Source organism: Staphylococcus sp. LKG3-1, assembly GCF_048568385.1.
In the GTDB taxonomy this organism is placed as follows: domain Bacteria; phylum Bacillota; class Bacilli; order Staphylococcales; family Staphylococcaceae; genus Staphylococcus; species Staphylococcus saprophyticus.
Map to the genome: position 1 here is coordinate 749,729 of NZ_CP183796.1, position 461,373 is coordinate 1,211,101.

Below are 461,373 nucleotides of genomic sequence, written 5' to 3' on the forward strand. Positions count from 1 at the left end.
GCAGCATCATCATCTCTAGTAATAGTGAATTTATCTTGACTAGGCGTATGTTTATAAACAACTCTATTCACACCTAAATCTTCTTCCTCATCTTTACTGAAGTCAATGTCTTTAACTGCTTCTAATTTATCAGCAATCGCATAAAGTAATTCATCTATGTGGTCATGCTTAAATGTAGAAAGCGGTATAATGTGTACTGAATCGTCGTTTATTTCTTCTTTGAATAAAGCTAAATTATCTTCTGCATTCGGCATATCCATCTTATTTGCTACCACTATTTGTGGTCTTTCTTCTAAACGATGTTCATATGCGCTTAATTCTTCGTTAATTACTTTATAATCTTCATAGGGATCTCGTCCTTCAGAACCACTCATATCTATCATATGTACGATTACTTTAGTACGTTCAACATGTTTTAAAAATTGATGCCCTAATCCAACACCTTCGGAAGCACCTTCAATCAGACCTGGTAAGTCAGCCATAACAAAGCTTCTTTGATCTTTAGTAGATACTACACCTAAATTTGGTTTAATTGTAGTAAAGTGGTATGCTCCAATTTTAGGTTTAGCTTTAGAAACGATAGATAACAATGTTGATTTACCGACACTCGGAAAACCTACTAGTCCAACATCCGCAAGTAATTTCAACTCTAAGGTTACTTCAATTTCCTCGCCAGGTTCTCCGTTTTCACTAAAATCAGGCGCAGGGTTTCTTGGTGACGCAAATCGAGAGTTTCCGCGTCCTCCACGTCCCCCCTTAGCTACAACGGCACGTTGGCCATTTTCAACTAAATCTGCTAATACTTCTTCAGAATCTGCACTTTTAATAATAGTGCCTGGTGGTACCTTCAAGACAAGGTGTTCAGCGTTTTTACCGTGCATATTGCTGCTTTGACCACCGTCACCTCTTTTAGCTTTGAAATGTGTTTGGTATCTAAAATCTAATAAAGTTCGTAAGCCTTCATCAACTTCAAATATAATAGACGCGCCATCTCCACCGTCACCACCGGCTGGCCCACCAAATGGTACATATTTTTCTCTGCGATAAGCTGTAATACCATTACCACCATCGCCTGCTTTAAGCGATATTTTAACTTGATCAACAAACATGATTTCACCTCTTTTTTTCAAATTTTAAACTTCTATATCTTTTTTATTATATCATTATCTCATTAACTAGAAAATAAAGACAAAAAATAAACACCAGAAGTGATCACTTCTGGTGTTAACGATGACAAAAATTACTCAGCTGCTGCGTATACAGAAACTTGTTTTTTGTCGCGACCTTTGCGTTCAAATTTAACAACGCCGTCGATTTTAGCGAATAATGTATCGTCGCCACCACGACCTACATTTTCACCAGGATAAATTTTAGTACCACGTTGGCGGAATAAAATAGAACCACCTGTAACGTATTGACCATCAGCACGTTTAGCTCCTAAACGTTTTGATTCTGAGTCACGACCGTTTTTTGTAGAACCAAGTCCTTTTTTAGATGAGAAAAATTGTAAGTTTAATTTTAACATATGCTTGCACCTCACTTATAATTTAGTCTAATATTTTCTTTATATTCCTCTTCAATTGTTTGCAATGATACGAGCATTGCTTGAAGAATTAATTGCGCTTGTTCATTTGTAGTGTCTACACTTCTAACGTGGAAATGTCCACCGTCATCATTGTAATCAATGTCGGGCTTCTCGCTTGTTAATCCCATTATAGCATTAACACTTCCGAAGAGAACTGCGGATGCACCTGCACAAACTATATCATGTCCATATTCGCCATGTTCTGCATGACCATCCATGATAACATCAGTTACTTGACCGGCATCGTTCAATGTAACATCAACAGTAATCATGATTACGCGTTGATTTTGTCGATTGTTAATTTAGTGTAAGGTTGACGATGACCTTTTTTACGTTTTGAGTCTTTACGACGTTTGTATGTGAATACAGTGATTTTTTTACCGCGACCTTGTTTTTGTACTGTAGCAGTAACTGAAGCACCTTCAACTGTTGGCGCACCAACTTTAACTGCATCTCCACCTACAAATAATACTTTGTCAAAAGTAAATGAATCACCTTCGTTAACATCTAATTTCTCAACGAAGATTTCTTGTCCTTCTTCAACTTTAACTTGTTTTCCACCTGTTTCAATAATAGCAAACATACTTTGCACCTCCTAATAATTTAAGTCACGCCAAACTCAGGTGACATACATGTACTTTAACCTGAATCCGAGCGGTTGTATGTAGCTAAAAACTACTCAACTACTGCATTTTAGCATTACGATTACTTACTGTCAATCTTCATTTGTACTTTTCTGAAGAATTTAGTAATAATTGGATATAGTATCACTAATAAAATGAAATTTAATATTAGTGTTGGTATTAGTCTGAAAACAATAAAGTCTATAAAATTAAATGCAATTAAACCTAATATACTATAAATGATTGCAACGTATATTTCTAAGAATATCGTACTTAACCAAACCGTAATAAATAGCATCGTGTTATCTCTATAAAACGTTTTAAAGAAAAAGTCCATGATGACAACAAATAAAATGAAGCCAAATAAATATAATCCGTAAAAACTACCGAAATAAAGGTCCGTTACTATTCCAAATACAGCAGCTAAAATCATAGCAACACCAAAGCTTCTGTAAACACAAATTAATAGTAAATACATAAGCATCAAATGAGGTACAAAAACAATGTCCTTATCCCCTATTTGCATTGGAATGACTAACCCAATAACTGTGTCAATATAGAATAAAACTATACCGATTAGAAAGTAGTATAAAGCTCGCATTAATTATCCCCACTTCCATCGTCAGGTATCGTCTTAGGATCTCTTTTAGCTACATAAACATGGTTTAAGTCTGATAAATTAGCTGCCGTTTTAACTCGAACCTCTTTCGATAGCCCATACTCATCATTTTCAACTTTAGATACTTCTCCTATGTAAATACTGCTAGGTAGTTGATCCGCTAAACCACTCGTAACAACTTTATCTCCTTTTTTAATGCTATCTTTGTTATTAATATCAGTAATTACTAATTCTTCACTTTTCGAATCATAATGATCAATTAAACCAAAGACATTTTTACTATCGTGTTGGATATTTACTGATAATCGATTGGCACGTGTATTGGTTGAAATCAAATCAACCTGAGATGAAAATTGATTAACTTTAGAAATACGACCAACTAAGCCTTCTGATGTCATGACAGCCATATTATTTTGAATGCCATCTTTAGACCCTTGATTAATGATTAATGTATTCATCCACTGATCTGGATTCCTAGATAAAACCGTACTAGAGATGGGTTCAAACTTAGATATATCTTCAATATCCAATTCTTTTTTATACTTTTTATTTTCACTTTCTAATCTTTCATTTTCAGCTTCTAATTGCTTCAATTTTTTCGATTGCTCTTTTGAACCATCGTTTGAAAATAGATTATTAATTGATCCAGTCACAAATTGCACAGGATAACTTACCGCTTTTTGTCCAAACGCTACAGAATCCCCTACGTATTGTTCTACCGGTGATTGCGATTGCGAACGTAAAGACACGCCTATTAAGGCAATAAACACAATGATTGCACACAAAATAACAATCAATTTGTTGTTTTTAAAAAACTTTGACAACCTAAACACCTCTATTACACGACTATTTTATGTTCTTCTATCATTTTATATTACTCATAGTTTGAAATAAAGCACGAACCTCAATAATTTTCAAATCAGTTCTTTTTGTTTAGGTATTCTACAAATACAAACTTTAACAAACTACTTTTAATTAATATATAAGAGAACGATACATTGTATTATAACAATTTTCAACGTGAATAGTGTATTAAAATGATCGATATTAAATAAATAAAGTGCTAAGACGTATTATCTATATAAAACATAGTATAGTTACCCACTCATTGTTCAAATATGAAACCACAATTCAAACAAATAAAAGTCGTTACATTATAATAAAATAAGTCTGAAACGTTTTGGTTTCAGACTTATTTACCTATGAACTAAATATTATGATTTATCTTCTTCTGAAGTTTCAGTGTTAGCGTTCTTTTCGGCTTCTTTTTCATCTTCTTTATATAATGTTTCTTCTTTTCTCCAACGTGCAAATAGATTTTGTGCTTTAGCTTGCTCATCTACTTTTTTATCATTAGATTTTTCTTCACTCATAATTAGACACCAACCTTTAACGTTTTTACTTATATAAGGCTAACGCATTTTAGCATAGAATTCAAACGCCTTACTCGTAGCTTGAAGGTGGTAATAGTTCTATATGTTCACCCAGTTGGTTTAAATCTTGCTCCATCTCTATTTCTGTTCTATATACTCTGATTGAATCTGAGCCAAATTTATAAATAATAAATTCATCTCCGCGCTGACCAGCTAAATAATCATCACTGTATCCCATCCTGTATATGCCAGATACAGACATGAATTCTTTTTTATCTATCCAATCAAAAACATTTTTAGTTTGGCTGAGTGGCACGTTATTCAATATATCATTATCTTTAACAGTATAACGTTGACCTCCAGCTAAATCTTTTTTCGTTTGCGTATGGTTTACAGATGGTTCATCGTTACTAACTGGATTCCATTGTTGGTCTTTTAAAAAAGGTGCATATTTAAGCGCAAAGAATACAATAATAACGATTGCTATAATTGCTACAATATTTTTAATGATGCTAAATATAAAACGCATGAACCATCCTCCTATTAAGTCATGTTAAATTATAAAATTTTACCCATAAAAAATCATCAGTCTGAAGTAGTATTTAAAAAGTTCCCCATAGACCGATGAATAGTCATTCAATTCATAGTACAATTAAAAGCAAAGGGAGTGAACATAGAATGAATATTTTATCTATAATCCTGCTTGCCCTCTTGGTTATACTATTATTTAGAGTAGGTTTATCTTTATTAAGAGTTTTAATATATATTGGAATCATTGTATTATGTATCTACTTAGGATATCAAGGAATTCTTTGGATCATGGATCATTTTAACTACTATTTCAACTTTATAAATTAAATTAATATTTATGAAATTGGAAAACAGTGAATAGATTCATTTGAGTAAGATGCATGTGAATAATCTGAGACTGAGGCATGAATAGATGCCTCAGGCTTTTTTAATGCATAGTGATAAACATCTCTACGTTATAAAACTGTTTTTAACTCAAAATTAGCGATGGTTTTGCATGCGCTTTAGTTTATAGATGAACCGTAACATGGTCATCCATTCTTGAATTGGAGCATGAAATGATTAATCGAAATTTTGATTTTAGCTTTCTACATCAAATTATTTTTATAATGCATTCATGGTTAAAATTTAATCATACTTAATTCAGTCGTACATCAACTATTACTATATTTAAGAGAAACAACTTATTTTTTTACATTATTAGAAAGTATTTGATAAACATAATAACACGCGCTTAATAATAATGCCCATACGATTGATACAATGATTGCACTGATAACAGTATGCCATATCTCAATTTTCGCATGATTAAAGACAATAAATAAAATGGTTACTATTAAAACACTAATGATCGAGATGACAATTGTATTTATTGTCCGTTTCAAATTAATAGCTACTTTCTTTTTTGTCAGTTGCATTAAATATACAACTGGAATTAATAGCCCAATTAAAAATAAAATCCCCAAACATTCTCCCTCCTTAGTTAACTATTTCATTATACCTCATCTATTTTATAACAAAAAATTGAAATTAGACATTCTATTATATGTCAAAGTAACCTTCTTCAACCATACTTAAATATGTATGATCACCAATAATGACATGATCTAATAATTGTATGCCTAATATATCTCCACATTCTCGTAATCTATCTGTAGTTTTAATATCCTCTAGTGATGGTGTAGTATCGCCTGAAGGATGGTTATGAAGGACAATAATTGCATTACTTGCACATTTAACTGCTTCACTGTAGATTTCTCGAGGATGCACAATAGCACTATTCAATGTCCCCATAAAAATTGTTTTTTGCTTGATAATGATATTCTTAGAATTTAAAAATAACGCTATAAATTTTTCTTGAGTTAAATGTTCCATTTTCCCCATCATAAAGTCTGCTACATCTTTAGGGCTATTGATTTGAATTTTATCATCAACACTTCCAGAATGCATTCGTTCACCTAATTCAAAAGCAGCTTTTAAAGTGAGTGCTTTGTATAGTCCAACGCCTTTGATTTTATTTAAATCATTAATTGATAGATGCTTTAATTCTTTTAAATTCACAATAGATTTAAGTAATTCATTCGCAATATCTAAACTAGAATATCCTTTTCTACCAGTATTAATTAAAATTGCTAGTAATTCAGCATGTGATAGATGAGAGGCACCATAATTTAACATACGCTCCCTGGGTTTTTGATGATTTGCAAGATCCTTTATTTTCATAAGAACTTCACTCCGTAGCTTATACTTTGTTGGAATATGATTGTGAGATTAAATGCAAGAAAGATAAAAGGAATCAGTGGTACACACTGTTTGGTATTTCTAAAAAATATGAAATGAAATAACGCAAATACGCCACCGATAATAAAAGTAAATAAAAAAAGGTATCTAAATAAAGAAAACGGCAGTGCTAATGCTAATACAGAGAAGACAAGAATGTCTCCGTATCCAATTGATTTATTACAAAAGAAATATATTAAATGAAGTAAACTACTTACGAGTAAAAAAGAAATGAAATGTATCGGTACTATAACACAAATACAAAATGTAAAAATAAACAGCATATGTAAGGGGATTGAAAAGGTAGCAATATCATAAAGTGCAAGCACAAGTAAGAATAAATAAATGAGTAAAAAAGTGGAATAATCTATGTTTAATAAAGTGTTATATTGTAGTACAAAAAATACTGGTAATAAAGCAAGACTTTCACCAACGAAATAACAACGATTGAGTTGTTTATTACAACATGTCGTTTTACCTCTTTGAAATAAAAAGCTAAATATCGGGATCATTTCATAAATTCGAAGTTGTCGATAACAATAATCGCAATGCGAACGTAATTTAAAGTAAGTCAAATCAAGCTTCTCTACAAAACTTAACTGATATAAATAACTAAATAAAATAGGGCAAATTAAAAACAATAGAAACACTTAAGCACCTCCTATCACCCATTATAACATGAATTATTTATTAAATAACAAAATTAACAAAAAACAGATAATATTAATATAATCTTAAATTTAAATTTATTTTTTGTTCTAAAATGAAAGTTATAATTAGCAATAGTTTGTATATATACACTAAAATAAAGAAACAGCAATCAAATATAAATTTGATTGCTGTTTCTTTATTAATTCTAACTGAGACATTTTTAATGCATCATTAATCTTTTTGTATTTCTTCAACTGTTTCTTCTACTTCAGAACGTGATATTTTTTCACGTCCATTTTTCATCGCTTTAAGCGATTTATGTGCAAGTGCCAATGGTAAGCGACAAAATAATAATATTGTCTTTTTATTAATGTCTTTCATATAAGCATCAGCTTTAGCTAAATTATCTTGAGCATATTCGAACAAGTCATCTCTGTCCCAATCATCTGGAACAAAACTTACGCCTCGTTCTTCATAATCTTCATGTTGATTTCTCAGAATATTTACAGCTTGTAAACCTCGACCATATCCTATAGCTAAATCTCGGTCTGTTTTAACGCCAGCGCAAAGATCCCAAAGTTGTGAAAGCATCACACCAACAAGTCCTGCAACATAATATGTATAGTCATCTAAATCCGCTTTAGTATGGATATCCCAATTGGCTTTCGCCCATTTTGCCATACCATACGCCATCTCACTTGAAGCCTCTAATACAACAGCTCTCGTATGTTCTGGACAAGCATCTATCCATTCGCCTAATCGTATTGTAACTTCAGGCATGTCATTTTTAACAGGCGCTAAAATTTGTAAATATTTATCCTCGTCGAATGTTTCCTTAAATAATTCACTTATTTGCATGAGCATATTGTATTTCATATCGTTACTTAATGCTTCATGGTCTTCAATTTCATCTATTGCTCGTAATACGAGATACGCAGAAGCTACCGTATGCTTTAATTCTTTTTCTAAAAAAGTAATCGGTATATAAAAAGTTCGGCTTGTCTCTTTTAAAACTCGCATTGCATCTTTTGGGAATTTCTTGTCTGCCATTTTATTCTCATACCTCCCCTTTGTAAATACTATCATATAACACCAAATTTAAATAGGAAATATATGTTTCATTTTTAGACGAAATTCAATACGCTTAGCGCCCGTTTACTACGTTGAATTTCTATCACAAATACATATTTTCTTCATAATAATATATTACCTCACACGTATATCATTGAAACTAAAACAACAACAGGCTGAAACATCAATGATGTCTCAGCCTGTTAATCTTAAAGTTACGCTTCACTAAAGAACTTTAACATTAGTAAACCATATAGAATTTTAGTAGCACTTACGAATAAGTTTCAGTTTAGGTAGTATTAAACTCAAGCTCATATAACTAGACATATTGCTATACTTTAATATATGCATCATTTATGTCCTAATTGCTCTCATTAAAATTCACTTTAGATTTTACTTCGCTAATAAAGTATAAACTGCCAGTAATGATTAAACCTTCACCCTCATAAGTTTCTATAAACTTAACATAATCATCAACAAGTGCTTTTTGATCGTATCTGACGTCTTCAAAAATCTCTTCTTTTGTTAAGGCTTTCGGGAAATCAAAATCAGTAATATAGAATGTCGATGCAATCGTTTTAAGTTGATCTACCATGGCATTGATGGGCTTTCCTTTAATTGCTGAAAACAAGATATCTATATTTTCTATGTTGTAATATTGCTTAATTGTGCTAATTAACGCTTCTACGCTTTCTACATTATGCGCTCCATCCATAATCATTAAAGGCTGATCTTTTACTTGTTCAATTCTACCAGTCCAACTTACGGATTCTATACCATCTATCATTTTATTGAAATCTAAATCAACGATACCATCTTCATTTAATTCAATTAATGCCGTAATCGCTAGAGCTGCATTTTCTTTTTGATGTTCACCGACCATATTCAGAAGTAGTGTTTCTAATTCATAATCTTTATAGCGATAAGTAAATTCTTCATCTTCTGAAATAATACTAATATCGCGATCTAATTCGATGCCTTCAGCCTCTTGTTGCTCAACATAATCTCTAATCACTTTAAGTGCTTCATCGTTTTTCACGGCATAAATAACAGGTGTATTAGGTTTAACGATAGCGCCTTTGTCTTTCGCGATATCTACATAAGTATCACCTAAAAGGTCTGTATGATCTAACCCAATACTTGTAAGGATTGATAATATTGGTTTAAATACATTAGTCGAATCATTTTTAATACCTAATCCTGCTTCGACTATAACAAAATCTACTGGATGAATTTCTCCAAAATATAAAAACATCATTGTTGTTATAATTTCAAATTCGGTAGCAGTGCCAAGTTCTGTTTCTATTTCTAATGCTTCACTGACGGGTTTGACGTGTTGAACGAGTGCAACAATCTCATCATCACTTATTGGATTCCCATTTAAACTAATGCGTTCATTGAAGGTCTCGATAAATGGTGAAGTGAATGTGCCCACTTCATATCCGTTATCAACAAGTGCTGATCTCAAATATGAAACGGTCGATCCTTTACCATTTGTACCACCTACATGAATACCATTTATATTAAATTGTGGATTATTCAAGCGCTCTAGCATCCATTCCATGCGTTTGACGCCTGGCTTTATACCAAACTTAGTTCGCTCGTGTATCCAATATAAGCTATCTAGGTAATTCATCTTAAGGACTCCTATGCTTTTAATTGATTAATTCGTAATTTAACACCATCATATTTCTCTTGATAGGTTTGCTTTTTCTCACGTTCTTCATTAATCACTTTTTCAGGTGCTTTATTGACGAAGTTTTCATTTGCTAATTTTTTATTTACTCGATCTAGCTCTTTTTCCCATTTTAAAAGTTCATTTTCTAAACGTGCAATCTCTTTATCCATATCAATCAAACCTTCTAATGGAAGTACAACTTCACCGGCTGTCGTTACAGATGTCATTGCTTTTTCAGGAATTTCAATTGTTGTATCAATCGTTAATTCACTTGGATGACAAAATCTATCTATATAATTTGAATTATTCAACAATGTTTCTTTAATATTTTCATCTTTTGCTTTAATGAAAATTGGAATCGCCTTAGATAAAGGTGTATCCACTTCTAAGCGTGACTGTCTTACAGATTTTATAATTTCAACGAGTTGCTGCATTGTTTCTTTACTGTCATCAAAAACAAGCGCTTCGTTTACTTTTGGCCAAGCAGCTTTAACAATTGTTTCACCTTCGTGAGGTAAATTTTGCCAAATTTGTTCAGTCACAAATGGCATGAATGGGTGTAGCATTCTCATCGTATTATCTAGTACATAAGTAAGTACAGAGCGCGTGATTTGTTTCTGTGCTTCGTCTTCACCATTCATTGGTATCTTACTCATTTCAATATACCAATCACAGAATTCATCCCATATGAAATTATATAACGTTCTGCCTACTTCACCAAACTCATATTTATCACTTAATTCTGTTACATTCTCAATTGTTTCGTTTAAGCGAGTTAAAATCCACTTGTCAGCAAGTGATAAATCACCTGATAAGTCAACTTGTTCTACCGTAAAGTCTTCACCAATATTCATAATACTGAATCTCGCAGCATTCCAAATTTTGTTAATAAAATTCCATATAGACTCCACTTTTTCAGTAGAATAACGTAAATCATGACCTGGTGACGATCCTGTGGCTAAGAAATAGCGTAAACTATCAGCGCCATATTCATCAATAACATCCATTGGGTCAACACCATTACCGAGCGATTTACTCATCTTACGGCCATCTTCCGCTCGAACCAATCCATGTAATAATACATCATTGAACGGACGTTTTCCAGTAAATTCTAATCCTTGGAAAATCATTCTAGCTACCCAGAAAAAGATAATATCATAACCAGTCACTAAAGCATTTGTTGGGAAATAACGTTGGAAGTCATCTGCTTCAACATCAGGCCAGCCTAGTGTAGAAAACGGCCATAAAGCACTGGAGAACCAAGTATCCAAGACATCTTCATCTTGTACCCAGTTTTCAATATCTTCTGGTTCATGCTCACCTACAAATATTTCACCAGTTTCCTTATGGTACCATGCTGGAATTTGATGCCCCCACCAAAGTTGTCTAGATATTGTCCAATCTCGAATTTCTTCCATCCATCGATTAAATGTTTTTTCAAAGCGGGCTGGAACAAAATCGATTCTGTCGTCTGTTTTTTGGTTATTTAATGCTTGTTCAGCAAGTGGTTTCATCTTAACGAACCATTGCGTAGATAAATAAGGTTCTACGACTGCACCAGAACGCTCAGAATGACCAACTGAATGTTCATGCTCTTCAATTTTAATGACTAGGTTTTCCGCTTCTAAATCTTTTACTAATTGTTCACGACAATCAAAACGATCCATGCCTTGGTATTTATCAGCTTTGTCATTCATCTTACCTGATTCATCCATGACAATAATACGCTCTAAATCATGTCGATTACCTATTTCAAAATCATTTGGGTCATGCGCAGGTGTAACTTTCATCGCACCACTACCAAATTCAATATCTACATATTCATCAGCCAATATTGGTAATTCTCTACCTACAATAGGTAAAATAACTGTTTTACCTATTACGTCTTTATAACGTTCATCATTCGGGTTAACCACAATTGCAGTGTCACCTAACATCGTTTCTGGACGCGTCGTTGCAATTTCAATATAACCATTACCATCTGCATAAGGATATTTAAAATGGTAAAATTTGCCTTGCACATCTTCATGTATAACTTCAATATCAGATAAAGCCGTGCGCGCAATAGGATCCCAATTAATAATATATTCGCCACGATAAATCAAGCCTTTATTGTACATATCAACGAATACTTTTTTAACTGCTTTACTTAAACCTTCATCCAATGTGAATCTTTCTCTACTATAATCTAGACCAAGACCAAGTTTAGCCCATTGTTGTCTGATAAAGTTTGCATATTCCTCTTTCCAGTCCCATGCTTGCTCCAAGAATTTTTCTCTTCCTAAATCATGTCGAGATAAACCTTGTTCATTTAATTTTGCTTCTACTTTAGCTTGTGTCGCAATGCCTGCATGATCCATGCCTGGCAGATATAAGGTATCGTAACCCTGCATGCGTTTCATACGTGTCAATATATCTTGTAATGTTGTATCCCAAGCATGACCAAGATGTAATTTACCAGTTACATTTGGAGGCGGAATAACGATTGTATATGTTTCTTTAGATTGATCATCTTTTGCTTTAAAATATCCACTGTTTACCCATTGGTCATAACGTCCAGACTCAACTTCCCTTGGATTATATTTTGGTTTCATTTCCATGTGTTAAAATCCTCCTTAAAAATAAAAATATCCGCCCTATCAAAATAGGACGGATATTCCGTGGTACCACCTAAATTCAAGAAATTACAAACTAATTTCAAGCACTTAATTACATGATTAACGCTCAAGCACGCTTTAACCTATTAAACAGATATCTTCATATGATTAGTGTTCAGTTAAAGTTCAATGTGGGCTACCTTCAATAAGTTAAATTGTACATTTTCAGCATTCTTGTACTCTCTGTTAAATTCAAGCCTATTTACTCTTCCCAGTAGACAATATTTATTTACTTAATTATAGTATAATGGATGTTAAAATAAGTCAATAAAATGGAGTGAAATTTATGAACGACTGTGCATTTGGTACCAAAGATCCAATCTATTTAAAATATCATGACGAAGTATGGGGGCAACCACTATATGATAGTCTCAAATTGTTTAAACTCTTAGCACTAGAATCTCAACATGCTGGTCTTTCATGGTTAACAATATTAAAGAAAAAAGAATCCTATGAACAAGCATTTTATGATTTCGATCCTCATCAAATTGTAAAAATGACAGATAAGGATATTGATCAATTAATGACTTTCCCTAATATCGTACATAACAGAAAAAAATTAGAAGCAATTGTAAGTCAAGCAAAAGGTTACTTTGAAATTGAAAAAGACTACGGTAGTTTCAGTGATTATTTATGGTCAACTGTTGATTATGAACCCATTAATTGTGGTTACAAACAACCTAGTGACCGAATTACTGTAGATGAACGTGCAACAAAACTTTCAAAATCTTTAAAAAGTTATGGGTTCAAATTTTTAGGTCCAGTAACAGTTTTTTCATTTTTAGAGGCTGCTGGATTGTATAATGCGCATTTGCAGTCTTGTCCAAACAATCCGATTTATAACCATAACTAAATAATTAGATGATTAAAATTTGTTAAACTAAATTACTTGTAAAAGTGACTCGTATATATTCATAACCTATATGCTTATTTTTAAATAAAAAAATACTTTTCAATGATTTCATTTGTTATAAGTAAAATGAAATCATTAAAAAGTACATCGCTGTTTCATAATGTAATTAATAGATTATTTATTTTGTTGGCTTTCTGAATGCCACCATAATGAATCCTTAGGGTTTTCAACAGCTATTTTAAATTCTTTTTCATTAGAAACAGTTGGATAAGAGCCTTTTAAAGACTGTTTTGAAGTGTCTTTAAATAAAAACACGACAACTATAAGGCCAATAATACTCACTATTAACCAATAAAAGCCTGGGGCAATGTTGTTTCCAGTTTCATGTACCAACCATGTCGCTACTAAAGGTGTCGTACCACCAAACACAGACACTGAAATGTTAAATGTCCAAGACAGTGTTCTATAACGAACATTTGAAAAGAATAGTGTCGGTAGTGTGCCTGGCATTGTGCCTTCGTAGACTGATAATACGATACCGATCATTAGTAGACCTATAAATAAGAATATTAAGTTACCCATATTTAAAAATTGGAATGAAATTAATGATAATCCCCTTAAAATGTCTGATTATTATTTTATGCATTTTGTTTTCATTAAAAAATAACCTTCTATTCATAGAAGGTTATTTGTGAACATATTTCATTTTAAAATACCTAATCAAACTCAATAGTAAATCAATAAATTCTAATAGCTCTAAGAATGTGATCTATCTATATATTTGAGTAAATGACCTAATAAAGGTGCAATTAAGAATAAAATAAAGAATATCCTAAAAATATGATAACTCGATATCAGCGCCACATCGGCACCTGTTTCAATTGCTACTAATACGATTTGGCTCATGCCACCAGGTGCAGCACCAAGGAACAATTCATTTACAGAATGATTAGACACCATCGAAATTAGCAACACCATGATAAAGGCAAGTAATATCAAAAGTACATTTTGAAATGCAATCGCAACTGCAATTCTCCCTTTCATTTGATCTAGCAACTTAGCTATTTGTAGACCAATGCGAATCATATAGATCACCTGGGCCGACGCAATAATATAATTATCTAGAGTAAATGTTACACCTGTAATTAAATTCCAACTAATAAGTACTATAATCGGTGCTAGTAACTGTTTCGTTGGAAAATTAATCTTACTCATTATGATATAAACAATAAAAACTGCTAATGCTAAAAGTAATATTTGGGGAATTGATACTGCATCTGTCAGTACCTTCGTTGTCGCCTTTTCAGGGCTACCATTACTACCATTATCTCTGAAAAAGTAAGAAATAAATGGTACTAGAATAACTACAAAAATAATCCTTGAAGTTTGTGTCAAACTGACTACCATAATATTTGCTCTTTTATTTTCTTCCGCCATGATTAACATTTGACTTAAAGCCCCTGGAATCACACTAAGAATAGCAGTTTCCGTATTAACTTTGGCAATTTTTTTGAAAAAGAATGCTATCACTAATGCTAGGGCTAACAACATGACAGTAATCAAAATAATCGTTAACCAATCATCTTTAATATCTAATATTACATTTTTAGTGAAAGTTGAACCAATTTGAACACCTAGCAAAACCAAACCTATCTGACTAAGCCAAAATGGCCATTCAATCTCTAGACGAAAGACCCTCACACAAATCACACTTGCAATAATAGGACCAAACATGAATGGCAACAATATATGCGCTGCGTTTAATATCAAACTTAATATCACGGCGAACAGTAATACGATCATATTATTTCTTAATTGCTTATTCATGTTCTCACAACTTTCATCATTATCGTCAATCACAGTAAATCCAAATAAAATGCCCGCTCAACACATTGGTTGCTCGGGCATCATTTAAACTTTATACAATTCGACTTAATGCTGTATCAAATGCTTGTATGGTTTTGTTAATATCTTCTTCAGTATGTGAAGTAGAAAGGAACGTTCCTTCAAATTGTGAAGGTGGTAAAAATACGCCCTCTTTTGCCATTTCTCTATACATTTGGCTAAACATTTCTAAATCGCTATTGTTAGCTTGTTCAAAATTCGTTACTGGCCCTGCATTTAAGAAATATCCTATCATAGAACCAGCACGATTTACAGTGATTGGCACATTATGTTTGGCAAAAACATCTTTTAAGCCTTGCTCTAGTAAATCACCTAATTTATTGAAATAGTCATACGTTTCAGGTGTTAATTGACTTAATGTTTCGTAGCCGCTCGTCATGGCTAATGGATTACCGGATAATGTACCAGCTTGATAAATATCACCTGTTGGGGCAATTTGATCCATAATTTCTTTTTTACCTCCGAATGCACCTACTGGCAATCCACCACCGATTACTTTACCTAAGCAAGTTAAATCAGGAGTGACATCGAAGTATCCTTGTGCACAGTTATATCCTACACGGAATCCAGTCATTACCTCATCGAAAATCAATAACGAACCATACGCTGTTGTGATATCTCTTAAGCCTTGTAAAAAACCTTCAACTGGAGGTACCACACCCATGTTACCAGCTACAGGCTCAACAATTACGCCTGCGATATCGTCACCGAATTCTTCAAACGCAACTTTGATTGCATCTAAATCATTATAAGGTACTGTAATTGTGTTTTTTGCAATACCTTCTGGCACACCCGGTGAATCAGGTAATCCAAGTGTTGCTACACCAGAACCAGCTTTTATTAATAGTGAGTCACTATGACCATGGTAACAACCTACAAATTTCACAATTTTATTTCTACCTGTATAACCACGAGCCAAGCGTAATGTATCTAACGTCGCCTCAGTACCTGAAGATACCATACGCACTTTTTCTATAGATGGTACACGTTCGATAACAAGTTCAGCTAATTTATTCTCCTGTAATGTTGAAGCACCAAAACTTGTTCCTTTGTCCACCGCTTCATGTATCTTTTCAATGACTTGTTTATTTTTGTGTCCTAAAATTAAAGGACCCCAACTTAATACATAATCGATGTATTCATTACCATCAATATCATAAATTCTTGAACCTTCACCATGATCCATAAATATGGCTGGTGTATCAACAGATTTAAATGCTCTTACTGGACTGTTTACACCACCAGGCATTAATTCTTCGGCTTTAGCCATTGCTTTTTCTGAGTTACTGTAACGCATTCACATAACCTCCTAATCACTATTGTTCGTCTAAATAACGACAAATATCTTTTGAAAAATACGTAATAATCATATCCGCACCAGCACGTTTCATGGAAGTCATTTGTTCCATAACAACTGCTTTTTCGTCTATCCAACCATTCAATGATGCGGCTTTAGTCATACTGTACTCACCACTTACATTATATGCAACAACTGGAACGTTCGTAGTATTTCTAACATCTCTAATAATATCTAAGAAGCTAAGGGCTGGCTTAACAATCATCATATCTGCGCCCTCACGTAAATCACTATCTAGTTCTCTCAATGCTTCTCTACGATTAGCTGGATCCATTTGATAAGTCTTACGATCTCCAAACTGTGGTGTTGATTCTGCAGCATCACGGAAAGGACCAAAGAAACTTGATGCATATTTAATTCCGTAACTCATAATTGGGACATTATAATATCCAGCGTCATCTAGACCTGCTCTGATTTCAGCAACAAAGCCGTCCATCATATTACTAGGTGCAATGATATCCGCACCAGCTTCAACTTGTGATATAGCTGTTTTCACTAATAATGGTAGTGATTTATCGTTATCTACATCTTTCGTTTGTTCATTAATGACACCACAATGACCGTGGTCTGTATATTCACATAAGCATGTATCTGCAACAACTAATAAGTCATCATACATAGCCTTTGCTTTTCTTGTAGCTTCTTGAACAATCCCATTATGATCATATGCACCTGTTCCTATAGCATCTTTTTCATTTGGAACGCCGAAAAACATAACACCTCTAATGCCTAAATCATATGCTTCTTTAATTTCTTCGTCTAATACATTTAAGCTTAATTGGTAAACGCCAGGCAATGATTTAATTTCTTCTTTAACATTATCACGTTCTACTACAAAGATTGGATAAATTAAATCTTCTTTGTTCACATGTGTTTCTCTAACTAAATTTCTCATTGATTTACTACTACGTAAACGTCTATGTCTATCAAATTGCATTTTCTTCCCAACTTTCTAAAATTTTATTAACTAAAGCATCTAATGTCTGTATATCAGCAACGATACCTTGTTTTTGATAATGATTCAATGTATCCAGCGTTTGTTGCCCTATCACAAAATAATTATTAAATGATACGTTTTGATTATCTTCAAAAAAATAACGCACTGCGGATGAACTTGCGAATGTAATTGCATCCACTTTGCCTTGCTCAATCAACATTTTAACATGCTTAATATGCTTTGTATGTGGCACAGGCTCATATAAATCAATCTTTTGAACATTATAATTTTGTTGTTTCAATCCTTCTTCAAGCGTGGACCTAGCAGCTGCGCTAGAAGGTAATAAAATATTGCTTTGTTCATGTGTTTTAAATGCTTTCAGAAATCCTTCTTGCGAATAGTCTTTAGGACAAAATGATACTTTCAATCCAATTGAAGTACAATAATCTGCAGTTTTTTCACCAATCACAGCAATTTTTTTGTAATTCAGTTTAGATAAGTAGGGTTTGAAGTATTCCACAGCTTTTTTGGACGAAAAAATAAGCCAGTCATAATTAACATCGAGTAAATTCAGATTAAATGATAACGGTTCTACATTTATGAAAGGTTTATGTAGTATACATACATCTGATTTATAAAATTCACTCGTTTGAGTCATTACTATAACTGGTCTCATTTATTTTCACCTCGAAGTATTATTGTTCTTCGTTTAGTGCTTTAATTATTTCATACGCGCCTTGTTCATTTAATACTTTAGTCACTTCTTCACCTAATGCAACGGGATCTATGCCACGTACAGTGTGCTGATATCGTTCTTTACCATCTGGAGACATGATTAACCCTGTAAATTCGATTGTGCCATCAGCTTCTTTTGTTGCATAGCCACCGATTGGCACCTGACAACTACCATTCATTCGAGTTAAGAACGTACGTTCAGCAGTGACACAATCAGCAACATCTTGATTATGAACTTTGCTCAATAGTGATAAAAGGGTCTCATCATCTGAACGACATTCAATGCCTAATGCACCTTGACCTATTGCTGGAATTAATGTTTCTTTGTCTAAATAGCTCGTGACGATATCATCAGACCAACCCATACGTTTTAATCCGGCAGCAGCTAGAATGATTGCATCATAATCTTCTGTTTCAAGTTTATTTAAACGAGTATCAATATTTCCTCGTATCCATTTAATTTGTAACTTAGGATATTTTGCAAGAATTTGTGCACCTCTGCGTAACGAACTTGTTCCCACAATGCTATTATCAGGAAGTTCATTTAAAGGAACATGATTTTTTGCAATATATGCATCGTATGGATTTTCACGGTCAGGGATACACCCTAAAGTTAACCCATCAGGAATGACGCTAGGTACATCTTTCAAAGAATGTATCGCCATATCGATGCCATGATTAAATAATTCATTTTGAATTTCTTTCACAAAAAGGCCTTTTCCGCCTACTTTCGATAATTGTTTATCTACGATGAGGTCACCCTTTGTCACTATTTCTTTAATTTCTATTTCTAAACTTGGGTCAATAGCTTTTAATTTATCTATAAATTGTCGACTTTGTGTTAAAGCCAATTTACTTCTTCTTGAACCAACGACTAACTTACGCATTTTGCGTAACCTCCTAGCAATTTAGCGTTTCATCATTTATATTTAGTATCTCTTTAAATCCCAGTCCATTGATGAAAATCAGAAACATGGGAAGTGAATAATAAATTAATCATGTTTAAACAAAATAGAATGATATTAATATAAATCAACTTATGTTTTGATATCGACTGCCTTACTCTTAATAATAAGTATAAACCATACAATATCGTAATAATTACAGACATAATTACTTTCGGATCTACAAAAATATCCATCCCAATCGTATTGATGCCCCATTGAGCACCTAAAATAATGCTTAATATGATAAATAAAAAACCCACTAAACTATTATAAAATACAACTTTTTCAAGTGTAGCTACACTACTAATTCTAAAGTATTTTTGAGTAAATCGCTTTTGTTTCAAATTTTTAAATTGAATTAAGTATAAAATGCTATTCACAAATGCAAAGGCAAAAACAGCATAACTTATTATCGCAAACGTTACGTGTACAATAAGTAATTCATTGATTACATTCAATTTTTCACCAGCACCTTGATAGTGCATAGGTTGAAATGTACTAATTGCGATAAAAACGAAGCCAATTATATTAAATAAGAAAATGGATATATTGACTTGTTTAATCACACTAATCACGATTGATATCGAAATAATCAACCACGCAAGTGCAAATAATACATCAAAAACATTGCCCAATGGCACTTGATTTGTTGCGGTTACGTAAAAAGATAAGGAGATTGTTTGTAACACCCAAACAATCCCCAATGTAACAAATCCAATGTTTCTAATCTTATAAAACCTTTTAATAAAATCAAAAAAATAACAAGCAATACTAAATAGATAAATTAATAATATTAGTTCATTTAACCTTATGAATAATAGTTCTTGCATATTATCACCATTTGCTAATGCTTATTCAAAACTTAAGATTTGACCTGTTTTCATATTGTTCTTTTGCTTTTTAGCTTCATATGCATTTTCAGCTTCAATATCAAATATGTTTTGAAATAGCTCTAATTTTTCGTTACTTTTCTTATCACTACTCAATTCTTTAGCTTGTTTTATAGGATCTTTCAACATTTGGTTTATAATGCTTTTTGTATGTTTTGAAATGATTTTGCGTTCTCTTTCAGATAATCCAGGTAATTTTCTGTCTATACTATCCATTGTATCCTCTTGAATTGACATGGCTTTTTCTCTAAGTGCGCGAATAACTGGCACAACGCCTAACATATTAACCCATTCATTATGTGCTTCAATTTCATTTGGAATGTTTTGTATAATTTGTTCTGCTGCTAGTTGTCGTTCTCTCAGATTAGCATCTACTAAACCTTTCAAATCATCAACATCATAGCTAAACATATCGTGGATTGTATCTATATTCGGTTCAATGTCCCTAGGAACCGCAATATCAATCATTACTAATGAATCGTGTTTACGTTCAGTGCTAATAGATTGCAACATTTCATTTGTCACAATATAATTTTCTGAACTTGTTGAACTTATTACTATATCTACGTCTGCTAAAAGTCTTGGTAATGATTCCATTGGTTCAAATTTAACATGATGTTTCATTGCTAAATCTTGAGCTTTACTCAATGTTCTATTTACAATTGTGATATCAGTTACACCTGAACCAATTAAATTTAAGAGTGATAATTCACTCATATCCCCTGCACCTATAATTAAAGCTTGCTTATTATTGACTTTGCCAAACACTTTTTTACTTAGTTCAACAGCCGCATACGAAACACTTACTGCATTATCAGCAATATCAGTCTCATTATGTGCTTTCTTCGCAAAAGTAATTGCTTGTTTAAATAGATGATTAAAGATAGTGCCTGTTGTATCTTCTTCTTGAGCTAAAAAGAATGCGTTTCTAATTTGCCCTAGAATTTGTGTCTCACCTAGTACAACAGAATCTAAACCTGAAGTGACTTGCAATAAATGTTTTACTGCTTCGTCCCCCACTTTTACTTCAGTCATATCTTTAATATCCTCAACATCTAATCCAAATGATCTCGCTAAAAATCTCTGTATATAATAGCGACCCGTATGAATTTGATCTGCAACAGCATATACTTCTGTTCGGTTACAAGTTGATAGTATAACGTTTTCTAAAATAGATTTCGTTTCATATAAATCAACATTGGCTGAACGCATGGCATCATCTTTGAAAGCAACTTTTTCTCTAAGTGCTACATCTGCAGTACGATGATTAATGCTTACCGCAATTAAATGCATTTATAACGCCCTCCATACATATTACAATAAGTTTATTATAACACAATTATGACATGCGTTAAGTAACTCGTCCTGTAAATTAGAAGAATTATAATCTGTAGTCATATTGTTGTCATAATTATACTTAATTTTCTATTATATGTAATGATAAAAAGCCTGTTCTTTATAATAATTACAAATACTCTTCTATAACATTCCAAATTTGTTGTTGTTTATTATTTTTCACAGATGAATAACTTATAATTTCATCTTCCGGTTCCATTTCTAATTTTTGTTGAATATTTGCTAAGTGTTTTTGTACTTTACCTTTTGCAATTTTGTCTTCTTTAGTTGCTACCACAAATGTAGGGATTTCATAATATTTTAAGTAGTTATACATTAAAATGTCATCCTCAGTTGGGTTATGTCTTAAATCTACAAGTTGAATGACTAATTTTAATTCTTCTCGCTGTGAAATATATTTTTCAATCATTTTGCCAAAAGCTTCACGTTGTTTTTTGCTCACTTTAGCGTATCCGTATCCTGGTACATCGACAAATACAAGTTGATTATCAATATTATAAAAATTAAGTGTTTGTGTTTTCCCAGGTTGTTGTGACGTACGTGCCATATTTTTTCTACCAATCATGCTATTAATAAACGTAGATTTACCTACATTAGATCTTCCACTTAAACCGACTTCACTTAGACCTGTTTCAGGATATTGTTCTGGTTTCACCGCACTTATCAATAATTCAATTTCGTTAGGATTAACTTTCATTTTCGCCCCTCCTTTCTGTTAAACTCTCTGTTTCATTATATTACACAAATTATTAAATGAATATGTATTCTCACTATAAAGTGGTTATTTTGAATAAAAATAGGAGTGGGTTAGCAATCTCAATTAACTTTGATTGCTTAGTCCCACTCCCAGTTTACTTCTTAAAATATATTAAGCAGATGTTTGTTCTTTATTCACAAGATTTCCATCTTTATCGTAAAGTTCAGGTTCTTTTTCATCATTAATCGTTTCTGCAGTAATTACTGCTTTAACAACGCCATCAGAAGATGGTACATCGTACATAATATCAATTAATGCTTCTTCGATAATTGAGCGTAATCCACGCGCACCTGTTTTACGTTCTATTGCTTTATTACTAATTGCTGACAATGCTTCATCTGTAAATTCTAATGTGACATCATCAAGTTCAAGCATTTTAGTATATTGTTTAACTAACGCATTTTTCGGTTGCGTTAAGATGTTTTTTAATGCGTCTACATCTAATGTCTCAAGGTTCGCTACAATTGGCACACGTCCAATAAATTCTGGAATTAAACCATATGATTGTAAATCTTCTGGTCTAATTTGTTCAAGAATCGCATCTTCATCATACTTAGATGCTTCGCTACTAGAGAAACCAATTACTTTTTCACCTAATCTACGTTTGATTACTTCATCAATACCATCAAAGGCACCACCAAGTACAAATAAGATGTTAGTCGTATCAATTTGAATTAACTCTTGGTTTGGATGCTTACGTCCGCCTTGTGGTGGAACACTTGCTGTTGTGCCCTCTAAAATTTTAAGCAATGCTTGTTGGACACCTTCACCAGATACATCACGTGTAATTGACGTGTTTTCTGATTTTCTTGCAATTTTATCAATTTCATCGACATAAATAATACCTTTTTCAGCTTTATCTATATCAAAATCAGCAGCTTGGATTAAACGTAGTAATATATTTTCAACATCATCACCGACATAACCAGCTTCTGTTAAACTTGTAGCATCAGCAATTGCAAATGGTACATTTAATGTTTTAGCTAATGTTTGTGCTAGAAGTGTTTTACCACTACCAGTTGGACCGATTAAAGCAACATTACTTTTTTGTAATTCCACTTCGTCTTCGTTAGGTCCTAATTGTTGAACACGTTTATAATGATTATAAACAGCAACAGCTAATGATTTTTTAGCTTTTTCTTGTCCAATAACATAATCATTTAATTTGTCCATAATTTCTTTAGGTGTTGGTAATTCAGTTAGCCCTTCAGGCTCTGATTGAGCTAATTCTTCTTCAACTATTTCTGAACATAGCTCTATACACTCATTACAAATATACACGCCACTTCCTGCTACTAGTTTTTTAACTTGGTCTTGATCTTTACCACAGAAAGAGCATTTTAAATTTTCTTCACCTTCATTGAATTTGAACATTCTATTTACACCCCTATTCCCTAAAGACTATACTAGATAGTATTTTAATATGCAACTTGCACCTTTCACAAGTTATTTGCATAAAATAGTGTAGCAGACACATTATTTGAATGCATCTGCTACTAGTTTACTATATTAAACGACTAACATATAATTCACAAAACAATTTGCTCTATTTATATTTAGTTACGCTTCTGAGTCATCTTTAGATGGTTCTACTAATTTAGCTTCATCAACTAATAAGTCGATAACTTTTTGAATACGTACATCATTTTTAACGATATCCGTATTACCTAGTGTTTGTTTAATATCTTCTACTGAAATATTAAATTGTTCACTCATTTTTTCTAATTCTTTATCGATATCATCATCTGAAACTTCAATATCTTCTGCATCAGCGATAGCAGTTAATGTTAAGTTTGTTTTAACACGTTCTTCTGCATCGTCTTTCATTTGTTCTCTTAATTGTGATTCATCTTGACCAGAAATTTGGAAATAAGTTTCTAAATTAAGACCTTGTTGTTGCATACGTTGTCCAAATTCTTGAACCATACGATCTAACTCAGTATTAATCATTGCATCTGGAACATCAATTGAAGCATTGTTTGCTGCTTTGTTAATTGCTTCTTCTTTTTGATTGTTTTCAGCATCTGTTTCTTTTTGTTCAGTTAGACGTTTACGTAAGTTTTCTTTATATTCATCAACAGTGTTTGCTTCTGAATCTAATTCGTTAGCAATTTCATCTGTTAATTCTGGAACATCTTTATATTTAATTTCATTAACTTTTGTTTTGAATGTAGCTTCTTTACCAGCTAATTCTTCAGCATGGTATTCTTCTGGGAATGTAACGTTAACATCTTTTTCTTCACCAGTTTTAACACCTACTAATTGTTCTTCGAATCCTGGAATAAATGAACCTGAACCAATTTCTAGATCGTAGCCTTCAGCTTGTCCACCTTCAAATTGTTCTCCATCAACATAGCCATCAAAGTCAATGTTAACTGTGTCGCCATTTTCAATAGCGCCATCTTCTTTAACAACCATTTCTGCTAAATGACCTAATTGATGATCAATTGATTCTTGTAATTCTTCATCAGTTAATTCAACATCTTGTTTTTCAACTTCTAAACCTTTGTAGTCACCTAATTGAACTTCTGGTTCTACAACAACATTAGCTTCAAATGTCATTTCTTTACCTTTTTCAATTGATGTTACATTGATTTCTGGTTGATCAACTGGTTTAATTCCAGTTTCGTCAATAGCTTCACCATAAGCTTCTGGTAATAAGATATCAACTGCATCTTGATATAAAGCTTCTACACCAAAGCGTTGTTCAAAAATTGGACGTGGAACTTTCCCTTTACGAAAGCCAGGTACATTGATTTGTTTAACTACTTTTTTGAAAGCTTGATCAATTGCTTTGTCTACTTTTTCTGCTGGAACTGTAACGCTTAATACACCTTCGTTACCTTCCTTTTTTTCCCAAGTTGCTGTCATGTATAAAAACCTCCATGATTATCCTATTTTATTTTTTCAACTTCACTATTATAGCATAGGACTATTCACTACACAAACCCTGTGCTTATAACATTTTATTTTCCTGTGAAATTGAAATTATTTGCTTTATTATAACACTATTTTTTACAATTACCCGAAATACAAATGATTAATTATTCAATTTATCTATTTCAGTAATAAATTGAATGGCCGCATTAGACTCATCTAAAGATTCTAAACCTATCATCGCTTTAAAGTAATTCGTATATGCCTCAACCCAAACATCTATATGAGCGATTCGCTCAATATCCAATGGATAAAATAAAATGGCATGATTATTCATTAAATGAAGCGCTTCTTCTATCAATTGCGCAGCATCTTCTTCAATGTGCTGAATCACATTTGGAATGATGTTAAGTTTAAATTCCGTATGCTCTAATCCTGGTAATTTGCTAGGTATAACAGACATGTCAAAATTGTATTTTATTATATCTATCTCTTGATCATATTCTGCAAAACGTAAATATTCAAGCATGATACTTAACACATTAGGTGCGAGAGTAACATGCTCAATAATATTCACAACCGTATTTTTATAGCTGAACTGACTATAATCAATTAATGTAAGTATCGTATTAATTTGATCACGAAGTGAAATTGAGTCGAAATTTTGTAGCATTTTGGTAGCATGTTCATTATGACTATCTATTTGACTCATTGCATATTCTTTAATCGGGAACAATTCCATTCTAGTTCTATGGTCATTAACTTCATCTATAATTTGATTGATGACTTCTACTACTTCAAAATACTGTCCCAAGCCGTTTAAACTTTTCACATAATAAACCATTAAATCATCATACTTTGTCGTTCCTTGTTTAAGTAAAATAATGGCCTCTTCACGTAATTCTAGAAAATGCTGCATATTATATAACATCGAACATTTTAATAAAGCCATTTGTTCATCTAATTCGAAGTGTTCTTCAAAGTCTTCAAACAATTGATACATTTGCTCTAAATCATTGCTATTAAACGATTGCTTAATTTCTCTAATCAGTTTTTCTTTTGATCGAGGAAAAGGAATGACATCGGACATCTTTATACACCCCTACTGTTTAGCTTGTAATATTAAAGCGCTCCATGATTCAAATTCATCATAGTTATCAATTTTACTTTGATCTACCCATTTTATTCTCAATGTGTCGGTTTCTTTTGATTCTACATCATTGCTATTTACATTGATTTTAAAGACAACACCTAGATGTACTTCGCCTACCTCATTCGTGTCATCATTGATGAAACCGATGTAAGCTAAATTCTGAGACTTACTATCCGATAAACCAACTTCTTCTTCTAATTCTCTTTGAGCGTTAACTCTCAACACTTCATTTATAGATTCAGCACCCTTAACATCATTCATATGACCACCAACACCGATTGACGACTGACCATGTAAACGTGCCTCTCCACCACCAGACAAACGTTCATAAACTAAAATTTCATCATGTTCATTTTCTAATATACAATATGAAATTAATTGTTTGTATGATGGGTCTTCTTCCATATCACCGCGTCGTTTTATCTCATATTTTGAAAGTGTGTCAAAAATATCTTGACCTTTTGTAGTATTTTTATCTAAGAAACCATTAAATTTATTTTTTTCATTATCAAATAAAATTGTTCTTGGAACTACTGTTATCATTTCATCAAATTTAGACATTAGTTTCTCCTTCATATATGACTTCTTCATTATTTTATCAAACCGTAGTTATTTATCAAAATGATTATTCAAAATCATATTGTAGATTGTTAATATAACTTTAGAAATTACAAAAATTAATTTGATATGTATTTTAATCTCATTCATTAAATTTAAGACAACAAGAGAAAAGTTGAATTTTCATTGTTTAACTTTTCTAGAATTAAATTGAAACGAATCGATAAACATAAATGATCTCCAATATAGAGATTGCATTTCAACCATCTTTTGTCCTATATGACAAAGAGTCTGAGACAATAATTCATGTCCCAGACTCTACTTGATTATTATTTTAAAGCATCTTTTGCTTTAGCTACTAATTCACCAAAAGCTTTTTCATCTGAAATTGCAATTTCAGAAAGCATTTTACGGTTGATATCAATTTCAGCTTTTTTCAAACCATTCATTAATCTTGAATAGCTCATGTCATGTTGACGAGCTGCTGCATTGATACGTGTAATCCATAATTTACGGAAATCACGTTTTCTTTGACGACGGTCACGGAATGCATATTGACCTGATTTCATAACTTGTTGTTTTGCTACTTTATATAATGTACGTTTTGAACCGAAGTAACCTTTAGCTAATTTAATCGTCTTTTTACGACGCGCTCTTGTTACTGTTCCACCTTTAACTCGTGGCATAATAAATTCCTCCTCTAAATATGTTCGATCTTATCTTTTTTATATCGTTAATTATTTTTTATAAGCTAATAATTGTTTTACACGTTTCATATCTGATTTGCTTACTAATGAAGCTTTACGTAATTTACGTTTTTGTTTAGTACTCTTGTTTGCAAATAAGTGAGATGTGAAAGCTCTAGAACGTTTTAATTTACCTGAACCAGTTCTTTTAACACGTTTAGCTGCTCCACGGTGTGTTTTCATTTTAGGCATGATTCATTTCCTCCTGTAATATCGATTATTATTTTTCGTTAATTGGACTTAACATGATGAACATTTGACGTCCATCCATTTTAGGTCTTTGTTCAACTGTAGCGATGTCTTTGCATTGTTCTGCAAATTTTTCTAATACACGTTGACCAATTTCTTTATGCGTAATTGCACGACCTCTGAAACGAATTGAAACTTTACATTTATCGCCTTTTTCTAAGAACTTACGTCCATTTTTCAATTTCGTTTGGAAATCGTGTTCCTCAATTGTTGGACTTAAACGAATTTCTTTAAGGTTGATTGTTTTTTGTTTCTTTTTCATTTCTTTTTCTTTTTTCTGTTGTTCAAATTTGTATTTACCGTAATCCATAATTCTAGCAACAGGTGGTTTAGCGTTTGGAGCCATAATGACTACATCTAAACCAACGCGTTCCGCCATTTCTAGAGCTTCATTTTTAGTTTTAACACCAATTTGTTCTCCGTCTTGACCGATTAAGCGTAGTTCTTTTGCACGAATCTTTTCGTTAACTTGAGTTTGATCTTTTGCTATGGTTGACACCTCCAAGATTTTTACGAAATTATCCCAAGCAAAAAGAGCGAGTATATAATATACCCGCTCTTCTCTACACATGAAATTAACATGTATATATAAGACCTGCCAACTGCCTATAGCGTCGCAACAGGTGAGAAGCGGGAGCTTCTACTTGGTTCGTTTCGTATTCAACGTTACCTATCTTATCAATAATACATATACAAGTCAATAGCTTTTTTATTATTTATTAATTTCTTCCATATCAACATCTTGTCGTAAGTTCACTTTTTCTAATGGGACCATTTTCGTTTTATATCTCACTTTATGATAAATGAAGAACGCCAAGAATACTGGAATTCCCATATAAGTGATAACAAACCTGTTAAGGTCAAAGTCACCTGTTTTAATAAAATCTACATCTTGTCCAATAATGACTAACACACACAAGATACCAGCAAATATAGGTCCAAATGGGAATAATTTCGCTTTGTATTTCAATTTAGATTTATCATAATCTTGTTTATCAAATGCTTTTCTAAATCTATAATGACTCACAGCTATACCTACCCATGCGATGAAACCAGTCATACCACTCGCAGCTACGATATATTCATATGCATCACCACTCAAGTGTTGCAATATAAATATGCCTATAACTATAATTGCTGTAACGATTAAAGATACATAAGGAACACCACTTTTATTTGTTTTACCAAATATAGGGTATGCCAGTTTATCTTTACTCATTGAATAAAGCATTCTAGTTGAAGCATACATACCTGAGTTACCTGCAGAAAGCACTGAAGTTAAAATGACTGCATTCATGAATGATGCAGCAAATGCTAAGCCTGCATTTTGGAATACTAATGTAAATGGTGAAGTAGAAATATCATCTCCGCCGCCCATTAACGCTGAACTATCGTAAGGTATTAGCATACCGATTACAAATATAGCAAGTATATAAAAGATTAATATTCTCCAAAATACTTGTTTAATTGCTTTTGGAACTGCGCGTTCTGGATTTTCAGATTCACCAGCAGTAATACCAATTAATTCTGTACCTTGGAATGAGAAACCTGCCACTAAGAACACACCTAAAATAGTAAGTAAACTACCTCCAAGACCGTCACCTAAAATAGGTCCACCGCCTTTAGTAAATGTATCAAAGCCTACAAATTCTCCTCCCATAATACCTAGAATCGTTAATAGACCAATTGCAATGAAAATAATCACAGTAACTACTTTAATTAACGCGAACCAATATTCACTTTCGCCATAAACTCTTACAGATAATGCATTAAGTCCAAAAATAATAATTAAAAAGAGACAACTCCAACTCCAAGCTGGAATACCAGATAACGGCGTCCAATATTGTATAACTTGCGCAGCTATTGTAACATCGGCAGCAACAGTAATGACCCAGTTAAACCAGTAGTTCCATCCCAACGCAAATCCTAATGAAGGATCTACAAAGCGTGTAGCATATGTACTAAACGATCCAGATACAGGTAAGTATGTCGCCATCTCTCCTAATGAAGTCATAAGGAAGAAGACCATTGCTCCAATGATTGCATATGCTAAAAGTGCACCAAGTGCACCAGCATCGTGAATCGCACCACCGGAAGTCATGAATAGTCCTGTTCCAATACAACCCCCAATAGCAATCATGGAAATATGACGATCTTTCAACCCTCTTTTAATCCCAGTGTTTTGATTTTCTTGATTTGCCATAGAAGCTCCCTTTCTTTAAATTTAGAGGCTAACTTTCTATATGATTAATCCAATACGTTTATAGTAAAACATTGTCATCTGTGTTCAGTACATCCATTACACATGACTTTATATTTTCGCTCTATCCCGTTAATGTATTTTCAATAATCATTCAACCAAAACAAAATGGTTGCATACCCATTAGATATGCAACCATTTTAATAATAGCATTTATATAGGTAGCACATCACATATGTGACAGTCCAGTTTCTTTCGATAACTGTCCCAACCTGTATTGTAAATGGTCAATACAGGTTTCGGCATTTTCACCTTTCATGCATTCAACATATGCCCCATCTGGCTTCTGAATCATTACTCTTTAAAAACGCAACCTCTAACTCAAATTTAATTTTTTATTACTCACTAAACTGTAATATACATGATTTTAACAATAGTTTCAAGACTATCTTTGTTTTTTCAATCTGATTTCATCAACTAAGTTCCAAATGAATTCATCTTTTTCAAGCGTTTCTTGATCTTGGGAACCATATTTTCTAACATTTACTTCTTTGTTTTCAACTTCTTTGTCACCAACGACTAGTTGATATGGGATTTTTTGCATTTGTGCTTCTCTAATTTTATAACCCATCTTTTCATTACGATCATCAATCTCTACACGTACACCTTGAGATTTTAGTTCATCTTGAATAAGTCTTGCATAATCATAATGTAAGTCAACATTAACTGGAATAATTTCTACTTGTTTTGGTGCTAACCAAGTTGGAAAGGCACCTTTAGTTTCTTCCGTTAAGAACGCTACGAAACGTTCCATAGTTGATACAACACCACGGTGAATAACTACTGGTCTATGCTGTTCGCCGTCATTACCTATATAAGTCAATTCAAATTTTTGTGGTAATAAGAAATCAAGTTGCGCTGTAGATAAAGTTTCTTCTTTACCCATCGCTGTTTGAACTTGTACATCTAGTTTAGGACCATAGAATGCCGCTTCACCGATGGCTTCTTCATAGTCTAATCCTAGTTCATCAACCGCTTCTTTTAACATGCTTTCAGCTTTAATCCACATATCATCGTCATCAAAGTATTTCTCTTTATCTTCTGGATCTCTATAACTTAAACGGAAGCTATAATTCTCAAAATTAAAGTCATTATAAACATCTATAATTAAATTAACTACGCGTTTAAACTCTTCTTTGATTTGATCTGGACGAACAAAAATATGCGCATCATTTAAAGTCATACCACGAACACGTTGCAATCCTGAAACCGCACCACTCGCTTCATAACGGTGCATTGTACCAAGTTCAGCAATTCTAATTGGTAGTTCACGATATGAATGAGGTTTATTAGCATAAATCATCATATGGTGTGGACAGTTCATCGGTCTTAATACCATTTCTTCATATTCATCTAATTTCATTGTCGGGAACATATCTTCTTGATAATGATCCCAGTGTCCAGATGTTTTATATAAATCAACGTTTGCCATTACTGGTGTATAAACGTGATCGTAACCCATACTCACTTCTTTATCTACGATATAACGTTCAATTTCACGACGGATTGTTGCACCATTAGGCAACCATAGTGGTAAACCTGCGCCTACTAACGGATTATTAGAAAAGAGTTCTAACTCTTTACCAATTTTACGATGGTCACGTTCTTTTCTTTCTTCAAGCATTTGCAAATGGGCTTTTAAATCTTTTTTATCAAAGAAAGCTGTACCATAGATACGTTGCAACATTTTATTATTGCTATCGCCACGCCAATAAGCACCCGCAGTTGATAACAATTTGAATTCTTTAATTTTTGAAGTTGATGGTACATGGACCCCACGACATAAATCAGTAAATTCTCCTTGTGTATACAATGTCACATTTTCATCTTCTGGAATCGCATCAATTAATTCTTGTTTATACGGATCATCTGAGAAAAAAGCTTTTGCTTCATTACGTGACACAACTTTGCGCTCAATTGGATAATTTTCGTTCACAATTTGTTTCATTGTTTTTTCAATTTTTTCAAAATCATCCGATGAGATACTTTCTTCCATATCAAAGTCATAGTAGAAACCACCTTCAATAACAGGTCCAACACCAAAATGAACCTCACCATACAAACGTTTTAATGCTTGCGCCATTAAATGTGCTGTAGAATGACGTAAAACTTCCAACGCTTCATCTGAACCAGGTGTCACGATTTCAATATCTCCATCACTTTCAATAGGTCTAGTTAAATCAATTAATTGTCCATTCAACTTGCCTGCCACAGCTTTTTTTCTTAATCCTGGGCTGATGGATTGTGCGATATCTTCAGTTGTTGTTCCTTTGTCAAATTCCTTTGTATTACCGTCTGGAAATTTAATTTTAATTTGATCCATGTCACATTCCTCCTATTTTTTTCAAGCTCTTAAATCTTTACGAATCACCCTATGTTACTACTCAAAAACACAAAAAGACCTCATCCCAAAAAAAGGGACGAGGTCTTCGTGGTACCACCCTAAATTAAAGTTATTCAACAAAAATATTGCATAATAACTTTACTCTACATAAGATAACGGTCTTGAGCCGGATGTTTATTACAACATCATTGACGAAGTAGTAATCAATAAATATACCTACCAATTCTCAACAAACATTGGTTCTCTGTGAGGTATCCATTTATTCATCTTGTCTCCGTATTATTTCGTAAGATTTAGATTTAATTATATTATACAACATTTATTTCAAATTTCAATCATTCCGGTAATTTTTTCCTTCTAGATAATACGGTATAGAAAGTGTTTTAATTCGCTCCATAATTCTGGCAGCTTTTGTCTTTTCAGTGCCGTCTCTCGTAACTGAAAGATGATATTCTAATTCTTCGAAACTTAAATTTGAACTGAAGAAAGTTGGCAGTTCTTGAACCATTCTATAATGTAAGAGCGGGCCAATGACTTCGTCTCTTGCCCATGGTGTAATTTCTTCAGCACCAATATCATCCAACATGAGTATATTCGCTTCTCTGACTCTTTGAAGTTTAGACTCAAAACTACCGTCTTTAAATCCGCCTTTTAACGAACGAATAAACTCTGGTAAATAAACAATGGTCGATGGTATTTTTTCAGTTTTCAATTGATTCGCTATAGCACCTAATATAAAAGATTTCCCCGTTCCAAATGGCCCGTGTAGATATAAACCTTTCACTTGCGATTCGTGATTTGTAATTTTGTCGCAGATTTGGTTTGCAGCCATAGCAACATCTAATCTATCTCTTCTGTCCATATAAATATCTTCCAACTTAGCATCTAGTGTGTCGCGTTGCATGTGATGGGATGTAATCAAATGTGCATTAAACTTTTCTTCATCATGCTTGATTTTGCAAGGACAAGGTAAATAGCGAATCTTTATATGATTATTTTCAATGTACAATTCAGGTATGTGTCCTTTAACAAAATTGGGACAATCTTTATAAGCATGACCATCATAATGCTTTTCTTGGTCTTTATATTCTTGCAAAATATTTAAATCTTCATCAATCATTGCATTGGTCAATTCGGACTTATGTTTCTCTAAAAATTGTTTGACGTCTGGATCATTGACGACATCTTTTTTGATTTTTTCGATGCGTTTTGATAAATCATTTGATTCACCCATAATATGGTTGAAAGATTTCATTTATTGTCCTCCTTCCATCTATTTTTTAATTGATTAAGAAATTGTTCTCTATCTTTTTTTAATTTCTCATCATCTTCATCTTTGGATGGTTCATTCGATTGCTTATTGTCGCGTTCTTCTAACCATTTTGGTGTCATTTCTCTGGAAGCTAATTGTTTCTGTTTATAATTACGTTTATTAGATTGGTTTTCTTTCTTAGGCTGATTTACTTTCACGGCGTATTGATATGCTTGTTCTGCTGTTTTAATGCCTTTTTTCTTCCAATTAGATGCAATCTCAAATATATAGGATTTAGGCAGCTTCATATCTTCTTTTAACATTACAAACTGCAATAGAATATTAATAACGCCAAATGATAAATGTTCACGTTCAATCAGTTCTTCAATCATATATTTTTGTTGGGTAGTTGGTTCAGACTCTGACCATGATGCAAGCATATCAATAGGACTTGTTTCCTCCAATTGTTTAAGCCAACTATCATTTTCACTTTCAGTTTCCACTGGTTGATTCTCTAGTTTAGTTTCACTATCCGCTTCTGTTTTAACGTTTAGTGTAGGCAATTGTTGTTCATGCTCCATTAAATAATACGTTCTTGCATGTTTACGCAATTCTTCAAATGACAATTCTTGTGCACTTGTGATGGATTTTAATATGATGCGTTTCATTGCTTCAGGTGTCAATCCATATAATGTAGCAATTTGTGTGATTAATATTTTAGCATCTTTATCAATTATTTTTGTACTTATAAAATGGCTTTGTAATAAATCGTAAAGTGTCTCAAAATCAAACTGAACTTGACTTAAGTTTAAACCAGTATATGCTGTTTCTTTTATTTCTATATCATCATTTTCCACCGTTTTATTTGGCACTTTAAATACATCAGTGAACGTACGAGTCACATCTTGATATTGACAATAATCAATACGCTGATCACTCTCGAAATGCCGTTTGAGTTGTTGATAACGTTGTTTACTTACCTCACTATATAAATAAACAGATAACATAGGGTCGTTAAAAAATTGTTTCGCAGAAGGTGGTTGAATCAAATCATAAATAAACGATGAATGTTGCGCACTGTGATTAACATATGATTTAACAAGGCCTGTACCTTCTAACAAATCCATTTCTTTTCTGAATTCCAACAAATTTATTTTTAATTCACTCATTATAATATAGTGAGTTAAAACAGTATCAGAACCAACTTCCGCAAATTGATTCAAGTAATGATATAAACCAATCGCATTCATACCAATCATGGGCGTAAACAATCTATTTAATATTTCTAAATGGTTATTATTTAAATTAAAATCACGAACAACATTGAAATTATCATGTGGTCTCAAACCATAATCGTAGGATTGTAACCCCATTAAGAATCACTCCGTTTATTTTCAGCTAAAATACCTTGCATAGATTGTAGTAACTGGTCTACATCCTTAAATTCCTTGTATACAGATGCAAATCTTACATACGATACTTGATCTACATGCATCAATAAATTCATAACATGTTCACCAATTTCTCTTGATGAAATTTCAGCACGACCCTCATCACGTAATTTCCATTCGACATTATTTGTAATGTCTTCTAATTGTTCATATCGTACTGGTCTTTTCTCACATGAACGAACTAAACCATTTAATATTTTTTCTCGTAAAAATTGCTCACGTGTACCGTCTTTTTTAACTACGATGAGTGGTCTTTTTTCTATATGTTCAAAAGTAGTGAACCTTGTTTCACACTCTTCACATTCTCTTCTACGTCGAATCGCATTAACTTCATCTGCATGTCTAGAGTCCACAACACGAGAATGAGTCGAATTACATTTCGGGCATTTCATCGAATTATCACCCTCTCTTTTTGATTACCTTACATTATACTATAAATATGCAAGTCACAAAAGATTCGCTATTACACTATATCTATATCGTATAGCATAATTCAAAAGAAACGCCGTATAATTAAGATTTATTAACTTTAAAGCTAATATTAACGAAGAAATAATAATAAAATTAAAAACGCCTCGTAATATAGTTTATAAATTAACAACTATGTTACGAAACGTTTTAGATAATTATTTTTAAAATTTGTAATCGCTATTTTTGAAAATTAATTTGCTACAGCTGCAACATCGTTTTTAAGTAATTGTCCAATTTGTGTGGCAACATCAACTACTCTATTAGAATAGCCCCATTCATTGTCATACCATGCAATCACTTTAACTTTATTATCTCCCATTACCATTGTACTTTGTGTATCGATAATGGCCGAATGTGGATTCGTGTTAAAGTCCATTGAAACGAGTGGTGCATCTTCGGTAGAAATGACACCTTGTAAATCATTCGCTTCAAAAGCTTCGTTCACTTGTCCTGCTGTTACATTTTCATTTAAATCAACCACTAAATCAACGAGTGATACATTTTTTGTAGGTACGCGTAAAGCCATTCCATGTAATTTCCCTTCTAATTCTGGCAATACTTCTTTCAATGCTTTAGCAGCACCAGTTGAAGTTGGAATAATACTTTCATTACATGAACGTGCACGTCTTAAATCTTTATGTGGATTATCAATATTATTTTGGTCATTGGTAATGGCATGTACAGTTGTCATCAAGCCATTTTGGATACCAAATTGATCATTTAATACCTTTGCAACCGGACCGATACAGTTTGTAGTACATGAAGCGTTGCTAAAAATATCATATTTCTCAATATCTAATTGGTCATTATTAACGCCTTTGACAATCATTTGTACATCTCCACCCTTAGATGGACCTGTTAACAATACTTTTTTAGCACCAGCTTTAATATGTGCTATCGCTTTATCTCCATGGTTAAATTTACCTGTTGCTTCTATTGCAACATCTATATCTAATTGCTTCCATGGTAAATTTTCAGGATTTCTATCAGAAACTAATTGAATTTCGTGATCATCAACTTTAATTCCCGATTCTATTGGCTCTACTTTAAAATCATAAACGCCATGTGTTGTATCATAATTTATTAGATGTGCAATTGTTTCCGGTGGGTAACTCGCATTTATCGCCACTACATTTAAATCTTCATTTTTTAGTGCGATTCTCAACACCATTCTACCTATTCTACCCATTCCGTTAATTGCTATATTTGTCGTCATTCGAAGCACCCCTCGCCTTAGTGTTATACTTTATGGAAATAGTATAACATAAATATTTATTTAGGAAAGCGTTTTCTATAATAAATTTAAAAACTTTAGCATTAAGGCTTTTATGTTTTCTAATATTAATCAGTAAGATTTTCGTATATATCCTATTCTCACTTATGTATTTCCTTAAATATTAATAATAAAAACACTTAAGTTATTAGAACGTCTCTTATATAAAACCACCCAATTATCAAAGATAATTGGGTGGTTGTAATCACTTTTATTAAAGTACATCTTCAGAATGACTCTCTATATAGCCTTCTTCTAATAATAAATTTTCTAAATTTTGTTTTAGTTCTAATTTTGTATCACGATTATCTATTTCATGGTCTGCCATTCTACGTTTTTTATCTATAGAAATTTGACTATAAACACGTGCTTTCGCTTCTTCCATTGAAATATTATTTCGTTCCATCAATCTATCGATTTGTATACTTTCTGAAGTATATACTAACCAGACTTCATCGACAGTATCTTGTAAATTATTCTCAAATAATAATGGAATATCCATAATGACATGATAACCTTCGCTTAAGTATTGTGCTTTTTCTTTTTCCATAATTTCTCGCACAATAGGATGTACGATTTCATTTAATTCTAATCTCTTTTCAGGTTGATTAAATACTACTTCGCCTACATAAGCTCTATTCATTTCACCATTTTCATCAATAGCTTGCTCACCAAAGGCTTCTTTCACACGTTCTAGGCCTTTTGTACCTTTTTCTACTGCTTGACGTGATGCAATATCTGCATCTACGATTTTAAAACCATGTGCACTTAATAGTTCTGATACCGTAGATTTACCTGATGCGATACCACCAGTTAGTCCTATAACTTTCGGCATATTCTCACTCTTCCTTTATTGTTGACAAGTTGGACAAAAATGACTATTTCTCGTTGCAATTACTTGTGTTGCAATGTCATCGCCACAAACTTTACAAACTTTTTGTTTATATACGTTTAGGTGTTGCTGCATTGTACCTGTACTACCATCAGCATGACGGTAATCTGAAATGCTTGTTCCACCATATTTTATACCCGCTTCCAGTACTTCTCGAACATAATAGAATAACATTTCTCGTTCCTGATGATTTAAATCTTTTGGTAATCTAGCTGGATGAATACCTGATCTAAATAATGCCTCGCAAGCATATATATTTCCACATCCTGATATGACACGGTGGTCTAGAATCATTTGTTTGATTGGTTTATTTTGATATAACTTTTTATCAAACCAAGCCAAATAATGTGCCATAGCTTCTTTTTCAAAAGGTTCTGGGGCAATTTCTAAAAATGATGGGTAAGCTTCAAATGAAGCAACGTTTCTAATTTCACCAAAGCGTCTAATATCTGAATACACAAGTAATTTGTCATTATCTAATTTAAATATGACATGCCAGTGTTTGCGATAATTTGGCACACTAATATCTTCAAGCTTATCTACGACAAAAAATCCACCAGCCATACCTAAATGACTTATTAGAATTCGCTTATCTCCATCTTTTTCTAAATAGAAGACAATATACTTACTTCTTCGCTCAATATCAACAATCGTATAAAGCCTAGTGAATCGTTTAAAAGTATCAAGCTCCATACCTTTAATAATGGTTTCTCTATGATTCGCTTTTCCTTCTTGTACTTTATCAGAAAAGAGAATAGATTCTATTTTTTGCCCTTTTACAAATGGCTTAATGCCTCTTGTTACATGTTCTACTTCAGGTAATTCAGGCACTTGTTCACCTACTTTCTATTTTGCGTCATACCATGTCTTACCATAACTTGTTTCAACTTTGAGTGGTACGTCTAATGCCAATGCATTATCCATTATTTCTTCTATAAATTCACTAAAAGCCTCTACTTCATCTTTAGGTAATTCAAAAATTAATTCATCGTGTACTTGTAATAATAATTGCGCATGAAAATCAGTATGTTTAACTTCATTTACAAAATTAACCATTGCCAATTTGATAATATCTGCGGCACTGCCTTGTATCGGTGTATTCATAGCCGTTCTTTCCGCAAAACCACGTAAATTAAAGTTTCTACTAGTGATGTCCGGAATATAACGACGGCGATGTAATAGTGTCTCAACATAACCTTGCGCTTTACAATCTTTAACAATATCTTCCATATATTGTTTCACACCAGGGAAACTATCGAGATAATCATCAATAAACTGCTTTGCTTGTTTACGTGTAATACCTAAACTTTGACTTAACCCATAGTCGCTTATGCCATATACGATACCGAAATTTACTGCTTTCGCTTGTCTACGCATTAGACTATCAACTTCATCTGGCTGTACATTAAATACTTTCATAGCAGTTGCTGTATGAATATCTTCATCATTGATGAATGCTTGTTTCATGCTCTCATCTTGAGTAATATGTGCAAGTACACGTAATTCAATTTGCGAATAGTCAGCTGAGAAGATGACATTGTTATCGTCACTAGATTTAAATGCCTTTCTAATTCTTCGACCTTCTTCTAAGCGAATTGGAATATTTTGCAAGTTAGGATCTACAGATGACAATCTACCCGTTTGTGCAAGTGTTTGATTAAAACGCGTATGAATGCGATTATCTTCACTAATCACTTTTTGCAGTCCTTCTACATAAGTAGATTGTAGTTTTGATAATGTTCTGTACTCTAAAATATAGTCGATAATAGGATGTTGTCCTTGTAGTTGCTCTAGTACATCTACGGCCGTAGAATAACCTGTTTTAGTTTTTTTAATAACAGGTAATTCTAATGTTTCAAATAGTACCACGCCTAATTGTTTTGGTGAGTTAATATTAAATGGTTCGCCAGCCGCGTTATAAATATTATCAATTAGTACATCAAGTTTCGCTTGAATTTCTTTTTCCATTTCTTGCAAATCGGTTGCTACTGTGTAAATGCCAGTTTCTTCCATTTCACTTAAAATACGTGCTAACGGTAATTCTAAATCATCTAATAAGTTAGTTTGATTATATTCTTCTAACTGCGCTTCCATTTTTGGTTTAGTTTTGTTAATTGCTTCGATAATCGTTCCAACGTGATGATCTAAAATATCATCCTCAGGTACATGTCTTTTTTTACCTTTACCAAAAACTTCTATACTTTCTTTCACATAATGTTGATCAAAATACGAAACCACAGAATTCACATCATCAATTGTGCGAGATGGATCGATAATATAACTCGCGAGCATAACATCAAAAACGATATGTTTAATAGCTATGTCTAAGCGATGTGCAACAATATATGATTTTTTAGCATCATAGACGATTTTTTCTGTCTTATCATTTTCTAACCAAGCTATCAATTCCGGATAGTCATGAACCTTATCCGCATCAATGACAACATGATTTGATCCATCATATAAAGCAAATTTCAAAATATCATCTTTCAAATAATTCGATCCATCTAATTCAAAATGAATAGTGGCTTCTGATAATTCATTAAAATCTACATTACTAAAATCCGATGTAATTTCAAGTTCTAATTCTTCAGCAGAAGTATGCGTGCCCTCTACATCGACTTGATCTAAAAGCTGCTTAAATTCAAGTTTTTTAAAGATATCAATTTTTGCTGTTGAATCAGGACTTTCAGGTAACTTCGTATCTGCTAAAGTGACTTCTATAGGGCTATCACAGTTGATTGTAGCAAGTTCTTTACTCATTAAAGCATCAGATTTACTATTTTCTAGTTTTTCTTTTAATTTTTTACCAGACACTTCTTCAATATGATTATAAACATTTTCAACAGTAGAAAATTGCTTCAATAACTTGATTGCTGTTTTTTCACCAACCCCAGCCACGCCAGGAATATTATCTGATGCATCGCCCATCAATCCTTTCATATCAATGATTTGATTTGGGACTAAGCCATCATATTTTTCAGCAATAAATTCAGGCGTATAATGATCAACATCTGTTACGCCTTTTTTTGTGTAATAGATTGTTACATCATCTGTAGCTAACTGCGTCAAATCTCGATCACCTGTAACAATTATTGTTTCAAATTTTTCTGCATTTGCCTGTTTACTTAATGTTCCTATAATATCGTCAGCTTCATAATTGTCTAATTCGTATCGTTTAATTTGATACGCATCTAACAATTGTCTGACATATGGAAATTGTTCACTTAGTTCCGGTGGTGTTTTTTGACGTCCACCTTTATATTCACTATATTGTTCATGTCTAAATGTTGTTTTTCCTGCATCAAATGCAACAAGAAAATGTGTAGGCTGTTCTTCTTTAATTATTTTCTCAAGTAACATCGCAAAGCCATAAACAGCATTGGTATGTATACCTGCCTTATTTTGTAAAAGTGGTAAAGCATAAAAAGCTCTAAAGCTCAGACTGTTACCATCAATTAAGATTAATTTATTCAATATTTTAACCTCCAACACATATTTATATTTATTTTAGCATAAAAAACTCCCGTAACTGTATTGATACGTCATATTTGCGATATTCAAATAAATATTAACGAAATAAAAAAGCCGGTCAAATACCATTTAGGTTATCTGACCGTTATATACATATAAGCTACTTTGATTTTAAAATTATAACATGTGTCACAACGTTATTCGAAAAATGTGACTCTAAAAGTAGAGCCTTCATTAGGGCGACTAAAGACATTAATACGTCCATTATGTGCTTCCATAATGTGTTTGGTTATTGAAAGTCCTAAACCAGTACCGCCTGAATCTCTACTTCTCGCTTTATCTACGCGATAAAACCTTTCAAAAATATGCTGCTGATCCTCAGCACTAATACCAATACCAAAATCTTGGACTTCCATGATACGTTTGTTTGCATCTTTATATACACGTACAATCACTTCACTTGATGCTTTAGAGTAACTCACGGCGTTAGACAACAAATTCAAGGCCACTTGTGATACTTTATCTTTATTTGCATCAATGACTATGTCAGGTTTAATTTCATTAACAATTGTGATTTGCTTTTCTTCTGCAATATTTTGCATATTCTTAATTGTGCTTTCTGCGATTTCCGAAAGACTCACATATTCTGTTACAATTTCTGTTTGTTGCTCAACATGTGAGAGATCTAATAAATCAAACACTAATGTTTCTATGCGATCTGATTCTTTAGAAATAATTTTTAAAAATTCATTTAACGTCTGTTCATCGTTTTTTGCACCATCTAATAATGTTTCTGCAAAACCTTTGATAGACGTAATTGGTGTTTTTAATTCATGTGACACATTAGCAACAAATTCTCTTCTCAAATTTTCTAGTTTTTTAAGATTCGTAATATCGTGTAACACAATCACCATACCATATAAATTTTTCTTTGTTTTAGAAAGAATCGGTACACAAGATGTGTCAAAATATTTTTGATGAACTTGATCAATTGTTAATTCAATTTGATCATATATTGGCTTTTCTACTTTAAATGCTTCGATAATAAGTTTTTGCAGTGTCAAATCTACAAAGTCAACATAACTTTTATGCTCTACAGCTTCTTCAGGTGTAAAAACATTATAAAATGATTTGTTAGCTACAACGATTTCACCATATTTATCAATCATCAATATGGAACTTGGTATATTTTCTACCGTAGTTTTTAATCGATTAGATTGAAGTTTTTGTTTGTGATTTAATCTTTGCAACCTGCGAGCAAGTTCATTCGTCGTTACAAATAACTCTTTGGTTTCTTTGACATTACTTTCAGGTACTCTCACATGGTAATATCCTTCTGCTAACAGGTTCGTTGCATAAGTCACTTCATTAATTGGTCTAATATAAGTCCGGTTAATACTTCTAACAACTAAAAATATGATGATAATCACAAATAAACCAATCAGTGCAATATATTTCCACATTTGAATCTGTAATTCTAATATCTCATTATTTATTCCACTAAGGTATACATCTTTATCATCAATAGTGGTTTTAAATGTATATCTGCGATCATCATTTTCTTTATCATAGATTAATCGAGATGGATTTGCTTCATTTTTTATATCCTCATTTATTTGTGTTCCTTGATTTGTGGAAAACAAGACATCGTTACTTTCCTCTATTTTAACTGTAAGCTTTTCACTTTTAGCAATATCAGTCATCTCATTTTCTTTGTCATTCTTATATAGTTTGACTAGATGATCAGCTTGATGTTCCAAATCACCTTCTTGAGCTGAAGAAGCTGTATTATATATTGCATGTGTAATAATTGCACCTAAAGCTAAAAAACTTATAATAACGATGGTACATAATAAAAATAAAAGTCGTTGATGAAACTTTAACATTAGACTTTAGGTCTCTCCAATTTATAGCCTAACCCACGAACTGTCTTAATTAGTTTGGGTTGTTTTGGATTTTCTTCTAATTTATCTCTTAAATGACTTATATGTACATCCACAATTCTAGAATCACCAGCGAATTCATAATTCCAAACAGAGTTCAACATATGCTCACGTGTGATAACTCTGCCTTGACGCTCAATTAAATACAATAATAATTCAAATTCTTTTGGTGTTAATTCAAGCAATTCATCTTCTCTATATACTTCAAAATATTCAGGTCGAATTCTTATCGAACCAATGAGTATGTCATCTTCATCATTTTCAACTGGTACCGCCTCATTTACGATTGCAGACCTTCTTAATATTGCCTTTACTCTGGCAACAACTTCTCTTGGTGAAAATGGTTTAGTCATATAATCATCTGCGCCTAACTCTAGACCTAGAACACGATCAAACTCATCATCTTTGGCAGTTAGCATAAGTATAGGTACAAGATTTTTATCAGAACGTATTGATTTACAAACTTCAATTCCATCTTTTTTAGGAAGCATTACATCCAAGACAATCAATTCTGGGTTTGTAGCATTTACTTTTTCTAATGCCTCTTCACCATCATAGGCTACTTCTACTATGTATCCAGCTTGTTCTAAATTATATTTTAATAAGGTTACAATTGATTGCTCATCATCTACTACTAGTACTTTTTGTGACATAGTATACCTCCATATTTTTGTTTACAAATTAATTATAACTTAATTTTTAATAAAAATAACATAGTTTAAAATTTTTTAACATAAACTTTACAAAGCAAGTAATAATAATCTATGTAAATATTTTTTGAAACTTTTGTAATTTTGCTTTAAACAATGTATTGCGCTATTTATAACTGAAGTCATTATTGAAAACAATATATTGCGTTAACAGAATCTTAACACTATATACATAATATGAACACCTAAATAAGCGTTTTCATTTACTCTGTGTATTTTATTCCAACCCTATCTCACATAGACTCCCTTAGTTATCAAAGAGTTTTAGTAGCCAATTGATATAAAAAGACGAAATTCCATAAGTGAGAATTTCGTCTTTTTTAATATATGCTAAATGTATGCTTTCAGATTTAATTTTAACTGAATTATAGATTTTTAATTAATTCATCAGCAAAGTCAGATGTAGAAACTTCCTTCGCACCATCCATTAAACGAGCAAAGTCATAAGTAACTACTTTAGACGCGATTGTTTTTTCGATAGATGCAGTAATTTTATCTGCAGCTTCTTGCCATCCTAAATGTTCTAACATTAATACGGCACTTAAAATTTCTGATGATGGATTCACTTTATTTAAGTCAGCATATTTAGGCGCAGTACCATGTGTTGCTTCAAAAATAGCATGTCCAGTTTCATAATTTATATTTGCTCCTGGAGCTATACCGATACCACCAACTTGTGCTGCTAATGCATCTGATACATAGTCACCATTTAAATTCATAGTAGCAACAACATCGTGATCTGACGGACGCGTTAAGATTTGTTGTAGGAAGATATCAGCAATTGAATCCTTCACTATAATTTTACCATCTTTTTCAGCTTGTTCTTGAGCCGCATTCGCTTTGTCTTTACCTTCTTTTTCAACGATTTCATCATATTGTTGCCATGTAAATACTTTGTCACCAAATTCGTTATGCGCTACATCATAACCCCATTGTTTAAATGCGCCCTCAGTAAATTTCATGATATTACCTTTGTGGACTAATGTTAATGATTTACGGTTATTGTCTAACGCGTATTGAATCGCTGCACGAACTAAACGCTCTGTACCTTCTTTTGATACTGGTTTAACACCAATACCTGATGTTTCAGGGAATCTAATATTTTTAGCGCCCATTTCATCTTGTAAAAAGTCGATTAGTTTTTTAACTTCTGGTGTGCCTTCTTTAAATTCAATACCAGCATAAATGTCTTCAGTGTTTTCACGGAAGATAACCATGTCTGTATCTTCTGGACGTTTAACTGGTGATGGAACACCTTGGAACCAACGTACTGGACGTAAGCATGTGAATAAATCTAATTCTTGTCGTAACGCAACGTTAAGTGAACGAATACCGCCACCAATTGGTGTAGTTAAAGGCCCTTTGATAGCAATTAAATATTCTTCAATTGTATCAAGCGTTGCTTGTGGTAACCATTCACCTGTTTCATCATAGGCTTTTTGGCCTGCCAATACTTCTTTCCATTCAATTTTCTTTTGACCATTATAAGCTTGCTCTACTGCAGCATCGATTACTCTGCTTGCTGCTTTCCAAATATCTGGTCCAATACCATCACCAATAATAAATGGGATGATTGGATTATTTGGTACTGTTAAACCTTCATTTGTTTTTGCTACTTTTTCGCCTGCCATGTATAAAAACCTCCGTGTATTTGAATTATATTTTAATTGGGCTAACTAAAATAATACTTATTTATATAAAGCAACTCACTTATTTATGAGTAGTGATGCCTCTATCTGACTTATCTTTCTTCAATCGGTTCGTATGTTCTGTTTGTTTCACCAATATATTGTGCTCTTGGACGCATAATTCTATTATCTCTATATTGCTCTAAGATATGTGCAATCCAACCTGAAGTTCTGCTTACTGCAAAAATTGGTGTAAATAAATCATGTTCAATGTTCATACTATGATAAACAGTCGCACTAAAGAAGTCGACATTTGCAATTAAACCTTTTTCGGCTTTCATTTTATCTGCAATTTTAACTGAGATATCAAACAATTGACTTTGCCCAGTTTCAGCAGTGATTTTTCTACTCATTTCTTTTAAGTATTTTGCTCTTGGATCGCCATCTTTATATACACGGTGTCCAAAGCCCATAATTTTTTCTTTATTTTTTATTTTGTTATCAATGTAATCATCAACTTCATCAATGGATTTCACTTCAGATAACATGCTCATTACACGTTCATTTGCCCCACCATGTAATGGACCTTTTAATGAGCCAACTGCTGCAACAATACCTGAATACATATCAGATAAAGATGAAACAGCACATCTTGCTGTAAACGTAGATGCGTTTAGTTCGTGATCCGCGTGTAATACAAGTGCTTTATTAAAAGCTTCAATTTCGATATCACTAGGTAATTCTCCTCTTAACATATATAAAAAGTTACCTGCATAGTTTAAATCTTTATTTGGTTTTACAGCTTCTTTGCCTTCTCTAACACGCGCATATGATGTAACAAGCGAAGCTATTTTAGCTTGAATACGAATAGCTCTTTCCATTGTTCTGCTTTCATCTTCGTCTTCAGCATGTTCATCAAAATGAGCGATATATGAAACAGACGTTCTTAATGCTGTCATTGGATGTACGTTACCTGTAGCGTATTCTTTAAAATGACTATACACTCTAGGATTTAATATCATATATTCAAAGAGCTTTTCTTTAAGTTCTTTCAATTCTTCTTCATTAGGTAATCGATAATGCCAAAGTAAATAGATAACTTCTTCAAATTCAGCATTTTGTGCTAAGTCATCAATATCATACCCAGCATAAGTTAATTGGCTGTCGATGATGGAACTCACTTTCGTTTCAGCTGCAATTACCCCTTCTAAACCTTTTTGTAACTCTGCCATATATAATTCCCCTTTTCTATTCGTTATGAAATGGCTTTCATAAACCATTATATCCAATTTTAGAACTTTTGTGAATATTTAGGTTTTAATTTCCTTACCAATTCAATAAGAAATATGTTTTTGTCTATATGCCCATAAACGCGCATCTATCTATATACGTTGTTATAGATATATTTTAATATGTAAGCACGTACACTTCAATTTTTATACCTTTTCAATTGGTTATCATGATTAATAACAAATTATTAATGTACTATTATACTGTGTTCTGTATGATATCGTTTCAGAAAATAGTTGTTTTATTTTATATTGCATAGCATAATAATAAATAACTAAATAAAGGAGTCTTATATATGGCAAAACAACAGTTACAAAGAGAACTAAGTAATCGTCACATTCAGCTCATTGCAATCGGGGGTGCAATCGGAACTGGATTATTCTTAGGTGCTGGTCAAACAATTGCATTAACTGGCCCGTCTATTTTACTTACGTATATCATAATTGGTTTTATGTTATTTATGTTTATGCGTGGCTTGGGAGAAATATTAATTACTAATACTAATTTTAAATCCTTTGCAGATGTTACCAACCATTACATAGGTCCATTTGCTGGCTTTGTTACTGGTTGGACATACTGGTTATGTTGGATCATTACTGGTATGGCCGAAGTAACCGCAGTTGCAAAGTATGTTAGCTTTTGGTTTCCAAACATACCAAACTGGATGAGTGCTCTATTTTGCGTACTTGTCTTAATGTCACTTAATCTATTAAGTGCTAAATTATTTGGAGAATTAGAATTTTGGTTTTCTATAATAAAAATTGTTACAATCATTGCTTTAATCGTAGTGGGCGCTATTATGATTATCATGGCTTACAATACTCAGTTTGGGCAAGCATCTTTAACTAACTTGTACAATAATGGTATTTTCCCTAAAGGTATCAGTGGTTTTGTTATGTCATTCCAAATGGCACTATTCTCATTTGTAGGAATTGAACTTATTGGTGTAACCGCGGGCGAAACTAAAGATCCCACTAAAACATTACCAAAAGCAGTTAACAGTGTACCGACACGTATATTAATATTTTATGTTGGTGCTTTAGCAGTCATCATGTCAATTATTCCATGGAATCAAATCAATCCAGACGAAAGTCCTTTTGTAAGGCTCTTCGCACTAATTGGCATACCATTCGCAGCCGGTATTATAAACTTTGTAGTATTAACAGCAGCCGCATCATCTTGTAATAGTGGTATTTTTTCAAACAGCCGAATGCTCTTTGGATTATCGTCACAAAAACAAGCGCCACCGTTTTTCAATAAAACAAATAAAAACGGTGTGCCACATATAGCGATATTCGTTTCATGTGGATTACTAATGATTGCTGCTTTATTGAACTATATTATACCGAACGCAACACTTGTATTCACATATATTACCACTGTTTCTACGGTACTATTCATTGTAGTTTGGGCGTTAATTACAGTGGCTTATATAAACTATCACCGTAAAAATCCAGAATTACACAAAAATGCGTCATTTAAATTACCAGGTGGTAAATACATGGGATATGCTATATTAGTATTCTTTATATTAGTGTTTAGCTTACTATTCGTAAATACGGATACAAGAATTGCAGTATTTCTTACACCGATTTGGTTTATTATTTTAGGTTTAATGTATATGCGCTATAAACAAGTATCAAAATCACAACAATAAAAACCGATTATGACTGAGCAAATTTAAACTTTATTAAAATATTTTAAGAGAGTTGGACAGAAATCCAATTTTCTAATATAGCATTCGTAACCTGTCTTAGGTTAGAATGACTAAATGAATAAGAGTCTGGGACAAAAATAAATGTCTCAGACTCTTTATTTTTATTGCACATATTGATCTGTCGTTGATATTTAAATGAGTAATAGATTCAAACTATATTCATAGTAGTTTGTTATCAAAAAGAAAGCCTCGACATGACGTCGAGGCTTTCTACATATTATATTATGAATTAAATTATATTTTTAAAGTACGTTTGCATAACCTTCAAAGATTTTTCCTTGGTTTGCATCTACTGTAATGAGTACATCACTTTGAATTTCAGATGTAGCGTTCTCAACGCCTACTACGGTAGGAATACCTTTTTCTAATCCTATAATTGCACTTGGAGATGTAATGCCATTTTCTTCAGTAATGAGTCCGATTGCATTTTCAATATATGGTACAAGCGTCTCATCTACAGAACTTGTTACAATTATAGATTCTGATAAGTCTTTGCCTTCTAGTTCACTAGCATCTTTAACTACTAGTGTTTTACCTACTACAGAACTTCTACCAATACCTTGTCCTTTAGCTAGTTCATCACCAACTAAATGTAATTTCATCATATTCGTTGTACCTTTTTCACCAGTTGGTACACCAGCAGTAATAATAATTAGGTCACCATTTTGAACTCTTTCAGTTTCAACGGCTGTTGCTACTGCATTATTTAATAATGCATCAGTTGTTTTACGTCCTTCTTTAACGACTGGGAAAATCCCCCATACTAAAGCACACTGACGCGCAGTTTCTGCATTAGGTGTAACTGCAATAATGTCAGATTGTGGACGATATTTAGAAATTGTACGGGCAGTTGAACCACTTTCAGTAGCAGCTACGATTGCTTTGACATTTAAGTTTAAAGCAGTATGAGCAACTGAAACACCAATAGCATTGACTAATGAAGTTTCAACTAATTTTGTACGGTCAGATAATAATTTTTTATAATCTTGTGCTGCTTCTGCTGATACAGCTATATTACGCATTGTTTTAACTGCTTCTTCAGGGTATTGACCTGCAGCTGTTTCACCAGAAAGCATAACCGCATCTGTACCATCATAAATTGCGTTCGCTACGTCACTTGCTTCTGCACGTGTCGCACGTGGATTACGTTGCATAGAGTCTAACATTTGTGTAGCAGTTATAACTGGTTTACCTAATTTATTACATTGTCTAATTAAATCTTTTTGCACCATTGGTACTGATTCAGGTGGAATTTCAACACCCATATCACCACGAGCAACCATTAAACCATCAGAAACTTCTAATATTTCTTTAATATTATCAATACCCTCTTGGTTTTCAATCTTAGGTATAATGCTGATATTTTTATTTTGCTTCGCTTCTAATAATTTACGAATATCTAATACATCACTTGGACGACGTACAAAGCTCGCTGCAATGAAATCAACGCCTTCACTAATTCCAAAGTTAATGTCGTCAGCATCTTTATCTGTAATACCAGGTAAGCTTACTTTGACACCAGGTAAGTTTACGCCTTTTTTGTTTTTTAATTCTCCAGTATTAAGTACATCACATAATACTTCACCGTTTGCTTTATCGATTGATTTAACTTGTAATTCAATTAAACCATCATCTAATAAAATATATGAACCTTCTTCAACATCATTGATTAAGTTTTCATACGTTACTGAGAATTTTTCAGGAGTACCTTCAACTTCAGTCATGCTTACGGTAACTTCAGAACCTTTTTCAAGTTCAATAAGCCCATCTTTCATGTTGTGTGTACGTATTTCTGGTCCTTTTGTATCAAGTAAAATTGCAACTGTTTTGCCTAATCTTTTAGAAACTTTACGAATTGAGTCAATTCTAGTTTTATGTTCAGCATGGTCACCATGCGAGAAGTTTAAGCGCGCGACATTCATTCCAGCCTTAATTAATTTTTCAAGCATTTCTTCAGATTCGGACGCAGGTCCAATAGTACAAACAATTTTAGTTTTTCTCATTATTATTTCCTCCCAGTATTTTAAATAGATAATTCGTTCGTTAGCGCATAAGTTTCAAAATCAAACTCATGTTCATGTGATCTAAATATCTCTTCAAAAGGTGTATCAGTTAATTCATTATTACGAATTCCAACACCAATAGCAGATTTTCCATCTAACAGTAAATCAACTGCATGTCCGCCTAATCGTGATGCAAGCACTCTATCTGCACCACTTGGGCTACCACCACGTTGAATGTGGCCTAGCACTGACACACGTGCATCAACATTGATATATTTAGTCAATTCTTCTGCACATACTTCACCTGACATGCAACCTTCTGCGACCATCACGATCGAGTGTTTTTTGCCACGTTTGATTCCATTATCAATCTTTTCTGCTATATCTTTGATGTCTGTCTCAACCTCTGGAACAATAATAGTTTCAGCACCAACGGACAAACCAGCCCAAAGCGCTAAATCACCACAATCGCGTCCCATAACTTCAATGATGAAAGTTCTTGCATGACTAGATGCTGTATCACGAATTTTATCTACACATTCAATTATAGTATTTAATGCCGTATCAAATCCAATTGTAAAGTCCGAACCATTGATATCATTATCAATCGTACCTGGTATTCCAATCGTCTGTATTTCAGGACATTCTTCACTTATACGCTGTGCACCTCTGTAGCTACCATCTCCACCAATAACTACAAGCCCCTCAATGCCTCTCTTACGTAGATTTTCTATACCTTTTTTACGGACTTCTGCTTCTTTAAATTCTGGACATCTTGCAGAATATAAAAATGTTCCACCTCGTTGAATTGTGTCACCTACTGAACCGAGTTCAAGTTTCTCGATATCATCGTTTAATAATCCTTGATAGCCTTGATAAACACCATAGACTTCAATATTATTGTAAATCGCTTTTCTAACCACAGCTCTTACCGCTGCATTCATGCCTGGAGAATCTCCACCACTTGTCAACACTGCAATTTTTTTCATGACGACATACCTTTCTAACATGTATTTCTTACTCTAAAAATACCATAAAATCTAAGCTGTTGCCATTAAAATAGGGCTTCGTGACAAATGTAAACGTTTTAAATATAAGTATTCGATAATTGTACATATAGTAAGCGTTTCCTTATAAGTTCCTAAAATTACTTGAATACTTATGTACTATTTACCTTAATTCGAATTATCGTAAACAAATCATAAATCTATAGCAATTGCTTCATTTTGTAAAAATAACAAAAAAGCTTAGACAATAGAAATTATTATCTTAGCTTTCAACATATTTAACACGAATATCAAAAACATCAGACACTTTATTCTGTATACGAACCTATTGTTCTAAATTTTTGATATCTATCTTCAACTAATTCTTCTTGCGTTAATTGGTTCAATTCTGATAAATGCGATTCAAATGTGCGTTTGATACTTTGTGCTTGTGTTTCGACATCATGATGTGCGCCACCTAAAGGTTCTTTGATAACTTCATCCGCTATATTTAATTCATATAAATCTTCGGCAGTAATCTTCATTGTTTCTGCCGCGATTTTAGCTAGATTACTATCTTTCCAAAGTAAAGCGGATGCACCTTCTGGAGAAATAACAGAATATGTACTGTTTTCTAACATTAGGATGCGATTGGTAATGCCTAAACCTAGTGCACCACCACTTCCTCCTTCGCCGATAACAATAGAGATGACTGGTACAGTTAGCGAAGCCATTTCAACTAAGTTTCTGGCTATTGATTCACTTTGACCTCGTTCTTCTGCCGCTTTACCCGGATATGCACCTTTTGTATCAATAAATGAAAAAATCGGTCTATTGAATTTTTCAGCTTGTTTCATCAATCTAAGTGCTTTTCTATAACCTTCTGGATGCGCCATTCCAAAATTGCGATATATGTTATCTTTTGTATCTTTACCACGTTGTTGACCCACTATTGTAACTGCTTGTCCATTAAGATAGCCGATACCACCAATCATAGCTGGATCATCTCTATAATTTCTATCCCCATGTAATTCGATGAATGAATCAAATATGTGCGGGATATAGTCTAAAGATGTTGGTCTTTCTTGTAAACGCGCTAATTGCACACGATCCCATGGTTTCATATTGGTATATACTTTTTCGGTTTCTCTTGCTAATGAAGCTTCCAACATGTCAATTTCTTCTTGTAAATCTACATCATTTTTTTCTTGAGATTCTTTCAAAGATTCAATTTTATTTTTTATTTCAAAAAGCGGCTTTTCAAAATCAAGCATTTGTTTTCACCTCTTGGTGCATTTTTAGAATATTAGATAATGTCGCTTTCATTTCTTTTCTATGTACGACTTTATCTAATTGTCCGTGTTCTAATAAAAACTCTGCAGTTTGGAAATCATCTGGTAATTTTTCATTTATAGTTTGTTCAATGACACGTCTACCTGCAAAACCAATTAATGCTTTTGGTTCACTTATGTTGATATCACCAACCGAAGCAAAACTAGCAGAAACGCCTCCAGTTGTAGGATTTGTTATATACGAGATATATAATAATCCAGCATCTGCATGTCTTTTTAAAGACACACTTGTTTTACCCATTTGCATTAAAGAGATAATACCTTCCTGCATTCTTGCACCACCACTTGCTGAAAACAATATGAATGGCAATCTATTTTCAGTACAGTGTTCAATGATTCTACAAATTTTTTCACCTAATACAGAGCCCATGCTTCCCATTCTAAATCGCGCATCCATAACTGCCACACCAAATGTCATACCATCTAATTGTGCTGTGCCAGTCACTACAGCTTCATTCAAACCAGTTTTTTGTTGGTCTTTTTGAATTTTTTCTTCATAGCTTGGGAAGTCCAATGGATTAGCAGAGGTCATTCCTTTATCAAATTCCGTAAATGTCCCTTCATCTGATATAGCTTCTATACGATTGTGTGCAGTTAACGCAATATGATGATCACAATTAAAGCAAACATTCAAATTTTCTGCTAGTTCTTTTGTATACATAATTTTTTTACACTTAGGACATTTAGTCATAATACCTGCTGGTACATCACTTTGTTTTGAATCAGATACTGTTACATACTTTTTCTTTTTACTGCTTCTATTGAAAAAATCTTTAAACATTGGTAAACCTCCACTTAACCATCGCTTAGTTACTCACTACCAATTCGGTTTTTGTAATCAGCGTTAATGAATATTATTTATCTAAGTCTGTTAATTTCATTGTTTTATTATATATCTCTTCTGGATCTACATCTACTCTTGCTACACCAGATTCCATCGCTGCTTTAGCTACTTCTCGAGCAACAGATGGTGCAACACGTTTATCAAACGGACCTGGAATACAATAGTCCGGATTTAACTCTTCTGGTTTGATTAAATCAGCAATAGCCTCAACAGCTGCTTGCTTCATTTCTTCATTGATATGTGTTGCTTCAACGTCTAATGCCCCTCTAAATATGCCTGGGAATGCTAAGACATTATTAATTTGGTTTGGAAAATCTGAACGTCCTGTACCGATGACTTTAGCACCTGCAGCTTTCGCTACATCCGGTTTTATTTCAGGATTTGGATTAGCCATTGCAAAAATAATTGGATCGTCAGCCATTGATTCAACCATTTCTTTAGACAATAAATCTGCCACAGAAACCCCAATAAATACATCGGCATCTTCAATCACATCATTCAAACTGCCCTCTATTTTGTCTCTATTCGTCCATTTAGCTACATAAGCTTTCGTGTCATTCATACCAAACGAACGTCCCTCATAAATTGCGCCTTTTGAATCACACATAATCATATTTCTTACACCATAAGAATAAAGTAATTTAATAATCGCAATACCAGCGGCACCAGCGCCATTCAATACGACTTTAATGTCCGATAAGTCTTTATCTACGATTCTCAATGCATTGATCATACCTGCAACTGTTACAATGGCAGTACCATGTTGATCATCATGAAACACAGGGATTTTAGTTTCCTTTTTTAATCTTTCTTCAATTTCAAAGCAACGAGGTGCTGAAATATCTTCAAGATTAATACCACCATAATTGGGTTCAAGTAATTTTACAGTATTAATGATTTCTTCGGTATCCGTCGTATTCAGTGCAATTGGCACACCATCTATACCGGAAAAACTTTTAAACAACACTGCTTTACCTTCCATAACCGGTATACTTGCCTCAGCCCCTATGTTTCCAAGTCCTAATACCGCAGTACCATCAGTAACAACAGCGACGGTATTGCTTTTCATTGTATATTCAAATACTTTACGAGGGTCCTCATGTATTTCTTTACAAGGTTCAGCTACACCTGGCGAGTATGCCAAGCTCAATTCTTCTTTATTAGTCACCTTTACTTTAGGTGAAACCTCTAATTTCCCTTGATTTTTTCTATGCATTTCTAATGCTTCGTCTCTTAATGTCATGTAATCCACCCCTTACATCCAATTAGTTTAAAATAACATTCATATACATTTTTATTACAATCTAACCCAAATTACAAATGATATCGTTAACAAATTGTTATTTTCATTCGCACGTTAATGTTTGTAATAAAAACATATAGATATATAAACTATTATATATTTTTTCACTCTTAATTTTTATAAAAATTAAAACTGATGGCAAGTTTATGCTTTACCATCAGTTAACTATACCATAGTTTATAGTGCGGTTAAAGTTAAATAATTCTAATATCTCGGGGTGATAAACGTTGGATTAATTTACTTAATATTTCATTATCTCGTGTTATGAAACCAATTGTTTCTATATTGTTTTGGCTTTCATCAAAATAGTTAACCGGAATTTGATTTTGCCCTTTATCGTTTGTTAATAATTGATCCAATTTAGATTCACTATCCCATTTTCGAACAACAACTTGTTGCGCTTCGTCAAATTTAGTTTGCTCAAAATGATCCATGGTATCCACTTGATTTAATATCAGTTGTTGTTTATTATTTCTATTCTCAAACTTACCTCTTACGACTAACATTTTAGAAGTATTTAAATCGATTTCATATTTTTTAAAGGTATCCGGGAATACGACACCATCCAAATTATTGATACCATCATTTAAAGTTACAAATGCCATATTTTGCCCATTTTTCGTTCTAATACGCTTAAATTGATCTATTTGAACAAAAATGGGTTTATTATCTTGTGCGTTAGCAAGCTTATAAATACCCAAATATTGCTTTTGTTCAAATGCTTTTTCTACTGGATGTGTAGATACATAAAACCCTAAATATTCTTTCTCATATTCACTTAACATATGATCTGGTAGCTCTTCTTTTTCTTCATAAGAAGCTTTAGGTGTGAGTACATCAAAAATAAAACCATCTTGTTCAATATCAGAGATATCATCCAGCACTTGATCTATAGCATTTAACAGCGTCGCTCTATTCTTGCCAAAAGTATCAAATGCCCCCACTAAGATAAGAGATTCAAGTAATTTTCTAGTTTTAATTCGTTTAGGTATCCGTCGCGTGAAATCAAAAAAGTCTTTATAGAAACCATTTGCTTTTCTTTCTTCTACAATTAATTTAACACTTTGATAACCTACACCTTTAATTGCACCAATAGATAGGTAGATACCTTTTTTTGTGGCCTTGTAGAACCAATGACTGTAATTAATATTAGGTGGTAATATATTAATTTTTTGATGTTTAGCCTCATCAATCATTTGCGCTGTTTTCTTTTCGCTTCCAATAGCATTACTTAAAATATTGGCATAAAAATAATTAGCATAATGTACCTTTAAATAACTCATAATGTATGCAATTTTTGAATAACTCACGGCATGCGCACGAGCAAAACCATAATCCGCAAATTTTAAAATCAAATCAAAAATCTGTTTACTTAAATTCTCGTCATACCCATTTTTCAAAGCACCATTCACGAAATGTTGCCTTTCACTTTCTAATACCGCTCTGTTCTTTTTACTCATTGCACGTCTTAAGATATCCGCTTCACCATAACTAAAATTGGCAAATTTACTCGCAATTTGCATTATTTGTTCCTGATAAATAATAACGCCATAGGTCGTTTTTAATATAGGTTCTAAATCTGGATGTAAATATTGCACCTTCTCTGGATGATGTCGTCTTGATATATAGGTCGGAATTTCTTCCATTGGCCCTGGTCTATAAAGTGATGTGACAGCGACTATATCTTCAAAGTGTTCAGGTTGTAATTTTTTTAATACATTTCTAATACCATCAGATTCTAATTGGAAGATACCTGTTGTATCCCCTTGTGACAACAAGTGAAATACGTTTTCGTCATCGAATGGAATTTGTTCTATATCCACATCTATATTCAAATCATGTTTCACTTGTTTTACTATTTGATGAATGATTGAGAGATTACGCAAACCTAAAAAGTCTATTTTTAATAAACCTATTCTTTCTGACTCAGTCATTGTCCATTGAGTCAATAGACCTGTATCACCGAGCGTTAATGGTGCATATTCATATAATGGATGATCATTAATAATAATACCTGCTGCATGAGTCGAAGTATGTCTAGGTAACCCTTCTAATTTCTTACAAATATCAAACCATCGTTCATGCCTATGATTACGATGAACAAACTGTTTAAATGGCTCCTGTGAATATGCGTCGTCTAATGTTATGCCAAGTTTATGTGGAATTAATTTAGAAATTTCATTTAGTGTGATTTCTTCGAACCCCATAATTCTCCCCACATCCCTAGCCACTGCCCTTGCAAGCAAATGACCAAAAGTCACAATACCAGCGACATGGGTTTCACCGTATTTCTCTTGAACATATTGGATGACTTTATCTCTATGTGTATCTTCAAAATCAATATCTATATCTGGCATTGTTACACGTTCAGGGTTTAAAAAACGTTCAAATAACAGATTATATTCAATAGGATCGATTGTTGTTATATTTAATAAATAACTTACAAGTGAACCTGCAGCTGATCCACGTCCTGGACCGACTAATACATCATTGTTCTTAGCGTACTGAATTAAATCACTTACGATTAAAAAGTAGTCTTCAAAACCCATTTTAGTGATAATTTGATATTCATGCTCTAAACGTGTTTGATAAAGTTCCTTTTTGTTTAGTGGTAAATTTAATTGCTGAAGATTATCTGCTAGTAATTGCCATAAAAAAGCATCCGATTGCTGTTGATTTGGTGTTTTATATTTTGGTAACAAAGATTGATGATAAATCATTTCCGCCTGACAAAGTGTTTCGAGTTGATTTGTTTGTTCCCAAACCGCATCATCGATTGACAAACCTTGTAATTCAACATTTGAATATAGATGTTCATTGTAATCCGTTTGTTCACTCACTAAATCTAATTTACTATTCTCCTTTATTGCGGCCATGGCAGAAAGCGTATCTGAATCTTGGGAATTTAAATAACGCGTGCTTTGTGCCCAAACTATTGGTAAGTCAAAAGTGACTTTACTCGTATGATTTACAAAGACGTGCGCATGTTCCGAAAAGTTTGAAATAATTGCTTCATGAGATTCAGTTACATTTTTAAAAATAATAACGAAATGACTTTCATATTTTTTTAACCATTCTATCGGTGTTTCCACTTTCTCTTTCATTTTAATTGCCGATGATAGTTTAAATAAATCTTTTAATCCTAAGTTATTTTGCGCCAATACGATTGTTTCAAGCTCTGACAAACCATCTGTAAGATTAATTGTCATACCAAAGATTGGATGAATATTTGCAGCAATACATGCGTCATAGAATTGCGGAAGTCCATACAAAACATTCGTATCAGTAATTGCGAGCGCTGTATAGCCTTCTTGTGCAGCCTTCGCAACAACATCCTTAATTCTAATACTTGAATTTAATAAATCATATGTCGTATGAATGTTTAAATGCGCAACCATTTGCAAATACCTCCCATCTTATTACAGTTTATTATTTAATGCTTCAGCGAGCGTTTCAAATTGAGCCCAATCTCTTACCGATACACCTGAAGCATTTGGATGACCGCCGCCACCAAAATCACTTGCAATGTCGTTGATAACAATACCTTTAGAACGAATGCGACATCTAATTTCTGTGCCCTCATCAACAGCAAACACCCAAATCTTCAACCCTTGTATATCAGCAATTGCATTTACAAATAATGAAGCTTGGTTCGCAGCAATGTCAAATTGTTCTAAAATTTCTTTAGTAATGGTAACTTTACAGAAACCTTTTTCATTTAAATCAAAATGTTGAAGCACATAACCTTGGAATGGTAACAATTTTGGATCCTTTTCACCCATTTTATTAAGTTCTTCATTATGATTAAAAGGAAATGTCAATAATTGACCCGCAACACCCATTGTATGTGATGTAGTGTTATTAAATAGGAATCTTCCTGTATCTCCCACAATGCCAAGATAAAGTACCCTCGCCACAGATGCATCAATGATGGGAATATCATTAAAATGACTGATGAAATCAAAAATAATTTCACTTGTTGAAGAAGCTTGATCGTTTACATAATTAATATCGCCATATTGATCAACTGCTGGATGATGATCAATTTTAACCAATAATCGTCCTTGATTAAATCTTTCATCACTAATACGTGGTGAATTAGCTGTGTCACAAACGATAACTAACGCTTCATTGTAAGTATCATCCGAGATTTCATCAAAAGTACCAATAAAATCTAATGACGGTTCTGTTTCGCCAACTGCAAATATCTTTTTATCCGGGAATTTGAGTTTCAAATAGTTCTTTAACCCTAATTGTGAGCCATATGCATCAGGGTCTGGTCTTACATGTCGATGTATAATAATTGTTTCTGAGTCATTAATTTCTTTCATGATTTCATTAAATTCTGTTGTCATCTTTATCTTCCTTTTTCGTTATATATTTATTAGTCTATCATTTGACAAATAATCATTGCTTTTGCTACGCGATGGCCGTCACTTGTCATTGTTACTTCTAGTTTTGAAAAATTGCGTCCTACATCTAACATATCATATTGTACATGTATTTCGGATTCTATTTGCACTGTTTTAATATACATAATATTTAAGATTTCTATCATAACTTCTAATTTCTTTAATTTTCTCATTTCATAACGTACTGTTTCTTCAATAATTGCTACAAATACTGATTTACTTAATGTTCCATATTGATTAGTTAATAATGGCGTGATTTGTACATGTATCCCATCATTTGAAATTGTAATATGTTTTGCAATTTGATCATTTATGGTTTCACCAACTTGTGGTTGTCTACTTAACAATTGCATCGCTGTTAACACATCTTTTCTAGTGATTACCCCTATGAGCTTTTTACTCGGAGTAGTCACCGGTAACAATTCAATGCCTTCCCAAATCATCATATGCGCACAGTTTGCCACAGTCGTTGACAATTGAACATTGATAGGTGATTTCGTCATAAATTGTGCAAGTGTGTCTTGGTTTTCCATTTTAATAATCTCTTTACTTGTTACAATACCTACTAATCTCCAATTTTCATCTATGACAGGAAATCTTGAATGTCCTGTCTCACGGGCTTTCGTTTTATAATCACTAAGACTCATATTATCAAATACAACCATGTCTTCAGTCACGGTTTTAACGATATCTTCTACAACCAAAATTTCTTTACGAATCATTTGGTTATACATCGCCCTGTTTATAACATTGGCAACTAAATATGTATCATAATTGGAAGATAGAATTGGTAATTCATGCTCATCAGCATATTGAATGATTTCTTCTGATGTATTAAATCCTCCAGTAATTAATACCGCACTTCCTCTTTTAAGCGCTGCTAGTTGTACATCCTTACGATTTCCCACTATTAATAATGTATGTGGACTAACATATTTTACGACATCTTCAATTTCCATTGCACCAATCGCAAATTTTGTAAGTGTTTTTATCAGACCATTTCTACCACCTAAGACTTGACCATCTATAATTTTCACAATTTCTGCAAAAGTTAGTTGTTCAATCTGTTCACGTGATTTCTTTTCTATTCGTACTGTGCCTACTCTATCTATTGTAGCTACCAATCCAATTTGCCCGGCATCCTTAATAGCCCTGTATGCCGTTCCTTCAGATACACTTAAATCTTTTGCAATCTTTCTAACAGATATCTTTTGTCCAACTGCTAGAGATTCTATATATGATAAAATTTGTTCATGCTTTGTCATTTCAATAACCTCGTTTGTTTTGACAGTTTCTATGACATTATAACTTTTTATAACTAAAATTGCGATGTAACAAAACAAATTATCTTACGATTCCTAAAATCACAGTTTTTGTTCCATTAAATAATATAAAATTTTCTTTTTAGTAAATTAATATGTTAAATAGACAAATTTAATTGGCTTTATGAATAAAATTTTATTAAAATGAAGATAAGGAGGGATGAACAATGTTCAAAAATATTTTACTTGGTGTTGATACAACACTTAAAAATGAGAAAGCACTTGAAGAGGTTTCTAAACTTTCAGGTGAAGGTACTACAGTTACAATATTAAATGCAATTAGCGAGCAAGATGCACAAGCATCCATCAAATCTGGTGTTCATTTAGATAAGCTCGTACAAAAACGTAGTGAAGGTTTAGAAAGTACACGCAATAGCTTAGACGAGTATGGTATTAAATACGATGAAATTATTGTGCGCGGGAATGCGAAAGAACAATTGGTTAAAGAGGCTAATAGTGGAAAATATGAAATTGTTGTCCTCAGTAACCGAAAGGCTGAAGATAAGAAAAAATTTGTCTTAGGTAGTGTCAGTCATAAAGTTGCTAAAAGAGCTCACATCCCAGTATTAATCGTAAAATAATAAAACGCCTGAAGGACTTTAAAGTGCTTCAGGCGTTTTATTATATATTTAAATACACAGTTTATAAAGGGATTAGAATGAAACGTCTTCACCCGGTTTTAATATTTGTACTTCCCCTACAGATACTGCTTTTTTAAACTTATTTGGATCTTGTTCAATAAGTTCAAAAGTATCGTAGTGTATTGGAACTGAAATTTTCGGTTTAATAAACGAATTAATTGCATAGCTTGCATCATCGATTCCCATAGTGAAATTGTCACCAATCGGAATAAAGCATACATCCACTGGATGACGATCTGCAATTAATTTCATATCGCTGAATAATCCTGTGTCACCAGTGTGATAAATCGTCTTACCTTCAATTTCTAAAATAAGACCCATTGGCATACCTAGGTATACTGGGACACCATTTTCATCAGTTAAACTTGAACTATGGAATGCTTGTACAAATTTCACATTACCAAAATCAAATTCTGCTTTCCCTCCAATATTCATTGGTCTAACATTTTCCACATTATGATAAGTAGTGAGATAATCACCTAATTCTGCTGAACCAATCACAGTAGCATGATTTCTATTAGCTAATTCTATTGTATCTCCAAAATGATCTCCGTGACCATGTGTTAGTATAATATAATCAACTTTAAGTGTAGATGCATCTAAATCAGATTGTCCATTGCCTGTAATAAACGGATCTACAATAACCTTTTTACCATTTGCTTCAAAATAAATTGTTGATTGACCATGAAATGAAAGTTTCATTAATTAATTCCTCCCGTAAATATGTTTAGTCTTTATATACCACAAATCCCTCACGCTATAACACGGTAATTTAATTTACTGAGTGTTTTTCTTCTTAAATTTAAAAATTTTCCTATGATATTGTTTTATTATCATATTTAACTTTTGAATTCCTTCATCAAGTAACATAAAATTAAATATGATTAACTATTTAGGAGGATGAATTAAAATGAAATTAGAACAGATTACCGAAGAATTAAAATCCCAACAGGCAGATGCTGCTTGGATAACAACACCTTTAAATATTTTTTATTTCACTGGTTATTTAAGTGATCCTCATGAACGTTTACTTGCATTACTAATTAAATCAAATGGTGAACAAGTATTGTTTTGCCCGCAATTAGAAGTTGAAGAAGTTTGCGCCTCTCCATTTAATGGTGAAGTTATCGGTTATTTAGACACAGAAAATGCTTTAGATAAATACGATATTAAATTCAATAAATTACTTGTTGAATCAGCACATTTAACATTACAACGTCAACGTGAACTTATTGACGCTTTTGGTGTACAAAGCTTTGGGGATATTGATCAAACAATCAAAACATTACGTAATATTAAAAGTGACTCGGAAATCGAAAAAATTAAAAAAGCTTGTGAACTTGCCGATAAATGTATCGAAATTGGTGTGAGTTTCTTAAAAGAAGGTGTCACTGAACGTCAAGTTGTCAATCATATTGAATATGAAATTAAAGCATATGGTGTAAATGAAATGAGTTTCGACACTATGGTATTATTTGGAGACCATGCTGCTTCCCCTCATGGCACACCAGGAGACCGCCAATTGAAAAAAGACGAGTTTGTCTTATTTGATTTAGGGGTTATTTATGAAAATTACTGCAGTGATATGACTAGAACGGTTAAATTTGGTACACCTGATGCTAAAGCACAAGAAATTTACGATGTTGTATTAAAAGCAGAAAAAGAAGCTATAGCAGCTATTAAACCTGGTGTAACGATTAAAGATGTAGATGATATTGCACGTAACATCATTACTGAAGCGGGTTATGGCGAATACTTTCCTCATCGCCTAGGACATGGCTTAGGCTTAGAAGAACATGAATATCAAGACGTTTCAAGTACAAATACAAATGAATTTAAAGCAGGCATGGTTATAACTGTTGAACCCGGTATTTATGTACCAGGTGTAGCTGGTGTAAGAATTGAGGATGACATCTTAGTTACTGAAAATGATAATGAAAGTTTAACTGGTTACGAAAAATGATAAAAGAGGCCGTAGTAGAAACAATTCAGCAAGTTGAGCAAGCTGTTGCCAATGGTGCTAATCGAATTGAACTTTGCGATAATTTAAGTGTGGGTGGTACTACACCTAGTTTCGGCATGGTAGAAATTGCAACAGAAATATGCAAAGCTAACCACGTTGAGATTGCTGTTATGATTCGTCCACGTGGTGGTCATTTTGTTTATAACTTGTATGATTTCGAAATCATGCAACGTGACATAAAATCACTGAAACAATTAAATGTAGATTATTTTGTCTTTGGTTGTTTAACTGAGGACTCAACTTTAAACGAATGGCAAATGAAGACCTTGAAAAATTTGGCCTCACCTACTCCAGTTGTATGTCATATGGCATTTGATGAAATTTACCTAGAAGGACAAATTAAGGCTTTACACCAATTAATTGATATAGGGTTTACACGTTTATTAACACATGGCGGACCGAGCGATACAAATCTGTTCGATAACTTAAATCAATTAGGTAAACTTGTAGTAAATTCAGACGGTCACATCGAAATCATGCCTGGCGGCGGTCTGAATAAAGACAATCTTCCTGAACTTCTTGAAGCCTTTCCGTTCCAAGAAGTCCACGGTACTAAAATCGTTTAAATACTTCCCATATTTTCTTAATGACATTATCATTTTGACATAGCAAAATAAAAAACTGGCAAGTCTTTTTGAGTTAAATACTCCAAGACTTGCCAGTTTTTTATTTAATAATTCATTACTTATATTATTTAAGTGCACTTTCGATATCTGTATAAGATAGGTTCAATGCTTCCGCTACGCCTTTGTTCGTCAACTCGCCATTAATTGTATTAAGTCCTAATGACAATGCATGGTTATCTTGTACAGCCTTTAAATAGCCTTTACTTGCTAGTTGTTGGGCATATGGTAACGTTGCATTATTTAGAGCAATTGTAGATGTGCGTGGCACTGCACCAGGCATATTCGCAACAGCATAGTGTACGACGCCATGTTTTTTATATGTTGGGTCATCATGTGTGGAAATTCGATCCGTTGTTTCAAAAATACCACCTTGGTCAATTGCAATATCAACGATAACGGCTCCATCTCTCATTTCTTTGACCATATCTTCAGTTACAAGATTTGGTGCCTTAGCGCCTGGAATTAATACAGCACCAATAACTAAATCGCTATCTTTCACACTTTGTTCTATATTTAAAGGGTTAGACATGATTGTGTGAACACGTCCATCAAACAAATCTTCTAATTCTTGTAAACGTTTAGGATTAACATCTAAAATTGTAACATCAGCACCTAAACCAAGTGCAATTTTAGCAGCATTTGTTCCAGCTTGACCACCGCCAATGATAGACACGCGACCTTTTGATACGCCAGGTACACCACCAAGTAAAATGCCCATGCCACCTTTATATTTTTGTAAAAATTCAGCACCAATTTGTGCAGACATACGACCTGCAACCTCACTCATTGGTGTTAATAATGGTAATGTACGATCAGGCAATTGGACCGTTTCGTAAGCAATACCAACTACTTTATTTTCTAGTAAAGCTCGAGTTAATTTTTCTTCATTCGCTAGATGTAAATAAGTAAATAGAATTAGACCTTCTTTGAAATATTGAAACTCTTCTTCTAATGGTTCTTTCACTTTCATAACCATATCTACGTTCCATACTTCAGCTTGTTCGTTAACGATGCTTGCACCAGCTTCAGTATAGTCTACATCTTCAAAATACGAACCTAAGCCTGCAGATTTTTCAACAATGACAGTATGACCTTGTTCTACCAATGCATGTACACCACTTGGTGACAAACTCACTCTATTTTCATTGTTTTTAATCTCTTTCGGAATACCTATAATCATTTCATCCACCTCCAAATTTATAGTAACGCGTATTTTATGAAAGCGCAATCAAAGTTTAGAGTACTTTTACAACATCTAAATTATGTTAATATTCTGTAAACGGTGGTATAATATAAGTAAGAAAAATAAGGAGGTAATTACGATGCTAACTTATAAAAATATTTTAATAGCCGTCGATGGATCACATGAAGCTGAATGGGCCTTTAACAAAGCAGTGGATGTGGCAAAACGTAATGATGCAAAATTAACAGTGGTGAATGTCATTGATTCAAGAACATATTCTTCATATGAAGTGTATGATGCTCAATTTACTGAGAAGTCAAAAAATTTCTCAGACGATTTATTAAAAGGTTATAAAGAAGTTGCTACAAATGCTGGTGTGAAAAACGTTGAAACACGTTTAGAATTTGGTTCACCAAAAGCTATTATACCTAAAAAGCTAGCAACAGATGTAGATGCTGACTTAATTATGTGCGGTACTTCAGGGTTAAATGCCGTCGAAAGATTTATCGTTGGTTCAGTATCTGAAGCAATTGTTCGCCATTCTCCATGTGATGTGTTAGTGGTTCGTACAGAAGAACTTCCTGAAGATTTCCAACCTCAAGTTGCCACTGATGAGTTTAGATCTCAATATCAAGCTCACTAAATAGTTTTTAATTTATAGGGCTGATTGAACAAGATAATTACGAAAAGAGCTTGAGACATTAATAGATGTCTCAGGCTTTTTTCAATTAAACAGTAGCTGTAAAGCCCCTCTCCTCATTTTAAATTTCAAAAAACTTCATTTCACTCACTACTTTACAATATAGTCATTGAAATTTTAATTTCATTTCACACCCTTCCTTTATACTTAATTTAATACTTTTAAATTAAGGAGCATGTAAATATGAAAATGATTTATAAATCATTCGCAATAAGTTTATTAGCATTAACTACTTTGAGTCACACATATAATAATCAAGTTAGTGCAAAGGCTAAAGTATCCGAACACGCAACACAATCCGTAGATGACCTTAGATTTATAGGTAGTCAAACTGTGCCATATAACACTCAATTCGATCATACAAAAGTTGGCGGTATTTCTGGAATTACCTATCAACCAACAACTCATCGTTGGTTATTAATAAGTGATGATCGTTCAGAACAAAATCCTTCTAGATGCTACGAAGCAAAACTAAACTATAACCAAAATCATTTTAATAAAATTAAGCTACAATCTATGCACTTACTAAAACAGCCGAATGGTTCAAACTATACTAACAAGAACCATTACAAAGACAATCCACAAGATATCGTTGCTGATCCAGAATCTATTCGCTTCGACCCTTTATACAAACAAATCATGTATACAAGTGAAGGTGATCGTAGTTTAGGCCTAAATCCTTTTATCCGTTTAGCTTCGTTACAGGGCGACTTTATTACAGAAATACCTATAAGCCACACACAAAAAATGGATCAACATGCAAAACATGGTTTCCGTAATAATCTCGCATTAGAAGGAAGTACATTTTCAGCAGATGGGCATTCTATTTGGACAGCAACAGAAGCGCCTTTAATACAAGATGGTAAATCCCCTACACCTACAACAGAGGGATTATCTCGCATCACACAATATGATAGACAAGGACGCTTATTAAACGAATATGCATATCGTTTAGATGCTATACCGAAATCACCTGGTAAGGGTAAGGAAGCTGAAAATGGCGTTTCTGAATTATTAGCAATTAACAATCATGAATTTTTAACTTTGGAACGCGCAAGTGTGCAATCTTCTGATAATTCATATCACAATTATGTACGCATTTATAAAATAAATACCGACCAAGCTACAGATATTAAAAATCAAGAGTCATTAAAGCAAACTAAGATTCACCCTGTAAAAAAAGAACTCATCGCTGATTTAAATAAAGAAGATATTGGTCACATAGATAATATCGAAGGTATTACATTTGGTAAACAATTACCAAATGAACACGACAGTATTGTTATAGTTGCTGACAATAATTTTAATAAGGCTCAAAAGCAACAATTTATGGCGTTTGAAGTTATTCCAAAATAACAAAAAAGGCATTTTCCGATTTTGGAAAATGCCTTTACTTATTTAAATATAATTTATTTAAAATCACCAAAATTGATAACGTCACGCGCAATCATAACTTCTTCATTTGTTGGAATAACGATAACTTTAACTGGTGAGTGTGGGTAGTTAATAAATGCTTCTTCACCATGAATGCTTTCATTTTTCTTAGCATCCCAATATACTCCCATAAATTCTAATCCTTCTAACACTTTAGCTCTTACAACATCAGAATTTTCACCAACGCCTGCTGTAAATACGATAACATCTACACCATGCATACGTGTCGCATAAGAACCGATATATTTGTGAATACGTGAAGCGAAGACATCGAGTGCTAATTGAGCTCTATCTTTGCCCTCTTCAGCTTCTCCTTGAATATCTCTTAAATCACTAGATGTACCAGAGATACCAAGTAATCCTGATTCCTTATTCAACGTATTTAAGACTTCTTCAGCATTCTTACCTGTTTTTTCCATGATAAACGGAATTAATGCAGGGTCAATGTTACCTGAACGTGTTCCCATTGTCACACCAGCTAAAGGTGTGAAGCCCATGGATGTATCTACAGATTTTCCACCATCGATAGCAGCTATAGAGGCACCATTACCAATATGACAAGAAATAAGACGTAATTCTTCAATTGGTTTACCTAAAATATCTGCTGCACGTTGAGAGACATATTTATGGCTCGTACCGTGGAAACCATATTTACGAATACCATAATCTTTATAATATTGATAAGGTAAACTATACAAGAACGATTTTTCAGGCATTGTTTGATGGAATGATGTATCAAACAATGCGACATGTGGAATTTCCGGTAATAATTTACGGAAAGCGCGGATACCCATTAAGTTAGCTGGGTTGTGTAAAGGTGCTAATTCACTTAAACTTTCAATTTGCTTTTCTACTTCATCAGTTATGTAAACTGACTCTGGGAATAATTCGCCACCATGTACAACTCGGTGTCCAGTACCATTAATGTCATAAATACTATCAATGACACCATGTTTTTTGAAACTATCTAACATGATATTAACTGCTTCTTCGTGATCAGCAATATCATTTGTTTCTTTAATTTTATCCTCATTTACTTCAATAGTGAATACTGAATCTTTTAATCCAATACGTTCAACAAGTCCCTTAGTTACAATTTTTTCTTCCGGCATTTCAATAAGTTGAAATTTCAAAGATGAACTACCAGCATTTATAGCCAAAATCAATTTTGACATAAGCATAATGCCTCCATTTTCAAATAAGTTTTATATCCATTACCATTTAATCATTAATACAGTATGAATTCAAGAATATTACAGTTTAATTTTCAGGATGATTTTCTTGCATCCATGCATTTAAATCTTGTAAAAATGCTTGGAACTGTTGTGGGCTCTTGAAATCTGGTATATTTGCTAATAAAACTTCGACTGGTTTCGTCACATTCGTTTCTTTTTTCTGTAATACAAGGATAGATTTACGTGCTTTTTCATTTTTAAATAAGGTTGATGGTAAATTTAAGAATGCTTGCATTTCTGTCTCTGTAGCAATGAAATTTTGCAACTGTTTCACATTTTCACCTTCAAAAATATTGCTTGGAACAACTAAAAATGCATAACCAGATGCTTTCATAGCTGTAATAGCTTGCTCTATCAATAAGAAATGAGAATAACTGTGCCCTTCATCGAAACCAAGTGCCATTTCTTTACTTCTATCATCAACAGGATAGTATCCAATTGGTAAATCCCCGATTACAACGTCTGCGTCTTCGAAAGGTAAAGGCATAATTGCATCTTGAGGATAAACATCAAACGGTATTTCTAAAAAGTTAGCCAAATGGACACTTACTCTAGAAAGTACTGGATCTACTTCTACTAAGTGATGCATTAAAGTGTGATCTAAAAGCACCTCGTGTACCGAAGCACTTAAATGTCCAGCACCACTAGCAATATCTGCAATGTGCATTGACTCGTTATTTTTTAAGAATCGTTCAGCTAAAAAGCCTAAAATTAAGCCAATAGAATCTGGTGTAATTTGATGATTTGCTTGTATATCTTCTTTTTGCATTAGACTTAGATATGCAAACTGGAATGCTTTCCTTCTATCTTGCAATGTAGCTTGTTCTAATAACTCTCTCTTATTTGTATAAATATGCTCCATAGCAAGACCTAAATTTTCGATAAAACTTTGTCCGTTTCCATCATTTAAATCCTTTGCTTTTTCATCTAATGTTTTGAATAACTGCTCCATTACTGTTTCTTCTTGTGTCATTTAATAGTCCTTTCTAAAAAAACTGCCCATAATTTAATTGAAATCAAGCCAGTTTATACTAACTTATTTTACCAAATAATTATGGACAGTAATTTTTATAATGTCAATGATACTGTTTGCTTGAGCAACAATATATTTAACTTATTATATATATTGCAAAACGTAATTAAACATTACGATATGCTTCTAATGCTGATTCAAAGTCTGGGAAATCTGTACCTTCAGAAACAATCTCTGAATATACGACTTTATTATTTTTATCTAATACAAAAACGGAACGTGCAAGTAAACGTAATTCTTCCATTACGACACCATAGTTTTTACCAAAAGATAAGTCTTTATGGTCACTTAATGTAATCACGTTATCTAATCCGTTCGATGCACACCATCTTTTTTGTGCGAATGGTAAATCAACTGAAACAGTTAATACAACGCCATCTTCTTGTGAAGCTTCTTCGTTAAATTTACGCGTTTGTTGATCGCAAACACCTGTATCTATAGATGGTACAACACTAATTAATTTCTTTTGACCATCATAAGTTGATAAGTTTACTTCATTTAAATCATTATCTAGCAAAGTGAATTCTGGAGCTGTTTCACCTGTTTTCACTTGCGAACCTAATAAAGTAATTGGTTCTTGTTTGAATGTAATTTGCGCCATTAGAACGCCTCCTAAATTATAAATGTGTACTTCAATTATTATAACGCTTTAGAATTATGAATGATACTATTCTACCTGTAATAAGTGTTAATCTACTTTAAATAAAACAATTTTTCAAATTTATTTTTTATGACCACCGTATCTGCGAAATAATCATGTATACCTCTATGCTTTTTAGTAAAAATTGTCACTAAATAAGGCAAGTTTGCAAATACACCGCTAATAATACGTCCAATCCATTCTCTAAACAGTACATCTGTCCACGTTAGCTGTTGTCTGTCCATGCGCTCTACTCTGATATTGCAAATCATTTTACCAAGTGTTTGTTTAAAATATTTTGTCATTAATACAAAATACAAATAAAATACTAATGCATCCAACAGATGACCCACACTAAAATAATCAATCCATAGTTTTACTGAATCTAAATTTGTGAAATGATAAATCGGTTTTAAGATCAAACTATGTACTCCGAAAATGATTAACAAATCTATTATGAAAGCACAAAATCTAATACCAAAACCAGCATATAAAGCTTTTAACATTTGTTCATGATACAGTGTATCTGTATCTATTTTTTGTGCACTATCTTTTGTATATTCTGAAACACTGTCTTGTATGTTTTCCATAATTTCACCTAACCTTCGTAAAGATACATAGGTTCAGTTTTAGTATCATTTGTAATGATTGATTTCACATCTTTGATTTCATTTGTAAACTGAGAAATGCTTGATTTCACATTATACATTGATGAGAACCAACCACCGTCTGTGCTATATTCAAACACTTCTGCGTCCTTAGCATTAATATCTTTTTTCAATGCTTTGACAGTTTGATCTTCGTAACCAATTTCGTCAATCAGACCATTACTTTTCGCTTGTTGCGCGCTATAAATTCGACCATCTGCCAGCTTTCTAACTTTACTTTCTGGCATATCTCGACCGTCTTTTACAATATTAACAAATCTATTGAAGCTATCATCTAAAACAGATTGTAAGATATCTCTTTCTTCGCTTGTCATTTCTCTTGAACTGCTTAAAATATCTTTATGTTCACCTGATTTGATTACGTTTTGTTTGATACCTAAATTCTTTTGTAATCCTGAGTAATCGATACTAGACATAATCACTCCGATTGAACCAGTCATTGTTTGTGGACCTGCATAAATCTTATCTGCAGGTGCTGAAATATAATATCCACCTGACGCAGCCATGCTATCCATATGGACATAAATCTTTTTATGTTTTTGTTTAATTTCTTTTATCTTTTCATAAATTTCATCACTTGGATATGTACCACCACCGGGTGTATTGACCGTTAACAGCACACCTTTTATAGAATCATCTTTTTTCACATTATCCAACTGTTTTAAAAATGCTTCATGGTTATATCCTTCACCACCGAACAGGCCACCACCAGTACCTTCAGTAATTTCACCATTTAATGTTAGATGAGCGATACGTTTGCTGGAATTACCTTCTTTTTCTACTTTCTCTGTAAAAGGATTCGTATCAGATGTAGTTGATTCACTAAATAAAGATGAAACAACAGCTGAAATAGAACTCATTATTATACCACCTAGAACGATCACAACTGCAAGTATTAAGGCGATAATACGCTTTTTCGACATTCATCGTCACTCCCATATATTTTCTATTGATTCCTTCTTCATTTAAACACAATTAAATCCTAAATGTATACCTTAAATAAGATTAATAATGAGAGCATAGTAAGAAATCAATCCATTTTGATTTCTTACTATGCTCTCAACAATTCATCATTTACTTTAGACCATACTGTTTCTTATTGATAAACACTTTCTGTTAAAATCCAATCACGAGTTTGACTCAAAACTACTACAAAAATGAGACTTATGTATTTATAACAGATTTTATATACTGTACTAATTGATAGCTATATGATTTGAATTAAATAATCATAAGCATTTTTCAAGATTAATATTGCAGTCACGACTATAAATAATACTTTGACGTAGCCCACACCTTTTTTTATAGCAAACATAGCACCTACATAAGAACCACATATCATACTTACAGCCATAATCAAGCCATAAAAATAATCCACTTGGCCTAAGCATATAAATAAGAGGAGTGCACCTAAATTGGAGGCAAAGTTTAACACTTTCGCATTACCTGCCGCGCCTAAAAAATCAAAACCAAACATTAGTAAAATAAAGAGCATAAAAGAACCCGTTCCGCCACCTAAAAAGCCATCATAAAAGCCTATTAAACACATGAGTAAAGCAAATAGTATTGCTTTCCCAAAAGTTAATTTGGTAAAAGTACGGACGTTACCCCAATCTTTTTTCATAATCGTGTAAATCATCACAATGGTTAATATGACAATAACAACTGGTTTTAAGAGCTCCGAAGGTAAGAATGTGGCGATACTGGCGCCACCAATAGCGAATACAAATACAAATGGAAATAATTTACCAACAATTTTCAAATCCACATTGCCAGAACGCAAAAAGCGAAATGCACTTGTCAAAGAACCGAATGCACTTGCTAATTTATTTGTTCCTAATGCTGTGGATGGCGGCATACCAACTGCAAGCAATGCAGGTATTGATATTAAACCACCACCGCCTACAACTGCATCAATAAATGCAGCCAAAAATCCAAGAAGAATAATGATGATTACAATTGAAACATCCCACTCTAACATTTAACCAACCCCTTTATTTATTAAAAAATATATATTCCATGATACTTTAATATATTAAAATAAATCGTCAGCTAGTGCTTGTGTTGCTGTATCTTTTTCACTTTGGTAATCACTAGTAATAAGCAATGTTTCAATACCATCTACAGCTTGTTGTACTAATGGTTCAAAATCATAACCAATTTCATATTTTTCTACTTTTTCAATATCTGGTTCAGTTATAGGATTTTTTGGCGTGAAGATTGTGCAACAATCTTCATAAGGTTGAATAGACACATCAAACGTTCCAATTTCTTTCGCTTTTTTTACAATATCTTCTTTATCTAACGTTAATAACGGGCGAAGTACTGGCGTAGAAGTGACATGGTTTATAGCATACATACTTTTTAGCGTTTGACTTGCCACTTGACCTAAATTTTCACCATTTACTATCGCATGGGCATCAATATCATGAACAACTTTATCCGCAACGCGCATCATCATGCGTCTTGTTGAAGTCATTGTATAGCGTTCATGTACAACTTTATTAACTTGTTTTTGTAAATCTGTAAAAGGAACAATATGCAATTTTATGGGTCCTACATGTCCAGATAAAATGCGTGTTAATTCAATAACCTTTTCTTTCGCTTTTTCACTTGTAAATGGCGGACTATGAAAATGAATCGCTTCTACTGTAACACCTCTGCGCATAACTTCTATACCTGCAACAGGTGAATCAATACCGCCGGATAGCATAAGCAATGTCTTACCACCCGTACCTACTGGTAATCCACCTGAACCTTCAATCACTTGATCGTACATATAGATTGCATCTAAACGTACTTCAACTTTAATGTTGTGATCTGGGTTATGCACATCGACTGATAAATGGTTCATAGCATCTAAAACAGCGCCACCGACAGTGCGTTGCAATGCATACGTATCATATGGAAAGTTTTTATCTGAACGTTTTACATCAATTTTAAATGTATCACCATCTGCATATTCCTTAGCAAAGCGCACCGCTAATTCATTAGCCGCTTCTACTGTCTTTTCAATTTTTAATACGGGACTGATAGAATAAATACCGAAGACTTTTTTTAGTCGATTACACATTTCTTCAATATCTGCGCCTTCGTCTAATTCAATATACATTCTGTCTCTATTTGCCTTTACTGTATAACCTTGTAACGGCATTAATGCACGCTTTACATTAGAACGTAATTTGTTCACAAATAATTTACGGTTGGCGCCTTTTAAAGTAAGCTCACCGTACCTCACTAATATGTGATCATAAATCATACTAACAACTCCTTCACTTCTTCATATACTAATTTGAATTTTTCCTTGAATGTTTCAATATCTGCTTCAGTAGTATAGCTATCCATAGAAATACGGATACTACCTTCAATTTGCTTCGTTGGAATACCCATTGCTAACAAAACTTCATTAAGACTTGCTTTTTTCGAAGAACAAGCACTCGTCGTTGATAACATGATGTCATTTTTAGAGAATGCATTCACCAATACTTCACCTTTAACACCTGCCAACCCAACATTTAAAATATGAGCAGCAGCACCCTTAGGTGAATTAACCTCAACACCACGAAATGCAACCAAATATTGGCGTAATTCATTATTAAATTCGCTTAACCGACTATTTAAATCCTGTGTATGATTAACTGCTGATTTCATCGCTTTAACGATAGCAATATCCATCGGTAAGTTAACCGTCCCACTTCTCACACCAAATTCTTGTCCACCACCATGAACAATTGGTTCTAACTGATGTATATTTCGAACAAATAAAATGCCTTGGCCTTTCAAACCATTAAATTTATGTCCGCTTAGACTAAGTGTATCTACACCTTCAAATATGAGTGGTGTTTTCCCAATAGCTTGTACTGCATCAACATGTAAATGTGCTTTAGGATATTGATGAACAATTTCTGCTATATCGGCAATCGGTTGTATTTGACCCATTATATTGTTGACATGCATACATGTAACAAGTCCTACATTATCTGACATTAATGTTTGAAGGTGATTCAAATCTATTCGACCTTCATCTGTTACATCGACATACTTCACAATAAATCCTTCGTCCTCTAGTGAACGAACCACTTCTAAAACGGAGGGGTGTTCTAATAATGAAGTGATAATTTCATTGGCGAAATTCTTTTTCTTATAAGCAATACCTTTAAGTGCTATATTATTTGATTCAGTAGCACCACTTGTATAAATAATATCAAATGTATTATCTAAATTAAATAAGTCTTTAATTTGTCGTTTTGATTGTTGTAATAATTGTTCTGCTTGTAAACCTGCTTGATGTGGACTATTAGGATTAAAATATAGTGATTGATTCACTTTAATAAAAGTATCTAACACATCTTGATTAGGCTTCGTTGTTGCAGCGTTATCAAGGTATATCAATGTTTTCACTCCAATTTTTTCTTGTAGTTTATTTGAGCTCCGAAAAGCGTCGGGTTTTAAAATTTTATATCTTAATCGGAATATGCTACATATAAACATTTCACTTAACAGAATATATGCATGCGCTCCACCTATTGATTTTAATGATTTAACATTAATACATTTTATAACTAAATTAGATTGAATATACGCACTTAAATACATTTTCATATGTTTTAACTATCCGATTAAAACTTACACTGTTAGCATTATACTCGCTTTTACTAGAAATAAAAGAGACTGAGCCATAAATCATATAATTGTTAAATAATTTACGATACTAGCTTGTTCATCATGGGATTAAATAAAAATCAATTCACATTCAATGCACACTTCACGTATTCAAATCGATGAACATGCATTACAAATAAAACGCTATGTATCGACTGTCCGTTTTTTTAAATTAATAATCCTCATTCGAATCAACGATCGCAAAAAAGACTCGAGACAATCAGTGTCTCGAGTCTTTTCTAATCTATAGTTATGCGTAATGTGTTTAATATTAACCAATAACTTTTGATTCTATTTGTTTTGTAATACCAGGCTCAACGCTTTCCAATGCTTGTTCAGAAATTTCAATTGAACGTTTATACCTATTGTTCTTAAATAAGCGTTCTGCTTCATTAAGACTTTTATCAATATTTGAACTATCTTTACGATAACGATTGCCATATTCAATTAGTTTTTCTGCATAAACTGCATTAACAAGTACATCTGTAGCTTCATCATCAAATTTATTCATTTGTAGGACGACTTTAGATACTTTATCTTTTAACTGTTTGACATGAATTGGACGTACACTAAATTTCTTGTTAACTTCTCTTACTTCATAATCAATTTCATTTTTCATAATGATAAAACGTTCCGGTACACTTGGTAAATTAGAAGCAAGTAATTTTCTATATACTTCTTCTTTTTTACTTTGTACTCGTAAAATATTTTCTTCAGCTTCTGCCTCATCTTCACGCAATTGAATTAAATGATTTTGTAATTTTTCTTGTTTTTCATTAATAACAGCTACATGTTCTTCGATATATTTCAAGTTGTCTTGCACTTCACTATAACGCACTGCAGATTTCGCCATTTCACGTAAAATTTCATCATATACTGAAATCATATTTTGAATTTCATTTTCAAACTGTCTTACATTTTGTACGTCACTTTCATTTATATAATAATTTTCGCGCACATATTCAATTTCAGTTTGTAATGTATAGTTCATTTCTTTTGCTCTAAATAAATTATCTGTAATAACTTCTTTTGTTTCTTCAACATCATTTTTAGCTTTAACTTCAAGCTCGATTAGTTCGTACATTTCATCTAATCGGTCATTAATGCTGTTTAATTTTTCATTTGCTTCATCAAGTTCTAATCTGCTTATCATTGGCTCTACAAAGCTTAACTCCGTTTTTAATGTTTGAAGCGTGCTATCAATTTTGACATGATCCAAGTCGTAGCCTTCTACTTTCAAGTCTCTACAACCATATTTAATGTCTTGGAATTGGCCGGGCAATTCTTTTTGTGCTTCTTTTATTAAATCTGGAATTTCATCCATATCTGTTTTTAAATAATTCATGTCATCATTTAAAGTTTTGATATGGTCATGTGCTTGATTGAAATTACCTTCTGATTTAAGCGTTTCATAAGTTTCCATTTCTGGAACAAAAGATTCGATTTCTTGTTCAAGCGGTGAAGCTGCTTCGCCGAATTGATGTCTGTTTGCTAACACATCACGCTTCATTTCGCGGTAATCCGTTTTACATTCATTATATAAATGGTCACTTTGTTTATGTAGTCCTATAATCTCTTCTACTTGTGTAGTGAGCTCATTATAGTTCGCTTCATATTGATCCATCATTTCATGCGCTTCATCCACTTCAGTTTGAGCTTGTGAAAACTTAAATTTATCAAGCAAGCCCTCTGCATCATGAATCTTTTCTTCTACCGGTAATAAATACTGATTTTTACTATCTAACGATGATTGTTTCAATCTATCATACGTTGATTTTGTCTCACCTGTTAAGTTAAATTCTGTTAATTGAGATAAACTTTCATCGTATGGTAATTGTTCAACTTTATGCTTTCGTTCTTCAGCCTTTTCTATCATTTGGCTTTTATTTGAACGCATATAGAACAATACACCAACAATAATGAGTATAATGAATATAATTGCTAAAACGATATACAACACCATATGTTTTCTCCTCCTATTTTATCACTGTTTATTATAACGTATGTTACCTATGCATTAAAAGAGAAAATGGATTAATTCATGTGAATATTTTTTTATTTTACTTAAAATGATCTCTAATAATAATATGTATTAGGTTATTTATTATCTAACCCTTTTCAAATCAATTGATTGATTACTATTAAAACAGTCTTTATACTAAATGAAAAGTAAAAAGTGAGGTTATCTAATGACAGAAGTTAAAGAAACAAACTATAATTTATTGGAAAAACAAGTGAGTAGTTTAATAGAAGATGAGTCGAATTTAATTGCTATACTGAGTAATGTATCCGCGCTACTAAATGATTCGATTGATCAAATTAACTGGGTTGGATTTTATCTTATTGAAAACGAAGCATTAATTTTAGGGCCATTCCAAGGTCATCCTGCATGTGTTCATATCGCAATCGGCAAAGGTGTATGCGGTACTGCTGTTTCTGAAGAACAAACACAACTTGTAGATGATGTGAATGCATTTCCAGGTCACATTGCTTGTGATGCGAATAGCAAATCTGAAATTGTTGTTCCACTTCGTAAAAATAACCAAATTATTGGTGTATTAGATATCGATGCGCCTATTACAAGTAGATTTACTGATGTAGACAAAAATGGCCTAGAACAAATTGTTGCTCGTATTGAAAAGCAAATATCATAATTCCATCGCAACTTGAATATGGACAAAGTCGAAAAGACTATTGACAGCAACCGATAACATGTTACAATGTACTTTGTGTGAATAAACGAAATTAGCAGTTGCGTATTAGTTGGCTCTATGTTGTTCCCAACGCGGACGTGCCGTGTAACCGTTGCTATGAGGCGAGGACACATAAAACAATATATCCAAGTAAGCATGCAACACTCTTTTTTGTTTTTTCATAACAAACAAAAGAGAAAAAGGAGGAGTCTTATTATGGCTCGATTTAGAGGTTCAAACTGGAAAAAATCACGTCGTTTAGGTATCTCATTAAGTGGTACTGGTAAGGAATTAGAAAAACGTCCTTATGCACCAGGTCAACACGGTCCTAACCAACGTAAAAAATTATCAGAATATGCATTACAATTACGTGAAAAACAAAAATTACGTTACTTATATGGAATGACTGAAAGACAATTCCGTAATACATTCGAAATCGCTGGTAACCAACATGGTGTCCACGGTGAAAACTTCATGCAATTATTAGCTGCTCGTTTAGATGCAGTTGTATATTCATTAGGTTTAGCGCGTACACGTCGTCAAGCTCGTCAAATCGTTAACCACGGTCACATCGAAGTAGATGGCAAACGTGTTGATATTCCATCATACACTTTAAAACCTGGTCAAGAAATCTCAGTTCGTGAAAAATCTTTAAAATTAGATATCATTGCTGAATCAGTTGAAATTAACAATTTCGTACCAGACTACTTAGAGTTTGATGCAGATAACTTAAAAGGTAAATATATCCGCGTTCCAGAACGTAGTGAATTACCTGCTGAAATCAATGAACAACTTATCGTTGAGTACTACTCAAGATAAACATTGTCTTTTCAACCAAGAAGTCCTTTACGGATTTCTTGGTTTTTTTATTTTGGTTTTTAATACAAACTGACATACACCCCTATTATATGTCACGTCTTAATTTACAAACCTTCTGACATTTCGTATGCTATAAGTATAGAGGAGTGTTAATCTTGATTATTAGAGCATTAGAAGAAACAGATTTAGATTTCGTTCATCACTTAAATAATGAATATTCTATTATGTCATATTGGTTTGAAGAACCCTATCAATCATTAAGTGAGCTTCAATCTTTATATAAAAAACATATCTTAGATGAATCAGAACGCCGATTCATTATCGAACACGACCATATACGAATTGGTGTTGTAGAATTAGTAGAAATTAATTTTATACATAGTAACTGTGAGATTCAAATCATTGTTGATCCAAAATTCAGTGGTAAAGGCTTTGCTAAGAATGCCTTTAAAATGGCCATTGATTATGCATTTCTTGTACTAAATTTACATAAAATATATTTGTTTGTAGATGTAAGCAATGAAAAAGCTGTCCATATTTATAAAAGTCAAAACTTCACTATTGAAGGTACCTTACAAGAACACTTTTATACTAGAGGCGAATACAGTGATTGTTTTGTAATGGGATTACTAAAAAAGAACTGGATAAATCACCATGATAATGATTTATCACACATTCGTTAGTTAGCTACGAGTTAAAATATACATTAAAAGTAATGATTTTTAATATAACAACTGTATAGTTGTTATATCCCAGTATCCACAAAATTAAAAGAAGGTGAGCTTTTCTTTTGCTCATTCATATATCTTACTATTCCTTTTCAAAGGCATAAAAGCGCCGAGACATACATTGCTGTCTCGGCCACTTTTATGTCTAATTTAATACTAATATAAATAACTTTATACAAACTGTTTCATTTCAGTTTTAAATTAATTTATAAGTGTTTCTGGATTATCTGATATTAACCCATGAACTCCTAACGTTATGAGTCTGTTGGCCGTTTCAGAGTCATTTACTGTATATGGCATCACCATTAATCCGTTCTTATTTGCTCTTTTTAAAAATTTTTCATTCACTAATGAAAACTGTGGATTGATATACTGTGCGTATTTACTGATTTGTTTAAATTTAGGTAACCTGTACCAATATTTTTTCTTACTAATTAAAACACCTAACTTATACCCCTTCTTTAAGTTATGTATTTTTTGAATCATTTGTTGATCAAATGATTCAATAATCACCTTTTCTTTAGGCATTTCATATGCCTCCAATTTATTGAGAAGTTCTATTTCTATATTTGGATATAATTTAGGGTATTTGAGTTCTATCAATAATTTTTGAGGGGCTTCTTTAACCATTGCTAAGACATCATCTAACTTCATGATTATTTGCCCTTTAAATGCCTCGTCTTTATATATGCCAAAGTCAAATTGTCGCAAAGCTTCTAATGTATACGCCTTTACTTTTCCTTTGCCATTAGATGTACGGTCTATCGTCTTATCATGAATGACTACAAGATGATTATCTAATGTTCTATGTATATCTATTTCCAACATATCTATATTGCTAGTTAAGGCAGCTTCCAACGCGATGCGTGTATTTTCTGGATACTTAGTAGCCAATCCGCGATGTGCAACTAATACAAATTGTTGGCGATTAAATTTGTTATCTTGCAAACCTTCCTCCTACTTTCTTTATCTCTCAATTTCAACTAAACTTAAGTTATCACATTTAATCAGGAGGTCAATCGATATGGTCCAACATGAATTTAAAGTACAAACAAATTGGAATGGTGGTCGTGACACAGTCGGCAACTTACAAGGCGATATTTTAGAAGAGCAAATTTCTATACCATCGGGTTTAGGGGGTAATGGTACAGGAACTAATCCAGATGAATTGCTTGTTTCTGCTGCTTCTTCTTGCTATATCATTTCATTAGCAGCTGTTTTGGAACGTTCTGGTTTCACAGATATTAAAATCGCTCAATCATCGATTGGTACAGCTATTTTTGAAAATGCAAAGTTTCGCATGGATAATATCGTACACTATCCAGAAATTTATATATCTCAAGAACAAAAAGATAATTTAACTAAGAAACTCCCTAAATTGTTAAAGGTTGCAGACAACAATTGCATGATTTCTAATTCCTTGAGGGGAAACGTTGAAGTAAAAATAGTACCAAAAATAAAATAATTTCAAAAATTTTTTATATGTGGCGGAATATGATTAAATTAACAATGAATACCCTTACATTATTTTTAGATTAATTCTATTTCGCCCTTTTTTCTAACTAAAAGCTTTTTTATTTTCTGAAAATTTGCTAAACTTGTACAATCTTAAGCATTGGGGGAATTAGTCATGAAATATTATCATCCATTGTTACTTACACCAGGACCTACACCAGTACCAGAACAAATATTACACGCAACACAATTACCTATGGTTGGACACCGATCAAGTGATTTTGAATCAATAGCGGAGGAAGCATTTCGCGCACTAAAACCTATCTTTGGTGCTAAAAACGATGTTATCATCTTAACTTCAAGCGGTACAAGTTCTCTTGAAGCAAGTATGCTAAACCTAGCTAACCCAGAAGATGATATTGTGATTATTGTTTCCGGTGCATTCGGTAATCGCTTTAAACAAATTGCTGAATCCTATTATAAAAATGTACATATTTTTGAAGTCGAATGGGGTAAAGCTGTCAATGTACCCGATTTTATAGATTTCTTAAAATCTTTGAATAGACAAGTCACAGCTGTCTACAGTCAATATTGTGAAACATCAACCGCCGTCTTACATCCTGTAAATGAATTAGGTCATGCTTTAAAAAATTATGATCCATCCATTTTTTACGTTGTCGACGGTGTAAGCTGTATTGGTGCTGTTGATGTGGATTTAGAACGAGATCAAATTGATGTACTTATTTCAGGAAGTCAAAAAGCAATTATGTTACCACCAGGATTGGCATTTGTCGCATATAATGATCGTGCGAAAGCTAGATTTGCCGAGGTCACTACACCACGTTTCTATTTAGATTTAAATAAATATCTAAAATCACAAGCTGAACATTCAACACCCTTTACGCCGAATGTTTCATTGTTTAGAGGGGTCAATGCTTATGCACAATTAGTAAATGAAGAAGGATTTGAACAAGTTATACGTCGTCATTACGCTATTCGCGATGCGTTAAGACAAGCGTTAACCGCTTTGGATTTAAATCTTCTTGTAGACGAAGCTTATGCTTCTCCTACCGTTACTGCCTTTATACCGAATTCAAAAGAAGAATTAGATTATATTAAAACAGAACTAAAAAAACGTTTCGCCATCACCATTGCAGGCGGTCAAGGCCATTTAAAAGGAGAAATTTTACGCATTGGTCATATGGGGCAAATCTCACCTTTCGATATATTACAAGTCGTATCAGCTTTAGAAATTCTCTTAACAGAATATAGAAATCAATCTTATATTGGCACAGCCATTACTCAGTATACGGAGGTTATCAAAGCATATGTATAAAATTTTAGTATCAGATCCAATCTCACCAGAAGGTTTAAAAAGCTTAATCGATCACAATGATTTTGAAGTTGTCATCGATACAGAGTTAGATGAAGCAGAACTTATTAATCAAATTGCAGATTATCAAGCACTTATCGTTCGTAGTCAAACGCAAGTAACTGAGGCAATCATTGAAGCTGCCCCAAATTTAAAAGTGATTGCGAGAGCCGGTGTTGGTGTAGATAACATCGATGTCGATGCAGCGACAAAACATGGTGTGATTGTTATTAACGCACCTGATGGTAATACAATTTCTGCAACAGAACATTCAATGGCAATGATTTTATCCATGGCTCGTAATATTCCTCAGGCACATCAATCGTTGAAAGATGGCAAGTGGGATCGTAAGACATATCGCGGAACTGAACTTTACAATAAAACGCTTGGCGTCATTGGTGCCGGTAGAATTGGTTTGGGTGTCGCTAAACGTGCACAAAGCTTTGGGATGCACATTTTAGCATTTGATCCTTATCTTTCTGAAGATAAAGCGAAAGAATTGAATGTCACTCGAGCTACTGTTGAAGAGATTGCAGAGCAATCAGATTTCGTTACAGTTCACACGCCACTTACACCAAAAACAAAAGGCATTGTAGGTAAAGCATTTTTCGAGAAAGCTAAACCAAATTTGCAAATTATAAATGTAGCACGTGGTGGTATTATTGATGAAGCCGCTTTGGTTGATGCGCTTAATCAAAATCAAATACAAAGTGCGGCAATAGACGTATTTGAAAGTGAGCCAGCAACGGAATCCCCTCTTGTAAATCATGAAAAAATTATTGTAACGCCACACCTTGGAGCTTCAACTGTGGAGGCACAAGAAAAAGTTGCAGTATCAGTAGCAAATGAAATTGTTGATATATTTGAAAATGGTAATGTATTCAATGCGATTAATGCACCGAAAATGACTTATAGTGAAATTAATGATGAATTAAAACCATATATTGAATTAAGTCAACTTACCGGTGAAGTTGGTATACAATTGCTTGAAAAAGCACCCCGTGAATTGCATATTAAATATGAAGGCGACATTGCTCTGGATGACACAAGTTTACTTACGCGTACGCTCGTATCAGGTGTATTAAAACAAGATCTAGCAGAACGTGTAAACTTAATTAATGCACTCGTACTTCTTAATGAACAAGGTGTGTCTTATAATATTGAAAAAAATGCAAAACATCGTGGGTTTAGTAACTATATTGAATTAACCCTTATAAACAAAGATACACAAATTAAAATAGGTGCTACAGTATTAAATGGATACGGTCCTAGAATAGTAAGAATCAATGACTATCCCGTTGACTTTAAACCAGAGCGCCATCAGCTTATCATCAATCATAATGATAGACCAGGTATTGTAGGCCGTACTGGTCAAATTCTAGGGGAATATGGCATTAATATTGCTTCTATGCACCTTGGTCGTATTAATCAAGGTGGTAACGCATTGATGATCTTATCCATTGATCATCCAGTTACTGATGATGTTATAGATGGCTTATATGAAATTGAAGGTTTCAATTTAATTAGAAGCGTTGAACTTGAAATAGAACCAGATGCAAATTATATTATTTAAATAAATAATAAAAGCAGCTTAATCCTTATAAAGCGAAGGGTTAAGCTGCTTTTTTGTCTAATATACGATTGTAACAGGTTATTTTTACAATAAAATATTTCTAATCTCACCTACATGATCGACAATATAATCAGCACCATAATCTACTAATTCATCACGTGCATGTATACCTTTCAAACCTGTTAACGGTCCGATAAATGTTGCTCCTATCTTTTTCGCACTCAATAAATCTGCTAAAGAATCGCCAACAACAAAGACTTCATCTTTGTCTACACGATTTTCTTGATTAGTAGCATAGTGTCTATATTTATCTTGATGGTTCCCTTCCAATGTCGCTAAATAGCTAAATGGATTAGGCTTACCTAGTGGCTTTAATTCTGGATATAAATCTTCTGCAATTAAAACTTCACTGGCAGTTACAATATGTACTTCATCAAAGTAAGACTTAATACCTATTGTTTCAAAAGGCACTATTGTTTCAGTTCTCGGTCTGCCAGTTGCTATGGCAATATGATAATTTGCCGACTTTAAATCTGCTAATAATTGCTTAATCTCTGATACAGGTCGTAACACGACTTCATTATATATATAGCCATGTTTAAAGTCAGACCGATTTTCTTTCTTTTCTACCTCGTTGAAAAGTTGATGTCCTAAATACCATTCTTGATAAACTTCTTGTGCAAGCATCCAGAACGGACTTTTCAGTTCAAATACGGCTGTTTTTGTCGTATTTAATTGTTCACTCGCATAATGTATTAAATCTTGATAAATATTTTCTTTACCTGCTGTTACACCATCTAGGAATGATAGTGGCAATGTAAAATCTAAAGAAACATTTTCAATTTTTTCACCTATCCACTGAAACGTCTCTTGTCCAAATTGATTAGAATCGAGCACGCGATTGACATCTTCAGAAGGCAATGTCTTACAAATTTCAATAAAATGGATTGCCAAAACGACAAACAACATATCCCAATTGGAATTTAAGCCTAACGATTTTAATTTAGTTAATATTTCATCATGATAAAAAACAATATCTCTTATTTCAGAGATTTTTGCATCACTTAAATTTTCAAACTGTACAGTTGTATCTAAACCTATGTATGACTCACTCATCAGGATTTCATAAACAGTTAGTGCAGATACATCAAAACACCTTTCTTCACTTAAAAAAACACCATCAACATCAAATAATACCGACTTCATTATACCAACTCTCCTTTAATCAGAAAATTCTGATACTAGTATATCGTACTATCTTACTATGAAAAGAGCAATGTATTTTCAAGATAAATCATGTGAAAATAAAAGCGGTCAAAGATAAAATTTTTAAATTATTTAATTTTTTCCTTTTCCAATAATGAAGCGTTTAAAAAGTCTGAGACAATGATGGATGTCTCAGACTTATCAAGCATTATATTTAATTTTCCATTTGTACTTCTATTTCATCAGCGATTTGCTGTACCTGCGTACCAATAATGACCTGTGTATTATGTTTACCACTTTGTGTAACACCTACAGCACCTGCGCCTTTAATTTTAGCTTCATCAATTGCGCTATTATCATGCAATTCCATTCGTAAACGTGTTGCACAGTTTGTTAATGACATAATATTTTCCTTGCCGCCAAGACCTTCTAAAATTTGTTTAGCTGGTTGCGAATATTTATTTGTCGATTTAGTTTGTGTTTCATTTTCATCAACATCAGCTGTTGTAGCTTCATCTGATGTTGGATCAGGAAGTAAATTATCGCCACGTCCTGGTGTGTTTAATTTCAGTACTTTTATAGCAAGTCTAAATACAACATAATAAATAACAAAGAATACTAAGCCTTGTACAAGTAGCATATAAGGTTGATTAGATACTGGATTGATTAATGACAAGACATAGTCAATTAATCCTGCACTAAATGAAAATCCAGCTGTCCAGTGAAATAGTGCTGCTATAAACATAGATAAACCCGTTAATAATGCATGGATAACAAAAAGTATTGGTGCAACAAACATAAATGAAAATTCAATAGGTTCGGTAACACCTACAAAAAATGCTGAAATTGCGCCACCAAACATTAAACCATATACACGTTTTTTCTGTTTTGATTCTGCAGTATGATACATAGCTAAAGCTGCTGCTGGAATACCAAACATCATAACTGGGAAAAACCCAGCCATGTATCGTCCTGTAACACCATGAACTGCACCATCGCCAGTTTGGAATTTTGCAATATCATTTATACCTGCTAAATCAAACCAAAATACTGAGTTTAAAGCGTGATGTAAACCTGTCGGAATTAACAAACGGTTGAAGAAACCATACAAGAATGCACCTACAGGGCCTAAGTCTAAAATCCATGTCCCAAATATAACGATTGCTGAAAAAATGAACGGCCAAACAAATAACATGATTACAGCCAAAATAATACTAAAAAAAGCTGTTAAAATCGGTACTAATCGCTTACCACTAAAGAAGGATAAAGCTGTTGGTAATTCTGTTTTACTGAATTTATTGTAGGTATATGCTGCAATTAAACCTATAATTAAGCCGATAAAAACATTTGAATTATTCATTTGTTCAAATGCTGCATCCACACCCGTCTCTTTAACCCCCAGTAACGGCGCCAATTTTTCTGGACTCAATACTACTGTCGTTAAAAAGAAACCTACAGCTGCCGCAAGTGCTACAGCCCCATCATTTTTCTTAGCCATACCTAATGCTACCCCAATAGCAAAGAGGATACCAAGTTGCTCAAGTATCGTAGAACCTGCAGAAGAAAAGAATGCAGCTACTGTCGGTAATATCCCCAATGCCAATAATGCGTTACCGATACCTATTATGATTGCAGCTGCTGGTAAAACTGCAACCGGTAGCATAAGAGATCTACCTAGTCTTTGAAAGAAACTAAACATAACAATTCCCCATTTCAAATAGTTAATTACATATAAAAAACACCACATGCACAATATAGTCCACGTGGTGTATGTAAACGATTTACTCGCTGTCATTGTACAATTACATAATAACACATAATTTAAAAATTACGTATAAAAATATAATAGTCTTACTATTTCAAAAACATTGAATATTAATTATTATTTTTTACATATTCATTTAATTCCGATTGTAATTGTATTGTTTTTCTTTCTAATTCTTTTGTTAAATATTCTAGTTTTTCATTACGTTTCATTGTTTTTGGTAAATTTTTAGTTTCAATCGGTTCACCAAATTTAATAATGGCTTTCCCAGTAACTAAACCTTTGATCTTTTTAGGACCCACATATGCTGCTGGTAATATTGGGGCTTGCGCCATTAAAGCAATCGTTACTGCACCCCTTTTCATTGGTGCACCTTCATCATATTTCATACGATGCCCTGTTGGAAAAATACCAACTGTTTTATTTTCTTTTAATAACTTAATGGGTTTTTTTAGTGTACTCGGTCCCGGATTTTCTCTATCGACTGGAAACGCATTAAGAGAAGATAAAAACTTGCCAAACCATTTATTATTAAACAATTCTTTCTTCGCCATATAATGAATTTGATTTGGATAAATTGCAGTTCCTAACATAATCACTTCATTATAGCTTTCATGAGTACATGTCACAACATATCTATGAAGTTGCGGAATATTTTCTTTTCCTTGAACTTCTAATGATTTACTTATTTTCAGTATGATCAATTCCAATAGACCACTTATAAATTTATACATCTTCGCACCTACTTCGTTTTGCTAATATTTACTTATTGATTTTATCATTTAGTCTTATTATGAACAAGGAGATTTATATTTCAGTCTAAAGTCGTATAGTGATATACTAGAAAAAGTTGTATAAAACTTTCATAATAGGATATAGAGTAATTATCGGAGGTAGTATATGTCAGAATTTAACAATGAAAATAATACAAATCAGCAACCAACACAAACGACTCAGCCATCAAAAAAGAGATTCAAACCTAAATTCCCGTGGTTTAAAACCATAATTGTTGCCTTAGTTGCAGGCATTATCGGTGCCTTAATTGTTCTAGGAGTGGGAAGACTTATGGAAAGCACGGTACTTGATAATGGTGGTTCCGATGTGAACGAAGCTTCTAATCATAATAGCGGTGGAAATACCTTAGATGGTAAAAGCGATAAATATGATTCAGTTAATCAAATGATTAATGACGTCTCCCCTGCTATTGTTGGTGTAATCAATATGCAGAAAGCACAAAATTTAGATGACCTTTTAAAAGGTAAATCAAATAAATCACAAGAAGCTGGCGTTGGCTCAGGTGTCATTTATCAAAAAAATAATGGTTCTGCTTATATTGTAACCAATAACCATGTCATTGATGGTGCGAGTGAGATTAAAGTACAATTGCATAATTCTAAACAAGTCGATGCTAAATTAATCGGTAAAGATGCGTTAACAGATATGGCCGTACTCAAAATAAATGATAGCAAAGGTACCAAAGCCATTGACTTTGCTAATTCTTCAAAAGTAAAAACCGGAGATAGTGTTTTTGCGATGGGTAACCCTTTAGGCTTAGAGTTTGCTAATTCTGTAACATCAGGCATTATCTCTGCGAGTGAACGTACGATTGACACACAAACATCCGCTGGATCTAATAAAGTAAATGTACTTCAAACTGATGCGGCAATTAACCCTGGTAATTCAGGTGGTGCATTGGTAGATATCAACGGTAACCTTGTTGGTATTAATTCGATGAAGATTGCAAGTGAACAAGTTGAAGGTATCGGCTTTGCAATACCTAGTAACGAAGTAAAAGTAACCATTAAAGAACTTGTAGAAAATGGTAAAATAGAACGTCCTTCTATCGGCATTGGTTTACTCAACGTAAGTGAAATTCCAGAACAGTATAAAGACCAACTGAAAACGTCACGTAAAGATGGCGTATATATCGCTAAAGTTGAAGGAAACAATGGTCTTAAAGAAGGAGACATCATTACACAAATTGATGACAAAAAAGTGAAAGAAGATACAGATGTTCGCTCCTATCTTTATGCAAATAAAAAACCAGGTGATACAGTGAATTTAACTGTAGAACGTAATGGTAAAGAACAAAATATAAAAGTAACATTAAAAGAACAAAAATCATCGAATAACAATGATAGTTCTGAAAGTGAAAGTTCGTCACCTTTTAACTAAATATAAGGTAAGCTATTTAAGTTAATATTTCATATTGGTTTTAAGTCTGGGACATCCATGAATGTCTCAGACTCTTCTTTATATATTGGATACTAAATCTTAAAAATCTATCGTACTATCAAACTATTTTTAGCACTGCTTTTTAAAACTACTTTCACATTCATATGAATTAGTAGTTCTTTAAAACAGTGAAACTTTACTTTTTCCATTCATTCGTCTACTACTCAATAGAAAAGATCGCCATCCCTTGAAACATTCATTCAAAGGATGGCGATCATGTTTAAATATGTTATTTGTAATTAACCATAAAGTATTTTTTCTTACCACGGCGAATAATCGTGAATTCATTTTCGATTTTATCTTCATTTGTAAGTTCATAATTTACATCTTGCTGTCTGATACCATTAATATAGATAGCACCATTGTTTACATCTTCTCGTGCTTGGCGTTTAGAAGATGAAATACCAGTCTCAACAATGATTTCAACAATATTTCTAGTTTCACTACTTAATTCTACTTGAGGTACATCTTTAAAGCCTTCTTTTAATTCTGAGGCAGATAGTGATTGTAAATCACCAGCAAATAGCGCTTGTGAAATACGAATAGCGTCATCTAATGCATCTTGACCATGTATAAAACGCGTAACATTTTCTGCTAAAGCCTTTTGCGCTTCACGTAAATGTGGTGCTTCATTTAATGATTTTTCTAAAGCTTCAATTTCTTCTTGTTCTAAGAAAGTGAAGTATTTCAAGAATTTAATAACATCATCATCTGTCGTGTTAATCCAGAATTGGTAAAATTCATAAGGACTGGTTTTTGCTGCATCTAACCAAACAGCGCCCCCTTCAGTTTTACCAAACTTTTTGCCGTCTGATTTTACTACTAAAGGAATAGTAAGCCCATAAGCCTCTGTTTGACCGTACATGCGACGCATTAACTCTATACCACTTGTAATGTTACCCCATTGATCTGAGCCACCTACTTGTACCTTACAATTGTACGTTCTATTAAGATGACCAAAATCAATCGCTTGTAAAATTGTATATGTGAATTCAGTATAAGAAATACCGTGCTCTAATCGTGTTTGAATAGAATCTTTACCTAACATGTAATTCACACCTACATGTTTACCATAATCACGTAAAAAGTCGATTAAAGAAATTTGTCCTAACCAATCTTTATTATTAACAAGTTTTGCACCTTTTTCAGTATCAAATTCAAATATTTTATGCATTTGTTTATAGATACCTTGTACGTTTGTTTCGACCTGTGCTTCAGTTTGTAAAGTACGTTCTTCAGATTTACCAGAAGGATCGCCAATCATACCTGTCCCACCACCAATTAATACAAGTGGGCGATGTCCATGCTCTTGAAAGCGGCGTAGTGTTAAAAATGGTAATAAATGACCGATATGCAAACTATCTGCTGTTGGATCTGCACCACAATATAATGTCATTTGCTCTTTGTTCAAGATGTTTTCTATTCCAGACTCATCTGTTTGTTGATAGATTAAACCTCTCCATTTTAAATCTTCTAATAGTGCGTTTGTCATTGTATCAACCTCCTGTATTAATTAAGATATCGCTTTGAATAAAAGTTCGAGTTAAGTAGTATGTGTTAAATTGCAACATATATAGATTTCTAAAAAAATAGAAAAACGCCCTTACAAATTAATGTAAGGGCGCATGCGCACGGTACCACCATACTTTAAGTCAAATAACTTTATTAATGATACGTTCATTAACTAAAACGTTTGGATTCATTAAAAACTTAAGGTGTATTCACAAATTATGTAACATTAGTTCACAGCAACCACTAACTCTCTTTAGTTTACACAAAACGCTACTTCTCCTCTATCCAAAAACGATATCGAATTGATACTTATTATAATTAACTATAATTTAAAAGTCAATAACATAAATTGTGTTATAATGTTGCTTAAATAAGGAGGCAACATATGACGCACCAAAAAGTTGAAAATAATTTACAACATCAACCGCAAATATCAAAGTATGAAAAATTTGAAATCATTTACAAAAAACTCAAACATATTTTTATTGGTTTTTTTACGATTCTTACATGTACCTTAATCATACTATTAGCCATTACTGTATTTTATTTTCAAAGCATCACTAAAGAATCAGAACACATATCTGATAATACACTAAGATTGAAATTGCTTAATATTCCCGGTACTCAGGATATTAACTATAGTAATCAACATATCCTTTCCGAATATAACCAATCATTAAACCCATTAATAGTGGGTCCTAAAAATGTTAATAAAAATATAATTAAAGCATTAACAGCTTCCGAAGATAGCTTATTTTATAGACATAATGGTATTTTACCTAAAGCATTACTGCGAGCAGTTGGACAGGATTTATTTAATACCGATGCAGCAACGGGCGGCAGTACAATTACTCAACAATTAGTAAAGAATCAAGTCTTAACCAACGAAAAAACTTATGATCGAAAAGCAAATGAGCTTGTGTTGTCTATGCGCGCTGAAAACTTACTAACAAAAGATGAAATTATATATACATATTTAAACATTGTACCTTTTGGTCGTGATTATAATGGAGCTAATATATCTGGTATTTCATCAGCTTCCTATAGTTTGTTTGGAAAGCCACCTTCAGAAGTTAATATTGCTGAATCTGCATACCTCATTGGTTTATTACAAAGTCCTTATTATTACACACCTTATCAAGAAGATGGTGTCCTCAAACCAGATGATCAAATTCAAATAGGCATCAATAGACAACATTATGTATTAAAACGTATGTTAGTTGAAAAGAAAATAACACAGCATGAATTTAATCAATCAGAAAAATTTGATATCAAAAAGCATTTAATGACAAAATAAATACATAAAAATCGCTATAAAATAATCTGTGTCAGTTAATTATTTCATAGCGATTTTTTATAGTTTTAGATTAGAGTCATATCTATGCCTACGAAATTTTAAAGTAGTATGTGACTTTTAACATCGTAAGCGTATAGACAATAAATTAAGAAAGCAACCTAATGCGCGAGCACATTAGATTGCCATTATAGTTAATAAAAATGTCTGTTAACAACATTTCATTGTGCCGTTAAACTATTAGAATAAACCTACTGCATGTCCATCATCTGTAACATCCATATTTAATGCTGCTGGTTTTTTAGGTAAACCTGGCATTGTCATAATTGCACCTGTTAAAGCAACAATAAATCCTGCACCTGTTTTTGCTTCTAATTCACGAATAGTAATTTCAAAACCCTCTGGTGCACCTAACTCTGTAGCATCATCCGTAAATGAATATTGTGTCTTAGCCATACAAATAGGATAGTTATCCCAACCATTTTCTTTAAATTGTTTTAATTGTTTCTGAGCTTTACTACTAAATGCAACTTTGGCACCACCATAAATTTCTTTTACAATGGTTTCAATTTTATCTTCTAACGGTTGTTCTAATTCATATAAATGTTTGAAATCTTGTGGTTGATCGATGACTTCTAAGACTTTGTTAGCTAAATCGATACCACCTTTACAGCCTTTTTCCCAAACTTCTGTTAGAGCTAAACGCACGCCATTTTCTTTGGCCCACTGTTCAACAAATTCAGTTTCTGCTTCTGTATCATGTACAAACGCATTTAATGCAACTACCGGTTCTAAGCCATATTTTTTAACGTTTTTCACATGGCGTTCTAAGTTTACGATACCTTGTTTTAATGCGTCTACGTTCTCTTCTTTTAAGTTATCTTTAGCTACACCACCATGCATTTTAATAGCACGAATTGTTGCAACGACAACTACGGCAGATGGTTCAAAACCTGCTTCACGCGCTTTGATATCAATGAATTTTTCTGCACCTAAGTCAGATCCAAAGCCAGCCTCTGTAACTACAATATCTGCTAAATCTCTAGCTGTCTCTGTAGCTAAGATTGAATTACAACCATGTGCAATGTTGGCAAATGGGCCACCATGTACTAATGCAGGTGTTCCCTCAATTGTTTGTACCAAGTTCGGTTTAATCGCATCTTTTAAAATCATCGCTAACGCACCTTCAACTTTTAGGTCAGCAACGGTTACTGGCTTACGACTAGGTGTATAACCGATTGTAATATTACTTATTTTAGATTTTAAGTCGTTTATGTCGTTAGCTAGGCATAAAATGGCCATTATTTCTGAAGCGACCGTGATATTGAAACCATCTTCACGTGGTACACCTTGTGTAGGACCACCTAGTCCAACAATCACATTACGTAACGCACGGTCATTCATATCTAATACACGTTTCCACTCGATACGTCTTTGATCAATCTCCAATTCATTTCCCTGATGAATGTGATTATCGATAAATGCAGATAATGCGTTATTCGCTGTAGTAATCGCATGGAAGTCACCATTAAAGTGTAAATTAATGTCTTCCATAGGTAATACTTGTGCATAACCACCACCAGTGGCACCACCTTTGATACCAAATGTTGGCCCTAATGCTGGTTCACGAAGTGCGACCATTACTTTTTTCTTAAGTTGATTGAATGCATCTGCTAAACCAACCGTAACAGTTGATTTACCTTCACCAGCAGGCGTAGGACTCATAGCAGTAACTAACACTACTTTACCTTTGCCATTATTCTGTTGAACCTGATTAATATCAATCTTCGCTTTATAATGTCCATAAGGTTCTAGTGCATCTGAAGGAATTCCTGCCTTCTCAGCAATTTCTCCTATCGGTTTTAATGTTGATTGATTTGCAATATCTAAATCAGATAAATGTGCCAAATTCATTCGCCCCTTCTTAAAATAAATTTTTAAATCAATAATCTTTATATGTTAGTGATATATACTACTGATAAAAAATAATTCCTTACATAGTTAATTTTAACCAACTTAAATAGCATTGTCGACAAACAGAGATAGCGCTTTCAAATTTATATGTGTAAAATTGTAAATTTAAACTAAAAACATATACTTATATTGTACTATTACACCATATGTCGCTATGAGTTTTAATTCATTAATCATGGTAACTTACTTTACTTATATATCGTAGTTTATCATAATGCTTAATACATCTGCTTTCTATAAATTTTTTCAGTACTTCCATTTATGTAAATGAAGAAACTAAAAATTTTAAATTGCAGTGCTAATTACTTTAAATCACTATCTTGAATCAATTAACGATTTATTGTTAATAGGCTAAATATTGCTAAGTTGTTATTATTTTAAATTAATAAAAGCTATACCCTTTAAATGTTTAAGGATATAGCTTTTGTTTCATTTTAATCATTTATACAATTGTATTTGATAGCTACGATAATAAATTAAATATGATTTCACTTTAGCATGTAAATTCAACTCGTCTTTTATCGTTTATACTAGTCTTCCATAGTACTTAAATCGCCTTCTGGCAGATCTAATTCCCATGCTTTTAATACGCGACGCATGATTTTACCTGAACGTGTTTTTGGTAATTTTTCTTTAAATTCGATTTCTCTTGGTGCAGCATGTGCCGCTAAGCCTTCTTTTACAAACTTACGAATTTCTTTTTTAAGTTCATCTGATTCTTGATAATCAGGTCGTAACGCCACAAATGCTTTGATAATTTCACCACGAACTGGATCTGGCTTACCAATTACACCCGCTTCAGCTACTGCTTCATGTTCAACCAATTTAGACTCAACTTCAAATGGGCCAACACGTTCACCAGCTGTCATAATCACATCATCAACACGGCCTTGGAACCAATAATAGCCATCTTCATCTTTATATGCAGAGTCGCCTGATACATACCAATCTCCAATGAAATAAGAATCATATTTCTCTGGATTTTTCCAAATGGACACCATCATAGATGGCCAACCTTTTTTAATCGCTAGATTACCCATACGATTCGCTGGTAATTCATTACCTTGATCATCAATGATTGCTGCTTCTATCCCTGGTAAAGGTTTACCCATTGAGCCTAATTTTACATCCATAGAAGGATAATTGACGATCATATGACCACCAGTTTCTGTCATCCACCACGTATCGAGTACACGTTTGCCAAAGACATCTTTTGCCCATTTAATGACCTCTGGATTTAAAGGTTCGCCAACAGATAAAATACTCTTGATTGAAGAAAGATCATATTTTTCAACTACATCATCCCCTGCACTCATTAACATTCTAAGTGCTGTAGGTGCTGTATACCAAATGGTAACTTTAAATTCTTCAATCATACTGTACCAAGCCTCTGGTGAAAATCTTCCACCAGCAATACAGTTTGTTACACCACTTAACCAAGGACTAAAGATACCATATGATGTTCCTGTGACCCAACCAGGATCTGCAGTACACCAATAAACATCATCCTCTTTAAAATCTAATACATACTTACCTGATATATAATGTAAGAGCATTGCTCTTTGTGCATGTAAAACACCTTTAGGTTGTCCGGTAGAACCAGAAGTATAGTGAAGTATCAAACCGTCATCCATTGTTAACCATTCCGTATCAAATGACTCACTTGCTTGTTGGAATTCACTATTAAAATCGACATAGTTTTCATCAACGACTTCGTCTACGACAACAATTGTTTCTAAATGAGGTAGATTTTCTTTAGGAATTCTAGGAAGTAACGCATTCGTTGTAATAATTACTTTTGCTTCACTATTTTGTAAACGATCTCCAACCGCTTTTTCCATAAATGCTTCAAATAGAGGTCCAACAATTGCACCTATTTTCAAAGTTCCAAACAACGCAAAATAGAGTTCAGGTGTTCTCGGCATAAATACAAAAACACGATCTCCTTTTTCAACATTTGCTTTTTCTTTTAAAACATTCGCAGCTTTATTTGAATTGATTTTCATTTCTTCAAAAGTATAACTTTCTTTACGTTTATCATCTTTATAATGTAAGGCAATTTTATCCCCTTTGCCTTCGTCCACATGACGATCTATACATTCATGTGCCATATTAACATTGCCAGATTCGTACCATGAAAATGATTTTTCTACATCTTTCCAGTTAAAATGATTGTATTCTTTTTCATAGTCTTGAAGGTTAAAATCTCCACTTTCACCTTTATAAACTTCTACTTTCATTTTAAATCCCCCTCTGAATGAAATCGATTGCTTAAAAATTATTATAACGAATGTTATCGGAATTTTCAAAATAATAAGTGTAAGCGTATTTATTTATATGTTATTTTTCCTCTTTTTAACTTATAATGTAGATAACAAACTTGTTGACTATATTATATGCGGTAGTTTGGAGTGAAAAAATGAAACATATCAAAACATATCAATCTCAAACCTATCACTTAAATGAAGGTGATTTTATAATAGAAGGTCCTGTACCACTTTCTTCACTCGATACGATGACGTTTGATGATGGTTTATATGCATTTCGACCACCTAAAGATCAATTTGAGGCAATAAAAGAAATCAGTGAACTAGAAGAAGGTCGTATCTATGTCTTACATGAAGCACAACATATCATCGGTTATGTGACTTATCACTATCCAGATCCACTCGAACGTTGGTCTAGTGGCAATCTAGATTATTTAATCGAACTTGGTGCTATTGAAATCAGTTTGCCTTATCGACATTTACATTTAGGAAGTGAACTTATCAAATTAAGCTTAAAAGCAGATGAATATGAAGATTATATCGTATTAACTACAGAATATTACTGGCACTGGGATTTAAAAAATTCTGGTCTCGACGTATATGAATATAAAAAACTAATGCAAAAACTAATGGGTTATGGGGGCCTTGAAATTTTTGCTACTGATGACCCTGAAATTACAAGTCATCCTGCAAATTGTTTAATGGCAAGAATTGGTTCACGTATTTCAATCAATCAATTACAAGAATTTGATAATATCAGATTTATGAATCGCTTTTTCTTTTAAAGGGGAGAAATTTATGAGTAATATGCAACAAACTACGGGCTATGTATACGCAAATGAATTACTTCAATATCGTTTCAGCAATGATCATCCTTTTAATCAAATGAGATTAAAACTAACTACAGAATTATTGTTAGATCTAGGCAGTTTAAAGCCTGAACACATCATAACACCGAGAATCGCAACAGATGAGGAATTATCACTAATACATTCTTATGACTATATACAAGCCATTAGACGTGCGTCCCATGGTATTTTAAATTTACAAGAAGCTAAAAAATATGGCTTAGATGGTGATGATACATTGCAATTTAGACGGATGCACCAACATAGCGCTAGAATTGTTGGTGGTGCGTTAAATTTAGCTGATGCTATCATGGATAAAAGCGTTAAAAATGGTTGTCATCTCGGAGGTGGCTTACATCATAGTCTACCAGGTCGTGCAAATGGATTTTGTATATATAACGATGTGGCTATCACTATTGCTTACTTGATTAAACACTATAATCAACGTGTATTATGTATAGACACAGATGCACATCATGGTGATGGTACACAGTGGAGTTTTTACACTGAAGACCAAGCTTTAATTTATTCGATCCATGAAACAGGCAAATTTCTATTTCCTGGATCTGGACATTACACAGAACGTGGTAATGAGCAAGGTTTCGGCTATACAGTTAATATTCCTTTAGAACCATACACAGAAGATAGCTCTTATTTAGAGGTATTTAAGCAAACGATTGAACCTATTATTGCTTCTTTCAAACCAGATATCATTGTTAGTGTTCATGGTGTGGATGTGCATTATTTGGACCCACTAACACACATGAGTTGTACATTAAACACACTTTACCAAATTCCTTATATCATTAAATCTTTGGCTGATACATATACAAATGGCAAAGTCATGATGTTTGGCGGTGGCGGTTATAACATTTGGAAAGTAGTGCCAAGAGCTTGGTCACACGTATTCCTAGCGCTTATAGAAGCACCACCACCACAAGGTCAATTACCATCACAATGGCTTGAAAAATGGCAACCTTATGCTACCTGTACTTTACCAAAGCACTGGCAGGATGATAAAGAAAATTACATCGATATACCTAGAGAGGAAGAAATTACAGCTACCAATTTAAAACATGCACAACAGGTAATTAGTTGGTTTAAATAGTAAGATTTATAGTTAAAATAATAATTTGAACAACTTGGTCATTTTGAAGAAATCCGCCTAAAACATTGTATGTTAAAAATTTTAGAAGCATTTACTGTTAAGCTTAGATTCATCACCCTACTATGGGTGAAAAATACATGTTCACACCGTATCCCAGATATACATGACCTTTCAAAATATAATAAATACAAAAAAGCTCATCTTCAATATGTACTAGCTCAGAGTATAAATTAAAGCCTACACAATAATTTGTGTAGGCTTTAATTTATATATTTGCTTTAAAACGCATTGACGATTTATTTCGTCGTCCCTCTATATTCAATTCTATGTGGAAGAATAACATTCGGTTCATCAATTTCTTCTTCATTCATATATTTAGTTAATAATCTCATACCTACTGCACCAATGTCATATAAAGGTTGAATAACACTTGAAAGTTGTGGTCTTACCATCTCAACTAATCTTGTGTTGTTAAAACTAATGATTTGTACATCCTCTGGAACGTTCACACCTTCATCTTGTGCTGCATGTACAAGACCAATAGCTTGTTCATCACTGATTGACAAAATCGCTTCTGGTTTTCCAGATTTTAATGATTCAAATGCGCGTAGCCCATCTTTGTAAGTTTCATTGCCATTAAAAATAAGTTCATTTTTTAATTCAAGATGATTTGAATCTAAAACCTCTTTTAGCCCAGTCAATACATCTTCTTGTGCTTTTTTGGAATAATCGCCACCGACAAACGCAAATGTTTTAGCACCTATTTCAATCAATTCAGTAGTAATTTCTTTTGCTGCTGTTTTGAAATCAATATTAACTGATGAAATACCTTCATCTTTACCATTTGTTCCTGAAACAACAACTGGAACAGATGATTTATTAATAAGTTCTTTAATTTCTTCTGAAATAGTACCACCTAAGAAGATAATACCATCTACTTGTTTACTAAGTAGATTATTGAAAATTTCTTTTTCTTTATTTGGATCGTTATCTGAATTAGAAATAATAGAATGATATTTATACATTGTTGCAATATCTTCTAATCCACGAGCCAATTGTGAATAATAAACATTTGAAATATCTGGTATGATTACGCCAACTGTTGTTGTACGTTTACTTGCTAATCCTCTTGCCACTGCATTCGGACGATAATTTAATTTTTTGATAACATCGTTAACCTTATCACGTGTTTCCGGCTTAACATTCTGATTTCCATTGACAACACGTGATACAGTTGCCATAGAAACGCGAGCTTCACGAGCTACATCATATATTGTTACAGTCATATTTTTCCTCCTTGAAAGCGATTTCTTTATCATTGTAACTTGTTTTCATAACATTTTCAAAGTTTACCATATTTTTGCTCATTGTAAAATCATTTTGTTTTTAAAATTCATAAATAATTCAATTCATATGATATGAACGTCTATTTATCTTTAATCGATTTTTATAACTTAATGAATGATACGTCATTTCATACGCTTTTTATTAAAAATAAACCAATTATTAATAAATGTTTTTAAAATAAAAAACCTTATAATCCATACTAACTAAATAGTTAGGATTATAAGGCATTCATTTTAATTAACGTAATACTTTATTTAAGTTGTTTATTATTATACATATCAGCTAATGGTTTAAGTTCTTTATAGAACGCATCAAATTCATTGAAATCCATTTGTTGTCCACTATCACTTAATGCTACAGATGGATCAGGGTGAACCTCAGCCATAATACCATCTGCACCAACAGCTAATCCTGCTTTTGCAGTAGGTAGCATGATATCTTTACGACCAGTGCTATGTGTAACATCTACCATAACTGGTAAGTGTGTGCCTTGTTTTAAAATTGGCACTGCAGAAATATCTAACGTGTTTCTAGTTGCTTTTTCATAAGTACGGATACCACGTTCACATAAAATGATATTTTCATTACCTTGTGATGCGATATATTCAGCTGCAAAAATAAATTCTTCAATCGTTGCTGATAAACCACGTTTTAATAATACAGGTTTATTTGAACGACCAGCTTCTTTTAATAATTCAAAGTTTTGCATATTACGTGCACCAATTTGGAATACATCTAAATATTGATCAGCAACTTCAAAGTCTGCTGGGTTTACAATTTCACTTACAACGTTTAAACCATATTTATCTTTCGTATTTTTAAGTATTTTAAGCCCTTCGACACCTAAGCCTTGGAAATCATACGGTGATGTACGAGGTTTAAATGCGCCACCTCTAATGAATTTCTCACCTCTCGCTTGTAAATTAGCTGCGACTGCATCGACTTGTTCCTGTGATTCAACTGAACATGGACCAAATACAAATGATTTGTTGCCGTCTCCAATGATGCCTCCGTTGTCAAATTGAACGATTGTATCTTCTGGTTTTAATTTTCTCGATACATATAAATGTTTTTCATTTTCAGATTTTTGTAAATCAGTAGAGGCTTTAAAAATTTCTTTGAATAGTTGTTTAATCACATTGTCATTAAATGGACCTTCATTTTGATCTAATAACTGATTAATCATTTCTTTTTCGCGTTGTGGGTCGTAAACAAGTGTACCTTGTTTGCGTTTTTCTTCACCAATCTTTTGTGCTATCTTACCTCTTTTAGATAAAAGACCTAAGATTTTTTCATTAATTTCAACTATCTCATCTCTGTATTCTTGTAATTTGTCTGCCATTTTATTCACCTCTATGAAAAATTTTAAAACCAATATTTTATTCTGCTTTAAAGCGATAAAATATATGTTAAAGGTTATTCTAACAATAACTCCTTATAAGTTCAAGTAAGGATTATTAAAAATTCACTTAAAAAGTGAATAACATTAATGATAACTAAATTTTCAGTCATTTGCTAGTTATATTTTACACTATTACTTCTTTTTTATAAATTTTATAGATAAATTTACAAATTCCTTGTTCATGATATGCTTCAAATTCATAAGACATGTCATATTTAATCAACGATACGCTTTACATGATGTTCTATTAAGCAAATAGATATGTATCAAATAATACTACATAAAAAAAGAATCGAACAAAGCGTCCGATTCTTTTTATTAAATATTTTTAATCATTAAATGTTCTTTTATCAATCTTACTTTTTGCTTTTTCTGTTTTCTTCGTTTGTGGTCTGTTTTTTGAATATGTTGCTTCAGATTCAGTAGTACTTTCATTTGTCAAAGTACTTGCGTCTTTTGTAGATGATAGGTTATCTGCAGATTCTGAATCATCATGATTAATGATACCATCATTTTTTGAATCTAAATTTGTAGGAGTTGTTGCTGATTGCGTTTGACCAGAAGCATTTTCATGAACGATGATACCATCTTTAAATGCAACTTGATCGTGTGTTTGTTTTACTCTCTGGTCTGCAGCTTCTGGTTTAACTTTTGTATCATTTTTTTTATCGCCTTGTTCTACTTTATCTGTTGTAGATTCAACAGCACTTTCAACCTTTGGCGTAACCAAATTAGGTACAACTTTATGTTTTGTCTGTGCTGGAGCTTCTGGCTTAAGTAAATTAGCTGTGTTTTCTGCAACAGAAGGATTGTCATCTAATGCTTTATTTTTATTTTTAGCCGCTAATGCTAAACCTGACGCAGTTACCACACCTGCAATTGCCCCTTGCTTACTATCATCTGTTTCATCGCTTTGAGTAACCAAATTCGGCGTTTTATTATTTGTGTTAGTGTTAGCAGGCGCTTCTTCTTCTTTTAAAAGATTAGATGTGTTTTCTGCAACTTGATTATCTTCATTTAACGCTTCATTTTTATCATGTGCTGCTTTAGCTAATCCACTCGCTGCAACTGCACCACCAGCTGCTGTACCTGCAGTAACTGCATTGCTATTTGAGTTTTCACCATCTATATTCGCATCACTTGTTTCTGTTTCTTCTTTAATTGCATTTTGTTGTGCATTAATTTCACTTTCACTTGGTTCTGCATTTGGATCTATATGTGCTAAACTGTCATCTGATTGATTTGCATCTTCACTAGTTGTCACTTCCTGTTGTTCTTGGGCATCCGGTGACATATTAGCTAAATTATTATCAGAAGTTTCTTGTTGAATCGCTACACGTTGCGCAGATAATTCTGCATCGGTTACTTCTGTATTTTTATTTTGCGCGTCGTCAATAGTTGATTTAATTTCATTTACTTTATCGTCAGCTTCTTGACGTTCTAATTCGGACTGCTCAATAATGCTAGATTTAAATTGATTGTCTTGTTCTGGAATAGATTTATTCGTTGCTCTCGACTTACTAATGGATACTAAACCAACAGCGGAACCTATAACAGCACCTACAATAAATCCATATACAAATTCATTTCTGGCACCTTTTGTAAAATATTCTGGCACTTCGTAACTTTCTAAATTTCTTTCATAATTATCACGGTTATAATACTTCATTGTCCAATGCCCCCTATAACAAATGCACTTAAATAAGTTTCAAACCTCATTTAAGTGCATTTGTTTTTTAATATATGAATTATTTGTTATCTACACGTGTAGTATAGCTATGATTCGTGTCATTTGCTACACTGCTCGTTTTGTAATTTGCACTATCTCTACGATTTCTTCTATTTTGCCATTTATCAGCAACTTCCATTGCTACATTTGACCATTGTACTACTTGAGAAATTTTATCTTCATTTTGAGAAATATTGTGCGTAATTGAGTTTGTCACTCTATCAACAGAACCATTTAAAGTTTGTACAGAATCACCGATACCTTTAACAGCATCAACTACTGAATTTAAACGATCTGATTTGTCTTGAATATCTTCAGTTAAGCGGTTCGCTTTATGAAGTAAATCTGTAGATTCACGCGTAATACCTTGAACCTGTCCTTCGACACCATCAAGTGTTTTTGCTACGTGATCTAAATTTTTCTTAACTGAAAGTAATACCACAACGATACCAATTACTAATATTAGAAATGCAACCGCTGCAATAATTCCAGCTATAGGTAAAATCCATTCCATTTAAAACGCCTCCTATTAATCATATGTTGTTATTTAATATAAATACCCCCATCATTTTAACATAAACATATTAAAATGGAGAAGTAACACCTATTTTTTCCATGTATGCACGTTGAATTTTTTGAATATCTCCTGCACCCATAAATAAAATAACAGCATCACTATATTGTTCAAGCGCATTTACACTTTCCTCATCAATCAATGTTGCACCATCAATTCTTTGAACTAAATCTTGAATCGTTAAGTTACCGCTATTTTCTCTTATCGAACCAAAAATTTCACATAAAAATGTTTTATCGGCTAAACTTAAACATTCTGCAAATTCACCCAAGAATGCTTGTGTTCTACTAAATGTATGAGGTTGAAACACTGCGATAACATCTTTGTTAGGATATTTTTTTCTCGCTGTCTCAATTGTAGCACTAATTTCTCTAGGATGGTGTGCATAATCATCTACTAATACTTGATTTCCTACTTTTGTTTCATTGAATCTACGTTTCACGCCACCAAAAGTCTCTAATGCTTCTTTAATATTATCGATATTTAAACTTTCTAAGTAACTAATCGTAATAACCGATAAGGCATTTAATATATTATGATCGCCAAATTGTGGTGAAAGGAAAGTATCAAAATATTCACCTTTAATATATACATCAAATTTTGTACCTTTTTCACTTATCTCTAAATTATCTGCATAAACGTCATCTTTATTTGAGAATCCATAATAATAAACAGGTACGTCTGCTTCAATTTTACGCAAGTGTGTATCATCACCCCAAGCAATAATCGCTTTTTTAACGTTATGCGCCATTTCTTGGAAAGCATTAAATACATCATCAACGTCTTTGAAATAATCTGGATGATCAAAATCTATATTGGTCATAATGGCATAGTCTGGATGATAGCTTAAAAAGTGTCTACGATATTCACATGCTTCAAACGCAAAGTAATCACTTGCTGGTATGCCAAGTCCAGTTCCATCGCCAATTAAGAAAGATGTTTTCTTATCACCATTCATTACGTGTGATAATAAACCAGTTGTCGAAGTTTTACCATGTGCACCAGTTACGGCGACTGACGTATATTGGTTAATAATATGACCTAAGAAGTCATGGTAGCGAATAACTTCAAGTTTTAATTCATGTGCTTTCACAACTTCTTCATGCGTATCCGGGAATGCGTTTCCTTGTACGACTACCATATCTGATTGAATACTATTCGCATCAAATGGCAGTATTTTAATACCATTGTTTTTTAATGCCACTTCTGTAAAAACATAATTTTTAATATCTGAACCTTGTACTTCGTTTCCAAGATCATGCATTATTTGTGCTAATGAACTCATACCGGCACCTTTTATACCGACAAAATGATAATGTGTCATTGTAACACTCCTTTATCTCTATATTAATTCTCATTCAAATCTGATTCTGTAATGTATACATCTCTTGGTTTAGATCCATTTGCGCCCGACACATAGCCAAGTTGTTCTAGTTGATCAATAATTCTTGCAGCACGATTATATCCGATTTGGAAATGACGCTGTACTAATGAAGTTGAAATATGTCCTTCATTTAGCATAAATCGACACACATCATCGAATAAATCATCTTGTGGTTGACTTTCTGTTTTTTTCAATAATTCTTTTTCTTCAAATAAGTATTCCGGATCTCGTTGTTGTTTTATGAAATCTACAACATCATCAATTTCTTCATCAGAGACAAATGTACCTTGAACACGGATAGGTTTATTCATACCGCTTCCTAGGTAAAGCATGTCACCATAACCTAATAAACGTTCTGCACCACCACTATCTAAGATAGTGCGAGAGTCTACGCTAGATGATACCATAAATGCAATTCTAGTAGGTATATTTGCTTTGATTAATCCAGTGATGACATTAACAGAAGGTCTTTGCGTTGCAACTAGCATATGAATACCACATGCACGTGCTTTTTGTGCAATGCGCGCAATAGATTGTTCCACCTCTTGTGGTGCCATCATCATTAAATCTGCTAATTCATCTATTACTATAACAATTTTTGGCATTCTATCCTCATAAGTTGCTTTCTTATTAAACGCCGTAATATTTCTAACATGATATTTAGCAAAAACTTTATAACGTCTTTCCATTTCTTCAACAGCCCATTTTAAACTTTGGGTTGCTGCTTTTACATCTGTTATCACAGGTGCAACTAAATGTGGTAAGTCATTATAAGGTGCTAATTCAACCATTTTCGGATCAATAAGTAACAATCTTAATTCCTCAGGATGATTTTTATATAATAACGACATTAATATACTATTAATACATACGGATTTACCTGAGCCTGTTGCACCAGCTATTAAAGCATGCGGTGTTTTAGAAATATCCATTAATAAAGGTTCATTATTAATTCTAAGTCCCATAGCTACAGTTAATTTGGATTCTGCATTTTTAAACGCTGGTTCTTCTAAAATTGAACGTAAATTTACAGTTGTTGCATTTTGATTTGGTACCTCTATACCAACTAGACTCGTACCTGGAATGGGTGCTTCAATACGAATATCCTTAGCTGCAAGCGCCATTTTTATATCGTCTTGTAAAGCTGTTATTCTAGATACTTTCACACCTTTTTCGACTGATAATTCAAATCGTGTCACACTAGGGCCTTCAGTAACATTTTGAACTTCTGCAGGCACATTGAAATAATAAAAAGCTTCATTCAATTCCTGTTTTTTATCTTCAATCCAAGCATTGTCAATTTCATGTTGTTTTGGCGCTTCTAATAACTCAATACTTGGAAGTTTAATATTGGGTCCTCTTCTAATAGTAGCCTTATTATCATCCTCAGTTGGTGTTTTTACTCCACCTAATTGGTTACCAGAAGTTTCAGGTTTGAGAACTGGTTCTTGTACATTTTGCTTATGATTTTCATTTTGTTCAGAAGGCACATTTGTCATATCTGACTCAGCACTTTCAACTGACTCTTGTTGTACATTAGACTGAGTTGAGTCATTTCGATTATAATCATCACTATAAGAAGAAGCATCCGTTTCCGGTTTAAAGTCACTCTGTTCATCAATCAAGTCATGTGATAAATTCGTTTCGTTTTGGTTGTCATCAGTTACAGTCAATGTCTCTGAAGCAGGTTCATTTGCTAATTGATCATTATTCGACTGTGATTGTTTGTCGCTAATATCGGATGACGTATTATGTTTAAAATTATCTACATTATTTAATTGTATGTTTGACTTATTTTTTTCTTTTTGTGCATCTAACATACGCTTTTTATCTGATGGTGTCATCACGACATTGAAAGGTTTACTACCTTTCTTGATAGATGTAGCCTTTTTATACGTTTTAGTTTCGTCGGGTTGCTTAATATGATTTCCATTATTATTATCAGTACTATCAGATTGCTCCAATTCAGACCTTTCATCTAATATTTCATTTTGGACGTTAAGCGATTCATTTTCATTCATACTTTCATCAGATTCTAGCTGTGATGCCTCTGATGGTGCTGCATCATTTGAAGTTACATGATTATCGATAATATCGGACTCTGAATTTTCAAAACCATGGTCTGGTTGTGATAATGACTCTGACAATTGCTCATTTTCACTTTGTGAATCTAATGAATCAAAAGCTAATGATTCTTTGGATTTAGGGTCTGTTTCAGATAATTCTCTATACTGCGCATCATCCACGTCATTCTCATCTAAATAACGCTCAAATGATTTCTCTAAGATGTATGTGCGCTCATTTTCTGACATATCACTTTGACTAGACTCTATTGCAGTGTTGTTCTCATCGTTTTGATTTTCGAAATCACTGTTAGGTGTGACCTGTTCAACTTGATTTTGATTTGCTTCAATTGCGGAACTGTCATTTTTAGTATTTACATTAACCTGTTCATTATTAATCGTATGAACATCGCGTACATGATCTAAATCAACTTCTTCATAATTAAATGGTGTATTTGAATCTTCTTCAATATCTTCACTATTCGTCGATTCTGTTTGTTGCTGATTTTCTGCACTTTGACGTGATGTTGACGTTTTCGATTTGGACATATTCATTGCGTTACCATCTTCATCTAACGAGCTTTCACCTATGTAATTCCGCGCTTGTTTTGCATACATTTCGTCAATTGCTTTTTGTATACTATCTTCTTGTTTGTCTTGATTATCATGACGTTTTTGTTGAAGTGCCTTTTTAAATTGACGCTTCTGTAATACTTTACGTTCTCTCTCTCGTCTAATTTCTTCAACAATCTGAGAAGCATAGATGTTTTCTATTTTAATCGTATTATCTTTTTTATTTTGACTTGTTACTGGTTGATCCAGCTCAACTTCTTCACCATTTTCCTCAACATGTTGTGCGTCACGGCGCTCTTTGTTATCAGATAGATCATATGCAGTATCATTTGAATTTTCATGATACATATGTGCTTCATTTTGAATATCTGTTGAATTACTATCTGAATCTTTTACTGTTTGGTGTTTCTGTTGAGATGATTCATCATTATAATTACGATGATTCGTCTCATTTTCCGCTTGCGTACCTTCTTCTGAATCATCTTGACGTTTAATGACACCATTTTCTAAAGGACGGGGTTTTTTAGTACCAAAAATCGCTGAAGGCACTTCACTCGCTTTAAAATCGCTATGATGAAAATTTGACGTCGTTAGTTTGTGTTTTGACGAAGCATTTGCTCGTAAAACATCCGTTTGAATCCTCATTCTTTTGCCTTTATGTGTTCTAGTCTCATTTTCAGTTTGGTAATGATCTTGTTGTTGCGATTGTTGCCCAACTGAATCACTCGAGTTTATATTTTGAGTTGGTGTTTTATCATACATATGTCTACGTCTTCTTTGTTGATGATGTGCATTCCCATGACTCACATCATTATGTACATCATGGGAAGTTTTATGAGATGTAGACGCAATATCAGAATTCAACTCATCATCTGTCTTCAAACTGTCATTTGCCTCTTCTAAAACACGCATAGGAAACCTGAATTTCCCTTTGGGTCTTTCATAAACATCATTATTTTGAGGAAGTAATGAATCATGTTCTTCTTGTTGTGTAGCTTTTTGACGTCGTTGGCTTCTTTTATTAAGATAATTATCTGTTGATTCATTATCTTCTCCAAATAACTTGTCGAACCAGCTCATACTACATTACCTCCTTTTTATACTTCAAAAAATGATTGCCCTACAGTGTAATCATCACTTAGAACCATAATACCTTTTTCTTGTGGTGCATTTGGTAATCCTAACTCTTTCATCGAACAAATCATACCACTTGATGCAACGCCTCTAAGTTCTGCATCTTTAATAACCATACCACTTGGCATAACTGCACCAACTTTTGCTACCACCACTTTTTGTCCAGCTTCAACATTCGGTGCCCCGCAAACAATTTGTAGTTTTTCAGTTGCAACATCAACACTTAGAACACTTAATTTATCTGCATCTGGATGCTTGTCTTTTGTTTCAACATAGCCCACTACAAATTTAGGAGTAAAGTCTGCGTCTAATTTATAAGTAAATCCAGCAGCTTCAATTGCTTTTTGAAACGCTTGAACTAATGTTTCAGTCAACTTAATATGTCCATTACCTGTTAGTGTTGCTTTGTTTGATGCATTAAAGATATTGTAACCAACGACTTCTCCGTCATTCTGTATTTCAACTACATCCCCTTGAGTGACGTAGTTATATTCACCTTCTGTAGGATTAATTTGTAAAAATGCAACATCGCCAACAGCTTCTTTATTATAAAATAAATTCATAACTTCATTACTCCTTATTTCTTATCTTTATTTTCATATTGTTTTCGTGTAGCTTCCAATCTTTGAATCACATTAGGATCTCTTTTTTGTTTATTATTTTTACCTAAAATAAAGATTGGTTCAAAATGCCCTTTATCATAACCTAAAGATAATGATGTTATTGGCACTAATCCTTTAGTGAAAAACTCCATAGTTAAATGCGCCATCACATCGTAACCCGTCTTATTGCGGATATCTGCAATGATAAGCACATCTTGATGAGGTACCGCTACTAACATTTCACCTTCACATTGTGCTTGTATTTCATTTAAAAATGACGTATTTAAAATTCTACTTGCATCATAACCATCATTTGAATTCACAAAGTAAAAAATATTACCTTTAACTTCGTCAGTTGTATACTTATTTTCTAATTTGCGCACATTAAATAGCGCCATTTCTTTTAATTGTTGCTTTGTTAGCTTTAATTCTTCTAACATCGCTTCATCAATTAGACGATATGACTTACCTAAATCAACTGCATAATAAATGTTTGTTTCTGCTGTATGTGCATCGATTACAAATGAATTACCATTTTTGTCTTTTTTATCAAAGCTAGGAGATCTTAAAACCGGCATAATTTGGATATAATCCGTATTTTCCAATGCCTCCCCTTTCATTTGCTCGACTGCTTCTTCAACATAATACACAATTTCATCGACTATTTTTTCTTTTTGAGATTTATATTTAGCTACTATTGGATTAATTTTAACGGTAACGCCTTTACCATTATCTATTCTTGAGATACGTAGTGTTTCATCTTCTCGATTAAAACTAAATTTCACATCAAGATGATTCAATCTATCTTTTAATTTATCTCTCATTTGAAAGACATTCATTATTAACACTCCTATTTACGTGCCTTACTATAGTTTACAATAAATATACCCTTAGGAACAGAAAAAATGTGCGCTCTAAGGGTATATATTTTTATAATTTAACTTTAATTTAATCCTAAATTAATGCCACCTACAAAGACGCTAAAAATTGGTCTATTTGTTCTTTGGATTTTCGTTCTTTTCCAATATAACTGCCAATTTGATTCCCGTCACGGAATACTAGAAAACTAGGTATACCCATAATGTCATAATTAATGCATATATCAATAAATTTGTCTCTATCAACTGAAATAAATTTATAATTAGTATATTTTGCTTCTAATTGAGGTAAATCTGGTTCTATAACTTTACAATCTGGGCACCAATCTGCTGTAAATAAAAACACTGTTTGTTCATTTTTCAGATTTTCAAATTGCTGCTCACTTTCTAATTGTTGCATAATACCACTCCTAATTATTATTTATATTGTAATATTTTTATTTGGTCTTCATTTAAATGTCTAACTGATTGTTCTAACAGGCTTCTGGCAGCTTCATAATCTCTAATATCAAACACTGCGTTTGTACTATGAATATATCGTGCGCACACACCTATCACAGCGGTTGGGATACCTAATTTTGCCTTGTGTATTTCTCCACCATCCGTACCACCTGGAGAAATATAGTATTGATGTTTAATATCATACTGCTTCGCTAAATCAAGCAAATAATCTCTAAAGGTTGGTCGAAGTAACATTGTACCATCTTTAATTCTGATTAATGTACCTCCAGCTAATTCCCCTGATAAATTTTGCTTACCTTTCATATCATTCGCAGGCGAACAATCTACAACAAATGCTACATCAGGATCGATTAACTCTGCCGCTGCACTTGCTCCTCTTAATCCTACTTCTTCTTGCACATTTGCACCGACATATAAATCAAAGTCCAATTCAGTATTTTTTAATAATTCCAGTAGCTCAATACCAATTAAACAACCATAACGGTTATCCCAGGCTTTACTGGCAAATCGATGCTCTGATAACTGTGTAAAAGGCGTATCAGGTGCAATCGTATCACCAATAGCAATACCACGTGCCGATACATCTTCAGCATTTTCTGCACCAATATCCAATAATAAATCTTCTATTTTAGGTGCTCCTTCATTTCCAGTTCTAAAATGTTTCGGAATATTAGCTACAATACCTGTAATCTCATCATTATTTCGCGTTCTAACTTTTAGCCTTTGGCCTTGCCATATATCGTTTGCAACGCCACCTAAATTAGTAAATTGTAGCATACCATTTGACGTGATATTTGTGACCATGAAACCAATTTCATCCATATGTGCAGCAACCATGATTCGTTTTGGATTACTTGATTTCGAACGTTTAACACCGTAAAATCCGCCCATACGATTATAAACAAATTCATCCACAAATGGTTCCATTTCTGCTTTCAAATATGATTTTACATTTTCTTCAAAACCTGCTACACCATGTAATTCTGTTAATGTTTTCATTCTATTCAATGTTTTACTTTTATCTATGTTCAACGTCTCTCACTCCTTAATATTTATTATATCATCTTCATTATGGTAAACTATAAATATGACTTTATTGGGGGTAGATTATGTTATGTTAAATAAAAAAAATTGGTTCATCCTCTTATTATTTTTCCTAACTACAATTGCAGGATCAATTTATTTTTATAAACGTCGAAAACATATCCAATATCGAGATCCTGAAAAAATCACTAAAGAAGTAAAAACTTATTTTATGAATGTTATAGGATCATATATATTAAAAGTGCCGATGACGTATACAAAATCCGATTCAAAAATCATTGCTTTTCAAGGTGGCATTACGACACGAAACCATAACACACTTACATATTATGACTTTTATGCTGATGCCAAAACAGGTGAAATATTAGATATCATTGAATGCAAATGATAGAAGGTTAAAGCCATAGCGACACGATGACAAACATATTCTAACTCAGAATATCTTCTTATTCATGTGCCGCTTAGCTTTAACCTTTTTAATTCCTAGAAATAAATGTATCAAATTCAGTTATATTTTGCTTATCAAATTTCACCGCAAAATAATTTACATCATGATAATATAAAAACCAATAATTTTGATGAATATAATACGGTACTAAACGTTCTTTTTCTCTAATTGATTGCATAGGGTAATCATCATAAGCTGTGACCCATAATGGATTTCTATGTGCAGTTGTTGGAAAAATATCACCCATATGCACCGCTTTTTCATTCTGACTTTCAATTGTAATGATTGCATGACCAAAACTATGACCGCCCGTATGAATCATTTTAATACCTGGCACTATTTCGATTTCATTTTCAAACAATAGTAATCGTTTTTTAAAATCTCCATTATTCTTTGGCCAATATGTTGATTTACTGCGTATATTAGGGCTTTGAAATTCATGCCATTCATCTTGTTGAATCACATGGATTGCTTTATTAAAAATTGAATTACCCTCATTATCTGTTAATCCAGCAGCATGATCGAAATGTAAATGTGTCATTAATACATAATCAATATCTGCAGTCGTTAAATCTAAAGCCTTTAAGTCTTCACTAATTTGGCTTTCATAATGAGCTCCAAAATTTCTACGTTCTTTATCTGTTAATTTTCCTGAACCTATACCTGTATCAATGATAATATTATAATCGTTCGATTGTATTAATATTGGATGCGTTGGTAATGGAATTTGATTCTTATCATTCACTTCATATTTTTTAGTCCATAACGCCTTAGGCACCACGCCAAACATTGCGCCACCATCAATGTGAGTGATACCACCATTTAAATAATGTATACGAAAATCCCCTAATTTCATCTACTTATCCTCCTCGTAAAATATAAACACAATAACTACTGAACATTAATAGTAATACAAACAATGTTCTAGGTAAAATAATGGACATAAATACATTTAAATTAGCACAACTCTATTTACATTAAATTATAAAAATCTTAATTTGGACATAAAAAAATTGATAGAACCTATGTCCTATCAATTGAGTGCGTAATTATATTTAATGAAACTTAGCTTCCATACGATAAATTCTTGAACCTTTATCAGAAAATTTTCTTTCGTATTCAGTCTCAATATTCTCTTCATCATCTTCTTCATGCAAATTCAGGTTGATTTTTGTAAAATACATACCAAATTGAGACATACTTTCTAAACTATATGCAAACAGACCACGATTGTCTGTTTTAAAATGGATTTCACCATCATCTTTTAAAACTTGTTTATACAATGCTAGGTATGTTTGATATGTCAAACGACGTTTAGTATGTCTTTTTTTAGGCCATGGATCTGAGAAATTAAGGTATAATCTTGATACTTCTCCATCTTTGAAATAATCATTAAGTTCAATTGCATCATTACAAATTAACTTGATATTTGTTAAGCCTTGTTCAATAACTTTATCTAAGACTTTTATCATAACACTTTTCTCTCTTTCCATAGAGATAAAGTTTATTTCGGGATGTTTTGCTGCAAGCGTAGTTATGAATTGACCCATACCTGATCCTACTTCAATATAAATCGGTTGATCATTATCAAACCATTCACTGATTCGCCCTGCATGACTACCATCGATATCAACTATATTCGGTTCTTTTTTTAAGTAGTCCTCTGCCCAAGGCTTATAGCGCATTCTCATTTTGATAACTCCTTATATAAAAGCATTATTATTCATCACTTGATTTAAAAAAGTTAGCCACATATTCATATCTTTGTAACGTTTTTGTTCTTCATACCATTGAACCATACCGATAGATTGTACAACGGTATACCACTTCATACGTTTTTGTAAATCCATTGAATCTTTTGTACCATACAAGTTTAACCACTCTGGCCATTTATTTTCTGGAACGTAATTGTACAGCAGCATACCTAAATCAATTGCGGGATCAGCAATCATTGCACCTTCCCAATCAACGAGATATAGCTCATCATGATCTGATAACAACCAATTATTATGGTTAACATCACCATGAACAACTGTAAAGAAACGAGGATCTAAGTTAGGCATGTGATCTTCCAAATACGTTAAAGCTTTTCTAACCACGTGATGTGTCAGTACATCTCTTGATAACGAAGCATTTATTTTATTTAATAAAATATCTGGCGTGATAGGTTCCATTTCCATACGTTTTAGCATGTTTAATAATGTCTTCGAACTATGAATTTTTTTCAATAAATTCGCTACACGTTGTTCATGCATTTCATTGAAAGTAAGTTCTCTACCATTTTTCCAATGTTGTGCTGTTACAACTTCGCCAGTTTCAATGCGTTTCGTCCATACAAGTTTAGGCACAATACCTTCAGCTGATAATGCAGCTATAAATGGATTTGAATTTCTTTTTAAGAATAATTTTTGTCCATCCTGTTCGGCCATGTACGCCTCACCCGATGCACCGCCTGCTGAGTCAAGCGTCCATCCCAATTGATAAAACTGCTCCAACACGTTCACCTCACTTTCAATTAGAAAATGGCTCCTGAAAAACATTTTTCGAGAGCCATATATAATCATTTTCTATAGCAAATTTTTTTAAACTTCAACCATAATTTATGCTGTCTCAAGTGTTATGACTAGCATAATGTCCCATGTGGCTCAAGTTAATTTTTAAAATTATAAATAACTGATTTTCAAATTATAGTAACTTTTATAGCATACCATAAAAGAAACCCAAACAGAGCATATTTTTTAATATTTCTCTATCTTTTTTCAAGAAATTTTTCTCGTTCAATTTCAAGACTCATAAAAGATTTTATAATGTTTGGGTATGAATTTCAACCAATAATGAGAAACAAAAAGTCACTTTTTACTTTCTTATTTCTATTAGTTTCTTTCAAACGGCTCAGTTAGCATTATAACATAATTTAATATGAATTTTTGTTATATTTTCTATCTATTTATTGAAAATATTAACTATGTGTATCAATGTATCTGTTAAATCCTTCTTGCAATGATTTTGTTATCGAGCCAACTTGACCATCACCGACATTTTCACCGTTTAATTTAACAACTGGCATAACCTCAATTGAAGTACTTGATACAATGATTTCATCCGCACTTTTCAAAAAGTCTAATGTAAACGTTTCTTCATTAAAAGGTATCCCTTTATCTTCAGCAACAGATTTAATTACCATACGCGTAATACCATTTAAAATATAATTATTTACAGGATGTGTATAGATTTCACCATCTTTGATTGCATACACATTACTAGAAGAACCTTCTGTGACAATATCACCACGATGTTGTATTGCTTCTTGAGCATTATATTTAACTGCATATTCTTTAGCTAATACATTACCCAACAAGTTTAAACTCTTAATATCGCATCTTAACCAACGAATATCTTCAGTAGTGATCGCATTAATACCTTCTTCTAATGATTTGTAAGGACGATCATATGATTTAGTGAAAGCCATAATATTGGTTTCAACAGAAGGTGATGGAAAGGCATGATCACGCGGTGCGGCACCACGTGTAACTTGAATGTAGACACCACCATTAATCACACCATTTGTTGATAATAACTCCTGTATTAATTCTGTAAGTTCCTCAACGCTATATTTTAATTCAAGACCAATTTCTTTTGCACTACGTAAAAGTCTTTCAAAATGTTCCTTAGCAGTAAATACACTATTATCATATACTCTAATATATTCATAAATACCGTCGCCAAATACATAACCTCTATCATTATAAGGCACATTTGCATCTTGTTCATCAACGAGTTTTTCATTTATTAATACTTTTGTCATATTTATTCCTCCACACACAATTTATATAATGATTCTAAATAGATACTTGTCGCATTGAATAATTGTTTTTTAGTTATATATTCATTTTTTTGATGCATTAAATCTTCAGAATCACTAAACATCGCACCAAATGCAACACCTTTATCTAAATTTCGTGCATAAGTACCGCCACCAATCGTATACGGTTCTGTATCATCACCAGTTTGGTTACGGTAGGCTTGTACTAAGCTTTGTACGAATGGGTCGTCTTTTTCTACATAATGTGGCGTTTGATTTTTACCTAACTCAATTGAAAATCCTAGTGATTGAATTTCTCCCTTGAATCTTGTTAACGATTCTTCAAATTCAAAACCTTCTGGATATCTTAAATTAATGCCGAATTTGCCACCATCTTGATTATCATAAGTGATAATTCCAACATTAGTAGTCACGTCGCCCATAACATCTGTGTGGAATTTCATTCCCATTTTTTCTCCAAAATGTGACTCAAACAAGTATCGTTCGCTAAACGCTACGAAATTTGCAGCAGTTTTATCTAAATTTAATGTTGCAAGGAAATTAAGTAAATATAATCCTGCATTGACGCCTATAGATGGATCCATCCCATGAACCGCTTTACCTTGTACTTTAAGCACCAAGACACCGCTATCTACAACACTTTCACCTTCAACGTCATGCTCGTTTAAGTATTGTTCAAAATTTTGGATAACATCTGTCATATTTTCTTTAACAACTACATTGGCAATCGCTTCATCAGGCACCATGTTATATCTTTGTCCTGATACAAATGAACGCAATTCATATTCAGGCTCATCTTGATCATCTGCTTTTTCATTTTGAATTACATCAAACGTGCTTATTCCTTTTTCACCATGAATAGCAGGAAATTCAGCATCTGGAGCGAACCCTAATTCAGGCATTTCTTCTGATTGGAAATAACGCTCAGTACATTTCCAATCAGACTCTTCATCTGTACCAATAATAATATGTATACGTTTCTTCCAGTTTACATTCATTTCATTTAAAATTTTAACTGCATAATAAGCAGCAATGGTCGGCCCTTTATCATCTAACGTACCACGAGCAATAATTTTATCATCAGTTACTACTGGATTAAACGGATCTGAATCCCATCCATCGCCTGCAGGTACAACATCCACATGGCATAAAATACCAAATACATCATCGCCTTTACCCGCTTCAATACGTCCCGCGATATGATCAACATCATGTGTGCCAAAGCCGTCACGTTCTGCGATTTTATACATGTAATCTAAAGCTTGTCTAGGTCCAGGTCCTACTGGATTTTCAGCAGAAGCTTTATCGTCTTCTCTTACACTTTCAATTGAAAGTAAACCTTTCAAATCTTCTAGTATGAAATCCTCATATTCTTTTACTTTGTCTCTCCACATATACAATCAACTTCCTTCTTATAACTTATATATTTAATATTTTACATGAAGTCGTAGAGAAACTACAGTGAGATGTAATCATAAAACAAAAAAATCAACTGTTATGCTTTATAATAAAACAGTTAAACCGCTTACTTTTACTATATATATAAACTGTATTAATATAAAAAAACCTAGTTCCAATTGCGAACTAGGTTTGATATAAAATCATGACAACGTATTACTTACCGTCATGTTTATTGCTATTATTTTTTAACTCTTCTTCAGTTACAACTCGTAAATTGTTTGAAGGATTGGCTGCACCTTCATCTGTAAATCTTGCTTCTTCAACGTGCTCTTCTTCTTGTTCAGACACATTAGAGAAACGATCTTTTTGTTCATTAATGAAACCTTTAGGATCTTGTTTTACTTTTGAAGCATAACCTTTAGGATCCTGTTTTACTTCATTATATGTTTCGCCAGCTTTTGAACTGATTTGATTAGCGATATCTTTTGCATTTTGTTTGTATGATTCTGGATTAGATTTGTATTTACTGTACTCATCTTTTAATTTATCTCTATTTTCTTTTTTGGAAAGCACTACTGCTACAGCTGCTCCCCCTATGCCTACGATTGCTTTAAATAATTTTGACATAATATTTACACCTCTTCTTTATTTTAATCCTAATAGTTTAAAATCTTGCTGAGTTAAATGACGATATTCTCCTGATGCTAATGTTGAATCAAGTTGTAAGTCGCCAATACGAATACGTTTCAAAGCTAAGACTTCATTATCTATAGCATGAAACATTCGCTTCACTTGATGGTAACGTCCTTCATATATTGTGACAAACGATTTGTTTAATTCATCACCTTGGACTAATTTTGCAGGTTTCGCCAATCCCTCATTTAATTCAATACCCACTTTAAATGCATTTATATCATTTTTTGTAATGTTTTTTTGAGAAATCACTTCATAAGTTTTAGCGACATGTTTACCAGGACTCATTAATTCGTGATTAAATTGTCCATCATTGGTAATCAATAAAAGTCCTTCTGTATCTTTATCTAATCGGCCGACTGGAAACAAATCTAAGTATCTATAGCCCTCTATTAAATCGAGCACTGTCTTGTGCTGTTCATCTGTTGTAGCTGATATATAGTCCTTAGGTTTATTAAGCATGAGATAGACTTTGTTAACAAAGTCTATCTTTTGGTCATTGACTTTCACTATTTCTAGTTCTGGATTGATTTGCTTCTTAGGTGACGTTTCTACCTTATCATCAATTGTGACTTGCTTCTTTTTTAAGCGTTGTTTTACTTCTGTTCGAGTGCCAACACCCATATTTGATAAAAATTTATCTAATCTCATTTAATAATACCTAATTTGCGTCTGATTTTATTTGGAATTTCACCTAAGAATTGATCAGCAAGTCTTGTTTTCATTGTCATGCTACCATAAATCAGCATACCTACCACAACACTTATAACAAGAATAATTAGAGAACCTATTTTATGTTCTGGAGAAATAAACATTTGTAATATGAAGAATGTCAATTCAACCCCAATCATCATAATAAATCCATACATAAATATTTTTCCAAAGTGTAACCAAGTCTCAGAAAAGTTAAATTTCGCATACTTTTTAAGAATATAAAAATTACATAAAACTGCAAATAATAACGCGATTGCCGTACTTAAAATTGCGCCTGCCGTATGGAAAGTAACTATAAGCGGCGTGTTTAAAATAATTTTTATTACTACTGCTGCTAAAATGACAAATACTGTTAATTTTTGTTTATCTATACCTTGTAACATTGACGCTGTCACACTTAATAACGCGATTAATATTGCAACGGGTGCATAATAAAATAATAAATGGCTACCGTCAATATTATAACTATAGAAAACTGTATACAGAGGTAAGGCCAATGCCATAATACCTAAACTGGCTGGCACTGTTATGTACATTAATACACCTAAAGATGTGCGTATTTGTCTGTGCATTTCATGTAACTGGCCTGATGCATAAGTCTTTGTAATGAATGGAATCAAACTCACAGCAAAACCCGCTGATAAAGATGTCGGAATCATCACAATTTTGTTAGTTGTCATATTCAGAATTGAGAAAAAGTAATCATGCAAATTGCTTGGTACACCTGCTAAATTCAACGCAGTGTTATGTGTAAACTGATCGACTAAATTAAACAGCGGGAAGTTCAAACTTACAATAACGAAAGGAATACTATATGAAATAATCTCTTTATACATCTTGCCATATGAGACATCCATACCTGTATGATCCGTTGCAACCATGCGTTCTATGTTGCTCTTTCTTTTTCTCCAGTAATACCATAAGACGATGATTGCTGCGATTGCACCGATTGCCGCTGCAAACGTCGCAACACCATTCGCTACAAGTACACTACCATTAAACACATTAAGCACTAAATAGCTTCCTATTAAAATGAATAAAATACGTGCAATTTGTTCTATGACTTCTGATACCGCAGTTGGCCCCATAGATTTATAACCTTGGAATACACCACGCCACGTCGCTAATAATGGAATAAAAATGACCACGATACTAATAATTCTTATAATCCAAGTAATATCATCAACAGTCCAGCCACCATCTACATGACCTTTATTGGCTAATGTAATACCAGCTATGCTTGGAGCTAATAAATATAATACTAAAAATCCAATAAATCCTGTTATGGTCATAACAATAAAACTAGATTTATATAGTTTTTCACTAATTTTATATGCGCCTAACGCATTGTATTTCGAAACATATTTTGATGCTGCCAATGGCACACCTGCTGTTGCGATGGCAATGGCAATATTATATGGGGTATACGCGTAGTTGAAAGGCGCCAGATTTTCTTCTCCACCAATTATGGCGTAGAATGGAATAATGTAAATTACACCTAATACTTTAGTAATTAAAATACTTAGCGTAATTAAAAAGGTCCCTCTCACTAACTCTTTACTTTCACTCATTCAGATCTTCCTATCTCAAATTAAATTTTACACTCGTAATCTTAATAATAACGTGATAGCTACTTTTTTTCAAAACTATATTACTATAAAATAACACTATACGCTTATGGGAGGCAATAAAATGTATCAAACAATTATAATCGGTGGCGGTCCTAGCGGGCTAATGGCAGCTGCTGCGGCAAGTCTCAATAATCATAATATTTTATTAATTGAAAAGAAAAAAGGACTCGGTCGTAAATTGAAAATTTCTGGAGGCGGACGTTGCAACGTAACAAATCGCTTACCTTATGATGAAATCATCAAAAATATACCTGGTAATGGGAAATTTTTATATAGCCCTTTTTCTGTTTTTGATAATGAATCTATCATCCATTTTTTCGAATCTAGAGGCGTTCTTTTAAAGGAAGAAGACCACGGTCGTATGTTCCCCGTCTCTAATAAAGCACAAGATGTTGTTGACGCACTCATCAATACTTTGCAACAGAATAACGTAGAAATAAAAGAAGAATCCACTGTATCATCAATTGAATACACGGACCAACATACTTTCACCGTAACATTAAATGATCAGCAACAATTTTCAAGCAATAGTTTAATTATTGCCACCGGTGGCACAAGCGTCCCTCAAACTGGTTCAACAGGTGATGGTTATAAATTTGCCGAACACTTGGGACATTCCATTACTGAATTATTTCCAACTGAAGTACCCATCATTTCTTCTGAAACATTTATCAAAAACAAACGTCTCAAAGGTTTGAGTTTAAAAAATGTTGCGCTATCCGTTTTAAAAAAGAATGGTAAAACACGAATCACACATCAAATGGATATGTTATTCACTCACTTTGGAATTAGTGGACCCGCTGCACTAAGGTGTAGTCAATTTGTATATAAAGAACAAAAGAATCAAAAAAAACAAGATATTCAAATGCAACTGGATGCCTTTCCTGAACTTACCAAAAATGAACTCGAACAAAAGATTAGACGTTTGTTAGAAGAAACACCTGATAAATTTGTTAAAAATAGTTTGCATGGCTTAATTGAAGAGCGCTATTTGTTATTTTTAATTGAGCAAGCCCATATCTCAGATGATTTAACAGCGCACCATATTGCCAACGCACAAATTAATCAACTTGTAGAATTATTAAAAGGATTTACCTTTACGGTTAACGGCACACTTTCTATTGAAAAAGCCTTCGTTACAGGAGGTGGTGTTTCATTAAAAGAAATACAACCCAAAACAATGATGTCTAAGTTTGTACCTGGTTTGTTTTTATGTGGTGAAGTACTGGATATCCACGGTTATACAGGTGGATATAATATCACAAGCGCCCTTGTCACAGGTCATGTAGCTGGCACTAATGCAAGCCTTTTCTAAATTGATTATATATAGTAAAAGATAACATTGAAATCCAATAGTTTCATTAATATTTGATAAAGTAGCAGTGCATCATTCACTGTAAAGCCATTACTATATGGACAAATAAAGCATTATAAATAAACTGTTGATTACCTTAAGAAAGCCGAGACATATGCTTATGTCTCGGCTTTTAATTAACTACTTATTTTATAATTAAATACTTTTAATATCTAAACCTTCATCACCAAATTCATCCATACCACCTTCAACATTCACTGCATTCACGCCATTTTGTTCAAGGTATTGAACGACTTGCGCACTTCTGCCACCGGCTTTACAGATAATATAATACGTTTCATTATCATTAAAATAGTTTAGATTATCTGGAATACTATTCATTGGAATGGTTTCAGCACCTGGAATGATACCCATCGCTGTTTCTTGATCAGTTCTAACGTCCACAATGTTAACTGGGTTTGCATCCAAAATTTTCTCTTTTAGTTCAGTTACTGTGATAGATTCCATAATTAATTCCTCCTGTGTTTATTTAGCAACGATATTAACAAGTTTTTTAGGAACTGCAATAACTTTTTTAATATCTTTACCTTCTATTTCAGATTTAACATGTTCATTATCTAGTGCGATTTGCTCCATTTCTTCTTTCGCAATATCTTTCGATACATTAATTTTAGCACGCACTTTACCATTTACTTGTACGACAATCTCAATTTCGTCATCAACAAGTAACGCGTCATCGTAGGATGGCCATGGTTGATAAGTGATTGTTTCATCATGGCCTAAACGTGACCACAATTCTTCAGATATATGAGGTGCAATCGGCGCTAGCATTTTAATAAAGCCTTCGATATATGGTTTATAAATTTCTTCCGCTTTATAACAATCATTAATAAATACCATAAGTTGACTAATCGCTGTGTTAAAGTTAAGCGAATTGTAATCTTCTGTAACTTTTTTCACTGTTTGGTGATAACTCTTATCTAAAGCCTTACTATGATTGTTTACCACTTTATTAGAAATTGAACCATCTTCTGTAATTAATAAACGCCAAATCCTATCTAAGAAACGTCTCGAACCATCTAAACCATTTTCGCTCCAAGCGATAGCGGCATCAAGCGGTCCCATAAACATCTCATATAAACGTAACGTATCCGCACCATGAGATTTTACAATATCATCTGGATTAATTACATTACCTTTAGATTTACTCATTTTTTCGTTACCTTCACCCAAAATCATACCTTGGTTGAATAACCTTTGGAATGGTTCTTTTGTTGGTACCACACCTAAATCAAATAATACTTTGTGCCAAAATCGTGCATACAATAAATGTAATACAGCATGTTCTACGCCACCAATATACAAATCTACAGGCAACCAATGTTTTAATTTTTCAGGATCTGCTAACATTTGCTCATTGTCTGGATCAATATATCTTAGATAATACCAACAGCTACCTGCCCATTGTGGCATCGTATTTGTTTCACGGCGGCCTTTCATACCTGTGGCTTCATCGACAACGTTTACAAATTCATCAATATTCGCTAACGGTGATTCACCTGTCCCTGACGGTTTTATTTCATCAGTTTCTGGTAAAAGTAATGGTAGTTCATCTTCAGGTACTGTCGTCATTGAGCCATCTTCCCAGTGAATAACTGGAATAGGTTCGCCCCAATATCTTTGTCTACTGAACAACCAATCTCTAAGTTTGTAGTTTACTTTACGCGTACCGGCATTTTTATTTTCTAACAATTCAATCGCTTTTTCTATAGCTGCTTCATTGTATAATCCGTTTAGTTCACCAGAATTAATATGCGGTCCGTCGCCAGTGTAGGCTTCCTTGCTCATATCTCCGCCTTCGATGACTTCTATAATTGGTAAGTCAAATGTTTTAGCGAATTCATAATCACGCTGATCACCACTAGGTACAGCCATGACCGCACCAGTACCGTAAGTGGATAGTACATAATCTGCAATCCATATTGGTACTTGTTGCCCTGATAATGGATTAACAGCATATGCACCAGTGAATACACCAGACTTTTCTTTTGATAAGCCAGTACGTTCTAAATCAGATTTCTTAGCCGCTTCTTTTTGATAAGCTTCTACATCATCTTTATTATCTTCCGTAGTAATCAAATCTACAAGCTCGTGTTCTGGGCTAAGCACTAAAAATGACGCACCGTATATTGTATCAGGTCTAGTAGTAAATACTTCAATTTGCTCATTATAATCTTTCACATCAAATGCCACTGATGCACCTTCAGAACGGCCAATCCAGTTACGTTGCATATCTTTCAATGACTCTGGCCAGTCTAATTCATCTAAATCTTCTAACAATCTGTCTGCATATTCGGTAATTTTAAGAACCCATTGCTTCATTGGACGTCTATATACAGGATGGCCGCCACGTTCTGATACGCCATCAATAACTTCTTCATTCGATAATACCGTACCTAATGCTGGACACCAATTCACAGCCACTTCATCTACATAAGCTAAACCTTTATTATATAATTGTATGAAAATCCATTGTGTCCATTTGTAGTATTCAGGATCTGTCGTATTCACTTCTCTATCCCAGTCATAACTGAAACCGAGTTCTTTTATCTGACGCTTAAAGGTCTGAATATTTTCTTTAGTGAACTCTCGTGGATCATTACCTGTATCTAATGCATATTGTTCAGCTGGTAAGCCAAATGCATCCCAACCCATTGGGTGTAATACGTTATAACCTAACATACGTTTATAACGAGAGATGATATCTGTAGCAGTATACCCTTCTGGGTGACCAACATGCAGGCCTGCTCCTGATGGATAAGGGAACATATCTAAAGCATAAAATTTCTTTTGCCCTAAATTGTCGCTCGTTTTAAAAGTTTTATTTGCTTCCCAATAGTCCTGCCATTTCTTTTCAATTTCATTATGACTGTAATTCACTACTTTTCCTCCTATTCAATAAAAAAACACCCCAAACTATTATTTAATTACAAAGGGACGACTTTCGCCGCGGTACCACCCAAATTCACATTAAATGTGCACTCATTTTAACTAATAGTAAGAGATGTCATAAATTATCTTTAAGTCCTGGTAAGTTCACTTTAACTTAACACTAGGTTCCACCAACCCTAGTTCTCTGTAGATAAGTTTTAAAGTTACTACTCCTATACATTACTAATAATATTTGAAATAACTATTTATTTCAAGAGTAAAACCTGATTTAACAGGAAACATACTTATTTACTACATATGATAAGCATGTATAACTAAAAAATAAATTATTATATAAATTAGTGAGACAGAGACCAACGTTTTTCACAGTGATTTCATAGACCCACGCCCGCAAGGATAATTAAGGTTCATGCTTATACAAAAGGCACACTTCTGTACAAAGCGCTGACGATACATTGACTGCCAATTGAAAACGAGCCTAAGATATTTATTTATATCCCAGACTCATCATATATCTTACGTATCTTTTGGTAATTTTTTATCGTATATTAACAGGAATACCAGTGCAATAAGTAATAATACAATCATACTTAAAAACATAGCTTGCATATTAAACGAATCTACAACAACACCGCCAATTAATGGTCCAAAAGCTTTTCCCACAGTTGCAGCAGAATTAACATAACCTTGGAATGAACCTTCTTTCCCTTTAGGCGCTAATTGATTCGCTATTGTTGGTACGGCTGGCCAAACAAACATTTCTCCTAAAGTAAGTATAATCATAGCTACCATGAAAATTGAAAATTGTTCAGCAAAACTTGTCACAAAGAAAGAGAGAATAAAGATGACAATCCCAACAAGCATTTGATATTTTAGGTTTCCTTTTAACAATCTAATGACAGGTAAGATTAAAGGTTGCGCAACTAAAATCATAATGCCGTTAACTGTCCATAACAGACTGTACTGACTCATTGAAATATTGATTTCTTGAGTAAACGAAGCTATCGTACTTTCCCATTGAATATAAGCAATCCAACAAATACTGAACATAACGCATAATAGCGTTAGCGCTATAAACTGTGGTCTATATGCTTTAGATAAAAGACTCATTGCATCCGTTGATTTCACTTTAACATCTAAATTAATTTTGAATTGTGTCACGGCTACAATTGCAAATGCGACATACATTAATAAGTTCGCTATAAAAATATAATTAAAACTTAATTCTGCTACAAATCCACCTGATGCAGCACCAATGGCTACACCTAAATTTTGAGCCAAATAAATTGCATTAAAAGTTTGACGACCACCTTGTGGCCACACGGCGCCAGCCAATGCATAAATTGCTGGAACAATCATACCGCCACCAAATCCTAGTGCTACTAGCCATACAGCATACCATGGCCAACCATGGAAAAAATTAAGCAGTGTTGTACTCATTAAACAAATTACTGTTCCTATAATAATAGTAAGATAACCACCTAATTTATCAAAAAGCATGCCCCCTAATAAGTTACCTATGACCATGCCAAATGAATTGATCATTAGTACTAATCCGGCGATAGTTAGACTTTTATCTAATTCTTCATTCATATAAATTGTATTTAATGGCCATAAGAAACTTGAGCCTGTGATATTAAATGCCATACCAATTACTAGCCACCACACTGATTTAGGCATATTCATAACATTAAGCTCCTTTCTACATCAAAATTTCTTATTTTACTTTAAACACTATATCATTAAAATATGTTAAAATCTTTAACTAGAATGAATTTAGAAAGGAAAATGTTATATGGGACAATTCTTCCCTTACGCATTCGAGAATAAAAGATATCATACATGGAATTATCATTTAAAAAATAAATTTGGACAAAAAATATTTAAAGTTGCAATTGATGGAGGATTTGATTGTCCAAATAGAGATGGTACCGTTGCACATGGTGGCTGTACATTTTGTTCAGCAGCTGGTAGCGGTGACTTTGCAGGTAATCGTGTAGATCCAATCGATGTACAATTTAAAGAAATAAAAGATAGAATGCATGAAAAATGGCACGATGGCCAATACATCGCCTACTTCCAAGCTTTTACAAATACACATGCACCCGTAGAGGTATTGCGTGAAAAATATGAAACTGCATTAAAAGAGCCTGGTGTAGTTGGTTTATCCATAGGTACACGTCCAGACTGTTTACCTGATGATGTAGTCGAGTATTTAGCAGAATTGAATGAACGTACTTACTTATGGGTTGAACTAGGTCTTCAAACAATACACCAAGAAACATCTGATTTAATCAATCGCGCACATGATATGAAAACTTATTATGAAGGTATTGCCAAACTACGCAAACATAATATAAACATTTGTACTCATATTATAAATGGTTTACCTGGTGAAGATTATAATATGATGATGGAAACTGCACGAGAAGTCGCTCAAATGGATGTACAAGGTATAAAAATACATTTACTTCACCTATTAAAAGGAACGCCAATGGTTAAGCAATATGATAAAGGCATGCTAGAATTTATGTCACAAGATGAATACACTAAATTAGTGTGTGATCAGTTAGAAATCATACCAAAAGAAATGATCGTTCATAGAATTACCGGTGATGGTCCAATCGATTTAATGGTAGGTCCTATGTGGAGTGTTAACAAATGGGAAGTTCTCAATGAAATTGATAATGAACTTGCTCGCCGAGATTCATACCAAGGAAAATATTTTGAAAGCACAGTTAAGTCATGAAACTTGAACGCATTCTCCCTTTTGCTAGAACATTAATTCAACAACACGTATCAGATGACAGTATCGTGATCGATGCTACATGCGGTAACGGTAATGATACACATTTTCTTGCCCAACAAGTTCCAAACGGTAATGTCTATGCTTTTGATATACAAGATGAAGCTATTAAGCAGACACAACTTAAGATTCATGATTTTAACAATGTCACTATCGTTCAAGATAGCCATGCAAATATCCAATCATATATTCCAAATTATCAACAAGGTAAAATTGACGCAGCGATTTTTAACTTAGGTTATTTACCAAAAGGAGATAAATCCATTGTTACACAAGCCGAAAGTACAATTGCTGCCATAAATGCAATATTTAATATTTTATCCATAGAAGGCATCATTATTCTTGTTATTTATCATGGCCATGATGAAGGCAAATTGGAGCGAGATGCTATTCTAGATTATTTGGAACAATTCGATCAAAATAAAGCACATATTCTAAAATATCAATTTATCAATCAACAAAATAATCCACCATTTATTTGTGCGATAGAAAAAAGATAAATTCTATCATTTAGTTTTCCTAAAGCACACGCTTTAAAAATAAAAAAAGCTGCCAATAAAAGTATTTAAACTTTGTTGGCAGCTTTTTTGTGTAAATTACACTGTAAAATTCATAATTCCTATAGATTTAAGATAGATTTAAGACTGTTTTGAATAGTAGATGAGTTAGAATCAATTTCTTCTTTAAAAAAGTTTAAAAGACTTTCCCTTTGATCTTTTAAATCTTCATTAAAATGGATAATAACTGTACGTTCGTCGTTTTGTGGTCTTTCTTTAATAATCCACGCTTTTTCAACTAAATCATTGTACGTACGTGTACGTTTGTATGATTTAATATGAACAAAGTCATCCATTTCTTTTAAAGTCATTGACCCTTCTTTCCAAAGTGTCAAAAGGATTAAAATTTCTTCTTTTGACATTTTATATTGCTTTTGAACTTTGTCAAAAATATCCTCGATATCTTTCAACACAGATTCTAATTGCAAAACGCCATCCACTTTTTCAGTAAATGTCTTCCCCATAGTGTAATCCCCCAATCATAGTATAAAGTTTAAACATGTAAAATTAATTTCAAAAAATCATCAATCACTGTAAAATAAATTCTACACTGAATAAATATTAGAATTTTTAATAAAATTAATCTTATATACAGTTTAAATTTAAACTATGAATTATGCAATTAAATGAGATATTTTATTTTGCATTTCTTTCAAAATACCAACAGAACGGGTAAATAAAGTTTTTTCTTCATCGTTTAACGGTATTTCAAAAACTTCTACCGCACCTTGTCTGTTAATTTTTGTAGGGACACCTATATAGACATCTTCTTGACCATATTCACCTTCTAAACGACTGGATACGGTAAGCACTAAATTTTGATTATTTAAAATCGCTTTAGTTATATGCACTAATCCCATAGCAATGCCATAATATGTTGCACCTTTAGCTTGAATAATGTCATAGGCTGCATCTCGTGTATTAACAAATATTTCTTCTATTCTATGTTGTTTTTCAGGATCATCTTTTAACAATTGGTATAATGGCTGTCCTGCAATATTTGCTTGTGACCAAACAGCTAGTTCAGAGTCTCCATGTTCCCCAATGATTTGTCCATGAACACTTCTATCAGAAACGCCAAATTCTTCAGCTAATTCATATTTGAATCGTGCCGTATCTAAAATCGTACCTGATCCAATTACTTTTTCTTTAGGTAATCCAGAAACTTGTTGTGTTACATAGGTAAGTACATCAACAGGGTTAGTGGCTACTAAGAAAATCCCATTAAATCCAGATGCCATAACTTCAGAAACAATCGATTTAAATATTTTTGTATTCTTTTCAATTAAATCTAATCTCGTTTCTCCTGGTTTTTGAGCTGCTCCAGCAGTAATCACCACTAAATCAGCATTGTGACATGCTTTATATGAACCAGCTTTAATTTTAACAGGTGAACCTCCATACGGTGCCGCATGGTTTAAGTCCATTACATCACCTTTCACTTTGTCTTCATCTAAATCTATAATAACGAGTTCATCTGCCACACCTTGAGCTACTAATGCAAATGCATAACTTGATCCAACTGCACCATCACCAATTAAAACAACTTTATTACTTTTTATATATTCCATCACAGAACGCTCCTCACATGAAAATTAATAATTTATATTGTGATTTATTTCACAATATAAATATATCAGTTCCTCCGAGCATTTGCAATAGTTATTTGTAATTTATTTCACAAAAATATTAATTATAAGTTACAATAAAAATCAAATATAAAAAACGGTGAAATCATATCCTTTTAAAATTAGGATACAAATCCACCGCTTTTGCCACATACTGTATTATCATTGTATTCAGGTACTATGAAACTTCATTTTCATCATGTACTATAAACCCATTGTTACTTGCACTATTATTTAAAAACGCTAAAATATATCGCATGACTTCATCACGTTCAGGCTCGTTATGAATTTCATGATATAATCCTTCCCACGCTTTAAAATAAAGTTCTTCTGTCATTATTTTATCTTTTATTAAATCCATTGCGCTTATATCTGCAACTCTATCTTCTGTACCGTACATTAATAATAACGGCAATGATTTTACATCTTTTAAATGGTTGACTGTCTCTTTCATAATTTCAATAATCTGTTTATACCAGTAGTAAGTTACTTTATTTAACATCAATTGATCTTTATTCGTCTCTTCTATAACTTCTTCGTTTCTTGTTAAATCTTCAACTGTGATACCAACTTTAAATCGAGTATCTTTCGCAATTTTACCTATATTAGAAATAATTTTATCTTTTCTAGATTTATTACTTTTCTTAAATTCTAAAAGTGGTGAAAGCAACATCAGGCCTTCAATCGGCACTTCTGTTTTTTCTAATAAATTTAAGACAATCAAACCACCAAGACCTATACCTAGGACATAAGTTGGAATTTTATATTCATTTGCGATTCTAATCCATTCAAGTATATGCTCATGATATACATCAAAATTATCAATTTGACCTTTATTTGAACGTGATGTTTGCCCTTGTCCTGGCAAATCGCCCATAATAACATGATATCCATTTCGGCGAAGCATCGTAATCACATATGCATATCTTCCAGTATGTTCAAGCATGTTATGTGCAATTACTACGACACCTTTTGCTTCATTTTCGGTTTCCCATTTCCACATAATCCATACTTCCCCTTCTACATTTAAATTCATTACGCTTATTGTATCAAAATACGCTATGCTTTTTCCATTTTAAACATATTAAATAAACATAAAACTAAATTTATTTCCCACAATAAATTTCTTATTTCTGTTCAATACATATCTCATGAGTGTATATTGAAATTTAAAGTGTAATATATTTTATTGCAAACGATTTCATTACTATTAGATTCATGCTACACTATTATTGAAACATAGCTATAAGCGGAATGGGAGGAATTAATATGCCAATTGTGAAAGATTTCTTTATCGGATTATCAAATAATTCGTTTTTAAATAAGACTGCCAAGGAAGTAGGACCCATGTTTGGGGCGAATAAAGTCGTTGCGGGTAATACGATTAAATCCTTGATAGACACAATTGAACGTTTAAACAACAAGGGAATTACAGTGACTGTTGATTGTCTTGGAGAGTTTGTCGTAACTGAAGGTGAAGCTATCCAAGCTAAAGATCAAATTTTGGAAGTCATGTATGCCATTTATAATCATAGTTTAAATGGACATATGTCTGTGAAATTAAGCCAACTAGGTTCAGAGTTTGATATAGATCTTGCTTACCGTAATTTACGAGAAATATTATTGAAAGCAAATGAATTTGATAATATGCATATTAATATCGATACTGAAAAGTATGATAGCTTGTTTGATATCACTCAAGTATTAGATCGATTAAAAGGTGAATTTAAAAATGTTGGTACAGTCATTCAAGCATATTTATATAAAGCCGATGCGCTCATAGATAAATATCCTGAACTAAGATTACGCATGGTTAAAGGTGCATATAAAGAAAATGAAGTTATCGCTTTTCAAACAAAAGAAGAAATCGACGAAAACTACATACGTTTAATAAAAAAAAGATTGTTAAGTGCTAAAAACGTTACTTCTATCGCTACACACGATGATAAAATCATTACACAAATCAAACAATTTATTAAAGATAATAAAATTGATAAAGATCGTTATGAATTTCAAATGTTATACGGCTTTCGCTCCGATTTAGCAGAACAAATTGCCGGCGAAGGCAACAATTTCTGCATTTATGTGCCATATGGAGATGATTGGTTCAGTTACTTTATGAGAAGATTAGCTGAAAGACCACAAAATTTGAATTTAATGTTTAAAGAATTGTTAAAACCAGATATATTGAAAAAAGTAGGCACTATTGCTGGCATATTTGCTGGCGTTGTAGCTACAGGTTCAATACTATATAGAGTACTTAAAAAATAATCAATTCAATGTTCAATATATAAATAATTATTTTAAAACAATTCACTTTTTAAACACTACATCTAAGTAATCATACGAGCACAAATTTTAAGTTCAATGATGTTTAAAAAGATTTACATATCCGAATTCTAATTTAGATAGTCATTGAATTTATTATAAAAACAAAGAACGCCAAAGCTGTCATGTCTTTGGCGTTCTACTAATTTAATATAATTGAAAAACGATACGATATTAAAAATTGATAAGCATTAGACAAGTTTAACTTTATATTTCTCTTAATAAATTAGCCATTTCTATCGCACTTACTGCTGCTTCTGCACCTTTATTACCTGCTTTCGTACCTGCACGTTCTACTGCTTGTTCAATATTTTCTGTAGTTAAAATACCGAATATGACTGGCGTATCAGTAACATCATTCGCTTTTGAAACACCCTTGGCTACTTCGTTACAAACGTAATCGTAATGAGACGTTGATCCTCTAATAACACAACCTAGAGTGATAACTGCATCATAATCATTTTTCTTAGCTAATTTTTTAGCTACTAAAGGAATTTCAAATGCTCCTGGTACGTATGCTACATCGATATTAGCTTCCGGTACTTCATGTCTAATTAATGTATCTTTTGCACCATCTAATAATCGATTAGTAATAAAATCATTAAATCTACTTACAACAATCGCTACTTTTAAATCTGAACCTACTAATTTACCTTCAAAATTCATTGTTCATTACCTCCTATATTAAGTGACCCATTTTTTCTTTTTTTGTATTCATATAATCCTGATTGTATGCATTGGTTGGTACGATGAGTTCAATTCTCTTCGCAATATGAATACCATATGATTCTAAACTTTCAAATTTTTTCGGATTATTACTTAATAAATTTACACTGTCCACACCAAAATATTTTAATATTTGGGCAGCATTTTGATAATCTCTTAAATCTTCTTCAAATCCTAATGCAATATTTGCAGAAACTGTATCATAACCCTGTTCGATTAATTCGTAAGCTTTCAACTTATTAATTAAGCCTATGCCTCTACCCTCTTGAGGAAGATACAGTATCATGCCACCATGCTCTGCTATATATTTCATCGATGCTGCTAATTGTTCACCACAATCACATCGTTGACTATGAAAAATGTCGCCAGTTAAACATGCTGAATGGATTCGAACATTTTCAGTTTTATTAATGTCGCCATTAGCGATAACAACAATATCTTCTTCGCTATTATCTGTAGTAAAGCCATACATATCAAAGTTACCGTATTCTGTTGGCATCTTAACTTTTGCTTTTGCATCTAGTTTAGAAATTGAAGATTTTCGATACTTTTCTAAGTCTTCAATAGAAATCATAACTAAACCATGCGTTTCTTTAAATGCTTCTAATGACGCTCCTTTTGCCATTGTCCCATCTTCATCCATAATTTCACAAATTAATGCTGCTGGTTTAGCGCCAGTTAATTTAGCTAAATCCACAGACGCTTCAGTATGACCACGTCTTGATAGCACACCATTATCTTGTGCAATTAAAGGGAATAAATGACCCGGTTTATTAAAATCAGATCCAGTAGCTTGCTCATCGATCAATGCTCTCGCTGTCATTGTTCTTTCGTCTGCACTAATGCCAGTTGTTGTTTGTATGTGATCAACACTTACCGTAAACTGTGTGCCATAAACATCAGAATTATGCGTGACCATAGGATTTAGATCCAACTTTTCAGCAATTGCATTACTGATTGGTGCACAAATTAATCCTTTACCATAGGTCGCCATAAAATTAACAGTGTTGTCATTCATCCATTCCGTAACAGCTACTAAGTCACCTTCATTTTCTCTATTTTCATCATCTACGACTATGATACTTTCACCTTTTTTTAGTGCTTCCAGCGCTGTATCGATACTATCTAATTGCATATGAGCCCTCCTTAAAATCCAAATGCTTTAAGTTTATCTGAAGTTAATTTAGCATTATCATTTTCAATAATTTTTTCAACGTATTTAAATAACATATCCGTTTCTAAATGAACTGGATCACCAACACGCTTTTGATTTAATATCGTTGATTTTCTTGTCTCAGGAATGAGATGTATATCGAATTCTGATTGCTTTAATTGAAATATCGTTAAACTCACACCATCAACTGTAATTGAACCTTGACTAACCATTTGTTTTATCAATGACGTTGACGGTTGTATTGTTACAATTTTAGAATTATCCGATGACTGAATGCGTTTAATTTTCGCTACTTCATCTACATGACCAAGTACAAAATGTCCACCAAATCGACCTTGACCACTCATCGCTCTTTCTAAATTCACTTCAGAAGATTGACTTAATTGATTTAAATACGTTTTATTTTCTGTACCTTTTATAACTTGTACTGAAAAAGTGTGATTATCAAATTCTATTACTGTTAAACATGCTCCGTTAACACTGATTGAATCACCAATATGCATGTCAGTTAAAATCGTTTGACATTCAATTTTCAAGTTAACTACAGACTGTTGTGTTGATATTTTTTTAATTGTACCTATTTCTTCAACAATTCCAGTAAACATGTTTAATCACTTCTTTCGTAATTCTAATTTAAGATTTTGCTCAAGCATTTGTGAATCAACAATTTCAAACTGTGGGACTTCTGACAAATCGATGATTTTATCCGTATGGAAAAATTGATATTTGCCTGAACCACCAATTATTTTCGGGGCATAATATATAATTAGTTTATTTGTATAATTGGATTGAAGAAATTCAGAAGTAACTGTGGGACCTGCTTCTACTAACAATCTGCCTATACCTTTTTCATATAAATTTTTCATAATATTTTCTACTGAACAATTTGTAAGTTGAATAATTTCAACATGTTCAATGTCCGTTACTAAAGCTTCATTTTGTGTATAAATCCAAATCGGCGTATTCGTATTTTTAAAAATGTCTAAATTAAAATCTATGTTACCGTTTTGGGCTAGTATCACTTTAATTGGGTTTTTACCTTCTTCAATTCGAGTCGTATATTGTGGATTATCTGCATTTAACGTGCCACTACCAGTTAGTACCGCATCGTGATGATGTCTTAATTTAAAAACATCTTTTTTCACGAGTTTATTGGTAATCCATTTACTTTCACCAGTATCTGTCGCTTGTTTGCCATCTAAACTACAAGAAACCTTTACTGTTACCATTGGTACAGATTGTCGTTTTGTAATAAAGAAATCTTTATATAAGTTTTCAGCATCAGGTTGATGTCGAAATTCAACATCTATCCCTGCTTCTTGTAAAATACTGTCACCATTGGAAGGTAATGTAGTATCTTTAACTGCATAAACAACACTATTAATGCCTGCCTCAATAATTTTATTGACGCAAGGTGGTGTAGAACCAAAGTGTGTACAGGGTTCTAATGAAATATAAATGGTTCCACCTTTCGCATTGTCTTTTGCCATATCTAGCGCCTGCACTTCTGCATGTTTGTCACCTTTTTTTAAGTGTGCACCTATACCTACGATACGTCCTCGATTCACTACTACTGCACCAACTGGAGGGTTTAAACCTGTTTGTCCCTCAACCATTTGTGCAAGTTGTATAGCATAGTTTAAATATTGACTCATCTCATCACCTCTAAATAATAAAAAAACACCTGAAATGAACATTTCAGGTGTGGGATCTATTGATATAACATTATTAGCAAAAATTAGACACACTTATACATAAATTTTAAATTTATGGTATGCCAAATAGACACTTAAAAAGTGTTGTTTTGTTATACTTCATTCTTTCTCCCATCCAGACTTTACTGTCGGCTCTAGAATCTCACTAGATCAGCCACATTTATACACATAAATGCAGGTCGCAGGCTTAATTTACTGCCGGTTGGGAATTTCACCCTGCCCCGAAAGAATATCTATGAAATTGTTAATTGATGATTGAGTCATGTAACTGAAACTTAGTTACAAAATCATCGTACTACATTTTTTGAGAAATGACAATTCTTATTGCCTAAGTCGGCTTTATTTTTCTGATAATTAATACAATTACATGGAGAAATGAGTCAAAAAACGAACTATTTAAAGCGTCTAATCCCATTTATTAAATAATACGTTAAACGCTCACAGATGTTTAAAGCAACAAACCATTAGTGATACTTTAAATCATTTATTTGATTCAAATAAATGATTTATTACACTTACCGCTTGCCTTACAATCATCATGACGCCATTTCTCGATTGATTAATACCATTTGTTAACTGACCTAATGCATACATATTTTTAAGCGTGCCATACCTTGGACTTATAATTTGATTTGTTTCAGCTACAATTTGTATACCACCAAGTGGATGCGCTTGTACTACTTGTCTATTTTCTAAATTCAACACAAGTTGATCATCACTATCAAGATCTGAAAGTTGTGTTTTCGAACCTGTCGCATTAATGACTACATCACTATTTTCTACCGAACCGTCTTGAAATTCTAATTGAAATCTATGTTGACTATGTTTAACAGATTCTAAGCCCTTCTCAATTTTAATTAAGCCATTATTAATGTGTTCAATGAGTAATTGTGCAGTCTGTGGAGGCATTGGATTAGAATTTTCTTTTAAAATACCATGATAATTTGATAAAAAATGTTTTTGGTCAGTACGACTCAAACTATTCCATATCCAATTTAAATTTTCTTTGGCAAGCTCAAGTATACTTTGGAATTTACCTAACTCCTCTGCATGTTCTAAATCGTAAGTTAAATCTATAATCGGATCATTTGTTCTTCGATGCACAAGTGTTTCTACCGGAATTTCATAATGTGCACAGTCTTTCATAAATAACCGCATTGCCTCATCTAATGGCACATTTCCAAAATGTTTCTCTTTAATTTCATTAAAATTTTCAGGAGTTAAATATTTAAATTCAATATCAGGCATCTCACCTCTAACACTCGGTAAGTGACCCTTACGACTTGTAACCGTAATTGGTAAATTAGGATGATGCGCTGTTACATAGCGAATCACATCAAGACTTGCTAGTCCAGTACCAATAATAGAAATTCTATCTGTATCTTTAACATTATCTAACGTATTATATGTAGGATACGGTGTTTGTATATATCCTTTCGTGCCTTTCAATTTGTATGGATCATGATAAGACAACGTGCCTATAGCTAAAAATACTACATCATACTGCTTTCGATTTTCTATGTTATTTGCAGTACAAACATTATATTGTATATCTGTTTGACCTATATCTGAGTCAATAAAGACTTCAGAAACTTCTTCACAAATTTGGTGAATATTATCATACTGATTGATAAATTGTTGCAAATAATCTTTCATATAATGTCCAAAAATAAACCTCGGCAAATACTTCGGATTTGAAAACTTAAATGTTGATTGATTTTCATACCATTCATAAAATTCCCGTTCATTTTCTAAATTCAATGACATCTCTTCTGCAGGTAAATTAATTAATAATTGGTCACTATCGTTTTGAAACGGCACACCTTGCCCCATGTTTTTAGGGTTATCATATACATCGATAGCTAATTCAGAAAAACGTTCCTGTTTGACTAATTCCTTTAGCAAACTCACACCTGCCGTACCCATACCTATGATTGCAATCCTCATAGTTCACATCCTAACTAAACTTATTTAAGCTTTATTATACCAATGATTTATCTTACTTTACACATTAATGGTTTACAGTTGTTTCATCCGTTAAGTTATAATGTTTTATTAAATATGTTATTCTAAATATATTGAGAAATTTATTTTTTTGTATTTTAAATAAGGAGTATAATAATGAAATTTTTAAAACGATTTGTCATTTTGGTTTTATTTAGCACAATTTTTTTAGCAAGTTGTGAATTACCTGGCCTTGGTGGTGGACAATCAAAAAGCACTGTAAGAATATCTGCATTAGCCACAAGTGAATCCCAGATTATGGCCTATATGTTAAAAGAGTTAATTGAGCACGATACTGATGGGAAAGTAAAAGGTTCAATCATTAATAATTTAGGTTCCGCAACCATTCAACATAATGCATTAATGAATGGTGATGCTGATGTATCAAGCACACGATATACTGGTACTGATTTAGTAGGTGCACTTGAACAGAAACCAATCACCGATTCTACCAAAGCTATGCATGTTACAAAAAAATTATTTAATCAAAAATTTGATCAAACGTTTTTTAATTCATACGGTTTTGAAAACACGTTTGCCTTTATGGTCACAAAAGAAACAGCCAAAAAATTCAACTTACATACTGTTTCAGATTTAGAAAAAGTAAAAGACAAAGTAAATGTTGGCACAGATACCACGTGGATTAAACGCGGTGGCGACGGTTATGCCCCATTCCAAGAACATTACGGTTTTGCTTTCAATTCTATAAAACCTATGCAAATCGGACTTGTTTATGATGCATTAAAAAACCAAAAACTAGATGTTGCACTTGGCTATACTACAGATGGTAGAATTGCAGCATACGATTTAGTGGTTCTCAAAGACGATAAAAACTTCTTTCCGCCTTATGATGCCAGTGCAGTAGCGCCAAATAAACTTTTAGCTCAACAACCAGAACTAAAAAAAGCAATAAAAAAATTAGAAGGTCAAATCAGTACAGAACAAATGCAAAAATTAAATTATGAAGCTGATGGTCAAGGTAAAGAACCTGCCATTGTTGCGAAAGAATTTTTAAAACAACATCATTATTTTGATAAAAAATAGTATTGATTTCTACCTCTATATGCTTTGTTATTTTCAATGCACCTATTATCTTAGGTACATTCAAATATGAATTAGGAAGTGAAATAATGAAATTTATATTCAAAGTTTTCATATCTGCTTTGTTATTGTTTTTGCTTATTGGACAAAAAAATAAAGCACAGTAAAACACAAACGCATCTAAAAAGAGCCTAAGGCATCTATTTATGTCTTAGGCTCTTTAAATTATTGTTTATGTTTATTATCATCTTTATAAACAAAATATTTATAATACTTACCTTCTGTTTTCATATCTTCATAAAAGTGTGCCATTAATGAAGCGTTACTTTCTGCCCATTTTATGTCAGTAGCATATTGATGTTCGCCTGGATTTTTCGGATTCCATCTCATACTATATAGCGTATTTTGATCTTTATTTGATAAAAAATGTCCATGAATAAAGTTAGCACCGCCACTAATTGCTTTTTGTGGTGTATCCCATCCATGTTTCTTGGCATATTCAGACCCTGTTTTAATAGGATCTTCATCTAAAGCACCTACACCGAAGAAATTATAGTATTTTTTACCATCAATCTCTACGCCACTTGAAAGTTCACTTTTAGCAGAACCTGTTTCAAGCAATGCGTGTGAAATTAAGTAGACCTCATTTACATGTTTGTCTTTAGCAGCCTTTATAAATTCATCAGAATGCTTAAGTAATGTTGGGTTATCAATTAACATACGTTTGATTCTGTTATGGTCAATACCTTGATATTTATCTAATTCTAAAAATTGGTATTTTTGCGTATCACTCTCAATAAACTTACTACTATCCATCGCAGCTTTTATTTCAGTTGACGATGCGTCTCTCCATGTTTTGTTATCTTTACTTGAAACTTGTTGGCTTGTGTAGTTATCTATTTGCTTTTTAGATGCTTTATCTAAAGTTACTTTTAAATTATCAACTTTTTCTTGTTCATCTACTTCTTTAAAAAAGATTTGATCTGAAATCATTGAAAATACAATAATTGCAGCTACACCTAAGATTACCAATAAACCTATAATTGATAAAATTGAGCCTTTTTTATGCTTCGTCATGTTCCACACCTCTTAGGTAATAATTAGGAATGAGAAGTCTCTATCATTTATGTATCAATGCGCTTGAGACTATCTGATAATAAATTCTAACACTAAATAGTTAAACGCACAATTTTATCTAAGTGTTGTTACATATTCATAAAAAAAGTAATGAAATTTTAATTTCATTACTCTTGACTTTTACGATATTCCATTATGATAAAGCTCGATGCTTGTGATCTATTTTTATAATAATAACGATTCAAATCAATCGTACCTTCAATTTCTCCATCACGATACATCATTTCATTTGTTAAGTTATTTATCATTACAAAATCTGATTTATCTTTAATCATATCTAAATCATTATGTTTAGCAAAAAAATGCTCTAAATTTAAATGTGCGTAATCCATATAAACCTCCTGATAATTGTCCGAAGATAATAATACATCTTTTAGTGTTATATCTCTAAGTTGAATACGCGTTCATGTTATAAAAACTAAAATTTATTACTCTTATGTTATCTATTTAACACCTATTATCTATATTTAGCAAATGAAATTTATTATTTGTCTTTATAAAATGAATTTATCCGGAATTACAAGTTGTATATACAGCAATAGGAGGCACCAAATGCACTTTAGTAAAATTTATAATAAATCAAAACACATCATATATGTTCTTCTAAAAAAATACAATATTAAGTACAATAATGATGAATTTGTACAATTACTCACGATTAAATTATGGGAACTATCCAGAAAGTATAATGCCCAAAAATCTTCTTCATTTCAATCTTATTTATATACACGGTTAAATTTCTATTTAATTGATTTATTTCGTAAGCAACACAACACTTATGAAATATGCGAACCATTTGATGAAGTACGTTGTCATCAAATTCCTAGCATCTACCTTGATAGTAAAATAGAGGCTCATCATTTCTTAACAACGCTTACAACACAAGAACAACAGTGGTTACAATTAAAATTATATGGTTATAAACAAAAAGAGATTGCACAACACCTAAAGTGTTCAATATCAACCATAAAAAATATACAGCAACGTGTTCAAGTAAAATATTCTAAATACTATAAATTTTAATGAGGTGAATTTAATGAATAACCTTGCTAAACTATTATATTTCAAAACCGTTATCGGTCCCGAATTACTTACCATTTGTCAATATACAACACATCAATTTACGTATCCATCTTCCATTAATCAAACATTAAAATATATCCTTGAAACCAACCATCTTTCTTTACCCATACAAATTAAGCAAGCTAAGGACATACTTAAAATACGAAAACTCATCCCCATCTATATTAATAACCATACGATCGTCTTCCCAATTAAAGCAAAGCGCTCCCCAATACAATATTTTATCAATGCATTAGCAATTAATGGCTTAAAATCACAAGGTGCACAAACAGTTATTTATTTTGATAATGCAACTTTTATCATAGTTGATGTAGCATATATCGTTGTACATAAAAAATGGCAAGAAAGTTTAACACTTTCTCACCTAATAGATAGTTAGTATTTTATTACAATGCTTTGTTATGCTTATATTCTAATAATTTTTTCGTAAAGTAACCAGTGACCAACCTAATTAAATACAAACTAACAATAACAAGTAATAATGCTCCAATAAATGTTAATATGACTGTCAGTGTCGATAACTGTACTTCTGGTTTTATAAAATATTGTACAGCAGTTAAACTTGTAATAAAACCAAACAAGAAAATACCTAATAACATAATATATGTAAATAAAATACCTAATAATAAAGCAAATAACTGCGTAGACGATACTACTTTTTCTTTAAAAACATATTCTTTTAAAAATTGATTAGAAAATGCAATAGGTCGATTTAAATGTTCATTATCATGCTTTTCAACTACGCTTTCCAAAACAGAATCCAATTTACTTTTTTCTTTTTTATTTAAAAACCATAACTGCTTTTTAACTTTTTGCTTAAAAATATTTGCTTTCATTTAATATGTACTCCTTTAGCAATTTCGCCATACATCTCTTTCAAATAGTAATGAAATTATCTCAATGAATCAATTATAATTGAACACATTTTTTACAAATTATGCATCAACGACATCTAGTCCCATTAATGTAGCGAATTGAATTGCTTGTTCTTTAGATACCTTACACCCAACTAAATCTTCTTTATTGACGACAATTGTTTCAAATTGTGATGTGCTTAAATCACAACCTTTTAATGGCGTTTGATGTATTGTTACGTGGTTCATGTTTGTTTCATCGAATGTAATTTGTTTTAATGTTGATTCATAAAAAGCACCATGTTCAAGTTGACACGTATCAAATAGTAACTTATCCATTTTAGAGTCTATAAAACTAACAAAATTAGCTTTAACTTCACAAAATGAAGTATGACCCAACCTCATTTGTTTTAAATAAGTCCCTGTCATACGACAATTTTTAAATATCACTCTATGTAAACTACCATGTTCCATTTTAACATTAGAAAAATCACAATTTTCAAAAATCACGTCTGTAAAATTTACACGTCCTATATCAGAATTAGTAAAGTTGCAATTTGTGATGCGTGAACCATATATCAATAACCTATCTAAAGTTTGATCAACGAAATTTGAATGATTAATAGCTGCTTGCTCTAAAATATCGTCTTCATCATCAAAAACATCAGTAAGTATTTTATAATCTAAACTAACATTTATTTTGGGCTGTTGCAGTTTCTTTATTGTATCTCCTATTCAATCAATCTATTTCACTATATATTAGCAAATACGTAGGTGCTCTGTACATGACTTAATATATAATTTAATATTTATGTATAAGTATAATGGGCTTGCTAATGACTTAACTATTTTTTAACAAAAAAATTGAGTCTGAAACATCTATTGATGTCTCAGACTCTTTTTCAATTGAATAGTAGACGTAAGGTACCATTTTCAATATAAAACTACATTCATATTTTACATGAACTTGTCGTCACTATGAATAAGTTTTAGCTCAGGTAAACCTCTATCATCCCATCCATAAAAAGTGGGTGTACGTAATCTTTATTGTAAAATTCGTTTGTTATCCCACTCATAATTAAATTCATTCTAAAGTTTTATAGAATAGATAAACCAGAACTTTGGATGTCTTTAGCAAATCCTTGTACAGTGTCTACTGATAATTCACTAATATCACGACCAAGATTATTATTTACTTTTTTAACAACATCTGCTGGACATGTGATAATATCTGCACCGACTTCGTCTGCTTGAATGACATTAATCACTTCACGACAGCTTGCCCATAGTAATTTAACGCCTTCTTTACTATGCGTTACTTCTGCTGCTTCTTTCATCAATGGAATAGGATCTACACCTGTGTCAGCAATACGACCAGCGAAAACTGATACATAAGTTGGTACACCTTCTGTTACAGCATCAGTAATTTCTTTAACTTGGTCTAAAGTATAAACAGCAGTTACATTTAAACGAACGTTTTCTGCTGATAATTTTTTAATTAGAGAAATTGTTGATTCACCTTTAGTGTTTACAACTGGAATTTTAACGAATACATTGTCACCATATTGTTTTAAAATTTCAGCCTCTTTTGCCATAGTTTCTAAATCATCTGCGAATACTTCAAATGAAATAGAAGCATCAGGAATTTCACGTACAGCTTCTTCAGCAAAAGCTTTATAGTCCGTTACACCCGCTTTTGCCATTAAACTAGGGTTAGTTGTGAAACCATCAACCTGTTTGTTTTTATAAGCTGCTTTCATTTCTTCAATATCTGCACCATCTGCAAACACTTCAACATTTAAATTTACCATTACTAATTCCTCCTGACTTAAATAAATAATTCAATTAAGAATTATTTTCTAACGGTTATTAACCATACAGTTTATTTATACCATCAATATTAGAAAAATTCTAATTTTTTGCTTAAAATCTTATCATTCAATACATCTTCATAATCAATTCACATCAGTCAACGATTTAATTTGACGCACTTTTTAAAACTCAAATATCAGAAAATAATATAAAATAGTAAATTTCATTAAATATTCTTATATTTATGGTATCATTGTAAAATGAATTGCACTAGGAGGTAAATATGGCACGTTCAAAACTTTATTTTTATTTATCTAGTTTATTAGTAATTATAAGTCTTTATTTTAATACTAGAAATCCTCTACTAAGCACACATTTTAGTTCAATGATTAAATTAATATTTGTGTGTAGTATCATTAACGCTATTATTTTAATTATTTCAATTATATTTGCAGATAAAGCTATCAAACATTTACATAATGATTCAGATTGGATTAGAATAGCCAGCAAAATCTTGCCATACATTATTTTGGTGGTATTAATCATTCATATCATTGCTTCCCTATCAACGTTTGGTATTATTTTCTAGTTTATAGTAAGGATGAGATGTAGAATGTATTTTAAATTTTACTCAAAAATTTCATCTACCAACTTTAGTAATAGTGAAATATAAAACCATATTATATGTTTTAACACGTAAACATTAATTTTTATCAACTTCTACCAATATGATTGACGAAACTGGGGCATTTTTTAATTATGTTCCAGTTTTTAATTTTAAGGAAGGACATACATTAATATGCAATATTTATTTATTTTTCTAGGTGGTGCTGTCGGTGCATTACTAAGATATTTACTTTCATTTATAAATACATCTTTTGAAATGCCTATTGGCACATTTATTGCAAATTTATGCGGTGCATTTTTGATGGGGTTTCTTGGCACTCTAGCTATCCAATACTTTAATAATAGCCCAATGCTCAAAAAAGGTATCACAACAGGTTTTATAGGATCACTGACTACCTTCTCGACGTTTCAATTTGAACTTATACAATTTTTTGAAAGCGGCTCTTTTATTTTACTCATTGTATATGCATTAACGAGTTACATCTTTGGTATCTTACTATGCTTCTTGGGTGTTAGATTGGGGGCTAAAATTTCATGATTCAATGTATATTAGTTATGCTAGGCGGCGGCATTGGTGCGGTAATTAGAGGATTCGTCACAAATGTATTTAATCAGAAATTTAATACTTCCCTTCCTATACCTACACTTTTAGTAAATGTAGTAGGCAGTTTTTGTATCGGACTACTTATGGGTATGTGTTTAAATATAAATTGGATTAATCCTTTTATTATCGTAGGCATACTGGGTGGATTAACTACATTTTCAACTTTGTCTTCCGAACTCGTTAAATTATTGACAACACCGAAACAAATCAATTTATTTATACTTTATTCTATTTTACAATATGGCGTTTCATTCGTAGCCTGCTTGTTGGGTTACTATCTTTTTTAAATCTTCTTAGCAACATACTAGATAATCTTCCATCCATAAATAAAACAGTCTGAGACCTTTAATGATGTCTCAGACTGTTTTTGATTATGATGTAAGTATAAAGCAACACACTTTATACTTAAACATCGATTCATGTATTCCAATTAAAGTAGCAGGACTTATACCTAAACTTCAGTCAAAGTAGCCCTCTATACTACAATCCATGTTTAGTGGAGCTAAGTCATCTTTATTAAAAAATCGGTTTCCACCTTATTTTTTATTTCATCGACTTAGTGACCATTGTACCCTATTGGATCTGGTCCAATCCTTTTATCTTCATTCAGGCTATCTAATTTTTCAATTTGAGTTGGTGTTAAATTAAAATCAAAGACATTCAAATTTTCTTCAATTCTAGACGGTGTAACTGATTTTGGTATCACTACTACACCGTGTTCAATATTCCATCTTATAATGACTTGTGCTGGTGATTTTCCAACTTCTTCTGCTACTGATTTAACGGTTGCATCCTCTAAGATTTGTGCATTCATTAATGGTGACCACGATTCCATATGAATATTTTGTACTTCTAAATATCTTCTTAGTGATTCTTGTAATAAGTATGGGTGAAATTCAACTTGATTAATGACTGGTTTTATAGAAACCTGTGCCAATAATGCTTCTAAATGTTCAACATTAAAGTTACTCACACCAATATTTTTCACTTTATTATCTTTATATAAATCTTCCATCCCTTGCCAAGTGTCAATCATTAAAGCTTCATCAGTACCTGGCCAATGCATTAAATACAAATCAAGATAATCTAAGTTAAGTTTTTTTAGACTCGTTTCATATGCAGTTTCAACATTTTTGCGACCATAATCATCTAACCACAATTTTGATGTAATAAACAAATCACTTCTTTTCAGTCCTGTAGAAGCAAGACCTTCCGCAATACCTTCGCCAACTTTATCTTCATTTTCATAAATCATGGCTGTATCGATATGTGTATAACCACTCTCAATCGCATGTTTAACCGACGCTTTACACTCATCGTTATTTTCAACACGGAACGTTCCTAAACCTACTATAGGCATTTCATTGCCATTATAAAAACTAATATTTTCCAAGTTAAAGTCCCCTTTTAGTTAAGTTAATGTTTATATTAATGAATATTATCAAAAATATAAATAATAATGCTTATAAATTTAAAAATATCTATTCAGGATACTTTTAATTAGAACAATTTAAAAAGTCGAAATATTATTATATATGACAAAAAGCTACAGACAAAAGTGAACTAACTTTGTCTGTAGCTTTTTTATATCTCATAATATTCTAATTAAATGATTCGATTTCATCCATTACACGTTGTAAGTCTTCAACATTGTATTGAATGCGACCATGAAAGACAAATTTATTAAAGAATTCGTCTAATTGTTCTGGTCCTACTAAAACTTTTGAATTTGAACTTTGTGCATAATTTGTAATCGTAACATCGCCATCATTTTTAGGGTTGAAGTATAAGATAGTTGTTGGTGTAAATTTTAAATTTAATTCTGTTTGGATATCACCAGCAAGTCTTTCAATTTCATTTAAATGCGTCGTGTAATTAACAAATGATAAAGCATCTTTATCTTCATTTTGATCTAAGACAAGTGTTTGTGGAACTTGACCATCAAGATCTAATGTATTAAATACTTGTTCCATCATCGGCTGTTCTTTAAATTGTGCAGCACTTACGCCATTATACACATGACCTTTAAGCAATTGTGAATCAATGATATATAAACCTGTACGTGTTAGGACTAAGTGACTGATACGTTGCACATCACTAAACTCATTCCTTGGTAAAAAGATATTTGCCATAATATGCATATCTTCTGGACGAATTCTTTTCTCATTTACAAGTCGTTCGCGAATACCTATTAATCTCATATCAGTTACATATTCACTTTGATTTTTAGAGAATAATTTTAATGCATCAATTTCTCTATCTTTAGAATTAACCGCAGCCGTATATTCTTCTTTTTGTTTTGTTACCGTTTTTTTATTTTCAATTCTTTCTTTTTCTAGCTCTTCTTCATGCTCATCGCTCAGTTGTTGCTCTCTTGATTTATATTGCGCTTCAACTTTTTCTTGCGCTTTTTTCTTACTTTTTAAAGCAACAATAAATAAAATCAAACAAATGACTGCTACGACAATTGCCACGATTAAACCAATCTCTATTGGTCCAAATGAATTCATAACAAAAACGCTCCTTTATGTGTTCAGTAACTTAATTATAATAGATATGCGCATCGTATTCGATAGTAAAGTTTAAAATTTAAACATTTTGTCTCAGTTTAAGCTTTGACACTATCTTTTAATAAGTTAACTTTATCTAATTTTTCCCATGGTAATAGCACATCAGTACGTCCAAAATGACCATATGCAGCTGTTTGTTTATAAATTGGATGTTTTAAATCAAGCATTTTAATAATTCCGGCAGGTCTTAAATCAAAATGTTTTCTTACAGCTTCTACTAATTCATATTCACTGACTTTACCAGTACCAAATGTATCTATTGAAATTGAAACCGGTTCAGCAACACCAATCGCATACGCTAATTGTACTTCACATTTTTCAGCCAATTGAGCTGCAACAATATTTTTAGCTACATAACGTGCAGCATATGCAGCTGAGCGGTCAACTTTAGTTGGATCCTTACCACTGAAGCATCCACCACCATGACGTGCATATCCACCATATGTGTCCACGATGATTTTTCGACCTGTTAGTCCTGCATCTCCTTGAGGACCGCCGATTACAAATCTACCAGTTGGGTTAATATAAAATTTCGTCTGTTCATCTAATAATGACTCTGGCACTGTTGGATAAATAACGTGTGTTTTAATATCATCTTTAATTTGATCCAATTCAATATCTTCAGCATGTTGCGTAGATAAAACAATAGTATCTATTCGAACTGGTTTATCTTGTTCATCATATTCAACTGTCACTTGAACCTTTCCATCAGGACGCAAGTATTTTAAAATTTCATCTTTACGTACGTCAGATAAGCGTTTAGCTAACTGATGTGATAAGAAAATGGGTAACGGCATATACGTATCTGTTTCATTAGTTGCATAACCAAACATCAAGCCTTGATCTCCTGCACCCGTAGCTTCAATTTCCGCTTCAGAAGCTTCGTCGCGATATTCTAAAGCTGTATCTACACCTTGTGCGATGTCAGAAGATTGTTCGTCAATTGCTGTTAATACAGCCATCGTTTGGCTGTCATAACCGAATTTCGCACGTGTGTAACCTATTTCTTTAATTGTTTCTCTAACTACTTTTGGTATATCAACATAAGTTGTTGTTGAAATTTCTCCTGAAATTAAAGCCATACCTGTGGTTACAGTCGTTTCACAAGCCACACGTGCATTTGGGTCATCTTTTAAAATTTCATCTAAAATCGCATCCGATACTTGGTCAGCAATCTTGTCCGGATGCCCTTCTGTTACAGATTCTGAAGTAAACAATCTTTTATTATATGTCATAATTTGCTCCTTTAGTTTTAAATTACGAAAATTCTCTCTCTGTTGAGCTCATTAAAAAAGGCCTTCTACACTATAGTAAATAGAGAGAAGGCCCTTTATACGTCCATTCGCTCTTATCGTTCAGACGCTATTTGTCTGCAAACGGTTTGGCACCTTTCTTCAATTAAGAAGAGGTTGCTGGGCTTCATTGGGTCCATGTCCCTCCGCCACTCAGGATAAGAGAATCCGTTAATCTATATAGTACCTAATCTAACATATAATGTCAATTTTACATTTATTAATATTTATTTAAAATTCCTTTGAAATTGGTGTGGACTATTAATCTATATATGTTATACTCTGTAATTGTAAAGGCTTACATCAACTAAATAGTGTGGAGGGATCAAGTATGGCGGTAGATACATACACTTATACAAGCAAAATTGAAAGCATTTTAGACAAGCAATCTTCATTATTTCAATTATCTACAACTCAGTTGTATAATAAAATTTTAGAAAATAATGAAGGCGAACTAACGGAATTAGGCGCCATCAATGCAAAAACTGGTAAATATACTGGTCGTTCACCAAAAGATAAGTTTATTGTCACTGAGCCATCTTATAGAGATGACATCGATTGGGGCAACATAAACCAACCTATCGAAGAAGAAAAATTTCTAAATTTATATGATAAAGTATTAAACTATCTTGATAAGAAAGATGAGCTTTATGTTTTTAACGGTTATGCAGGTAGCGATGAAGATTCACAGTTAAAACTCACTGTTGTTAATGAATTGGCTTGGCATAATTTGTTCGCTCAAAACATGTTCATCCGTCCAAGTACAAATGAAGAAGCTCAAGAAATCAAACCAAACTTCACTATTATTTCTGCACCTCACTTCAAAGCAGACCCATCCATAGATGGTACAAATTCAGAAACCTTCATTATCACATCATTTAAACATAAAGTAATCCTAATAGGTGGAACTGAATATGCTGGTGAAATGAAAAAAGGAATCTTCTCCGTAATGAACTACTTACTGCCTAAAGATGACATTATGAGTATGCATTGTTCAGCAAATGTTGGCGAAAAAGGCGACGTAGCTCTATTCTTTGGTTTATCAGGTACTGGAAAGACAACACTTTCTGCTGGCCCTACACGTAAACTCATCGGTGATGATGAGCATGGATGGAATAATAACGGTATCTTCAACATCGAAGGTGGCTGTTACGCAAAAGCAATTAATCTATCACAGAAAAAAGAACCACAAATTTATGATGCTATTAAATACGGAACAATTCTAGAAAACGTTGTTGTTGATGAAGAAGGCGATGTTGATTTTGACGACAATCAATACACGGAAAATACTAGAGCTGCATACCCTATTCACCACATTGATAATATTGTGACACCATCTAAAGCAGCGCATCCTAATACAATTATTTTCTTAACTGCAGATGCATTTGGTGTATTACCACCTATTTCAAAATTAACCAAAGACCAAGCGATGTATCATTTTTTAAGTGGTTTCACTGCTAAATTAGCTGGAACAGAACGAGGCGTTACTGAGCCTGAACCATCATTCTCTACTTGTTTTGGTTCCCCATTCTTACCATTAAACGCTAAAGTTTATGCTGATTTATTAGGTAACTTAATAGATAAACATGGCGTTGATGTTTACTTAGTTAACACGGGTTGGACTGGCGGAAAGTATGGCGTTGGACGTCGTATTAGCCTAAATTATACAAGACAAATGGTTAATCAAGCCATTACAGGTAAATTGAGAGATGCAGAATATGTGAAAGATGATATGTTCGGATTAGATATTCCTGTTGAAGTAGAAGATGTCCCTCAAACATTGCTCAATCCTATCAATGCTTGGAGTAAGCCAGAAGCATACAGAACACAAGCTCAAGATTTAATTAATCGTTTTAAATCTAATTTTGAAAAATTTGGAGAAGATGTTGACGAATTAGCCGTCAATGGCGGATTTGAATAATTTAAAATATTAGAAAAGTAGCCATGTAGTCTTCTATTACAATAGAAAACTACATGGCTACTTTTTATTTGTAAATACTTTATATCTATAACATCTTATCTATCATATTGGTCTTTAAGCTTGTTCTGTTCAACATCATCCATCCACTGTTTAATTGCCAGTAGCGTATCTTTGAGCGCAAATGGTCTTGGTACGTGTCCCTCCGACATTTGGTAATAAGTACGAAATGTCGCACCAATCTTTTCAAGTTGTTCCACTAAATAGTAAGCATTATGAATACCTACTTGTTTATCCTTACCCCCATGAACTATAAATATGGGCGGGCTTGTGTTTTTAATTTGAGCGATAGCATCACGTTGTTTATAAGCTTCTATATTCTTTTTAGGATCTCCAATCATACGTTTAAGCATTCCCCTTAAATCAACGCGTTCTTCATACATCAGATTTATGTCTGAGACACCGCCCCAAATAATATAACTCGTCACCGGTAAATCTTGAAATGTTAATAAACCTTGAAGTCCACCTCTAGAAAAACCAATCATGTGAATGGGAATACCAGGGTACTTTTGATTTAACAAACGTATCGCAACTGTAACGTCATGCAGATCCGAACCATAAAACTCATCTTTGCCTTCGCTACCATTATTACCTCTATAATAAGGTCCAAAGACCAATGTATGTTCATCCGCAAATTGCATCAATCTTCCCGTTCTCACCTTACCTACTTGCCCTTTACCACCTCGTAAATATAAAACAATTCTCTGCACTTTTGCATGAGGTGTCATCAGCAGCCCCTTAACATTTAAATGATCTACTCTATAGATTACTTCATCAAATATATGGCTATTTGATTCAACCGGCATTCTCTTTTTATGAATAAAATCCAAGTTCAATCACTCTCTCTAAACATTGTAATATTGCTGGATCTTTCAATAAGTAACTTTTTTTATCTTCTGGAATCTCAGATAATGATTTATACAATAGTGGTCCATCCGTTTCAAAATAATCTGGTTGCTCAGTGATAGCTTCTATCTCCACCATAAAGACATCTTTAGTAAAGGACATTCCAATTTGACGATCAACCTTATATTGCGCTATGTATTCACAGTATTTAATCGTTGCGCCAGTTTCTTCAAAGACTTCTCGTGCTGCAGCAGTTTCACTCGCCTCACCTTTTTCTCTTTTACCACCCGGAAATTCAATACCACGTATTTTATGTTTTGTGAATAACAAGCTACCCTTATATTTAGGGATTATAAGTACATGATTACCGTTGGCATAATCTGCTTTCTTTTTAAATGTTAGGTACACATCGTCATTTTCTTTGTCTTTAAACTTCACATACATCACTCTTCCCCTTATTATGTTAAACTAGCTATGCTAAGATTTTTGTTGGAGGCAAAATTATGAAAACTATATTTCTAGGACTTATCCATATATATCAACGCTTTATATCACCATTAACCCCTGCAACTTGTCGTTTTTATCCAACCTGTTCTGAATATACTAGAGAAGCCATAGTAGTGTATGGTCCCTTCAAAGGCACATGGTTAGGTATTAAAAGAATTTCAAAATGTCACCCGCTTCATAAAGGTGGCTTTGATCCCGTACCGCTAAAGAAAACAAAGCATAAAAAAGATAAAAACATTAACAAATAAAATTCAATATCTTATGATTTACCACTGGAGGCTCAAAATAAATTGAGCCTCCTTTTAATATACCTGCCTGATTAATCATATCTACCTCGTAGTAATAACCTTCTGGTGTAATATCACTAGGATAATCAGCATATTGTGCTAACATCGCTGTAAAATACCTACTTAGGCCATATTCATACATACCACCTATCACGATTTTCACATCTAGAGTATTGAGCATTTTTATCAAATCCATCACTTTATCTATGCCACCCAATCTAAATGGTTTTAACACAACGACATCAATGCCAAAATCATTAATAGCTTGTGAAATAAGTGATTTAGATGTCGCTTTCTCGTCAATCGCAACGGGTGGTAGTTCATTTTTTTCAAAATGTGTTAAATGTTGTAGTGACTTAAAAGGTTCCTCAATATATAATATTTGCGCTTCACTTAGTGTTTTTAATTTATCATAATCTACTTTGCTTAATGATTCATTCGCATCGATGGCTATATCAGGTCGAAAAGCTAATTGTGACACCTTTTCCACATCATCTAAGATATCAGCATTCCATTTAAGCTTTACGCGTTGCGGTTGCGTTTGAACAAGTTGTTGAAAATTTCTTGAAGTCATGCCATTAACTGTCGCGCCATAAGGCACATTCAATGATTCTAAAACATGAAACATTTGATAACAAGCCATCACCAACATGCTACGTGTTGCAGGATAATTAGATAATTGCGTTAATGCATCTTGAATTTCTAAAAAAGAATGAAACGTTTTACCCTGAACCTGTTGAAACCATAGTTTTGAAAAATGTTTTACATCCTCTATTGTTTCATTTGCATACCAATTCGTTTCAAACGCATTGCTTTCACCAAAATATGATTTACCTTTATCTGTTATTAATTCAACGAAAATCGCTTTGCGCGTATTCATTTTTACTTTAGGGGTAATGACAGGTGTTTTAAATTTTGCATTATAATCATACAAATGCATGTTAACTATTTTCATATGTACTCCTTAGTTAAGATTATAAACGCGTTCTTTGAAGTTTACCAGTTGACGTGTAAGGTAAACGAGATACTCGTTGAAATTGTTTAGGTACTTTATATTTTGCAAGTTTTTCTTTAAAAAACACAGTTAATTGTTCTTCTGCGATATCTTTATTTGCAACATAATACAGATAAGGTACTGAACCCCAAGTATCGTCCTCAACACCGATACACATAGCATCTTCGATATTAGGGAATTGTTTGGCTACAGATTCTATTTCAAATGGGTATATGTTTTCACCACCGCTAATAATTAAATCTTTTCTACGATCGTATATCATGACGTAGCCTTCCTCATCTATTTCCGCTATATCACCAGTTTTAAAATAACCGTCTTCGAATGTATCCATTTTTACTTTAGGAAAAAGATAACCATCCATTACATTTTTACCTTTAATCAATAGTTCTCCATGTCCATCTATATTAGGTGATTTAATTTTAACTTCAACATCATTACTCGGTTTGCCAACAGTATCAAATCGATGTTCAAGCATTTCAGGTGTCGCCGTTAAAAATTGCGAGCATGTCTCTGTCATGCCAAACGAATTATATATTGGTAAATCATAGCTTAAAGCTTGTTGAATTAAGTTACGAGAAAGCTTAGCCCCACCTAACAGTATTTTCTCAATATAGAATGGACGGTGTAATCCAGCATCCATTAACCATTTTAATGTTTGTGGCACTAGCGATACATGCGTTGGCGCTTCATTTTTTATGATATTTAACATTTGCTCCGTATTAAATTTTGATTCTAACCGTAATGTGAAGCCTTCAATTAATGAACGTAATACGACACTTAATCCTGAAATATGATATATCGGTAACACAGATAACCATTTTGTTTTCTCATTAAAACCCAAGCTTTCTCGACATCCAAGAGCACTCGCCAAATGATTATTGAATGTTTGCGGCACTGCTTTTTGTGGCCCTGTAGTACCGGATGTAAACATAATAGATGCTATACGCGTTAATGAAAATATCTCTTCAAAATACTTATCATTATTAACTGAAATAAGCTCATTAAAAGGCACAACTTGAATATGTTCTAATTCAAGATCATGCATGGAAATTACTGTATCAACATTTATTGAATCCATCTGTGCTATCATCTCATTTCGAGTTAACCGAGTATTTATCATAGCTGCTTCAATCCCTGCCAGCCAAGCAGCATTAATAAGCAAAACAGATTCAATAGTATTATCAATATAAAAGCCTATTCTCTTTTTATTTAACTGATGTAAAGTAAAAGCAAGTTTTGAAGCTCTGTCGTACATTGTCGCAAACGTGACTTGCGTTTCACCATCATCAATAAATATATGTTCACCCTTTTGTTGCGCCTGTTGTTTTAACCAAAAATCCACTTCATCATTCCTCCATCTCATACTCATTATAACGTGTTTAGTCTTATTTAACAGTGTCTGCACATCAACAACAAATAACCTATTAAACTCAAATGTTATAATTAAAGGTAAACACGTTAACATTACCCCGATGACCACAAAATAAAAAAGCATCCATAAATTGCCTGGATGCCTTTAATCCTAAGACTTACTATATAAGGTGTTGATTACCCATAGAAATGGATAGTCTATTCCACATATTAATTTGATTAATAATTAATACTAAATCTGTATATTCTTCTTCAGAGAATAATGTACGTACCTCATCATACAGTTTATCGGGCACACCATTTTTAGAGATATATGTAATTGCTTCTGCTAATTTAAATGCTAACTTTGCTTTTTCAGAAAAAACATTCGTATCATCCCAAGCATTTAATAAATATATTTCTTCTTCTGAAACCTTCATTTTTCTAGCATCTGCAGTATGCATGCCAATACAAAATGCACAACCATTGATTTGTGAGACGCGTATTTTAATCAATTCACGTAGTTTTCTATCTATCGATGTTTTTTCAATTGTTTCTCTAAATCCATAATTAACCCAAGTTCTTCTTTTGCGATTTCATAATAGTCTATTCGATTATCCATGAATGAACCTACATATCTTTTTAAACGAAGTGATTTATCTTTAAATTAATTAAAAATAAAAAATAATACTTGCAATCGTTGATATTTTACCACTATTAAAGCGTTGACAAACTTATTTTGGATATCTGCTATAAATATACAAGATTTGTAAATCAGACCCTAATTTTATTTTCGTTCAACTCATTATTTAAACTAATAAAAAACCTCGTTATTCAACACTTTAATAAATGTAGAATAACGAGGCATCTATTATTAGCGGAGAGTGAGGGATTCGAACCCTCGAGACGCTTGTGGCGCCTACACACTTTCCAGGCGTGCTCCTTCGGCCAACTCGGACAACTCTCCATATAAAAAAACAGAAGCGATAATTCACTTCTGTTTGTATGACCCCGACGGGACTCGAACCCGTGTTACCGCCGTGAAAGGGCGGTGTCTTAACCGCTTGACCACGGGGCCATGGCTCCACAGGTAGGACTCGAACCTACGACCGATCGGTTAACAGCCGATAGCTCTACCACTGAGCTACTGTGGAATAATTAAAATGGAGCGGGTGATGGGAATCGAACCCACAACATCAGCTTGGAAGGCTGAGGTTTTGCCATTAAACTACACCCGCACTTTAACGATTATGGGGCGGATGATGGGAATCGAACCCACGAGTGTCGGAACCACAATCCGATGCGTTAACCACTTCGCCACAACCGCCAAAGTATAAACTTTAAAAGAATGGTTCAGGACAGAGTCGAACTGCCGACACATGGAGCTTCAATCCATTGCTCTACCAACTGAGCTACTGAACCATAATAAAAATGGCGGTCCCGATGGGATTCGAACCCACGATCTCCTGCGTGACAGGCAGGCGTGTTAACCGCTACACTACGGGACCTATTTAAAAAGTTGCGGGAGGCGGATTTGAACCACCGACCTTCGGGTTATGAGCCCGACGAGCTACCGAACTGCTCCATCCCGCGTTAATAATATTTATGACGCCTACCCAATTAATATATCATAAACATTTACTTAATGTCAACGTTTTTTAAAATTAATTAACATTAACTTAATTCGAAATTAAAATTCAAATGCGATAATTGATGTTTGCACATCTCGTATCAATTAGGACTTACTCAGTATATAAATTTTTCACATGATAGTCAATGGATTCCAGAAATTATTTTGTGTAAAAATGGAATATAACTATAATATTTTATATTTTGTTTCTTATTTATACAAAAACCTATCGCCCTTTATGATTGATACATCAAACAAAGCTTTTTACTAATTAATTTATCCTCCCATTTCTCGACTATAAATCTATAACAATAATAATTTCGATTACTCACTCATAATGCCTTGCATTTTACTTTGTAGCTGTGTAAATGTCGTGAAACCATCATCTTCCATAAAATGACCGCCAAATTCAGTTACTTTACATGTCCCTCCAAGCGTATCCATTAATCTTTTTGTTTCTTTGTAAGACACATAGGAATCATTTTTGGCACATAGACCATAAAATGCCTCTACTTTTTGTTTAACGTTTTCGTAATCTATATGAAAGTCTTCAATTTGATTGGTTTCGACAAATGGTATGACATCCTCCATGAATCCAGAAATACTAAATAATCCTTGTATAGTATTAATTTGTGATTTCTCTATAAACTTTAAAGCTGCGAGTGTTCCAAAACCATGCGTTACAAAAAACGTTTCATACTTAGTAACACAAATTTGATTTTTCATGTTACTCATCCAAGTATCAATATGATCATTTTCATCAACCGGCAAGTTAAATAAAGTTACATTATAACCTTCTAGCGTGAGGTTACTGGCTAACCATTCATACCAATGATTTGATGCATCACCTTGTTTTGAATGTACTATAATTATATCCGTCATATAAATCCCCCATTAAAAATAACTTTCTAATATATATATATATCATTTTATCATTTATATAGCATGTCATCGTTTTTAATGCTACATAAATAATATCAATTAAAAAACGAGGCAGAAACCAAAATTGTATTTGATTTCAAATCCTCGCTCCGTATCTTTACTCGCATATACTCTATAATTCATTTAATAATTCTGATACTGCATTTTTACCTTGTAAAATACAGTCTGGCAGGCCAACCGCTTCAAATGAAGCACCGGCTATTCTTAACCTAGGATAATTATGTTTAATATGCGCTTGAATCGCAGATATGTTATCCATATGATCCACACGATATTGCGGCATACTATTAGGTAAACGATTCACAATACTGAAATCTGGTGCGCCTTTAAAAGTCATCATTTGTGTTAAATCTCGTTTAACAATATCTACAAGTTCTTCATCTGAATGATCTTTCACAACCGTATCACCTGGTTTACCAACATAAGCACGTATCAGCACCTTACCTTCTGGTGTAGTAAAAGGCCATTTTTTACTTGTCCATGTACATGCTGTGATATCGGTTTGGCTCGTTCTTGCAATCACGAAACCCGTACCGTCATAGGTATTTTCAATATGCTGTTCATCAAATGCTAGTACAACCGTTGCAACGGTTGTAGATGGCATTGTTTTGAAATAATCAAGGGCTGGATCATTACCAAACCATTTCATAAAGGTTTGATGTGGTGTGGTAACAAGCACACTGTCGTAGATATTTTTTTCATCATCTACAACAAGCTCATAATTCGTTTGTGAGATGACGATATCATCTATAGGTGTATTAAATCTGATTTTTACACCTTGGTTTACGACATAATCAGTTAATTTTTCAATAAAAGAAGTCAGCCCATGCCTAAATTGTTTAAATTGGCCTTTTGGTGCTCCTGGATATAATTGTCGTTGTTTTTGACGTTGCATTTTTTCGTATCGCATACCTTTAATTAAACTACCAAACTGTTCTTCTCTTTCTTTAAACTCCGGAAAAGTAGACATTAAACTTAATTCATCAATGTTTGTACCATAAATACCACCCATTAAAGGTTCAATTAAATTTTCTAAGACTTCATCTCCTAGACGTTCACGAAAGAATGACCCAACAGAAATATCGCGTTCTATTTGAATAGGCTTTTTTAATAAATCTAAACCAGCACGTAATTTACCTTTAGGCGAAATCAATTTTGTTTTAATAAAAGGTTTAAGGTTAGTTGGCACACCTAAGATAGATCCCCCTGGAATAGGAAACAGTTTATTTTTAGCATAAATATAAGATTGTCCTGTTTGATTAGTGATAAGTTCATCTGCTAATCCAATATCTTTAGCAATGTCTGTCATAATCTGTTTGCGTCCTAGATAAGATTCTGGACCTAATTCAATCGTATAACCATCTTTTCGATAGGTTTGAATCTTACCGCCAGTTCGATTAGTCGCTTCATATATCGTCACATCTATATCTGGTCGTTGTTTTTTTATAAAATATGCACTAGATAAACCTGTGATACCAGCTCCGATAATAGCAATACTTTTAGTCAAAATAAGTCACGCTTCCTTTAATAAACATTTTTTATCTCTTCAACAATTGCGCCAATAAATAGCGGATCAGTATCTGGCATTTTTGGACGATGATAATGTACACCTAATTCATCACAAATCACTTTACATTCATAATCGTTATCATAGAGTACTTCTAAATGTTCACAAACAAAACCCACTGGGGTATAGATAAAGTGTTCATATTTATGTTCATTGTATAACGCTCGAGTTAAATCTTGAACATCAGGTCCTAACCAAGGTGTACCCGTATTCCCTTCAGATTGCCATCCTTCAGCTACATGTATAATATTTGAATGTTGTTCTAATAACTGAGCAGTTTCATGTAACTCATTAGGATAAGGATCGTTATTTTTCTCAATTAAGCCTTTTGGCAAACTATGAGCTGAAACAACAAGAACTGTTTTGTCATGTTCATCTTGTGGAATATCTGCTAATGTTTCATTGATTTTCTCTGTCCAATATTGAATGAATTTAGGTTGTTGATAGTAATGTTCAACATGTTTAAACGTGATGCCGTATTTATCTGCTTCTTTTTGTGCACGTGTATTGTAAGAGCCAACTGAAAAGCTAGAATAATGTGGTGCTAATACAACTGTAACAGCTTCATCTATACCGTCTTCATGCATTGATTGTACAGCGTCTTCAATAAATGGGTGAATGTGTTTTAAACCGATATATAGTTTAAATTCAACGTCGTCATAGGCTTGATTGAGCGCATCACGAAGTGACTCTGCTTGTCTATTTGTCGTTCCTGCTAACGGAGATAAACCACCAATAAATTGATATCTATCTTTTAAATCTTGTAGTTCCGCTTCAGTAGGTTTTTTCCCATGTCTAATATCTGTATAATAAGCTTCTATATCGCTTTCTTTATATGGTGTTCCATAAGCCATAACCAATAGGCCTATTGTTTTTGTCATTTTAAGATCATCCTTTTGTATTATAATTTTTAGATGCATATGACATAATTATTTGTAATTCGTGATAGTCAAAATTTATGTCGTACTATCTCTGTGTGTAGTCATGTACAAATGTAGTCACACGTTTTAATGTTTCGGGCTTCACCTCTGGAAATACGCCATGACCTAAATTGAAAATATGTTTGCCATGCGCTATCCCTTGGTCTAATATTGCTTTCAGCCTTTCTTCTATTACATCCCATGGTGCCAATAATAGAGATGGATCTAAATTCCCTTGCAATGTCTTATCAATGTTCCTTGAACTAGCTTCTTTAATTGATAGTCTCCAATCCAATCCCAATACATCTATAGGTAATGTGTTCCATTCATCTGCTAAATGGCTAGCACCAACTCCAAATAGAATAACAGGTACATTATACTTCTCCTTAATACCGCTTATCAATTTATTCATCGCAGGTTTAATATAATAGCGATAATCTTGAACGTTCAATGCACCCACCCAAGAATCGAATACTTGGATAATTTGTGCACCTGCCTCTATTTGTGCAGAAGTATAAGTTATAGACATTTCAACTAAGTGATCCATTAATGCAAACCATGTCGCTTCATCACTATACATCATTGCTTTTGTAAAGTTATAGTTCTTAGAAGGACCACCTTCAATCATATAACTTGCAAGTGTAAATGGCGCACCAGTAAATCCAATCAATGGCACATTCAACTTTTCTTCAGTTAATAATTTAATCGCATCTAACACATAAGGTACATCTCTCTTTGGATCAATGTGTCCTAATTTTTCAACATCCTGTATCGTTTTAATTGGATTATGAATCACTGGACCTATGCCAGATTTTATTTCTACATCCACACCTATTGGCTGTAGAGGTGTCATGATATCTTTATAAAGTACCGCTGCATCTGTATTATAGTTATCTACAGGCAGATGTGTTACATACGCACACAGTTCTGGTTGGTGTGTAATTTCAAATAATGAATACTTTTCTTTTAATCTTCTATATTCTGGCTGAGACCTGCCAGCTTGACGCATAAACCAAACTGGTGTGTGCGAAACCGACTCGCCTTTTATCATATTTAGGATCGTATTGTTTTTATTATGCACCTTTTAATCCTCCTAGATTATAATCATTCTTGTCTATAATACCATATTGCTTAATTACGCGTATTTTATTGTTCTAAAATGTCATAAAAAAGACAAACAATCTCATTTTAACAGCTTAATTATTTGACTATTGTTTTATAATAAAAATCAATTATAATGTTATCAAAGCCTATTTTATATTTATTTGAAAAAGTAGATATTTTTATAGTAAAGTGAAATAGTTATTTATACTTTCATATACCAAGCAAGGGGGACAATCTTATGAAAATTTATGCATCTTATGGAACGTTTGGTTACTTAAACCAGATTAGGCTAAATAATCCTGACCATAACTTATTACAATTTTCAGCATCTGATTCTTCAGTCATTCTTGAAGAAACTGACCAAACTTCTGTATTAAAACAACCTTTAGTCTATGATGTACTTAAAGCTGAGGGAGATTTAAATGAAAATTATTTTTATTCGGTCATATTTGTACCTACATCAGAAGATCATGCTTATCAACTAGAAAAAAGATTAGAAAATATTACTGCTGACTTTAAACAATTTGCGGGTTATCGAAGCTATCGTTTCCTAAAACCTGATCAAGGTTTAACTTATAAGATTTACTTTGGCTTTGAAAGTAGAACGGCTTATGAAGACTTTAAAGCATCATCTATTTTCAAAGATAATTTCGATAAATTAGCATTAAGTCAATTCTTTGGTTCTAGTGGCCAACATTCTAGTTATTTCGAAAGATATTTATTCCCTATCGATGATAATTGATTTAATGTAATGAACTTAAAAACACTGTTTATGTCAAAGCAAATGACATAAACAGTGTTTTTTTAATCTCGCAATAACGTTTCTTGATATTTTAATTTTTTAATTACATTTCTAATTGTTAACCAACCCACTATTAAGAATAATAAGCCAAAATAACTGTATAATGGGAAAGATATCGCATATACGATAATAAATAAAATGCCTATCATAAACATTAATCTATATAAAAATTGTTCATAACCTTTAATCACTTTTGATTCTGGTGTTGGCCAAACTTGTGGCCATAAACCATATGCCTGTTGTGTATAAAATTGTGCCATTTGAAGCAAGATAATATACATAAACAAACTTCCTATGATCAAAGTGATTACGGGTTGATGCAACCAAAACATAAGAATGAGCGCAATAATAACTAACCTTAATATTATATTAAAAACATCTTTCCCTCTTGCGAAGCTCCTAGCGAATAAATATAAATACATATAATTCTCATTGAATTTCTTAAACTTAGGAGTTCGTAAAATAGGATCCAAATAACTTCGTCGAACCGATGTTTCTTTAAGGTGTTTGACATCTGTAAACATATTTACAAATTTATAGTAATTCATATGATGTTGTTGCTCTGACTTAATCATTCTTTCCCAAGGAAACAATTGATGCTTATTTTGATATTGAAGTAGTAGTGTTAAGCCTATAATAATTAATATCGAAGTGATACTTGCAAATGATTTGGCATCTAATGTCACATAATAGCCTGATGCAAGTACAATAAAAAGTAATGTATGCAATGACCAACTTTCCAATTTATACGTGTACCATTGCCATTTTAATAATAAGCCTACAAATGGCATGATTAACATTAATAATGCAAATAATATATAAAAGCCAAATGTCTGGTCATTAATCACATAAAACAATGGAAATAATACAATCATAATAACAACTTGTAAGCCAATACGTGAAACATAGCTATAAATCAAACTTTGCTTAATATAGTGATTCATATTGCTTTCGAATGGCAATAAAAATAATTTATCTGCATCTTTAAGCAACGTACGTAATGGAAACATTGACGTTATTGAAACGAATATACTAACAATAAGTGAATAATTAATATGTTTCGGTATTGATTTAAGCCAATCACCGTAGCCTAATATAAATGCACCTAACATAATAACTAAAAACAAAGAAAAATGACCATTAAAAATAAATTTATTATAATATTGTTTTTCTTTACTTATTTCACGTTTTCTAGTTTTAAATAATTGTTCTGCATCTCGTGTCATGAATTTTGGCCACCTTGCGTGACATGGATATAGATTTCATCTAATGTCTTACCTTTTAGCCCTGTTTGAGCACGCAACTCTTCCAAGTTTCCAAAAGCAACTATTTCTCCTTCATCCATGATTAAAAATCTATCACAATAACGCTCTGCAGTTGCTAGTATATGTGTACTCATCAGCACTGTACGACCTTCTTGCTTTTTTTCCACCATCAAATCTAACATAGATTGAATACCTAACGGATCTAAACCAAGAAATGGTTCATCGATAATATATAGTTCAGGATTAACTATAAATGCGCATATAATCATCACTTTTTGTTTCATACCTTTAGAAAAGTGACTTGGAAAAATATTTAATTCATCTTCTAAACGAAACGTTTTTAATAATGGACGCGCACGTTCCATAGCAACTTCTCTGCTAATATTATATGCCATTGCTGTCATATAAATATGTTCTTGTAAAGTTAGTTCTTCATAAATAACTGGTGATTCTGGTATATACGATAACTTTCTTCTATATGTTTCAACATCTTGCTTTATATTTATATCAGAAATAGACAAGTTACCTTCCATAGGTGTTAACAATCCAAGCATATGCTTAATCGTTGTACTCTTACCTGCCCCATTTAATCCTATAAGTCCCACAATTTCACCTTGTGTTAATTCAAAATTTATATTTTTAATTACAGGTCGTTTTCCATAACCACCTGTTAAATGTTCTACTTTTACTGTCATATAGCACCTCCACAAAATATATTGTATCAAAAATCTTTAATTAGTCATAAATTTACTGCAAAAACTGACGTAAATAATACAGTAATGCTATAATAGGCAATAACAATCTTACAAGGAGTGAAGATTTTATGTCAGAAACAATCTTTAGTAAAATTATAGATGGTGAAATACCAAGTCATAAAGTATATGAAGATGAATATGTCTATGCATTTTTAGATATATCACAAGTTACCAAGGGTCATACACTTTTAATCCCTAAAAAAGCATCTGCTAATATTTTTGAAACTGACAGTGAAACAATGAAACATATTGGTGTCGCACTGCCAAAAGTTGCTAACGCTATTAAAACAGCTTTTAACCCAGATGGACTCAATATTATACAGAATAATGGTGAATTTGCCGATCAATCTGTCTTTCATCTTCATTTCCATTTACTACCAAGATATGAAAATGATGTCGATGGTTTTGGCTATAAATGGGAAACACACGAAGAAAGTATCGACGATGAACAAAAGGCTGAAATTGCACAAGAAATAGCCGCTCAATTCGATTAATCATGCTTACCTTATTACATATGGGGTATATAAAAAATATTAACGGATGAGATACTACTAGAAATGAGGAGAATTTTTATGAAAACAGCTCAAATATTATTAGGCCTAGGCGCTGGCGTTGCAACTGGCCTCGGTGTAGCTTTAATGAATCGTGATAAAAAAGATTCTAGCCTAAATACTGCACGTGCTAAAAAACCAACTGGTGCTGAATCAGAAGTAGATAGAGAAATAAACACAATTAAGCAAAGTGTGAATGACATAGCCAACTATATTTCACAAATCAAAACTGAAAGTACTGAATTCGGTAGTTCTATCGGTGACGAAGTAAAAACGATGATTGGTGATTTCAAATCTGATATCAATCCAAATATTGAGAATTTGCAATCACATATTGAAAACCTTCAAAACCGTGGTGAAGAAATTTCAAAAGCATTTGATAAAGATGAAAAATAACCACTAATTAAAGTATCAATTATTGAACTGTTATCTAACATTTAAACTAATGCTAGATAACAGTTTTTTAATTGAAAATACTTTTATGCATGCTATAAACTTACCTACTCAAATGATGGAATATATCTTGACGTTTCACATATTAAGATAGATAATACATAAGCATATATCATATGACTTTAGTTTAAGAGGAGTGAATAAACAATGTATCTCTGTACAAGACAAATCGATATCAATGCTCGATTTGGATTACCAAGGATTGCATTTCTAAGTTTAGTTACAACCATTATTACATTTCTCCTTGCTTATGAAATACTCTATTTTTTTTCTAACACAAAACTAACTGATCAATATTTTTTAATCTTTTTACTACTCGTGGTTATTTTGTACCCTATCCACAAAGCCATTCACCTCATATTTTTTATTCCATATTATAAATCGTTTAAAAAATATAAATTGTTACGGCATAAAAAAATACCATTTTATAATACGTATGTGAACACACCAGTAAATAAGTATTATTTTTGTTTTGATTTAATAACACCAGTTATAATCATCACTGTAATTTGTGCTTATTTCAGTACACTGTTTCCACAATACGGTCATTATCTGATGTTTTTAATTGCTTTAAATATGGGTTATTCAGTTATGGATTTTCTATATTTAAAAATCATTTTATTTTCAAATGAAGGTGATTATATAGAAGAACATCAAACAGGTATTAATATATTAAATAAAGTTAATACGCATTATGAGAAAAAAGTATAGTCTTGTTTCATAATGATTTACTTGTATGCATAGATAAATATTACAGAGGTGAACATAAGTAATCTAACAATAGGTTACGATGTCACCTCTTTTTTGATTAAGTTATATCAAAAGTCACAAAACACTAATACTATAGTCGTAGAAATTATGTTTCTAATTGGTGAATAATCAATAATATGTTATATTTACGTTGTTATTCTTACAAAAGGAGTTTCCAACTATGAAAACATTTAAAAAAGTTTTACTTCCTGTTACAGCTAGTGCATTGTTATTAGGCGCATGTGGTAACAGTGCAACAGATTCAAAAGAAGATACAATTATTTCTTCAAAAGCTGGCGACGTTAAAGTCGAAGATGTTATGAACAAGATGGGTGATGAGCAAATTGCTAATACATCATTCTCAATCATGTTAAACAAATTGCTTGCTGATAAATATAAAGACGATGTAAATACAAAAGATATTGATAAAGAAGTTGAAAAAGAACAAAAACAATATGGTGGCAAAGATCAATTTGAAAGTATGTTAAAACAACAAAAAATGTCTATAGGCGATTATAAAGAACAGAAAAAATTACAAGCTTATCAAAAAGAACTACTTAATGATAAAGTGAGTATGTCTGACAAAGAAATTAAAGAAAATACCAAAAAAGGCTCTCACATTCTAATTAAAGTTAAAGAAAATAAAGATGATAAAGAAGGCTTATCTGATAAAGAAGCTAAAGCAAAAGCTGAAAAAATCCAAAAAGAAGTTGAAAAACACCCAGATAAATTTGGAGAAATTGCTAAAAAAGAATCAATGGATAAAGCCTCTGCTAAAAAAGATGGTAGCTTAGGTTATGTCGTCAAAGGTCAAATGGAAGACAAATTTGAAAAAGCATTATTCAAACTTAAAGAAGGTAAAGTATCTGACGTAGTTAAAACAGATTACGGTTACCATATTATCAAAGCAGATAAAGAAAATGACTTTGATAAAGAAAAAGGCAAATTAAAAGCACAATTAATTCAAACTAAAATTCAAAAAGATCCTAAGCTTTTAACTGACGCTTATAAAGAATTATTAGATGAATATAAAGTTGATTATAAAGATAGAGATATTAAAAAAGCGATTGAAGACTCAATATTAGATCCAGAAAAAATCAAACAACAGCAGCAACAACAACAGCAACAACAATCTATGCAACAAAGTGGTGCTGGCATGTCAACTGGACAATAATTTCATAAATGAATCAAGTGGTATAGAAACCTATTCAATTAGATTTCTATACCACTTTTTTCGAAAATGAAAAAGGTTCGAGAACATCCACAAATGTCTCGAACCTTTTAATATTATATATCCAACCTAAAAGACCTTCATTATTAATCTAGCGATTTAGGATTGTAAAATTGTCTACCATCTAATCCAAAAATACGTTCTGTAAATTGACCTTTATCAGTTTTCTTATAAGCTTTTTCAAACATATTCATTTTCGCATCTATATTATCAATGAAGAATAATATTTCTGCCTCTTTCATATGAGGTAATTTCGGCGAACCAAATTCCATTTTACCATGATGCGCTAAAATCATGTGGCGTAGCAATAACACTTCTTCACCTTCAAGATTCAGCTCTCTTGCCGCTTCTGCGACTTCATCACTAGCAATTGAAATATGCCCTAATAAATTACCTTCGACAGTATAGGAAGTAGCTACTGGACCACTTAATTCTCTAACTTTGCCTAAATCATGCAAAATAATTGCGCTATATAACAAACTGCGATTTAACAATGGATAAATATCACAAATTGATTTTGCAACACGTAGCATTGTTAACACATGATAGCTTAAACCACTCGCAAAATTATGATGATGTGTACTAGCTGCTGGAAAAGTAAAAAACGCTTCTTGATGCTTACGTATCAAATGTCTCGTAATACGTTGTAACGTTGCATTTTCAATGTCCAACATATAATGCGATATTTCCTCTTGAATTTCATCTGGAGTAAGCGGCGCCCCATCAACAAAATCTTGCGTTTTCATATTATCATCTGGTGTAGCTAATTTTATCTTGTTTATCTTCATTTGCTTACGACCACGATAATTAATTACATCACCAGTAACATGTACGATTTTCTCAGGTTCTAATATTTTCATATCTTCTTTACTCACAGTCCACAATTTGGCTTCTATATCGCCACTTTTATCTTGTAAGTATAGTGTCATATAGTCCTTACCTTGAGCAGTAACACCTTGTGTCGCTTTATGGATTAAGAAAAAATGATCTACTGAATCACCTGGATTTAATTTTTCTACATTTCTCATTATTTACCGCCTTCCTGAATTTTATCTAAAGTAATAATTTGTTTTGAAGGCACACTATTATCTTTCACACATGTAAAGTATAGGATTTGATAACTGTTAGGCATTTGTCTCAAATAATTCATCATGATTTCTTTTCTTTGCTTATCAAAATGAACAAACGCATCGTCTATGATAATTGGGAACGGATAATATGGCTTTAATGTTTTAATTAAACTTAAACGCAATGCAATGTATAAGATTTCTTTTGTTGATTGGCTTAATTCAACGGGTTCATACATTTGACCATTAACTTGTTTAACCATTAAATTATCATTTGCATACGTAACTTGAACATAATGACCATTTGTTAAATGCGTAAAGATATCTGTTGCTTCATTTATCACTTGTGGTAAACGTTTATCTTTAATTTGTTTAATATGTCCTTCTACCAATGCTTGTAAATAACTTAAACTTGCCCAATCTTTCGCTTCAGCATTCACTTTATTTTTCAATATGTGGAATCTATGTCTTAAATCAGCTAAAGTCTTATCTGTTTCCATATCTGTGATTTTGGCATTTAAGTCACTTACTTCAGATTGCATTTCTAAATACTGATCATTATAATCATCAACTTGACGTGCTAATACTTCATCTTCGTTAGTAAGTTGTGCAGATGTTTTCTCACTTAAACTTGAACTTGTATCATAATTATAATTTTGATTTTCCAGATATTTTGATAAGTCATTAAATCTCGACATATTTTGATGATAATTTTGATATTGAACATGATGTTGATAATATGATTCTTCATCGTTAACATTAACAAAATTGAATAATTGGTCAATCACACGGCTATTTTCATTTAATCTACTATTCAGTTGTGAAACTTCACTTTCAATTAATTTGATTTGTTCATCATTACGTGTCCATTTTTCCAAATTACTTGTTTCTTCTTTAAGCCATTGTCTTATATCGTGGAATAGCGATAATTCATTAAAATACGTAAATTGGTTTTTAGTTACTTCTTGCGCATGTTCGTAAAAATCATTTAATTGTTGTTTTAAGGCTTGTACCTGTGTTTGCAAATCATCGATATGCTTTTCATGTGTTTTAATTTTATTCATTGTTCCAATACTATCTATGATTAATTCATCTGACATTTTATCAGATAAATATAAATCAGCTTTCACTTTATCAATGTTTTGTTGCGCATTTTGATATTGTTCCTTTGCCTGAGTTAAAGTATTGGTTAAGTATTCAGCCTTCTTATCTATTGCTTCTTTTGTTTTGATTGTTGTTTGTAGCTGTTCTCGTACTCTGTACTGATCATCCAAGTCGAAGTCAAGATCATAGTTATCTTCAAGTTGTGTTACTTGCTGTTGCAAATCTTCAATTTCTTTAGAGAAAGATTCACTATGTCCGACCTCTTTCGTTTTAACAAAGAATATACCGACAATAAATACGACTGATAGAATAGCAAAGATAATCCCGAAAATGATATTCGCAGATACAAATGAGAAGACTGTCAGTCCAATGCCAATAATAGCCAATATAATTAAACTTATTCGCATTAAATTTTGTTTCTTCTCATTCTCTCTTTGCTCTTTATCAAATGTTTCTTTCATTTTTTGATAAAGATTGTTTTTCTCTTGAAGCTCAAACACTTGTCTATTATATTGTTTTTTCTTTTCAAAGTTCTCTTCTGGAACAATATCTGCTTCAAGCGCATTCATTTCTGCGTGATTTGTATCATTATCAATTTTATTTTCTTCAATATTACGTTCGAGTTGTTGGATATAAGCCATTTGTTCTTGTTTATCTTTTATTTGATTACTGACATGACTCTTCATAGCTTCTGAACCATCGACTTCATGATGAACAGTTTGCCATCCAATGTTTGACTTCAAGCCTTCTTTTTCACGTTCTTTATCTTGTATTTCTTTATCTAACGCCTTAACTTCATATTCTTTTTGTTTTATTTCATTTTCTTGTTGATGTAAATGATTAAATGCATCAATGTCACTTTGCCTTGGTACTGTTATTTTTTCATTTTCGGCTTTAAGATGTGCTAACCGTTCTGTTCTTAAACTGATATCACGCTTTAAATTTTGAGTTTGTAACTTTGCCGATTCATAACGATCTATACCTTGTTCTGGAAAAACAACAGGCTCTATATTCAATTGGGTTTCCAATTGTTTCCACTCTTGAGTCTGTTCAAGTAAAGCGAGTTCTTTTTGTTTACGTTCATGCATTTTAGATAGCTGTGCTAAATTTTGTTTTAAATTATTAAGTCGTCTTTCTGCTTTATCTTTATCATCTACTAATCGCTTATAAGAAGTTAATTTTGCTTCTTCTTCACGAATTTGGCCTTCTAATTCTTTCAGTTGTTCTATTTGTTGATTGATAATTGGATTGCGACCATTTTTTTTATAAAGTTCTTCCTTTTTAGTATTTAATACCTCACGCATAGTCGTAAATTCAGTAGAGCCTAAAGCACCAGCATGTAAAAGATAATTTTGTAATTGTGTTTCATCCATATTTTTATGAATATCTTGCAACCCTAAAACATCGAATGAAAAAATCCCTTGATACGTACGTTTCGAGATAAAATTAAGTTCTTTTTTTAACCAACTTTCATCTTTAATGCTACCATTAGGCAAATAAACTTTCACATCACCAGTCGCACTGCCTTTAATACGTTCTACTTCGACGAGCGAGCCGTCATCTTGAATTAATGTTAATTTACCACCGTATTGATTACCTAATCTTGGTTCTAAACGTGGTTCGTTCTCTTTTTTTGTAGGAAATCCAAAGAGAATTGAATGAATAAATGCTTGTATTGTAGATTTACCCGTTTCATTTTCACCATAAATCTGAGTAAATGATTCGTCAAATTCAATTTTTCTTTCAATAAATCTACCGTATCCATAAATCTCTAATGATTTGATTTTCATATTATTCACCCCTCATATCTGACTTCAATAATTCTTCAGCATGTTCAATTAATGCTCTTCTATCGAAATCACTATAATTTTCTAGATATTTAGACGCTTTGGGATTTAAATACAAATCATTCATAGCACCGTCATAAACAGTTGTATCATCTATTAATTCAGGCGAGAATTCTTTAACTAATGTATTTTGATCTTCATATTTGTTTTTAATTGAGAGTTGTTCTACAAATACAAAATCATGCTCATTTTCTTCAAAATCACTTATCATTTCATGTACTTGCAAAATATCTTGTTCAGATATCAATTGATCTGAATTTACAACAACATTCAGTTGATAGATGGCTTTTCCATTTTTTCTCACTTGTGATTTAAAAGATTGAATGTCATCAAAAAGACCTTGCTTCGATGTTTTATCCGATTCTATAGTTGCTTTTTCAAATCTTATAAATTGAGTAGGAACAAATTGCGCGTTGAGTTTTAAATCGTCCCCTTCAACTAACAAGCATCCTTTTTCACCCAGCTCTTTAAAATGTCTGCCTTGAATGTTACCAGGATAATGAATTTGTGGCATATCACTCAGTTGTTGACGCTCATGAATGTGGCCTAAAGCCCAATAGTGATATAACTTATTATTTAAGTCTTCTAGTCTGAATTCAGTATATCGATCATTGGTATTTGATTTGCTATATGTACCATGCAAGATACCAATATGTATGCCTTTTTGACCTTGACTTGAAGGATATGCATCTAATTTATTTTCATAACTTGCATCATTTTGATAACTAAAACCATGCAAATAAATCTCTTCGCCATTTTTAGTGATTGTTTGATAAGTTTCAACATTTTCAGAGAAAACGGAAACATTATCTGGCCATACTGTGCCAATACTTGCTGATAATGGATCATGATTTCCGTGACATAAATAAACAAATATTTGTTCTCTCTTTAATCGTTCAAACTGTTCCTTTAAGAATACCTCTGCACGTAGCGTGCGGTTATGTTGATCAAATAAATCACCAGAAATAATCATAAAATCTATTTCTTCATTTAATGCTAAATCTACTATTTTTTTAAAACTTTCGTAAGCACTTTTTTGCATATCATCAAAAATAGACTGACTAAGATAACTTCTAGATTTAAAAGGACTATCTAAGTGTAAGTCAGCGCAATGAATAAATTTCACCATACAGTATAGTTCTCCTTTATTGAAAGGTTTATTTGTACTTATGCATATACCACAATTAATTAACATCTAAGTTATTTCTGTCACTTGTTAAATTGTATGCATAACAATCCTTTTATCTCTATATTTTACCATATTGTTTATTCACCAGTCGATAAAACTAAGCGAGCAATCACTTTGTTTCTCTAATATCTACCTTATTAGTAAAAATCCCTTTCAATCAGTAGCCAAAATATAATCAATCTATATATTCACAAAAAAATAGACCAAGACAAATATATGTCTCGATCTATTTAACCATATAGGTCGCATCGGTATTGAACTACTACAAAATCAAATTTATAAAAGATAGGATTACTGTTTTATTCTTTAAACGACTATATTATTTAAATAAAATTCATTTATATTCAACTAAAAATTAGTCAGCGTAAATTTCATCTAAAGGTTTAACAATGATTTGGTTGATTTCTTGGAATACTTGGCTCATATTTTGTTCAGCAGCCATTAATTCAGAAATGTTTGAATCATTTTCGATTTTTTGAGCTTGTTCTTGTGCTTTTTGTAGCTCTTCTTCACCGATTTCTTCACCTTGCATTTGTTTTTGTTGGAAACTTAATTGTGTTTCACGGAATTCATCAAATAAATCTTTTGATTCTTGATTTTCTTTAACTTTTGCATAAGCATTTTGAATAGCTTGATATTCATCACTTTCTCTTAATGCTTGTTCTAATTGATTTGCATGATCGTATAAATTTACTGCCACTATGCTTCACTCCTTTTTTGTATATGTGTGAAAACCACATCGATATTACAATAACATAATTTAATATGTTATACAAAAATTGCAATTACACCTTGGAATAAACCGATTATGCCACCGAGTAAAAATCCCAAAAACATGATTAATTTCAATTCTTTATTAGCGATATCAATGATTAATTTTTCAATATAAGCTAAATCAAATGTATTAATTTGTTCTTCTACCATTTGTCTCAAGTTTATTTTTTTCATAATTGGAGATAGATGTTTTGACGCATTATCAATAATTACATCGGTTAACGTCTTAGATACTTTTGTTTCTAAGAATGAAATAAAGCTTGGCATAATGGTATGCAATGGTTTATGTGAAGTTTGTTCTAAGTCCACATATCCTAATGCTAATTCTGTCACTGATGTTTTAAAAGCTTGATATTGCGTTTCATTTATCAATTCATTCAACTGTTTCGATTTCATTGTTGCATATTCATTTTCAATAATCTGCGTAGCAATTGCTTTTGCTTTATGATGACTCGTTAATCTAATGAGTTCATGCTGTATTCGCTCTGCAATGCTTTCTTTTGTCATGAACATTTGTAACATACCAACAATTTTTCCTTTTTCGTTGAAGAATGTATCTAACATAGAAGCAATATCTGCCCCACCTTTTTCTGATTTCAAGTATACGCGTGCTCTATCAAATAACAACTCAGGAAGTAGCGCAATTTTATCATCTATACTACTTTCAATGTCATTAGGAATAAGTTGCTGGATTGGCGTATTTTGATAATCTAAATAAAAGTTATCCATTTTATCTGAAATTAATTCATCTAATTTTTGATTTGCTGTTTTAGAAAAATCAATATCTACAATGTCTGCTAATGATTGTATTGTCGTATGATTCTCTTTCAATTTAGCGATTTGCTTAAATATAATCTCTTCAATTGCATCTCTAGAAGTTGGTGCATTTAACTTAGCTTGAATAACTTCTTCTGTAAGTAAGTGTTCTTCAACGACTTGACCAATTTTATCCGCAATTTCTTTTCTTCTTTTAGGTATTAATCCTGGAGTGAAAGGCACTCTCTTTTTGAAAATATAATATGTTTTAAACGGGTGAAACAACATTTTAACAGCAATGACATTGGTTACCCCACCAATCAGTGCGCCTATAACCATCATAAAGATGATAACTAAAAATGTCTGCATGTGTATGACTCCTTTGTTTGCTTAAATAAATTTCAAATTTTCTTATAATCATTTTTACATTGTATAACATATAACGATTCATTGCGTAGAAAAACATTCCAAAATTTTACTTATAACATAAAAAAAGACCTAAATCTATGTTTAGGTCAAGTAGAGGTAGAGTGACTAAATCATTCATATATAATATCACTTCCCATGACTGATAATTATATAAATAATGATTCTTCTATCACTAATTGAATTAATATTATACGTGCATTAATTCTTCTTTAGAAATTCTACCAAAATAAGTTTCAGCTTCTCTTAATTTTGAAGTACCAAATATCGGCTGTGTCTCTTGATTTAGCACACGATAGATATCACTCACTTTGTTACTTTGTAAGATGAAGCCATTACGACTATCAACAGTGTTCCAATAGATATCACTTGTTGTAGAATGGTTAGGATATGCACAATGATTACGAGAAATCGTTTGTACCATTTCTAGAGGATCACATCCAAATGTACTATTTAACACATCTGAATCTCTAAATAATGCACAAATTGACACACATGTTGTCCAGTTAGGTAATACTCTCTCTTTTTCTATTTGTACCAATGTCTTTTTAGAAAGACCTATTGTTTGGGCCATCGTATCTTGCGTATAACCTGCTTCAATACGTACCATTTTAAATTTTGTTTGAATTAAATCTGTGAAACTCTGTCTATCCATTACTTTAATCTACCTTTCATAAAAGAATATTTTATCCGGACACAAGAAATTGCAATAATACACGCTTCTTGAAACACAAATTACATCATAATACAATTTTTAGGAAAATAAAAGAGTGAAATGAAATTTTCATTGTTAATTATCATTGGCGCAATTATCAAAATAATCAATCTTATATCTTATAATATTTTAAAAACAAAAATCACTTTGTTTGTAAGCGTATTATTATTGTGAAATGTGTTATCAACTCAAATTACTTATTACTCTTTTAAGATAAAAACACTATTTATTATTATAGACCATTTTTCTTGTTTACGCATAGATAAACTACAAATTTCTCTAAATTAATTTAAATGATAGCTTTTGTTTACATTATTTAGAATTTTCATTATAATCTGAGTTACTTTTAAAATTTTGAGGTGCTTAATATGAAAAATACATATATATTACTAGCTAGATGTACAGACAGCGTAGGTTTAACGTCATTAATTACAACGATTATTGCGGATCATGGATCTAATATTTTACATTTAGATCATTTTACAGAGTATGAAAGCAACCAATCTGAAAATGGTAAATTATTTTTACGCTTAGAATTTGAACAAGTCACAGAACTTAAAGAAGCATTAGAATCGACTTTAAATCAATACGATATAAAATTTGAACTTTTCGATAATAATGATAAAACGAAAATCGCATTATTTGTTTCTAAAGAAGATCACGCATTTAACGAAGTGCTATTAAGAATACAACGAGGTGAATTGCCTGCAGAAATTGTATGTGTCGTAAGTAACCATGAAACAAACAGACATTTTGCTGAATCTTTGTCTATTCCATTTTATTATGTGCCAAATAATAAAGAGAAACAAGAAGTAGAGCAAGAGATACTTAATATTTGTAGCCATCACGAAATCGATCTCATTGTACTAGCAAAATATATGCAAATTTTAACTGATCATTTTGTAAGTCATTATCCAAACCAAATTATAAATATTCATCATTCATTCTTGCCATCATTTATCGGTGCAAATCCTTATAAACAAGCTTGGGAACGCGGTGTTAAACTTGTAGGCGCTACAAGTCATTATGTTACGTCGGATTTAGATGAAGGCCCAATTATCGAACAGGATGTCACACGCATAAATCATCGCTATAGTGTTCAAGATTTAAGAAAAATAGGACGTCACGTTGAATCAACCGTGCTAGCACAAGCAGTCGAATATCACGTACAACATAAAATTATTGTAAATGATGGAAATAAGACGATTGTCTTTAATTAACAAATATTTTTTGTGTACTAATCACTGTTTCAGAGATAAAAAATAAAATTTTTAAGAATTATATATTTTCTAAAACCTACTATTATAAATAGATACATTTAAAGTTATCTGAAACTCATTGTATTGACTTCAGATAACTTTATTATTTATATATAGTTCCACTTACTCCTGTAATATACTTCTTTAATTTACTTATATATCGTTCAATTCTGTTATACAACAGAATCTGACGATTATAAAATGATTTTGCGATTTCATTAATTTTTTTAAATTTTAATAGACTCGAAATACCAGTATATTGGAAAGCAATGATCTAATCGCACTATTCAATAATCTATTTTTATTCTCCCTATCATATGACTCAAAATATTCTATGTATCACATGATAATTCATTTACTTACATTCCAAAAATAATGTATAATTATTTTCACTAATATTAATAAAAACTAAATATGAAAGCGTGATATGTTCAAATGAATTCAGTATGGTTTATATTAAAGGAACAGTTGACGAACCTGTATTTAATTAAAAGACTAGCAGATTTCCAATTACGAATTTCTAACCATAACAACTATTTAGGTGTAGCTTGGGAAATCATTAATCCAGCATTGCAAATTGCAGTATATTGGTTTGTATTTGGTCTAGGTTTACGGAATAATGCTACTCATGATGGGATACCTTTTATTTATTGGCTTATTGTAGGTATAAGTATGTGGTTTTTTGTAAATCAAGGTGTTTTAGAGGGTACAAAAGCGATTGTATCAAAATACAATCAAGTTGCAAAAATGAAATTTCCATTATCTGTCATACCTAGTTACATTGTATTTAGTAGATTTTATGGACATCTCGGCTTATTGTTGATTGTGTTAATCATTTGCTTTTCGGGTGGATATCACCCTTCTATTTATTCATTACAATTATTAATTTATGTACCTTATGCCTTAATATTAACGACTATTATCTCAATATTAACATCAACTTTGGCCGTATTGATTCGTGATACGCAAATGGTTATTCAATCGTTAATGAGAATCATATTTTTTGTATCTTCCATATTATACGCACCTAAAAATGAAATTGTGGTAACAGTCATGAAATTAAACCCGATTTATTTTTTATCTGAAGGATACCGAGCCGCCCTATTGCACAAAGAATGGTATTTTATTAATCATTGGCATTTAACTGTTTATAATTTTGTACTTGTCTTGATTCTTTTTATCGTAGGAGCTGTCGTGCACATGCGTTATAGAGATCATTTTGCTGATTTTATGTAATTTATCATAATAAAGCCCCCTTACATTGATAGAACTACTTTTTCATTTTATGAAAATAAGGCATTCCTATACATAAGCTCTAGCTTTTGTATTCTATATAAAGTGTATCCGGGGCTTTATACATGTGCATTAGCTTAAATGTACATTATTTTCCACTTCTCAATTTAACCGCCCTTAGCTAAACGATGTAATCATTATTGAAACTCCACCATTATCCGACATTTCATATATGTAATTTGTAATAGACTATTCTCATGTTATACTCAATTAAAATAATTTATAAGTAAATGTTTTATCAATATATGACAAATAAACTTTAGATTGGGGAATTAATTATGCAAGTAGATATCAATCATCCCGTCATTGTTATAAGTGCTTCGTTAAAATTTTTTCAATTACAAACTGTTTCAGGGCAACTCATTTTGCTAGATGATCGTATCATCTTTAAATCTCTAGAGACAATGCAAATTGGAAATATTAAGGAGACATTTTTATTTACAGATATCAAAAGCTTGAAGACAGGTTTCTCACTTTCACCTTTTAGAATTACAATAATGGACCATGATGGTGAAACATGGATATTTGATCAAGTCCATCGTAAAGATGCAAAAAAATTTGTAGAACTGTATCATGCTATTACATAATACCCATTTAGCCTTCATCATTTTTAATACAAGTTACTAAAAAAATGTTTGTAACAGACAACTGATTATCAATTAAATTTGCCTATCAAACGTGCAACTTACTTATGTTATTGCACATATATTGCATCTAATTTAATCGGCTGTCAATACTTATCTTTATCATCTTTTCTGCCAAAGAAATAATCAATAATTAAAATGATAAAAGGTATAGATAATGTTATGAATACTGAATAATGACCTCTGTTTATAAAAAAGTATGTGCATATCACCGTTATTATTAAACAAATTGCTAAGACAATCAGTACATATAATTTATTTTTATTCATATGCATAGTGCTCCTTCAAATTTAGTTCAATCACAAGATAACATATGATGCAAATCACTTCTAATTTGATGATATCCGTGTTTCAGTGTTTATGATTATTAAAAATACGAACCTATTAAAGCATATCAGTACGCATTAAAAAGTCTGAGACAAAATAGATGTCTCAGACTTTTTCAATTAGGCAGTAGATGATTGAGTTGAAAATATAAAGACTCACTTATTTATAAAAACTATTTTTCCATTTTTATAGAAACAAATCGTTCTTTTGCATAAGCTAAAGCTTAGATATGCCACATAAAAATGCTAGTGAGACTTATGTATGCACGTTAGCTCAGGTAAAGCTTTATTCTAGTCATCTTTGCCTTGATTGCATAGGTAGGACGACGTAATCTATATTAGAAAATTTGATTTCTATGCCCTACCCTTTATTAATCTATATTTATTCATTAAGTGTACGTTCTTTTGCTAACTTTCTTTCTTCAGCATTTGAAATAACTAAAGCACATGCTGCGTCGCCTGTTATATTGACTGATGTTCTTGTCATATCAAGTAATCTATCAATCCCTAAAATAATACCGATGGCTGCTGGATCTAGTCCTACTGCATTTAATACCATTGCGAGCATAATCAATCCCACGCCAGGAACCCCAGCTGTACCAATAGATGCCACAACTGCTATAACGACAACTGTTATAATTTGCGAAACAGATAAAGTCACGCCAGAAATTTGAGCGATAAATATCGTTGCAACACCTTGCATTATGGCAGTACCATCCATGTTAATCGTTGCGCCTAAGGGTTGAACAAATGAAGCAATTTCCCGTCTAACCCCCATTTTTTTCGTGCATTCTAATGATACAGGTAAAGTAGCCGTAGAACTTGAAGCACTAAAACCTAATGTGATAGCTGGAATAAAGTCTTTGAAAAACTTTAATGGACTTGATTTTGCCACAAATTTAACGGCAGCACCATATACCACAAAGAAATGAATCCCTAACCCCAGTAAGACAATAAAGAAATACATACCTAATTGCTGGATTGCCCCAAATCCAGCACCAGTAAAGGCATGTGCTACAAGACCAAATGTACCAATTGGTGCAAAGACACTCATAATCATTGTTACAATATACATGAGTACATCATTGGTTTGTTCTAAAAATTTATGAACCATTTGTGCCTTTGAACCCACCATGATAATACCTACACCAATGAAAATAGCAAATGTAATAATTTGCAACATATTTTCATCCGTCATGGCTTGCAATGGATTTTTAGGAAATAAATTAATTAAAGTTTGATCAAATGTTTGTTTGGCGGCTGAATCTTGTGAACTGTCTTCTTTCTCTAATGTTTGTTGATAACTGGATACATCATCACTATTTAATAGTTCTGATTTTCCAGCACCGGGTTGTAATACTAAAGCCAATGTAATACCAATGATAATTGCAATCGCTGTCGTGGTTAAATAGAAGGTAATCGTTTTTATACCTATGCCCCCTAATAATTTTGGATCACCTACACCGACTACCCCTAAGACGATGGAAACAAAAACAACTGGCACTACTAACATAAAGATTAAATTCAGAAAGATTTGTCCGATAACATTAAATAGGTATTTATCTACGTTTTCTACAAAAGCTGTATTCGAAAATACATTAAAGATAGAACCAATTGCAATACCTAATACTAACGCGATGACAATCTTTAATGAAAGATGCTTCGTTTTCATAGCAATATCCCCCTTTTAGTTATTACTATTTATTATATAGTATTTTTATATAAATTAAAGTAATAATTCACCAAAATAGATATATTGCCATGCCATGCCATTATTTATGATCGTTTTATTACACACTATATTAAATTGTTTTGCATAGCATAAATTGCCGCCTGTGTACGATCCGTTACTTGAAGTTTACTAAATATATGGCTAACATGCGTTTTAATTGTTTTCTCTGATACAAAAAGTGTTTCTGCAATTTCTTTATTTGTTTTACCTTTTGCCATTTCCGTAAGTACTTCTGATTCCCTTTTTGAAAGCTTGTTTGCATAATGTGGCTTTTTACTTACTGTTTCAATGACATGTTGTGCTTGAGGATGAATAATTTTTTCTCCTGCAAGAACATGTTTTATTGTTTTTATTAATTGCTCAGGCTCTACATCTTTCATCTCATAACCATCTGCACCTTTATCAATTGCAGAAATAACATGTTCATCATCAATATAACTTGTTAACACTAATATTTTTACATTTGGATATTTTTTCTTCATCCATTCTGTAATTTCAATACCATTCATTTTTGGCATTACTAAATCTAATAATACAATATCGGGTAACGTGTTGTTTTCTAGATAATCTAAAAAGGTTTGACCATCTGAAAATCCACCTATAACCTCTAAATCTTCTACCGTTGATAATAAAAATTCTAATCCTTGCCTAACAATATGATGATCATCTACAAGTATAATTCGACTCATAACTTTCTTCCTTCCTATAACGACAACGGCACGCTTATATATATTTTAGTACCCTTGTTTTCAATTGATTCAATATCTAAATTACCATTTATCGCTTTCGCACGTTGTCTCATATTATTGATTCCATGTGAATAATTAAAATTTAATTGATTCATATTAAAACCTTTACCAAAATCTTTAATTTCCACGATTAAAGATTGATGATTTTGCGTCAATTTCACATTAATCTCATTTGTATTCGCATGTTTCTTAGTATTATTCATAGCTTCTTGGATAATACGGTAGACATTTTCTTCTATTAAACTTGGTAAATTAATCAAACCTTCAACTTTTACACTTAACTCAATTTGTAAAATATCACTATAGTTATTTAATGCATTTACTAATCCTTGTTCTAATCCAACAGGTTTAAGTTGCCAGATCAATGACCGCATCTCATTCACGGCTTGTTGACTTGTATCTTCTATTACATTAAACGCATTCCGTGATACTTCCTCTTTCGTAATACCCTGGGCAGCATGTGCAGTCAGTTTCACAGAAAATAATAATTGATTCACTGAATCATGTAAATCTCGAGCTAATCGATTTCTTTCACTGATACGAGCAGCTTCTTTTTCTTTATTTGTGAGAATAATTCGTTTGATAGCAGAACCTATTTGAAAAGCAACTGACTCTAGTAATTCTAAGTCCTCTTCACTGTAGCTTGTTTTATAAGGTGTCGCCACATTTAATAATCCAAACTGTTCTTCTCCTGAACGTAATGGCACCGTTGCATGATGTGTAATACCATTTGTTTCAGCATGATGTGCACGATTAGCTAAATTAATGCGAGAGCAATTTATAATATTTGATGCCTTAGTTAACTTTTTATTTTGATATGCTTGAACACACCAACACGTGCCTTCACACATGTATTTACAATTGTCTTTGGCTAACGCTCCTGGAAGCTCAAAATGCGAGACTAATTCATGTTGCCCTACATCATCTATAAAGAAAATCCATCCAGTAGTAAAATCCGTTCCTTCTATAAGATATCTCAACGCGCCATCCATCATGCTGTATGTTTCTGTTTCTTCATTTAAAAATTCAGCTATTTCTTTAAGTAATGCAAGTCTTGTCGGTTTTTCCATTTAACCATTCCATTCCGTTACTACTTTAATATATATTATACCTTCTTCATGTTAAATTTTAAAATGTTGCTTCTACAACATTAATAAATGCATTCATTTAAATTTTAAATATAGAATTCATTTGACTAATATTTTTAATACTTTCTTTATGGTATGATAATAGTTGATAATCAAGGAGGATACTATGAAATTTGAAATCCCTAATAAATATAATCAATTAACATTAAGAGAAATTTTTCAACAATTGCACTTACCAAAAAAAGATTTACACACTTTAAATATGTCGAAAGTAATTACCATTAACGAATCGCCTGGAACGCTCATGACTAAAGTAAATACTGGCGATAATGTTTATATTCCAACACCAGATGAAGTGAGTAATTACTTACCTAGTTACCGCTTCGCTCAAATTTATTATGAAGATGATGACATAGCAATTGTCATGAAACCAAAAGGTGTGAAAACACATCCAAATGATTTAAAAGAAAGTAATACATTAATGAACCATGTCATTTATACAATAAAAAGTGATTATGTAGAACCTATTCACCGATTAGACCAAGAAACAGTTGGTTTATTAATCGTCGCAAAAAACCCATTAATGAAAAAAATCTTAGACCGTATGCTAGAGGAAAATGAAATAGACCGTATATATAAAGCAAATGTACATAGTTTATTACCTATCAAACCTCAGACTATCGATATGCCTATTGGTAAAGATAAATTTCATTCTAATAAACGTCGTGTCTCTTCTACAGGTCAATCTGCAATCACACATATTTTAAATTCAAAAATGATTAAAGAAGACGTCTGTGAATTAGAAATAAAATTAGATACCGGTAGAACGCATCAAATTCGTGTACACTTAGCAGAAATTGGTCACCCAGTTATTGGTGATCCATTATATGGTAACTCTACGTTAAGAAAATTAGAATTAAATAGTCACAAAATAGAATTTATTCATCCACTCACACAAGAAAGTATAACTGTAAGTTTAGACGATGAAGTTTAATCATATAAAATAATTGCAATACCTTATCTCTATTAAAATAAGCTAGCATACTATTAAGTGTAAAAAAACTGTTGCATTTGATTATTCTGTAGTCAATTGCTAACGTTCAACGCATTAAAGTATAAAACAAAAAGAGCTAATCCATATGATAGGATTAGCTCTCTTAATTTAAATATTTGTATTTTCAGTGCTCTATGGAGTTTTATTTAGGTTCAACCATATCTTCTGGTTTAATCCATTGTTCGAATTGTTCTTCTGTAACATACCCTGAATTAATTGCTGATTCTTTTAAAGTAAGCCCTTCACGGTGAGCTTTTTTAGCGATACTAGCTGCTTTTTCATATCCAATGTGTGGATTCAAAGCAGTTACGAGCATTAATGATTGGTTTAAATAATTATCAATATTCTCTGGAATTGGCTCAATACCAACTGCACAATTATTATTAAATGTGTCCATACCATCTGCTAATAAATAAATTGACTGCAAGGTATTTAATAAAATAACTGGTTTGTATACATTGAGTTCAAAGTTACCTTGTGAACTTGCAATACCAACTGCTGTATCATTACCCATTACTTGAACTGCAACCATAGTTAACATTTCACATTGCGTTGGATTAACCTTACCAGGCATGATAGATGAACCAGGTTCATTCTCTGGTATGGAAATCTCAGCAAGACCCGCACGAGGTCCTGAAGCTAACCATCTTACATCATTGGCAATTTTCATTAGATCTGTTGCAAGTGCTTTAAGTGTACCATGCAATTGTACAACTTCGTCATGTGCTGTTAATGCATGGAATTTATTTTCAGATGATACAAAAGGATAGCCTGTATTTTCAGCTATAAATTTAGCTACTTTGTCACCAAACTCTGGATGTGCATTAATTCCTGTACCTACTGCAGTACCACCAATAGCTAAGTTTAAAATATGCGCTTTTGATTCACTTAACAACGTTTCACATTTATCTAACATATAACGCCAACCACTAATTTCTTGACCTAGTCGAATCGGTGTAGCATCTTGTAGATGCGTACGCCCAATTTTAATAATATCGTGATATTGTTCTTCTTTTTGTTTAAACGTATCTCTCAGTGTTTTTAATGCAGGTTCTAATTTTGTTTCAACTTCATTGTATAATGCAACATGCATTGCTGTTGGGAATGTATCATTAGAACTTTGAGATTTATTTACATCATCATTAGGATGAATAGACTCATCGATACCTTGCTCTTTTAAGTAAGTATTGGCAACATAACTTACAACTTCGTTTACATTCATATTACTTTGTGTACCACTCCCTGTTTGCCAAACAACAAGTGGGAAATGTTCATCTAATTCTTTATTTAATACGCGGTCACATGCATAGACAATCGCATCTTTTTTGGCATCTGATAATTTACCTAATGCATGATTAGCTAATGCTGCTCCTCTTTTTAATTGCGCAAATCCGTATACAACTTCAATTGGCATACGTTCTTTACCCACTGGAAAATTACGTTTACTTCTTTCTGTTTGTGCACCCCAGTATTTATCTGCAGGTACTTCAATTTCACCGAATGTATCATGTTCTATTCTTACTGACATTTATAATTCTCCCCTTCATTATTCATTGTTCGCTATTAGTATAGCATTAAACATTTTATAGGAGCAATCGTATTATATAGCGTTTTCATAATTCAATTGATAATTTTAAAATACATAAACAACAACACATTGATATTTTTTCTTTTATATAAAAAGGTAGCAGGAGAGTAATCAAATTTTTTAATCGTTTGTTTAAATAAGTGAGATTTTACCTTTTCAATTCAGTCATCTACTGCCTAAATGAAAAAAAGCGTCTGAGACATCTACTTTGTCTCAGACGCGATAATTGGAAATACAATTAAAATTTTTATATTAGATGAATGAACATAGTGACGTACATTTTATTAATCTTAAAAGCTCTATTATTAAAAATTGTCTTAACGCTCTTTAGTGATATTAACACTTTTAAATTGATTTTTTGCCGCTTGAATCACGCCAACTGCAGTTAAAATTAATAAGATCGCACCTATCACTAATGTAACTGGACTAATTGTTATTAATAATCCTAGGAAACCATCTAAATTATCATAAAAGCTACCTAAAGGCTTAAATAATAATACAGTTATAACAATACAACATAACACACTAATAATGACGCCTGTTTGATTACTTTTTACAAAAGTTGATGCATTCACTTGATCTACTAAACCTTGTGATAAATTAATTTGTAATTTAATAATTTTGAATAATACTGGTAAATAAAGCGCTCCAATTGCCATTGGAAAACCTTTTATAGAAATTAAATTTACAATAACAGCACTTATCATGATATATTTCCAATATTTGCTTAACATTTATATAATTCTCCTTAAATCAATAATGCTTTAATAATAACACATTCACATTTAACATGGCATTTCTTTTTTTACCACATGACTTCGAAAATAATCGTCATCACAATTACACAAAAAACCTTTGTGAACCATAATAATTCACAAAGGTGGCTTAAACTATTCATTTAAATCGGAACGTACTGCTGGGTCATGTGATTTATCTAATTTATCTTCATCATTTTCTTCAGAGATTTGTTCCATTTCTTTTCCTAATTCTACGACATCCTCTAAATCATCAACCATCGCGTTTTCTGACTCTAATTCATCACGATGTAGATTATTTTGATTTTTATCTAAACTCATTGCAATCACCTCACATATAAATTATGCAAAACGTGCAGTGAAATAATGTCTAACATCTTCTGGTAAACCTTCAGCAGCCGCTTCATCTAAAATAACATTAACCATACGGTGCGCTTTTAAATCTGAAGGTTCAAAACTTGTTTTACCATTTTCTTCATAAAGTTTATGAACGACTTCTTTTTTATTGCTACCTGTAATAATTAAAATAACTTCACGTGACGAGAATAAACCTTGATTCACACTTACATCTAATTTACCATTTGTATCAATAGAAAGTACTTGTGTAATTAATTTCCCTTTATTTTCTTTAGTTTTGATTTTATCTTTAATAAATGATTCCGTATCTTCACCAAATGAAACATTGAAGATTTGGCCTTCTGGAACACCAAGTGCTTCAAAGTATGATTTATTGTTATCATAATCCAGAATATTAATTTGACTAAAATCTACTGCATGTTTATCAACATTTTTCTTTAATTCATCCAATACTGGTGCATTGTCACTTGAAAGGTGTACACCAGCAATTGTTGTTGGATTGTTGTTAAATTGTTTTCTTAAGATATCTGCAGCATATTCCGCTACAACTTGTTCATTTTCTAAAACTTTAAAGTTCATTGCCATAGTAATTACACTCCTCTTTCTCTTTGTCTATTAAGACGCGTTCTAGCATTATTTTTATTATTACCCTTGTTACAGTAACCATAAACTATTCACTTAATTTAACTTATGATTCTTCTGATTTAAATTATATTTAGGCTTAACTTCATTATACAAAGCTTTAACTATAATTTCATTCATTTTAAACAATTAATGTAACCCAGGGAAACTTTGTTGTCTTAAAGCTTCGTATATAAGTAATGAAGCTGTATTAGATAGATTTAATGATCTAATATTATCATTCATTGGTATTCTTAAGGCAGTTTCAGCATAAGCATCTTTTACCCAATCAGGTAATCCAGTTGTTTCTCGTCCAAATATGAAAAAGTGGTCATGTTCTGTATCTGTGAAATCAAAATCTGAATACGTCTTTTTACCAAATTTAGTCAACAAATAGTATGTACCATCTGTGTTTTCAAAAAATGATTCAATGTTTTCATAATAGGTAATGTTCACAGATTCCCAATAATCTAAGCCTGCACGTTTTAACATTTTATCATCTGTACTAAAACCTAATGGCTTAATTAAATGTAAATGTGTATATGTACCAGCGCATGTTCTAGCAATACTGCCTGTATTACCAGGTATTTGTGGCTGAAATAATACTATATGGTTTGTCATGCTTTTATTCGCTCCTCATTTCAAGTCCTTTTATCATTTCTACTTGGACTTCTTCTATTTCATCATTATAATGTTGTTCTATAAAAGGCCTTGCCGCTTCACCTTGAATTTGACCTATTGCCCAATATGCAGTACCACGAATCATGGGTCTAGGATCATTCAAAGCTACTTCTTGTAATTCTGATATTGCAGTTTCATCTTTAAAATGCGCTAATGCGACGATAGCATTCCGCTGTATCGGTTTCTTCCCTCTCCATGCACCTGCTAAATGACCATAAGTGTTTTTAAATTCCTTATTACTCATTTGCAACAAAGGCACCAACCTAGGTTTCAAAATTTCTGGTTCTAATACGATATCATCTTGTTGAGTATTGATTCCTTTATTTCTTGGACAAACTTGCTGACATGTATCACAACCATATAAACGATTACCAATTTTATAACGATATTCATCAGCTAAATACCCTTTAGTTTGCGTTAAAAAGCTGATACATTTTTGACTATTTAATTGTCCATCACCAACAAGTGCTCCAGTTGGGCAACGATCAACACAAATGGTACAATCACCACAACTATCGATTAACGGATCATCTGGTGGAAAAGGTATACTTACAAGCATTTCACCTAGATATGTCCATGTACCTAATTCTGGATTAATAACAAAACCGTTTCTACCTACGTAACCTAAGCCCGCGCGTTCAGCAACTGCGCGATCTGAAAGTACACCAGTATCTACCATTGATTGTATTTCTACACCAGGTACTTTTTCTTCTAAATACGCACCTAATTTATCTAGGCGTTTCCTCATAATCGAATGATAGTCTTGTCCCCACGATGCTCGTGCAAACATACCACGGCGATCACCACGAACACTTTTAGGAGCGCCTTTCAATTTATTAGGATAACCCACTGCAATTGCAATGATTGATCTAGCTGTCGGCAGCGATAACTTCGGTTCAGTTCTCAATTCGATATCCGATTCTTCGAAACCAGATGCATAGCCTTTCGCATGATAGTCAGCTAACTTTTGTTTCAACTCATCAAAAGGATCAGCTGTAGTAAAACCAATACTATCGATACCAATTGTATGAGCATAATCTATGACATCTTGTTTCAATTGGTTTAAATCCATTTAATTACACCCCACATTAAAAACATACATTCCATAGTTTAACACATTCCGAAGTGTTTAGCGTATGACATATTTTAGTTTTTCATGACAAAATTAAAAACCAAGTATCTAAAGTTACGATTATTAATTAATCTAACCTTAAATGCTTGGTTTCAACAGCTTATAGTACTCTACTCAAGAAGTTTTTAGTTCTTTCATGTTGTTGATGATCAAAAATATCTGTTGGCGATCCAGATTCAACAATCACGCCATCTGCCATAAAGACCACTTTATCACTTACATCCCTTGCAAAGTTCATTTCATGTGTGACAACGACCATTGTCATACCTTCTTTTGCTAGATCTTTCATTACCTTAAGCACATCACCAACAACTTCAGGATCAAGTGCTGACGTTGGTTCATCAAATAATAACACTTCAGGATTCATTGCCAATGCTCTAGCAATTGCAACCCTCTGCTTTTGTCCACCAGATAATTGAGAGGGATAAGCGTCTGCTTTATCTGCTAATCCAACCTTTTCAAGTAATGATTTCGCCTGTTGTTTTAAATTAGCGATATTATCTTTTTTCAATAAACTTGGCGCTAATATAACATTATCTATGACCTTTTTATGAGGAAACAAATTAAAATTTTGAAATACCATCCCCATTTGTTGACGTAAGGTTTCTAACTCAGTGCTGTTATGAGTTAAATGTTGTTCTTTAAAAATAACTTCCCCACTAGTCGGTGTTTCTAACAAATTCATGCAACGAAGTAATGTACTTTTCCCACTACCAGAAGGACCAATGATTGCGACGACTTCACCTTGATTAACCGTTAAATCAATTCCTTTGAGCACTTCATTTTTACCAAAAGATTTATATAAATTTTTAATATTAATCACTAACTTTCATTCTCCCTTCAAAGTAATACATCACTCTAGATAATGTAAATGTAAGAATAAAGTATAGTATTGCAGCAACGATTAATGGTGTAAATGGATCAAATGACGCACCTTGTACAACTTGTGCATTGAACATTATTTCACTAACACCAATGACTGAAACAATTGACGATTCTTTAATTACCGTTACAAATTCATTACCTAAAGCCGGTAAAATATTTTTAATAGCTTGTGGTAAAATAACTGACTTCATTGTCTGACCATAAGTTAAACCTAAACTACGTGCTGCTTCAGTTTGTCCACTATCAACAGCGTTAATACCTGCTCTTATTATTTCGGCAATATATGCTGAACAATTAATTACTAAAGCAATCATACCGCATATAAGCGCTGATATATTTAATCCAAGAACTGCTGTTGTTCCAAAGTAAACAAGGAATACTTGAACTAAAAGCGGTGTCCCTCTTAGGAATTCAATATAAGCTGAAGCAAGCCAACTTAATAATTTAATTTTGCTTAACTTAAGTAAAGCAATACCAGCACCAAACACTGTCCCTAATAGAACACCAACAATGGAAATTAATATCGTGTTCTGAATACCTTTTAAGAAGAAATTACCATACTTAGTGAAAAAATTACCGTCATCTTTTTTCATTGCTTCTGCCGCAGAAGCTTTATAATCCTTAATTAAATTATTATCTTTAACATCTTTGATAGATGCATTCAATTTTTCCATTAATTTTGGAGAATGTTTCGGAGCAGCGATTGCTGTACTTTTTGTACCTTCATTAAATTTAACATTTTCAGCAAATGTTAAATCTTTATTTTGTTTCAAATAAGCTTCAGCTACTGGTCCTTCGATGACCATTCCTTTTACCTTACCACTCTTTAATGACATGATTACTTCTGGAACTCTAGTCAAAGATTGTACCTGTGCATTATCAATTTCACTCTGAGCAATTTTTTCTTGTTGTGTTTGTTTTTGAACACCTATTTTTTTATTTGCAAAATCATCAATATCTTTTAAATTATCTGCATCTGATTTTTTTATTATCATTTTTTGTTGGACTGTCATATATGGGTTAGAAAAATCTACTTCTTTTTCACGCTCTGGTGTTGGTGTCATACCAGAAATAATTAAATCGACTTTTCCAGTCTTAATTGCTCCCAATAAACTGTCAAATTGCATATTTACAATTTTTAATTTCAGATGATTATCTTTAGCTACTTTTTTAGCTAAGTCAATATCGATACCTGCATATTCCGATTTACCATTTACATTATGCTCAAATTCATATGGTGCATAATCTGCAGATAAACCTACGCGTAATTCACCACGCGCTTTTATTTTATCCCATTGATCCTGTTCCGCTCCATGTGCAACAGGGCTAATGTAAGTTAATATACCGCTACTAATTAAAATAACAGTCATAATCAATTTAATCATGTGTTTCATTTTCTAACCCCTTTCTATATAATTCATTATTATACATAATTACGAAATAATATTCAATATAATTTTAGGAATCTATTTAAACTTATATAAACAGCTAATTACCTCAAATTCTGTCCCTTGAGTATAAAAAAAGAGAGCCTGGGACAAAACTAGATGTCTCAGACTCTTGTTCAATTAGGCACTGAATGACTAAATTGAAAATGTATAGCCTACTTATTTTAAAGAAACTATTTTTCCTATTCTTATGGAAAAGAGTAGTTCTTATACATAGGCTAAATCTTATATATAATTCTAGTGAAACTTATACATGCACGTTAGCTCAGGCAGACCTTTATCATAGTTATCTCTGCCTTGGTTACATAGGTGGAACTACAAAAGACCCACTAGAAAATTTAATTTCTGCCCTATGCTTCATAATCAATTACAGGTTGCTGTCATGCTTGTTAATATACATTAATTTATACTCTATACCTTAAAGTAAAATATATAGACATAGAAAATAATATTGACACTATAATAAACTTAAAGTTTTAGATTTTTAGACTTAACTACACCTATACAATACCTTGAAAATGTATAGATATTCATTTTCTTAGATAACCAACTGCCATACACAAATTCAAAACACTTTATTGTTTTGGTATTTCAAATCTATATATGTCATCTGAATAACTGCCTATGAATTTTTTACATAATTCATGTACAAAAAATGCTGCTACAAATGGAATAATAAGATAACCAAAAATTAAAAGGATAATATTTATTACTGGATCACCATCCATCCGATTAAATGCGTTTATTGGCCCTACTAAACCTGTATAACCAAAACCAGCAGACATTGGTGTCCCTTGAATTCCTATGAAATAAGCAATTAACCCTCCTATGATACCATTAATAACTAAAGGCACCGCGATGATTAAATGTTTAAAGTATACTGGAATCATCATTTTAGCTGCACCAATAATTAATACAAGATTGACACCTGCACCATTCACTCGTATTGAACCGAATAAAAATGTTACACAAGCTGCTACAATACCCATATTAGCTGCACCACTTCCTAAACCAGACAAACCAATTGCAGTGGCAATTGCTACCACAGATATGGGTGTAACCATTAATAAAGAATATGTAACACAGATAAGGATAGACATCAACATAGGATTCAGTTCTGTAAAAGAACTCACTAAATGTCCAATTCCTTTCGTCACATTCGATACATACCCTAGTGTATAAATACCTATAATGCCACTTACAACCGGAATCACTACCGGTAAAATAATCATTTCAAGCGATCCTAATTTGTTTTGAAGTATTAAATATAAAAAACAGGCTACCATGACTACTAATATCGTATTTATAATATCTCCAATACCATTTAACATAAAACCGTTTGATGTTATTTTTACTGCCCCACTACCAAGCATTGCAGAAACGCCAACCATCGTTGCACCAGCACCACTAAATTTAAATTGATGCGCTGCTAATACTCCAATAATAAAAGCCATAAATGATTGAATTAATACAACCAATTGATACACTGATTCTAATAATTGATTACCTTCTTTGAAGAATTTTAATAACTCTCCTAACAATGCATTCGGTATTAATGCAATTACAACACCAGCACCCACAGCTTGAAGTATGTTGCTAAAAAATTGTTTACTACTATTGTTTTTAGTTTTACTCTTAGACATTCATTTTCCTCCAAATAAAGCATTAGACTCATAATATTATACTTTCTTAAAAACCACAATATAAAGTTATAATGGTAAATATAATATCAATGATTTATATTCTTTTTTTAAATTTAAAACAAAACGTATATTTGACATAAAAAAAGAACCTCGTAGATACGAGGTTCAAAAACAAACAGAGTCTGTTTATTACTATAGTTATACCGGTGGTCGGGATCGAACCGACACTCCAAGAAGGAACGGGATTTTGAGTCCCGCGCGTCTGCCAATTCCGCCACACCGGCTCAATAAATAATTGAGCGATCACTTATTTTACAAAAAGTAACCGTTTATGTTCGAAACAGCATAAATACATTATATAACTTAGAACTTTTGTCGTCAATAGATTTCTTAATAAAGAGCGTAATCACTAGCTTTTGAAAGAAAAACACCTTACTAAAAAAGTATAAATTGTCACTATTCATAATATCTTTGCCTTATAAATAAATTAAACTAATTACCACGTCTTAATTTAAATAAATTCATCATTTTTAATTAGAATCAAATTATTAAGTACAAATCAAATTAACTATTTACTTAAAAATCAATCTAAAATTATTTCATTTTCCTTTTCACCAATCATTTGTGTTATTTGGTTAAATTCATTCATTACAGCTACTTTAGGTACGTGATTTATAAGCTCAGTTTCATTTAATTGAACATATGTCATAATAATCACAACATCGTCTACTTCTACTAACCTAGAAGCAGCTCCATTTAAGCATATCTTACCACTTCCACGTTCTCCTTCAATAACATAGGTTTCAAAACGTGCACCATTATTATTATTTACAATTGCCACTTTCTCATTGGGTAATATATCTACTGCTTCCAATATATCTTTATCAATCGTAATACTACCTACATAGTTTAAATTAGATTCTGTTACTCTTGCTCTGTGAATTTTTCCATTCATCATTGTACGTATCATAGAAATTATAGCTCCTATAGTTCAAATTTTTAATTATACATAAATCAAGTATTAATTATTACTTCATATAACATAACCACTTAATAATACCACATTGATTAAGACGTTAAAATAATATTTACCTCAATATAAATAAACAACAATCCAAAGTGATTATTAAATTTATATACTTAAAAAAGTGTAAAAAAAAACTTCCTTAATGGAAGAATAAATGGAGCGGAAGATAGGACTTACACCTATACCTCATTCCGGGAAGGAATGTGTTCTAAAAGTTGAACTACTCCCGCAAAATAATATGGAGCGGAAGATAGGACTTACACCTACACCTCGTTCCGGGAAAGAACGTGTTCTAAAAGTTGAACTACCCCCGCATGGGATATAATAATTTAATATGGAGCGGAAGATAGGACTTACACCTATACCTCATTCCGGGAAGGAACGTGTTCTAAAAGTTGAACTACTCCCGCATATTGTTGAAGGCGGCAACCGGATTTGAACCGGTGATAAAGGTTTTGCAGACCTCTGCCTTACCACTTGGCTATGCCGCCAATAAAAAACTGGGCTAGCTGGATTCGAACCAGCGCGTGATGGAGTCAAAGTCCATTGCCTTACCGCTTGGCTATAGCCCAATAATACTAAGGGCGGATGATGGGAATCGAACCCACGAGTGTCGGAACCACAATCCGATGCGTTAACCACTTCGCCACAACCGCCATGGCAGGGGCAGTAGGAATCGAACCCACATCAAAGGTTTTGGAGACCTCTATTCTACCGTTGAAATATGCCCCTATTAAATTAAATAAATGGTGGAGGGGGGCAGATTCGAACTGCCGAACCCGAAGGAGCGGATTTACAGTCCGCCGCGTTTAGCCACTTCGCTACCCCTCCAAAAGATGGTGCCGGCCAGAGGACTTGAACCCCCAACCTACTGATTACAAGTCAGTTGCTCTACCAGTTGAGCTAGGCCGGCTTGCATTAAAAATGGTTCAGGACAGAATCGAACTGCCGACACATGGAGCTTCAATCCATTGCTCTACCAACTGAGCTACTGAACCATAATAAATGGCGGTCCCGATGGGATTCGAACCCACGATCTCCTGCGTGACAGGCAGGCGTGTTAACCGCTACACTACGGGACCTTTTAAAAATTGCGGGAGGCGGATTTGAACCACCGACCTTCGGGTTATGAGCCCGACGAGCTACCGAACTGCTCCATCCCGCGTTAATAATATAAATGGCGGAGGAAGAGGGATTCGAACCCCCGCGAGCCGTTAAGCTCCTGTCGGTTTTCAAGACCGATCCCTTCAGCCGGACTTGGGTATTCCTCCACAAATATTAGCTAAAAATAAATTATATTCAATTATTATAAAGATGGCGGAGGAAGAGGGATTCGAACCCCCGCGGGCCGTTAAGCCCCTGTCGGTTTTCAAGACCGATCCCTTCAGCCGGACTTGGGTATTCCTCCAAAATTATATGGACCTTGCAGGACTCGAACCTGCGACCGAACGGTTATGAGCCGTTAGCTCTAACCAACTGAGCTAAAGGTCCTAAATATAATTTACAACTAATAATTAGTGGCGGTGGAGGGGATCGAACCCCCGACCTCACGGGTATGAACCGTACGCTCTAGCCAGCTGAGCTACACCGCCGTTGTATTTTAGTTTGTATTAAATATGGTGGAGACTAGCGGGATCGAACCGCTGACCTCCTGCGTGCAAAGCAGGCGCTCTCCCATCTGAGCTAAGCCCCCATATACAAATTTTCAGGGAATCGGGAAGACAGGATTCGAACCTGCGACCCCTTGGTCCCAAACCAAGTGCTCTACCAAGCTGAGCTACTTCCCGTAAATTAGTGCGCCCAATAGGGGTCGAACCTATAACCTCTTGATTCGTAGTCAAGTACTCTATCCAGTTGAGCTATGGGCGCATAATTTTTATAGGATGATGCCGAGGACCGGAATCGAACCGGTACGATAATCACTTATCGCAGGATTTTAAGTCCTGTGCGTCTGCCAGTTCCGCCACCCCGGCAAAATAATGGAGCAGAAGACGGGATTCGAACCCGCGACCCCGACCTTGGCAAGGTCGTATTCTACCGCTGAACTACTTCTGCATATGCGGGTGAAGGGAGTCGAACCCCCACGCCGTAAGGCGCTAGATCCTAAGTCTAGTGCGTCTGCCAATTCCGCCACACCCGCGATATTAAAATGATAATGGTGAGCCATAGTGGGCTCGAACCACTGACCCTCTGATTAAAAGTCAGATGCTCTACCAACTGAGCTAATGGCTCATCAAAATGGTGCCGGCCAGAGGACTTGAACCCCCAACCTACTGATTACAAGTCAGTTGCTCTACCAGTTGAGCTAGGCCGGCTAAATTAAATAAATGGTGGAGGATGACGGGTTCGAACCGCCGACCCTCTGCTTGTAAGGCAGATGCTCTCCCAGCTGAGCTAATCCTCCATATAAATTGCCTGGCAACGTCCTACTCTTGCGGAACGTAAGTCCGACTACCATCGGCGCTAAGGAGCTTAACTTCTGTGTTCGGCATGGGAACAGGTGTGACCTCCTTGCCATTGTCACCAGACAATGAAATGTATGAAATTATACATTCAAAACTAGATAGTAAGTAAAATATGATTCAACCAAACAAAACATTTAAAATTTGATTAAGTCTTCGATCGATTAGTATTCGTCAGCTGCACATATCGCTATGCTTCCACCTCGAACCTATTAACCTCATCATCTTTGAGGGATCTTATAACCGAAGTTGGGAAATCTCATCTTGAGGGGGGCTTCATGCTTAGATGCTTTCAGCACTTATCCCGTCCATACATAGCTACCCAGCGATGCCGTTGGCACGACAACTGGTACACCAGAGGTATGTCCATCCCGGTCCTCTCGTACTAAGGACAGCTCCTCTCAAATTTCCTACGCCCACGACGGATAGGGACCGAACTGTCTCACGACGTTCTGAACCCAGCTCGCGTACCGCTTTAATGGGCGAACAGCCCAACCCTTGGGACCGACTACAGCCCCAGGATGCGATGAGCCGACATCGAGGTGCCAAACCTCCCCGTCGATGTGAACTCTTGGGGGAGATAAGCCTGTTATCCCCGGGGTAGCTTTTATCCGTTGAGCGATGGCCCTTCCATGCGGAACCACCGGATCACTAAGTCCGTCTTTCGACCCTGCTCGACTTGTAAGTCTCGCAGTCAAGCTTCCTTATGCCTTTACACTCTATGAATGATTTCCAACCATTCTGAGGAAACCTTTGAGCGCCTCCGTTACTCTTTAGGAGGCGACCGCCCCAGTCAAACTGCCCATCTGACACTGTCTCCCACCATGATAAATGGTGCGGGTTAGAAATCCAACACAGCGAGGGTAGTATCCCACCAACGCCTCCACGTAAGCTAGCGCTCACGTATCTCAGGCTCCTACCTATCCTGTACAAGCTGTGCCGAATTTCAATATCAGACTACAGTAAAGCTCCACGGGGTCTTTCCGTCCTGTCGCGGGTAACCTGCATCTTCACAGGTACTATGATTTCACCGAGTCTCTCGTTGAGACAGTGCCCAAATCGTTACGCCTTTCGTGCGGGTCGGAACTTACCCGACAAGGAATTTCGCTACCTTAGGACCGTTATAGTTACGGCCGCCGTTTACTGGGGCTTCGATTCGTAGCTTCGCAGAAGCTAACCACTCCTCTTAACCTTCCAGCACCGGGCAGGCGTCAGCCCCTATACATCACCTTACGGTTTAGCAGAGACCTGTGTTTTTGATAAACAGTCGCTTGGGCCTATTCACTGCGGCTCTCCTGGGCGTTAACCCTAAAGAGCACCCCTTCTCCCGAAGTTACGGGGTCATTTTGCCGAGTTCCTTAACGAGAGTTCGCTCGCTCACCTTAGAATTCTCATCTTGACTACCTGTGTCGGTTTGCGGTACGGGCACCACAATTCTAGCTAGAGGCTTTTCTTGGCAGTGTGAAATCAACGACTCGAGGAAACAATTTCCTCTCCCCATCACAGCTCAATCTTAAGAGTGCCGGATTTGCCTAACACTCAATCTCACTGCTTGGACGTACAATCCAATCGTACGCTTCGCCTATCCTACTGCGTCCCCCCATCGCTTAAAACGAATAATGGTGGTACAGGAATATCAACCTGTTATCCATCGCCTACGCCTATCGGCCTCAGCTTAGGACCCGACTAACCCAGAGCGGACGAGCCTTCCTCTGGAAACCTTAGTCAATCGGTGGACGGGATTCTCACCCGTCTTTCGCTACTCACACCGGCATTCTCACTTCTAAGCGCTCCACATGTCCTTGCGATCATGCTTCAACGCCCTTAGAACGCTCTCCTACCATTGTCCTTACGGACAATCCACAGCTTCGGTAATATGTTTAGCCCCGGTACATTTTCGGCGCAGTGTCACTCGACTAGTGAGCTATTACGCACTCTTTAAATGATGGCTGCTTCTAAGCCAACATCCTAGTTGTCTGGGCAACGCCACATCCTTTTCCACTTAACATATATTTTGGGACCTTAGCTGGTGGTCTGGGCTGTTTCCCTTTCGAACACGGACCTTATCACCCGCGTTCTGACTCCCAAGTTAAATTGATTGGCATTCGGAGTTTGTCTGAATTCGGTAACCCGATAAGGGCCCCTCGTCCAAACAGTGCTCTACCTCCAATAATCATCACTTGAGGCTAGCCCTAAAGCTATTTCGGAGAGAACCAGCTATCTCCAGGTTCGATTGGAATTTCTCCGCTACCCACAACTCATCCGCTCACTTTTCAACGTAAGTCGGTTCGGTCCTCCATTCAGTGTTACCTGAACTTCAACCTGGTCATGGGTAGATCACCTGGTTTCGGGTCTACGACCAAATACTCAACGCCCTATTCAGACTCGCTTTCGCTACGGCTCCACATTCACTGCTTAACCTTGCATCAAATCGTAACTCGCCGGTTCATTCTACAAAAGGCACGCCATCACCCATTAACGGGCTCTGACTACTTGTAAGCACACGGTTTCAAGTTCTATTTCACTCCCCTTCCGGGGTACTTTTCACCTTTCCCTCACGGTACTGGTTCACTATCGGTCACTAGAGAGTATTTAGCCTTGGGAGATGGTCCTCCCAGATTCCGACGGAATTTCTCGTGTTCCGTCGTACTCAGGATCCACTCAAGAGTGAACAAACTTTCGACTACAGGATTATTACCTTCTTTGATTCATCTTTCCAGATGATTCGTCTAGTCTGTTCTTTTGTAACTCCGTATAGAGTGTCCTACAACCCCAACAAGCAAGCTCATTGGTTTGGGCTCTTCCCGTTTCGCTCGCCGCTACTCAGGGAATCGATTTTTCTTTCTCTTCCTGCGGGTACTAAGATGTTTCAGTTCTCCGCGTCTGCCTTCAGATATGCTATGTATTCACATATCGATAACACGACATAACTCGTGCTGGGTTTCCCCATTCGGAAATCTCTGGATCAAAGCTTACTTACAGCTCCCCAAAGCATATCGTCGTTAGTAACGTCCTTCGTCGGCTTCTAGTGCCAAGGCATCCACCGTGCGCCCTTAATAACTTAATCTTTTTTGACTTTCAACACGAACAAGTCGGTTGAAAACCCAAAATGTTATTAATCTGTGAGTGTTCTTTCGAACACTAGCGATTATTTCTTTTTGAATTCAAAGCTTGTTAAAAAACTCTAATTCACTCGGTTTTGCTTGGTAAAATCATAAATTTTACTTACTTATCTAGTTTTCAATGTACAAAATTTTTCATGGTGGAGACTAGCGGGATCGAACCGCTGACCTCCTGCGTGCAAAGCAGGCGCTCTCCCATCTGAGCTAAGCCCCCATAAAAACTTATTAAAATCAATGGTGGGCCTAAGTGGACTCGAACCACCGACCTCACGCTTATCAGGCGTGCGCTCTAACCAGCTGAGCTATAGGCCCATTCACGATGTGAATACTCCAATGAGCATTCAAAACTGAATACAATGTGTCAATGTTATTCCTGCATCTTCATAAGAAGATGTTCCGAATATATCCTTAGAAAGGAGGTGATCCAGCCGCACCTTCCGATACGGCTACCTTGTTACGACTTCACCCCAATCATTTGTCCCACCTTCGACGGCTAGCTCCATAAATGGTTACTCCACCGGCTTCGGGTGTTACAAACTCTCGTGGTGTGACGGGCGGTGTGTACAAGACCCGGGAACGTATTCACCGTAGCATGCTGATCTACGATTACTAGCGATTCCAGCTTCATGTAGTCGAGTTGCAGACTACAATCCGAACTGAGAACAACTTTATGGGATTTGCATGACCTCGCGGTTTAGCTGCCCTTTGTATTGTCCATTGTAGCACGTGTGTAGCCCAAATCATAAGGGGCATGATGATTTGACGTCATCCCCACCTTCCTCCGGTTTGTCACCGGCAGTCAACCTAGAGTGCCCAACTTAATGATGGCAACTAAGCTTAAGGGTTGCGCTCGTTGCGGGACTTAACCCAACATCTCACGACACGAGCTGACGACAACCATGCACCACCTGTCACTTTGTCCCCCGAAGGGGAAGGCTCTATCTCTAGAGTTTTCAAAGGATGTCAAGATTTGGTAAGGTTCTTCGCGTTGCTTCGAATTAAACCACATGCTCCACCGCTTGTGCGGGTCCCCGTCAATTCCTTTGAGTTTCAACCTTGCGGTCGTACTCCCCAGGCGGAGTGCTTAATGCGTTAGCTGCAGCACTAAGGGGCGGAAACCCCCTAACACTTAGCACTCATCGTTTACGGCGTGGACTACCAGGGTATCTAATCCTGTTTGATCCCCACGCTTTCGCACATCAGCGTCAGTTACAGACCAGAAAGTCGCCTTCGCCACTGGTGTTCCTCCATATCTCTGCGCATTTCACCGCTACACATGGAATTCCACTTTCCTCTTCTGCACTCAAGTTTCCCAGTTTCCAATGACCCTCCACGGTTGAGCCGTGGGCTTTCACATCAGACTTAAGAAACCGCCTACGCGCGCTTTACGCCCAATAATTCCGGATAACGCTTGCCACCTACGTATTACCGCGGCTGCTGGCACGTAGTTAGCCGTGGCTTTCTGATTAGGTACCGTCAAGACGTGCACAGTTACTTACACGTTTGTTCTTCCCTAATAACAGAGTTTTACGAGCCGAAACCCTTCATCACTCACGCGGCGTTGCTCCGTCAGGCTTTCGCCCATTGCGGAAGATTCCCTACTGCTGCCTCCCGTAGGAGTCTGGACCGTGTCTCAGTTCCAGTGTGGCCGATCACCCTCTCAGGTCGGCTACGTATCGTCGCCTTGGTAAGCCGTTACCTTACCAACTAGCTAATACGGCGCGGGTCCATCTATAAGTGATAGCAAAACCATCTTTCACTTTAGAACCATGCGGTTCCAAATGTTATCCGGTATTAGCTCCGGTTTCCCGAAGTTATCCCAGTCTTATAGGTAGGTTACCCACGTGTTACTCACCCGTCCGCCGCTAACGTCAAAGGAGCAAGCTCCTTATCTGTTCGCTCGACTTGCATGTATTAGGCACGCCGCCAGCGTTCATCCTGAGCCAGGATCAAACTCTCCATAAATGAATTATGATGTTTGATTAGCTCATAAAATACTAATTTGTGTTATCTCTAACACTTGTTTTGAACCAACAATTTAATGTTGCGTTCGGAATTAACGTTGACATATTGCAATTCAGTTTTCAATGTTCATTAATACGTTACAAGAATTTATTATAACATTAAGTTTTTGTTAAGTCAACAATAAATTTTTGTTGTTTTTTATTAAGTTTGTTGCGTTTTTTAACTCAACATTTAATATTGTATTATCTTTCAACTATATTAACAAGTGTCAAATTTACACTTTTGATAATTTCTGTTGATTCGATTTATATTGCAGTGCGTCGTGTTTTGACGACTTTTATATAATATCAAGATTATTTATAACCGTCAATAAAAAATACAGATCTTTTTAGTTTAATTTTACTACGGATATTACCAAATATCGTTTAAATGTATTTAAATTTTATTTTGTGTAAATAGATTGTGTAACCAATTTCACATTTTGATTACTTTATTACCTTTTCTTATTATCATTAAGTTAAATTCATATTAGTTAATGTTGAAAAATTAAATTCACCTTTTTAAAAATGCACTTTATTAAATCACTTACTTCTATAATAACTAAAAGTGAAAGAAGGGACTTACTGAATAGTAAGTCCCTTCTTCATGATTAAAATTGATTTTAAAAATAGCTTTGCTTAATTATTTCTCATCATCAAGTTTATTTATCTTGGCAATCTTTGCATAACCCATATATTTCCATACGGTGATGCGTTACATTAAAGTCTGTTACGTGTTGTGCTAACTGTTCCACTTCATCTAGTTGTGGATAATGGAAGTCAACGATTTTACCACATTGTTCACATATAACGTGATAGTGATTGTGTGTACTAAAATCAAAACGACTCGAAGAATCTCCATAAGGAAGTTCTTTAACGATACCAATATCTTTAAATACACGTAAATTATTATATATAGTAGCAACACTTATATTTGGAAAATCAGGTGAAAGTGCTTGATAAATTTCATCTGCTGTCGGATGAGTATGTGAAGCAATTAAAAATTTAAGAATTGCCTGTCTCTGTGGAGTGATTCTTACACCATTATTTCTCAATGAAGTAATCGAATCCTCTAATTGATGCTCTATCGTTTCCAACTCTGCACTCATTCCCCTCACCATCTTTCTATTTAAGAATTATTATTACTTAATATTAATATAACTGTTCACATGGGGAAATGTCAATAAACAAAGCTATAAACACATCAATAGCCATTCAAAGGATTTACGACATTCTCAATTAGTTCATTGTTATTGAGAATGGATTTTAAATTTTTCTCAAATATACCTGTCACTTCGCTTTTATTTTCATTACCATTACCTGTAATATGCGCTGTAATCGTTACATTATCCAATTGATATAGGTCATTACTCGGTTGCAATGGTTCATTTTCAAATACATCTAAGTATGCATGTCTAATTAATTTTTCTTTTAAAGCTTCTATTAAAATTTCTTCTTTAACTACTGTGCCTCTGCCTACATTGATAAAAAGACAATTATGGTCCATACATTCAAAATGCTCTCTTTCAAGTAGATGAATTGTACCTTTGGTTTCTGGCAAAGTGTTTATTACAATATTCGCTTCCTGCAACGCTTCTTTCAATTCATTGATTGGATATATCTCACTAAACCCTTCAATAGTATGTCCAGTTGTATTAACACCCATCACTGTCATGCCCATAACATTTGCAATTCTCGCTGTTTGTTGAGCTATGCTTCCTGTTCCTATAAACAATATCTTTTCTCCACTTAATCTTAATCCAGTTAACGAAGAATCATAATATTTATTTTTTTGATTTATGTAGGAAGTTCTCATCTTTTTATAATCATCTAATATGTACGCAAATATAAACTCCGACATCTGTTTTGCATGTACACCTTTAGCGTTCGTTAGTTTAATATTATGCTTGCTTATGTATTCTAAAGGCAAGTTGTTTACACCTGTGGCATACCAAGCAATCCAATTTAAATTAGGACATTGTTTTAAAAACGATTCATCCAATTTACCATCATAACCAAATAATATTTCTAAAGTTTCTCTGTCCTTGTCATCTATATCTGAGAGACCATTGCTAAACACAAAGTCTACATTTGGAAAGTGTGCTTTCAATTCATTTTCTAAATCGCCCAATTTCATTAGACTGACTGCTTTCATTTATGCTCACCCCAAGATTTGTTTTAATTCATCTATTTGCGTTTTCACTTTAACTTTTTCAATTATATCAATAATTTGACCAGTTTCATCTATTACAAAGGTTGTTCTCACTATACCCATGGATTCTTTTCCAAATGATTTTTTCAGTTGATATACACCAACCGCTTCAGATAATTTATAATCTGTATCTACAAGTAAGTCAAAATTTAGATCTAATTTGTCACTAAAATTCTGATGTTTCTTTTTGCTGTCACCACTAATGCCATAGACACTGGCATTAAGATCATTAAATAAAGCGATATTATCTCTAAAATCGCACGCTTCTGTAGTACATGTTGGTGTATTATCTCTTGGATAAAAATACAAAACTGCCTTTTTACCTTTAATCGTCTCATTCGTGATTAGCTCACCATTTTGATTTTCTAATTCAAATGAAGGAAATTGATTTCCTTTTTTCAACATATAACTCACCCTATTTCTTTTTATGATTAATTTTATGATACGATAATAAGCGAAAATATTAAATTAAAAGAGGTTGATAATAATGAAATTTACTGAAAGTGAAAAACTTCAGAAATTATCTGATGAATACATTTTGGGTGGCGTTAACTCTCCATCGCGTTCTTATAAAGCAGTAGGTGGTGGCGCACCTGTAATGATGCGTTCAGGTAAAGGCGCTTATTTATACGATGTGGATGGTAATAAATATATAGATTATTTACAAGCATATGGCCCTATCATCACTGGTCATGCACATCCACATATTACAGAAGCAATACAAGAACAAGCAGCGTTAGGTATACTATATGGCACGCCAACTGAATTAGAAATAGAATTTGCAAAAAAATTGCGCGATGCTATTCCTTCCTTAGAAAAAATCAGATTCGTCAATTCTGGTACTGAAGCCGTTATGACGACAATTCGTGTAGCACGTGCTTATACAAAACGTAATAAAATAGTTAAATTTGCTGGTCAATATCATGGACACTCTGATCTTGTTTTAGTTGCAGCTGGTAGTGGCCCATCACAATTGGGTTCGCCAGATTCAGCAGGTGTACCATTGAGTGTGGCTCAAGAGGTCATTACCGTTCCATACAATGATATAGATGCTTATAAAGAAGCAATCGATTATTGGGGAGATGAAATTGCCGCTGTTTTAGTTGAACCTATCGTTGGTAATTTTGGTATGGTTGAGCCAAAACAAGGCTTTTTGGAACAAGTTAACGAGATTACACACAATAATGGAAGTCTTGTTATTTACGATGAAGTCATTACTGCTTTCCGTTTCCATTATGGTGGCGCTCAAGATTTATATAAAGTTTACCCTGATTTAACTGCTTTCGGTAAAATTATTGGCGGTGGACTCCCAATTGGTGGTTATGGTGGCAAACAAGAGATAATGGAACAAGTAGCACCATTAGGTCCGGCATACCAAGCTGGAACAATGGCTGGTAATCCCCTTTCAATGAAAGGCGGTATTGCATTATTGGAAGTATTAGAACAAGACGGTGTTTATGAACAATTAGATGCACTAGGTAAACGATTAGAAGATGGTTTACTTTCTTTAATTAACAAACACAATATAACAGCAACAGTCAATAGAGTATACGGGGCACTTACGCTATATTTCACAAATGAAACGGTTGTTCATTATGACCAAGCGGAAAATTCAGATGGAGAAGCTTTCGCTAAATTCTTTAAACTAATGTTAAATCAAGGTATAAACTTAGCACCTTCTAAATTTGAAGCTTGGTTCTTAACTACTGAACATACAGAAGAAGATATCGATTCTACGTTAAAAGCTGTCGATTATGCTTTTAGTCAAATGAAATAAACTTGAAATTTACTGCTAATAATTGTATAACAAGTATAAACACAATTATTATTAATATATTAAGGAGCGGTACATTTGAAATTAGGAGCCCGTATTCTCAAGACAGGTATAGCCATTATACTTGCTTTGTTTATCGCTTCTCTACTACCTAATGAAGCTGGTTTGAAAGCAATTGCTGGGGTCAGTGCGGTTGTTGCAATGCAGCCTAGCGTATTTCGATCAATTAAAACTGTCTCTGACCAAGCAATAGGTAATGTTTTTGGTGCATTACTTGCTGTAGCAATGGTTACGGTATTTGGAGATAATGTTGTAATTATGGGTGTAACCGTAATATTATTAATTGCTGTACTTTTCCGCTTTAATTTAGCACATGTTGCTACCTTAGCTAGTGTGACAGCATTAATTATTATGGGACAACACACAGGAGATTTTTATGTTTCTGCATTTTATCGTTTTGTGCTCGTTATGATTGGTGTAATCAGTTCTTCAATCGTTAACCTAGTATTCTTACCACCAAAATTTGAATCAAAAATTTATTACAACTCTTTAAATATTTGTTCCGATATATTTGTTTGGTTCAAATTAGTCTTAAATGATACATCTGAATACCATCATATTAAAGAAGATAGAGGCGTAATTAGTGATAGAATTAAAAAACTAGAACAAACATTTGTTTATTATGAAGAAGAACGACCTTTAACTAAAAAACAAAGGTATGCCCAAAACAGGAAAAAAATACTTTTTAAAGAAGTGGTTAGAAGTACGCGTCATGCCTATGACGTGCTGAAAAAAATGAATCGCTACCAAAACGATTTACACAATTTGAATCATGAATTGCTATTACAGATTAAATTAGAAATTGATACGTTGATTGCATATCATGAACAAATATTTATTAGCCTTTCTAAAAAAGCAAAGTATGACGTTGGCCAATTTGAAAATCAAATTGAAAATCCACAAAAGAAAGAACTAATGGATGCCTTCCAAAAGGAACTTATTAGAAATCCTTATCAAACGATGTATTCATACGCAAATGTCATGCAAATCATTTCAGCTATTGAAGAATATCGTTACACATTAGAACATTTAGACAGATTACGTATTAGTTTCTTCTCATACCATAACAATGACAATGAAATTGATATTTTAGACGAAGATTTTGATTTATAACTAATTATCGCATAGTGCAGCTAACATAAGCTGTACTATGCGGTTTTTTTATCAAGCGTCATTCCACAATGATATGCCATGTTTAAAATACCTTATTATCTAGTTAACAAAGATAAAACGAACGATTTTTGTGTATAAAAAAGCGAGACAAATATCAAAACTGATTCAGTTTGATTAGTTTGCCTCGCTTTTTTTAATTTTTATAAACATCATTAACATAATTAAATATAACTTATAGATTTAATTGTTCACATATTAATTGATTATTTCGAATAACGAATATTTATAAATTTTGAATACTATATAAATGTTCGTAAGCACCTTTTTTAGCTAATAAAGCTTCATGGGAACCCACCTCTACAATTTCACCATTTTCAACTACCACTATTTTATCTGCATGTGTGATCGTCGACAATCTATGTGCAACAATTAATGTTGTTCTATTTTCACTCAATACTGTCAATGCATCTTGAATGATAGATTCACTTTCTAAATCTAATGCACTTGTTGCTTCATCTAGGATAATGATTGGAGGATTATTCAAGAAGATACGCGCAATGGATACACGTTGTTTTTGTCCTCCTGACAATTTAACGCCTCTCTCCCCGACTTCAGTATCGTAACCCTCAGAAAGTTCCATAATAAAATCATGTGCGTTAGCCATTTTCGCTGCTTTAATAACCTCTTCATCCGTAGCATTCGGTCTACCCAGTAAGATATTTTCCTTAATTGTATCTGAGAATAAGATATTATCTTGCTGTACTAATCCAATTTGATTTCTCAAACTGCCAGTTAAATAAGATTTAATGTTCGTACCATCTATCTTAATTTCTCCGCCTGAAACATCATAAAATCTCGGAATAAGATTAATTAATGTCGATTTACCACCGCCACTCATGCCAACGAATGCAACTGTTTCACCTTTATTAATCTTCAAATTAATATTATTTAATATAGTTGCTTCTTCTAAATTATACTTAAAGCTCACATCGTTTATCTCGATATCGCCTTCTTTAATTTCAAGCGGAAGTGCGCCTTTTTTATTTTTAATATCATAACCTTCATCCATCAATTGAAAAACACGATCCATGGATGCGAAACTTTGCGTTAATGTAGTAAATGATGACACTAATCTACGTAATGGACCAAATAATTGTTCTAAATATCCTACAAACGCAGCTAAAGTACCAACCGTGATAGATCCATTAATAGCTAAGAAAGCGCCCGAACCAATAACAATTAATGGGCCAACATCTGTCACAGTATTAATTGCTGAAAATGAATACGCATTCCAACGCGTATGATTAAACGCTCTCTGCAAGAAATTTTGGTTATGTTTATCAAAATTTTGTGCTTCATTATCTTCAATTGCAAAGCTTTTAATTACTGACATACCTTGAACACGTTCATGTAAGAATCCTTGAACTTCAGCCAACGCCTGTGATCTTTTTCTGGTTAAATTTCTTAAACGCCCAAAGAAGAAATATACAGTCAATATATACACAGGGAAAATAACTAATGCTGCTAACGTCAGTTTTACATTTAAATAAAACATAATCGTCAATGCGATAACTATCGTTATACAATCTAGCCATATATTCATTAGACCAGTTAATATAAAATCTTTTGTTTGCTCTACATCATTAATCACTCTTGAAATAACTTGACCTGCTTGATTATTAGCATAGAAACGTGCGCTTAATGCTTGTAAATGATTATATAATCTTTTCCGTATATCATATAAAATTTTGTTACTTGTCCATTGCGCCAAATATTGTCTTAAAAATTCAATTGGTGGTCTCACAATTACAAAGATGAATACTGCAATGCCCAATGCAATACCTAATCTAGTGAATTTTTCCTCCGCTGTAATCGCTCCATTATTTATGATATCGTCAATAACGTACTTTATTAATAATGGAATTAACATTGGAATACCGAATTTTAAAATTCCGACAAGAATTGTAGCAATGATTCGCCATTTATATGGTTTTACAAATTGTAAATATCTTCGAATCATAAATTTATTTCCTCCCCACACTTACTCGCAAATGAAACAGCCTGCGCTGAATTTCAACGAGGCTGCTATAAACGGACGATCTTTAATTGTTTATGTTCATTTGCCATACCATTTTTCAAATAAAAGATTTTGGTTGCTATTAATTACACGCATACCACTATATAGGATAATTTAATTAAAAACATTAAATGTGCTTAATAATTTCTAATTTTTTTATATCGTTCACGCCAAACTTTTATAAAATCAGGAGCAAATGGACCTTTTTTCTGTTCAATCCATTGTTGTAAGATATCTACATTGCGCCTTAAAATGACATCAATATCTGAAGAATAATTCATCTGTCTCATATGTTGTTCATATTCATCTTCATCTAATAAATGATACTTACCATTTGGATATACTTTAATATCTAAGTCATAGTCAATATATTTTAACGCTTCATCATCACACACAAACGGTGAAGATAAATTGCAATAATAATAGACGCCATCTTCTCTAAACATACATATCACATTAAACCAAAATTCTGAATGGAAATATACAATTGCTGGCTCACGCGTAATCCAAGTACGACTATCACTCTCTGTGACAAGCGTATGATCATTTCCACCTATTACAACATGTTCCGTACCTTTTAATATAGTAGTTTCAGACCAAACACGATGAATATTCCCATCATGTTTATAACTTTGTATTTTTATTGTCTGACCTTCTTTAGGTATGGATTCTTTTACCATGCTCCACACCACCTTTTCTTAATTTCACATTATAAATTATAACATAACTAAGTAGACTACACCGAGTCTATCAATGCGATAATAAAAATTTATATATTTTTGTCATGCTCACTGGAAAATTATAATCTTCTTTTTCATCTAAATTCATCCACTTCATATTGTTAGGTAAACTTATTTCATCTTTGTTATTAATTTCCTGGTCTGCTAAATAAACTTCAATGTCCCAAGTTAAATGTGTAAATTGATGTTTCAATTTATAAGCTGGTTGTTCTGAAAATTGGATATTTGTATTTAAAATTGAATTAATTTGATGTTCCGCTTCCGCTTCATACATCGGAAATTCCCACATATTATTCAATAATTTTTGCATACGTTTTTCAATTAATACTTCATTATCTTGCGTTTTAATGATGTAAACATGTTGCTTAATATGTTTCTTTTTAACTTTAGTGGTTTTCACAGGTAATGTTTCAACTGTACCGTTTAAAAATGCTTCGCAATGCTCTTGTACGGGACAAAACATGCACAGCGTATTTTTCGGTGTACAAACCAATGCGCCTAATTCCATCATAGCTTGATTAAATGTACCAGCGTCACTTTCGACATAAGACTGTAACTCTTTTTCAAATGCCTTTCTAGTAGATTGTAATTTAATATCTCGTGTATCATTATTTAGCCTCGACCAAACTCTAAATACATTGCCATCTACCGTTGCTAGAGGTAAATCAAATGCGATACTCATTACAGCAGCTTGAGTATATGGCCCTACACCTTTCAATTTCCCGAACGTTTCTGGATGATTCGGTACTTCTCCATCAAAGTTATGATGTACATCTTGAATGGCAGTATGAAAATTTCTAGCACGACTATAATAACCGAGCCCCTCCCAATATTTAAGCACTTCATCCTCCTGTGCATTACTTAAATCTGCAATAGTAGGAAATCGATCAATAAATTTATGATAATAGTCTATTACCGTTTTAACTTGTGTTTGTTGGAGCATAACTTCACTTAACCAAATATAATATGGATTTGAGGTTTCTCGCCATGGCATCTTTCTCTGATTTTTATTAAACCAGTCAACTAGATTTTTTTTGAATTTTGGTTCATTAAGCATAAAGCACATCACTTTCTATTTTCTAAAATTTTTCTATATGATATATAGTGTGTTATTTTTAATATTGGACGTATTAGATTATAATGAATATATTATAGACATGAAATGAGTGAATACTTATGGATACAGGAACACATATTGTCATGGGTATCGGACTCACAGCATTAGCGACCCAAGACCCTGCCATGGCGGGATCTTTTGCAGCCACTGCTACAACTTTAATAGTTGGTTCATTAATTCCGGATGGTGACACCGTTTTTAAATTAAAAGATAATGCTACTTATATATCAAATCATAGAGGCATCACACATTCAATCCCTTTTACAATTTTATGGCCTTTGTTCATTACATTATTAATATTTACATTCTTTAAAAATGTAGATACGACCCATGTCTGGTTATGGGCGCAACTTGCCGTATTTCTTCATGTATTTGTGGATATATTTAATTCTTATGGTACACAAGCACTTAGACCCATTACAAATAAATGGATTCAACTCAGTGTTATTAATACATTTGATCCAATCATATTTGTATTATGGTGTATAGGTATATTACTGTGGATTGTTGGCGTACATCCATATCTCGCATTTTTCCCAATCGTTGGCATACTTGTTGTATATTATATTATTCGCTTTAGAATGCAAGCGATTATAAAACAACAAGCATTGCGACAAATTAAACAAGAACACAATCCTGTAAAAGTATTTGTTGCACCAACAATAAGGTTTATGCAATGGCGCGTCGCAGTACAAACGGAAATGCATGATTATGTTGGTCGTAGCTATGGAAGAAACATCGTATTTAGTGACAAATCGAAACGTCAATCATTCCCAAGTGATGATTTAATGCAATATGTAAAAGACGATAAAAATATTAAAACATTTCTTAATTTCTCGTCAATATATCGTTGGCAATCACGCAAATTAAATGATAATACCACAGAAATTAGATTAATCGATTTACGTTATCTAAAAAATGGTCATTACTCATTTGTTGCAATTGCACATTTAGATGAACATATGGTTATCGATCATTCTTATATTGGTTGGGTTTTCAGTGAAGATAAATTACAACGTAAATTATTTGCTAAATAAAGTAATTAAAAACTGGAGGTACGCGTTATTAGTAACGTAAACCTCCAGTTTTTTTATCTTTTAAGTAACTAACATTATTTATTTTCATCTGCTTTATCTTCTAGATTTTCAGAAGTTTCGTTCTCTGCTTGTTGCTTATATGAAGCAACATATGAATATTTTTTATGCGCAATACTTCTATATAATGCATAAATAATGACACACACTATTGCTAAAAATAATAGGAAGTATATATGCTGTGGTATATTATTTAGACTCAGCGTTCCTAATACAACCGACTGTGAAATCCCTTCAATTATATAATATAAGGGATTGAGCATTAAAATATGCGACACTAATGTCGTATTTGTATTAGGTATGAAAATAATTGGAACAATGAAAAACATGACTGCACTTACAATATAATAAATTATATTGATTTTGTTACTCACAATTGCTATTAAACCTAGTACTGTAGAAATAACTACAATAAATACTAATGACATAGCAACAAAGAATAATGTAGATAGCACCGAACTTTCAATATTTACGGGTGTAGCTAAAATTATCATTATAAGTGAAATGAACATCACCAAACTAAACAATAGCGCTATGATAATATTTTGAAAAATTGGATTGATATTAAATAATTTTCCAGTAAAGTAATCACGTTTAAATGTGTTAAAACTTTGATATATCGCAATCCAAATATATGCAAAACTCATCACCGCTGCTAATCTAAAAAAGCCTCGTGCTTGTTTAATTTCTTCCGTACCATTCATTTTAAATATCAACATCATTATTAAGAGTACTAACATACTTACTATAAAGGGTATTACTAACCACATCCATTGCGATTTCAAACGCTGGTACGCATGTTTAATGAGATGTGGTGTATTTATAAAATAGTTAATCATACTATCAATCATTTTTCACACCTACAATTCGATATAAATCCATTTATTATTTTTCATATCTGCCATAAAATACCCATCACCCGATTTTGTTATCCAAAAATTAGTTTCAATATTAAATTTTTCTTTTAGTTTTTGTTTATCTTTTATAGGAATCGTAAAACCAACTAATTTATTTTGATCATTAAATAACATCGATATCGGTTGTTGAACGATGGGTACAACAAAACGGTCATCTTTACCACTTTCAGGTACGAGCGAATCGGTCACCGTGCTATGTTTTTTATGCAAATGGCTATTAAAGAACTCATTATAGTTACTATAATTTTTATGCATATAGGGTGCTAATGCACTTGCACTATGTTCTTCAAACAAGCTTGCTGGATCAAAATAGCGTAACTTGTTCTTTGCAACTTTATAGTTATTGTTATCAATTTCAATACGATAATTTTTTGTGTTTTCACCTGTTATCGTAACAAAAGCATATTTATCTGCTTTTATTTTTTTACCATTCGACATATTTTCTAAACTTATCGCATCTTTTAAAACAATGCCATATGCTAATTTTTCTTCATACGGATTTTTTTGTTGGTTTTGTATTGTCGTTTGATCATCATTTTTGCCTATTTCAAGCTTACCTAAATCATTAAACATTAATAATGCCATGATGACCATACCTAATAAGAACACAATAAACAATGTCCAAAAACGGACAAGTGCTACTGGTGGCTTAGCATGATTATAGCGTTCAATACGTTTGAAATTATAGGTTAACTCAGGGATTCTTGTTCTGCTTTTTTTCCAATCAACGTCAAAATTAGATTTTTCTTCTTCACTCGTCAATGATAGCCGATCTTTTTCATGTTCTCTAAAAGCAGGTAATACTTGGTTAAGCGATCCATCCATTCTAAGCTGACCATGTGAAATCCACGCAATATAATTACTCGTTCGTGAAATTCGTTCTATATTGTCATCGATAAGTATTATGGTCAAATTTTCATTTATGTATTCGTTCGTTAGTTCAATCGCTTTTTCAAAGTAACTTTCATCTAAATAACTCAGTATTTGGTTCATTACAATAATACTGGATTTTGATGTTCTCGCTAATGTGAATTGCAATCTCGCATAGGCTTCATCCGTCAAACTTTTAATAGGTGTATTTATATCTTCTTGAAGATGGGCAAACTTAATAATCTGTTCTACTTTATGATCAGATGTTTTATAAGGAAATAACGTGGTTACATTTTTCACATAATCTATCACCGTCGTAGATTGAAGCAATTTATCTTCGATATCTGCAAAGAATATATCTTTCTTTCTAACAACTTTACCCTTATCTGGTTTCATTTCACCACTTAATAAACGCCCTATCAAAGATTTTGAGGAGTCGCCTTCACCAATAATACCTAGTGCTTCTCCCTGATAGATATGTAGATTAATATTATTCAATTCAATATCTTCTGCATCATATCCAAATGGTAAATACCATTTTTTAGATTTTTTATTTTTATAATAATGAGTTACATTGAGTAACTTTAATATAATTGAACTACCCATCTATCGTCATCCTTCTATAATTTTAATAATGCAATTGGTAAACCTTCTTCAGGTTCTGCACTTTTTATTCTAAAGCCCCAAGCAAAAACACCTTTTAATCTTTCAACTTTAAAATAATTCTCAGTCCCGTCATTTAACTTATAAATTCTACCGATTTCTATTTTTGTTCTATCTACCAAATAGCTCTCGGCAATGATGACCTTACTTTGATAAACATCATATTCATTAAATATCCCATTCATCTCTGCTTTTCTCATTTTTTCTTTGTAACCTTGAATTTCGTGACGTAACTCAACCTCACTCATTTCACTCAATTTCTTCTGTTCCATCTACAATACCACTCTCTTCCAGTTTAGCTTTAATTTTATCATATTTATAGCCTTTTCTCATAAGACCTTCTATTGTTTTATTAATTAATTTTCTGCCTGAAAATTTTCTTGAATATTTATTGTAAACCTTCTCTAGTTCTTGTTGTAACAAACCGTCTAATTCTGCTTCAGGTTGTGAGAAGTCCATTTCATCCATCACTACTTTTATTATTTCAAAGCTATAACCTTTTTGCATCAAAGCTTGCGATAGTTTTTCTTTCCTTTTAACTGTAGGACCTTTTTTTTGTCTTAATATTTTATTTGCAACTTTAATAATATCTTCCATTGGTTGTTCGTTCTCATAACGCTCAGCATATACATCAATAATTGTTTGTTCAACACCAGCATCTCTCAATTTTTGTCTGAAAATACCTGGCCCCTTATCTGTAGTAAGTATCATAGTGTTTTTTAAACTATTAGCATAGTCTTCATGATCGATTAGTCTTTGCTCATGACAATAGTCAATGACACTTGCTATAACAGATTCGGAAATTTCTTTCTTTTGTAAATGTTGTATCACTTCATAATCTGTTCTTTTTCTATAAGATAAAAATTGGATTGCTACATTCACTGCTTGTCTATATTGGTCATACTTTTGGATTTTTTCCATGTCAGCAGCATCAACGATTTGACCTTTTTTTAAATTGAAATGTACATAAGTATCCATATCGATACCCATTTCAAATTCCTCATCTAAATATAAATTAAAACGCTCTTTATTTTTCTTTTGTACTTCTATTTTTGTAATTTTAGGCATTATCCTCACTCCACCTCTAAGAATAACGCATATTGTTTGGTAATGGAATCATAGTGACTAGCTTAATTAAAATGCTTAAAGATTTATTAATCTAAAAAGTGTGAGGATACAAAATCAATCACTCTTTTTGATTTCGTACCCTCACACTTAGTTATTTTTATTTTTTTAAATCTCTCTTATAAATACCATTAAAAATTAAGCGCTATTTTGATATTAAACACCTAGTTCTTGAATTGCATTCTCGTATTGACTATTTGAAATATAACCTTGCTGCTTCATTTTTTCTAAATTTGTTTTAACACGGTTAGTAAAATTATCTGACATGTCATTGATATTATATACACTTGGGGCATTTATCTTGCTTGCTAATATAGCACTTTGTAATACCGTTATTTGTGGTAAATTTGGATTGTTTTTATCAGTCGTTACCCCAAAATAGTGATTAGCAGCAGATTCAATCGTGTATTGGTCACTCCCATAATAGATGTTATTCATATAAAAACTTAAAATTTCATTTTTATCATATTCTTTCTCTACTCTATGTGCCACGAACAATTCTTTAATTTTTCTAGTAATTGACTGTTCATTATCATAGTAATAGTTTTTAACTACTTGTTGGGTAATGGTACTTCCACCTTGGACACTTTTGTCACTCAATGTTGAAAATAATGCACGTGAAGTTCCTTTCACATCAAAACCATGGTGTTTATAAAAGCGTTCATCTTCCATAGCAATGAAAGCACCTTTTGTATAATCTGGCATATCTGATGCAGAAACAAAAGATTCTTTTTCTGTTATATTCTTCAACTCATCTGTATCAGCACTAAGTGATAATGCATACATGACGCCGATGATTATTCCAATAATAATTAAGATGGGAATGAGTAGTTTTAAAATGATACCTTTACCTTTTTTCTTTTTCTGCGGTTTATTCACAGGTTTAAAATACGTATTATGATGTAATTGATTTGAGTCATTTGAGTCGTTTGGTTTGTTGTACGTTTTATAACGATCGCTTCTTTTCATGCGGTAGCTCCTTTACGTTGCTCTCATATCATTATAAGTGAGTGTATCAATAGTTTAAATGTTTATCTATAGCTAATTGCAAAAATCGGTCCAAGGGTGTATGAATGTGTCCACATGAAGTTTTACAACAATGCGTTTTTGGTTATTATGTCTAACTTAGACAACAAAAAAACTGGAAAACGACAGGTATTTTATACTACCTATCGCTTCCAGTTATGAAACTAACTCACGAAAAACTATTTTAATTACTTACCTATACATATTAATCGTTTAATTGATTTACAATTTCTCTATTAAAATCATCTAAATCATCTGGTGTACGGCTTGTAACGATATTTTTATCTACTACAACTGATTCATCAACGACTTGTGCGCCAGCGTTTGCTAAGTCTTTACGCACATTTAATACTGCAGTTAAAGTACGTCCATTTAAATCATCTGTATCAATTAAAATTTGAGGTCCGTGACAAATTGCGAATGTTGGTACATCATTTTTAGTAAAGTATTTCGCAAAAGTACCATATCTGCCTTCAGCATCGCCACGTAAGTGGTCAGGAGAAAAGCCACCAGGAATTAATAAACCATCAAAGTCTTCAGGTTTTGCGTCAGCAATACTAACGTCTACCGCAACTTTTGTGCCATGTTTACCTACGACTTCACTATTCGCTTGATCACCTATAACAACTGTTTCATGTCCCGCTTCTTCAATCGCTTCTTTAGGACTAGTTAATTCAATATCTTCAAATTCATTTGTTAAAATGATTGCTACTTTTTTAGCCATTAATAATCACCTTTCTCTATTTATGTTCTACGTTATATATAGACTAAAACTTGAAAGTTTAAACATCGGCCTAAGATAGCATTCAATTAACTTATTTATCTTCTGATGATTTTGAAACAGTTTTAACTTTTTCTTCAAGTTGATCGAGCAAACCAATCCACTCATCTATATCTTCTACGCGCACTTCGTCCGGATTTACGTGATCGATATCATCAATAAATTTTTCTAATCTTGCTCTAATTTGATCAATTGTTTGATTTTCATTCATTTTAAAAATGACTCCTTTTTATAAGATAGTATAATCCTAACATGGATTTGACAAAATTTGGTATAGTCTTAATAATATTAAGGTGAAATATTAGATGTGAGACACATACGATTATTCATAAATTTGTATACACCGTTCCCTATACAAATAAAGTTTAGTATATACTCATAGCAGATAAAAGTTAAAAAAGGAAGTTTTAATTATGTTGAATTTGTATGCATCAAATGTTAAGAAACCAATTTCAATTCATAACGACCCGTGGGAAGCATACAATGATATGCAAGAACACGATCGTTTGACGTTAAGTAATATCGAATTTACGACGACGAATTTATGTAATATGCGTTGTAGTCATTGCGCTGTCGGTTATACATTGCAAACCACAGACCCAGACCCGTTACCTATGGATTTAATTTATCGCCGTTTAGATGAAATTCCAGACCTTAAAACCATGTCTATCACAGGTGGCGAACCTATGTTTTCAAAAAAATCCATAAGAAATGTTGTAAAACCCTTGTTAAAATATGCACATAGCCGTGGTATCTATGTTCAAATGAATTCTAATTTAACTTTACCATTAGATCGTTATTTAGATATTGCTGAATATATTGATGTCATGCATATTTCACATAATTGGGGAACAATTGATGAGTTTACAGATGTAGGATTTGGTGCCATGGACAAGCAACCTCCATTAAAAGCAAAACTGAGACTGTATGAACAAATGTTATCTAATTCCAGTACCTTATCTCAACAAGGTATGTTTATTTCTGCCGAAACGATGTTAAATCAAAGCACTGTACCCCATCTTGAAAAAATACATAATGAGATTGTCCATGATATGAAATGTCAAAGACATGAAATTCATCCCATGTACCCTGCTGATTTTGCTAGCCAACTAGAAGTGCTTTCTCTTAAAGAGATGAAAACAGCAATCCATCATATTTTAGATATTCGTGATCCAAATTTATGGATGCTATTTGGTACATTACCTATTTATCCATGTATCAAAGATGAAAATGATCAAGCCTTATTGCAAAGACTGAGAGATACACCGAATGTAACGATGAGAAATGACCCTGATGGACGCAATAGATTGAATGTGAATGTTTTTACAGGTAACGTCATAGTTACTGACTTTGGTGATGAAAATGGTACTATTTCTAACATTAAGCATGATAAATTACCAGACGTATTTAACCATTGGCTTGCGACACCTTTAGCTCAATCACTTAATTGTCATTGTTCCGAATTTAGTTGTCTTGGACCCAATGTACTTGTTAAAAACATGTACTACCCTAATACGGATTTTAAAAAGAAGGAGAAAATCATGCACCGTTGAAATGCAACGTATAACTAAAAAAGCGAAAGTTGTTATTTAATCTAAAGTGATTAACTGTACAACTTTCGCTTTATTTTATTCTATATTTTGTACATTGGATAAAAATTCTATCGTTTCTTTACTTTCTTGTCTGCGCTCTTTCCTACGTTTTACCCTAGCAAGTGCTGTGTCATGAAACCATTTTTCTGTTTGTGTTTCTGGATATACTTGTGGGACTTCTTGTGGTTTCCCATTTTCATCTAAAGCAACAAATGTTAAAAAGCTAAGTGCCGCTAAATGACGTTCGCTCTTAACAACACCTTCAATAATGATTTGTACACAAACTTCCATCGAAGACTTACCAGCATACGAAACCATTGCTTCGTAAGAAATGATATCCCCTGTTTTAATAGGTTTTAAAAAGTCGACTGAATCTGTTGACGCAGTTACCACTTGTGAATTGCTATGCTTCGTCGCCGTAATAGCAGAAATCTCATCTACATTAGCCATCAATATGCCACCAAACATCGTGTGAAGATGGTTCGTATCTTGTGGGAATATTTGTCTTTCTTTTATACTTCTAGATTCCGACATTGATTTGCTTGCTACATTTCCCATAATTTTAGCTCCCTTTTCAATTCTCAATGACATAAACTAAGGAGTGAGTCCGAAATCAGCATAATATAGATTTCATATCCTCACTCCCAATTTAAATAACATCAGACTTTATCATTTTTTGTAAATGTATTTAATATGATTTAACACCTATGCTTACTTTAATCGCTTATTAGCACTTATTTGATTTATAAAATAAAAAATGTTTCCATTACATTATTTTGACCAATTACCATTTTCAAATACAAGTTCTTTTTCATCATCTTGTGTTATTCCATAAATAGTTAGATCAGGGCTTCCAATCATAAAATCTACATGAATTAATGAGTCATTCAACCCATGCGCTAATTTTTCTTCCGTAGTCATTTCTGTGCCACCTTCAACATTAAATCCATAAGCTGAACCTAATGCAATATGACAAGATGCATTTTCATCAAATAATGTATTGTAAAAAATAGTGTTACGATTTGAAATTGGCGAATCATCAGGTACAAGTGCGACTTCTCCTAATCTTCTTGCACCTTCATCGGTATTTAGTAAATCTCTTAATACATCTTCGCCTTGATCAGCTTTAAAATCAACAACCTCACCATCTTTGAACGTTAATGTGAAGCCGTCAATGATATTACCATTATGACTAAGTGGCAACTTATTTGTGACATGACCATTTACATTTAAGCGATGTGGTGCGGTAAATACTTCTTCAGTTGGGATATTAGCAACAAAAGCTTGGCCTTCACTCGTATAACTCGTAGCATCTTCCCAAATATGTCCTTCCGGTAGTCCAATAACTAAATCCGTACCTTCTGAAATGTAGTGCAGTGCTTTATAATTTTTATCTTGTAATTTACGCGCGTGAATACTTAAATTTTCTACATGGTTTTTCCAATTTTTAACTGGATCATTACCATCTACACGCACGATGTCTAATACTTCATCAATAAATTTACTATATGCTTCTGTTTCAGTCAGGTCAGGATATACGCGTTGTGCCCATGCTTTTGAAGGGAATGCTGCCACACACCAAGGGAATTGATTCTTTTGACTTGCTTCCATATAACCTTTATAAGCAGTAGAATATTGTCTTTGATATGTCGATAACTTTTCACTATCAATACCATTCAATAGATCTGGATCTTGTGTAATGAGTGCTAAGTTGGCTGCACCACGTTTCACATAGTCCATACGTTTTTCAACTTCATATGATTTCACAGCGTCTTTCTCAAAAAATTCAACAGATTCATATTCAAATTTCAAACGCGATAACTTGTCATCGCTATATTCTACTTTAACGTCGGAAGCGCCACGTTTATATGCCGCTTCAACTATGTAATGTGTTAGTTCTAATGCATCGACACTAGAGCGAATAAATACTGGTTGATCCTTTTGAACATTCATGCCCACACCAACTAATAGTTCGGCATATTGTTGAAGTTTATCTTGTAATTCTGTCATATGGTAACTCCCCCTATTTACGAATTTGACCAAGTGCATCAGCGATTGCCGATGCTTCACTCGGTGTAAATGATGCTTTTGATGTTACATATTCATGAATTTCACGAATTTCTTGTTCATCTGCTGATTTATAATTATCTGGATCAATCAAACTTTGATTCACAAGATTTAATCTATCTCTTATTTCTTCTATCATTTGTTCTATACTTTTTGCCACAAAATTCACCTCTTTTTCAATTTATTTTATCAAATTTACCTATCTTGTAAAACTTTTATGGCAATTACCCTTTTGAAATGATTAAAAAAGCTTTAAAATGGGAAAGAGAAGTATATAAATTTGGAGGTACACAAATGATTACAGTAGCATTCGTATGTTTAGGAAATATTTGTCGTTCACCTATGGCAGAAGCAATCATGCGACAAAAATTACTTGATAGAAATATAAATGATATAAAAGTTACCTCTAGAGGCACAGGGCAATGGAACTTAGGTGAGCCACCTCATGAAGGTACACAAGCCATTCTATCTGAACATGACATACCTTTTGATGGTATGATTAGTGAACTGTTTGAATCAAACGATGACTTTGATTACATTATTGCAATGGATCAAAGTAACGTTGATAATATCAAACAAATTAATCCTAATATTAAAGGTCAATTGTTTAAACTATTAGAGTTTAGCGATATGACTGAAACAGACGTTCCAGATCCTTATTATACAAATAATTTCGAAGGCGTCTATAAAATGGTACAATCATCTTGTGATAATTTAATCAATTTTATAATTAAAGATGCAAATTTAAGAGAGGAGTAACACATCATGCAAAACAAACTCATTCCAGGAATTTTATTAGGTGCCGTAATTGGAGGCGCAGCAACATTAGCTGATAAATCAACACGTCAATCTTTAAAACAATCTATTAAAGACAGAAAAGAAGGTACGCGTTCTCAAAAACCTTCTGCAATCAATAACATTAAAGACGAAGTGTTATATTGGAAAGACGTTGTAGAAGAAATCAGACGTAACAATCCAGAATTAGAACGTTCAATCAAAGATGCAAAAAATACTTTTGTAGAGCGTAAGAATAATCGTTTAAACGGCTAATTCTACTTATTTTTGTATTTCAAACATAAGCTTCAATAAATGATTTAAGAGCCTGGGATGTATGACATATCTCAGGCTCAATCATTATGTTAACTTTGCTTTGTAATATCAATTTTGTGTTTATATACGAATTTACAAACGGTTGCATGCATTTATATCATTGTCTTAATATTATGTAGGTTTAATTATTATGATGCATTACCGTATTTTCACATTAATAACACTTCATTATTTACTTAGGTTTTAACATTCATTTGATACTTACGCATACACATATGCATTATTCTATTTTTTTATTAATCTAATTATCTATTTTTCCGAAAGAAAATAGCGTCACATATTTACCTAAACTAGATTTTAAAGTATATTAAAATGTATATTGAAAAATATCAATACATAAGGAGATTAGATATGTCTAAAAAAGATAAAACAACTTCTAACTTTTTGAATGAGGCAAAAAGTGTAGAAGAAAATGACAAACAGTCTAATGAAACAAATGGTCAACAAATCAAACGCGACCGCACTTACATCACACCTGATGAATTTAAATCTAAGTCACCTAAGAAAGATAACCAAGCATTCTTTGTTTCACGTATCAATAAACCAGCAAAATATACTAAAGATTCAAATTTTTTCTCATATCTTGTATATAGAATTGGTAAAGATGACGCATCAGGACTGTCAGCACAGTTATCTTATTATTTCATGCTTTCATTGTTCCCAATGCTACTATTCTTACTCTCTATCGTACCAGTTGTTGGTGTGAAACAGTCGACGATAAGAGATTTAATAAAAGATCATGTGCCATCTGATTATGCACCTCAAGTTTCAAGTATAATTGGTGATATTATGGACAATGCGAGCGGTGGATTACTATCTATCGGGTTAATCGCAGCATTATGGTCCGCATCTAACGGAATGACTGCGCTAATGAATGCCTTTAATGTTGCTTATGACGTTGAAGATAGCCGAAATTTTGTAGTTGCTAAACTTTATAGTGTATTATTCACGCTTGCCATGATTATCGTTATGCCAGTTGCACTCGTGTTACCTACATTTGGGCAACAAATTGGTGATCTGCTATTCGGCCCGCTAGGCCTTGGAGATCAAGTAAAGTGGCTGTTTGATACAATACGTTTTGTATTACCTGTAATTGTTGTTCTTATAGCATTCATGGTGTTATACACATTAGCTCCTAATGTTAAAATTAAATTATTGTCTGTTATTCCAGGCGCTATATTTGCAACAATCGTCTTCTTAGGTGGGTCATATTTATTTGGATTTTATATTTCAAACTTTGCTAATTATTCTAAAACATATGGTAGTATTGCCGGTATTATCATCTTAATGTTATGGTTATACATCACAGGTTTCATCATCATCATTGGTGCTGAAATCAACGCCATCTTCCATCAACGTAAAGTGGTACGTGGTAAAACACCTGAAGAACAAACCTTGGACGATATCGAACATAATAGAAATACATCTATTGCAGATAATCAAGATTCTGAAAATAAAAATACTGATATTACATCATCAAACAAAGCAGTTAATGATGTAGATACATCGAAAAATAACGGATTATATTAACTAATCCCCCTCAAACAAATGAGATGTCATTGTTTGAGGGGGATTTTAATAAATATAAAAGCTTTTATTGTTGCATAAAAATTAAAAAGCTAAAACAGCGTGTATGTCTACCATACGCGTTTGTTTTAGCTTGCTAAATTTATATTCCCTTTATTGAATTAAATTGTGCTGGAATGCATATATGACGGCTTGAGTTCTATCTTGAACTTCTAATTTACTTAGGATATTACTTACATGCGTTTTCACTGTTTTAATCGTAATATGTGAAGCGCTGGCAATCTCTTGGTTAGAGTAACCTTTAGCAATCAGTAATAAAATCTCCATTTCACGTTCTGTGAGCATTTCATACAATTCAGCTCGTTGTTTCATCCTATTTCTCATTTTAACTAGGACTTCTGCTTCAAATACTGACTCATTATTGTAAGTCTTACGAATCGCTTCAGCAATATCACTAGCACTTGTTGTTTTCAATATATAGCTATCTACACCGGAATCAAGTGCACGATAGACTTCGTTATCTTCAATATAACTCGTAAGCATGACAACTTTAATATTTGGCAAGTCTTTTTTAACTTGTTCAGTTGCTTCGACACCATCCATATCGTCCATAAGTAAATCCATTAAAATTAGGTCCGGTTTCAGTTCATGTGCTTTTTCGATTGCATCTTTTCCTGACTTACCTTCCCCTACGACATCTATATCAGATTGTGTGGATAAATAACTAGAAATACCTATTCGAACCATTTCATGATCATCAACAAATAATACTTTAATCGGCATTTGAATCCTCCTTATTTAATGGTGCCTTCACTTCAATTCTCGTACCTGCATCAGGCAAAGAAACGATATGAAATGTTGCACCTATTTCTAGTGCACGTTCGCGCATATTTTTTAATCCATAACTTTGTTCTACCTTATCATCTACATTAAACCCTTTACCATTATCTTGTATACGCAATAACAAATATTCTTCCCTATTAAATAATTCAATTGTGACCTTCGTTCCTTTAGAATGTCTTAGCGTATTAGAAATGGCTTCTTGCGTAATACGGAATAAATGGTCCTCGATACCTTTTGGTACTTTGAATTCTTCAATATCATGTACCACTTTCATTGGTACTTTTTTCTGTAAATCAACGACTAAATCTTTAATACCCTCACCTAAAGATTTATCTTTCAAACCAATAGGTCTTAAGTGTAATAGTAGTGCTCTCATTTCTAATTGGGAATCTTGAATCATTTTTTCTAATACTGGTATTTGTTGGTCCAATGGGGCCTTCAATTCTGTCTCTTTAATTGCTGATAACATCATACTTGCTGCGAATAATTGTTGACTAACTGAATCATGTAATTCACGCGCTAAACGTTGACGTTCGTCTTCTATAATTTTCTTAACTTTAACATCATTGATATTATAAGATTCATTCGTCAGGTTCTGTGTTTTCATTCTTAATTTATGTACTTCTTGATTTAACGGCACAAGCGTTTGATATAGTTCGATTGTTTCGTTGTATAATTCAATATTTTTATCATTGATACCCACTGTTTGACCTTCTATTGAACGTTCAATTTGATCTTTTAACCAATGATTTTGCTGATTGATTTTATATGCTAAGACAGAACCTACAATAATACAGAGTAAAATCACCATTAGATTTAAAAAAAGCAGTACAGGTATGCCAAATATTTGAGTATAAAACATACCTTGAAAATACATTATATTAACAAACACTTTATCAATAAAGAATATGGCAAAAAACGTACTATATACTAATATCAACATGGACCCGATCGCTCTAAAGTAGTGATTCATTTATAAATCACCTCAACATCACCTAAAAATGAAGAGACATAAATATTTACAGCATAGTTCTCTGCTTTTGTTTCTTCTACTACCTTAATATTATTATTCTCAACTTTATAAGAGGTTTCGTTTACATAGGCATTCCCGTATAACGTTGTGAAATGTAATATAATATTATAGTTAAGTGGTACCACGATTTGAACTTTTCCAATGATATGTCGAATAACGATTGTATTATTTTCTTTAATGTTTGCTGCTTTAGACATATCAATATGAATATCACCAATGCCATGTTGAATTTGTAAATCTTCCCATTTATAAACATATACAGGTGATCGTTGCTCGCCAAACCATTTTTGTTTTATAAATTCCGGTGAGTCTACTTCTTCTTCTGTTGCAGTAATTTTTAAAGGTTTAAATTTATAAATAATATATCTAACGATGAGTACTATTAAAAATATAAATAATATGATAATCGTATACTTATTAGATAATAAGGTAAATGCTATTAATAACGCACCAATCCAAAAAGCTAATAAACCACGTACTTTATGAAAATAGATATAACCCACATAAACTAAAATACAACCCAATAATAACACAAGTAAAAAGCCAATTTTTTCAAAGAAAATATAATAAAAATTGGCAATAATCATTAATGCTGTAAATACGATAAGCATCTCTGTGGATATATATTTATGAGTCATGTTTCGCCACCTTTCTTTAAGCGACTAAACTGATACGTTCGATTAAATCACATTCAGTTTCAATGTTTGCACGTTCAACTGCCTGATGAGATAAATCGGATTCAATTCTCGCATAGTCTGCTTCCATTTCGTTTAATTCTTTTTTAATTTTTTCTATTTCAGAATGTTCTATTTCTTGAGCACAGTAAATGTAATATTCATCTATCATATCAATATATTTATTTTCTAGCGTTAAAGTTAAGCTGTCTATTAATTTTTCAACATACGCTTTTCTTTCAATTAAATATTTTATGTACATTTCAATGCTTCTCATTTTTTTATCTAAATACTGTCTATATTCTACTAAACTTGTATAAAAAGTGTTTTTAGTCATTTTGTCTAAATAAGTCGTAATATAATTCATAGAATCACCTCATGATTGATTAGATTCCATTATAAAAAATTTCCGGAACCATTGGTATAGGCTCCGGAACCATCTTATATTAGGACTTTAGACCGAAACAAGATTAATCTATTTTAGTAGTTAATAATGGTCCATCTTTTGTCACAATAACCGTATGTTCAATTTGAGCAACAAAACTTTTATCGTTTGTTTCAAATGCCCATTCATTTTTACCTTCTGTTACAAAAGTTGCCTTTGTAGAAATGAATGGTTCAACAGCGATTACTGTGCCTTCTTTTAATAGTGTTTTATCTTTAGGTTCATAATAATTCATAACATGGCTTGGCGCTTCATGTAGAGATTGGCCTACGCCATGACCTGTTAGGTTTTTAATTACTGTAAGGTTATTTTTTCGTGCAGTCGCATGTACTGCTTTACCAATTTGGCTTAATTTAGCACCAGGTTTTACACGTGTCATTGCGGCTTCGAATGCTTCTAATGCCACATCACACACTTTTTGTTTTAATGGATTGTCCGGTTCACCAACAACAAATGAAATCCCTGTGTCTGCATAGTATCCGTTTTTAAGCGCAGACACATCTATATTCACTAAATCACCTTCACGTATTTTACGTTTACCAGGTATACCATGAGCTACTTCTTCGTTTACACTGATACATGTTTGACCTGGAAAGTTCTCATCATGAATTGGCGCTGATATCGCTCCATGCTTTTCAAATAAGTCCTTTGCAATATCGTCTAGTTCTTTTGTTGTAATTCCTGGCTTAGTTGCTGATTGCATTTCATCTCTTACTAGCGCGCAAATATAACCAATATCTTTTAATGCTGTTAATTCTTCTTCTGTTTTTACAATCATATTATCCCGTTCCTTTTTGTAATTTATATTCTTTATTATTATAGCAGACTTTTTTTGATATAATAAATTAGAAAATTTTATCAACTATAGTTTAACATTTCACAGATATTAATAATACGACTACTCACCATTTTGAGCAGTTATTTGACTATACATCACATTAGGAGTTTTTAAATGAATGATAACTGGTATAAAAAAATTATCGGTGCTCGTACAATTAAAACGGGTCTAGCCACATTTCTGACTGCATTATTTTGTTTAGCTTTAAACTTAAATCCGATATTTGCTATATTAACGGCTATTGTGACGATTGAACCTACAGCTAAAGCTTCATTAAAAAAAGGCTATCGTCGTTTGCCAGCAACCATTATTGGGGCATTATTTGCAGTCATATTCACATTTATATTTGGGGACCAATCCCCTTTCGCATATGCATTGAGCGCTACGTTCACAATTATTCTATGTACCAAACTTAATTTACATGTGGGTACTACGGTAGCTACATTAACAGCTATGGCTATGATTCCAGGTATTCATGAAGCCTATTTCTTTAATTTCTTTTCTAGATTATTAACTGCTATCATCGGACTCGTAACAGCTGGATTAGTAAACTTTATTATTTTACCTCCAAAATATTATGATCAAGTTGAATCATCTATTAATTTGACTGAATCAAAAATGTACGAACTCTTTGAATTACGTATGCGTCAATTATTACTTGGTAAATTTACAAAAGGCGCGCCTTATCGTCAATTAAATCAATTAATCGATTTAAATCAAAAAGTGGAAACCTTACTTTCTTATCAAAAAGATGAACTAAGCTATCACAAACACCATGATTCAGAATGGATTCAACTTAAAGCACTAACTACGCGCGCGCATACTAATAGGTTGTTTATTACCCATTTATCTAATTTAGTTTATTTACCGAAAGATACGATAATTACTTTTACAAACGATGAAAAATTGGCGATTTTAAGTATCGCACAAAGTATAAACAATATATATTCGACTGGACACTTCGAGCGTAAGAAACAACATGCCTCTTTACTAAAAATGTCTGTGAAAGGTTTAGATGAGTTTGATAGCAATCAACTTAAAAGTCATGTCATTTATGAAATTCTATTGATTTATCGCATATTAGATCATCGTTTTGCATAAATCTAAATTTATTCTTAAATAAAAAGCACACTCCTATAAGCATACATTGATGTGCACCCCTAAAAGTTAGATTTTTAGTCCAACTTTTGGGGTGCACATCAATATTCATATCGCTTTACGAGTGTGCTTTTTTATAATTTAATTTTTAGCTACGCGATCAACAATAACTTGTTTAGCAGCTTCTTCTTCAGTATTATCTACTTGTTTAGGCTCAAAAGCAATGCCTTTACGTTCACATGCTTTTTCTAATAAATAATCAGTAATTTCATGGTTTTTTGGTAAAATTGGACCATGTAAATATGTACCTAATAGATTTTTATAATGAATACCTTCTTTTGCATCTTCATCATTATTTCCATATCCATGTGTAACGTGACCTAAAGTACCAAACTTATGATATGTACGGCCACCATGATTTTCAAAACCAACTATTGTTCCAAAAGTTTTACTTTCAATCACAATATCGCCTGTAAGACGATTTGTTTGTGACTCAGTATAAAAGTCTAAAATATTTAAACCAGCTAATTCTGTACCATCTGGTGTAATGTATTTACTCCCCAAGAACTGATACCCACCACAAATTGTCAGACCGGGCATGCCTTCTTCAATGGCATCTTTCAATACCGTTTTTATTTTGCTTAATTCTTTCGTAGCCAAGGCTTGTTCTCTATCACTGCCACCACCAATGAAAAATATATCACAGTTATCTAGCGTGATACCTTCTGTTTCATTGATATCAACTACATTTAATTGGATATTCCTCAATTTAGCACGTTGTCTTAACGCAAAGATATTACCAATATCACTATATAAATTTAATTTATCAGGCATAAAATGATAAACAGTTAATTCATTCATTTCGCTTTGACCTCCTCAAAAGAGTGGTTTAATTGTTCTAACATAGGTGCGAGCGAAGTATAATTTGGAATTGCTACAGTAAAGCTCTCTTTATATTCCATAGATTTAGCAGTCGCTTTGTAAATATCGCGCTCTAAGATAACAGGTACTGTAACACCAGCCAATTTTAATCTTAATTGAAGTTCTTCTGCTCTAGTTCCTGTAACAATAATTGTCTCTATTTGTTGTCTTGTTAATTTTTCAAAATCTGCATCATATATCCACGATGTATCTCTACCATCTGCAGCATTATCATTTAAACTGATAAGGTAAACCTTACTACCGCTTAATTGTTCACCTACTGAGAGACTTGCGTTCATCCCTGCAGGATTTTTGGCTAAGTTTATCATAGCTTCTTTGCTATCTTGTTTAAAATATTGCATACGGCCGTTGTCTGATGTATACGTTTCAAAACCTTTTCTGATGCCGTCATCATTAATGCCTAACTCTCTTAATACAGAATATGCAGCAATCGCGTTATAAGCATTAAAATCACCAGCTATTTTCATATTAAACGTTTTAGAACCAATATTTAAGTTTATAAACGGTGTCAGTGTAAATGAGGATACTTCATATTGTGTATCCTCACGTTTAAAACCACATTCACAGTGATAATGACCAATTTGGTTATATTGGATATAGTCATAATGGAGTAAACGTCCGCAGTTTGGACAATAACGGCTTTCATTCATTGTACTTTGTTCAAATTTGTGTGCGTGTGCCTTCATGCCATAGTAAACCACCGTGTCACTCGCAATTTTCAACCTACTCACAAATGGATCATCTGCATTCAATAATAATTTAATGCCTTTATTATTAATCGCCTTTGCTATGTTATTAACCATAATATCAATTTCACCAAAACGGTCCATTTGATCTCGGAAGAAATTCGTAACAACCATCATCGTTGGTGTTACTTCGTTAAGCACTCTCGGAATAGAGCCCTCGTCAATTTCAATGACTGCGATTTTTGTATTTTTCTTATTTTGCAAAATAAAAGCAGATGTAATACCTGCAGCCATATTTGCGCCTTCATTATTATGTATGATTTCTATATCATTAGCTTTTAATGTATGACCGATTAGGTTTGAAGTGGTTGTTTTCCCGTTCGTACCACTTATAAAAACAATCTCATCAACTTGAGATGCTAACTTTCTTAATATATTTTTATCTACTCTTCTAGCTACTTGACCGGGCAAGTCTGTGCCTTTTTTGCCAGCAGCTTTACTTGCTTGCCTTGCCAATTTTGCTAAGCGGGTTGCAGTCCAGTATCTCATTTAGCTCCTCCTCTACTCTTCACTCAAATATTATAACACGATTATGTTGTATTCCAAACAATTCTCAACCCAATTTACATGAGTCTTTTTCAAATAAAGTAGCGTATAATTTACTACTAAGTCTAGTTTTGCTATACTGAAAAAAAGTATAGGAGGCTTATTAATTATGTTAAACAAAGAACTATTAGATGCTTTAAATGAACAAATGAATCATGAATTTTATGCTGCTCACGCTTATATGGCTATGGCTGCCTTTTGTGACGACAATTCTTACGAAGGTTTTGCAAATTTTTATATTCAACAAGCTAAAGAAGAAAGATTCCATGGTAAAAAAATATATGACTATATTAACGACCGTGGAGAGCATGCTTTATTTACAGCAATTCCTGCACCAAAAACAGAGTTCAGCAGCATCTTAGAAACGTTTGAAGATGGTTTGGCTCAAGAACAAGACGTTACACGTAGATTCTATAATTTATCAGATTTAGCTAACAAAGATAAAGATTATGCTACGATTTCATTCTTAAATTGGTTCTTAGACGAGCAAGTTGAAGAAGAAGCTATGTTTGAAACGCATATCGATTACTTAAATCGTATTGGTGATGATAGTAATACACTTTATCTTTATGAAAAAGAGTTAGCTGCACGTTCATTTGATGAATCAGAATAATTAATAGGTAATACTCATGAATTTATATATCAAAAAAGTCTGGGACATCAATAAATGTCCCAGACTTTTTTGAATTAGGCAGTAAATGTTAGTTCAATCTCATTAACTTGACTGTCTTTCATTTATTCTATAAAGTCATAACATATTCAATTATAGAAAGGGAACTTGCTCCATGAGTAACGATGCATTTATAGCTTTAGATTTTGAAACTGCCAACGGTAAACGTACAAGTATTTGTGCTGTTGGTATGGTTAAAGTAGTCAACCACCAGATAACAGAATCTTTCTATACACTTGTTAACCCTAATGACTATTTCTCACAACAAAATATCGCAGTCCACGGCATACATCCTGAACAAGTTGAAGATGCGCCTACATTTCAAACAGTATATCCCTATATGTTGCAATTTATCGGGGATTTACCCGTCGTTGCGCATAATGCAGCATTCGATATGAACGTTCTACATGAAAGTATTAGTGCATTTGGTTTTGATACCCCTAATATGACTTACTTTTGCTCTTTACAACTTTCAAGAAGAACAGTAGAAAATCATCGCTATGGTCTAAATTACATGATGCAATATTATAATTTAGATTTTCATGGACATCATGATGCGCTCAATGATGCTAAAGCATGTGCTATGATTACGTTCCGTCTCTTAAAACATTATGATGATTTACCTAGTATGTTAAATATCTACGGCAAGGATTTAAAAGATAAAGATTAATTCTATTTCCTTGAGATGTCTGTAAAATAACTTAGCTAATATAAATCAATTTCTATCTTATTAAATATAATCGTATATTGTCATATTTTCATATGTCGCTTTTTCAAGATTACCAACAGTCACCCCTACAAGACGAATAGGCGTTTCAGGATTTTTTAATTCTGTATATAAATCATAAGCAATATTGTATATGTCAGTTTCTGAGCGAACCGGGTCTCTAAGACTACGTTGTTTCGACAAAGATTCAAACTTAAATGTTTTAATTTTTACTGTTATTGTTTTTCCAGATTTTTGTAATTTAGCTAGACGTTCTGCTGTTTTATTACTTAATTCCCAAATTTTTTGTAAAATTTCTTCATCCTCATTCATATCTGTGGCAAATGTTCGTTCTGTACCAACAGATTTCCTGATTCTAGTAGGCTTTACTGGATTATGATCTATCCCCCTCGCTTTATTGTACAAGCCATGTCCACGCTTACCAAATAGTCTAATAAGGTCCCGTTCACTTTGATTATATAAATCCTGTCCTGTATAAATCGCTTCTTGATGCATTTTTTGTTTTGAAGCTTTACCAACACCAGGAAAATCTCCAATGTCTAAGCCCATTAAAATATCATGAACATTTCTATAGTCAATAACTGTTAAACCGTTGGGCTTGTTCATACCACTTGCTAATTTAGCTAAAAATTTATTATATGATACACCTGCTGACGAAGTAAGCATTGTAGCTTCATAAATATCTCTCCTGATATATTGAGCGATTCGAGAGGCTGGTAAATCAGGTCTGACAAGATGTGTGATATCCAAATATGCTTCATCCAAAGACAAAGGTTCAACAACCTCTGTATAACTTTTAAATATATTCATAATCTTTTCCGATGCAGTTTTATAAGCTTCGAATCTTGGCGTCACATAGTACCCGTTAGGACATAATTTATGCGCTTGTGCAGTGGGCATCGCAGAATGTACACCATATTGTCTTGCCTCATATGATGCCGTTGATACGACCCCTCTTCCACTAGCTTTACCACCAACAATGACAGGTTTTCCTTTTAGTTTAGGGTTATCCCTCATTTCTACTTGTGCGAAAAAGTAGTCCATATCCACATGTATAATCCGTCTTTCTGACAATGCCCTCACCTCCTGTATTCGATATAATTTATAATTGTGTTGTTTTTATCTTACATCCTCCATCATCATTTTTCTTTGAATTTGCTCAATAAAAAAAGGAACAGTACACGTTTAAGTTAATCAGTTTGAATTTAATATTCAAATGATCATTTACTCAAACGGAGCTGATCCTTTATCAAAGTTACATTTATCATATTATGATTTCAATTCAGTTCGAAATTCTTGAGCAGGGGCATGCGCTTGTGTATAAAATTTAATCCCTTCTTCTGTATCTTCAATAAGTTGTACATGTTTATTTAATAAACCTGTAAGGAAATACATATCCATTACGCAATATCCTATGTGAAAACATGCAATAAAGATAATAGATGAGTAAGCAAAATACGAAAATATTACTAATAATACGCTTGTGATAATGACTAAAGGGGCTAACATAATTGTCATGTATTGCCATTTTTTAAAATAAACATTTGGCATATGTGTTGTAATCAAACCTGATTTAATACGATATGTAGGTTTATTACCTTTTGACATTACTCTGAACATTATATTATGAATAAATTCATGCAAGAAATACACTGCTGCAAAACCAACAATACCAAAAATAATATTAAAAATTATGTTTTGTTCTATAATATGGGTCATAGAATATGCCATTTTATAAGAAATCAAAATGCTAATCATCACAATAGTTAATTGAAATAAAATAAAACCTTCAACTGCTTTCTTATTAGAAAACAAATCAATTTTAAACATTAGACGCCCTCCTCGTCACTCGTTATTAACTAGAGTATACAACGATTATCACCACTATGAAAGGGGTTAAAATGAAAGTAAGTTGCTTGTAATTGAATTTTAACAAACTTACTCATTTTGCAATATTTTGCAATGTTTAGCAAACAAATTATTAATTATTTTTACACAAGTCATATATATAAAACGTATTTAATTATAAGTAATACAGTCTTTGCATCAATGCTTTATATACGTTCAAATTGTGCCACTGTTTCAACATGCGTAGTATGTGGAAACATATCAACCGGTGTAATTTGTGTTAACTTATATTGGTTTGCTAATAATTGTGCATCACGCTGTTGCGTTGATGGGTTACATGATATGTAGACAATTTTTTGAGGATTTAGCTCTAATAATGTCTTCAAAAATGTTTCGTCACAACCCTTTCTAGGTGGATCAACCATTACAACATCTGGTCTTATTCCTTCTGATTTCCATTTTAAGATAACTTCTTCTGCCTTACCACAGACAAAAGTAGTATTTTCAAATTGGTTTATAGTCGCATTTTGTTGAGCATCTGTAATGGCTTCTGGCACAACCTCAACACCATAGACATGTTTTGCTTTGGGAGCCATATATAAACCAATGGTCCCAATACCGCAATAAGTATCCAACACTGTTTCTTCTCCCTGTAGTTCAGCATAATCTATAGCACGTTGATATAGTTTTTCTGTTTGGATAGAATTAATTTGATAAAATGATTGGTCATTAATTTTAAATGTCACATCTGACAACGTATCGACAATCTCATCTTTACCATAAAGTGTATAAGAATTTTGTCCCATTATAACGTTGGAATGTGTATCATTTACATTTTGTTTAATACTCACTATTGCTGGAAAATGTTGTTTTAAACGTTCTGTTAGGATGTCACCTTGTTTAAATTTTTTGCCATTTGTTACAAAAATGACCATGAGTTCTCTAGAATGATGCCCTGTTCTTATTACAACATGACGCATCATGCCTTGCTTTTTACGCTCATTATAAACACTGATGTTTAGTTCATTGAACCACGCTTTTAATTTATTTATAACTTCTTGGTGTAGTTGGTCTTGAATCAAACATTCATCCATATCAATAATATCGTGGCTACGTTGACGATAAAATCCTGTTATAACTTTATTCTCATTGTTTTTACCCACTGGAATTTGTGATTTATTTCTGTAGTACCAAGGATTTTCCATACCAATCGTGTCATGAATGATTGTATCTTTAAATCCAGCTTTACGTTGAAATAAATTCACAACTTGTTCTTTTTTCATATTTAACTGCGCTTGATATGTCATGTGCTGCAACTGACAACCACCACATTTATAATAATATATACACGGTGGTTCTACTCGATCAGTACTTTTTTCTTTAATTTCAACCAGCTTACCAATTGCGAAGTTCTTTTTCACTTTGATTACTTTAAACGCTATCACTTCATTAATGAGTGCATTGGGCACAAAAATTGGATAACGATCAAATTTCACAACACCATGACCTTCATGTGTTAAATCTATCACTGTTCCTTCAATTACTTCATTTTTTTGTATCGCATTCATTACTTCACCCCACATTAAAAGAGGTTAGGATGTATGTTGACTGACCTAACCTCGTAGTTTAATCTAAATTGTATTTTTATTTGTATCATTGTTCTATAATTTCTTCATTTTTAATATCATTTGGTGTGAATACTTCAATATGTTGTTTCAAGTTTAAAAAATTACCAGGTAATTTGCCTCCATATTCACCATCTACATTTAATTGCATATCGGTGAATGATGAAACGCTAATAGATTTGGCCTTCTTGTAATGTACTTTAGGATGCTTGGTATGTTCACCTCTTGATGCTAACGTCATAATGTGGCCTAATTCAGCTAAGTTAGCTTTTTCAACGATAATTAATGTAAAATAACCATCGTCCAATTTAGCATCGGGGACTAATTTTTCAAACCCAGCCATTGAATTCGTAAGCCCTAGTAAGAATAACAAGGCTTCTCCTTGGAATACTTCGTCATCATATTCAATACGAATATCCACGGCTTTCATTTGAGGTAACATTTCAAAACCTTTGATATAATACGCGAATGGTCCTACAATGGATTTCAACTTACTCGGAGTTTCGTATGATACTTGAGTTAGTTGTCCACCTGCAGCTAAGTTAATAAAATAACGACTATTCATCTTACCAATATCCACACGTGTCATATGTCCCTCAATAATGACATCTATCGCACTCATGATATCTGTGGGTAAATGTAATGCACGACCAAAATCATTCACAGTGCCCATCGGTATAATACCTAAACTTGGTCTATTTGGCTTTTCAGCAATGCCATTTATGACTTCATTTAAAGTACCATCTCCACCAGCTGCAATCAGTACATCGTAATTTTGTTCTAAACTACGTGCTGCTTCTGTAGTTGCGTCGCCTACTTTTTCTGTGGCATATGCACTTGTTTCAAATCCAGCTTTTTCTAATTTAATTAAAACATCTGGTAATGTGCGTTTAAATAATTCCTTTCCAGATGTTGGATTATAAATGATTCTAGCTCTTTTTCTCATAATTTATCCCTCTACTTCATATACTCAATACCTATATTATATGATTTACATAGATGTTAAAAGCATTTTAGGTTAAATTCCAAAGAAAATGTTTAAGGCACATCGCATTTAAAAGACCCTGTAGCATAATTTGAGCTACAGGGTCTAGATATATTGAATTATCGTTTATCCAATTCTTGTTTTAACAATTGGTTAACTAACTGTGGATTAGCTTGACCTTTAGAAGCTTTCATAATTTGTCCAACTAAGAAGCCCATAGCCTTACCTTTACCATTCTTATAGTCTTCAATAGATTGCTCGTTATTATCCAATGCTTCATTTACAAATCTAAGCAATGTTGCTTCGTCAGAAATCTGCACTAAGCCTTTATCTTCCATAATTTGTTTTGCATCCCCGCCATTTTCAGCTAGTTCAGGGAATACTTTTTTAGCTATTTTACTACTCATTGTGCCATCTTCAATTAATTTAATCATACCCGCTAAGTTTTCTGGTGTTAACTTAGTATCTAATAAATCAATTTGATTTTTATTTAGATATTCGTTTACGCCACCCATTAACCAGTTAGATGTCAATTTAACATCTGCACCTTCTGCAACTGCACCTTCGAAGAAATCAGACATTTCTTTTGTCAGTGTAAGTACGTGTGCATCGTAGGCAGGTAAACCATATTGATTTACATACTTTTCTTTTCTTTCATCAGGTAATTCAGGAATCGTTTGACGAACGCGTTCTTTCCATTCTTTATCTACATATAAAGGTACAATATCTGGTTCTGGGAAATAACGGTAATCGTCAGATCCTTCTTTAACACGCATTAATAATGTCTTACCATTAGACTCGTCAAACCGACGTGTTTCTTGTAAAATTTCTCCACCATTTAACAATTCTTCTTCTTGACGTTTTTCTTCGTATTCAAGACCTTTACGAACATATGTGAAGGAGTTTAAGTTTTTCAACTCAGCTTTTGTACCAAATTCTTCTTGACCATACGGACGTAATGAAATGTTGGCATCACAACGTAATGAACCTTCTTCCATCTTACAATCTGAAACGCCTGTATATTGAATGATTGAACGTAGTTTTTCTAGGTATGCGTATGCTTCTTGAGGAGAGCGAATATCTGGTTCCGATACGATTTCAATTAATGGTGTACCTTGTCTATTTAAATCAACTAAAGAATAACCATCTTTATGTGTTGATTTACCAGCATCTTCTTCCATGTGTAAACGCGTGATACCAATGCGTTTTGTTTCACCATCAACCTCGATATCGATATAACCATTTTCACCAATTGGTTGATCAAATTGTGAAATTTGATAAGCTTTTGGATTATCTGGATAAAAATAGTTTTTACGGTCAAATTTAGATTCTGTAGCAATTTCCATATTCAATGCCATTGAAGCTCTCATGGCCCAATCAACAGCACGTCTGTTTACAACTGGTAATACACCTGGATATGCTAGGTCGATAACATTTGTGTTTGAGTTCGGTTTTGCTCCAAAATGCGCTGGCGCTGGAGAAAACATTTTAGAATCTGTTTTTAACTCAACGTGGACTTCTAGTCCGATAACTGTTTCAAAATGCATGATTTCCACTCCTTATAGTTTTTCGTATTCATTATGAAAATTAAATTTTGTTTCATATTGGTAAGCGACACGATATAGTGTTTTTTCATCAAATGGTTTACCTATAAATTGTAAACCGATTGGGCGGCCATTTGATTGTCCACAAGGAACAGAGATACCTGGTAAACCAGCTAAATTAACTGGCGTTGTTAATAAATCGTTCGCATACATTGTAAGTGGATCATCTATTTCGTCACCTAAATTGAAAGCTGTTGTAGGTGTAGTTGGACCAACGACAACATCATAATTTTCAAATATACGATTGAAATCATCTTTGATTAATGTTCTAACTTTTTGTGATTTTTTATAAAATGCATCATAATAACCTGAACTTAATGCAAATGTTCCCAAGAAGATACGGCGTTTAACTTCCTCACCAAAGCCTTCACTTCTAGACATTTTATATAATTCTTCTAATGAGTTCGCTTCTGGAGAATGATATCCATATCTAATACCATCGAAACGAGACAAGTTAGAAGAAGCTTCAGAAGATGCAATTACATAATAAGAAGGAATCCCATACTTCGTATTCGGTAATGATACTTCTTCTACAGTGGCACCAAGACCTCTTAAAGTTTCGACTGCTTCTTTTACAGATGCTTTGACTTCATCAGAAACACCTTCACCTAAATACTCACTTGGAAGTGCGATTTTCAATCCTTTAATATCTTTACCGATATCAGAAGTGTAATCAGCATCTTCAACTGGCGCACTTGTTGAATCATTTTCGTCTACCCCAGTAATTGCTTCCAAGACTAATGCATTGTCTTTAACTGTACGTGTCAATGGTCCAATTTGATCTAATGACGATGCAAAGGCTACTAGACCAAAACGTGATACACGGCCATATGTTGGTTTCAAACCGACAATTCCACAATAAGCTGCTGGTTGACGAATTGAGCCACCAGTATCAGAACCTAAACTGAAAGGAACTAAACCAGCTGCAACTGCTGCGGCAGAACCACCCGAAGAACCACCAGGTACTGCAGTATGATCGAAAGGATTTACAGTTTTTTTGTAATATGATGTTTCAGTAGAACCACCCATAGCAAATTCATCCATATTTAATTTACCGATAAGCACTGCTTGTTCATTTCGTAATTTATTCATCACAGTTGATTCATAAATTGGTACAAAGCCCTCTAACATTTTACTAGCACATGTTGTTTCTACACCTTCAGTAATAATGTTATCTTTAATACCCATTGGAATACCAAATAACTTGCCTTCCATTTGGTCTTTTGCTTGTAATTCATCTAATTCTTGTGCTTTTTTAATAGCATTTTCTTTATCTAATGCAAGAAACGATTTGATCGTTGGATCAGTTTCTTCAATTGCATCGTAAATATCACTTACAACTTTAGATGGTGTAATTTCTTTGTTTTTGATTAAGTTGATCAAATTCTCAACAGATTCATAACGGATGGTCATCTTAAGCGTCCTCCTCATTCATGATAGATGGTACTTTAAACTGTCCATCTTCCGTCTCTTTAGCATTTTTTAATGCAAGCTCTTGAGGGATGCCCTCGATTGCTTTATCTTCACGTAATACATTTTGTAAATCTAGTACGTGATATGTTGGTTCAATTTCACTAGTATCCGCTGTATCTATTTGATTAGCAAAGTTTAAAATGCTTTCTAATGTATTTTGCATTTCAGTCGTTTCATCTTCAGTAATTTGAAGTCTTGCTAAATTTGCTATATGTTCAACTTCTTCTCGTGTAACTTTAGCCATTAAATAAAAGCCTCCTTTTTACTCATTCATTACAAAATTGTACCAAAATTTCGTTGAAAAATCTAAGTTTTTCAATAATAACAGTAAATTAAAACTTTAAATTGCTATTATTTGCTTGTCATTCATACGTTAAAAATGGCCATTGTTTAAATTTTACCACCTAAATCACGCACGATTTATTTTTTAAAATGCATAATCAATCATTGCACTTTATATTTCATGTAACTATACATCATTTAATGGAAGCGCTTAACAAAGCATGGCTAAAATGTATTTTTTCATTAAACTAAAATAATACTATTCTATTTATAAATTACATTGTATAATAATTCATGTAGTACAATAGAATCATTTAAAACAAAGGGAGATGAGGACGATGCTGATATTAGGCACTTCATTGGCCAACCAAGTACATGCAAGTTGGCAAACATATATAATGATCATCATATATTTCATTATATTATTATTTATCGGTTACTACGGATACAAACAAGCTACAGGTAATTTAAGTGAATTTATGTTAGGCGGTAGGAGCATCGGTCCTTATGTGACAGCACTTTCAGCAGGTGCATCAGATATGAGTGGCTGGATGATTATGGGGCTACCTGGATCTGTTTATAGTACTGGGTTATCTGCTATGTGGATTACCATTGGTCTTTCATTAGGCGCCTATGTAAATTATTTTGTCGTTGCACCTCGTCTACGTGTCTATACAGAATTGGCTGGTGATGCGATTACATTACCAGATTTCTTTAAAAACAGATTAAATGATCACAATAATTACATAAAAATTATATCCGGCTTAATTATTGTTGTTTTTTTCACTTTATACACACATTCCGGTTTTGTATCAGGTGGTAAATTATTCGAAAGTGCCTTCGGTTTGAATTATCATTGGGGATTACTAATGGTTGCATTTATAGTCATATTTTATACATTTTTCGGTGGTTATCTTGCTGTATCTATCACCGACTTCTTCCAAGGAGTGATCATGTTAATCGCTATGGTGATGGTCCCTATCGTTGCACTTATCGATTTAAACGGCATCGATACGTTTAAACAAGTAGCAGAGATGAAACCAACAAATATGAATCTATTTAAAGGCACAACCGTTTTAGGTATCATTTCACTGTTTGCTTGGGGATTGGGTTATTTCGGACAACCTCATATTATTGTTAGATTTATGTCTATAAAATCGCACAAATTATTACCAAAAGCACGAAGATTAGGTATTAGCTGGATGGTGATTGGGTTATTAGGTGCTGTTGCAGTTGGTTTAACAGGTATTGCCTTTATTTCTGAACGCAACATCAAGTTAGAGGATCCTGAAACTTTATTTATCGTTATGAGCCAAATTTTATTCCACCCTTTAGTTGGAGGCTTCTTATTGGCAGCAATTTTGGCAGCCATCATGAGTACAATTTCTTCACAATTACTGGTAACTTCAAGTTCCTTAACGGAAGACTTTTATAAACTCATTCGTGGTGAAGATAAAGCTAAAGCACACGAGAAAGAATTCGTAATGGTTGGTCGTTTATCTGTATTAATTGTAGCGATTGTGGCTATATGGATTGCTTGGTCGCCAAACGATACGATACTAAATTTAGTTGGTAATGCTTGGGCAGGATTTGGTGCCGCATTTAGTCCATTAGTTATCTTCTCACTCTATTGGAAAGGTCTATCACGTACTGGTGCACTTGCAGGCATGATTACCGGTGCATTGGTCGTAATTATTTGGATTGTTTGGATTAAACCATTAGCTTCTATCAATGAGCTATTTGGTATGTATGAAATTATTCCTGGATTCTTAGCAAGTGTGATTACTACTTACTTTGTTAGTAAATACACTAAAAAACCTGGTTCATTTGTGACACATGACCTAGATAAAGTAAAACAAATCGTAAAGGAATAGTTTGATATTATAACTGTTAATTCAATACAAAACGCCAAACTGGTATATCATTATAATTGATATCAGTTTGGCGTTATTTTTTGTCTATGCAAGATTGTCATTATCTTGGTTAATTGTTTCGGTTAATTGTTGTTTTTATAAATATGAACTTGTGGTTCTTTGTCGTCTTTCGTTTTACTTATAAGTGCTTTCGGATTATTACCATCTTTAATATGAATTTCATATTCATCAATACCATCAAAATATTTATCAGCTTGTTCTGTTACATATTGAGTGATACCAATCGTTTCTGCTTTACCGTAATAATCTATAGGTAAATCAACGGATAGTTGTTTCGCTTTTTTATTATCAAATTTAACTGTACCCACTGCTTGTGTGAAATTATTAAAATAGGTTTGTAGGTTGTCATTAAATTGTTTGAAATCGGAATTTAAATTTTCATCAAGCTCTCCCGCTTCTTCAGAAGGTAATAAGGCTGTTTTTTGATTAATATCTTTCCAATCATTAATACGTGTCTTACCATCTTCAACCGTTGTCCCTGCAATAAACTCACCTGGAACAATTGAATTTTCACCAGATTGTTTATAAATAGCAAAATGTATAGGTATTTCTTTCAAATCCTTATTTTCCCGAATTCGAGAAAGTAATTCTTCTGCCATTTGTTTACCTTGTTTTTCAATTTCTTTATCGTCGAGGTCTTTGCTATAGGTTTCACCGTCTTTTTCTTTTTGATAATAATATGTACTATTCATAGCTAAACCTATTGTCATACCTTTTATTTTTTTACCTTTTGTATCACCACTCGCATAAAAATCTTGTTCTAAAATATTAGATAAATATGCAGGTGATTGTTCAGCAATTTTTTCAGGATCTGTTTCACCTTTATGAGATGGATTTAGCCCCAAGTTTTCATTTGCTTTTTTCTCTTTTCTATCACTTTCATCCATTTTGTTAACTTCATCTTTAGTATACTTTGGATTTAGAAAAGCATTAATCATATCTTTATCTAAGTATTGTCCATCTTGATATAAGTAGTCATCCGTTGGAAATACACTTTTACTTAAATCTAACAAACCATTTTCAAAGTCTTCACCATTGTAACTGTTCGCCATGTTATCTTGTAATAATCCACGTGCTTGGCTCTCCTTAAATGGTAAAATCGTTCTATAATTATCACCTTGCACATTTTTATCCGTTGCAATTTCTTTTACGGAACCTGACTCTTTTTGTTGCTCTTTTTCATTAGATTGTTCTTTTGATTTTTCATCATTATTTCCACAAGCTGTTAATACCAAAATTGCTGAGATGAATAGTATAATCGTTCGTTTCATGCATTATCTCCTCTATCCCTCTATTTCATTTTGTTTCTGAACAAAAGCTTTTTCTGACCAAATTTCTGTACCAAATTTTTCTGCTTTAGCTAGTTTAGAACCAGCATCTTCACCTGCTATGACCAAATCGGTATTTTTTGTTACGCTATTGGTTACTTTTGCACCTTGTAATGCTAACCAATTGGATGCTTCATTTCTTGTCATTTGATATAACTTACCAGTTAGGACAATTGTTTTATCTTTAAAATCTGGGTGTCCTTCTAATTCTGTTGTCTTAACACCTTTATAAATCATATTAACATTTTTTGCTTTTAATTTATCAATTAATGCACGTATATCTTCATTTTCTAAATAAGTTACTACAGATTGAGCTAGCTTATGCCCCACATCATGAATATCCATTAACGCTTCTTCCGTCACATGAAACAGTTCATCTATCGTTCCATATTTTTCAGCAATCACTTGGCTAGCTTTAACGCCTAAATGTCGAATACCAAGACCAAATAATAATTGTTCTAATGAATTCGATTTAGCTTTTTCAATAGCATTGAGTAAATTATCTACTTTTTTCTCGCCCATACGGTCCAGTGGTAAAAGATCTTCTTTCGTCAAATAGAAAATATCAGCTACATCTTTTATTTTCTCATTTTCATATAACTGTTGGATTATTTTAGTTCCTAAGCCATCTATATTCATCGCTTGTCGTGAAACAAAGTGAATTAATCCTTCTACTAATTGCGCTTGGCATTTAGGGTTAATACAACGCAATGCCACTTCGCCTTCTATTCTAACTAATTCATGTTCACAACTAGGACAATGTGAAGGCATGTGATAGATTTCTGCATCATCAGGTCGTCTGTCTAATACACTTTTAATTACTTCAGGTATGATGTCGCCTGCTTTTTTAATTACAACGCTATCACCTATTCTTATATCCTTATCATGGATTAAATCTTCATTATGTAGTGAAGCGCGAGAAACGGTTGTACCTGCTACCCTAACTGGTTCAAGAACAGCTGTGGGTGTAACAACACCTGTTCTACCAATACTCAATTCAATATCTAATAATTCCGTAACCACTTCTTCAGCGGGAAATTTATATGCAATAGCCCAGCGCGGTGATTTTTGAGTGAAGCCTAATGTTTCCTGTTGTTCTAAAGCATTGACTTTAATAACAATACCATCAATATCATAAGGCAAGTTTTCACGTTGTTCTGTCCATTTGTCAATGTAAGTCATAACTTCTTCTATCGTTTGAACGCGTTGACGTTCTTGGTTTGTTTTAAAGCCTAGTTGGTCAAGTTCATCTAATGCTTCACTTTGAGTATCTGCATTAAACTGGGTAAAATCATTCACACTATATAAGAAAACGCTCAGTTTACGTTTGGCAGCTAACTTTGAATCTAATTGTCGTAATGAACCAGCTGCTGCATTTCTTGGATTAGCAAATGGCTGTTCTTCATTCGCAGCTTTCGCTTCATTTAAATTAACAAAAGACTTTCTAGGCATATACGCTTCGCCTCTGACTTCAAAAGTTCTACTTTCATTAATTTTTAATGGTATCGCGTGTATTGTCTTTAAATTTTCAGTAATGTCTTCGCCCGTGGTGCCATCCCCACGAGTTAAACCTTGAACAAATCGACCGTTCTCATATTTTAATGAAACTGCAAGTCCATCAATTTTCAATTCACACATGTACTCAACATTTCCTATATTATCACGTATACGCTGATCAAATTTTCTTAAATCTTCTTCGTTAAACGCATTACCTAAACTAAGCATAGGCGTATCATGATTCACTTTTTCGAATGTGGACTGCGCACTACCACCTACTCTAACTGTAGGTGAATCCGCAGTACGATATTCTGGATGTTGCGTTTCTATATCTATCAATTCATGGAGTAATTTATCATACTCACTATCAGGTACTGATGGATTATCTTTCACATAGTACTCATAGCTATATTGATTTAATAATCTATGCAACTCATCTACACGCGATTGTATATCAGCCACTTGTTACTCCCCCTTTTTTTCAATAGGTGCAAATTGTGCTAGCAAGCGTTTTGGTCCTTCAGATTTAAAGATAATATCTAATTCGACAGAACCATTTTTTTCTTTTACATTACTTACCATGCCTTCGCCCCATGACTTATGCATTACTTTATCACCAACATTCCAATTGGTAGCTGATTGCTTTTGTTTTGTTGCAGTAGCACGTTGGCTATGCGCTCGTTTAGCAGGTTGTTTGGTAGCATTCTGGAAACGATTGCTCGTTGCCTGTGCTTGAGATTTTGATTTACCTTTAGATTCAATTTCCAATAAATCTTCAGGAATTTCTCTTAAAAATCTCGAAGGCATATTGGATTGAGGACGACCAAATAACATTCTAGATGTTGCATGTGTTAAGTATAAGGTCTCCTCAGCACGTGTTATTGCAACGTAACAAATACGTCTTTCTTCCTGCATTTCATGTTCATCATCACTCTTAATCGCTCTGATATGTGGGAATAAAGATTCTTCCATACCCATTATAAATACAATTGGAAACTCAAGACCTTTGGCAGAGTGCATCGTCATGAGCGTAATACCATCTTCAATTTGAGCATCATCAATATCAGCAACCAGTGATAAATCAGTTAAAAAGTTAATTAGCGATTGCTCTTCTAGGGGTGTGTTTTCTTCATAATCTTTAGGTACAGACATAAATTCATCGATATTTTCTAATCTACTTCTAGATTCGAGCGTTTGTTCACGTTCTAACATGTCTCTAAAGCCTGTCTTAGTCAATACTTCTTCTACAATCTCTGTAATTTCAAGAAATTCTTGTTGTTTAATTAAATTTTGCATAACATCATAAAAACTAATACATTCTTGCGTCACTTTTTTAGATAGTCCTATAAAATCAACCTCTGCTAATGCATCAAACATACTTAAATCATTTTGTGCCGCATATGCTTGAATTTTATCTACAGATGATGGACCGATGCCGCGTTTAGGAATATTGATTACTCGACGTAAACTAATGTCATCATTACTATTTGCAATAATACGTAAGTAACTTAATAAGTCTTTAATTTCTTTTCTGTCATAGAACTTTTGACCACCAACCATAGTATACGGTAAGTTCGATTTCATAAATGTTTCTTCAAGTACACGTGATTGTGCGTTTGTACGATATAAAATGGCCATATCTTGATACTTTTTACCATTTCTTTGGTGTTTCATAATTTCACGCACGACGTATTCAGCTTCATCTCGCTCAGTCGTAGCTTCATAGTAATGAATTTTATCGCCACTCGTATTACCAGTCCATAACCCTTTCGGTTTACGTTCTGAATTATTTTTGATGACTTCATTCGCTGCATTTAATATATTTTTTGTAGAACGATAATTTTGTTCTAAGAAAATCGTTTTGGCTTCTGGATAATCTTCTTCAAAAGAAAGAATATTTTGGATATCTGCACCACGCCAACCATAAATTGATTGATCTGAATCTCCAACAACGCATAAATTTTTAAATTTAGCGGCAAGTAATTTAACTAAAGTATATTGTGCTTTATTCGTATCTTGATATTCATCGACATGAATGTATTGAAATTTATTTTGATAATAATCTAATACATCTGGTACACGTTCGAATAATCGAATCGTCACCATGATCAAATCATCAAAATCAAGTGCTTCATTTCTAGATAATTGTCTTTGATAACCTTTATAAACGGTTGCAACCATTTGTTCATGATAGTCATTTGCTTCTTTTTGTGCATCCTCAGGTGTTTTCAATTCATTTTTAAGGTTACTTATCGCCCCGATAAACATTCTAGGTTCGAATTTTTTACTATCTATATTTTCATTTTTCAGTACATCTTTAATCACTGATTTTTGGTCAGTTGGATCAATAATTGTAAAGTTACGTTCTATACCAATACGGTCTGCATCTCTTCTTAAAATCCTCACGCACATTGAGTGGAATGTAGACATCCACAATACCTGAGCTTGTTCTCCAACTAATGTTTCAACACGTGCTTTCATTTCTTTTGCTGCTTTATTAGTAAAAGTAATCGCTAAGACGTTATACGGAGACACGTCTTTTTCATCTAGCAAGTATGCGATACGATGGGTTAACACACGTGTTTTACCTGAGCCGGCACCTGCCATAATTAGTAGTGGCCCCTCTGTCGTACGTACTGCTTGACTCTGTTCATCATTCATCTTGTTTACTAATGCATTCATTAATGTGTCTCCTTTACTTTAACTGTTTTTAATGCTTTGTTTATATCTTCGTATATAATATTTCCGACAATGATTGTATCTGCAATAGAAGCCATCATTTCTGCTTCTTCGTAGTTACTAATACCGCCACCATAAAATAATTGTGTTTCCGTTAACATGTCTGCTGCTGCCTTTACCAAGTTAGTTTCGCCATACACACCACTATACTCTATATACATAACTGGTAATTGATACATATCATTAATCATTTGTGCATAAGCTTCAATATCTTCATCATCTATCATCGTGTCAGCTTGCGTTAATTTGGCTACCTTGCAATCTGGATTAAGTACCACATATCCTTCGAACACAACTTCATTAAAATCTATCAATGTACCATATGACTTTAACGCTTCTAGTAATAAACCATTATGGTATTTTACATCTCTACTGTTTAAAACAGTTGGAATAAAATATAAGTCAAAGCCAGGTACAACACTTTCAAGATTAGATAATTCAAGTACTATTGGTAATGAATAACATTTAACTTTATGCATTAAGTGCGCAACATTTTCTTCAGTGATGTCATCCGTTCCACCAATCATAATTGCGTCCGTATCTGATGTACAAATTTTCATTAAATCTTCGTCACTGATGGGCTTTGCGGGGTCCAATTTAAAAATATGTCTCCACTTATTCATGTCAGTCATGATATGTTTCTCCTTCTTTTAGCATACATATGATTATATCATTTTTATGTCTCGAGTTCTAAAATACTGAAGAAAAAATCACCCCAAATTTCTGAGGTGATTTTGCATCATCTTGATATTACTTATTAAGATGGTAATAGCTTTCTAAATTTGTATTTTTCTCATTGATTGTTTTTGCCAATTGAGGTCCTACATACCTTAAATGCCATGGTTCATAAGCATAGCCAGTTTGTTTTGATTGGTTCTTAGGATACCTAATAATAAAACCATAATTGGCTGCATGTTTAGCTAACCATTGTGCTTCTTTAGTTTTTTCAAAATCTGTATGAAAATCATTTAATGGTTGGCTTGTTCCTACATCAAATGCTAAACCTGTTTGGTGTTCAGAATGTCCAGGTTTAGCAGCATATTTAGTTGTCTTTTGCTTACCATCCTTCTCAACAAAAGTATCTACCACTTTTTCTTGATTCTCAAAATTTCTATATCCACTTGTCATGGTCAAATCTAAATTTCTTTTTTCTGCTTGCTTCAATAATTTGTTTAGTTGCTTTTTAGCTATTTTATTTTCGCCTGGTTTATATTTCGCCGGAAGTGCAAGTTGTTTATTCACAATGACATGACCATTGACATAAGTTACACCATTGTTTTCATATTTGAGTGGTAAGGCATTCTTGGGTTTACCAATATTGTCATTAGTTGGTTTAAAATTATTAGCTGATAGAATCATAATAAAAATAACAATAAGACATAAACATACTAAAGTGAACAGAAAAAGCATCACTTTTTTTGACATAGCTCTCTTCCTTTCATTCTATAAAAACCATCGCCTATTTTAAAATGGAATTCCATTTTCATAAATGTCTGCTACATATTTCATTACCCTTCTTCAATGTTATAAACCGCAAAAATAATACAAAATGCCAGACAATCACATCGTTATAATATCTCATATTTTAAAATCAAATCCATCATTGTATAAAAAAATGACGACTTTGGTTACTATACCTAGTCGTCATTTGATAAAATTTATGGTTTAAATCATTAATCGGCCGTTTCTATATTCATACGATCAAGAATCATCGTGTAAGCATCATTACCCCATTGTAGTGATCTCTTCACACGAGAAATTGTGGCTGTTGATGCACCTGATTCTTGTTCGATGGTTGCATATGTGTAACCTTGTTTAATCATTTTTGCAACTTGTAATCGTTGTGATAATGATTGGATTTCGTTCACTGTACATAAATCATCAAAGAATTCATAACACTCTTCTCTATTTTCAAGTGTCAATATTGCATCGAACAGTTCATCTAATGCTTTTCCTCTAAGTTTTTCTATTTGCATTTAAAACAACCCCTGTATTTTTCAATATAATCTTATTTTAACGTATTAGTACATTAAAGTGTAACGATTTCACTTGAAAAATTTTATTATTCTAAACCAGCTCTTTGGAAAATTGTATCCACTTGATTTAGATGATGCTTTGGATTGAAACACTCATCTAAATCTTCTTTTGTTAGTAAGTCTGTAATTGTTGCATCTTCTTCAATTAAAGTTCTAAATGGTGTTTTTGTTTCCCAAGATTCCATAGCCTTTGGTTGTACTTTATCATATGCAGCTTCACGTGCCAAACCTTTGTTAATCAATGCTAATAATACGCGTTGAGAGTATATTAAACCAAATGTTTTATCTATATTCGCTAACATATTATCTTCAAAGACAGTTAGTCTTTCTACAATATTTGTAAACCTGTTCAATCCATAATCTAATGCAATGGTTACATCTGGTAACATAATTCGTTCTGCAGATGAATGAGAAATATCTCTTTCATGCCATAATGGCACGTTTTCATATGCTGTTGTAACGTATCCTCTGATTACACGTGCAATACCAGTGATATTTTCTGAACCAATCGGATTACGTTTATGTGGCATGGCAGATGAACCTTTTTGACCTTTTGCAAATGCTTCTTCTACTTCACGTGTTTCTGTTTTTTGTAAATTACGAATTTCTACAGCAAATTTTTCCATTGAAGTGCTAATTAAAGCTAATGTTGCAACATAATATGCGTGACGATCACGTTGTAGTGTCTGCGTAGACACTGGTGCGGCATCTAATCCTAAATGCTCACACACATAGGCTTCAATTTCTGGAGGAATGTTCGCAAATGTACCAACTGCCCCGCTCATTTTACCAACTTCAATCTCTTTTCTTACTTGTTTAAAACGTTCTAAATTACGTTTCATTTCTGTATACCATAAGGCCATTTTCACACCGAAAGTAGTTGGTTCAGCATGAACACCGTGTGTACGTCCCATCATCAAAGTATATTTATAGTCTTTCGCTTTTTGTGCTAATACATCAATAAAACGTTCCAAGTCTTTTTCAATAATTTCATTTGCTTGTTTGATGACGTAACTTAATGCAGTATCAACTACATCTGTTGAAGTTAAACCATAATGGACCCACTTGCGCTCTTCACCTAATGTTTCAGAAACTTGTCTTGTAAACGCAACTACATCATGACGTGTTTCTTGTTCAATTTCTTGTGCGCGAGCGACGTCTACTTTAGCATTTTCACGTATTTTCTTAACATCTTCAGCTGGAATATCACCTAATTTGCTCCATGCTTCACATGCAAGTATCTCTACCTCTAACCATGCCTCATAGCGATTTTGATCCGTCCAAATATTAGACATTTCTTCTCTAGAATAACGTTCAATCATTGAAATAAGCTCCTATCATACATAAATTTAGTTTGATTCCATTAAAACATGTACATTAATAAATAATTCAGACTAAAAGTTCGTGTTTACCTTTTCAGTAATAGTTTAACAGAATTATATTAAAAAGTATAAGGCTTTTAAGTCATCTTTATAAAATATTTACACATTCCAAAAATAACCGCTACGGATACGATGATCCATAACGGTTCATAAATTATTGCTCTATCATTTTTCCTACAAATTCAATTTCTTGCTTCAATACTTCTAAACTGCCATCTTTATTCTCTTTATAAATTGGCTTTTCGAACCGTTTGACCGGCGCATACCCCGCTTCACGCATACGTTGTAAGCAATCTTGAATCGTCTCGTTATCTGCGACTTTAAATTTTTGCTGTTTTTTCATATACTTTCAACTTCATCCGTATCGTATTGCTTAAGTTTTTTACTTCTAACACCTTTCGCCCAGAAACCACCGTGTATTTGACGTGGTTCATATGCCACAATAAATGCTTTTTCATCGATTTGCTTAATGGTATCTATTAATTTAAATTCAAAACGTCTTGGCGTTAAAATTTGTAATATTAAGCGTTTGCCATCTCGACCATATGCTGTATTGTGGGTTACACCATAACCTAAATCTCTTAATTGTCTTGGTAAGTCTAACTCATATTCTGATGATGTCACATTTACAACAGTGTAGCCAAGCGCAAGTTTTTCTTCTATCTTCATGCCTACTATGATACCAATTGAAAATCCAAAAGCGTATGCGAACACATTTTGAATTTGATCTAAACTAGACATGACCATACCTAATCCAACAACATATACAAGTACTTCTAAGAAACTGACAATGGCAGCTACATAGCGATATCCTTTAAGTGTTAAGATTGTTCTCATTGTAAGACACGTCACATAAGCAACGTTTATAATAAAAATTGCTAAAACCATTAACCATGGATTAGATGTTATTACTGACATGACCATTTTCCTTTCTCTTACATTAAATTCAAGTAATTTTATCAACTACGATTTCGTTTGTCACTAAAAAGTTATCGGAATTAAATTAATTTTTAGGCCATGTGTATCTTGTATAAGCTAATTCTCGTTTATGCGCATTTTTTATATAATGATTTTCTATTATTTCTTTAGATTCACTTGGTACAGATTTGCCTTCTAGATAATCATCAATATCATCATAACTTACACCCAATGCTTCTTCATCAGGCAATTGTGGTTTGTCATCTTCCAAATCAGCGGTTGGCGTTTTTTCATACAAATGCTTAGGCGCTTCTAAATACGCTAAGAGCTGTTTCCCCTGGCGCTTATTCAAACCAAATAAAGGTGCAATGTCTGCAGCCCCATCACCATATTTTGTGTAAAAGCCTGTGACATTTTCAGCGGAATGATCCGTACCAACGACAATCCCTTTTTGGTTAGAAGCAATAGAAAATTGAACTTTCATCCGTTCTCTTGCTTTTTCATTGCCTTTTTGAAAATCTGTTAGATTCACACCAGCTTCTTTCAACGACTGAATACTTTGATCCACAGCTGGTTTAATATTTACAGTTATAATTTTGTCTGGTTGGATATAAGTTAATGCATCTTCTACTTCTGCAGCATCTTTTTGCTCACCATAAGGGAGTTTAACAGCTATAAATTCACAATCATTGCCGTCCTCTTTTAGTTCGTTTACTGCTAATTGACATAATTTACCTGCTAAAGTTGAATCTTGACCACCAGAAATACCTAGTGTTAAAGATTTAATAAACGAATGCGATTGAACATAGTTTTTTATAAATTGGATAATATGTCGTGTTTCACTTTTACTTTCAATCGATGGTTTCACTTTCATTTCTTTCACAACTATATCTTGTAAATTACTCATTTTCTTCCTCCATCTCTTTAACATGTTCTGCAACTTCAAAGATACGTTTGTGTTTATTTTCCCAACATAACGTACTTAAATCAACCGGATATTCCTGTGGGTTTAAGTGACGTTTATTCTCGTCCCATAAATATGCGAGACTATCTTTCAAATAGGCTTGTGCTTCATTTTCATTTGGTAAATCATATACAAGTTCTCCATCTATGAAGATGTCATGATGTAAGTCTTTAGCAATAAATGATTTTATGAATTTCATTTTATATGTGTGTACTGGGTGGAATAATTTCAAAGGCGATTCATCGTATGGATCTTCATGTTCTAAAGTAATGTAATCTCCTTCTGCCTTATTCGTTTTTTTATTTATTATGCGATACACCTTTTTCTTACCTGGTGTCGTTACTTTTTCTGCATTATTTGATAACTTAATGCGGTCAACGTATGATCCATCACTGTCTTCTACAGCAACGAGTTTATAAACAGCACCTAATGCTGGTTGATCGTAACCCGTGATTAATTTAGTTCCTACACCCCAAGAGTCTACTCTAGCGCCCTGTGATTTTAAACTCGTAATCGTTTGTTCATCTAAGTCATTAGATGCAATAATTTTTGCATCAGTAAATCCTGCTTCGTCTAACATACGTCGTGCTTCTTTTGAGAGGTAGGCAATATCACCTGAATCTAGTCGAATACCAACAAAATTAATCTTATCGCCTAATTCTTTAGCAACTTTAATCGCTGTTGGCACACCAGATTTTAATGTATGGAAGGTATCTACTAGAAACACACAATCTTGATGTCTCTCAGCATACTTTTTGAATGCTATGTATTCATCACCATATGTTTGAACCATCGTATGCGCATGCGTCCCTGAAACAGGTATCCCAAATAACTTACCAGCGCGTACATTACTAGTTGAGTTAAAGCCTCCTATATATGCAGCTCTAGCTCCCCACAATGCTGCATCTGCTTCTTGCGCTCGGCGCGTACCAAATTCCATTAACATATCATCATGTGCAACTTGTCTAATTCTGCTTGCTTTTGTCGTAATTAATGTATGAAAATTAACAATATTTAAAAGCATTGTTTCTATCAATTGAGCTTGGATGAGTGGTGCTTCTACTCTAAGCAATGGCTCATTTCCAAAGCAAAGTTCTCCTTCTTGCATTGAACGTATGCTTCCAGTAAAACTCAAGTTTTTCAAATAATTTAAGAAGTCGTCTTGATACCCTATTGATTTTAAATATTCAATATCTGACTTTGAAAAATGAAAATTATTAATATATTCGATAACACGTTTTAATCCATTAAACACTGCATACCCACTATCGAATGGCATACTTCTAAAATATAGATCAAACACTGCCATACGCTCATGGATCCCATCATCCCAATAACTTTCTGCCATATTTATTTGATATAAATCATTATGCAACACTAATGTATCATCTTCATATTGGTACACAACCATCTCTCCAATCAGCTTTTCCATCATTTTAGCATAAATGAAGTATTGTTAGCACTTTAAACAGGACTGATTTACGAATTCAAAATAGAAGTAAAGATATCAGTTATTTATTTAAAATTTGTTTAAAATGTGACATGGTTAACGACAAAGTCATGACAGTTATATGTTTTATCATTTTATAAATTTAAAAATGATATATAATATTTATGAGGTGTTTTTAATGCTAAATGAAGCTAAGTCTTTTATAGAAACCATGTATAATGAATTAAATTATGATAAAAATAAAATAACAGAACGAATTGCTGAAATTGAGTCAGCTATCCTTTCTACTGGCACTTATGAGCATACATTTGAAGAATTGAATTATGGAGCCAAAATGGCATGGAGAAATTCCAATCGTTGTATCGGACGATTTTTTTGGGATTCTTTAACTGTGTCTGATGCAAGACACATACAAAGTGAAGATGAATTTATAGAAGCAATTGAAAACCATATTGACATTGCGACTAATAATGGAAGAATCAAACCTTACATCACAATTTTCTCAAAAGATAACCCCCCGCAAATTTATAACAATCAATTAATTAGATACGCAGGGTACGAAACATGTGGAGATCCAGCTGAGAAAAAGATTACCAAATTAGCACAACATCTTGGATGGCAAGGTCAGTATACACATTTTGATATTTTGCCCTTAATTTACAAAATGCCGAATAGCAAAATAAAATATCATGAATACCCTAAAAATTTAATTAAAGAAGTATCTATTACACATGACAGATTCCCCAAACTGCAACAACTCGGTTTAAAATGGTATGCCGTCCCTATTATTTCAAGTATGGATTTAAAAATTGGTGGCATCACTTATCCTACTGCGCCATTTAACGGTTGGTATATGGTAAATGAAATTGCCGTTCGTAATTTTACTGATGTCTATCGCTATAATTTGTTAGAAAGTGTTGCAGAAGCATTTGAATTTGATACACTTAAAAATAATTCTTTCAATAAAGATCGTGCATTGGTTGAATTAAACGATGCTGTGTATCATTCTTTTAAAAATGCTGGCGTCTCTATCGTCGATCATTTAACAGCATCTAAACAATTTGAAAGATTCGAAATGAATGAAACGAAACACGATAGAGAAGTTACTGGTAAATGGTCTTGGTTAGCACCCTCTTTGTCTCCCACATTGGTGCCCAATTATCATCACGGATACAAAAATGTGATGAAAGAACCTAATTTCTTTTATAAAAAAACCGAAGACTCAGGTTGTCCATTCCATTAAATGATTCACTATATTTAGATAAACAAGGGGTTACATTACATGAAACTTTATTATTTAGGACCAAAGGGCACATTTTCTTATTTAGCTGCGACACAATATAAATCAGAATCAGAAATTGAATTTGTTCCAAAATCTAATTTATACGAAGTCGTCGCATCTGTTTCAGAAGATAGTCAAAGTATTGCTGTTGTGCCTATAGAAAATTCAATAGAAGGTACGATTAATATCGTAGCCGACGCATTAACACAACAGAATATATATACACAAGGTGAACTTCATTTAGATATACAATTTGCTTTATATGGTTCAGAAAACGCAACCGTAAATGATATTTCAACAGTATACTCAATTGGGCCTGCTATTAGTCAAACCAGCCAATATATACAAGCGCATGGATTTGATATTGCTTATGTAGACAGTACAATTAAAAGTTTAGATAAAATTTCACAAAATGTTGGTGCAATCGCACCTTTAGGTAGCGGTGAAGCTTATGGCTATACATCAATTGCACAAAACATTGAAGATTATCCACATAACGTCACTCGTTTCCTAGTCGTCAGTAATCAACCAAAACACATCGAACAAGCAACCGACACGATGTTATTAATTACACCGAAATTTGATAAACCAGGTCTATTAGCCAGTATATTAAATACGTTTGTATTATTTAATATTAACTTGTCTTGGATTGAATCTCGTCCATTAAAAACGCAATTAGGTATGTATCACTTTTTCGTTCAAGCAGACACACCTATTTCCGAAGACCTTTCAAAAGTGATAAAGATACTTAATACTTTAGACTTTCAAGTCACGATTATAGGTACCTTTAATAAACTCAATTAATTCTTGCTAGTAACTGTCCCATACAACTGTTTAGATGTTTTCATAGCAAAACTTCATCTTGTTATCATGTTGAATATGAAAAGAAGCGTTTGTAACAAAGTTTTGTTACAAACGCTTCTTTTATTTCAATGGCAATGGTTGTGTAACATCTATACCTAAAACAGGTGGCACTAAGAAGTATACAACCAACACGATTACGACAATACTTAATAAATTCACCCAAAAACCAACCGATGCCATTTTTTTGATACTGATTTTGCCAGTGCCAAATACAATGGCATTCGGAGGCGTTCCTACTGGTAACATATATGCACAATTTGCTGCCATAGCAGCAGGAACCATGAGTAACAATGGGTGCACATTAACTGCGACAGATAATGTGGCTAAGATCGGTAATATCATTGTAGCTGTAGCTGTATTGGATGTGATTTCAGTTAAGAATAAGACAAAAATTGTAATTACAAGCACAATAACCAATGGGCTGACACCTTCAATTAACTTTAATTGTTCTCCTAGCCAATTCGCTAAACCACTTTCTGAGATACCTTTTGCTAGTGCTAAACCGCCACCAAACAAAATTAATACTCCCCATGGTAAATCCTTAGCTACTTCCCAGTCTATAATACGTTTATGCTTTTCTTTATTTTTAGCAGGAATTAAGAATAATAAGACAGATATAAACATGGCAATCGTCCCATCAGCAACTTCTGAAGTGAATGTCCAATGCTTTAATAAAAATTCTCGTGTTATCCATAAAAAACTAGCAAGTAAAAATACAATCAATACTACTTTCTCTTCATATTTCATTTTTCCAAGTTCACTTAATTTTTTTCTAATTAAATCTTGCCCACCTGGCAATGTTTTCATATCATGTTTAAACGCAATGTAACGAATATATATCCAAACTAAAAACAGTAAGACGATGACTGTTGGTACACCAATAATCATCCATTTTGCAAAGCTAATTTCTTCACCAAAAGCTGATTGATATTGCCCCTTTAATATAATTAATGGCGGTGTTCCAATTAATGTACCTAAACCACCAATCGTACCTGCATAACCTATCGCTAAGACTAATGCTTGCTCAAATTTAGAAATACTTTCAGGTTTTGTATCTCCGTTTTTCAATTCATTTGCTTCTTTAATAATTGCTAAACCAATAGGTATCATAATCATAACCGCTGCAGTGTTCGAAACAAACATGGATAAAAAACCGGTTGCTATCATAAAGCCTAATAATATGCTTCCTGTACTCGTACCTAATGTATTAATGATTCGGAGCGCTACCCGAGTATGTAGATTCCACCTTTCCATTGCAATAGCTAGAATAAAGCCCCCTAAAAATAAGAAAATAATGTCATTACCATATTGAGCAGATACTTCTTCTGGATTGAGCACATGACCAACTGGAAGTAATATCAAAGGTAATAAACTTGTAGCAGCAATTGGAATCGCTTCGGTAATCCACCAAGTGGCAATCCATAATGTGATAGCTAAGACAAATACACCTTTATCAGATAAATTGTCAGGTTGAAATAACAACAATGTTAGTACAAAGAGCAAAGGACCTAAAATTAACCCTACTAATTGACCAACATTATAAGATTTATTCTCTTTTTTATTTGAGAAAAACATCAAATACTGCGACCTTCTCATATCCCCTTTATTTAAATTATTCATCAAGCTCCCCCTTTAAATTATTATCAGAATATTCGTAATAATTTATTAGAGTATAACATAATATATTTCAAATTGGTTTATAATTTTAAATCGTTTACATCACCATTATTTATTATTCAATTTACAAATGATAATCAGTCTATATTTACTTTTTTGAATCTGATATCGGCTTCGTTAGATATGTAAAGATGTTTGATATCCTTTAAATACACGCTTTGTGACTCATGATCAAATTCATTTTTTGCTATAACGATATTTTCATGTTTGATATTATTATAACTTTGAATACGTATAGCTTCTTTACGCATTTCACCTATAAATTGATTTTGGAAAATATTTAAATTGTTTCCTGCTTGTGTCCCCCTTTCATTACCTTTCATATCTTTCGCATTTTTCCCATCTTTTACAGCTAAAAAGCGTATACCGCCCTCACAATTTTTAAAAACATTATGGTGAATATACGTATTTTTATTTTTCAATGGTGTGAGTGCATATTGTTTCATATTTTCAAAAACATTATAGCGAATATGAATATTGTCATAGTATTTATGATAACGGCTTGCATGAGAACCAATTGCTCGGTTCCAAGGTTGCATACCGGGTGTTTCTGAATTACCAAAATAGCAATTTTCTATTATGACATTCTTCGTAATTGTCCCATCAGTTGCACCAAATTTTGGAAAAGCACCTGAAACTTGTATATCTAACTGCACCGCTTCAGAAAAAAATCTTGTGCCATCCGGATCATTGAAACCTAAGAACTTGCATTGATTGATGTACAAACCGTTCACTCCACATGCATCCAAACAATGTCCTCCAACCACATCTTTAAAAGTAACATCTACAATTTGAACGTCACATGCATGTCCCATGCACATCGTCGTATTATTATAAGGGTAGTCGTACCCATTCATATCAAACGTGCCACCTGCTATATGAATATAACTATTTCCGTTATAACCATAATACGATTTAAAACGACGTCCGTTTTTCAATAATGTATCTTTACCGCATCTTTTTAAAATTGCTTTATCATCTAAAAGTAATGTTGTTGCCTCATATATCACAAGCGGCTTGCGAATATGATATTCTCCTTGAGGCACATATATCGTTGTTCCTTTATTTTTCTTTGCATAATTAAGTGCTTTTTGCATTGCACGTGTATCTGCCCATTTGTGTTCCCCTTTTAAACCAAATTGTTTTGCATTAATAATCATAGGCCAGTTCCTTTCATCGTTATTACTTAATAATTAACATAAATATGTTTTTTAAACGCGTTTACTATATCTTTAATGATTTATCATCTTAGTATATAATTACTATTATATTTAATATTGGGAGTGTAACCATAATATGAAAAAAAGTGCGTTAATTGTAGTAGACTATTCAAATGATTTTGTAGCTGAAAATGGAAAATTAACTTGTGGACTTCCAGGTCAACAAATTGAAAGCTACATAGTGGAAAGAATCGAAGTTTATAACAAAAAGCAATCTGATATCTTTTTTATGATGGATTTGCATTATGAAGAAAATAAATATCATCCTGAAAGTAAGTTGTTTCCACCACATAATATCATCGGTACATTTGGTCGTGAACTTTATGGTAAAGTAAATGATATTTATCAAAATATTTTATTTAACGATCATATCCACTATTTAGATAAAACACGTTATGATTCATTTTGCGGTACACCTTTAGACTTAATGTTGCGTGAGCGAAATATTAATCATTTAGAAATCGTTGGCGTTTGTACGGATATTTGTGTACTCCATACTGCAATCAGCGCATACAACTTAGGATATGGTATTTCCATTTCACATAGAGGTGTCGCTTCCTTTAATCCTTCAGGTCACGAGTGGGCATTAGGTCATTTTAAAAATTCACTAGGTGCTGAAGTAGAATAACAATGCGAAATCATGCTAGAATAACATTAACTACTTAAAATAAGGAGAATTTAGATATGGCAAAAACTTATATTTTCGGACATAAAAATCCAGATACAGATGCAATTTCATCTGCTATTATCATGGCAGATTTTGAACAACAAACAGGTAATGCTGAGGCTACTGCATACCGTTTAGGCGAAGTAGGCCCTGAAACACAATATGCTTTAGATCATTTTAATGTAACTGCACCAGAGTTACTAAATGATGATTTAGCCGATCAAAATGTCATTTTAGTTGACCATAATGAATTCCAACAAAGTGCTGATTCAATTGCTGATGCAGCTGTTCAACACGTTGTCGATCATCACAGAATAGCTAACTTTGAAACTGCAGCACCTTTATATTACCGTGCTGAACCAGTTGGCTGTACTGCAACAATTTTATACAAAATGTATAAAGAACGTGGATTTGAAATCAAACCTGAAATTGCTGGTTTAATGATATCTGCAATTATTTCAGATAGTCTATTATTCAAATCACCTACTTGTACTGAGCAAGATGTACAAGCTGCAGAAGCATTAAAATCAATTGCTAATGTTGATTTAGAATCATATGGCTTAGAAATGTTAAAAGCTGGTGCTTCTACAAAAGATAAATCTGTTTCTGATATTTTATCTATGGACGCAAAATCATTTAATATGGGAGATTTTGTTACACGTATTGGTCAAGTAAATACAGTAGATATTGATGAAGTATTTGCACGCCAAGAAGAATTAGAAAAAGAAATGCTTGAAGTAAGCGCCAATGAAAAATATGATTTATTTGTATTAGTTGTTACTGACATTATTAATAGTGATTCTAAAATTCTTGTTGTTGGCGCCGAAAAAGATAAAGTCGGCGTTGCCTTCAATGTAACACTTGATAATAATACTGCCTTCTTACCAGGTGTCGTTTCACGTAAAAAACAAGTTGTACCACAAATTACAGAAGCATTAACGAAGTAATACATCTTTATTAACACAACACTTCGTACAATTTATTTAACATATTAAGTTTTTACAATTCATTATACTGGGACATAGTTGATATGTTCCAGTTTTTTATCAATATAAGTATATTGGACACCCATTCGTACTAGGAGGAATACATTTGAATTCAATAGAACAAACTTTCCATAATAGTAAACAATATTTTAATACACATGCGACCAAGGAGCTTAAATTCAGAAAAAAACAACTAAAGCTCCTAAGCAAAAGTATTAAAAATCATGAAGATGCATTATTAAATGCTTTTCAAGAAGATTTAGGTAAAAACAAAGTAGAAGCCTATGCAACAGAAATCGGCTTTACTTTAAAAAATATCAAAACGGCTCGTAAAGAATTAAAAAACTGGGCTAAAAAGAAACAGGTTAATACACCGCTTTATATGTTTCCTACCAAAAGTTATATTGTTAAAGAACCATATGGCACAGTACTAATTATTGGGCCATTTAACTATCCATTCCAATTGCTTATTGAACCGCTTATAGGTGCTATAGCTGCAGGCAATACTGTAATCATTAAACCTTCGGAATTCACGCCACATGTGTCAGCAGTTGTAAAAAATATTATTGAAGATGTGTTCGACCCTGAATACATCAGTATTTGCCAAGGTGACGCCGATACTACACAGTCACTGATTCATTTACCCTTCGATTATATCTTTTTCACCGGAAGCGAACGCGTTGGAAGAATTGTTTATCAAGCAGCAAGTACCAATTTAACACCTGTCACTTTAGAATTAGGTGGCAAATCACCTGTCATCGTAGACGAAACCGCTAATATCAAAGTCGCTAGTGAACGCATCAGTTTTGGTAAATTCACTAATGCTGGCCAAACATGTGTCGCTCCAGATTATGTTCTTGTAAACCGTAAAGTCAAAGAAGACTTGATTAAAGCTTTAAAAAATACAATAACAGAATTTTATGGTAAAGAAATACAAGCAAGTCCTGACTTTGGACGTATCGTAAATCAAACGCATTTTGACCGTTTAAACGATTTATTAGGTGTACACAAATCGGAAATTGTTTTTGGTGGCCATTCTGATTCAGCTGAAAACTATATCGGACCTACTTTATTAGATGGTATTACATTTAATGATAAAATTATGGAAGGTGAAATTTTCGGTCCTATACTACCAATTATTACTTATGACGATTTTGATGAAGCGATTGATTTAATTCATACGAAACCCAAGCCACTCAGCCTTTACCTATTCAGTGAAGATGAAAACGCAACAGAACGTGTTCTAAATGAAATTTCTTTTGGTGGCGGTGCTATCAACGATACATTGATGCAATTAGCAAATCCAAACTTACCATTCGGTGGTGTTGGTGCTTCCGGTATTGGTCAATATCACGGCAAATTTAGTTTTGACACATTCAGTCATGATAAATCTTATATATTTAAATCAACTCGATTAGAGTCAAGCCTACTCTTTCCACCTTACAAAGGAAAATTTAAGTATATTAAAACATTTTTCAATAAATAATAAACACCTTTTTATAGGCTTGGACTATAAACTGTAGCTAATGAGAGTGGAACAGAAATCTTTATTTTATAATTTCTGTTCCACTCTCATTTATGTTATATAGTCACTACTTAAGTATTGGCCTGGATGTTCTTAAGCATATTATTTTCTATTTCATGATTACTTTCCTATTTTATGTCATCGACGATTTTAAACAAACGATTCCCTTTTATCTTCTATGGTTAAGATGCTACAAATGATATAATTGAAAAGTCGTCGTTCTACTTCTGTGCTGATTTTAGCATGGAAGGAGGTGACATCATGTTCAGTACACTATTTGTAACGTTTATAGCACCTATCGTAGTAGGTGTTATTGTCACATTATTTTCTTATTGGCTGAATAATCGTGACTGACGACTGACGACGGCAGCGCCAATACACCAAAAAGAGCCCGATAGCTATTCGTAGTAGCTACCGGGCTCGGTGTTTATCATGTTAGTACACTATTTGTTAACTGCATTATAACACCATTCATAATAAAAATGCAAAGTATATTATCTTAGAAACTGTACACAAACACCTTCTGGTGCCGTTTCTTGATTATCAACGATTTCTATGTTTCCAGTAACTTTATCACGTTTAAAAACGGTCAGAGCATAATCGCCTTCTTGGTGTGCACAAACTAAATAATCATCAGATTCAGTTATATTGAAGTCACGTGGAAATTCTCCACCACTTTTAACGATGTCTACTAATGAAATTGTTGCACCCTCGTCTCCTACTTTAAATATAGCAAGACTATCATGACCGCGATTACTTATATATAAGAAATTTTGATCATGCGATATTCTCACTGCTGCCAATTTAGTATCACCATCAAAGTTTTCTGGAATTGTTAAATGTCTTTCGATTTCAGTAAAATGACCATTCTCATATTTTAAAGTACTTACGATATTTGATAACTCATGTACAACGTAAGCATATTTTCCATTTTCATGGAACGTAATATGTCTTGGGCCATCTCCAGGCTCAAAATCTATAGTATCGTATACTTTTAAACCGTCATCTCTATATTTGTACGTAATCACTTTATCTGTACCTAGATCCATTGCCACAACATATTTTTCATCTGGTGTTGTGTTGAGATAATGGACATGTGGTTGCTCTTGTCTTTCAGAAGGACCAGTTGGATAATCATGCGCTAATTCTTGTATTAGACGAACAATTTCTCCTGTTTCTGGATTTGCTTCATAAATTCTTGCTAAACCAGCACCATAAATTGCTTCGAATATATATTTTCCATCCGGTGATGCAGATACATAGCAACCATTTCCAGCAGTTGACGCTAGACATTTGTTAATCAGACTTAATGTACCATCTGACTCTATTTTCAAACTAGCAATACCACAATCATCGCCTTCTTTAGTTACAGCATATAAAAAATGATTATGTTGATTTACATATGTTGATGCTTCTAGTTCATAGCCTGTTTTAACTTCCGTTATCTTGCCAGTTTCTTCATCTAGTTGAAAACGGTAAACCCCTTTACCTTCTTTTTTTGTATATGTTCCAATATAACCTGTTGTCGTCATGTAAACCCCTCCATATTATTATACTCATATTTTAATAAAGATTTTGGGCAAAGACAATATAATGATTTAACCACTTGGAAAATAGAACGTATGTTCGTATAATGGATATATACTGATTGGAGTGATAATAAGTGAATGACTACAAGAATCAAGAAACAGATTATAGAAAAATACCTAGAGAACAGTTGAATCCCAACATACCGCAAGGCCGTGGCATGGTCAAATGGGCGCCCTTTGCTACTTTACCTGAACAATTCGAAAGTATTCAACAATATTTAATAGATCAAAATAAAATTGATCGTCCAATACTGTCAGATGACCAGCTAAACGAACTTAATTTACAACTCCATCAAGCCTTACATTCAGATACTTTTGTACATGTTGAATATTATAAAGACGGATGGCTAGAAAATATAACTGTTAAAATTAAAAATATAGATATGACGCAAATGTTTTTAGAAGGATACCTTTTAAAAACTTCAAACACAATCAAATTGTCCCTTTTTGATATTACAAAAATCACGATAGATAACTAGTTAGCCAACCATATTTAAGCATAGTCAAGTATTCTATAGGGCATACAAGCGATATGAATAGCATAAAAAACTGTCGATAACATTATCGACAGTTCAAAGTAAAAAACCTATTCATTTTCAATCAATTAATTATTAGATTCGATATCTGAAATAATTTCTTTTGTTTTGCTTTCGATATCTTCAAAGTCTTTTTTGAAAATATAAGCAAATACAACTGCACCAATGCCTGCTGCTAATGATACAGTTAGGATTGTACCGAATACAAATTTAAATAAACCTTTAATAAAATTCCACATTCTGTTTCACCTCAATAAATTATTAACATCACTATTATTAATGATAGCATATTTGATTACATCAATAAATATATACCCACTTTTCATTAATTTAAATCAACATATGAAAGTCGTATTTTTATGATATTATTGTATTAATGCTTCAACAAAACATAAAAAAATTGTTATCTACCAAAGGTTCTTACTACTTTAATATTCAGATAAACATGCGTATTACGTTTATAAGCATTTAAACATAATCATGAACATGAAAAAATTCAAACTTGTTTTGCTTTTAATATATATAGATTCATAGACATTCCAGTGATTATGCTTAATTGATAGAAATTTGCGCTATCACTATCATTGAAGGTGGTTTAACCAAAAAAGAGTGAGCTGAATATATCAGGCTCACTCCCATCGTAATTTGATTTATCTCCACCAAGTGGATACTGCATCTTTAATAGCATCATAATAGTTAGCCATTAACAATCACCTCATTAAAAGTATAATTCCTTAATCAGTCGTCGTTGTTATTCTTAATGATAAGGTCTAGTACCCTGTAATGCAATTAACACTACGTTACATTAAAGTTACAATTTTGTAAGACTACACTTTAAACATAGGAGATTTTGAAATGCAAAAAGTAAAATCTGATATTTTAACGCATCGTGGTTCACATTTCGACCTAGGTGTACAAACTGCACAATGGATGCAACATACACCACTATTAAAAAATAGAGAACAAGAATGGAAAAAACGTATGCCACGCTTTGATATTCACATCAAAGAGACTTATGATATTTTTCAAACTTACGCACCTCAAATCTGGGAAGAAATCAGAGGTATGCAGGAAGTGCTTAATTTACCTACACGTCAAATGATTTTAAATTTTGCCCATTACCGCTTTACACCTTTGAAAAATAGCGGTTGCACTGTCTATTTAGGTAACGATTATATGGTACGTAATTATGATTATCACCCTGCCACATATGATGGTCGCTATTTATTGTTTCAACCCAATGATGGTGGTTTAGCTCAAATTGGGCCAACATCTCGTGTCACGGGTAGAATGGATGGCATGAATGAGGCTGGATTAGCAATGGGGTATAATTTTATGCATCGTAAACATCCCGGTGACGGCTTTGTATGCTACATGATTGGCAGACTTGTATTACAGTACTGTAAAGATGTTCCTGAAGCTATTAAATTATTAAAAGAAATACCTCATAGAAGTTCATTTAGCTACATTGTTATGGATAAATATTTAAACCACGCAATCATTGAAGTTACACCACGTTCCATCGATGTGCGTTATGATCATACTTGTACAAATCACTTTAAATTATTAACGCATGAAAATAGAAATTATACAAAAGAATCAACAGAGCGTTTAGATAGGTTAATTAAACAAACACCTGCTCAATTAGGGAAAATGGATGCTTTCAAACTTTTTAATAACCCTGAATTTGAAATTTACAGTAAATTATTTAAAAGTTGGTCTGGCACGATACACACAAGTATGTATGAACCTCAATCGCTAACCGCTCATATTACTTTAGGTGAGAATAAGGCACCTGTGGAAATTGACTTTCAACAATGGTTGAATGGTGAATCTTTGAACATAAACGAACTCACAGGTCAAATTGATACCGAATTAACCTTTGCAACATATTAATATCAAAAGGAAAAAAAGAGTGGGATTAAGAAATCTTGCATACTTTGATTTCTATCCCACTCGCTCATTTAATTTATATAAATATCCCCATTTAATGTATAGAATTCCAATACATGATTACCAGCGCCTACTCTATCATTTGCAAAAGTTTTGTTATTAACGTTGGCTTTCCCTTTTTCTGGGTTTAATTTCAGCAAAGTATTATCCGGTGCTTGATTGTACGACATCTTTATATCCCCATGTTGTGTTGACGCTTTAAAAGCAGAGTCAATATCCATATCACTTAAATTGATATTACCCTGTTTCGCAGATAGTACCGAATCTTTAATTAGAGATTGCTTTCCGATAATACTGGCATTTTTAGTTTTTATATCTGCATTCAAGATCTCACTGCTATTAAAGTGAACTGTGGATTTTATACCTCTGTATATTAATTTTTTAATTGATGAATTCTTGATGAAAACACGTGCTGCACCAGTTTCAGGCATTGATAAATTAGCACTTTCGATATCTAAGTTCTGTATATTCACTTCATTAACTCTATTAGAAACATACAAATCATCCATTTTTTCACTTGGCATTGTGATATTAATTTCAGCATGTATCTGCCTAAACGGATTAAAATTCAAACCGTACTTATCTACTTTTTCATTGGTTTCATGAACACTTAACTCATTACCTTCTTGATTGATATCTACCTTATTTTGCCCCTTGTAACGCACTGTAAATTTGTCACCTTTTGTGATATTAACTTTAGTTGATATCCCTTTTATATTTAAAGAGTCGATCGATTTATCAGTAATGTTTTTATCTATGGTATTAATTTTATTATTTTGTTTTTCAAAGCCAAACCACGTTATACATCCTAGAAGAAAACAGACAATGAACAAACTCAAACCACTCAAAAATAATTTCTTCATTCTTCTGCACTTCCTTTAATCGTTCTAATATTCCAGCGTAAATATTTTAATATTAATCGATACACCAGTTCAGCCAACTTCGCAATAATTACAAATAAGACAATACCTAAACCACTAAATGCAAATGCAAATAAATAATTACTAATAGCCAAACTAAACATACTGTTCAGTAATCCATGTATGATTAAGAGTAACGGACTTATAGCTAAAACCATTGCAGCACATAACAATATCAACATAAATCCACCGACAAATATCATTGGAATCAGTATAATCACTAAGGATAAAATGCCCATACCTAACGAAGCCATGATTGCTCTTAAAATTGTCCTAGCATTGGTCCGGTATTCAGCAGATACAATTGCACTTCTAGCATTTATTTCTTTACCTATTTTTTTTGGTGGTTCTAAAGCCCCAATAATTTGATATTCATTTTTACCTTCACTTTCTTGCTCAAAAAAATATTGTTCATATTCATACATCACTTTATCTCGCTCAGCCCTAGGTAAATTATCGAGCTCTTGTTCAAGTTCATTTAAAAAAGTGATTTTATCCAAAATATCTACCACCATTCAAATTCTAAAGTCTATTTCTTAAATTATGTAAAATTAAAGAATGGTAATTATCCAATAAAATCACCATTCTTTAATTATTATTTTGAGTAAACTTCAATCTTTTTTATTTTATCATGTTTGTATATAATAGATAACTTTATATGATTATCTTTATCATAATATATCATTAAACGATAGGCATCGCGTAATTTCTTTTGTTTATAGCTACTTCCTAAATGATGTACAACATCTTGAATATTCCCTTCAATTTTCCCACCAAAGTTTGTATAAACATCAGTGTTTTTAATTAATGTCATACCCTTTATTTTTGAATTACCTTTATTCACTTTAAATACTAAATTAGGTTGATTATGTTTAGTGTATAAATTGTGTTTTTTTAAAAGAATTTCGTCATCTTCTATAAATTTATCTTTGTCTATTTTTGCATTTAATTGCATGTCATCAATGGTAATACGAGATAAATCTGTAGTATGTTCATTTTTTATGTAACTTACAATGAGTAATGTAGCTATTCCCATTAACATAAAAACACTCCATACTAGCCATTTATTTATTTTATGAAAATTCACTTTCCTTCAACTCCATTTACTTAATCAATATAGCATACACAATAGTCTCTTTCATCTTAAAAGAATGTCGTAAAATGCATAACTTTTCAAAGTATTTAAAATTTTCTTTCATATAAAATAATTGATATAATAATATCTAATAAGCTAAAGGGGGAAATATTATGACAAGTTTAGAAACATATTTCAAAAACAGTCAACCACTTGATCAATATATCGAGGTCATGACTGAAAACAAAGAGAATGTCTTATCTATTTACAATTCTTTCTCTTTACCATTAAATGATGATCGTATTAAAAAAATTAAATCATTAAATTATTCAAAAGTGTTAGTTATCACGGAAGATTGGTGTGGCGATGCCATGATGAATCTACCTATCTTAAAACATATTAGTGAAGCTTTAAATTTAGAAGTTCGCGTTTTCCATCGTGATGAGAACACTGATTTAATTGATCAGTATTTAACAAATGGTACTGCACGTTCAATACCTATTTTTGTATTCCTTAATGATAATTTTGAACAAGAAACGGTTTGGGGTCCCCGTGCTAGACAAGTTCAACATTTTGTTGAAGATACACGTTCAGATGTCCCTTCAAAAGATGATCCTACCTTTGAAGATAAGTCTGCAGAAGCACATAAAATTATGACGAATCGTTATAAAACAGATTCTCAACTTTGGAAATATGTATATGACTCCATTTTAGATAAATTAATCATTAAATAGTAAAAAGACGTATGAATGATGCTGAGACTAACCGCAAATTCATACGTCTTTTATATATTGACTTACTTATCGGTTATTATTTTAAATATCTTTCTTAGAAACATAGAAAATATTTACAATAAATAAAATTACAATTGAAGCTGAAGTAATAAACCATTGCCAACTTGTGAATGTATAGTCCCCAGAAGTTGTTTTTGAAGTTAAATAACTAAAAGGTATATACTTTAATGAATCTTGAATATTATCACCAATTTTAGGAATCATTGGTAAAAATGGTTCTGCGAAAGGAACAATTAATACTAAAAATATGCCTAGTGTAAAAATAAGTGCTGTCTTAGGCACAATAAGTGAAAATAAATAAAGTAATAAACCAAAGAATAAATGGAACATTAAGAAGAACCATAGTAATTCAAAAGCTTTACTAGTAGTAATGTTCTTCCCATCAACTACACCTTGCACAATATGTACAAATCCCACAAGAACTGCTGTAATCAGTATCGCAATAAGTATGATAGAAATTACTTTAGCTATTACATAACCAATACGGCTTGATGTTTTATTCATATAAAGCTGAATTGTACCTTGTGAAATATCACGCGTAATTGTTTTTATTACAAATAGTAAGCCCATAATTGAAAAGAACCAACTACCGATAGAGAGTAATGTATTACCATTCATTTCATCTGATTGTTGAACAAATAATATTGTAAAACCAATCAATGGTAAAATTGTTAAAAGTAATGCTAAGTAAGTTAATGGACTTTTAAAAATACTATACATATCATATTTTACGAGTTGTAAACTATTCATTATTGGCCACCTTTCTGATTAATATTGAAGTAAGTATCACGTAACGAACTCTTACGCGTCTCAATAAATTTAGGGAAAACAGATTCACTTGCTAAACCTTTTAGTACTTCTTTATAGCTGCGTTGTGCATTGATAATCACTTCGCCACTATCTTCTTGGGTTTGTACTACATTATATTGCTCTTTTAAGAAGGCTAATCCAGCTTCAAAATCCTCATTTTCAAATATAATGACTGTAGAATCAGATGCTGTGCCCTCTTTCATATTTACATCTTGCACGAACTTACCATCACGTAAAAATACGGCTCTATCACAAATCAATTCAATATCTTCAAGTTTATGACTAGAAATTAAAATTTTCATATCTAAGTCTTTAACAAGCGATTGTATTGTTTTAAGCACATCAATTGAACCATCCGGATCCATACCATTTGTTGGTTCATCTAAAATTAAATACTTTGGTTTATTCATTAATGAAACTGCTATGGCCAATTTTTGTTTCATACCCATAGAGTATTTTTTAACTTTCTTTTTAACATAGGGTCTCATACCAAATGCATCGATAATTTGATCTGCATATTTTTTATCAAAACCATTACCAAGGACATTAGCAAAAAGTTTTAAATTAAATAAACCTGTTTTATTATCATACAATTTAGGATGTTCAATTAAGTAACCAACATTTTGCTTATTACCTAATTTGACGTCTCCTTTATAATTGATAATATTTCCATTCATGACTTTCATTAAGGTTGTCTTTCCGACACCATTTTTACCAATCAAACCAACAATCTGACTTTGACCAAAATCAAAATCAATATGGTCAAGCACATTATTATTTCCATATGTTTTTGTTATATTCTTTAATTGCATAAATGCGCCTCCTTTTAAAGTTAATTTACTTTTTTATACTGTATAAAATAATTAGCTATAAGAAAAATGATACTTAAGCCTAAAAAGCCATAATTAAAAACTGGCTCAAAATAATCAAGTGCAGTTAACTTAATTTTGAATATGAGTAATACTGCTAATGTTATAAGCACTGCAACAATTGGAATAATGAGTAACATCACAAGCAAACACATTAAATAAGAAATATTTTCAGATTTTTGTTCGGAATATTTTTTAAATGCGATAGGTATAGCAAAGAAATTAATTGCGATATATGAATAAGGTAAAGTAACATCAATACTAATGCCACTAGCAGCAAAATTTGAATTAGGAATATGGAAAAGTGATAATATTCCAGCCCCAATCAGTGTAAATAAAATTAAGGTTACATAGTTTGCATTAAGCATATCCTTTTTGGATACTGGCAAACTACCAAAAAAATCATACGCATTTGAGTGGCCTAACTTACTATTCAGTCGAAATACATGTCCTGAATCAAGGACAGAAACAAATAGTAAAATCATAGCAACTAAAGAATAAAGTATTCTTGTAAGCAATGAATGATTTTCGATTATTAATTGTAATGGAGATATTAATAATAATACGGCATAAATAACGATAGTCCATTTACGTAGTTTAATATTTCTAATTAGTAAATTCTTCATCGAATGGCCTCCCCACTATATAATTCCATCACTATACTGTTTATGTTTTCGTTGCCCTTTTTCGAGGTAAACCATTAGTTCTTCGATGGTTGGATTCGTTATTGCCACATCACTACCAAATAGTTCTTTAAACACATTAGCATGTGTCGTAAGTGCTGTAAAACCCGTATGATTATATTCAATGTAATGCGTTAAATCAATCAATTCATTATCTAGTTGATTTGGGTCGCCTTTAACAATTTGATATTGATTTAGAATATCATCTAAAAAGTGGTTCAAAATGATTTCTCCATCCTTGATATAAACCAGATAATCAGCAATTTTCTCCAAATCTGAAATGATATGTGTAGAAATAAAAACGGATTTTTTTCATCAATTAATTCTTCTTGAATGACATCTAACACTTCATTTCTAACAATTGGATCGAGACCAGAGGTTGGTTCATCAAGTATAAATAGCTCTGCATGATGACTAAATGCTATTGCATAAAAAGGCGCAATATAAGACTCAATTTTTTTAACATTCCACTTATCATTTAAATATAATTCTGAATAAATAAAACCAATTTTATTTTTTATTTCAACTGCATGACGATCCATTCTTTTATCAAATAAGCGAATTTCACCTTCATCTGGTTCTATAAGATCCATAATTAATCTAATGATTGTCGTTTTACCAACGCCATTAGCTCCAATAAATCCAGTAACAAATCCTTGAGGAACTCGAAAAGAAACGTCCTTTAGTTTGAATTCTTTATACTGATAATTGACAGCATTCAATTCTATCGCGTTCATTCTTCGCCCTCCTCAAAAATCAGCTCAACGATTTCTTGTAATTCAGATAAAGACATGCCTATTGTCTTAGCTTCTTTACTCATTGATTTAGCTAATGACTCAATAACAATAAATTGTTTTTCTTTTAAAATCGAATTATCTTGTTCCTTAACATAGGTACCTTTTCCTCTAACAGTATAAACAAAGCCGTCTTTTTCTAAATCTTCGTATGCACGCTTTGTTGTTATCACGCTAACACTTAAATCATGTGCTAATTCTCTCATAGACGGTAAATGCTCACCTGGTGCAACATAGCCCTTTAAAATGTTTTCTTTAATTTGTTGCTTAATTTGTTCATAAATAGGTCGTTCACTACTATTTTTTAAAAGTATTTTCATGGACGTCCTCCCCCTACAACTGTATATACACAATATATACAATATATACACGTTTGTAAAGTGTTAATTTATAATTAATTGCATATACTTTATTATTTTACTTGATAATGCAATTCGTCATTAGTCATTTTGCGTTTTAAAATAAAAAAATATAGCTAGTGCTTTGCTAAATTCGACTCAGCTCCACACTAACTATAGTTTTATTGACTCTATTTTCGATTTTGATTTCTCTTCTTACGTCTATTATTGCTTCTATTAATAAAAGCACAAATCATAAACATAATTGCAGCAATAAGTAATTTAATTCCAGAATCTTCTTGTCCTGTTGCCTGTAAATAATAACCAACGATGAACAAGACGATTGCAATAATTACAAATATCTTTGTTAAATGTTTCATCTCTTCACCTCAAACAATGTTATTGTACCAAATTTTACCAATAATTACTAAAAACCTATAATTGAGAACTTATATTTTTTTAATCATAAGTTATGTTAACTGTAAAATAAATTGATTGCAGTATTTCGTTCTGGATGATAAACTTGTAAATGTATCCACGGATTATATTACACAACCCCAAGTCTGGGCCAACAGACTTGGGGTTTTTTGTGTAAGGCCACCTATTTGTCATTCCATTTATTTTCTAACCAAACACGAAAAACAACAAGTAAGCTACCTGTTAATAAAGTTGTAATTATTTCTTGCCACCACGAGATCATATTACACCTCCCACAGAAAAAAGTACCATGTAGGAATTCGATGGCCTATCCACATTCTAACACAAAACAGAACGTGTGTTCGTATAAATGTATAGATTTTTTAAATTTTAATTTAATATAGCCACTAAGCTTTAATTTTAAGCTATTTCAAGATAATATAAAGGTATCATTGAAAAAGTAAAAGAGAGGTTGACCCACATATGAATCCTTTAGCTTTAGATTTAAATGAACAATTATCTAAATCAAACCCTGAAATTGCAGATATGTTATCTGACCTAGGAAAATTAATGTATTATCCAAAAGGCATTTTATCTCAATCTGCTGAAGCAAAATCTACTCAATATAATGCCACAATTGGTATGGCAACATATAAGCATAGCAAGATGTATGCTGACACGCTTAATGACGTTTTTACAAACTTAGAACCAGATGAAATCTTTCCATATGCCCCACCACAAGGTATAGAATCACTACGCGATTTATGGCAGCAGAAAATGCTAAAAGAAAATCCTGATTTAAATGCAACTGATATGACAAGACCAATACTTACAAATGCGTTAACACATGGTTTATCACTCGTTGCAGATATGTTTATTGATAGTGGCGATACGATTTTATTACCAACGCACAATTGGGGAAATTATAAATTAGTTTATAGTACGAGACATAGTGCGGATATCGAAACTTATGATATTTTTGATGAGTTAGGACACTTTACGACAGAAAACTTAATTGCAACTTTAGAAAATTATACAAAAGATAAAGTGATGTTAATTTTAAATTATCCAAATAACCCAACAGGCTATACACCTACAAAAGATGAAGTAAAAACAATTGTTGAAACAATTCAAGCATTAGCTAAACGTGGTACCAATGTAATTGCTTTAGTAGATGATGCTTATTACGGCTTATTCTATGAAGATGTTTATACACAATCATTATTTACTGCACTAACAAACTTGCATTTAGATAATTTATTACCTATCAGATTAGATGGTGCAACGAAAGAGTTCTTCGCTTGGGGATTACGTGTAGGTTTTATGAGCTTTGGTGTATCCAATGAAACAACAAAACAAGTCCTAGAAGCAAAAGTTAAAGGACTAATCAGAAGTAATATATCTAGCGGACCTATGCCTTCACAAAGTGCAGTGAAATATGTATTAGAGCATCCTGAAACTTTCGACAAAGAGATTCAAGAAAATATTGATACGCTACAAGCGAGATATGAAGTTACAAAAGCAGTGGTTTATGACCCACAATATGCATCCTACTGGAAAGCTTACGACTTTAATTCTGGTTATTTCATGGCTTTAAAAGTTTATGATGTAGATCCTGAACAATTACGACTTCATCTTATCAATAACTATTCTATCGGTATCATCGCACTTAACGATACTGATATTAGAATTGCATTTAGTTGTGTTGAAAAAGATGATATTCCACATGTATTTGATTCTATTGCAAAAGCTATTGCTGAGTTACAAAAATAATATAGTTAAAAAAATGGAGCATGTCACATCAGACACGCTCCATTTTTTTATTGTTGTTGTTTAAGTACACGCGACATTTCTTCTATTTTTCCAGCGTGTAACGGAATATGAATCGCATTGAGAACTAATAATTCATTTAATGTACTACAACCAGCTATTGTTTCAGTAAGCTCTTGTTCTAATTGTTCATCTGTAAGTTTGCGAGCACGTTCAGGTAATGTTCTAATGTGTTTAAATATTTCATCAATTGTAGGTACGTCACTATCTCCCCATTTTTCAGGTGAAGAACCATATCCAAATAAATTTGTATACTTAGCAATATCAACTTCATTTTGTTCACATAATGACAATACACTTTCAAAAATCGTTAGCACATGCCCATATTGCCAGTGAATTGTATTAGGAAAAGCGTCAATTTTATCGTCTAATACCTGTTCATTACTCCAATTATCGTAACCTGATAACAGATAATTCACTCCTGAATCAAGAACCTCATACACTGTTGGTTTTGTCATAATTTAGCTCCTTTTCTTATAAAATATTAGAAACTTATCACACTTGTATAAGAACCGTTACTAATTATACCTACTTACTTTACCCAAATCGTTAAAAAATTATTCATATAACAAATGTAATCCCTTATCTTATATATTGAAATTTTATTTTCTTAATATGAACGATACGACTCATTGACACTTAATATTTGTTATATAACCAAATTTCTATACATATTTTTAATATTTGATGGAAAATAGTTAAGGTGCTAAACTATTTTTAATTTCAAAAATTCAAAAATAAAGTGAGGAATCATTAATGTATCATTTCAGAACTGTGGCTATGCGTGACTTGAATACTATTTTACAAATTGAGAATAAGGGTTTTTCATCTGAAGCCGCTTCAAAAGAAGCACTTATTAATAGAATTAATGTTATCAAAGATACATTTATCGTAGCAGAATATGATGGTGAAATCGCTGGCTATGTCAATGGTCCTGTTATTAATCAAGCTTTTATCACTGATGATTTATTTGATGAAACTACAAAGAACCCTCCCCATGGCGGCTATATCGCTATTTTAGGGCTGGTTGTAGGTGAAAGTTATAGAAACCAAGGTCTTGCAGGAAAATTATTGGATCATTTAGAACATCTTGCAATAGAACATGAACGTCAAGGTATAACATTAACTTGCAAAGCTTCTTTGATTTCTTTTTACGAACAATATGGCTATATAAATTATGGCGTTTCTGAATCAAAACATGGCGGCATACAATAGTTTAATTTGGTTAAAAATTTGGATTAATTGTAGTGTCTACTTTTAATATATAGGTTAATGATTTCGTGTATCATTTATTAAATAATTTAAGTTTTCACTTATCATGTTTAAAAAATGCTCAATGTTTTCAAAATCTTTAGTATCATATGTTTCTAGTTTTTCTAAATAAGTGTTATAAACGTTACTATCTAATGCCTGATGATATTGAAATACTTTTTCGCCTTTATCAGTTAATTCGATACTGACTTCTCTAGAACTATGTGTACTTTTATTTTTAACAACTAAGCCTTTTTGAACAAGCCTTGTTATTTTTTGTGAAGCCGCGCTTTTAGTTCTATTCATTTGTTTAGCAATTTCAGATATATTCATTACCTTATTGACACCAATCAGATTAATCATATGTGCTTCGACCATATACAATTCATCATCTGTACCATATTTTCTCGGTATATTTTCATATTGATTTAATAAGTGTGCGGTTTCATAAAGTTGGTCAATCGCTTTTAAAAAAGTTGTTTTTCTAGTCATTACGTCGCTCCTAATAATCATTTGGGTTTATTTTAACATATGAAACAATCACACCATAAATCATTATTCAAACTAAAAACGCTTCCCAAAAGTGTAAAACTTATGGAAAGCATAAATAAAATAATACATTAAATTTTTAAAGTTAAATGATAGTTATCAATAAACATACAAAGGTTATTTAAAAATGGATGAGTTTTACATTATTTCTACTTTTATTGATATTATATGACTAACATTTATATATCTGCCACTATCTTTTAAATAAAAATAACGATGTTTTCTAATTGCTTTTTCAAATCGTTCCAAAGCTAATCTTTCATCGATTTCTAAAACATTTTCTACATACTCGCGAAATACATTCCCATCATTCGTTTCTATTATAAAAACAAAAATTTCATTCATCTATATTCACCCTATGTAATCATTATATATATAATTATCTAACTAATTACTTTTCAATGCAACACAGACACATGCACGACATCATTTTAATTGATATTGATTTAGTATTATTGAAATACATGGACAATTATATCACAAGGATTAACCGAAAATAATCAACGTCCGTTTCAAATAACAATTAGGAAACTAAAAAGACGCTTTCCAAAGGGTTGAGTGCCCTAATGGAAAACGTCTCTAATGAATTATTTTAAATTTTTATGTCAATATGATGTTATTCATGACTTTTAAATGCCTTCAAATCAGTGTTTGAATGCTATTTTACATCATACCTGGCATTCTGTATATGCACAAACTACTATAAATACGTTAACAAAAGACTGTTAAATCAATGTTTTATAATTTCACATATGCCATTATTTTTAGTTTTTTCATTCTGTTATGACCAAATTATGACCACTGATCACAAACTACTATTGTACTTATAATATCAGTTTTAACATATAAAATTTTATTCACTCTTTTTTTGTTCTGAAATTATAATAACAGTCTCTGCAAAATAATGAACGACCGAACTTTATGTAAATAAATATAAAAAATACAGGTATTAAAATTGCCATTACAAACGGCGCTATTAATTCAAAAGGTGACCTTGCAAAATCTCCCGACATAAACATTCCAAAGATTGACATAGCAGCGAACAATAAAGATATCAACGCTAGTTTAGATAAACATCCACTAGATCTTTGGACCACCCTACCGGAATTGCATCTTGGACAACGACTCCAACGCATTATGTATCACTTCCTTATATTCTTATTTTATCTTTATCCCTTTTAAAATACAAATTGTATTTTCTTACAATTTCAAAAAAAAGAATTTATATATTATATTTCAATTTAAAGTATTATATACCAACGTTTACAGTTCTTTATATTCAAGTGTAAAATGTTAAAATTGTAAAACAACATAAATTTTTGCACTCTAAATATCTTTATATATGTTTAAAATATTAATCTGTGATCAATTTTTATATCTTCTACTTTAGTTATTTTTAATTCATTGTAAATATTAATTATCTTATTCATTCTACTTAGTGTATATCGAGTAGGTTGATATACACTTTTTTCAAGTTTTTTCTCAGAAGATTTACTTCTTGTTTTATTATATTCTTCAAAAGCTTTTTTTATTTCTAAAGATTCACTTATATCATTTAAAATAATTTTGATTTCTTGTGAAATTTCAATAATATCATTTAGCTTTATTTCATAAAATTTATTCTCAGTGACATCAATTGTATTAGTCGCTTCACGAAATAAGTCGCAATTTTTTTCACGTAAGTTTGATATAAACATATTACTGAAGCAGTCATTATCTTTATACTTCACATAATCATTGCTTAATTTGTTTAAAATAGGATTCACTTTTTCTTCTAATATTTTTATCATATCATAGTTTTTCAAGTAAAAATCATATTCTATTTTCGCATTAAGTTCGACTTGTGACTGTTCTCTAGCTTTATCCCCTGATATTTTTGCACCTAAATAAGCACCACCAAATGTGGCAAATAAGCCAAAAATACTGATAATAATTGGTAATATTTCTTTTACATTTTGGAAACCTATTAGTGCATCAATAGCGAGGTAAAAAACTATTAACACTAGATTAATAACTACTATTAATACTAAAATTGGAAATTTATATTCTTGGTTATTCTCTTTGTTTTTCATTTCTTATACTCCTGTATAATATTTAATAACAAATGCTTATTTCTCTAATCACTATATTTTAGCATATTTTATTGCTATTAAAATTTTTATAAGCAACAAGTTTCACTATTTCTCTAATTTCACTGATTATTTAACACTCTGACATTCACTCTGTGCTGCATCGAGAAATAAATTAACGTATAGTTGTTCGTTTGATTCTCACAATAATTCTTCCTATTCAAAGATAAATAAACAACCCACCTATTCATTTAGGTGGGTTTGTTTTCTTATACTGTCATTTTTAAACGTTTAGCTTTTGTGCCAATTGCTATATCTATAACAGAATCATCATAAAGACCTTTAGGATTATGGATATCTAAATAAGCCTCACCATTGCCTGTTTTTAAATAAGCTTTAGTTTCAACAAATTCTTGTTGCTTTCCAAAATTATATATAGATGCAAGTAGTTCTACATTAGATTGACCATACACATGATCTGCTGTAATTGGAATTCTGATAAAGTCGCCAACATTCTCAGCTTTAGTTGTTTCTAAAGTTGCAAAGTCTAAGAAATTCTTAACGGTTGAATTCAAATCAATCGATAATAATTCTGATGCGTTTTTATAAATTAGATAAGTGTTTCCGTTTATTATCGCAGTGTGTTTGAAATCATCTGTACATGCAATGGCTCTTTGTGAGAAGAAATCTAAATATGAAAATCTAGTTGCTAAATCATATGGCTGTTGTTTATCAATATCATCTTGAATGAAATCGTCTAAACGTAAACCAAATGTTAATGAACCTATAACTGTATATCCAGTTAATGAAGTATCATAATTAAAAACACTTTCTCGAACATGTTTTAAGTCCCAAGTAGTTCTCGTTGTTCTACCTTTTAATGCAGGCAGATACATATTGTCCGTTGCATCTATTTCATGATATTCAGTTAATTCTTTAGGTAATGCTTTTTTAACATCTTTAGGTAAATTTAATTTAGGTGATTTTGGCTTACCTTTAATTTTTACATCACTTTTTTCATCATTTGTAATTTTAGCTTCAGTTGTAAATATGATTTCATCTTTATCAAATGAAATATCTTTAATGTAACTTCTAGCAGTGATGTTTGCTTTTGATTCAGAAAAAGATATAGCAAGTTCTGGTTTGTTGAGTTCTAATATTTTATCTAAAATTTTACTTCTAGTGTCTAACTTTTCTATTACTTCATTAGTAACATATTTTTCTTTCCACTCTTTTGCTTTTTTAAATTCAACTTCTTTTGTTGCATCTTTCTTCTCGTGGAAATTTTTTCTAATAGCACCTAGCACACGTGAATTGTACCAATGAGTAATCATTGTGATTTTATCTTTTTCATCTAAATGCTTATTGAAAAATTTCGCTAAATTGTTTAACTGCAACCATTTATAGTTTAAGTCTTTTCCGAATCCTGCAGATACGTTTTGTTCACGCCAATGATAAATTGGGTAATCTGCATAGATACCTATTTTAGGGTTTTTGCTATATACAAGGCATGAGTACATAACATCTTCCCACCATACCTTTTCCCCTTCTGAAAAATAAAGGTCATTAGTAATTAGGAAATCTTTTTTATACAATTTAGGTACCGTCATTGGCCCCATAGAATTTACACCGTCTTTTTGTGCATCAATCTTATTCTCTTTGTATTCTTCCCAACCCCAAGACCAGCCTTTCGTTCTTACTACTTTAGGGTTTACTACATCTAAGTTATTCGCCTCTGCGAATTCATACATACGTTCTAAGGCTTGTGGGAAAATTGAATCATCATCATCACTGAAGAATATGTATTTTGAATTAGCTAAGTCTATCCCTTTGTTTCTAGGTCTACTTGACCAACCCGAAGGTGAGATTCTGTGGACGAAATAATTTTCATGAGATTTTGCTTTTTCTTTCAATCTTTTATAAGCAGCAAAATCGCTAGACCCATCATCTATAAAAATTACGTCAAAATCATTTTTATCCATTGTTTGTTCATTTAATGAGTCAAGTAATCTTTGTAATACTTTTTCTTCATTATTAAAACTAGGTATGACTACACTTATTTTTTTCATATAAAATAAACCCCTTTACACATTTATTTAAATATTATCACATTTTATGTTTTATTTACACAAAACAACCCACCTATTCACTTAGGTGGGCTTTTCCATATTGGTATAGTTTTTCAGCATTCTTTAATGATAGATTGTCTAAATCACGTTTCCCGTTTCTTAAAGTAGAAATTATAGCTTGATTTATAAGTGTGTTCTTATATATTTGATAACCAGTTATGTCACTTTCAATTAGTTTTTTGATTACCTGTTTGTATTCACTCATAATTATCACGCTCGTTTTTTATTTAAATAGTGGAAGGTTAAGATAGCTAGTTTCCGCTAGCTAAAATCATTATATACTATTTATTTTTTGTGAAAAAATTTATGTTAAGTAAATTTACATAAAAATAACAGCCTGTGGGGGCAGACTGTTAAAAATATATCATTTTACAAAAGGTGAATTGCGCTAGTTTTTCACTAGCTAATTTTAATATACAATAATAAGATTAATTAAAAAAATCTATGTCAACTTTAATAACAATAATAACTACTCAACGATATGCTCGGGCGGACTGATGTGTTTCTATAATAGCTCCCTTATTTTATCTCCACAATATCTTTTAAATTCAATACACTCATTCCAGTATCTTCATACATGTGTAGTGTTTTTGTATGCACATCTACTTTATGAATATAACCTACTTTAGTTTTAATATATCCATTTTCGAAGTAACGCAATTCAATAGATGGGTCGTTATACATTTTGAAAATTAATGTGTTATTAAGTTCATTCAATTGATCGTCGTCTAATATCGGTCTATCTATCTTATTTTGGTCTTGTATGTATTGTTCTAGTTGTTCGTATTGTTCGGGCAGGGTCTTAAACGCCTGCCACTTAACAATTCCACGCCCTTTTGGTATACGTGGATTAAGATATTCTCTAGGTATTTCTCGGTAATCACTTGTGTATTTATATTCATCTGGTACATCTGGATTGATTGGTTTCATATAATCACCTCATAAATATAATAGAACACTTGTTCGTATATGTAAATAAAAAAATAACCACATCAATTAAGATGCGGTTACCCAATGAGAGTCACGTACTTAAGATACGCTTAGAAACCATTCGACTTACTCATTGCTAAAACAGGCGTAATGCTGTTAAATATATTATAACATTAGTGGTCATCCTATTTCAACATAAAAAGGACTTTTAGGACTGTGAAAATAGCAATTATCAGGAAGTTTTAAGCAAGATTCTTCTTTTAAGAACTCTGAACCACATTTTTCATTACCTCTAAACCGTCTATATTTAGTATTAGCAATCAAGTCAGCCACCTGTATTAATCTATCATGTTTAGAATCTAAATATTTTATAGTAAATTTGCTTTGTATGGAAGGTATAAAATCCCAATACATATGTTGAGACATAAACGTCCCTGGTTTTGACCAATATTTGTTTAAATATTCAATAAAATTTTGTAACCCTTTATTACTATTAAATGCTTCGTTATCAATTTTTATATTTACTAAATCCTTTTTCCCTATGTAACCTTTTCTAAAAATTTCTTCTATTACTCTTCTGATTGTGAATTGTTTGTAAAATTTAACTCTTTGCGGATTATCAAAGTCCATTCGTTTCAATTCTTCATTTTTCACTATAACAAAAAATTGATGTGCACCATTTATTTCGGATAAAATAGTCAGTAACTTTTTTCTCTCCCTGATTTTTAAGCAATTACCTTTTATTTCTCCCTTAATATGTCTACTTCGACAAAAAGAATTAATTTTATTATTAATCTCTTCGACTGTACTTTTATTTTCTGCAAAAAGACACCCATACAAAAAATATTCATGTCTTCCATTGTTACTTAATTGACCCGAATCGTCTATGTATAAAAATTTTTCTCCCATATTTTCTACTTCCTTTTAGAATATAATATTTTTATTATAATCTATTATGAATAGCGAACGTATAGGCGAACATAAAAAAAAGACAGCCGAATTAACGACTGCCTATACACAATAAGGAAGTTTCTCTGTCTAAGAAACTAACGAAACTATATCATACAAACATAAAAAATAACCACCCAGTGACATGTGTGGGTGGCGTAGGTTTAAATAAGTATTTACTTACAACTACTTTATATATATTATACCATAAAAAAATAGGGCAAGCACATAAGTGCCTACCCTTTTAATTTATTGTTCCAACTTATCCAACAATCTATTCAACATTTGCTTAGCTCTTGCCTCTTTAACACCAAATATATTTCCAGCCTTTTCAAAACTCACACCATTACAAATTAATAAAAACAAATTATGTTCTTTTTCAGTCGCTACTCTTTCAATAACAGCTTCTAGTTCATTATAGAATATCACATCTTCAATGTTGCTATTATCTATCTCATGAGTTTCTACTTGATTGTTAACATTAAAAAAGTCATCAATCCCAACATCTTCATCACATGTATAGCTATTATCTTGTATCTTGTGGTAGTTTAATATGAACTCTTTTACAGTTGCTTTGTCATACCTCATACATATTCTACTGCCTTTGCTACACGCTTTAATATAACCTCTCTAGCATGTCTTAAAGTGTATTCTGTGATACCTATAACACTTGCTATCACTTCATCTGTATACTTCTTATCTTTCCACCATGTGAGTTTAATAATCTGTTGCACTTTAACTTCACTATCGTTATATACTTCTGTAATCCCCTTTACAATTGATTCTAGGTTCATATACTTTAATTCGTTCACATCACTAGGTTTATTCTTATAAGTATCAACCATACTATGATAATTGCGCATGTATTTTTCTAATATTGGATAATCTACTTTATCTAATCCTCTAATCACACAACCAACTCCTCACGCTCTTTATTTAAGCTTTCTTTCACTTCTACTACAAAGTTTTGATATATAACTTCATTCTCTTTTTCACGCTGTTCATTGCGTTCTATACGTTTATTGTGATGTATCTTATATAAATCTTCCTGTAACTTATCAATTGTCTTATAAGGCTTGTTACTCCCATTAGATTTGAAATATCTCATCACTTCTTTTTGTTCCTTAGGTGTATAGTTACTGATAAGTTTCTTCAATAAATTGAGTTTCTTGGTACTATTAATTTTAAAACGATTCAATTCATCTTTTTGATCAGTTATCCATATAACTAATTTATCTAATGGATATGAAACTGTAATAACACCAGCGATTTCATCACACACTGTATGGGATGTATTAAGATGATACATTGCATTGATTTGTTCCTGTATTGCTCGAATCTTACTATTAATGAATTGTGGATTGTAATTAGTTAGCAACTCATATTCAGTAATTTTCATTTCTTCTTTATACCACAAAACTGATTTACAACGTTTTAATATCATAGTAGCCCTCCTAGACACTTATAATGAAACAAATTTATTAGTCGTCATCATCCACACCGAATATGTCATACACCGTTTTATTCCTACCTTTACTAGCAAGCATTTCAGCCAATGCATCGTCTTGTGGTTTTGGTGCTTTAGGTTCCATGATTTTTAATCTTGATTCAACAGTTAGCCCTAACTTAGGCGCAATACTATTTAATTGTGATAGTGAATCCCTTTTAATAGCATGATTCTGATTAAGCTTTGTGCCACGTTCTGTTTCTATAATTGCACTTTCATTCTTCATTCTTATAGTTGCATTGATATAGTCTGAATACGCTGTGCAATATGCAGAAACAAGGGCTAAATCTAAACTTGCTATTGGTAATTCTTCTAGTAACGGGAATATTCTATGCCATTCCTTTGTAGCTGTATCATCTAACCATTCAGGTGGTTCTGGTTGTAATTTAGTAAGTTGTTTCAATGCTTCTTCTGTAGCTTGCTTTGTTTCCTGTGCTTCTGTAGTTAGTCTAGACTTTTGATGTGACAGTAACTTTCTTTGAGCCATTTTATTTCCCCTTTTCATATAATTTTTAGTATTTAACCTACGTAAAGCTTCTGAACTTTACACATTTTCGACTTTTATTTTCAACAATCGGTCAAGATTAAGAGTCAATCGATTTAAAAAAATTAAAAATATAGTGGGCGCCTATAGGATGCCTCCCTTTTTAATTACTCCTATTCAATTGGTAACATCCGTACTAATATAACGTGCATTTATTATTTATAACGCCTTTATCACACTGTTGTTACATGCTCTGAAACAATCTTTAAATGGCTTGTATGAAGTATGATTTCCAAGTGTTTCATCGTCTTATTCATCATGTAACTTGCTATTTATTATGATTCTATTTAGATACGCAAATAAATACATTATATGATTCTTTCAACTTCTAAATACATCATACTTATTGAATAATTTATAACCTTTGTATTAGCAAACTATTTGCTATAAAGCTATTAACACTATTAAGCATTCAACCTATGAATTAGTATGAAGATACTTCTTGTATTCATGTTCATGTTGAATGTTTATTTATAATTTTTTATTATTTTTTTTATTTTTACTTTTATAATTTATTTTAAATTTAATTTCAAATAAAAGAACAAATCATTTATCTTTTAAATATGTTCATCAAAGTTATTTACTTAATCAATCTTCTATTGATATTGTAAAAGGATTTAATATGATCTAATCATTTAGTTGAAATACATTTACTTATCTCAATATCATTGTTGATGTAATTACTTATTCTTTATCATCATTGAATCAATATGTTATTCATCATTCAATACAACTTATAACTTATAATATTCTCTAACTTGAATACTTCTATTATTAATATCACAACAATTTATAATCTTTCTCTTGCTTTAACAATGTTCAATATCAATATATTAATCACACATCAATCATAAGTTATATATGAAGAATGAATGATCTATTGAATATATAAGTATGCACAAACTCTTGATATTAAAATAGCCACCACCACAAGTACAAGAGCAGGACAAGTGATGATGGCGTATAAGGAAACGTGCAATTTACAAGAACAAGCTATTAATAAATTGTTACCAGAAGAATTAACTGAATGATTTATAAAGCATTCAATGGTAGATTTCTACCTACTTACATTATACTACATAAATAATATTATAACAATACTATTTTATAAGTAATTTATTTTGTATTAACAGATATTAATTCTATCTTATCAATGTTCCCTATCGTTGTATTATCCATCCCTATTTTACTTGCATAGCTTTGTACTGATACAGATTTCTTATTCTTGGCTATATCTACTAATTCTTGTAATCCTTCGCCTTTATCTTCAACCTTATCTACCTGAATACCAAAGCCAATATATTCTTCATTAATAACAGTAAGCACGCCCTTATCTTTACTATTAGCAACGAATGAGTTTTTACTGTTATTCAATACTATGTTTATACCGTCAGTGTCTTTAAAGTTTTTGAACACCCTTCTTGTAAGTGAACCATTCTTATAATTAATACTAGAATTTGCAACACCATCGGACGTAGCTATTCCAACTTTCGTATTTGAATATAGTGGTTTTAAAATAATAGTATTTTTCTTTTCATCAAACCCTAATGCGTAATCTTGTTCTAATGGACTTAAAACTGTGTAACTCATTTAAATTCCCCCTACCATTTTTTATTTCCGTTGTTAAATTCTGAATCTGCACGACCGTTAATGTTAAATAACTTTTCCTTAAAACTATTGGCTAATGTAGTTGGGTCAGTATTCGTTCTAAATGGATCATCAACTAAACTTGTATTACGTTGTAAACTTAATCTCCATTGGTCTGGATTGCTTATTGCTGTGTTCAAATAATTGCGTCTTGTTGCTCTACGCATAGCTTCCACTTTGTTAGCTGCAATCTTTTCATATACTTCATATGCACCATTTAATTTTTCATTGAACTCTTGAATCAATTTATCATTCGTATTACGTAATTCATTTACTTCCTTATCATATGCATCGTTAAATGATTTAATATCTTCATCTAACAATTTGTGATTCTCATCTTCACTTTGTTCATGTAATGCTACAATTTCATTTTCTAGCTTTCCTTGTTCCTTTTTAAGTGATGCAATCATTGTATAATCGTTTTCAGCACGATAGTGAGACATTTTATAATCGAACTCTTTAAGCTTGTCAGTCACTTTAATCTTTTCCAGTGCCACATGTTTTTTATTTTCTACCTTTGGTTCAATTACCTTATTGAATACTTCGATTGATTTTTCATTTACTTTAGCCATTAAAAAAACTCCTTATTTTTTAGTTATAAAATCTTTGTATGTTTTAATTTTCTTGCTACTTTTCAAATCTTTGATACTTTGTTTAATTTGATCAATATCATCTTGTTTAGTTACATAACGCTTGATTACTGTATCTAAATAACTATCTGATACATTACTTATATTAGTTGGTAGTCTTGCAACAATTTGATTAACCACGTCTCTATACCACATGTGCAAATCCCCTTTAAATATTATAGATATAGAAAATCTCTAATATCTTTAATTAATTTAGAATTACATAGAATTAAATGAATATACTATTAAAGTTGCTTGATACTACGTTCACTTATTGGATAAAACCAATTTAGATCATCAGCATTTTTAGGCTTAAATCCTGCAAGTGCCATGACTTCTTTCATGTTTCCGTTAGATATATAAAAGCCATAAGGCTCACGTTCAAACATATGCTTTAAGTTGTAACTGGAATAGTTTTCATTAACTGATTTTATAGGCTCTAATTGTTTACACCACATTAATAGTGTTTCGAGTTCCAGCATTGTCATATCGTTAAAATCAATTGCGTTAAATCCTAAATCGTTATATGACATATATTGATATAGTTCTTCATCGTTAAAGTAAAATACTTCACGAGGATATTCTGTAATCACACGATGTACATTATTATTAGTTACTACTGTTCCATATCTGTTGCCACTATTGTATAGGTATCTCATTTTCTCATTCTCCTTTTTGTCCGTTGTTTATTTGTTTCGTTACCAAAAACGCCATTTCATTCCCACCATTACCAGTTCGTTACCACTGATTTTTCTTACTGCCACAACGGGTTTAGTAGCTTACTGGTAATGAAAGAATGAAAATAGAGAAAAAACTTCTTGTATATTAATGTCCTACTTTTTAGTTATTTTATATATTAACTTCTTAAAAATTGAAATTCCATTCACACTTTTGTCTACAAACCTTGTCGTACCAACACTTAAGAGGTGGTAATGAACAATAATATTTCGTTCACAGTAGTTCATATAAATGTGATTGAATGTACTATAAACGCCGTAATATCAACATTTAATAGGTGTGAATGAAATTTCTATTTATACATCTTTTCATTCACACTTTCATTCACACTACTTTCAAATTAGTATTTATATACGATTGCTTTTGTTCCCCGTGTGGTAAAAGTGTAGGGTCAAAATGTCCTACTTTTGCTTGTAAGTCATTCACTGAATAATATCTAGGTTTATCTACTTTCCAATTTTTACCAAGATATCGTTCAAAACTTTTGCAGAATTTCCTTTCAGAAAGAGGTTTATAACCACTACGTTCACAGAAAACTTTATATCTGTAATAAACAACTGTTTTAGGTACTTTATCAACATTCCATTTATCAAACTCTGTTACTTTAAAATCATATACTGGGTCATTATCTTGAACATATTCTTCTAATAATTCAGCTGACACTCTAGGAACAATAAACTTGTTAAAATTTAAATTTATAGCTTTGTGAAGTACATATTCTAGTACCTTTTTATCAGTAAGATATTTTTCTTTAATATCTGGATTTTCTTTTGTGCCGTTAAAATCTGCGTTAAATGGCACTATTAAAAGTCGTCTGTTTGTTCCACCTGTTTTATTTTTAAATCTAGGCATGCCATTAGTTGACTGAATCACAGTAGTTCTGAAAACAGTGCGATATGGTTGTTTATTCTTTATATTTACAAGCACTGGATCACCTGTTATAACACTGTTGAAATTTGAGCTATCTTCAATATTCACACCTACAGGCACATCATCACCAATCACAAGTGTTTTACCTTCCAGTACGCCTAATTTAAACTCTTGGTCAAATTCATTAACTTTAAGACTTGCTACATTATCAAAACCGATTAAGTTAGTAAGCAGCGTTTGGTAGCTACCTTTAGCATTGTTTCCATCACCAACAAGAAATATCGCTTTTTTACGTGTATAGTTTCCGTTTAATGAATCATTTATAACTTGCCATAACAATGTGAATACTTCTCTATCACCACAAGCAACTTCATCTAGCCAGTTATCAAAACTCCAGCCGTTTATCACAGGTGGTTTAGGATTCTCAATATAATTAGTTGAAATCTTAGTAGTAAACACATAGTTTGGTGTAAAAGATTCTAATTCCATCGTTTTTCTGTTAAACACACCATTATTAACTGGAATTAAATGAGGTTCGTTTGTTTTGTCTACAACGTCTACCATATTAGTTAAATGATATATAACTTCTTGTGCTTTCTTCTCATTGTGTCTAGGCTCTAACCAAGAAATAATACGTTTAATAATCGCAGTATTTTGTGTGTAAATACCTTTATCACTTTGATACATTGCAAGTTTTGTATTTTCTTCTAAATCGAATATCACGAATTTTATTACATCATTAAGTAATACGGCGCATCTGTTTGAGCTAATCGTTTGTGGTGGTCTACCTGATGCTTCGCCATTTTCTTTTGCCTTCTCAAACTCTGCTTTCATAAATGCTAACTCTTCGTTTCGAATCAATGATATTGTGTATCTAAGCGATTGCCCTGTACCTCTCGAATTAGGCTCGTATATTGTTTCTTGGTTTACAATAGCTGTATCCAATTCGTTATTTCCCCACGTTGAATTGCCACGCTTTTCGTCCCATTTGTCAGTAAGATTATTGTAGGCTAAAAATATTCGTTCCATTTGTAACTTATCTCTACCAGTATAAAAAGCTAATACTCTTAATAGACTTTGTACTGCTTCACTAGGACTTTCAAAAATATCTTCGTAATCTCCAGCAAGTAATTTTTTATATTTACTTTTCTTAGTAATCATTTTAACGATTTCATTATCTGTAAAAATACTGCTTCCAGTTTTAGTAATTGTTAAATTTTGTTTTTTAGGTTCTGCTTTAAAATACCTTTCAACAATATTATTAATAGTTTCTTGGTCATCACAAATTTCACTTTGCCCGATGGTGTGACCTGTAACAGTCATAAAGCGCCCTGTGTCATACAATTCAATATCTAAGTCAGTACGTTTCTTTTTGCGTTCATCTGGTAATGTACCTTTGAAGAAACAATGTAAGCCTGTTCCACTCGGTGATAATTCACAATAAGTTAATTCAGTCATTTCTATTGCTAGATCAGTTTTTAATTGACCAGTGTCATGATTGACTGCATCATCTATATCCAAACAAATGTAATTATCATCATCACTTAATACAAAGCCAATGCCATTATATTGTTCATCACTATCACAAAGTGAAACGACATCTTGAAATTCAAGCCATGTACTAACATTTGTAGAACTTGCTTTATAACCTTCTGTGCTATATGGGACTTTGCTATATACTTGTTGTTTTTCTATCCATTCAGCACTCCACAGTACCCATTTATCAAGTTGTTTCAATTCTTCTGGTATTTCTTCTTCGTTTACTTCTATAATTTTATCTAATGTTGTTATAGCCACATAAAGCCCCCTTTTCTCTAAATTTGTAGATACTTTCCGTTGTATTTGCTATAATTAAAAATATATAAAGTTTCTTAAATATTTCTGTTAAGCGTTATCTGATTCTGTCGCCAAACATTCATCAGTAGCGCTTTTTTCTTGCTCTCTTTTAACTAGCATTTCGATTTCATCATTCATACGTTCGTTATCTTCTCTTATGCTTTTTAAAATTGATAACGCAACATAATGTGATTTCCACGCACTATTTATTTCTTGTTCTAACCTAAATTCATTATTTTTGATTGCCCATTCTCTAGTTCGTTCTATTTCTTCTATTTCTGTACCTACATAATCTATACAAGATTGAATTTTATTTCCTAAATCTGTATATTCTAATATTTCTATAATTTGTTTACCTAAATTCATTTTTAATAATTCCCCTTTAATAATTTAATATCTAACTCTGCACAAATTAATTCTGCTTTCAAATTTGCATCGGGCAATAGATTTGCCATTAAATCAGGCGATATGTTCGCAATAAATTCGCCATTGCGATATATGTTGTACCATTTAACGATGGTACGTTTGATTAATACTTGTGATTTCATTGTTCTATACCTCGCTTAATTTTTAATGCTTTCAAATCATTATTAGTAATGTCCATTTGATTAGTTATCATTTCCATAAAATCATCTACATCTGACTTTTTAAAACGATAAGTTGAACCTACTCTGTAATAACGCATTCCATTTTTAATTAACAAATCATCAATAGTCGGTTTAGACAAATTAAGATAATCTGCTAGTTCCTTATAGGTCATAAAGTATTTTTCTTTTGCTAATTCTTCGATACGCTCGTCAATTGCTTGTTGCAGCATCTCACGTGCTTCATCTTCATCAATGCCGATATTAAACATTGGTTATGCCTCCTTTTGTTCAAATTCGAATAGTTCTTGTATCTCTACATCTAATACATCCGAAATCTTTTTGGCTAATTTTGCACTAGGATTTCTTTTACCATTAATTATCAAACTCATGTATGAAAGGCTTACTTCAGTTTCAATTGCTAATTGCGATAAGTTATAACCTCTTAAAAACATAACTTTTTTTAAATAATGATTTTTAATGTAGATACTCATAGTTTTATACCCCCAATCTAAATGAATTTAAATCGTTCAAAAATTTATATTTTCGAATGATTGCTTTACAAATACAATTAAACCATATAAACAAAATAAGTGCAAGTTTTTTTCAATATTTGTGGATTTTTGTAAATAAATCATTCATAATGATGTGAGAGGTGAGAAAATGATTATATGTACTTTAAACAAATTAATGGAAGAAAACGATAAAACTCAAAGTGAAATTGCAAACGCCACTGGAATAACCAGACCTACATTATTATCATTGATTAGAAATGATAACCAGAGCATAAGATATGAAACGATCAATCAATTATGTAAGTATTTCGATATAGATATGAGTGAGTTATTAGTATACTCACCAGTTGATGTGAAATTAAAAAATATTTTGTTAGAAGATGTACCAATGACAACTGATTTTGAAGTTAATGAAGAAAACTCTAGTGTTGCAGTTTCTTTAATTTACGATATTGATGGAATAGAACTTGAATTTGATACAAACCTTGGTGTTACAAAAACAAGTAATACACTTAAAAATTCCGGAAAATTCTTTTTCAACAGTTTAATATACGAAGATGAATTGAATGCGTTGGAATCTAAAGGATTTAAACATAACTTTGTGAAAACTTATAATAATTCTATTGATTTAGAAAATGTTATTAAAGAAAAATTAACAGAAGCAAATCTTGATACAAATTTTAAAATTAAGCATTATGAAATTGGAATACAAGGAATGAAACGCAATAATCCAAATGAGAATACGTTCGGTGATTTAGTAGAAGAATTAAAATCTTTAGTTGATAGTATTCCATTTGAAAAAGAAGAAAAAGAGAAAATGTTTAAAAAAATAAACGATATAAAACACTCGAATACTAATAGTGACGGTGATTAAATGGCAAACTATGAAAAACGTGGCAACAAATGGCGTTATCGTATATCACTAGGTAAAAATCCTAATACTGGTAAATATGAATATATATCTAAGTCAGGTTTTGCTCGCAAGTCTGATGCTAAGAATCATGCTGAAATGGTAGAAAGACAAATAAGAAATGGCGAGTATATTGCACCGTCTACTCATACATTTAATTATGTAGCTGATGAATGGATTAATCATTATAGTCGAAATGCAAAAGTGAGTAGTGTTAGAGCAAGAGAAAAAGCCATATATCACGCTAAACAACAATTTGGTAATAGAAGTATACAGACTATAACTAAGCGTGACTACCAAGCGTTTGTGGACGATATAAGTACTCAATTTAGTAAAAATTATGTTGATAGTATTGTAAGCTCAACCAATCTTATATTTAAGTATGCGTTGGATATGAAGATAATTGCTAAGTCGCCTATTGAGGGAATTAAGAGGGCTAAATTTAAGCCGACTGTTGAGGATTTGGAACAGAATAGCTTACAACAAAAATTTCTTGAAAAAGATGAATTATTTGAGTTTCTAAGTGTTGCTAAGAACCACCATAAGCCACTGAATAGCTTTGAAGTGTTCGTAAGTCTTGCATATCTCGGATTACGTGCTGGTGAATTACTGGCGCTTAAATGGTCTGATATCGACTATGAAGAATGTACTGTAAGTATAACCAAAACATATTATAATCCGAATAACAATAAGAAAAATTATCAGATACTCACACCGAAAACTGAATCATCTATCGGTAAAATTTCAATAGATCCTAACGTTATAAAATTGTTGTTAGATTATAAAGTGAATGTGCAAGACAAATGGAAAAATGAGTTGTACGTGGATAATAATTTTATATTCACAGACAATAACGGCTACCCACTTGTCATTAAGAAGCTGTCACAGTGGATTCAGGCAATTATGCCACAGACTGAAATTGATAAGAATATCACGACGCACTCGTTCAGATACACTCATTGCAGCCTTTTAATAGAAGCTGGTGTGCATATTAAAGAGATACAGGAACGACTACGCCATAAAGATATACAAACAACTATGAATATTTACGCAAGCATTACAAAATCATACAAAAAAGACGCTTCCCAAAGATTTAGTAATCTCATGGAAAACGTCTCAAAACAATTATTTTAAATTTCTATGACCAAATTATGACCATCGGACGAACGATATACTGTCATATCAATGTTCTATGGTCTTTTTACATCATACCTGGCATGCCACCCATACCTGCTTGTGCATCATTGTTACTTTCTTCTGGAATATTAGCAACAACTGCTTCTGTAGTAAGGAACATAGCTGCCACACTTGCAGCATGTTGAAGTGATGAACGTGTCACTTTCGTTGGATCTACGATACCTGCTTCTAACATATTCACCCATTCATTTGTCGCAGCATTAAAACCAATACCTATATCAGCATTCTTTAGTCGTTCAACAATAATTGAACCTTCTAGTCCAGCATTTTCAGCAATTTGACGAACTGGTGCTTCTAAAGCTTTTAAGACAATATTAATACCAGTAGCAATGTCGCCTTCTGCTTCAATTTTAGCTACTTTTTCATAAATATTCATAAATGCAGTACCACCACCAGCTACAATACCTTCTTCAACTGCAGCTCTAGTAGAGTTTAATGCATCTTCAATACGTAATTTACGTTCTTTTAATTCTGTTTCACTTGCTGCACCAACTTTAATTACTGCAACGCCACCAGCTAATTTAGCTAAGCGCTCTTGTAATTTTTCTTTGTCAAATTCAGAATCAGTTTCTTCAATTTGAGCTTTAATTTGGCTCACACGTGCATCGATACTGTTTTGATCTCCATCACCGTCAACAACTGTTGTGTTGTCTTTCGTAATTTCAGCTTTATTTGCAGTACCTAACATATCCATAGTCGCTTCTTTTAATTCTAAACCTAAGTCATCCGTAATTACTTGTGCACCTGTTAAGATAGCTAAATCTTCTAACATTGCTTTACGACGATCGCCAAATCCTGGTGCTTTCACTGCAACAGCAGTAAATGTGCCACGCATACGGTTAAGCACGATATTAGTTAATGCATCGCCTTCAACGTCATCAGCAACAATTAAGATAGGACGATTTGATTGTACGACTTGTTCTAATAACGGTAAGATGTCTTGGAATGATGAAATCTTTTTATCAGTAATTAAAATATATGGTCTTTCAAGATCAGCGACCATTTTATCTGAGTCAGTCACCATATATGGTGATTGATAACCTCGGTCAAATTGCATACCTTCTACTACTTCTAATTCTGTATTAAAACCACTAGACTCTTCAATAGTGATGACACCATCGTTACCTACTTTTTCCATTGCTTCAGAAATGTATTTACCAATTTCTTCATCTGCAGCTGAAATAGAACCAACTTGTGCAATTTCATTTTTATTATCTACATTTTGTGAAATTTCATGTAATGCCTCAATTGCTACTTCTACAGCTTTATCAATACCTTGTCTTAAACCAACAGGATTTGCACCACTTGTTACGTTTTTCAAACCTTCTTGAATCATAGCTTGTGCTAGCACTGTTGCTGTTGTCGTACCGTCACCAGCAATTTCATTTGTTTTATTTGCTACTTCTTGAACTAGTTTCGCACCCATATTTTCATAAGGATCTTCTAATTCAATTTCTTTAGCAATTGTAACACCATCATTAGTGATGAGTGGTGATGTATATTCTTTATCTAATACAACATTACGCCCCTTAGGACCGATTGTAACTTTAACGGCATTTGCTAATTTATCTACACCTCTTAGCATTGATTGACGTGCATCTTCAGAGAATTTTAAATCTTTCGCCATATTTTATATACCTCCATGTTGTTTCTATGATAATTATTGTTTATTTTTAAAATTTTTTTATATTAAGATTCAATTATTGCTAAAATATCTTCTTCATTAACGATTAAATATGTTTCGTCTCCTCGTTTAACTTCAGTTCCAGCATATTGTTGGAATACTACTTTGTCGCCTTCGTTTACTTCAGGAGCAACACGAGAACCATCTTTTAAAATACGTCCTGCACCTACTGCAATTATCGTACCTTCGTTGGATTTCTCTTTAGCGCTATCAGTTAATACGATACCACTTTTAGTTGTTTGCTCTTGTTCTGATTTTTGAATAATTACTCGGTTACCTAATGGCTTTAACATTTTTCGTTCCTCCTCAAAAGTTTAAATGTTAGCACTTTAAGTTAATGAGTGCTAATGTACTTTCTATAATAATCAAATTTAGTCAACTTTTCAAGTTAAAACCATTATCCTCTTAATTTTGTACAAACGATGATTTTGCGATAAAATAAAGTATCATTTAATTTTTGGAGGTTCATTATGTCTCGTTTATGGGTATCCATATTGACATTAGTTATTTATGGTTTAGCACAATTTGGTGTTATTTTATTACATATGGCTGGCCTATTTAACAATCTAAGTAGCAAGGAACTTGTCTTTGCTAACATATACACACAAGTTGGTTTATTTATAATAGCTGCTATTTTAATAATTATAATCAATAACTTTATTTCTAATCCTACCCGATTAGAGCAACAAGCAAAAGAAAAGAAACGTTACGTTATTGTTTGGGCAATTGTTGGTTATTTCGTTGTTATGATTTATCAGATACTTGCAGGCATGATTAATATGTACGTATTTGGTGCACCTCAATCAAGTCCAAATACTGAGCGACTGATGAAAGTTGCACAAGAAATACCCCTATTTATCATATTAATTTCAATTGTAGGACCAATACTTGAAGAGTTTGTTTTTAGAAAAGTTATTTTTGGTGAAATTTACAATTTAATTAATGCAAATAAAACGATAAAATTTTTAATTGCTGCCATTGTAAGTTCCATCATATTTAGTGCAGCACACGCAGATCCATCATTTTTTATAATTTATTTTGGTATGGGCTTCATTTTTGCTGCATTATACGTATATACCAAACGAATTTGGGTCCCTATCTTAGTGCACATGATGCAAAATGGATTTGTTGTCATCATACAAGTACTTATTGGACCAGAAAAAATAAAAGAGCTACAAGAATCAACATCATTCATATTTAATCTTTTATTTTTAATAATGTAAATATATAAAGGGAAGTACGTATGATTCATTTAGTACGTACTTCCCTTTTATTGTTTTTATTTTAATTTGTCATTCTTGCGTCTAACAAAGTAGCCAATAACCACACCAACAAAAATAATAAGCATTGCTGTGATTAAAGCAAATAAAGTTCTTTCAAATTTCATTTGAATCGTATCACTGGCTTCTTTATCTTTCGTATGTGTCATTTCTTCATCACTACTTGTATGATATTCATATTTACCTGTAGTATTTTTATTCTCTGGTTTTTTCAAATCTGGCATAGAACCAATATCACCAGTAATCAAAGCCAATACTTGTTTATCTAAATTTTTATAATAATCTCTTGATTTCAATGGATTAAAATATTGGAATTTAAAATAATTTGTATCTTTTTGTAATTCATTTAAAAATGCATTATCCGCAAAATTTTGTTTTTTTAAAACTGCGGAAATTTCACTATCAGAAACTTGTTCTTTATTACTACCTAATTGTTTAACTTGATTTAATACAAATGGATTGTATTTAAAAGAACCGGTTGTCATTTGATTAAATCGATTCATTAATTGGTGTTCATTCGATTCCCTATTTTGGTTATTTTCTGTTGTTTGATTCATAGACGGCTGATCTATATTATTCGAATTCGAGCTATTTTCCCCATTATTTGATTGACTATTTGAATCATTTTGCGTACTTGAGCGATGTGTTCTATTTACACTGTCACGATTATTTGTTTCTGTGCTCGATGCGTTGCCAGTCTCATTACTAGATTTATTTGAATTACTTGGTGTATAAGCGTTGCCACCTGAATTATTAGGTTTCTCTGGCTTTTCAGTAGTTCCATTGCCCTTGTTTGGCTGTTCTGGCTTTCCATTTCCTTCACCATGGTTATTGGGTTTTTGTGGTTTTCCTGATCCACCACCACTGCCATTTGGTTGTTGTGGTTCTTCGCTCCCTCCACCATCTTCATTTGAGTTGTCTGGCTTACCTAATCCGCCACCACTACCGCCTGAGTGGTTCGGTTCTTCGCTTCCTCCGCCATCTTCATTTGAGTTGTCTGGCTTACCTGATCCGCCACCACTACCGCCTGAGTGGTTCGGTTCTTCGCTTCCTCCGCCATCTTCATTTGAGTTGTCTGGCTTACCTGATCCACCACCACTACCGCCTGAGTGGTTCGGTTCTTTGCTCCCTCCACCATCTTCATTTGAGTTGTCTGGCTTACCTGATCCGCCACCACTACCGCCTGAGTGGTTCGGTTCTTTGCTCCCTCCACCTTGGTTATTGGAATCCTCTGAATCTCCTGTTTCTCCATCACTGCCATCTTGATTATTTTGCTTATCTGGATCTTCTGTTGATTGTTTATCTTCTTTTCCATTTTGTTTATCTGGATCTTCGGCTGACTGTTTATCTTCTTTTCCATTTTGTTTATCTGGATCTTCGGCTGACTGTTTATCTTCTTTTCCATTTTGTTTATCTAGATCTTCGGCTGACTGTTTATCTTCTTTTTCGTTTTGTTTATTTGGATCTCCGGTTGATCGTTCTTCGTCATTCACTTCACTCGTGTTATCTGTTTGTTCAGTTGCTCTAGTTTGACTATCAGATACTTTTTGATTGCTAGGAAGTGACACATTATTAGAACGGTCTACATCACTGCTTTGATCATTTTTATTTGTATTTTTACTATTTTTAGTTAATACATCATTATCATCCTTAATAACTGATGAACTATTATTTTGCGCATTTTTATCTAATTCATTTTCTTGCTGTTCTATTGCTTGTGTCGGGTGCGCAACTATAGACGTACTTAAAGCAATAGCAAAACTTGATATCACAAATTTATGAGCATTATACCGCTTCACATCATCACCTCCATTAAAAAACAAATATATTTATGTACAGTATATAGAAAATACTATACTTTTTCATTAAAAGTTGGTTTTTGAAAGAAAATATTAATACTTTTGAAATTTTATGTAAAATCTATTTACAAATAAAGATATAATAATTATACTAGGTATATAAAATAAATTGACTTGAAGGAGATTTTTCACATGGGATTATTTACAAAAAATGCTTCAACATTAGAAACTTTTCAAAATGCAATTGAAACAAGACGTTCTATTTACAGTTTAGAAAAAGAAATTTCTATATCTGATAAAGAAGTTGAGGATATTATTGAACATGCCATTAAACATGTACCATCTTCATTTAACTCACAATCTACACGTATCGTTTTATTATTAAATGATAATCATGATAAATTTTGGGACATTACTAAAAGAGAACTTAAAAATGCAATGGGTCCAGATCGTGAATTCCAAGCAACTGCTGACAAAGTTGATAACTTCAAACATTCGCACGGTACAATTCTTTATTTTGAAGACCAAGACGTTGTTGAAGGATTACAAAATCAAATGCCAAACTATGCTGAAAACTTTGCTGTTTGGTCAACTCAAACAAATGCAATGCACCAATTTGCTGTTTGGACAGCATTAGGAATAAAAGGTATCGGAGCATCTTTACAACATTATAACCCACTGGTAGATGTTGCAGTTACAGAGGCTTTCGATATTCCTAAAACTTGGAAACTTGTTGCACAAATGCCATTTGGTAACATTCGTGACGAAGCTGGAGAAAAAGCATTCCAAGATGTTAAAGATCGTTTCTTAGTTAGAAAATAATAAATTAACCTGCGATTCATCGTTTTCTATAAAATTAACGAGGTTCGGACATAGATGATATTGTCTAACCTCGTTTTTTTTATCAAATAAATTATTCAAACAGTGCTTACTTTGAGTTATCAGAATTTTTTTAGTATATTGGGACAAACAGCTTTTAAGGGGCGATGAATATGAATATAGAAATTTTTCAATTTAAAGTAGAACCAGCAAATACAGAATTAAATGAAGAAACAATTGCTACTTGGTTTTCTAACTATGTTACATCACAAACAGATGTCGTTGTATTACCTGAAATGTGGAATAACGGATATGCCCTACCACAACTTCAAGCATTATCTGATAGCCGATTGTCTCGTAGTTACGAGTTTATTTCTAAACTTGCAATAAAGTATCAGGTTGATGTTATTGCTGGATCTGTTTCAAATGCAAAAAGTAATGAAGTATATAATACTGCCTTTGCCGTTTCAAAATACGGAAAACTTTTAAATAACTACGATAAAGTACACTTAGTACCCATGTTGAATGAACCTAGCTTTTTAAATGCAGGTAATGCTGTGCCTGAGCCATTTAATTTATCGAATGGTGCGAGAGTCACACAAATCATTTGCTACGATTTACGTTTCCCCGAATTATTACGTTATCCAGCACGTAAAGATGCACAAATTGCTTTTTATGTTGCACAATGGCCATTAGTCAGATTAGATCATTGGATTGCGCTATTAAAAGCACGTGCTATTGAAAATGATATGTATGTCATTGGATGTAATGGATGTGGAGATGATGGTCAAACGGAATACGCAGGTAATTCTATCGTCATTAATCCTAATGGCGAAATATTGTCACAATTAGGTTATAAACCTGACCACATAACTTGCGAAATTGATTTGGAGGAAGTTGACAAGCAAAGAGACACTATTCCAGTGTTTAAAAATTTACGACCACATTTATATAAATAATAAAAAACCGTGAGCTTGGGAGGGACTCACGGTTTTTGTAACTTATTATTAAGGGAATGTTTTTACAGTTATTTCTCTATCTATTTTTGGGGATGTTATTAATTATGAAAAAATTTAGTGAATTTACCGATTTAAAATGATAAATTGAATGATGTTTACGATAGCTTACATGTTAAAACTTTAAATTGTCTCTGTTATAGACAATGTTAAAATGATATTTGAATTGAGACTGGGAATGTTCTACAAATTCAAATTAGGGATTGCTTAATTTGCTTAAGCGCGTTGTGTACCTGAAAGTATTATTTTACGAAATCACTAATTACTGCTGAGAAATGGTTTGTCACTACATCAGCCTCCTCTTGTTTGTAACCAATTAATTGAAAAAACGAGTACTAATTGTGTAACTATAACAACTATACGAAGAAAGTACAGTTACAAAGATTAGTGTGTTCATTAGACCCCTGCTCAAAAGTCTAACCAACTTCATCATTCAAACAAAAATTTCAAACAAAATTTGATTAAATGATTTGTAAAATGTAATCACTTCTTTGTGATACAAGTACATTTAACCATGATTTTTCTACTTAGAGTTAAAAATTCCCTAACTCGACAAAATTCGTGCCTAAATGTTTTTAAAAATATGATAAAATTAGTCAGATAAGATTTTCAAACAGTTAGGAATTCAAAATATACAGTTAAGCAATAAGACGCATAAAACTTAATTACAATTGTATAATACGAGTAAGGAGAGAAACCAACATGGTAAAATTTATAGATGCTAAAATAGACAATTTTGCTAAACAACTGCAACAACGAAATAACTTGGACCGTATTGAATATTTAAAGATGCGTTTAGGTATGCAAGTTGTCGTAAATAATTTCTTTAAAACAATTGTTATTTATGGTGTTTCACTCCTTTGCCATATGTTTTTATACACACTAACTGTTCATTTAACATTTTTTTTAATTAGACACTTTGCGCATGGCGCACACGCTAAGAATTCTTTACTTTGTTATATACAAAGTGTAATTTATTTTGTTTTACTACCTTGGATAGTCGGGTATGTACAAGTGTCATCTCTAATTATGTATACTTTAGCACTAGCTGGATTAATCATAATTAGTATATATGCACCTTCTGCTACTAAAAAGCAACCTATACCTGAACGACTAAGAAGAGGTAAAAAAATTAAAGCAATATGTTTAACATTAATCTTTTTATTAATTTCGCTCTTTTTAAATGAGCCCTACCAGCAATTAATGTTATTAGGTATTGTGATTATATCTATTTTGCAGTTCCCGATATTTTTCCCTAAGGAGGATTATTAATAATGAATGTTATAAAATCTATTTCAAAATCTATTTCAAAATCTATTTCAAATTATTTCGCTAAAGTCTTTGCTTCTATAGGTTCAATATCTACTATCAATCCTTGTTTTGGTTATACTGATGAATCTGAAATTCCAAAAGAATTAACAGATCTTTACGAATAATAGTTATGTAGAAAGTGTGTATAATATGACATTTTTTTATTCTTTGTTTTTCTCATTATTACAAGCAATTATTATATTTTACAATATGAAACTTATTAGCGGCATCCGCTATACTAAAAGGGATTTTATTTCAATTATTGGAATAATAATCCCTTCAACCATTTTGTTTTTTATTTTTTCTTCTGCATCTGTTATATTTTTATTTTTTACAAGTACAATTCTTATGTATTATAAAAACAAATTTATAGGAGTTGTTACTTCATTAATCTGTTTTTTCATTTTATACATGGCTAACTTTACAAGTTTATGGTTAAGTAGTGTGATTGTAAATGCAATTGGTATTGATAGTGTTTATATGCTATTTGTAGCTATTTCATTCACTATATTCTCCATAATTTACGCTTATATAGCAAAATTCTTTATTAAACAATTATCAGTTTCAGACTTATCGTTAAATAAAATATATTTAACATTAGTTAGCCTATTTTTATTAACTATCTTAGGTCTAATTTACTTTTATTTACCTAATAGAGAGATGTCTTTTGGTGATGCAAAATTCATTTCGATTATGTATGCAGTTGTCATTATCACCACTGCTATTCTTATCATTACAATTTCTTTTAGCATTATTCGCCAAATACAATACAAACGTAATATGCAAGAAATTGAGAATTATTATAAATACACATTACAAATTGAAAAAATTAACCATGAGATGCGCAAATTCAGACATGACTATGTCAACATCTTATCTACTTTATCTGATTTTATTAGAGAAGAAGATATGGATGGACTTAGAAAGTATTTTCGATCTGAAATACTTCCAATGCAAGATAGCATGCAAATGAATGCAATTAAAATCAATGGTCTTGAGAACTTACATATTCGAGAAATTAAAGGACTGCTAACAACAAAGATATTACAAGCACAAGAAAAAAGTATCCGTATCAGTATAGAGGTACCTGACCCAATTGAAAAAATTGAAATGCCAACGATTAATTTAAGTAGAATTATTGGTATTATATTGGATAATGCGATAGAAGCTTCAGAAAAAATTGAAGATGATCCATTGATACGTATCGCGTTTATTAAAAACGAAGATGATTCTGTTATGTTCATCGTTATGAATAAATGCGAACCAAATATGCCAAAAGTTCATACCCTTTTCCAAGAAAACTTTTCTACAAAAGGAAAGAATCGTGGTCTCGGTTTATCTACTCTGAAGGAATTGACGGATTCCACAACAAATGTTTTATTAGATACAACCATTGATAATAACTACTTTATCCAAAAGGTAGAAATTTTAAATTCTGATTCATAAGGATGTGTAACTGTGAAAATATTCATTTGTGAAGATGATGAAAGACAACGTGAGCACATGGTTTCTATTATTAATAACTACATCATGATTGAAGAAAAGCCAATGGAAATCGAAGTTGCCACTGCTGATCCTTATGACATCTTAGAACGCTCTAAGAACCTCAATGATATTGGGTGTTATTTTTTAGATATTCAGCTTGAAGCTGATATTAATGGTATCAAACTTGCTAGTGAGATTCGTAAACATGATCCTGTAGGTAATATCATCTTTGTTACAAGTCACAGTGAGTTAACTTACCTAACATTTGTCTATAAGGTAGCCGCGATGGATTTCATTTTTAAAGATGATCCAGATGAATTAAAATCAAGAATTATTGACTGTCTTGAAACTTCAGAATCAAGATTGAAGCTTCTTTCAAAAGAAAGTAGTGTTGAAACAATTGAATTAAAACGTGGAAGTAATTCGATTTATGTCCAATATGATGATGTTATGTTCTTTGAATCATCTACTAAATCGCATCGATTGATTGCACATCTTGATAATCGTCAAATTGAGTTTTATGGCAATTTAAAAGAATTAGATCAACTTGATGAGCGATTTTTCAGATGTCATAATAGCTTTGTCGTCAATAGACACAATATAGATTCTATTGACTCTAAGTCACGTGTTGTCTATTTTAAAAATAATGAACATTGCTATGCATCTGTTAGAAATGTCAAAAAAATATAATATACATAAAAAAGCCAAACCAATAGTCATTACTGACAAATGGTTTGGCTTTCTTTTTTGATTGCTTCAACAATTCCTATTTAATATTTAATGCTTCTTTCACTTTGTCTAGTGAAGGGATACTTTCTATTGCACCGTATTGCGTCGTGACGATAGCAGCAACATAATTACTAAATTCTAGGATAGCATGCCCCTCACTCTTCAGTAACTGGATTATATCTCGCTCATTACTATCCAATAATCTACTAATCACCGCACCAATAAATGCATCACCAGCACCTGTCGTATCAATCGCCTTCACTTTATAGCCTTGCTCAACAATTGTTGTTCCATCCTTTAAGTAAATTGCAGCACCTTCTGCACCTTTGGTATAAATAACCGCTTGGACATGTCCTTGAAATAGCCATTGAATTGCTTGGCTCTCATCTTCATATCCTGTCACAAATGACAGTTCTTCATCGGAAATTTTGATGATATCTGAAAAAGGTACAAATGCTTGAATTGCTGATTTACAATCCGCTTCACTATCCCATAACGGTAAACGCACATTAGGATCAAATACAACTGTCCCATTAGCATGTCTAACTTTTTCAATTAGGGCTTTATGGGCCATTTTCATCGGACTATCTACGAGGTCTACTGAACAAAAGTGTAGTATATCTTGTTCCGTTACTTCTATTTGACTCACTTGTTCTTCATTATATAGCATATCTGCTGAAGGCTTACGATAAAATGAAAAATCCCTTTCTCCCTCTTTAGTTAAACTTACAAATGCGAGCGCAGTATTCGCTTCAGATGAACGTTTCAAATATTGCGTACCGACACCCAAATCTTCTAATGTTTCTACGATAAGATCACCGAAAGCATCTTCTCCTAATTGGGTAATCATTTCTGCCTGACCACCTAATTTTGTCGTAGTACAAGCAACATTACAAGGTGCCCCACCAACTTGTCTCGAAAATCCTTCTACATCTTTGAGTTTAGAATCTGTTGTATTAGGTATAAAATCAATTAGTGCTTCACCTATTGCGAGTAGACGTCTCATTGTGTATCACCTTTCAAATCATATTTTGTAAATCGTAAGTATACTTGTCCTGATTCTGTTGATGTTTTAATGCCAGTTGCATCTTCTCCAGAAAATATTCTAGAGGACATCACTCGTTCTCCATCGTTACAGAAAATTTCAATACTTGAAGTATCTACATATAACTGTAACTGCGATAAAGGTGTATCTAAATAAGTACTACGAGACGTACCTTCTACAGGATTAGGCAATGGTCCACTTTCACTTCTATCAAATGTTAATTTTTGTTCTTTAGTATTATACGTAATTAGCGACGTCTCCGTTTTACTCGTTCTCACTTCAAAGTATACTTCTGTTGCTTCATTTTCCAAAATATCAATAATTAATTCAAACTGTTTACCTTCATATGGATGTAACTGTTTCGTAAATTTATTAGCATATCCCAAAGCAGTTTCTTCATTTGAACGTAACTTTTCTAGTGCTTTAATCGGACGTTGTTTTAAATTACCTTCCTCTACTGTAAGTACACGTGGAATAGTTAAACAATGTGCCCATCCGTCTTCATCAGTTGGATAATTAATTTCTGGTAAGCCCATCCAACCAATGAGTATACGCTGTCCTTGTTCATCTAAAAATGTTTGTGGCGCATAAAAATCAAATCCATGATCTAACTCATGAAAATCACCATGATTCATAGTTAATTGATTCATATCATATTGTCCCATGATGTAGCCTGATTGATAAATATTTCTAAACTGATCCCCTTCAGCGTCAATACCTTGTGGACAGAATAATAACATATCATATCCATTTAAATTGAAATAATCTGGACATTCCCACATAAAACCAAAATCATCTAAATTTGTTTGTATTTCACCTTGGAATTCCCAATTAACAATATCTGAGGATCGATATTGTAAAATACGACCTTGCTTGTCAATATTTTGTGCAGCAATTACAGCATAATATGTACCATCTTTTTCATAAACTTTCGGGTCTCTAAAGTGTTGCGTGTAACCAAAAGGTGGTGCTGAAATGACAGGCTTTGGAAATTTTTTTATTTCTCCATTCTTTGTCATTTTTGCTATCTGTTGGGTAGAAATTCGATGCCAATCTTCATCGCGATGATTCGCAGTATACATATAATATAAATGCTGGTTATATTCAAATGCACTACCACTATATACACCATGACTATCGTCGTTTGTATCTGGTTTGAGTGTTGGTCCTACTGCATTAAAATGAATAAGATCTTTACTCGTATATGTATACCAATATTTTAGTCCATGCACTGGTCCTAATGGGAACCACTGATGTGATATATAATAATTACCATTAAAATATATCAATCCATTTGGATCATTAAGTAAACCTGATTTAGGTTGTATATGAAAAGTTTGTCTGTATTTAGATTGATTAACACGTTCTGTTAATTCAGCTAAATATTGTTGATCTGCGTCTTCATATTTTTGATAACGTGCTTCCTTTGTCCACTCTACCATTTCGAGCTTCCTCCTAGTTTCAAGTAATTCATTGTCATTTTTGGTACCGGTTCCATTTATTCATATTTATAATATCATGTTTCGTTTAATTTTTAAACGAATGGTCAATTTCAATAGTGATTTGTTTTTCTACGTCTTTATGTTGTATTAATTGATTTAATTTTTCCATAGCAACTTCTCCTGCATAATCAAAAGCATATCTCACCGTATGTATAGATGGCGAAACAATTTTTGTAACTGGATCTCCACCAAAACCAACGATATATTTAGACATATGATGTTCCGAATTATATTTATGAACAGCTAAAGCTATCGAATCAGTCGCCCCTACGATGGCATCAAAATGTGGATATTTTTGTAATACGCTAGCTACGTCTGGTTTGGCTTCTTGATAGTTAAAAGATGTTATCGAAATACTGGGCTCAATACCATGAACTTTAAGTCCATCGATAAATCCTTGCTTTCTATAGATACCTACAGCCGTATCTGTCTCCGTAACACCAAAGAATTGAATATCCTTATAGCTCTGTTTTCCCAGTGTATCTCCAACAAGATAACCAGCTTGATAATCATCGTGAACAATACAATGTAATTGTTCATGAGTTTGACCAACAATGATCACAGGTACATTGATTTTATGAATCACTTCTAAATGTTTATCTGTAATATCTGTGGCCATAAAGATAATCCCGTCCACTTTACTTCTGTAAAAAGTCTCTAGTGCATCTAGTTCTAAATCTGAATTCAAATTGGTGTAATTAAGCAATAGCCTATAATTTTGTTTATCGCATATCGTTTTAACACCTTTAATCGTTTCATCAACTGCAAACGAATTCATTCTTGGTATGATAGCGCCTATCATATTTGTACGATGTGCTCTTAAGCTTTGTGCGAATTGATTCGGCTGATAATCATGTTCTTGTATGATTTTATCTAATTTTTCTTTTGTTTTCATACTTACCGAGCCATCATTTAAATATCTAGAAACTGTACTTTTAGAGACACCGGCTAGTTTTGCTATATCATCAATATTTTTCATAGTTTCTCACTCTCATTACTTCACTATTATGAACAATATCAATTCTATCATAATGGAATCGCTTTAAATACTATTTAAATTAAAAACCAATTTGCTTCAATCAAGGTATACTACCTTAGATTAAACAAATTGGTTTAATGTATATTTAAGCTTTTTGAATTGTAATCGTCCATGAAGCATCGTCTAATTGTTCGTAATTCGTTACGGGGTAACCTTGCTCTGCTGCCCAGTTAGGTAATGCTTCTGTTGCTTGTGTACAATCGAAGTCAATTTTTAATTCTTCACCATTGTCTAATGTATTCATTTTCTTTTGTGCTTCTATTAACGGAAATGGACAAACCATTCCAACTGTACCTAATTCATGTACCATATCGTATTACCTCCATTTTAATTATGATGTTTGCGTTTGTGATGAAACTTTCGTGTTTGAAGTTTGGCTTTGTGCTTTTTTCATTGGTCTAATAAATACAAAATAACTCATTGTCCATGCGCCTAATATCATTGAAGCAAGTGCAATCCAGCCTTTCCATGACATTGTCGCTGTCTCAACTAAACCATTCCCTATAGAGCAACCACCTGCTACAGATGCACCAAATCCCATTAACACACCGCCTATAATACTATTGCGTATTGTTTTTTTATCCGGTAATCTCCATTTAAACTCTTTAGCACCTTTAGCCGCAATATAAGAGCCAAAGAATATACCTAGAACCAGGAAGACACCCCAGTCCAATAATTTCAAGTCACCCGTTACAAAAAATTGTACCAAGTTTGCAGAAGGTGTTGTAATACCTAAACCATACATTCTACCAGTTGATTCACTCACCGGCCATGCGAGCAATGCGATAAGTCCTACTGCGATTGCTGCCACAAATGGGTGATATTTTTTCTCAAATAAATAATGACGTATACCTGTGAATTTTTGCTTTAATTTAGGTACTGCAAATTTTGGTTTTGGTTTACGTAATGTTTTTACTACGAAGAATAAAGTGATTACTATGAGTACAATTACGAAAACCCAGGTTGGAATACCTGTTGTTTGTGACATACTCGTATTTACATTAGTAGGTTTATTTAAACCGTTCATTAATGGTAGTAATAAACCAAATTTTGTTGCGGCGGAAGTAAAAGCATAAGCAATTAACGCCATCCAACTACCGATTAGTCCTTCACCAGCTCTATACCATGTTCCTGTAGCACAGCCACCTGCCATAATAATACCTAATCCAAAAATAAATGATCCAATCACTGTACCAATGATAGGATATGTTGACTCTGGTATTTCAACTAATCCTGTTGAAGTTAATAGCAATAAGCCAATACTTTGTACAGAAATCGCAATTAATAAGGCGTAAAACATTTTGTTACTCTTTTGAATATACATATCCCTAAATCCACCAGCTAGACAAAATCGTGTTCGCTGCATAACAAACCCCAATAGAGCGCCTACGACCAGTCCACTGATAATTAACCATGTCATATCATAACCTCTTTCCCGATAAAATCAATAAGATTAATAATATTAGATTTCGTATAAAATTTCAACCTTACAGTTTCACGAAAATTTATTTTAAAAATCAGCTAGCTTTTAAAATAATTAACAACTCGAAGACAAATAAAAAACTAGCTTTCCATAAATACTTTGTCCACATGGTTATCACATGCCGTATTTATCAAAAACTAGTTCATTACATTTTATTTATGACTATAATTCTTCATAAAGAATAATAAAGATTGCAGTTCTATACCCAAATCAATGTGATGTACTTGTACATCGGATGGCGTTTGTACACGACTAGGCGTAAAGTTCAATATACCTTTAACGCCTGCTTTCACTAATGTATCAGCAACCTTCTGAGCCGCTTCCTCAGGCGTTGTCAGAATAACGACATCTATCTGTTCATGCGATAGTATGTCTGTAATTTTTTCAAATGGACTAACTGTCACTTTCCCTATTTGTGTACCAATGACCTCTTCTCGAATATCAAATGCTTCTGTTATTGTCATTTCATCATGTATTGAGAAGTTATATGTTAATAATGCTTTACCTAAGTTCCCTACACCTACAATTGCAATCTTAATTTCATCGTTTTCGCTTATTTCGTTTTTAAAAAAATGTAATAAGCTATCTATATTATAGCCGTAACCCTTTTTACCTAATTCACCAAAATATGAAAAATCCCTACGTATCGTTGCAGAATCAATGTTTAAGCCTTCACTAATTGCTTTTGAATTAACTCTGTCTATACCTTTTGATTTTAATGTATTGACGAATCTATAATATAACGGTAAACGTTTCAATGTAGCACGAGGAATCTTTTCGCTTTGATTAGCCAAGATCATTTCCCCCTATTTCAATGTCTAATACTGTATAATCTTATAATCACTACAACATTATACATGAATGCATCATAAAAATAAACAATGATAGTTTTAACCACAGCGTGAATACTGTAGAATGATAATTGAATAGAGAGGTGCAAATCGGATGATATTATTACAACTTAATGATTTAACAAAGTCATTCGACGGTGAAGATATTTTTAACAATGTGGATTTCGAAGTCAAAACGGGCGAACGTATTGGAATTGTCGGACGTAATGGAGCTGGAAAATCAACATTAATGAAAATAATCGCTGGCGTCGAAGGGTATGATAGTGGTTATGTATCTAAAAGTAAAAATTTAAAACTTGGTTACTTAACACAACAAATGACCTTAGACACAAATCAAACTGTATTTGAAGAAATGTCTAAGCCATTTGAAGCAATGAAAAAATTAGAACTAGAAATGAAAAAAGAAACGGATTGGCTTGCACAACATGCCAATGAATACGATACAGAAGCATATAAAATACATATTGATCGTTATGAGTCATTATCAAACACATTTGAACAACAAGATGGCTATCAATATGAAAGTAAAATTAAAACGGTGCTACATGGCTTAAACTTCACTGAATCAGATTTTAATAGACCCATTAATGATTTTAGTGGTGGTCAAAAGACCCGACTATCTTTAGCACAAATGTTACTAAGTGAACCAGATTTATTATTACTCGATGAGCCTACCAACCATTTAGACATGGAAACAACTCAATGGCTAGAAAGTTATTTGAATTATTTTAACGGGGCCATTGTAATCATCAGTCACGATAGATACTTCTTAGATAAAATTGTCACTCAAATATATGATGTAGCACTCGGTGATGTACAACACTATGTAGGAAACTATGCACAATTCATAGAACAACGAGATAAGTATTACGAAAAGCGCATGCAAGCCTATGAAAGTCAACAAGCTGAAATCAAACGCTTAGAAACATTCGTAGAAAAAAACATTGCGCGTGCCTCTACGACTGGGATGGCAAAAAGTCGTCGCAAAAAGTTAGATAAAATCGATCGCATTAATAAACCTATGATTGATGCTAAAAGTACAAATATTCAATTTGATTTCGACCGTAATACAGGTAATGACGTATTCCATATAAAAAATCTAGAGATTGGGTACAATACACCTATTACAAAAGGGATTAATATCGAAGTTACAAAGGGTGATCATATCGCTATTATTGGCCCGAATGGTATAGGTAAATCAACTTTAATTAAAACCATCGCTGGTCTACATGATCAATTAGGCGGCGAAGTCACAACGGGTGCCAATTTAAAAATAGGTTACTATGATCAAAAGCAAGCTGAATTTAAATCAAATAAAACGATCTTAGATTATTTATGGGATCAATACCCTACTATGAATGAAAAAGATATCAGAGCTGTTTTAGGTCGTTTCCTATTCGTTCAAGAAGATGTAAAAAAAATTATTAATGATTTATCTGGTGGAGAAAAAGCACGACTGCAACTCGCTTTATTAATGTTAGAACGTAATAATGTACTCATATTAGATGAGCCTACCAACCATCTAGATATTGATTCTAAAGAGATGTTAGAACAAGCTTTGGATAATTTTAAGGGCACAATTCTTTTTGTTTCACATGACCGTTATTTCATTAATCAACTTGCTAATAAAGTATATGATTTAAATTATGACGGTGGCACGATGTATTTAGGTGATTATCAATACTTCATTGAAAAAGTAGAAGAGCAAGCAGCAATACAAGCGAAAAAAGACTCAGAGAATCCTACTTCACCTGAAATAGAAGCATCAACAACTAATTCTTATATTGATCAGAAAGCTCAGAAACGTGAACAACGTCAAATCGAACGCCAAATTGAAACTTGTGAAGCAGATATTGAGCAATTTGAAGCGCAAATTAATGAAATCAATGAGCAGCTCACATTACCTGATGTATATTCAAACCCTGAAAAAGCGAATGATTTAGCAATATCCAAACAACATACCGAACAAAAATTAGAACAGGTTATGTCTGAATGGGCAGAATTACAAGAAAAGTTAATTTAAACGCTCATCCTATTAAAAAATGAAAGTAGAATTTTCTACTTTCATTTTTTTATTTCATGATTCATCACCAAAACTATTCACACAAAAAAACTTATGATAAAAGCTATCCACAAAGTTATCCTAGTTATCCACAAGTAAAATGTAATGTTTATTTCTATATAAAATTCAGAATTCAATCCCTATCCACACCATTTGCACCGACTTATCCACAAGTTGTGCACTATTTGTTGATAAGTACGCACGTTCCCTATTGACATCATTTTTGTCTCATGTAGTCATAGACAAATCTAGTTTGTGAAACAAATGAGACAATGTCATAATGAACAAGTACAAATTTAAGTTATTGAAAGGAAGTTTTGTAACTATGCCTGCAATTTTATGGTTTATTATTGCATTGATATTAGCCTCCCTATTATTAACAATCATCATGCCTATCATTGAAAATAAAAAATTAATGACAAAGATAAAAATGTTATGGTCAGCACAACGACCATTAGAATCATTCATTAGACCAAATCATAATTATAGTTATCAATTCGATACATATAAGCATAAGCATGATAGCGATGAACTACTCGATGATAAAACCTGGTCCGATTTAAATTTAGATAGTGTGTTGCAAAATATGAATTTTAATTTTACAGCAATTGGTGAAATGAGACTTTTTGCTACATTAAGACAGATGTTTGAAGTAAATAATCAGTCACTCATACATCACTTTAAATCGGATAGTCATTTTAGAAATCAACTGTCATTGCACTTAGCACAAATCGGAAAATCTATTTATCCAATTTTTCCTGATCAAATTGCATTTATAAAACGAAATCACTTTTATATGATTTGTACATATATCCCTATTGTAGGTTTACTTTTATCTTTCATATCACCAAGTGTTGGAATCCCATTAATCATCATTGCTTGTATTTATAATATGATTTTGAGTGGTTTCTTAAAACGGACATTTGAGCAAGATTTAAATTCAATGTTCTATACATCTAATGTTATTAAAAAAGCATATGCAATTCAGCAACTTGAACAAACACCTAGTTTAGATGTTAATTTCAAACATTTTACGACAGCACGTCGTTTTAGTGGATTACTCGGGCGCGTGAATACGAATGATGAAACTTCAATTTTCTCAATGCTTTTTAAATTAATATTTATGTTGGATTACCATTTGTTCCATTTAATTCAAAATAGTTTTAAAACATACGAAGATGAAGTAATGGCCTGTTATGATTATGTAGCAAGTATCGATAATCATTATGCCGTTGCTTTATGGCAAGAAACATTAGATGACTATACCATACCTGAACCATCACAGAATGACTCGATTATATTTGAAAATTTAACCCATCCGCTCATCTCTGATGCAGTACCTAATTCCTTAACGGTAGATCAACATATTTTATTAACTGGTTCTAATGCTTCAGGCAAATCAACATTTATGAAAGCCGTCGCTTTGAATATTGTGTTATCTCAAACAATTCATACTGCAACAGCGCATAAATTTATTTACAAACCAGGGCTTGTTTATACTTCAATGGTTAATCAAGATGATATTTTATCTGGAGATAGTTACTTCATGAGTGAAGTTAAATCGATTAAACGCCTTTTCGATATTCAATCACATAAAAAGATATATGTATTTATTGATGAAATTTTCAAGGGCACCAATACAACGGAACGGATTGCAGCATCAGAATCCGTATTAACTTATTTAAATCATTTACAATCTTTTAGAATCATTGCAGCTACACACGATATTGAGTTATCCACTTTATTAGAAGATACTTATTCAAATTATCATTTTAATGAATCCATCACAGATAATGAAATCTCTTTTGATTTTAAAATTAAAGCAGGCAAAGCTGATACCAGAAATGCGATTGAATTATTACGCATAATGGAATTTCCAAATCATGTTTACCATCGTGCTAAAGCTAAAGCAAATCATAATAATTAAAAATAGGAGCATATGACGTAATCAAAAATCACTTTGATTACATGATATGCTCCATTACTTAAAAAACACTTATTGAATATTAAGCGTATTTTATAATTTGATATACGACTTATTCTGCATTAATCATCCATGTAATACCGAATGGATCGTTGAACATACCATAAAATTCAGACCATTGCGTAGCACCTAATGGCATCGTCACTTCACAACCAGCTTCAACAGCTTTATCAAAAAATGCTTGAGCAGCTGCTTTATCCGCTTCATTACTATGGTTAAAAGTAAATGTCACGATGACACCACTATTATCAATCTTTTTATTTTTCCACGTGTCACTACAATAAAATCTTTCTCCAAGTATTTCAAAAGATGCATTCATCGTAAAATCTGGAGGTACTTGAAATTCTTCAGGCATATCATTAAACATCTCATTGTCTCCGCTAACACGTTGAATATTTGTTGCTCCTAAATGTTTTTCATAAAAATTTAATGCTGCTAAGCTATTTTGAAAATTGAAATATTGTACAGCTTTCATTTTATTTCTCATCCTTTAAAAACCTTCATCTCAAAAAATTTTATGTTGTTCAATTAATCTAAAATACCTATACCCTTATTTCATTTGTTTAAATTTAACTTACTAACAAAAAAACTGAGATATAAATATCTCAGTTCTTTTATTATTTTATGATTCAATTGAACATTGTTCAATATCCATATGATTGTAACCATTTAATGCCATATCTGCAGTCACACCAGCTTTAAATAAATAATAACCTGCAGCGCCTATCATTGCTGCATTATCTGTACATAGTTTAGGACTAGGTATGGATAAATTGATGTCATTTGACTCACATGCGGATGCTAAATGCGCTCTTAATCCTTTATTACTTGCAACACCACCAGCTACTATAAGTTGATTCACGTTATAATTTTTACATGCCGCTATTGTTTTACCAACCAATACTTCAACGACACTATTTTGAAAACTTGTAGCTACGTTTGCTTCATTTATTGCTTCACCTTTTTGGCGTAAGTTATGCAATTTATTAATTACTGCACTTTTTAAACCACTAAAGCTAAAATCATAACTGTTTTTATCTAACCATACTCTAGGGAAATCGTAACTATCCTCACCATGAGCCGCTAAATTATCTACTTGAGGTCCCCCCGGATAACTTAATCCAATGGTTCTCGCTACTTTATCATACGCCTCACCAACAGCGTCATCTCGCGTTTCACCGATCACTTCAAAGCTCAAATGATTTTTCATATAAACTAATTCAGTATGTCCCCCTGAAACAATCAGTGCGATTAAAGGGAACTGTAATGGCTTTTCTAGATGATTCGCATAAACATGACCAGCAATATGATGAACTGGAATTAATGGTTTATCATAAGCAAATGCAAGTGCTTTTGCAGCATTAATCCCTACCAATAATGCACCTATCAAGCCAGGTCCTTGTGTTACAGCCACTGCATCAATATCATTCATTGTAGTATTGGCACTGTTTAATGCCTCATCAATGGTTGTCGTAATCCCTTCAACATGATGTCTGCTTGCTACCTCAGGGACAACACCGCCAAATCGTTTATGACTCTCAATTTGACTTAATACGATATTACTAAGTATGTTTTTTCCATTTTCAATAATGCTAACACTTGTTTCATCACAGCTTGATTCTATCGCTAATATCAATGTTGTTTCACTCATTTAAATTCACCCACATCACTATTGCATCCTCACCTTCACCATAATAATTTTTACGTTTTCCTCCATATTGAAAACCTAAATTCGTATACACATGTTGTGCTACATCGTTATCAACTCGTACTTCTAAACTCATCACGTCACATTTTGTCTGCACGTAATTCATAGCATACTTAAGTAATAACTGTCCTAACCCGTATCCTCTATATGTTTCATCAATGGCAATTGTGGTAATTTGTGCTTGATCTATAACTAACCAAATTCCGATATAACCAATAATTTTTTCATTAAATTCTATAACAAAATAATGAGCAAATTCATTTTGCTCTACTTCGTGATAAAATGCATCAATTGACCAACTACTATCATTAAAACTATTTCTTTCAATATCAAATACTTGTGGCACATCATTTAAACCCATTAAACGAATATTTAATTCTTGTTCTGTTGGTCTAACCAATTTCTCTCTGCCTCTGATATTTTAATATAGTTGGGTTTGAATTGATGAATTTCAGTTGGATGATCAATCAGTGCTTTCATTTCTTTTGCTTTTGGCAAATTAGGTATGCAGTCATGGTTTAATAAATCAGCTAATTTTTCTGTATCTGCCCCTACAAATTTAAAAGGTTCACCTTGTTTATATAGCAATTCCTTTAACATTGTAATCGAAAGATACTGATCTTCAATCAATTGTACTAAATGTCCATTTTGATACTGATATACACCTGAATAAACTGCTTCTCGTCTTGCGTCAAAGACAGGTACAATTAAAATGTTTTCTTCCTTTACTGTAGCTGCTAAGGCTTTTAATGAGGACACACCGTATAACTTCGTATTAAGTGCATATGCCAATGTCTTAGCTACAGTCACACCTATTCTTAAGCCAGTATAAGATCCTGGACCTTCCGCAACAATAATTGCATCAAGTTCCTTTTTATCTAATTGACTTTCTTCTAATATATTAGCAATTGCTGGCATCAATTGAACAGAATGGTTCTTTTTTTCATTTGTATTAAACTCACTTAGTACTTTATCATCTTGCATAATAGCAACAGATAAAGGCTGATTAGATGTATCAATCAGTAGATAATTCACGCAAAATCGACTCCTTAATATCTATATAATGCTTTCCAATAGCGTTCAATTCTATGGTTCTTTCTGTAGGGCTTATAGCTTTAATATCTAGTGTTAGTGACGTTACAGGAAGGTATTCTGAAATAAATTGACTCCACTCTATTAATACAATCGCTTGATCTTCAAAATATTCATCAAAGCCTAAATCTTCTTCCGTATTTTCTAATCTATAGCAATCCATATGGTGTAATTTCAGATGACTACCTTGATAAGATTTTATGATATTAAAAGTAGGAGAATTAATATTTCTCTTCACGCCCAATGCTTTGCCTATAAACTGACTTAACGTTGTCTTACCCGCACCTAAATCACCATTTAACAAAATCACATCACCAGCGGATAAATATTTTGTTAAAATGCCAGCAAATGTTTCCATATCTTCTAAATTTTTAATTTTTATCATTGGCCTCTCCTTTTTAAAGCAACTTCACAATTTATTGTGAATAGTTGCTTTTATGCATGAGCTTTTGCTCAAGTATTCTGCTAACATGATTTGGTTAGCGACATTTATGCATGAGCTTCAGCTCAGGTATTCCTTCATTAAATTTATTGTGCGTAGCTGATTTTCTTATTTAATATGAGTTAGCTTATGAATAGCCTTGTCATTTACTAACGGTTTTATATATATCTTAAAATTAACTACTCTAGTTTAACAAATTTTTCCATATAATACTTCAAAGTGAAACAAGTTCCTTTAATTTTGAAATATTTGAATTGACAGAAAAATACAAAAAGTTATTGACACAACCCATTTGATGTAGTAAATTTAATTTATCAAATTTTTAGACATTTCAAACAAATCAGAAAAAATAAACCATTCTATCGAGAGGAGTATAATAAAATGACCAAACATACAACGCAAGCTCAACCAACAACTTCAAATATTTTAGTCATTTTATTATGCTCATAGGACTGGAACTTTAGTAAAGAAACTACTAAACGTTTAAGTCCTTATTCTAGTTGAATGGGACTTTAAAGTGTCCCAATAAATTATTGGGACACTTTTTTTATTTTCAATTTTATGGGGGAATTAAATATGAGAAGTGACATGATCAAAAAAGGAGATCAACAAGCACCAGCAAGAAGTCTTTTACATGCAACGGGTGCATTAGAAAAACCAACAGATATGAACAAGCCATTCGTGGCAATTTGTAACTCATATATTGATATTGTCCCTGGACACGTACATCTTAGAGAATTAGCAGACATAGCTAAAGAAGCCATTCGTGAAGCTGGTGCGATTCCCTTTGAATTTGACACAATCGGTGTAGATGATGGTATTGCAATGGGCCATATTGGAATGAGATATTCTCTACCATCTAGAGAAATCATAGCTGATGCAGCTGAAACAGTTATTAATGCACATTGGTTTGATGGTGTATTCTACATCCCAAATTGCGATAAAATTACACCAGGCATGTTATTAGCATCTGTTCGTACCAATGTACCAGCTATCTTTTGTTCGGGTGGTCCAATGAAAGCCGGTTTATCTTCAGAAGGTAAAGCTTTAACACTTTCTTCAATGTTCGAAGCAGTTGGTGCATTTAAAGATGGATCTATTTCAAAAGATGAATTTTTAGATATGGAACAAAATGCTTGTCCAACTTGTGGTTCATGTTCTGGTATGTTTACTGCGAATTCAATGAACTGTTTAATGGAAGTGTTAGGGTTAGCCCTTCCATATAATGGTACTGCACTTGCAGTAAGTGACCAACGTAGAGAAATGATTAGAGAAGCTGCATTCAAACTAGTAGATAATATTAAAAACGATCTTAAACCAAAAGATATTGTAACCCGAGAAGCAATTGACGATGCTTTTGCATTAGACATGGCCATGGGTGGTTCAACCAATACTGTACTGCATACACTTGCTATCGCAAATGAAGCAGGTATTGATTATGATTTAACAAGAATTAATGAAATTGCTAAGAAAACACCATATCTTTCAAAAATAGCACCAAGCTCATCCTATTCAATGCATGATGTACATGAAGCTGGTGGTGTTCCAGCTATCATAAACGAATTATTTAAAAAAGAAGGTACATTGCATCCAGATAGAATTACAGCTACAGGTAAAACATTACGTGAAAACAATGAAGATAAAGAAATCTTAAATAGTGATGTTATAAGACATTTAGATAATCCATATGATAAACAAGGTGGACTTTCCATCCTTTATGGAAATATCGCTCCCAAAGGTGCTGTTATAAAAGTTGGTGGTGTAGACCCTTCCATTAAAGTCTTTAAAGGTAAAGCAATTTGTTTTGACTCACATGACGAAGCTGTCGAAGCGATTGATAACCATGATGTTCGTGAAGGTCACGTAGTTGTTATCCGATATGAAGGCCCTAAAGGTGGTCCAGGGATGCCAGAAATGTTAGCCCCTACTTCATCCATTGTAGGACGAGGCTTAGGAAAAGATGTAGCGCTTATCACAGATGGAAGATTTTCAGGTGCTACACGTGGTATTGCTGTTGGTCATATATCACCAGAAGCTGCAGCAGGTGGTCCAATTGGATTAATAGATGACGGAGATGAAATAACGATTGATTTAACGAACCGTACATTAGATGTCAATGTTTCAACTGAAGAATTAGACGCTAGAAAGCAAAACGTAAAACCATTTAAAGCAAAAGTAAAAACAGGTTATCTTGCGCGTTACACTGCATTAGTAACAAGTGCTAATACAGGTGGTATCATGCAAGTACCAGAAAATCTCATTTAAGGAGTGAGCATTATGTCTAAACAAACGGAAACACTTGAAAATGAATTGTCAGAAAATTTTGATTCTTTAGAAGCAGCTGAAGCCGTTGAACCTGAGGTAGAGTTAGAACAACAAACAATAGATGAGATGAAATCCGGGTCAGAATTGTTAGTAGAATCACTTGCAAATGAGAACGTAGACTTTATCTTTGGGTATCCGGGTGGTGCAGTACTCCCCCTTTACGACACATTTTATGATGGGAAAATTGAACATATCTTAGCAAGACATGAACAAGGTGCTACACACGCAGCTGAAGGGTATGCAAGAGTATCCGGTAATACAGGCGTTGTTGTCGTAACAAGCGGGCCAGGAGCAACCAATGCAATTACAGGTATTGCTGATGCTTATAGTGACTCATTGCCACTTGTTGTCATCACTGGTCAAGTCGCTACACCTGGTATTGGTAAAGATGCTTTCCAAGAAGCTGATTTACTTTCAATGACAACACCAATAACAAAACACAATTATCAAGTGAAAAATGTAAACGACATCCCTACTATCATTCATGAAGCGTTTCATATCGCCAATACTGGTAGAAAAGGTCCAGTTGTAATTGATTTTCCAAAAGATATGGGGATCTTATCAACAAACGCACAAGTAACAGAAGAATTAGAATTACCAGGTTATTCCGTACCAAATCAACCTAAAAAAGAAGAAATTCAAAAACTACGTGATTATTTAAAAAGTGCTAAAAAGCCTGTTGTACTTTCAGGTGCAGGTATTAATCATGCCAAAGCCAATAAAGTATTTACTGAATTTGTAAATAGACATCAATTACCTGTCGTTAGTACGCTATTAGGTCTCGGTGCTATACCATATGAACATCCCCTATTTTTAGGTATGGGTGGTATGCACGGCTCATATGCCAGCAATATGGCATTAACGGATTGCGATTTACTCATTAACTTTGGTAGTCGGTTTGACGATAGATTAGCAAGTGATCCAGAATCATTTGCACCAAATGCCAAAATAGTACATGTGGACATCGACGCATCTGAAATAAATAAAATCATCAAAGTAGATTTAGGTATCGTTGCTGACTGTAAAGCAACTTTAGAAGCATTATTAGATTTCGATAGTTATTCAATTAGACATGATGACTGGTTAGAAACTTGTAATGAAAATAAAGCTAAACAACCTTTTGCATATAAAGAAGATGAGGACGGCGTATTTTCTAAACCTCAAAGAACGATTGAATATATTGGTGAAATTACACAAGGTGACGCCGTAGTAACTACCGATGTCGGACAACATCAAATGTGGGTTGCCCAATTCTTTCCATTTAAAAATCATGGTCAATTAGTAACAAGTGGTGGTCTCGGCACAATGGGATTTGGTATCCCTGCTGCTATTGGAGCAAAACTTGCAGCACCTGATAAAACAGTCGTTGCCTTTGTTGGTGATGGTGGATTCCAAATGACAAACCAAGAAATGGCCATTTTAGAAGAATACAACCTTGATATCAAGATTGTCATTATTAACAACGGTACACTCGGCATGGTTAAGCAATGGCAGGATAAATTCTTTAATAAACGTTTCTCTCACTCAGTATTTAATGGCCAACCAGACTTTTTGAAATTAGCTGAAGCTTACAACGTGAAAGGTTACTTAGTTGAAAATCCAAGCCAATTAGAACAAGAGTTAGATGCAGCTTTTCAACATGAAGGACCTGCACTCATTGATGTACGTATTTCACCTATTGAACCTGTATCACCAATGGTACCAAGCGGCAAAGCTAATCATGAAATGGAGGGTCTATTATGAGAAGGACTTTTAGAACAAAAGTAAGAGATAAAGCTGGGACGTTAAATCGCTTAACAAGTATCTTCGTCCGTAGACAGTTTAACATCGTGACATTGTCAGCGACTCCAACTTTAGAAGAAGGTATTTCGGACATTACTTTTGTAGCAGAAGTACCTGATAGAGATGTGTTACGTAATCTACTTCAACAACTAGAAAAACAAATAAACATTATTGATGTTGAAGACATTACTGAAAGTAACACTTACAACAGAGAGTTGGTGCTAGTGAAATTAAAAACACCGACGAATCAGCAAGATTTACAAAATGTAATCAAACCATATGATGCGCTAGTCTCTATATTAAAACATGAAGCACCTTTTACGTATCTTCAAGCTTCAGGCCCACAATATACAATGGACAACTTATTAGATGATCTATCATCATATGAAATTGAACAAGTTTCTAGAACTGGTTCAGCAGCATTAGTTTAACAAAGCTTCAACTATACTTAATTACAAAAATGGAGGATTTTATTATGACAACAGTTTATTATGACCAATCAGTTACGAAAGACGCTTTACAAGGTAAAAAAGTAGCAATCATAGGCTATGGTTCTCAAGGACACGCACATGCTCAAAATTTAAAAGACAACGGTTATGATGTCATTATCGGAATCAGACCTGGACGTTCTTTTGACAAAGCTAAAGATGATGGCTTCGAAGTATATCCTGTAGATGAAGCAGCAAAACAAGCTGATGTCATCATGGTGTTATTACCAGATGAAATTCAAGGCCAAGTATATAAAGAAGAAATTGAACCAAACTTAGAAGCAAACAATGCATTAGTATTCGCGCATGGTTTTAATATTCATTTCGGTGTTATTCAACCACCAGAAAACGTAGATGTATTCTTAGTAGCGCCTAAAGGACCTGGACATTTAGTACGTCGTACATTTGCTGAAGGAAGCGCAGTCCCTGCCCTATTCGCAGTTGAACAAGATCCGAGTGGTGAAGCTAGAGATTTAGCATTAAGCTATGCTAAAGGTATCGGTGCAACACGTGCAGGTGTATTAGAAACATCATTTAAAGAAGAAACAGAAACAGATTTATTCGGTGAACAAGCAGTGCTTTGTGGTGGTACGACTAAATTAGTACAATCTGGTTTCGAAACGTTAGTAGAAGCAGGTTACCAACCAGAAATTGCATACTTTGAAGTATTGCATGAAATGAAATTGATTGTTGATTTAATGTATGAAGGCGGTATGGAAAATATGCGCTATTCAATTTCAAATACAGCTGAATTTGGTGACTATGTTTCTGGACCACGTATTATCACACCGGATGTTAAAGATAATATGAAAGCTGTATTAGATGATATTCAAAAAGGAAACTTCAGTGATCGATTCATTAAAGATAATCAAAATAATTTTGAAGAATTCCATAAATTAAGAGAAGAACAACATGGTCATCAAATCGAAGCGGTTGGTAGAGAACTCCGTGATATGATGCCATTCATCAAATCTAAGAGCATTGAAAAATAATTAGGCAAAATACCATATCTATCGATAAAAATGACATCAAGCTAAGTTCTAATGCAAATCGTAATATTTTGCATTAGCTAACTTGGTAAGATGTTTCAAATTTCTCGATAAATATGATTGTCTAAAATTCATTTATAGGAGATGTTGAAAATGAGTAGCCATATTCAAATTTTTGATACAACACTAAGAGACGGCGAACAAACACCTGGCGTAAATTTTTCATTCGATGAAAGATTAAAGATTGCTAAACAACTTGAAAAATGGGGCGTAGACATTATTGAAGCAGGTTTCCCCGCTTCTAGTTCTGGTAGTTTCAAATCAGTTGAAGCTATTGCTAAAACATTAACTACTACCGCTGTCTGTGGCTTAGCACGTTGTGTAAAAAAAGACATAGATGCAGTATACGAATCAACTAAAGCAGCAGCTAAACCTAGGATTCATGTATTTATTGCAACAAGCCCTATCCATCGTGATTCAAAACTAATGATGTCAAAAGAAGAAGTATTAGCATCTATTAAGGAGCATGTTTCTTATGCTAAACAATATTTTGATGTTGTTCAGTTTTCACCAGAAGATGCAACAAGAACGGAATTACCATTTTTAATTGAATGTGTTCAAACAGCTGTTGATGCAGGCGCTAGTGTAATTAACATCCCTGATACTGTAGGTTTTAGCTATCCTAAAGAATATGGTGAAATTTTCAAAACGTTACAAGAATCTGTTCATGCTGATCATGATGTGATTTATAGCGCACATTGTCACGATGATTTAGGCCTAGCAGTAGCAAATAGTATGGCAGCAATAGAGAATGGCGCAAAACGTATTGAAGGCACGCTTAATGGTATTGGCGAACGTGCTGGTAATACAGCTTTAGAAGAAGTTGCACTGGGCCTTTATGTTAGACAAGATCATTATGATAATCAAACTCAAATTAATTTAGAAGAAACAAAACAAACATCTGATTTAATTGCTCGATTCGCAGGTATTCGAGTCCCAAGAAACAAAGCCATTGTTGGACAAAACGCATTTAGTCATGAATCAGGTATACACCAAGATGGCGTTCTTAAAAATCCAGAAACTTATGAAATTATGACACCTCAACTTGTCGGAGTTAAAACAACAGAATTACCACTTGGTAAACTTTCTGGTAAGCACGCTTTTGCAGAAAAACTAACTGCCCTAGGTTACGATGTTGATCCTGAAGAACAAAAAACTTTATTCAAACAATTTAAAACGGTCGCTGATAAGAAAAAAGCAGTAACTGATCGTGACATCCATGCTTTAATTCAAGGTACGGAACATGAACAAAATGCAATTTATAAAGTAGAGACACTTCAATTACAATTTGTTTCTAATGGTTTACAAAGTGCTGTCGTTGTAATTAAAGATATAGACGGTAATACGTACCAAGATTCAAGTATTGGAACAGGCTCCATTGTTTCTGTATACAACGCTGTTGATCGTATCTTTGATCGTAAAACAGAACTTATTGAATATCGCATAGACTCTGTTACTGAAGGCACAGATGCTCAAGCTGAAGTACATGTTCAGATTAAGATAGATGATCAAATTGTTACTGGTGTAGGTATTGACCACGATATCTTACTCGCTTCTTGTAAATCATATGTTGAAGCGCATGCGAAATATGTAGCTAATACAAAAGTGGAAGAAGGTATTCATTCATGAGTTATAAGATTGTAGCCCTTCCTGGAGACGGAATTGGACCAGAAATATTAAATGGTTCATTAGAAATATTACAACAGCTAAGTAAAGAATTTCATTTTGAATATGAATTAGAATCACATGACTTTGGTGGTATTGCTATAGATAATCATGGCAAACCACTTCCAGATTCCACATTAAATGCTTGTAAAAATGCAGACGCAATCCTATTAGGTGCTGTGGGGGGACCCAAGTGGACAGATCCAAATAATAGACCAGAACAAGGTTTACTTGGCATTCGTAAAGCTTTGGGTCTGTTTGCAAATATACGCCCCACTACAGTTACAAATGGCACAAGCCATTTATCCCCTATTAAAGAAGAACGTGTCGCAAATACAGATTTTATTTTAGTAAGAGAATTAACCGGTGGCATCTATTTTGGTGAACCAAAACAATTAAGTGAAAACGACGCACTGGATTCCTTGACTTATACTAGAGATGAAATCGAAAGAATTGCTAGAGTTGGTTTTGAATTAGCTCAAAAGCGTCATAAAAAGTTAACTTCAGTTGATAAAGAAAATGTACTTTCATCTAGTAAATTATGGAGAAATGTAATAAATGAAGTATCTCAATCATATCCTGATGTTGAGGTAAACCATTTACTCGTCGATGCTTGTGCCATGCACTTAATAACAAATCCATCACAATTTGATGTCATTGTGACAGAAAATTTATTTGGCGATATTTTAAGTGACGAAGCTTCAGTCATTCCTGGTTCTTTGGGATTATCACCTTCAGCAAGCTTTAGCGAACAAGGTCCAAGACTATATGAACCTATTCATGGTTCAGCTCCAGATATTGCAAATCAAGATATTGCCAATCCTTTTGGCATGTTACTATCCGTGGCAATGTGTCTTAGAGAAAGTCTAAATGAAGACAAAGCAGCAGATAAATTAGAAAATGTTATATATCAATTAATAAAAGAAGGAAAAACAACCCGTGATCTCAATGGTAATTATCTTACATCAGAAATTTTTAATTACGTCAAAGAAAATCTTTAAAAAGGAGGAGATGTCATATGGGTAAAACACTATTTGATAAAGTTTGGAACAAGCATGTCTTAACTGGTAAAGAAGGTGACCCACAATTATTATATATTGACCTACATCTAATACATGAAGTCACATCTCCTCAAGCTTTTGAAGGATTAAGACTACAAAATAGACAATTGCGTAGACCTGATTTAACCTATGCAACACTTGATCATAACGTGCCAACGGTCGATATTTTCAATATTAAAGATGAAATTGCAAACAAACAAATCACAACTTTACAAAAAAATGCAAAGGCCTTTGGTGTTCATATTTTTGATATGGGATCCGATGAACAAGGTATCGTTCATATGGTTGGCCCAGAAACAGGATTGACTCAACCAGGAAAAACCATCGTCTGCGGTGACTCACATACTGCGACTCATGGTGCTTTTGGTGCAATCGCTTTTGGTATTGGTACAAGTGAAGTTGAACACGTTTTTGCAACACAATCACTTTGGCAAACTAAACCTAAAAATTTAAAAATTGAAGTAAATGGTAAATTACCTACAGGTGTTTACGCAAAAGATATTATTTTGCATCTTATCAATCAACATGGTGTTGATTTCGGTACTGGTTATGCTCTAGAATTTTCTGGTGAAACAATTCGCAGTTTATCCATGGAAGCGAGAATGACAATTTGCAATATGGCTATAGAAGCTGGTGCAAAATACGGTATGATGGCTCCAGATGAAACAACTTTTGAGTATGTTAAAGGACGTCCTTATGCTACAAATTATAAATATGATATTGATGCATGGCGCGAACTATATACTGATGAAGATGCAGAATTTGATAGAGTGATCACTTTAGATGTAACTGATCTAGAACCTCAAGTAACTTGGGGTACAAATCCTGAAATGGGTGTAAGTTTTAATACGCCCTTCCCTGAAATACAAAATGTAAATGATGAACGTGCTTATAATTACATGGGCCTTCAACCTGGTCAAAAAGCTGAGGACATAGACTTAGGTTATGTATTCTTAGGTTCTTGTACTAATGCTCGCCTTTCTGACTTGGTTGAAGCAAGTCACGTCGTTAAAGGGAATAAAGTACACCCAAACATTACTGCAATTGTTGTACCAGGTTCACGTACAGTTAAGATAGAAGCTGAAAAATTAGGTCTTGATAAAATATTTAAAGACGCTGGTTTTGATTGGAGAGAGCCTGGATGCTCCATGTGCCTGGGAATGAATCCAGACCAAGTGCCTAATGGTGTACATTGTGCTTCTACGAGTAACCGTAACTTTGAAGGACGACAAGGTAAAGGCGCTCGTACTCATTTAGTATCACCTGCAATGGCAGCAGCTGCTGCTATTAATGGAAAATTTGTAGATGTTAGAAAGGTGGTTGTATAAAATGGAAATCAAACCAATCACAACATACACTGGTAAAGTCGTACCACTTTTTAATGACAATATTGATACCGATCAAATTATTCCAAAAGTACATTTAAAACGTATTTCTAAGTCAGGTTTTGGACCTTTTGCATTTGATGAATGGCGCTATTTAGATGATGGTTCTGATAACCCAGATTTTAATCCTAATAAACCAGAATATAAAGATGCTTCAATTTTAATTACTGGTGAAAATTTTGGATGTGGATCCAGTCGTGAACATGCGGCATGGGCTATTAAAGACTATGGTTTTGACATTATTATCGCCGGTAGCTATAGTGATATTTTTTATATGAATTGTACTAAAAATGCAATGTTGCCTATTGTATTAGACAAAGAAGCAAGAGAGTATCTAGCAGATGCTGGAGAGATTACAATAGATTTACCAAATCAAACTGTTTCGACAAAAGATAAATCATTTGATTTTCAAATTGATGAAACATGGAAGAAAAAACTCGTCAATGGACTTGATGATATTGATATCACTTTACAGTTTGAAGATGCAATCAAAAATTACGAAGCAGCAAAAACATACTAATTAATACAAAAAGGGTGAAACTAATGACTGTAAAAACAACAGTTTCTTCAAAGGATATAGATGAAGCTTATTTACAATTAAAAGATATAGTTAAAGAGACACCATTACAAAAAGATCACTATTTATCACAAAAATATGATTGTAACGTTTATTTAAAACGTGAAGATTTGCAATGGGTTAGGTCATTTAAACTCAGAGGTGCATATAACGCGATTATTGCTTTAGATGAAGCTGATCGTCAAAACGGTATCACGTGTGCAAGTGCGGGTAATCATGCACAAGGCGTAGCTTATACAGCTAGTAACTTAAACTTGAATACTGTCATATTTATGCCAGTAACTACCCCACTTCAAAAAATTAACCAAGTGAAATTCTTTGGTGGCGACAATACTGAAGTCGTATTAACTGGTGATACTTTTGACGACTGCCTTAAAGAAGCCCTTGTTTATACTGAAGAAAATAAAATGAACTTTATTGACCCTTTTAATAATATTTATACTATTGCTGGTCAAGGCACATTAGCTAAAGAAATACTTGAACAATCTAAAGATAACGACATTCAATTCGATTATTTATTTGCTGCAATCGGTGGTGGTGGTTTAATTTCTGGAGTTGGTACTTATTTCAAAACGCATTCTCCAGAAACTTCAATTATAGGTGTTGAGCCTGCGGGTGCAGCAAGTATGTATACTTCAGTAGTATTGGAAAATCAACTAGTTACTTTACCAGATATTGATAAATTTGTAGATGGCGCATCTGTAGCGCGTGTTGGACAAATTACTTTTGATATTTCTAAAGATATCGTTGATGATTATATCCAAGTACATGAGGGTGCTGTTTGTTCAACTATTTTAGATATGTACTCTAAACAAGCTATTATTGCTGAACCTGCGGGTGCATTAAGTGTAGCTGCACTTGATCAATATCAAGCAGAAATCAAAGGAAAAACTGTTGTCTGTGTTGTTAGTGGTGGCAATAATGATATTAATCGTATGAAGGAAATTGAAGAACGTTCATTATTATTTGAAGAGATGAAGCATTACTTCATCCTAAATTTCCCGCAACGTCCAGGCGCATTAAGAGAATTTGTTAACGAAGTACTTGGTCCTAAAGATGATATTACGAAATTTGAATATCTCAAAAAATCTTCCCAAAATACTGGAACTGTAATTATAGGTATTCAGTTGAATAATCATAAAGATTTGGGACATTTAAAAGCAAATGTTGATGAATTTGATAAATCAAATATTTATATTAACGAAAATAAAATGTTATATTCATTGCTGATTTAAGCATTATAAGAGGCCTAATCCTTACTATATAGGGTTAGGCCTCTTTATATTTAAAATTATTTTGCAATTTTGATCGTACATTACTTGTTAGGTGTATGTTTGCTCCTGTAGTCGCACTCATTCTATTTACTGCAGTAAGTACGTTCATATATAGAGTGTCTTTCCAATTTATTGGATTTAGTTATTCTTACATACGAGTTTTGACTTGTATGTTCATTTAATCAATACCGCTTGTAAGCTCGCTTCGTCTTTTGCTCAGTTCGTCAGCTTCAAACACTTTCTCATAATAGCTTATTTTAGGCTTTTCAGTTCTTCGAACTGGAGAAGTTAAGCCTTTTTTGACATAAAAAAAAGAGACCTCTCGGTCTCGGCTCATCGCATCCTATTAATGCTGCCTGGCAACGTCCTACTCTTGCGGAACGTAAGTCCGACTACCATCGGCGCTAAGGAGCTTAACTTCTGTGTTCGGCATGGGAACAGGTGTGACCTCCTTGCCATTGTCACCAGACAATGAAATGTATGAAATTATACATTCAAAACTAGATAGTAAGTAAAATATGATTCAACCAAACAAAACATTTAAAATTTGATTAAGTCTTCGATCGATTAGTATTCGTCAGCTGCACATATCGCTATGCTTCCACCTCGAACCTATTAACCTCATCATCTTTGAGGGATCTTATAACCGAAGTTGGGAAATCTCATCTTGAGGGGGGCTTCATGCTTAGATGCTTTCAGCACTTATCCCGTCCATACATAGCTACCCAGCGATGCCGTTGGCACGACAACTGGTACACCAGAGGTATGTCCATCCCGGTCCTCTCGTACTAAGGACAGCTCCTCTCAAATTTCCTACGCCCACGACGGATAGGGACCGAACTGTCTCACGACGTTCTGAACCCAGCTCGCGTACCGCTTTAATGGGCGAACAGCCCAACCCTTGGGACCGACTACAGCCCCAGGATGCGATGAGCCGACATCGAGGTGCCAAACCTCCCCGTCGATGTGAACTCTTGGGGGAGATAAGCCTGTTATCCCCGGGGTAGCTTTTATCCGTTGAGCGATGGCCCTTCCATGCGGAACCACCGGATCACTAAGTCCGTCTTTCGACCCTGCTCGACTTGTAAGTCTCGCAGTCAAGCTTCCTTATGCCTTTACACTCTATGAATGATTTCCAACCATTCTGAGGAAACCTTTGAGCGCCTCCGTTACTCTTTAGGAGGCGACCGCCCCAGTCAAACTGCCCATCTGACACTGTCTCCCACCATGATAAATGGTGCGGGTTAGAAATCCAACACAGCGAGGGTAGTATCCCACCAACGCCTCCACGTAAGCTAGCGCTCACGTATCTCAGGCTCCTACCTATCCTGTACAAGCTGTGCCGAATTTCAATATCAGACTACAGTAAAGCTCCACGGGGTCTTTCCGTCCTGTCGCGGGTAACCTGCATCTTCACAGGTACTATGATTTCACCGAGTCTCTCGTTGAGACAGTGCCCAAATCGTTACGCCTTTCGTGCGGGTCGGAACTTACCCGACAAGGAATTTCGCTACCTTAGGACCGTTATAGTTACGGCCGCCGTTTACTGGGGCTTCGATTCGTAGCTTCGCAGAAGCTAACCACTCCTCTTAACCTTCCAGCACCGGGCAGGCGTCAGCCCCTATACATCACCTTACGGTTTAGCAGAGACCTGTGTTTTTGATAAACAGTCGCTTGGGCCTATTCACTGCGGCTCTCCTGGGCGTTAACCCTAAAGAGCACCCCTTCTCCCGAAGTTACGGGGTCATTTTGCCGAGTTCCTTAACGAGAGTTCGCTCGCTCACCTTAGAATTCTCATCTTGACTACCTGTGTCGGTTTGCGGTACGGGCACCACAATTCTAGCTAGAGGCTTTTCTTGGCAGTGTGAAATCAACGACTCGAGGAAACAATTTCCTCTCCCCATCACAGCTCAATCTTAAGAGTGCCGGATTTGCCTAACACTCAATCTCACTGCTTGGACGTACAATCCAATCGTACGCTTCGCCTATCCTACTGCGTCCCCCCATCGCTTAAAACGAATAATGGTGGTACAGGAATATCAACCTGTTATCCATCGCCTACGCCTATCGGCCTCAGCTTAGGACCCGACTAACCCAGAGCGGACGAGCCTTCCTCTGGAAACCTTAGTCAATCGGTGGACGGGATTCTCACCCGTCTTTCGCTACTCACACCGGCATTCTCACTTCTAAGCGCTCCACATGTCCTTGCGATCATGCTTCAACGCCCTTAGAACGCTCTCCTACCATTGTCCTTACGGACAATCCACAGCTTCGGTAATATGTTTAGCCCCGGTACATTTTCGGCGCAGTGTCACTCGACTAGTGAGCTATTACGCACTCTTTAAATGATGGCTGCTTCTAAGCCAACATCCTAGTTGTCTGGGCAACGCCACATCCTTTTCCACTTAACATATATTTTGGGACCTTAGCTGGTGGTCTGGGCTGTTTCCCTTTCGAACACGGACCTTATCACCCGCGTTCTGACTCCCAAGTTAAATTGATTGGCATTCGGAGTTTGTCTGAATTCGGTAACCCGATAAGGGCCCCTCGTCCAAACAGTGCTCTACCTCCAATAATCATCACTTGAGGCTAGCCCTAAAGCTATTTCGGAGAGAACCAGCTATCTCCAGGTTCGATTGGAATTTCTCCGCTACCCACAACTCATCCGCTCACTTTTCAACGTAAGTCGGTTCGGTCCTCCATTCAGTGTTACCTGAACTTCAACCTGGTCATGGGTAGATCACCTGGTTTCGGGTCTACGACCAAATACTCAACGCCCTATTCAGACTCGCTTTCGCTACGGCTCCACATTCACTGCTTAACCTTGCATCAAATCGTAACTCGCCGGTTCATTCTACAAAAGGCACGCCATCACCCATTAACGGGCTCTGACTACTTGTAAGCACACGGTTTCAAGTTCTATTTCACTCCCCTTCCGGGGTACTTTTCACCTTTCCCTCACGGTACTGGTTCACTATCGGTCACTAGAGAGTATTTAGCCTTGGGAGATGGTCCTCCCAGATTCCGACGGAATTTCTCGTGTTCCGTCGTACTCAGGATCCACTCAAGAGTGAACAAACTTTCGACTACAGGATTATTACCTTCTTTGATTCATCTTTCCAGATGATTCGTCTAGTCTGTTCTTTTGTAACTCCGTATAGAGTGTCCTACAACCCCAACAAGCAAGCTCGTTGGTTTGGGCTCTTCCCGTTTCGCTCGCCGCTACTCAGGGAATCGATTTTTCTTTCTCTTCCTGCGGGTACTAAGATGTTTCAGTTCTCCGCGTCTGCCTTCAGATATGCTATGTATTCACATATCGATAACACGACATAACTCGTGCCGGGTTTCCCCATTCGGAAATCTCTGGATCAAAGCTTACTTACAGCTCCCCAAAGCATATCGTCGTTAGTAACGTCCTTCGTCGGCTTCTAGTGCCAAGGCATCCACCGTGCGCCCTTAATAACTTAATCTTTTTTGACTTTCAACACGAACAAGTCGGTTGAAAACCCAAAATGTTATTAATCTGTGAGTGTTCTTTCGAACACTAGCGATTATTTCTTTTTGAATTCAAAGCTTGTTAAAAAACTCTAATTCACTCGGTTTTGCTTGGTAAAATCATAAATTTTACTTACTTATCTAGTTTTCAATGTACAAAATAATGCAATGAATACTCCAATGAGCATTCAAAACTGAATACAATATGTCAATGTTATTCCTGCATCTTCGTAAGAAGATGTTCCGAATATATCCTTAGAAAGGAGGTGATCCAGCCGCACCTTCCGATACGGCTACCTTGTTACGACTTCACCCCAATCATTTGTCCCACCTTCGACGGCTAGCTCCATAAATGGTTACTCCACCGGCTTCGGGTGTTACAAACTCTCGTGGTGTGACGGGCGGTGTGTACAAGACCCGGGAACGTATTCACCGTAGCATGCTGATCTACGATTACTAGCGATTCCAGCTTCATGTAGTCGAGTTGCAGACTACAATCCGAACTGAGAACAACTTTATGGGATTTGCATGACCTCGCGGTTTAGCTGCCCTTTGTATTGTCCATTGTAGCACGTGTGTAGCCCAAATCATAAGGGGCATGATGATTTGACGTCATCCCCACCTTCCTCCGGTTTGTCACCGGCAGTCAACCTAGAGTGCCCAACTTAATGATGGCAACTAAGCTTAAGGGTTGCGCTCGTTGCGGGACTTAACCCAACATCTCACGACACGAGCTGACGACAACCATGCACCACCTGTCACTTTGTCCCCCGAAGGGGAAGGCTCTATCTCTAGAGTTTTCAAAGGATGTCAAGATTTGGTAAGGTTCTTCGCGTTGCTTCGAATTAAACCACATGCTCCACCGCTTGTGCGGGTCCCCGTCAATTCCTTTGAGTTTCAACCTTGCGGTCGTACTCCCCAGGCGGAGTGCTTAATGCGTTAGCTGCAGCACTAAGGGGCGGAAACCCCCTAACACTTAGCACTCATCGTTTACGGCGTGGACTACCAGGGTATCTAATCCTGTTTGATCCCCACGCTTTCGCACATCAGCGTCAGTTACAGACCAGAAAGTCGCCTTCGCCACTGGTGTTCCTCCATATCTCTGCGCATTTCACCGCTACACATGGAATTCCACTTTCCTCTTCTGCACTCAAGTTTCCCAGTTTCCAATGACCCTCCACGGTTGAGCCGTGGGCTTTCACATCAGACTTAAGAAACCGCCTACGCGCGCTTTACGCCCAATAATTCCGGATAACGCTTGCCACCTACGTATTACCGCGGCTGCTGGCACGTAGTTAGCCGTGGCTTTCTGATTAGGTACCGTCAAGACGTGCACAGTTACTTACACGTTTGTTCTTCCCTAATAACAGAGTTTTACGAGCCGAAACCCTTCATCACTCACGCGGCGTTGCTCCGTCAGGCTTTCGCCCATTGCGGAAGATTCCCTACTGCTGCCTCCCGTAGGAGTCTGGACCGTGTCTCAGTTCCAGTGTGGCCGATCACCCTCTCAGGTCGGCTACGTATCGTCGCCTTGGTAAGCCGTTACCTTACCAACTAGCTAATACGGCGCGGGTCCATCTATAAGTGATAGCAAAACCATCTTTCACTTTAGAACCATGCGGTTCCAAATGTTATCCGGTATTAGCTCCGGTTTCCCGAAGTTATCCCAGTCTTATAGGTAGGTTACCCACGTGTTACTCACCCGTCCGCCGCTAACGTCAAAGGAGCAAGCTCCTTATCTGTTCGCTCGACTTGCATGTATTAGGCACGCCGCCAGCGTTCATCCTGAGCCAGGATCAAACTCTCCATAAATGAATTATGATGTTTGATTAGCTCATAAAATACTAATTTGTGTTATCTCTAACACTTGTTTTGAACCAACAATTTAATGTTGTGTTCGGAATTAACGTTGACATATTGCAATTCAGTTTTCAATGTTCATTTAAATTTCTATTGGAGCGGGTGATGGGAATCGAACCCACAACATCAGCTTGGAAGGCTGAGGTTTTGCCATTAAACTACACCCGCATATTTATTCATTAAAGGTATTTGATGCGGCCGAGAGGATTTGAACCTCCACGGGAATACTCCCACTAGGCCCTCAACCTAGCGCGTCTGCCGTTCCGCCACGGCCGCTTAGCCAAACGGTCAATTTGTTTCTCGTTCATTAAGTAACAAATAACATTGTAATATATTCTTAATTATTTGTCAACAACTTTTTAAATTGTATTTAACAAAATTAATGTTTCCTTAACCAAAGTTGCTATTAATTTCGCAACGTTTAATATCATATAATATATTTCGCTCATCGTCAATGAATAAACAAAACTAAAAAGAGTAAATTAACAAGATTAATTAATTAAACTCTCTAATTTGGTGAAAGTACACACAAAATACTCTATTTTTCCCTTAATCATTGCTAAAAATCTTCCATAAAATACATTCTATATATAAATAATGAACGCCTTTCGACTAAATTATCGATAGGCGTTCATTATTTATAAGTATATTAGTTGTTTAATTCTTTCAGTTTTCCATTACATTTTCCACAAACCATTTTATTTGTATCGACTTTTCTTATTCTTGGAAATCTAGACGCACATTTTTGACATTGATATATATAATTAACTCGATCTTCATATTTTTCAATTGCAGAACAAAATCTAGGTGCACCTGTTTGTTGGCACAGACGTTTAAAATCTTTGTCTTTATGTTTGTATCCTTTCTTCTGTAAGTGCAAATGATAATGACATAATTCGTGCTTAATAATATCAATGATAGCTGATTCACCAAACTTAGCAAATTGCTTTTCATTCACTTCTATATTGTGTGAACTTAATAAATAGCGACCACCAGTCGTTCTTAAACGCTTATTGAAATATGCTTTATGTTTAAATGGCATTTTAAAATACTTTAACGAGATTGTCTCTGTTAATTTTTGTAATGCACTGTTATCCATTTGGATCAATCATTGTTAATGATACTTTACCTTTTTTATCATCAATATCTAATATCCATACATCTACAATATCACCAACACTTACAATATCCATTGGGTTTTTAACAAACTTCTTAGCAAGCTTTGATATGTGTACGAGTCCATCTTGTTTTACCCCAATATCTACAAATGCACCAAAATCAACCACGTTCCTTACAGTCCCACTAAGTTTCATGTTTTTAGTTAAGTCTTCAATAGATAGTACATCAGATTTTAAAATAGGAGTTTCGAATTCATCTCTTGGATCTCTATTAGGTGCAATCAATGAGTTAATAATATCTTCAAGTGTCGGTTGACCAATATTTAACTTTTCTGCCATTGCTACAATATCAATTTTGTTCAAGGCAAGTTTAAGTTTTTCCGTTCCTAAATCATGTGTAGTCATTTCAATTTCAGTTAATAATTGATTTGCTACATTATAACTTTCTGGATGAATCGAAGTATTGTCTAAGGGTTCTTTACCACCTACGATTCTCATAAATCCAATACTTTGTTCAAATGTTTTCGCACCTAATCTTTTAACTTTAGCAATTTCTTTATTATGCGTTATAGCACCATTCTCTTCTCTATAATCTATAATATTTTGTGCAATTGTGGGTGTTAAACCTGATACATATTGTAGTAATGAACGTGAAGCAGTATTCACATCAACCCCCACTTGGTTAACCGCAGTTTCAACAACAAATGACAATGCACCTTCTAATGACTTTTGGTTAACATCATGTTGATATTGACCAACGCCGATAGATTTTGGATCTATTTTCACTAATTCACTCAATGGATCTTGTACTCTTCTACCTATCGAAACAGCACTACGCTCCTCAACTTGAAAATCTGGGAATTCATTTCTTGCCACTTCCGATGCAGAGTATACAGATGCCCCCGCTTCATTAACAATGATAAATTGAACGTTTAATTGGTGTTCTTGTATCATTGAAGCAACAAATTGTTCAGTTTCACGGCTCGCTGTACCATTACCGATAGCTATTAATTCGACATCATATGTTTTAACGAAGTCCACAAATATTTTTTCAGCATCTTCTTTTTTATTTACTGGAGGATGAGGATACATGACTCCTTTAGCTACAAATGTACCAAATGGATTAATGACTGCAAGTTTACAACCTGTTCTAAAAGCGGGATCAACACCAAGTATTTGCTTTCCTTTCATAGGTGGTTGTAATAACAAGTTTCTCAAATTTTCACTAAATACATCGATTGCATGATTTTCAGCTTTTTCAGTTAAATCACTTCTTATTTCTCTTTCGATCGATGGCATGATTAATCTTTTCAAACTATCTTTAATAGCATCTATAATGACATAGGTACCATTATGTTCAGATGATATTTCTTTGCTTCTAATAAAATTTTCTATCCCTTGTATATCCATTTCTATTTTAACTGATAAAACCTTTTCTTTTTCACCACGATTAACTGCAAGCACTCGATGATTGGCGATTTTTTTAATCGGTTCGGTATAATCATAATACATAGAAAAAATTTCTTTCTCATCTTCTGCATGCTTTTTCTTTTGCGTTATAATATTGCCCTGTTGAAATGTATCTTTAAGTATTTTACTTCTATATATAGGTTTATCTGAAACAATTTCTGCAATGATATCTTGAGCGCCTTTGATTGCATCTTCTACACTTGTGACTTCATCGTTAATAAATTGTTGTGCTTTCGTTTCAACAGATGTGTCTATATTTGTTTGTTGTAACCATTGCGCAAATGGCTCTAATCCTTTTCGTTTTGCCTCAGTTGCTCTTGTTTTCTTTTTCTGTTTGAACGGTCTGTATAAATCTTCTACTCTTTGTAATTTTGTTTGTTTTAAAATATCACTTTTCAAATCCGAAGTTAATAAGCCTTGTTCTTCGATATTATTAATAACTTCTTCTTTTCTCTTCTGTAGATTTACCATATATTGATATTCATCATCAATTTGTTTAATTTCTACTTCATCCAAACCACCTGTTTGCTCTTTTCTATAACGAGCTATAAAGGGTACTGTATTTTTATCTTCTAATAAAGATAAAACAGCATTAATTTGCTTGGTTGTGAAGCTATATTTATCTCTGATTGATTGAATTAAATTACTATCCATGAAATCCTCCGCTTATCATTATGTAATATTATTTTGTTAATAAATACATTTTAACATATCTGTATTACATGACTCTCTCAGAATCATCAATACAATTAAAAAAGCAGATTCCATAAAATTCGAAATCTGCCTTGTCTATATATTCAATTTATTTATTTGCTGCTTCCTGTAATTTCTTAATCGCTGTTCTCTGCAATCTTGATACATGCATTTGACTTAAGCCAATTCGTTCTCCTGTTTCTTTTTGGCTTAAACCTTCAATAAAAGTACAATGAATAATTTGTCTTTCTCGTTCTGAAAGTATTGGAAGTATTTTTTCCAATATCATCCTTTTTTCTGTTAAATCATAATTATCATCTTGTTGACCCATGATATCTAGTAAAGTTACAGTCGAACCGTCTTTATCTGCTTCAATAGAATGATCTACGCTCAACGCATTGTAGCTTTGACCCATTTCCATTGCTTCAAGCACATCTTCTTCATTCACTTCTAATCGATCTGCAATTTCAGTAATAGAAGGTGAACGTTCGAGTTCATTTGTTAATTCATCTGTAACTTTCTTAATTCGTGGTCCAATTTCTTTGATTCTTCTAGGTACATGAACACTCCATGTTTTATCACGCAAATAGCGTTTAATCTCACCAATCACAGTTGGTACTAAAAAGGCTTCAAACTTTCTATCAAAGGACAAGTCAAATCGATTGATTGCACCGATTAAACCAACCATACCGACCTGAACGAGGTCTTCGTGATGAGATTGACCTTTAGAATATTTATATGCCAAGGATTCGATTAACTTTCTATAATGTCTTACAAGTTGATCTTGTGCATCTGTATTTTCATTGTTTTGATGCTGCATAATCCATTGGTTTATTTGTTCAGGTGATACATCATTAACTGATTTCGACTCTCTCGCCATTATTTCGCACCTGCTCTTTTTTAATATACTTTATCATACTGATTGTCACACCTGATTGTTTATCAACTGTAACCTCATCCATTAAAGATTCAATTAAAAACAGACCCAAACCGCCTTCTCTAAGGAAGTCTATGTTTTCATTTTCTTTATATGGTCCTAATTTTGCTTTTGTTTCTTCATAATCGAAACTATCACCTTGATCAGAAATAATAATTTTAATTTTATCATCGAAGATTTCGAAGCAAAGATTAATCATCCCCACTTGATTGTAATCATCTTTATAAGCGTATTTCACTGCATTAGTCACTGCTTCGCTGACAGCAATTTTAGCATCTTCTATATCATCATATGACGCACCTGCTCTTGAAAATACACCTGATAATGTCAAACGAATTAAACTTACATATTCTGCGGATGCTGGTAAACGCATTTCTATATAATCTTGTTTAAATTGCATGTTATTCGACCTCCGTTCCTTCATTAACATGCATCAAATCTTTTAATCCAGTTATATCAAAAAGACGACTTATTCGATCTGAAACACCTAATATATATAATTCTTTATCGTTTTGGTTTAATGCTTTTAATGTACCTACAAATAAACCTAATCCTGTTGAATCCATGTAACTCACATTTTCTAAATTCACATAGATATCGTGTGTTCCCTCTTGTCTCATTGGAACTAAGACTTCTTCTAATTCAGGAACTGTATATACATCCAGTTCACCGCCAACTTTCACCTCATAATGTGAATCATGAGTTACAGTCTCAATATTAAGCTTCATAACATTACACTCCTAATTATAGTCTCATTAATAACTTTTATACCCTTAAATTTAAATTTTAAATCTAAACACTAAAAACTAATTTACTCTTTTAATGATTAATATCGTTAAATCATCTCTTTTATCTGGGTTTTGTATTTTTAATATGGCTTCATATAATAATTGCACAATATCTTGAGGGTGCATATGTTTATATTTATGAATCATATCTAATAAATGTTGTTTGTCTAAAAAGTCGCCCGCTTCATTTCTGACTTCAGTTACGCCATCTGTAAAAATAATAACTAAATCATCTAAATAAATAGGTATTTCTTGTTGCTTATAACGTGTTTGTTGACTCACACCAAGTACTCTTCCTCGAACTCCCATTTCCTCAAATGTTTCTGTTTCAGCTCGATAAATATAACCTGGTTCATGGCCTGCAGAACTACAATATAATAAATGATTTAATTCTTCATATAAGCCATAAAACATTGTTACGAACATATTTTGATTCACATTTTTTTCAACAACTCGGTTCAGTCGTTTTAAACCATCACTTGGTAATTGTGAATGACCATATGAATCCATTCCAAATTTAATCATACTCATAGCTAATGCAGCTGGGATACCTTTGCCAATGACATCCGCAACAGCGAAACTCATCGTGCCATCTTTATGATCAATTAAGTTAAAATAATCACCGCTTACTTTTTGCGCTGCAACTGAAATGACACCGATTTGTATACTATCAAATTGAGGTATATCTGTTTTTAACATGGTTTGCTGCAGACGTGAAGCTAAATCTATTTCTTTATCGTGATACTGTAATCTGTCCACTAATTGTTTATAGTCTCTATAACTATAACCAAACCCTTTAACAATTTCTTTTAACACATTAAAGGTTTTCAAAATTTGTGCTTCACTTAAATTTTGACCTTTTATATAATCTTTATGTATTTGAACGATATCTTCGGGCAAAATATCTTTTTTTATAACTTCTTCAGTAAAACCTTCACACTTCTTTATTAAATCGCTTGTATCAATCGTGTGTAAGCTTTCATCAATTAGCGCTTTATATTGATTTTTGAATTCTTTCACGCAGTAATTCCTCCTCAAAATGCAAATATAAATCGCATACATTGAATGCAACATATTCAAATGTTCTGTATGTATGTCAATCGCTCCATTGAATAAAACAACTTTAATTGTTAAATATTCATGCATCTTTTATTAAATGTACTTTAGATACTTAAAAAAGCTTTAGGAAACCCTAAAGCTTTTAAATTAGACATCTTATTCAAAGGTCACAACCATTTATTAAAAGCAATCTTGGTTAAAATTGATTAATTCATTAATAAATGATTATTGCATGTTATAGAGAATCAATGTCTATAATTCACTATTTTATTAACTTATTAGGTAAACCTTTGAAAATCAGGATTTGTGACTCCTAATAGTATGTAATCCTAAACTAATATCAATGGCATTATTAACTTCTTTCATTTTTTTATCAGAAAGATAAGTTAATTTTTCTTTCAGCTTATTTTTATCTAAAGTTCTAATCTGCTCTAGCAATATAACAGAATCTTTATCTAATTTATATTTACTTTTTTCTATTTCTACATGTGTTGGTATTTTAGCTTTATTTATCCTACCAGTAATTGCGGCTACAATTACGGTAGGACTATATTTATTACCAGTATCGTTTTGTATAATTACGACAGGTCTTATTCCCCCTTGTTCAGACCCCTGGACTGGTGATAAATCAGCTAAATAAACGTCACCACGTCTCATCATTCATTATTATTCTTGGAGCTAATATATACTTCGTTGCAATCACAAGCTTCACATTCAAACGGAAATGCTTCTGCTGCGAGGGAGAGGTTCAAATCAGCCATTTGAGAATAGCCTTCTTTTAAAAGTTGTTCTATACTATGAATTCTACTTTGGTTGAAACTTGCCATGAATAAAGACCTCCATGTAACTAAAATATAAATCTTCGAGATTGGTTGTTAGATACATGATAACAAATTTTACAAACAGTGACTATACTATTTTAGTAATTCATTACGAATTTCTAGGTCTTTATAACTATGGTAAACACGTGGTAGTCTTCTACTCAAGCGACATAACACTTCATAATTTATGGTTTGTTGCTGATGCGCCAGCGCTTCGGCTGATTGTGGGGTATCGCTGTGATGATCCATTATGATTACTTTATCCCCAACTTGAATCTCATCAGGAATTTTAATAATTGTTTGATCCATGCACACTTTTCCTATGACTTCACATTGTTTGCCATTCACATTCACTGAGAAACCTTTCATCATTCTAGGATAACCATCCGCATAACCTACTGGAATGACACCAATTTTAGTTATTTCGTCAGCCGTATATACACTACCATAACTGACTGATTCACCTGCATGAAGTAATTTCGTCTGTACAATTTCACTTATCCACTGTGCACTTGGTTTTAAATGCACTTTCACATTTGATTTAACATAAGCGGATGGATAATAGCCATATAGGGAAATACCTACTCTAACTGCGTTACAAAATTGTGTGTCTTTCATCAAAGCACCAGCAGAATTTTGTGAATGTATATAATCTGGTTTATCGGCTTGTCCAACGATTTCTTCAAACATTGTTTGTTGGCGGTTCATTGAGTCGCCAGGTTCATCTGCACATGCGAAATGCGTAAATACACCTTCAAATATTAAATGGCTATGGCCATTAATAAGCTCTATGACTTCTTTGTATTCTTCTGCTGTCTTCATACCTAATCTACCCATACCCGTGTCTAATTTTACGTGTATCCATAAATCTTTTTCATTTGATTCTGGAATTTCTTTCACGACTTCTACTAGCCATGATTTTGATGGTACAGTGATTGCAACACGATGTTGAATCGCTTTATTAATATGCTCCGTTGGAATAACGCCTAAAACTAAAATCTTAGCATCAATGCCATGCATACGTAATTCAATCGCTTCATCCAAAGTTGCTACAGCAAAAAACTCAGCACCATTATCCATGAGCTGTCTTGCTACCTTAATACTTCCAAGGCCATAACCATTTGCTTTCACTACTGGCATAACCGTCTTATTTGGATGTAATTTTTGAAAGACTTGAAAATTTGCAACGATTGCATTTAAATCTACATTGACGTAAGTCGATCTATAATACTTATCAGACATAAAGCACGTACCTCCTATATCAGTTCATAACCTGTGTAATAAATATATTATCTTAATTTTATAACAATACAGATAATATATCCAAATTTAATAAACTGAAATCACCTAAATTAATTTAAACCTCTAAAATAACCTGACTCATTGCATAGTGTTCTGTATGCGAAATACTCACATGTACTTTGTACCCCTCATAATGTATGCAAGGCTTACCATCTTCATCATTAACACAATCAATATCCGTGAAAGATACTGTTTTTCCTAAACCACTACCTAAAGCTTTACTAAACGCTTCTTTCGTTGCAAATCGACCAGCTAAAAATTCCATTTTTCGTTGTTCATTATTAAATTGATTAAACTTATGTTGTTCATTTATTGTTAAAATGCGATCAACCAGTTTCGATTGACGTTTATAAAGATTCTTTATTCTACTTATTTCAATTAAATCGACACCTATACCGTGTATCATTTCCGTCTCCTACCTCCCATATAACGTCTTTATACTAACGCTATCTTGTTATATGGCTTTCGTTTAATGATTTGTGTTTTCTATAGCACTATCTTGATTCACTTGTTTTATAGTTTGTTTTAACTTAGCGGCTACCTCTTTATTGACCAGTTTAATTTCAGTATTTCCTCCAGCTGTAGACAATGTTAAACTTGCTAACTGATATTTTCTCATTAAAATACCTTCGTGTGTGTCAACATTTTGTATTCTGAATAAAGGCATCTTCACAACTTTTACAAACCACAAACCATTTCTAACCGTTATCGTGTGATCTTCTAGATTATATTTAAATATTTTATAACGATATTTGGGTACAATAACCAATTCGACAATAATATACATCAATATGATTACTGCACCGATAATTAAAATCCATTTCATTGTTTCTTGTGCAAACCACTCGAGCCACAAATGATTTACTAAATAAAACGCTACTAATAAAACACATAATATCACAGTAACAATTGACGCTGCTATGCGCATGACTGTTTTACCAGATGCGTGCATATACTGATAATTACTCATTCTGTTCACCTCTCAAATACCATGATTGCAAGGATTTAACTCGTTGATATGCATTGAATTTCAACCCAATATGTTCATTACCAGCAGCTTTTGCAATAATAAAATTAAAATTACCTAAGTCACTATTAATTAAAAATGGGGTACGTCGTACTTCTAGTCCTAATATTTTATCTTGTTTGAAATAAGTATTTTTAAATCCAAATAAAGTGACATTACGTACTACAAGTTCATCTTCAACTAATTTCATACCAGAAAATTTAGTCACAAGGTAACTACGCACAATAAAAATTAATATAATAACTCCTGCAATTAAAAAGGCCCATGCCGCCCAAAAATAATTAATTACCGCAGCTACCATGATAAGTAACAAAGCTTGTTTCCAAAAATGGCGATGAAAACCTCTCCACGGCATACCTACTGTTGCTTTTTCAAACGTCATATTCGGCATTAAAGTTTTAATAATTTCAAATGCTTTTTTACGCTTAATGAAAGGAAGTATCATCACATTGCCATCTAAGGATACGTCATCTTTATCCATATCATTCATATCACTTGTTATTACAAAATGAATGGATGTATACCCAAACAATTTTCTAAGAAATGATTGCTTTTCAACGACAGCCTGTACCCTATCTGTGGGAACGGTAATATTTTTAACATTAAATAGTCCATACTTAATATTTAATTGATTACCATGCTTCGTCACCGTGTAATTAAAGTTGCGTACAATAACAATTAATGTCCCGATGATATAACTCGCAATGGCAATGGTCGCAACCATCATTAAGACAATGACAAAAATTGCTTGTGAAATTTGTGAGAACTCATCAGTTATCCAATCCCATGGAATAACTTCTGACAATCCCCCAATTATCGGAGAAAGTGCAGCGAAGGCAACACCAATGGCTCCACTCGTTAATGCCATAAATAACAATTCTTTAAAATTCAATTTATATAAAAACTTAACTTCATCTTTAGCATTTGTTTCATTTGTCGTTACATTGATATCATCGTTCGTCAATTCCGAATCATCGATCTCTTGTGTAGATACAGGATCTACTGCTTGTGCTTTGCTAGTAGATAGTTCATGTTGCTTTTCCTTTAAAGTTTGTTGTATCCATTCGCTCTGTTTTTCAGAAACAGTATCCAAATCAATTCCATCACTTGGGGTTTTAATCTGTAATTTAACACCGCCAACGATTTGATTTATGATGCCTTGCGTTGTATCAAGTGTTTGGATACGTCGTATATTGAGCTCTTTTCTTTCTTTGGTAAAAATACCTGTAGCAAGTACAAAGTGGTCATTTTCAATCCAATATCTTGTGTTATATACTTTTAAAACCTGAGTTATGAATGAAAAAAGAAATAATATGGTTACAATACCTGGGAAAATATAAGCATAAATATTAGTGAAATCAAAATCACGAATATTAAACACTAGAAAAATAATGATTAAAACGATATTTTGTTTGATTGCTTCGATCACACCCGTTATATATGAAATTGGATGTAATTTTTGAGGACTATACATCATAATCAGCTCCTCTCAAATAATCAAGACTTATCGCTTCAAATGTTTCTGCATCTTTAATGCTAAGTAATGGGAATGTTACATGATGACCAGCAGTCACTAATGATGCTTTAGCTAAACCTAACCTTTTCAGTATTGGATTATATTTACGTTCTATATATTGCATACGTTCTAATTTTACGAATTTTTGTGATTTGAAGAAAAAATCATATTTAACTTCTATATCATTTTCACCAATTCGATAATATGTATAATGGTACTTAATCCAAGGTCCAAATGCAGCATAAACTATATCTATTAAGATAAGAAAAATGAATATATAAATTAAAAAGTGCCACCAATTAAAATGGCTCCATAAGAATATTAATACCATCATAACGATCAAATGCACTATAAATTCTAGTCCTTCTGTTAAATAATAATATTTTATAGCTTCTTTTGGACTTTTTTTAAAGAGCTGGTCATTTATCATAAATACACTCCTTCATTAAGATTTCCCCCATTATAACACAGGGTATAGTGCGCATTCATCCTCACTTCAAAATATGTATCAACACAATTAAAATATTAAAGTATTTTATTCTTTCATTCCCATCTAAACTCCATTTAACATAAAAAAATCACCCCAAATAAATGGAGTGATTAAACCTAAATTTCATATATGATAAATCGTTTTATTTTTTATGGTCTGCAAACGTGCGACCTTTCATTGATTTCTTGTTATTGTTTCTGTCAGAAGAAGGTCTATCATTTTTCTTCTTATTGTTGAATCCGCCTTTACCTGAACGACGGTTCTTGTTATCAAACTTGCCGCCACCACGTTTATGGTTACCGCCACGTTTTGGTCCACCTTTACCTTGACGACCTTTACCGCGAGATAATGGTTTTTCAAATGTTAATTGAACATCAACTTCGTCGTTTGATTCGACTAGCTCTTGTAATAATGACGCGATTAAATCCACATCATTATATTCACCAAGTAACTCTGTAGCAATACGTTGTAATCTTGGTTCATTGTCTCTTGACATCCAGTTTTGTACTTTACCTTTAATATCGTTTTCACGTGCTTTTAACACTTCTTTACGATGAGGCGGTCTTAAAGCTGTCATTTGGCGTTTGTTTGCTTGTTCAATTTGACGAATATAATCCATCTCAATTGGATTTACAAATGTGATTGCAACACCCTTTTTACCAGCACGACCAGTACGACCAATTCTGTGCGTATAACTTTCAGTATCTTGAGGGATATCAAAGTTGTATACGTGACTTACACCTGAAATATCAAGTCCTCTTGCCGCAACATCTGTTGCAACTAAAATATCTAATTGATCATTTTTGAATTTTTTCAATACTTCTAAACGTTTAGCTTGAGTGATATCACCATGTAATCCTTCAGCTTTGTATCCTTTTGAGATTAACGCGCTTGTTAATTCATCAACACGACGTTTTGTACGTCCGAATACGATAGCTAATTCTGGTTGGTGTACATCTAAGAAACTTGTAAAAGTATCAAATTTCTCTAATTCTTTTACGATAGTATAATATTCTTCAATTTGTGGATCTGACATTTCATTATTCATCGTTTTAACGATAACTGGTGATTTCATGAATTGTTGAACCAATGTTTGAATTGCTTTAGGCATAGTAGCTGAGAACAACATTGTTTGACGTTGTTCAGCTGGAATTTTGTCCATGATGAATTTCATATCATCAATGAATCCCATATTCATCATTTCATCCGCTTCATCTAAGATAAGCGTATGAATATCATTCGTTTTTAATGTACGACGGTTTAAATGGTCAATTACACGACCTGGTGTACCTACTACGATTTGTGGACCTTTTTTAAGTGCTTTAATTTGACGGTCGATTGGCATACCACCAAATACAGTAACAACTTGAATATTTTGTCCTTTAGCGAATGCTTTTAATGATTCAGCAACTTGCATTGCTAACTCTCTTGTTGGTGCAAGGATTAATGATTGTACACCTTCTTGGTCTGCCACTTTTTCAATTAATGGAATACCAAACGCACCTGTTTTACCTGTACCTGTTTGCGCTTGACCAAGAACATCTTTGCCTTCTAAGGCAAGAGGGATACTCTCTTTTTGAATAGGAGTGGCCTCATTGAACCCCATGGATTGTAGGGTTTCTGCCATCTTATCTGAGATCCCTAATTCTTTAAAATTTTGCAATATAATTCTCCTTTATTTATCTGTATTTCTATACATATATGTTCACTTAAGTTTCTTCAACTTCTTTATAGTACCACCTCAAGTGCATAATCGCAATAAACCAAATTAGAATAAATTGAGTGAATCTCTCGTAATCATCACGTTTTCTCAGCTTATAAACGCCGAAATACATAGGTTGTAAGCGTTTAATTTTATTTTTTCATATTACTTTTTACTTTCTGAAAAAAATTTGTTAATTTATTTATTCTGTTAATGATTAGATTATTCCACTTAATTATTATGACTTAAGCATTTTTATAAAATGATATTATGAAGTATGATTCATAAACCAAACTATTTTCCATACAAATCTTTTAGCCTATGCAAATTTTAAAGAAAATAATAATTAAGCATGACACTTTAATAAAATGAAATTTTTGATTCACCTTATCTTAGTAAAATAATAACTGATTAATATAAAAGCACTTAGTTTCATAAAATATCATTTTATATTTAAAACTGTCTACCGCATTATTCAGTTGATTTGGTCATTATCTCATATAATAAAGAACCCAAGACGATTGTACGTCCCGGGTTCTTTGAGCTCAATAATATATTGATTCCATATTTATGGTAGTTAATCGTTTTAAATTAACGCTTCTACCACTTCTTCTAATTTCATTCCTCTTGATCCTTTGACTAATACTTTGTCATTCGCTTGAACATAACCTTTTAATGAACGAATAAGGTCTGCTTTTTCTTTAAAAGCTTCAGACTTTTTAACGAAAGCTTTACCAGTATGACTAATGTGAGCCGCCTCATTACCAAACGTAAATAATGCGTCAATACCTTTGTCTTCAAAATATAGTCCTACAGCTTCATGCATGATTTGACTATCAGGACCTAATTCTAATACATCGCCAAGGACAATAATTTTTCTACCTTCCATGCCAGAAAGTGTGTCTATGGCCGCTTTCATACTCGTTGGACTTGCATTATAAGCATCATTAATGACAAGTATTTCATCTTTTGTATGATGTTGTTCCATTCTCATGCCAGTAAGCACGACATTTTTCAAATTATTGAAAATAGTTTGGTATGTTAAATTTAATCTCTTACCTACTGCAATAGCAATCGTAGCATTTTTCATATTATGTTCACCTAAGATAGGAAGTTCATAATGTTCATCATGATTAATTGTGAATGCAATACCATGATCCTTGATTGTTTCAATAGTACTTACCAGCGTATTATCAGAATTTTTACCAAAACTTACTAAATCAGCATTTTGTATTTCGTTAGCATAAGGTTCTAGTAATGGTTCGTCACCGTCATAGATAAATAAGCCTCCTGGTTTTAAACCAAGTGTAATTTCTGATTTAGCTTTAGCAATACCTTCTCTTGACCCTAAATCTTGCATATGAGACTCACCAATATTAGTGATTATGGCAATATCGGGTTGAGCTAATTTAGATAATAATTCAATTTCGTGGAAACCTGACATGCCCATTTCAAGAATGGAAATTTCAGTATCAATATCTAATTGTAAAATAGTTAATGGCATACCTATTTCATTATTATAGTTTCCTTGCGTCTTTTTGACTTTGAATTGTGGTTTCAAGACGCTTTCAATCATATCTTTCGTTGTTGTTTTACCATTAGAACCAGTAACTGCAATGACTTGTGGATTAACAAATTCTAAATATGCTTTTGCTAAATGTTGTAAAGCTTCTAATGTGTCATCGACCCAAATAATAGGTCCATCAATATTTTCGTCTAACGGTTCACCTTTTTGATAAAATGCAGCACCTGCACCATCTTTAAGTGCTTGTGCTACATATTTATGGCCATCTACATGTTCGCCTTTAAATGGAATAAATAAATTTTGATTGTGAATGTCACGTGAATCAATAGAAACACCTTTAATACCATGATCCATAAATTCATTTTCTATTTCACATGGAATCCATGTTTTAATTTGTTCTAACGTTACCTCTATCATAATTTATTCGCCTCAGTCAATTTTGTATTTATTTTGTTTTTTATCTTCATGTTTTTCTTTAGCTAACTCAATTAATTTCTTAATTAAATCAGAGTAACTCACACCCATATTTTCCCATAAGCTTGGGTACATGCTAAATGCAGTGAATCCAGGCATCGCATTAGTTTCATTTATAAAAATTTGATTATCGTCTGTTACAAAGAAGTCAGCTCGTAGTAACCCTGCACAGTCTGTTGCTTTAAAAGCTTCAACAGCCATATTTCTTAACGTCATTTGAACCTCTTCGTCTAAGTCAGCTGGAATATCTAATTTTATTTTTCCGTCTTTATATTTTGCCTTATAGTCATAGAAAGCTACTTCTTTGATAACTTCTCCAGGCCATGTCGTTTCTGGATAGTCATTTCCCAATACAGCAACTTCAATTTCACGCGCCTCAATACCCTGTTCGATAACTAACTTGCGGTCAAATTGGAAAGCTTCTTCTATACCGTTTTTAAGCTCTTCTTCATTATTACATTTACTAATACCTACACTAGATCCTAGGTTAGCTGGTTTTACAAATACTGGATATTCTAATTTATCATGTACTAATTTTAAGATGTTACCTTCATATTTGTGATACTCACTTCTTAAAAAGCTAACATAAGGTAATTGTGGTAAACCTCTATGCGCAAAGAGTTGCTTCATTACTAATTTATCCATTGAACTTGAGGCAGCTAAAACGCCATTACCTACATACGGTATATCTAAAACTTCAAATAAACCTTGGATTGTGCCATCTTCACCATTAGGCCCATGTAATAATGGAAATACTGCACTATATGCATTTCCTGTACTTCCTTGACTTAATAATTTTGAAATTTCACCCGCTTCAACATCTATTAAGCGTAATGAGTCGATATCGTTGATCGTATCTACGATGTTTTCTTTCTTTTTCCAAGCACCATCATTAGTTATGTAAATAATGTCTATTTGATACCGTTCCTTATCAATTGCGTTCAAGACATTTTGTGCTGTTAATATTGAAACATCGTGTTCTGCACTTTTTCCTCCGTATACGATACATACATTTTCTTTAGCCATTTTTTAGCCTCCATATACAATTCTTAAACTACATCATATCACGATTTAATATTTTTTTGCATTTGTTAAGTGGTATAAAAAGCATTTATTTTTTGTTCTCTTTTATCATTCGTAAAGACATATCATAAAACTTCATATTTATAATTTTTTAAATCGACACCCTACTTCTAGCAAAATATGTTAAAGTTCGGTAAAATCTATATATAATACTAAAGATAGAGAAATCTAGCTGTTTAAAGGAGTAAGAAATGAGTACTTCACGTCAATTAAAAAACAATCATTGGATACGGCGGATTGACTGGGTTTTAATAGGCATCCTCGTATTATTAGCATTCGTAAGCGTCACGATTATCAATTCAGCTATGGGTGGCGGTCAATATAGCGCTAACTTTAGCATCAGACAAATTTTATATTATGTTTTGGGCGGTGCCATTGCATTACTCATTATGCTGGTTTCACCTAAAAAGCTCATGAAATATACATATTTATTATATTTTATCTTATGTATTGGACTGTTCATATTAATTATTATCCCTGAAACACCAATCACACCAATTATTAATGGTGCTAAAAGCTGGTATAAACTAGGGCCTATCAGTGTACAGCCTTCAGAATTTATGAAGATTGTGTTGATACTAGCACTCGCAAAATTGATTTCTAGACATAATCAATTCACGTTCAATAAATCATTAGAAACCGATTTTAAATTATTACTAAAAATTGTAGGTATTTCGATTGTACCTATGGGATTAATTTTATTACAAAATGACCTTGGTACTACACTAGTTATTTGCGCTATTATTGCTGGTGTCATGATTGTTAGTGGTATTTCATGGAAAATATTAGCACCGCTTTTTATTGCGGGTATCGTAATAGGTTCAACTTTAATATTGTCTATTATTTATAAACCTTCACTTATAGAAAACACATTGGGAATTAAAACATATCAACTAGGTAGAATTAATTCTTGGTTAGATCCTTATACGTACAGTAGTGGTGATGGTTACCATTTAACAGAATCCCTTAAAGCAATCGGTTCTGGTCAGCTATTTGGTAAAGGATTTAATCACGGTGAAGTATACATCCCAGAAAATCATACCGATTTTATTTTTTCAGTTATTGGTGAAGAATTTGGTTTTATTGGCTCAGTAATTCTAATATTAATTTTCTTAGCCTTTATATTCCATCTCGTACGCTTAGCAACTAAAATTGAATTACCTTTTAGTAAATTATTCATAATTGGATATGCTTCACTCATTTTATTCCACGTATTACAAAATATTGGAATGACTGTCCAATTACTACCTATCACTGGTATTCCACTACCATTTATTAGTTATGGCGGTAGTTCATTATGGAGTCTCATGTGTGGTATTGGTGTACTTTTATCTATTTACTATCATCAGCCCAAACAATACTCTGGTGATAAACAACAATTACGTACAACAGAATAATGTATGATGACCTGTCATACTAAAAAAGCTGGGACATCGATGTCCCAGCTTTTTATATGTATACTATATAATTAAACAAATTAATCTATATCCTATGCGTTTTAAACATTTATAAAAGTTTATACTACACTTACACTAATATCTTACCCTTAAAAATTATTTCAATTTTTAAATGTGTATCATTATCTAATGTACCTTATACATTGGCTTTGACCTTTTTTCTAAACTATTATAAGGCAAAATAAAAAGTGACCAGAACAATGGGCTCTAATCACTTGATTGGGTAATTTGACTATTTCAATTCGTTAGCGGCTTTCACAGTCGTTGGTAAAGTGTGCATAACTTCTAATCTTGATTTGGTTTTCTTTATGTTTACCCCTAATGATGATAATAGTTTAACTACATTTTGAATTTTTTCGTTATCCTTACTCATATCATCACTCCTAATCTATTGCTTCTACTACATATTACCCTATTTAAATGTAAAATACCACATTATATTCAATTTTTTATTTTAATTCAAAAAAAACAGAGTTTTTAATGTGAAATTTCACTAATTATAAACTATCCTTTGTAATGTTATATATGAAGAATTAATTCATTACATTTTATATAGTCCTACAATATATATACCCTTTAGATAGATTAATAAATTATTTTATACCCTAAATCGTACACTTCTTTTTCTAAATTATTCAAATTTGCAGGCGTTTCAAAATCTACAAAGATTGCGCCTTCTTCTATATCTATACTAACTTTAAACACACCATAAAGTTTCATTAGTCTTTCTTCAATTTGTAATTTTTGCTTCTCATTATAAAGTTCAGCAATATAAATAACTTTTGATTGCATATGTTTCACCTTACTTAATCCTTCATCAATTTTTGAAAAGTTACAAGTAGTTCTTCCATCGCTTCTTGTTCATGACCCTGTTCAACTTTATCCATAATACAACTTTTCATATGATGATCTAATAATTTAGTAGCGACACTATTTAATGCGGATCGCGTAGCTCTTATTTGTGTAAGCACATCGTCACAGTACACATCTTCCTCTACCATACGATTTATGGCTTTAACTTGACCTTCGATTCTATTAAGTCTTGATTTTAAATTTGCTTTTATTTCTTCTGAATGATGCGCTTTTTGTATTTCAGTCATTTCTCAAACGCCTCCTATTCTATACCCATCATATAATATACCCCTGTTAGGTATTAGTCAAGTGATAAAACATGTTCTCCATGTTACAATAGTGGAGACTTTTACATTATTTAATTACTGTGCTATTTGTTGGAGGTTTAATATGATAGATATCTTTTCAATTATGTTTAATCACACGAACGTCATCATTAATATTATATTAATTGGCGCGTTTATATTAAACCTAATCTTTGCTTTTACAATTATTTTTATGGAACGTAGATCTGCTGGTTCAATTTGGGCATGGCTACTAGTACTTGTGCTGATACCAATTTTAGGATTTATCATTTACTTATTCATTGGCAGACAAATTCAGCGAGACCATATATTTTCCTTAAATGATGAAGATAAAATTGGCATTGAAATGATTGTTAATGAGCAATTAGAAGCTTTAAAAAATGATGATTTTTCAAAAGGCAATCATCAAATTGTGAAATTTAAAGATATGGTACAAATGTTGTTATACAATAATGCTGCGTTCTTAACAACAGATAATGAAATTAGTATCTATACAGATGGCAAAGAAAAATTTGATGCACTGCTAAATGATATTAATAATGCAACAGACTATATTCATATCCAATATTATATATTTAGAAATGATAATCTCGGGAAAAAGATACTATCTGCACTTGAGCAGAAACTCGAAGAAGGCATTGAAGTGAAAATGCTATACGACGATATGGGGTCTAGGGGTTTATCTCTAAAACATTTTAAGAACTTTAGAAAAAAAGGTGGCCATGTTGAAGCATTTTTTCCTTCTAAATTGCCTTTAATTAATCTGAGAATGAATAATCGGAACCACCGTAAAATCGTGGTTATCGATGGTCATATTGGTTACGTAGGTGGATTCAATGTGGGTGATGAGTATTTAGGTCTTAAGAAAAAATTTGGTTACTGGAGAGACACACATCTAAGAATTGTTGGAGATGCTGTGAATGCCTTACAATTACGTTTTATGCTTGATTGGAATTCACAATCAACACGTGATCGCTTATCTTATGCTGAACGTTATTTCCCTGATGTTGATTCAGGTGGTACAACCGGTGTACAAATCGCTTCAAGTGGTCCCGATGAAACCTGGGAACAAATTAAATACGGTTATTTAAAAATGATTGCTTCAGCAAAAAAATCTATTTATATTCAATCGCCCTATTTCATACCTGATCAAGCATTTCTAGATGCTGTCAAAATAGCTGCACTGGGTGGTGTTGACGTAAATATTATGATTCCAAACAAGCCTGATCACCCTTTTGTTTATTGGGCGACTTATAATAATGTAGCTTCCCTTTTAGATGCAGGTGTCAATATCTTCCATTATAACAATGGCTTCCTACATTCTAAGACACTCGTTATAGATGATGAAGTAGCAAGTGTAGGTACAACTAATATGGATCATCGTAGTTTCACATTAAATTTTGAAATTAATGCATTTATCTATGATACATACATCTCAAAAGCATTAAGATCCGCTTTTGAAAGTGATTTACATGTATCTTATCAATTAACAAAAGAAATTTATGAACAAAGAAGTTTATGGATTAAATTTAAAGAAGGTATTTCACGACTATTGTCACCGATTTTATAAAAAATCAGGTCTAACGTAACAATTTCCCTACTGTTGCTTAGACCTTTTATTTTATGAATTTATTTAATATGACTAAACTGAGAGGTGTAGCTAATTTGAAAGAAACTGAAATACTAAACCGTGCATATAATTACATGTGTACATATCATAAAGATGACGCGACTGGCCATGATATTGCACATATTAATCGTGTATTGCGTTTAGCAACTTATATAGCTGAACAAGAACAATCGCAACACATGTTAACAATTCAACTAGCAAGTTTATTACATGACACTATAGATAGTAAATTAACCAATCATGAAAAAGCGTTAACTAAGTTAAAAAGCTTTTTGAAAGACTTACAATTACCTAAAGAACAGCAACAACATATATTACATATAATTGAACATATAAGTTATAGACATGGTCAAAATAATGAAGTTTCATTAACACTTGAAGGACAAATTGTACGTGATGCAGATAGACTAGACGCAATAGGAGCGATTGGTATTGCACGCACTTTCCAATTTGCGGGTCATTTTAATGAACCCATGTGGGTTGAGCATTCAACAAAGCATATAACAGAGACGGATGACGCACATTATGATCAATGGTCGCCATCAGCGATCAAACATTTTTATGAAAAGCTTTTGAAATTAAAGTCATTAATGCATACAGAAACAGCAAAACAATTAGCAGCGCAAAGACATCAATATATGGAAAATTTTATCAATCAATTTTTCGAAGAATGGTATTTTTAGATAAAACATTGTAATCATACAAAAAAGCACAACCTACTGAGTAGATTGTGCTTTTTTAGTTCTTAAAAATAGCTTAACTTATTATTTCTTTTTATTTTTCTTAGAAACAACTTGCGTATTTTTACCTTTACCTGATGCTTCAGCTTTATTTTTCTCCATAGCTTCAATCATCGGTGCAACTTCTCTTTGTGCAAGTTTAGAGTAGTACATATTCGCTACTTGCGTTTGTACAATCAAGAATGCCGCACTGACTGACCAATATAGACCTAATGCTGAAACAGATGAGAATGAAATCCACACAATCATAATTGGTGAAATGACCATCATCATGTAACCCATTTGACGTTGTTCTGCTGGCATACTCTTACTTGATACGTATGCTTGTAAGAAGTATAAGATACCTGCAATAATTGTAATCCAAATGTCTGGTTTCGCTAGGTTAAACCATAAGAAATAAGGATGTTCTGTAAATCCACCGCTTGATGGATATTTCAATACGAAGAATAGTCCCATAATGATTGGCATTTGAATAAGGATTGGTAAACACCCTAACATGCTCTTCATCGGATTCATATCGTATTTTTTATAAACTTCCATCATTTCTGAGTTTGCTGCCATTTTTTCTTCTTGTGTACGCGAACGCTTAACCTTCTCTTGAATTGCATCAATATCCGGTTTTGCAACTTTCATTTTTTCACGCATCATATGACTATTTTTATAGTTTGATAACATGAATGGTAACAATACGATACGTATTACTAACACAAGTACTACGATTGCTAAACCATAGTCATTATTAAAACTAGTTCCCAACCAATGTATTAAATTATCCATTGGCACATAAAACGTATTATAGAAGAAACCGTCTCTATTTTCAGGTTTAGAATAGTCACAGCCTGCTAAAAAGACCATTACACCTAATAATAAAGGTAGTAGTGCTTTCTTTTTCATTTTTCCACCTCTAATGATATATTCACATAGAATTTATTTTATCATACTCAAAGGGAAGTAGAAAACAAAAAAAGAAATATTTATACTTTATTCAACATTTTGTAAGAATTGTCTAACTGTATTTGAAATATTTTCACTCTTTGTAATAGCTGAAATAATGGATATACCGTCTGCACCAGCTTGCATAACTTCCCTCGTATTTTCAACATTTATACCACCGATTGCTACGATTGGAAAATGATTAACATGCGCTCTTAATTTCGTTATCATTTCTGGCCCTACTGGTAAATTTGCATCATCTTTAGATGTCGTTGCGTACATTGGCCCAACACCAATATAGTCCACATGTGCTAAATTAGATGTTTTATATTCATCTATATTACTAATGCTTAAACCAATAATTTTTCCTTTAAATTGTTCAGCAAATACTTTAACATCCATATCATCCTGGCCAACATGAATCCCATCTGCACCAATCTTATTGGCTAAGGCAACATCATCATTAACGATAAATGGTACTGCATAATCATGACACAAAGCTAATAATTTCCGTGCTAAGTCTTCTTTTTCATCTCCAATTAATGCACCGTTACCTTTTTCTCTAAATTGGAACATGGTTATTCCAGATTCAAGTGCTTCAGTCACAACATCTATAATAGTTGTCTTACTTTCAATATCTTGCGTGCCACAAATAAAATACAGTTTCAAATTATTTTTATCAAACATTACTGCACCTCTTGTATATCACTTTGATTTGAATAATCATCATAAGTCACTTGATATAGTGCATCTAATAATAACGTCATAAACGTACCAGGACCTTTGTCTTCCGCAAGTTGCTCTGCCTTTTCCGCAGCGATATTATAAATTGAAGTGGCTTCAACTAACTGGCTGATTGAAGTTGTTTCATCTGTCGGTAAAAAACTAGCTATGACAGCACCTAATAAACAGCCTGCACCCGTTACTTTAGCCAACAAAGCCGATCCATTATTCAGTTGATATATTTGATTGTCTTGAATCACAACATCCTCTTTGCCAGTGATGACTATCGCACTATTTAATCGTTTATGCGCTTCTTTGGCAATTTCTATCGCATTTAAATTATCATCACTGTCCGTTCCTTTCATCTTAGCATCATTATTTATCAACGCTAAAATTTCAGATGCATTCCCTTTTATAACTGCTACATCTACAGTATTCAAAAAAGTTTTACAAAAATCCTTGCGATATTGGGATGCACCAACAGCAACTGGATCAAATACAATTGGCGTGCCTACTTCATTAGCTGTTTTAGCAATTTCTAAAATGTCCTGCTCTCTATCTTTAGTTAAAGTACCAATATTAATGAGCAGTGCATTAGCAGGTGTTAACATATCTATCGCTTCTTCAGGTGCTTGACTCATTGCTGGGCTTGCACCTAAACTTAAAAGTCCGTTTGCCGTAAAGTTCTTTACGACATCGTTTGTGTAACAAATAACGAGTGGATTATTCGTTCTTACATTATTTAAACTATTCATCATCTAGACCTACCTTTTTCATATATGCAAAGTGATTTACAGGTCCTCTACCTTGACCAATTTCTGGCGTATATTTAATGCTTAATGAAATAAATTTTTTAGCTTTTTTCACTGCGTCATAAATCGTTCTACCTTTTGCCAGTTCAGCTGTAATTACTGCTGAAAAAGTACAACCTGTACCATGGGTATGCTGCGTATCATAACGAGGTTCTTCAAACGTATAGACCTCATCTTTAGTAAATAAATAATCTTTAGCAGTTTCTAAATCTTCAGCATGTCCGCCTTTAATAACAACACCCTTACTCCCAATTTCATTAATAAATATGTTGCCTGCTTTATATATCGCTGCCTCATTATCAATCTTTAATCCAGTGATTTCTTCAGCTTCTGGTAAGTTTGGAGTCGCTACTGTTGCATAGGGTAACAATATATTTTGTAAATCTGCTTTCGCGTCATCATCCATCAATGAATCACCACTTTTAGCTAACATAACTGGATCAATAACATATGGTATCTCAGGATATTTCACTAAGTATTCTTGAATTAATTGCATCATTTCCTTTGAAGCAATCATACCAGTTTTAATGGCATGTGGTAATTCGTCATCAAACACACTTGTCAGTTGTTCAGATAACCACTGTGACTCAAGATTGTGAATATGTTGTACACCTTTAGTGTTTTGCGCAACAATGCTTGTAACAGCCGCCATACCATATACGCCACAAGCATGAAAAGATTTCAAATCTGCCATTACACCAGCACCTCCTGTTGGATCAGTACCAGCAATTGTCAATGCAATATTGGGTTTATTCATTTTTCATACCTCCATATGACCATGATTCTTCATTAAATGACATATTAAAAAAGTTTCTTTCATGTACTGTACTTTGTAAAAAGCATTGTTTTATCTCATTTTTTTCTTTTTCGCTACAATGTTTCGTCAATTTATCCATTAAATTATCAAATACAATAACTAATTCATCCATTTCAGTACTATAAAATTCAAACCATTTAGCTAAAATAGAATCTTTATTTAATTCTTTATCCCTTAATGCTTCTTGAGCAATGACTTGATAAACATAAGGACAAGGTGCCATTGCAGCAATTGTATAAGCGGCATTTTCTTTAGCATACGCATTGAAATACATATGTTTAATATAATGATCGCCACTCGGTGGCCAAACTTTCTCTTGTACGATTTCATTATAACTTTCTTGGACATAATCCGCTAAAATTTCATGTGCTTCCACTTCACCATCTACGATAAATTGAATTTGTTCAACCAAAAATCGAACATCATTTAAGTTCTCCATTTTTGGAATTAACAGCGCGTATATATTCGCAAATTCATTTAAATAAGAAGCATCTGCTCTTAAATAGAATTTGGTTGCTTCAATCGGTAAATTCCCATGTAACATACCTTGTATAAACGGATCGTGGTAGATTTGATTAATAATTGGTTTAGCTTCTTTTTTTAACTGTTCTGAAAATAACACAAAAATCCTCCTATAAATAAAAAAACTACATTCCCGACAGAAACGTAGTTAATTAATAGCGAGGATTTATACCCCAACTTTAGATTAAACTACTTTCCTACGTTGGTATTAACCAAATCAGGTTGTAAGGGTCTGAATTTAATCATCTCAGCCAACTGGCTCCCCTAGTAGCGTTTTTATATTTTGTTTAATTAAAAGATAACAAAATACTGACAAATTTGCAAAATAACTGACTATAAAAAAAGCTGAGACATATATGTCTCAGCTTTAAATATTTATCTTAAGTTCATTACTACACTTAATTTTTTATGCAGTAACCCATTGTGAAGCGCCTTCTGTATCATAAAGTTTTTGCGCTGCTGCGTCTTGTACTGCTTCAGGTGCTTCTGTTGGTGATACACCTTGATATTCAGATGGTGCTACTGAATCCCATGTGCTTTGTAAGAATTGATATTTACCTGCTGCACCTGATGATGGGTTAACAGCTTTAAGGTCGCCGCCTGATTCACGTTGCGCGATTGCTTGTAAATGAGAGTTAACATTTACTGATGAACCTTCTGAAGCTTCACTTGAACTAGATTCATTTGAAGTTGATTCATTTGAGCTTGAAGTATTTTGTGTAGTTGCTTCTTGTTGTGGTTGTTGTGTTTCTTCAGTTTGTGGTGCAGCTTCTTGTGCTGGTTGTTCAGTTGAAGCTTGCTCAGTTTGTTGTGGTTGTTCAACTTGTTGTGGTTGCTCAGCAGTTTCTTGTGCTGGTGCATTAGTTGAACCTTGTCCATAGCTCCAAGTCCAATATTGACCGTCTGATTGGAAGCTATAATCAGTATTATTATAGTTAAAGTTAATGTCGTAAGCACCGTCTTGAACTGGTGCTGCATTTAATGATTCTGAATTACTTTGAGCTTGTTGTGCTAATTGTGCTTTGTCAACGCCTTGTTCTGAAGCGTCTGCTGAATTTCCTGCTGCGAATCCTGTTACGCCAAGTCCAACTGCTAATGTTGATGCTACTACTGTTTTTTTCATTGTAAAAAAGTCCTCCTATAAGGTAATTAAGTTTATTTTTATTTATGATTAATTTGCAAATACAACTATAACATTCAAAAAATCGTTGTAGGTTACAGTGAAATAAAAAAAATCGACCTTTTTTACAATGAAATTACATTTAATTTATCTTTGAATATAATTTTTTATCCCTTTAAAAACTTCTGTGATAGTTTTTAAAGGCTATGAAAAGTAAAATTTCACGTAATATGATTGTAATATATCAGATTATTCAGTTTTATTTAAATTACTTATTAGCGATTTGATTGCTGATTCTATATTAAATAAGCTATCCCTCTTATAGGGATATTTTAAGAGGGATAGCCAATAGAAGTATAATTGATAGTAGGATTTAAATGTATATTAAAGTGGATGATTAGATTAGGGGTAGATTTAGGGTGGGTGGTTTATACAATTTCATATATATCATTATTTTGTACGTTAATGTCTTTAAATACATTTTGGGAATGCTCTAGCGGGAATGGTTCAAAAAGTAAATCATTTTTATCTTTGTTTTGTGGAGACATGAATTTAATTGATTCAATAAGTATTTCTGATACAAAATGCGTCTGACCTTCTTTTTCATATTTATGTGATTGCATTTGGCCTGTTATACCTACAAGTGAGCCTTGCTTCGTATATTTCTCAATGTTTGTTGCCATTTTTCCAAATGCTTTACAAAATAAATAATCACATACCGGGGTTTGATTCTTATCTTTATAGTTCCTTGATACAGCTACACAAAATGTAGCTAATTTTTTCTCCTCCTTATCATATATTTTAGGGTCCTTAGTTAGTCGCCCTACGATAACAATGTTATTAATCATATGTCACCTCCTTTATAACTATATTCTATGAATTTTACACAATACCGTCAAAGTACAATAACACAGAATTCAAAAGATGTTTTAATACTAAATTCTACAAATTTTACCTTTCTCTTTTAAAATTACGTTATAATGATTGTATAATTCGAATAATTGTAGAAGTTAAATTTATTAATTGGATGTGAGAACGATGAAATCATTTAAAGCTGTTCGATTTCAAATCGTATCAGATAGTGGTGGCGTTACAGAATATGAAATAGAAGATGGCGTTATTATCAATAAAGAAAATAGTGGAACTGGTTGGTTATTAGAAATTGTTATTTCAGATTATCATTATGAAACAATGAAACAATATATGGATGATGAAACTTTATTAGATATACGCGTAGTGATTACACGTCCAGCAAATGATCCGGCTCTTTTTGATGCGACGATTAAAAACATAAAAAAACTGGAAAGTACAATCTCCATCGTTTTTGAATGTCATATTTATACATTAAGACAAGTATATGCAGAAAGTTTATTAGAACAACTTATTGATGAAGGTTTAACAGGAGACGAACTTAAAAAATCTTTCAATCGTATGATGCAATCTAAACCAAGATTAAAAGATGAAAAAATAGAAAAATAATTACTATAAAAAAGACCTCAAACCGTTGTATTTACAACTGAGCTTGAGGTCTTTTATTTACTTTGCTTGAATTGCAAACGTTAATTCACAACTACATGCTACTTCACCATCGACGGTAGCTTTTGCGTTACCTTTACCGATTGGCCCACGCATTTTTGTTATTTCAACTTCTAATTTTAAAGTATCTCCAGGAGTAACTTGTTTTTTGAAGCGACATTTATCAATTCCAGCAAAAAATGCAAGTTTCCCTTTATTTTCTTCACTATTTAAAATCGCTACTGCACCTGTTTGAGCAAGCGCTTCTGTAATTAAAACACCAGGCATAACTGCATATTCCGGAAAATGACCTTGGAAAAACGGTTCATTACCTGATACTTGTTTAATAGCCACACAACGTGTACCTACTTCATATTCAACAACACGATCAATTAATAAAAATGGTTGTCTATGCGGTATGATTTCTTTAATTTGGTTATAATCAAAAATTGTTTCCATTGTTTACTTCCTCCATCTTGTTCTTGAATCGCCACTTCAATTGCGAATCATGTATTAAGCTTGTGTTCGTTTTATCTCTGCACCTAGTGCTTCTAATTTACCGTGTAAGTCAACATAACCTCTGTCTAAATGCTTTAATTCTGTTACTTGCGTCGTTCCATCAGCTACAAGTCCGGCTAATATAAGTGCTGCTGCTGCACGTAAGTCAGTAGCTTTTACTTGTGCACCTTGTAGTTCACTCTTACCTTCAATCTTAGCACTTCTGCCTTCGACAGAAATCTTAGCGTTCATACGTTTAAATTCGGCTACATGCATAAATCTATTTTCAAATACAGTTTCAGTTACTACTTTATGTCCTTCAGCTGTTAGTAATAATGCCATCATTTGTGATTGCATATCCGTAGGGAATCCTGGATGAGGTAATGTTTTAATATCTACGGGTTTTAATTCATCTTCTACTCTTACGCGAATTGCGTCATCTTGATAATCTAGATTCACACCCATTTCTTCCAATTTGTAAACAAGACTTGTCATATGTTCTTTTATAGCACCATTTACAAGTACATCACCACGTGTAATCGCACCAGCAATCAGGAGTGTACCTGCTTCAATTCTATCAGGAATAATCGCGTGTTCCACACCGTGAAGTGTTTCTACACCATGGATAATGATCGTATCCGTGCCAGCTCCAGAAACGTTACCTCCCATTTCGTTAATATAATTTGCTAAATCAACGATTTCTGGTTCTCTTGCAACATTTTCTAATACTGTTTTACCTTCTGCTAGTGAAGCTGCCATGATAATATTTTGCGTTGCGCCCACACTTGGGAAGTCTAAATGAATGGTTGTACCTTTTAATCCATTTTCAGTACTTGCATAAATAAAACCACCATCCATGTGAATATCAGCACCAAGTTCTTCGAAACCTTTGATGTGCTGTTCAATTGGTCTTGAACCAATTGCGCAACCACCTGGCAATGCGACTTTAGCATGACCTAAGCGGGCTAATAATGGACCCATAACAAGAATACTGGCTCTCATTTTACTTACATATTCATATGGAGCCTCTTCATTTAATTCTTTCGTTGCATCTACAGTTACTGATTCTTCGTCTTTATCGTATGAAACTTCTGCATTTAATGTTGAAATCACATTATTTATCGTTTCTACATCACTTAATGCAGGTACATTCATAAGTTTACTGACACCTTCTGATGCTAAAAGTGAAGCAGTTAATACTGGTAATACAGCATTCTTGGCACCTGACACTTTAACCTCCCCAGTTAATCTATTTCCACCATTAATTTCTATCATATCCATCTTAAATCCTCCACTTTGCTACTTATATATTTCATTTTAATTAAACTATTTTATGTACTTCTAAATTATTATATCTATAATTCAAAAAGATATACAAGTATTTGAATTATTGTGCTAAATATTTTATTTGCGTTGAGTATTGTAACAAATCCACAATAAAATTACTAACAGCTGTTCCAAGTAATATTGCTAAAAAAATCATACAAATTTGAACTTGTAAGGGATACCCCTTTTTAAAAAACTGCTCTAATCTCACTGCATTTAATGCCCAATAAGCAATACAAATACAAACCACATGTAAGATAAGATGTACAATTGAAAATTGTCCTAGATACTCCATACAATAACTCCTCACTTTAGACTGTCAATTTATTTTACACGAAATAATCATTAAAAGATACTTAAGAACTGCAGAATTTAATTAACTATAATGCTTTTGTTGTTTGAGCACTTCACTTTTTATTTTTGTGTCTACTTTACTATACGAACTTACGTCTATAAAAAAAGAGTCTAAGACATTTTTCATGTCTTAGACTCCTTTTGGAGTGAGTAGTAGATGCCTAAATGGAAAAAGTAACATCCCACTCACCAATGATATAATTTATTGTAAGTTCGCGACGCGAATACGGTTATTCGCTCTTTCTAAAGCACGTTTAGCTCTATTAACGTCGCTGTTATCTTCTTCATTATTCAAATGAGATTCTGCTCTAGATTTTGCTAATTCAGCTCTAGCAACATCTATTTCATTCGCAGGTTCTGCAGTTTGTACAATAATTGATAATTTATCTTGTCTAACCTCAACAAAACCTTCACTCACTGCAATATATTCTGAACCACCGTCAAAATTTATTTTGACATAGCCAATTTCAAGTGCTGCAACTGTTGGAATATGTCCATACATAACACCGATTTCTCCTGCAGTAGTTTGTAATACTGCAAGATTAACATCTTCTCGGTCGTAAACAGAACCATTAGGAGTGACAATATTTAGGCTTAATGTGTTCATTATCTTTACCTCCTAATTTTTAAACTTCAACACCCATATCTTTAGCTTTTGCGATTACTTCTTCCATACTACCTACAAGACGGAATGCATCTTCAGGGATATGATCATATTCGCCATCTAAAATTGCTTTGAAGCCTTCTACCGTTTTTTGAACAGGTACATATGAACCTTTTTGACCAGTAAATTGTTCAGCTACGTGGAAGTTTTGTGATAAGAAGAACTGGATACGACGTGCACGTTCAACAGTTTGTTTATCTTCTTCTGATAATTCATCCATACCTAAAATAGCAATAATATCTTGTAATTCTCTATATTTTTGTAATGTAGATTGTACATCACGAGCTATTTCATAATGATCTTGACCAACAATTGTAGGGTCTAATGCTCTAGAAGTAGATGCAAGCGGATCAACGGCAGGATAAATACCCATTTCCGTTAATTTACGTTCTAGGTTAGTTGTAGCATCTAAGTGAGCAAAGACAGCTGCTGGTGCTGGGTCAGTATAATCATCGGCAGGTACGAAAACTGCTTGGATTGACGTTACAGATCCTTTAGTTGTTGATGTAATACGTTCTTGTAATTGACCCATTTCAGTAGCAAGTGTAGGTTGATAACCAACGGCTGATGGCATACGACCTAATAGTGCTGATACTTCTGAACCAGCTTGCGTAAATCTGAATATGTTATCAATAAATAGTAAAACATCTTGTCCTTGTACATCACGGAAGTGTTCAGCCATTGTTAAGCCTGATAAAGCAACACGCATACGCGCACCAGGTGGCTCATTCATTTGTCCGAAGACCATAGCTGTTTTCTTAATAACACCACTATCACTCATTTCGTAGTATAAGTCATTACCTTCACGCGTACGTTCACCTACGCCGGCAAATACTGAAATACCACCATGTTCTTGAGCTATATTATTAATTAATTCTTGAATTAATACTGTTTTACCTACACCAGCACCACCGAACAAACCGATTTTACCACCTTTAATATACGGTGCAAGTAAATCAATTACTTTAATACCTGTTTCTAAGATTTCAACTTTTGTTGATAATTGATCGAATGCAGGTGCTTCTCTATGAATTGGATCACGTTTGACAGAAGTATCAAGCTTCTCGTCTAAGTCAATTGTATCACCAAGAACATTAAACACACGTCCTAACGTAGCATCACCAACTGGAACACTGATGCTATCTCCGCTATCTCGAACTTCTGTACCACGTTTAACACCATCAGTAGAATCCATTGCAATTGTACGTACGACGTCATCGCCAAGTTGTAATGCCACTTCTAATGTAAGAGATACTGTACCTTCATCTCTTTCAACGTCTACGACTAAGGCATTGTTAATTTCTGGAACTTCATTGTGCTCAAAGCGAACATCAATTACTGGACCCATAACTTGAGTTACACGGCCTAATCCCATGTTTTTTTCCTCCTTTAATAATTATTCAAGCGCAACTGAGCCACCGACAATTTCAGTGATTTGTTGAGTAATTGCTGCTTGTCTTGCTCTGTTATATTGAATAGATAAGTCATCAATAATTTCTGACGCATTATCTGATGCATTTTTCATTGCAGTCATACGCGTAGCATGTTCACTTGCTTTTGCATCTAAAATCGTTCCATATATTAAACTTTCAACATATTGAGGTAAAATGACGCTCAATATTGCCTCTTTGTCTGGTTCGAACTCATATGATGACAATTGACCATGTCCTAAGCTAGAGTCCTCAGGAGACAATGGAAGCACAGTTTTGGTAGAAGGTGTATTTTCTAATACACTTACGAAATGACTAAAATAAATTTTCACCTCATCAACTTCTTCTTCACTATACAAATCTATAGCTTTTTTAGCTATTGCTTGTACTTCTTTAAAAGAAGGTTGATCTGGTACATCTATAAGTGAATCATGTATGTCATAACCTTTATTTTTAAGGAAATCCACACCAGTTTGACCTAATACTAGAATTGAATAATCATCTTTACTTGCATGTTTTTCTTCAATATCTTTTATAAGGTGTTTTAATACGTTTGCATTGTAAGCACCTGCAAGACCTTTATCACTTGTAATCACTAGGTAGGCACTTTTCTTCACTTTTCGTTGTTGTAACATTGGGTGACGTGAATTTTTATCTGCACCTGCAACTGCAGTAATCGCATCTTGCATTTTTTCCATATATGGTCTGAACTGTTTCGTGTTGCTTTCCGCACGGCGCAATTTAGAACTTGATACCATGTTCATTGCTTTCGTAATTTGCTTCATTTTTTTGGTTGATTTTATACGTGTATCAATCTCTTTAAGAGATCCCATTATCTCACCACCTTTTATTTAAGATTAACTATTATGCTTCTGATTTGCTAAAGCTTTTTTTGAATTCTGTAATTGCTGATTCAAATGCTTCATCTTTTGGTAATGCACCTGAAGTTTTAATTTCATTTAATAGTTCAGTCGCATTAGACTTAGCCCAAAGATTTAATTCTTCCTCGAAACGAGTAATATCTTCTACTGGGATGTCATCTAAATAACCTTTAGTCAATGCATAAATAATTAATACTTGATTTTCGACAGGTAGTGGTTTGTTTTTATCTTGTTTTAAGATTTCAACCGTACGTTTACCACGTTCTAATTTTTTAGCTGTAAACTCATCTAAATCTGAACCAAATTGTGCAAATGACTCTAATTCACGATAAGAAGCTAAATCTAAACGTAACGTACCAGCAACTTTTTTCATTGCTTTTATCTGTGCAGAACCACCAACACGTGATACAGATTGACCAGCATTAATGGCAGGTCTTACACCTGAGAAGAATAAATCAGATTGTAAGAAGATTTGTCCATCTGTAATTGAAATAACGTTAGTTGGTACATAAGCTGCGATATCGCCTGCTTGTGTTTCTATAATTGGTAAGGCAGTAATAGAGCCTCCACCTAAATCATCATTTAACTTCGCTGCTCTCTCAAGTAATCTACTATGTAAGTAGAACACATCGCCTGGGTATGCTTCACGGCCTGGTGGTCTACGTAATAATAGTGATAACTCACGGTAAGCTGCAGCTTGTTTCGTTAAATCATCATAAACAATTAAAACGTCTTTACCAGCAAACATGAATTCTTCAGCCATAGCTACACCTGAATATGGTGCAATATAAAGCATTGGAGCTGGGTCAGCTGCTGAAGCAGAAACAACAATTGTGTAATCTAACGCGCCTTCTTGGCGTAGCTTTTCAACATTAGCACGAACAGTTGAATCTTTTTGTCCAATAGCAACATAAATACAAATTGTATCTTGATCAGCTTGGTTTAAAATTGTATCAATAGCAACCGTAGTTTTACCTGTTTGACGGTCACCAATGATTAATTCACGTTGACCACGACCAATTGGTACAAGTGCATCAATGGCTTTAATACCAGTTTGTAATGGTTCATCAACTGATTTACGGTCCATTACACCTGTTGCTTTTTTCTCTACAGGTCTTGTGCTTGTTGTATTAACTGGACCTTGTCCATCAATAGGTTGTCCAAGTGGGTTCACAACACGACCAATAAGTTCGTTACCTACAGGAACTTCCATAATACGTCCAGTACGTTTTACTTCGTCCCCTTCTTTGATATCAGCGTATGGTCCTAAAATAACTACACCGACATTTGATTCTTCTAAGTTTTGTGCTAAGCCTAGAACGCCACTTTTGAATTCTATTAGCTCACCAGCCATAACATCGTTTAATCCGTGGATTAGTGCGATACCGTCACCAATTTGTAGTACTGTACCTACATCAGTAACTGCCATTTCCGACTCATAATTTTCGATTTGTGAGCGAAGTAATGCACTGATTTCTTCAGCTTTAATGGCCATCTATGTCACTCCTTCAAATTTTATTTCACTCTAATAAATTGTCTTTCTAATTGTGCAAGATCATTTTTAATACTTGCGTCCATCACTTTCGTACCAACTTTAACTCTGATACCACCGATAAGTTCAGGATTAATTTTGTTAGTAATCATTATTTTAGAAAGTTTAGTTCGTGCTTTAATAATTTCTTCTATACTTGATAATTCTTCTTCTGACAATTGATATACGGATTCGATTACAGCATAGTCTTGATTATGCTGTTCATTATATAATGTTTCAAACGCGATATATATTTCATGAATGTGTCCTAAATGACGATTGCTAGCAAGTATTGTCAGCATATTCTGCAAGTATTGGTTCGTTTGTCCAAATACAATGCTTACGAAGCGACGACGTTGCTCAACATCTTTTTGTGGATCTGCATCCAATGCTTGTAGCTTTTTATTTTCAGATTGAACTGCTTCATTAATTGTTGAAAATTCATCGTACATGTCGTCAAGTATGTCTGCATCTTTAGCAGTATCAAATAATGCTTTGGCATATTTTTTTGCTATGTTTGCCATTACTTATCGCCTGCCTCTTTTATGTACTTTTCAACTAAAGCTTTTTGATCTTTATCTGAGATTTCTTTTTGCAGTACTTTAGAAGCGATTAAAACAGAAAGCTCAGAAACTTGGTTGTTAATATCTGCAATTGCACGTTCTTTTTCACTGTTGATTTCATTCTGTGCAGTTTCAATCATGCCATTAGCTCTGATATTTGCTTCATGAATAATTTCTTCATGTTGTTTTCGAGCTTGAACTTTAGATTCTTCTAAAATCTTTTGAACCTCATCTTGTGTTTCTTTTAGTGTTTGTTTATTTTGTTCTTCTAACTTTTGTGCATTTAATTTAGCTTGTTCAGCATCATCAATGTCTTTATTAATATCGTGTTCACGTTTATCCATTACATCTTTTAATGGACCCCATGCGAACTTTTTCAATAAAGCTAATAAGATAAGAAAAGTTACAAGCGTAACGATTATTGTCCCCCATTGAACGCCGCTAGTTCCAGCTGCACCAAGTACAAACATATTTGTCGTAGCAGTCACTTACATAGACACTCCTTTCATACATTATAATCATAAGACATTATTGATAAAAACGAACGGCGAAAGTCTTTCAGACTTCGCCATAATAATTAGTTGAATTATAGTGACATGAAAGCGATAACTACACCAATGATAGGTAATGCTTCAACTAAACCGATACCGATGAACATAATACCCATTAATTGTCCACGTGCTTCTGGTTGACGAGCGACACCTTCTACTGTTCTTGAAACGATAAGACCATTACCAATACCTGCACCTAATGCTGATAAGCCGATTGCGATTGCTGCTGCGATTAAATTCATTTATAAAATCCTCCTAGTTTTTCTTTAAAATTTAATTAATTAATGACTGTCCTGAACTTTATGGGACATGTAAACCATTGAAAGCATAACGAAAATATATGCTTGAATTGTACCGATGAATATTGAAAACCCTTGCCAAACAACTAAACCAGGTAACCCGATTATCCAACCCCATGCTCTAGTTGAATCACCTGTTACTAATCCTGCCAATAATCCTAATAGCAATTCACCTGCGAAAATATTACCGTAGAGTCGAAGACCTAACGTTAAAGTTGAAGTGAATTCTTCAAAGATATTAATTGGTAATAAAAAGATTGGTTTTGTATAGTTTTGGAAATAACCTTTTGTACCTTTCATTCTAACACCATAAAAATGTGTTAATAGAATGATGAGTGTTGACAGTGTTAAAGTAACTGTCGCATCAGCTGTTGGTGATTTCCACCACAACGTATGCCCTGAAATTAATTGAAATGGAAGTCCTAGCATATTACTCACAAATATAAAGAATATAAGTGTTACTGCCAAGAAATGGAATTGCCCACCTTTTGACCATGCCATGTTACTTTCAATAATACCTCTTACAAAGTCAAAAACCCACTCTATGAAATTTTGTTTACCAGTTGGTCGTTTTTTGAGGTTGCGTGTACAAATAATAGCAATGACAAAAACAATAACCGCTGTAATAATCAACATCATAATTGATGAAAGATTAAACACTATGTCTAGACCAAATACATTCCAACTGACTAGAGGGTCTTTATGATTCATGCTTTCTCACCTCTTTCGTTTTAAAATTTATTTCTTGTGTAAAAATGGTTTGAAAACAATTAAAACATATGAAATCATTAAACCAATAACCACACCAATGATATTAATTTCATCCTTATAAAAATACCAAATACAACATGCTAGAACCACTATTAAATATCTCCAAACGTTGCCCGTTGAAATATGTATGTTATCTTTTTCTTTTGCCTTTGCTAAATAATATTCGAAAGTAAAAGTATTAAAAAGTGATCCAATTGTACCTATTATAAGCCCTAATATAAATGGTGAGTATGTGAAAATAAACACAATTAATAGTACAACTATACCATATAAATAGTATTGAATGTATCTATTAAAAATGATGTTGAAACGTTCCATGACTATGCCTCACTTCATCTTTTTCATGCAATAATGAGAACCATTTCAATCATACAGTTTTAATAATAATATAGGGGTAGTTAACGTGTCAATTCTATACAAAATGTAGTTTAATTTTTTCTCAAATTGTCACAGAACCGACACATTCCCCCTTTTTAATTATTTGAATGATTCTGGCTTTTTGGAAATTATATGAAAATAATATTTGATATTCTCACAAATTCGTAAAGCGGCATTTCCATCTCCATAAGGATTTCGTGCATGGCTCATTTTGTCATATAACATTTTGTCATCTAATAATTGTTTCGTAGAATCAAATATGTTTTTCTCGTGGGTGCCTACTATTTTAAGCGTACCAGCATTCACACCTTCGGGTCTTTCTGTAGCATCTCTTAACACAAGTACAGGTTTACCTAATGAAGGCGCTTCTTCTTGCACACCTCCAGAATCAGTTAATATCAAGTATGATTGATGGGCAAAATTATGAAAATCCACGACTTCCAATGGTTCCACCAATTCAATTCGCTCGTGATTTGATAAATAAGTTTCTGCAATTTCCCTAACTTTAGGATTTTTATGCACTGGGTAAACCACAACGACATCTTCAAATGCTTCGACAATATCTCTAACAGCTTTAAATATATGCACCATAGGTTCACCAATATTTTCACGTCGGTGCGCAGTTAACAAAATGATACGTTTATCTTTATGCTTTGCTATAATCTCAGAATGATAGTGATCATGTATTGTCGTCTTCATAGCATCTATAGCCGTATTACCTGTCACAACGATTGATTCCTCTGGTTTGTTTTCTGCTAAAAGATTGTGAGCAGCATTATTGGTAGGGGCAAAATTCAAATCTGCCATTACCCCTACCATTTGTCTATTCATTTCTTCAGGAAATGGAGCATATTTATCCCATGTTCTTAAGCCAGCCTCGACATGACCTATAGGAATCTGATTATATAATGCTGCTAAACTACCAGCAAACGTCGTCATTGTGTCACCATGAACGAGTATCATATCTGGTTGTTCTTTCTTTATAACATCCTCTAGTCTCGATAAAATACGTGACGTAATTTCAGACAGTGACTGGCCTTGTTTCATGATATCCAAATCATAATCTGGTGTGATGTGGAAGCTAGTCAGAACTGAATCAAGCATTTCTCTATGTTGAGCCGTAACAACTACGATAGGTTCTAGCGCATCGTCATGTTTCAACGCTTGAATTAGAGGTGCCATTTTTACTGCTTCTGGACGTGTGCCGAAGACAGTCATTATTTTTTTCATTTTTCCTCCACTCCTGGGCGAAACTATTTTGTACCGAATAAACGGTCACCTGCATCACCTAAACCTGGTGTGATATATGCATGATCATCAAGCTTTTCATCTAATGCAGCGATAAATATATCCACATCTTCATGAGCTGCTTGTAATTTTTCTACACCTTCAGGGGCAGCGATTAAACACATAAAACGAATATTTTTAGCACCACGTTTTTTTAATGAATTAATAGCTTCTATAGCTGAAGCACCTGTTGCTAACATTGGGTCTACAACTACAATTTCTCTTTCTTCAATATCTTGTGGTAATTTCACAAAATATTCAACGGCTTCTAGTGTTTCAGGATCTCTATAAAGACCCACATGACCTATTCTAGCTGCAGGTACTAATGTTAAAATACCTTGTGTCATCCCTAATCCTGCTCTTAAGATTGGTACAAACGCTAATTTTTTACCTGTTAATCTTTTAGCAATCATTTTTGTTACTGGTGTTTCTATTTCCACATCCTGTAATTCTAAATCTCTTGTAACTTCATATGCCATTAACATACCTACTTCATCTACTAGCTCTCTAAATTCTTTAGTCCCAGTATGTACGTCACGGATATAACTTAATTTGTGTTGAATAAGTGGGTGATCAAAAACATGTACTTTGCCCATAAATTTATTTCCTCCAATTTTAATTATATAAAGGATGTTTTGAAGTTAAAGTCTTAACTCTTTCTTTCCCTTCGGCTAATGCTTTTTCATTTTCTGGGTCTTTTAAAACTAAACTAATGATTTTCGCAACTTCTTCAAAAGCAGTTTCATCAAAACCACGTGTTGTTGCAGCTGGGGTACCTAAACGGATACCACTCGTTACGAAAGGTTTTTCTTGATCAAAAGGAATTGTATTTTTATTACAAGTTATTCCAATTGCATCTAGTGTTTCTTCAGCAACTTTACCTGTAATACCCACAGAACCTTTGACGTCTACTGCGACGAGGTGATTATCCGTTCCTCCAGATACAACTCTAAATCCTTCGTCAGTCAATGTGTTAGCTAATGTTTTAGCATTTTGAATCACTTGTTGTTGATAAACTTTAAAGTCATCTTGTAATGCCTCACCAAATGCAACTGCTTTAGCAGCAATCACATGCTCTAATGGGCCACCTTGGATACCTGGGAATATCGTTTTATCAATTTGTTTTTTATATTCTTCTTTACATAAAATCATGCCGCCACGAGGTCCGCGTAATGTTTTATGTGTAGTTGTCGTTACGAAATCTGCATATTCCACAGGATTTGGATGTAAACCAACTGCGACTAAACCAGCGATATGTGCCATATCAACCATTAATTTTGCGCCAACTTCATCAGCAATTTCTTTGAATCGTTTGAAATCGATTGTTCTTGAATAAGCTGATGCACCAGCAACAATTAATTTAGGTTTATGTTCTTTAGCAACTTTTAATACTTCATCATAATCAATTTGCTCATTTTCTTGGTCTACACCATATTCCACAAAGTTATAAAATTGACCACTAAAGTTCACAGGTGCACCATGTGTTAAATGGCCACCATGGCTTAAATTCATACCTAATACAGTATCACCGTGTTCTAATGCTACGAGATAAACAGCCATATTGGCCTGAGATCCTGAGTGTGGTTGAACATTAACATGTTCTGCGTCAAATAATTTTTTAGCACGATCAATAGCTAATGTTTCTGACACATCTACGTATTCACAACCGCCATAATATCTTCTATTAGGATAGCCTTCAGCATACTTGTTCGTTAACACTGATCCTTGGGCTTCCATAACTGCTTCTGAAACAAAGTTCTCTGAAGCAATGAGCTCGATATTGTTATTTTGACGGTTAAATTCATTTTGAATCACTTCATATATTTCTTTATCTTGCTTTTGAATAAATGACATTGGTAATTCCCTCGTTTCTGTATTAGTTATATTTTGCTCTTTCGCCACCAATTTTCTTAGGTCTTGAAGAAGCGATGGTTACAATTGCTTCACCAATTTGCTTAACACTTGTACGTTCTGGAATAGCGACATGCTTGATGTGCATTCCAATAAGGGTTTGACCAATATCAATACCTTTAGGTACCGATATATGTTCAACAACCATTGGTTCATCCATATGCTTGTATGCATAAGTGGCAAGACTTCCACCAGCATGAACATCTGGTACAACCGTAACTTCTTCCATCGTGAGGGGATTGAATTGTGCTCTTTCTATTGTTACCGCTCTGTTTATATGTTCACAACCTTGATATACAAAAGAAACGCCTGTTTCATTTTCGATTACTTTCAATGAATCAAATATTTCTTTAGCTACTTCCATAGAACCTACACTACCAATGCGTTCACCAATGATTTCTGATGTTGAACAACCGATAATGCATAATTCATTAGCCTTGAAAAAAGATTGTGATTTTAATTCATCTAACAATAACTTCAAATCTTCCATTCTTGCACCCCTTTTTATTAATGACATAAAAAGTAATTGAATCTCAAACCGCTTTAAAACATACAAAATTGACTGATAGCAAATTTGCTACACGTTTTTATTATAACGTATTTACTAACGTACTTATACTAATTTCACCAATTTATTAGTTTAATATTTTATTTTTTAAACTATCTATCAGTAAATTTAATTCATTATATATTTCAAGATATGCAGATTTACTCCCACCAAACGGATCGGAAACCTCTCCTATCTTGTCTACATACTCATTTAAAGTAAATACGTGATCGGTGTTATCATACAATTCCTTAATTATGCGCTTATGAGATGAACCCATCGTCAATATTAAATCTGCATTTATATCTGAAGCAGTAAAAGACTGGGCTTGGTATGGCACATTTAAATGACGCTCAAGTAAAATTTCCTTAGTATGATCTGATATCGGTTGACCATCTATAGCATACATACCACGTGACACAATTGTATGGTTAGGTAATTTGGACTGAGCGATACTTTCAGCCATAGGACTCCTACAAGTATTTCCTGTACAAACAAAAATGATTTTCATAAATCTGCTCCTTCAATAATAGATTGATTAGCCGCTTTCATCATTCTATTCATAATTGCCGTAGTGTTATCATTCAAATCAAATCCATAAATAAAGGCATGTTGAATTTGATCGTCTTGGTCTAACTGATGCAATATTTGATAAAGATTATGATTAGCCCCTTTAATATCATTTTCATCTTCGCATAAAGGTATAAATTTCGCAGCTTCTGGTATTAACGCTTGTTTGCTACGAGGTACGATAAACGCTGTTTGTGTCCAATTTGAAGTCGATGTAGGTAACGCATTAAAAGACTTCAATATTTTTACTGGTGTATCAGGTGAATAATGTTTATATTTCATACCTGGAGCAATTGGTTTTTCAGAATCTAATGTACCTATTGTTGTCACACTTTCTGGAATAACCGCTTCTATCATAGATTTTGTGATAGAACCGGGTCTAGCGATTTTAAATGGAAATTGTGTACAATCGAGCACAGTACTTTCTAACCCCTCTTCACTTTGGTCTCCATTCACAATACCATCGATACGCCCGTCCAAATCACGATAAACATGTTCAAATGTAGTCGGTGAGGGTCTGCCACTCAAATTTGCACTGGGTGCCGCAATTGGCATATCAACATATTTTAGTATTTGTCTTCCGATTGGATGACTTGGCATACGCACTGCAATGGAATCTAACCCACCACTAACACTTTCACATAAATAGCCTTTTTTTAATGGAACAATAAATGAAATCGGTCCAGGCCAAAATTCATTCATTAACATTTCAACTTCTTTTGACAGCTTATCTGTAAAAGCTTGTATTTGTTCAACTTTATAGATATGAACAATTAAAGGATTGTCAGATGGTCTACCTTTCGCACTATAAATGTGTTTAATTGCTGCTTCATTACGTGCATCTGCACCCAATCCGTATACAGTTTCAGTTGGTATAGCAATTAAACCGCCATTTTCAAAAATTACTTTTATATCATTCAGTTCATTATCTGTATTCAATTGATTATTAGATTGGCGTAAATCCCATATTTTTGTATTCACTTAGACTCACCCTTTCATCTTGTTATCTATTTTAAAACAAAATAAAAAGTTATGCACTCTCATGATTAATCATGTTTAGCACATAACTTATGATCACCAAACAAATGAAATTATTCGGTCGTTATTATTTATATCTTTAATGATTTGTACATCTAAACTTGGATATTTCTCAATAATACGTTGTTTCAATGTTTGTCCTTGATTAAATCCAATTTCAAACACAACTTTCGCATTTGGCAATAATACTTCGGGTAACTGATCTATAATTTTATCATAGATATCATAGCCATTGTTTTTTGCAAAAAGCGCAGTATGTGGTTCATAGTTTAACACTGTATTATCCATAATAAATGCATCATTATCATCAATATATGGCGGATTAGAAATAAGTCCATTTACTTTGATGCCGTGCTCAATCAGTGGCATTAATGTATCACCTTGTAGAAATCTAATTTCTACTTGGTGCATCTTAGCGTTAGCCTTAGCGACAGATAACGCTGAAGTATATAAATCTGTAGCATAAACTTCTAATGAAGGGTTCAATTTTTTTAATGAAATCGGTATATTCCCACTCCCCGTGCCTATATCTACAACACAATCTCCTGAATGAAGTTGATTATAAAAATGAAGCATTACTTCTTCTGTTTCAGGTCTTGGAATAAGACAATGCTTATTCACTTTAAAAACTTCACCATAGAATGTTTGTTTACCTAGGATATATTGTATTGGTTCATCATTTAGCATTCTTTGTGTTGCGTCATCAAATAAGTTTTTATGTTGAAGTGTTACTTCATCATCCATATGCATTAAGTAATTGGCTTTAGACCAATTAAACAAATCCAACATTAACCATTCGGCACGCGTTGATTCAATACCTTGTTCATTGCATTTCACTTTAGCTTGATTTAATAATGTTTTATAATTCACCATTATTTAATTCTTTCAATTTATCAGTTTGTTCCGCTAAAGTTAAAGCATCAATAATTTCATCCAACTTACCTTCCATAATTTGGTCTAATTTTTGTAAAGTTAAACCAATACGATGATCTGTTACACGGCTTTGCGGATAGTTATAGGTTCTGATACGTTCTGAACGATCTCCTGTACCCACTGCTGATTTACGTTGGGCAGCATATTTTTGTTGCTCTTCTTGTAATTTCATATCAAATAAGCGTGCTTTTAATACTTTTAGTGCTTTTTCACGGTTTTGGATTTGCGATTTTTCTGAAGAAGTCGCAATAACACCGGTTGGAATATGTGTAATACGCACAGCTGAATCTGTTGTATTAACGTGCTGACCACCTGCACCACTTGAACGGTATGTGTCAATTTTCAAATCTTCGTTGCGAACTTCTATTTCAACATCTTCTACCTCAGGAAGTACTGCAACTGTAGCTGTTGATGTATGGATACGTCCGCCTGATTCAGTTTCAGGTACACGCTGTACACGGTGTGCACCATTCTCATATTTTAATTTACTAAAAGCACCATTACCAGAAACAGAAAAACTTATTTCTTTATAACCACCATGATCACTTTCGGTAACTTCTACAATATCTGTCTTATAATTTAACGTTTCAGCATATTTGGAATACATTCTAAATAGGTCACCAGCAAAAATTGCCGCCTCATCTCCACCTGCTGCTGCACGAATTTCTACAATAACGTCTTTGTCATCATTAGGATCTTTAGGGATCAATAAGAACTTAAGTTCTTCTTCTAACTTAGGTACTTTATTTTGAAGTGTTTGATGTTCCTCTTTCAACATTTCAATTTCATCATTATCTTTTGTATCACGTAACATTTCTTCTACTTCAGAAATATCTTCTTTTGTTTGTTTATAATCGCGATAAACGTCCACTGTTTTTTGTAATTCTGCCTGCTCTTTAGAATATTTACGTAAATTATCTGGATTATTTACGACATCAGGATCACTTAACATTTCATTTAATTGTTCATATCTTTCTTCTACTATGTCTAATTGATCAAACACTACATTTCCTCCTTCTCAGTATTGCTAGGCGCTACTATATGATGCGCTCTGCATCTGGGTTCATAGCTTTCATTAGCACCAACTAAAATGACTGGGTCGTCGATTTTTGCTGGGTTACCATCAATTAATCTTTGCGTACGACTTGACGATGCACCGCAAACCGCACAAACTGCTTGAAGTTTAGTTACATCCTCACTCACAGCCATCAATTGTGGCATTGGCTCGAAAGGTTGTGCTCTAAAGTCCATATCTAGACCAGCAGTAATGACTCTATGTCCTTTTTCAGCTAACTGTTCAGCTATATGTACAATACCATTTTCAAAAAATTGCACTTCGTCTATTCCAATTACATCTACTTCTGATAAATCGTGCTTTAATATCTCAGCTGCTGTCGAAATATTAATTGCTTCTATAGCATTGCCATTGTGAGAAACAATCTTATCTTTATGATAGCGGTCATCTATAGCTGGTTTAAATACAACTACTTTTTGTTTAGCATAAAGCCCTCGTCTTAATCGACGAATAAGCTCTTCAGATTTGCCACTAAACATACTTCCAGTAATACATTCAATCCACCCGGAATGATAAGTTTCATACATTATGCGTTCCACCTTTTTTCAAAACATAATCGATTCATTATATCATATTTTCCACTACAAAATAGGATATATTTTCAAGTTACTGCGTTAATTTTATGTAACAATTTGGGATATACAAATAGAACTATCGTTAAATTCTCATTGAACTGCCTACTAACAAAACTGATCCACTTTGTTTCAACATTGTATACAAACTTAAATTTAATGCTATACTTGCAGCCAGTATCGTTACTCATAAAATAAAGGAATTTCAACATTGTTTATGATATCTATTTGTGATTAGGAAGTGCTTTTTAACATAAAAAGGCATTCTCATAAAATGAGAATGCCTTATACCAACAATTATTCGTTGCTTGATTTGAATCCGAATTTTTTGTTGAAACGTTCCACACGACCATCCGCCGCAGCGAATTTTTGACGTCCTGTGTAGAATGGATGTGAATCAGATGAAATGTCTAAACGAATAACTGGGTATTCATTACCATCTTCCCATTCCATTGTCTCTGATGATGTTTTAGTTGAACCACTTAAGAATTTAAAATCTGTAGTAGTATCTAAAAAGATAACATTGTGATATTCAGGATGAATATTTTGTCTCATTATTTTCAGCTCCTTTGCCCTGAACCATCTGGAACAGAGTTTTTTGTGAGTTTTTTACCCAATACTTGATAATTATAATGTCTATAAATATAAAACGCAACCCTAAATCTCATATTGGTATTATATCTATGAATCATTTAGTAATTAAATGATTGGTTTACCCGTTTTTGTGCTTTCTTTAGCAGCTTTTTGTAACTGTTCAAAGAATTCTTGGTTATTGTCTGTTCGTTTGAGTTTACGAACAAATCTTTCTGTAAAGTCCGTTGAATCTGTAAACATATTGCGTAATTGCCATAATGAATCCAGTTCTTTGGGATCAATGAGCAATTCTTCTTTACGTGTTGAACTGCGTCCAATATCAATTGCTGGAAATACTCGACGTTCTGCTAATTTACGATCTAAATGTAACTCCATGTTTCCAGTACCTTTAAATTCTTCGTAAATCATGTCATCCATACGCGAACCAGTTTCAACTAAAGCTGTAGCTAATATAGTCATACTGCCACCCGCTTCAATATTTCTTGCTGCACCAAAGAATGCTTTTGGTTTGTGTAAAGATGCTGGATCTAACCCACCAGATAACGTACGACCACTTGGCGGAATAACAAGGTTATAAGCACGTGCCAATCTTGTTATAGAATCCATTAGTATAATGACATCCTTACCAATTTCAACTAAGCGTTTCGCACGTTCTAATAATAATTCTGCAACTTTGACATGGTGTTGAGGTGGCTCATCAAATGTAGAATGAACTACTTCTGCAGTTTCTACAGATCTTTCTATATCAGTAACCTCTTCTGGTCGTTCTCCTACTAATAATACAAATAATTCTGCATCAGGTTTATTCGTTGCAATTGCATTTGCAATTTCTTTTAATAAAGAGGTTTTCCCTGCTTTAGGCGGTGCAACGATAAGTCCACGTTGTCCTAATCCAATTGGCGTGATTAAATCCATGATTCGAGTTGAAAAATTCTGCTTTGTAGTTTCTAACACAATTCTTTCTTCTGGATATAACGGCGTTAACGCCTGGAAATGAGGACGTTTTTTTACTTCTTCTGCATTCTCATCATTAACAAAATCAACCTGTAATAAACCATAATACTTTTCATTATCCTTTGGCTTTCTAACCTTACCAGTCACTTTATCTCCTCGTTTAATTTCAAAACGACGAATTTGACTAGCTGAGATATAGATATCTTTTTCTCCCTTAGAATAATTAACTGTTCTTAAAAAGCCATAACCATCTTGTTGGATATCATCTAGAATGCCTTCCATATAATAGTTACCATCTTTTTCCATTTGCGCTTCCATAATCGCGAGAACAAGTTCTTTTTTATTCAATTTACTATAGTTTGTTAGCTTAAGAGATTTTGCTTTTTGAGTGAGATCTTTTGTAGTGTAATTTTTGTATAACTCGTGGAACGATTCATACTGAGGTGATGTTCGTACTTTTTCAGGCATTATCTTGCACCCATTTCATAAATAAGTTTTTTAAATAACATAGTAACTACGCTACTACTTTTATAACTATAGCAAATTTCCTATTTAATTACAAAATGTATTTCGATATATAAATTATAAAAAGAGAGTAGAACAGAAATCTAATTTCTCTTAAAAAGATTTCATTGTTCTACTCTCATATAGATTCACATTACCTATTAAATTAACTTATTAATTGTAGTAACCTGCAATTGATTTAACTTCTAAGAATTCTTCGATTCCGTAGTCGCCCCATTCACGGCCTATACCAGATTGTTTATAACCACCGAATGGTAAATCAGGTTTACGTCCAGCTTCGTTAATTTCAACTGTACCTGCTTCAATTGAACGTGCTACTTTATGAAGTGTATCTTTATCACTACCATAAACGTAACCAGCTAAACCATATTTTGTATCATTTGCAATTTTGATTGCTTCATCTAAATCATTATATGTGATCACAGACATTACTGGTCCAAATATTTCTTCTTGGGCAATTGTCATGCTGTTATCTACATTATTAAAAATAGTTGGTCTTGCAAAGTAACCTTTGTCTAATCCTTCAGGTTTACCAGGGCCACCATATAATAATTCGGCACCTTCTTCAATACCTTTGTCAATATAGGCTTGTACTTGGTCAAATTGTTTTTTGCTTATAATTGGTCCAACTTGTGTACCTTCTTCTCTAGGGTTACCTACTTTTACTTGACTGAATTTTTCTTTTACAGCTGTTAAAAAGTCTTCTTTTATACTTGCTGGAACGATTGTTCTTGTACCTGCAGTACAAACTTGCCCTGTGTTGAACACTACTTTATTAGCAGCTGCACTTGCTGCACCATCGATATCAGCGTCATCTAAAATAATATAAGGTGATTTACCACCTAGTTCAAGTGATACTTTTTTGAAATCTTCTGCAGCTTTTTTCATAATACTTGAACCTGTTGGGCCAGAACCAGTAAATGACATCATTCTTACTTTTGGATGTTCACTTAATGGATTACCTACACCTTGTCCATCACCATTGACTAAGTTAAATACACCTTTAGGTACACCCACTTTATCAAAAATTTCTGCTAATATAATAGCTGCAAATGGTGTTTCTTCTGAAGGTTTTAATACTACCGGACTACCAGCAGCAAAAGCAGCAGCTAATTTCAATGACGTTTGATTTGTTGGGAAGTTCCATGGTGTAATAAGTCCTGAAACACCGATTGCTTCTTTGACAACTAAATCATCGCCTCGACGTTCTTCAAATTGGAAATCATTTAATGCATCACGTGCTGCTTCAAAATGATCTAAGCCCATTTGATAGTGTACATTTTCCGCTACAGATAGAGGTGCACCTAATTCGTCTGTAATTGCTTGAATTAAGTCTTCTTTTCTATTTTTATATTCTTGTACTATTTGATCTAATAAATCTTGTCTTTCTTTAACTGAAGTGTGTCTGAATTCTAAATATACGTTATCTGCTGCTTCTACAGCTTTTTCCACGTCTTCTTTATTACCTTTAGCAATCGTACCAGCAACTTCTTCTGTTGCAGGATTAATTACTTCAAGTGTTTCTCCACTTGTACTTTCAACCCATTCTCCGTTGATATATTGTTTAATGAAATTTCTCATCAATAATTCACTCCTTAACTTGTGTTGATAATACCATTTTAACCGAGATTTCATTTTTTTAAACATAAGTGCTCACGCCAAATCGTAGCAAACGTTGTTATAAAGCGTTTTCCATTCATTTTATACAATTTTTTTAACCCATTAAATTTCAGCGCCATTTTGTTATTCAGTGAATAACTACATGTACACTCCAATTCATATACAAAAAGAGACCAAGACATCGATTTATGTCTTGGTCTCTTTAAAAATTCAGAGCAATCGAAAATGATTAAATTATACTTCCACTTTAATACGCTACTTTCCAATCACAACTAATAGAATTGATTGTCTTTAGAAATACCTAATTAAGACTGTGTGCTCCATTCTCTTTTAGTAATATTTTGAATTTCGCTTTTACTTTAGAATTTAATTACTATTTATTTTCGAGTTCAATATAATCTTGAGCCCATTTTTCCATTGGCACTAATGCTGCTGCTAAAGCATCACCTTTATCTGTCAGTTGGTAAAGAATATTCATTGGACTGGTAGAAACCACTTTCTTTTCAACTAGTCCCCATTCACTAAGATCCGTTAACTTTATGCTAAGTGCACGTGGTGTAATTGTCTTTAAATCACGTTTCATATCTGAAAAGTGTGCAGACTTTTCCGTACATCTAGATAAATAATTAATAATAAGACCATTCCAACTTCTACCTACTATTTTAAAGGTTTCTTCTAGATAAGGGCAAACTTTCATGGTCATCACCTCAATATCGATTTATTCTATTATCATTTAAACTAAGTACACTTTGGTTACTAAGTATATTTATTATACCACATTTTCTATACTTCTTCAGTCCAAATGTCTGCACCTAAAGATTTTAAAGTACTAACGATATTAGTATAACCACGATAAATATGCTTTACATTATAAATTGTTGTAACACCTTCAGCGAATAAACCAGCTACAATAAGGCAAGCACCTGCACGTAAATCACTAGCATAAACTTCTGCGCCAGTAAGTTTAGATGGCTTAATTGTTGCTGTACCATTATCTGCCGAAATATCTGCACTCATGTTTTTCAATTCATCTACATGTCTAAAACGTGCTGGATAAATCGTTTCGGTAACAAATGATACACCATCAGCCATAAACAATAATGGGGTAATAGGTTGTTGAAGATCGGTAGCAAATCCAGGATATACAAGTGTTTTAATATCAACACTAGCATATGGTGTACTACGTTTGATTACGGCGCTATCATCACCAACTTGAATATCAACACCAAGCTCTTTTAATTTCACTGTTAATGGTTCTACATGCGTTGGAATAATATTATTAATTGTTATATCTTCACCACATGCTGCGGCAATACACATATATGTACCAGCTTCAATTCTATCTGGAATGACCTGATGATGTGAACCGTGTAAATGTTCTACGCCATTAATCTTAATCGTACTTGTGCCAGCGCCTTTGATATCTGCACCTAAGCTTGTTAAGAAATTAGCTACGTCAACTACTTCTGGCTCTTTTGCAGCATTCTCAATGACAGTTTGACCTTCAGCACGAACTGCTGCAAGCATAATATTGATTGTTGCACCAACACTTACAATATCTAAAAAGATATTCGCACCTGTTAATTTGTCAGCCTCTATCTTCATTGATGTAGAACTTGATTCATCAATTTTAGCACCTAAAGCTTTGAAACCTTTAATGTGTTGATCAATGGGTCTCGGTCCTAAAGGACAACCACCTGGTAATCCAATCACACATTTTTTAAACCTACCTAACATAGCGCCCATCATATAATATGAAGCACGTAACGATTCTACTTTATTATTAGGTAATGGTGCATTTTCAATTTCATTTGGATCAACATTTAATGTCATACCATCTAATTCAGTCTTAATATTTAAATCTCCAAGTAAACTTACTAAAGTTTCTACATCAGAGATTTCTGGAAGGCCTTCAATAGTTACTTTGTCTTCAGCCAAAATTGCGGCTGGAATAATTGCTACTGCACTATTTTTAGCACCGTGGTTGTTCACTTCACCTTTTAGTGTTTGACCACCTCTAATTTTAATCACTTCTTGAGCCATTCGTATGTTCTCCTTTGCCTTTCAATCAATATTTCTCTTCCATAACATCATTTGCATTATAAATTAAATTATTACAGTTTGCAAAGCACATCAGTTTATTAAAATTTATTTCATATAAAATAAAGTGTCTTCTCTTGTATATAATTTTTTTACTATTGTTTTCAATTCCCATTATTTACCAATTCAAATCATAATTATAAGGATTTATTATTAAAATTTTATGTTATCCGTGCTTTCCTGATTGCTTTTTTACACAAACCTAACAAATTATAACATAAAAAAGAGAGCGAAGCAGAAATCAAAAAAATGAATTTGATTTCGACGTCTCGCCCTCATAAATCGATACAACATATATAAAGTATCAAAAGTTATTCGTTAACTTATTTTGCTTGGTTAGATGTACCAAACTCTTTAATTTTACCAATAACAGTAGCTTTAATTGCTTCACGTGCAGGTCCTAAATATTTACGAGGATCATACACTTCTTTATCATTGTCTAAAGCTTCACGAACAGCTTTAGCTGAAGCAATTTGGTTTTCTGTATTTACATTGATTTTAGCAGTACCAAAAGTAATTGCTTTTTGGATATCTTTCGTTGGGATTCCTGTACCACCGTGTAATACTAATGGTAATCCTGTAGAAGCACCAATTTCTTCCATTTCTTTAAATCCTAATTTTGGTTCACCTTTATAAGGTCCGTGTACTGAACCTAATGCTGGCGCTAATGTATCGATACCTGTTTTTTCAACAAGTTCTTGACATTCTTTAGGATCTGCATAGATTACGCCGTCAGCAACTACATCATCTTCTTGTCCACCAACAGTACCTAATTCTGCTTCAACTGAAACACCATGTTCATGAGCATATTCTACAACTTTTGAAGTGATTTCAACATTGTCTTCGAATGAACCATGTGAAGCATCAATCATTACTGATGTAAATCCAGCGTCAATTGCTTCTTTACATTTTTCAAAGCTTGAACCGTGGTCTAAGTGAATTGCAACTGGTACAGTAATTTCTTTGTCATGCATTAAACCTTCAACCATTTTAACAACTGTATAGAAACCACTCATGTAACGAGCAGCACCTTCAGATACACCTAAAATTACAGGAGCGTTCTCTTCTTGAGAAGCTTCTAAAATTGCTTGAGTGAATTCTAAGTTATTAAGGTTATATTGACCTACTGCGTAACCATTTTCTTTTGCATCTATTAACATTTCTTTCATTGAAACTAAAGGCATGAAAGTTCCTCCTTGGTGCTTTAAGCACATATTTTTACAATCTAATTATATCAAAGTCGTATACCTTTTGCATTCTTCAATATATTTGTAAGCGTTTTTATTTTATATTTTTATTCTAGATGTATAAAAATCGCCTAAATTTCAAATTTTAATAATCATTTATACCCCATTTTTATATACATACATTTGAACGAAGCACTAAATAAAAAAAGACACACATCTCGACGTAATAGTTCGAGTATGTGTGTCTTAACATATTATTTAGATTGCTGATGGTTCAATGATGCTTCTATAAATGCTTTGAAAATCGGTTGAGGGCGATTAGGTCTTGATAAAAATTCTGGATGGAATTGACATGCAACGAAAAAGTCATTGCTTGGAATTTCTACCATTTCTACTAAACGACCATCTGGACTTGTTCCAGAAAACACCATTCCGTTTGCTTCGAGTTGTTCTCTATATTCATTATTAAATTCATAACGATGACGGTGTCTTTCTTCAATTTCAGTTTCATTATAAATTGAATTTGCTAATGTACCTTCTTTGATATGACATGGGTATAAACCTAAGCGTAGTGTACCGCCTAAATCTTCGATATCTTTCTGTTCTGGTAATAAGTCGATTATAGGATGTGGTGTATTAGGATCTAATTCTGCTGAATGCGCGTCATCTAGTCCAATGACATTTCGAGCAAACTCAACAGTTGCTAATTGCATACCTAAACAAATACCGAAATATGGCACATTATTTTCACGTGCATATTTAATAGCTGATATCTTACCTTCACTTGCACGGAATCCAAATCCACCAGGTACTAATATACCATCAACTTCTGCTAATATTTCAGCAACGTTTTCATCGGTAACTTCACTTGAATCAATCCATTTCACTTCGATATCTTTTTTGAATGGATAGCCAGCGTGTTTTAATGACTCGACAACTGACAAATATGCATCTTGTAAGCTTACATATTTACCTACTAAACCAATTGTTATCTTGCCATCTAAACTGTTAACCGTATCTAATAAATATTGCCACTCATCTAATTGCGTTTCGTATTTTGGATTTAATTCTAAACGCTTAATCACAATATCGTCCATATCTTGTTTACTTAATTGTAAAGGTATCTCATATAATGAATCAGCATCACGACATTCTATAACGCTTGCTTTATCAATATCACAGAATAGCGCAATTTTATCTTTTAAATCTTGAGTAAGTTCATATTCTGTTCTAACAACAATTAAATCTGGTTGGATACCAAGACCTCTTAATTCTTTCACACTATGTTGTGTTGGTTTTGTCTTCATTTCTCCAGCAGCTTTGATATATGGTAACAAAGTACAGTGAACATACATTACATTTTCGCGTCCTAAATCACTACGGATTTGTCTAATTGCTTCAATAAATGGCAATGACTCTATATCCCCTGTTGTACCACCAATTTCAGTAATAACTACATCTGCATTTGTACTTTCCCCAGCTAATAATAAACGCTCTTTTATTTCATTCGTAATGTGCGGGATAACTTGAACTGTACCACCTAAATAATCACCACGACGCTCTTTTTTTAAGACATGAGAATAAACTTTCCCAGCCGTTACATTTGAATATTTATTTAAATTTATATCAATAAATCTCTCATAATGTCCTAAGTCTAAGTCAGTTTCAGCACCATCGTCTGTCACAAAAACTTCACCATGTTGATATGGACTCATTGTGCCTGGGTCAACATTTAAGTATGGATCAAATTTTTGAATCGTGACTTTTAATCCTCTATCTTTTAATAATCTTCCTAAAGATGCTGCCGTGATACCTTTACCCAATGAAGAAACAACTCCACCAGTTACAAAAATGAATTTTGTCATGTTCTGCCTCCTATGATTAAAACCGTATTTTCTTACAATACGTTTTGATTCGTATCAAATCTCCAAATTAGTTGCTAAATTTTGTGATACAACATTTACATATTTAAATGCTTCATCATTATATGTATTAATTGTCGTAACAAGTACTTTCAAAATATAAAATACTATAAAACTGATATATTATTTAAAACAAAAAAATCGCTCCCTCTCACATGGTTGTAAGGGGGAGCGTATAATATTTATACACGTCGTCCTAATTAAAGGAGCCCGAATAAAATTTTATCATGTTCACGAAAAAAGTCAATTAAATCTCAAAGAATTATTCTTCTGTTTCTTCTTCGTCTTCAAATTCTTCTTCTTCATCTTCTTCGTCTAAATCTTCATCATCTTCATCGATAACGATATCTGTTTCATTAAGATCTTCATCAACATCGTCATCTTCTGGATCTTCTGGATCATTCAAAGTCTCTTGGTCATCTGTAACTGCTGGAATATCATCATCATCATCAGCCTCATCTTCACCAAGTAATTTTAAGTTTTTATCTTCTTCATCATCGTCGTCCAGAATATCAAATTTTTGAATCGTAGGCGCAATTTTTTCTTCAATATCTGCAACTGAATACCAATCACGTAATCCCCAAATATTTTCACCAACATTTAAAAAACGACCATCTGTGTTTAAATCTGTATAGAATTGAACAATTCTATTTTCGATTTCGTCGTCTTCATAATGTCCAAGTGCTTTAAATTCATCAATAATATCATATAAGTTCATTGTGTCATTTTTTTCATTTAATAACGTATATGCCATATCGATAAATGATTTCTCATCAACCATTTCTTTTGTGTAATCTTGAATTCTCATTATTTATTCTTCCTTTCAAAGGCGTTTATCCAAATCAGTACTAAGTTTAACATAAGTAATAATAACAAATGTAAATTATAAATGACAATTCCTGATTTCGCAATCGCATTTAGTAATTTATATATTTTTCAAAGACAATATAATCATCTGCGGCATCTATTTCAACAAAATTACTGTTTATACATAACGGTTTTAATTCATTATTTTCACCATACAAAGTGATTGTCAATAACTTTACACTATCAAAATGTTTACGTACATATGTAGATAATTGTCTCAATGCGCTTTCAGCAATACCATGGTGCCGTTCTTCTTTGTTAACTTCAACCGAAGAGATATTCATTCGATCTTCATGTCTTTCAATAGCAATAAATCCCACTTTATTATCATCTTTAATTAAATCAATGATATGAATATTGAATGGTTGTTCTTCTGTGTTCGGTTTTAATTTTAAAGAAGAGACATGTTTAGAATCTAGATCAAGGTAATATAACCTTTCTTTTCCAATAGGTCCTTCTTCTTTTGTAGCTGCATGCATAAAGCCCGCACGTTCATAAACATTCCAAGCGCCTTTATTTTCAGCGTCGACCACTAAATATAAATGGTTAAAATTTGGAAAAAGTGTCTGTACATACCTAGGCAGATACATCATCATTTTCGTACCATAGCCATAACCTTGAAAATCTTCATTGACTGATAAGGATCTCACATATATAACTTGATTTGGCGTGTCATATCCTTCATGTTGATAATACTGATGCAGTACAAAGAAGCCAACAACTTCACCTTCATCATTTAGTGCAATATTTGGAATTCTATCTTCATCAATGATCGCATCATCCAATACATCTTTAGGTAATGATGAATAAATTTGCTGTCTTTCACTTAATTTGAAATCATATAAAGATTGTCTATATTTTTCTTCATAAACTTGTACCGTAATATTTTCAAAATTTTCCTTTATAAACATGTTTTAATCCCCTATTAAAAACGTAGTCGTTATTTATTCATACCACTTCTGAATCAAATCAACCTATAAATTTACATATAATTTAGAAACATACCTAATTAATTAACAGCCTTAATTGTGAACTATTCTATCAATCCTATTAAATTCATATTTGATTTTCCTTCATTTTATTATACTATAAGTTATAATGGAAATTTTTATTAGGGGGAATACAGATGAAGATAGGTGTCGATGCTGGTGGCACGCTCATTAAAATTGTTCAAGAAAAAAACGGTGAACGAACATACAGCACAAGATTAACTACTGAAATTGAGGAAGTCATTCAATGGTTAAATCAACAAGATTGTAACAACATTAATCTGACGGGTGGGCAAGCTGCCATGATTAATGAACAACTCAATTGTGAATCTCGTGTATTTGTTGAATTTGATGCTGCAGCTAAAGGGCTAGAAATTCTATTAGAAGAACAAGGTCACTTCTTAGATGATTATATTTTCACTAATGTTGGTACTGGTACTTCACTTCATTTTTCAAATGGCAAAGCGCAAAAGCGTGTAGGCGGAATAGGCACCGGTGGCGGTATGATACAAGGCCTTGGATACCTACTCACAGGTATCAGTAACTATAAACAGTTAACTGATACAGCTCAAAATGGTAACCGTGATATTATAGATTTAAAGGTAAAACATATATATAAAGATAGTGAGCCTCCTATTTCTGGCGATTTAACTGCAGCTAACTTTGGTAATGTGCTACATCATTTAGATGAATCATTTACAGATGCAGATAAATTGGCTTCTGTAATTGCAGTCGTCGGTGAAGTCATTTCGACAATGTCAATTACTGTCGCAAGAGAACATAATACAAAAAATGTTGCCTATATCGGTTCTTCCTTCCACAATAACGATTTATTAAAGGAGGTGGTCAAAGACTATACTGTTTTACGTGGGTGTGAACCTTATTATATTGAGCATGGTGCATTTTCTGGTGCTCTAGGTTCTATACATTTATAATGCTTATATTCATTAAATTATATAATGTATAGACTGCTCATTAAGCACGTTTATCTGCCACAATGTGACATATTAAAAACAGGACATTATATGAGTTATCTAAATGAAAAATGATTTTGTAGGATTTTATACAATCATACTGAATGGGTATAAACAAAAAACAGTAATTTCTAGTTTAAAACACTAGAAATTACTGTTTTATTTATAAATATGAAATTGAATAATACAGATACTAATCATGTAACTGTTTAAAATAAGCAGTTGGACTTTACACCAATTGTTTAAATTGACAAAAAGCCTAGACGCCTAATTATGTTCCAGACTTTTTGACATTATCTATTTATGACTCAATCTCTTTATTTCAACTAGTTATTACTCCAAACAAATCTATAACTATTTCGATACGATAAAATTTGTGCTCTAAATTATAAATATTATAAATACATAACTCATAAACAGCTATATTGTTGATAACCTTTAATTAAAATGTTAACTGGTCAATTACTTTTTGAGCAGGCACAACGGTTCCGACTACGCCTGACTTCAAGTCTATTGCAACTGCATGGTCATCATCACGTAACGTATCTAACCATTCAGCAAATACTTCCCCTTCAATCTCAATAATTTCACATTCTTCAAAATCTTGATTTCTCACCTTTTCAGCTCTATTTTTAATACTCCATACAGGCATAATATGTGGTTTTTGGTGTGCTTCATCACTGATCATGATAAATTGTTTTTCATTCTTATTAGTTAATCCAAACACAGCATCTTCTTTAGCAACATCTTTAACAAATTCTTTCAATCTAATACTATCCAAATCAGACATCAATTCATTTGAAGCTGCAACGATACGAACGCGTTCACCATCTTTATGTGAAGTTGGGTTCATCAATACCTCATCATCTTCATCAAAAATATCGTCAATTTCATAAGTTACAAAACGATCAATATCAACCGTTTTTACTTTGTCATATTCAATTTGCTCTTTATTTAAATAACTTTCTGCTGTTGCTTTATCTGTCCAAGCACATATTACATTTTGTTCAGATATTTCTTGTCTAATCAAATGCTTTGATTTAGTTCCGACATAAAAAACTTCATTTATTAAAATATCTTGAAAAAATGAACTTTCTTTGTAAGACATATTTTCACCTTCAATTCATTTATAATAATTACTTATATTTAAAATATAAATGACTGTATGTTTCTAGTCAATCAACGAATGTTCCTTATAAATTTAGAAAGTATTAACAGGAATCAAATTTTTTAATAAAAATTAAAGAATAAAAGTCATTCTCTTCCTTGGCTAATATTCTAATCGTATACATAACCACTACGCATTCGCATAAAATATATCAATAGTACTTTGGATCGCTGGTAGTAATTCACATCTATTGTCCAATTAAAAAATCTGAGACACCTATTTATGTCCCAGACACTTTACATTTTTAGCTTTTAAATTATTATCTACTGAGTAGAACCACTAATTTTAATTCCACATTTTATTTTTCTTGAATCTCTTTTAGAAATTGTTGCTCCAATGTATCAACCGTAGCTTTGTTTTCAGCATGCCATATACAACCAAATCTAGATTGCACCGTATCATTTTCAAACCATTCACCATCATAATAAGAAAGTGGAAATAATACGCCCAGTCGCACATATTTCAAAATTGTCGCAAAAAATTGTTCGTTATCACCAGGCGAAATATAACTATAAAATTTATGATAGCCTTGTTGAAGTATAGGCTCTAACAACAACATACTTGTCGAACCATTTTGTCTAAAATTCAAATCAATCGCATATACATCATTTTTGTCGTCTAATAACAAGTCAAAGCCCGCTACGCCAAAGTAACCTTTAGATACCCCAATTTCCATGATTTCTCTACCAGCTTCTATCACGTGTTTAGGTACATCCGGCGCATTTTCATTTCCACTATAATGGCCGTAAGCATCTGTGAGTTGAGCTGAAGTACCTATATATCGTATGCCTTCATTTTCAGAATATGCAAATTGTACACAATAATTAGCAATCGCTTCTATCTTTTGCTCTATAATCATTGTGTCTGTTTCTGATTGAGCTTGAGCAATTCGTGTTTTTGCTTTTGTTAAATCTTCTTCTGAATAACAAATCATTACACCATACCCGCCAGCAGTTGGTAAGTCATCCCCAGGTTTTAATACAAATGGGAACGACCATTCAGACACCGCCGCCTCAAAATCTTCAATGTTTACAACTTCTCGACGGGGAAGGAATTGATTGTTCGTCCATTCAGGAATTCTTGCTTTATTATTTAATGCAACAAAGATATCTTTATCTAGTGCATAATGCGCTTTAGTTAATATATCTTCACCATGAATATATTGAAAATAAATTTTCTTATTCTCTTCTTGCGCTAACACTTTTAAAGTTTGTTCATAACTTTGTTGATCGTTGAATTGAATGATATTTGTAGGCATTGTTTTCCCTACCGCTTCAAATAACTGCTTTAATTTATCAGTGACGCTCGCTTCATGAACGATTACTGGCATATGATTAGCAATTATCAGCTCTCTACCTGTTAAAAAATTCGATTGGTGTTCTTCAGGTTCCAGCCATGGATTTGAAATATAAGACGGTCTAGAAGTATAGACAACGCGAGAATCGTAAAGATCACTAAGTGTTAATTTGGGTCTATGAGAGCGTTCTTTAGTCATTTTTTATGCCCCTTTATAAATTGATGTTGTTCAATAATCTCATCAAACAACGCTTGATTCGTTAATAATTCTAATCCCATAAGCGAGAGAATCTTAGCACCTCTAATTAACGCTTGGTCCCCATGGGTACTTGCTGCAGCCTCTCTAAATCTATGCGTATGACCTACTAAATTACGTGATCCAATTTTAATATGTGGATGTATCGTTGGTACAACATGACTCACATTTCCCGTGTCAGTAGAGCCATAACCAAAATCATCATCAATGACAGCTTCACCCATTTCTGTTGCATATTTAGCAAATAAATCATCTAGTTTTGAAGATTTTATAAACTCGTTCACGCCATTTTGTATAGGTCCAAATTCATAATCACATCCAGTTTGCAATGCCGCACCTTTAGCTATTTGACCAACTCGTTCAGTTAAAATGTCTAACTCATGGCGACTTGTTGCTCTAGTATAGAATCTCGCATGTGTAAAATCAGGTATAATATTGGCTGCTTGTCCACCATCCAATATAACGCCATGGACACGTTGACTACTTTTTATATGCTGACGTAATTGCGCAACCCCATTAAAATATGAAATCATTGCATCAAGTGCATTTTTCGCTTCATCTGCATTTTCAGATGCATGCGCACTTTTACCAAAAAATTTAACATCTAGTACATCTACAGCCAAAGTATTGATTGTTCTGTATGTTTCATTACCAGGATGCACCATTAAGGCGATATCTAAATCATCAATAATACCTTCTTTAACATAAGTCGCTTTAGCACTACCGTTTTCTCCACCTTCTTCTGCAGGGCAGCCTAATACAATTACTTTTCCGCCGACTTTATCAATGACTTGCTTTAAGGCTATACCCGCAAATGTACTAGCGGTACCAATAATATTATGACCACACGCGTGACCTAACCTTGGCAATGCATCATATTCGGCCAAGTAACCTATAGTTGGTCCCGTTTGTCCTGAATCATAACTTGCTATAAAGCCAGTCGCATGTCCTGCTATATTTGTTTCGACTTCAAAACCATGTTGCGTTAACGTTTCCGTTAACGTTCTAGATGCAAATATCTCCTCATTACCTAATTCAGGTCTTTGATGAATTTGATGGCTCATTTCTAAATATTTATACTTTTCATTTTCTATATAGTCCAATACAATTTGTTTATTCTCCATAATTCAACACGGCCTCCTAAATTACTTGGCATTATGTTTATACTCAATTTATAAAATAAATCAAATGCAATAAGTAATTTATTAAATAACACAACATATGATTCATAATGCACAAAATATGATTTAATTATTACTTATTCTATCGGGTTTATTGAATTCTGTCATTCATTTTCTGAAATTTATAAAAATAACTTTCATACGCCTTTATACCACATTTCAAAAATTGTAAATCCTCTTTTAACTTGTTACAATTAATTTAAGTTATATATGAGGAGGATACACCATGCCAAAAATGAACGTAGAAAGTTTTAATTTAGATCATACAATCGTTGTAGCACCTTTTGTGAGATTAGCAGGGAAAATGGAAGGCGCTAACGGTGATGTAATTCATAAATATGATATCCGCTTTAAACAACCAAACAAAGAGCATATGGATATGCCTGGGTTACATTCATTAGAACATTTAATGGCAGAAAATATTAGAAATCATTCAGATAAAGTCGTTGATATTAGTCCAATGGGTTGCCAAACAGGATTTTACGTTTCATTTATCAATCATGATGACTATGAAGATGTGTTAAATATTATCGAAGCAACAATTAAAGATGTATTAAATGCTAAAGAAGTGCCAGCATGTAATGAAGTTCAATGTGGTTGGGCTGCTAGCCATTCATTAGAAGGCGCCAAAGAAATAGCCCAAACATTCTTAGACAAAAAAGCTGAATGGCATGATATCTATGGTGAAGCACAATAATTTATAATGTGAGTTAGCATTTTATAAATATATAAAATAAGAGAGCACAGCGTCATTTCAAACGCATGTGCTCTCTTATTTTAGTTTAGTAAGTTATAATTTTTTGATTAATTTCATCATCACAAATTGCAATGGAATACGTCCGTATAAAGCCCATTTCGGAAGTTGTTGACCAGCAATTGGAATTTGTTTGCGCGCCATATAAATATTCGCTGGTAAGACCGCCCATAAAAACGCTATGAGTGCATTTTTTTGACCCTTAGTAGGTTGTTTCATTAATAATATGACACCAAACACGATTTCCATAACGCCTGTGATTAACACAGCTGCTTTTCGAAATGGTAAGTACGCTGGTACAATACGTCTAAATTGTTCTTCATCTTTAAAATGGAGTACCCCTGCAACACTAAAGACAATTCCAAATAGCATTCTTAAAATACGCATTACTTTTCAACACCCATTTCTTTCAAATAGCTTTTGCCAAATTCAGGTAATTTCACACCAAAATTATCAGCAATCGTTGCACCTAAAGAACTAAATGTGCTGTCTATCGTTAGCTCATGATAGTCACTCATTTTAGGACTAAACATAAGTACAGGAATGTATTCTCTAGTATGATCCGTACCATCTGCAGTTGGATCATTACCATGGTCTGCTGTAATAATAACTAAATCTTCTTCTTGTAAGTGATTCATAAGTTCAGGTAAACGTTCATCAAAATCTTTAATCGCTTGTGCATATCCTGGTTTATCACGACGATGGCCATAAAGGGCATCGAAATCAACAAGATTTAAAAAGCTTAACCCATTAAAGTCACGTTGCACAGTTTCAATTAATTTATCCATACCATCCATGTTATCTTTGGTACGTATCGATTCAGTCACACCTTCACCGTCAAATATATCATTAATTTTACCAAGGGCAATGACATCATAACCATTATCTTTTAATTCATTCATTACTGTTCTACCAAATGGTTTTAATGCATAGTCATGTCTATTAGAAGTTCGTTTAAATGAACCTGGCTCTCCAATATACGGTCTAGCAATGATTCTGCCTATTAAATATTTAGGATCCTTGGTTAATTCTCTTACTTTTTCACAGATGTCATATAGTTCCTCTAAAGGAATAATATCTTCATGAGCTGCAATTTGAAGTACTGGGTCTGCAGAAGTATAGACAATTAGATCACCCGTCTTCATCTGATGTTCGCCCCATTCATCTATGATTTGCGTACCGGATGCAGGACGATTGGCTACAACTTTACGTCCTGTTAACGTTTCGATTTCATTAACCAGTTCTTCTGGAAAGCCTTCTGGATAGACCTTAAATGGTTGCATGATATTTAGCCCCATAATCTCCCAATGGCCAGTCATGGTATCTTTGCCGACTGAAGCTTCACTCATTTTTGTGTAAAAAGCTTGTGGTTCCGCTTCTTTATCAATAACCGGAAGAGGTTCAATATTACCTAAACCTAATTTTTGTAAGTTAGGTAATGACTGTTCAAATCCTTCGAGCGTATGCTTTAAAGTGTGACTGCCTTCATCATCAAAAGCTTTTGCATCAGGTCCTTCTCCAATACCAACAGAGTCCATGACAATTAAATGAACTCGTTTAAATGGTGTAGTCATAATATTCCTCTCCTATTCAGTAATTATTTTATGAATCAATGTTGGTTCATTACCAGTGTCACTAATCGTAATACTTTGCAATAGTTTATCTTTTACGTTATCAATTTGTTCTTGATTGCTGTGGATTGTTAACAAAGCCTCTCCTTTGTTGACGCTATCTCCAACCTTTTTATGCAATACGAGACCCACACTTAAATCTATTTCGTCTTCTTTAGTTTGTCTGCCTGCACCTAACATCATAGAAGCTACACCGACTTCATTTGCAATAATTTCAGTTACAATGCCTTCACTTTGTGCGGGTAGTTCAATTTGATATTTGGCTTGTGGTAATTTTGATACATCGTCTACAACAGAACCATCGCCATCTTGGTTTTCTAAAAATGTTCTGAAACTTTCTAACGCTGAACCATCTTGAATTGCTTGTTCTAGCATTTTACGTGCTTCATCAAGATTTTGAGCTTTTCCACCGACGACTACCATCTGTGAACCTAGCGTCATAACTAACTCTGTTAAGTCTTCTGGTCCATTACCTTGCAACGTTTCAATCGCTTCTTTAACTTCTAAAGCATTACCTATTGCATTGCCAAGTGGTTGGCCCATATCCGAAATAATTGCCATTGTATTTCTACCTACATTATTACCGATACGAACCATGGCATGCGCTAATGCTTCTGCATCTTCTAACGTTTTCATAAATGCGCCATTACCGGTTTTAACATCTAATACAATTGCATCCGCGCCAGCAGCAATTTTTTTACTCATTATAGACGATGCAATCAGTGGAATTGAATTCACCGTACCGGTAACATCACGAAGTCCATATAGTTTTTTATCAGCGGGTGTTAAATTCCCAGTTTGACCAATGACTGCAACTTTCGCCTCATTAACCAATTTAACAAATTGTTCTTCGCTAATTTCAACATGGAAACCTTCAACTGATTCTAATTTATCAATGGTACCACCAGTATGGCCTAGTCCGCGACCACTCATTTTCGCTACTGACACACCTACCGCAGCCACTAATGGTGCAAGTACTAGTGTCGTCGTATCACCAACTCCACCCGTTGAGTGCTTATCCACTTTAACCCCATTAATATTAGATAAATCAATGACATCACCTGAATTAACCATCGCCATCGTCAAGGCAGCTCGTTCATCATCATTCATATCTTGAAAATAAATCGCCATCGCTAAACTAGAAGCTTGATAGTCAGGAATATCTCCATTTGTATATCCATCAATAAAGTATTCAATTTCTTGTTTCGTTAGCGCTTGACCATCACGTTTTTTTTCAATAATATCTACCATTCTCATATGAGTTGGCCTCCCCTATTTTTCAAGTCAATACATAACTATATTCAGACAAGATTTCAGTTATTTATTAATAATCTGAGTCACTTTCTAAACCTTGTACAATTTCAACGCCTGCACTAGCGCCAATACGTGTGGCACCTGCTTCAAGCATATGATTGAAGTCTTCAAGATTTCTAACGCCACCAGAAGCTTTGACTTCTAAATCATCGCCCACTGTATCTTTCATTAACTTAACATCTTCAGGTGTAGCACCACCACCAGCAAATCCTGTTGATGTTTTAACAAAATCAGCACCAGCTACCTTGCTTAATTCGCTTGCTTTGACTTTTTCCTCATCAGTTAATAAGCATGTTTCAATAATAACTTTAACTGTTTTACCGTTCGCTGCACCTACGACACCTTCGATATCTTTTTGAACGTCTTCAAAGCGTCCATCTTTTAAAGCACCAATATTAATTACCATATCTACTTCTGATGCACCTTTATTAATAGCATCTTCTGTTTCAAATATTTTTGTTTCAGTCGTTGATGCTCCTAATGGAAAACCTATAACTGTACATACTAATACATCTGAACCCTTAAGTTGTTCAGCAGCATATTTTACATGTGTTGGATTAATACAAATCGATTTAAAATTAAACGCTTTCGCTTCCTCGATAATTTTATCTATTTGATTTCTCGTAGATTCCGGTTTAAGTAATGTGTGGTCTATATATTTTGCGTAATTCATATTAAATCCTCCTATTATTTTGTTTATTAGCATATGGTGTTTTAACCCACTCATAATTATATAGTAAAATTTAACATATATGTTTATAAACATTCTCTCTTTACCTCTATACTACAAAAATTCGCAAAAATAATAAACAAATGTTATCTTTAATTTGATAAAGAATTTAAAGGAGAAGATGATTATGACAAAAGCAACACCTCATATTCAACCTAATGGGAAAAAAATAGCTAAAACCGTATTAATGCCAGGGGATCCACTTCGTGCAAAATATATTGCGGATAACTATTTAGAAAACGTTGAACAATTTAACGAAGTACGTAATATGTTTGGTTATACAGGTACATATAATGGTAAAGAAGTATCTGTAATGGGATCAGGTATGGGCGTTCCAAGTATTGGTATCTATTCGTATGAACTATACAATTTCTTTGATGTAGACACAATCATCCGTATCGGCTCATGCGGTGCTTTACAAAAAAACGTTAACTTATATGATGTGATTATTGCACAAGGTGCTTCTACGAATTCTAGTTATGTGGAGCAATACAACATTCCTGGTCATTTTGCACCATTAGCAGATTTTGAATTAATATTAAAAGCTAAACAAAAAGCAGATGATATCGGTGCTACGACACATGTTGGCAATATCTTATCTTCTGATACGTTCTATAATGCCGACCCTACATTCAATGAACAATGGCAACGCATGGGTGTCTTAGGTATTGAAATGGAGTCTGCAGCACTATATTTAAACGCTACTTATGCAAATAAAAAAGCTTTAGGCATATTTACAGTAAGCGATCATATCTTACGTGATGAAGCGACAACTGCTGAAGAACGCCAAAACTCTTTCACTCAAATGATGGAAATAGCATTAGAAATTGCTGAATAACATTTTCTTTAGGTTTCAGATTGATATGTAAATAAGTACATATAGAGCTAGTGTGCTAATTCATAACACTCAGCTAACATTTTTTATAAAGAAAGAGGCCCTGTCTATTTAAATAGACAGGGCCTCTTTTATACGTCTAAGCTATATGCCCAGACACTATTCTCTTTATCTTAAACTGAATGTATTATCTACCTAAATATGATTTTAACATCCAGTTATGTTTATCTATATTTGTTTGCATACCGATGAACATATCTTCAGTCACATCATCATCTGCATTTGAAGCAACTTCAATTGCTTCTTCTAATTGTTTAGATACATTATCGAAGTCTTGTGAAAGTTCTTCAACCATTTCTTCAGCTTTGTAACCTTTGTCTGCTTCTTTGATAATTGAAAGATCTAAACTTTCTTTTAATGTTGCAACTGGATTACCACCAGCAGCTAAAATACGCTCAGCTAAATCGTCAATGTATTGACTTGCTTCGTCATATAATTCTTCGAATTTTGTGTGTAGTGAGAAGAAATTAGGACCTTTTACATACCAATGAAAATTGTGTAATTTGGTGAATGCGACTGTCCAGTTTGCTACTTGTTGATTTAATACTTTTACTACTTCTTCATTACTTTTTGCCATGTAAAATCTCTCCTTTAAATTTCAATATTATCATTAAATGACAACAACGTTCTTGATTACAATAATTATTATATTATAATAATTCTAATCTGTAAAGAATATTCGTGCTCTAAATTAGAATTATTTTAATTTAGATGTCCATTTAACGACCTACACTTATTATAACAAATTGCACACTACTTATTCCAGGTCTTTTCTGTACGGCATTGCGCTTTGTGCACCTAAACCTGTCACTGAAAAACTACCAGCCAAATTAGCAAAATTCACAGCATCTTCCAATGACTTATTTTCAATTAATGCAACTGCTAGTGCACCATTAAAAGTATCTCCAGCTCCTGTTGTATCTATGACTTCCTTTTTATAACCTTCAATCAGTTGTTGCGTATCGCTATAAAACAATGCGCCTTTTGCGCCTTGCGTAATAATAAGTTTACGTGGATATGCTTTAAGTGCTTGTTCTACTTGATGGTCAAATAGTAATTCACTTTCTGATTCGTTCGGCGTTATCCATGTTACTTTTTCGATTACTTCTTTATCCAATTCACGATAAGGCGCAGGATTTAAAATAACTTTGATACCATGCTTTGCTGCATATGTGACAACTGATTGAACCGTTGCTTCAGGAATTTCATGTTGGAGCAAAATAATGTCATCTTCACCAAAGTTTTCCAACTTTGGCAAAACAATATCTGGTGTAATATAGTTATTGGCAGCCGGAACGACAATAATACGATTATCATCTTCAAATAATGTAATGTGTGCTGTACCTGACTTCTCATTGTCAATGATGTCCATATAAGTGGTATCAACATGGTTATCTTTCAAGTTTTCCAAAATTTGTTTGCCGTATGCATCATCGCCCACTGCACCTATCATATACACTTCATTACTTAAGCGTGCAGCCGCTACCGCTTGATTTGCGCCTTTGCCACCAGGATTAGTAAAAAATGAAGTGCCCATTACTGTTTCTCCTGCTTCGGGCAATATATCAGTTTTTACAACTAAATCTATGGATGCACTACCAATTACAATAATTTTTCCCATGTTTGTTTCCTCCGTATTTTCAGTAAAAAATAATCAGTCAATAAAAAATGATTTTTCATAATCATTAGGTTCATGCCAATGGGTTTTCCACATATGATTTCTATTATCAGCAAATAATTGATAACCAAAATCTCTGATTATATTTGGCACGAAACGCAACAATATACCTAACCATTTGTAGTTAGTCAACGATGTGATTAAGGTTGTAATTGCATCAGATTTATATTTCAACTGGTCACCTTCTTGTAAAATCACACTATCGTATTGTTGCGCTTCTGGATAATTTTCTAATAAATTTTGTGCTACATCACCCTGTAATTTGGCAAATTGATAACGTGTAGAAAGTCCGTGTTGAATTAACCAGATCGCATAGTTATAACAATAAACACAGTTACCATCATAATAAATTATTGGCATATACAACGCTCCTAAAATGATATATTTAGTCTACCATTATCATTATATAATGGTACTTATTTTTATTATATCCTAATTTCCTTAAAATAAACCATAAGTGCTTATATCTGCCTATTCCTATCAGTGCTCGTCGATTAAAAACATTATGTCTTTTTTACGCTTCTGTTTTAAAAGTATCCACTATAATTTAAATAATTAATAGACATTTATATTGTCATACTTTGCATAAAAAAATGACCAATCCATTCTTGAAGGATTGATCATTTCATATGCTTTCATAATTACTTATGCTTCATCATAACGTATAAGTTCAATTACTCTAAACTCTTTTTAATCTTGGTTCACTTTAACAATTCTAGTATATTTTAGAAACTGTTCTGTGTATTTTTGTTTAATTTCATTTAAACTGTCATACGTGATAGCGACAATATGCCAATTCGGATTAAAATGATAAAACGAATCTTTTTTTCTAGACCATTTAACCATAGTACCATCTTTATTATAACGTGGTAACGTCATCTCATAGCCTTCCAACACATTGATATATGTTTGAAAAATATCAGGATCTATACGGTTAAAATTATCTATAACTAAATAACTTTTATCTTTTCGAGGCATGAGATTCGTTATAAAACCTTCTCTATAATATAAAGCGCCCGTCTCATTTGGTAAATATTTTCCATAAAGCATGTCTTCTGTGAAATCCGGGTGCCCAGAAGTAATAACTGGATTCGCATTTGTTTTTTGCAATAAGTCTTCTGCCGCTTTTAATCCTTCTCCTTTATCTACTACAAGCAGAATAAATGGTTTCAAATCTTCTGCTGGCTTATCTATCACATTATCGCTTTGCACGGCTTCAAATTGTGGTTTCAAACCATCATTCGCACTCATTTCAAGTATAGATTCAAATTGCGTTTGTGACATACTTGCAATCGCTTGTTTTGCATTTTCCTGTAAGTAGTAAAGATTTTTTAATTTAGGATGCTTATTCAAAGTACTTAATGAGACAGGTTCAATTTCTTTTTCAAAATATACTTCAATAGCCGTACTATTAGTTCTACCAGGAATAGGTGGCTTTTCATGTATATGTTTACTCACTTCACCAACGCCAATGACCGATTGCTCTCGTTTTTTATTATAAAAAACAAGTTGGTCCCCTATTTCTAACTGTGTATAAAAATGATAACCATTTCTTTTTATACCATTATACGTATGTGTAAATATCGTGTTATATGATTCTGGTTCAAATTCTTGTTCCTCAGATATAAAAAAGTATCTAGGTATTTTAGTTTGGCCTTTGCCTAAGCTAACGATTAGTTCATACTCTTCTTTAGTAATTTGATTAAATAATGTTTCTTTCATATTACCCATTCTAAATTCTAACTGTTCACTTCTTTTTAAATAATCAGCTGTTAACGGCTTTAATTGTTCTTGTAATTCAAAATGAACGCGAATTTTATTTTGAGCACCCGTTTGTACACTTGTGATTTCACCAAATCCTAATAAACCAGTGTCCATCTGCACTTGATAAAAGATGACCTGGTCACCAACTTTGGCCTGTTTAAATGAACGGAAACCTTGAGAGGGATTAAATTGTGCACCTGATTCAAATAATGTTGTTTGTCCAACCATTGGTTCATTATGGTTCCAGCGATTATAACCGCAGTTTAACCAAAAATAACTTGTTTCCTCTGCCATTTAGATACTCCTTATCTCATATAAAAATTCTATTTTTCCTATTATATGAAAAATCACCTTATAGAACAAACATTACAATAAGTTGATTAATTTCATAGTGATTAAACTTGTAATAATAACAACGATCCAAGTCACTAAACCAAGTAATATAGGTTTGATACCCGCTTGTCTAAATTGTTTGAAATCCACATTCAAACCAATACCAGCCATCGCCATTGTAATTAAAAATAACGATAATTGTTGAAACATATGAATCACTGATGGTGAAAAATTGAAAATTGTACTTATCAATGATGCTATGACAAACCAAACAATAAACCATGGGAAGATTTTAGCTATGGATGTGTGCGATTGCTTCTCTTTTTCTTTTTTAATAGTTCTATATGTAAAAAATAAAACGACTGGAATAATCATTAACGTACGTGTTAATTTAACAACGGCCCCTGTTTCCAATGCAGTTTTACCGTAATTAGAAGTTGCTGCAATGACACTTGACGTGTCGTTAATCGCCGTTCCTCCAAAATAACCAAAAGTCGCTTGTCCCATATGCATGATATGACCAATTGGTGGGAAGATGAACACTGCTATGAGATTAAATAAGAAAATCGTCGAAATAGCAAATGCAACTTCACTTTCCTTTGCTTTTATAACCGGACTCGTTGCGGCAATTGCTGAACCACCACATATGGAAGTCCCTACCCCAATTAATATACTTAAATGTTCATTAATATTAAACAGTTTCATTAATACATAAACAATTAATGCCGCTGCAAACAATGTAACAAAAATAATTGGTAAAGATCTCCAACCGATGGCGCCAATAGATTGGAAGCTTAATGTAAACCCTAACACGACTATACTATAGTGTAATATTTTTTTACTGCTGAATTTTATACCAGCATCATATTTTTTAGGGATTGTTATTATATTATTAATTAAAATACCTATTATGATTGCAAATATAGCACTCCCAATGATAGGGAATTTACTGCCCATAATTGTAGCGACCATTGCGATTACTAAAGTCATAATGAGGCCTCTTGCTTTATCCAATCTTGCCACCTCCAATTTAAATACTATTTTAACATATTTCAGATTATCTAAACTGTAAATATTGAAATGTACACGGTGTTATAAAGAAAAATTAAACTGATGTTTAAGAACTTTATTGCTAATCACACATTGTCTCTCCATATTTTATAAAATTCATAAAAAAAGTATCATTCACGCAATCGCAAAGATACTCAATTTATACATTGTTAAGTTAACGTTAAAGCGCCCAGAATTGGCATCGTATTAATTAACACACCACCGAATTTGAGCATACCACTTATTTCTTTATCCGGTATTGTAATCAATGCTGCAATAATTCCTATTACACCAAAAATCATTGGAACAGCCATCGAAGGAAATATATCCGTCTTTAAAAATATGCCTGCACCAGATAAAAGACCACATACAAGTGATACATATAAAAACTTAATCATTTTAATGCACTCCCACTTCTATCTCTATAAGTAACTTACAATCAATTCATACTGACCTTCAAATATTGTATCTAAATCATCAGACGTTAATATAAAATTCTGTCCTTGTACTAAATCGAATACTTCACCATCAATAATGACTTGACCTTCACCTTTGAGCACAGAAATCAATACAAACTCTCTTGGTTTCATATAATTTAATGTACCTGAAATGTTCCATTTTACAATTGTAAAAAAGTCATTAGAAACAAGTTGTGTACGTTTATGATTTTCAATGATTTCAGTATCTGTTGGTATATTAATACTTTCATTTGCGATTTCAATTACTTCTTTCGCTTTAACTTGATTTAATTCGCGTTTATCGCCTGAATCTTGTGCACGGTCATAGTCAAACACACGATAAGTCACATCAGATGATTGCATCGTTTCGTAAACAAGTACACCTGCGCCAATAGAATGAATCGTTCCAGCAGGTATAAAATAGAATTCTCCCGCTTTAACTTTCACTTTATTAAATAACGAATCGTAATCCGCTTCATCAATCTTGTCAATTGCTGTTTCTTTCGATTGGGTATTTAATCCATATATAATTTCAGCGTCTTCTTCAGCATCTATAATATACCAACATTCAGACTTACCATATTGTCCATTCTCATTTTCATATGCATACGCATCATCTGGATGTACGTGTACAGATAAAGATTCTCTGGCATCTACAATTTTAGTCATTAATGGAAATTCTTGGCTCGGAAAATCACCAAATAGTTCTCGATGTTCATCCCATACTTGATCTAGTGTTTGCCCACGATATGGTTCGTTTAATATTTCACATTTGCCATTTGGATGTGCTGAAATCCCCCAAACTTCTCCGATATAATCACTGGGTAAATCATATCCAAATTCTTTTAATCGACTGCCACCCCATATTTTTTCATGAAAAATTGGTTTTAAAAATAACGGCATTCATCGCACCTCCAAATTCTTAAGTTGTAATCATATTTAAAATTATATTTTTTAAGTGAATGTTCTCATTTAAATTCATCTTTTTTTACAGAACTAGTGTGATTGTATCACATAATTACTGAGAGTATAAATGACTATACGCGTATTTCAATATATTTAAAATCACTTATTATTATATCAACGACCCATTTAAATTGGTAGTTCATTCTATTTTGTACAATCACATGACGAATCATTTTAATGAATGATTATATTATCGCCGGAAATTTTTCTTGTTTGGACTTGCCAATACAATCTAATTGACTTTATAATTAGATATAGAGTTTTTTACAAACTCTATCTGTTTTTACATATAAGGTATTGTATTAATTTATGATTATTTGGAAAAGCTGATTACTTTTTCAAATTATAAAATTTGCTATTAGGGGTCTGAGACATAAATAGGTGTCTTAGGCCCCTTTTCTATTTAGTAGTAGATGTAAAATACGCTGACTATTGGACACTATTTCATGTATGTATAAGTACCTTGCTCTAAAATTACTAAAATCCACACAACATGATAAAAGCACCTTTTCATATTATCATGTGAAATGGCGCTTTTTTTATTATGTTTCTTTGAAGTTAGCTAATATGGTTTGTTTTACTTCGAGTAAGTGAGATTGCATGGCTTTAACTGCTGTCTTATCATCCTGCTCTAAAATGGCATGATAAATCATCTCGTGTTCTTCGAGTAATTTAGTCATTGTTTTTTGTTTATCATAGATAAATATTTTTCTAGTTTCTTCCATTGAATTTTGCATAAGTTCTGATATGTTATTTAATAACTCTACTAATAATGAATTTTGAGCTGCATGTGCGATTGCAAGGTGGAATTCTAAATCTGCTTTTTCTCCTGAAGTGCCATCAATTACTGCTTCCCCCATCACAGACAATGCTGTCGCTAGCTTTTCTAAATCTGCTTTATTACGGTATCGTGCAGCATTTGCTACTGTTGCACTTTCAACAATTTCTCTGAGTTCTAATAATTCTTTTATTTGAACTAAAGAATTGAATTTGTCCCCAAATTCAAAAAAAGTAGGCTCAATTTGTTTGATAAAAGTACCATATCCTTGTTTCATTTCTATTACGCCTATCGTTCTCAGTGCATTCAACGCTTCCCTCACTGACGCTGTGCTTACTCCAAATTGCTTACTTAATTTTTGGATAGACGGTAATTTATCACCAACCTGATAATCCTCAGATTTAATATTCTCTAAAATGATATCTGCAACTTGTTCATATATTTTTGGGTTTGAAATATTCATATTAACCTCCAAGCGATATAATTTATTGTATCAAATTTTCGCTCGTAATTTGCTTAAAAAAGCAATTATTTCTAACAAAAAAAACCAATTTACACCATGATGTAAATTGGTTCTTTATTTAATTATATTTTATTTATTTTTAAACTGGTCTAATGCGTCTTCGATTGATTGTTCACCGCTCACAACTTGAAATTCAGTATTTATATAATCATCTGTTGCAAGTACTTCTTTAATGACTGACGCAACATCTTCGCGTGGAATTGAACCTTTATCTTCGAAAAATGCATCTGCTGCAAATTTGTTTATGCCAGGATCATTTAACAATATACCCGGATGCACAATTGTATAACCTACATCCGCTTGTTTAAGATATTCATCTGCATAATGTTTCGCGATCGTGTATGGTTTCAAATCACCACTTGCATCAAAAGCTTCTCTTCTAGAATCATAAGTAGACACCATGACATATTGTTTTACATGGTTTGCTTCACTGGCTTTAATTGATTTGATAGCGCCGTCTAAATCTACGCTAATTGTTTTATCTGCACCAGTGCTACCACCTGATCCTACTGAAAATACAATTTTATCGAATCCTTGTAACTTTTAAGTTAACGTTTCAATATCATCAGCTTCAACATCAATCAATGTCGCTTTCACACCATTGTCTTCTAAAGCTTGCACTTGTTCTTCTTTTCTAACACCTGCGACAAATGATTCGCCACTTTCTTTTAATTGATTTACTAAATATTGACCTACGCCACCGTTTGCACCTATAACTAATGTACTCATTATATAGCCTCCTTCAATAAAATCTTAAATTCATTTTAACACTTCTACATATTTTTAAAACTATTGTGCTTTGAACATTGACTATTCAACAAAATTATATTAATATATGAACAAATATTCATATATTAATGTGAAGAAATGAGGTTAGTAGATATGGTGGAGTCAATTAATGAACAAACGGTAGCATATGTCACCGATATTTTTAAAGCGTTAAGCGAAGGTAATCGCCTACGTATCATGCACCTTTTGATTCAAGGCGAATGTAGTGTAGGTCACATCGCACACACTTTAAATTTAAGCCAATCAAATGTTTCACATCAATTACGTATTCTTAAACAAGCACATTTAGTGAAATCGAATCGCCATGGGCAATCTATGATTTATCAAATAGATGATACGCATGTGACTACTTTAATAAAACAAGCAATTCATCATGCCTCACATAAATAATAATTGAAAGGTGGATATTCATATGTCAGAACATCACGAACATAATCATGCTCACGGTCATGTACACACTAATAATAAAAAAATATTGCTTATCAGCTTTTTAATTATTGGTAGTTTTATGATTGTCGAAATAATCGGTGGTCTTTTAGCAAATAGTTTAGCTTTACTTTCGGATGGTTTACACATGTTTAGTGATACAATTTCACTTGGTGTCGCACTCCTTGCTTTTATCTATGCCGAAAAATATGCAAATAAAAATAAAACTTTTGGGTATAAAAGGTTCGAAATTTTAGCTGCACTTTTTAATGGCGTAACACTTTTTGTCATTGGTATCATTATCATTATTGAAGCTATTGAAAGATTCTTTAATCCAGTAGAAGTACAATCGACTGAAATGTTTATCATCAGCGTTACTGGCCTGATAGTCAACATCATTGTTGCTTTATTAATGTTTAGAGGTGGCGATACATCGCATAACATTAATATGCGTGGTGCTTTCTTACATGTTATGGGAGACCTTTTAGGTTCTGTTGGAGCTATTATCGCTGCGATACTCATATGGACTTTAAATTTAACGATAGCTGACCCAATAGCTAGTATCATTGTGTCACTACTAATTATTAAAAGTAGTTGGGGCATTACAAAGTCTTCATTAAACATTTTAATGGAAGGTACACCTATCGATATAAATATGTCTGAAGTCATTGCCACTATTAAGGAAGAGGATGCAATCCAAAGCGTACATGATTGTCACATTTGGACAATATCTAATGAATTAAATGCATTAAGTTGTCACGCTGTTGTCCCTCATGAGATGTCAGTAGCTCAAGGTGAGCAATTGTTAAATAAAATAGAACACAAACTACAACACTTGAATATTCAACATATGACGATTCAGTTAGAAACCAAAGATCACCAACATGACGATGAGACGTTATGTTCATCTATATATAAAACTACTGCACACAATCATGCACATGATCATTAAAAATCTTGACCAATTAAACAAATTAAAAAAAGCGAGTGTACGAAAGTCAAAGTCGATTTCGCATGCTCGCTTCTTTAGTATAATTTAGCATTTCTACTACTTCTAATATTAATCACTACTTGGGATTTCATTATTGATAGTCTACCCCTATATACAGCATATATAGGTTTAAATTACGTATTTATAAAAATTTATCAAATATCAGCGCTTTAGCTGGTACTTGTTTCTCGTCAAATCCTCTTATAAATTCTTCATTGTCATATGGGACTTTAACACGTTCAATTGAAAATTCATTTTCATCAATCGTTACAATACCATAAACTGCATATGCACCATTATTAAGACCTACAGAGCCCGGATTAAAATAAACTGTAGATTTATCATCATATAAATGTACAGTGTGGTTGTGACCAAACACGATTAAATCTGCTTGTTTATCTTCAAACAAAGCTTTTATGTTTTCTTCACTAGGTTCCACAATTGGACTATATGGTTGACCATCAATCGGTGTAGTTAATTGTTCATTTGGTATTTCATAATGAATAAACAGCACTTTTTTATGATTAAATGTTTTTTCAATCACACGTGGTAGTTCATTTAATCTGTCGTAATAATCTTCATCTAAATGACTTTCAATCCATTGGTGATGTTCGTAAAATTTGTCTTTTAAGTCTTCAGGATAAGGTGTGTCATTCACTATCGACATCACCGCTTCATCATGATTACCCGCGATGATTTCCATATCATCTCTGTCAAAAATTTCATCAAGTACTTTATTCGTTTCATGTCCAACCCCGATATTATCACCCAGGTTAAATATCTTATTGATATCTTCTCTTCTATCAATATCATCTAAAACAGTTTCTAATGCATCAAAATTTCCATGAACATCAGTAATTATTGCAAATTTCATGATGATATCTCCTTTCAACTTTTTCTCATTAGGACATTTTAACATTTTATTGCCATTTTGTTACCTATTAATTTTAAAATTATCAAATTTTTGATATCGTATGTTTATGACTAAAAAGGAGTGCTTAAAATTTGTTTAAATTTCATAAATTAGCATTACAAAATGCAAAACCCCAAAATGCTAAAATTTTAATGTTCACAATTGTAAGTTTTATAATATTGTTTGCTTTAACAGTCCTGACATTTATGCCAGTACAACCCGCTATTTATAAATTGTTAATGGCAATGGCTATGCAACAATCTATCGGTGGCGCCATATTTTCACTTGTACTTGCAATACTCATACCATTAATCGTATTTATATTTATTGGTTACCCATTAATAGCTGGAACTATCTACACTATAGACAAAGCTTTAAATAAAGACAAGGTAAATTTCAAAGATTTATTTTCAACATTTAAAAAAGGCAAATACTTAAAAGGATTAAAATTTTCTTTATTTACTTTAGTTTTTGTTATTATCGCATTGTTACTTAATTTACTAGTTTCAAAAGTACTAAATTTAGGAATCGTTCAACTATTTTCAGCAATACAAGGACCATTAAGTAGTTCTGATCATGCACTTGGATGGTCTCTTACTTATCAAATTGTCGCAGCAACAATCGTATTATTTATTCAATCATTCATTTACTGGTTCTTAGCGATTATCGCAATCAATTATACTTTAGCTTTTGTTAAAGAACCTAGTAATGGTGCATGGTCATCAGTAAAAAGAGGATTTAAAGGCATTAAAAATGGTCAAAAAACTTGGTTCAAATTCTACCTTGGTTTATTATTACTAAATTTAATCGTCATCCTACTTGCTAATCCATTTAGTCAATTAGTTGCTATATTTACTGGTAGTATGTCTCAAACATTAGCAATGGTAATTATTTACATTGTTACAGTCATTGTGATTATCATTAGATTAATCGTTTACTATACAAATATATTAGCGATTATTCAGTACTATAATCGTAATGATGAAAGCATTGAAACTACAAAAGTTAAGAAAAATAAAAAGTCAAAACAACCTATAGATAATGAACTAGAAAGTAAGCAATCTAAAGCAAGCAACAGTGTAACGAATACAACTGAAAAGACAAAATCGAATGTTACTGAGCAATCTGAAAACATGCAAGACAAAGTCAAAGATGAAACATCAGATTTAAAAAACAATCTAAATAAAACTGACAAGTAATATCATTCGAAAAATAATCACGCAGATGCAAAAAGAGTCTGGGACAAAAATAGATGTCCCAGACTCTTTTTCATTTAGCCATTAGATGACTACCTTATTTTCTCTATGCCTATCATTTAATCTTGTAAGAAACGTGCTTTTAAATAACGTGCTGCACCATTATCTTCATTAGTATCATCAGTCACATCATCTGCTAGAGCTTGAATTTCAGGACGTGCATTTTTCATAGCGACAGTATAATGACCAAATGCAAACATAGCTCTATCATTGTCACTATCTCCAATCACTAATGTTTCTTGTTGCGCGATGCCGAAATGCTCAATCATTTCTTTTATACCCGTCCCTTTATCAATACGATATGCCATCGTTTCAGCATTACAACGTGAAGAATTAGACACACTAATTTGTAACTTATCTTGATCTTTTAATAAGTTATTTCTAAAGTTTGTTATTTTTTCAATATCTGGTGAAAATAAATAAATTTTTGAAAATGATTTTTCAGGTATACTTGTTTCCCAATCCACCTTATCAACGAGCGAAGCTTTTCGAGAAGACCATTCGGAAACACCTACATCACCCGGTGGCGTTGCTGGTTCAAATAATGCATTTGCCCATGCTTTATCTTCCTGTAAAACAATACGATTACTGTCAAATGGGAATATTTCATAATAGATTGCCTCTTGTTGTGCGCGTTGTACAATGTCAATTACAGCGTTGTAAGACAAGCTGTGCTTAAATAAAACGCTATCCTTAACCATTCCTAAAGTACCATTTGAACTAATAATACCATCGACTGCAAATGATTCAGGAACAAGATAATGTATTTCATTATGTGCACGACCTGTTGCTAAAAAGACTTTATATCCCTTATCTCTTAATTGTTGAATAACTTCTGTTGTTTCTAAATCAACACGATTATCTTTATGTAAAATCGTGCCATCCATATCTAAAAATATTGCCTTAACATTATCCATTTTTATATAATCCTCCATCACATATAATCATCTTAAATTATGGCATTAACTATGCTAATGTGCAATCTACACATTATTCATAAATAGTGCGTAGCGTTGATTTTGATAGCGTACATTGACATTTCTATTAAAAAAGTTGCTCATAACATCACTATTTAAAATATCTTTAATATTACCTTGTTTATAATTCTTACCTTGCTTCAGTAAAAAGCCTTTTTGTATATCTTGTGTAATCTCTTCAATAAAATGCGTCACATATATAACAGCTAATTCAGGTTGTTGTTGGTACAATTTTTCGAGCGCTTGTAACAGATCTTCTCGTGCTATAAAATCTAAGCCAGATGCTGGTTCATCTAAAATAAGTAATTTGGGGTGACCCATCAGCGCACGAGCAATAAGTACCTTTTGACGTTCTCCTGTAGATAGATAACCATAGTATTGTGACTCAAAATCACGCATTCCCATTTGTTCTAAATATTGTTGTGCCAATTCAATATGATGTGGTTCTATAGTTTTAAATACACCTATGGAATTAAATATGCCACTAATTACAACATCTCGCACCAATTCGCCATCTTGAAAACGATCCATTAAACTATTTGAAACAAACCCTATGTAATCTCTGACTGTTTCAGCAGAATAGCCCACTTTTCCTGGTTGCATGCCAAATAAGTTTATCGTTCCAGCAGTATTTGGTTCGTAGGCGTTTAATATGTTTAGCAATGTTGTCTTACCAGCACCATTTAGGCCATAAAGCATCCATTTTTCACCTTCGTTAATTTGCCAGCTCACATTTTTAATGATTTCCTTACCTTGTTTTCTACGTGATATATTTTTCAAGTCAATTAACATGTTATACCCCTTTTCTCTTATGCAATTTCTAACATGACTTAACAAATCACCTTCATTCGATCATTTGTGTTGTCTAAATATTTTATCCAATGCCTTTCCTTTTGCCAGTTCATCTATCATTTTATCTAAATATCTAATTTCTTTCATAACGGAGGCTTCCATATTTTCTACACGTACACCACAAATGACACCCGTTATTTTTGTTCGCTCTGGATTTAAGTTAGGCGCTTGATTTATAAATGTTTCATAATCTGTCCCATCCGCAACCAAGCGATCAATCTCTGATTGCGTGTAACCTGTCATCCATCTTATAATTTCATCCGCTTCTTGTTTGGTTCTATCCTTTTTCTCTACTTTTTTAATTAATAAATCGTATACTTTTCCAAAAGCCATAGAATAAATTTTAGGTTTTTCCACTATATTCAACTCACTTTTAAAGTTTATCTAGTTATGATGATAAGCATAATAAACATAATAACATTTTAAAAAGATTTTGATTTATATAATAATTAAAGTTCAAATTTGATTGTAATCGTTATCGTTGATTTATATTAGTGCTACTCATTTAAAACAATACAATTCATGATTAATCCACAATAACTATCATTTAACTACATACCTCAAACATTTAGTTCTCAATATACTGCCTATTGCACTGTATATCACTGAAATATAAATCAAAGTCATATGTTTTTATTATAAAAAAAGAACAAGAATGAAATCAAAACTTTAAGTTTGATTTCATTCTTGCCCTATTTATACAATATATGATTTCATGCATTTAAATTAGATATTACAATAGCACTACTAATTAGCTGTTAATCATATGCTCTTTATTCAACTGTTACTGATTTAGCTAAGTTACGTGGTTTATCAACATCTAAATCTCTGTGTAATGCTGCATAGTATGAAATCAATTGTAATGCAACAACTGAAACTAATGGTGTTAATAGTTCGTGCACATGTGGAATAACATATGAATCGCCTTCTTTATTCAAGCCATCCATTGAAATAATACATGGGTTTGCACCACGTGCAACTACTTCTTTCACGTTACCACGAATAGACAAGTTGACTCTTTCTTGTGTAGCAAGTGCAATAATTGGTGTACCTTCTTCAATTAAAGCAATCGTACCGTGTTTTAATTCACCACCAGCAAATCCTTCAGCTTGAATGTACGAAATTTCTTTTAATTTTAATGCGCCTTCTAAACTGACATTGTAGTCTCCAGTACGACCGATAAAGAACGCATTACGCGTTGTTCTTAAGAAATCTGTTGCAATTTGTTCCATAATATCTGCATCATCTACGATTGTTTCGATTGCAGTTGTTACTTTTGCTAATTCACGTAATAAACTTACATCAACATCTTTACCATGCTCTTTAGCAACGATTTGTGACAAGATAGATAATACTGCAATTTGTGCTGTATAAGCTTTAGTAGATGCTACTGCAATTTCAGGACCTGCATGTAACAATAATGTATGATTTGATTCACGTGATAATGTTGAACCAGCTACATTAGTGATTGTTAATGATTTATGACCTAAGCGGTTTGTTTCAACAAGCACGGCACGGCTATCTGCTGTTTCTCCTGATTGAGAAATGTAGATAAATAGTGGGTTCTCAGAAAGTAAAGGTGTATTATATACAAACTCAGAAGAAACATGCACTTCTGTAGGGACACCAGCCCATTTTTCAATAAATTCTTTACCTACTAAACCAGCATGATAGCTTGTTCCGGCAGCAATGATATAGATACGATCTGCTTCGGCAACATCTTTAATCACTTCTGGATCCATCTTCAAGTTACCCTCTTCATCTTGGTACTCTTGGATAATACGACGCATCACTGCAGGTTGTTCGTGAATTTCTTTTAACATATAGTGATCATAAACGCCTTTTTCTGCGTCTGCTGCATCTATTTGTGCAGTATATGCTTCTCTTTCTTGAACTTGACCCTCTTGATTTTTGATAATGACTTCGTCACGTTTAACAATAACGATTTCATGGTCATGAATTTCTTTATAACGATTTGTAACTTGTAACATAGCAATTGCATCTGATGCAATAACGTTAAAGTCATCACCTACACCGATTAATAATGGTGATTTATTTTTAGCTACATAAATTGTATCTTTATCTTCATTATCAATTAATCCTAAAGCGTATGAACCGTCTAATAGTGAAACAACTTTTGTAAATGCTGCTTCTGTATCAAGGCCACTATTTGAGAAATATTCTACAAGTTGAACAATGACTTCTGTATCTGTTTCAGAAATAAATGATACATCTGATAAGTATTCGTTTCTTAATTCTTCATAATTTTCAATTACACCATTATGAACTAATGTAAAACGTTCCGTCGTTGATTGATGCGGATGTGAATTTTCATAATTTGGCACACCATGTGTAGCCCAACGTGTATGACCAATACCTACATTACCGTCAGTAGCTTCACTATCTGCAACTTTTCTTAATTCTGCGATACGACCCTTTGCTTTGAATATTGAAGTACCTTCATCATTTACCACTGCTACACCAGCTGAGTCGTAACCTCTATATTCTAATTTTTCTAAACCTTTTAATAATAATTCTTTGGCATTATCTTGCCCAATATATCCAACAATTCCACACATTTTAAAATTTCCTCCAATTTAATGGTGAAGAGATAATTGAACTTCTAGCGAATTCGAACCTGTCCAATTTAATATAAACCATCGAAGGCAGACTTATCCCTATATTTATCATATAGAAATTGAAAATACCTTGATGGCAATGGTTATCTCATTCACCGTATATTTTTATATTTAATTTTTGGCTATCTTATTAACTTTGTGCACCAGGTTACCCTAATGTTTTCCTTAATAAGTTAACGAATGAGCCACATCCGGGATAGCATCCGCCGATGGTTCGATAACTACCCTCCTCGTCTACAAACTTCGATTATCGTGTCTATTAAGATTTCTGTTATAAACCTTAAATTACAAACACATAACCTCTTCACTTGTACAGGCGCTTTAATTGAACTAACGCTTAAACTGTCCTCCTTCCTATCAATATTATTAATTGTACAATGTTCTTATTACTTAATGCAAATAATTTATTAACAATTTATTTACAAAATAACTTTGTGCTTAATCAGTGACATTTAACATGTAATATCCATATTTATGAAGTGTCCAGTTATATTCACAAACTTGTCAAAGATACTGTGACAAATTTGATATTACTTTCTATTGTTTATTCCCCTGTCCCCCCATACAATAAAGTTATAAATAAAAAGAGAAAAAGAGGTGCAATTCTATGTCACAAACAGAGACGCAAGAAAACAAAGGTCTTGGACGTAAGGTACAGGCATTTGGTTCATTTTTAAGTAGTATGATTATGCCGAATATCGGTGCATTTATCGCATGGGGCTTTATCGCTGCAATCTTTATTGATGGTGGTTGGTGGCCTAATAAAGATTTAAGTGAATTAGCTGGACCTATGATTTCATATTTAATTCCCTTGCTTATTGCATATAGTGGTGGTCGTTTAATTCACGAAATGCGCGGTGGTATTATTGCTGCTGTTGCAACTATGGGTGTTATCGTAGCATTACCTGATACACCAATGTTACTTGGTGCTATGATTATGGGACCACTTGTAGGTTGGTTAATGAAGAAAACAGATGAGTTTATTCAACCTAGAACACCACAAGGTTTTGAGATGTTATTCAATAATTTCTCAGCTGGTATCTTAGGATTCATCATGACTATTGTTGGATTTAAAATATTAGCTCCAATTATGGAATTTATTATGCATATCTTGTCACTTGCTGTTGAAGCATTGGTACATGCACATTTACTTCCATTAGTAAGTATTATCGTTGAACCTGCTAAGATTGTCTTCTTGAACAATGCAATTAACCATGGGGTTTTCACACCACTTGGTGCAGATCAAGCAGCATCTGCTGGACAATCTATCTTATACACAATTGAATCTAACCCTGGACCTGGTCTTGGTATTTTAGTTGCTTATATGATTTTTGGTAAAGGTACAGCAAAAGCAACATCATATGGCGCAGGGATTATCCACTTCTTAGGTGGTATTCATGAAATTTACTTCCCATACGTATTAATGCGTCCTTTATTATTTATCGCTGTAATCTTAGGTGGTATGACTGGTGTGGCAACTTATTCATTACTTGATTTCGGCTTCAAGAGTCCTGCCTCACCTGGTTCATTCATCGTTTATATGTTGAACGCGCCTAAAGGTGAATTCTTACACATGGTGCTTGGTGTACTCTTAGCAGCAATCGTATCATTTATCGTGGCAGCACTTATTTTGAAATTCACAAAAGAGCCTGAAGAAGACTTAGAAGCAGCTACCGAAAAAATGGAAGCTTCAAAAGGGAAAAAATCAAGTGTATCTTCTAAGCTAAAAGGGAATGAAGATAATAATGCAACTTCAACTACCGCTTCTACTTCAACTTCAGAAAATAATGAAGAACAATCAGAAGAAGCATTGTTAGATAATTATGATACTGAAAATGTAGACGCACATGATTATAGTAAAGTGAATCATGTTATATTTGCTTGTGACGCTGGTATGGGATCAAGTGCTATGGGTGCAAGTATGTTACGTAATAAATTTAAAAAAGCAGGCATCCAAGATGTAAATGTTACAAATACTGCAATCAATCAATTGCCTAGCGATGCACAACTTGTTATCACTCAGAAGAAACTTACTGACAGAGCAATCAAACAAGTTCCAAATGCAATCCATATCTCTGTAGATAATTTCTTAAACTCTCCTAGATATGATGAATTACTTGAAAATCTTAAAAAATAAATAATCACTATATAGAACAATACTGGAGGGTATGGCTATGTTTTTGAGTACACGTGAAAAAGAAATTATCGAAATGTTAATTAAATATCACGGTCAATATGTCACAATTTACGACATTGCTCAAAACTTAGCTGTATCCTCTCGTACTATTCATAGAGAATTAAAATCAATTGAATCGTTCCTATCTAATTTTGATATAGCATTAGAGCGCGTCACAAAAAAAGGCATACAACTCAATACAAGTGAAGGTGCTCTATCTTCACTGAAACATGCCTTATTGCATGAAAACACCATAGATTTATCACAAGAAGAACAAAAAGTAATCATTTTATATGCATTGATACAATCTGATACCCCTATTAAACAATATGGATTGGCACAAGAAATTGGTGTATCGAATCAAACACTAACGAAACTCTTAGATGAGCTCGATGTGGAACTTGATTTATATCAATTACGTTTACACAAAAAACGTGGAGAAGGTATTCAATTACATGGCGCAGAATCTAAAAAACGTGAATTATTAAGTCAATTAATGGTCAATAACCTAAATAGTACCAGTGTTTATTCCGTAATCGAAAATCACTTTGTTTATCAATCTATTAATCAATCCCAACTAGCTATGGTAGATATGGATAAGATTTTCCAAATTGAACGAATTCTTATGGACCATCTCGATCAATTGCCCTACTCATTGACTGAGTCTAGTTATTTAACCCTTACAGTGCATATCGTCTTAAGTATTGATCGGATGTTAAATGGTCAGTATGTTGCATTGAACGACGATATTTATCAAAGTGTTAAAGATTCATTTGAACATGAGGTGGCACAAGCGCTTGCACTACATCTTGAGCATATATACGGGGTTCAGTTTAATCAAGCCGAAGTGACTTTTATTACGATTCACCTCCGCGGCGCAAAACGAAAAGAATCTGCAGAAGTATTTAAAGACAGTAAAGATGAATCAAAAATCGAAAAATTCATACAGTCAGTCACGCATTTTTCACAGCAAACATTTAAAGATACTGAAACTTTAAGCGAAGGTTTAAAATTGCATATCATTCCAGCTATTAATAGATTAAATGCCAATATTGAAACATATAATCCATTAACTGAAATGATTAAGCACAAATATCCGCGATTATTTGAAAGTGTACATCGCGCCTTATTACAAACTTGGCCAGATTTTACATTTCCAGATAGTGAAATTGCATTTATTGTTTTACATTTTGGTGGCGCTATTCAAAGCCAAGGTGCTCACTTATATAATGTGCTGGTCGTATGTAGTAGTGGTATAGGTACGAGTCGTTTACTTGCTACGCGTTTGCAACAAACCTTTAGCGAAATCCAAAAAACTACACAGGCTTCTGTGGGTGATTTAAAAGAAATGGATACATCACAATTTGATGCAATTATTTCTACTGTAGATATCGATATTACAACCCCTTATATTACAGTAAATCCCCTACTACCTGATGCAGATATCAATCATGTTGCAGCGTTCTTAAATACACAGCAACATCAATTTAAGCATCAAGCTATTGAACCGAAGCATCATAATATTTTAAATCCTGAAGACAAACTAAATTATATACGAAAAGGTTTAGAAATTATCGATTCGGTAAATATTGACTACACAATGGTATCAGATTGGAGTCAGTATTTAACATCAACATTATTATCACATCAAATTATTACGGATGGGCCGTCATTCGCTGAACTTATTAAGCAACATATGGACAGTCAAGGGTTTGTTTTAGAACCCTACCCTATCGCTATACCTCATTTAAAAAATGATATCATCAAAAAACCATTCATACTTATAACGATTTTAAATGAGCCTATTGTGCTTAAAAGTAATCAAAATGGCAATCAATCCGTGAGATATTTATTAAATATGTTTGTACCTCCCGATGACACCATGTCTCAATTGGTAAGTGAAATATCTGGAAAAATGGTAGAGCATCTTGATAATATCGATGGATTTATGGAAAGACCCGAACAACTTCAAGTTTTATTGAAGCAAAGTTATCTGATACAATTACAAAATTTATTAAATATGGAGTGAAGACAATGAGCGAATTATTTAGCAATGAAAATATTTTTATTAACCAAACAGTAAAGGATCAAAACGAAGCTATTGAAAAAGCAGGTCATGCCTTAGTATCTAGCGGTGCAGTGACTGAAGATTATATTCAAGCTATGAAAGATCGTGAACAAGTTGTATCTACATTTATGGGTAATGGTTTAGCCATTCCACACGGTACAGATGAAGCTAAAACAAGCGTATTAAAATCTGGTCTAACTTTAATTCAAATTCCTGAAGGTGTCGATTGGGAAGGTGAAGAAGTTAAAGTTGTCGTAGGTATTGCTGGTAAAGATGGCGAACATTTAGATTTACTTTCTAAAATTGCGATTACTTTTAGTGAAGAAGAAAACGTTGATCGTATTATTAATGCATCATCTGCTGAAGAAATCAAACAAGTCTTTGAGGAGGCTGAAGCATAATGAAAGCATTACACTTTGGTGCAGGTAATATTGGTCGTGGTTTTATTGGATATATTCTTGCGGATAACGATGTAAAAGTTACTTTTGCTGATGTGAACGAAGAAATTATAAATGCTTTAGATAAAGAACATCAATATGATGTCATCCTAGCAGATGAAGCAAAAACAACTACACGTGTGCATAATGTCGATGCAATTAATTCAGGTGGCCCTTCTGAAAGCCTAAAACAAGCCGTATTAGAAGCAGATTTAATTACTACTGCTGTAGGCGTTAATATCTTGCCTATTATTGCAAAATCATTTGCACCTTATTTAAAGGAAAAAGAGACGCCAGTTAATATTGTTGCTTGTGAAAATGCAATAATGGCCACAAATACATTAAAAGATGCCATTTTAGATATCACTGGTCCTTTAGGTGATCATATTCACTTTGCAAACTCTGCTGTCGATCGTATCGTTCCTTTACAAACAAATGATAATCTTTTAGATGTTATCGTTGAACCATTTTACGAATGGGTAATTGAAAAAGATGCTTGGTTTGGTCCAGAATTAGATCATATTAAATATGTAGACAATTTAACGCCATACATTGAACGTAAATTACTCACTGTTAACACTGGTCATGCTTATCTTGCTTATGCAGGTAGATTTTATGGCCAACCAACAATATTAGATGCTGTTAATGATGATAATATTAGACATGGTTTAGAAAATGTTCTAAAAGAAACAAGTCAATATATTACAACACAATTCAATTTTACAGAAAGTGAACAAGCTCAATACGTTGATAAAATCATTGGTCGTTTCAAAAACCCTAATTTATCAGACGAAGTAACACGTGTTGGACGAGGCACTATGCGTAAAATTGGACCACAAGATAGAATCATTAAACCACTATCTTATTTATACCAAAATAATTTGAAACATGATGCACTCATCAAAACAGCGGCATTATTATTAAAATATGATGATACCAATGATCAAGAAACAGTTGAAAAAAATGAGTACATTGATAAACATGGTGTAGAAGGCTTCTTGAAATCATTTGCTAAAACAGATGATCAATTAACTTCAGAAATAGTAAAAGAATATAATGTATTGTAAAATTAATCTATAATTAAAAAAGCACGGATAAGCTTAATTCAGCCTATTCGTACTTTTTTATATCAAAATTATTTTTAGAGCCACTTTTTAGAACTACTTTTTAGAACTACTTTCACATTTTATGTGAATTAGTAGTTCTTATGCATGAGCTTAGCTCGTGTAATCCTTAATCATTCTAGTAGTTCTTATGCATGAGCTTAGCTCATGTAATCCTTAATCATTCTAGTAGTCTTATACATGTGCCTTAGCTTATATAATATTAAACTATTTTCAATACAATAACATCTACTACTCTATTAAGAAAGAGACTGAGGCATCTATTTATGTCCCAGTCTCTTTCCTTTAAAATATATTAATTGTCTAAGCCCATTTTATCTTGGACTACTTCAGCAATTGTATTGGCATAACGTTGCGCATCCTCATCTGTCGCAGCTTCAACCATTACACGAACAAGGGGTTCTGTACCTGATGGTCTTACTAAGATACGGCCTTCTCCATTCATTTCAACTTCAACCTTAGTCATTATTTCCTGTACATCTATATTCTCTTCAACACGATATTTATCAGTAACACGAACGTTGACTAATGATTGAGGATATTTCTTCATTTGACTTGTAAGTTGACTCAAGCTTTTACCAGTCATTTTAATGATACTTGCAAGTTGTACACCTGTTAACAAGCCATCACCCGTTGTATTATAATCCATTAATACAATATGACCTGATTGCTCTCCACCAAGATTATAGTTACCACGTCTCATCTCCTCAACAACATAACGATCTCCAACTTTTGTTTTATTTGATTGGATACCTTCATTCTCAAGTGCTTTATAGAAACCTAAGTTACTCATAACTGTAGAAACAATCATATTATTATTTAATTCCTGATTCTTACTCATAGCTTGACCAATAATAAACATAATTTGATCACCATCTACGATATTTCCCTTTTCATCGATAGCAATTAATCTATCACCATCACCATCAAAGGCTAATCCAAAATCACACTCAGATTCTACAACGACTTTAGCAAGTGATTCAGGATGTGTTGATCCTACTTCTTGATTAATATTATAACCGTTAGGATTACATCCAATTGTTACTGTATCAGCTTCTAAGTCACCAAATAGAAATGGTGCAAGTGATGAAGTCGAACCATGTGCACCATCTAGTGCAATTTTCATACCTGCTAAATCAACGTCTACAGTCGATTTTAAATAACTAATATATTTTTGCGCACCCTCAAAGTAGTCTGAGTAATGTACGATGTCTTCACCAACCGGTCTTGGTAAATCAGGGTTATCTTGATCTAATAAATGTTCGATTTCTTGTTCTTGATCATCTGATAATTTAAATCCATCAGAACCAAAGAATTTAATCCCATTGTCTGGTACTGGATTATGAGAAGCTGAAATCATTACACCAAGATCAGCCTCCATTTCACGTGTTAAATAAGCCACACCAGGTGTTGAAATAACACCTAAACGCATAACCTCTGCACCAATAGAAATCAATCCAGCAATTAAAGCAGATTCTAGCATTTCACCAGAAACACGTGTATCTCTACCTACTAGTACTTTAGGATGCTTTTCACCTTCATTATGTGCTAAAACATAGCCACCATAGCGTCCTAATTTAAACGCAAGTTCTGGCGTTAATTCTTTATTTGCAACGCCCCTTACGCCATCTGTACCAAAATATTTAGCCATTATATATATCTCCTTTATTTTAAAAATCTATTTAACTGTTATTTTTGCAGTGGTATCTTTCGGACTAACTTTTGTGACCTTATCTGGAACTTGGAAATCTACCTTTTCCTCAGTTGTATCTGAAATGCCATCCAAATTAATTCTTGCTGTAATTTCATCAATGTCATCTAAGTCGTCTTTGTTACCATAGATTTCAACTTCGTTATCATCTAATTTAATATCTTTAACTTCTTGTCCATTTGAAAGCGAACCAACAGATTTCATTTTCACTTTTACTTTTTTACTATAATCTTCTACTTTAACACTTAAATTGACTTCATTAGGGTCAATTGAAACATCAATTTTGTTTAAGTTTCTATCAAATGCTGTTATTTTCGCAACGTCTGTAGTGTCTTTTGAAACTTTACTTTTGTTTTTATAAGTAGCTTTTAAATAAGCGATTTTATCTAGTTGCTTTTGTCCACCTGTAACTTTAACTGTATCAGGTGAAACGCTTTGTTCACTTATTTTATAGTTAGAATTCAAATCGTTATTACTTACATCTGGTTCAATTTTAAATGTTTTACTTACTTTTTCTTCCAGTGAAACAGTTGTTTCTTTTGGTTTCACTGTGTAATCAATATCTTTGTTTAATCCATTAATTTTAAATTGAGCTGTATGTTTACCAGCTTTTTCACCACTAAGATCTAAAATAGCTCTAATGTTTTCACCATTTTCTGCTTTTAAAACTTGTGATTGTGGTCCAGAAATTTCAACATCTACTTTATTTGGAACTTCACTTGCATAAAGTTCTTTATTATTGTATTTCACTTGAACTGGCACATCTTGAATAGTTTCAGATGATTTTTGACTTAAGTTATCTGCATCAAAAATATTTCCAAACATGTTATTAGCTGACAAGAAAAATAATACAGCTAACATCAATGCGATTAATCTTAAACCCCATTTACTCTCTAACATATTAGTTCACACCTTTCTCATGAAAGTGTGTGCCAAACCAATGTTCAGCTAGTAGTTCTTCAAAAGCTTCATTAGAAATATCTTTTCTCAATTTACCATCAAATGTAACAGAAATCGAACCCGTTTCTTCAGATACAACTACAGTAAATGCATCTGATACTTCTGAGATACCAACTGCTGCTCTGTGTCTTGTACCTAAACTTTTTGCTATTTTTTCGCTATCAGATAACGGTAAATAACATGCTGCACTTGCAATTTTATTTGCTTGAATAATCATTGCACCATCGTGTAATGGCGTATTTGGTATAAACACATTCGTTAATAATTCTTGTGATATTTCTGAATTCATAGCAATACCAGTTTCAATATAATCCTGTAAACCTGTTTCCTTTTCAAAAACAATCAAAGCACCTATACGACGTTTAGCCATATATTGTACAGCTTTTGACACAGATGATATTAATTTATCTTCATCACTATTTAAATTCGTAGAATATCGTTTGAATAAACTGCCTCGACCAAGTTGTTCTAAGGCACGTCTGATTTCTGGCTGGAATATTACAATTAATGCTAATACACCCCATTGAATAACTAAATCAAATAAACGGGATGTTGCTGTTAAGTTAAGCATTTTACTCAATTGTTGGCCAATCACTATCACGACAATACCTTTTAATAGTTGAATGGCTTTGGTACCTTTAAAAACTGTAATGAGAAGATAAAGTACATACCATACGATGAGTAAATCGAGTACACTAGCAATAATTTTTACTGTACTCCAGTCGTCAAAAAAGTTGGATAAATCCATAACATCTCCTCCGGTTATCTGTTCCCATGTTACCTATTATACCAATCATAACACTAACTGTCATATTTAGTATTTATTTTTTATCTAAAATAAACGAAAACGGATGTAGAAGGCATCTACATCCGTTTGCTTTATTATTTATAATAACGTTTCTCCAAAGAAGCTGCCTACAAGCCCAACAGCTTGTTCAGCTGTATCATTATTATGATCTATTAATGGGTTAACTTCTACAAGATCCATTGAAGTTACTAAATTAGAATTATGTAGTAATTCTAACGCAAAATGACTTTCACGATAAGTTAGTCCACCTAATACTCTAGTACCTGTACCAGGTGTTTCAACTGGATCTAAAGCATCAACATCCAGAGATAGATGAATGCCATCTGTTTTTTCTTTCAAGTAGTCTATTGTTTCTTCAATGACTTGTTTAATACCATATCTATCTACTTCAGCCATCGTATATGTTTTAATATTATTGTCTTTAATATATTGTCTTTCGCCTACATCCAAGTCTCTCATACCAATGAGAACGATATTCTCAGGTTTTACTTTGGGCGCATAATTAGCAATGTTGACTAACTTGTCATCCCCATCGCCAGCAAGTATTCTTAAAGGCATACCATGGATGTTTCCTGAAGGTGACTCTTCTGGTATATTTAAATCTCCATGCGCGTCATACCATATAACTCCTAAATTTTCATAATGCTTACTGACTCCAGAAATAGAACCAATCGCAATAGAATGGTCACCACCTAAAATTAATGGAAAATGGTTATTTGATAAACTATTGGAAACAGACTGACTTAATGTTTCAGATGTTTCAATAATTTCCTCTAAATTTCGTAGTCCTTGTTGCTCTGAATTGAATTTATTTAAATTAAGTTCTGGTACATTTATATTGCCAGAATCTTTTACAGTTAATCCAATCGCTTCAATTCTTGCTACTATACCAGCATAACGTATTGCATCTGGACCAAGGTTTACCCCTAATTTCCTTTGTCCAAATGTAGATGGTGCACCTATAATTTCTACTGTTTTGTTCATCTATAAAACCCCTTTGTTGTTATCTTGTTACTAGAATAATCTAAAGCGTTTGAGTTTTCAACCTTGGGTAATACAGTACATTTAGCTATTTCATTTCTTTTTACATATAAAACCACTTTAATGATTTATCATTCAATAAAATGATGATAAACACACTGTTTTTACTATTTTCAATCATAATATTGTATAAAAAGAAAATGATAAATTTAATTTCAACAAAGCGATAATTAATTTAAAACATAAAAAAAGTACTTCTCATATGAGAAGTACTTAAGAGTGAGCCATAGTGGGCTCGAACCACTGACCCTCTGATTAAAAGTCAGATGCTCTACCAACTGAGCTAATGGCTCTAATGGCTGGGCTAGCTGGATTCGAACCAGCGCGTGATGGAGTCAAAGTCCATTGCCTTACCGCTTGGCTATAGCCCATTAATGGTGGAGGGGGGCAGATTCGAACTGCCGAACCCGAAGGAGCGGATTTACAGTCCGCCGCGTTTAGCCACTTCGCTACCCCTCCAAGCTATTCAATTAAGAATGGTGGAGAATGACGGGTTCGAACCGCCGACCCTCTGCTTGTAAGGCAGATGCTCTCCCAGCTGAGCTAATTCTCCTAATATGTATGACCCCGACGGGACTCGAACCCGTGTTACCGCCGTGAAAGGGCGGTGTCTTAACCGCTTGACCACGGGGCCATAATGGCTCCACAGGTAGGACTCGAACCTACGACCGATCGGTTAACAGCCGATAGCTCTACCACTGAGCTACTGTGGAATAATCAAATTGCCTGGCAACGTCCTACTCTTGCGGAACGTAAGTCCGACTACCATCGGCGCTAAGGAGCTTAACTTCTGTGTTCGGCATGGGAACAGGTGTGACCTCCTTGCCATTGTCACCAGACAATGAAATGTATGAAATTATACATTCAAAACTAGATAGTAAGTAAAATATGATTCAAGCAAACAAAACATTTAAAATTTGATTAAGTCTTCGATCGATTAGTATTCGTCAGCTGCACATATCGCTATGCTTCCACCTCGAACCTATTAACCTCATCATCTTTGAGGGATCTTATAACCGAAGTTGGGAAATCTCATCTTGAGGGGGGCTTCATGCTTAGATGCTTTCAGCACTTATCCCGTCCATACATAGCTACCCAGCGATGCCGTTGGCACGACAACTGGTACACCAGAGGTATGTCCATCCCGGTCCTCTCGTACTAAGGACAGCTCCTCTCAAATTTCCTACGCCCACGACGGATAGGGACCGAACTGTCTCACGACGTTCTGAACCCAGCTCGCGTACCGCTTTAATGGGCGAACAGCCCAACCCTTGGGACCGACTACAGCCCCAGGATGCGATGAGCCGACATCGAGGTGCCAAACCTCCCCGTCGATGTGAACTCTTGGGGGAGATAAGCCTGTTATCCCCGGGGTAGCTTTTATCCGTTGAGCGATGGCCCTTCCATGCGGAACCACCGGATCACTAAGTCCGTCTTTCGACCCTGCTCGACTTGTAAGTCTCGCAGTCAAGCTTCCTTATGCCTTTACACTCTATGAATGATTTCCAACCATTCTGAGGAAACCTTTGAGCGCCTCCGTTACTCTTTAGGAGGCGACCGCCCCAGTCAAACTGCCCATCTGACACTGTCTCCCACCATGATAAATGGTGCGGGTTAGAAATCCAACACAGCGAGGGTAGTATCCCACCAACGCCTCCACGTAAGCTAGCGCTCACGTATCTCAGGCTCCTACCTATCCTGTACAAGCTGTGCCGAATTTCAATATCAGACTACAGTAAAGCTCCACGGGGTCTTTCCGTCCTGTCGCGGGTAACCTGCATCTTCACAGGTACTATGATTTCACCGAGTCTCTCGTTGAGACAGTGCCCAAATCGTTACGCCTTTCGTGCGGGTCGGAACTTACCCGACAAGGAATTTCGCTACCTTAGGACCGTTATAGTTACGGCCGCCGTTTACTGGGGCTTCGATTCGTAGCTTCGCAGAAGCTAACCACTCCTCTTAACCTTCCAGCACCGGGCAGGCGTCAGCCCCTATACATCACCTTACGGTTTAGCAGAGACCTGTGTTTTTGATAAACAGTCGCTTGGGCCTATTCACTGCGGCTCTCCTGGGCGTTAACCCTAAAGAGCACCCCTTCTCCCGAAGTTACGGGGTCATTTTGCCGAGTTCCTTAACGAGAGTTCGCTCGCTCACCTTAGAATTCTCATCTTGACTACCTGTGTCGGTTTGCGGTACGGGCACCACAATTCTAGCTAGAGGCTTTTCTTGGCAGTGTGAAATCAACGACTCGAGGAAACAATTTCCTCTCCCCATCACAGCTCAATCTTAAGAGTGCCGGATTTGCCTAACACTCAATCTCACTGCTTGGACGTACAATCCAATCGTACGCTTCGCCTATCCTACTGCGTCCCCCCATCGCTTAAAACGAATAATGGTGGTACAGGAATATCAACCTGTTATCCATCGCCTACGCCTATCGGCCTCAGCTTAGGACCCGACTAACCCAGAGCGGACGAGCCTTCCTCTGGAAACCTTAGTCAATCGGTGGACGGGATTCTCACCCGTCTTTCGCTACTCACACCGGCATTCTCACTTCTAAGCGCTCCACATGTCCTTGCGATCATGCTTCAACGCCCTTAGAACGCTCTCCTACCATTGTCCTTACGGACAATCCACAGCTTCGGTAATATGTTTAGCCCCGGTACATTTTCGGCGCAGTGTCACTCGACTAGTGAGCTATTACGCACTCTTTAAATGATGGCTGCTTCTAAGCCAACATCCTAGTTGTCTGGGCAACGCCACATCCTTTTCCACTTAACATATATTTTGGGACCTTAGCTGGTGGTCTGGGCTGTTTCCCTTTCGAACACGGACCTTATCACCCGCGTTCTGACTCCCAAGTTAAATTGATTGGCATTCGGAGTTTGTCTGAATTCGGTAACCCGATAAGGGCCCCTCGTCCAAACAGTGCTCTACCTCCAATAATCATCACTTGAGGCTAGCCCTAAAGCTATTTCGGAGAGAACCAGCTATCTCCAGGTTCGATTGGAATTTCTCCGCTACCCACAACTCATCCGCTCACTTTTCAACGTAAGTCGGTTCGGTCCTCCATTCAGTGTTACCTGAACTTCAACCTGGTCATGGGTAGATCACCTGGTTTCGGGTCTACGACCAAATACTCAACGCCCTATTCAGACTCGCTTTCGCTACGGCTCCACATTCACTGCTTAACCTTGCATCAAATCGTAACTCGCCGGTTCATTCTACAAAAGGCACGCCATCACCCATTAACGGGCTCTGACTACTTGTAAGCACACGGTTTCAAGTTCTATTTCACTCCCCTTCCGGGGTACTTTTCACCTTTCCCTCACGGTACTGGTTCACTATCGGTCACTAGAGAGTATTTAGCCTTGGGAGATGGTCCTCCCAGATTCCGACGGAATTTCTCGTGTTCCGTCGTACTCAGGATCCACTCAAGAGTGAACAAACTTTCGACTACAGGATTATTACCTTCTTTGATTCATCTTTCCAGATGATTCGTCTAGTCTGTTCTTTTGTAACTCCGTATAGAGTGTCCTACAACCCCAACAAGCAAGCTCGTTGGTTTGGGCTCTTCCCGTTTCGCTCGCCGCTACTCAGGGAATCGATTTTTCTTTCTCTTCCTGCGGGTACTAAGATGTTTCAGTTCTCCGCGTCTGCCTTCAGATATGCTATGTATTCACATATCGATAACACGACATAACTCGTGCTGGGTTTCCCCATTCGGAAATCTCTGGATCAAAGCTTACTTACAGCTCCCCAAAGCATATCGTCGTTAGTAACGTCCTTCGTCGGCTTCTAGTGCCAAGGCATCCACCGTGCGCCCTTAATAACTTAATCTTTTTTGACTTTCAACACGAACAAGTCGGTTGAAAACCCAAAATGTTATTAATCTGTGAGTGTTCTTTCGAACACTAGCGATTATTTCTTTTTGAATTCAAAGCTTGTTAAAAAACTCTAATTCACTCGGTTTTGCATGGTAAAATCATAAATTTTACTTACTTATCTAGTTTTCAATGTACAAAATAATGCAATGAATACTCCAATGAGCATTCAAAACTGAATACAATATGTCAATGCTATTCCTGCATCTTCGTAAGAAGATGTTCCGAATATATCCTTAGAAAGGAGGTGATCCAGCCGCACCTTCCGATACGGCTACCTTGTTACGACTTCACCCCAATCATTTGTCCCACCTTCGACGGCTAGCTCCATAAATGGTTACTCCACCGGCTTCGGGTGTTACAAACTCTCGTGGTGTGACGGGCGGTGTGTACAAGACCCGGGAACGTATTCACCGTAGCATGCTGATCTACGATTACTAGCGATTCCAGCTTCATGTAGTCGAGTTGCAGACTACAATCCGAACTGAGAACAACTTTATGGGATTTGCATGACCTCGCGGTTTAGCTGCCCTTTGTATTGTCCATTGTAGCACGTGTGTAGCCCAAATCATAAGGGGCATGATGATTTGACGTCATCCCCACCTTCCTCCGGTTTGTCACCGGCAGTCAACCTAGAGTGCCCAACTTAATGATGGCAACTAAGCTTAAGGGTTGCGCTCGTTGCGGGACTTAACCCAACATCTCACGACACGAGCTGACGACAACCATGCACCACCTGTCACTTTGTCCCCCGAAGGGGAAGGCTCTATCTCTAGAGTTTTCAAAGGATGTCAAGATTTGGTAAGGTTCTTCGCGTTGCTTCGAATTAAACCACATGCTCCACCGCTTGTGCGGGTCCCCGTCAATTCCTTTGAGTTTCAACCTTGCGGTCGTACTCCCCAGGCGGAGTGCTTAATGCGTTAGCTGCAGCACTAAGGGGCGGAAACCCCCTAACACTTAGCACTCATCGTTTACGGCGTGGACTACCAGGGTATCTAATCCTGTTTGATCCCCACGCTTTCGCACATCAGCGTCAGTTACAGACCAGAAAGTCGCCTTCGCCACTGGTGTTCCTCCATATCTCTGCGCATTTCACCGCTACACATGGAATTCCACTTTCCTCTTCTGCACTCAAGTTTCCCAGTTTCCAATGACCCTCCACGGTTGAGCCGTGGGCTTTCACATCAGACTTAAGAAACCGCCTACGCGCGCTTTACGCCCAATAATTCCGGATAACGCTTGCCACCTACGTATTACCGCGGCTGCTGGCACGTAGTTAGCCGTGGCTTTCTGATTAGGTACCGTCAAGACGTGCACAGTTACTTACACGTTTGTTCTTCCCTAATAACAGAGTTTTACGAGCCGAAACCCTTCATCACTCACGCGGCGTTGCTCCGTCAGGCTTTCGCCCATTGCGGAAGATTCCCTACTGCTGCCTCCCGTAGGAGTCTGGACCGTGTCTCAGTTCCAGTGTGGCCGATCACCCTCTCAGGTCGGCTACGTATCGTCGCCTTGGTAAGCCGTTACCTTACCAACTAGCTAATACGGCGCGGGTCCATCTATAAGTGATAGCAAAACCATCTTTCACTTTAGAACCATGCGGTTCCAAATGTTATCCGGTATTAGCTCCGGTTTCCCGAAGTTATCCCAGTCTTATAGGTAGGTTACCCACGTGTTACTCACCCGTCCGCCGCTAACGTCAAAGGAGCAAGCTCCTTATCTGTTCGCTCGACTTGCATGTATTAGGCACGCCGCCAGCGTTCATCCTGAGCCAGGATCAAACTCTCCATAAATGAATTATGATGTTTGATTAGCTCATAAAATACTAATTTGTGTTATCTCTAACACTTGTTTTGAACCAACAATTTAATGTTGCGTTCGGAATTAACGTTGACATATTGCAATTCAGTTTTCAATGTTCATTTAAATAGTTGCTTCATTACTATATCATTTTTGTTGACAACTTGTCAACAAAAAATTAATATTTTTTAAATGAGTAATTAACATTACTTTAATAATATTAAATTATTATTAAGATTATTTCAAGTATATTTTTTACACTTTTTATAATTTCTTTAAATAATGTTGTTGCCGTTTTTGACGACTTTTAAATAATATCAATTCCTCAATGGAAAGTCAATATTTAATTTAAGATTTTGTGATTTCTTTCGTTCGCTTATTTAGTAGCAATTGTTTGCCACAAGAAACTATTCTACCACCATTTTAAAAAATTGCAATAAAAAAATGGATAGAAATTAAAATAATCTCTATCCATTACTGAAATGACTTATTTTGTCGTTTTATCAATGATTTGTTGTGCCATGGATTGATAGATTTCACCGAGTCGATCATCAGCTTGATAAATTGAAGGTGCAAAGTCTTTTGGATTCCAAGATGGTTGTTCTAACGGGAGATGTCCTAGCAAGTCAGTTTGTAGTTCTTCTGCAAGTTTTTCTCCGCCACCAGTACCGAATACATATTCTTTATTCCCTGTTTCTTTACTTTGGAAATAAGACATATTTTCGATTACACCTAGAATAGAATGTTCTGTATGTTTAGCCATTGCGCCAGCACGGGCTGCGACAAATGCTGCTGTTGGATGTGGCGTTGTCACTATAATTTCCTTACTTGAAGGTAGCATCGTATGAACATCTAATGCAATATCTCCTGTGCCTGGAGGTAGATCTAAGATAAGGTAGTCTAAATCTCCCCATCTAACTTCTACAAAGAAATTAGTTAACATTTTACCTAGCATGGGTCCTCTCCAAATCACTGGTGCATTCTCTTCTACAAAGAATGCCATTGAGATCACTTTCACACCATGACGTTCTACGGGAATGATTTCTTTGCCTTGTACACCTGGTTTCTCATCAATTCCCATCATATCTGGAACACTAAAACCGTAGATATCAGCATCTACTAAGCCTACTTTTTTACCTTCACGCGCTAATGATACTGCTAGATTAACAGCGACTGTTGATTTACCAACGCCCCCTTTACCAGAAGCAATAGCGATAAATTCTACTGGATTATCTTTTGAAAGTAATCCTTCAATGGTTTGATTTTCGTTTTCGCCAGAGCCACGATATTGCTCAACAACATCACTCGGCAATTCTTCAAATCTGATGCCAACCGTGTTTGCTCCATTTTCCTTTAATACTTCTACAATAGCCATTTGCAAATCTAATTGCGGTTGTCCACCTAATTGCGCCATTGCTACTTTAACACTAACGTGTTCTATCTCTTCTTTAATAGTAACTTCTACTATTCCATCTGTTTCTTTTAATGGTACATCTATTATTGGATCTTTTAATTCTCCAACAAGTTCTTTAACTTGCGCTATCGTTAACACAAAGCGTCCCCCTCTTATTTAAATATCAATTATATTTTAACAAACAAAACTAACATTTGCTTTAAATAGTTTAATTTAAGTATAAATATAATTTGTTCAATAAAAAAGCAGTTAGCTCAATCTATTCTTAATATTAGAATAATAAGCTAACTACTTTCACTTTAGATCAATGTATTTAAGTTGTTTGTAATTCAAAATATGCAAGATCTTCCTTATGTTTAAGAATATAATGTTCACTTACATTATTTATTTTTTTGATTTAAATTTTTACTATCCGGATAAAATATTTCTTTACAGATGAATAATACGCCAATAATTAATACAATTACCCAAAAGTCGATGTCGATATAGGTATAATTTATGTGCACTATAAAATAAAACAACAATGTAGTTACTAAAAACGTAATTAATTGAAAGGTAAGTCCTTGAAAGTAAGGATTTTCAGGTAATTTTTTTCTAAAATAATCCATTAAATTTTCTACAATGAATAAATTGAAATAGCCTAATACAATATAACTACCGTAATATATCAAGTTATCGTAAAAACTTTTATTATAACCAAAATATGCAAGATGAAAGTAGATTAAAATTCTACTTAATCCGTATAAACCAAATCCTAAAAAAGTTAAAAAAATCGCACCAGAAATAATAAATACAGAAAGCACAATAAGCGTTGTTAATAAATATCTTAAATATTTCATAGCTTACTGTCCTCCCTTTCTTAATCAATCATTGACTATATAAACATATATTTTCTTATATGTGATATGAATGCATTATATATCTTACCATTATAACTTTATATGACCAAACGACAGAAATTCAACTTACTATATTATCATTTGTTATTCATTTTAAACAAAAACACTTAGCAATGTTAAAACATGTTAAGTTAATGTATCTTGTTTTCGATATGTGATGGACCATAATATTATAAGTATAAACAAGATGACAAAGCTCAAAATTACAATGTTATGAATATGCAAACCAATAATTGGAATAGATAACGCATAGACATAGCCCATAATTGTCGATCCGACTGAATTACCCAGGCTCTTAGTCAAAGTGTATAATGACATCATACGCTTCATATTTTTAGGAGAGGTTTCTTCTTGTGTGATAACACTATCTTTAGTATAAACTGTACCAAAGCTTATACCTGCTAATAACAAACTACAAGCAATAAAAATTGGAGAGTTAGTTCCTATAAATACTAAAATGCCACAAAGCATTAAACATGTAAATGCAAATATATATAATGCCTTCCTAGTCATTTTTGCTTCTATTTTATCTAAATTAAAATTCAATACTAGCCACGCAAACGAAATTGGAAAAATAACAAACCCACTTTGTAATGGAGATAAGCCAAGATCTTCTTGTAAATAAATTGGCATATAGAGGTTATAACCCATAAGTATAATTGCATATGCAAAATCAGTAAAAAATATTAAAACAATTGTTTTATTAAATTCTTGCACTGGTATAAAAGGTGTTTTTATTGTCTTTTCATTTCTATATAACACAACACCGACAACCGTAGCTAATATGATTGAAATGATATTTAAATAAATATTGGCTGTATACATCACTGCAAATATTAAAAAGAATACAAAAGTATAAAATAACGATAAGCCTTTTACATCTAATTTAGCACTAGTTGAAGTACTTTCATTCTCGAAATGAAATGTAATCACTACAAGTATGATTGCAATAATTGAAATTGGAATATTCACGAAGAATAGCCAATGCCATGTAGCAAACTCTAAAATACCGCCACCTAAAACAGGTCCTATAATACTGGATATCCCCCATACACTTCCAACGATTCCCATGATTTTATAGCGTAAAGGTATCTCAAATGCCAGTTTTGGGACAATTTGGCTTAATGCCATCATGACACCTGCACCCAATCCTTGAATAAAGCGAGAGATGATTAACATGGTAAATGTGTCACTTAGCCCTGAAAATAAACTTCCTATTGTAAATAACATAAGCCCTAATAATGTAATATATATAATTTTAGTACGATCTAACAATTCCCCAACAATCGGGTTTGCAATAACAATTGCAATAAAATACACAGCAAATATCAATGAAATAGATGACGTTACGTTTAAATCATTTTTTATAGTTGGCAATGCTAAGGAAACGATTGAAGTTTCTATTGCAGACATAAACATAATTAATATTAACGCAATAATAATGCCTAATGATTTTATATTCATATATAACTTCCTAACCCTTAAATTTTCTAACAATATCAATATCTACTTAACCATTATTTATTTATAAGTTCAACACATTTTTCAAAAACGCTCTTCAGTGCATACAACATTTAAACATGCCATAAAAAAAGCTGCTAACAATGTCAATGAACACTGTTAACAACTTTAATTATCTTACATAAAATACATGATAGCTACAAAGTGAAATACGGATGCAACTACAATGAAGAAATGCCATATCATATGAAAATACGGACGGTTTTTTTGAGCATAAAACCAAGCTCCTATTGTATAGGCAAGTCCACCAAACAATATAAATAACATAAATAGTAAAGATGAATCAAAAATAATAGTTGGCAAAAATAGTACACCAATCCATCCCATAACTAAATACATAATCAAACTTAACTTATGATTAACATTTTTTGCTAACGATTTGTAAAGAATGCCCCAGATTGTAATGCCCCACAAGACAACCATGCTAGACCAGCCAATCCAACCACCGACCAAAGTAAGACATATCGGTGTATAAGTACCTGCAATCGCGACATAAATCATACTATGATCGATTATTCTTAATATGAATTTATGTGATGATTGATTTGGCATGGCATGATATACCGTTGATGAGATAAACATTAAAAAAATACTTATTACATAAACAGAGACACTAAAGGCACCTAACACACCATATTCAAGAAAACTATGTATCGCTGCATAAGGCAATGCACATAATGCTATAAAAGCAGCCACTCCATGTGATACTGAGTTGCCAATTTCTTCCCCAAAAGTCAGGGGAATAATATCTTTAAATGTTTTAACCAGTTTATTATCTTCAGCTTCTACTGAATGAGACATGAGTGTAACCACCTTTTTATATCATATTCATGCGTTTTAAATCAGCCGTAGCCGTTTCAACACTATCTTTACCTTCTTTATTCTTAAGTGGAGAGAATTCTTCCTCTCTAGGTACCTGTAATGTTACAAAACTATGCGCATATTGGAAGATATCAAAATAAAATAGTTCAAACTTTAATGTCGGTAGTTCAATTACACCAAAGTCTTCATCTAATTGTTTTAAGTTTTTAATCGCTAAATGATATGGTAAGTCGTAATCAACAACATTATTGATAAACGCCAGTTTAAATGAGTGGATTCCAATATTAGCATTGTTAAACTCATTAGCTATTTCTGGATCTAATTCTGAATATTCTAGAACCGTGTCTTTTTGATTCGCATTGACTAACCTACCAACACTTTCCCCATCCTTGGGTTGTATGGACTTAGTAGTGATGTCCATACTTTTCTGAAATGTGTATCCTGCAAATAATGGATCTAATACTTTAACTAACACATTATCAATATTATTTAAGAAAATATATTCGACGCCATTTTCAGTCATTTCATCTAAATAACCTGATTTTGCTAATGATTTAAATACACCACCATTACCGTTTGGCGTTTCAAGAATATTACTATCCACATCCAATACCAGTTTACCCTCTTCTGACAAAGCGACAATATTATCTTGCATAAAGAAGTGTACATGATCTCTGTCGTAACCAAAATAATTTTTCGACTCGAAATATAGTTGTGTTTCTTTATCATTAATTTTACTTGTCATAATATACCAGTCGATATACTGACCTGTTTGTTCTTTTAATGCCAATAATTGTTTCGCTTGAATTTCAAACAAACTCGTATCTTCAATTTCAAATGAACCTTTTGGACCTTTGTAGCCTAACCTTGTCCCTTGACCACCAGCCATTAATAAAACTGCAAATTTGCCTTTTTTAATCGCATCAAGTCCAATTTTTTCATATTGTTCGATTTCATCAACTGTAAATTCGCTTTTCACGTCATATTTGACTTCATTAACAGAAGAAACATCATCAATTACCTTTTTATTCAAGTATAAATCATTATATAAATTTCTAATATCAGCTAAATTTAATGATTCAAGTTTTTCAGATAAGTGTTCTTTCTCATTTGAACTCATTAATTTTTCAAACTCAATGAGATGTTCTTGATTAAACTTTTCTAGCGTTTTCTTATCTAACATGCTCTCTCTCCTTAATATCCATTTAATCAGATATAATTTATACCTTTTTTATAATATGGATATATCATTTCACTATATGTACTTTATATTATTATGATTCTTAGGACAACCATAATTATAACCAATTCAAGAATAGATTATTAAAAAATGGCTGAAAAATCACATAAATTGCGCCAATGGTCAATGCACTTGCCAATGAGATATCAACTAGCCCACCAGTTTTAAATACAACTAGGAATTTCACATTAATTGGTATCGGATAAAATAACTTAACACCTCTTGGCGTTAACATATCTAGTATAACATGTGAAAGCAATCCTAGAATAATCGTAACTAAATAGTATGATGGCGTTTGTATGACATATAGTAAACAAACAATAATTGCGATGAATAACAATGAATGTGTGAATGTCCTGTGCCCAAATATCATTTTAATGAAAAAACTAATCAGTTTAAATCGTCTTCCTATCTTGCTTTGGGTATGACAAATATCAGGTACTAAACTTGATATGACTGCAAGCGTAATAACTGTAATCGAAGTAAACAAATCTATATGAAAATATTCTATAGTTAAAGCCCCGACTAATAAGCCGCATGATGCATGTGTTTTACCTGTCATTTTCACTTCTCCTTATCATTAATATTTTAGCATAATCACACAATTAATGCGAACATACTTTCGTAAAAACATATGAGTATAACCTTTTTCGAAAAAGTATCACACAATCGCTTGAAAACGATTGCAATATATTGTATGATATATCTACAAATTATTTAAAGGATGTGTTCGAGTTATGGCAATGACAGTAAAAAAAGATAATAATGAAGTAAGAATTCAGTGGAGAGTTGCAGATATCAAAATTCCAACAAGTGAAATTAAGAACATTTCACAAGATCAAAATATCCATGAAGTACCAAAACTCGATAGAGATAAAGTTTCGAGAATCGGTTCTACATTTGGAAAAACGAACCGCGTTATCATCGATACTGATGACCATGAATACATTATTTATACGCAAAATGATCAAAAAGTTTATAATGAAGTTACCAAGTAATTCATATAATAACTTCACTTAAATAAAATTAATAAAAAGAGGTATAACGAGTAAATTTAAATTTTACTCGTTATACCTCTTTTCTTCTATAACAAATGACCTAATGAGATTTTCACTTTGCTATAAATAGCTTGAACCATTTACCGCCTTTCAATTGTAATCTGCTCGCTAATTAATAAGCGTTCTCAATTACCTTCTTAAATCAACAATGCTATAATATATTTATATTAATGAAAGAAGGTGTGCAGCATGTACGTTGTAACAAATCGAATCGATGTTAAAAAAGGCTTCGCAGAAAAAATGGCATCAAAGTTTACTCAAGGTGGTAAAATCCAAGAATTAGAAGGCTTCCAAAAAGTTGAAGTTTGGCTTATTGATGATGAAGCAGATTACGATCAAATGTATATCAATACTTGGTGGGATTCTGAAGATGACTTTAAAGGTTGGTTGAAGAGCGATGCTTTCAAAGAAGCACATGAAGGTAAATCAAAAACTAAAAGTGACGATTCACCTATCCTAGGTAATAAAGTAGTTAAAGCAAATGTGATTTCAGACCTCTCATAACTCTGACGTTATATTAGCGATACCAGTACCGGTAGTTTTTACAGTTCATACATTATATGACAAATTAAAAATAGCCATAAAGTATCTATATTGATAGATTGCTTTATGGCTTTTTGTATGACAATACTTTAGTAATACAATGTGATATTTAATCTGTAAAGGCGCCTATTAATTGAAATATAAATGTGCCATCAATGAAATAATAGGTAACGCAATGATCGTTCTAATTAAGAAAATAACGAAAAGCTTAAAAATACTCACAGGTATCTTTGATCCTAAGATCACACCGCCTACTTCTGATAAGTATATTAATTGAGTAATACTTAATGCACCAACTATAAATAAAGTAATATCATTACCTACACCTTCAATTAAAATAGATGGTAAAAACATATCGGCAAATCCAATTAATACAGTCTCTGAGGCTTGTACAGCTTCAGGAATTTGTAGTAATTCTAAAAATGGTACAAATGGTTTACCAATAATTGAAAATAAAGGCGTATATGTCGCGATAATTGTAGCTAATGTCCCTACACTCATGACTACTGGCAAAATAACGAACCACATATCAATCACTGTTTTAAAACCTGATTTGAAAAATAATCTAAAACCAGGTGCTTTAATACCAGTTTCTGTAGCCATGTCAAATCCATGTCTTAATGGCGTTTTGTTTTCTGGTAGCTGCTCAGTTCTCATTTCCTCAGAAACTTCTTTTGCATATTCATCTTTAATAGATTTTAAAGGCCAAATCCTTGGTAAAATAAATGCACACACTAAACAAGAAATAATAACCGTTAAATAAAAATAAAAGAAATGGTTTTGCATGTGCACAGTTTCTGCAACAACAATTGCAAAGGTAAGAGATACAACACTAAATGTAGTTGCAATCACTGTTGCTTCACGTCTTGAGTAGAATCCTTCTTCATATTGTCTACTTGTAATTAAGACACCTACCGTACCATCACCAATAAAAGATGCTAAATTATCTACTGTAGAACGACCCGGCAATGTGAATAATGGTCTCATAATAGGTCTAAATACTGGTCCTAGTAATTCCAATAATCCATATTCCATAAGCAATGGTAAGAATAGTGCAGCAAAGAAAAATACCGTAACCAACGTCGGTAGTAAACTTTCAAATACAAGACCACCTGTGTCTGCAGAATATATGACTTCAGTGCCGACTTTTAAATATGTAATCCATACAAATACAACTGCTAATATTCTCAAAATGAGCCATCCGATTTTAACATTAAATGCGTTGTACATTAATCCTTCCGGTGCTAATTTATTTTTCAGTACTGTAGAACATAATACAGATAAAATGCCTGATAGTGTAATAATAATCACAATAATTAAAGGCATTGCACCTCCGATAGTGTCTTTCAAAAGTCCAGCTAAAAATGCAACAGGTAAAGTTGTTTGTTTTTCACCATCTTCAGTCATGCTTATTGGCATTAAGAATAAAATTATGCCAATTAAAGACATGATAATAAACTTAAGTCGACCACGTACAATCTGGGCTTTACTATATTGATTCACTCTATTCACCCCTTAGGTGTATTAATTTGATTTTATTTTTAAAAAACAACAGCTATAATTATAACGTATAATGTATAAATATGTAAATCGGTAATTTTTGTCTATTTACTGTCATTTTAAAAAAGTAGAATCGATTCTATAAGTATAGAATTAATTCTACTTTAAATGAAAGCGGTTACTTTTGCAATTTACATCCTATTTCTTTACTTAATTTAAATTAAATTTTTCTTAATAAAAATAAAAAGTATGGTACACCTACAATTGCCACAATCACCCCTACTGGAATATCAAGGGGCGGATGGACGCCTCTTGCAATACAATCACTGATTGAAAGGAGTAAAGCCCCAATCAACCCTGACATTAGCGTAATATGAATGTGTTTATGACCTACAATTCTTCTTGCAATATGCGGCGCTATCAATCCTAGAAAACTCAATCCACCCACAATTGAAATAGATGCACCGGCTAAAATGACAGCTAATAATAGAAGAATCATTTTAATTTTTTTCACTTTTGTCCCTAATGCCGTTGCAATATCATCACCTAATGACAAAATATCGAGTTGATGACAATAATATAGAATAATCGGAAGTGCGATGATAAACCAAGGCAAAATAACCCAAACATTCATCATACTGTGACCATACAAACTACCTGTTAACCAAACTAATGCCGTATTTGCATCCATTGGATTTCGAATTAATAAATATTGCACAATTGCTGTACAAATCGCACCAATTGCTAAACCTATAAGTGCAAGTTTTGAGCCTTGAACATTAAACTTAGATATCAATACAGTTAATATGATACTAATACACAATGCTCCTGCAAACGAACCAAAAGGTAGTATAAACAACGGTGCAGAAGGAAACAACATAATAATTGTTACAGCAGATAAACTGGCACCTTTTGTAATACCAATAACATCTGGAGACGCTAGGGCATTTCTCACGACACCTTGTATCAATGAGCCAGATATTGCTAAACTACTACCAACAATTATTGCTAGAAACATTCGAGGTATTCTATATTCATTTAAAATAAAGTTATCATGATTAAATAAACTTTTAACCGCTTCAATTGGATTCATAAATACAGCACCGATAGACAATGATGCGATTGCAGAAATTATTAACAAAACTGTTACGATGCTATAACGCAAAGTTAATTTACCCATCATAATCTATCGACTCCTTTAATTGTTATTAATAAGAAGTATAGTGCGCCTACAAATGAAGTCACGATACCAACTGGTGATTCAAATGGAAAAGCAATTAATCGACTTAAAACATCAGATAACAATAGTAAATCTGCACCAATCACCATTGTCAGTGGAACCATTAATCTATAATCTGCACGTATATAGTGTTTTACAATATGAGGTACAATTAATCCTACAAATCCAATTGGTCCTGCAATTGAAACGGATGCCCCTGCAAGTACAATGACCAATAAACCAGTGGCTATTCTTACTAATTTAACATTTTGTCCTAAAGACGTAGCTAAATCTTCACCAAGTTCCATGATTGTTAGTTGCTTAGCAATCGCAATGGCCCCTATAAATGCGAGCACAAACCATGGTATGACACCTATAATTTGTGGCCATTGGATTGTAGATAATGAACCCACAAGCCAAAACATTACCGTTGAAGTTGCATCTTCATTTAAAAGGATAATGCCTTGAGTCAAGCTAGAAAAAAATAGATGGATTGCCATACCAGCTAGTGCTAGTTTAACTGGCGTCATGCCCTTAGTGGATCCAGATAGAAAATATACTGTAAGTCCGCCTATAAATGCGCCTATAAATGCAAGTATTGTTGCGTATTCAGATAAAGCAGGTACAATCATAGTGATAAAGACGATAACAAATGAAGCACCGGCATTCACACCAAAAATTTGAGGTGATGCCAATGGGTTTCTCGTCATTGCCTGCATTAACAGACCTGCTACACCCAGGGCAGCACCAATGAATAAGGCTGCCAACATGCGTGGCATACGCACATTATGTATTAAAAATGTTTGTTTCGTGTCGGTATGATGCCATATGTAATCCATGAAATCATTAAACGTAATATGCGACGACCCAACACTTAAATTGAAGTATATAATGACAAAAAGCGCACACACACTCACAATATATGTGAGTGCTGTGCGTTTTCTTGTTTTTTTCTCTATTAATTTGGTTGGGTCAATGCTATTTGATTTAGTCATTTACCTGTCACCCTACTTTTGTTGATTATCCTTTTTTTCCTCTTTAGAAATATCTACTAGTTGCTTAGCAATTTCCTCAGAAGAAATAATGCCACGTGCACGTGCCCATGTATTTCGATCTACTACAGAAACACGATTATTTTTCACTGCATCTAAATCTTGCCAAACTGGATCGTTTTCTTGTTTTTTAAGATTTGGATCGTTTTCACCTTTGTCTGCCATAATAAACATACGTCCAGGATTAATATCTGACAGTACTTCGGCATTTAATTGTAAGTATGGTCCTTTTAAGTATTTAGATAAGTTATCTGTTTTTGTTTTATTTAATGCATTATTAAAGCCTAATTCTTTTAATAATTGACCTACGTATGTGTTTTCAGGGTGTGCAAGTAATCCTGATTTCGCTACTACTGCAGGTAACACGGGTTGTTTTTTATCCATAGTAATTTCTTTACTATATTTATCCATTAATTCATCGTGTTCTTTAAGTCTTTCTTTACCTTTATCTTCTTTACCGACTGCTTTAGCAATTGTTTTAAAGGCTTCTATATTATCTTTATAATCACTATCAAAGCTTGGTAACATAATCGTTGGTGCAATTTTTTCTAAATCTTTTTGAATACCTTTATGTCTATTCGTATCTGCAATAATGACATCCGGTTTTTGGTTGCTGATTTCTTCTAAGTTTGGTTGTTTACGTGCGCCTACAGATGTATAATCACCAATTTCTTTTCGTATTGGTTCCAAAATTCTATTCTTGTCACCATCATCAGCTACGCCTACTGGTTTCACATTTAAAGCAGCTAATGCATCAACAAATGAGAATTCAAGTGCAACAACACGTTTAGGATCTTTGGCAACTTTAGTAGTACCTCCATCATGTTTAATCGTCACACCATCTTTATTGTCATCACCTTTATCCGATTTACTCGAATCATTATCACTGACACTACCACAGGCAGCCAGTATGACTAGTGTTAAAGTTAAAAACAGGATACCCATAATTTTATAACTATGTTTCATCGTTTTCACTCCTTAGATATGTATAATTACATATTTAATTCTATTGATAATGATTATCGGTGTCAATAAAAACTTTTAGTCTTTTTATTAAAGCTTAAAACGATTTGATTTTTCAACATTAAAATTGTTACACAAATTTTCTATGATCTCATCGTGATGATAAGCTTTTTTTAAATTAACCATATACATACTATGGGCTAATGCTTTATAACCTAAACTGAATTGTATTTTATCACCTACTTGATAGTAATCTTGATTCAATAAATCAAGCATGACATGATCACTCGTAGCACCTGCAATGCTTATATGGTGATGTAACGGTTGGATATCTTCAACAGCTGTATCTAAATTTCCTATATCCACAATCGCTTGTAAGTATTGATGTCCGGTAGCAATATTCATTCGAGGTTTAATTTCTACAATTTCCGCTTCTAAGGTTATTGCATTTTGATATAAAGAAGCTATGGATTGATTTGTTGTTGTTTCTACACCTCTAAATAAAGTTTCACCTATTCTTAACTCATTAATTCTGCCAAAATCTCTATAAAGCATTTGGGGAATCATACTCGAATTGCCACCTGAAATAATTGAAAATTTCATATTTGTCTCACGTTCCACTGAATCTACAAATTGATTGATTAAAGCCACATCTTCTTCTGTAGGTATGACTGATTGAAAACACATAAAATTAAACGCAAGACCAACGATTAACACATGGTGCATGTACAAAATTTCATTAATATAATCAATGATGTCATAGGTAAGAATGCCCTCTCGACCGTCTTTCCAATCTACCATCAACAATATTTTATGTTTTGTACCTTTTTCCCTAGCGATATCATTTAATCGTCGAATCGTTGTTATTTCAGTTTGGATACTGATATCCGTTTGCTGCACGACATCGTTTAATTCGCTTCGACTTGGCGTCCTAATCATCATAAAAGATAGATCTTCATTTTTACTTTTAGTAATGTTCTCAATACGGGCATCTGCAAAGTGTGTCAATCCGATTTCTTTGAGTGTTTCTACAATTCTATTATCACCACCAACACACTTAATTACGGGTGTAAATCGTATATGATTTTGATTAAAAATAGACGATAGCACTTGAGCATTGTATTTTATTTTTGATAAATTTATTTTTACTTGCGCCATACGTTACACCTCTTTATATATCGGATTCCTCAAATCTATTGTTACATATTGTTTCACTTTGCTTTCCATTCTCATTCTTAATAAAGCTTTAACAGTAATTGTCGGCCCAAATAGCACATTTCTTAATTTTTGGGCATGTGGTTTATGGGGATCAATTGCTTGTTCTACAATTTCACTTACAATCTCAAATAGCTGTGTTTCTTCAACCCCATCATATTGAGAAAAATGATGAATCAGTTCCGCAATTTGATTTTGAATTACAGCATGTTGAAATTTAGCAATGACTGATTCTATATTTTCTGCTATTAAACTTTTATTTGTAAGCGTGATATTGGGCAATTTTTGTTGTAATGTTGATAAATCAATTCTTGAACCACCTAAATCTCTAATAATAAATTGCATTTGATAATTAGGACCTAAATTAACAATTGTATTTTGCATATGTGCTTCTAACGCAATACCATAATCTTGTATATAGGCTACTAAAGGATCAATCAATGTTTTGGTATAAACACTGAGAAATTTCTTAATCGTACCCTCTGTAATTTCATCATTAATCCAATTCAAATAACTATCTACTGTTATTTGGTTATCAACTGGATTTCTATTGACTAAACTCGCTGTCACTATAGTTGTACCATTATCAGCCAAATAGGGTTGATGTCTGACAATACAAGCCAAATGACGTGCAATATCAGGCTCCGTCTTAGCATGAATACCAAACGGCTCCATAGAAACATGCAGTTGAGGATATATATCTAGCATATCCTGTAATTCATAACTGAGTTTAGGCCCATCTACCGTTGTCACACTAGACACTGTACGTACTGCACTTGTGGCTTGTACATCAACTGGTAACTTGATATGGTAAGGTTTCCCTATTAATTGCATCGTTCTAAATGATAGTGTTGCTTTTGCTTCAACTTCAAAAGGTGTTGGTAATAAATACTTAGATTCAATCCATTCTGCAAATTGATGCGGAATAACCTTTTCATACTGCCAAGGGTGTACAAACATTAAACTATAATCATTTAATTCCAAGTCGTGAACATCCAAGAAGGCTTTTAATTTATAACGATATTCAGGAACAATCTCATCTAAAATGAAGTCCGTATCGTTTTCCATAGATGTTATGACACAATGTTGTTTATGTATAAGCATGATTGGCAAACCAATTATTTTTTCAAATTCTGGTGCATATTGTTTAATCTCTGCTTCTGATAAAGGTAACTTCGTCTTTGATAAAGGGTGTGTTGGATGACCTTCGATGACAAGACTTTCTGAATAACTTAAGTCATTAATTTGTTCAGTATCTGCCATATGTTGAAGCCATGAAAAGAAATTAATTGTTTCAGGCATTTTTGAAAATTTAAGTGTTGCATGAATTAGCGATTGTCTATGATTAAAGTGTTCATACGTTAATGCGAACCCTTCTCTACTGGATAGCAATTCTTCAGTTAATCTTTGACTAATTGGAATATCAAAATGAGTATCCAGTACAGTTAAAAGTTGTTCTAATGAAGCAATCTCAGTCTCTACTTTACCTTTGATATAGGAGATAGCACCATAAAATTCATATCTTTCCATAGCACTCTTTCTAGATTTTTGTAATTTCAACACTTGGCCATGAATTTGCAATTCAACAAAATGCTCATACTCGTTAAAAAACATGTTTTCAGGAAAAATTTGTTCTTTAATAATTGCATTAAAAATACGATATTGTACATTTCTATCTGCTAACTGCCACGTTTGATGCATCATACAATACTGCCTCCATTTTTTCTTTGTCTACTAATCACACTAAATACGAATGCGATGATAAATGTACTTATACCCATGATGACGAAAGTTTCAATAATCCCGATAAATTCTGCCAAGAAACTCATGACCATTGCGCCTAAAGGAATCATTCCTCTGTCCATCATTACGACGCTGAGTATTTTACCTCTATGTTCTGCTTTCACTCGATGTTGGAAGTAAATTCTATTTGTAGTGCGTGCCCATTGGCTAAAAAGACCTATAAAGAATATAGATGTAAATAACAACCAAGTTTGACTGCTAATTATACAAAGCAGTGATACTCCGAATAAAATCGAACTCACGTAATACATTTTCACCATTGATACTTTCTCTAAAATATTAGGTAAAATCATGGTTGCAATAATACCACCTATCGCACAACACGTCATAGCACTCCCAAAAATAGTCACTTGGTTGGGAAATGTTTTATCCGTTAATACTGGTAATAACGTTGTATAGGTAAATCCAGTTGCCATAATCAATAATGACGTCACAAAGATTCTAGATCCTTCTAAATTTTCTTTAAAATATGTCATCACATACTTTATGCTTACATCTGTATTTTCCTTAGCTATTATATGCTCACTAAAGTTCAATGGCAAACAAAGTATGAGTGATACAAGATAGCAAAACGCTTGAACGCCAAAACTTATTTCTGCATTGTAAGTAGCCATGATAAAACCTGCGATGGCGGGTCCAATCGATCTACAAATATTAATAATAAATGAGTGATAAGCAACAGCCTGAGTCGTCGTTAATCTTTGAGTTAAATCTGGTAGCACTGCTTGACGTACTGGTGTTTCTATAGCGCTCATTATTCCCCGCCCAAGCGCATAAATTAAAAATACAACAATAGGTAGTTTTGCATGTTGAAATGTTAAAATACATAGTATAGTAGTTAATATGCAAGACGCTGATACAGTTATTTTTAAAAGATTACCTTTTTCATATTTATCTGCCAAGCTGCCCGCCCCTACACTTATGAGCAAAATGGGTACGAGTCGGAAAAAATTAATTAATCCGAGATAAATTGCGTTATGATATAAAGTAAATACATACCAATTCAGCGTAATTTGTCCAATCCAGTTCCCTAAAAACAGTAAGAATGAACTTGGAAAAAAATACTTTGCCATGTAATTCCTCCTGTTTTTTTAATTGATAATAATTATCATTATCGATAATATGGATTATACAAATATCTTATACGTTTGTAAAATAATTTTTTTAGAGGTGCATTATGAATTCCAAAATAAACGACAACAATTTAATTAATAAACTTACTAATGATGAACAATACGCGCTGTCTTATATACAATCTGTAAACCCTACTTGGGCAGAGGCATTTAATTCTATATTATTAGAAAGTCGAGATAAAATTTCACAAAGATTGATAACTTCAATGCATCGGGAGAATTTAGTTAATTGCCGAGATTACAGTGAAATCATTGATACTAAACAGTTATCTTTCACAATAGCTACACCACATACGAAAGTATTAACAATTTCATTCCCACATGCACAAAGAAAGTTATATGCGCCTATTTTAGGACAACATGCCTTCGACAGAATTAATGTGACAGGGCCATTTTATTTTGAACAAAATAATGAATATCATCGTATATTACATCCAAGTGAAATATTATCGTGTATTTTATTAGAAGCACCTCACTTAGATAATGAGGCAAGTATGCAGTTCAAAGAAGATATGGATAATAGCGTAGCTAATATGGCCATAGCATTAAGTTATCAGGCGTATACACTGACTGATGATAGCGAACCATTGTGTGAACTCATTTACGCATCGGCCGATCCGTATTTAAGGTCTGAGCAAGCAGTTGTCGAAGGTCATCCATTACATCCAGGTGCCAAATTACGTAAAGGTATGACACCTGAAACTGCAATTGCTTATTCTTCTGAATTTGCAAATAACATCAAATTGCAATTTATATTAATTCATAAAAATATCGCTAAAACACATGCTTTAAATAATAATTATAATGACTTAGTCTACAATTGCTTTGATGGTTTACATGATTCAGCAGTTAAAATACTCGGTAATGACAAAGTTGATAATTACTACGCGATGGCTGTACATCCATGGCAATATGATGAAATTTTAAAACAAGATTATATTCAAGAACTTGAAAAAGGACTCATTATCCCTGTTGACTACGAATTAGATTATTTTGCAGGTTTATCATTTAGGACGCTGATGCCTGAATTACCAGAAACATTACCACATATCAAGTTATCCACTAATGTTCACATTACTGGTGAAATTCGTACTTTATCTGAACAGACAACAATTAATGGGCCACAAGTTACAAGAATATTAAATAATATTAAAAGCACAGATAGTCTCTTTAAAAATATTAAGGCAGATACGATTGATGAGCTCGCAAGTATACATTTTTATAATCCGCAAGACGCCGAATCGATACAAACCATTAAAAGTGAACAATTAGGTACACTATTTCGTGAAAACATTTATAAATCTATTCAAAGCAATACCATACCGATGATTCCATCAAGTCTTGTTGCTAACTATATCAATAATAGTGAAACACCTATATGGACATTAATTAAAAAATACAAAAAAGCACATCAATTCGAGAGTTATGATGAGGCGAGTATCCAATGGATGCAATCGTATGCTCAAGCATTAATAGATTTAGCATTACCGTTATATGTAAAATATGGCATCGCTTTAGAAGCTCACTTACAAAATTCAATTGCGACATTTAAACATGATGGTTCTATAGATAAGCTCTATATTAGGGATTTTGAGGGATTACGTATTGATGAGCACTATCTAAATAGCATGGGTTATTCTACCGATACATTTCATGAAAAGTCATTAATATTAACTGATCAATCTCAAACCGTATTTAACAAAGTCTTCTATTCAAGTATCCAAAATCATCTCGGTGAACTCATCGTATCCATAGCTCAGGCTAGTGAAAGTAAAGACTTGGAGACTTCAATTTGGTCTATGATTAGCAATATGCTTCATGAAAAACTTCAAGTAATCTCACAAACTATGGATGATACGACTAGAATCAAATCAATTAAATCCATTTTATTTGCTTCGAAAATTGATTATAAATGTGTAACGACAATGAGATTAGAAGATGAAGCAGACTATTATACGTACATCAAAGTCGATAACCCACTTTACCGTCCGCTAGATTAAAGTAAAAATAGATTGAATGAATGCGTTTATATTAATTTTAAATACGAAAAAAGTACCGATAAAGCCTAGGCTTTATCGGTACTTTTATTAGATTCTCAATTAATTATTGTAAACCTTTGTCCTCATTGTTTGAGCTTTGGTTTTTTTCATTTTTTTGAGACCATTCTTTTTTAGTCATTACATCTTCAACGCGCATATTAACTTCAACTACGTCAAGACCAGTAATATATTTAACTTGTTCTTTAACTAAGTCAGTTACTTTACGGAAGATTTTTGGAGCTGATTCGCCATATTCTAAAACAACTTTTAAGTCAACAGCAGCTTGTTTTTCACCAACTTCAACACTAACACCTTGTGTTACATTGTTGCTGCTACCGAATGAGCTAGAAATGTTGTCGACAAATCCGCCTTTCATTTCTAAAATACCACTAACTTCACGTGCTGCAATACCAGCAATTTTTTCAATTACTTCATCAGAAAATGATAATTTATTAGTGAACTCAGGTTGTTGATTTTGTTGCTCTTGTCTTTGTTCTTGTTCTTTCTCATTTACACCTGTTTGGTTGTCATAAGCTTGTTTAGCTTTGTTGTTATCTACTGCCATAATACATTCTCCTTTGTTAAATAAAATTTATTTTATAAATACTTAATAATCACTACTACTTTGTTACATCATTTTAATAGATTAACTCCATCGATTAAGGAAATTTAAAAAGTCTTGCTTACGGTCTTTAGTGTACCCGATTCCTATTCCAATCAAACATAATACTAAAATTAAAATTGTACTCCAAAAACCTAAAGTTAGGAATAAAATCGCAATGATTAAGAATGTCAAGAAGCCGATAATTCTCCATTTAAAAGTTTTGAAAAAATCAACCACTTCTTGTGTAGAATCTTGTCCATTTTGGTTATTATTGTTAGCCATGATAACCCTCCCTTACAACACACGTTTGCCTGAAGTTTTTTGATCTCTAACGTTAACCTCTAATTTTGAAACAGGTAATTCTGTAAAATGCTCAACATTTTGCTTGATGTCATTTCTAATTTCTTCTGTTAAAGATTTAACCTGAACATCACCAGGAACAAAGAAATCTGCTTTTAAAGCAATGTGAGATTTCTTCTTCTTGTTATAAAGTTTTGCAATGACGTTTGGTTGACGTATTTGATCATATTGTGTAAGTGTATCGTAAGCTGATTTTTCAACCGCTTTTCTAGATACATAAATATGACCATCTTCAAAATCTTTATAAAGTCCAGGTTTTCTATACGTAGGTTTAAACAAGCTGAATACTAAAATGAGACCAATAATAATAAGTAATGCGGCTAATCCAATAAGTGTTGGTTCAAACCAGTTAAACTGAGTAAAATAATCTTGATACTGAGTTATTCTAGAATCTTTAATATACATAAAGAGTAAAAAGCCAACAATTACTACGATTAAAAGGCCAAGGATAAAATTCTTAAGTCGTTTCACCTCGTATGACACCTCCTATGCTTTGATAATATGTACTTGTCATACAGAATACATACCCTTAAAAAAATTCTTAAAAACATTTTTATTGAATTTTATTTTTAACAATTTTGACAAAACAAATTGGGACTCACTATTAAATTTTGCTTATTTACTATTTTGTTCAAATTTATCTTCCTGATTTGCTTTACGATATTGTAAAAGCTTATCATCTGAAATCATTAATTTATTACTAGGCCTTGGTTTTTCAATAGATAATGATTTAAAAAGTGACCAAATCATAAATATAATAACAATCGAGAATGGCAAGGCTGCGATGATTAATAAGTTCTGAATAGATTGCGTGCCGCCAGTATAGATCATAATCATAGCGAATAATGCTAAAATAATGCCCCAACTTAATTTAACAAAAACTGAAGGATTGATACTGCCCTTCGAACTAAGCATACCTAAAACATACGTAGCTGAGTCAGCTGAAGTTACAAAGAAAATCATAATAACGACTAATGTCACTATACTGAGTACAAACCCTAATGGAAAATGTTCTAACGTCGCAAATGTCGCTGTTTCGGTTGCTTCTTTTGCAATATTGGCAATTCCATTTTGTTGTAAATAGATGGCAGACGCACCAAAGACTGCAAAAAATAAGAAACAAACAACTGCTGGTACAAATAGTACCCCCAGTATAAATTCTTTAATCGTTCTCCCTCTAGAAACACGTGCAATAAATATACCTACAAATGGTGCCCATGAAATCCACCATGCCCAATAGAATATCGTCCATTGTTGTAGCCATTGGAATTTTTCTCCACCTGCTTGTGGGATACGTAAACTCATATTAAAGAAATTCGCAATATAGTCTCCCAATGAATTGGTAAACGTATTTAAAATATTCAATGTTGGTCCAACACAAAATAGAACAAGTAATACAATAAAAGCTAAAATCATATTGATATTACTTAGATTTTTGATCCCTTTATCAATACCAGACCACGCTGACCATGTGAATAATACGGTTGCTATCACAATAATAATGACTTGTGTTACAAAATTCGACGGAATATCGAATAAGAAATGCAAGCCTTCATTGATTTGTAAAGCACCAAATCCCAATGTTGCTGCTACACCTGTAACTGTGGCAATGATAGCTAAGACATCTATCGAACCACCTATAGGTCCTCTCATCATTTTAGTTCCTAAAATAGGTGTTAGTGTAGCACTTACTAAACCTGGATAACCTTTATGAAAATTAAAATAAGCAAATACAAGTCCAACTATGCCATATACAGCCCAAGCATGAACGCCCCAATGGAAAAATGAGAATTGCATAGCTTCATTTATGGCGGTTTGTGTACCTGCCTTATGTAACGGTGTTAAAGTGAATGCATGGCTAATAGGTTCTGCAGTTGTCCAAAATACTAAACCGATACCCATACCCGCACTAAATAACATGGCAAACCATGATTTTAAAGAGAATTCAGGATCTTCTCCTTCTTCCCCTAAAGTAATAGATGAATACCTTGAAAATAATAAATAAACACAAACAATCAAAATAAATAATACAAGTAATAAATAATACCAGCCAAAATTGACTGCAATAAAATTCGTAATATTTTGCGTAACCATTTCAAGTTGCTTAGGTAAAACTGCACCATACACCACAAATAGCGTACAGATTAGTAATGCTACCCAAAATACCACTGTTAATTTATTTAGACGCATATCAAATTTACACACTCCCTATACTTTATGTATGATACATACCCTATCTTTTTGCATATATTCGTATACAGCGAACAGTGTTACAGATAATTAAACATTAATAATCACGCTTCAAAATTAAAAAAACATCTTTTAAATTAACCATTGCTAACTGGCCTAATTTAAAAGATGTTTATAATACGTTTATATTGCATGTTTAAATAAAATGACTTTGTTTACACTTATAGTTTAATAACCAGTTTGCCTATCATTCCTTGGTTTTCAAGTTTAACATGCGCCTCGTATAAATGATCGACAGTTAAACCTTCAATCACTTCTGTAACAGTTGGTTTATAAATACCCGCTTCGATTTTTTCAGTTATATCTGTTAAATAATCACGATGTATTTGCATATCTTCTGTTTCATGAATTGGACGGGCTGACATGAATTCATGTGTGAATGTAATACTTTTAGGTTTGAGTAAGTTTAAATCTTGCTTATTGTTAAAGGCTACAATCGTAACTATCGTGCCTCTAGGTTTTACTAATTCAATCATCTTTTCATAGTACATATCCGTATCAAATGTACAGAAGATATAATCTACTTCACTTATTTCATATTTCTTGAATTCTTCAGCTAAATCATTTTTATGGTTAAGTACAATGTCTGCACCCATATCTTTGGACCAATTAATTGTTTCTTCACGTGATGCTGTTGTAATAACATTTAAACCGTAATGCTTTGCGATTTGCGTAGCGATACTTCCTACACCGCCTGCACCATTAATAATTAAGATAGATTTACCTTTGTTTTCTTCTGGATTAAATGAAATTTTAAAAACATCAAATAATGTTTCATATGCTGTAAGTCCTGTTAAAGGCAAGCTTGCCGCTTCCACATTTGATATATTCTTTGGTTTTTTAGCAACTAATCGTTCATCTACTAATTGCAAAACTTGGTTAGACCCTTGATATTTTGGAGATCCAGAATAATATACCTCATCACCAACATTAAAATGGCTTACATCTGGTCCTACGGCCTCAACAATACCTACACCATCATAGCCCAATATGCGTGGTGCATGCTCTACTGGTGTTTTTCTTATTTTTGTATCTACCGGATTCACACTGATTGTTTTAACACGAACCAGTAATTCATATTGCTTTGGTTGTGGCGTTTCAGTATCAAACTCGTAAAATAAATTACCTTCATCTAAATTAAAATTTTTATCTGCACCGATCGCTTTCATAACATGCATCTCCTTAATAATTAGTTATTATCCGAAACTTGAACGACTTGTTTACCAAAGTTATCACCTGTAAATAAGTTTCTAAAGGCTTCTGGTACATTGTCGAATCCTTCCATTACTGAAGTTTTTGTTTTAATCTTATCTTCTTGTACCCATTGCGCAAGTTTTTTACTTGCATTAGCAAAATCATCGGCATAATTTGCCACGATAAAGCCTTGCATTAAGGCCTGTGATTTAATAATAATTGGCTGAATACGTGGGCCATATTCTATTTCTGTATTATTGTAACCTGAAATAGCACCGCACACAGGTATACGTGCAAATTGATTTAAGTGTTTCATTACTTCATCTCCGACAGTACCGCCAACATTTTCAAAGTAAACATCTACACCATTAGGTACTGCTTTGGACAGTGCTTCTGAAAAGTTATCTGCTTTATAGTCAACAGCCTCATCAAATCCTAAAGAGTCAGTTAAGTAGTTCGTTTTTTCTTTGCCACCAGCAATCCCCACTACGTGTGCGCCTTTTAATTTAGCTATCTGACCCACTACTGAACCTACCGCACCTGAAGCGGCTGATACTACAACCGTTTCTCCTTCTTGGGGTTGTCCAATTTTTAATAAACCATGATATGCCGTTTGTCCCGTCATACCTAGTACACTTAGATATAAATATAAAGGGATATTCGTTTGCGTAACCTTAATGGCATGCTTTGCTTTTACATTCACAACTTTTTGCCAAGGGAAAGTACCTGTAACAATGTCACCTTTATTGAACCCATCCGCATTGGATTCAGTTACTTTACCAACGATGTGACCATTCATTGCTTCATTTAATTGGAATGGTGTAATATATGATTTACTATCATCCATTCGACCTCTCATGTATGGATCTACTGAAATATAGAGCGTCTCAATTTGTATTTCTTCACTATCTGGCATACCAACTTCAACTGTTTCATACTTGAATACATCATTAGAAGGAATACCTTCTGGTCTTTTGGCTAATACGATTCTTTCTGTTTTCATTATATTGCCTCCATTCACTCTTTTTTTATATTCTATAGAGATAGTTTTGTTCTATCAATCAAATCGCTTATTTAACCTTATCCGCTCATGTTATGATTTGGCTATATTACACAAATTAAACTTAATATTGAAGATTGGGGAAATCTATTGTGAAACTAAGTATATTAGATTATGTTCCAATATTTGAAGGACGTAGTGCAACAGACGCAATCAATCACGCTGTAGCTTTAGCACAATTATCCGAACAATTAGGTTATCAACGTTATTGGATTGCAGAACATCACCAAGTATTGTCTGTTGCTTCTAGCGCACCTGAAATGCTAATGATGTCTTTATTAGAAAATACGACATCGATTAAAATTGGCAGTGGCGGTATCATGTTACCTCACTATAGTGCCTATAAAGTCGCTGAAATATTTAAAGTTATGGAAGCACGCCATCCAAACCGTGTAAACATAGGTACTGGTCATTCTCCAAGTTATAATAATGTCAATCAAGCACTAAATGAATTTAAATCAGAGCAACCTGACTACTTAACGCAAATTAAAGATTTAATACATTATTTTAATGATGACACAGATAGTAACCACCGTTATAAGGATTTACGTGCCACACCGATAATAGAAACCAAACCGGATATGTTCATCTTAGGTACAAGTAAAACAAGCGCTACACTTGCGGCTAAACAAGGGCTCTCTTTTGTCATTGCGAACATGGGGCAAAATAAAAATCAAATACAATCAGTGATTAATCATTATCGTTGGTTGTTCAAACAATATCACACAGCAAAACAGTCATATGTAATTATGTCTTCTTTCATCATAACAGCTACCGACGCAAGTCAGCGTGAGTCATTAGCACATGCTTTTCATCTATGGTTATTGCGAATTAACTACTTGGATCAACCTAAATTTTATCCGTCGACCTCTTATGCAGCACAACGAAAATATTCGTCCCGCGAATTAGAAAAAATAGAACAACATCAAAATAGAGTTATCGTAGGTTCTCCAGATGAAGTCATCTCAAAATTAAAATTAATGATGACAGATTTTGATATTGACGAAATCATGATTCAACCACACGTATTTGGTGAAGAAAATCGTAAATCATTATTAAATTTATTATCTCAAGCTAATGCTTAAATAAGCCAGTGCTACCAACATGATGATTGGGTAGACACTGGCTTATTTTGTTAATGCTTTTCATTTCCCCATAAAAATGTGTTGATTTTATCTATGACAGTTTGATTATCATGTAATTCACTATGTTCTGCTTGAGGACCCGTCACTTTAAAGGTTTCATAACTTGCTATGTGATCTCCTAGTAAATATTCCAACGATTTTGAAGATACATTTGTTACACGTCCATCTGAATGTGTGCCATCGCCAATATCACCATAAATATTTAACACATGAGCATCTTTAGGATATTCATGCTTCATTGGTAATATATCTTTATAATCTTTTAACATTAAATTAGGTTTTCCTTGATTGTTCAATGTTATATTTAAATCTAAACCATTGATGTCTACTTCGCCGTTAAAATTTCCTGCTAAACTAACTTGTTTATTTAGTTTTGGTAAATGCAGATCATCGCCATAATTCAACATATAATAACTGAAAGATTGATTACCCATGGAGTGTGCTACAAAATTAAATTTATTAAAATGATACTGTGTCATGGTCGCAATGATGACATTTCGAATCCACTGTGCATTTTTGTTTAAATCTTTATTTGTATTATCTTCTAAAATAATGTCAATGATTGGATTTTTCGCATTAAAATTTAAATCCCCTTCAAATGTCACCATTCCATTTCGAGATACCCTTGCACTAACAACATCTTTTTCATTATCTAATTGGTAAGCAGCGTTCACTAATAACTTCATTGAGTTTCCTGTACCTGCATAACCATGTAAATAAAACGTGGGTATATGACTACGATCGTTATGACTAATTTTTCTATTGTCGTTAAATTTAAAAATTGAAATTGTAATGATGACAAATAAAATAATCATCATTACGATAGTTGTATATATCGCTGTTCTCTTTTTCATATTCGTACTCCAAATTAAAAAATTGTGTACTACTATTATAGATTAAATGACTCAAATAAGCATCATTTAGTAGTCATTGTGATATCTATAATAAAAAAAAAGCTCCAGCTTATGCTGGAGCTTTAAAACGATGATTAATTTGAACACAAATTGCTGTTGCAACTCGTGTAGCAAATCTGTAAGCGAACAATAGATTCGCAACAGTTTCGGTAATATTAACGTTTTGAGAATTGTGGTGAACGACGAGCTTTTTTAAGACCTGGTTTTTTACGTTCTTTCATACGTGGGTCACGAGTAAGTAATCCAGCGCGTTTTAAAGAACCTCTGTATTCAGGATCAGCTTCTAATAATGCACGAGAAATTCCGTGACGGATTGCTTGAGCTTGTCCAGTAAATCCTCCACCTTGAACGTTAACTAATACATCATAGTTACCTTTAGTTTCTGTTACATCGAATGCTTGGTTAATGTCTAAAATTAATGATTCGAATGGTAAATAGCTACGTACATCGCGACCGTTTACAGTAATATTACCTTCGCCTGGTACTAAACGTACACGTGCTACTGAGTTTTTACGACGGCCTGTGCCTCTATATTCAACTTGTGCCAATGTAATTTCCTCCTTTTAATTAACCACGTAACTCGTAGTTTTCTGGTTGTTGTGCAGCGTGTGGATGTTCAGCGCCACCATATACAAATAATTTTTTACCTTGTTTTTCACCTAAACGAGTGCTTGGTAACATTCCTTTAATTGAATTTTCAAGTAAACGTTCTGGGTTATTCGCTTTTAACTCACCAGCTGAAATTGATTTAATTCCGCCTGGGTGGTTAGAGTGACGATAGTACATTTTATCGCGCTCTTTATTACCAGTGAAATGGATTTTTGAAGCGTTGATGACGATTACGTAATCACCTGTATCAACGTGTGGTGTATAAGTTACTTTATTTTTACCGCGTAAAATAGCTGCTACTTCTGATGATAAACGACCAAATGTTTTACCTTCAGCATCAATAACATACCATTTGCGCTCAATGTTTGATTCATTAGCCATAAATGTTTGACGCATATAATTGTCCTCCTAGAATGAATAAATGTTTCTCGTTTAATAGTTTATACTTTTTAAAACTTAGATTTCATTTATTTTATTAATTGTTTGTTTCTACGTGCTTCTATATCGTGTTACACAATAAGATTCCGGGGCTTATCGTGGGTGATATAAAACAATACCGTTAGTAATCGTATAATTTTTCTGTCGTTTTGTCAATCTAATTTAAAGATTTTGTGATGATTTTTTTTGATGTATTTTTATATTATTACCAAAGTCTTGAATTAATTCATTGGGTGTTAAATAAATCTTCTCTAAGTACAATCCTTCAGCCGGCGCGGTAAAGGGAACTTGATTACGATCTCTTGCTTCTAATAACTGTGGGACCTCTTGTGGTTCTCTCTTGCCTTTACCCACTTCTATTAAAAATGCAATTAACACACGTACCATATTATATAGGAATCCAGAGCCTGTGACAATATAGTCAAAGCCACTTTCTGTCTTTTCTATGCGACTTTCATATAATGTTCTTATCTTACTTTCAACCTCAGTCTTCTGAGAACAAAAGCCTGTGAAATCATGTGTTCCTATAAAATGTTGCGCTGCCATATTCATCTTTTCAATATCTAACTGTTCAGGCACATAAGTTTTTAATCCACAAAGAAATGGATCTTTATGGGCTGATTGATAAATCTTATAACGGTAAGATTTTCCAACGCAATCATATCTACAATGAAAATCATCATTAACAAAAGAAACATCATTGACATAAATATCATCTGGTAGCGCACGGTTCATTGCATATTGCCATTGCTGTTCTGGAATATTTAATTCTGTATCAAAATGAAAATACTGTTCAATCGCATGTACGCCTCTGTCGGTTCTACTACTTGGATGTATTCTTACCTCATGCTTATGCATGCGTTTTAATATCTTTTCAAATTGCTGTTGAATGGTTCTTCCGTGTTGCTGAATTTGGAAACCAAGAAACTGGCTCCCTTGGTATGAAATATTAACTAAGACTCGCATCTGTTATTACACTCCTAAATATTTTAAACCAAATAATATAATGGCAATGGGTATAATCAAAATTAATGTAATTGTATCCTTAAACTGCCACTCTAATCTGCGATAGCTGGTACGTATTTTTTGAGTATCGTACCCTCTTACTTCCATGGCTATAGCTAAATCTTCTGCTCTTTGGAAAGCTGAAATAAATAATGGGATAAGTAAGGGTATAAATGCTTTGATTCTGTTAATAAGTCCACCTGAACTTATTTCTGAACCACGTGATTTTTGCGCTAAAATAATTTTATCTAATTCATTCATTAATGTTGGTATAAATCTAAGTGCAATGGACATCATCATACTCAATTGATGTACTGGTATTTTAACAATTTTAAGCGGTGATAATAATCGTTCAAACGCATCAGTCAAATCTATCGGACTTGTACTTAAGGTCATAATCGTTGATATCATGATAATAAACATCAGTCTAAGTACAATATAGATACCTTCTAGAATACCCTGTATATCTATAGAAATAAATCCTATTTCAAATATGCGTGAACCACCTTTAGTTAGAAATAAATGCATAAGAAAGGTAAATATTAAAAATATCCATATTGGTGTTAATCCCTTAATTAAGAACCAAAATTTTATATGTGCTAATTTCATAATGCTAATTATCAAAATAAATAACCATAAATATGTTCCAAATGAGTGTGCAAAAAATATTAACACAATAAATAAAAATACAAATATTAATTTAACTCTAGGATCCAAATGATGGATAATTGTATTTAAAGGAAGATAGCGTCCAATTATAAACTTATCTTTCATCTTCTTGCCACTCCTTATACATATCAATAAATTCATCTTCTGTTAATGCTATTTTATTGAAATAATATTGATATTTATCCTCAATATCTCTTTGCAATTTTACAACATCTGGAACATCTAAATGCAATTGATTAACATAATTCGTATCACTAAACAACTTTCTAGGTGAGCATGCTTCGACGAGTTGACCTTGTTTCATTATTTTTATTTCATCCACATATTTTGCAACATCATTCATTTCGTGTGTCACAAGTATGATTGTTTTATTTTGTTCTACTTGCAGTTTTTTAATCATTTTCATTATTTGATCTCTACTTTTTGGATCAAGTCCAGCCGTAGGTTCATCTAATATAACGATATCTGGATCCATAGCCAATATAGATGTTATAGCAATTTTTCGCATCTGACCACCAGACATCTGAAAAGGTGATTGCTGCAATATATCTCTACTAAAACCAAAATCGATTAATAGCTTATATGCACGTGCTTTTACTTCATCTATAGGCATATTAAAGTTTTTTGGACCAAACAATATTTCTCTTTCTACTGAATCTTCAAAGAGTTGTGATTCAGGAAATTGGAACACAACACCGATACGCTTACGAATTTGTTTCAATACTTTATCCTTAGTTTTATGGGTAATGGTTATATCATCGATTTGCAATTTACCGGTAGAAGGTTTAAGTAAACCATTAAAATGCTGGATTAATGTCGATTTACCAGAACCAGTTTGACCTATGACTGCGTAATATTTCCCTTGTTGAAATGTAGTTTCAATATCCCTTAAAGCTACATGTTCAAATGGGGTGCCCTTTTGATATACATAACTTACTTGATTAAATTTGACTGTCATATTTTTTTTACCAGCCCTTCATAAGTTATAAAATCCGTGCTCCCCAACAAAGTACGTGCCATGCGAATAGAAAAAGGTAAATCTAATCCAATTTCCGTCAGACCGTCTCCATCATTAAATACATGTTGCGGCTTACCTGTTTGATATACTTCACCATCATTTAAGACAACTAAATAATCTGCTTCTGCAGCTTCAGTTAAGTCATGTGTAATAGAAATGATTGTAACCTCTTTTTCTTCTTTCAAGCGATGGATTAAACTAATAAGTTCTTTTCTTCCTGCTGGATCTAACATAGACGTTGCCTCATCCAATATAATTACATCTGTATTTAATGCAAGAACACCAGCAATTGCAACCCGTTGTTTTTGACCACCAGAGAGTGACTGTGGCTCATAATCTGCTCTATCTAACATTTCAACGTCTTCCAACGCTTTGGGCACTATACGTTGCATATCGTCATATGAGACGCTATTATTTTCAAGTCCAAAAGCGACATCGAACGCTACTGTAGAACCCACAAACTGATTTTCTGGATTTTGAAAGACAATGCCTATATGCTGTCTCAAACCACTCAAATTTTGTTGGTTAATACATTGATTACGAAAATAAATATGCCCATCACTAGGTTTTTCAATACCGACCATTAATTTTGCAATCGTAGATTTACCAGAACCATTATGACCAACAATTGAAGTCCATTTCCCTTTTGGAATGCCAAAAGATACATCATTTAACGCAAGTGGCTCATCACTATTATATTTAAATCTAACATGGTTAAATGTAATAATATTGTCATGCGTATCCATATCTCTAGCCTCCCAATTAATCATAACGTTTTTTATATACCTTATCTATTTTACATGAAAAGGTAATCTAAAGAAAGTTTAGATAGTTAATCATTGTGACAAAATCAATCCGTATTCTAATTTAAAAACGTGTTTATGTTCCAATAATTAATGTTTACTATTGCTCCGCA

The 461,373-nt window shown here is 33.2% G+C and carries 430 protein-coding genes, 44 tRNA genes, 9 rRNA genes, 5 pseudogenes, 4 riboswitches and 4 other annotated features (1 of these 496 running past the window's edge); of the genes and pseudogenes, 100 read left to right on the forward strand and 388 right to left on the reverse strand.

All coding sequences use genetic code 11. From position 1 onward, the window contains the following. The 8 genes from obgE to ACM595_RS03660 form a co-directional block, all read right to left on the reverse strand. Positions 1–1,109: the 5' portion of a GTPase ObgE gene (gene obgE, locus ACM595_RS03625; protein WP_037538322.1), read on the reverse strand. Its footprint begins 187 nt before the window's first position; 1,109 of the gene's 1,296 nt are visible here — the first part of the coding sequence; it begins with the start codon at positions 1,107–1,109; its stop codon lies beyond the left edge, outside the window. A gap of 131 nt (positions 1,110–1,240) precedes the next feature. Then, a complete protein-coding gene (rpmA, locus tag ACM595_RS03630; RefSeq protein ID WP_002483091.1) occupies positions 1,241–1,525 on the reverse strand; it encodes a 50S ribosomal protein L27 in 285 nt (94 codons plus the stop codon). Between the two features lie 11 nt (positions 1,526–1,536). Further along, positions 1,537–1,857: a ribosomal-processing cysteine protease Prp gene (locus ACM595_RS03635; protein WP_002483090.1), complete on the reverse strand. Its 321-nt coding sequence runs from the start codon at positions 1,855–1,857 to the stop codon at positions 1,537–1,539. 2 nt (positions 1,858–1,859) lie between these two features. Continuing rightward, positions 1,860–2,168, reverse strand: a complete 309-nt coding sequence (gene rplU, locus ACM595_RS03640) for a 50S ribosomal protein L21 (protein ID WP_011302944.1) — start codon at positions 2,166–2,168, stop codon at positions 1,860–1,862. 13 nt (positions 2,169–2,181) lie between these two features. Further along, positions 2,182–2,255, reverse strand: a sequence feature (ribosomal protein L21 leader region). Between the two features lie 35 nt (positions 2,256–2,290). Beyond that, the gene (gene mreD, locus ACM595_RS03645) at positions 2,291–2,809 is read right to left on the reverse strand and encodes a rod shape-determining protein MreD (RefSeq protein WP_002483088.1); all 519 of its coding nucleotides are present in this window, start codon (positions 2,807–2,809) and stop codon (positions 2,291–2,293) included. Beyond that, positions 2,809–3,651: a rod shape-determining protein MreC gene (gene mreC / locus ACM595_RS03650; protein WP_011302942.1), complete on the reverse strand. Its 843-nt coding sequence runs from the start codon at positions 3,649–3,651 to the stop codon at positions 2,809–2,811. The genes mreD and mreC overlap by 1 nt, the downstream gene beginning before the upstream one ends. Positions 3,652–4,041: 390 nt before the next feature. After that, positions 4,042–4,200, reverse strand: a complete 159-nt coding sequence (locus ACM595_RS03655) for a hypothetical protein (protein WP_002483086.1) — start codon at positions 4,198–4,200, stop codon at positions 4,042–4,044. Positions 4,201–4,270: 70 nt separating this feature from the next. Further along, positions 4,271–4,729: a DUF4930 family protein gene (locus ACM595_RS03660; protein ID WP_011302941.1), complete on the reverse strand. Its 459-nt coding sequence runs from the start codon at positions 4,727–4,729 to the stop codon at positions 4,271–4,273. Positions 4,730–4,878: 149 nt separating this feature from the next. On the opposite strand from ACM595_RS03660, the gene ACM595_RS03665 reads away from it, so the two are divergent. Then, on the forward strand, positions 4,879–5,058 hold the full coding sequence (locus ACM595_RS03665) for a hypothetical protein (RefSeq protein WP_011302940.1): 180 nt from the start codon (positions 4,879–4,881) through the stop codon (positions 5,056–5,058). 356 nt (positions 5,059–5,414) lie between these two features. On the opposite strand, the gene ACM595_RS03670 is transcribed toward ACM595_RS03665, so the two are convergent. From ACM595_RS03670 to ACM595_RS03695, 6 genes are all read right to left on the reverse strand, one after another. Beyond that, positions 5,415–5,696: a hypothetical protein gene (locus ACM595_RS03670; protein WP_011302939.1), complete on the reverse strand. Its 282-nt coding sequence runs from the start codon at positions 5,694–5,696 to the stop codon at positions 5,415–5,417. Between the two features lie 76 nt (positions 5,697–5,772). Beyond that, positions 5,773–6,453, reverse strand: coding sequence for a RadC family protein (gene radC / locus ACM595_RS03675; protein WP_069837970.1), 681 nt, complete (start codon positions 6,451–6,453; stop codon positions 5,773–5,775). Further along, a complete protein-coding gene (locus tag ACM595_RS03680; protein ID WP_075339795.1) occupies positions 6,450–7,160 on the reverse strand; it encodes a prepilin peptidase in 711 nt (236 codons plus the stop codon). The genes radC and ACM595_RS03680 overlap by 4 nt, the downstream gene beginning before the upstream one ends. A 232-nt stretch (positions 7,161–7,392) precedes the next feature. Next, positions 7,393–8,211: a squalene/phytoene synthase family protein gene (locus ACM595_RS03685; RefSeq protein ID WP_002483082.1), complete on the reverse strand. Its 819-nt coding sequence runs from the start codon at positions 8,209–8,211 to the stop codon at positions 7,393–7,395. 382 nt (positions 8,212–8,593) lie between these two features. After that, positions 8,594–9,868: a bifunctional folylpolyglutamate synthase/dihydrofolate synthase gene (locus tag ACM595_RS03690; RefSeq protein ID WP_011302935.1), complete on the reverse strand. Its 1,275-nt coding sequence runs from the start codon at positions 9,866–9,868 to the stop codon at positions 8,594–8,596. An 11-nt stretch (positions 9,869–9,879) separates the two neighbouring features. Next, complete coding sequence (locus ACM595_RS03695; protein ID WP_002483080.1) at positions 9,880–12,510, reverse strand: valine--tRNA ligase; 2,631 nt, start codon at positions 12,508–12,510, stop codon at positions 9,880–9,882. A 42-nt stretch (positions 12,511–12,552) separates the two neighbouring features. Then, positions 12,553–12,795, reverse strand: a binding site (T-box leader). A gap of 58 nt (positions 12,796–12,853) precedes the next feature. Here ACM595_RS03695 and ACM595_RS03700 point away from each other — a divergent pair. Further along, entirely contained in the window at positions 12,854–13,420 is a 567-nt protein-coding gene (locus ACM595_RS03700; protein WP_002483079.1) for a DNA-3-methyladenine glycosylase I, read from the forward strand. Between the two features lie 174 nt (positions 13,421–13,594). Here the strand turns inward: ACM595_RS03700 and ACM595_RS03705 are convergent. The 29 genes and pseudogenes from ACM595_RS03705 to ACM595_RS03845 form a co-directional block, all read right to left on the reverse strand. Further along, a pseudogene (locus tag ACM595_RS03705) lies at positions 13,595–14,029 on the reverse strand (MFS transporter); the annotation flags it as partial. A gap of 147 nt (positions 14,030–14,176) precedes the next feature. After that, positions 14,177–15,247: an AbrB family transcriptional regulator gene (locus ACM595_RS03710; protein ID WP_037538355.1), complete on the reverse strand. Its 1,071-nt coding sequence runs from the start codon at positions 15,245–15,247 to the stop codon at positions 14,177–14,179. A gap of 91 nt (positions 15,248–15,338) precedes the next feature. Further along, positions 15,339–16,622, reverse strand: coding sequence for a glutamate-1-semialdehyde 2,1-aminomutase (gene hemL, locus ACM595_RS03715; protein WP_002483076.1), 1,284 nt, complete (start codon positions 16,620–16,622; stop codon positions 15,339–15,341). 19 nt (positions 16,623–16,641) lie between these two features. Beyond that, on the reverse strand, positions 16,642–17,619 hold the full coding sequence (gene hemB, locus ACM595_RS03720; RefSeq protein WP_002483075.1) for a porphobilinogen synthase: 978 nt from the start codon (positions 17,617–17,619) through the stop codon (positions 16,642–16,644). Next, positions 17,609–18,295, reverse strand: coding sequence for a uroporphyrinogen-III synthase (locus tag ACM595_RS03725; RefSeq protein WP_011302931.1), 687 nt, complete (start codon positions 18,293–18,295; stop codon positions 17,609–17,611). The genes hemB and ACM595_RS03725 overlap by 11 nt, the downstream gene beginning before the upstream one ends. Before the next feature lie 19 nt (positions 18,296–18,314). Next, positions 18,315–19,241, reverse strand: coding sequence for a hydroxymethylbilane synthase (gene hemC, locus ACM595_RS03730; RefSeq protein WP_002483073.1), 927 nt, complete (start codon positions 19,239–19,241; stop codon positions 18,315–18,317). Between the two features lie 53 nt (positions 19,242–19,294). Continuing rightward, on the reverse strand, positions 19,295–20,131 hold the full coding sequence (gene ccsA, locus ACM595_RS03735) for a cytochrome c biogenesis protein CcsA (RefSeq protein WP_041079988.1): 837 nt from the start codon (positions 20,129–20,131) through the stop codon (positions 19,295–19,297). 21 nt (positions 20,132–20,152) lie between these two features. Beyond that, a complete protein-coding gene (gene hemA / locus ACM595_RS03740) occupies positions 20,153–21,484 on the reverse strand; it encodes a glutamyl-tRNA reductase (protein WP_002483071.1) in 1,332 nt (443 codons plus the stop codon). 172 nt (positions 21,485–21,656) lie between these two features. Then, positions 21,657–22,244, reverse strand: coding sequence for a ribosome biogenesis GTP-binding protein YihA/YsxC (yihA, locus tag ACM595_RS03745; RefSeq protein ID WP_041079989.1), 588 nt, complete (start codon positions 22,242–22,244; stop codon positions 21,657–21,659). A 171-nt stretch (positions 22,245–22,415) separates the two neighbouring features. Next, positions 22,416–23,678, reverse strand: a complete 1,263-nt coding sequence (gene clpX, locus ACM595_RS03750) for an ATP-dependent Clp protease ATP-binding subunit ClpX (RefSeq protein WP_419744440.1) — start codon at positions 23,676–23,678, stop codon at positions 22,416–22,418. A gap of 186 nt (positions 23,679–23,864) precedes the next feature. After that, entirely contained in the window at positions 23,865–25,175 is a 1,311-nt protein-coding gene (gene tig / locus ACM595_RS03755) for a trigger factor (protein ID WP_002483068.1), read from the reverse strand. Positions 25,176–25,344: 169 nt separating this feature from the next. Continuing rightward, positions 25,345–26,271: a hypothetical protein gene (locus ACM595_RS03760; RefSeq protein ID WP_041079991.1), complete on the reverse strand. Its 927-nt coding sequence runs from the start codon at positions 26,269–26,271 to the stop codon at positions 25,345–25,347. Positions 26,272–26,283: 12 nt separating this feature from the next. Beyond that, on the reverse strand, positions 26,284–26,895 hold the full coding sequence (locus tag ACM595_RS03765; RefSeq protein WP_002483066.1) for an NUDIX domain-containing protein: 612 nt from the start codon (positions 26,893–26,895) through the stop codon (positions 26,284–26,286). Positions 26,896–27,221: 326 nt separating this feature from the next. Then, a complete protein-coding gene (gene rplT, locus ACM595_RS03770; protein ID WP_002483065.1) occupies positions 27,222–27,578 on the reverse strand; it encodes a 50S ribosomal protein L20 in 357 nt (118 codons plus the stop codon). A 51-nt stretch (positions 27,579–27,629) separates the two neighbouring features. After that, entirely contained in the window at positions 27,630–27,830 is a 201-nt protein-coding gene (rpmI, locus tag ACM595_RS03775) for a 50S ribosomal protein L35 (RefSeq protein WP_002483064.1), read from the reverse strand. Between the two features lie 28 nt (positions 27,831–27,858). After that, positions 27,859–28,386, reverse strand: coding sequence for a translation initiation factor IF-3 (gene infC, locus ACM595_RS03780; RefSeq protein WP_002483063.1), 528 nt, complete (start codon positions 28,384–28,386; stop codon positions 27,859–27,861). A 23-nt stretch (positions 28,387–28,409) separates the two neighbouring features. Further along, positions 28,410–28,539, reverse strand: a sequence feature (ribosomal protein L20 leader region). Positions 28,540–28,599: 60 nt separating this feature from the next. Beyond that, positions 28,600–30,090, reverse strand: coding sequence for an amino acid permease (locus tag ACM595_RS03785; protein ID WP_002483062.1), 1,491 nt, complete (start codon positions 30,088–30,090; stop codon positions 28,600–28,602). A gap of 211 nt (positions 30,091–30,301) precedes the next feature. Further along, positions 30,302–30,474: riboswitch (Lysine riboswitch) on the reverse strand. A gap of 58 nt (positions 30,475–30,532) precedes the next feature. Next, the gene (gene thrS / locus ACM595_RS03790) at positions 30,533–32,470 is read right to left on the reverse strand and encodes a threonine--tRNA ligase (protein ID WP_002483061.1); all 1,938 of its coding nucleotides are present in this window, start codon (positions 32,468–32,470) and stop codon (positions 30,533–30,535) included. Positions 32,471–32,822: 352 nt separating this feature from the next. Then, entirely contained in the window at positions 32,823–33,746 is a 924-nt protein-coding gene (gene dnaI, locus ACM595_RS03795; protein ID WP_002483060.1) for a primosomal protein DnaI, read from the reverse strand. Then, the gene (locus ACM595_RS03800) at positions 33,743–35,116 is read right to left on the reverse strand and encodes a replication initiation and membrane attachment family protein (RefSeq protein ID WP_419744441.1); all 1,374 of its coding nucleotides are present in this window, start codon (positions 35,114–35,116) and stop codon (positions 33,743–33,745) included. The genes dnaI and ACM595_RS03800 overlap by 4 nt, the downstream gene beginning before the upstream one ends. Further along, positions 35,116–35,586, reverse strand: coding sequence for a transcriptional regulator NrdR (gene nrdR, locus ACM595_RS03805; RefSeq protein WP_011302921.1), 471 nt, complete (start codon positions 35,584–35,586; stop codon positions 35,116–35,118). Before nrdR ends, ACM595_RS03800 begins: the two co-directional genes overlap by 1 nt. A 269-nt stretch (positions 35,587–35,855) precedes the next feature. Further along, a complete protein-coding gene (gene gap, locus ACM595_RS03810; protein WP_037538298.1) occupies positions 35,856–36,881 on the reverse strand; it encodes a type I glyceraldehyde-3-phosphate dehydrogenase in 1,026 nt (341 codons plus the stop codon). Positions 36,882–37,152: 271 nt separating this feature from the next. Next, entirely contained in the window at positions 37,153–37,773 is a 621-nt protein-coding gene (coaE, locus tag ACM595_RS03815; RefSeq protein WP_002483056.1) for a dephospho-CoA kinase, read from the reverse strand. A 15-nt stretch (positions 37,774–37,788) separates the two neighbouring features. Next, positions 37,789–38,661 carry a bifunctional DNA-formamidopyrimidine glycosylase/DNA-(apurinic or apyrimidinic site) lyase gene (mutM, locus tag ACM595_RS03820; protein ID WP_002483055.1) on the reverse strand — a complete coding sequence of 291 codons (873 nt, stop codon included), beginning with the start codon at positions 38,659–38,661 and terminating at the stop codon, positions 37,789–37,791. A gap of 15 nt (positions 38,662–38,676) precedes the next feature. Further along, the gene (gene polA / locus ACM595_RS03825; protein ID WP_002483054.1) at positions 38,677–41,307 is read right to left on the reverse strand and encodes a DNA polymerase I; all 2,631 of its coding nucleotides are present in this window, start codon (positions 41,305–41,307) and stop codon (positions 38,677–38,679) included. 194 nt (positions 41,308–41,501) lie between these two features. Then, a complete protein-coding gene (gene pnpS / locus ACM595_RS03830; protein ID WP_041079994.1) occupies positions 41,502–43,190 on the reverse strand; it encodes a two-component system histidine kinase PnpS in 1,689 nt (562 codons plus the stop codon). Beyond that, positions 43,190–43,900, reverse strand: a complete 711-nt coding sequence (locus ACM595_RS03835) for a response regulator transcription factor (RefSeq protein WP_011302915.1) — start codon at positions 43,898–43,900, stop codon at positions 43,190–43,192. Before ACM595_RS03835 ends, pnpS begins: the two co-directional genes overlap by 1 nt. A gap of 422 nt (positions 43,901–44,322) precedes the next feature. After that, positions 44,323–45,588, reverse strand: coding sequence for an NADP-dependent isocitrate dehydrogenase (gene icd / locus ACM595_RS03840; protein ID WP_115338480.1), 1,266 nt, complete (start codon positions 45,586–45,588; stop codon positions 44,323–44,325). Between the two features lie 110 nt (positions 45,589–45,698). Further along, the gene (locus ACM595_RS03845; RefSeq protein WP_002483050.1) at positions 45,699–46,817 is read right to left on the reverse strand and encodes a citrate synthase; all 1,119 of its coding nucleotides are present in this window, start codon (positions 46,815–46,817) and stop codon (positions 45,699–45,701) included. A 353-nt stretch (positions 46,818–47,170) separates the two neighbouring features. Between ACM595_RS03845 and ACM595_RS03850 the strand changes: the two genes are divergently transcribed. Beyond that, the gene (locus ACM595_RS03850) at positions 47,171–48,532 is read left to right on the forward strand and encodes an amino acid permease (RefSeq protein WP_002483049.1); all 1,362 of its coding nucleotides are present in this window, start codon (positions 47,171–47,173) and stop codon (positions 48,530–48,532) included. A gap of 302 nt (positions 48,533–48,834) precedes the next feature. Here the strand turns inward: ACM595_RS03850 and pyk are convergent, their stop codons facing one another. From pyk to ACM595_RS03890, 8 genes are all read right to left on the reverse strand, one after another. Then, positions 48,835–50,595: a pyruvate kinase gene (pyk, locus tag ACM595_RS03855; RefSeq protein ID WP_041079996.1), complete on the reverse strand. Its 1,761-nt coding sequence runs from the start codon at positions 50,593–50,595 to the stop codon at positions 48,835–48,837. Positions 50,596–50,615: 20 nt separating this feature from the next. Next, positions 50,616–51,584, reverse strand: a complete 969-nt coding sequence (pfkA, locus tag ACM595_RS03860; protein WP_037538353.1) for a 6-phosphofructokinase — start codon at positions 51,582–51,584, stop codon at positions 50,616–50,618. 326 nt (positions 51,585–51,910) lie between these two features. Further along, positions 51,911–52,855: an acetyl-CoA carboxylase carboxyltransferase subunit alpha gene (locus tag ACM595_RS03865; RefSeq protein ID WP_037538295.1), complete on the reverse strand. Its 945-nt coding sequence runs from the start codon at positions 52,853–52,855 to the stop codon at positions 51,911–51,913. Next, positions 52,848–53,714, reverse strand: coding sequence for an acetyl-CoA carboxylase, carboxyltransferase subunit beta (gene accD / locus ACM595_RS03870; protein ID WP_011302908.1), 867 nt, complete (start codon positions 53,712–53,714; stop codon positions 52,848–52,850). The genes ACM595_RS03865 and accD overlap by 8 nt, the downstream gene beginning before the upstream one ends. A 73-nt stretch (positions 53,715–53,787) precedes the next feature. Continuing rightward, a complete protein-coding gene (locus ACM595_RS03875; RefSeq protein ID WP_002483044.1) occupies positions 53,788–55,020 on the reverse strand; it encodes an NAD(P)-dependent malic enzyme in 1,233 nt (410 codons plus the stop codon). A gap of 254 nt (positions 55,021–55,274) precedes the next feature. Beyond that, positions 55,275–58,478, reverse strand: a complete 3,204-nt coding sequence (locus ACM595_RS03880) for a DNA polymerase III subunit alpha (RefSeq protein ID WP_041079997.1) — start codon at positions 58,476–58,478, stop codon at positions 55,275–55,277. 21 nt (positions 58,479–58,499) lie between these two features. Next, complete coding sequence (locus ACM595_RS03885) at positions 58,500–59,435, reverse strand: DHH family phosphoesterase (RefSeq protein ID WP_002483042.1); 936 nt, start codon at positions 59,433–59,435, stop codon at positions 58,500–58,502. A 29-nt stretch (positions 59,436–59,464) separates the two neighbouring features. Then, positions 59,465–60,757, reverse strand: coding sequence for a DRTGG domain-containing protein (locus ACM595_RS03890; RefSeq protein WP_115340581.1), 1,293 nt, complete (start codon positions 60,755–60,757; stop codon positions 59,465–59,467). A gap of 224 nt (positions 60,758–60,981) precedes the next feature. Between ACM595_RS03890 and ACM595_RS03895 the strand changes: the two genes are divergently transcribed. Further along, positions 60,982–61,395, forward strand: a complete 414-nt coding sequence (locus ACM595_RS03895) for a universal stress protein (protein WP_002483040.1) — start codon at positions 60,982–60,984, stop codon at positions 61,393–61,395. Positions 61,396–61,467: 72 nt separating this feature from the next. On the opposite strand, the gene ACM595_RS03900 is transcribed toward ACM595_RS03895, so the two are convergent. Then, complete coding sequence (locus tag ACM595_RS03900) at positions 61,468–62,157, reverse strand: metal-dependent hydrolase (RefSeq protein ID WP_041079998.1); 690 nt, start codon at positions 62,155–62,157, stop codon at positions 61,468–61,470. Between the two features lie 208 nt (positions 62,158–62,365). Between ACM595_RS03900 and ACM595_RS03905 the strand changes: the two genes are divergently transcribed. Further along, positions 62,366–63,418 (forward strand): M24 family metallopeptidase, encoded by a 1,053-nt coding sequence (locus tag ACM595_RS03905; RefSeq protein WP_419744442.1) that lies wholly within the window; start codon positions 62,366–62,368, stop codon positions 63,416–63,418. After that, positions 63,415–64,044 carry a copper homeostasis protein CutC gene (locus tag ACM595_RS03910; RefSeq protein WP_041080001.1) on the forward strand — a complete coding sequence of 210 codons (630 nt, stop codon included), beginning with the start codon at positions 63,415–63,417 and terminating at the stop codon, positions 64,042–64,044. Before ACM595_RS03905 ends, ACM595_RS03910 begins: the two co-directional genes overlap by 4 nt. A gap of 124 nt (positions 64,045–64,168) precedes the next feature. Here ACM595_RS03910 and ald read toward each other — a convergent pair whose 3' ends face one another. After that, the gene (ald, locus tag ACM595_RS03915; RefSeq protein ID WP_041080003.1) at positions 64,169–65,284 is read right to left on the reverse strand and encodes an alanine dehydrogenase; all 1,116 of its coding nucleotides are present in this window, start codon (positions 65,282–65,284) and stop codon (positions 64,169–64,171) included. A gap of 142 nt (positions 65,285–65,426) precedes the next feature. On the opposite strand from ald, the gene ACM595_RS03920 reads away from it, so the two are divergent. Continuing rightward, entirely contained in the window at positions 65,427–65,930 is a 504-nt protein-coding gene (locus ACM595_RS03920) for a universal stress protein (protein WP_002483035.1), read from the forward strand. A gap of 240 nt (positions 65,931–66,170) precedes the next feature. Beyond that, entirely contained in the window at positions 66,171–67,343 is a 1,173-nt protein-coding gene (locus ACM595_RS03925; RefSeq protein WP_069822057.1) for an esterase-like activity of phytase family protein, read from the forward strand. A 53-nt stretch (positions 67,344–67,396) separates the two neighbouring features. Here ACM595_RS03925 and ACM595_RS03930 read toward each other — a convergent pair whose 3' ends face one another. The 9 genes from ACM595_RS03930 to ezrA form a co-directional block, all read right to left on the reverse strand. Further along, entirely contained in the window at positions 67,397–68,596 is a 1,200-nt protein-coding gene (locus tag ACM595_RS03930) for an acetate kinase (RefSeq protein WP_069822058.1), read from the reverse strand. A gap of 85 nt (positions 68,597–68,681) precedes the next feature. Then, complete coding sequence (locus tag ACM595_RS03935; RefSeq protein ID WP_419744443.1) at positions 68,682–69,629, reverse strand: class I SAM-dependent methyltransferase; 948 nt, start codon at positions 69,627–69,629, stop codon at positions 68,682–68,684. 166 nt (positions 69,630–69,795) lie between these two features. After that, positions 69,796–70,290, reverse strand: a complete 495-nt coding sequence (gene tpx / locus ACM595_RS03940; RefSeq protein ID WP_419744444.1) for a thiol peroxidase — start codon at positions 70,288–70,290, stop codon at positions 69,796–69,798. 92 nt (positions 70,291–70,382) lie between these two features. Continuing rightward, positions 70,383–70,919 (reverse strand): RDD family protein, encoded by a 537-nt coding sequence (locus tag ACM595_RS03945; RefSeq protein ID WP_069822059.1) that lies wholly within the window; start codon positions 70,917–70,919, stop codon positions 70,383–70,385. An 8-nt stretch (positions 70,920–70,927) separates the two neighbouring features. After that, positions 70,928–71,920: a signal peptide peptidase SppA gene (gene sppA, locus ACM595_RS03950; RefSeq protein WP_011302894.1), complete on the reverse strand. Its 993-nt coding sequence runs from the start codon at positions 71,918–71,920 to the stop codon at positions 70,928–70,930. Between the two features lie 284 nt (positions 71,921–72,204). Further along, entirely contained in the window at positions 72,205–72,978 is a 774-nt protein-coding gene (locus ACM595_RS03955; RefSeq protein ID WP_011302893.1) for a sulfite exporter TauE/SafE family protein, read from the reverse strand. A gap of 54 nt (positions 72,979–73,032) precedes the next feature. Further along, complete coding sequence (gene thiI, locus ACM595_RS03960) at positions 73,033–74,256, reverse strand: tRNA uracil 4-sulfurtransferase ThiI (RefSeq protein WP_041080010.1); 1,224 nt, start codon at positions 74,254–74,256, stop codon at positions 73,033–73,035. Beyond that, positions 74,253–75,389: a cysteine desulfurase family protein gene (locus ACM595_RS03965; protein ID WP_041080011.1), complete on the reverse strand. Its 1,137-nt coding sequence runs from the start codon at positions 75,387–75,389 to the stop codon at positions 74,253–74,255. The genes thiI and ACM595_RS03965 overlap by 4 nt, the downstream gene beginning before the upstream one ends. 541 nt (positions 75,390–75,930) lie before the next feature. Next, complete coding sequence (ezrA, locus tag ACM595_RS03970) at positions 75,931–77,622, reverse strand: septation ring formation regulator EzrA (RefSeq protein ID WP_037538279.1); 1,692 nt, start codon at positions 77,620–77,622, stop codon at positions 75,931–75,933. 226 nt (positions 77,623–77,848) lie between these two features. On the opposite strand from ezrA, the gene ACM595_RS03975 reads away from it, so the two are divergent. The 3 genes from ACM595_RS03975 to ACM595_RS03985 all read left to right on the forward strand — a co-directional run bounded on the left by ACM595_RS03975 (position 77,849) and on the right by ACM595_RS03985 (position 79,854). Then, on the forward strand, positions 77,849–78,313 hold the full coding sequence (locus tag ACM595_RS03975; protein ID WP_011302889.1) for a GAF domain-containing protein: 465 nt from the start codon (positions 77,849–77,851) through the stop codon (positions 78,311–78,313). Between the two features lie 255 nt (positions 78,314–78,568). Continuing rightward, the gene (rpsD, locus tag ACM595_RS03980) at positions 78,569–79,171 is read left to right on the forward strand and encodes a 30S ribosomal protein S4 (RefSeq protein ID WP_002483023.1); all 603 of its coding nucleotides are present in this window, start codon (positions 78,569–78,571) and stop codon (positions 79,169–79,171) included. A gap of 155 nt (positions 79,172–79,326) precedes the next feature. After that, complete coding sequence (locus ACM595_RS03985; protein ID WP_037538272.1) at positions 79,327–79,854, forward strand: GNAT family N-acetyltransferase; 528 nt, start codon at positions 79,327–79,329, stop codon at positions 79,852–79,854. 246 nt (positions 79,855–80,100) lie between these two features. On the opposite strand, the gene ACM595_RS03990 is transcribed toward ACM595_RS03985, so the two are convergent. Then, positions 80,101–80,847 (reverse strand): glycerophosphodiester phosphodiesterase, encoded by a 747-nt coding sequence (locus ACM595_RS03990; protein WP_419744445.1) that lies wholly within the window; start codon positions 80,845–80,847, stop codon positions 80,101–80,103. A 76-nt stretch (positions 80,848–80,923) separates the two neighbouring features. On the opposite strand from ACM595_RS03990, the gene ACM595_RS03995 reads away from it, so the two are divergent. The 3 genes from ACM595_RS03995 to serA all read left to right on the forward strand — a co-directional run bounded on the left by ACM595_RS03995 (position 80,924) and on the right by serA (position 84,299). Then, complete coding sequence (locus ACM595_RS03995; RefSeq protein WP_041080013.1) at positions 80,924–81,364, forward strand: SACOL1771 family peroxiredoxin; 441 nt, start codon at positions 80,924–80,926, stop codon at positions 81,362–81,364. A 165-nt stretch (positions 81,365–81,529) separates the two neighbouring features. Further along, positions 81,530–82,690 (forward strand): pyridoxal-phosphate-dependent aminotransferase family protein, encoded by a 1,161-nt coding sequence (locus ACM595_RS04000; protein WP_041080014.1) that lies wholly within the window; start codon positions 81,530–81,532, stop codon positions 82,688–82,690. Then, a complete protein-coding gene (gene serA, locus ACM595_RS04005; RefSeq protein ID WP_041080015.1) occupies positions 82,683–84,299 on the forward strand; it encodes a phosphoglycerate dehydrogenase in 1,617 nt (538 codons plus the stop codon). Before ACM595_RS04000 ends, serA begins: the two co-directional genes overlap by 8 nt. A gap of 84 nt (positions 84,300–84,383) precedes the next feature. Here serA and ACM595_RS04010 read toward each other — a convergent pair whose 3' ends face one another. The 3 genes from ACM595_RS04010 to ACM595_RS04020 all read right to left on the reverse strand — a co-directional run bounded on the left by ACM595_RS04010 (position 84,384) and on the right by ACM595_RS04020 (position 88,004). Then, positions 84,384–85,505, reverse strand: coding sequence for an HAD family hydrolase (locus ACM595_RS04010; RefSeq protein WP_002483017.1), 1,122 nt, complete (start codon positions 85,503–85,505; stop codon positions 84,384–84,386). A 214-nt stretch (positions 85,506–85,719) separates the two neighbouring features. Then, the gene (nagE, locus tag ACM595_RS04015) at positions 85,720–87,204 is read right to left on the reverse strand and encodes an N-acetylglucosamine-specific PTS transporter subunit IIBC (RefSeq protein ID WP_041080016.1); all 1,485 of its coding nucleotides are present in this window, start codon (positions 87,202–87,204) and stop codon (positions 85,720–85,722) included. A gap of 176 nt (positions 87,205–87,380) precedes the next feature. Then, positions 87,381–88,004 carry a lysophospholipid acyltransferase family protein gene (locus ACM595_RS04020; RefSeq protein WP_041080017.1) on the reverse strand — a complete coding sequence of 208 codons (624 nt, stop codon included), beginning with the start codon at positions 88,002–88,004 and terminating at the stop codon, positions 87,381–87,383. Between the two features lie 166 nt (positions 88,005–88,170). On the opposite strand from ACM595_RS04020, the gene ACM595_RS04025 reads away from it, so the two are divergent. Further along, positions 88,171–89,445, forward strand: coding sequence for a S1C family serine protease (locus tag ACM595_RS04025; protein WP_002483014.1), 1,275 nt, complete (start codon positions 88,171–88,173; stop codon positions 89,443–89,445). 289 nt (positions 89,446–89,734) lie between these two features. Here ACM595_RS04025 and tyrS read toward each other — a convergent pair whose 3' ends face one another. Continuing rightward, positions 89,735–90,997, reverse strand: coding sequence for a tyrosine--tRNA ligase (tyrS, locus tag ACM595_RS04030; RefSeq protein WP_419744446.1), 1,263 nt, complete (start codon positions 90,995–90,997; stop codon positions 89,735–89,737). Between the two features lie 405 nt (positions 90,998–91,402). Here tyrS and ACM595_RS04035 point away from each other — a divergent pair, with 405 nt between their 5' ends. Next, a complete protein-coding gene (locus ACM595_RS04035; protein ID WP_011302878.1) occupies positions 91,403–92,314 on the forward strand; it encodes a biosynthetic peptidoglycan transglycosylase in 912 nt (303 codons plus the stop codon). 237 nt (positions 92,315–92,551) lie between these two features. Here ACM595_RS04035 and ACM595_RS04040 read toward each other — a convergent pair whose 3' ends face one another. Next, entirely contained in the window at positions 92,552–94,219 is a 1,668-nt protein-coding gene (locus ACM595_RS04040; RefSeq protein WP_069822064.1) for a formate--tetrahydrofolate ligase, read from the reverse strand. 596 nt (positions 94,220–94,815) lie between these two features. Continuing rightward, positions 94,816–96,525, reverse strand: a complete 1,710-nt coding sequence (gene acsA, locus ACM595_RS04045) for an acetate--CoA ligase (protein WP_002483010.1) — start codon at positions 96,523–96,525, stop codon at positions 94,816–94,818. A 179-nt stretch (positions 96,526–96,704) separates the two neighbouring features. Between acsA and ACM595_RS04050 the strand changes: the two genes are divergently transcribed. After that, entirely contained in the window at positions 96,705–97,337 is a 633-nt protein-coding gene (locus tag ACM595_RS04050) for a hypothetical protein (protein WP_002483009.1), read from the forward strand. Positions 97,338–97,350: 13 nt separating this feature from the next. Next, positions 97,351–98,508, forward strand: a complete 1,158-nt coding sequence (locus ACM595_RS04055; protein ID WP_011302874.1) for an acetoin utilization protein AcuC — start codon at positions 97,351–97,353, stop codon at positions 98,506–98,508. Between the two features lie 296 nt (positions 98,509–98,804). Here the strand turns inward: ACM595_RS04055 and ccpA are convergent, their stop codons facing one another. The 10 genes from ccpA to ACM595_RS04105 all read right to left on the reverse strand — a co-directional run bounded on the left by ccpA (position 98,805) and on the right by ACM595_RS04105 (position 111,688). Continuing rightward, positions 98,805–99,794 carry a catabolite control protein A gene (gene ccpA, locus ACM595_RS04060; protein WP_419744447.1) on the reverse strand — a complete coding sequence of 330 codons (990 nt, stop codon included), beginning with the start codon at positions 99,792–99,794 and terminating at the stop codon, positions 98,805–98,807. A 311-nt stretch (positions 99,795–100,105) separates the two neighbouring features. After that, positions 100,106–101,197 (reverse strand): bifunctional 3-deoxy-7-phosphoheptulonate synthase/chorismate mutase, encoded by a 1,092-nt coding sequence (locus tag ACM595_RS04065; protein WP_002483006.1) that lies wholly within the window; start codon positions 101,195–101,197, stop codon positions 100,106–100,108. 388 nt (positions 101,198–101,585) lie between these two features. Continuing rightward, the gene (locus ACM595_RS04070; protein ID WP_041080021.1) at positions 101,586–102,926 is read right to left on the reverse strand and encodes a YtxH domain-containing protein; all 1,341 of its coding nucleotides are present in this window, start codon (positions 102,924–102,926) and stop codon (positions 101,586–101,588) included. 79 nt (positions 102,927–103,005) lie between these two features. Further along, positions 103,006–103,500 carry a DUF948 domain-containing protein gene (locus ACM595_RS04075; protein ID WP_002483004.1) on the reverse strand — a complete coding sequence of 165 codons (495 nt, stop codon included), beginning with the start codon at positions 103,498–103,500 and terminating at the stop codon, positions 103,006–103,008. Positions 103,501–103,570: 70 nt separating this feature from the next. After that, positions 103,571–104,884 (reverse strand): UDP-N-acetylmuramate--L-alanine ligase, encoded by a 1,314-nt coding sequence (gene murC / locus ACM595_RS04080; protein ID WP_002483003.1) that lies wholly within the window; start codon positions 104,882–104,884, stop codon positions 103,571–103,573. 23 nt (positions 104,885–104,907) lie between these two features. Next, on the reverse strand, positions 104,908–108,660 hold the full coding sequence (locus tag ACM595_RS04085) for a DNA translocase FtsK (RefSeq protein WP_419744448.1): 3,753 nt from the start codon (positions 108,658–108,660) through the stop codon (positions 104,908–104,910). Positions 108,661–108,677: 17 nt separating this feature from the next. Further along, on the reverse strand, positions 108,678–109,277 hold the full coding sequence (ytpR, locus tag ACM595_RS04090; RefSeq protein ID WP_002483001.1) for a YtpR family tRNA-binding protein: 600 nt from the start codon (positions 109,275–109,277) through the stop codon (positions 108,678–108,680). 14 nt (positions 109,278–109,291) lie between these two features. Next, positions 109,292–110,155: a DUF1444 domain-containing protein gene (locus tag ACM595_RS04095; protein ID WP_041080024.1), complete on the reverse strand. Its 864-nt coding sequence runs from the start codon at positions 110,153–110,155 to the stop codon at positions 109,292–109,294. A 130-nt stretch (positions 110,156–110,285) separates the two neighbouring features. After that, positions 110,286–110,594 carry a thioredoxin family protein gene (locus ACM595_RS04100; protein WP_041080025.1) on the reverse strand — a complete coding sequence of 103 codons (309 nt, stop codon included), beginning with the start codon at positions 110,592–110,594 and terminating at the stop codon, positions 110,286–110,288. A 17-nt stretch (positions 110,595–110,611) separates the two neighbouring features. Continuing rightward, positions 110,612–111,688, reverse strand: a complete 1,077-nt coding sequence (locus ACM595_RS04105; protein ID WP_037538255.1) for a M42 family metallopeptidase — start codon at positions 111,686–111,688, stop codon at positions 110,612–110,614. An 82-nt stretch (positions 111,689–111,770) separates the two neighbouring features. On the opposite strand from ACM595_RS04105, the gene ACM595_RS04110 reads away from it, so the two are divergent. Then, complete coding sequence (locus ACM595_RS04110) at positions 111,771–112,088, forward strand: hypothetical protein (RefSeq protein WP_011302866.1); 318 nt, start codon at positions 111,771–111,773, stop codon at positions 112,086–112,088. Between the two features lie 88 nt (positions 112,089–112,176). Here the strand turns inward: ACM595_RS04110 and ACM595_RS04115 are convergent, their stop codons facing one another. From ACM595_RS04115 to ACM595_RS04150, 8 genes are all read right to left on the reverse strand, one after another. Then, a complete protein-coding gene (locus ACM595_RS04115; protein WP_002482996.1) occupies positions 112,177–113,004 on the reverse strand; it encodes a YtnP family quorum-quenching lactonase in 828 nt (275 codons plus the stop codon). A gap of 199 nt (positions 113,005–113,203) precedes the next feature. Continuing rightward, positions 113,204–113,839, reverse strand: coding sequence for a tRNA (guanosine(46)-N7)-methyltransferase TrmB (gene trmB / locus ACM595_RS04120; protein WP_037538252.1), 636 nt, complete (start codon positions 113,837–113,839; stop codon positions 113,204–113,206). A gap of 12 nt (positions 113,840–113,851) precedes the next feature. Further along, a complete protein-coding gene (locus ACM595_RS04125) occupies positions 113,852–114,643 on the reverse strand; it encodes a phosphotransferase family protein (protein ID WP_041080027.1) in 792 nt (263 codons plus the stop codon). Positions 114,644–115,107: 464 nt separating this feature from the next. Continuing rightward, positions 115,108–115,953, reverse strand: a complete 846-nt coding sequence (gene dat / locus ACM595_RS04130) for a D-amino-acid transaminase (protein WP_115352915.1) — start codon at positions 115,951–115,953, stop codon at positions 115,108–115,110. A 2-nt stretch (positions 115,954–115,955) separates the two neighbouring features. Further along, entirely contained in the window at positions 115,956–117,365 is a 1,410-nt protein-coding gene (pepV, locus tag ACM595_RS04135; protein ID WP_002482992.1) for a dipeptidase PepV, read from the reverse strand. Positions 117,366–117,585: 220 nt separating this feature from the next. Further along, positions 117,586–117,999 (reverse strand): YtxH domain-containing protein, encoded by a 414-nt coding sequence (locus tag ACM595_RS04140; protein ID WP_002482991.1) that lies wholly within the window; start codon positions 117,997–117,999, stop codon positions 117,586–117,588. Positions 118,000–118,017: 18 nt separating this feature from the next. Beyond that, positions 118,018–118,716 carry a pseudouridine synthase gene (locus ACM595_RS04145; RefSeq protein WP_037538246.1) on the reverse strand — a complete coding sequence of 233 codons (699 nt, stop codon included), beginning with the start codon at positions 118,714–118,716 and terminating at the stop codon, positions 118,018–118,020. Then, complete coding sequence (locus ACM595_RS04150; RefSeq protein WP_002482989.1) at positions 118,713–120,350, reverse strand: putative polysaccharide biosynthesis protein; 1,638 nt, start codon at positions 120,348–120,350, stop codon at positions 118,713–118,715. Before ACM595_RS04150 ends, ACM595_RS04145 begins: the two co-directional genes overlap by 4 nt. 121 nt (positions 120,351–120,471) lie before the next feature. Here ACM595_RS04150 and ACM595_RS04155 point away from each other — a divergent pair, with 121 nt between their 5' ends. Continuing rightward, on the forward strand, positions 120,472–121,725 hold the full coding sequence (locus ACM595_RS04155; protein ID WP_115352914.1) for an NAD(P)/FAD-dependent oxidoreductase: 1,254 nt from the start codon (positions 120,472–120,474) through the stop codon (positions 121,723–121,725). A gap of 195 nt (positions 121,726–121,920) precedes the next feature. Here the strand turns inward: ACM595_RS04155 and ACM595_RS04160 are convergent, their stop codons facing one another. The 3 genes from ACM595_RS04160 to ACM595_RS04170 all read right to left on the reverse strand — a co-directional run bounded on the left by ACM595_RS04160 (position 121,921) and on the right by ACM595_RS04170 (position 126,363). Further along, complete coding sequence (locus ACM595_RS04160) at positions 121,921–122,232, reverse strand: rhodanese-like domain-containing protein (RefSeq protein ID WP_002482987.1); 312 nt, start codon at positions 122,230–122,232, stop codon at positions 121,921–121,923. Positions 122,233–122,250: 18 nt separating this feature from the next. Beyond that, positions 122,251–124,665, reverse strand: coding sequence for a leucine--tRNA ligase (gene leuS / locus ACM595_RS04165; RefSeq protein WP_002482986.1), 2,415 nt, complete (start codon positions 124,663–124,665; stop codon positions 122,251–122,253). Between the two features lie 50 nt (positions 124,666–124,715). Continuing rightward, positions 124,716–124,906 (reverse strand) — a binding site (T-box leader). A 287-nt stretch (positions 124,907–125,193) separates the two neighbouring features. Continuing rightward, entirely contained in the window at positions 125,194–126,363 is a 1,170-nt protein-coding gene (locus ACM595_RS04170; protein ID WP_115352913.1) for an MDR family MFS transporter, read from the reverse strand. Positions 126,364–126,472: 109 nt separating this feature from the next. On the opposite strand from ACM595_RS04170, the gene ACM595_RS04175 reads away from it, so the two are divergent. Further along, positions 126,473–127,426 (forward strand): TIGR01212 family radical SAM protein, encoded by a 954-nt coding sequence (locus tag ACM595_RS04175; protein WP_002482984.1) that lies wholly within the window; start codon positions 126,473–126,475, stop codon positions 127,424–127,426. Further along, entirely contained in the window at positions 127,423–127,983 is a 561-nt protein-coding gene (locus ACM595_RS04180; protein ID WP_011302854.1) for a tRNA (mnm(5)s(2)U34)-methyltransferase, read from the forward strand. The genes ACM595_RS04175 and ACM595_RS04180 overlap by 4 nt, the downstream gene beginning before the upstream one ends. Positions 127,984–128,102: 119 nt before the next feature. On the opposite strand, the gene ACM595_RS04185 is transcribed toward ACM595_RS04180, so the two are convergent. The 3 genes from ACM595_RS04185 to ACM595_RS04195 all read right to left on the reverse strand — a co-directional run bounded on the left by ACM595_RS04185 (position 128,103) and on the right by ACM595_RS04195 (position 130,671). Further along, positions 128,103–128,504, reverse strand: coding sequence for a transcriptional regulator, SarA/Rot family (locus tag ACM595_RS04185; protein ID WP_002482982.1), 402 nt, complete (start codon positions 128,502–128,504; stop codon positions 128,103–128,105). A gap of 150 nt (positions 128,505–128,654) precedes the next feature. Then, positions 128,655–129,611 carry an L-lactate dehydrogenase gene (locus ACM595_RS04190; protein ID WP_041080035.1) on the reverse strand — a complete coding sequence of 319 codons (957 nt, stop codon included), beginning with the start codon at positions 129,609–129,611 and terminating at the stop codon, positions 128,655–128,657. Between the two features lie 235 nt (positions 129,612–129,846). Further along, a complete protein-coding gene (locus tag ACM595_RS04195; RefSeq protein WP_037538238.1) occupies positions 129,847–130,671 on the reverse strand; it encodes an alpha/beta fold hydrolase in 825 nt (274 codons plus the stop codon). Between the two features lie 266 nt (positions 130,672–130,937). On the opposite strand from ACM595_RS04195, the gene ACM595_RS04200 reads away from it, so the two are divergent. After that, on the forward strand, positions 130,938–131,939 hold the full coding sequence (locus tag ACM595_RS04200) for a proline dehydrogenase family protein (protein ID WP_037538235.1): 1,002 nt from the start codon (positions 130,938–130,940) through the stop codon (positions 131,937–131,939). 264 nt (positions 131,940–132,203) lie between these two features. Here ACM595_RS04200 and ribE (ACM595_RS04205) read toward each other — a convergent pair whose 3' ends face one another. The 5 genes from ribE (ACM595_RS04205) to ACM595_RS04225 form a co-directional block, all read right to left on the reverse strand. Continuing rightward, the gene (gene ribE / locus ACM595_RS04205) at positions 132,204–132,662 is read right to left on the reverse strand and encodes a 6,7-dimethyl-8-ribityllumazine synthase (protein ID WP_002482978.1); all 459 of its coding nucleotides are present in this window, start codon (positions 132,660–132,662) and stop codon (positions 132,204–132,206) included. A 13-nt stretch (positions 132,663–132,675) separates the two neighbouring features. Beyond that, positions 132,676–133,857, reverse strand: coding sequence for a bifunctional 3,4-dihydroxy-2-butanone-4-phosphate synthase/GTP cyclohydrolase II (locus ACM595_RS04210; RefSeq protein ID WP_002482977.1), 1,182 nt, complete (start codon positions 133,855–133,857; stop codon positions 132,676–132,678). A gap of 11 nt (positions 133,858–133,868) precedes the next feature. Then, on the reverse strand, positions 133,869–134,501 hold the full coding sequence (ribE, locus tag ACM595_RS04215) for a riboflavin synthase (RefSeq protein ID WP_002482976.1): 633 nt from the start codon (positions 134,499–134,501) through the stop codon (positions 133,869–133,871). A gap of 6 nt (positions 134,502–134,507) precedes the next feature. Then, entirely contained in the window at positions 134,508–135,551 is a 1,044-nt protein-coding gene (gene ribD / locus ACM595_RS04220) for a bifunctional diaminohydroxyphosphoribosylaminopyrimidine deaminase/5-amino-6-(5-phosphoribosylamino)uracil reductase RibD (protein WP_041080040.1), read from the reverse strand. A gap of 159 nt (positions 135,552–135,710) precedes the next feature. Continuing rightward, positions 135,711–135,844: riboswitch (FMN riboswitch) on the reverse strand. A gap of 247 nt (positions 135,845–136,091) precedes the next feature. Then, a complete protein-coding gene (locus ACM595_RS04225) occupies positions 136,092–137,558 on the reverse strand; it encodes an FAD/NAD(P)-binding protein (protein WP_002482974.1) in 1,467 nt (488 codons plus the stop codon). Positions 137,559–137,732: 174 nt separating this feature from the next. On the opposite strand from ACM595_RS04225, the gene ACM595_RS04230 reads away from it, so the two are divergent. After that, positions 137,733–138,659, forward strand: a complete 927-nt coding sequence (locus tag ACM595_RS04230; RefSeq protein ID WP_037538233.1) for an osmoprotectant ABC transporter substrate-binding protein — start codon at positions 137,733–137,735, stop codon at positions 138,657–138,659. 222 nt (positions 138,660–138,881) lie between these two features. Here ACM595_RS04230 and ACM595_RS04235 read toward each other — a convergent pair whose 3' ends face one another. Both ACM595_RS04235 and ACM595_RS04240 read right to left on the reverse strand, forming a co-directional pair. After that, positions 138,882–139,733 carry an N-acetylglucosaminidase gene (locus tag ACM595_RS04235; protein WP_002482919.1) on the reverse strand — a complete coding sequence of 284 codons (852 nt, stop codon included), beginning with the start codon at positions 139,731–139,733 and terminating at the stop codon, positions 138,882–138,884. A gap of 167 nt (positions 139,734–139,900) precedes the next feature. Further along, complete coding sequence (locus ACM595_RS04240; RefSeq protein ID WP_002482918.1) at positions 139,901–140,125, reverse strand: hypothetical protein; 225 nt, start codon at positions 140,123–140,125, stop codon at positions 139,901–139,903. A 220-nt stretch (positions 140,126–140,345) separates the two neighbouring features. Between ACM595_RS04240 and ACM595_RS04245 the strand changes: the two genes are divergently transcribed. After that, entirely contained in the window at positions 140,346–140,816 is a 471-nt protein-coding gene (locus ACM595_RS04245; RefSeq protein WP_037538168.1) for a sigma-70 family RNA polymerase sigma factor, read from the forward strand. A 13-nt stretch (positions 140,817–140,829) separates the two neighbouring features. Continuing rightward, on the forward strand, positions 140,830–141,255 hold the full coding sequence (locus tag ACM595_RS04250; RefSeq protein WP_041080046.1) for a competence protein ComK: 426 nt from the start codon (positions 140,830–140,832) through the stop codon (positions 141,253–141,255). A 7-nt stretch (positions 141,256–141,262) separates the two neighbouring features. Here ACM595_RS04250 and ACM595_RS04255 read toward each other — a convergent pair whose 3' ends face one another. The 4 genes and pseudogenes from ACM595_RS04255 to ACM595_RS04270 form a co-directional block, all read right to left on the reverse strand. After that, a complete protein-coding gene (locus ACM595_RS04255; RefSeq protein WP_011302838.1) occupies positions 141,263–141,712 on the reverse strand; it encodes a hypothetical protein in 450 nt (149 codons plus the stop codon). Positions 141,713–141,811: 99 nt separating this feature from the next. After that, positions 141,812–142,069, reverse strand: coding sequence for a pentapeptide repeat-containing protein (locus tag ACM595_RS04260; RefSeq protein ID WP_002482914.1), 258 nt, complete (start codon positions 142,067–142,069; stop codon positions 141,812–141,814). Positions 142,070–142,225: 156 nt separating this feature from the next. Next, positions 142,226–142,312, reverse strand: a pseudogene (locus ACM595_RS04265) (pentapeptide repeat-containing protein); the annotation flags it as partial. 515 nt (positions 142,313–142,827) lie between these two features. Beyond that, positions 142,828–143,541, reverse strand: coding sequence for a transaldolase (locus ACM595_RS04270; RefSeq protein ID WP_002482913.1), 714 nt, complete (start codon positions 143,539–143,541; stop codon positions 142,828–142,830). A gap of 284 nt (positions 143,542–143,825) precedes the next feature. Between ACM595_RS04270 and ACM595_RS04275 the strand changes: the two genes are divergently transcribed. From ACM595_RS04275 to ACM595_RS04285, 3 genes are all read left to right on the forward strand, one after another. Next, a complete protein-coding gene (locus ACM595_RS04275; RefSeq protein ID WP_011302835.1) occupies positions 143,826–144,131 on the forward strand; it encodes a hypothetical protein in 306 nt (101 codons plus the stop codon). A gap of 210 nt (positions 144,132–144,341) precedes the next feature. Beyond that, positions 144,342–144,707: a fluoride efflux transporter CrcB gene (gene crcB / locus ACM595_RS04280; protein WP_419744449.1), complete on the forward strand. Its 366-nt coding sequence runs from the start codon at positions 144,342–144,344 to the stop codon at positions 144,705–144,707. Next, positions 144,704–145,060, forward strand: a complete 357-nt coding sequence (locus tag ACM595_RS04285) for a fluoride efflux transporter FluC (RefSeq protein ID WP_037538161.1) — start codon at positions 144,704–144,706, stop codon at positions 145,058–145,060. The genes crcB and ACM595_RS04285 overlap by 4 nt, the downstream gene beginning before the upstream one ends. Before the next feature lie 269 nt (positions 145,061–145,329). Here the strand turns inward: ACM595_RS04285 and ACM595_RS04290 are convergent, their stop codons facing one another. The 3 genes from ACM595_RS04290 to metK all read right to left on the reverse strand — a co-directional run bounded on the left by ACM595_RS04290 (position 145,330) and on the right by metK (position 148,578). Then, positions 145,330–146,166 carry an aldo/keto reductase gene (locus ACM595_RS04290; RefSeq protein ID WP_002482912.1) on the reverse strand — a complete coding sequence of 279 codons (837 nt, stop codon included), beginning with the start codon at positions 146,164–146,166 and terminating at the stop codon, positions 145,330–145,332. 208 nt (positions 146,167–146,374) lie between these two features. Continuing rightward, complete coding sequence (locus ACM595_RS04295; RefSeq protein ID WP_002482911.1) at positions 146,375–147,283, reverse strand: nuclease-related domain-containing protein; 909 nt, start codon at positions 147,281–147,283, stop codon at positions 146,375–146,377. A gap of 98 nt (positions 147,284–147,381) precedes the next feature. Continuing rightward, a complete protein-coding gene (metK, locus tag ACM595_RS04300) occupies positions 147,382–148,578 on the reverse strand; it encodes a methionine adenosyltransferase (RefSeq protein WP_002482910.1) in 1,197 nt (398 codons plus the stop codon). A 110-nt stretch (positions 148,579–148,688) separates the two neighbouring features. Further along, positions 148,689–148,800: riboswitch (SAM riboswitch) on the reverse strand. Between the two features lie 166 nt (positions 148,801–148,966). Between metK and pckA the strand changes: the two genes are divergently transcribed. Beyond that, positions 148,967–150,556: a phosphoenolpyruvate carboxykinase (ATP) gene (gene pckA / locus ACM595_RS04305; RefSeq protein ID WP_115340571.1), complete on the forward strand. Its 1,590-nt coding sequence runs from the start codon at positions 148,967–148,969 to the stop codon at positions 150,554–150,556. A gap of 95 nt (positions 150,557–150,651) precedes the next feature. On the opposite strand, the gene ACM595_RS04310 is transcribed toward pckA, so the two are convergent. Together ACM595_RS04310 and ytkD are read right to left on the reverse strand one after the other, a co-directional pair. Continuing rightward, complete coding sequence (locus ACM595_RS04310) at positions 150,652–151,443, reverse strand: alpha/beta hydrolase family protein (protein ID WP_181875514.1); 792 nt, start codon at positions 151,441–151,443, stop codon at positions 150,652–150,654. Beyond that, entirely contained in the window at positions 151,427–151,903 is a 477-nt protein-coding gene (gene ytkD / locus ACM595_RS04315) for an RNA deprotection pyrophosphohydrolase (RefSeq protein ID WP_041080050.1), read from the reverse strand. The genes ACM595_RS04310 and ytkD overlap by 17 nt, the downstream gene beginning before the upstream one ends. A gap of 59 nt (positions 151,904–151,962) precedes the next feature. Between ytkD and yidD the strand changes: the two genes are divergently transcribed. Continuing rightward, complete coding sequence (yidD, locus tag ACM595_RS04320; RefSeq protein ID WP_011302826.1) at positions 151,963–152,214, forward strand: membrane protein insertion efficiency factor YidD; 252 nt, start codon at positions 151,963–151,965, stop codon at positions 152,212–152,214. Here the strand turns inward: yidD and menC are convergent. The 15 genes and pseudogenes from menC to hemE form a co-directional block, all read right to left on the reverse strand. Then, positions 152,204–153,208 (reverse strand): o-succinylbenzoate synthase, encoded by a 1,005-nt coding sequence (gene menC, locus ACM595_RS04325; protein WP_115340570.1) that lies wholly within the window; start codon positions 153,206–153,208, stop codon positions 152,204–152,206. The two genes, yidD and menC, sit on opposite strands and share 11 nt — an antisense overlap. Positions 153,209–153,227: 19 nt before the next feature. Further along, entirely contained in the window at positions 153,228–154,610 is a 1,383-nt protein-coding gene (gene menE, locus ACM595_RS04330) for an o-succinylbenzoate--CoA ligase (protein WP_115340569.1), read from the reverse strand. 190 nt (positions 154,611–154,800) lie between these two features. Next, positions 154,801–155,240: pseudogene (locus ACM595_RS04335) on the reverse strand (carboxymuconolactone decarboxylase family protein). A 256-nt stretch (positions 155,241–155,496) separates the two neighbouring features. Further along, a tRNA-Ser gene (locus tag ACM595_RS04340) sits at positions 155,497–155,585 on the reverse strand. A 39-nt stretch (positions 155,586–155,624) separates the two neighbouring features. Continuing rightward, positions 155,625–155,696: transfer RNA gene (locus ACM595_RS04345), tRNA-Glu, on the reverse strand. Between the two features lies 1 nt (position 155,697). Further along, positions 155,698–155,772 (reverse strand) — tRNA-Asn (locus ACM595_RS04350). Between the two features lie 10 nt (positions 155,773–155,782). Continuing rightward, positions 155,783–155,856 (reverse strand) — tRNA-Gly (locus tag ACM595_RS04355). Positions 155,857–155,869: 13 nt separating this feature from the next. Continuing rightward, positions 155,870–155,945: transfer RNA gene (locus ACM595_RS04360), tRNA-His, on the reverse strand. A 22-nt stretch (positions 155,946–155,967) separates the two neighbouring features. Beyond that, positions 155,968–156,040 (reverse strand) — tRNA-Phe (locus ACM595_RS04365). 10 nt (positions 156,041–156,050) lie between these two features. After that, positions 156,051–156,126 (reverse strand) — tRNA-Asp (locus ACM595_RS04370). 11 nt (positions 156,127–156,137) lie between these two features. Then, positions 156,138–156,211: transfer RNA gene (locus ACM595_RS04375), tRNA-Met, on the reverse strand. A gap of 361 nt (positions 156,212–156,572) precedes the next feature. Then, positions 156,573–157,130, reverse strand: coding sequence for an RBBP9/YdeN family alpha/beta hydrolase (locus tag ACM595_RS04380; protein ID WP_002482903.1), 558 nt, complete (start codon positions 157,128–157,130; stop codon positions 156,573–156,575). Positions 157,131–157,302: 172 nt separating this feature from the next. After that, positions 157,303–158,697, reverse strand: a complete 1,395-nt coding sequence (hemY, locus tag ACM595_RS04385; RefSeq protein ID WP_041080110.1) for a protoporphyrinogen oxidase — start codon at positions 158,695–158,697, stop codon at positions 157,303–157,305. Positions 158,698–158,714: 17 nt separating this feature from the next. After that, entirely contained in the window at positions 158,715–159,638 is a 924-nt protein-coding gene (gene hemH, locus ACM595_RS04390; RefSeq protein ID WP_002482901.1) for a ferrochelatase, read from the reverse strand. A gap of 85 nt (positions 159,639–159,723) precedes the next feature. After that, on the reverse strand, positions 159,724–160,728 hold the full coding sequence (gene hemE, locus ACM595_RS04395) for a uroporphyrinogen decarboxylase (RefSeq protein WP_419744488.1): 1,005 nt from the start codon (positions 160,726–160,728) through the stop codon (positions 159,724–159,726). A gap of 291 nt (positions 160,729–161,019) precedes the next feature. Between hemE and ACM595_RS04400 the strand changes: the two genes are divergently transcribed. Then, positions 161,020–161,523, forward strand: a complete 504-nt coding sequence (locus tag ACM595_RS04400; RefSeq protein WP_002482899.1) for an antibiotic biosynthesis monooxygenase — start codon at positions 161,020–161,022, stop codon at positions 161,521–161,523. A 62-nt stretch (positions 161,524–161,585) separates the two neighbouring features. Here the strand turns inward: ACM595_RS04400 and ecsB are convergent, their stop codons facing one another. Together ecsB and ecsA are read right to left on the reverse strand one after the other, a co-directional pair. Further along, positions 161,586–162,809, reverse strand: a complete 1,224-nt coding sequence (gene ecsB, locus ACM595_RS04405) for an ABC transporter permease EcsB (protein WP_115352871.1) — start codon at positions 162,807–162,809, stop codon at positions 161,586–161,588. Next, entirely contained in the window at positions 162,806–163,543 is a 738-nt protein-coding gene (ecsA, locus tag ACM595_RS04410) for an ABC transporter ATP-binding protein EcsA (RefSeq protein WP_002482897.1), read from the reverse strand. The genes ecsB and ecsA overlap by 4 nt, the downstream gene beginning before the upstream one ends. Before the next feature lie 128 nt (positions 163,544–163,671). Here ecsA and ACM595_RS04415 point away from each other — a divergent pair, with 128 nt between their 5' ends. The 4 genes from ACM595_RS04415 (at position 163,672) to ACM595_RS04430 (ending at position 166,531) form a co-directional block, all read left to right on the forward strand. Then, positions 163,672–164,097 carry an HIT family protein gene (locus tag ACM595_RS04415; protein ID WP_002482896.1) on the forward strand — a complete coding sequence of 142 codons (426 nt, stop codon included), beginning with the start codon at positions 163,672–163,674 and terminating at the stop codon, positions 164,095–164,097. 78 nt (positions 164,098–164,175) lie between these two features. Further along, positions 164,176–164,550, forward strand: coding sequence for a YtxH domain-containing protein (locus ACM595_RS04420; protein WP_002482895.1), 375 nt, complete (start codon positions 164,176–164,178; stop codon positions 164,548–164,550). A gap of 204 nt (positions 164,551–164,754) precedes the next feature. Then, entirely contained in the window at positions 164,755–165,318 is a 564-nt protein-coding gene (locus ACM595_RS04425) for a DUF3267 domain-containing protein (RefSeq protein WP_002482894.1), read from the forward strand. A gap of 220 nt (positions 165,319–165,538) precedes the next feature. Then, on the forward strand, positions 165,539–166,531 hold the full coding sequence (locus ACM595_RS04430; RefSeq protein WP_011302817.1) for a foldase protein PrsA: 993 nt from the start codon (positions 165,539–165,541) through the stop codon (positions 166,529–166,531). 143 nt (positions 166,532–166,674) lie between these two features. Here the strand turns inward: ACM595_RS04430 and yhaM are convergent, their stop codons facing one another. The 6 genes from yhaM to xdrA form a co-directional block, all read right to left on the reverse strand. After that, entirely contained in the window at positions 166,675–167,616 is a 942-nt protein-coding gene (gene yhaM / locus ACM595_RS04435) for a 3'-5' exoribonuclease YhaM (protein WP_002482892.1), read from the reverse strand. Next, positions 167,616–170,549: an ATP-binding protein gene (locus ACM595_RS04440; RefSeq protein ID WP_115338460.1), complete on the reverse strand. Its 2,934-nt coding sequence runs from the start codon at positions 170,547–170,549 to the stop codon at positions 167,616–167,618. Before ACM595_RS04440 ends, yhaM begins: the two co-directional genes overlap by 1 nt. 1 nt (position 170,550) lies before the next feature. Then, on the reverse strand, positions 170,551–171,735 hold the full coding sequence (locus ACM595_RS04445) for a metallophosphoesterase family protein (RefSeq protein ID WP_041080114.1): 1,185 nt from the start codon (positions 171,733–171,735) through the stop codon (positions 170,551–170,553). A gap of 415 nt (positions 171,736–172,150) precedes the next feature. After that, positions 172,151–172,495, reverse strand: a complete 345-nt coding sequence (locus ACM595_RS04450; protein WP_002482889.1) for a YlbF/YmcA family competence regulator — start codon at positions 172,493–172,495, stop codon at positions 172,151–172,153. A 68-nt stretch (positions 172,496–172,563) separates the two neighbouring features. Beyond that, a complete protein-coding gene (locus ACM595_RS04455; RefSeq protein ID WP_002482888.1) occupies positions 172,564–173,694 on the reverse strand; it encodes a DUF445 domain-containing protein in 1,131 nt (376 codons plus the stop codon). A gap of 247 nt (positions 173,695–173,941) precedes the next feature. Beyond that, complete coding sequence (gene xdrA, locus ACM595_RS04460; protein ID WP_002482887.1) at positions 173,942–174,406, reverse strand: XRE family transcriptional regulator XdrA; 465 nt, start codon at positions 174,404–174,406, stop codon at positions 173,942–173,944. A gap of 428 nt (positions 174,407–174,834) precedes the next feature. On the opposite strand from xdrA, the gene purU reads away from it, so the two are divergent. From purU to ACM595_RS04475, 3 genes are all read left to right on the forward strand, one after another. Next, positions 174,835–175,686, forward strand: coding sequence for a formyltetrahydrofolate deformylase (purU, locus tag ACM595_RS04465; RefSeq protein WP_002482886.1), 852 nt, complete (start codon positions 174,835–174,837; stop codon positions 175,684–175,686). Between the two features lie 474 nt (positions 175,687–176,160). Then, positions 176,161–176,961: an ABC transporter permease gene (locus tag ACM595_RS04470; protein WP_115340513.1), complete on the forward strand. Its 801-nt coding sequence runs from the start codon at positions 176,161–176,163 to the stop codon at positions 176,959–176,961. A gap of 335 nt (positions 176,962–177,296) precedes the next feature. Continuing rightward, complete coding sequence (locus tag ACM595_RS04475) at positions 177,297–177,605, forward strand: hypothetical protein (protein WP_115340512.1); 309 nt, start codon at positions 177,297–177,299, stop codon at positions 177,603–177,605. 143 nt (positions 177,606–177,748) lie between these two features. On the opposite strand, the gene ACM595_RS04480 is transcribed toward ACM595_RS04475, so the two are convergent. From ACM595_RS04480 to ACM595_RS04495, 4 genes are all read right to left on the reverse strand, one after another. Beyond that, positions 177,749–177,931: a hypothetical protein gene (locus ACM595_RS04480; RefSeq protein ID WP_037538151.1), complete on the reverse strand. Its 183-nt coding sequence runs from the start codon at positions 177,929–177,931 to the stop codon at positions 177,749–177,751. Positions 177,932–178,370: 439 nt separating this feature from the next. Continuing rightward, positions 178,371–179,660, reverse strand: coding sequence for a dicarboxylate/amino acid:cation symporter (locus ACM595_RS04485; protein WP_002482883.1), 1,290 nt, complete (start codon positions 179,658–179,660; stop codon positions 178,371–178,373). 125 nt (positions 179,661–179,785) lie between these two features. Then, positions 179,786–180,409: a response regulator gene (locus tag ACM595_RS04490; protein ID WP_002482882.1), complete on the reverse strand. Its 624-nt coding sequence runs from the start codon at positions 180,407–180,409 to the stop codon at positions 179,786–179,788. A gap of 14 nt (positions 180,410–180,423) precedes the next feature. Beyond that, positions 180,424–181,539, reverse strand: a complete 1,116-nt coding sequence (locus tag ACM595_RS04495) for a GAF domain-containing sensor histidine kinase (protein WP_002482881.1) — start codon at positions 181,537–181,539, stop codon at positions 180,424–180,426. A gap of 184 nt (positions 181,540–181,723) precedes the next feature. Between ACM595_RS04495 and ACM595_RS04500 the strand changes: the two genes are divergently transcribed. Continuing rightward, complete coding sequence (locus ACM595_RS04500; protein WP_002482880.1) at positions 181,724–182,551, forward strand: RluA family pseudouridine synthase; 828 nt, start codon at positions 181,724–181,726, stop codon at positions 182,549–182,551. Between the two features lie 202 nt (positions 182,552–182,753). Here ACM595_RS04500 and fumC read toward each other — a convergent pair whose 3' ends face one another. The 44 genes from fumC to ACM595_RS04720 all read right to left on the reverse strand — a co-directional run bounded on the left by fumC (position 182,754) and on the right by ACM595_RS04720 (position 202,952). After that, positions 182,754–184,139, reverse strand: coding sequence for a class II fumarate hydratase (fumC, locus tag ACM595_RS04505; protein ID WP_002482879.1), 1,386 nt, complete (start codon positions 184,137–184,139; stop codon positions 182,754–182,756). A 377-nt stretch (positions 184,140–184,516) separates the two neighbouring features. After that, positions 184,517–184,933 carry a hypothetical protein gene (locus ACM595_RS04510; protein WP_011302806.1) on the reverse strand — a complete coding sequence of 139 codons (417 nt, stop codon included), beginning with the start codon at positions 184,931–184,933 and terminating at the stop codon, positions 184,517–184,519. Between the two features lie 156 nt (positions 184,934–185,089). Beyond that, positions 185,090–185,275, reverse strand: coding sequence for an SAS053 family DNA gyrase inhibitor (locus ACM595_RS04515; RefSeq protein WP_011302805.1), 186 nt, complete (start codon positions 185,273–185,275; stop codon positions 185,090–185,092). Positions 185,276–185,296: 21 nt separating this feature from the next. Next, the gene (locus ACM595_RS04520; RefSeq protein ID WP_002482876.1) at positions 185,297–185,896 is read right to left on the reverse strand and encodes a 6-phosphogluconolactonase; all 600 of its coding nucleotides are present in this window, start codon (positions 185,894–185,896) and stop codon (positions 185,297–185,299) included. A gap of 186 nt (positions 185,897–186,082) precedes the next feature. Next, entirely contained in the window at positions 186,083–186,553 is a 471-nt protein-coding gene (gene trmL / locus ACM595_RS04525) for a tRNA (uridine(34)/cytosine(34)/5-carboxymethylaminomethyluridine(34)-2'-O)-methyltransferase TrmL (protein ID WP_002482875.1), read from the reverse strand. A 4-nt stretch (positions 186,554–186,557) separates the two neighbouring features. Continuing rightward, positions 186,558–187,685: a tRNA epoxyqueuosine(34) reductase QueG gene (gene queG, locus ACM595_RS04530; protein WP_002482874.1), complete on the reverse strand. Its 1,128-nt coding sequence runs from the start codon at positions 187,683–187,685 to the stop codon at positions 186,558–186,560. 160 nt (positions 187,686–187,845) lie between these two features. Beyond that, positions 187,846–188,568 carry an amino acid ABC transporter ATP-binding protein gene (locus tag ACM595_RS04535; RefSeq protein WP_002482873.1) on the reverse strand — a complete coding sequence of 241 codons (723 nt, stop codon included), beginning with the start codon at positions 188,566–188,568 and terminating at the stop codon, positions 187,846–187,848. Next, positions 188,561–190,024 carry an ABC transporter substrate-binding protein/permease gene (locus ACM595_RS04540; RefSeq protein ID WP_002482872.1) on the reverse strand — a complete coding sequence of 488 codons (1,464 nt, stop codon included), beginning with the start codon at positions 190,022–190,024 and terminating at the stop codon, positions 188,561–188,563. Before ACM595_RS04540 ends, ACM595_RS04535 begins: the two co-directional genes overlap by 8 nt. Positions 190,025–190,653: 629 nt before the next feature. Further along, the gene (locus ACM595_RS04545) at positions 190,654–191,721 is read right to left on the reverse strand and encodes a PTS transporter subunit IIC (RefSeq protein ID WP_041080130.1); all 1,068 of its coding nucleotides are present in this window, start codon (positions 191,719–191,721) and stop codon (positions 190,654–190,656) included. A 201-nt stretch (positions 191,722–191,922) separates the two neighbouring features. Next, a tRNA-Leu gene (locus ACM595_RS04550) sits at positions 191,923–192,005 on the reverse strand. 299 nt (positions 192,006–192,304) lie between these two features. After that, a complete protein-coding gene (gene panD / locus ACM595_RS04555; RefSeq protein WP_002482870.1) occupies positions 192,305–192,691 on the reverse strand; it encodes an aspartate 1-decarboxylase in 387 nt (128 codons plus the stop codon). A gap of 212 nt (positions 192,692–192,903) precedes the next feature. After that, positions 192,904–192,978, reverse strand: a tRNA-Gly gene (locus ACM595_RS04560). A 9-nt stretch (positions 192,979–192,987) separates the two neighbouring features. Next, positions 192,988–193,062 (reverse strand) — tRNA-Gly (locus ACM595_RS04565). 21 nt (positions 193,063–193,083) lie between these two features. Continuing rightward, positions 193,084–193,158: transfer RNA gene (locus ACM595_RS04570), tRNA-Gly, on the reverse strand. 10 nt (positions 193,159–193,168) lie between these two features. After that, positions 193,169–193,239 (reverse strand) — tRNA-Cys (locus ACM595_RS04575). Between the two features lie 9 nt (positions 193,240–193,248). Next, positions 193,249–193,320 (reverse strand) — tRNA-Gln (locus tag ACM595_RS04580). A gap of 11 nt (positions 193,321–193,331) precedes the next feature. Further along, positions 193,332–193,404: transfer RNA gene (locus ACM595_RS04585), tRNA-His, on the reverse strand. A gap of 2 nt (positions 193,405–193,406) precedes the next feature. Further along, a tRNA-Trp gene (locus ACM595_RS04590) sits at positions 193,407–193,480 on the reverse strand. Between the two features lie 15 nt (positions 193,481–193,495). Then, positions 193,496–193,579, reverse strand: a tRNA-Tyr gene (locus ACM595_RS04595). A 6-nt stretch (positions 193,580–193,585) separates the two neighbouring features. Next, positions 193,586–193,661, reverse strand: a tRNA-Thr gene (locus tag ACM595_RS04600). A 12-nt stretch (positions 193,662–193,673) separates the two neighbouring features. Continuing rightward, positions 193,674–193,746, reverse strand: a tRNA-Phe gene (locus ACM595_RS04605). 8 nt (positions 193,747–193,754) lie between these two features. Further along, positions 193,755–193,830 (reverse strand) — tRNA-Asp (locus tag ACM595_RS04610). A 9-nt stretch (positions 193,831–193,839) separates the two neighbouring features. Continuing rightward, a tRNA-Met gene (locus tag ACM595_RS04615) sits at positions 193,840–193,913 on the reverse strand. A 13-nt stretch (positions 193,914–193,926) separates the two neighbouring features. Then, positions 193,927–194,019: transfer RNA gene (locus ACM595_RS04620), tRNA-Ser, on the reverse strand. A gap of 44 nt (positions 194,020–194,063) precedes the next feature. After that, positions 194,064–194,156: transfer RNA gene (locus ACM595_RS04625), tRNA-Ser, on the reverse strand. Positions 194,157–194,165: 9 nt separating this feature from the next. Then, positions 194,166–194,239 (reverse strand) — tRNA-Ile (locus ACM595_RS04630). Between the two features lie 27 nt (positions 194,240–194,266). Next, positions 194,267–194,340, reverse strand: a tRNA-Met gene (locus ACM595_RS04635). Positions 194,341–194,365: 25 nt separating this feature from the next. Continuing rightward, positions 194,366–194,441 (reverse strand) — tRNA-Ala (locus ACM595_RS04640). A gap of 20 nt (positions 194,442–194,461) precedes the next feature. Further along, positions 194,462–194,535, reverse strand: a tRNA-Pro gene (locus ACM595_RS04645). An 8-nt stretch (positions 194,536–194,543) separates the two neighbouring features. Next, positions 194,544–194,617 (reverse strand) — tRNA-Arg (locus ACM595_RS04650). An 18-nt stretch (positions 194,618–194,635) separates the two neighbouring features. Beyond that, a tRNA-Leu gene (locus ACM595_RS04655) sits at positions 194,636–194,721 on the reverse strand. A 7-nt stretch (positions 194,722–194,728) separates the two neighbouring features. Then, positions 194,729–194,803, reverse strand: a tRNA-Gly gene (locus tag ACM595_RS04660). A 3-nt stretch (positions 194,804–194,806) separates the two neighbouring features. Then, a tRNA-Leu gene (locus ACM595_RS04665) sits at positions 194,807–194,888 on the reverse strand. Positions 194,889–194,904: 16 nt separating this feature from the next. Beyond that, a tRNA-Lys gene (locus ACM595_RS04670) sits at positions 194,905–194,980 on the reverse strand. 7 nt (positions 194,981–194,987) lie between these two features. Then, positions 194,988–195,063, reverse strand: a tRNA-Thr gene (locus ACM595_RS04675). Positions 195,064–195,076: 13 nt separating this feature from the next. Further along, a tRNA-Val gene (locus ACM595_RS04680) sits at positions 195,077–195,152 on the reverse strand. A 9-nt stretch (positions 195,153–195,161) separates the two neighbouring features. Continuing rightward, a 5S ribosomal RNA gene (gene rrf, locus ACM595_RS04685) occupies positions 195,162–195,276 on the reverse strand. Between the two features lie 78 nt (positions 195,277–195,354). Next, positions 195,355–198,277, reverse strand: a 23S ribosomal RNA gene (locus ACM595_RS04690). A 193-nt stretch (positions 198,278–198,470) separates the two neighbouring features. Then, positions 198,471–198,546: transfer RNA gene (locus ACM595_RS04695), tRNA-Ala, on the reverse strand. 21 nt (positions 198,547–198,567) lie between these two features. After that, a tRNA-Ile gene (locus ACM595_RS04700) sits at positions 198,568–198,644 on the reverse strand. 100 nt (positions 198,645–198,744) lie between these two features. Next, positions 198,745–200,297 (reverse strand): 16S ribosomal RNA (locus tag ACM595_RS04705). Together the 16S, 23S and 5S rRNA genes with 27 tRNA genes alongside form the textbook arrangement of a ribosomal RNA operon. A gap of 700 nt (positions 200,298–200,997) precedes the next feature. Next, a complete protein-coding gene (gene perR, locus ACM595_RS04710; protein WP_002482869.1) occupies positions 200,998–201,444 on the reverse strand; it encodes a peroxide-responsive transcriptional repressor PerR in 447 nt (148 codons plus the stop codon). Between the two features lie 95 nt (positions 201,445–201,539). After that, entirely contained in the window at positions 201,540–202,490 is a 951-nt protein-coding gene (locus ACM595_RS04715) for a phosphoglycerate dehydrogenase (RefSeq protein ID WP_419744450.1), read from the reverse strand. A 6-nt stretch (positions 202,491–202,496) separates the two neighbouring features. Next, entirely contained in the window at positions 202,497–202,952 is a 456-nt protein-coding gene (locus tag ACM595_RS04720) for a peroxiredoxin (RefSeq protein WP_419744451.1), read from the reverse strand. Positions 202,953–203,034: 82 nt separating this feature from the next. Here ACM595_RS04720 and ACM595_RS04725 point away from each other — a divergent pair, with 82 nt between their 5' ends. Continuing rightward, a complete protein-coding gene (locus tag ACM595_RS04725; protein ID WP_002482866.1) occupies positions 203,035–204,324 on the forward strand; it encodes a glutamate-1-semialdehyde 2,1-aminomutase in 1,290 nt (429 codons plus the stop codon). Positions 204,325–204,399: 75 nt separating this feature from the next. Next, complete coding sequence (locus tag ACM595_RS04730) at positions 204,400–205,494, forward strand: FUSC family protein (RefSeq protein ID WP_002482865.1); 1,095 nt, start codon at positions 204,400–204,402, stop codon at positions 205,492–205,494. Positions 205,495–205,777: 283 nt separating this feature from the next. Here the strand turns inward: ACM595_RS04730 and ACM595_RS04735 are convergent, their stop codons facing one another. The 3 genes from ACM595_RS04735 to mutY all read right to left on the reverse strand — a co-directional run bounded on the left by ACM595_RS04735 (position 205,778) and on the right by mutY (position 209,368). Then, the gene (locus ACM595_RS04735) at positions 205,778–207,514 is read right to left on the reverse strand and encodes an ABC transporter ATP-binding protein (RefSeq protein WP_037538138.1); all 1,737 of its coding nucleotides are present in this window, start codon (positions 207,512–207,514) and stop codon (positions 205,778–205,780) included. A 194-nt stretch (positions 207,515–207,708) separates the two neighbouring features. Continuing rightward, complete coding sequence (locus tag ACM595_RS04740) at positions 207,709–208,251, reverse strand: DUF402 domain-containing protein (RefSeq protein WP_002482863.1); 543 nt, start codon at positions 208,249–208,251, stop codon at positions 207,709–207,711. A 70-nt stretch (positions 208,252–208,321) separates the two neighbouring features. Next, positions 208,322–209,368 carry an A/G-specific adenine glycosylase gene (gene mutY, locus ACM595_RS04745; protein ID WP_037538136.1) on the reverse strand — a complete coding sequence of 349 codons (1,047 nt, stop codon included), beginning with the start codon at positions 209,366–209,368 and terminating at the stop codon, positions 208,322–208,324. Between the two features lie 119 nt (positions 209,369–209,487). On the opposite strand from mutY, the gene ACM595_RS04750 reads away from it, so the two are divergent. Beyond that, entirely contained in the window at positions 209,488–210,465 is a 978-nt protein-coding gene (locus ACM595_RS04750; RefSeq protein WP_002482861.1) for a metal-dependent hydrolase, read from the forward strand. A 74-nt stretch (positions 210,466–210,539) separates the two neighbouring features. Here the strand turns inward: ACM595_RS04750 and ACM595_RS04755 are convergent, their stop codons facing one another. The 7 genes from ACM595_RS04755 to ACM595_RS04785 all read right to left on the reverse strand — a co-directional run bounded on the left by ACM595_RS04755 (position 210,540) and on the right by ACM595_RS04785 (position 216,115). Beyond that, entirely contained in the window at positions 210,540–211,373 is an 834-nt protein-coding gene (locus ACM595_RS04755; protein ID WP_002482860.1) for a hypothetical protein, read from the reverse strand. A gap of 9 nt (positions 211,374–211,382) precedes the next feature. Then, the gene (locus ACM595_RS04760) at positions 211,383–212,915 is read right to left on the reverse strand and encodes an ATP-binding cassette domain-containing protein (RefSeq protein WP_419744452.1); all 1,533 of its coding nucleotides are present in this window, start codon (positions 212,913–212,915) and stop codon (positions 211,383–211,385) included. Positions 212,916–212,929: 14 nt separating this feature from the next. Beyond that, positions 212,930–213,244: a YfhH family protein gene (locus ACM595_RS04765; protein ID WP_011302789.1), complete on the reverse strand. Its 315-nt coding sequence runs from the start codon at positions 213,242–213,244 to the stop codon at positions 212,930–212,932. Then, positions 213,222–214,040 carry a recombination regulator RecX gene (recX, locus tag ACM595_RS04770; RefSeq protein ID WP_041079973.1) on the reverse strand — a complete coding sequence of 273 codons (819 nt, stop codon included), beginning with the start codon at positions 214,038–214,040 and terminating at the stop codon, positions 213,222–213,224. Before recX ends, ACM595_RS04765 begins: the two co-directional genes overlap by 23 nt. A 213-nt stretch (positions 214,041–214,253) precedes the next feature. After that, complete coding sequence (gene sgtB, locus ACM595_RS04775; RefSeq protein WP_002482856.1) at positions 214,254–215,066, reverse strand: monofunctional peptidoglycan glycosyltransferase SgtB; 813 nt, start codon at positions 215,064–215,066, stop codon at positions 214,254–214,256. A 262-nt stretch (positions 215,067–215,328) separates the two neighbouring features. Continuing rightward, positions 215,329–215,847: a type 1 glutamine amidotransferase domain-containing protein gene (locus ACM595_RS04780; RefSeq protein ID WP_002482855.1), complete on the reverse strand. Its 519-nt coding sequence runs from the start codon at positions 215,845–215,847 to the stop codon at positions 215,329–215,331. A 91-nt stretch (positions 215,848–215,938) separates the two neighbouring features. Next, a complete protein-coding gene (locus ACM595_RS04785) occupies positions 215,939–216,115 on the reverse strand; it encodes an SE1561 family protein (RefSeq protein ID WP_002482854.1) in 177 nt (58 codons plus the stop codon). 202 nt (positions 216,116–216,317) lie between these two features. Between ACM595_RS04785 and yfkAB the strand changes: the two genes are divergently transcribed. Next, positions 216,318–217,457 (forward strand): radical SAM/CxCxxxxC motif protein YfkAB, encoded by a 1,140-nt coding sequence (gene yfkAB, locus ACM595_RS04790; RefSeq protein WP_041079971.1) that lies wholly within the window; start codon positions 216,318–216,320, stop codon positions 217,455–217,457. Positions 217,458–217,532: 75 nt separating this feature from the next. Here yfkAB and ACM595_RS04795 read toward each other — a convergent pair whose 3' ends face one another. The 3 genes from ACM595_RS04795 to ACM595_RS04805 form a co-directional block, all read right to left on the reverse strand. Further along, complete coding sequence (locus ACM595_RS04795) at positions 217,533–218,054, reverse strand: acyl-CoA thioesterase (RefSeq protein WP_037538134.1); 522 nt, start codon at positions 218,052–218,054, stop codon at positions 217,533–217,535. Positions 218,055–218,267: 213 nt separating this feature from the next. Then, a complete protein-coding gene (locus ACM595_RS04800; protein ID WP_115338454.1) occupies positions 218,268–219,506 on the reverse strand; it encodes an aminopeptidase in 1,239 nt (412 codons plus the stop codon). 13 nt (positions 219,507–219,519) lie between these two features. Next, positions 219,520–219,723 (reverse strand): DUF1128 family protein, encoded by a 204-nt coding sequence (locus tag ACM595_RS04805; RefSeq protein WP_002482850.1) that lies wholly within the window; start codon positions 219,721–219,723, stop codon positions 219,520–219,522. Between the two features lie 134 nt (positions 219,724–219,857). Between ACM595_RS04805 and ACM595_RS04810 the strand changes: the two genes are divergently transcribed. The 3 genes from ACM595_RS04810 to ACM595_RS04820 all read left to right on the forward strand — a co-directional run bounded on the left by ACM595_RS04810 (position 219,858) and on the right by ACM595_RS04820 (position 222,203). Next, positions 219,858–220,322, forward strand: a complete 465-nt coding sequence (locus ACM595_RS04810) for a low molecular weight protein-tyrosine-phosphatase (protein WP_011302783.1) — start codon at positions 219,858–219,860, stop codon at positions 220,320–220,322. Between the two features lie 6 nt (positions 220,323–220,328). Continuing rightward, complete coding sequence (locus tag ACM595_RS04815; RefSeq protein ID WP_002482848.1) at positions 220,329–220,613, forward strand: hypothetical protein; 285 nt, start codon at positions 220,329–220,331, stop codon at positions 220,611–220,613. Positions 220,614–221,024: 411 nt separating this feature from the next. After that, positions 221,025–222,203 carry a YihY/virulence factor BrkB family protein gene (locus tag ACM595_RS04820; protein WP_419744453.1) on the forward strand — a complete coding sequence of 393 codons (1,179 nt, stop codon included), beginning with the start codon at positions 221,025–221,027 and terminating at the stop codon, positions 222,201–222,203. 150 nt (positions 222,204–222,353) lie between these two features. Here ACM595_RS04820 and ACM595_RS04825 read toward each other — a convergent pair whose 3' ends face one another. The 5 genes from ACM595_RS04825 to map form a co-directional block, all read right to left on the reverse strand. Continuing rightward, entirely contained in the window at positions 222,354–222,983 is a 630-nt protein-coding gene (locus ACM595_RS04825; protein ID WP_002482846.1) for a response regulator transcription factor, read from the reverse strand. Beyond that, positions 222,973–224,016, reverse strand: coding sequence for a sensor histidine kinase (locus tag ACM595_RS04830; RefSeq protein ID WP_419744454.1), 1,044 nt, complete (start codon positions 224,014–224,016; stop codon positions 222,973–222,975). Before ACM595_RS04830 ends, ACM595_RS04825 begins: the two co-directional genes overlap by 11 nt. After that, positions 224,013–224,714: a cell wall-active antibiotics response protein LiaF gene (gene liaF / locus ACM595_RS04835; protein ID WP_011302780.1), complete on the reverse strand. Its 702-nt coding sequence runs from the start codon at positions 224,712–224,714 to the stop codon at positions 224,013–224,015. The genes ACM595_RS04830 and liaF overlap by 4 nt, the downstream gene beginning before the upstream one ends. Before the next feature lie 16 nt (positions 224,715–224,730). Next, positions 224,731–225,117, reverse strand: coding sequence for a hypothetical protein (locus ACM595_RS04840; protein WP_041079966.1), 387 nt, complete (start codon positions 225,115–225,117; stop codon positions 224,731–224,733). A gap of 103 nt (positions 225,118–225,220) precedes the next feature. Further along, positions 225,221–225,973 (reverse strand): type I methionyl aminopeptidase, encoded by a 753-nt coding sequence (gene map, locus ACM595_RS04845; protein WP_011302778.1) that lies wholly within the window; start codon positions 225,971–225,973, stop codon positions 225,221–225,223. Positions 225,974–226,147: 174 nt separating this feature from the next. Between map and ACM595_RS04850 the strand changes: the two genes are divergently transcribed. Next, positions 226,148–227,134, forward strand: a complete 987-nt coding sequence (locus ACM595_RS04850; protein ID WP_002482841.1) for an FUSC family protein — start codon at positions 226,148–226,150, stop codon at positions 227,132–227,134. A gap of 138 nt (positions 227,135–227,272) precedes the next feature. On the opposite strand, the gene ACM595_RS04855 is transcribed toward ACM595_RS04850, so the two are convergent. After that, a complete protein-coding gene (locus ACM595_RS04855) occupies positions 227,273–227,992 on the reverse strand; it encodes a type 1 glutamine amidotransferase (protein WP_115338453.1) in 720 nt (239 codons plus the stop codon). Further along, complete coding sequence (locus tag ACM595_RS04860) at positions 227,989–229,308, reverse strand: Mur ligase family protein (protein ID WP_115338452.1); 1,320 nt, start codon at positions 229,306–229,308, stop codon at positions 227,989–227,991. Before ACM595_RS04860 ends, ACM595_RS04855 begins: the two co-directional genes overlap by 4 nt. A 166-nt stretch (positions 229,309–229,474) precedes the next feature. Between ACM595_RS04860 and ftnA the strand changes: the two genes are divergently transcribed. Next, entirely contained in the window at positions 229,475–229,978 is a 504-nt protein-coding gene (gene ftnA, locus ACM595_RS04865) for an H-type ferritin FtnA (protein ID WP_002482836.1), read from the forward strand. A gap of 172 nt (positions 229,979–230,150) precedes the next feature. Beyond that, entirely contained in the window at positions 230,151–230,705 is a 555-nt protein-coding gene (locus tag ACM595_RS04870; RefSeq protein WP_002482835.1) for a 3'-5' exonuclease, read from the forward strand. A gap of 60 nt (positions 230,706–230,765) precedes the next feature. On the opposite strand, the gene dinB is transcribed toward ACM595_RS04870, so the two are convergent. The 7 genes from dinB to gatC form a co-directional block, all read right to left on the reverse strand. After that, positions 230,766–231,836 carry a DNA polymerase IV gene (dinB, locus tag ACM595_RS04875; RefSeq protein WP_037538126.1) on the reverse strand — a complete coding sequence of 357 codons (1,071 nt, stop codon included), beginning with the start codon at positions 231,834–231,836 and terminating at the stop codon, positions 230,766–230,768. 195 nt (positions 231,837–232,031) lie between these two features. Further along, a complete protein-coding gene (locus ACM595_RS04880) occupies positions 232,032–232,592 on the reverse strand; it encodes a DUF3267 domain-containing protein (RefSeq protein WP_002482833.1) in 561 nt (186 codons plus the stop codon). 224 nt (positions 232,593–232,816) lie between these two features. Beyond that, positions 232,817–234,178 carry a 23S rRNA (uracil(1939)-C(5))-methyltransferase RlmD gene (rlmD, locus tag ACM595_RS04885; RefSeq protein ID WP_037538124.1) on the reverse strand — a complete coding sequence of 454 codons (1,362 nt, stop codon included), beginning with the start codon at positions 234,176–234,178 and terminating at the stop codon, positions 232,817–232,819. Between the two features lie 85 nt (positions 234,179–234,263). Beyond that, positions 234,264–235,181: a diacylglycerol kinase gene (locus ACM595_RS04890; protein ID WP_002482831.1), complete on the reverse strand. Its 918-nt coding sequence runs from the start codon at positions 235,179–235,181 to the stop codon at positions 234,264–234,266. A 158-nt stretch (positions 235,182–235,339) separates the two neighbouring features. Continuing rightward, entirely contained in the window at positions 235,340–236,767 is a 1,428-nt protein-coding gene (gene gatB / locus ACM595_RS04895; RefSeq protein ID WP_115338451.1) for an Asp-tRNA(Asn)/Glu-tRNA(Gln) amidotransferase subunit GatB, read from the reverse strand. Positions 236,768–236,779: 12 nt separating this feature from the next. After that, positions 236,780–238,237 (reverse strand): Asp-tRNA(Asn)/Glu-tRNA(Gln) amidotransferase subunit GatA, encoded by a 1,458-nt coding sequence (gatA, locus tag ACM595_RS04900; RefSeq protein ID WP_002482829.1) that lies wholly within the window; start codon positions 238,235–238,237, stop codon positions 236,780–236,782. Position 238,238: 1 nt separating this feature from the next. Continuing rightward, the gene (gene gatC, locus ACM595_RS04905; protein ID WP_002482828.1) at positions 238,239–238,541 is read right to left on the reverse strand and encodes an Asp-tRNA(Asn)/Glu-tRNA(Gln) amidotransferase subunit GatC; all 303 of its coding nucleotides are present in this window, start codon (positions 238,539–238,541) and stop codon (positions 238,239–238,241) included. 376 nt (positions 238,542–238,917) lie between these two features. Between gatC and putP the strand changes: the two genes are divergently transcribed. Then, positions 238,918–240,453, forward strand: coding sequence for a sodium/proline symporter PutP (putP, locus tag ACM595_RS04910; protein WP_419744455.1), 1,536 nt, complete (start codon positions 238,918–238,920; stop codon positions 240,451–240,453). A gap of 122 nt (positions 240,454–240,575) precedes the next feature. Here putP and ACM595_RS04915 read toward each other — a convergent pair whose 3' ends face one another. The 11 genes from ACM595_RS04915 to ACM595_RS04965 all read right to left on the reverse strand — a co-directional run bounded on the left by ACM595_RS04915 (position 240,576) and on the right by ACM595_RS04965 (position 252,782). Continuing rightward, positions 240,576–241,784 (reverse strand): CamS family sex pheromone protein, encoded by a 1,209-nt coding sequence (locus ACM595_RS04915; protein ID WP_011302765.1) that lies wholly within the window; start codon positions 241,782–241,784, stop codon positions 240,576–240,578. A 12-nt stretch (positions 241,785–241,796) separates the two neighbouring features. Further along, entirely contained in the window at positions 241,797–243,800 is a 2,004-nt protein-coding gene (gene ligA, locus ACM595_RS04920; protein ID WP_145437481.1) for an NAD-dependent DNA ligase LigA, read from the reverse strand. Between the two features lie 3 nt (positions 243,801–243,803). Next, positions 243,804–246,020 carry a DNA helicase PcrA gene (gene pcrA / locus ACM595_RS04925; protein WP_037538117.1) on the reverse strand — a complete coding sequence of 739 codons (2,217 nt, stop codon included), beginning with the start codon at positions 246,018–246,020 and terminating at the stop codon, positions 243,804–243,806. Beyond that, the gene (locus ACM595_RS04930) at positions 246,020–246,709 is read right to left on the reverse strand and encodes a heptaprenylglyceryl phosphate synthase (protein ID WP_002482823.1); all 690 of its coding nucleotides are present in this window, start codon (positions 246,707–246,709) and stop codon (positions 246,020–246,022) included. The genes pcrA and ACM595_RS04930 overlap by 1 nt, the downstream gene beginning before the upstream one ends. 118 nt (positions 246,710–246,827) lie before the next feature. Continuing rightward, positions 246,828–247,502 carry a M15 family metallopeptidase gene (locus tag ACM595_RS04935; RefSeq protein WP_037538114.1) on the reverse strand — a complete coding sequence of 225 codons (675 nt, stop codon included), beginning with the start codon at positions 247,500–247,502 and terminating at the stop codon, positions 246,828–246,830. A gap of 248 nt (positions 247,503–247,750) precedes the next feature. Further along, complete coding sequence (locus ACM595_RS04940; protein ID WP_002482821.1) at positions 247,751–248,053, reverse strand: YerC/YecD family TrpR-related protein; 303 nt, start codon at positions 248,051–248,053, stop codon at positions 247,751–247,753. An 86-nt stretch (positions 248,054–248,139) separates the two neighbouring features. After that, positions 248,140–249,435, reverse strand: a complete 1,296-nt coding sequence (gene purB, locus ACM595_RS04945) for an adenylosuccinate lyase (protein WP_041079959.1) — start codon at positions 249,433–249,435, stop codon at positions 248,140–248,142. A 214-nt stretch (positions 249,436–249,649) separates the two neighbouring features. Beyond that, complete coding sequence (locus ACM595_RS04950) at positions 249,650–249,838, reverse strand: NETI motif-containing protein (protein WP_002482819.1); 189 nt, start codon at positions 249,836–249,838, stop codon at positions 249,650–249,652. Further along, on the reverse strand, positions 249,835–250,413 hold the full coding sequence (locus tag ACM595_RS04955) for a DUF2179 domain-containing protein (RefSeq protein ID WP_037538142.1): 579 nt from the start codon (positions 250,411–250,413) through the stop codon (positions 249,835–249,837). Before ACM595_RS04955 ends, ACM595_RS04950 begins: the two co-directional genes overlap by 4 nt. 85 nt (positions 250,414–250,498) lie before the next feature. Continuing rightward, a complete protein-coding gene (gene nadE, locus ACM595_RS04960; RefSeq protein ID WP_002482817.1) occupies positions 250,499–251,320 on the reverse strand; it encodes an ammonia-dependent NAD(+) synthetase in 822 nt (273 codons plus the stop codon). Further along, entirely contained in the window at positions 251,313–252,782 is a 1,470-nt protein-coding gene (locus tag ACM595_RS04965; protein WP_419744489.1) for a nicotinate phosphoribosyltransferase, read from the reverse strand. The genes nadE and ACM595_RS04965 overlap by 8 nt, the downstream gene beginning before the upstream one ends. Positions 252,783–253,005: 223 nt before the next feature. Here ACM595_RS04965 and ACM595_RS04970 point away from each other — a divergent pair, with 223 nt between their 5' ends. Next, on the forward strand, positions 253,006–254,070 hold the full coding sequence (locus tag ACM595_RS04970) for a nitric oxide synthase oxygenase (RefSeq protein WP_011302756.1): 1,065 nt from the start codon (positions 253,006–253,008) through the stop codon (positions 254,068–254,070). 39 nt (positions 254,071–254,109) lie between these two features. Then, the gene (locus tag ACM595_RS04975) at positions 254,110–254,913 is read left to right on the forward strand and encodes a prephenate dehydratase (RefSeq protein WP_002482814.1); all 804 of its coding nucleotides are present in this window, start codon (positions 254,110–254,112) and stop codon (positions 254,911–254,913) included. 120 nt (positions 254,914–255,033) lie between these two features. Here the strand turns inward: ACM595_RS04975 and ACM595_RS04980 are convergent, their stop codons facing one another. After that, on the reverse strand, positions 255,034–256,593 hold the full coding sequence (locus ACM595_RS04980) for an SLC13 family permease (protein ID WP_041079958.1): 1,560 nt from the start codon (positions 256,591–256,593) through the stop codon (positions 255,034–255,036). A gap of 134 nt (positions 256,594–256,727) precedes the next feature. Further along, positions 256,728–257,810 carry a glycosyl hydrolase family 28-related protein gene (locus tag ACM595_RS04985; RefSeq protein ID WP_075340058.1) on the reverse strand — a complete coding sequence of 361 codons (1,083 nt, stop codon included), beginning with the start codon at positions 257,808–257,810 and terminating at the stop codon, positions 256,728–256,730. Between the two features lie 136 nt (positions 257,811–257,946). Between ACM595_RS04985 and ACM595_RS04990 the strand changes: the two genes are divergently transcribed. From ACM595_RS04990 to ACM595_RS05005, 4 genes are all read left to right on the forward strand, one after another. Continuing rightward, positions 257,947–258,498, forward strand: a complete 552-nt coding sequence (locus tag ACM595_RS04990) for a cysteine hydrolase family protein (protein ID WP_075340057.1) — start codon at positions 257,947–257,949, stop codon at positions 258,496–258,498. 56 nt (positions 258,499–258,554) lie between these two features. After that, the gene (locus ACM595_RS04995) at positions 258,555–259,484 is read left to right on the forward strand and encodes a manganese-dependent inorganic pyrophosphatase (RefSeq protein WP_011302751.1); all 930 of its coding nucleotides are present in this window, start codon (positions 258,555–258,557) and stop codon (positions 259,482–259,484) included. A gap of 145 nt (positions 259,485–259,629) precedes the next feature. Further along, a complete protein-coding gene (locus tag ACM595_RS05000) occupies positions 259,630–261,009 on the forward strand; it encodes an aldehyde dehydrogenase (RefSeq protein WP_419744456.1) in 1,380 nt (459 codons plus the stop codon). A 300-nt stretch (positions 261,010–261,309) separates the two neighbouring features. Beyond that, positions 261,310–261,402 (forward strand): type I toxin-antitoxin system Fst family toxin, encoded by a 93-nt coding sequence (locus tag ACM595_RS05005; RefSeq protein ID WP_075340056.1) that lies wholly within the window; start codon positions 261,310–261,312, stop codon positions 261,400–261,402. Between the two features lie 140 nt (positions 261,403–261,542). Here ACM595_RS05005 and ACM595_RS05010 read toward each other — a convergent pair whose 3' ends face one another. After that, entirely contained in the window at positions 261,543–262,580 is a 1,038-nt protein-coding gene (locus ACM595_RS05010; protein WP_419744457.1) for a lactonase family protein, read from the reverse strand. 131 nt (positions 262,581–262,711) lie between these two features. Here ACM595_RS05010 and ACM595_RS05015 point away from each other — a divergent pair, with 131 nt between their 5' ends. Then, positions 262,712–263,116, forward strand: a complete 405-nt coding sequence (locus ACM595_RS05015; protein WP_075340054.1) for a YolD-like family protein — start codon at positions 262,712–262,714, stop codon at positions 263,114–263,116. A gap of 125 nt (positions 263,117–263,241) precedes the next feature. On the opposite strand, the gene ACM595_RS05020 is transcribed toward ACM595_RS05015, so the two are convergent. After that, positions 263,242–263,412 carry a hypothetical protein gene (locus tag ACM595_RS05020; RefSeq protein WP_002482806.1) on the reverse strand — a complete coding sequence of 57 codons (171 nt, stop codon included), beginning with the start codon at positions 263,410–263,412 and terminating at the stop codon, positions 263,242–263,244. A 616-nt stretch (positions 263,413–264,028) separates the two neighbouring features. On the opposite strand from ACM595_RS05020, the gene ACM595_RS05025 reads away from it, so the two are divergent. Continuing rightward, complete coding sequence (locus ACM595_RS05025; protein WP_002482805.1) at positions 264,029–265,069, forward strand: C45 family autoproteolytic acyltransferase/hydolase; 1,041 nt, start codon at positions 264,029–264,031, stop codon at positions 265,067–265,069. A gap of 68 nt (positions 265,070–265,137) precedes the next feature. On the opposite strand, the gene ACM595_RS05030 is transcribed toward ACM595_RS05025, so the two are convergent. The 3 genes from ACM595_RS05030 to ACM595_RS05040 all read right to left on the reverse strand — a co-directional run bounded on the left by ACM595_RS05030 (position 265,138) and on the right by ACM595_RS05040 (position 267,088). After that, positions 265,138–265,989, reverse strand: a complete 852-nt coding sequence (locus tag ACM595_RS05030) for a DUF4097 family beta strand repeat-containing protein (RefSeq protein ID WP_002482804.1) — start codon at positions 265,987–265,989, stop codon at positions 265,138–265,140. Continuing rightward, a complete protein-coding gene (locus ACM595_RS05035; protein WP_037538099.1) occupies positions 265,986–266,546 on the reverse strand; it encodes an HAAS signaling domain-containing protein in 561 nt (186 codons plus the stop codon). Before ACM595_RS05035 ends, ACM595_RS05030 begins: the two co-directional genes overlap by 4 nt. A gap of 95 nt (positions 266,547–266,641) precedes the next feature. Next, entirely contained in the window at positions 266,642–267,088 is a 447-nt protein-coding gene (locus ACM595_RS05040) for a hypothetical protein (RefSeq protein ID WP_228161157.1), read from the reverse strand. A gap of 206 nt (positions 267,089–267,294) precedes the next feature. On the opposite strand from ACM595_RS05040, the gene ACM595_RS05045 reads away from it, so the two are divergent. Continuing rightward, positions 267,295–267,855, forward strand: a complete 561-nt coding sequence (locus ACM595_RS05045) for a thioredoxin family protein (RefSeq protein WP_041079950.1) — start codon at positions 267,295–267,297, stop codon at positions 267,853–267,855. A gap of 81 nt (positions 267,856–267,936) precedes the next feature. Here the strand turns inward: ACM595_RS05045 and pmtD are convergent, their stop codons facing one another. The 7 genes and pseudogenes from pmtD to ACM595_RS05080 form a co-directional block, all read right to left on the reverse strand. Continuing rightward, on the reverse strand, positions 267,937–268,665 hold the full coding sequence (pmtD, locus tag ACM595_RS05050) for a phenol-soluble modulin export ABC transporter permease subunit PmtD (protein ID WP_075340053.1): 729 nt from the start codon (positions 268,663–268,665) through the stop codon (positions 267,937–267,939). After that, complete coding sequence (pmtC, locus tag ACM595_RS05055) at positions 268,665–269,537, reverse strand: phenol-soluble modulin export ABC transporter ATP-binding protein PmtC (RefSeq protein ID WP_037538096.1); 873 nt, start codon at positions 269,535–269,537, stop codon at positions 268,665–268,667. The genes pmtD and pmtC overlap by 1 nt, the downstream gene beginning before the upstream one ends. A gap of 20 nt (positions 269,538–269,557) precedes the next feature. Beyond that, positions 269,558–270,220 carry a phenol-soluble modulin export ABC transporter permease subunit PmtB gene (gene pmtB, locus ACM595_RS05060; protein WP_419744458.1) on the reverse strand — a complete coding sequence of 221 codons (663 nt, stop codon included), beginning with the start codon at positions 270,218–270,220 and terminating at the stop codon, positions 269,558–269,560. A gap of 15 nt (positions 270,221–270,235) precedes the next feature. Beyond that, positions 270,236–271,014, reverse strand: a pseudogene (locus tag ACM595_RS05065) (ATP-binding cassette domain-containing protein). Beyond that, entirely contained in the window at positions 271,011–271,391 is a 381-nt protein-coding gene (gene pmtR, locus ACM595_RS05070) for a PSM export ABC transporter transcriptional regulator PmtR (protein WP_002482796.1), read from the reverse strand. Before pmtR ends, ACM595_RS05065 begins: the two are co-directional and overlap by 4 nt. 209 nt (positions 271,392–271,600) lie before the next feature. Further along, positions 271,601–271,789 carry an SE1626 family protein gene (locus tag ACM595_RS05075; RefSeq protein WP_002482795.1) on the reverse strand — a complete coding sequence of 63 codons (189 nt, stop codon included), beginning with the start codon at positions 271,787–271,789 and terminating at the stop codon, positions 271,601–271,603. A gap of 221 nt (positions 271,790–272,010) precedes the next feature. Continuing rightward, positions 272,011–272,106: a Trp-rich small protein gene (locus tag ACM595_RS05080; RefSeq protein ID WP_100217374.1), complete on the reverse strand. Its 96-nt coding sequence runs from the start codon at positions 272,104–272,106 to the stop codon at positions 272,011–272,013. Between the two features lie 203 nt (positions 272,107–272,309). Here ACM595_RS05080 and ACM595_RS05085 point away from each other — a divergent pair, with 203 nt between their 5' ends. Continuing rightward, positions 272,310–273,599, forward strand: coding sequence for an aminotransferase class I/II-fold pyridoxal phosphate-dependent enzyme (locus ACM595_RS05085; RefSeq protein WP_041079946.1), 1,290 nt, complete (start codon positions 272,310–272,312; stop codon positions 273,597–273,599). A 47-nt stretch (positions 273,600–273,646) separates the two neighbouring features. On the opposite strand, the gene ACM595_RS05090 is transcribed toward ACM595_RS05085, so the two are convergent. Then, positions 273,647–274,114, reverse strand: coding sequence for a bacillithiol transferase BstA (locus ACM595_RS05090; RefSeq protein ID WP_002482793.1), 468 nt, complete (start codon positions 274,112–274,114; stop codon positions 273,647–273,649). A 298-nt stretch (positions 274,115–274,412) separates the two neighbouring features. Here ACM595_RS05090 and ACM595_RS05095 point away from each other — a divergent pair, with 298 nt between their 5' ends. After that, complete coding sequence (locus ACM595_RS05095; RefSeq protein WP_041079944.1) at positions 274,413–274,871, forward strand: GNAT family N-acetyltransferase; 459 nt, start codon at positions 274,413–274,415, stop codon at positions 274,869–274,871. Between the two features lie 54 nt (positions 274,872–274,925). Here ACM595_RS05095 and ACM595_RS05100 read toward each other — a convergent pair whose 3' ends face one another. The 20 genes from ACM595_RS05100 to ACM595_RS05195 all read right to left on the reverse strand — a co-directional run bounded on the left by ACM595_RS05100 (position 274,926) and on the right by ACM595_RS05195 (position 290,381). Further along, on the reverse strand, positions 274,926–275,399 hold the full coding sequence (locus tag ACM595_RS05100) for a MarR family winged helix-turn-helix transcriptional regulator (RefSeq protein ID WP_041079942.1): 474 nt from the start codon (positions 275,397–275,399) through the stop codon (positions 274,926–274,928). Between the two features lie 195 nt (positions 275,400–275,594). Next, the gene (locus ACM595_RS05105; protein WP_011302733.1) at positions 275,595–275,801 is read right to left on the reverse strand and encodes a hypothetical protein; all 207 of its coding nucleotides are present in this window, start codon (positions 275,799–275,801) and stop codon (positions 275,595–275,597) included. A gap of 1,001 nt (positions 275,802–276,802) precedes the next feature. Next, a complete protein-coding gene (locus ACM595_RS05110; protein WP_419744459.1) occupies positions 276,803–277,528 on the reverse strand; it encodes a hypothetical protein in 726 nt (241 codons plus the stop codon). A gap of 266 nt (positions 277,529–277,794) precedes the next feature. Then, on the reverse strand, positions 277,795–279,594 hold the full coding sequence (locus ACM595_RS05115) for a glycosyltransferase family 2 protein (RefSeq protein ID WP_419744460.1): 1,800 nt from the start codon (positions 279,592–279,594) through the stop codon (positions 277,795–277,797). Between the two features lie 73 nt (positions 279,595–279,667). After that, the gene (locus ACM595_RS05120) at positions 279,668–279,859 is read right to left on the reverse strand and encodes a hypothetical protein (protein ID WP_037538230.1); all 192 of its coding nucleotides are present in this window, start codon (positions 279,857–279,859) and stop codon (positions 279,668–279,670) included. A 314-nt stretch (positions 279,860–280,173) separates the two neighbouring features. Next, positions 280,174–280,584 (reverse strand): YolD-like family protein, encoded by a 411-nt coding sequence (locus tag ACM595_RS05125; RefSeq protein ID WP_107643792.1) that lies wholly within the window; start codon positions 280,582–280,584, stop codon positions 280,174–280,176. A 180-nt stretch (positions 280,585–280,764) separates the two neighbouring features. Further along, entirely contained in the window at positions 280,765–281,493 is a 729-nt protein-coding gene (locus tag ACM595_RS05130; RefSeq protein WP_419744461.1) for a DUF3800 domain-containing protein, read from the reverse strand. Between the two features lie 288 nt (positions 281,494–281,781). Further along, on the reverse strand, positions 281,782–282,120 hold the full coding sequence (locus ACM595_RS05135) for a sigma-70 family RNA polymerase sigma factor (RefSeq protein WP_419744462.1): 339 nt from the start codon (positions 282,118–282,120) through the stop codon (positions 281,782–281,784). Further along, positions 282,117–282,395 (reverse strand): hypothetical protein, encoded by a 279-nt coding sequence (locus ACM595_RS05140; RefSeq protein WP_069820004.1) that lies wholly within the window; start codon positions 282,393–282,395, stop codon positions 282,117–282,119. The genes ACM595_RS05135 and ACM595_RS05140 overlap by 4 nt, the downstream gene beginning before the upstream one ends. Before the next feature lie 44 nt (positions 282,396–282,439). Continuing rightward, entirely contained in the window at positions 282,440–282,976 is a 537-nt protein-coding gene (locus tag ACM595_RS05145; protein ID WP_064783230.1) for a hypothetical protein, read from the reverse strand. A 37-nt stretch (positions 282,977–283,013) separates the two neighbouring features. After that, positions 283,014–283,526 (reverse strand): phage terminase small subunit P27 family, encoded by a 513-nt coding sequence (locus tag ACM595_RS05150; protein WP_251469475.1) that lies wholly within the window; start codon positions 283,524–283,526, stop codon positions 283,014–283,016. Positions 283,527–284,699: 1,173 nt separating this feature from the next. Further along, a complete protein-coding gene (locus ACM595_RS05155; RefSeq protein WP_048787047.1) occupies positions 284,700–285,173 on the reverse strand; it encodes a hypothetical protein in 474 nt (157 codons plus the stop codon). Between the two features lie 11 nt (positions 285,174–285,184). Continuing rightward, positions 285,185–285,802 carry a hypothetical protein gene (locus ACM595_RS05160; RefSeq protein WP_206380023.1) on the reverse strand — a complete coding sequence of 206 codons (618 nt, stop codon included), beginning with the start codon at positions 285,800–285,802 and terminating at the stop codon, positions 285,185–285,187. A gap of 12 nt (positions 285,803–285,814) precedes the next feature. Beyond that, positions 285,815–286,015 carry a hypothetical protein gene (locus tag ACM595_RS05165; protein ID WP_232160529.1) on the reverse strand — a complete coding sequence of 67 codons (201 nt, stop codon included), beginning with the start codon at positions 286,013–286,015 and terminating at the stop codon, positions 285,815–285,817. Between the two features lie 89 nt (positions 286,016–286,104). Further along, entirely contained in the window at positions 286,105–286,518 is a 414-nt protein-coding gene (locus ACM595_RS05170; protein WP_080983400.1) for a hypothetical protein, read from the reverse strand. A gap of 403 nt (positions 286,519–286,921) precedes the next feature. Beyond that, positions 286,922–289,264: a phage/plasmid primase, P4 family gene (locus tag ACM595_RS05175; protein WP_419744463.1), complete on the reverse strand. Its 2,343-nt coding sequence runs from the start codon at positions 289,262–289,264 to the stop codon at positions 286,922–286,924. Between the two features lie 87 nt (positions 289,265–289,351). Then, the gene (locus ACM595_RS05180; RefSeq protein ID WP_419744464.1) at positions 289,352–289,669 is read right to left on the reverse strand and encodes a hypothetical protein; all 318 of its coding nucleotides are present in this window, start codon (positions 289,667–289,669) and stop codon (positions 289,352–289,354) included. A gap of 2 nt (positions 289,670–289,671) precedes the next feature. Then, on the reverse strand, positions 289,672–289,851 hold the full coding sequence (locus tag ACM595_RS05185) for a hypothetical protein (protein ID WP_419744465.1): 180 nt from the start codon (positions 289,849–289,851) through the stop codon (positions 289,672–289,674). Continuing rightward, the gene (locus ACM595_RS05190) at positions 289,848–290,159 is read right to left on the reverse strand and encodes a helix-turn-helix domain-containing protein (RefSeq protein ID WP_119646898.1); all 312 of its coding nucleotides are present in this window, start codon (positions 290,157–290,159) and stop codon (positions 289,848–289,850) included. The genes ACM595_RS05185 and ACM595_RS05190 overlap by 4 nt, the downstream gene beginning before the upstream one ends. 3 nt (positions 290,160–290,162) lie before the next feature. Continuing rightward, a complete protein-coding gene (locus ACM595_RS05195) occupies positions 290,163–290,381 on the reverse strand; it encodes a helix-turn-helix transcriptional regulator (RefSeq protein ID WP_419744466.1) in 219 nt (72 codons plus the stop codon). A gap of 196 nt (positions 290,382–290,577) precedes the next feature. On the opposite strand from ACM595_RS05195, the gene ACM595_RS05200 reads away from it, so the two are divergent. Together ACM595_RS05200 and ACM595_RS05205 are read left to right on the forward strand one after the other, a co-directional pair. Next, positions 290,578–291,276 (forward strand): helix-turn-helix domain-containing protein, encoded by a 699-nt coding sequence (locus ACM595_RS05200; RefSeq protein WP_419744467.1) that lies wholly within the window; start codon positions 290,578–290,580, stop codon positions 291,274–291,276. Next, positions 291,277–292,446, forward strand: a complete 1,170-nt coding sequence (locus ACM595_RS05205; protein ID WP_419744468.1) for a tyrosine-type recombinase/integrase — start codon at positions 291,277–291,279, stop codon at positions 292,444–292,446. Positions 292,447–292,513: 67 nt separating this feature from the next. On the opposite strand, the gene groL is transcribed toward ACM595_RS05205, so the two are convergent. After that, positions 292,514–294,136, reverse strand: coding sequence for a chaperonin GroEL (gene groL, locus ACM595_RS05210; RefSeq protein WP_002482790.1), 1,623 nt, complete (start codon positions 294,134–294,136; stop codon positions 292,514–292,516). 62 nt (positions 294,137–294,198) lie between these two features. After that, the gene (gene groES / locus ACM595_RS05215; protein WP_002482789.1) at positions 294,199–294,486 is read right to left on the reverse strand and encodes a co-chaperone GroES; all 288 of its coding nucleotides are present in this window, start codon (positions 294,484–294,486) and stop codon (positions 294,199–294,201) included. Positions 294,487–294,663: 177 nt separating this feature from the next. On the opposite strand from groES, the gene mroQ reads away from it, so the two are divergent. Next, positions 294,664–295,416: an intramembrane glutamic endopeptidase MroQ gene (gene mroQ / locus ACM595_RS05220; protein WP_041079918.1), complete on the forward strand. Its 753-nt coding sequence runs from the start codon at positions 294,664–294,666 to the stop codon at positions 295,414–295,416. Between the two features lie 56 nt (positions 295,417–295,472). Here the strand turns inward: mroQ and ACM595_RS05225 are convergent, their stop codons facing one another. Further along, positions 295,473–297,245, reverse strand: coding sequence for an SdrH family protein (locus ACM595_RS05225; protein WP_419744469.1), 1,773 nt, complete (start codon positions 297,243–297,245; stop codon positions 295,473–295,475). Between the two features lie 219 nt (positions 297,246–297,464). Here ACM595_RS05225 and ACM595_RS05230 point away from each other — a divergent pair, with 219 nt between their 5' ends. The 6 genes from ACM595_RS05230 (at position 297,465) to agrA (ending at position 302,593) form a co-directional block, all read left to right on the forward strand. Continuing rightward, positions 297,465–298,094, forward strand: coding sequence for a nitroreductase family protein (locus ACM595_RS05230; protein WP_069821659.1), 630 nt, complete (start codon positions 297,465–297,467; stop codon positions 298,092–298,094). 170 nt (positions 298,095–298,264) lie between these two features. After that, positions 298,265–299,050 carry a carbon-nitrogen family hydrolase gene (locus tag ACM595_RS05235; RefSeq protein WP_011302730.1) on the forward strand — a complete coding sequence of 262 codons (786 nt, stop codon included), beginning with the start codon at positions 298,265–298,267 and terminating at the stop codon, positions 299,048–299,050. Between the two features lie 759 nt (positions 299,051–299,809). After that, on the forward strand, positions 299,810–300,379 hold the full coding sequence (locus ACM595_RS05240) for an accessory gene regulator AgrB (protein ID WP_075340051.1): 570 nt from the start codon (positions 299,810–299,812) through the stop codon (positions 300,377–300,379). A 2-nt stretch (positions 300,380–300,381) separates the two neighbouring features. Continuing rightward, positions 300,382–300,543 (forward strand): cyclic lactone autoinducer peptide AgrD, encoded by a 162-nt coding sequence (gene agrD, locus ACM595_RS05245; protein ID WP_002482783.1) that lies wholly within the window; start codon positions 300,382–300,384, stop codon positions 300,541–300,543. 25 nt (positions 300,544–300,568) lie between these two features. Beyond that, on the forward strand, positions 300,569–301,864 hold the full coding sequence (gene agrC, locus ACM595_RS05250) for a quorum-sensing sensor histidine kinase AgrC (RefSeq protein ID WP_115347306.1): 1,296 nt from the start codon (positions 300,569–300,571) through the stop codon (positions 301,862–301,864). A gap of 12 nt (positions 301,865–301,876) precedes the next feature. After that, positions 301,877–302,593, forward strand: a complete 717-nt coding sequence (gene agrA, locus ACM595_RS05255; RefSeq protein ID WP_002482781.1) for a quorum-sensing response regulator AgrA — start codon at positions 301,877–301,879, stop codon at positions 302,591–302,593. 76 nt (positions 302,594–302,669) lie between these two features. Here the strand turns inward: agrA and ACM595_RS05260 are convergent, their stop codons facing one another. The 6 genes from ACM595_RS05260 to ACM595_RS05285 form a co-directional block, all read right to left on the reverse strand. Then, positions 302,670–303,638: a carbohydrate kinase family protein gene (locus tag ACM595_RS05260; protein ID WP_206260867.1), complete on the reverse strand. Its 969-nt coding sequence runs from the start codon at positions 303,636–303,638 to the stop codon at positions 302,670–302,672. Further along, the gene (locus tag ACM595_RS05265) at positions 303,635–305,119 is read right to left on the reverse strand and encodes a sucrose-6-phosphate hydrolase (protein WP_011302726.1); all 1,485 of its coding nucleotides are present in this window, start codon (positions 305,117–305,119) and stop codon (positions 303,635–303,637) included. Before ACM595_RS05265 ends, ACM595_RS05260 begins: the two co-directional genes overlap by 4 nt. 85 nt (positions 305,120–305,204) lie before the next feature. Beyond that, a complete protein-coding gene (locus ACM595_RS05270) occupies positions 305,205–306,158 on the reverse strand; it encodes a LacI family DNA-binding transcriptional regulator (protein ID WP_206260871.1) in 954 nt (317 codons plus the stop codon). A 145-nt stretch (positions 306,159–306,303) separates the two neighbouring features. Continuing rightward, positions 306,304–306,528 (reverse strand): sulfurtransferase TusA family protein, encoded by a 225-nt coding sequence (locus ACM595_RS05275; protein ID WP_002482777.1) that lies wholly within the window; start codon positions 306,526–306,528, stop codon positions 306,304–306,306. 21 nt (positions 306,529–306,549) lie between these two features. Next, positions 306,550–307,638 (reverse strand): YeeE/YedE family protein, encoded by a 1,089-nt coding sequence (locus ACM595_RS05280; RefSeq protein WP_037538082.1) that lies wholly within the window; start codon positions 307,636–307,638, stop codon positions 306,550–306,552. Positions 307,639–307,853: 215 nt separating this feature from the next. Beyond that, entirely contained in the window at positions 307,854–308,501 is a 648-nt protein-coding gene (locus ACM595_RS05285) for a redox-sensing transcriptional repressor Rex (protein ID WP_002482775.1), read from the reverse strand. Positions 308,502–308,646: 145 nt separating this feature from the next. Here ACM595_RS05285 and ACM595_RS05290 point away from each other — a divergent pair, with 145 nt between their 5' ends. Then, positions 308,647–310,575, forward strand: coding sequence for an ABC-F family ATP-binding cassette domain-containing protein (locus ACM595_RS05290; RefSeq protein ID WP_069821660.1), 1,929 nt, complete (start codon positions 308,647–308,649; stop codon positions 310,573–310,575). 364 nt (positions 310,576–310,939) lie between these two features. Continuing rightward, on the forward strand, positions 310,940–312,541 hold the full coding sequence (locus ACM595_RS05295) for a MutS-related protein (protein WP_037538078.1): 1,602 nt from the start codon (positions 310,940–310,942) through the stop codon (positions 312,539–312,541). A 109-nt stretch (positions 312,542–312,650) separates the two neighbouring features. Here ACM595_RS05295 and ACM595_RS05300 read toward each other — a convergent pair whose 3' ends face one another. The 5 genes from ACM595_RS05300 to tsaE all read right to left on the reverse strand — a co-directional run bounded on the left by ACM595_RS05300 (position 312,651) and on the right by tsaE (position 315,783). Beyond that, a complete protein-coding gene (locus ACM595_RS05300; RefSeq protein WP_002482772.1) occupies positions 312,651–313,073 on the reverse strand; it encodes a VOC family protein in 423 nt (140 codons plus the stop codon). Between the two features lie 147 nt (positions 313,074–313,220). Further along, the gene (gene tsaD / locus ACM595_RS05305; protein WP_002482771.1) at positions 313,221–314,249 is read right to left on the reverse strand and encodes a tRNA (adenosine(37)-N6)-threonylcarbamoyltransferase complex transferase subunit TsaD; all 1,029 of its coding nucleotides are present in this window, start codon (positions 314,247–314,249) and stop codon (positions 313,221–313,223) included. After that, a complete protein-coding gene (gene rimI, locus ACM595_RS05310) occupies positions 314,242–314,706 on the reverse strand; it encodes a ribosomal protein S18-alanine N-acetyltransferase (protein WP_002482770.1) in 465 nt (154 codons plus the stop codon). The genes tsaD and rimI overlap by 8 nt, the downstream gene beginning before the upstream one ends. Continuing rightward, positions 314,679–315,341 carry a tRNA (adenosine(37)-N6)-threonylcarbamoyltransferase complex dimerization subunit type 1 TsaB gene (tsaB, locus tag ACM595_RS05315; RefSeq protein ID WP_069795162.1) on the reverse strand — a complete coding sequence of 221 codons (663 nt, stop codon included), beginning with the start codon at positions 315,339–315,341 and terminating at the stop codon, positions 314,679–314,681. Before tsaB ends, rimI begins: the two co-directional genes overlap by 28 nt. Next, positions 315,322–315,783 carry a tRNA (adenosine(37)-N6)-threonylcarbamoyltransferase complex ATPase subunit type 1 TsaE gene (tsaE, locus tag ACM595_RS05320; protein WP_041079879.1) on the reverse strand — a complete coding sequence of 154 codons (462 nt, stop codon included), beginning with the start codon at positions 315,781–315,783 and terminating at the stop codon, positions 315,322–315,324. Before tsaE ends, tsaB begins: the two co-directional genes overlap by 20 nt. Before the next feature lie 633 nt (positions 315,784–316,416). On the opposite strand from tsaE, the gene ilvD reads away from it, so the two are divergent. From ilvD to ilvA, 9 genes are all read left to right on the forward strand, one after another. Beyond that, positions 316,417–318,105: a dihydroxy-acid dehydratase gene (gene ilvD / locus ACM595_RS05325; protein ID WP_037538073.1), complete on the forward strand. Its 1,689-nt coding sequence runs from the start codon at positions 316,417–316,419 to the stop codon at positions 318,103–318,105. 12 nt (positions 318,106–318,117) lie between these two features. After that, positions 318,118–319,908: a biosynthetic-type acetolactate synthase large subunit gene (gene ilvB, locus ACM595_RS05330; protein ID WP_069825939.1), complete on the forward strand. Its 1,791-nt coding sequence runs from the start codon at positions 318,118–318,120 to the stop codon at positions 319,906–319,908. Continuing rightward, a complete protein-coding gene (gene ilvN / locus ACM595_RS05335; protein ID WP_002482765.1) occupies positions 319,905–320,378 on the forward strand; it encodes an acetolactate synthase small subunit in 474 nt (157 codons plus the stop codon). Before ilvB ends, ilvN begins: the two co-directional genes overlap by 4 nt. Positions 320,379–320,422: 44 nt before the next feature. Next, positions 320,423–321,427, forward strand: coding sequence for a ketol-acid reductoisomerase (ilvC, locus tag ACM595_RS05340; protein ID WP_037538061.1), 1,005 nt, complete (start codon positions 320,423–320,425; stop codon positions 321,425–321,427). 150 nt (positions 321,428–321,577) lie between these two features. Beyond that, the gene (locus ACM595_RS05345) at positions 321,578–323,113 is read left to right on the forward strand and encodes a 2-isopropylmalate synthase (RefSeq protein ID WP_011302712.1); all 1,536 of its coding nucleotides are present in this window, start codon (positions 321,578–321,580) and stop codon (positions 323,111–323,113) included. Then, positions 323,110–324,150: a 3-isopropylmalate dehydrogenase gene (gene leuB / locus ACM595_RS05350; RefSeq protein WP_011302711.1), complete on the forward strand. Its 1,041-nt coding sequence runs from the start codon at positions 323,110–323,112 to the stop codon at positions 324,148–324,150. The genes ACM595_RS05345 and leuB overlap by 4 nt, the downstream gene beginning before the upstream one ends. A gap of 17 nt (positions 324,151–324,167) precedes the next feature. Further along, positions 324,168–325,538 (forward strand): 3-isopropylmalate dehydratase large subunit, encoded by a 1,371-nt coding sequence (gene leuC / locus ACM595_RS05355; protein ID WP_002482761.1) that lies wholly within the window; start codon positions 324,168–324,170, stop codon positions 325,536–325,538. A 1-nt stretch (position 325,539) separates the two neighbouring features. After that, entirely contained in the window at positions 325,540–326,115 is a 576-nt protein-coding gene (gene leuD / locus ACM595_RS05360) for a 3-isopropylmalate dehydratase small subunit (RefSeq protein ID WP_002482760.1), read from the forward strand. 23 nt (positions 326,116–326,138) lie between these two features. Continuing rightward, entirely contained in the window at positions 326,139–327,407 is a 1,269-nt protein-coding gene (gene ilvA, locus ACM595_RS05365; RefSeq protein WP_041079881.1) for a threonine ammonia-lyase IlvA, read from the forward strand. A gap of 393 nt (positions 327,408–327,800) precedes the next feature. On the opposite strand, the gene rrf (ACM595_RS05370) is transcribed toward ilvA, so the two are convergent. The 21 genes from rrf (ACM595_RS05370) to ACM595_RS05470 form a co-directional block, all read right to left on the reverse strand. Next, positions 327,801–327,915 (reverse strand): 5S ribosomal RNA (rrf, locus tag ACM595_RS05370). 78 nt (positions 327,916–327,993) lie between these two features. Beyond that, a 23S ribosomal RNA gene (locus ACM595_RS05375) occupies positions 327,994–330,916 on the reverse strand. Between the two features lie 284 nt (positions 330,917–331,200). Continuing rightward, positions 331,201–332,753: ribosomal RNA gene (locus tag ACM595_RS05380) — 16S ribosomal RNA — on the reverse strand. A 142-nt stretch (positions 332,754–332,895) separates the two neighbouring features. After that, positions 332,896–332,969, reverse strand: a tRNA-Gly gene (locus tag ACM595_RS05385). Positions 332,970–332,994: 25 nt separating this feature from the next. Then, positions 332,995–333,077 (reverse strand) — tRNA-Leu (locus tag ACM595_RS05390). A gap of 373 nt (positions 333,078–333,450) precedes the next feature. After that, the gene (locus tag ACM595_RS05395) at positions 333,451–333,900 is read right to left on the reverse strand and encodes a SprT family protein (protein ID WP_041080770.1); all 450 of its coding nucleotides are present in this window, start codon (positions 333,898–333,900) and stop codon (positions 333,451–333,453) included. After that, positions 333,893–336,043, reverse strand: a complete 2,151-nt coding sequence (locus tag ACM595_RS05400) for a Tex family protein (protein WP_041080772.1) — start codon at positions 336,041–336,043, stop codon at positions 333,893–333,895. Before ACM595_RS05400 ends, ACM595_RS05395 begins: the two co-directional genes overlap by 8 nt. Positions 336,044–336,191: 148 nt before the next feature. Further along, positions 336,192–336,962, reverse strand: coding sequence for an RNA polymerase sigma factor SigB (gene sigB, locus ACM595_RS05405; RefSeq protein WP_041080773.1), 771 nt, complete (start codon positions 336,960–336,962; stop codon positions 336,192–336,194). After that, the gene (gene rsbW, locus ACM595_RS05410) at positions 336,937–337,419 is read right to left on the reverse strand and encodes an anti-sigma B factor RsbW (RefSeq protein ID WP_115338431.1); all 483 of its coding nucleotides are present in this window, start codon (positions 337,417–337,419) and stop codon (positions 336,937–336,939) included. The genes sigB and rsbW overlap by 26 nt, the downstream gene beginning before the upstream one ends. 1 nt (position 337,420) lies before the next feature. Beyond that, positions 337,421–337,747, reverse strand: a complete 327-nt coding sequence (locus ACM595_RS05415) for an anti-sigma factor antagonist (RefSeq protein ID WP_011302705.1) — start codon at positions 337,745–337,747, stop codon at positions 337,421–337,423. A 78-nt stretch (positions 337,748–337,825) separates the two neighbouring features. Then, on the reverse strand, positions 337,826–338,869 hold the full coding sequence (locus ACM595_RS05420; protein ID WP_206170445.1) for a SpoIIE family protein phosphatase: 1,044 nt from the start codon (positions 338,867–338,869) through the stop codon (positions 337,826–337,828). 294 nt (positions 338,870–339,163) lie between these two features. Beyond that, positions 339,164–339,526, reverse strand: a complete 363-nt coding sequence (locus ACM595_RS05425; protein WP_419744470.1) for a type II toxin-antitoxin system PemK/MazF family toxin — start codon at positions 339,524–339,526, stop codon at positions 339,164–339,166. Beyond that, positions 339,523–339,693, reverse strand: coding sequence for a type II toxin-antitoxin system antitoxin MazE (gene mazE, locus ACM595_RS05430; RefSeq protein ID WP_037538046.1), 171 nt, complete (start codon positions 339,691–339,693; stop codon positions 339,523–339,525). Before mazE ends, ACM595_RS05425 begins: the two co-directional genes overlap by 4 nt. Positions 339,694–339,780: 87 nt before the next feature. Beyond that, positions 339,781–340,929, reverse strand: coding sequence for an alanine racemase (gene alr / locus ACM595_RS05435; protein WP_002482751.1), 1,149 nt, complete (start codon positions 340,927–340,929; stop codon positions 339,781–339,783). Positions 340,930–341,044: 115 nt separating this feature from the next. After that, positions 341,045–341,395 (reverse strand): holo-ACP synthase, encoded by a 351-nt coding sequence (gene acpS, locus ACM595_RS05440; RefSeq protein ID WP_002482750.1) that lies wholly within the window; start codon positions 341,393–341,395, stop codon positions 341,045–341,047. A gap of 63 nt (positions 341,396–341,458) precedes the next feature. Further along, positions 341,459–341,959 (reverse strand): PH domain-containing protein, encoded by a 501-nt coding sequence (locus tag ACM595_RS05445; protein WP_002482749.1) that lies wholly within the window; start codon positions 341,957–341,959, stop codon positions 341,459–341,461. Further along, the gene (locus ACM595_RS05450; RefSeq protein WP_115338429.1) at positions 341,952–343,490 is read right to left on the reverse strand and encodes a PH domain-containing protein; all 1,539 of its coding nucleotides are present in this window, start codon (positions 343,488–343,490) and stop codon (positions 341,952–341,954) included. The genes ACM595_RS05445 and ACM595_RS05450 overlap by 8 nt, the downstream gene beginning before the upstream one ends. Next, the gene (locus tag ACM595_RS05455; protein WP_002482747.1) at positions 343,483–343,962 is read right to left on the reverse strand and encodes a PH domain-containing protein; all 480 of its coding nucleotides are present in this window, start codon (positions 343,960–343,962) and stop codon (positions 343,483–343,485) included. The genes ACM595_RS05450 and ACM595_RS05455 overlap by 8 nt, the downstream gene beginning before the upstream one ends. 202 nt (positions 343,963–344,164) lie before the next feature. After that, positions 344,165–345,685, reverse strand: a complete 1,521-nt coding sequence (cshA, locus tag ACM595_RS05460; protein WP_011302697.1) for a degradosome RNA helicase CshA — start codon at positions 345,683–345,685, stop codon at positions 344,165–344,167. A 625-nt stretch (positions 345,686–346,310) separates the two neighbouring features. Continuing rightward, entirely contained in the window at positions 346,311–347,666 is a 1,356-nt protein-coding gene (locus ACM595_RS05465; protein WP_002482745.1) for a UDP-N-acetylmuramoyl-tripeptide--D-alanyl-D-alanine ligase, read from the reverse strand. Positions 347,667–347,678: 12 nt separating this feature from the next. Further along, positions 347,679–348,749: a D-alanine--D-alanine ligase gene (locus ACM595_RS05470; RefSeq protein ID WP_002482744.1), complete on the reverse strand. Its 1,071-nt coding sequence runs from the start codon at positions 348,747–348,749 to the stop codon at positions 347,679–347,681. 248 nt (positions 348,750–348,997) lie between these two features. Here ACM595_RS05470 and ACM595_RS05475 point away from each other — a divergent pair, with 248 nt between their 5' ends. Further along, positions 348,998–350,203 (forward strand): FtsW/RodA/SpoVE family cell cycle protein, encoded by a 1,206-nt coding sequence (locus ACM595_RS05475; protein ID WP_011302694.1) that lies wholly within the window; start codon positions 348,998–349,000, stop codon positions 350,201–350,203. 292 nt (positions 350,204–350,495) lie between these two features. On the opposite strand, the gene ACM595_RS05480 is transcribed toward ACM595_RS05475, so the two are convergent. The 3 genes from ACM595_RS05480 to csoR all read right to left on the reverse strand — a co-directional run bounded on the left by ACM595_RS05480 (position 350,496) and on the right by csoR (position 351,363). Further along, the gene (locus ACM595_RS05480; RefSeq protein ID WP_002482742.1) at positions 350,496–350,636 is read right to left on the reverse strand and encodes an Lmo0850 family protein; all 141 of its coding nucleotides are present in this window, start codon (positions 350,634–350,636) and stop codon (positions 350,496–350,498) included. 212 nt (positions 350,637–350,848) lie between these two features. Continuing rightward, entirely contained in the window at positions 350,849–351,055 is a 207-nt protein-coding gene (csoZ, locus tag ACM595_RS05485; protein ID WP_002482741.1) for a putative copper chaperone CsoZ, read from the reverse strand. A gap of 14 nt (positions 351,056–351,069) precedes the next feature. After that, complete coding sequence (gene csoR, locus ACM595_RS05490) at positions 351,070–351,363, reverse strand: copper-sensing transcriptional repressor CsoR (protein WP_002482740.1); 294 nt, start codon at positions 351,361–351,363, stop codon at positions 351,070–351,072. Positions 351,364–351,505: 142 nt separating this feature from the next. Here csoR and cls point away from each other — a divergent pair, with 142 nt between their 5' ends. Both cls and ACM595_RS05500 read left to right on the forward strand, forming a co-directional pair. Further along, the gene (cls, locus tag ACM595_RS05495; RefSeq protein WP_011302692.1) at positions 351,506–352,990 is read left to right on the forward strand and encodes a cardiolipin synthase; all 1,485 of its coding nucleotides are present in this window, start codon (positions 351,506–351,508) and stop codon (positions 352,988–352,990) included. 95 nt (positions 352,991–353,085) lie between these two features. Beyond that, positions 353,086–353,733, forward strand: a complete 648-nt coding sequence (locus ACM595_RS05500; protein ID WP_037538041.1) for an HD domain-containing protein — start codon at positions 353,086–353,088, stop codon at positions 353,731–353,733. Between the two features lie 81 nt (positions 353,734–353,814). On the opposite strand, the gene yidC is transcribed toward ACM595_RS05500, so the two are convergent. The 7 genes from yidC to ACM595_RS05535 form a co-directional block, all read right to left on the reverse strand. After that, positions 353,815–354,684: a membrane protein insertase YidC gene (yidC, locus tag ACM595_RS05505; RefSeq protein WP_002482737.1), complete on the reverse strand. Its 870-nt coding sequence runs from the start codon at positions 354,682–354,684 to the stop codon at positions 353,815–353,817. An 87-nt stretch (positions 354,685–354,771) separates the two neighbouring features. Then, positions 354,772–355,410, reverse strand: a complete 639-nt coding sequence (thiE, locus tag ACM595_RS05510) for a thiamine phosphate synthase (protein ID WP_002482736.1) — start codon at positions 355,408–355,410, stop codon at positions 354,772–354,774. Next, entirely contained in the window at positions 355,410–356,201 is a 792-nt protein-coding gene (gene thiM / locus ACM595_RS05515) for a hydroxyethylthiazole kinase (protein ID WP_002482735.1), read from the reverse strand. Before thiM ends, thiE begins: the two co-directional genes overlap by 1 nt. Next, positions 356,194–357,015, reverse strand: coding sequence for a bifunctional hydroxymethylpyrimidine kinase/phosphomethylpyrimidine kinase (gene thiD, locus ACM595_RS05520; protein ID WP_002482734.1), 822 nt, complete (start codon positions 357,013–357,015; stop codon positions 356,194–356,196). Before thiD ends, thiM begins: the two co-directional genes overlap by 8 nt. Then, complete coding sequence (gene tenA / locus ACM595_RS05525; RefSeq protein ID WP_002482733.1) at positions 357,008–357,697, reverse strand: thiaminase II; 690 nt, start codon at positions 357,695–357,697, stop codon at positions 357,008–357,010. The genes thiD and tenA overlap by 8 nt, the downstream gene beginning before the upstream one ends. Before the next feature lie 77 nt (positions 357,698–357,774). After that, positions 357,775–357,873: riboswitch (TPP riboswitch) on the reverse strand. 130 nt (positions 357,874–358,003) lie between these two features. Continuing rightward, positions 358,004–358,720 (reverse strand): transglycosylase family protein, encoded by a 717-nt coding sequence (locus ACM595_RS05530; RefSeq protein WP_115338428.1) that lies wholly within the window; start codon positions 358,718–358,720, stop codon positions 358,004–358,006. Between the two features lie 425 nt (positions 358,721–359,145). After that, a complete protein-coding gene (locus tag ACM595_RS05535) occupies positions 359,146–359,565 on the reverse strand; it encodes a single-stranded DNA-binding protein (RefSeq protein ID WP_419744471.1) in 420 nt (139 codons plus the stop codon). A 190-nt stretch (positions 359,566–359,755) separates the two neighbouring features. On the opposite strand from ACM595_RS05535, the gene ACM595_RS05540 reads away from it, so the two are divergent. Beyond that, positions 359,756–360,196, forward strand: a complete 441-nt coding sequence (locus ACM595_RS05540) for a YwpF-like family protein (protein WP_002482730.1) — start codon at positions 359,756–359,758, stop codon at positions 360,194–360,196. Positions 360,197–360,253: 57 nt separating this feature from the next. Here the strand turns inward: ACM595_RS05540 and fabZ are convergent, their stop codons facing one another. The 30 genes from fabZ to ACM595_RS05690 form a co-directional block, all read right to left on the reverse strand. Further along, a complete protein-coding gene (gene fabZ / locus ACM595_RS05545; protein ID WP_002482729.1) occupies positions 360,254–360,691 on the reverse strand; it encodes a 3-hydroxyacyl-ACP dehydratase FabZ in 438 nt (145 codons plus the stop codon). 54 nt (positions 360,692–360,745) lie between these two features. After that, entirely contained in the window at positions 360,746–362,011 is a 1,266-nt protein-coding gene (gene murA, locus ACM595_RS05550; protein ID WP_002482728.1) for a UDP-N-acetylglucosamine 1-carboxyvinyltransferase, read from the reverse strand. A gap of 106 nt (positions 362,012–362,117) precedes the next feature. Further along, entirely contained in the window at positions 362,118–362,351 is a 234-nt protein-coding gene (locus tag ACM595_RS05555) for a DUF1146 family protein (RefSeq protein WP_011302682.1), read from the reverse strand. 261 nt (positions 362,352–362,612) lie between these two features. Then, complete coding sequence (locus tag ACM595_RS05560) at positions 362,613–363,017, reverse strand: F0F1 ATP synthase subunit epsilon (RefSeq protein WP_002482727.1); 405 nt, start codon at positions 363,015–363,017, stop codon at positions 362,613–362,615. Positions 363,018–363,036: 19 nt separating this feature from the next. Further along, the gene (gene atpD, locus ACM595_RS05565; RefSeq protein WP_002482726.1) at positions 363,037–364,449 is read right to left on the reverse strand and encodes a F0F1 ATP synthase subunit beta; all 1,413 of its coding nucleotides are present in this window, start codon (positions 364,447–364,449) and stop codon (positions 363,037–363,039) included. A gap of 21 nt (positions 364,450–364,470) precedes the next feature. Further along, positions 364,471–365,337: an ATP synthase F1 subunit gamma gene (gene atpG, locus ACM595_RS05570; RefSeq protein WP_002482725.1), complete on the reverse strand. Its 867-nt coding sequence runs from the start codon at positions 365,335–365,337 to the stop codon at positions 364,471–364,473. A gap of 31 nt (positions 365,338–365,368) precedes the next feature. Next, entirely contained in the window at positions 365,369–366,880 is a 1,512-nt protein-coding gene (atpA, locus tag ACM595_RS05575; protein WP_002482724.1) for a F0F1 ATP synthase subunit alpha, read from the reverse strand. A 20-nt stretch (positions 366,881–366,900) separates the two neighbouring features. Then, complete coding sequence (locus ACM595_RS05580; RefSeq protein WP_002482723.1) at positions 366,901–367,440, reverse strand: F0F1 ATP synthase subunit delta; 540 nt, start codon at positions 367,438–367,440, stop codon at positions 366,901–366,903. Further along, the gene (locus tag ACM595_RS05585) at positions 367,440–367,967 is read right to left on the reverse strand and encodes a F0F1 ATP synthase subunit B (RefSeq protein ID WP_011302679.1); all 528 of its coding nucleotides are present in this window, start codon (positions 367,965–367,967) and stop codon (positions 367,440–367,442) included. The genes ACM595_RS05580 and ACM595_RS05585 overlap by 1 nt, the downstream gene beginning before the upstream one ends. Positions 367,968–368,065: 98 nt before the next feature. After that, on the reverse strand, positions 368,066–368,272 hold the full coding sequence (gene atpE / locus ACM595_RS05590) for a F0F1 ATP synthase subunit C (protein ID WP_002482721.1): 207 nt from the start codon (positions 368,270–368,272) through the stop codon (positions 368,066–368,068). Between the two features lie 39 nt (positions 368,273–368,311). Continuing rightward, entirely contained in the window at positions 368,312–369,040 is a 729-nt protein-coding gene (gene atpB, locus ACM595_RS05595; RefSeq protein WP_002482720.1) for a F0F1 ATP synthase subunit A, read from the reverse strand. Between the two features lie 27 nt (positions 369,041–369,067). Next, the gene (locus tag ACM595_RS05600; protein WP_011302677.1) at positions 369,068–369,418 is read right to left on the reverse strand and encodes an ATP synthase subunit I; all 351 of its coding nucleotides are present in this window, start codon (positions 369,416–369,418) and stop codon (positions 369,068–369,070) included. A gap of 159 nt (positions 369,419–369,577) precedes the next feature. Continuing rightward, positions 369,578–370,708, reverse strand: coding sequence for a non-hydrolyzing UDP-N-acetylglucosamine 2-epimerase (gene wecB / locus ACM595_RS05605; RefSeq protein WP_011302676.1), 1,131 nt, complete (start codon positions 370,706–370,708; stop codon positions 369,578–369,580). A gap of 23 nt (positions 370,709–370,731) precedes the next feature. Beyond that, the gene (gene upp / locus ACM595_RS05610; RefSeq protein ID WP_002482718.1) at positions 370,732–371,361 is read right to left on the reverse strand and encodes a uracil phosphoribosyltransferase; all 630 of its coding nucleotides are present in this window, start codon (positions 371,359–371,361) and stop codon (positions 370,732–370,734) included. A 19-nt stretch (positions 371,362–371,380) separates the two neighbouring features. Continuing rightward, positions 371,381–372,619, reverse strand: coding sequence for a serine hydroxymethyltransferase (gene glyA, locus ACM595_RS05615; RefSeq protein ID WP_002482717.1), 1,239 nt, complete (start codon positions 372,617–372,619; stop codon positions 371,381–371,383). A 22-nt stretch (positions 372,620–372,641) separates the two neighbouring features. Beyond that, the gene (locus ACM595_RS05620) at positions 372,642–373,166 is read right to left on the reverse strand and encodes a TIGR01440 family protein (RefSeq protein ID WP_002482716.1); all 525 of its coding nucleotides are present in this window, start codon (positions 373,164–373,166) and stop codon (positions 372,642–372,644) included. Between the two features lie 145 nt (positions 373,167–373,311). Further along, entirely contained in the window at positions 373,312–373,734 is a 423-nt protein-coding gene (locus ACM595_RS05625; protein WP_011302672.1) for a low molecular weight protein arginine phosphatase, read from the reverse strand. Further along, the gene (locus ACM595_RS05630) at positions 373,731–374,774 is read right to left on the reverse strand and encodes an L-threonylcarbamoyladenylate synthase (protein ID WP_002482715.1); all 1,044 of its coding nucleotides are present in this window, start codon (positions 374,772–374,774) and stop codon (positions 373,731–373,733) included. Before ACM595_RS05630 ends, ACM595_RS05625 begins: the two co-directional genes overlap by 4 nt. Positions 374,775–374,867: 93 nt before the next feature. Next, the gene (gene prmC, locus ACM595_RS05635) at positions 374,868–375,704 is read right to left on the reverse strand and encodes a peptide chain release factor N(5)-glutamine methyltransferase (RefSeq protein WP_002482714.1); all 837 of its coding nucleotides are present in this window, start codon (positions 375,702–375,704) and stop codon (positions 374,868–374,870) included. Beyond that, positions 375,691–376,767 carry a peptide chain release factor 1 gene (gene prfA, locus ACM595_RS05640; protein ID WP_002482713.1) on the reverse strand — a complete coding sequence of 359 codons (1,077 nt, stop codon included), beginning with the start codon at positions 376,765–376,767 and terminating at the stop codon, positions 375,691–375,693. The genes prmC and prfA overlap by 14 nt, the downstream gene beginning before the upstream one ends. Next, positions 376,767–377,366: a thymidine kinase gene (locus ACM595_RS05645; protein ID WP_011302669.1), complete on the reverse strand. Its 600-nt coding sequence runs from the start codon at positions 377,364–377,366 to the stop codon at positions 376,767–376,769. Before ACM595_RS05645 ends, prfA begins: the two co-directional genes overlap by 1 nt. Before the next feature lie 342 nt (positions 377,367–377,708). Continuing rightward, positions 377,709–377,966 (reverse strand): type B 50S ribosomal protein L31, encoded by a 258-nt coding sequence (locus ACM595_RS05650; protein ID WP_002482711.1) that lies wholly within the window; start codon positions 377,964–377,966, stop codon positions 377,709–377,711. A gap of 144 nt (positions 377,967–378,110) precedes the next feature. Further along, positions 378,111–379,427, reverse strand: a complete 1,317-nt coding sequence (gene rho, locus ACM595_RS05655; protein ID WP_037538023.1) for a transcription termination factor Rho — start codon at positions 379,425–379,427, stop codon at positions 378,111–378,113. A gap of 210 nt (positions 379,428–379,637) precedes the next feature. Next, positions 379,638–381,065, reverse strand: coding sequence for an aldehyde dehydrogenase family protein (locus ACM595_RS05660; protein ID WP_002482709.1), 1,428 nt, complete (start codon positions 381,063–381,065; stop codon positions 379,638–379,640). A 412-nt stretch (positions 381,066–381,477) separates the two neighbouring features. After that, entirely contained in the window at positions 381,478–381,801 is a 324-nt protein-coding gene (locus ACM595_RS05665; RefSeq protein WP_011302666.1) for a winged helix-turn-helix transcriptional regulator, read from the reverse strand. A gap of 86 nt (positions 381,802–381,887) precedes the next feature. Then, positions 381,888–383,147 (reverse strand): UDP-N-acetylglucosamine 1-carboxyvinyltransferase, encoded by a 1,260-nt coding sequence (locus ACM595_RS05670; RefSeq protein WP_419744472.1) that lies wholly within the window; start codon positions 383,145–383,147, stop codon positions 381,888–381,890. Positions 383,148–383,527: 380 nt separating this feature from the next. After that, positions 383,528–384,388, reverse strand: a complete 861-nt coding sequence (fdaB, locus tag ACM595_RS05675; RefSeq protein WP_002482706.1) for a class IIb fructose-bisphosphate aldolase FdaB — start codon at positions 384,386–384,388, stop codon at positions 383,528–383,530. Between the two features lie 257 nt (positions 384,389–384,645). Continuing rightward, on the reverse strand, positions 384,646–386,256 hold the full coding sequence (locus tag ACM595_RS05680) for a CTP synthase (protein WP_002482705.1): 1,611 nt from the start codon (positions 386,254–386,256) through the stop codon (positions 384,646–384,648). Between the two features lie 319 nt (positions 386,257–386,575). After that, entirely contained in the window at positions 386,576–387,121 is a 546-nt protein-coding gene (rpoE, locus tag ACM595_RS05685) for a DNA-directed RNA polymerase subunit delta (RefSeq protein ID WP_002482704.1), read from the reverse strand. Positions 387,122–387,230: 109 nt separating this feature from the next. After that, positions 387,231–388,091, reverse strand: coding sequence for a GNAT family N-acetyltransferase (locus ACM595_RS05690; protein WP_002482703.1), 861 nt, complete (start codon positions 388,089–388,091; stop codon positions 387,231–387,233). A 215-nt stretch (positions 388,092–388,306) separates the two neighbouring features. Between ACM595_RS05690 and coaW the strand changes: the two genes are divergently transcribed. Beyond that, a complete protein-coding gene (coaW, locus tag ACM595_RS05695) occupies positions 388,307–389,104 on the forward strand; it encodes a type II pantothenate kinase (protein WP_002482702.1) in 798 nt (265 codons plus the stop codon). A gap of 481 nt (positions 389,105–389,585) precedes the next feature. Here the strand turns inward: coaW and ACM595_RS05700 are convergent, their stop codons facing one another. The 3 genes from ACM595_RS05700 to ACM595_RS05710 form a co-directional block, all read right to left on the reverse strand. Continuing rightward, complete coding sequence (locus ACM595_RS05700; RefSeq protein ID WP_037538021.1) at positions 389,586–390,251, reverse strand: DUF2750 domain-containing protein; 666 nt, start codon at positions 390,249–390,251, stop codon at positions 389,586–389,588. 358 nt (positions 390,252–390,609) lie between these two features. Beyond that, positions 390,610–391,806 carry an L-aspartate--L-methionine ligase LdmS gene (gene ldmS / locus ACM595_RS05705; protein ID WP_037538019.1) on the reverse strand — a complete coding sequence of 399 codons (1,197 nt, stop codon included), beginning with the start codon at positions 391,804–391,806 and terminating at the stop codon, positions 390,610–390,612. Then, a complete protein-coding gene (locus tag ACM595_RS05710) occupies positions 391,803–392,987 on the reverse strand; it encodes a M20 family metallopeptidase (RefSeq protein WP_002482699.1) in 1,185 nt (394 codons plus the stop codon). Before ACM595_RS05710 ends, ldmS begins: the two co-directional genes overlap by 4 nt. Positions 392,988–393,270: 283 nt before the next feature. Here ACM595_RS05710 and ACM595_RS05715 point away from each other — a divergent pair, with 283 nt between their 5' ends. After that, complete coding sequence (locus ACM595_RS05715; RefSeq protein ID WP_115338426.1) at positions 393,271–393,741, forward strand: S-ribosylhomocysteine lyase; 471 nt, start codon at positions 393,271–393,273, stop codon at positions 393,739–393,741. Between the two features lie 93 nt (positions 393,742–393,834). On the opposite strand, the gene ACM595_RS05720 is transcribed toward ACM595_RS05715, so the two are convergent. The 4 genes from ACM595_RS05720 to deoC all read right to left on the reverse strand — a co-directional run bounded on the left by ACM595_RS05720 (position 393,835) and on the right by deoC (position 397,416). After that, complete coding sequence (locus tag ACM595_RS05720; RefSeq protein ID WP_002482697.1) at positions 393,835–394,185, reverse strand: hypothetical protein; 351 nt, start codon at positions 394,183–394,185, stop codon at positions 393,835–393,837. Further along, the gene (gene deoB, locus ACM595_RS05725; protein WP_069821671.1) at positions 394,185–395,372 is read right to left on the reverse strand and encodes a phosphopentomutase; all 1,188 of its coding nucleotides are present in this window, start codon (positions 395,370–395,372) and stop codon (positions 394,185–394,187) included. The genes ACM595_RS05720 and deoB overlap by 1 nt, the downstream gene beginning before the upstream one ends. A gap of 12 nt (positions 395,373–395,384) precedes the next feature. Beyond that, positions 395,385–396,686 (reverse strand): pyrimidine-nucleoside phosphorylase, encoded by a 1,302-nt coding sequence (locus ACM595_RS05730; RefSeq protein ID WP_115338425.1) that lies wholly within the window; start codon positions 396,684–396,686, stop codon positions 395,385–395,387. A gap of 67 nt (positions 396,687–396,753) precedes the next feature. After that, entirely contained in the window at positions 396,754–397,416 is a 663-nt protein-coding gene (gene deoC / locus ACM595_RS05735) for a deoxyribose-phosphate aldolase (RefSeq protein WP_002482694.1), read from the reverse strand. 184 nt (positions 397,417–397,600) lie between these two features. On the opposite strand from deoC, the gene deoD reads away from it, so the two are divergent. Continuing rightward, positions 397,601–398,311 (forward strand): purine-nucleoside phosphorylase, encoded by a 711-nt coding sequence (gene deoD / locus ACM595_RS05740; RefSeq protein ID WP_419744473.1) that lies wholly within the window; start codon positions 397,601–397,603, stop codon positions 398,309–398,311. Positions 398,312–398,495: 184 nt separating this feature from the next. Here deoD and ACM595_RS05745 read toward each other — a convergent pair whose 3' ends face one another. The 9 genes and pseudogenes from ACM595_RS05745 to ACM595_RS05785 form a co-directional block, all read right to left on the reverse strand. Next, positions 398,496–398,945, reverse strand: coding sequence for a Dps family protein (locus ACM595_RS05745; RefSeq protein WP_002482692.1), 450 nt, complete (start codon positions 398,943–398,945; stop codon positions 398,496–398,498). 180 nt (positions 398,946–399,125) lie between these two features. After that, positions 399,126–399,989: a ribokinase gene (rbsK, locus tag ACM595_RS05750; RefSeq protein WP_002482691.1), complete on the reverse strand. Its 864-nt coding sequence runs from the start codon at positions 399,987–399,989 to the stop codon at positions 399,126–399,128. 33 nt (positions 399,990–400,022) lie between these two features. Beyond that, the gene (locus ACM595_RS05755; RefSeq protein WP_002482690.1) at positions 400,023–400,406 is read right to left on the reverse strand and encodes a thiol-disulfide oxidoreductase DCC family protein; all 384 of its coding nucleotides are present in this window, start codon (positions 400,404–400,406) and stop codon (positions 400,023–400,025) included. Positions 400,407–400,736: 330 nt separating this feature from the next. Beyond that, positions 400,737–402,104 (reverse strand): EVE domain-containing protein, encoded by a 1,368-nt coding sequence (locus tag ACM595_RS05760; RefSeq protein ID WP_011302649.1) that lies wholly within the window; start codon positions 402,102–402,104, stop codon positions 400,737–400,739. Positions 402,105–402,176: 72 nt separating this feature from the next. Next, positions 402,177–403,157: a YeiH family protein gene (locus tag ACM595_RS05765; RefSeq protein ID WP_037538011.1), complete on the reverse strand. Its 981-nt coding sequence runs from the start codon at positions 403,155–403,157 to the stop codon at positions 402,177–402,179. Positions 403,158–403,363: 206 nt separating this feature from the next. Continuing rightward, positions 403,364–403,591 (reverse strand): hypothetical protein, encoded by a 228-nt coding sequence (locus ACM595_RS05770; RefSeq protein WP_037538009.1) that lies wholly within the window; start codon positions 403,589–403,591, stop codon positions 403,364–403,366. Positions 403,592–403,615: 24 nt separating this feature from the next. Continuing rightward, positions 403,616–404,554, reverse strand: a complete 939-nt coding sequence (locus ACM595_RS05775; RefSeq protein WP_002482686.1) for a type I phosphomannose isomerase catalytic subunit — start codon at positions 404,552–404,554, stop codon at positions 403,616–403,618. A gap of 605 nt (positions 404,555–405,159) precedes the next feature. Next, positions 405,160–405,858: a FadR/GntR family transcriptional regulator gene (locus ACM595_RS05780; RefSeq protein ID WP_002482685.1), complete on the reverse strand. Its 699-nt coding sequence runs from the start codon at positions 405,856–405,858 to the stop codon at positions 405,160–405,162. 129 nt (positions 405,859–405,987) lie between these two features. Beyond that, positions 405,988–406,647 (reverse strand): annotated as a pseudogene (locus ACM595_RS05785) (NAD(P)-binding oxidoreductase). Positions 406,648–406,800: 153 nt separating this feature from the next. On the opposite strand from ACM595_RS05785, the gene ACM595_RS05790 reads away from it, so the two are divergent. Beyond that, positions 406,801–407,097 carry an ArsR/SmtB family transcription factor gene (locus ACM595_RS05790; protein ID WP_002482683.1) on the forward strand — a complete coding sequence of 99 codons (297 nt, stop codon included), beginning with the start codon at positions 406,801–406,803 and terminating at the stop codon, positions 407,095–407,097. 22 nt (positions 407,098–407,119) lie between these two features. Continuing rightward, positions 407,120–408,085 (forward strand): CDF family zinc efflux transporter CzrB, encoded by a 966-nt coding sequence (gene czrB / locus ACM595_RS05795; RefSeq protein WP_002482682.1) that lies wholly within the window; start codon positions 407,120–407,122, stop codon positions 408,083–408,085. A 181-nt stretch (positions 408,086–408,266) separates the two neighbouring features. Here the strand turns inward: czrB and ACM595_RS05800 are convergent, their stop codons facing one another. Beyond that, positions 408,267–408,998, reverse strand: a complete 732-nt coding sequence (locus ACM595_RS05800) for a metallophosphoesterase family protein (protein WP_037538006.1) — start codon at positions 408,996–408,998, stop codon at positions 408,267–408,269. A 131-nt stretch (positions 408,999–409,129) separates the two neighbouring features. Here ACM595_RS05800 and ACM595_RS05805 point away from each other — a divergent pair, with 131 nt between their 5' ends. After that, entirely contained in the window at positions 409,130–410,236 is a 1,107-nt protein-coding gene (locus tag ACM595_RS05805) for a hypothetical protein (RefSeq protein WP_069826070.1), read from the forward strand. 116 nt (positions 410,237–410,352) lie between these two features. On the opposite strand, the gene ACM595_RS05810 is transcribed toward ACM595_RS05805, so the two are convergent. From ACM595_RS05810 to glmS, 4 genes are all read right to left on the reverse strand, one after another. After that, positions 410,353–411,210 (reverse strand): HAD family hydrolase, encoded by an 858-nt coding sequence (locus ACM595_RS05810; protein WP_002482679.1) that lies wholly within the window; start codon positions 411,208–411,210, stop codon positions 410,353–410,355. Positions 411,211–411,276: 66 nt separating this feature from the next. Continuing rightward, positions 411,277–412,062: an ABC transporter ATP-binding protein gene (locus tag ACM595_RS05815; protein WP_002482678.1), complete on the reverse strand. Its 786-nt coding sequence runs from the start codon at positions 412,060–412,062 to the stop codon at positions 411,277–411,279. A 60-nt stretch (positions 412,063–412,122) separates the two neighbouring features. Continuing rightward, a complete protein-coding gene (locus ACM595_RS05820) occupies positions 412,123–412,479 on the reverse strand; it encodes a DUF2200 domain-containing protein (protein ID WP_002482677.1) in 357 nt (118 codons plus the stop codon). A 416-nt stretch (positions 412,480–412,895) separates the two neighbouring features. Then, the gene (glmS, locus tag ACM595_RS05825; RefSeq protein WP_002482676.1) at positions 412,896–414,701 is read right to left on the reverse strand and encodes a glutamine--fructose-6-phosphate transaminase (isomerizing); all 1,806 of its coding nucleotides are present in this window, start codon (positions 414,699–414,701) and stop codon (positions 412,896–412,898) included. A gap of 667 nt (positions 414,702–415,368) precedes the next feature. On the opposite strand from glmS, the gene ACM595_RS05830 reads away from it, so the two are divergent. From ACM595_RS05830 to ACM595_RS05845, 4 genes are read left to right on the forward strand one after another with little or no spacing between them, the layout of a single operon-like run. Beyond that, on the forward strand, positions 415,369–416,898 hold the full coding sequence (locus ACM595_RS05830) for a PTS mannitol transporter subunit IICB (RefSeq protein WP_002482675.1): 1,530 nt from the start codon (positions 415,369–415,371) through the stop codon (positions 416,896–416,898). 37 nt (positions 416,899–416,935) lie between these two features. Beyond that, on the forward strand, positions 416,936–418,966 hold the full coding sequence (locus ACM595_RS05835; protein WP_037538002.1) for a BglG family transcription antiterminator: 2,031 nt from the start codon (positions 416,936–416,938) through the stop codon (positions 418,964–418,966). Positions 418,967–418,971: 5 nt separating this feature from the next. After that, the gene (locus ACM595_RS05840; RefSeq protein ID WP_002482673.1) at positions 418,972–419,406 is read left to right on the forward strand and encodes a PTS sugar transporter subunit IIA; all 435 of its coding nucleotides are present in this window, start codon (positions 418,972–418,974) and stop codon (positions 419,404–419,406) included. Continuing rightward, positions 419,406–420,509 (forward strand): mannitol-1-phosphate 5-dehydrogenase, encoded by a 1,104-nt coding sequence (locus ACM595_RS05845; protein WP_011302636.1) that lies wholly within the window; start codon positions 419,406–419,408, stop codon positions 420,507–420,509. The genes ACM595_RS05840 and ACM595_RS05845 overlap by 1 nt, the downstream gene beginning before the upstream one ends. A gap of 352 nt (positions 420,510–420,861) precedes the next feature. Here the strand turns inward: ACM595_RS05845 and glmM are convergent, their stop codons facing one another. The 19 genes from glmM to ACM595_RS05940 all read right to left on the reverse strand — a co-directional run bounded on the left by glmM (position 420,862) and on the right by ACM595_RS05940 (position 437,228). Continuing rightward, positions 420,862–422,217 carry a phosphoglucosamine mutase gene (gene glmM / locus ACM595_RS05850; protein ID WP_002482671.1) on the reverse strand — a complete coding sequence of 452 codons (1,356 nt, stop codon included), beginning with the start codon at positions 422,215–422,217 and terminating at the stop codon, positions 420,862–420,864. Between the two features lie 27 nt (positions 422,218–422,244). Next, the gene (locus ACM595_RS05855; RefSeq protein ID WP_002482670.1) at positions 422,245–423,177 is read right to left on the reverse strand and encodes a YbbR-like domain-containing protein; all 933 of its coding nucleotides are present in this window, start codon (positions 423,175–423,177) and stop codon (positions 422,245–422,247) included. A gap of 1 nt (position 423,178) precedes the next feature. Next, the gene (cdaA, locus tag ACM595_RS05860) at positions 423,179–423,985 is read right to left on the reverse strand and encodes a diadenylate cyclase CdaA (protein ID WP_419744474.1); all 807 of its coding nucleotides are present in this window, start codon (positions 423,983–423,985) and stop codon (positions 423,179–423,181) included. A gap of 138 nt (positions 423,986–424,123) precedes the next feature. Continuing rightward, entirely contained in the window at positions 424,124–425,029 is a 906-nt protein-coding gene (rocF, locus tag ACM595_RS05865) for an arginase (RefSeq protein WP_002482668.1), read from the reverse strand. A 277-nt stretch (positions 425,030–425,306) separates the two neighbouring features. Continuing rightward, positions 425,307–425,379, reverse strand: a tRNA-Lys gene (locus tag ACM595_RS05870). 3 nt (positions 425,380–425,382) lie between these two features. Further along, positions 425,383–425,457: transfer RNA gene (locus tag ACM595_RS05875), tRNA-Gln, on the reverse strand. A 4-nt stretch (positions 425,458–425,461) separates the two neighbouring features. Beyond that, positions 425,462–425,545 (reverse strand) — tRNA-Tyr (locus ACM595_RS05880). 18 nt (positions 425,546–425,563) lie between these two features. Continuing rightward, positions 425,564–425,639, reverse strand: a tRNA-Val gene (locus tag ACM595_RS05885). Positions 425,640–425,648: 9 nt separating this feature from the next. Continuing rightward, positions 425,649–425,720: transfer RNA gene (locus ACM595_RS05890), tRNA-Glu, on the reverse strand. Between the two features lie 4 nt (positions 425,721–425,724). Then, positions 425,725–425,799: transfer RNA gene (locus ACM595_RS05895), tRNA-Asn, on the reverse strand. 11 nt (positions 425,800–425,810) lie between these two features. Then, positions 425,811–425,925, reverse strand: a 5S ribosomal RNA gene (gene rrf / locus ACM595_RS05900). A 78-nt stretch (positions 425,926–426,003) separates the two neighbouring features. After that, positions 426,004–428,926, reverse strand: a 23S ribosomal RNA gene (locus ACM595_RS05905). A gap of 284 nt (positions 428,927–429,210) precedes the next feature. After that, positions 429,211–430,763 (reverse strand): 16S ribosomal RNA (locus tag ACM595_RS05910). A gap of 494 nt (positions 430,764–431,257) precedes the next feature. Continuing rightward, on the reverse strand, positions 431,258–432,322 hold the full coding sequence (locus ACM595_RS05915; RefSeq protein ID WP_002482667.1) for a P-loop NTPase: 1,065 nt from the start codon (positions 432,320–432,322) through the stop codon (positions 431,258–431,260). A 242-nt stretch (positions 432,323–432,564) separates the two neighbouring features. Beyond that, positions 432,565–433,023, reverse strand: coding sequence for a SepA family multidrug efflux transporter (locus tag ACM595_RS05920; protein ID WP_037537989.1), 459 nt, complete (start codon positions 433,021–433,023; stop codon positions 432,565–432,567). A 186-nt stretch (positions 433,024–433,209) separates the two neighbouring features. Beyond that, positions 433,210–434,547 (reverse strand): multidrug efflux MFS transporter SdrM, encoded by a 1,338-nt coding sequence (gene sdrM, locus ACM595_RS05925; protein WP_002482666.1) that lies wholly within the window; start codon positions 434,545–434,547, stop codon positions 433,210–433,212. 174 nt (positions 434,548–434,721) lie between these two features. Then, entirely contained in the window at positions 434,722–435,405 is a 684-nt protein-coding gene (gene trhA / locus ACM595_RS05930) for a PAQR family membrane homeostasis protein TrhA (RefSeq protein WP_002482665.1), read from the reverse strand. 16 nt (positions 435,406–435,421) lie between these two features. Next, on the reverse strand, positions 435,422–436,609 hold the full coding sequence (locus ACM595_RS05935) for a UTP--glucose-1-phosphate uridylyltransferase (protein WP_041080832.1): 1,188 nt from the start codon (positions 436,607–436,609) through the stop codon (positions 435,422–435,424). Between the two features lie 115 nt (positions 436,610–436,724). Beyond that, complete coding sequence (locus tag ACM595_RS05940) at positions 436,725–437,228, reverse strand: metal-dependent hydrolase (protein WP_115338424.1); 504 nt, start codon at positions 437,226–437,228, stop codon at positions 436,725–436,727. Between the two features lie 175 nt (positions 437,229–437,403). Here ACM595_RS05940 and ACM595_RS05945 point away from each other — a divergent pair, with 175 nt between their 5' ends. Then, the gene (locus ACM595_RS05945) at positions 437,404–437,664 is read left to right on the forward strand and encodes a hypothetical protein (protein WP_002482662.1); all 261 of its coding nucleotides are present in this window, start codon (positions 437,404–437,406) and stop codon (positions 437,662–437,664) included. A gap of 249 nt (positions 437,665–437,913) precedes the next feature. Beyond that, the gene (locus ACM595_RS05950; RefSeq protein ID WP_115338423.1) at positions 437,914–438,228 is read left to right on the forward strand and encodes a heme oxygenase; all 315 of its coding nucleotides are present in this window, start codon (positions 437,914–437,916) and stop codon (positions 438,226–438,228) included. Between the two features lie 168 nt (positions 438,229–438,396). Here the strand turns inward: ACM595_RS05950 and ACM595_RS05955 are convergent, their stop codons facing one another. From ACM595_RS05955 to ACM595_RS05985, 7 genes are all read right to left on the reverse strand, one after another. After that, complete coding sequence (locus ACM595_RS05955) at positions 438,397–439,770, reverse strand: YjiH family protein (protein WP_115338422.1); 1,374 nt, start codon at positions 439,768–439,770, stop codon at positions 438,397–438,399. A gap of 217 nt (positions 439,771–439,987) precedes the next feature. Next, the gene (locus tag ACM595_RS05960) at positions 439,988–440,950 is read right to left on the reverse strand and encodes a FecCD family ABC transporter permease (RefSeq protein WP_011302626.1); all 963 of its coding nucleotides are present in this window, start codon (positions 440,948–440,950) and stop codon (positions 439,988–439,990) included. Next, on the reverse strand, positions 440,947–441,981 hold the full coding sequence (locus ACM595_RS05965) for a FecCD family ABC transporter permease (RefSeq protein WP_115338421.1): 1,035 nt from the start codon (positions 441,979–441,981) through the stop codon (positions 440,947–440,949). Before ACM595_RS05965 ends, ACM595_RS05960 begins: the two co-directional genes overlap by 4 nt. A gap of 12 nt (positions 441,982–441,993) precedes the next feature. Then, complete coding sequence (locus ACM595_RS05970) at positions 441,994–443,004, reverse strand: ABC transporter substrate-binding protein (RefSeq protein ID WP_037537978.1); 1,011 nt, start codon at positions 443,002–443,004, stop codon at positions 441,994–441,996. Between the two features lie 87 nt (positions 443,005–443,091). Continuing rightward, a complete protein-coding gene (locus tag ACM595_RS05975; protein ID WP_041080820.1) occupies positions 443,092–444,159 on the reverse strand; it encodes an alanine/ornithine racemase family PLP-dependent enzyme in 1,068 nt (355 codons plus the stop codon). A 3-nt stretch (positions 444,160–444,162) separates the two neighbouring features. Next, positions 444,163–445,920 carry an IucA/IucC family protein gene (locus ACM595_RS05980; protein WP_041080819.1) on the reverse strand — a complete coding sequence of 586 codons (1,758 nt, stop codon included), beginning with the start codon at positions 445,918–445,920 and terminating at the stop codon, positions 444,163–444,165. After that, on the reverse strand, positions 445,917–447,092 hold the full coding sequence (locus ACM595_RS05985; RefSeq protein WP_115338420.1) for an MFS transporter: 1,176 nt from the start codon (positions 447,090–447,092) through the stop codon (positions 445,917–445,919). The genes ACM595_RS05980 and ACM595_RS05985 overlap by 4 nt, the downstream gene beginning before the upstream one ends. 104 nt (positions 447,093–447,196) lie before the next feature. Here ACM595_RS05985 and ACM595_RS05990 point away from each other — a divergent pair, with 104 nt between their 5' ends. Further along, on the forward strand, positions 447,197–449,152 hold the full coding sequence (locus tag ACM595_RS05990) for an IucA/IucC family protein (RefSeq protein WP_115338419.1): 1,956 nt from the start codon (positions 447,197–447,199) through the stop codon (positions 449,150–449,152). Positions 449,153–449,255: 103 nt separating this feature from the next. Here ACM595_RS05990 and ACM595_RS05995 read toward each other — a convergent pair whose 3' ends face one another. The 6 genes from ACM595_RS05995 to ACM595_RS06020 form a co-directional block, all read right to left on the reverse strand. Beyond that, complete coding sequence (locus ACM595_RS05995) at positions 449,256–449,756, reverse strand: Asp23/Gls24 family envelope stress response protein (RefSeq protein WP_041080815.1); 501 nt, start codon at positions 449,754–449,756, stop codon at positions 449,256–449,258. A gap of 81 nt (positions 449,757–449,837) precedes the next feature. Then, complete coding sequence (locus ACM595_RS06000) at positions 449,838–450,077, reverse strand: DUF2273 domain-containing protein (protein ID WP_041080814.1); 240 nt, start codon at positions 450,075–450,077, stop codon at positions 449,838–449,840. Between the two features lie 12 nt (positions 450,078–450,089). Beyond that, on the reverse strand, positions 450,090–450,626 hold the full coding sequence (gene amaP / locus ACM595_RS06005) for an alkaline shock response membrane anchor protein AmaP (protein WP_011302617.1): 537 nt from the start codon (positions 450,624–450,626) through the stop codon (positions 450,090–450,092). Positions 450,627–450,770: 144 nt separating this feature from the next. Then, on the reverse strand, positions 450,771–452,345 hold the full coding sequence (locus tag ACM595_RS06010; protein WP_419744475.1) for a BCCT family transporter: 1,575 nt from the start codon (positions 452,343–452,345) through the stop codon (positions 450,771–450,773). A gap of 221 nt (positions 452,346–452,566) precedes the next feature. Further along, the gene (locus ACM595_RS06015; protein WP_069838143.1) at positions 452,567–453,574 is read right to left on the reverse strand and encodes a zinc-binding alcohol dehydrogenase family protein; all 1,008 of its coding nucleotides are present in this window, start codon (positions 453,572–453,574) and stop codon (positions 452,567–452,569) included. 20 nt (positions 453,575–453,594) lie between these two features. After that, positions 453,595–454,602: an NADP-dependent oxidoreductase gene (locus ACM595_RS06020; RefSeq protein WP_002482647.1), complete on the reverse strand. Its 1,008-nt coding sequence runs from the start codon at positions 454,600–454,602 to the stop codon at positions 453,595–453,597. 149 nt (positions 454,603–454,751) lie between these two features. On the opposite strand from ACM595_RS06020, the gene ACM595_RS06025 reads away from it, so the two are divergent. Then, entirely contained in the window at positions 454,752–455,744 is a 993-nt protein-coding gene (locus ACM595_RS06025; protein ID WP_419744476.1) for an LLM class flavin-dependent oxidoreductase, read from the forward strand. Between the two features lie 50 nt (positions 455,745–455,794). On the opposite strand, the gene ACM595_RS06030 is transcribed toward ACM595_RS06025, so the two are convergent. The 7 genes from ACM595_RS06030 to ACM595_RS06060 form a co-directional block, all read right to left on the reverse strand. Beyond that, the gene (locus tag ACM595_RS06030; RefSeq protein WP_037537961.1) at positions 455,795–456,658 is read right to left on the reverse strand and encodes an alpha/beta hydrolase; all 864 of its coding nucleotides are present in this window, start codon (positions 456,656–456,658) and stop codon (positions 455,795–455,797) included. 215 nt (positions 456,659–456,873) lie between these two features. Next, positions 456,874–457,266, reverse strand: coding sequence for a 30S ribosomal protein S9 (rpsI, locus tag ACM595_RS06035; RefSeq protein ID WP_002482644.1), 393 nt, complete (start codon positions 457,264–457,266; stop codon positions 456,874–456,876). Between the two features lie 19 nt (positions 457,267–457,285). Next, positions 457,286–457,723 carry a 50S ribosomal protein L13 gene (gene rplM / locus ACM595_RS06040; RefSeq protein WP_002482643.1) on the reverse strand — a complete coding sequence of 146 codons (438 nt, stop codon included), beginning with the start codon at positions 457,721–457,723 and terminating at the stop codon, positions 457,286–457,288. A gap of 204 nt (positions 457,724–457,927) precedes the next feature. Further along, on the reverse strand, positions 457,928–458,731 hold the full coding sequence (gene truA / locus ACM595_RS06045; protein WP_011302610.1) for a tRNA pseudouridine(38-40) synthase TruA: 804 nt from the start codon (positions 458,729–458,731) through the stop codon (positions 457,928–457,930). 6 nt (positions 458,732–458,737) lie between these two features. Beyond that, entirely contained in the window at positions 458,738–459,544 is an 807-nt protein-coding gene (locus ACM595_RS06050) for an energy-coupling factor transporter transmembrane component T family protein (protein ID WP_002482641.1), read from the reverse strand. Beyond that, positions 459,534–460,397 (reverse strand): energy-coupling factor transporter ATPase, encoded by an 864-nt coding sequence (locus tag ACM595_RS06055; RefSeq protein ID WP_002482640.1) that lies wholly within the window; start codon positions 460,395–460,397, stop codon positions 459,534–459,536. The genes ACM595_RS06050 and ACM595_RS06055 overlap by 11 nt, the downstream gene beginning before the upstream one ends. Beyond that, positions 460,394–461,203 carry an energy-coupling factor transporter ATPase gene (locus ACM595_RS06060; protein ID WP_115338416.1) on the reverse strand — a complete coding sequence of 270 codons (810 nt, stop codon included), beginning with the start codon at positions 461,201–461,203 and terminating at the stop codon, positions 460,394–460,396. Before ACM595_RS06060 ends, ACM595_RS06055 begins: the two co-directional genes overlap by 4 nt. Between the last annotated feature and the right edge of the window lie 170 nt (positions 461,204–461,373).

What these genes read in the sequence shown, in the direction of transcription:
- rpmA (WP_002483091.1), bottom strand. Translation starts at nt 1,525, where the DNA reads ATGTTAAAATTAAACTTACAATTTTTCTCATCTAAAAAAGGACTTGGT.
- ACM595_RS03635 (WP_002483090.1), bottom strand. Translation starts at nt 1,857, where the DNA reads ATGATTACTGTTGATGTTACATTGAACGATGCCGGTCAAGTAACTGAT.
- rplU (WP_011302944.1), bottom strand. Translation starts at nt 2,168, where the DNA reads ATGTTTGCTATTATTGAAACAGGTGGAAAACAAGTTAAAGTTGAAGAA.
- mreD (WP_002483088.1), bottom strand. Translation starts at nt 2,809, where the DNA reads ATGCGAGCTTTATACTACTTTCTAATCGGTATAGTTTTATTCTATATT.
- ACM595_RS03655 (WP_002483086.1), bottom strand. Translation starts at nt 4,200, where the DNA reads ATGAGTGAAGAAAAATCTAATGATAAAAAAGTAGATGAGCAAGCTAAA.
- ACM595_RS03660 (WP_011302941.1), bottom strand. Translation starts at nt 4,729, where the DNA reads ATGCGTTTTATATTTAGCATCATTAAAAATATTGTAGCAATTATAGCA.
- ACM595_RS03665 (WP_011302940.1), top strand. Translation starts at nt 4,879, where the DNA reads ATGAATATTTTATCTATAATCCTGCTTGCCCTCTTGGTTATACTATTA.
- radC (WP_069837970.1), bottom strand. Translation starts at nt 6,453, where the DNA reads ATGAAAATAAAGGATCTTGCAAATCATCAAAAACCCAGGGAGCGTATG.
- ACM595_RS03685 (WP_002483082.1), bottom strand. Translation starts at nt 8,211, where the DNA reads ATGGCAGACAAGAAATTCCCAAAAGATGCAATGCGAGTTTTAAAAGAG.
- ACM595_RS03690 (WP_011302935.1), bottom strand. Translation starts at nt 9,868, where the DNA reads ATGAATTACCTAGATAGCTTATATTGGATACACGAGCGAACTAAGTTT.
- ACM595_RS03695 (WP_002483080.1), bottom strand. Translation starts at nt 12,510, where the DNA reads ATGGAAATGAAACCAAAATATAATCCAAGGGAAGTTGAGTCTGGACGT.
- ACM595_RS03700 (WP_002483079.1), top strand. Translation starts at nt 12,854, where the DNA reads ATGAACGACTGTGCATTTGGTACCAAAGATCCAATCTATTTAAAATAT.
- ACM595_RS03710 (WP_037538355.1), bottom strand. Translation starts at nt 15,247, where the DNA reads ATGAATAAGCAATTAAGAAATAATATGATCGTATTACTGTTCGCCGTG.
- hemL (WP_002483076.1), bottom strand. Translation starts at nt 16,622, where the DNA reads ATGCGTTACAGTAACTCAGAAAAAGCAATGGCTAAAGCCGAAGAATTA.
- hemB (WP_002483075.1), bottom strand. Translation starts at nt 17,619, where the DNA reads ATGCAATTTGATAGACATAGACGTTTACGTAGTAGTAAATCAATGAGA.
- ACM595_RS03725 (WP_011302931.1), bottom strand. Translation starts at nt 18,295, where the DNA reads ATGAGACCAGTTATAGTAATGACTCAAACGAGTGAATTTTATAAATCA.
- hemC (WP_002483073.1), bottom strand. Translation starts at nt 19,241, where the DNA reads ATGCGTAAGTTAGTCGTTGGTTCAAGAAGAAGTAAATTGGCTTTAACA.
- ccsA (WP_041079988.1), bottom strand. Translation starts at nt 20,131, where the DNA reads ATGCAAGAACTATTATTCATAAGGTTAAATGAACTAATATTATTAATT.
- hemA (WP_002483071.1), bottom strand. Translation starts at nt 21,484, where the DNA reads ATGCATTTAATTGCGGTAAGCATTAATCATCGTACTGCAGATGTAGCA.
- yihA (WP_041079989.1), bottom strand. Translation starts at nt 22,244, where the DNA reads ATGAAAGTTAATCCTAACGAAATTGAATTATTGATAAGTGCGGTGAAA.
- clpX (WP_419744440.1), bottom strand. Translation starts at nt 23,678, where the DNA reads ATGTTCAAATTCAATGAAGGTGAAGAAAATTTAAAATGCTCTTTCTGT.
- tig (WP_002483068.1), bottom strand. Translation starts at nt 25,175, where the DNA reads ATGACAGCAACTTGGGAAAAAAAGGAAGGTAACGAAGGTGTATTAAGC.
- ACM595_RS03760 (WP_041079991.1), bottom strand. Translation starts at nt 26,271, where the DNA reads ATGTCCGATGTCATTCCTTTTCCTCGATCAAAAGAAAAACTGATTAGA.
- ACM595_RS03765 (WP_002483066.1), bottom strand. Translation starts at nt 26,895, where the DNA reads ATGTCTAAATTTGATGAAATGATAACAGTAGTTCCAAGAACAATTTTA.
- rplT (WP_002483065.1), bottom strand. Translation starts at nt 27,578, where the DNA reads ATGCCACGAGTTAAAGGTGGAACAGTAACAAGAGCGCGTCGTAAAAAG.
- rpmI (WP_002483064.1), bottom strand. Translation starts at nt 27,830, where the DNA reads ATGCCTAAAATGAAAACACACCGTGGAGCAGCTAAACGTGTTAAAAGA.
- ACM595_RS03785 (WP_002483062.1), bottom strand. Translation starts at nt 30,090, where the DNA reads ATGGCAAATCAAGAAAATCAAAACACTGGGATTAAAAGAGGGTTGAAA.
- thrS (WP_002483061.1), bottom strand. Translation starts at nt 32,470, where the DNA reads ATGGATCAAATTAAAATTAAATTTCCAGACGGTAATACAAAGGAATTT.
- dnaI (WP_002483060.1), bottom strand. Translation starts at nt 33,746, where the DNA reads ATGAAATCTTTCAACCATATTATGGGTGAATCAAATGATTTATCAAAA.
- ACM595_RS03800 (WP_419744441.1), bottom strand. Translation starts at nt 35,116, where the DNA reads ATGGGGTTACAATCCTACGATTATGGTTTGAGACCACATGATAATTTC.
- nrdR (WP_011302921.1), bottom strand. Translation starts at nt 35,586, where the DNA reads ATGAAATGCCCGAAATGTAATTCGACTCATTCTCGTGTTGTGGACTCT.
- gap (WP_037538298.1), bottom strand. Translation starts at nt 36,881, where the DNA reads ATGACGACAAATATAGCAATTAACGGAATGGGTAGAATAGGTAGAATG.
- coaE (WP_002483056.1), bottom strand. Translation starts at nt 37,773, where the DNA reads ATGCCGAAAGTTATAGGACTAACTGGTGGTATCGCATCAGGTAAATCT.
- pnpS (WP_041079994.1), bottom strand. Translation starts at nt 43,190, where the DNA reads ATGTTAAAGTTTCATCAACGACTTTTATTTTTATTATGTACCATCGTT.
- ACM595_RS03835 (WP_011302915.1), bottom strand. Translation starts at nt 43,900, where the DNA reads ATGTCACAAAAAGTACTAGTAGTAGATGATGAGCAATCAATTGTAACC.
- icd (WP_115338480.1), bottom strand. Translation starts at nt 45,588, where the DNA reads ATGGCAGGCGAAAAAGTAGCAAAAACAAATGAAGGTTTAACAGTACCA.
- ACM595_RS03845 (WP_002483050.1), bottom strand. Translation starts at nt 46,817, where the DNA reads ATGGCAGAGTTACAAAAAGGTTTAGAAGGGGTAATTGCAGCTGAAACG.
- ACM595_RS03850 (WP_002483049.1), top strand. Translation starts at nt 47,171, where the DNA reads ATGGCAAAACAACAGTTACAAAGAGAACTAAGTAATCGTCACATTCAG.
- pyk (WP_041079996.1), bottom strand. Translation starts at nt 50,595, where the DNA reads ATGAGAAAAACTAAAATTGTTTGTACTATTGGACCTGCGTCCGAATCT.
- pfkA (WP_037538353.1), bottom strand. Translation starts at nt 51,584, where the DNA reads ATGAAAAAAATTGCAGTGTTGACAAGTGGTGGAGATTCTCCAGGCATG.
- ACM595_RS03865 (WP_037538295.1), bottom strand. Translation starts at nt 52,855, where the DNA reads ATGCTTGATTTTGAAAAGCCGCTTTTTGAAATAAAAAATAAAATTGAA.
- accD (WP_011302908.1), bottom strand. Translation starts at nt 53,714, where the DNA reads ATGTTTAAAGATTTTTTCAATAGAAGCAGTAAAAAGAAAAAGTATGTA.
- ACM595_RS03875 (WP_002483044.1), bottom strand. Translation starts at nt 55,020, where the DNA reads ATGACATTAAGAGACGAAGCATTAGAAATGCATAGAAAAAATCAAGGG.
- ACM595_RS03880 (WP_041079997.1), bottom strand. Translation starts at nt 58,478, where the DNA reads ATGGTTGCGCATTTAAACATTCATACGACATATGATTTATTAAATTCA.
- ACM595_RS03885 (WP_002483042.1), bottom strand. Translation starts at nt 59,435, where the DNA reads ATGACAACAGAATTTAATGAAATCATGAAAGAAATTAATGACTCAGAA.
- ACM595_RS03890 (WP_115340581.1), bottom strand. Translation starts at nt 60,757, where the DNA reads ATGACAAAGCATGAACAAATTTTATCATATATAGAATCTCTAGCAGTT.
- ACM595_RS03895 (WP_002483040.1), top strand. Translation starts at nt 60,982, where the DNA reads ATGTTCAAAAATATTTTACTTGGTGTTGATACAACACTTAAAAATGAG.
- ACM595_RS03900 (WP_041079998.1), bottom strand. Translation starts at nt 62,157, where the DNA reads ATGAAACTTTCATTTCATGGTCAATCAACAATTTATTTTGAAGCAAAT.
- ACM595_RS03905 (WP_419744442.1), top strand. Translation starts at nt 62,366, where the DNA reads ATGAAATTAGAACAGATTACCGAAGAATTAAAATCCCAACAGGCAGAT.
- ACM595_RS03910 (WP_041080001.1), top strand. Translation starts at nt 63,415, where the DNA reads ATGATAAAAGAGGCCGTAGTAGAAACAATTCAGCAAGTTGAGCAAGCT.
- ald (WP_041080003.1), bottom strand. Translation starts at nt 65,284, where the DNA reads ATGATTATAGGTATTCCGAAAGAGATTAAAAACAATGAAAATAGAGTG.
- ACM595_RS03920 (WP_002483035.1), top strand. Translation starts at nt 65,427, where the DNA reads ATGCTAACTTATAAAAATATTTTAATAGCCGTCGATGGATCACATGAA.
- ACM595_RS03925 (WP_069822057.1), top strand. Translation starts at nt 66,171, where the DNA reads ATGAAAATGATTTATAAATCATTCGCAATAAGTTTATTAGCATTAACT.
- ACM595_RS03930 (WP_069822058.1), bottom strand. Translation starts at nt 68,596, where the DNA reads ATGTCAAAATTGATTTTGGCTATAAATGCTGGTAGTTCATCTTTGAAA.
- ACM595_RS03935 (WP_419744443.1), bottom strand. Translation starts at nt 69,629, where the DNA reads ATGACACAAGAAGAAACAGTAATGGAGCAGTTATTCAAAACATTAGAT.
- tpx (WP_419744444.1), bottom strand. Translation starts at nt 70,290, where the DNA reads ATGGCGCAAATTACATTCAAACAAGAACCAATTACTTTATTAGGTTCG.
- ACM595_RS03945 (WP_069822059.1), bottom strand. Translation starts at nt 70,919, where the DNA reads ATGGAAAACATACAAGACAGTGTTTCAGAATATACAAAAGATAGTGCA.
- sppA (WP_011302894.1), bottom strand. Translation starts at nt 71,920, where the DNA reads ATGTCGAAAAAGCGTATTATCGCCTTAATACTTGCAGTTGTGATCGTT.
- ACM595_RS03955 (WP_011302893.1), bottom strand. Translation starts at nt 72,978, where the DNA reads ATGTTAGAGTGGGATGTTTCAATTGTAATCATCATTATTCTTCTTGGA.
- thiI (WP_041080010.1), bottom strand. Translation starts at nt 74,256, where the DNA reads ATGATTTATGATCACATATTAGTGAGGTACGGTGAGCTTACTTTAAAA.
- ezrA (WP_037538279.1), bottom strand. Translation starts at nt 77,622, where the DNA reads ATGGTGTTGTATATCGTTTTAGCAATTATATTCATTATACTCATTATT.
- ACM595_RS03975 (WP_011302889.1), top strand. Translation starts at nt 77,849, where the DNA reads ATGACAGAAGTTAAAGAAACAAACTATAATTTATTGGAAAAACAAGTG.
- rpsD (WP_002483023.1), top strand. Translation starts at nt 78,569, where the DNA reads ATGGCTCGATTTAGAGGTTCAAACTGGAAAAAATCACGTCGTTTAGGT.
- ACM595_RS03995 (WP_041080013.1), top strand. Translation starts at nt 80,924, where the DNA reads ATGGTCCAACATGAATTTAAAGTACAAACAAATTGGAATGGTGGTCGT.
- ACM595_RS04000 (WP_041080014.1), top strand. Translation starts at nt 81,530, where the DNA reads ATGAAATATTATCATCCATTGTTACTTACACCAGGACCTACACCAGTA.
- serA (WP_041080015.1), top strand. Translation starts at nt 82,683, where the DNA reads ATGTATAAAATTTTAGTATCAGATCCAATCTCACCAGAAGGTTTAAAA.
- ACM595_RS04010 (WP_002483017.1), bottom strand. Translation starts at nt 85,505, where the DNA reads ATGAAGTCGGTATTATTTGATGTTGATGGTGTTTTTTTAAGTGAAGAA.
- nagE (WP_041080016.1), bottom strand. Translation starts at nt 87,204, where the DNA reads ATGTTTAGTTTCTTTCAAAGACTAGGTAGATCTCTTATGCTACCGGTT.
- ACM595_RS04020 (WP_041080017.1), bottom strand. Translation starts at nt 88,004, where the DNA reads ATGTATAAATTTATAAGTGGTCTATTGGAATTGATCATACTGAAAATA.
- ACM595_RS04025 (WP_002483014.1), top strand. Translation starts at nt 88,171, where the DNA reads ATGTCAGAATTTAACAATGAAAATAATACAAATCAGCAACCAACACAA.
- tyrS (WP_419744446.1), bottom strand. Translation starts at nt 90,997, where the DNA reads ATGACAAACGCACTATTAGAAGATTTAAAATGGAGAGGTTTAATCTAT.
- ACM595_RS04035 (WP_011302878.1), top strand. Translation starts at nt 91,403, where the DNA reads ATGACGCACCAAAAAGTTGAAAATAATTTACAACATCAACCGCAAATA.
- acsA (WP_002483010.1), bottom strand. Translation starts at nt 96,525, where the DNA reads ATGAAAGTAGAAGTTTATAAAGGTGAAAGTGGAGATTTTAACCTTCAA.
- ACM595_RS04050 (WP_002483009.1), top strand. Translation starts at nt 96,705, where the DNA reads ATGAAACATATCAAAACATATCAATCTCAAACCTATCACTTAAATGAA.
- ACM595_RS04055 (WP_011302874.1), top strand. Translation starts at nt 97,351, where the DNA reads ATGAGTAATATGCAACAAACTACGGGCTATGTATACGCAAATGAATTA.
- ccpA (WP_419744447.1), bottom strand. Translation starts at nt 99,794, where the DNA reads ATGACTGTAACAATATATGATGTAGCTCGTGAAGCTCGCGTTTCTATG.
- ACM595_RS04065 (WP_002483006.1), bottom strand. Translation starts at nt 101,197, where the DNA reads ATGGCAGACAAATTACAAGAATACAGAGATGAGATAGTTGAAATTAAT.
- ACM595_RS04070 (WP_041080021.1), bottom strand. Translation starts at nt 102,926, where the DNA reads ATGAAGTATTATAACCGTGATAATTATGAAAGAAATTTAGAAAGTTAC.
- ACM595_RS04075 (WP_002483004.1), bottom strand. Translation starts at nt 103,500, where the DNA reads ATGGAATGGATTTTACCTATAGCTGGAATTATTGCAGCGGTTGCATTT.
- murC (WP_002483003.1), bottom strand. Translation starts at nt 104,884, where the DNA reads ATGACACATTATCATTTTGTCGGTATAAAAGGTGCCGGTATGAGTTCA.
- ACM595_RS04085 (WP_419744448.1), bottom strand. Translation starts at nt 108,660, where the DNA reads ATGAGCTGGTTCGACAAGTTATTTGGAGAAGATAATGAATCAACAGAT.
- ytpR (WP_002483001.1), bottom strand. Translation starts at nt 109,277, where the DNA reads ATGAATTTATTTTATAATAAAGAAGCTGTTGGCGATGTTGCATTTTTA.
- ACM595_RS04095 (WP_041080024.1), bottom strand. Translation starts at nt 110,155, where the DNA reads ATGAATGTCTTTCAAATGAGAGATAAATTAAAAGATAGATTGAATCAT.
- ACM595_RS04100 (WP_041080025.1), bottom strand. Translation starts at nt 110,594, where the DNA reads ATGCAACAATTAGAAAGTGAGCAGCAATTTGAAAATCTGAAAAATGAA.
- ACM595_RS04110 (WP_011302866.1), top strand. Translation starts at nt 111,771, where the DNA reads ATGTTAAATAAAAAAAATTGGTTCATCCTCTTATTATTTTTCCTAACT.
- ACM595_RS04115 (WP_002482996.1), bottom strand. Translation starts at nt 113,004, where the DNA reads ATGAAATTAGGGGATTTTCGTATACATTATTTAAATGGTGGTATCACT.
- trmB (WP_037538252.1), bottom strand. Translation starts at nt 113,839, where the DNA reads ATGAGAATGCGCTATAAGCCTTGGGCAGAGGACTACTTAAAAAAAGAA.
- dat (WP_115352915.1), bottom strand. Translation starts at nt 115,953, where the DNA reads ATGACAAAAGTATTAATAAATGAAAAACTCGTTGATGAACAAGATGCA.
- pepV (WP_002482992.1), bottom strand. Translation starts at nt 117,365, where the DNA reads ATGTGGAGAGACAAAGTAAAAGAATATGAGGATTTCATACTAGAAGAT.
- ACM595_RS04140 (WP_002482991.1), bottom strand. Translation starts at nt 117,999, where the DNA reads ATGTCAAAATTATTTAAAGCAATCGTAGGCATAGGGGGAGCAGCTGTA.
- ACM595_RS04145 (WP_037538246.1), bottom strand. Translation starts at nt 118,716, where the DNA reads ATGAGATTAGATAAATTTTTATCAAATATGGGTGTTGGCACTCGAACA.
- ACM595_RS04150 (WP_002482989.1), bottom strand. Translation starts at nt 120,350, where the DNA reads ATGAGTGAAAGTAAAGAGTTAGTGAGAGGGACCTTTTTAATTACGCTA.
- ACM595_RS04155 (WP_115352914.1), top strand. Translation starts at nt 120,472, where the DNA reads ATGTATCAAACAATTATAATCGGTGGCGGTCCTAGCGGGCTAATGGCA.
- ACM595_RS04160 (WP_002482987.1), bottom strand. Translation starts at nt 122,232, where the DNA reads ATGGAATCTATCACAGTAACTGAACTAAAAGAGAAAATTTTGGATGCA.
- ACM595_RS04170 (WP_115352913.1), bottom strand. Translation starts at nt 126,363, where the DNA reads ATGAATATGCCTAAATCAGTGTGGTGGCTAGTAATTGGTATGGCATTT.
- ACM595_RS04175 (WP_002482984.1), top strand. Translation starts at nt 126,473, where the DNA reads ATGGGACAATTCTTCCCTTACGCATTCGAGAATAAAAGATATCATACA.
- ACM595_RS04180 (WP_011302854.1), top strand. Translation starts at nt 127,423, where the DNA reads ATGAAACTTGAACGCATTCTCCCTTTTGCTAGAACATTAATTCAACAA.
- ACM595_RS04185 (WP_002482982.1), bottom strand. Translation starts at nt 128,504, where the DNA reads ATGGGGAAGACATTTACTGAAAAAGTGGATGGCGTTTTGCAATTAGAA.
- ACM595_RS04190 (WP_041080035.1), bottom strand. Translation starts at nt 129,611, where the DNA reads ATGGAATATATAAAAAGTAATAAAGTTGTTTTAATTGGTGATGGTGCA.
- ACM595_RS04195 (WP_037538238.1), bottom strand. Translation starts at nt 130,671, where the DNA reads ATGTGGAAATGGGAAACCGAAAATGAAGCAAAAGGTGTCGTAGTAATT.
- ACM595_RS04200 (WP_037538235.1), top strand. Translation starts at nt 130,938, where the DNA reads ATGCCAATTGTGAAAGATTTCTTTATCGGATTATCAAATAATTCGTTT.
- ribE (WP_002482978.1), bottom strand. Translation starts at nt 132,662, where the DNA reads ATGAATTTTGAAGGTAAATTAGTAGGTTCAGATTTAAAAGTAGCGATT.
- ACM595_RS04210 (WP_002482977.1), bottom strand. Translation starts at nt 133,857, where the DNA reads ATGCAATTAGATAGTATCGATACAGCGCTGGAAGCACTAAAAAAAGGT.
- ribE (WP_002482976.1), bottom strand. Translation starts at nt 134,501, where the DNA reads ATGTTTACTGGAATTGTTGAAGAAATAGGTACAATTAAAAAAATATCA.
- ribD (WP_041080040.1), bottom strand. Translation starts at nt 135,551, where the DNA reads ATGAGTCAATATTTAAACTATGCTATACAACTTGCACAAATGGTTGAG.
- ACM595_RS04225 (WP_002482974.1), bottom strand. Translation starts at nt 137,558, where the DNA reads ATGAGGATTGCAATCATAGGTATGGGTACGGCAGGTGTGAGTTTGCTA.
- ACM595_RS04230 (WP_037538233.1), top strand. Translation starts at nt 137,733, where the DNA reads ATGAAATTTTTAAAACGATTTGTCATTTTGGTTTTATTTAGCACAATT.
- ACM595_RS04235 (WP_002482919.1), bottom strand. Translation starts at nt 139,733, where the DNA reads ATGACGAAGCATAAAAAAGGCTCAATTTTATCAATTATAGGTTTATTG.
- ACM595_RS04240 (WP_002482918.1), bottom strand. Translation starts at nt 140,125, where the DNA reads ATGGATTACGCACATTTAAATTTAGAGCATTTTTTTGCTAAACATAAT.
- ACM595_RS04245 (WP_037538168.1), top strand. Translation starts at nt 140,346, where the DNA reads ATGCACTTTAGTAAAATTTATAATAAATCAAAACACATCATATATGTT.
- ACM595_RS04250 (WP_041080046.1), top strand. Translation starts at nt 140,830, where the DNA reads ATGAATAACCTTGCTAAACTATTATATTTCAAAACCGTTATCGGTCCC.
- ACM595_RS04255 (WP_011302838.1), bottom strand. Translation starts at nt 141,712, where the DNA reads ATGAAAGCAAATATTTTTAAGCAAAAAGTTAAAAAGCAGTTATGGTTT.
- ACM595_RS04260 (WP_002482914.1), bottom strand. Translation starts at nt 142,069, where the DNA reads ATGGATAAGTTACTATTTGATACGTGTCAACTTGAACATGGTGCTTTT.
- ACM595_RS04270 (WP_002482913.1), bottom strand. Translation starts at nt 143,541, where the DNA reads ATGGTAAATTTAAATGTTGAAGTGTTTGCAGATGGTGCAGATATTGAA.
- ACM595_RS04275 (WP_011302835.1), top strand. Translation starts at nt 143,826, where the DNA reads ATGGCACGTTCAAAACTTTATTTTTATTTATCTAGTTTATTAGTAATT.
- crcB (WP_419744449.1), top strand. Translation starts at nt 144,342, where the DNA reads ATGCAATATTTATTTATTTTTCTAGGTGGTGCTGTCGGTGCATTACTA.
- ACM595_RS04285 (WP_037538161.1), top strand. Translation starts at nt 144,704, where the DNA reads ATGATTCAATGTATATTAGTTATGCTAGGCGGCGGCATTGGTGCGGTA.
- ACM595_RS04295 (WP_002482911.1), bottom strand. Translation starts at nt 147,283, where the DNA reads ATGAATTCATTTGGACCAATAGAGATTGGTTTAATCGTGGCAATTGTC.
- metK (WP_002482910.1), bottom strand. Translation starts at nt 148,578, where the DNA reads ATGACATATAATAAAAGATTGTTTACTTCAGAATCTGTAACAGAAGGG.
- pckA (WP_115340571.1), top strand. Translation starts at nt 148,967, where the DNA reads ATGGCGGTAGATACATACACTTATACAAGCAAAATTGAAAGCATTTTA.
- ytkD (WP_041080050.1), bottom strand. Translation starts at nt 151,903, where the DNA reads ATGTATGTGAAGTTTAAAGACAAAGAAAATGACGATGTGTACCTAACA.
- yidD (WP_011302826.1), top strand. Translation starts at nt 151,963, where the DNA reads ATGAAAACTATATTTCTAGGACTTATCCATATATATCAACGCTTTATA.
- menC (WP_115340570.1), bottom strand. Translation starts at nt 153,208, where the DNA reads ATGAAAATAGTTAACATGCATTTGTATGATTATAATGCAAAATTTAAA.
- ACM595_RS04380 (WP_002482903.1), bottom strand. Translation starts at nt 157,130, where the DNA reads ATGACGGATATAATTATAGTACATTCAAAACAAGGTGATGCATCAAAT.
- hemH (WP_002482901.1), bottom strand. Translation starts at nt 159,638, where the DNA reads ATGACAAAAACAATAGGCCTATTGGTTATGGCTTATGGAACACCATAT.
- hemE (WP_419744488.1), bottom strand. Translation starts at nt 160,728, where the DNA reads ATGATAAAAGGCGAGTCGGTTTCGCACACACCAGTTTGGTTTATGCGT.
- ACM595_RS04400 (WP_002482899.1), top strand. Translation starts at nt 161,020, where the DNA reads ATGAAAATTTATGCATCTTATGGAACGTTTGGTTACTTAAACCAGATT.
- ecsB (WP_115352871.1), bottom strand. Translation starts at nt 162,809, where the DNA reads ATGACACGAGATGCAGAACAATTATTTAAAACTAGAAAACGTGAAATA.
- ecsA (WP_002482897.1), bottom strand. Translation starts at nt 163,543, where the DNA reads ATGACAGTAAAAGTAGAACATTTAACAGGTGGTTATGGAAAACGACCT.
- ACM595_RS04415 (WP_002482896.1), top strand. Translation starts at nt 163,672, where the DNA reads ATGTCAGAAACAATCTTTAGTAAAATTATAGATGGTGAAATACCAAGT.
- ACM595_RS04420 (WP_002482895.1), top strand. Translation starts at nt 164,176, where the DNA reads ATGAAAACAGCTCAAATATTATTAGGCCTAGGCGCTGGCGTTGCAACT.
- ACM595_RS04425 (WP_002482894.1), top strand. Translation starts at nt 164,755, where the DNA reads ATGTATCTCTGTACAAGACAAATCGATATCAATGCTCGATTTGGATTA.
- ACM595_RS04430 (WP_011302817.1), top strand. Translation starts at nt 165,539, where the DNA reads ATGAAAACATTTAAAAAAGTTTTACTTCCTGTTACAGCTAGTGCATTG.
- yhaM (WP_002482892.1), bottom strand. Translation starts at nt 167,616, where the DNA reads ATGAGAAATGTAGAAAAATTAAATCCAGGTGATTCAGTAGATCATTTT.
- ACM595_RS04440 (WP_115338460.1), bottom strand. Translation starts at nt 170,549, where the DNA reads ATGAAAATCAAATCATTAGAGATTTATGGATACGGTAGATTTATTGAA.
- ACM595_RS04445 (WP_041080114.1), bottom strand. Translation starts at nt 171,735, where the DNA reads ATGGTGAAATTTATTCATTGCGCTGACTTACACTTAGATAGTCCTTTT.
- ACM595_RS04455 (WP_002482888.1), bottom strand. Translation starts at nt 173,694, where the DNA reads ATGCAGACATTTTTAGTTATCATCTTTATGATGGTTATAGGCGCACTG.
- xdrA (WP_002482887.1), bottom strand. Translation starts at nt 174,406, where the DNA reads ATGGATAGACAGAGTTTCACAGATTTAATTCAAACAAAATTTAAAATG.
- purU (WP_002482886.1), top strand. Translation starts at nt 174,835, where the DNA reads ATGAAAAATACATATATATTACTAGCTAGATGTACAGACAGCGTAGGT.
- ACM595_RS04470 (WP_115340513.1), top strand. Translation starts at nt 176,161, where the DNA reads ATGAATTCAGTATGGTTTATATTAAAGGAACAGTTGACGAACCTGTAT.
- ACM595_RS04475 (WP_115340512.1), top strand. Translation starts at nt 177,297, where the DNA reads ATGCAAGTAGATATCAATCATCCCGTCATTGTTATAAGTGCTTCGTTA.
- ACM595_RS04480 (WP_037538151.1), bottom strand. Translation starts at nt 177,931, where the DNA reads ATGAATAAAAATAAATTATATGTACTGATTGTCTTAGCAATTTGTTTA.
- ACM595_RS04485 (WP_002482883.1), bottom strand. Translation starts at nt 179,660, where the DNA reads ATGAAAACGAAGCATCTTTCATTAAAGATTGTCATCGCGTTAGTATTA.
- ACM595_RS04490 (WP_002482882.1), bottom strand. Translation starts at nt 180,409, where the DNA reads ATGAGTCGAATTATACTTGTAGATGATCATCATATTGTTAGGCAAGGA.
- ACM595_RS04495 (WP_002482881.1), bottom strand. Translation starts at nt 181,539, where the DNA reads ATGGAAAAACCGACAAGACTTGCATTACTTAAAGAAATAGCTGAATTT.
- ACM595_RS04500 (WP_002482880.1), top strand. Translation starts at nt 181,724, where the DNA reads ATGAAATTTGAAATCCCTAATAAATATAATCAATTAACATTAAGAGAA.
- fumC (WP_002482879.1), bottom strand. Translation starts at nt 184,139, where the DNA reads ATGTCAGTAAGAATAGAACATGATACATTCGGTGAAATTGAAGTACCT.
- ACM595_RS04510 (WP_011302806.1), bottom strand. Translation starts at nt 184,933, where the DNA reads ATGTTAAGCAAATATTGGAAATATATCATGATAAGTGCTGTTATTGTA.
- ACM595_RS04515 (WP_011302805.1), bottom strand. Translation starts at nt 185,275, where the DNA reads ATGAGTTTAGATAAAAATCAAAATAATCTACATCGTGATGAATTAGAG.
- ACM595_RS04520 (WP_002482876.1), bottom strand. Translation starts at nt 185,896, where the DNA reads ATGGCAATGAACTTTAAAGTTTTAGAAAATGAACAAGTTGTAGCGGAA.
- trmL (WP_002482875.1), bottom strand. Translation starts at nt 186,553, where the DNA reads ATGACAAACCATATAGTATTATTTCAGCCACAAATACCTGGTAATACA.
- queG (WP_002482874.1), bottom strand. Translation starts at nt 187,685, where the DNA reads ATGGATTTAAACCAATTGAAACAAGATGTCATAGATTATGCTCATACA.
- ACM595_RS04540 (WP_002482872.1), bottom strand. Translation starts at nt 190,024, where the DNA reads ATGAAACACATGATTAAATTGATTATGACTGTTATTTTAATTAGTAGC.
- ACM595_RS04545 (WP_041080130.1), bottom strand. Translation starts at nt 191,721, where the DNA reads ATGTCTAAGAGTAAAACTAAAAACAATAGTAGTAAACAATTTTTTAGC.
- panD (WP_002482870.1), bottom strand. Translation starts at nt 192,691, where the DNA reads ATGATACGTACAATGATGAATGGAAAAATTCACAGAGCAAGAGTAACA.
- perR (WP_002482869.1), bottom strand. Translation starts at nt 201,444, where the DNA reads ATGAGTGCAGAGTTGGAAACGATAGAGCATCAATTAGAGGATTCGATT.
- ACM595_RS04715 (WP_419744450.1), bottom strand. Translation starts at nt 202,490, where the DNA reads ATGAAAGCAGTCAGTCTAATGAAATTGGGCGATTTAGAAAATGAATTG.
- ACM595_RS04720 (WP_419744451.1), bottom strand. Translation starts at nt 202,952, where the DNA reads ATGTTGAAAAAAGGAAATCAATTTCCTTCATTTGAATTAGAAAATCAA.
- ACM595_RS04725 (WP_002482866.1), top strand. Translation starts at nt 203,035, where the DNA reads ATGAAATTTACTGAAAGTGAAAAACTTCAGAAATTATCTGATGAATAC.
- ACM595_RS04735 (WP_037538138.1), bottom strand. Translation starts at nt 207,514, where the DNA reads ATGATTCGAAGATATTTACAATTTGTAAAACCATATAAATGGCGAATC.
- ACM595_RS04740 (WP_002482863.1), bottom strand. Translation starts at nt 208,251, where the DNA reads ATGGTAAAAGAATCCATACCTAAAGAAGGTCAGACAATAAAAATACAA.
- mutY (WP_037538136.1), bottom strand. Translation starts at nt 209,368, where the DNA reads ATGCTTAATGAACCAAAATTCAAAAAAAATCTAGTTGACTGGTTTAAT.
- ACM595_RS04750 (WP_002482861.1), top strand. Translation starts at nt 209,488, where the DNA reads ATGGATACAGGAACACATATTGTCATGGGTATCGGACTCACAGCATTA.
- ACM595_RS04755 (WP_002482860.1), bottom strand. Translation starts at nt 211,373, where the DNA reads ATGATTGATAGTATGATTAACTATTTTATAAATACACCACATCTCATT.
- ACM595_RS04760 (WP_419744452.1), bottom strand. Translation starts at nt 212,915, where the DNA reads ATGGGTAGTTCAATTATATTAAAGTTACTCAATGTAACTCATTATTAT.
- ACM595_RS04765 (WP_011302789.1), bottom strand. Translation starts at nt 213,244, where the DNA reads ATGGAACAGAAGAAATTGAGTGAAATGAGTGAGGTTGAGTTACGTCAC.
- recX (WP_041079973.1), bottom strand. Translation starts at nt 214,040, where the DNA reads ATGCCTAAAATTACAAAAATAGAAGTACAAAAGAAAAATAAAGAGCGT.
- sgtB (WP_002482856.1), bottom strand. Translation starts at nt 215,066, where the DNA reads ATGAAAAGAAGCGATCGTTATAAAACGTACAACAAACCAAACGACTCA.
- ACM595_RS04780 (WP_002482855.1), bottom strand. Translation starts at nt 215,847, where the DNA reads ATGGCTAAAAAAGTAGCAATCATTTTAACAAATGAATTTGAAGATATT.
- ACM595_RS04785 (WP_002482854.1), bottom strand. Translation starts at nt 216,115, where the DNA reads ATGAATGAAAATCAAACAATTGATCAAATTAGAGCAAGATTAGAAAAA.
- yfkAB (WP_041079971.1), top strand. Translation starts at nt 216,318, where the DNA reads ATGTTGAATTTGTATGCATCAAATGTTAAGAAACCAATTTCAATTCAT.
- ACM595_RS04795 (WP_037538134.1), bottom strand. Translation starts at nt 218,054, where the DNA reads ATGGGAAATGTAGCAAGCAAATCAATGTCGGAATCTAGAAGTATAAAA.
- ACM595_RS04800 (WP_115338454.1), bottom strand. Translation starts at nt 219,506, where the DNA reads ATGACAGAATTACAAGATAAACTTCAACAATATGCCGAACTATTAGTT.
- ACM595_RS04810 (WP_011302783.1), top strand. Translation starts at nt 219,858, where the DNA reads ATGATTACAGTAGCATTCGTATGTTTAGGAAATATTTGTCGTTCACCT.
- ACM595_RS04815 (WP_002482848.1), top strand. Translation starts at nt 220,329, where the DNA reads ATGCAAAACAAACTCATTCCAGGAATTTTATTAGGTGCCGTAATTGGA.
- ACM595_RS04820 (WP_419744453.1), top strand. Translation starts at nt 221,025, where the DNA reads ATGTCTAAAAAAGATAAAACAACTTCTAACTTTTTGAATGAGGCAAAA.
- ACM595_RS04825 (WP_002482846.1), bottom strand. Translation starts at nt 222,983, where the DNA reads ATGCCGATTAAAGTATTATTTGTTGATGATCATGAAATGGTTCGAATA.
- ACM595_RS04830 (WP_419744454.1), bottom strand. Translation starts at nt 224,016, where the DNA reads ATGAATCACTACTTTAGAGCGATCGGGTCCATGTTGATATTAGTATAT.
- liaF (WP_011302780.1), bottom strand. Translation starts at nt 224,714, where the DNA reads ATGACTCATAAATATATATCCACAGAGATGCTTATCGTATTTACAGCA.
- ACM595_RS04840 (WP_041079966.1), bottom strand. Translation starts at nt 225,117, where the DNA reads ATGAATTATATTACGACTTATTTAGACAAAATGACTAAAAACACTTTT.
- map (WP_011302778.1), bottom strand. Translation starts at nt 225,973, where the DNA reads ATGATTGTAAAAACAGAAGAAGAATTAACAGCATTAAAAGATATTGGT.
- ACM595_RS04850 (WP_002482841.1), top strand. Translation starts at nt 226,148, where the DNA reads ATGAATGATAACTGGTATAAAAAAATTATCGGTGCTCGTACAATTAAA.
- ACM595_RS04855 (WP_115338453.1), bottom strand. Translation starts at nt 227,992, where the DNA reads ATGAATGAATTAACTGTTTATCATTTTATGCCTGATAAATTAAATTTA.
- ACM595_RS04860 (WP_115338452.1), bottom strand. Translation starts at nt 229,308, where the DNA reads ATGAGATACTGGACTGCAACCCGCTTAGCAAAATTGGCAAGGCAAGCA.
- ftnA (WP_002482836.1), top strand. Translation starts at nt 229,475, where the DNA reads ATGTTAAACAAAGAACTATTAGATGCTTTAAATGAACAAATGAATCAT.
- ACM595_RS04870 (WP_002482835.1), top strand. Translation starts at nt 230,151, where the DNA reads ATGAGTAACGATGCATTTATAGCTTTAGATTTTGAAACTGCCAACGGT.
- ACM595_RS04880 (WP_002482833.1), bottom strand. Translation starts at nt 232,592, where the DNA reads ATGTTTAAAATTGATTTGTTTTCTAATAAGAAAGCAGTTGAAGGTTTT.
- rlmD (WP_037538124.1), bottom strand. Translation starts at nt 234,178, where the DNA reads ATGAATGCGATACAAAAAAATGAAGTAATTGAAGGAACAGTGATAGAT.
- ACM595_RS04890 (WP_002482831.1), bottom strand. Translation starts at nt 235,181, where the DNA reads ATGAGAAAAAGAGCTAGAATCATTTATAATCCAACATCTGGAAAGGAA.
- gatB (WP_115338451.1), bottom strand. Translation starts at nt 236,767, where the DNA reads ATGCATTTTGAAACAGTTATCGGACTAGAAGTCCACGTTGAGTTAAAA.
- gatA (WP_002482829.1), bottom strand. Translation starts at nt 238,237, where the DNA reads ATGACCATCCGTTATGAATCTGTTGAGAATTTGATCAACTTAATCAAA.
- gatC (WP_002482828.1), bottom strand. Translation starts at nt 238,541, where the DNA reads ATGGCTAAAGTTACACGAGAAGAAGTTGAACATATAGCAAATTTAGCA.
- putP (WP_419744455.1), top strand. Translation starts at nt 238,918, where the DNA reads ATGCTGATATTAGGCACTTCATTGGCCAACCAAGTACATGCAAGTTGG.
- ACM595_RS04915 (WP_011302765.1), bottom strand. Translation starts at nt 241,784, where the DNA reads ATGAAACGAACGATTATACTATTCATCTCAGCAATTTTGGTATTAACA.
- pcrA (WP_037538117.1), bottom strand. Translation starts at nt 246,020, where the DNA reads ATGAATGCATTAGTAAACAAGATGAATGATGAACAGAGTCAAGCAGTA.
- ACM595_RS04930 (WP_002482823.1), bottom strand. Translation starts at nt 246,709, where the DNA reads ATGACTGACATGAATAAGTGGAGACATATTTTTAAATTGGACCCCGCA.
- ACM595_RS04935 (WP_037538114.1), bottom strand. Translation starts at nt 247,502, where the DNA reads ATGTCAAAAAAAGTGATGCTTTTTCTGTTCACTTTAGTATGTTTATGT.
- ACM595_RS04940 (WP_002482821.1), bottom strand. Translation starts at nt 248,053, where the DNA reads ATGCAAATAGAAAAACTTAGAGGAAAAGCATTAGATGAACTGTTCGAT.
- purB (WP_041079959.1), bottom strand. Translation starts at nt 249,435, where the DNA reads ATGATTGAACGTTATTCTAGAGAAGAAATGTCTAATATTTGGACGGAT.
- ACM595_RS04950 (WP_002482819.1), bottom strand. Translation starts at nt 249,838, where the DNA reads ATGAAAAAACAGCAAAAATTTAAAGTCGCAGATAACGAGACGATTCAA.
- ACM595_RS04955 (WP_037538142.1), bottom strand. Translation starts at nt 250,413, where the DNA reads ATGTCAGTAATAACATCTAATCCATGGTTAATGGTTTTAGCAATTTTT.
- nadE (WP_002482817.1), bottom strand. Translation starts at nt 251,320, where the DNA reads ATGAGTAATTTACAAGATATAGTTGTGAAAGAAATGAAAGTGAAACCA.
- ACM595_RS04970 (WP_011302756.1), top strand. Translation starts at nt 253,006, where the DNA reads ATGCTAAATGAAGCTAAGTCTTTTATAGAAACCATGTATAATGAATTA.
- ACM595_RS04975 (WP_002482814.1), top strand. Translation starts at nt 254,110, where the DNA reads ATGAAACTTTATTATTTAGGACCAAAGGGCACATTTTCTTATTTAGCT.
- ACM595_RS04980 (WP_041079958.1), bottom strand. Translation starts at nt 256,593, where the DNA reads ATGAATAATTTAAATAAAGGGGATATGAGAAGGTCGCAGTATTTGATG.
- ACM595_RS04985 (WP_075340058.1), bottom strand. Translation starts at nt 257,810, where the DNA reads ATGATTATTAATGCAAAACAATTTGGTTTAAAAGGGGAACACAAATGG.
- ACM595_RS04990 (WP_075340057.1), top strand. Translation starts at nt 257,947, where the DNA reads ATGAAAAAAAGTGCGTTAATTGTAGTAGACTATTCAAATGATTTTGTA.
- ACM595_RS04995 (WP_011302751.1), top strand. Translation starts at nt 258,555, where the DNA reads ATGGCAAAAACTTATATTTTCGGACATAAAAATCCAGATACAGATGCA.
- ACM595_RS05005 (WP_075340056.1), top strand. Translation starts at nt 261,310, where the DNA reads ATGTTCAGTACACTATTTGTAACGTTTATAGCACCTATCGTAGTAGGT.
- ACM595_RS05010 (WP_419744457.1), bottom strand. Translation starts at nt 262,580, where the DNA reads ATGACGACAACAGGTTATATTGGAACATATACAAAAAAAGAAGGTAAA.
- ACM595_RS05020 (WP_002482806.1), bottom strand. Translation starts at nt 263,412, where the DNA reads ATGTGGAATTTTATTAAAGGTTTATTTAAATTTGTATTCGGTACAATC.
- ACM595_RS05025 (WP_002482805.1), top strand. Translation starts at nt 264,029, where the DNA reads ATGCAAAAAGTAAAATCTGATATTTTAACGCATCGTGGTTCACATTTC.
- ACM595_RS05030 (WP_002482804.1), bottom strand. Translation starts at nt 265,989, where the DNA reads ATGAAGAAATTATTTTTGAGTGGTTTGAGTTTGTTCATTGTCTGTTTT.
- ACM595_RS05040 (WP_228161157.1), bottom strand. Translation starts at nt 267,088, where the DNA reads ATGTTAATGGGAATAGCTACATTACTCATTGTAAGTTACATAAAAAAT.
- ACM595_RS05045 (WP_041079950.1), top strand. Translation starts at nt 267,295, where the DNA reads ATGACAAGTTTAGAAACATATTTCAAAAACAGTCAACCACTTGATCAA.
- pmtD (WP_075340053.1), bottom strand. Translation starts at nt 268,665, where the DNA reads ATGAATAGTTTACAACTCGTAAAATATGATATGTATAGTATTTTTAAA.
- pmtC (WP_037538096.1), bottom strand. Translation starts at nt 269,537, where the DNA reads ATGCAATTAAAGAATATAACAAAAACATATGGAAATAATAATGTGCTT.
- pmtB (WP_419744458.1), bottom strand. Translation starts at nt 270,220, where the DNA reads ATGAAGAATTTACTAATTAGAAATATTAAACTACGTAAATGGACTATC.
- pmtR (WP_002482796.1), bottom strand. Translation starts at nt 271,391, where the DNA reads ATGAAAATACTTTTAAAAAATAGTAGTGAACGACCTATTTATGAACAA.
- ACM595_RS05075 (WP_002482795.1), bottom strand. Translation starts at nt 271,789, where the DNA reads ATGAAACATTTAACAAAGATATTTGTAATTATTGCAATCGTCTTGTTC.
- ACM595_RS05085 (WP_041079946.1), top strand. Translation starts at nt 272,310, where the DNA reads ATGAATCCTTTAGCTTTAGATTTAAATGAACAATTATCTAAATCAAAC.
- ACM595_RS05090 (WP_002482793.1), bottom strand. Translation starts at nt 274,114, where the DNA reads ATGACAAAACCAACAGTGTATGAGGTTCTTGATTCAGGAGTGAATTAT.
- ACM595_RS05095 (WP_041079944.1), top strand. Translation starts at nt 274,413, where the DNA reads ATGTATCATTTCAGAACTGTGGCTATGCGTGACTTGAATACTATTTTA.
- ACM595_RS05100 (WP_041079942.1), bottom strand. Translation starts at nt 275,399, where the DNA reads ATGACTAGAAAAACAACTTTTTTAAAAGCGATTGACCAACTTTATGAA.
- ACM595_RS05105 (WP_011302733.1), bottom strand. Translation starts at nt 275,801, where the DNA reads ATGAATGAAATTTTTGTTTTTATAATAGAAACGAATGATGGGAATGTA.
- ACM595_RS05110 (WP_419744459.1), bottom strand. Translation starts at nt 277,528, where the DNA reads ATGAAAAACAAAGAGAATAACCAAGAATATAAATTTCCAATTTTAGTA.
- ACM595_RS05115 (WP_419744460.1), bottom strand. Translation starts at nt 279,594, where the DNA reads ATGAAAAAAATAAGTGTAGTCATACCTAGTTTTAATAATGAAGAAAAA.
- ACM595_RS05120 (WP_037538230.1), bottom strand. Translation starts at nt 279,859, where the DNA reads ATGAGTGAATACAAACAGGTAATCAAAAAACTAATTGAAAGTGACATA.
- ACM595_RS05125 (WP_107643792.1), bottom strand. Translation starts at nt 280,584, where the DNA reads ATGAAACCAATCAATCCAGATGTACCAGATGAATATAAATACACAAGT.
- ACM595_RS05130 (WP_419744461.1), bottom strand. Translation starts at nt 281,493, where the DNA reads ATGGGAGAAAAATTTTTATACATAGACGATTCGGGTCAATTAAGTAAC.
- ACM595_RS05135 (WP_419744462.1), bottom strand. Translation starts at nt 282,120, where the DNA reads ATGAGGTATGACAAAGCAACTGTAAAAGAGTTCATATTAAACTACCAC.
- ACM595_RS05140 (WP_069820004.1), bottom strand. Translation starts at nt 282,395, where the DNA reads ATGCGCAATTATCATAGTATGGTTGATACTTATAAGAATAAACCTAGT.
- ACM595_RS05145 (WP_064783230.1), bottom strand. Translation starts at nt 282,976, where the DNA reads ATGATATTAAAACGTTGTAAATCAGTTTTGTGGTATAAAGAAGAAATG.
- ACM595_RS05150 (WP_251469475.1), bottom strand. Translation starts at nt 283,526, where the DNA reads ATGGCTCAAAGAAAGTTACTGTCACATCAAAAGTCTAGACTAACTACA.
- ACM595_RS05155 (WP_048787047.1), bottom strand. Translation starts at nt 285,173, where the DNA reads ATGAGTTACACAGTTTTAAGTCCATTAGAACAAGATTACGCATTAGGG.
- ACM595_RS05160 (WP_206380023.1), bottom strand. Translation starts at nt 285,802, where the DNA reads ATGGCTAAAGTAAATGAAAAATCAATCGAAGTATTCAATAAGGTAATT.
- ACM595_RS05165 (WP_232160529.1), bottom strand. Translation starts at nt 286,015, where the DNA reads ATGTGGTATAGAGACGTGGTTAATCAAATTGTTGCAAGACTACCAACT.
- ACM595_RS05170 (WP_080983400.1), bottom strand. Translation starts at nt 286,518, where the DNA reads ATGAGATACCTATACAATAGTGGCAACAGATATGGAACAGTAGTAACT.
- ACM595_RS05180 (WP_419744464.1), bottom strand. Translation starts at nt 289,669, where the DNA reads ATGAATTTAGGTAAACAAATTATAGAAATATTAGAATATACAGATTTA.
- ACM595_RS05185 (WP_419744465.1), bottom strand. Translation starts at nt 289,851, where the DNA reads ATGAAATCACAAGTATTAATCAAACGTACCATCGTTAAATGGTACAAC.
- ACM595_RS05190 (WP_119646898.1), bottom strand. Translation starts at nt 290,159, where the DNA reads ATGTTTAATATCGGCATTGATGAAGATGAAGCACGTGAGATGCTGCAA.
- ACM595_RS05195 (WP_419744466.1), bottom strand. Translation starts at nt 290,381, where the DNA reads ATGAGTATCTACATTAAAAATCATTATTTAAAAAAAGTTATGTTTTTA.
- ACM595_RS05200 (WP_419744467.1), top strand. Translation starts at nt 290,578, where the DNA reads ATGGAAGAAAACGATAAAACTCAAAGTGAAATTGCAAACGCCACTGGA.
- ACM595_RS05205 (WP_419744468.1), top strand. Translation starts at nt 291,277, where the DNA reads ATGGCAAACTATGAAAAACGTGGCAACAAATGGCGTTATCGTATATCA.
- groL (WP_002482790.1), bottom strand. Translation starts at nt 294,136, where the DNA reads ATGGCGAAAGATTTAAAATTCTCTGAAGATGCACGTCAATCAATGCTA.
- groES (WP_002482789.1), bottom strand. Translation starts at nt 294,486, where the DNA reads ATGTTAAAGCCATTAGGTAACCGAGTAATTATTCAAAAATCAGAACAA.
- mroQ (WP_041079918.1), top strand. Translation starts at nt 294,664, where the DNA reads ATGTCTCGTTTATGGGTATCCATATTGACATTAGTTATTTATGGTTTA.
- ACM595_RS05230 (WP_069821659.1), top strand. Translation starts at nt 297,465, where the DNA reads ATGGGATTATTTACAAAAAATGCTTCAACATTAGAAACTTTTCAAAAT.
- ACM595_RS05235 (WP_011302730.1), top strand. Translation starts at nt 298,265, where the DNA reads ATGAATATAGAAATTTTTCAATTTAAAGTAGAACCAGCAAATACAGAA.
- ACM595_RS05240 (WP_075340051.1), top strand. Translation starts at nt 299,810, where the DNA reads ATGGTAAAATTTATAGATGCTAAAATAGACAATTTTGCTAAACAACTG.
- agrD (WP_002482783.1), top strand. Translation starts at nt 300,382, where the DNA reads ATGAATGTTATAAAATCTATTTCAAAATCTATTTCAAAATCTATTTCA.
- agrC (WP_115347306.1), top strand. Translation starts at nt 300,569, where the DNA reads ATGACATTTTTTTATTCTTTGTTTTTCTCATTATTACAAGCAATTATT.
- ACM595_RS05260 (WP_206260867.1), bottom strand. Translation starts at nt 303,638, where the DNA reads ATGAGACGTCTACTCGCAATAGGTGAAGCACTAATTGATTTTATACCT.
- ACM595_RS05265 (WP_011302726.1), bottom strand. Translation starts at nt 305,119, where the DNA reads ATGGTAGAGTGGACAAAGGAAGCACGTTATCAAAAATATGAAGACGCA.
- ACM595_RS05270 (WP_206260871.1), bottom strand. Translation starts at nt 306,158, where the DNA reads ATGAAAAATATTGATGATATAGCAAAACTAGCCGGTGTCTCTAAAAGT.
- ACM595_RS05275 (WP_002482777.1), bottom strand. Translation starts at nt 306,528, where the DNA reads ATGGTACATGAATTAGGTACAGTTGGAATGGTTTGTCCATTTCCGTTA.
- ACM595_RS05280 (WP_037538082.1), bottom strand. Translation starts at nt 307,638, where the DNA reads ATGACATGGTTAATTATCAGTGGACTGGTCGTAGGCGCTCTATTGGGG.
- ACM595_RS05285 (WP_002482775.1), bottom strand. Translation starts at nt 308,501, where the DNA reads ATGATCTTGGCTAATCAAAGCGAAAAGATTCCTCGTGCTACATTGAAA.
- ACM595_RS05290 (WP_069821660.1), top strand. Translation starts at nt 308,647, where the DNA reads ATGATATTATTACAACTTAATGATTTAACAAAGTCATTCGACGGTGAA.
- ACM595_RS05295 (WP_037538078.1), top strand. Translation starts at nt 310,940, where the DNA reads ATGCCTGCAATTTTATGGTTTATTATTGCATTGATATTAGCCTCCCTA.
- ACM595_RS05300 (WP_002482772.1), bottom strand. Translation starts at nt 313,073, where the DNA reads ATGAAAGCTGTACAATATTTCAATTTTCAAAATAGCTTAGCAGCATTA.
- tsaD (WP_002482771.1), bottom strand. Translation starts at nt 314,249, where the DNA reads ATGAGTGAAACAACATTGATATTAGCGATAGAATCAAGCTGTGATGAA.
- tsaE (WP_041079879.1), bottom strand. Translation starts at nt 315,783, where the DNA reads ATGATAAAAATTAAAAATTTAGAAGATATGGAAACATTTGCTGGCATT.
- ilvD (WP_037538073.1), top strand. Translation starts at nt 316,417, where the DNA reads ATGAGAAGTGACATGATCAAAAAAGGAGATCAACAAGCACCAGCAAGA.
- ilvB (WP_069825939.1), top strand. Translation starts at nt 318,118, where the DNA reads ATGTCTAAACAAACGGAAACACTTGAAAATGAATTGTCAGAAAATTTT.
- ilvN (WP_002482765.1), top strand. Translation starts at nt 319,905, where the DNA reads ATGAGAAGGACTTTTAGAACAAAAGTAAGAGATAAAGCTGGGACGTTA.
- ilvC (WP_037538061.1), top strand. Translation starts at nt 320,423, where the DNA reads ATGACAACAGTTTATTATGACCAATCAGTTACGAAAGACGCTTTACAA.
- ACM595_RS05345 (WP_011302712.1), top strand. Translation starts at nt 321,578, where the DNA reads ATGAGTAGCCATATTCAAATTTTTGATACAACACTAAGAGACGGCGAA.
- leuB (WP_011302711.1), top strand. Translation starts at nt 323,110, where the DNA reads ATGAGTTATAAGATTGTAGCCCTTCCTGGAGACGGAATTGGACCAGAA.
- leuC (WP_002482761.1), top strand. Translation starts at nt 324,168, where the DNA reads ATGGGTAAAACACTATTTGATAAAGTTTGGAACAAGCATGTCTTAACT.
- leuD (WP_002482760.1), top strand. Translation starts at nt 325,540, where the DNA reads ATGGAAATCAAACCAATCACAACATACACTGGTAAAGTCGTACCACTT.
- ilvA (WP_041079881.1), top strand. Translation starts at nt 326,139, where the DNA reads ATGACTGTAAAAACAACAGTTTCTTCAAAGGATATAGATGAAGCTTAT.
- ACM595_RS05395 (WP_041080770.1), bottom strand. Translation starts at nt 333,900, where the DNA reads ATGGATAACAGTGCATTACAAAAATTAACAGAGACAATCTCGTTAAAG.
- ACM595_RS05400 (WP_041080772.1), bottom strand. Translation starts at nt 336,043, where the DNA reads ATGGATAGTAATTTAATTCAATCAATCAGAGATAAATATAGCTTCACA.
- sigB (WP_041080773.1), bottom strand. Translation starts at nt 336,962, where the DNA reads ATGGCGAGAGAGTCGAAATCAGTTAATGATGTATCACCTGAACAAATA.
- rsbW (WP_115338431.1), bottom strand. Translation starts at nt 337,419, where the DNA reads ATGCAATTTAAACAAGATTATATAGAAATGCGTTTACCAGCATCCGCA.
- ACM595_RS05415 (WP_011302705.1), bottom strand. Translation starts at nt 337,747, where the DNA reads ATGAAGCTTAATATTGAGACTGTAACTCATGATTCACATTATGAGGTG.
- ACM595_RS05420 (WP_206170445.1), bottom strand. Translation starts at nt 338,869, where the DNA reads ATGTATGCGATTTATATTTGCATTTTGAGGAGGAATTACTGCGTGAAA.
- ACM595_RS05425 (WP_419744470.1), bottom strand. Translation starts at nt 339,526, where the DNA reads ATGATGAGACGTGGTGACGTTTATTTAGCTGATTTATCACCAGTCCAG.
- mazE (WP_037538046.1), bottom strand. Translation starts at nt 339,693, where the DNA reads ATGGCAAGTTTCAACCAAAGTAGAATTCATAGTATAGAACAACTTTTA.
- alr (WP_002482751.1), bottom strand. Translation starts at nt 340,929, where the DNA reads ATGTCTGATAAGTATTATAGATCGACTTACGTCAATGTAGATTTAAAT.
- acpS (WP_002482750.1), bottom strand. Translation starts at nt 341,395, where the DNA reads ATGATACACGGTATAGGTGTCGATTTAATTGAAATAAGTAGAATAAAG.
- ACM595_RS05445 (WP_002482749.1), bottom strand. Translation starts at nt 341,959, where the DNA reads ATGAGTAATTATCAGTATATGCACGCATCTGGTAAAACAGTCATGCGC.
- ACM595_RS05450 (WP_115338429.1), bottom strand. Translation starts at nt 343,490, where the DNA reads ATGTATAGTCCTCAAAAATTACATCCAATTTCATATATAACGGGTGTG.
- ACM595_RS05455 (WP_002482747.1), bottom strand. Translation starts at nt 343,962, where the DNA reads ATGATAAATGACCAGCTCTTTAAAAAAAGTCCAAAAGAAGCTATAAAA.
- ACM595_RS05465 (WP_002482745.1), bottom strand. Translation starts at nt 347,666, where the DNA reads ATGATAGAGGTAACGTTAGAACAAATTAAAACATGGATTCCATGTGAA.
- ACM595_RS05470 (WP_002482744.1), bottom strand. Translation starts at nt 348,749, where the DNA reads ATGGCTAAAGAAAATGTATGTATCGTATACGGAGGAAAAAGTGCAGAA.
- ACM595_RS05475 (WP_011302694.1), top strand. Translation starts at nt 348,998, where the DNA reads ATGAGTACTTCACGTCAATTAAAAAACAATCATTGGATACGGCGGATT.
- ACM595_RS05480 (WP_002482742.1), bottom strand. Translation starts at nt 350,636, where the DNA reads ATGAGTAAGGATAACGAAAAAATTCAAAATGTAGTTAAACTATTATCA.
- csoZ (WP_002482741.1), bottom strand. Translation starts at nt 351,055, where the DNA reads ATGCAATCAAAAGTTATTTATATTGCTGAACTTTATAATGAGAAGCAA.
- csoR (WP_002482740.1), bottom strand. Translation starts at nt 351,363, where the DNA reads ATGACTGAAATACAAAAAGCGCATCATTCAGAAGAAATAAAAGCAAAT.
- cls (WP_011302692.1), top strand. Translation starts at nt 351,506, where the DNA reads ATGATAGATATCTTTTCAATTATGTTTAATCACACGAACGTCATCATT.
- yidC (WP_002482737.1), bottom strand. Translation starts at nt 354,684, where the DNA reads ATGAAAAAGAAAGCACTACTACCTTTATTATTAGGTGTAATGGTCTTT.
- thiE (WP_002482736.1), bottom strand. Translation starts at nt 355,410, where the DNA reads ATGTTTGATAAAAATAATTTGAAACTGTATTTTATTTGTGGCACGCAA.
- thiM (WP_002482735.1), bottom strand. Translation starts at nt 356,201, where the DNA reads ATGAATAGTTTAAATAATGTAAGAACGAATAATCCACTCGTTATTTGT.
- thiD (WP_002482734.1), bottom strand. Translation starts at nt 357,015, where the DNA reads ATGAATAAACCCAATATTGCATTGACAATTGCTGGTACTGATCCAACA.
- ACM595_RS05530 (WP_115338428.1), bottom strand. Translation starts at nt 358,720, where the DNA reads ATGAAAAAAACAGTAGTAGCATCAACATTAGCAGTTGGACTTGGCGTA.
- ACM595_RS05535 (WP_419744471.1), bottom strand. Translation starts at nt 359,565, where the DNA reads ATGATTAATAACATTGTTATCGTAGGGCGACTAACTAAGGACCCTAAA.
- ACM595_RS05540 (WP_002482730.1), top strand. Translation starts at nt 359,756, where the DNA reads ATGAAATCATTTAAAGCTGTTCGATTTCAAATCGTATCAGATAGTGGT.
- fabZ (WP_002482729.1), bottom strand. Translation starts at nt 360,691, where the DNA reads ATGGAAACAATTTTTGATTATAACCAAATTAAAGAAATCATACCGCAT.
- murA (WP_002482728.1), bottom strand. Translation starts at nt 362,011, where the DNA reads ATGGATATGATAGAAATTAATGGTGGAAATAGATTAACTGGGGAGGTT.
- ACM595_RS05555 (WP_011302682.1), bottom strand. Translation starts at nt 362,351, where the DNA reads ATGGAGTATCTAGGACAATTTTCAATTGTACATCTTATCTTACATGTG.
- ACM595_RS05560 (WP_002482727.1), bottom strand. Translation starts at nt 363,017, where the DNA reads ATGAACACATTAAGCCTAAATATTGTCACTCCTAATGGTTCTGTTTAC.
- atpD (WP_002482726.1), bottom strand. Translation starts at nt 364,449, where the DNA reads ATGGGATTAGGCCGTGTAACTCAAGTTATGGGTCCAGTAATTGATGTT.
- atpG (WP_002482725.1), bottom strand. Translation starts at nt 365,337, where the DNA reads ATGGGATCTCTTAAAGAGATTGATACACGTATAAAATCAACCAAAAAA.
- atpA (WP_002482724.1), bottom strand. Translation starts at nt 366,880, where the DNA reads ATGGCCATTAAAGCTGAAGAAATCAGTGCATTACTTCGCTCACAAATC.
- ACM595_RS05580 (WP_002482723.1), bottom strand. Translation starts at nt 367,440, where the DNA reads ATGGCAAACATAGCAAAAAAATATGCCAAAGCATTATTTGATACTGCT.
- atpE (WP_002482721.1), bottom strand. Translation starts at nt 368,272, where the DNA reads ATGAATTTAATCGCAGCAGCAATCGCAATCGGCTTATCAGCATTAGGT.
- atpB (WP_002482720.1), bottom strand. Translation starts at nt 369,040, where the DNA reads ATGAATCATAAAGACCCTCTAGTCAGTTGGAATGTATTTGGTCTAGAC.
- ACM595_RS05600 (WP_011302677.1), bottom strand. Translation starts at nt 369,418, where the DNA reads ATGGAACGTTTCAACATCATTTTTAATAGATACATTCAATACTATTTA.
- wecB (WP_011302676.1), bottom strand. Translation starts at nt 370,708, where the DNA reads ATGAAAAAAATAATGACTGTCTTCGGCACACGTCCAGAAGCAGTAAAA.
- upp (WP_002482718.1), bottom strand. Translation starts at nt 371,361, where the DNA reads ATGGGCAAAGTACATGTTTTTGATCACCCACTTATTCAACACAAATTA.
- glyA (WP_002482717.1), bottom strand. Translation starts at nt 372,619, where the DNA reads ATGTCATTTATTCAAAAGCAAGATAAAGAAATATATGAAGTGATTCAA.
- ACM595_RS05620 (WP_002482716.1), bottom strand. Translation starts at nt 373,166, where the DNA reads ATGGAAGATTTGAAGTTATTGTTAGATGAATTAAAATCACAATCTTTT.
- ACM595_RS05625 (WP_011302672.1), bottom strand. Translation starts at nt 373,734, where the DNA reads ATGAAAATCATTTTTGTTTGTACAGGAAATACTTGTAGGAGTCCTATG.
- prmC (WP_002482714.1), bottom strand. Translation starts at nt 375,704, where the DNA reads ATGGTGAATTATAAAACATTATTAAATCAAGCTAAAGTGAAATGCAAT.
- ACM595_RS05645 (WP_011302669.1), bottom strand. Translation starts at nt 377,366, where the DNA reads ATGTATGAAACTTATCATTCCGGGTGGATTGAATGTATTACTGGAAGT.
- ACM595_RS05650 (WP_002482711.1), bottom strand. Translation starts at nt 377,966, where the DNA reads ATGAGACAAAATATTCATCCTGAATATCACAATGTTATCTTTTTAGAT.
- rho (WP_037538023.1), bottom strand. Translation starts at nt 379,427, where the DNA reads ATGCCTGAAAAAGTACGAACATCACCTCAGTATGAATCGTTCCACGAG.
- ACM595_RS05660 (WP_002482709.1), bottom strand. Translation starts at nt 381,065, where the DNA reads ATGAGAAATTTCATTAAACAATATATCAACGGAGAATGGGTTGAAAGT.
- ACM595_RS05665 (WP_011302666.1), bottom strand. Translation starts at nt 381,801, where the DNA reads ATGAAAGTTTGCCCTTATCTAGAAGAAACCTTTAAAATAGTAGGTAGA.
- ACM595_RS05670 (WP_419744472.1), bottom strand. Translation starts at nt 383,147, where the DNA reads ATGGCTCAAGAAGTGATTAAAATTAGAGGTGGTCAAACACTAAAAGGT.
- fdaB (WP_002482706.1), bottom strand. Translation starts at nt 384,388, where the DNA reads ATGCCTTTAGTTTCAATGAAAGAAATGTTAATAGATGCAAAAGAAAAT.
- ACM595_RS05680 (WP_002482705.1), bottom strand. Translation starts at nt 386,256, where the DNA reads ATGACAAAATTCATTTTTGTAACTGGTGGAGTTGTTTCTTCATTGGGT.
- rpoE (WP_002482704.1), bottom strand. Translation starts at nt 387,121, where the DNA reads ATGAGAATTCAAGATTACACAAAAGAAATGGTTGATGAGAAATCATTT.
- ACM595_RS05690 (WP_002482703.1), bottom strand. Translation starts at nt 388,091, where the DNA reads ATGTTTATAAAGGAAAATTTTGAAAATATTACGGTACAAGTTTATGAA.
- coaW (WP_002482702.1), top strand. Translation starts at nt 388,307, where the DNA reads ATGAAGATAGGTGTCGATGCTGGTGGCACGCTCATTAAAATTGTTCAA.
- ACM595_RS05700 (WP_037538021.1), bottom strand. Translation starts at nt 390,251, where the DNA reads ATGTCTTACAAAGAAAGTTCATTTTTTCAAGATATTTTAATAAATGAA.
- ldmS (WP_037538019.1), bottom strand. Translation starts at nt 391,806, where the DNA reads ATGACTAAAGAACGCTCTCATAGACCCAAATTAACACTTAGTGATCTT.
- ACM595_RS05710 (WP_002482699.1), bottom strand. Translation starts at nt 392,987, where the DNA reads ATGGAGAATAAACAAATTGTATTGGACTATATAGAAAATGAAAAGTAT.
- ACM595_RS05715 (WP_115338426.1), top strand. Translation starts at nt 393,271, where the DNA reads ATGCCAAAAATGAACGTAGAAAGTTTTAATTTAGATCATACAATCGTT.
- ACM595_RS05720 (WP_002482697.1), bottom strand. Translation starts at nt 394,185, where the DNA reads ATGCGTATTTTAAGAATGCTATTTGGAATTGTCTTTAGTGTTGCAGGG.
- deoB (WP_069821671.1), bottom strand. Translation starts at nt 395,372, where the DNA reads ATGACTACACCATTTAAACGAGTTCATTTAATTGTCATGGACTCTGTT.
- ACM595_RS05730 (WP_115338425.1), bottom strand. Translation starts at nt 396,686, where the DNA reads ATGAGAATGGTAGATATTATTGAAAAAAAACGTGATGGTCAAGCGCTA.
- deoC (WP_002482694.1), bottom strand. Translation starts at nt 397,416, where the DNA reads ATGAATTACGCAAAATATATAGACCACACATTACTTAAACCGGAATCT.
- deoD (WP_419744473.1), top strand. Translation starts at nt 397,601, where the DNA reads ATGACAAAAGCAACACCTCATATTCAACCTAATGGGAAAAAAATAGCT.
- ACM595_RS05745 (WP_002482692.1), bottom strand. Translation starts at nt 398,945, where the DNA reads ATGGCAAAAAGTAATGAAGAAGTAGTAAAAGTATTAAATCAACAAGTA.
- rbsK (WP_002482691.1), bottom strand. Translation starts at nt 399,989, where the DNA reads ATGGGAAAAATTATTGTAATTGGTAGTGCATCCATAGATTTAGTTGTA.
- ACM595_RS05755 (WP_002482690.1), bottom strand. Translation starts at nt 400,406, where the DNA reads ATGCCAATAATTTATTATGATGGTAACTGTGTTTATTGTTATAACTAT.
- ACM595_RS05760 (WP_011302649.1), bottom strand. Translation starts at nt 402,104, where the DNA reads ATGGCAGAGGAAACAAGTTATTTTTGGTTAAACTGCGGTTATAATCGC.
- ACM595_RS05770 (WP_037538009.1), bottom strand. Translation starts at nt 403,591, where the DNA reads ATGATTAAGTTTTTATATGTATCACTTGTATGTGGTCTTTTATCTGGT.
- ACM595_RS05775 (WP_002482686.1), bottom strand. Translation starts at nt 404,554, where the DNA reads ATGCCGTTATTTTTAAAACCAATTTTTCATGAAAAAATATGGGGTGGC.
- ACM595_RS05780 (WP_002482685.1), bottom strand. Translation starts at nt 405,858, where the DNA reads ATGAATATTTCAAACCCAAAAATATATGAACAAGTTGCAGATATCATT.
- ACM595_RS05790 (WP_002482683.1), top strand. Translation starts at nt 406,801, where the DNA reads ATGGTGGAGTCAATTAATGAACAAACGGTAGCATATGTCACCGATATT.
- czrB (WP_002482682.1), top strand. Translation starts at nt 407,120, where the DNA reads ATGTCAGAACATCACGAACATAATCATGCTCACGGTCATGTACACACT.
- ACM595_RS05800 (WP_037538006.1), bottom strand. Translation starts at nt 408,998, where the DNA reads ATGAAATTTGCAATAATTACTGATGTTCATGGAAATTTTGATGCATTA.
- ACM595_RS05810 (WP_002482679.1), bottom strand. Translation starts at nt 411,210, where the DNA reads ATGGATAATGTTAAGGCAATATTTTTAGATATGGATGGCACGATTTTA.
- ACM595_RS05815 (WP_002482678.1), bottom strand. Translation starts at nt 412,062, where the DNA reads ATGTTAATTGACTTGAAAAATATATCACGTAGAAAACAAGGTAAGGAA.
- glmS (WP_002482676.1), bottom strand. Translation starts at nt 414,701, where the DNA reads ATGTGTGGAATTGTTGGATATATTGGGCAAGATAATGCCAAAGAATTA.
- ACM595_RS05830 (WP_002482675.1), top strand. Translation starts at nt 415,369, where the DNA reads ATGTCACAAACAGAGACGCAAGAAAACAAAGGTCTTGGACGTAAGGTA.
- ACM595_RS05835 (WP_037538002.1), top strand. Translation starts at nt 416,936, where the DNA reads ATGTTTTTGAGTACACGTGAAAAAGAAATTATCGAAATGTTAATTAAA.
- ACM595_RS05840 (WP_002482673.1), top strand. Translation starts at nt 418,972, where the DNA reads ATGAGCGAATTATTTAGCAATGAAAATATTTTTATTAACCAAACAGTA.
- ACM595_RS05845 (WP_011302636.1), top strand. Translation starts at nt 419,406, where the DNA reads ATGAAAGCATTACACTTTGGTGCAGGTAATATTGGTCGTGGTTTTATT.
- glmM (WP_002482671.1), bottom strand. Translation starts at nt 422,217, where the DNA reads ATGGCTAAATATTTTGGTACAGATGGCGTAAGGGGCGTTGCAAATAAA.
- ACM595_RS05855 (WP_002482670.1), bottom strand. Translation starts at nt 423,177, where the DNA reads ATGTTAGAGAGTAAATGGGGTTTAAGATTAATCGCATTGATGTTAGCT.
- cdaA (WP_419744474.1), bottom strand. Translation starts at nt 423,985, where the DNA reads ATGGATTTATCCAACTTTTTTGACGACTGGAGTACAGTAAAAATTATT.
- rocF (WP_002482668.1), bottom strand. Translation starts at nt 425,029, where the DNA reads ATGAACAAAACAGTAGAAATTATAGGTGCACCATCTACATTTGGACAA.
- ACM595_RS05920 (WP_037537989.1), bottom strand. Translation starts at nt 433,023, where the DNA reads ATGAAATATTTAAGATATTTATTAACAACGCTTATTGTGCTTTCTGTA.
- sdrM (WP_002482666.1), bottom strand. Translation starts at nt 434,547, where the DNA reads ATGAATATAAAATCATTAGGCATTATTATTGCGTTAATATTAATTATG.
- trhA (WP_002482665.1), bottom strand. Translation starts at nt 435,405, where the DNA reads ATGTCTCATTCAGTAGAAGCTGAAGATAATAAACTGGTTAAAACATTT.
- ACM595_RS05935 (WP_041080832.1), bottom strand. Translation starts at nt 436,609, where the DNA reads ATGTTAGATAAGAAAACGCTAGAAAAGTTTAATCAAGAACATCTCATT.
- ACM595_RS05940 (WP_115338424.1), bottom strand. Translation starts at nt 437,228, where the DNA reads ATGACAGGTAAAACACATGCATCATGCGGCTTATTAGTCGGGGCTTTA.
- ACM595_RS05945 (WP_002482662.1), top strand. Translation starts at nt 437,404, where the DNA reads ATGGCAATGACAGTAAAAAAAGATAATAATGAAGTAAGAATTCAGTGG.
- ACM595_RS05950 (WP_115338423.1), top strand. Translation starts at nt 437,914, where the DNA reads ATGTACGTTGTAACAAATCGAATCGATGTTAAAAAAGGCTTCGCAGAA.
- ACM595_RS05960 (WP_011302626.1), bottom strand. Translation starts at nt 440,950, where the DNA reads ATGATGGGTAAATTAACTTTGCGTTATAGCATCGTAACAGTTTTGTTA.
- ACM595_RS05965 (WP_115338421.1), bottom strand. Translation starts at nt 441,981, where the DNA reads ATGACTAAATCAAATAGCATTGACCCAACCAAATTAATAGAGAAAAAA.
- ACM595_RS05970 (WP_037537978.1), bottom strand. Translation starts at nt 443,004, where the DNA reads ATGAAACATAGTTATAAAATTATGGGTATCCTGTTTTTAACTTTAACA.
- ACM595_RS05975 (WP_041080820.1), bottom strand. Translation starts at nt 444,159, where the DNA reads ATGGCGCAAGTAAAAATAAATTTATCAAAAATAAAATACAATGCTCAA.
- ACM595_RS05980 (WP_041080819.1), bottom strand. Translation starts at nt 445,920, where the DNA reads ATGATGCATCAAACGTGGCAGTTAGCAGATAGAAATGTACAATATCGT.
- ACM595_RS05985 (WP_115338420.1), bottom strand. Translation starts at nt 447,092, where the DNA reads ATGGCAAAGTATTTTTTTCCAAGTTCATTCTTACTGTTTTTAGGGAAC.
- ACM595_RS05990 (WP_115338419.1), top strand. Translation starts at nt 447,197, where the DNA reads ATGAATTCCAAAATAAACGACAACAATTTAATTAATAAACTTACTAAT.
- ACM595_RS05995 (WP_041080815.1), bottom strand. Translation starts at nt 449,756, where the DNA reads ATGGCAGTAGATAACAACAAAGCTAAACAAGCTTATGACAACCAAACA.
- ACM595_RS06000 (WP_041080814.1), bottom strand. Translation starts at nt 450,077, where the DNA reads ATGGCTAACAATAATAACCAAAATGGACAAGATTCTACACAAGAAGTG.
- ACM595_RS06010 (WP_419744475.1), bottom strand. Translation starts at nt 452,345, where the DNA reads ATGCGTCTAAATAAATTAACAGTGGTATTTTGGGTAGCATTACTAATC.
- ACM595_RS06015 (WP_069838143.1), bottom strand. Translation starts at nt 453,574, where the DNA reads ATGAAAGCGATCGGTGCAGATAAAAATTTTAATTTAGATGAAGGTAAT.
- ACM595_RS06020 (WP_002482647.1), bottom strand. Translation starts at nt 454,602, where the DNA reads ATGAAAACAGAAAGAATCGTATTAGCCAAAAGACCAGAAGGTATTCCT.
- ACM595_RS06030 (WP_037537961.1), bottom strand. Translation starts at nt 456,658, where the DNA reads ATGAAAAAGAGAACAGCGATATATACAACTATCGTAATGATGATTATT.
- rplM (WP_002482643.1), bottom strand. Translation starts at nt 457,723, where the DNA reads ATGCGTCAAACATTTATGGCTAATGAATCAAACATTGAGCGCAAATGG.
- truA (WP_011302610.1), bottom strand. Translation starts at nt 458,731, where the DNA reads ATGCGAGTCTTAGTTAATATTTCATACCAAGGGAGCCAGTTTCTTGGT.
- ACM595_RS06050 (WP_002482641.1), bottom strand. Translation starts at nt 459,544, where the DNA reads ATGAAAGATAAGTTTATAATTGGACGCTATCTTCCTTTAAATACAATT.
- ACM595_RS06055 (WP_002482640.1), bottom strand. Translation starts at nt 460,397, where the DNA reads ATGACAGTCAAATTTAATCAAGTAAGTTATGTATATCAAAAGGGCACC.
- ACM595_RS06060 (WP_115338416.1), bottom strand. Translation starts at nt 461,203, where the DNA reads ATGGATACGCATGACAATATTATTACATTTAACCATGTTAGATTTAAA.